This is a genomic window from Mycobacterium colombiense CECT 3035, assembly GCF_002105755.1.
Taxonomy (GTDB): domain Bacteria; phylum Actinomycetota; class Actinomycetes; order Mycobacteriales; family Mycobacteriaceae; genus Mycobacterium; species Mycobacterium colombiense.
On the sequence record NZ_CP020821.1, the window covers coordinates 3778291 to 4234122 of the forward strand.

General features: G+C 68.1%; 414 protein-coding genes, 7 tRNA genes and 23 pseudogenes (2 of these 444 cut by a window edge). 207 read left to right on the top strand and 237 right to left on the bottom strand.

Features of this window, described 5'->3' with window-relative positions:
* On the top strand, positions 1 to 2491 hold the 3' portion of the coding sequence (locus B9D87_RS17695) for a pyruvate carboxylase (RefSeq protein ID WP_007772038.1). Its footprint begins 893 nt before the window's first position; the window shows 2491 of its 3384 coding nt (coding positions 894–3384); its start codon lies beyond the left edge, outside the window; its stop codon occupies positions 2489 to 2491.
* Between the two features lie 13 nt (positions 2492 to 2504).
* Here the strand turns inward: B9D87_RS17695 and B9D87_RS17700 are convergent, their stop codons facing one another.
* From B9D87_RS17700 to B9D87_RS17710, 3 genes are read right to left on the bottom strand one after another with little or no spacing between them, the layout of a single operon-like run.
* Positions 2505 to 3419 carry an HpcH/HpaI aldolase/citrate lyase family protein gene (locus tag B9D87_RS17700; RefSeq protein WP_007772037.1) on the bottom strand — a complete coding sequence of 305 codons (915 nt, stop codon included), beginning with the start codon at positions 3417 to 3419 and terminating at the stop codon, positions 2505 to 2507.
* Positions 3420 to 3435: 16 nt separating this feature from the next.
* Positions 3436 to 4620, bottom strand: coding sequence for a CaiB/BaiF CoA transferase family protein (locus B9D87_RS17705; protein ID WP_040630718.1), 1185 nt, complete (start codon positions 4618 to 4620; stop codon positions 3436 to 3438).
* Positions 4613 to 5977 carry an LLM class flavin-dependent oxidoreductase gene (locus B9D87_RS17710; protein ID WP_007772033.1) on the bottom strand — a complete coding sequence of 455 codons (1365 nt, stop codon included), beginning with the start codon at positions 5975 to 5977 and terminating at the stop codon, positions 4613 to 4615. The genes B9D87_RS17705 and B9D87_RS17710 overlap by 8 nt, the downstream gene beginning before the upstream one ends.
* Positions 5978 to 6044: 67 nt before the next feature.
* On the opposite strand from B9D87_RS17710, the gene B9D87_RS17715 reads away from it, so the two are divergent.
* Positions 6045 to 6695, top strand: coding sequence for a GntR family transcriptional regulator (locus B9D87_RS17715; RefSeq protein ID WP_007772031.1), 651 nt, complete (start codon positions 6045 to 6047; stop codon positions 6693 to 6695).
* A gap of 18 nt (positions 6696 to 6713) precedes the next feature.
* On the opposite strand, the gene B9D87_RS26865 is transcribed toward B9D87_RS17715, so the two are convergent.
* From B9D87_RS26865 to B9D87_RS17745, 6 genes are all read right to left on the bottom strand, one after another.
* Positions 6714 to 6986 (bottom strand): hypothetical protein, encoded by a 273-nt coding sequence (locus B9D87_RS26865; protein ID WP_139347547.1) that lies wholly within the window; start codon positions 6984 to 6986, stop codon positions 6714 to 6716.
* A gap of 85 nt (positions 6987 to 7071) precedes the next feature.
* Positions 7072 to 8043: an LLM class flavin-dependent oxidoreductase gene (locus B9D87_RS17725; RefSeq protein WP_007772029.1), complete on the bottom strand. Its 972-nt coding sequence runs from the start codon at positions 8041 to 8043 to the stop codon at positions 7072 to 7074.
* Positions 8044 to 8056: 13 nt separating this feature from the next.
* On the bottom strand, positions 8057 to 8539 hold the full coding sequence (locus tag B9D87_RS17730; RefSeq protein WP_007772027.1) for a VOC family protein: 483 nt from the start codon (positions 8537 to 8539) through the stop codon (positions 8057 to 8059).
* Positions 8536 to 9774: an MBL fold metallo-hydrolase gene (locus B9D87_RS17735; RefSeq protein WP_007772026.1), complete on the bottom strand. Its 1239-nt coding sequence runs from the start codon at positions 9772 to 9774 to the stop codon at positions 8536 to 8538. Before B9D87_RS17735 ends, B9D87_RS17730 begins: the two co-directional genes overlap by 4 nt.
* A gap of 14 nt (positions 9775 to 9788) precedes the next feature.
* Positions 9789 to 11060: a sulfotransferase family protein gene (locus B9D87_RS17740; RefSeq protein ID WP_007772024.1), complete on the bottom strand. Its 1272-nt coding sequence runs from the start codon at positions 11058 to 11060 to the stop codon at positions 9789 to 9791.
* A gap of 96 nt (positions 11061 to 11156) precedes the next feature.
* A complete protein-coding gene (locus B9D87_RS17745; RefSeq protein WP_007772023.1) occupies positions 11157 to 11543 on the bottom strand; it encodes a DUF2237 family protein in 387 nt (128 codons plus the stop codon).
* Positions 11544 to 11675: 132 nt separating this feature from the next.
* Between B9D87_RS17745 and B9D87_RS17750 the strand changes: the two genes are divergently transcribed.
* From B9D87_RS17750 to B9D87_RS17760, 3 genes are all read left to right on the top strand, one after another.
* Positions 11676 to 12149: an NINE protein gene (locus B9D87_RS17750; RefSeq protein WP_040630593.1), complete on the top strand. Its 474-nt coding sequence runs from the start codon at positions 11676 to 11678 to the stop codon at positions 12147 to 12149.
* Positions 12150 to 12380: 231 nt separating this feature from the next.
* A complete protein-coding gene (locus B9D87_RS17755; protein ID WP_040630591.1) occupies positions 12381 to 13514 on the top strand; it encodes a cellulase family glycosylhydrolase in 1134 nt (377 codons plus the stop codon).
* Positions 13515 to 13650: 136 nt separating this feature from the next.
* Entirely contained in the window at positions 13651 to 15156 is a 1506-nt protein-coding gene (locus B9D87_RS17760; RefSeq protein WP_007772020.1) for a putative alpha/beta hydrolase, read from the top strand.
* Between the two features lie 647 nt (positions 15157 to 15803).
* Here B9D87_RS17760 and B9D87_RS17770 read toward each other — a convergent pair.
* The 7 genes from B9D87_RS17770 to B9D87_RS17805 form a co-directional block, all read right to left on the bottom strand.
* A complete protein-coding gene (locus B9D87_RS17770; RefSeq protein ID WP_238553453.1) occupies positions 15804 to 16814 on the bottom strand; it encodes a hypothetical protein in 1011 nt (336 codons plus the stop codon).
* A 425-nt stretch (positions 16815 to 17239) separates the two neighbouring features.
* Positions 17240 to 17716, bottom strand: coding sequence for a CAP domain-containing protein (locus B9D87_RS17780; protein ID WP_007772016.1), 477 nt, complete (start codon positions 17714 to 17716; stop codon positions 17240 to 17242).
* 99 nt (positions 17717 to 17815) lie between these two features.
* Positions 17816 to 18820 carry a glycoside hydrolase family 6 protein gene (locus tag B9D87_RS17785; RefSeq protein WP_040630588.1) on the bottom strand — a complete coding sequence of 335 codons (1005 nt, stop codon included), beginning with the start codon at positions 18818 to 18820 and terminating at the stop codon, positions 17816 to 17818.
* Between the two features lie 48 nt (positions 18821 to 18868).
* Positions 18869 to 19600 carry a cutinase family protein gene (locus B9D87_RS17790; RefSeq protein ID WP_040630587.1) on the bottom strand — a complete coding sequence of 244 codons (732 nt, stop codon included), beginning with the start codon at positions 19598 to 19600 and terminating at the stop codon, positions 18869 to 18871.
* Positions 19601 to 19707: 107 nt separating this feature from the next.
* Positions 19708 to 19797 (bottom strand) — tRNA-Ser (locus tag B9D87_RS17795).
* Between the two features lie 29 nt (positions 19798 to 19826).
* A complete protein-coding gene (locus B9D87_RS17800; protein WP_040630586.1) occupies positions 19827 to 20285 on the bottom strand; it encodes a nucleoside deaminase in 459 nt (152 codons plus the stop codon).
* A 19-nt stretch (positions 20286 to 20304) separates the two neighbouring features.
* Positions 20305 to 20826, bottom strand: coding sequence for a tRNA adenosine deaminase-associated protein (locus B9D87_RS17805; protein WP_007772009.1), 522 nt, complete (start codon positions 20824 to 20826; stop codon positions 20305 to 20307).
* Between the two features lie 168 nt (positions 20827 to 20994).
* On the opposite strand from B9D87_RS17805, the gene B9D87_RS17810 reads away from it, so the two are divergent.
* Positions 20995 to 21900 carry a prephenate dehydrogenase gene (locus tag B9D87_RS17810; RefSeq protein ID WP_007772007.1) on the top strand — a complete coding sequence of 302 codons (906 nt, stop codon included), beginning with the start codon at positions 20995 to 20997 and terminating at the stop codon, positions 21898 to 21900.
* Here B9D87_RS17810 and B9D87_RS17815 read toward each other — a convergent pair.
* The 5 genes from B9D87_RS17815 to B9D87_RS17835 are packed head-to-tail and all read right to left on the bottom strand — an operon-like array spanning position 21863 to position 25926.
* Positions 21863 to 22462 (bottom strand): putative glycolipid-binding domain-containing protein, encoded by a 600-nt coding sequence (locus B9D87_RS17815; protein WP_007772002.1) that lies wholly within the window; start codon positions 22460 to 22462, stop codon positions 21863 to 21865. The two genes, B9D87_RS17810 and B9D87_RS17815, sit on opposite strands and share 38 nt — an antisense overlap.
* Complete coding sequence (locus tag B9D87_RS17820; RefSeq protein WP_007772000.1) at positions 22463 to 23179, bottom strand: ABC transporter permease; 717 nt, start codon at positions 23177 to 23179, stop codon at positions 22463 to 22465.
* Entirely contained in the window at positions 23176 to 23862 is a 687-nt protein-coding gene (locus tag B9D87_RS17825; RefSeq protein WP_007771998.1) for an ABC transporter permease, read from the bottom strand. Before B9D87_RS17825 ends, B9D87_RS17820 begins: the two co-directional genes overlap by 4 nt.
* Before the next feature lie 2 nt (positions 23863 to 23864).
* Positions 23865 to 24977: an ABC transporter ATP-binding protein gene (locus tag B9D87_RS17830; protein ID WP_007771996.1), complete on the bottom strand. Its 1113-nt coding sequence runs from the start codon at positions 24975 to 24977 to the stop codon at positions 23865 to 23867.
* 1 nt (position 24978) lies between these two features.
* Positions 24979 to 25926, bottom strand: a complete 948-nt coding sequence (locus tag B9D87_RS17835) for an ABC transporter substrate-binding protein (protein ID WP_007771995.1) — start codon at positions 25924 to 25926, stop codon at positions 24979 to 24981.
* A gap of 99 nt (positions 25927 to 26025) precedes the next feature.
* Between B9D87_RS17835 and B9D87_RS17840 the strand changes: the two genes are divergently transcribed.
* Positions 26026 to 26376 carry a LapA family protein gene (locus B9D87_RS17840; protein ID WP_007771994.1) on the top strand — a complete coding sequence of 117 codons (351 nt, stop codon included), beginning with the start codon at positions 26026 to 26028 and terminating at the stop codon, positions 26374 to 26376.
* On the opposite strand, the gene B9D87_RS17845 is transcribed toward B9D87_RS17840, so the two are convergent.
* Together B9D87_RS17845 and B9D87_RS17850 are read right to left on the bottom strand one after the other, a co-directional pair.
* Positions 26373 to 27425 (bottom strand): phosphotransferase family protein, encoded by a 1053-nt coding sequence (locus B9D87_RS17845; RefSeq protein ID WP_007771993.1) that lies wholly within the window; start codon positions 27423 to 27425, stop codon positions 26373 to 26375. The two genes, B9D87_RS17840 and B9D87_RS17845, sit on opposite strands and share 4 nt — an antisense overlap.
* A 48-nt stretch (positions 27426 to 27473) precedes the next feature.
* On the bottom strand, positions 27474 to 28124 hold the full coding sequence (locus B9D87_RS17850; protein WP_007771991.1) for a histidine phosphatase family protein: 651 nt from the start codon (positions 28122 to 28124) through the stop codon (positions 27474 to 27476).
* 76 nt (positions 28125 to 28200) lie between these two features.
* Between B9D87_RS17850 and B9D87_RS17855 the strand changes: the two genes are divergently transcribed.
* The 6 genes from B9D87_RS17855 (at position 28201) to B9D87_RS17880 (ending at position 33668) form a co-directional block, all read left to right on the top strand.
* Positions 28201 to 28872: a class I SAM-dependent methyltransferase gene (locus tag B9D87_RS17855; protein WP_007771989.1), complete on the top strand. Its 672-nt coding sequence runs from the start codon at positions 28201 to 28203 to the stop codon at positions 28870 to 28872.
* A 77-nt stretch (positions 28873 to 28949) separates the two neighbouring features.
* Positions 28950 to 29996 (top strand): phosphotransferase family protein, encoded by a 1047-nt coding sequence (locus B9D87_RS17860; protein WP_007771988.1) that lies wholly within the window; start codon positions 28950 to 28952, stop codon positions 29994 to 29996.
* A gap of 1 nt (position 29997) precedes the next feature.
* A complete protein-coding gene (locus tag B9D87_RS17865; protein WP_007771986.1) occupies positions 29998 to 30762 on the top strand; it encodes an SDR family NAD(P)-dependent oxidoreductase in 765 nt (254 codons plus the stop codon).
* 50 nt (positions 30763 to 30812) lie between these two features.
* The gene (locus B9D87_RS17870; RefSeq protein ID WP_007771984.1) at positions 30813 to 32096 is read left to right on the top strand and encodes an acyl-CoA dehydrogenase family protein; all 1284 of its coding nucleotides are present in this window, start codon (positions 30813 to 30815) and stop codon (positions 32094 to 32096) included.
* Positions 32077 to 32700 carry a TetR/AcrR family transcriptional regulator gene (locus B9D87_RS17875; protein WP_040630584.1) on the top strand — a complete coding sequence of 208 codons (624 nt, stop codon included), beginning with the start codon at positions 32077 to 32079 and terminating at the stop codon, positions 32698 to 32700. Before B9D87_RS17870 ends, B9D87_RS17875 begins: the two co-directional genes overlap by 20 nt.
* Entirely contained in the window at positions 32700 to 33668 is a 969-nt protein-coding gene (locus tag B9D87_RS17880) for an NADPH:quinone oxidoreductase family protein (protein WP_007771981.1), read from the top strand. The genes B9D87_RS17875 and B9D87_RS17880 overlap by 1 nt, the downstream gene beginning before the upstream one ends.
* Positions 33669 to 33675: 7 nt before the next feature.
* Here the strand turns inward: B9D87_RS17880 and B9D87_RS17885 are convergent, their stop codons facing one another.
* Positions 33676 to 35556 (bottom strand): alkyl/aryl-sulfatase, encoded by a 1881-nt coding sequence (locus tag B9D87_RS17885; protein ID WP_167540317.1) that lies wholly within the window; start codon positions 35554 to 35556, stop codon positions 33676 to 33678.
* Between the two features lie 171 nt (positions 35557 to 35727).
* On the opposite strand from B9D87_RS17885, the gene B9D87_RS17890 reads away from it, so the two are divergent.
* Entirely contained in the window at positions 35728 to 36213 is a 486-nt protein-coding gene (locus B9D87_RS17890; RefSeq protein ID WP_007771979.1) for a lipoprotein LpqH, read from the top strand.
* A gap of 5 nt (positions 36214 to 36218) precedes the next feature.
* Here B9D87_RS17890 and B9D87_RS17895 read toward each other — a convergent pair whose 3' ends face one another.
* The 6 genes from B9D87_RS17895 to B9D87_RS17915 all read right to left on the bottom strand — a co-directional run bounded on the left by B9D87_RS17895 (position 36219) and on the right by B9D87_RS17915 (position 40524).
* Entirely contained in the window at positions 36219 to 37748 is a 1530-nt protein-coding gene (locus B9D87_RS17895) for a sensor histidine kinase (RefSeq protein ID WP_007771978.1), read from the bottom strand.
* On the bottom strand, positions 37726 to 38430 hold the full coding sequence (locus B9D87_RS17900; protein WP_007771977.1) for a response regulator transcription factor: 705 nt from the start codon (positions 38428 to 38430) through the stop codon (positions 37726 to 37728). The genes B9D87_RS17895 and B9D87_RS17900 overlap by 23 nt, the downstream gene beginning before the upstream one ends.
* 152 nt (positions 38431 to 38582) lie before the next feature.
* A complete protein-coding gene (locus tag B9D87_RS26565) occupies positions 38583 to 38738 on the bottom strand; it encodes a DUF6131 family protein (protein ID WP_007771976.1) in 156 nt (51 codons plus the stop codon).
* A 23-nt stretch (positions 38739 to 38761) separates the two neighbouring features.
* On the bottom strand, positions 38762 to 39001 hold the full coding sequence (locus B9D87_RS17905; RefSeq protein WP_007771975.1) for a hypothetical protein: 240 nt from the start codon (positions 38999 to 39001) through the stop codon (positions 38762 to 38764).
* 105 nt (positions 39002 to 39106) lie between these two features.
* A complete protein-coding gene (locus B9D87_RS17910; protein WP_007771974.1) occupies positions 39107 to 39517 on the bottom strand; it encodes an MmcQ/YjbR family DNA-binding protein in 411 nt (136 codons plus the stop codon).
* Between the two features lie 62 nt (positions 39518 to 39579).
* Positions 39580 to 40524 (bottom strand): class I SAM-dependent methyltransferase, encoded by a 945-nt coding sequence (locus B9D87_RS17915; RefSeq protein WP_007771973.1) that lies wholly within the window; start codon positions 40522 to 40524, stop codon positions 39580 to 39582.
* 124 nt (positions 40525 to 40648) lie between these two features.
* On the opposite strand from B9D87_RS17915, the gene B9D87_RS17920 reads away from it, so the two are divergent.
* From B9D87_RS17920 to B9D87_RS17935, 4 genes are read left to right on the top strand one after another with little or no spacing between them, the layout of a single operon-like run.
* Positions 40649 to 41005 (top strand): nuclear transport factor 2 family protein, encoded by a 357-nt coding sequence (locus tag B9D87_RS17920; protein WP_007771972.1) that lies wholly within the window; start codon positions 40649 to 40651, stop codon positions 41003 to 41005.
* A gap of 39 nt (positions 41006 to 41044) precedes the next feature.
* Positions 41045 to 42043 (top strand): phosphotransferase family protein, encoded by a 999-nt coding sequence (locus B9D87_RS17925; protein WP_052002530.1) that lies wholly within the window; start codon positions 41045 to 41047, stop codon positions 42041 to 42043.
* Between the two features lie 19 nt (positions 42044 to 42062).
* On the top strand, positions 42063 to 42545 hold the full coding sequence (locus B9D87_RS17930) for a hypothetical protein (RefSeq protein WP_007771968.1): 483 nt from the start codon (positions 42063 to 42065) through the stop codon (positions 42543 to 42545).
* A 10-nt stretch (positions 42546 to 42555) separates the two neighbouring features.
* Positions 42556 to 43119: a GNAT family N-acetyltransferase gene (locus tag B9D87_RS17935; RefSeq protein ID WP_238553452.1), complete on the top strand. Its 564-nt coding sequence runs from the start codon at positions 42556 to 42558 to the stop codon at positions 43117 to 43119.
* On the opposite strand, the gene B9D87_RS27730 is transcribed toward B9D87_RS17935, so the two are convergent.
* Positions 43116 to 43244, bottom strand: a complete 129-nt coding sequence (locus B9D87_RS27730) for a hypothetical protein (protein ID WP_007771964.1) — start codon at positions 43242 to 43244, stop codon at positions 43116 to 43118. The two genes, B9D87_RS17935 and B9D87_RS27730, sit on opposite strands and share 4 nt — an antisense overlap.
* 132 nt (positions 43245 to 43376) lie before the next feature.
* Here B9D87_RS27730 and B9D87_RS26870 point away from each other — a divergent pair, with 132 nt between their 5' ends.
* Complete coding sequence (locus B9D87_RS26870; protein WP_148664704.1) at positions 43377 to 43862, top strand: hypothetical protein; 486 nt, start codon at positions 43377 to 43379, stop codon at positions 43860 to 43862.
* On the opposite strand, the gene B9D87_RS17940 is transcribed toward B9D87_RS26870, so the two are convergent.
* Together B9D87_RS17940 and B9D87_RS17945 are read right to left on the bottom strand one after the other, a co-directional pair.
* Positions 43828 to 43900, bottom strand: a tRNA-Arg gene (locus B9D87_RS17940). The genes B9D87_RS26870 and B9D87_RS17940 overlap by 35 nt on opposite strands.
* 43 nt (positions 43901 to 43943) lie before the next feature.
* Positions 43944 to 44032 (bottom strand) — tRNA-Ser (locus tag B9D87_RS17945).
* Positions 44033 to 44115: 83 nt separating this feature from the next.
* Here B9D87_RS17945 and hisC point away from each other — a divergent pair.
* Positions 44116 to 45183, top strand: a complete 1068-nt coding sequence (gene hisC, locus B9D87_RS17950) for a histidinol-phosphate transaminase (protein WP_040630583.1) — start codon at positions 44116 to 44118, stop codon at positions 45181 to 45183.
* A gap of 10 nt (positions 45184 to 45193) precedes the next feature.
* Positions 45194 to 45658 carry a DUF4334 domain-containing protein gene (locus B9D87_RS17955; protein ID WP_007771962.1) on the top strand — a complete coding sequence of 155 codons (465 nt, stop codon included), beginning with the start codon at positions 45194 to 45196 and terminating at the stop codon, positions 45656 to 45658.
* Positions 45659 to 45735: 77 nt separating this feature from the next.
* Here the strand turns inward: B9D87_RS17955 and B9D87_RS17960 are convergent, their stop codons facing one another.
* Complete coding sequence (locus B9D87_RS17960) at positions 45736 to 46320, bottom strand: TIGR03086 family metal-binding protein (RefSeq protein ID WP_174320925.1); 585 nt, start codon at positions 46318 to 46320, stop codon at positions 45736 to 45738.
* Between the two features lie 23 nt (positions 46321 to 46343).
* Between B9D87_RS17960 and B9D87_RS17965 the strand changes: the two genes are divergently transcribed.
* Genes B9D87_RS17965 through B9D87_RS17980 form a run of 4 tightly spaced genes read left to right on the top strand, consistent with a single transcriptional unit; the run spans position 46344 to position 49824 of the window.
* The gene (locus B9D87_RS17965) at positions 46344 to 47168 is read left to right on the top strand and encodes a crotonase/enoyl-CoA hydratase family protein (RefSeq protein ID WP_007771960.1); all 825 of its coding nucleotides are present in this window, start codon (positions 46344 to 46346) and stop codon (positions 47166 to 47168) included.
* Positions 47169 to 47211: 43 nt separating this feature from the next.
* Positions 47212 to 48447, top strand: coding sequence for a lipase LipE (lipE, locus tag B9D87_RS17970; RefSeq protein WP_007771959.1), 1236 nt, complete (start codon positions 47212 to 47214; stop codon positions 48445 to 48447).
* A gap of 29 nt (positions 48448 to 48476) precedes the next feature.
* Positions 48477 to 48665: a hypothetical protein gene (locus tag B9D87_RS17975; protein ID WP_007771958.1), complete on the top strand. Its 189-nt coding sequence runs from the start codon at positions 48477 to 48479 to the stop codon at positions 48663 to 48665.
* Positions 48666 to 48702: 37 nt separating this feature from the next.
* A complete protein-coding gene (locus B9D87_RS17980) occupies positions 48703 to 49824 on the top strand; it encodes an Rv2629 family ribosome hibernation factor (protein ID WP_007771956.1) in 1122 nt (373 codons plus the stop codon).
* Positions 49825 to 49827: 3 nt separating this feature from the next.
* Here the strand turns inward: B9D87_RS17980 and B9D87_RS17985 are convergent.
* A tRNA-Ser gene (locus B9D87_RS17985) sits at positions 49828 to 49914 on the bottom strand.
* A 37-nt stretch (positions 49915 to 49951) separates the two neighbouring features.
* Here B9D87_RS17985 and B9D87_RS17990 point away from each other — a divergent pair.
* Positions 49952 to 50926: an NAD(P)H-quinone oxidoreductase gene (locus B9D87_RS17990; protein WP_007771953.1), complete on the top strand. Its 975-nt coding sequence runs from the start codon at positions 49952 to 49954 to the stop codon at positions 50924 to 50926.
* On the opposite strand, the gene B9D87_RS17995 is transcribed toward B9D87_RS17990, so the two are convergent.
* Positions 50923 to 52119 carry a cysteine desulfurase-like protein gene (locus B9D87_RS17995; protein WP_007771951.1) on the bottom strand — a complete coding sequence of 399 codons (1197 nt, stop codon included), beginning with the start codon at positions 52117 to 52119 and terminating at the stop codon, positions 50923 to 50925. The two genes, B9D87_RS17990 and B9D87_RS17995, sit on opposite strands and share 4 nt — an antisense overlap.
* Before the next feature lie 117 nt (positions 52120 to 52236).
* Here B9D87_RS17995 and B9D87_RS18000 point away from each other — a divergent pair, with 117 nt between their 5' ends.
* From B9D87_RS18000 to B9D87_RS18055, 12 genes are all read left to right on the top strand, one after another.
* Positions 52237 to 54210: a DUF6541 family protein gene (locus B9D87_RS18000; RefSeq protein ID WP_007771949.1), complete on the top strand. Its 1974-nt coding sequence runs from the start codon at positions 52237 to 52239 to the stop codon at positions 54208 to 54210.
* A gap of 78 nt (positions 54211 to 54288) precedes the next feature.
* Positions 54289 to 54741 carry a bacterial proteasome activator family protein gene (locus B9D87_RS18005; protein WP_234010035.1) on the top strand — a complete coding sequence of 151 codons (453 nt, stop codon included), beginning with the start codon at positions 54289 to 54291 and terminating at the stop codon, positions 54739 to 54741.
* A gap of 15 nt (positions 54742 to 54756) precedes the next feature.
* A complete protein-coding gene (wzt, locus tag B9D87_RS18010) occupies positions 54757 to 55605 on the top strand; it encodes a galactan export ABC transporter ATP-binding subunit Wzt/RfbE (protein WP_007771947.1) in 849 nt (282 codons plus the stop codon).
* On the top strand, positions 55598 to 56581 hold the full coding sequence (gene glfT1, locus B9D87_RS18015) for a galactofuranosyltransferase GlfT1 (protein ID WP_007771946.1): 984 nt from the start codon (positions 55598 to 55600) through the stop codon (positions 56579 to 56581). The genes wzt and glfT1 overlap by 8 nt, the downstream gene beginning before the upstream one ends.
* Positions 56578 to 57408 carry a galactan export ABC transporter permease subunit Wzm/RfbD gene (gene wzm, locus B9D87_RS18020; protein ID WP_007771945.1) on the top strand — a complete coding sequence of 277 codons (831 nt, stop codon included), beginning with the start codon at positions 56578 to 56580 and terminating at the stop codon, positions 57406 to 57408. Before glfT1 ends, wzm begins: the two co-directional genes overlap by 4 nt.
* Before the next feature lie 98 nt (positions 57409 to 57506).
* Positions 57507 to 58385, top strand: a complete 879-nt coding sequence (locus B9D87_RS18025) for a TauD/TfdA dioxygenase family protein (protein ID WP_007771944.1) — start codon at positions 57507 to 57509, stop codon at positions 58383 to 58385.
* A gap of 102 nt (positions 58386 to 58487) precedes the next feature.
* Positions 58488 to 58967 (top strand): GreA/GreB family elongation factor, encoded by a 480-nt coding sequence (locus tag B9D87_RS18030; protein ID WP_007771943.1) that lies wholly within the window; start codon positions 58488 to 58490, stop codon positions 58965 to 58967.
* Between the two features lie 43 nt (positions 58968 to 59010).
* On the top strand, positions 59011 to 59445 hold the full coding sequence (locus B9D87_RS18035; RefSeq protein ID WP_007771941.1) for a GtrA family protein: 435 nt from the start codon (positions 59011 to 59013) through the stop codon (positions 59443 to 59445).
* Between the two features lie 91 nt (positions 59446 to 59536).
* Positions 59537 to 60928 carry a decaprenylphosphoryl-beta-D-ribose oxidase gene (dprE1, locus tag B9D87_RS18040; RefSeq protein WP_007771939.1) on the top strand — a complete coding sequence of 464 codons (1392 nt, stop codon included), beginning with the start codon at positions 59537 to 59539 and terminating at the stop codon, positions 60926 to 60928.
* Positions 60929 to 61693: a decaprenylphospho-beta-D-erythro-pentofuranosid-2-ulose 2-reductase gene (gene dprE2, locus B9D87_RS18045; RefSeq protein WP_007771932.1), complete on the top strand. Its 765-nt coding sequence runs from the start codon at positions 60929 to 60931 to the stop codon at positions 61691 to 61693.
* 2 nt (positions 61694 to 61695) lie between these two features.
* Complete coding sequence (locus B9D87_RS18050) at positions 61696 to 63600, top strand: galactan 5-O-arabinofuranosyltransferase (protein WP_007771930.1); 1905 nt, start codon at positions 61696 to 61698, stop codon at positions 63598 to 63600.
* Between the two features lie 6 nt (positions 63601 to 63606).
* Positions 63607 to 66885: an arabinosyltransferase domain-containing protein gene (locus B9D87_RS18055; RefSeq protein ID WP_052002523.1), complete on the top strand. Its 3279-nt coding sequence runs from the start codon at positions 63607 to 63609 to the stop codon at positions 66883 to 66885.
* 73 nt (positions 66886 to 66958) lie between these two features.
* Here the strand turns inward: B9D87_RS18055 and B9D87_RS18060 are convergent, their stop codons facing one another.
* Entirely contained in the window at positions 66959 to 67213 is a 255-nt protein-coding gene (locus B9D87_RS18060; RefSeq protein WP_007771927.1) for a hypothetical protein, read from the bottom strand.
* 208 nt (positions 67214 to 67421) lie between these two features.
* Between B9D87_RS18060 and B9D87_RS18065 the strand changes: the two genes are divergently transcribed.
* Positions 67422 to 68030: a maleylpyruvate isomerase family mycothiol-dependent enzyme gene (locus tag B9D87_RS18065; protein ID WP_040630709.1), complete on the top strand. Its 609-nt coding sequence runs from the start codon at positions 67422 to 67424 to the stop codon at positions 68028 to 68030.
* A gap of 3 nt (positions 68031 to 68033) precedes the next feature.
* Here the strand turns inward: B9D87_RS18065 and B9D87_RS18070 are convergent, their stop codons facing one another.
* A complete protein-coding gene (locus B9D87_RS18070; RefSeq protein WP_007771925.1) occupies positions 68034 to 69188 on the bottom strand; it encodes a BTAD domain-containing putative transcriptional regulator in 1155 nt (384 codons plus the stop codon).
* A gap of 194 nt (positions 69189 to 69382) precedes the next feature.
* Between B9D87_RS18070 and B9D87_RS18075 the strand changes: the two genes are divergently transcribed.
* From B9D87_RS18075 to B9D87_RS18105, 7 genes and pseudogenes are all read left to right on the top strand, one after another.
* Complete coding sequence (locus tag B9D87_RS18075; RefSeq protein ID WP_007771924.1) at positions 69383 to 72709, top strand: arabinosyltransferase domain-containing protein; 3327 nt, start codon at positions 69383 to 69385, stop codon at positions 72707 to 72709.
* 49 nt (positions 72710 to 72758) lie between these two features.
* Positions 72759 to 75932: an arabinosyltransferase domain-containing protein gene (locus B9D87_RS18080; RefSeq protein ID WP_085382819.1), complete on the top strand. Its 3174-nt coding sequence runs from the start codon at positions 72759 to 72761 to the stop codon at positions 75930 to 75932.
* A 174-nt stretch (positions 75933 to 76106) separates the two neighbouring features.
* Positions 76107 to 76622, top strand: coding sequence for a hypothetical protein (locus B9D87_RS18085; protein WP_007771922.1), 516 nt, complete (start codon positions 76107 to 76109; stop codon positions 76620 to 76622).
* Positions 76623 to 76724: 102 nt separating this feature from the next.
* Positions 76725 to 77171 carry an FHA domain-containing protein gene (locus tag B9D87_RS18090; RefSeq protein ID WP_007771921.1) on the top strand — a complete coding sequence of 149 codons (447 nt, stop codon included), beginning with the start codon at positions 76725 to 76727 and terminating at the stop codon, positions 77169 to 77171.
* Between the two features lie 96 nt (positions 77172 to 77267).
* Positions 77268 to 79042, top strand: a pseudogene (locus B9D87_RS18095) (acyl-CoA dehydrogenase family protein).
* Positions 79043 to 79053: 11 nt separating this feature from the next.
* A complete protein-coding gene (locus B9D87_RS18100; RefSeq protein ID WP_007771919.1) occupies positions 79054 to 79890 on the top strand; it encodes a helix-turn-helix domain-containing protein in 837 nt (278 codons plus the stop codon).
* 54 nt (positions 79891 to 79944) lie between these two features.
* Positions 79945 to 80763, top strand: coding sequence for an SAM-dependent methyltransferase (locus tag B9D87_RS18105; protein ID WP_007771918.1), 819 nt, complete (start codon positions 79945 to 79947; stop codon positions 80761 to 80763).
* Between the two features lie 5 nt (positions 80764 to 80768).
* On the opposite strand, the gene B9D87_RS18110 is transcribed toward B9D87_RS18105, so the two are convergent.
* From B9D87_RS18110 to glf, 11 genes are all read right to left on the bottom strand, one after another.
* Entirely contained in the window at positions 80769 to 82334 is a 1566-nt protein-coding gene (locus B9D87_RS18110) for an acyl-CoA carboxylase subunit beta (RefSeq protein WP_085977827.1), read from the bottom strand.
* Between the two features lie 8 nt (positions 82335 to 82342).
* Entirely contained in the window at positions 82343 to 87616 is a 5274-nt protein-coding gene (gene pks13, locus B9D87_RS18115; protein WP_167540320.1) for a polyketide synthase Pks13, read from the bottom strand.
* A 109-nt stretch (positions 87617 to 87725) separates the two neighbouring features.
* Positions 87726 to 89624, bottom strand: a complete 1899-nt coding sequence (gene fadD32, locus B9D87_RS18120) for a long-chain-fatty-acid--AMP ligase FadD32 (RefSeq protein WP_007771915.1) — start codon at positions 89622 to 89624, stop codon at positions 87726 to 87728.
* Between the two features lie 324 nt (positions 89625 to 89948).
* Complete coding sequence (culp6, locus tag B9D87_RS18125; protein ID WP_040630580.1) at positions 89949 to 90959, bottom strand: carboxylesterase Culp6; 1011 nt, start codon at positions 90957 to 90959, stop codon at positions 89949 to 89951.
* A 122-nt stretch (positions 90960 to 91081) separates the two neighbouring features.
* Complete coding sequence (locus B9D87_RS18130; RefSeq protein ID WP_007771913.1) at positions 91082 to 91984, bottom strand: esterase family protein; 903 nt, start codon at positions 91982 to 91984, stop codon at positions 91082 to 91084.
* A 159-nt stretch (positions 91985 to 92143) separates the two neighbouring features.
* Complete coding sequence (gene ag85A / locus B9D87_RS18135; RefSeq protein ID WP_007771912.1) at positions 92144 to 93187, bottom strand: diacylglycerol acyltransferase/mycolyltransferase Ag85A; 1044 nt, start codon at positions 93185 to 93187, stop codon at positions 92144 to 92146.
* A 391-nt stretch (positions 93188 to 93578) separates the two neighbouring features.
* Positions 93579 to 95552, bottom strand: a complete 1974-nt coding sequence (gene aftB, locus B9D87_RS18140) for a terminal beta-(1->2)-arabinofuranosyltransferase (protein ID WP_040630578.1) — start codon at positions 95550 to 95552, stop codon at positions 93579 to 93581.
* On the bottom strand, positions 95539 to 96447 hold the full coding sequence (locus tag B9D87_RS18145; RefSeq protein WP_007771910.1) for a decaprenyl-phosphate phosphoribosyltransferase: 909 nt from the start codon (positions 96445 to 96447) through the stop codon (positions 95539 to 95541). Before B9D87_RS18145 ends, aftB begins: the two co-directional genes overlap by 14 nt.
* Positions 96444 to 96986 carry a phosphatase PAP2 family protein gene (locus B9D87_RS18150; RefSeq protein WP_007771909.1) on the bottom strand — a complete coding sequence of 181 codons (543 nt, stop codon included), beginning with the start codon at positions 96984 to 96986 and terminating at the stop codon, positions 96444 to 96446. Before B9D87_RS18150 ends, B9D87_RS18145 begins: the two co-directional genes overlap by 4 nt.
* Complete coding sequence (locus B9D87_RS18155) at positions 96979 to 98865, bottom strand: glycosyltransferase (RefSeq protein WP_040630576.1); 1887 nt, start codon at positions 98863 to 98865, stop codon at positions 96979 to 96981. Before B9D87_RS18155 ends, B9D87_RS18150 begins: the two co-directional genes overlap by 8 nt.
* A 75-nt stretch (positions 98866 to 98940) precedes the next feature.
* Positions 98941 to 100149, bottom strand: a complete 1209-nt coding sequence (glf, locus tag B9D87_RS18160) for a UDP-galactopyranose mutase (protein WP_007771907.1) — start codon at positions 100147 to 100149, stop codon at positions 98941 to 98943.
* 253 nt (positions 100150 to 100402) lie between these two features.
* On the opposite strand from glf, the pseudogene B9D87_RS26875 reads away from it, so the two are divergent.
* Both B9D87_RS26875 and B9D87_RS18175 read left to right on the top strand, forming a co-directional pair.
* Positions 100403 to 101463: pseudogene (locus B9D87_RS26875) on the top strand (PirG).
* A 129-nt stretch (positions 101464 to 101592) separates the two neighbouring features.
* Positions 101593 to 103230 (top strand): N-acetylmuramoyl-L-alanine amidase, encoded by a 1638-nt coding sequence (locus B9D87_RS18175; RefSeq protein WP_415623609.1) that lies wholly within the window; start codon positions 101593 to 101595, stop codon positions 103228 to 103230.
* 27 nt (positions 103231 to 103257) lie between these two features.
* On the opposite strand, the gene B9D87_RS18180 is transcribed toward B9D87_RS18175, so the two are convergent.
* The 4 genes and pseudogenes from B9D87_RS18180 to B9D87_RS18195 all read right to left on the bottom strand — a co-directional run bounded on the left by B9D87_RS18180 (position 103258) and on the right by B9D87_RS18195 (position 106436).
* The gene (locus B9D87_RS18180) at positions 103258 to 104073 is read right to left on the bottom strand and encodes a Cof-type HAD-IIB family hydrolase (protein ID WP_007771904.1); all 816 of its coding nucleotides are present in this window, start codon (positions 104071 to 104073) and stop codon (positions 103258 to 103260) included.
* Between the two features lie 34 nt (positions 104074 to 104107).
* A pseudogene (locus B9D87_RS18185) lies at positions 104108 to 104892 on the bottom strand (lysophospholipid acyltransferase family protein).
* A gap of 14 nt (positions 104893 to 104906) precedes the next feature.
* Positions 104907 to 105662: a lysophospholipid acyltransferase family protein gene (locus tag B9D87_RS18190; RefSeq protein WP_007771900.1), complete on the bottom strand. Its 756-nt coding sequence runs from the start codon at positions 105660 to 105662 to the stop codon at positions 104907 to 104909.
* A gap of 6 nt (positions 105663 to 105668) precedes the next feature.
* Positions 105669 to 106436 (bottom strand): lysophospholipid acyltransferase family protein, encoded by a 768-nt coding sequence (locus B9D87_RS18195; protein ID WP_007771898.1) that lies wholly within the window; start codon positions 106434 to 106436, stop codon positions 105669 to 105671.
* A gap of 151 nt (positions 106437 to 106587) precedes the next feature.
* Between B9D87_RS18195 and B9D87_RS18200 the strand changes: the two genes are divergently transcribed.
* Together B9D87_RS18200 and B9D87_RS18205 are read left to right on the top strand one after the other, a co-directional pair.
* Positions 106588 to 108138 carry an MBL fold metallo-hydrolase gene (locus B9D87_RS18200; RefSeq protein WP_007771896.1) on the top strand — a complete coding sequence of 517 codons (1551 nt, stop codon included), beginning with the start codon at positions 106588 to 106590 and terminating at the stop codon, positions 108136 to 108138.
* Entirely contained in the window at positions 108135 to 108467 is a 333-nt protein-coding gene (locus B9D87_RS18205; RefSeq protein WP_007771895.1) for a hypothetical protein, read from the top strand. The genes B9D87_RS18200 and B9D87_RS18205 overlap by 4 nt, the downstream gene beginning before the upstream one ends.
* Here B9D87_RS18205 and B9D87_RS18210 read toward each other — a convergent pair.
* Entirely contained in the window at positions 108464 to 109882 is a 1419-nt protein-coding gene (locus tag B9D87_RS18210) for a condensation domain-containing protein (RefSeq protein ID WP_040630703.1), read from the bottom strand. The genes B9D87_RS18205 and B9D87_RS18210 overlap by 4 nt on opposite strands.
* Before the next feature lie 340 nt (positions 109883 to 110222).
* Here B9D87_RS18210 and B9D87_RS18215 point away from each other — a divergent pair, with 340 nt between their 5' ends.
* Positions 110223 to 110939: a GAP family protein gene (locus B9D87_RS18215; protein ID WP_040630572.1), complete on the top strand. Its 717-nt coding sequence runs from the start codon at positions 110223 to 110225 to the stop codon at positions 110937 to 110939.
* Positions 110940 to 111057: 118 nt separating this feature from the next.
* Positions 111058 to 112143, top strand: coding sequence for a PE-PPE domain-containing protein (locus tag B9D87_RS18220; RefSeq protein ID WP_080598578.1), 1086 nt, complete (start codon positions 111058 to 111060; stop codon positions 112141 to 112143).
* A gap of 3 nt (positions 112144 to 112146) precedes the next feature.
* Here the strand turns inward: B9D87_RS18220 and B9D87_RS18225 are convergent, their stop codons facing one another.
* The 4 genes from B9D87_RS18225 to B9D87_RS18240 form a co-directional block, all read right to left on the bottom strand.
* Positions 112147 to 115365 (bottom strand): MMPL/RND family transporter, encoded by a 3219-nt coding sequence (locus B9D87_RS18225; protein ID WP_007771890.1) that lies wholly within the window; start codon positions 115363 to 115365, stop codon positions 112147 to 112149.
* 18 nt (positions 115366 to 115383) lie between these two features.
* Positions 115384 to 116853: a condensation domain-containing protein gene (locus B9D87_RS18230; RefSeq protein WP_052002521.1), complete on the bottom strand. Its 1470-nt coding sequence runs from the start codon at positions 116851 to 116853 to the stop codon at positions 115384 to 115386.
* Positions 116854 to 117077: 224 nt separating this feature from the next.
* Positions 117078 to 118643 carry a phytoene desaturase family protein gene (locus B9D87_RS18235; RefSeq protein ID WP_007771888.1) on the bottom strand — a complete coding sequence of 522 codons (1566 nt, stop codon included), beginning with the start codon at positions 118641 to 118643 and terminating at the stop codon, positions 117078 to 117080.
* 48 nt (positions 118644 to 118691) lie between these two features.
* The gene (locus B9D87_RS18240; protein ID WP_007771887.1) at positions 118692 to 119339 is read right to left on the bottom strand and encodes a TetR/AcrR family transcriptional regulator; all 648 of its coding nucleotides are present in this window, start codon (positions 119337 to 119339) and stop codon (positions 118692 to 118694) included.
* 88 nt (positions 119340 to 119427) lie between these two features.
* Between B9D87_RS18240 and B9D87_RS18245 the strand changes: the two genes are divergently transcribed.
* Complete coding sequence (locus tag B9D87_RS18245) at positions 119428 to 119913, top strand: DUF2834 domain-containing protein (protein WP_007771886.1); 486 nt, start codon at positions 119428 to 119430, stop codon at positions 119911 to 119913.
* Here the strand turns inward: B9D87_RS18245 and B9D87_RS18250 are convergent.
* A complete protein-coding gene (locus B9D87_RS18250) occupies positions 119910 to 120482 on the bottom strand; it encodes a class I SAM-dependent methyltransferase (protein WP_007771885.1) in 573 nt (190 codons plus the stop codon). The two genes, B9D87_RS18245 and B9D87_RS18250, sit on opposite strands and share 4 nt — an antisense overlap.
* A 79-nt stretch (positions 120483 to 120561) precedes the next feature.
* Here B9D87_RS18250 and B9D87_RS18255 point away from each other — a divergent pair, with 79 nt between their 5' ends.
* Positions 120562 to 121311, top strand: coding sequence for an AraC family transcriptional regulator (locus tag B9D87_RS18255; RefSeq protein WP_007771884.1), 750 nt, complete (start codon positions 120562 to 120564; stop codon positions 121309 to 121311).
* Here the strand turns inward: B9D87_RS18255 and serS are convergent.
* Positions 121308 to 122567, bottom strand: coding sequence for a serine--tRNA ligase (gene serS, locus B9D87_RS18260; protein WP_007771882.1), 1260 nt, complete (start codon positions 122565 to 122567; stop codon positions 121308 to 121310). The two genes, B9D87_RS18255 and serS, sit on opposite strands and share 4 nt — an antisense overlap.
* 110 nt (positions 122568 to 122677) lie before the next feature.
* Here serS and B9D87_RS27835 point away from each other — a divergent pair.
* The 3 genes and pseudogenes from B9D87_RS27835 to B9D87_RS27560 all read left to right on the top strand — a co-directional run bounded on the left by B9D87_RS27835 (position 122678) and on the right by B9D87_RS27560 (position 124701).
* Positions 122678 to 124080, top strand: a pseudogene (locus B9D87_RS27835) (septum formation family protein).
* A 4-nt stretch (positions 124081 to 124084) separates the two neighbouring features.
* Positions 124085 to 124509 (top strand): annotated as a pseudogene (locus B9D87_RS27255) (metallopeptidase family protein); the annotation flags it as partial.
* The gene (locus B9D87_RS27560) at positions 124510 to 124701 is read left to right on the top strand and encodes a hypothetical protein (RefSeq protein WP_007771876.1); all 192 of its coding nucleotides are present in this window, start codon (positions 124510 to 124512) and stop codon (positions 124699 to 124701) included.
* Positions 124702 to 124709: 8 nt separating this feature from the next.
* Here B9D87_RS27560 and B9D87_RS18280 read toward each other — a convergent pair.
* Together B9D87_RS18280 and pheA are read right to left on the bottom strand one after the other, a co-directional pair.
* Positions 124710 to 125395: pseudogene (locus B9D87_RS18280) on the bottom strand (histidine phosphatase family protein).
* Positions 125392 to 126336 (bottom strand): prephenate dehydratase, encoded by a 945-nt coding sequence (gene pheA, locus B9D87_RS18285; RefSeq protein WP_007771874.1) that lies wholly within the window; start codon positions 126334 to 126336, stop codon positions 125392 to 125394. Before pheA ends, B9D87_RS18280 begins: the two are co-directional and overlap by 4 nt.
* Positions 126337 to 126425: 89 nt before the next feature.
* On the opposite strand from pheA, the gene B9D87_RS18290 reads away from it, so the two are divergent.
* A complete protein-coding gene (locus B9D87_RS18290) occupies positions 126426 to 127220 on the top strand; it encodes a DUF2470 domain-containing protein (RefSeq protein ID WP_007771873.1) in 795 nt (264 codons plus the stop codon).
* Between the two features lie 53 nt (positions 127221 to 127273).
* Positions 127274 to 128467 (top strand): LCP family protein, encoded by a 1194-nt coding sequence (locus B9D87_RS18295; protein ID WP_040630568.1) that lies wholly within the window; start codon positions 127274 to 127276, stop codon positions 128465 to 128467.
* Between the two features lie 8 nt (positions 128468 to 128475).
* On the opposite strand, the gene B9D87_RS18300 is transcribed toward B9D87_RS18295, so the two are convergent.
* Positions 128476 to 129300, bottom strand: coding sequence for a glycerophosphodiester phosphodiesterase (locus B9D87_RS18300; RefSeq protein WP_007771871.1), 825 nt, complete (start codon positions 129298 to 129300; stop codon positions 128476 to 128478).
* 4 nt (positions 129301 to 129304) lie between these two features.
* Positions 129305 to 130354, bottom strand: coding sequence for a DUF4328 domain-containing protein (locus B9D87_RS18305; RefSeq protein WP_085977819.1), 1050 nt, complete (start codon positions 130352 to 130354; stop codon positions 129305 to 129307).
* Positions 130355 to 130802: 448 nt separating this feature from the next.
* On the opposite strand from B9D87_RS18305, the gene B9D87_RS27070 reads away from it, so the two are divergent.
* The 10 genes from B9D87_RS27070 (at position 130803) to rraA (ending at position 137292) form a co-directional block, all read left to right on the top strand.
* On the top strand, positions 130803 to 130958 hold the full coding sequence (locus tag B9D87_RS27070) for a hypothetical protein (RefSeq protein WP_007771868.1): 156 nt from the start codon (positions 130803 to 130805) through the stop codon (positions 130956 to 130958).
* Between the two features lie 148 nt (positions 130959 to 131106).
* On the top strand, positions 131107 to 131730 hold the full coding sequence (locus tag B9D87_RS18310) for a superoxide dismutase (RefSeq protein ID WP_007771867.1): 624 nt from the start codon (positions 131107 to 131109) through the stop codon (positions 131728 to 131730).
* A gap of 196 nt (positions 131731 to 131926) precedes the next feature.
* Positions 131927 to 132460 (top strand): hypothetical protein, encoded by a 534-nt coding sequence (locus tag B9D87_RS18315; RefSeq protein WP_007771866.1) that lies wholly within the window; start codon positions 131927 to 131929, stop codon positions 132458 to 132460.
* A gap of 252 nt (positions 132461 to 132712) precedes the next feature.
* The gene (locus B9D87_RS18320; RefSeq protein WP_007771865.1) at positions 132713 to 133414 is read left to right on the top strand and encodes a TMEM165/GDT1 family protein; all 702 of its coding nucleotides are present in this window, start codon (positions 132713 to 132715) and stop codon (positions 133412 to 133414) included.
* 414 nt (positions 133415 to 133828) lie between these two features.
* Positions 133829 to 134227: a hypothetical protein gene (locus tag B9D87_RS18325; protein WP_007771864.1), complete on the top strand. Its 399-nt coding sequence runs from the start codon at positions 133829 to 133831 to the stop codon at positions 134225 to 134227.
* Positions 134228 to 134377: 150 nt separating this feature from the next.
* On the top strand, positions 134378 to 135034 hold the full coding sequence (locus B9D87_RS18330) for a DUF6474 family protein (protein WP_007771863.1): 657 nt from the start codon (positions 134378 to 134380) through the stop codon (positions 135032 to 135034).
* A gap of 28 nt (positions 135035 to 135062) precedes the next feature.
* Positions 135063 to 135731: a YcnI family copper-binding membrane protein gene (locus B9D87_RS18335; RefSeq protein WP_007771861.1), complete on the top strand. Its 669-nt coding sequence runs from the start codon at positions 135063 to 135065 to the stop codon at positions 135729 to 135731.
* On the top strand, positions 135728 to 136228 hold the full coding sequence (locus B9D87_RS18340) for a copper resistance CopC family protein (RefSeq protein WP_007771860.1): 501 nt from the start codon (positions 135728 to 135730) through the stop codon (positions 136226 to 136228). The genes B9D87_RS18335 and B9D87_RS18340 overlap by 4 nt, the downstream gene beginning before the upstream one ends.
* A gap of 112 nt (positions 136229 to 136340) precedes the next feature.
* Positions 136341 to 136781 carry an Rv3852 family protein gene (locus B9D87_RS18345; RefSeq protein WP_007771859.1) on the top strand — a complete coding sequence of 147 codons (441 nt, stop codon included), beginning with the start codon at positions 136341 to 136343 and terminating at the stop codon, positions 136779 to 136781.
* 25 nt (positions 136782 to 136806) lie between these two features.
* Positions 136807 to 137292, top strand: a complete 486-nt coding sequence (rraA, locus tag B9D87_RS18350; RefSeq protein ID WP_007771858.1) for a ribonuclease E activity regulator RraA — start codon at positions 136807 to 136809, stop codon at positions 137290 to 137292.
* A gap of 4 nt (positions 137293 to 137296) precedes the next feature.
* Here rraA and B9D87_RS18355 read toward each other — a convergent pair whose 3' ends face one another.
* Positions 137297 to 138766, bottom strand: coding sequence for a flavin-containing monooxygenase (locus B9D87_RS18355; protein ID WP_007771857.1), 1470 nt, complete (start codon positions 138764 to 138766; stop codon positions 137297 to 137299).
* A 77-nt stretch (positions 138767 to 138843) separates the two neighbouring features.
* Between B9D87_RS18355 and B9D87_RS18360 the strand changes: the two genes are divergently transcribed.
* The gene (locus tag B9D87_RS18360; RefSeq protein ID WP_007771856.1) at positions 138844 to 139485 is read left to right on the top strand and encodes a TetR/AcrR family transcriptional regulator; all 642 of its coding nucleotides are present in this window, start codon (positions 138844 to 138846) and stop codon (positions 139483 to 139485) included.
* 23 nt (positions 139486 to 139508) lie between these two features.
* The gene (dinB, locus tag B9D87_RS18365) at positions 139509 to 140723 is read left to right on the top strand and encodes a DNA polymerase IV (protein ID WP_007771854.1); all 1215 of its coding nucleotides are present in this window, start codon (positions 139509 to 139511) and stop codon (positions 140721 to 140723) included.
* Here the strand turns inward: dinB and B9D87_RS18370 are convergent.
* Both B9D87_RS18370 and B9D87_RS18375 read right to left on the bottom strand, forming a co-directional pair.
* Complete coding sequence (locus B9D87_RS18370; RefSeq protein WP_007771853.1) at positions 140720 to 141727, bottom strand: PHP domain-containing protein; 1008 nt, start codon at positions 141725 to 141727, stop codon at positions 140720 to 140722. The genes dinB and B9D87_RS18370 overlap by 4 nt on opposite strands.
* 22 nt (positions 141728 to 141749) lie before the next feature.
* Positions 141750 to 142190, bottom strand: coding sequence for a hypothetical protein (locus B9D87_RS18375; RefSeq protein ID WP_007771852.1), 441 nt, complete (start codon positions 142188 to 142190; stop codon positions 141750 to 141752).
* Positions 142191 to 142241: 51 nt separating this feature from the next.
* Here B9D87_RS18375 and B9D87_RS18380 point away from each other — a divergent pair, with 51 nt between their 5' ends.
* Positions 142242 to 143093 carry an LLM class F420-dependent oxidoreductase gene (locus B9D87_RS18380; protein WP_007771851.1) on the top strand — a complete coding sequence of 284 codons (852 nt, stop codon included), beginning with the start codon at positions 142242 to 142244 and terminating at the stop codon, positions 143091 to 143093.
* Between the two features lie 393 nt (positions 143094 to 143486).
* Here B9D87_RS18380 and B9D87_RS18385 read toward each other — a convergent pair whose 3' ends face one another.
* The gene (locus B9D87_RS18385) at positions 143487 to 144953 is read right to left on the bottom strand and encodes a glutamate synthase subunit beta (protein WP_007771850.1); all 1467 of its coding nucleotides are present in this window, start codon (positions 144951 to 144953) and stop codon (positions 143487 to 143489) included.
* Entirely contained in the window at positions 144946 to 149529 is a 4584-nt protein-coding gene (gene gltB / locus B9D87_RS18390; protein ID WP_007771849.1) for a glutamate synthase large subunit, read from the bottom strand. Before gltB ends, B9D87_RS18385 begins: the two co-directional genes overlap by 8 nt.
* Positions 149530 to 150171: 642 nt before the next feature.
* Between gltB and B9D87_RS18395 the strand changes: the two are divergent.
* A pseudogene (locus B9D87_RS18395) lies at positions 150172 to 151391 on the top strand (MinD/ParA family ATP-binding protein).
* 3 nt (positions 151392 to 151394) lie between these two features.
* Here B9D87_RS18395 and sigI read toward each other — a convergent pair.
* Positions 151395 to 152252 carry an RNA polymerase sigma factor SigI gene (sigI, locus tag B9D87_RS18400; RefSeq protein ID WP_007771847.1) on the bottom strand — a complete coding sequence of 286 codons (858 nt, stop codon included), beginning with the start codon at positions 152250 to 152252 and terminating at the stop codon, positions 151395 to 151397.
* 111 nt (positions 152253 to 152363) lie between these two features.
* Between sigI and B9D87_RS18405 the strand changes: the two genes are divergently transcribed.
* Positions 152364 to 153215 (top strand): NAD(P)H-binding protein, encoded by an 852-nt coding sequence (locus B9D87_RS18405; protein ID WP_007771846.1) that lies wholly within the window; start codon positions 152364 to 152366, stop codon positions 153213 to 153215.
* Between the two features lies 1 nt (position 153216).
* A pseudogene (locus B9D87_RS18410) lies at positions 153217 to 153656 on the top strand (nitroreductase family deazaflavin-dependent oxidoreductase).
* 3 nt (positions 153657 to 153659) lie between these two features.
* On the opposite strand, the gene eccA reads toward B9D87_RS18410, so the two are convergent.
* The 12 genes and pseudogenes from eccA to B9D87_RS18470 form a co-directional block, all read right to left on the bottom strand.
* A complete protein-coding gene (eccA, locus tag B9D87_RS18415) occupies positions 153660 to 155510 on the bottom strand; it encodes a type VII secretion AAA-ATPase EccA (protein ID WP_040630562.1) in 1851 nt (616 codons plus the stop codon).
* A gap of 121 nt (positions 155511 to 155631) precedes the next feature.
* The gene (gene eccE / locus B9D87_RS18420; RefSeq protein ID WP_007771841.1) at positions 155632 to 157242 is read right to left on the bottom strand and encodes a type VII secretion protein EccE; all 1611 of its coding nucleotides are present in this window, start codon (positions 157240 to 157242) and stop codon (positions 155632 to 155634) included.
* Positions 157239 to 158898 (bottom strand): annotated as a pseudogene (gene mycP, locus B9D87_RS18425) (type VII secretion-associated serine protease mycosin). The gene eccE and the pseudogene mycP overlap by 4 nt, the downstream one beginning before the upstream one ends.
* Positions 158883 to 160412, bottom strand: a complete 1530-nt coding sequence (gene eccD / locus B9D87_RS18430) for a type VII secretion integral membrane protein EccD (protein ID WP_007771839.1) — start codon at positions 160410 to 160412, stop codon at positions 158883 to 158885. The pseudogene mycP and the gene eccD overlap by 16 nt, the downstream one beginning before the upstream one ends.
* Positions 160409 to 161434, bottom strand: a complete 1026-nt coding sequence (locus tag B9D87_RS18435) for a MinD/ParA family ATP-binding protein (RefSeq protein WP_007771838.1) — start codon at positions 161432 to 161434, stop codon at positions 160409 to 160411. Before B9D87_RS18435 ends, eccD begins: the two co-directional genes overlap by 4 nt.
* A gap of 161 nt (positions 161435 to 161595) precedes the next feature.
* Entirely contained in the window at positions 161596 to 162426 is an 831-nt protein-coding gene (locus tag B9D87_RS18440) for an ESX secretion-associated protein EspG (protein WP_007771837.1), read from the bottom strand.
* Positions 162427 to 162542: 116 nt separating this feature from the next.
* Complete coding sequence (locus B9D87_RS18445) at positions 162543 to 162830, bottom strand: WXG100 family type VII secretion target (protein ID WP_007771836.1); 288 nt, start codon at positions 162828 to 162830, stop codon at positions 162543 to 162545.
* 52 nt (positions 162831 to 162882) lie between these two features.
* Positions 162883 to 163173 carry a WXG100 family type VII secretion target gene (locus B9D87_RS18450; RefSeq protein WP_007771835.1) on the bottom strand — a complete coding sequence of 97 codons (291 nt, stop codon included), beginning with the start codon at positions 163171 to 163173 and terminating at the stop codon, positions 162883 to 162885.
* A 121-nt stretch (positions 163174 to 163294) separates the two neighbouring features.
* Complete coding sequence (locus B9D87_RS18455; RefSeq protein ID WP_007771834.1) at positions 163295 to 164476, bottom strand: PPE family protein; 1182 nt, start codon at positions 164474 to 164476, stop codon at positions 163295 to 163297.
* Positions 164477 to 164582: 106 nt separating this feature from the next.
* Positions 164583 to 164816 (bottom strand): annotated as a pseudogene (locus tag B9D87_RS18460) (PE domain-containing protein); the annotation flags it as partial.
* A 249-nt stretch (positions 164817 to 165065) separates the two neighbouring features.
* Positions 165066 to 165464 carry a VOC family protein gene (locus B9D87_RS18465; RefSeq protein WP_007771832.1) on the bottom strand — a complete coding sequence of 133 codons (399 nt, stop codon included), beginning with the start codon at positions 165462 to 165464 and terminating at the stop codon, positions 165066 to 165068.
* 55 nt (positions 165465 to 165519) lie between these two features.
* A complete protein-coding gene (locus tag B9D87_RS18470) occupies positions 165520 to 166848 on the bottom strand; it encodes a sensor histidine kinase (protein WP_007771831.1) in 1329 nt (442 codons plus the stop codon).
* A gap of 225 nt (positions 166849 to 167073) precedes the next feature.
* Here B9D87_RS18470 and B9D87_RS18475 point away from each other — a divergent pair, with 225 nt between their 5' ends.
* Genes B9D87_RS18475 through B9D87_RS18490 form a run of 4 tightly spaced genes read left to right on the top strand, consistent with a single transcriptional unit; the run spans position 167074 to position 170660 of the window.
* The gene (locus B9D87_RS18475) at positions 167074 to 167724 is read left to right on the top strand and encodes a TetR/AcrR family transcriptional regulator (RefSeq protein WP_007771830.1); all 651 of its coding nucleotides are present in this window, start codon (positions 167074 to 167076) and stop codon (positions 167722 to 167724) included.
* Positions 167721 to 168932: an acyl-CoA dehydrogenase family protein gene (locus tag B9D87_RS18480; RefSeq protein WP_007771829.1), complete on the top strand. Its 1212-nt coding sequence runs from the start codon at positions 167721 to 167723 to the stop codon at positions 168930 to 168932. The genes B9D87_RS18475 and B9D87_RS18480 overlap by 4 nt, the downstream gene beginning before the upstream one ends.
* A gap of 60 nt (positions 168933 to 168992) precedes the next feature.
* Positions 168993 to 169412, top strand: a complete 420-nt coding sequence (locus tag B9D87_RS18485; RefSeq protein WP_007771828.1) for a DUF6636 domain-containing protein — start codon at positions 168993 to 168995, stop codon at positions 169410 to 169412.
* A 30-nt stretch (positions 169413 to 169442) separates the two neighbouring features.
* Positions 169443 to 170660 (top strand): GNAT family N-acetyltransferase, encoded by a 1218-nt coding sequence (locus B9D87_RS18490; RefSeq protein WP_007771827.1) that lies wholly within the window; start codon positions 169443 to 169445, stop codon positions 170658 to 170660.
* A gap of 5 nt (positions 170661 to 170665) precedes the next feature.
* On the opposite strand, the gene B9D87_RS18495 is transcribed toward B9D87_RS18490, so the two are convergent.
* From B9D87_RS18495 to B9D87_RS18540, 10 genes are all read right to left on the bottom strand, one after another.
* Positions 170666 to 171649 (bottom strand): alpha/beta fold hydrolase, encoded by a 984-nt coding sequence (locus B9D87_RS18495; protein WP_148664705.1) that lies wholly within the window; start codon positions 171647 to 171649, stop codon positions 170666 to 170668.
* Between the two features lie 237 nt (positions 171650 to 171886).
* Positions 171887 to 172588, bottom strand: coding sequence for an ABC transporter permease (locus B9D87_RS18500; protein WP_040630695.1), 702 nt, complete (start codon positions 172586 to 172588; stop codon positions 171887 to 171889).
* Between the two features lie 71 nt (positions 172589 to 172659).
* Positions 172660 to 173625 (bottom strand): aliphatic sulfonate ABC transporter substrate-binding protein, encoded by a 966-nt coding sequence (locus tag B9D87_RS18505; RefSeq protein ID WP_040630543.1) that lies wholly within the window; start codon positions 173623 to 173625, stop codon positions 172660 to 172662.
* On the bottom strand, positions 173622 to 174407 hold the full coding sequence (locus B9D87_RS18510) for an ABC transporter ATP-binding protein (protein WP_007771821.1): 786 nt from the start codon (positions 174405 to 174407) through the stop codon (positions 173622 to 173624). The genes B9D87_RS18505 and B9D87_RS18510 overlap by 4 nt, the downstream gene beginning before the upstream one ends.
* A 92-nt stretch (positions 174408 to 174499) precedes the next feature.
* Complete coding sequence (locus tag B9D87_RS18515) at positions 174500 to 175615, bottom strand: ABC transporter substrate-binding protein (RefSeq protein WP_007771820.1); 1116 nt, start codon at positions 175613 to 175615, stop codon at positions 174500 to 174502.
* Positions 175616 to 175631: 16 nt separating this feature from the next.
* The gene (locus B9D87_RS18520; RefSeq protein WP_148664706.1) at positions 175632 to 176420 is read right to left on the bottom strand and encodes an ABC transporter ATP-binding protein; all 789 of its coding nucleotides are present in this window, start codon (positions 176418 to 176420) and stop codon (positions 175632 to 175634) included.
* Positions 176417 to 177241: an ABC transporter permease gene (locus B9D87_RS18525; RefSeq protein ID WP_007771818.1), complete on the bottom strand. Its 825-nt coding sequence runs from the start codon at positions 177239 to 177241 to the stop codon at positions 176417 to 176419. The genes B9D87_RS18520 and B9D87_RS18525 overlap by 4 nt, the downstream gene beginning before the upstream one ends.
* Positions 177238 to 178065 carry an ABC transporter ATP-binding protein gene (locus B9D87_RS18530; RefSeq protein ID WP_040630537.1) on the bottom strand — a complete coding sequence of 276 codons (828 nt, stop codon included), beginning with the start codon at positions 178063 to 178065 and terminating at the stop codon, positions 177238 to 177240. The genes B9D87_RS18525 and B9D87_RS18530 overlap by 4 nt, the downstream gene beginning before the upstream one ends.
* A complete protein-coding gene (locus tag B9D87_RS18535) occupies positions 178062 to 178931 on the bottom strand; it encodes an ABC transporter permease (RefSeq protein WP_007771816.1) in 870 nt (289 codons plus the stop codon). The genes B9D87_RS18530 and B9D87_RS18535 overlap by 4 nt, the downstream gene beginning before the upstream one ends.
* A gap of 241 nt (positions 178932 to 179172) precedes the next feature.
* A complete protein-coding gene (locus tag B9D87_RS18540; RefSeq protein ID WP_007771815.1) occupies positions 179173 to 179454 on the bottom strand; it encodes a hypothetical protein in 282 nt (93 codons plus the stop codon).
* A gap of 249 nt (positions 179455 to 179703) precedes the next feature.
* On the opposite strand from B9D87_RS18540, the gene B9D87_RS18545 reads away from it, so the two are divergent.
* Positions 179704 to 180930: an MFS transporter gene (locus B9D87_RS18545; protein ID WP_007771814.1), complete on the top strand. Its 1227-nt coding sequence runs from the start codon at positions 179704 to 179706 to the stop codon at positions 180928 to 180930.
* Positions 180931 to 180952: 22 nt separating this feature from the next.
* Here the strand turns inward: B9D87_RS18545 and B9D87_RS18550 are convergent, their stop codons facing one another.
* Together B9D87_RS18550 and B9D87_RS18555 are read right to left on the bottom strand one after the other, a co-directional pair.
* On the bottom strand, positions 180953 to 181990 hold the full coding sequence (locus tag B9D87_RS18550; RefSeq protein ID WP_007771813.1) for an LLM class F420-dependent oxidoreductase: 1038 nt from the start codon (positions 181988 to 181990) through the stop codon (positions 180953 to 180955).
* An 11-nt stretch (positions 181991 to 182001) separates the two neighbouring features.
* Entirely contained in the window at positions 182002 to 182424 is a 423-nt protein-coding gene (locus B9D87_RS18555; RefSeq protein ID WP_007771812.1) for a nuclear transport factor 2 family protein, read from the bottom strand.
* A 119-nt stretch (positions 182425 to 182543) separates the two neighbouring features.
* Between B9D87_RS18555 and B9D87_RS18560 the strand changes: the two genes are divergently transcribed.
* Complete coding sequence (locus B9D87_RS18560; protein ID WP_007771806.1) at positions 182544 to 183149, top strand: PadR family transcriptional regulator; 606 nt, start codon at positions 182544 to 182546, stop codon at positions 183147 to 183149.
* Here B9D87_RS18560 and B9D87_RS18565 read toward each other — a convergent pair.
* Together B9D87_RS18565 and B9D87_RS18570 are read right to left on the bottom strand one after the other, a co-directional pair.
* Positions 183136 to 186045: an aminotransferase class I/II-fold pyridoxal phosphate-dependent enzyme gene (locus B9D87_RS18565; protein WP_007771805.1), complete on the bottom strand. Its 2910-nt coding sequence runs from the start codon at positions 186043 to 186045 to the stop codon at positions 183136 to 183138. The two genes, B9D87_RS18560 and B9D87_RS18565, sit on opposite strands and share 14 nt — an antisense overlap.
* Positions 186046 to 186182: 137 nt before the next feature.
* Positions 186183 to 187073, bottom strand: coding sequence for an SAM-dependent methyltransferase (locus B9D87_RS18570; RefSeq protein ID WP_007771804.1), 891 nt, complete (start codon positions 187071 to 187073; stop codon positions 186183 to 186185).
* Between the two features lie 133 nt (positions 187074 to 187206).
* Between B9D87_RS18570 and B9D87_RS18575 the strand changes: the two genes are divergently transcribed.
* On the top strand, positions 187207 to 187962 hold the full coding sequence (locus B9D87_RS18575; protein WP_007771803.1) for a haloacid dehalogenase type II: 756 nt from the start codon (positions 187207 to 187209) through the stop codon (positions 187960 to 187962).
* Positions 187963 to 187996: 34 nt separating this feature from the next.
* Here the strand turns inward: B9D87_RS18575 and B9D87_RS18580 are convergent, their stop codons facing one another.
* A complete protein-coding gene (locus tag B9D87_RS18580) occupies positions 187997 to 188716 on the bottom strand; it encodes an NUDIX hydrolase (protein ID WP_007771802.1) in 720 nt (239 codons plus the stop codon).
* A gap of 80 nt (positions 188717 to 188796) precedes the next feature.
* Here B9D87_RS18580 and B9D87_RS18585 point away from each other — a divergent pair, with 80 nt between their 5' ends.
* Complete coding sequence (locus B9D87_RS18585; protein WP_007771801.1) at positions 188797 to 189690, top strand: SCO6745 family protein; 894 nt, start codon at positions 188797 to 188799, stop codon at positions 189688 to 189690.
* Entirely contained in the window at positions 189687 to 189953 is a 267-nt protein-coding gene (locus B9D87_RS18590; protein ID WP_007771797.1) for a YdeI/OmpD-associated family protein, read from the top strand. The genes B9D87_RS18585 and B9D87_RS18590 overlap by 4 nt, the downstream gene beginning before the upstream one ends.
* A gap of 32 nt (positions 189954 to 189985) precedes the next feature.
* Here B9D87_RS18590 and B9D87_RS18595 read toward each other — a convergent pair whose 3' ends face one another.
* The 5 genes from B9D87_RS18595 to B9D87_RS18615 form a co-directional block, all read right to left on the bottom strand.
* Positions 189986 to 190339 (bottom strand): VOC family protein, encoded by a 354-nt coding sequence (locus B9D87_RS18595; RefSeq protein WP_007771796.1) that lies wholly within the window; start codon positions 190337 to 190339, stop codon positions 189986 to 189988.
* A 113-nt stretch (positions 190340 to 190452) separates the two neighbouring features.
* Positions 190453 to 190959 carry a hypothetical protein gene (locus tag B9D87_RS18600; protein WP_052002528.1) on the bottom strand — a complete coding sequence of 169 codons (507 nt, stop codon included), beginning with the start codon at positions 190957 to 190959 and terminating at the stop codon, positions 190453 to 190455.
* 119 nt (positions 190960 to 191078) lie between these two features.
* Entirely contained in the window at positions 191079 to 192119 is a 1041-nt protein-coding gene (locus B9D87_RS18605; RefSeq protein ID WP_040630689.1) for a zinc-binding dehydrogenase, read from the bottom strand.
* A 37-nt stretch (positions 192120 to 192156) separates the two neighbouring features.
* Entirely contained in the window at positions 192157 to 192864 is a 708-nt protein-coding gene (locus B9D87_RS18610; protein WP_007771793.1) for a phosphonatase-like hydrolase, read from the bottom strand.
* Positions 192861 to 193625: a GntR family transcriptional regulator gene (locus B9D87_RS18615; RefSeq protein WP_040630533.1), complete on the bottom strand. Its 765-nt coding sequence runs from the start codon at positions 193623 to 193625 to the stop codon at positions 192861 to 192863. The genes B9D87_RS18610 and B9D87_RS18615 overlap by 4 nt, the downstream gene beginning before the upstream one ends.
* A gap of 140 nt (positions 193626 to 193765) precedes the next feature.
* On the opposite strand from B9D87_RS18615, the gene B9D87_RS18620 reads away from it, so the two are divergent.
* Positions 193766 to 195205: an MFS transporter gene (locus B9D87_RS18620; protein WP_007771791.1), complete on the top strand. Its 1440-nt coding sequence runs from the start codon at positions 193766 to 193768 to the stop codon at positions 195203 to 195205.
* Positions 195206 to 195217: 12 nt separating this feature from the next.
* Here B9D87_RS18620 and B9D87_RS18625 read toward each other — a convergent pair whose 3' ends face one another.
* Entirely contained in the window at positions 195218 to 196102 is an 885-nt protein-coding gene (locus B9D87_RS18625; protein ID WP_007771789.1) for a cyclopropane mycolic acid synthase family methyltransferase, read from the bottom strand.
* 333 nt (positions 196103 to 196435) lie between these two features.
* Between B9D87_RS18625 and B9D87_RS18630 the strand changes: the two genes are divergently transcribed.
* From B9D87_RS18630 to B9D87_RS18650, 5 genes are all read left to right on the top strand, one after another.
* A complete protein-coding gene (locus tag B9D87_RS18630) occupies positions 196436 to 197011 on the top strand; it encodes a hemerythrin domain-containing protein (protein WP_007771787.1) in 576 nt (191 codons plus the stop codon).
* A 300-nt stretch (positions 197012 to 197311) separates the two neighbouring features.
* Positions 197312 to 198643, top strand: a complete 1332-nt coding sequence (locus B9D87_RS18635) for an MFS transporter (RefSeq protein WP_007771785.1) — start codon at positions 197312 to 197314, stop codon at positions 198641 to 198643.
* 65 nt (positions 198644 to 198708) lie between these two features.
* Complete coding sequence (phoU, locus tag B9D87_RS18640) at positions 198709 to 199344, top strand: phosphate signaling complex protein PhoU (protein ID WP_007771784.1); 636 nt, start codon at positions 198709 to 198711, stop codon at positions 199342 to 199344.
* Positions 199345 to 199538: 194 nt separating this feature from the next.
* Entirely contained in the window at positions 199539 to 200897 is a 1359-nt protein-coding gene (locus tag B9D87_RS18645) for a WS/DGAT/MGAT family O-acyltransferase (protein WP_007771780.1), read from the top strand.
* A gap of 166 nt (positions 200898 to 201063) precedes the next feature.
* Entirely contained in the window at positions 201064 to 202281 is a 1218-nt protein-coding gene (locus B9D87_RS18650) for a cytochrome P450 (protein WP_007771779.1), read from the top strand.
* A gap of 20 nt (positions 202282 to 202301) precedes the next feature.
* Here B9D87_RS18650 and B9D87_RS18655 read toward each other — a convergent pair whose 3' ends face one another.
* Positions 202302 to 202724: an ATP-binding protein gene (locus B9D87_RS18655; protein ID WP_007771778.1), complete on the bottom strand. Its 423-nt coding sequence runs from the start codon at positions 202722 to 202724 to the stop codon at positions 202302 to 202304.
* 152 nt (positions 202725 to 202876) lie between these two features.
* Positions 202877 to 203800, bottom strand: coding sequence for a 2-hydroxyacid dehydrogenase (locus B9D87_RS18660; protein ID WP_415623692.1), 924 nt, complete (start codon positions 203798 to 203800; stop codon positions 202877 to 202879).
* Positions 203801 to 203941: 141 nt separating this feature from the next.
* Between B9D87_RS18660 and B9D87_RS18665 the strand changes: the two genes are divergently transcribed.
* Positions 203942 to 204799: an LLM class F420-dependent oxidoreductase gene (locus tag B9D87_RS18665; RefSeq protein ID WP_007771776.1), complete on the top strand. Its 858-nt coding sequence runs from the start codon at positions 203942 to 203944 to the stop codon at positions 204797 to 204799.
* 13 nt (positions 204800 to 204812) lie between these two features.
* Here the strand turns inward: B9D87_RS18665 and B9D87_RS18670 are convergent, their stop codons facing one another.
* A complete protein-coding gene (locus tag B9D87_RS18670) occupies positions 204813 to 206396 on the bottom strand; it encodes a SulP family inorganic anion transporter (protein WP_007771775.1) in 1584 nt (527 codons plus the stop codon).
* A 288-nt stretch (positions 206397 to 206684) separates the two neighbouring features.
* The gene (locus B9D87_RS18675) at positions 206685 to 207107 is read right to left on the bottom strand and encodes a nitroreductase family deazaflavin-dependent oxidoreductase (RefSeq protein WP_007771774.1); all 423 of its coding nucleotides are present in this window, start codon (positions 207105 to 207107) and stop codon (positions 206685 to 206687) included.
* 117 nt (positions 207108 to 207224) lie between these two features.
* Here B9D87_RS18675 and B9D87_RS18680 point away from each other — a divergent pair, with 117 nt between their 5' ends.
* Complete coding sequence (locus tag B9D87_RS18680; RefSeq protein ID WP_007771773.1) at positions 207225 to 208130, top strand: class I SAM-dependent methyltransferase; 906 nt, start codon at positions 207225 to 207227, stop codon at positions 208128 to 208130.
* 138 nt (positions 208131 to 208268) lie between these two features.
* Positions 208269 to 208958 (top strand): class I SAM-dependent methyltransferase, encoded by a 690-nt coding sequence (locus B9D87_RS18685; RefSeq protein ID WP_007771772.1) that lies wholly within the window; start codon positions 208269 to 208271, stop codon positions 208956 to 208958.
* A 20-nt stretch (positions 208959 to 208978) separates the two neighbouring features.
* Here the strand turns inward: B9D87_RS18685 and B9D87_RS27950 are convergent, their stop codons facing one another.
* The 4 genes and pseudogenes from B9D87_RS27950 to B9D87_RS18700 form a co-directional block, all read right to left on the bottom strand.
* Positions 208979 to 209338, bottom strand: coding sequence for a PPW family C-terminal domain-containing PPE protein (locus B9D87_RS27950; protein ID WP_254425539.1), 360 nt, complete (start codon positions 209336 to 209338; stop codon positions 208979 to 208981).
* Positions 209339 to 210204: 866 nt separating this feature from the next.
* Positions 210205 to 210687: pseudogene (locus B9D87_RS27995) on the bottom strand (PPE family protein); the annotation flags it as partial.
* A 2-nt stretch (positions 210688 to 210689) separates the two neighbouring features.
* Positions 210690 to 210995 (bottom strand): PE family protein, encoded by a 306-nt coding sequence (locus B9D87_RS18695; RefSeq protein WP_007771768.1) that lies wholly within the window; start codon positions 210993 to 210995, stop codon positions 210690 to 210692.
* Positions 210992 to 211573 (bottom strand): hypothetical protein, encoded by a 582-nt coding sequence (locus tag B9D87_RS18700; RefSeq protein ID WP_007771767.1) that lies wholly within the window; start codon positions 211571 to 211573, stop codon positions 210992 to 210994. Before B9D87_RS18700 ends, B9D87_RS18695 begins: the two co-directional genes overlap by 4 nt.
* A 71-nt stretch (positions 211574 to 211644) precedes the next feature.
* Here B9D87_RS18700 and B9D87_RS18705 point away from each other — a divergent pair, with 71 nt between their 5' ends.
* The 3 genes from B9D87_RS18705 (at position 211645) to B9D87_RS27075 (ending at position 213138) form a co-directional block, all read left to right on the top strand.
* Positions 211645 to 212070: a hypothetical protein gene (locus tag B9D87_RS18705; protein ID WP_040630525.1), complete on the top strand. Its 426-nt coding sequence runs from the start codon at positions 211645 to 211647 to the stop codon at positions 212068 to 212070.
* Positions 212067 to 212855 (top strand): hypothetical protein, encoded by a 789-nt coding sequence (locus B9D87_RS18710; RefSeq protein WP_007771765.1) that lies wholly within the window; start codon positions 212067 to 212069, stop codon positions 212853 to 212855. The genes B9D87_RS18705 and B9D87_RS18710 overlap by 4 nt, the downstream gene beginning before the upstream one ends.
* A gap of 115 nt (positions 212856 to 212970) precedes the next feature.
* Positions 212971 to 213138, top strand: coding sequence for a hypothetical protein (locus B9D87_RS27075; protein ID WP_167540316.1), 168 nt, complete (start codon positions 212971 to 212973; stop codon positions 213136 to 213138).
* 55 nt (positions 213139 to 213193) lie between these two features.
* Here B9D87_RS27075 and B9D87_RS18715 read toward each other — a convergent pair whose 3' ends face one another.
* The 13 genes from B9D87_RS18715 to B9D87_RS18775 all read right to left on the bottom strand — a co-directional run bounded on the left by B9D87_RS18715 (position 213194) and on the right by B9D87_RS18775 (position 225880).
* A complete protein-coding gene (locus tag B9D87_RS18715; protein WP_007771764.1) occupies positions 213194 to 213541 on the bottom strand; it encodes a hypothetical protein in 348 nt (115 codons plus the stop codon).
* Between the two features lie 9 nt (positions 213542 to 213550).
* Entirely contained in the window at positions 213551 to 213775 is a 225-nt protein-coding gene (locus tag B9D87_RS18720; RefSeq protein WP_007771763.1) for a hypothetical protein, read from the bottom strand.
* A gap of 285 nt (positions 213776 to 214060) precedes the next feature.
* Positions 214061 to 215323 (bottom strand): TetR/AcrR family transcriptional regulator, encoded by a 1263-nt coding sequence (locus B9D87_RS18725; protein WP_040630522.1) that lies wholly within the window; start codon positions 215321 to 215323, stop codon positions 214061 to 214063.
* A gap of 129 nt (positions 215324 to 215452) precedes the next feature.
* Positions 215453 to 216232, bottom strand: coding sequence for a mannan-binding family protein (locus B9D87_RS18730; protein WP_007771761.1), 780 nt, complete (start codon positions 216230 to 216232; stop codon positions 215453 to 215455).
* 17 nt (positions 216233 to 216249) lie between these two features.
* Complete coding sequence (locus tag B9D87_RS18735) at positions 216250 to 216846, bottom strand: Rv1363c family protein (protein WP_007771759.1); 597 nt, start codon at positions 216844 to 216846, stop codon at positions 216250 to 216252.
* Positions 216847 to 216882: 36 nt separating this feature from the next.
* Positions 216883 to 218133, bottom strand: a complete 1251-nt coding sequence (locus B9D87_RS18740) for an MlaD family protein (RefSeq protein ID WP_007771758.1) — start codon at positions 218131 to 218133, stop codon at positions 216883 to 216885.
* Complete coding sequence (locus B9D87_RS18745; RefSeq protein ID WP_040630518.1) at positions 218130 to 219362, bottom strand: MlaD family protein; 1233 nt, start codon at positions 219360 to 219362, stop codon at positions 218130 to 218132. The genes B9D87_RS18740 and B9D87_RS18745 overlap by 4 nt, the downstream gene beginning before the upstream one ends.
* 2 nt (positions 219363 to 219364) lie before the next feature.
* Entirely contained in the window at positions 219365 to 220480 is a 1116-nt protein-coding gene (locus tag B9D87_RS18750) for an MCE family protein (RefSeq protein WP_007771756.1), read from the bottom strand.
* Complete coding sequence (locus tag B9D87_RS18755; protein ID WP_007771754.1) at positions 220477 to 221523, bottom strand: MCE family protein; 1047 nt, start codon at positions 221521 to 221523, stop codon at positions 220477 to 220479. Before B9D87_RS18755 ends, B9D87_RS18750 begins: the two co-directional genes overlap by 4 nt.
* Positions 221516 to 222595 (bottom strand): MlaD family protein, encoded by a 1080-nt coding sequence (locus tag B9D87_RS18760; RefSeq protein ID WP_007771753.1) that lies wholly within the window; start codon positions 222593 to 222595, stop codon positions 221516 to 221518. Before B9D87_RS18760 ends, B9D87_RS18755 begins: the two co-directional genes overlap by 8 nt.
* On the bottom strand, positions 222592 to 224151 hold the full coding sequence (locus tag B9D87_RS18765; protein ID WP_007771752.1) for an MlaD family protein: 1560 nt from the start codon (positions 224149 to 224151) through the stop codon (positions 222592 to 222594). Before B9D87_RS18765 ends, B9D87_RS18760 begins: the two co-directional genes overlap by 4 nt.
* Entirely contained in the window at positions 224152 to 225009 is an 858-nt protein-coding gene (locus B9D87_RS18770) for an MlaE family ABC transporter permease (protein ID WP_007771750.1), read from the bottom strand.
* A gap of 1 nt (position 225010) precedes the next feature.
* Positions 225011 to 225880 (bottom strand): MlaE family ABC transporter permease, encoded by an 870-nt coding sequence (locus tag B9D87_RS18775; protein ID WP_007771749.1) that lies wholly within the window; start codon positions 225878 to 225880, stop codon positions 225011 to 225013.
* A gap of 298 nt (positions 225881 to 226178) precedes the next feature.
* Here B9D87_RS18775 and B9D87_RS18780 point away from each other — a divergent pair, with 298 nt between their 5' ends.
* Positions 226179 to 226787 carry a hypothetical protein gene (locus B9D87_RS18780; protein WP_007771748.1) on the top strand — a complete coding sequence of 203 codons (609 nt, stop codon included), beginning with the start codon at positions 226179 to 226181 and terminating at the stop codon, positions 226785 to 226787.
* Positions 226778 to 227515, top strand: coding sequence for an Rv1363c family protein (locus B9D87_RS18785; protein ID WP_052002520.1), 738 nt, complete (start codon positions 226778 to 226780; stop codon positions 227513 to 227515). The genes B9D87_RS18780 and B9D87_RS18785 overlap by 10 nt, the downstream gene beginning before the upstream one ends.
* A gap of 25 nt (positions 227516 to 227540) precedes the next feature.
* On the opposite strand, the gene B9D87_RS18790 is transcribed toward B9D87_RS18785, so the two are convergent.
* From B9D87_RS18790 to B9D87_RS18810, 5 genes are all read right to left on the bottom strand, one after another.
* On the bottom strand, positions 227541 to 228497 hold the full coding sequence (locus B9D87_RS18790; protein ID WP_007771746.1) for a dipeptidase: 957 nt from the start codon (positions 228495 to 228497) through the stop codon (positions 227541 to 227543).
* A complete protein-coding gene (locus B9D87_RS18795) occupies positions 228494 to 229066 on the bottom strand; it encodes an arsinothricin resistance N-acetyltransferase ArsN1 family B (RefSeq protein WP_007771745.1) in 573 nt (190 codons plus the stop codon). The genes B9D87_RS18790 and B9D87_RS18795 overlap by 4 nt, the downstream gene beginning before the upstream one ends.
* Before the next feature lie 42 nt (positions 229067 to 229108).
* Positions 229109 to 229546 (bottom strand): SgcJ/EcaC family oxidoreductase, encoded by a 438-nt coding sequence (locus B9D87_RS18800; RefSeq protein WP_007771744.1) that lies wholly within the window; start codon positions 229544 to 229546, stop codon positions 229109 to 229111.
* A 35-nt stretch (positions 229547 to 229581) separates the two neighbouring features.
* Positions 229582 to 230241 (bottom strand): esterase, encoded by a 660-nt coding sequence (locus B9D87_RS18805; RefSeq protein WP_367648960.1) that lies wholly within the window; start codon positions 230239 to 230241, stop codon positions 229582 to 229584.
* Between the two features lie 100 nt (positions 230242 to 230341).
* Positions 230342 to 231343 carry a DMT family transporter gene (locus B9D87_RS18810; RefSeq protein WP_085382821.1) on the bottom strand — a complete coding sequence of 334 codons (1002 nt, stop codon included), beginning with the start codon at positions 231341 to 231343 and terminating at the stop codon, positions 230342 to 230344.
* Between the two features lie 170 nt (positions 231344 to 231513).
* On the opposite strand from B9D87_RS18810, the gene B9D87_RS18815 reads away from it, so the two are divergent.
* Positions 231514 to 232365, top strand: a complete 852-nt coding sequence (locus tag B9D87_RS18815; RefSeq protein ID WP_007771741.1) for a LysR family transcriptional regulator — start codon at positions 231514 to 231516, stop codon at positions 232363 to 232365.
* A 9-nt stretch (positions 232366 to 232374) separates the two neighbouring features.
* Here the strand turns inward: B9D87_RS18815 and B9D87_RS18820 are convergent, their stop codons facing one another.
* On the bottom strand, positions 232375 to 232728 hold the full coding sequence (locus B9D87_RS18820; RefSeq protein WP_040630514.1) for a UBP-type zinc finger domain-containing protein: 354 nt from the start codon (positions 232726 to 232728) through the stop codon (positions 232375 to 232377).
* Between the two features lie 163 nt (positions 232729 to 232891).
* Between B9D87_RS18820 and B9D87_RS18825 the strand changes: the two genes are divergently transcribed.
* Positions 232892 to 233230, top strand: a complete 339-nt coding sequence (locus B9D87_RS18825; RefSeq protein ID WP_007771739.1) for a nitroreductase/quinone reductase family protein — start codon at positions 232892 to 232894, stop codon at positions 233228 to 233230.
* Positions 233231 to 233344: 114 nt separating this feature from the next.
* A complete protein-coding gene (locus tag B9D87_RS18830) occupies positions 233345 to 234220 on the top strand; it encodes an alpha/beta fold hydrolase (RefSeq protein WP_007771738.1) in 876 nt (291 codons plus the stop codon).
* Between the two features lie 25 nt (positions 234221 to 234245).
* On the opposite strand, the gene B9D87_RS18835 is transcribed toward B9D87_RS18830, so the two are convergent.
* From B9D87_RS18835 to B9D87_RS18840, 3 genes are all read right to left on the bottom strand, one after another.
* Positions 234246 to 234923: a Crp/Fnr family transcriptional regulator gene (locus B9D87_RS18835; protein ID WP_007771737.1), complete on the bottom strand. Its 678-nt coding sequence runs from the start codon at positions 234921 to 234923 to the stop codon at positions 234246 to 234248.
* Positions 234924 to 235079: 156 nt separating this feature from the next.
* Positions 235080 to 235250, bottom strand: coding sequence for a hypothetical protein (locus tag B9D87_RS27080; RefSeq protein ID WP_157373221.1), 171 nt, complete (start codon positions 235248 to 235250; stop codon positions 235080 to 235082).
* A 78-nt stretch (positions 235251 to 235328) separates the two neighbouring features.
* On the bottom strand, positions 235329 to 236762 hold the full coding sequence (locus B9D87_RS18840; RefSeq protein ID WP_007771735.1) for an FAD-dependent oxidoreductase: 1434 nt from the start codon (positions 236760 to 236762) through the stop codon (positions 235329 to 235331).
* A 241-nt stretch (positions 236763 to 237003) separates the two neighbouring features.
* Between B9D87_RS18840 and B9D87_RS18845 the strand changes: the two genes are divergently transcribed.
* The gene (locus B9D87_RS18845; protein ID WP_040630682.1) at positions 237004 to 237648 is read left to right on the top strand and encodes a DUF5134 domain-containing protein; all 645 of its coding nucleotides are present in this window, start codon (positions 237004 to 237006) and stop codon (positions 237646 to 237648) included.
* A 5-nt stretch (positions 237649 to 237653) separates the two neighbouring features.
* Here B9D87_RS18845 and B9D87_RS18850 read toward each other — a convergent pair.
* The 3 genes and pseudogenes from B9D87_RS18850 to B9D87_RS18860 all read right to left on the bottom strand — a co-directional run bounded on the left by B9D87_RS18850 (position 237654) and on the right by B9D87_RS18860 (position 239245).
* Positions 237654 to 238393 (bottom strand): annotated as a pseudogene (locus B9D87_RS18850) (SDR family NAD(P)-dependent oxidoreductase).
* 11 nt (positions 238394 to 238404) lie between these two features.
* A complete protein-coding gene (locus tag B9D87_RS18855) occupies positions 238405 to 238731 on the bottom strand; it encodes a hypothetical protein (protein WP_238553450.1) in 327 nt (108 codons plus the stop codon).
* Between the two features lie 40 nt (positions 238732 to 238771).
* A complete protein-coding gene (locus B9D87_RS18860) occupies positions 238772 to 239245 on the bottom strand; it encodes a GtrA family protein (RefSeq protein ID WP_007771732.1) in 474 nt (157 codons plus the stop codon).
* Between the two features lie 115 nt (positions 239246 to 239360).
* On the opposite strand from B9D87_RS18860, the gene B9D87_RS18865 reads away from it, so the two are divergent.
* Positions 239361 to 239732 carry a hypothetical protein gene (locus B9D87_RS18865; RefSeq protein ID WP_007771731.1) on the top strand — a complete coding sequence of 124 codons (372 nt, stop codon included), beginning with the start codon at positions 239361 to 239363 and terminating at the stop codon, positions 239730 to 239732.
* Positions 239733 to 239830: 98 nt separating this feature from the next.
* Positions 239831 to 240862 carry a fused (3R)-hydroxyacyl-ACP dehydratase subunits HadA/HadB gene (locus B9D87_RS18870; RefSeq protein WP_007771729.1) on the top strand — a complete coding sequence of 344 codons (1032 nt, stop codon included), beginning with the start codon at positions 239831 to 239833 and terminating at the stop codon, positions 240860 to 240862.
* Between the two features lie 38 nt (positions 240863 to 240900).
* Here B9D87_RS18870 and B9D87_RS26880 read toward each other — a convergent pair whose 3' ends face one another.
* The 11 genes and pseudogenes from B9D87_RS26880 to B9D87_RS18925 all read right to left on the bottom strand — a co-directional run bounded on the left by B9D87_RS26880 (position 240901) and on the right by B9D87_RS18925 (position 251525).
* Complete coding sequence (locus tag B9D87_RS26880) at positions 240901 to 241122, bottom strand: hypothetical protein (protein WP_148664707.1); 222 nt, start codon at positions 241120 to 241122, stop codon at positions 240901 to 240903.
* Between the two features lie 533 nt (positions 241123 to 241655).
* Entirely contained in the window at positions 241656 to 242078 is a 423-nt protein-coding gene (locus B9D87_RS18875; RefSeq protein WP_040630678.1) for an Hsp20/alpha crystallin family protein, read from the bottom strand.
* Positions 242079 to 242294: 216 nt separating this feature from the next.
* Positions 242295 to 243671 carry a replicative DNA helicase gene (dnaB, locus tag B9D87_RS18880; protein WP_007771724.1) on the bottom strand — a complete coding sequence of 459 codons (1377 nt, stop codon included), beginning with the start codon at positions 243669 to 243671 and terminating at the stop codon, positions 242295 to 242297.
* 531 nt (positions 243672 to 244202) lie between these two features.
* Positions 244203 to 244661, bottom strand: coding sequence for a 50S ribosomal protein L9 (gene rplI, locus B9D87_RS18890; protein WP_007771723.1), 459 nt, complete (start codon positions 244659 to 244661; stop codon positions 244203 to 244205).
* 30 nt (positions 244662 to 244691) lie between these two features.
* Positions 244692 to 244946 carry a 30S ribosomal protein S18 gene (gene rpsR / locus B9D87_RS18895; RefSeq protein WP_003874730.1) on the bottom strand — a complete coding sequence of 85 codons (255 nt, stop codon included), beginning with the start codon at positions 244944 to 244946 and terminating at the stop codon, positions 244692 to 244694.
* 41 nt (positions 244947 to 244987) lie between these two features.
* Positions 244988 to 245509: a single-stranded DNA-binding protein gene (locus B9D87_RS18900; RefSeq protein ID WP_007771722.1), complete on the bottom strand. Its 522-nt coding sequence runs from the start codon at positions 245507 to 245509 to the stop codon at positions 244988 to 244990.
* Between the two features lie 126 nt (positions 245510 to 245635).
* Positions 245636 to 245926 carry a 30S ribosomal protein S6 gene (gene rpsF, locus B9D87_RS18905; RefSeq protein WP_007771721.1) on the bottom strand — a complete coding sequence of 97 codons (291 nt, stop codon included), beginning with the start codon at positions 245924 to 245926 and terminating at the stop codon, positions 245636 to 245638.
* Positions 245927 to 246060: 134 nt separating this feature from the next.
* Positions 246061 to 246702 (bottom strand): DJ-1/PfpI family protein, encoded by a 642-nt coding sequence (locus B9D87_RS18910; RefSeq protein WP_007771713.1) that lies wholly within the window; start codon positions 246700 to 246702, stop codon positions 246061 to 246063.
* Between the two features lie 108 nt (positions 246703 to 246810).
* On the bottom strand, positions 246811 to 248469 hold the full coding sequence (locus tag B9D87_RS18915; RefSeq protein ID WP_007771712.1) for a glycosyltransferase family 87 protein: 1659 nt from the start codon (positions 248467 to 248469) through the stop codon (positions 246811 to 246813).
* Positions 248466 to 250909: pseudogene (locus B9D87_RS18920) on the bottom strand (transglycosylase domain-containing protein). The gene B9D87_RS18915 and the pseudogene B9D87_RS18920 overlap by 4 nt, the downstream one beginning before the upstream one ends.
* A 181-nt stretch (positions 250910 to 251090) precedes the next feature.
* Complete coding sequence (locus B9D87_RS18925) at positions 251091 to 251525, bottom strand: DUF5318 family protein (protein WP_040630674.1); 435 nt, start codon at positions 251523 to 251525, stop codon at positions 251091 to 251093.
* A 120-nt stretch (positions 251526 to 251645) separates the two neighbouring features.
* Between B9D87_RS18925 and B9D87_RS18930 the strand changes: the two genes are divergently transcribed.
* From B9D87_RS18930 to B9D87_RS18995, 14 genes are all read left to right on the top strand, one after another.
* Positions 251646 to 252527: a DUF1707 SHOCT-like domain-containing protein gene (locus tag B9D87_RS18930; protein WP_007771702.1), complete on the top strand. Its 882-nt coding sequence runs from the start codon at positions 251646 to 251648 to the stop codon at positions 252525 to 252527.
* A gap of 156 nt (positions 252528 to 252683) precedes the next feature.
* Positions 252684 to 253226 carry a PadR family transcriptional regulator gene (locus B9D87_RS18935; RefSeq protein ID WP_003874738.1) on the top strand — a complete coding sequence of 181 codons (543 nt, stop codon included), beginning with the start codon at positions 252684 to 252686 and terminating at the stop codon, positions 253224 to 253226.
* 57 nt (positions 253227 to 253283) lie between these two features.
* On the top strand, positions 253284 to 254381 hold the full coding sequence (locus B9D87_RS18940; protein WP_007771700.1) for an inositol-3-phosphate synthase: 1098 nt from the start codon (positions 253284 to 253286) through the stop codon (positions 254379 to 254381).
* Positions 254382 to 254517: 136 nt separating this feature from the next.
* The gene (locus B9D87_RS18945) at positions 254518 to 255645 is read left to right on the top strand and encodes an LLM class flavin-dependent oxidoreductase (protein ID WP_007771699.1); all 1128 of its coding nucleotides are present in this window, start codon (positions 254518 to 254520) and stop codon (positions 255643 to 255645) included.
* A complete protein-coding gene (locus B9D87_RS18950) occupies positions 255642 to 256811 on the top strand; it encodes a sulfotransferase family protein (protein ID WP_007771698.1) in 1170 nt (389 codons plus the stop codon). The genes B9D87_RS18945 and B9D87_RS18950 overlap by 4 nt, the downstream gene beginning before the upstream one ends.
* 1 nt (position 256812) lies before the next feature.
* On the top strand, positions 256813 to 257616 hold the full coding sequence (locus B9D87_RS18955; protein WP_007771697.1) for a sugar phosphate isomerase/epimerase family protein: 804 nt from the start codon (positions 256813 to 256815) through the stop codon (positions 257614 to 257616).
* The gene (locus B9D87_RS18960) at positions 257613 to 258827 is read left to right on the top strand and encodes a DUF1214 domain-containing protein (RefSeq protein ID WP_238553449.1); all 1215 of its coding nucleotides are present in this window, start codon (positions 257613 to 257615) and stop codon (positions 258825 to 258827) included. The genes B9D87_RS18955 and B9D87_RS18960 overlap by 4 nt, the downstream gene beginning before the upstream one ends.
* Before the next feature lie 15 nt (positions 258828 to 258842).
* Positions 258843 to 259757 carry an alpha/beta fold hydrolase gene (locus tag B9D87_RS18965; protein WP_007771695.1) on the top strand — a complete coding sequence of 305 codons (915 nt, stop codon included), beginning with the start codon at positions 258843 to 258845 and terminating at the stop codon, positions 259755 to 259757.
* Positions 259758 to 259825: 68 nt separating this feature from the next.
* Positions 259826 to 260638: an LLM class F420-dependent oxidoreductase gene (locus tag B9D87_RS18970; RefSeq protein WP_007771694.1), complete on the top strand. Its 813-nt coding sequence runs from the start codon at positions 259826 to 259828 to the stop codon at positions 260636 to 260638.
* A 115-nt stretch (positions 260639 to 260753) separates the two neighbouring features.
* Positions 260754 to 261494, top strand: coding sequence for a GntR family transcriptional regulator (locus B9D87_RS18975; protein WP_007771693.1), 741 nt, complete (start codon positions 260754 to 260756; stop codon positions 261492 to 261494).
* Positions 261495 to 261543: 49 nt separating this feature from the next.
* The gene (locus tag B9D87_RS18980; RefSeq protein ID WP_040630510.1) at positions 261544 to 263358 is read left to right on the top strand and encodes an ABC transporter substrate-binding protein/permease; all 1815 of its coding nucleotides are present in this window, start codon (positions 261544 to 261546) and stop codon (positions 263356 to 263358) included.
* A complete protein-coding gene (locus B9D87_RS18985) occupies positions 263355 to 264104 on the top strand; it encodes an amino acid ABC transporter ATP-binding protein (RefSeq protein WP_007771689.1) in 750 nt (249 codons plus the stop codon). Before B9D87_RS18980 ends, B9D87_RS18985 begins: the two co-directional genes overlap by 4 nt.
* A 65-nt stretch (positions 264105 to 264169) precedes the next feature.
* Positions 264170 to 264673, top strand: coding sequence for a MarR family winged helix-turn-helix transcriptional regulator (locus tag B9D87_RS18990; protein WP_007771688.1), 504 nt, complete (start codon positions 264170 to 264172; stop codon positions 264671 to 264673).
* 58 nt (positions 264674 to 264731) lie between these two features.
* Complete coding sequence (locus B9D87_RS18995; RefSeq protein ID WP_007771687.1) at positions 264732 to 265403, top strand: SDR family oxidoreductase; 672 nt, start codon at positions 264732 to 264734, stop codon at positions 265401 to 265403.
* Between the two features lie 7 nt (positions 265404 to 265410).
* Here B9D87_RS18995 and leuS read toward each other — a convergent pair.
* Positions 265411 to 268313, bottom strand: a pseudogene (leuS, locus tag B9D87_RS19000) (leucine--tRNA ligase).
* Between the two features lie 185 nt (positions 268314 to 268498).
* Between leuS and B9D87_RS27575 the strand changes: the two are divergent.
* A pseudogene (locus B9D87_RS27575) lies at positions 268499 to 269345 on the top strand (LpqN/LpqT family lipoprotein); the annotation flags it as partial.
* A gap of 370 nt (positions 269346 to 269715) precedes the next feature.
* A complete protein-coding gene (locus B9D87_RS19010; RefSeq protein ID WP_007771684.1) occupies positions 269716 to 270057 on the top strand; it encodes a hypothetical protein in 342 nt (113 codons plus the stop codon).
* Between the two features lie 23 nt (positions 270058 to 270080).
* On the opposite strand, the gene B9D87_RS19015 is transcribed toward B9D87_RS19010, so the two are convergent.
* Complete coding sequence (locus tag B9D87_RS19015; protein ID WP_007771683.1) at positions 270081 to 270686, bottom strand: YqgE/AlgH family protein; 606 nt, start codon at positions 270684 to 270686, stop codon at positions 270081 to 270083.
* A gap of 100 nt (positions 270687 to 270786) precedes the next feature.
* On the opposite strand from B9D87_RS19015, the pseudogene B9D87_RS19020 reads away from it, so the two are divergent.
* Together B9D87_RS19020 and B9D87_RS19025 are read left to right on the top strand one after the other, a co-directional pair.
* Positions 270787 to 272119 (top strand): annotated as a pseudogene (locus B9D87_RS19020) (MFS transporter).
* Positions 272120 to 272169: 50 nt separating this feature from the next.
* Positions 272170 to 272943 (top strand): TIGR03084 family metal-binding protein, encoded by a 774-nt coding sequence (locus tag B9D87_RS19025; protein ID WP_007771679.1) that lies wholly within the window; start codon positions 272170 to 272172, stop codon positions 272941 to 272943.
* Positions 272944 to 273073: 130 nt separating this feature from the next.
* On the opposite strand, the gene B9D87_RS19030 is transcribed toward B9D87_RS19025, so the two are convergent.
* Together B9D87_RS19030 and B9D87_RS19035 are read right to left on the bottom strand one after the other, a co-directional pair.
* Positions 273074 to 273394 carry a DUF2710 family protein gene (locus B9D87_RS19030; RefSeq protein WP_007771677.1) on the bottom strand — a complete coding sequence of 107 codons (321 nt, stop codon included), beginning with the start codon at positions 273392 to 273394 and terminating at the stop codon, positions 273074 to 273076.
* Positions 273395 to 273453: 59 nt separating this feature from the next.
* On the bottom strand, positions 273454 to 275046 hold the full coding sequence (locus B9D87_RS19035) for a DUF5632 domain-containing protein (RefSeq protein ID WP_040630505.1): 1593 nt from the start codon (positions 275044 to 275046) through the stop codon (positions 273454 to 273456).
* Positions 275047 to 275128: 82 nt separating this feature from the next.
* Here B9D87_RS19035 and B9D87_RS27085 point away from each other — a divergent pair, with 82 nt between their 5' ends.
* Positions 275129 to 275272, top strand: coding sequence for a hypothetical protein (locus B9D87_RS27085; protein WP_167540315.1), 144 nt, complete (start codon positions 275129 to 275131; stop codon positions 275270 to 275272).
* A 24-nt stretch (positions 275273 to 275296) separates the two neighbouring features.
* Here the strand turns inward: B9D87_RS27085 and B9D87_RS19040 are convergent, their stop codons facing one another.
* From B9D87_RS19040 to B9D87_RS19065, 6 genes are all read right to left on the bottom strand, one after another.
* Positions 275297 to 275608 carry a DUF2694 family protein gene (locus B9D87_RS19040; RefSeq protein WP_007771672.1) on the bottom strand — a complete coding sequence of 104 codons (312 nt, stop codon included), beginning with the start codon at positions 275606 to 275608 and terminating at the stop codon, positions 275297 to 275299.
* Complete coding sequence (locus B9D87_RS19045; RefSeq protein WP_007771671.1) at positions 275605 to 275922, bottom strand: ESX-1 secretion-associated protein; 318 nt, start codon at positions 275920 to 275922, stop codon at positions 275605 to 275607. The genes B9D87_RS19040 and B9D87_RS19045 overlap by 4 nt, the downstream gene beginning before the upstream one ends.
* A gap of 50 nt (positions 275923 to 275972) precedes the next feature.
* On the bottom strand, positions 275973 to 277424 hold the full coding sequence (locus B9D87_RS19050; RefSeq protein WP_007771669.1) for a DUF4226 domain-containing protein: 1452 nt from the start codon (positions 277422 to 277424) through the stop codon (positions 275973 to 275975).
* Between the two features lie 135 nt (positions 277425 to 277559).
* On the bottom strand, positions 277560 to 277925 hold the full coding sequence (locus B9D87_RS19055) for a DUF4226 domain-containing protein (RefSeq protein WP_007771667.1): 366 nt from the start codon (positions 277923 to 277925) through the stop codon (positions 277560 to 277562).
* Between the two features lie 47 nt (positions 277926 to 277972).
* On the bottom strand, positions 277973 to 278794 hold the full coding sequence (locus B9D87_RS19060) for a C40 family peptidase (RefSeq protein ID WP_007771666.1): 822 nt from the start codon (positions 278792 to 278794) through the stop codon (positions 277973 to 277975).
* On the bottom strand, positions 278791 to 279576 hold the full coding sequence (locus B9D87_RS19065) for a helix-turn-helix domain-containing protein (RefSeq protein ID WP_007771664.1): 786 nt from the start codon (positions 279574 to 279576) through the stop codon (positions 278791 to 278793). The genes B9D87_RS19060 and B9D87_RS19065 overlap by 4 nt, the downstream gene beginning before the upstream one ends.
* Before the next feature lie 144 nt (positions 279577 to 279720).
* On the opposite strand from B9D87_RS19065, the gene B9D87_RS19070 reads away from it, so the two are divergent.
* The 4 genes from B9D87_RS19070 (at position 279721) to B9D87_RS19085 (ending at position 282988) form a co-directional block, all read left to right on the top strand.
* A complete protein-coding gene (locus B9D87_RS19070) occupies positions 279721 to 280137 on the top strand; it encodes a WhiB family transcriptional regulator (RefSeq protein ID WP_007771662.1) in 417 nt (138 codons plus the stop codon).
* Positions 280138 to 280230: 93 nt separating this feature from the next.
* Positions 280231 to 281613, top strand: a complete 1383-nt coding sequence (locus B9D87_RS19075) for an acyl-CoA dehydrogenase family protein (RefSeq protein WP_007771659.1) — start codon at positions 280231 to 280233, stop codon at positions 281611 to 281613.
* Positions 281614 to 281676: 63 nt separating this feature from the next.
* Positions 281677 to 282672 carry a pirin family protein gene (locus B9D87_RS19080; protein ID WP_040630503.1) on the top strand — a complete coding sequence of 332 codons (996 nt, stop codon included), beginning with the start codon at positions 281677 to 281679 and terminating at the stop codon, positions 282670 to 282672.
* Positions 282659 to 282988: a GNAT family N-acetyltransferase gene (locus B9D87_RS19085; protein WP_007771657.1), complete on the top strand. Its 330-nt coding sequence runs from the start codon at positions 282659 to 282661 to the stop codon at positions 282986 to 282988. The genes B9D87_RS19080 and B9D87_RS19085 overlap by 14 nt, the downstream gene beginning before the upstream one ends.
* 104 nt (positions 282989 to 283092) lie before the next feature.
* On the opposite strand, the gene B9D87_RS27580 is transcribed toward B9D87_RS19085, so the two are convergent.
* From B9D87_RS27580 to mbtM, 3 genes are all read right to left on the bottom strand, one after another.
* Positions 283093 to 283572: an Imm61 family immunity protein gene (locus B9D87_RS27580; RefSeq protein ID WP_238553448.1), complete on the bottom strand. Its 480-nt coding sequence runs from the start codon at positions 283570 to 283572 to the stop codon at positions 283093 to 283095.
* 1 nt (position 283573) lies between these two features.
* Entirely contained in the window at positions 283574 to 285556 is a 1983-nt protein-coding gene (locus B9D87_RS19095) for a TNT domain-containing protein (RefSeq protein ID WP_007771655.1), read from the bottom strand.
* A gap of 311 nt (positions 285557 to 285867) precedes the next feature.
* Positions 285868 to 287424: a long-chain-fatty acid--ACP ligase MbtM gene (gene mbtM, locus B9D87_RS19100; RefSeq protein WP_007771654.1), complete on the bottom strand. Its 1557-nt coding sequence runs from the start codon at positions 287422 to 287424 to the stop codon at positions 285868 to 285870.
* Positions 287425 to 287792: 368 nt separating this feature from the next.
* Here mbtM and B9D87_RS19105 point away from each other — a divergent pair, with 368 nt between their 5' ends.
* Together B9D87_RS19105 and B9D87_RS19110 are read left to right on the top strand one after the other, a co-directional pair.
* Positions 287793 to 288290: a DinB family protein gene (locus tag B9D87_RS19105; protein WP_007771652.1), complete on the top strand. Its 498-nt coding sequence runs from the start codon at positions 287793 to 287795 to the stop codon at positions 288288 to 288290.
* Positions 288291 to 288316: 26 nt separating this feature from the next.
* A complete protein-coding gene (locus tag B9D87_RS19110) occupies positions 288317 to 288676 on the top strand; it encodes a nuclear transport factor 2 family protein (protein ID WP_007771650.1) in 360 nt (119 codons plus the stop codon).
* Positions 288677 to 288755: 79 nt separating this feature from the next.
* Here the strand turns inward: B9D87_RS19110 and B9D87_RS19115 are convergent.
* Positions 288756 to 288838: transfer RNA gene (locus B9D87_RS19115), tRNA-Leu, on the bottom strand.
* A gap of 252 nt (positions 288839 to 289090) precedes the next feature.
* Here B9D87_RS19115 and B9D87_RS19120 point away from each other — a divergent pair.
* The 7 genes and pseudogenes from B9D87_RS19120 (at position 289091) to pknB (ending at position 298869) form a co-directional block, all read left to right on the top strand.
* Positions 289091 to 290728: an FHA domain-containing protein gene (locus B9D87_RS19120; protein ID WP_007771648.1), complete on the top strand. Its 1638-nt coding sequence runs from the start codon at positions 289091 to 289093 to the stop codon at positions 290726 to 290728.
* Positions 290729 to 290856: 128 nt separating this feature from the next.
* Complete coding sequence (locus B9D87_RS19125) at positions 290857 to 291324, top strand: FHA domain-containing protein FhaB/FipA (protein WP_007771646.1); 468 nt, start codon at positions 290857 to 290859, stop codon at positions 291322 to 291324.
* The gene (locus B9D87_RS19130) at positions 291321 to 292829 is read left to right on the top strand and encodes a protein phosphatase 2C domain-containing protein (RefSeq protein ID WP_007771644.1); all 1509 of its coding nucleotides are present in this window, start codon (positions 291321 to 291323) and stop codon (positions 292827 to 292829) included. The genes B9D87_RS19125 and B9D87_RS19130 overlap by 4 nt, the downstream gene beginning before the upstream one ends.
* The gene (locus B9D87_RS19135) at positions 292826 to 294235 is read left to right on the top strand and encodes an FtsW/RodA/SpoVE family cell cycle protein (RefSeq protein WP_007771643.1); all 1410 of its coding nucleotides are present in this window, start codon (positions 292826 to 292828) and stop codon (positions 294233 to 294235) included. The genes B9D87_RS19130 and B9D87_RS19135 overlap by 4 nt, the downstream gene beginning before the upstream one ends.
* Positions 294232 to 295710: a D,D-transpeptidase PbpA gene (gene pbpA / locus B9D87_RS19140; RefSeq protein WP_007771642.1), complete on the top strand. Its 1479-nt coding sequence runs from the start codon at positions 294232 to 294234 to the stop codon at positions 295708 to 295710. Before B9D87_RS19135 ends, pbpA begins: the two co-directional genes overlap by 4 nt.
* Positions 295707 to 296992 (top strand): annotated as a pseudogene (locus tag B9D87_RS19145) (serine/threonine-protein kinase). The gene pbpA and the pseudogene B9D87_RS19145 overlap by 4 nt, the downstream one beginning before the upstream one ends.
* Complete coding sequence (gene pknB, locus B9D87_RS19150) at positions 296989 to 298869, top strand: Stk1 family PASTA domain-containing Ser/Thr kinase (RefSeq protein ID WP_007771640.1); 1881 nt, start codon at positions 296989 to 296991, stop codon at positions 298867 to 298869. The pseudogene B9D87_RS19145 and the gene pknB overlap by 4 nt, the downstream one beginning before the upstream one ends.
* Here the strand turns inward: pknB and B9D87_RS19155 are convergent.
* Positions 298847 to 299545, bottom strand: a complete 699-nt coding sequence (locus B9D87_RS19155) for an aminodeoxychorismate/anthranilate synthase component II (protein ID WP_007771639.1) — start codon at positions 299543 to 299545, stop codon at positions 298847 to 298849. The two genes, pknB and B9D87_RS19155, sit on opposite strands and share 23 nt — an antisense overlap.
* Before the next feature lie 48 nt (positions 299546 to 299593).
* Positions 299594 to 300337, bottom strand: a complete 744-nt coding sequence (locus B9D87_RS19160) for a DUF881 domain-containing protein (protein ID WP_007771637.1) — start codon at positions 300335 to 300337, stop codon at positions 299594 to 299596.
* A 129-nt stretch (positions 300338 to 300466) separates the two neighbouring features.
* Here B9D87_RS19160 and crgA point away from each other — a divergent pair, with 129 nt between their 5' ends.
* Together crgA and B9D87_RS19170 are read left to right on the top strand one after the other, a co-directional pair.
* Complete coding sequence (gene crgA, locus B9D87_RS19165; protein ID WP_003872098.1) at positions 300467 to 300748, top strand: cell division protein CrgA; 282 nt, start codon at positions 300467 to 300469, stop codon at positions 300746 to 300748.
* A 155-nt stretch (positions 300749 to 300903) separates the two neighbouring features.
* On the top strand, positions 300904 to 301329 hold the full coding sequence (locus tag B9D87_RS19170; RefSeq protein WP_007771621.1) for a PH domain-containing protein: 426 nt from the start codon (positions 300904 to 300906) through the stop codon (positions 301327 to 301329).
* Positions 301330 to 301350: 21 nt separating this feature from the next.
* On the opposite strand, the gene B9D87_RS19175 is transcribed toward B9D87_RS19170, so the two are convergent.
* Positions 301351 to 301899, bottom strand: coding sequence for a peptidylprolyl isomerase (locus B9D87_RS19175; RefSeq protein ID WP_007771620.1), 549 nt, complete (start codon positions 301897 to 301899; stop codon positions 301351 to 301353).
* A 125-nt stretch (positions 301900 to 302024) separates the two neighbouring features.
* On the opposite strand from B9D87_RS19175, the gene cwsA reads away from it, so the two are divergent.
* A complete protein-coding gene (gene cwsA, locus B9D87_RS19180; protein ID WP_007771619.1) occupies positions 302025 to 302459 on the top strand; it encodes a cell wall synthesis protein CwsA in 435 nt (144 codons plus the stop codon).
* A gap of 1 nt (position 302460) precedes the next feature.
* Here the strand turns inward: cwsA and B9D87_RS19185 are convergent, their stop codons facing one another.
* The gene (locus B9D87_RS19185; protein WP_007771617.1) at positions 302461 to 303675 is read right to left on the bottom strand and encodes a cytochrome P450; all 1215 of its coding nucleotides are present in this window, start codon (positions 303673 to 303675) and stop codon (positions 302461 to 302463) included.
* Positions 303676 to 303871: 196 nt separating this feature from the next.
* Here B9D87_RS19185 and B9D87_RS19190 point away from each other — a divergent pair, with 196 nt between their 5' ends.
* Positions 303872 to 304438, top strand: coding sequence for a TetR/AcrR family transcriptional regulator (locus B9D87_RS19190; protein ID WP_007771615.1), 567 nt, complete (start codon positions 303872 to 303874; stop codon positions 304436 to 304438).
* Between the two features lie 4 nt (positions 304439 to 304442).
* Here B9D87_RS19190 and B9D87_RS19195 read toward each other — a convergent pair.
* A tRNA-Ala gene (locus B9D87_RS19195) sits at positions 304443 to 304515 on the bottom strand.
* Positions 304516 to 304663: 148 nt separating this feature from the next.
* Positions 304664 to 304737, bottom strand: a tRNA-Ile gene (locus B9D87_RS19200).
* A gap of 175 nt (positions 304738 to 304912) precedes the next feature.
* Between B9D87_RS19200 and B9D87_RS19205 the strand changes: the two genes are divergently transcribed.
* On the top strand, positions 304913 to 305884 hold the full coding sequence (locus tag B9D87_RS19205; protein WP_040631171.1) for an IS481 family transposase: 972 nt from the start codon (positions 304913 to 304915) through the stop codon (positions 305882 to 305884).
* A 24-nt stretch (positions 305885 to 305908) separates the two neighbouring features.
* On the opposite strand, the gene B9D87_RS19210 is transcribed toward B9D87_RS19205, so the two are convergent.
* The 7 genes and pseudogenes from B9D87_RS19210 to dnaA form a co-directional block, all read right to left on the bottom strand.
* On the bottom strand, positions 305909 to 306790 hold the full coding sequence (locus B9D87_RS19210) for a DUF3566 domain-containing protein (protein WP_007769796.1): 882 nt from the start codon (positions 306788 to 306790) through the stop codon (positions 305909 to 305911).
* Between the two features lie 147 nt (positions 306791 to 306937).
* A complete protein-coding gene (gene gyrA / locus B9D87_RS19215; RefSeq protein WP_007769791.1) occupies positions 306938 to 309457 on the bottom strand; it encodes a DNA gyrase subunit A in 2520 nt (839 codons plus the stop codon).
* A 42-nt stretch (positions 309458 to 309499) separates the two neighbouring features.
* The gene (gene gyrB / locus B9D87_RS19220) at positions 309500 to 311533 is read right to left on the bottom strand and encodes a DNA topoisomerase (ATP-hydrolyzing) subunit B (RefSeq protein ID WP_007769790.1); all 2034 of its coding nucleotides are present in this window, start codon (positions 311531 to 311533) and stop codon (positions 309500 to 309502) included.
* Positions 311534 to 311790: 257 nt separating this feature from the next.
* Positions 311791 to 312341 (bottom strand): annotated as a pseudogene (locus B9D87_RS19225) (DUF721 family protein).
* Positions 312338 to 313495 (bottom strand): DNA replication/repair protein RecF, encoded by a 1158-nt coding sequence (gene recF / locus B9D87_RS19230; RefSeq protein ID WP_007769786.1) that lies wholly within the window; start codon positions 313493 to 313495, stop codon positions 312338 to 312340. Before recF ends, B9D87_RS19225 begins: the two are co-directional and overlap by 4 nt.
* Positions 313496 to 314695 carry a DNA polymerase III subunit beta gene (dnaN, locus tag B9D87_RS19235; protein ID WP_007769785.1) on the bottom strand — a complete coding sequence of 400 codons (1200 nt, stop codon included), beginning with the start codon at positions 314693 to 314695 and terminating at the stop codon, positions 313496 to 313498.
* 568 nt (positions 314696 to 315263) lie between these two features.
* On the bottom strand, positions 315264 to 316799 hold the full coding sequence (gene dnaA / locus B9D87_RS19240) for a chromosomal replication initiator protein DnaA (protein WP_007769784.1): 1536 nt from the start codon (positions 316797 to 316799) through the stop codon (positions 315264 to 315266).
* Between the two features lie 597 nt (positions 316800 to 317396).
* On the opposite strand from dnaA, the gene rpmH reads away from it, so the two are divergent.
* The 9 genes from rpmH to B9D87_RS19285 all read left to right on the top strand — a co-directional run bounded on the left by rpmH (position 317397) and on the right by B9D87_RS19285 (position 323861).
* Positions 317397 to 317540, top strand: a complete 144-nt coding sequence (gene rpmH, locus B9D87_RS19245; protein WP_003874369.1) for a 50S ribosomal protein L34 — start codon at positions 317397 to 317399, stop codon at positions 317538 to 317540.
* Between the two features lie 23 nt (positions 317541 to 317563).
* Positions 317564 to 317923 carry a ribonuclease P protein component gene (gene rnpA, locus B9D87_RS19250; RefSeq protein WP_080598498.1) on the top strand — a complete coding sequence of 120 codons (360 nt, stop codon included), beginning with the start codon at positions 317564 to 317566 and terminating at the stop codon, positions 317921 to 317923.
* The gene (yidD, locus tag B9D87_RS19255) at positions 317920 to 318270 is read left to right on the top strand and encodes a membrane protein insertion efficiency factor YidD (protein WP_174320874.1); all 351 of its coding nucleotides are present in this window, start codon (positions 317920 to 317922) and stop codon (positions 318268 to 318270) included. The genes rnpA and yidD overlap by 4 nt, the downstream gene beginning before the upstream one ends.
* Positions 318271 to 318313: 43 nt before the next feature.
* Positions 318314 to 319348: a membrane protein insertase YidC gene (yidC, locus tag B9D87_RS19260; protein ID WP_415623739.1), complete on the top strand. Its 1035-nt coding sequence runs from the start codon at positions 318314 to 318316 to the stop codon at positions 319346 to 319348.
* A gap of 81 nt (positions 319349 to 319429) precedes the next feature.
* Positions 319430 to 319996, top strand: a complete 567-nt coding sequence (locus B9D87_RS19265) for a Jag family protein (RefSeq protein ID WP_007769753.1) — start codon at positions 319430 to 319432, stop codon at positions 319994 to 319996.
* A 77-nt stretch (positions 319997 to 320073) separates the two neighbouring features.
* Positions 320074 to 320814, top strand: coding sequence for a 16S rRNA (guanine(527)-N(7))-methyltransferase RsmG (gene rsmG / locus B9D87_RS19270; RefSeq protein WP_040629636.1), 741 nt, complete (start codon positions 320074 to 320076; stop codon positions 320812 to 320814).
* The gene (locus tag B9D87_RS19275) at positions 320811 to 321833 is read left to right on the top strand and encodes a ParA family protein (RefSeq protein WP_238553378.1); all 1023 of its coding nucleotides are present in this window, start codon (positions 320811 to 320813) and stop codon (positions 321831 to 321833) included. Before rsmG ends, B9D87_RS19275 begins: the two co-directional genes overlap by 4 nt.
* A gap of 23 nt (positions 321834 to 321856) precedes the next feature.
* On the top strand, positions 321857 to 322843 hold the full coding sequence (locus tag B9D87_RS19280; protein WP_007769748.1) for a ParB/RepB/Spo0J family partition protein: 987 nt from the start codon (positions 321857 to 321859) through the stop codon (positions 322841 to 322843).
* A 265-nt stretch (positions 322844 to 323108) separates the two neighbouring features.
* A complete protein-coding gene (locus B9D87_RS19285) occupies positions 323109 to 323861 on the top strand; it encodes an acetyltransferase (protein WP_085977776.1) in 753 nt (250 codons plus the stop codon).
* A 3-nt stretch (positions 323862 to 323864) separates the two neighbouring features.
* On the opposite strand, the gene B9D87_RS19290 is transcribed toward B9D87_RS19285, so the two are convergent.
* The 10 genes from B9D87_RS19290 to B9D87_RS19335 form a co-directional block, all read right to left on the bottom strand.
* Positions 323865 to 325085, bottom strand: coding sequence for an N-acetylmuramoyl-L-alanine amidase (locus B9D87_RS19290; RefSeq protein ID WP_007769745.1), 1221 nt, complete (start codon positions 325083 to 325085; stop codon positions 323865 to 323867).
* 133 nt (positions 325086 to 325218) lie between these two features.
* Positions 325219 to 325572 (bottom strand): thioredoxin, encoded by a 354-nt coding sequence (gene trxA, locus B9D87_RS19295; protein ID WP_007769743.1) that lies wholly within the window; start codon positions 325570 to 325572, stop codon positions 325219 to 325221.
* On the bottom strand, positions 325569 to 326579 hold the full coding sequence (gene trxB, locus B9D87_RS19300) for a thioredoxin-disulfide reductase (protein ID WP_007769741.1): 1011 nt from the start codon (positions 326577 to 326579) through the stop codon (positions 325569 to 325571). The genes trxA and trxB overlap by 4 nt, the downstream gene beginning before the upstream one ends.
* Positions 326580 to 326669: 90 nt before the next feature.
* Complete coding sequence (locus tag B9D87_RS19305) at positions 326670 to 327440, bottom strand: RsmA family anti-sigma factor (protein ID WP_007769739.1); 771 nt, start codon at positions 327438 to 327440, stop codon at positions 326670 to 326672.
* A 71-nt stretch (positions 327441 to 327511) separates the two neighbouring features.
* On the bottom strand, positions 327512 to 328099 hold the full coding sequence (gene sigM, locus B9D87_RS19310; protein ID WP_007769737.1) for an RNA polymerase sigma factor SigM: 588 nt from the start codon (positions 328097 to 328099) through the stop codon (positions 327512 to 327514).
* Between the two features lie 78 nt (positions 328100 to 328177).
* Positions 328178 to 331753 carry a murein biosynthesis integral membrane protein MurJ gene (locus tag B9D87_RS19315; RefSeq protein WP_040629635.1) on the bottom strand — a complete coding sequence of 1192 codons (3576 nt, stop codon included), beginning with the start codon at positions 331751 to 331753 and terminating at the stop codon, positions 328178 to 328180.
* Positions 331754 to 331815: 62 nt separating this feature from the next.
* The gene (locus tag B9D87_RS19320; protein ID WP_007769733.1) at positions 331816 to 334215 is read right to left on the bottom strand and encodes a hypothetical protein; all 2400 of its coding nucleotides are present in this window, start codon (positions 334213 to 334215) and stop codon (positions 331816 to 331818) included.
* Complete coding sequence (locus tag B9D87_RS19325) at positions 334212 to 334946, bottom strand: NUDIX hydrolase (protein ID WP_007769732.1); 735 nt, start codon at positions 334944 to 334946, stop codon at positions 334212 to 334214. The genes B9D87_RS19320 and B9D87_RS19325 overlap by 4 nt, the downstream gene beginning before the upstream one ends.
* A gap of 83 nt (positions 334947 to 335029) precedes the next feature.
* The gene (locus B9D87_RS19330) at positions 335030 to 335257 is read right to left on the bottom strand and encodes a hypothetical protein (RefSeq protein ID WP_040629633.1); all 228 of its coding nucleotides are present in this window, start codon (positions 335255 to 335257) and stop codon (positions 335030 to 335032) included.
* Between the two features lie 90 nt (positions 335258 to 335347).
* The gene (locus B9D87_RS19335; protein ID WP_040629631.1) at positions 335348 to 335590 is read right to left on the bottom strand and encodes a hypothetical protein; all 243 of its coding nucleotides are present in this window, start codon (positions 335588 to 335590) and stop codon (positions 335348 to 335350) included.
* A gap of 215 nt (positions 335591 to 335805) precedes the next feature.
* On the opposite strand from B9D87_RS19335, the gene B9D87_RS19340 reads away from it, so the two are divergent.
* The 6 genes from B9D87_RS19340 (at position 335806) to B9D87_RS19370 (ending at position 342244) form a co-directional block, all read left to right on the top strand.
* Positions 335806 to 337248 carry a CCA tRNA nucleotidyltransferase gene (locus B9D87_RS19340; protein ID WP_007769727.1) on the top strand — a complete coding sequence of 481 codons (1443 nt, stop codon included), beginning with the start codon at positions 335806 to 335808 and terminating at the stop codon, positions 337246 to 337248.
* 24 nt (positions 337249 to 337272) lie between these two features.
* Positions 337273 to 337782, top strand: a complete 510-nt coding sequence (locus B9D87_RS19345; RefSeq protein ID WP_007769725.1) for a hypothetical protein — start codon at positions 337273 to 337275, stop codon at positions 337780 to 337782.
* 25 nt (positions 337783 to 337807) lie between these two features.
* A complete protein-coding gene (locus B9D87_RS19350; protein ID WP_007769723.1) occupies positions 337808 to 339775 on the top strand; it encodes a putative alpha/beta hydrolase in 1968 nt (655 codons plus the stop codon).
* 92 nt (positions 339776 to 339867) lie between these two features.
* Positions 339868 to 340197 carry a DUF2563 family protein gene (locus B9D87_RS19355; RefSeq protein WP_007769720.1) on the top strand — a complete coding sequence of 110 codons (330 nt, stop codon included), beginning with the start codon at positions 339868 to 339870 and terminating at the stop codon, positions 340195 to 340197.
* A gap of 3 nt (positions 340198 to 340200) precedes the next feature.
* On the top strand, positions 340201 to 340776 hold the full coding sequence (locus B9D87_RS19360) for a hypothetical protein (RefSeq protein ID WP_080598497.1): 576 nt from the start codon (positions 340201 to 340203) through the stop codon (positions 340774 to 340776).
* Between the two features lie 916 nt (positions 340777 to 341692).
* Positions 341693 to 342244, top strand: coding sequence for a hypothetical protein (locus B9D87_RS19370; protein WP_080598496.1), 552 nt, complete (start codon positions 341693 to 341695; stop codon positions 342242 to 342244).
* Between the two features lie 376 nt (positions 342245 to 342620).
* On the opposite strand, the gene B9D87_RS27585 is transcribed toward B9D87_RS19370, so the two are convergent.
* Positions 342621 to 342974, bottom strand: coding sequence for a hypothetical protein (locus B9D87_RS27585; protein ID WP_052002412.1), 354 nt, complete (start codon positions 342972 to 342974; stop codon positions 342621 to 342623).
* 726 nt (positions 342975 to 343700) lie between these two features.
* On the opposite strand from B9D87_RS27585, the gene B9D87_RS27590 reads away from it, so the two are divergent.
* From B9D87_RS27590 to B9D87_RS19400, 5 genes are all read left to right on the top strand, one after another.
* Positions 343701 to 344402: a DUF5631 domain-containing protein gene (locus tag B9D87_RS27590; RefSeq protein ID WP_007769712.1), complete on the top strand. Its 702-nt coding sequence runs from the start codon at positions 343701 to 343703 to the stop codon at positions 344400 to 344402.
* A 177-nt stretch (positions 344403 to 344579) separates the two neighbouring features.
* Positions 344580 to 345437 carry a hypothetical protein gene (locus tag B9D87_RS19385; protein WP_238553388.1) on the top strand — a complete coding sequence of 286 codons (858 nt, stop codon included), beginning with the start codon at positions 344580 to 344582 and terminating at the stop codon, positions 345435 to 345437.
* Between the two features lie 276 nt (positions 345438 to 345713).
* Positions 345714 to 346580 (top strand): transglycosylase SLT domain-containing protein, encoded by an 867-nt coding sequence (locus B9D87_RS19390; RefSeq protein WP_007769708.1) that lies wholly within the window; start codon positions 345714 to 345716, stop codon positions 346578 to 346580.
* 2 nt (positions 346581 to 346582) lie between these two features.
* Positions 346583 to 348070, top strand: a complete 1488-nt coding sequence (gene eccB / locus B9D87_RS19395; RefSeq protein ID WP_007769706.1) for a type VII secretion protein EccB — start codon at positions 346583 to 346585, stop codon at positions 348068 to 348070.
* 3 nt (positions 348071 to 348073) lie between these two features.
* Positions 348074 to 352288 (top strand): type VII secretion protein EccC, encoded by a 4215-nt coding sequence (locus B9D87_RS19400; RefSeq protein WP_007769704.1) that lies wholly within the window; start codon positions 348074 to 348076, stop codon positions 352286 to 352288.
* Here B9D87_RS19400 and B9D87_RS19405 read toward each other — a convergent pair.
* Together B9D87_RS19405 and B9D87_RS19410 are read right to left on the bottom strand one after the other, a co-directional pair.
* Complete coding sequence (locus B9D87_RS19405) at positions 352269 to 355124, bottom strand: MMPL/RND family transporter (protein WP_040629628.1); 2856 nt, start codon at positions 355122 to 355124, stop codon at positions 352269 to 352271. The genes B9D87_RS19400 and B9D87_RS19405 overlap by 20 nt on opposite strands.
* Positions 355117 to 355497 (bottom strand): hypothetical protein, encoded by a 381-nt coding sequence (locus B9D87_RS19410; RefSeq protein WP_007769699.1) that lies wholly within the window; start codon positions 355495 to 355497, stop codon positions 355117 to 355119. Before B9D87_RS19410 ends, B9D87_RS19405 begins: the two co-directional genes overlap by 8 nt.
* A gap of 133 nt (positions 355498 to 355630) precedes the next feature.
* Between B9D87_RS19410 and B9D87_RS19415 the strand changes: the two genes are divergently transcribed.
* Together B9D87_RS19415 and B9D87_RS19420 are read left to right on the top strand one after the other, a co-directional pair.
* Positions 355631 to 356848 (top strand): sensor histidine kinase, encoded by a 1218-nt coding sequence (locus B9D87_RS19415; protein ID WP_007769697.1) that lies wholly within the window; start codon positions 355631 to 355633, stop codon positions 356846 to 356848.
* The gene (locus B9D87_RS19420; protein ID WP_007769696.1) at positions 356830 to 357510 is read left to right on the top strand and encodes a response regulator transcription factor; all 681 of its coding nucleotides are present in this window, start codon (positions 356830 to 356832) and stop codon (positions 357508 to 357510) included. Before B9D87_RS19415 ends, B9D87_RS19420 begins: the two co-directional genes overlap by 19 nt.
* Before the next feature lie 4 nt (positions 357511 to 357514).
* Here B9D87_RS19420 and B9D87_RS19425 read toward each other — a convergent pair whose 3' ends face one another.
* The 5 genes and pseudogenes from B9D87_RS19425 to B9D87_RS19445 all read right to left on the bottom strand — a co-directional run bounded on the left by B9D87_RS19425 (position 357515) and on the right by B9D87_RS19445 (position 363081).
* Positions 357515 to 357775 carry a hypothetical protein gene (locus B9D87_RS19425; protein WP_040629525.1) on the bottom strand — a complete coding sequence of 87 codons (261 nt, stop codon included), beginning with the start codon at positions 357773 to 357775 and terminating at the stop codon, positions 357515 to 357517.
* Between the two features lie 184 nt (positions 357776 to 357959).
* Entirely contained in the window at positions 357960 to 359309 is a 1350-nt protein-coding gene (locus B9D87_RS19430; RefSeq protein ID WP_007769689.1) for an aromatic ring-hydroxylating oxygenase subunit alpha, read from the bottom strand.
* 11 nt (positions 359310 to 359320) lie between these two features.
* Positions 359321 to 361093: an N-acyl-D-amino-acid deacylase family protein gene (locus tag B9D87_RS19435; RefSeq protein ID WP_007769688.1), complete on the bottom strand. Its 1773-nt coding sequence runs from the start codon at positions 361091 to 361093 to the stop codon at positions 359321 to 359323.
* Between the two features lie 130 nt (positions 361094 to 361223).
* A pseudogene (locus B9D87_RS19440) lies at positions 361224 to 362359 on the bottom strand (phosphotransferase).
* Positions 362360 to 362460: 101 nt separating this feature from the next.
* Entirely contained in the window at positions 362461 to 363081 is a 621-nt protein-coding gene (locus tag B9D87_RS19445) for a TetR/AcrR family transcriptional regulator (RefSeq protein ID WP_040629626.1), read from the bottom strand.
* A 125-nt stretch (positions 363082 to 363206) separates the two neighbouring features.
* On the opposite strand from B9D87_RS19445, the gene B9D87_RS19450 reads away from it, so the two are divergent.
* Positions 363207 to 364343 (top strand): Rv3169 family protein, encoded by a 1137-nt coding sequence (locus B9D87_RS19450; RefSeq protein ID WP_007769682.1) that lies wholly within the window; start codon positions 363207 to 363209, stop codon positions 364341 to 364343.
* A pseudogene (locus B9D87_RS19455) lies at positions 364340 to 365424 on the top strand (phosphotransferase family protein). The gene B9D87_RS19450 and the pseudogene B9D87_RS19455 overlap by 4 nt, the downstream one beginning before the upstream one ends.
* On the opposite strand, the gene B9D87_RS19460 reads toward B9D87_RS19455, so the two are convergent.
* Positions 365425 to 365868 (bottom strand): ATP-binding protein, encoded by a 444-nt coding sequence (locus tag B9D87_RS19460; RefSeq protein WP_052002428.1) that lies wholly within the window; start codon positions 365866 to 365868, stop codon positions 365425 to 365427. It abuts the pseudogene before it with no gap.
* A gap of 59 nt (positions 365869 to 365927) precedes the next feature.
* Positions 365928 to 366305, bottom strand: a complete 378-nt coding sequence (locus tag B9D87_RS19465) for an STAS domain-containing protein (RefSeq protein ID WP_007769678.1) — start codon at positions 366303 to 366305, stop codon at positions 365928 to 365930.
* A gap of 356 nt (positions 366306 to 366661) precedes the next feature.
* On the opposite strand from B9D87_RS19465, the gene B9D87_RS19470 reads away from it, so the two are divergent.
* The 3 genes from B9D87_RS19470 (at position 366662) to B9D87_RS19480 (ending at position 369407) form a co-directional block, all read left to right on the top strand.
* Positions 366662 to 367804, top strand: a complete 1143-nt coding sequence (locus B9D87_RS19470) for a catalase family peroxidase (RefSeq protein WP_007769676.1) — start codon at positions 366662 to 366664, stop codon at positions 367802 to 367804.
* A complete protein-coding gene (locus B9D87_RS19475) occupies positions 367801 to 368373 on the top strand; it encodes a cytochrome b (protein WP_007769673.1) in 573 nt (190 codons plus the stop codon). Before B9D87_RS19470 ends, B9D87_RS19475 begins: the two co-directional genes overlap by 4 nt.
* Before the next feature lie 140 nt (positions 368374 to 368513).
* On the top strand, positions 368514 to 369407 hold the full coding sequence (locus B9D87_RS19480) for a fructose bisphosphate aldolase (protein WP_007769672.1): 894 nt from the start codon (positions 368514 to 368516) through the stop codon (positions 369405 to 369407).
* Between the two features lies 1 nt (position 369408).
* Here B9D87_RS19480 and B9D87_RS19485 read toward each other — a convergent pair whose 3' ends face one another.
* From B9D87_RS19485 to B9D87_RS19495, 3 genes are all read right to left on the bottom strand, one after another.
* Entirely contained in the window at positions 369409 to 370485 is a 1077-nt protein-coding gene (locus tag B9D87_RS19485; protein WP_007769671.1) for a DUF190 domain-containing protein, read from the bottom strand.
* Positions 370486 to 370564: 79 nt separating this feature from the next.
* Positions 370565 to 371737, bottom strand: a complete 1173-nt coding sequence (locus B9D87_RS19490; protein ID WP_007769670.1) for a sulfotransferase family protein — start codon at positions 371735 to 371737, stop codon at positions 370565 to 370567.
* Positions 371734 to 372831, bottom strand: a complete 1098-nt coding sequence (locus B9D87_RS19495; protein WP_007769669.1) for a DUF1214 domain-containing protein — start codon at positions 372829 to 372831, stop codon at positions 371734 to 371736. Before B9D87_RS19495 ends, B9D87_RS19490 begins: the two co-directional genes overlap by 4 nt.
* A 61-nt stretch (positions 372832 to 372892) precedes the next feature.
* On the opposite strand from B9D87_RS19495, the gene B9D87_RS19500 reads away from it, so the two are divergent.
* A complete protein-coding gene (locus B9D87_RS19500; protein WP_007769666.1) occupies positions 372893 to 373489 on the top strand; it encodes a TetR/AcrR family transcriptional regulator in 597 nt (198 codons plus the stop codon).
* A 5-nt stretch (positions 373490 to 373494) separates the two neighbouring features.
* Here B9D87_RS19500 and B9D87_RS19505 read toward each other — a convergent pair whose 3' ends face one another.
* The gene (locus tag B9D87_RS19505) at positions 373495 to 374079 is read right to left on the bottom strand and encodes a TetR/AcrR family transcriptional regulator (protein ID WP_007769664.1); all 585 of its coding nucleotides are present in this window, start codon (positions 374077 to 374079) and stop codon (positions 373495 to 373497) included.
* Between the two features lie 285 nt (positions 374080 to 374364).
* On the opposite strand from B9D87_RS19505, the gene B9D87_RS19510 reads away from it, so the two are divergent.
* The 3 genes from B9D87_RS19510 to B9D87_RS19520 are packed head-to-tail and all read left to right on the top strand — an operon-like array spanning position 374365 to position 378218.
* Positions 374365 to 376587: an acyl-CoA dehydrogenase family protein gene (locus B9D87_RS19510; protein WP_007769660.1), complete on the top strand. Its 2223-nt coding sequence runs from the start codon at positions 374365 to 374367 to the stop codon at positions 376585 to 376587.
* Positions 376588 to 376596: 9 nt separating this feature from the next.
* Entirely contained in the window at positions 376597 to 377805 is a 1209-nt protein-coding gene (locus B9D87_RS19515; protein WP_007769659.1) for a thiolase family protein, read from the top strand.
* A 2-nt stretch (positions 377806 to 377807) separates the two neighbouring features.
* Entirely contained in the window at positions 377808 to 378218 is a 411-nt protein-coding gene (locus B9D87_RS19520) for a Zn-ribbon domain-containing OB-fold protein (RefSeq protein ID WP_007769657.1), read from the top strand.
* Here B9D87_RS19520 and B9D87_RS19525 read toward each other — a convergent pair.
* Positions 378215 to 379192, bottom strand: coding sequence for a LacI family DNA-binding transcriptional regulator (locus B9D87_RS19525; RefSeq protein WP_007769655.1), 978 nt, complete (start codon positions 379190 to 379192; stop codon positions 378215 to 378217). The genes B9D87_RS19520 and B9D87_RS19525 overlap by 4 nt on opposite strands.
* A gap of 287 nt (positions 379193 to 379479) precedes the next feature.
* Here B9D87_RS19525 and B9D87_RS19530 point away from each other — a divergent pair, with 287 nt between their 5' ends.
* The 6 genes from B9D87_RS19530 to B9D87_RS19555 are packed head-to-tail and all read left to right on the top strand — an operon-like array spanning position 379480 to position 385736.
* On the top strand, positions 379480 to 380835 hold the full coding sequence (locus B9D87_RS19530) for an amidohydrolase family protein (protein ID WP_007769653.1): 1356 nt from the start codon (positions 379480 to 379482) through the stop codon (positions 380833 to 380835).
* 2 nt (positions 380836 to 380837) lie between these two features.
* On the top strand, positions 380838 to 383171 hold the full coding sequence (locus B9D87_RS19535; RefSeq protein ID WP_007769652.1) for a CaiB/BaiF CoA-transferase family protein: 2334 nt from the start codon (positions 380838 to 380840) through the stop codon (positions 383169 to 383171).
* A gap of 1 nt (position 383172) precedes the next feature.
* Positions 383173 to 383502 carry a hypothetical protein gene (locus B9D87_RS19540; protein ID WP_007769650.1) on the top strand — a complete coding sequence of 110 codons (330 nt, stop codon included), beginning with the start codon at positions 383173 to 383175 and terminating at the stop codon, positions 383500 to 383502.
* A complete protein-coding gene (locus B9D87_RS19545) occupies positions 383492 to 384658 on the top strand; it encodes a thiolase family protein (RefSeq protein WP_040629520.1) in 1167 nt (388 codons plus the stop codon). Before B9D87_RS19540 ends, B9D87_RS19545 begins: the two co-directional genes overlap by 11 nt.
* Complete coding sequence (locus B9D87_RS19550; protein WP_007769647.1) at positions 384655 to 385089, top strand: Zn-ribbon domain-containing OB-fold protein; 435 nt, start codon at positions 384655 to 384657, stop codon at positions 385087 to 385089. Before B9D87_RS19545 ends, B9D87_RS19550 begins: the two co-directional genes overlap by 4 nt.
* Positions 385086 to 385736, top strand: a complete 651-nt coding sequence (locus B9D87_RS19555) for a PadR family transcriptional regulator (RefSeq protein ID WP_007769645.1) — start codon at positions 385086 to 385088, stop codon at positions 385734 to 385736. Before B9D87_RS19550 ends, B9D87_RS19555 begins: the two co-directional genes overlap by 4 nt.
* On the opposite strand, the gene fadD1 is transcribed toward B9D87_RS19555, so the two are convergent.
* Entirely contained in the window at positions 385675 to 387360 is a 1686-nt protein-coding gene (gene fadD1, locus B9D87_RS19560; protein ID WP_007769643.1) for a fatty-acid--CoA ligase FadD1, read from the bottom strand. The two genes, B9D87_RS19555 and fadD1, sit on opposite strands and share 62 nt — an antisense overlap.
* A gap of 214 nt (positions 387361 to 387574) precedes the next feature.
* On the opposite strand from fadD1, the gene B9D87_RS27095 reads away from it, so the two are divergent.
* Positions 387575 to 387727: a hypothetical protein gene (locus B9D87_RS27095; RefSeq protein ID WP_157373207.1), complete on the top strand. Its 153-nt coding sequence runs from the start codon at positions 387575 to 387577 to the stop codon at positions 387725 to 387727.
* A 46-nt stretch (positions 387728 to 387773) separates the two neighbouring features.
* On the opposite strand, the gene B9D87_RS19565 is transcribed toward B9D87_RS27095, so the two are convergent.
* Positions 387774 to 388544, bottom strand: coding sequence for an SDR family NAD(P)-dependent oxidoreductase (locus B9D87_RS19565; RefSeq protein WP_007769640.1), 771 nt, complete (start codon positions 388542 to 388544; stop codon positions 387774 to 387776).
* Positions 388545 to 388595: 51 nt separating this feature from the next.
* Positions 388596 to 389426, bottom strand: a complete 831-nt coding sequence (locus B9D87_RS19570; protein WP_007769637.1) for an alpha/beta fold hydrolase — start codon at positions 389424 to 389426, stop codon at positions 388596 to 388598.
* A gap of 67 nt (positions 389427 to 389493) precedes the next feature.
* On the opposite strand from B9D87_RS19570, the gene B9D87_RS19575 reads away from it, so the two are divergent.
* Positions 389494 to 390102, top strand: a complete 609-nt coding sequence (locus B9D87_RS19575; protein WP_007769636.1) for a TetR/AcrR family transcriptional regulator — start codon at positions 389494 to 389496, stop codon at positions 390100 to 390102.
* Between the two features lie 29 nt (positions 390103 to 390131).
* On the opposite strand, the gene B9D87_RS19580 is transcribed toward B9D87_RS19575, so the two are convergent.
* A complete protein-coding gene (locus B9D87_RS19580; RefSeq protein WP_007769634.1) occupies positions 390132 to 390806 on the bottom strand; it encodes a winged helix-turn-helix transcriptional regulator in 675 nt (224 codons plus the stop codon).
* 63 nt (positions 390807 to 390869) lie between these two features.
* Here B9D87_RS19580 and B9D87_RS19585 point away from each other — a divergent pair, with 63 nt between their 5' ends.
* Entirely contained in the window at positions 390870 to 391742 is an 873-nt protein-coding gene (locus B9D87_RS19585; RefSeq protein ID WP_007769632.1) for an alpha/beta fold hydrolase, read from the top strand.
* A gap of 56 nt (positions 391743 to 391798) precedes the next feature.
* Here the strand turns inward: B9D87_RS19585 and B9D87_RS19590 are convergent, their stop codons facing one another.
* The 11 genes and pseudogenes from B9D87_RS19590 to B9D87_RS19640 form a co-directional block, all read right to left on the bottom strand.
* Positions 391799 to 392359 (bottom strand): TetR/AcrR family transcriptional regulator, encoded by a 561-nt coding sequence (locus B9D87_RS19590; protein WP_007769629.1) that lies wholly within the window; start codon positions 392357 to 392359, stop codon positions 391799 to 391801.
* Positions 392360 to 392434: 75 nt separating this feature from the next.
* Complete coding sequence (locus B9D87_RS19595; protein WP_174320872.1) at positions 392435 to 393724, bottom strand: lipase family protein; 1290 nt, start codon at positions 393722 to 393724, stop codon at positions 392435 to 392437.
* Positions 393725 to 393907: 183 nt separating this feature from the next.
* Complete coding sequence (locus B9D87_RS19600) at positions 393908 to 394717, bottom strand: polysaccharide deacetylase family protein (RefSeq protein WP_007769625.1); 810 nt, start codon at positions 394715 to 394717, stop codon at positions 393908 to 393910.
* Positions 394718 to 394978: 261 nt separating this feature from the next.
* A pseudogene (locus B9D87_RS19605) lies at positions 394979 to 396378 on the bottom strand (alpha/beta hydrolase).
* 173 nt (positions 396379 to 396551) lie between these two features.
* Positions 396552 to 398834 (bottom strand): heavy metal translocating P-type ATPase, encoded by a 2283-nt coding sequence (locus tag B9D87_RS19610; RefSeq protein WP_007769619.1) that lies wholly within the window; start codon positions 398832 to 398834, stop codon positions 396552 to 396554.
* Positions 398831 to 399043: a heavy-metal-associated domain-containing protein gene (locus tag B9D87_RS19615; RefSeq protein WP_007769616.1), complete on the bottom strand. Its 213-nt coding sequence runs from the start codon at positions 399041 to 399043 to the stop codon at positions 398831 to 398833. The genes B9D87_RS19610 and B9D87_RS19615 overlap by 4 nt, the downstream gene beginning before the upstream one ends.
* A gap of 63 nt (positions 399044 to 399106) precedes the next feature.
* Positions 399107 to 399877 (bottom strand): SDR family NAD(P)-dependent oxidoreductase, encoded by a 771-nt coding sequence (locus tag B9D87_RS19620; protein WP_007769615.1) that lies wholly within the window; start codon positions 399875 to 399877, stop codon positions 399107 to 399109.
* Positions 399877 to 400698: a mycofactocin-coupled SDR family oxidoreductase gene (locus B9D87_RS19625; protein ID WP_007769613.1), complete on the bottom strand. Its 822-nt coding sequence runs from the start codon at positions 400696 to 400698 to the stop codon at positions 399877 to 399879. The genes B9D87_RS19620 and B9D87_RS19625 overlap by 1 nt, the downstream gene beginning before the upstream one ends.
* 18 nt (positions 400699 to 400716) lie before the next feature.
* Complete coding sequence (locus B9D87_RS19630) at positions 400717 to 401784, bottom strand: DUF7064 domain-containing protein (protein WP_007769611.1); 1068 nt, start codon at positions 401782 to 401784, stop codon at positions 400717 to 400719.
* Positions 401774 to 402928, bottom strand: coding sequence for a sulfotransferase family protein (locus B9D87_RS19635; protein ID WP_007769609.1), 1155 nt, complete (start codon positions 402926 to 402928; stop codon positions 401774 to 401776). Before B9D87_RS19635 ends, B9D87_RS19630 begins: the two co-directional genes overlap by 11 nt.
* Positions 402929 to 402962: 34 nt before the next feature.
* Positions 402963 to 403838, bottom strand: coding sequence for an SDR family NAD(P)-dependent oxidoreductase (locus tag B9D87_RS19640; protein WP_007769608.1), 876 nt, complete (start codon positions 403836 to 403838; stop codon positions 402963 to 402965).
* 181 nt (positions 403839 to 404019) lie between these two features.
* Between B9D87_RS19640 and B9D87_RS19645 the strand changes: the two genes are divergently transcribed.
* Both B9D87_RS19645 and B9D87_RS19650 read left to right on the top strand, forming a co-directional pair.
* Positions 404020 to 404985, top strand: coding sequence for a LysR family transcriptional regulator (locus tag B9D87_RS19645; RefSeq protein ID WP_007769605.1), 966 nt, complete (start codon positions 404020 to 404022; stop codon positions 404983 to 404985).
* Between the two features lie 38 nt (positions 404986 to 405023).
* Complete coding sequence (locus tag B9D87_RS19650; RefSeq protein ID WP_007769603.1) at positions 405024 to 405494, top strand: SRPBCC family protein; 471 nt, start codon at positions 405024 to 405026, stop codon at positions 405492 to 405494.
* On the opposite strand, the gene B9D87_RS19655 is transcribed toward B9D87_RS19650, so the two are convergent.
* On the bottom strand, positions 405495 to 406055 hold the full coding sequence (locus B9D87_RS19655; protein ID WP_007769601.1) for a pyridoxamine 5'-phosphate oxidase family protein: 561 nt from the start codon (positions 406053 to 406055) through the stop codon (positions 405495 to 405497).
* 162 nt (positions 406056 to 406217) lie between these two features.
* Here B9D87_RS19655 and B9D87_RS19660 point away from each other — a divergent pair, with 162 nt between their 5' ends.
* Positions 406218 to 406832 (top strand): TetR/AcrR family transcriptional regulator, encoded by a 615-nt coding sequence (locus B9D87_RS19660; protein WP_040629621.1) that lies wholly within the window; start codon positions 406218 to 406220, stop codon positions 406830 to 406832.
* A 68-nt stretch (positions 406833 to 406900) separates the two neighbouring features.
* Positions 406901 to 407386: a YkgB family protein gene (locus B9D87_RS19665; protein ID WP_007769587.1), complete on the top strand. Its 486-nt coding sequence runs from the start codon at positions 406901 to 406903 to the stop codon at positions 407384 to 407386.
* On the opposite strand, the gene B9D87_RS19670 is transcribed toward B9D87_RS19665, so the two are convergent.
* Positions 407348 to 407974 (bottom strand): TetR/AcrR family transcriptional regulator, encoded by a 627-nt coding sequence (locus B9D87_RS19670; protein WP_085382822.1) that lies wholly within the window; start codon positions 407972 to 407974, stop codon positions 407348 to 407350. The two genes, B9D87_RS19665 and B9D87_RS19670, sit on opposite strands and share 39 nt — an antisense overlap.
* 132 nt (positions 407975 to 408106) lie before the next feature.
* Here B9D87_RS19670 and B9D87_RS19675 point away from each other — a divergent pair, with 132 nt between their 5' ends.
* The 5 genes from B9D87_RS19675 to B9D87_RS19695 all read left to right on the top strand — a co-directional run bounded on the left by B9D87_RS19675 (position 408107) and on the right by B9D87_RS19695 (position 415228).
* Complete coding sequence (locus tag B9D87_RS19675; protein WP_085382823.1) at positions 408107 to 408730, top strand: TetR/AcrR family transcriptional regulator; 624 nt, start codon at positions 408107 to 408109, stop codon at positions 408728 to 408730.
* A 90-nt stretch (positions 408731 to 408820) separates the two neighbouring features.
* A complete protein-coding gene (locus tag B9D87_RS19680; RefSeq protein ID WP_007769579.1) occupies positions 408821 to 410620 on the top strand; it encodes a flavin-containing monooxygenase in 1800 nt (599 codons plus the stop codon).
* Complete coding sequence (locus tag B9D87_RS19685) at positions 410617 to 412182, top strand: flavin-containing monooxygenase (protein ID WP_040629516.1); 1566 nt, start codon at positions 410617 to 410619, stop codon at positions 412180 to 412182. Before B9D87_RS19680 ends, B9D87_RS19685 begins: the two co-directional genes overlap by 4 nt.
* A gap of 160 nt (positions 412183 to 412342) precedes the next feature.
* Complete coding sequence (locus B9D87_RS19690; RefSeq protein ID WP_052002426.1) at positions 412343 to 413434, top strand: sulfate ABC transporter substrate-binding protein; 1092 nt, start codon at positions 412343 to 412345, stop codon at positions 413432 to 413434.
* An 18-nt stretch (positions 413435 to 413452) separates the two neighbouring features.
* Positions 413453 to 415228 (top strand): SulP family inorganic anion transporter, encoded by a 1776-nt coding sequence (locus B9D87_RS19695; RefSeq protein WP_007769573.1) that lies wholly within the window; start codon positions 413453 to 413455, stop codon positions 415226 to 415228.
* Here the strand turns inward: B9D87_RS19695 and B9D87_RS19700 are convergent.
* The 5 genes from B9D87_RS19700 to B9D87_RS19720 form a co-directional block, all read right to left on the bottom strand.
* Positions 415225 to 416061, bottom strand: coding sequence for an SDR family oxidoreductase (locus B9D87_RS19700; protein ID WP_007769571.1), 837 nt, complete (start codon positions 416059 to 416061; stop codon positions 415225 to 415227). The genes B9D87_RS19695 and B9D87_RS19700 overlap by 4 nt on opposite strands.
* A gap of 65 nt (positions 416062 to 416126) precedes the next feature.
* The gene (locus B9D87_RS19705; protein WP_040629513.1) at positions 416127 to 417431 is read right to left on the bottom strand and encodes a calcium:cation antiporter family protein; all 1305 of its coding nucleotides are present in this window, start codon (positions 417429 to 417431) and stop codon (positions 416127 to 416129) included.
* Between the two features lie 250 nt (positions 417432 to 417681).
* On the bottom strand, positions 417682 to 418500 hold the full coding sequence (locus B9D87_RS19710) for an SDR family NAD(P)-dependent oxidoreductase (RefSeq protein ID WP_007769565.1): 819 nt from the start codon (positions 418498 to 418500) through the stop codon (positions 417682 to 417684).
* Entirely contained in the window at positions 418501 to 418914 is a 414-nt protein-coding gene (locus tag B9D87_RS19715; RefSeq protein WP_007769563.1) for a nuclear transport factor 2 family protein, read from the bottom strand.
* A complete protein-coding gene (locus B9D87_RS19720) occupies positions 418911 to 419954 on the bottom strand; it encodes a zinc-binding dehydrogenase (protein ID WP_007769560.1) in 1044 nt (347 codons plus the stop codon). Before B9D87_RS19720 ends, B9D87_RS19715 begins: the two co-directional genes overlap by 4 nt.
* Positions 419955 to 420076: 122 nt before the next feature.
* On the opposite strand from B9D87_RS19720, the gene B9D87_RS19725 reads away from it, so the two are divergent.
* The 3 genes from B9D87_RS19725 to B9D87_RS19735 all read left to right on the top strand — a co-directional run bounded on the left by B9D87_RS19725 (position 420077) and on the right by B9D87_RS19735 (position 423244).
* Positions 420077 to 420934, top strand: coding sequence for a helix-turn-helix domain-containing protein (locus B9D87_RS19725; protein ID WP_007769553.1), 858 nt, complete (start codon positions 420077 to 420079; stop codon positions 420932 to 420934).
* 100 nt (positions 420935 to 421034) lie between these two features.
* On the top strand, positions 421035 to 422423 hold the full coding sequence (locus B9D87_RS19730; RefSeq protein ID WP_007769551.1) for an MmgE/PrpD family protein: 1389 nt from the start codon (positions 421035 to 421037) through the stop codon (positions 422421 to 422423).
* 56 nt (positions 422424 to 422479) lie between these two features.
* Positions 422480 to 423244, top strand: coding sequence for a DUF2127 domain-containing protein (locus B9D87_RS19735; protein ID WP_007769548.1), 765 nt, complete (start codon positions 422480 to 422482; stop codon positions 423242 to 423244).
* A gap of 22 nt (positions 423245 to 423266) precedes the next feature.
* Here the strand turns inward: B9D87_RS19735 and B9D87_RS19740 are convergent, their stop codons facing one another.
* The gene (locus B9D87_RS19740; protein ID WP_007769545.1) at positions 423267 to 423881 is read right to left on the bottom strand and encodes a PaaI family thioesterase; all 615 of its coding nucleotides are present in this window, start codon (positions 423879 to 423881) and stop codon (positions 423267 to 423269) included.
* 91 nt (positions 423882 to 423972) lie between these two features.
* On the opposite strand from B9D87_RS19740, the gene B9D87_RS19745 reads away from it, so the two are divergent.
* Positions 423973 to 424818, top strand: coding sequence for an SDR family oxidoreductase (locus B9D87_RS19745; RefSeq protein WP_007769543.1), 846 nt, complete (start codon positions 423973 to 423975; stop codon positions 424816 to 424818).
* A gap of 339 nt (positions 424819 to 425157) precedes the next feature.
* Positions 425158 to 425769, top strand: a complete 612-nt coding sequence (locus B9D87_RS19750; RefSeq protein ID WP_007769540.1) for a class I SAM-dependent methyltransferase — start codon at positions 425158 to 425160, stop codon at positions 425767 to 425769.
* Here the strand turns inward: B9D87_RS19750 and B9D87_RS19755 are convergent.
* A complete protein-coding gene (locus tag B9D87_RS19755) occupies positions 425704 to 426294 on the bottom strand; it encodes a CGNR zinc finger domain-containing protein (RefSeq protein WP_052002424.1) in 591 nt (196 codons plus the stop codon). The two genes, B9D87_RS19750 and B9D87_RS19755, sit on opposite strands and share 66 nt — an antisense overlap.
* 148 nt (positions 426295 to 426442) lie before the next feature.
* On the opposite strand from B9D87_RS19755, the gene B9D87_RS19760 reads away from it, so the two are divergent.
* Positions 426443 to 427138 carry an SDR family oxidoreductase gene (locus B9D87_RS19760; RefSeq protein ID WP_007769536.1) on the top strand — a complete coding sequence of 232 codons (696 nt, stop codon included), beginning with the start codon at positions 426443 to 426445 and terminating at the stop codon, positions 427136 to 427138.
* 248 nt (positions 427139 to 427386) lie between these two features.
* The gene (locus tag B9D87_RS19765) at positions 427387 to 427845 is read left to right on the top strand and encodes an SRPBCC family protein (RefSeq protein WP_007769534.1); all 459 of its coding nucleotides are present in this window, start codon (positions 427387 to 427389) and stop codon (positions 427843 to 427845) included.
* A 12-nt stretch (positions 427846 to 427857) separates the two neighbouring features.
* On the opposite strand, the gene B9D87_RS19770 is transcribed toward B9D87_RS19765, so the two are convergent.
* The 3 genes from B9D87_RS19770 to B9D87_RS19780 form a co-directional block, all read right to left on the bottom strand.
* Complete coding sequence (locus B9D87_RS19770) at positions 427858 to 428604, bottom strand: class I SAM-dependent methyltransferase (RefSeq protein ID WP_007769532.1); 747 nt, start codon at positions 428602 to 428604, stop codon at positions 427858 to 427860.
* A 138-nt stretch (positions 428605 to 428742) separates the two neighbouring features.
* Entirely contained in the window at positions 428743 to 430116 is a 1374-nt protein-coding gene (lipJ, locus tag B9D87_RS19775; protein ID WP_040629509.1) for a bifunctional lipase/adenylate cyclase LipJ, read from the bottom strand.
* Positions 430117 to 430125: 9 nt separating this feature from the next.
* Positions 430126 to 430767, bottom strand: a complete 642-nt coding sequence (locus tag B9D87_RS19780; RefSeq protein ID WP_052002422.1) for a TetR/AcrR family transcriptional regulator — start codon at positions 430765 to 430767, stop codon at positions 430126 to 430128.
* A 185-nt stretch (positions 430768 to 430952) separates the two neighbouring features.
* Between B9D87_RS19780 and B9D87_RS19785 the strand changes: the two genes are divergently transcribed.
* The 4 genes from B9D87_RS19785 (at position 430953) to B9D87_RS19800 (ending at position 435477) form a co-directional block, all read left to right on the top strand.
* Entirely contained in the window at positions 430953 to 431903 is a 951-nt protein-coding gene (locus tag B9D87_RS19785) for an oxygenase MpaB family protein (RefSeq protein ID WP_007769527.1), read from the top strand.
* A 149-nt stretch (positions 431904 to 432052) separates the two neighbouring features.
* Positions 432053 to 432817 carry an SDR family oxidoreductase gene (locus tag B9D87_RS19790; RefSeq protein ID WP_007769524.1) on the top strand — a complete coding sequence of 255 codons (765 nt, stop codon included), beginning with the start codon at positions 432053 to 432055 and terminating at the stop codon, positions 432815 to 432817.
* Between the two features lie 156 nt (positions 432818 to 432973).
* A complete protein-coding gene (locus B9D87_RS19795; protein ID WP_007769522.1) occupies positions 432974 to 434077 on the top strand; it encodes an acyl-CoA synthetase family protein in 1104 nt (367 codons plus the stop codon).
* 35 nt (positions 434078 to 434112) lie between these two features.
* A complete protein-coding gene (locus tag B9D87_RS19800; RefSeq protein WP_040629607.1) occupies positions 434113 to 435477 on the top strand; it encodes an aldehyde dehydrogenase family protein in 1365 nt (454 codons plus the stop codon).
* A gap of 21 nt (positions 435478 to 435498) precedes the next feature.
* Here B9D87_RS19800 and B9D87_RS19805 read toward each other — a convergent pair whose 3' ends face one another.
* Positions 435499 to 436242, bottom strand: coding sequence for a cutinase family protein (locus tag B9D87_RS19805; RefSeq protein ID WP_040629507.1), 744 nt, complete (start codon positions 436240 to 436242; stop codon positions 435499 to 435501).
* Positions 436243 to 436545: 303 nt separating this feature from the next.
* Between B9D87_RS19805 and B9D87_RS19810 the strand changes: the two genes are divergently transcribed.
* Both B9D87_RS19810 and B9D87_RS19815 read left to right on the top strand, forming a co-directional pair.
* Positions 436546 to 437442 (top strand): SDR family NAD(P)-dependent oxidoreductase, encoded by an 897-nt coding sequence (locus B9D87_RS19810; protein ID WP_007769515.1) that lies wholly within the window; start codon positions 436546 to 436548, stop codon positions 437440 to 437442.
* A pseudogene (locus B9D87_RS19815) lies at positions 437432 to 438993 on the top strand (AMP-binding protein). The gene B9D87_RS19810 and the pseudogene B9D87_RS19815 overlap by 11 nt, the downstream one beginning before the upstream one ends.
* Before the next feature lie 4 nt (positions 438994 to 438997).
* On the opposite strand, the pseudogene B9D87_RS19820 reads toward B9D87_RS19815, so the two are convergent.
* Both B9D87_RS19820 and B9D87_RS19825 read right to left on the bottom strand, forming a co-directional pair.
* A pseudogene (locus B9D87_RS19820) lies at positions 438998 to 443829 on the bottom strand (cation-translocating P-type ATPase).
* 170 nt (positions 443830 to 443999) lie between these two features.
* Positions 444000 to 444956 carry a sigma-70 family RNA polymerase sigma factor gene (locus tag B9D87_RS19825; protein WP_007769507.1) on the bottom strand — a complete coding sequence of 319 codons (957 nt, stop codon included), beginning with the start codon at positions 444954 to 444956 and terminating at the stop codon, positions 444000 to 444002.
* A 157-nt stretch (positions 444957 to 445113) separates the two neighbouring features.
* On the opposite strand from B9D87_RS19825, the gene B9D87_RS19830 reads away from it, so the two are divergent.
* Both B9D87_RS19830 and B9D87_RS19835 read left to right on the top strand, forming a co-directional pair.
* Entirely contained in the window at positions 445114 to 445884 is a 771-nt protein-coding gene (locus tag B9D87_RS19830; protein WP_007769506.1) for an SDR family oxidoreductase, read from the top strand.
* A 27-nt stretch (positions 445885 to 445911) separates the two neighbouring features.
* Positions 445912 to 446649 (top strand): DUF899 domain-containing protein, encoded by a 738-nt coding sequence (locus B9D87_RS19835; protein WP_007769505.1) that lies wholly within the window; start codon positions 445912 to 445914, stop codon positions 446647 to 446649.
* A gap of 102 nt (positions 446650 to 446751) precedes the next feature.
* On the opposite strand, the gene B9D87_RS19840 is transcribed toward B9D87_RS19835, so the two are convergent.
* Both B9D87_RS19840 and B9D87_RS19845 read right to left on the bottom strand, forming a co-directional pair.
* The gene (locus tag B9D87_RS19840) at positions 446752 to 446976 is read right to left on the bottom strand and encodes a hypothetical protein (RefSeq protein ID WP_007769504.1); all 225 of its coding nucleotides are present in this window, start codon (positions 446974 to 446976) and stop codon (positions 446752 to 446754) included.
* 47 nt (positions 446977 to 447023) lie between these two features.
* Positions 447024 to 447398 (bottom strand): nuclear transport factor 2 family protein, encoded by a 375-nt coding sequence (locus B9D87_RS19845; RefSeq protein ID WP_007769502.1) that lies wholly within the window; start codon positions 447396 to 447398, stop codon positions 447024 to 447026.
* A gap of 66 nt (positions 447399 to 447464) precedes the next feature.
* On the opposite strand from B9D87_RS19845, the gene B9D87_RS19850 reads away from it, so the two are divergent.
* On the top strand, positions 447465 to 447947 hold the full coding sequence (locus tag B9D87_RS19850; protein ID WP_007769500.1) for an SRPBCC family protein: 483 nt from the start codon (positions 447465 to 447467) through the stop codon (positions 447945 to 447947).
* Between the two features lie 27 nt (positions 447948 to 447974).
* On the opposite strand, the gene B9D87_RS19855 is transcribed toward B9D87_RS19850, so the two are convergent.
* From B9D87_RS19855 to B9D87_RS19880, 6 genes are read right to left on the bottom strand one after another with little or no spacing between them, the layout of a single operon-like run.
* A complete protein-coding gene (locus B9D87_RS19855) occupies positions 447975 to 449135 on the bottom strand; it encodes an NDMA-dependent alcohol dehydrogenase (RefSeq protein WP_040629494.1) in 1161 nt (386 codons plus the stop codon).
* A 42-nt stretch (positions 449136 to 449177) separates the two neighbouring features.
* Entirely contained in the window at positions 449178 to 450650 is a 1473-nt protein-coding gene (locus B9D87_RS19860; protein ID WP_007769495.1) for an acyl-CoA synthetase, read from the bottom strand.
* Positions 450647 to 451429 carry an SDR family NAD(P)-dependent oxidoreductase gene (locus B9D87_RS19865; RefSeq protein ID WP_080598492.1) on the bottom strand — a complete coding sequence of 261 codons (783 nt, stop codon included), beginning with the start codon at positions 451427 to 451429 and terminating at the stop codon, positions 450647 to 450649. The genes B9D87_RS19860 and B9D87_RS19865 overlap by 4 nt, the downstream gene beginning before the upstream one ends.
* Positions 451430 to 451431: 2 nt before the next feature.
* Entirely contained in the window at positions 451432 to 453081 is a 1650-nt protein-coding gene (locus B9D87_RS19870; protein WP_007769482.1) for an AMP-binding protein, read from the bottom strand.
* Between the two features lie 21 nt (positions 453082 to 453102).
* Complete coding sequence (locus tag B9D87_RS19875) at positions 453103 to 453843, bottom strand: GntR family transcriptional regulator (RefSeq protein ID WP_007769480.1); 741 nt, start codon at positions 453841 to 453843, stop codon at positions 453103 to 453105.
* The gene (locus B9D87_RS19880) at positions 453843 to 455465 is read right to left on the bottom strand and encodes an SMP-30/gluconolactonase/LRE family protein (protein WP_007769477.1); all 1623 of its coding nucleotides are present in this window, start codon (positions 455463 to 455465) and stop codon (positions 453843 to 453845) included. Before B9D87_RS19880 ends, B9D87_RS19875 begins: the two co-directional genes overlap by 1 nt.
* A 219-nt stretch (positions 455466 to 455684) precedes the next feature.
* On the opposite strand from B9D87_RS19880, the gene B9D87_RS19885 reads away from it, so the two are divergent.
* A protein-coding gene (locus B9D87_RS19885) for an SDR family NAD(P)-dependent oxidoreductase (RefSeq protein WP_040629604.1) crosses the window boundary here: on the top strand, positions 455685 to 455832 show its 5' end (the start). It continues 707 nt past the right edge of the window; only the first 148 of its 855 coding nucleotides appear in the window; its start codon is at positions 455685 to 455687; the stop codon falls past the right edge of the window.

The window sequence follows — 455832 nt, forward strand, 5'->3', positions numbered from 1 at the left end:
GGTCACCGAGGAGATCACTGATGTCGACCTGGTTTCGGCGCAGCTGCGGATTGCCGGCGGCCAAAGCCTGGACGACATTGGCCTGAGCCAGGATTCGATCGCCCCGCACGGCGCCGCGCTGCAGTGCCGGATCACCACCGAGGATCCGGCGAACGGCTTCCGCCCGGACACCGGCCGGATCACGGCCTACCGCACCCCGGGCGGCGCCGGCATCCGGTTGGACGGCGGCACGACGCTGGGTGCGGACATCAGCGCGCACTTCGACTCGATGCTGATCAAGCTGACCTGCCGGGGCCGGGACTTCGCCACGGCGGTACGCCGGGCGCGACGCGCGGTCGCCGAGTTCCGTATCCGCGGCGTGTCGACGAATATCCCGTTCCTGCAAGCTGTTCTGGATGATCCCGACTTTCAGGCCGGCCGCATCACGACATCGTTCATCGAGGAGCGCCCGCAGCTGCTCACCGCGCGCAGCTCCGCGGACCGGGGCACCAAGATCCTCAACTACCTGGCCGACGTCACCGTCAACAAGCCACACGGCGAGCGACCGTCGGCGCTATACCCGCACGACAAGCTGCCCGACATCGACCTGTCGGCCGACCCGCCGGCGGGATCCAAGCAGCGTTTGACCGAGCTCGGGCCGGACCGGTTCGCCGCCTGGCTGCGCGAGTCGCGCGGAGTCGGCGTCACCGACACCACGTTCCGTGACGCGCACCAGTCCCTGCTCGCCACGCGGGTCCGCACCAGTGGCCTGATCAAGGTGGCCCCGTACATCGCCCGGACCACGCCGCAGCTGCTGTCCATCGAATGCTGGGGCGGAGCGACTTACGATGTGGCGCTGCGGTTCCTGAAGGAAGATCCGTGGGAGCGGCTGGCCACACTGCGCGAGGCGCTACCCAACATCTGCCTGCAGATGTTGCTGCGCGGGCGCAACACCGTGGGCTACACGCCGTATCCGGAGACGGTCACGGCGGCGTTCGTCGAGGAGGCGACGGCGACCGGCATCGATATCTTCCGGATCTTCGATGCGCTGAACAACGTCGACTCGATGCGACCGGCCATCGACGCCGTGCGGGAAACCGGCGCGTCGATCGCCGAGGTGGCGATGTCCTATACCGGCGATCTCAGCGATCCGGCCGAAAAGCTGTACACGCTCGACTATTACCTGAAGTTGGCCGAACAGATCGTCGATGCGGGTGCGCACGTGCTGGCGATCAAGGACATGGCCGGCCTGCTGCGCGCGCCCGCGGCCGCGACGCTCGTCTCGGCGCTCAAGTCCCGGTTCGATTTACCGGTTCACGTGCACACCCACGACACCCCCGGCGGGCAGCTGGCCACCTATGTGGCGGCCTGGCACGCCGGGGCCGACGCGGTCGACGGTGCCGCCGCCCCGCTCGCGGGAACCACCAGCCAGCCCGCGCTGTCGTCAATCGTGGCCGCCGCGGCCAACACGGCCTACGACACCGGATTGTCGCTGCCGGCGGTGTGCGATCTGGAGCCGTACTGGGAAGCGCTGCGAAAAGTGTACGCGCCGTTCGAATCCGGGCTTCCGGCGCCGACCGGACGCGTCTACCACCACGAGATCCCCGGCGGCCAATTGTCGAACCTGCGCCAGCAGGCCATCGCGCTGGGTCTCGGCGACCGGTTCGAGGACATCGAAAACGCCTATGCCGGAGCCGACGGGATCCTGGGCCACCTGGTCAAGGTCACCCCGTCCAGCAAGGTGGTCGGCGACCTGGCGCTCGCGTTGGTGGGAGCGGGCGTCAGCGCGCAGGAATTCGCCGACGATCCCGCGCGCTACGACATCCCGGATTCGGTCATCGGCTTTCTGCGCGGCGAACTCGGTGACCCGCCGGGCGGTTGGCCTGAGCCGTTGCGCACCAAGGCATTAGAAGGACGCGGTCCGGCGAAGCCGGAGCAGCCGCTGACGGCCGATGACGAGAAGGCGTTGGCCGCGGCGGGCGCCGACCGGCAGGCGGCGCTGAACCGGCTGCTCTTCCCCGGACCCACCAAGGAACTCGAGGACCATCGTGAGCTGTACGGCGACACCTCGCGGCTGAGCGCCAACCAGTTCTTCTACGGGTTGCGGCAGGGGGATGAACATCGCGTCGAGCTGGAGCGCGGCGTCGAGCTGTTGATCGGGCTGGAGGCCGTTTCCGACGCCGACGAACGCGGCATGCGTACGGTGATGTGCATCCTCAACGGTCAGCTGCGTCCGATCGTGGTGCGTGACCGCAGCGTCGCCTCAGACGTGCCAGCCGCCGAGAAGGCCGACCGCGCCAACCCGGACCACATCGCCGCGCCCTTTGCCGGCGTCGTGACGGTGACCGCGCAGGTCGGCGACGAAGTCGAAGCCGGCCAGACCATCGCGACGATCGAAGCGATGAAGATGGAGGCCGCCGTCACCACCGGTAAGGCCGGCAAGGTGGAGCGAATTGCGGTGTCACAGACCGCGCAAGTCGAGGGCGGCGACCTCCTGGTGGTGATCGGCTAGCGGGTCGCGGCCATCAAGCGAGGCCGCTCTTGATCAGGGCGGCGCGCGCCAGGGTCTGCTCGGCCTGCTTTACGTGGGCCGCGTCGACCAGGACGCCGTTCACCCCGACCGCCCCGCGGCCCTTGGCCTCGGCTTCCCGGTACGCGGCGACATTGGCTTGGGCGCGGGCGATTTCGTCTGCGGTCGGCGCGTAGACCTCGTTGGCGACGGGCACCTGGTCGGGGTGGATCGCCCACTTGCCGGTGTAGCCGAGCAGCGACGCGCGCCGGGCGTCGCGCTCGTAGCCCGACAGGTCCCGGTAGTCCGGATACGGCGCGTCGATCGCATCGATGCCGGCGATGCGCGCGGCCACGATCACCTTGTTGCGCGCGTAAGCCCAGAATTCGCCGGGGTATTCGCCGAGCGGGACGAAGTTGGTGTCCACCCGCGCGCCCTGCGACAGCGAGAAGTCGCCGACGCCGAAGATCAGGGCATCCAGGCGGGGGCTGGCCGCCGCGATCTCCTCGGCGTTGGCCAGGCCCTCCACCTCCTCGATGAGGACTTCGAGCCGAATCTGCTTGCTCAGGCCGAGTTTGGCCTCGAGCTGGGTGAGCAGGACATCCACCCACCAGACGTCGCGGGCCCTGAGGGCCTTCGGAATGATGATCGTGTCCAGGTTCTCGCCGGCCCTGGTCACCACTTCGACGACGTCGTCGTGGCACCACTGGGTGTCGAGGCCGTTGATCCGGATGGCACGCGCGGTCCGTCCCCAGTCGATGTCGTTGAGGGCGGCGATGACCTTGGCGCGCGATTGCACTTTGACGCCGGCGGGGGTCGCATCCTCGAGGTCGAGGAACACCAGATCGGCGCCGCAGCTGGCGCCCTTCTCGAACATGTTGTCGTTGCACGCGGGCACCGCGAGTTCGGAACGACGGAGCAAATCGGTCACCAGTGAAGTCCTTCTGTCACAACACGCCGCGGGCGCGTAGATCGTCGATGTCGCCGGCGATGAAGCCGAGTAGTTCGCCATAGACTTCGGCGTTGTGTTCGCCGAGGCGCGGGCCGAGGTGGCCGACCGTGCCGGCCGCCGATGAGAAACGGGGAACGGGAGCCTGAACCTTCATCGCCCCGAGCTGTGCGTCATCGACGGAGATGAACACCTCACGGTGGGCCAGCTGCTCGTCGGCGACCAGATCGCCGATGTCGTAGACCGGGGCCGCGGCCACCTCGTGGGCGTCAAAGACCTGCATCGCCTCCGAAAGCGTCTTTGTCGCAACCCAATCGGCCACCACTGCGTCGACCTCACGCGCCCGGGCGAGTCGCCGTTGTGGATCAGAGAAGTCGGGGTCGGCCACCAGGTCGTCGCGCCCGATCGCCCGGAACACCCGCAGCGCCAGCGCCGGTGAGCTTCCCGACATCGCCAGCCACCGCCCGTCGGCCGTCTGATAGGTGTTGCGGGGCGCCGAAATGTCCCACCGATTCCCGGATCTCTCGGGCACCAGACCCAGCTGGTCATAACCCAGCAAGGTTTGTTCGAGCAGGCGGGCCAGCGGGTCGATCAGGTTGACGTCGATCAGCTGGCCCGGCCCACCGTGCACGTCGCGGTGGTACAGCGCCATCATCACCGCGTAGGCGGCGTTCAGCGACGCCACACCGTCGGCCAGCATGAACGGCGGCAGCGTGGGCGGACCACCGGCCTGGCCGGTGATGTGGGCGAATCCGCTCATCGCCTCCCCCAGGGTCCCGAACCCCGGGCGCTCGCTCTTGGGGCCGGTCAACCCGTAACCCGTGATGTGCAGCATCACGATCCGGTCGTTGACCGCGCGCAGGCTCTCGTAGTCCAGGCCCCACTTGCGCAAGGTCTGCGGGCGGGTGTTGACGATGACGACGTCGGCATGCCCCACCAGGCGGCGCGCCAGCGCCTGCCCCTCTGCGCAGCGCAGGTCCAGCGTGATCGAACGCTTGTTGCGCGACAACGACTTCCACATCAGCCCCACGCCGTCGCGTTGGTTACCCCAGCCCCGGATCGGGTCACCACTGCGGGGGTCCTCGACCTTGATCACGTCGGCGCCGAACTCGCCCAGATAGGTCGCCACCAGCGGCGCGGCGGCCAGGGTGGCGAGATCGAGTACCCGCAATCCGTCAAGCATCGGCACCGGCGGCCACTCGTGCGTTCGAAGGACGTTGCAGCCCAAGGTGCCCGCGCAGCGTCGACGCCTCGTACTCGGTGCGGAACAACCCACGGCGTTGCAGCTCAGGAACCACCATTCGCACGACGTCTTCGAACGCACCGGGCAGATGCGTTGCGGCCAAGACGAATCCGTCGCAGGCGCCGGTTTCGAACCAGTCGGCCATCTGGTCGGCGACCTGCCGGCCGGTGCCGACGAAACGCGGCCCCTGCAGCAGGGTGGCACGATGGTTGGCGAGGTCGCGCAGCGTGACCGTGTCCCCGCCGATATGGGTGCGTAGGTTCTGCACGAGCCCGCGGATGCCGGAGACCGAGGCGAGCAGCTCGTCGGTCACCGGGTCGTCGAGATCGTGTTGCGCGAAGTCGTAATTCATCAACTCCGACAACAGCGTCAGGGATGCCATGGGATGAACCAGATCATCGAGGAACATGGCTTCGCGCTCCTTGGCGTGGGCTTCCGACTCGCCGACGACAGCGTATGCCATGGGACAGATGCGAACCGCGGCGGGATCGCGGCCTGCGTCGGCGATCCGATCCTTCTGGTCCGCGTAGTGGCTGCGCGCGACGTCGATGCCCGGGTCGCCGGTGAAGATCAATTCGGCCCACCGCGAAGCGAATTCGCGGCCGCGGCCCGATGAGCCGGCCTGGATGATGACCGGGCGGCCCTGGGGGGTGCGCGGCACCGTCAACGGTCCGCGCGCGGAGAAGAACCGGCCGACGTGTCCCAGCTCGTGCACCTTGGTGTGGTCCGCGTACTGCCCGGACACCCGGTCGTGCAGGACGGCGTCGTCCTCCCAGGTGTCCCACAGGCCGGTCACCACATCCATGAATTCGTCGGCGCGGTCGTAACGTTCGTCGTGGCCGAGGTGGGCGTCGACGCCGAAGTTGTGCGCTTCGCTGTCGTTGACCGAGGTGACCACGTTCCAGGCGGCGCGGCCGCCCGAAAGGTGATCCAGCGAGGCGAAGGTCCGTGCGACGTGGAACGGCTGGTAGTAGGTCGTCGAGTAGGTGGCGCCCAGCCCGATTTTCGAGGTGGCCTGCGCGAGCACCCCGAGGATCACGCTGAGGTCCAGCTTGACCGGGCGGGCGCCGTAGCGCACCGCTTCGTCCACCGAACCGCCGTAGACCCCCGGCATCGCCAGGCGATCGTCGAAGAACATCAGGTCGAAGCAGCCCTCTTCGAGCTGGCGGCCGATCTTGGCGTAGTAGGAGGCATCCAGGTAGCGGTGCTCGGTTGCCGGGTGCCGCCACGAGCCGGCGTAGACGGATGTGCTGCCGGCCTGCATGAAGGCGACGAGCGCCATTCTGTCGGTGCGCATGTTCGAAACGTAACATCTGATATTTCAGATATCAAACGCTAGATCTGTCGTTTGGTATTCTGCGCAGGTGGTAGGCATCGATATCTCCGGGACGGTTCGCGAGCGCGCCGCACGCGAGCTCCGCGACCGGATTCTGACCGGCGCCCTGCCCGCCGGATCCCGCGTCGACCTGGATGCCATCACCGAGGAATTCGCGACCAGTCGCACCCCGGTGCGGGAGGCGCTGCTGGAGCTGTCCTTCGAAGGCCTGGTCCAAGTCGCCCCGCGCAGCGGCGTGACGGTGCTCGGCATCAGCCCGGACGACGTGCTGGACAGCTTCACCATTCTGGGTGTCCTGACCGGGCAGGCCGCCGCGTGGGCCGCCGCGCGGATCGAGGCGCCAGAACTCGAGACCCTGCGTGAACTCGCGGCCGACGTCGTCGCGCGCTCCGGCGACGACAGCATCGGCGAGGCCAACTGGCATTTCCACCAGATGATCCACCGCGCCGCGCACTCGCCGCGGCTGTTGACTCAGATCAAGCAGGCCGCCCGCGTGGTGCCGAGCAATTTCCTCACCTTGTTCCCCGAGCACGAGAAGCACTCACTCGATGAACACCAGGAATTGCTGGACGCCCTCGGTGACAAAGACGCCGAGCGAGCGCGCACCATCGCCGAACGACACGTGCTGGACGCCGGACGCTCGCTGGCCGACTGGCTGGCGCAGCGCCGCGACGGTTAGCGCCGCTGCGGGATGCGTTCAGCCACCGCCGCCGGCCCCACCACCGCCGCCGGCTCCCCCGGCGGCACCGGCTCCGCCGCCGTTGGTGTTATTGCCCGTGCCTCCGCCGTAGGGCACGTGGGGCGCGAGCGCAGGTGGTGGAGGCGCTGGAGCCGGGCTGGACGACGTGGGTGCCGGCGGCGCCCCGGGAGCGTCGGCCGATGCCGTCGCTCCGGCACCCCAACCGACGCCGAGCGCCAACACGGCGGCACCGCCGACCAAAGCCATCGTCTTCATTGCGTCAGATCTCATCGATCTCCCTTTTCGTATCTCAGCTTGGCTTCAGCCCAGGTACCCGTAATCCGGGTTTGCAATCGGGAGTTGAGAATTCGACGGGTCAGGTCAGGGCGGGCAGGACCTTGTCGGTGAGCAACTGGACGGACTTCCACGCTTCGTCGACCGGCATGCCGCCGACCAGGGGGTGCATGACGAGGGGTCCGTAATTGTCCGCGTCGCGCACCTCCGCGATCAGCTGATCGGGGGTAAGGAAGCGGTATCGCCCCGATGCCCTGACCTGGTCCAGAGTTTGGACACCCGGCAGGTGCATGAGCGACCGCTGGTCGGTTGACCATCGGCCGTAAGTGACTGCCTCCCAAAGGATGTGGTCACCAAGCTGCGCCCACGCCCGGTCCGGGTCCTCGTGCAGGTAGACCATTCCGCGATTGATCGGGCCCGGCATCAGGATGAACGGCGGCATGCCGGCCTCGGCACACAACTCGCGGTAGTAGGCGGCGATGTCCGGCAGGTGGTCGGCCAGGCTGAGCGGCAGCCGGAACCGGGCCGCGCGGCGCGCCGTGGCACGCGCGCCCCCGCCGACGTACAGCGGCGGATGCGGTCGCGTCCAGGTGCCGGTGCAGATTGCGTTTTCCGGATCGTCGCCGGACCAGACGTCCAGCATCCGCTCGAGCAGGCTGTCCATCAGCGCACCGCGCCGACCGAAATCGGCTCCCAGTGCGTCGTATTCGACCGCGCGGTATCCCAGACCCACCGTCGTGTGCAGACGGCCGCGGCTCATGTTGTCGACGAGTGCGATGTCTTCGGCGAGCCGCACCGGGTTCCACAGCGGCCCCAGCGCGCAGTCGACGCTCGCTATCAGCGTCGAGGTCCGCGCCAAGAACATCGCGGCGGCCATGATCGGGTTGCAGCTCCACCCGTGCCCGGTCGCGTGATGCTCGTCGACGCTGATGGAGGTGATTCCGTGGGTTTCCCCCCACTGCCCCAGCTCGAGCGCCGCCGACAGCAGCTCGCCCTGTGTGCGTGGATCGCCGTGCGGGGATGCGAAGTTGAAGCGCAGCACCGTCAAGAGCATCGGCGGACCCGCCTCACGACGCTTCCGGCCCGGCCGCCGCCTGCAGGAAGGCGGGAAAGTCCGGGAACAGCGCACGGTCGACGATCTCGATGCGGGTCCCCGCCGCGTCGACGTAGTAAGCGAAGAGCGCCAGATTCGGCCCATCGGTGTCGGCGGTAGCTTCGAAGGCAAAGCCGTTGTCTTCCAACCTCTTCGCGCTCTCGGCCAAGTCGTCCGTCCAGAAGCCGAGATGGTGAATCGCGTTGCCGGGGGCGGCGGCCCAGGCCGTCCCCGGCACCTCCTTGATCAACTCGACGTGCGGCGACTGCAGCGAATAGACGAAAGTCGAAGTCACTTCTTGGCTTCCGCTCGTCGTGCGAAACGGCAACGTGTAGCTCACCGGGGTGATCCAGCGGTAGCCGGCCAGCGCGGTCAGTCTTGCCATGGCCGCGTCGAGGTCGGGCACGATGATGCCGGTGTGATAGAAGTCCTCGGGCCGTAGCGCGAATGCCGTCATGTGTTCCTCGCAATCTGGTCGCGGAGCCAGGCACTTTCCCAGAAGTTCGTGCTGCCGGCGAGCAGCTTTTCATGCGCCTCGCGCAGCACGTCGCGAGCCCCCGGATGGTCGGCCGGGACAAGCTCGGCGAGGTGGATGGCCTGCAGGGCACGATCGGCGGCCAGGTGCGCCCGGGCGCGCTCCACCAGCGCGTCAGCCCCGGCCAGCTCGACCACGTCGGCGGCGACGGAATCGAATCCGATCGGGTACAGCTCGGTGGTCGACTCGTGGTGGAACCAGCCCGAGTAGTTCTCCCAGACGGCACGCACGTCCCACGCGACCTTGCCGTAGCCCTGGCCCACTTCGCACTCCGCGGGCAGGGTGATCTCCCGCATCAAGGTGCGGACGTCTTTGCCGGCGTTCATGCCCACGACGGTCTGATCGTGGACGTACCGAATCGCGTCGCGCAGCCGGGTCAACTCCGCGTTGATGCGCTCGGCACCCCTGATCGGCTCGAAGTGTCCGGTCACCAGCAGGTCGGCCTGTAGGTCGCGGACCCTCTCCACCGACGCGATGGCCGTCAACGCGTCCCGATACCGTTCCCCGCGCATGGTCACGAGATTGGGAATGTGCCCGATCAGTGGCCCGAACGTGTTTCCGCACAGACAGATTCGTTCCTCGGGCAGCCAGATCACCAAGGAATCGGTGGTCTCCCCGCCGGGTACCGAGATCAGTTCCATGAGCCGGCCCCCGACCTCCAGGCGAAGCGTGTCCTCGAAGTCGATGTCGACGACCGGCACGCTTTGGCCGGCCAGCCGCGTGGTGCCCAGGCGCCGCTGGATGGCCTGGATGCCACTGGCCAGGGTGTCCTTGAACGCGAAGGCGCTGCGGTTGGCCCGGTACGGGATCAGCCGGTCGTTGTCGTCACGCCAGGCCTTCCAATTCGCCTGCGCGACAACGGTGGTGCCGGGATCCCGCACGCTGTCCAGGCCGCCGACATGATCCACGTGCCCCTGGGTGAAGATGATGTAGCGCACCGGCGCGGAGTCCACGGCATCGAAGTTGGCGCGATGCACCGGCCCTTCGAAGCCCATGCCGGTGTTGACGATCACCCGGCCCTCGGTCGTGGTGAGCAGATACGAGTTGGACAAGCCGGGCGAGCACCATAATCCCGGAGCGATCTCTTCGGCCTGCTCGGCGCACGCCGGCCGCATCGCGTCGGCGCCCGGCCTGCTCCGATAGACCGGTTCGGGCATCGCTGGTGGCTCCTTCATTCCGGGCGGACGTCGAACTTGTCGAAGTAAAAGCCGAACCGGCCGCGCAGTTCGTCGGCGGAGACGCCGAAGTGCCGCTGTAGTTCGTAGCGGATGCGACCGTGTTTGCCCCGTGGGTTGCCGTCCAGGTAGCGCTGGAAACGTTGCTGCACACTGGGCGGTAGTTCGACCGACCCGCACCGGTAAAGGCGTTCCAGCACCGGCATTTCGTTGCCGTTGAGCTGGTGGAAGTTGATGTCGATGCTGCGTTCGGACGGCACCAGCTCACGGTCACGGACGCATGCGCTGAGCAGTCGGTGGACGCGGTCGCTCCAATAGTTCAGCAGCCACTGCGGGTCGATGCTGTTGCGGCGCAACCGGTCCGAATACGCCATCATGGTGATCGCCGACTGGATCACCGCGACCGGGTCGCGGTGGGTGAATGCCACCGTGGCATCGGGGAAGGTCGCCATCAGCGGGCCGAGTTGCTCGCAGTGTTGCGGACTCTTGAGGACCCAGGTGCGCGGCCCGCGCAGGAAGGTCAGCGCCTGCAACACCTTCTTCATGTAGGCGTAGTGCCAGTTCTGGTCTAGACCCAAGTAGTAGTCACGCCAGTCAGGCACGCGCGCATGCCATTCCAGCACGTACGAGGCCAGATCGAGGTCGAGGAGCTCCACCTCCTCCTCGATCGCCTCCGGGAACCGGTCGTGCATGGCGGCCACCACGGGGGCGCTCGCCATCAGCGCATCGTGTTCCGACTTGGCACGCGCGTAGCGGGGATCGACGCCGAAGATGTCCGGACCCTGCCCGAGCGCGGGGATGGGATCCTGGCTCTCCCAGTACGGCAGGGCGCGCCGGCGTGGGTCGGAGGCGATGAGATTGACCAGATGCGTGGTGCCGGACCGCGGCATCCCGACGACGATGAATGGCTTTTCGATCGGGATGGACTCGATCTCCGGATACCGTCGGATGAGCTCGGTCAGCGACAGGCGGTTGCGCAGCAGGCGCACGATGCGTTGGCGCAGTGAGCCGCGGGTGAGCTGGCGCAGGCCTTCGTCGGCTTCGATCGCCACCACGTGCGCGCGCAGGCGGTCGGCGAACCCGTCAGTGTCGTCGAGGTCGGCGGCCGCGGCAGTCAGGCCGGTCTGCTCTACGGCCTCCGTAAGCATCCGATCGATGTCGAGGTCGACCGGCCTGGCTTCGGTGAACTCCAGGATTTGGCGCTGCACGTCGGTCAGCTGGGGCGCGGTCAAGTCATCGAAGTCGATGTGGTCGACCGCTGAACTCACTCCGCACCCCTCTTCGACGCGTCAGGTGAGAAATATGACACAGACGCTAGCCGCGGTGGAGATCCGTCGGTCATCCACCTCGCCGGCGGCCCGGCGCTACAGGTTGGCCAGATCGTCGGGCACGTCGACCTTATGTTCTTGCAGCGCCTCCAGGGGCACCACTTCGAGGGTGCTCTCGTGCGTGGCCGCCAACACCACCGGCGCGGCGCATCCGTCGTGGTGAGCGCGCAGCCAGTTCAGCGCGGTCACGCACCACCGGTCGCCCGGCAGCAGGCCGGGGAACCGGTACTCGGGCACCGGCGTCAACAGGTCATTGCCGATGGAACGCTGGTGTTCCAGGAATTCGGCGGTCATCACCGCGCAGATCGTGTGCCGCCCCAGGTCCTGAGGACCGGTCGAGCAGCAGCCGTCGCGGTAGAAGCCGGTCAGTGGGTCTGTGCCGCACGGTTCCAGCGCACCGCCTAACACATTTCGATCAGGCACCCGTTCAGTATTGCGCCCTCGGGGGTGGAGTTTGAAGTAATTCCGCCGACTGCGCCGTCAGGTTTTTTTCCTGAGCGGTGCCGCCGGCCGCCAATGTGGACGCCCGGCGGGCCGACGTGTTAACTCGAGTTGATGTCGACGCCGCCCAACCCGCCCGAAAACCCGCCCGGCGAGCCACCCTGGGGATGGCAGCCACCCGGCTACGGATCGCAGCCGAATCCCTACACTCCACCGCCAGTGCCGGGATATCCGCCTCCGCAGGCGTATCCCGGGAACGTCGGCTATCCGGGATATCCGGGATACGTTGACCCGCATGCACCCTACGGCCGCGATCCGGTTACCGGGCTGCCACTGTCGGACAAGTCCGCCACCACCGCCGGCCTGCTGCAGCTGTTTCTCGGCTTGTTCGGTATCGGCCGCTTCTACATCGACTCGACCCAGATCGCGGTGGCACAGCTGTGCCTTGGTCTGTTCGGAGTTCTCTTCAGCCTGTTCTGTTTTCTGGGTTTTCCGGTCCTGCTCGGCGGCATAGTCTGGGCGATCGTCGACGCGATCTTGATCTTCACCGGCAGCGTCAAAGACAAGGACGGCCGCAAGCTGCGTTAGGCCCCCGGAGCCTGGACGACGTTTTCGACTGTCCAGCAACGCTTTTGGCTTGCGCTGGGGCCAGATTTTAACCTGGGCTGCTTTGCGCTGGCTCGGGGCACGCCGGTGGTGGTGGTCACGGATTGGTCACGATCACGAGCGAAGTCGCCGCTCGGTAGCACTGGCGATGAACCTGTCGCGACGCGCTGAGCAAATCCCGGGGAAATCGCCCCGAAAACTTATCGTCACATCGTGGAACGACGTACGGCCCTGAAACTCCCTCTGTTACTGGCGGCAGGCGCCGCAGTTGCCCGGGTGCCCCGGGCTTCCGCGGAGGAAGCAGGCCGGTGGTCACCCGAGCGCGCGAACCGTTGGTATCAAGCGCAGGGCTGGCTCGTCGGAGCAAACTACATTCCGGCGAACGCCATCAATCAGCTCGAGATGTTCCAACCCGACACCTTCGATCCGCGCCGCATCGATACCGAGCTCGGCTGGGCCCAGTTCTACGGCCACAACACCGCACGGGTGTTTCTGCACGATCAGCTGTGGGCGGCCGATCAGCGCGGCTTTCAAACGCGCCTAGGGCAATTCGTCGACATCGCGGCGCGCCACCGGATCAAGCCACTGTTCGTGTTCTTCGACTCCTGTTGGGATCCGCAGCCGCGGGCGGGACGCCAGCGCGCGCCGCGGCCCGGCGTGCACAACTCGGGCTGGGCGCAGAGCCCGGGCGCCGAACGCCTCGGCGACCCGCGCTACGTCCCGGTCATGCGCGACTACGTCACGGCGGTGATGACCCAATTCCGCAATGATGAACGGGTTTTGGGCTGGGACCTGTGGAACGAGCCCGACAACCCGGCGCGCCAATACCGCAACACCGAACGCAGCGACAAGGAGCAGCTGGTCGCCAACCTGCTCCCACAGGTCTTTCGGTGGGCCCGGGCGGTGGATCCCAGCCAGCCCCTGACAAGTGGTGTGTGGCAGGGACATTGGGCACAACCACAGGGCCGCAGCGCGATCAGCGACATACAGCTGGCCAACGCCGACGTGATCACCTTCCACTCCTACGCCGGGCCGTCAGGATTCGAGAACCGGATCAACGAGCTCATCCCGCTGGGCCGGCCAATCCTGTGCACGGAATACATGGCGCGCCCCCAGGGCAGCACCGTCGAATCGATCCTGCCGGTTGCCAAGCGCCACAACGTCGGCGCCATCAACTGGGGTTTGGTCGCCGGCAAGACCCAGACCTACTTCCCGTGGGACTCATGGGATCACCCCTACACCTCGGTGCCGAAGGTGTGGTTCCACGACCTGATCCGGCCCGAGGGACGGCCGTTCCAAGACATCGAAGCGCTGACGGTGCGAAAGCTGGCCGGTAGCCAGACGTAGGCCTTGGTGCGGCTTTCGTAACCCCTCGCTGACGTCGATCAACACCAACCCGCCACAGACCTTCCGGTAGTAGGGTTATACCTGCTCAGAAGGGGGCGGCGATGGTCGTCGGTGTTGATCGGCTGCTGGCCGCGCCATGACGTGGGCGAACTTCACCCAAGCGGAACTGGTCGCGGCGGCCGGCGGCGATCCGTGGGCGATTAACCAGAGCCTGCAGGCCGGCAATCCATATCAAATCGACCGTCTGGCGGAGGCCTTTCATAACGCGGGCCGGTGCACCGCCGCGGCCAGCGAGGAGTTCGCGCAGGCCCGTAAACGCTTCGAGGCGGCCTGGAACCGCGAGGGCGGTGCCCACCCGATCAACGAATCCGAAGAGGTGCAGCAAGTAACCAAGTCATTGGGTTACCAGTCCGAGCAGTTGCCGAAGATCGGCCTCGATCTAGAGAACGTCGCGACCGCCTTGGCCGCGGCGCAACGGGCAGGTGCCGACGAGATCGCCGCGTTGGATCGCCAGCTACATGTGCTCGATGTTCTGATCACCGCGGCGAAGAAGGATTTGACATACCCGCTCCCCGCGACGGAACGCAACAAGCTGGAGAAGCTGATCAACGATGCTCACGCCGATGCCGTGGACGACGTGCGAGATGCTCTCAAGCAAATGTTGATGATCCGCGGCTTGTATACGGACGTCCTGGACGCGTCGCGGGGGACTCTGGCCCGAGACGGATACGACCCTTCCCTCATATGGGGCGTCGATGGACACCAGCCGCAGAAGCCTGCTCCGCATGGTGCGGGGCCGAGCATCGACGGACCCGCCACGCCACCCAAGATGGAAGGCATAAACACGGGGAAGCAAGACGACTTGGATGTATCGATCCCCGGTACCGGTATTGCGCTCGGTGGCGACGGCAAAGACGATTCGGACGGCTTCCCCCGCATACATGTGCCAGGCGTGTATGACGGAAGGAATCCTTTGCCGGTGCCTGAGGGCACCCGGCCATTACCAACCGGGACCGCCATTGGCCCAAACGGTGAGCACTATGCGTTCTACGCAATCGTGCCCTACGAGAACCCGGACCACACCAAAAATGAGCACTACACCGCCCCAGACACCGTCGTCGTAGATTTGGCCCATCCGGACACACCCTTGTACACCCTTCATGGCATATCGCAGGCCAGCGGAGCCTACGACGCGCAATCGGGTCGTATGGTCATCCTCGGAAACACACCCGACGGACGACGTGCGCTGTGGCAATCGGCCCCGGTTAGCCAGAACCGCGCGTGGGGAAACTCATTGCAGCAGCAGGGAACCTTCTCCGGCCCGATGAACGGCAACCGTGAGAGTCAAATCGTTGCATTGCCTAAGGGCGGGATGATGGTAGTCGGAGCCGGAGAAACTCCCGACCATCGCACGTTACCGATCCAGGCGGTAACCGCAAGCACCCCACAAGGATTGCTGACCGCGACGCCGACAGCTCTGGTACAGCCTGAAACCTTGCCCCAGGTTTACGGGCCTTCCATCACCGAAATACAAGAGATCAATGGCAAAGAAGTCATCTCAATGCGGGTGAGCACGTACGGCGATGGCCACTACGATCCTCACACCTACACGACCACCTTTACGGTCACACCTGGAAGATAGGGAGGATTTGAATGCATGCTGTCACTCGCTTTGCTATACGAATCTTGTCTGCGGCCGCAGCCGTTGTGTGCATGTCTTGTACAACCGCACCACGACATGCGGCCGCGCAGCCCCCTGGCTTTCCGGACCTTAGTGGCTTCGCCCCTGCACCAGTGGAGAACTACTTCGTATCCGCCCAAAAGGGGATGCGTTACGCCCACTTTTCGACTCCCTACAACATCGATTGTTCCTTTGCCGCTGCCGAACCTGTGCCAGCGTGGAACGGGCAAGCCATCAAATGCGATGGTGAATTTCCCGGACTCGACAACGGATCCTGCGTCATAGGTACTGCAGGGGCGGCAGGTATGGGTCCCGCATACGCAGTGAGTCGGACCGACCAGCCCTGCGGGGCACAGTTCACGCACGGGAACCTGTTGAACATCGGGCAGAAGCTGAACTATCGAAACGCGACATGCGCGGTGGGCGCGGACCATCTCGTCGCATGCCTGGACACCACCCGCGGCCAACATGGATTCGTGCTCAAACCCTCAGGCAGCGTGGCGTTTTAATACCACCGCTACCGGTGGTCAAGTACGTTCCGGCACAGCGTTCTCCATTTGATGCAGAACTAAATGCCCGGAAGATGGTGTCATTCAACGAATGCGGAGCTATACGGCCTTGATGCGCCGGACGGTCTCGGCCAGAAGCTCATCGAGAGTACTCAGCGGCAGCGGCGGCGTATCGCCTTTGAACAGCCAGCCGCCGTCACTCGCGCTAGCGATGACGACCAGCCCCTTTAGCTGGGCGACTCTCATCGCCTCTACGCCTTCACCGCAGACGCTATGACCGCGGACCTCGACCTCCCGCATCCATCGATGTGTGAACCGCACCACGTCCTCGCCCTCGGCTACAGCCGAATCGGCCTGCAGGAACTGGCGATTCTCTCGGTCTGCGCACACCGAAGGCCTATCGTCCAAATGCTGGGTGCAATCGGCGATCTCGCGCCGCAGATCGGTCAGGAAGTCATCACCAACGTGCGTGCGACTGATCATCAGTCTGGGTCGGGGTGGCTTTCCCGGCTTATCCCACTTCGATTGGTCGTAGCTTTGCCAGCTGGCGAGTGGATCGTAGCGTGGGGCTTCGGCATGGTCCCTGGGCGGGCAAAGCGACCAGAACGGACCGCCCGGCTCGCCGGCAAGCGGCATCTTGTCGCCGGTAGCGGTGTCGATGCCCACGTCCATCGACAACGCCGGAAGCAGTGTCGAAATCTGGGCTTGATTCCAACCGGCAAGTGTGGGCGGGAGGGCCGAGCGTGGGCGTGGTCGGCCCACAGCGCCGATCAACTGAGACAGGAGCTGGTTTCGTGAAGCCGCGGACGGGTCGTTGGTCTGATACCACGCCTGCACGATCACCCCGTTGGACAGCATTTTCGCCGCCGTGTTCATGACATCGGGCCACTGCCAATCGATGTCGCCCGCTTGGTACCTGCCCAGCGCCTCGGCGGACTCGGCGACCAGCCATCCGTGGACGTCGTTGCCATTCATCGATTGAGCGAGGCCCCACATGGGGCAGCGATGAGCCCAAGCGGCCATAGTCTTCGTTACGTCATCGACGTTGTCGCCGACGGTGAAGCGCACGCGGACGTAATCGCCACCATTCGCGGGGAAGCGATTGCTCAATGGCTTCCCATCCGCACCCTTCGCTGGCTGGTATTCCACATCGAGTTGTGGACTGTCCTTCGCTCCAAACCTGGGAAGATGTTGGCATTCTCGGGGCGCGGCCTCGCGAGCGGCCGAGGGTGACACTGAGCTGAAATCTGTATCCGACTCGTAAACAGCGACTCCGCCGAAGAGGTTCTCATCGAGGTCGGCCAACCCGGGGACGCACCGCGCCAATCGATCCGGCGCACATACACCGAGCTCAGCAGGCGCAGCCGTAAGCGTTGCCCGAGCCGCTGCGGGTAGCTGCTTGTGCGTTGTGCACGCGACACCGGTCAGCGCAAGGCCCGCCACAAAGGCCAATCCGACGACTGTACGAGCGACCCCGTGCGCGCCCCTCGCGGACTGCCGCGATCCCGACCCGAGATAGCTTGGCACGGCTAAGTTTACGACGCCGCGAAATCCCCGACGGCGGTCATCTTGTTGCCATCCCAGGCGGTGGCGAAGCCACCCGCGTTGTATGCACAATTCAAAATGATGTCCCGGTGTGGCGGACTCTGCATCCACATGTCGAGGGCTTCCTTGGCGGTCGCAGCGGATCCGGTGCCCCAGAAGACGATCTCGCCCGAATACCTGCTCCTATAGCCCGCGGCGGTGATGCGCGCCTGCGGCGACGAGCCGTCCGACCCGATGTGTCCGCTGACCCCGTTGCGCAGCATGTCGTCGGCGTGCCACTGGGCGGCTTCGGTCAGGCGCGGGTCCTCGCTGATCGGCCCGCATCCCGGGCGAAGCTGATTGATGCCGTTATACAGCGCGGCCCCCGAATCGTCTGCGTGCGCGACGAAACCGGACAGTGCGCCGGGAGCCGTGATGAAGGCAGTACAGATCGCGAAGACGGCGAAGATCTCGACTTTCTTGGCCATGATGCCTCTTGTCGCGCGCTCGCTTTGCTGTTTTCGGTATCTAAATGTTACCCATTTTCAACCAAGAACGATCATTAATCGCAAAACGCTGCGCGGCAGCTAGTGGCCGGCGTTGTGGACCAGATCAATCGCGTACTGATTGACGAAGTTGCCCGCCGGCGGGTCACCTTTGCCGCAGGTTCCGTCGGACTCGCCGGGGCGCTTGATCCATAGGTAGGCGTCCGCGTGTGCGCCCGCGGTGCTGGCGGTCGGCGCAGTGCCCAGCGCCCGGCCGCTCGGGTTGCACCAGTTGAGGTCGGAGTCGGGCGCCGGTCCCGCACCGTTACGCGAGGTGTCGATCACGTAGTGCGAGCCGTTGGTGAGCCCCGAAATGGCCTCGCCGTAACCGATTTCGTCCTCGGTGGTGAAGAAGTTCGCGGTGTTGATGGAAAAGCCCCGGGCGTGGCCGACGCCGGCCTGGTTGAGCCGTGCGGCCATGTCGTCGGCGCTGTGCCAACGCAGGTGGCCCGCGTCGACGTATACGGCCGCGTTCGGATCCTTGGTCAGGGTGTCGACGGCGTAGCGGATCAGGTCGAAGCGTTCCTGGCGCGCATCACCCGACAGGCAGTCGGCCATGGCGAGCGCGTCGGGCTCGACGACGATCGCGACCCGCGAAGCGCCCACGCCGGACGCGATCCCGTCGATCCACGAGCGATAGTCGTCGGCCGAGCCCATGCCGCCCGCGGCGAAGCTGCCGCAGTCTCGATGGGGGATGCCGTAAATCGCCAGAATCGGGATGGCGCCGGCCCCGTTCGCGTCGCCGACGTACTTGCCGACCGTTGCCGCCGACCCGCCCGGGACGATCCAGTAGGCCTGCGGCGTGTTGGCGATGGCGGTCAGCTCGGGGCTCGGCGGATCGGCGCTCTGCGCGGCGCGCATGGCCGCCGATGTCGGGTTGACGTAGAACGGTGCTCCCGCCAACGGGTCTCCGTCGGCGACCAGCCGCATCGCCGGGGCGGGACGGAGCGGTACCGGGCCGGCGACAAGACCCGTGCCGGCTACGGCCGCAGCCGTGAGGAAGGGGACGATCCACCGCACTGCTGCACCCGCAGCTGAGAAGTTCACCTGAGGAAAATTAGTGGCTCGGAAGCACCGAGCGCCAATCGGGCCGAGCTACGACCATCCGGCTTGCGTCGAGCCCCGCGCGCCACCACCCGAACCGAGAAGGCCCGCGGCAAAAGCCGCGCCCTTGTCGATCACCGCGGCGTTGGTCGAATACGTGTCATGCGCGGCGAAATTCATTCCGTCGGAGCAGATCGGGTCCTCGGCGGCGCACACCTGGAGGGTCTTGGCCTGATAGAGCGGGCCGATGGCCACCGGCGGCTCGCCGAAGAAGTTCATCGCCTTTTCGTTGGGCAGGGCGAAGAGCACGACAGAGGAGACGTGGTTGGCGACTTCCGGATCCAGCGGTTTGGGCACGCTCGCGGGATCGATCCCGTTCGGCACCACGGGCGAGGTGACGAAGCCCATCACGGCCGCGCCTTGGGAGTAACCGCCGAGCACCATCTTGGTGTTGGGACAGTCGCGCGCCATCGACACGACGTGTGCGCCCGCGTCTCTGACGCCGGCCTCGCCCGCGTTCGTCCAGTCGTGGGTGGCGGGGTAATCGACCGGATAGACGTCGAAGGATTGTGCGCCGACGCGTGGGCGCAGCGAGTCGACGAACGCCTGCCCGGTGGGGCCGAGGCCGGGTGGATCGTCGGTGCCGCGGGCGAACACGACCTGCACGTCCGGGCATGGACCGGCGGTGGCCGCGGGGATGGCGGTTGCAAACAGCGAAGCGGCGCAGCCCGACGCCGCGGCTACCGCAGGAGCAAGGAGACGAGGGGCGTGACGTGCGGTCATGCCGCTGTGTGCCCAAAAATGCGATTTTTAAACCGCGGCATTCGGCGGCCGACCGGCCTGGCAGCCGGATTTCCAGCAAACCGGAAACCAGTTACGTCGATCAAGTTTGGCGGTGGCGGAGGGATTTGAACCCTCGGACGGTTTTAGCCGTCACACGCTTTCGAGGCGTGCTCCTTAGGCCGCTCGGACACGCCACCGCCGAGCAGCTTACCGAACGGCATGCCCCTCACCCCAATCGCTGGCGGGCGAAGAAGGCCTCCAGCGGCGCGGCGCACTCCTGGGCCAGCACGCCGCCGCGGACTTCCGGGCGGTGGTTGAGCCGCCCATCGCGGACTACGTCCCACAACGATCCGACCGCTCCCGTCTTGGGCTCCCAGGCGCCGAACACCAGCCGGGCGATGCGCGACAGCACCAGCGCGCCCGCGCACATGGTGCAGGGTTCGACGGTGACCGCCAGCGTGGCGCCTTCCAGCCGCCACCCGTCCCCGAGTACCTGGGCCGCCGCGCGCAGCGCCACGATTTCCGCGTGGGCCGTCGGGTCTCCCCACGCCTCGCGGGCGTTGACCGCGCGGGCCAGCTCGGTTCCGTCGGCACCGACCACCACCGCACCGATGGGCACGTCGCGGGGACCCGCCGTCGCGGCAACCGACAATGCGGAACGGATCAGGTCTTCGTCAGATCTCACCGACCGAGCCCGATGGCGATCACCGACCGAGGCGGTCGATCACCGCCGACAGCTGATCGGCGAAGCCCATCTCGCGGGCGATGCGGCCCAGCTGCTCGTCGGCGTACAGGTCGGTCTCGTCGAGGATCACCCCGAGGACCGCCTCGGGCAGCCCGACGTCGGACAGCAGCCCTAAGTCACCCTCTTCGAAGGGATCCGAATCCTCGAGATCCTCGGGGTCGATGTCGGCGTCCAGCTTGTCCAGCACTTCGGCGGCGATGTCATAGTCCAGGGCGGCGGTGGCATCGGAGAGCAACAACCGCGTGCCCGACGGCGCGGGCCGGACGATGACGAAGAATTCGTCGTCCACGTCCAGCAGGCCGAAGACCGCCCCGGAACTGCGCAATTCGCGCAGCTCGGTCTCGGCGGCCGCCAGGCTCAACAGCGATTTGCGGGCCATCGGGGCACAGCGCCACTGCCCCTCTTCACGCACCACCGCTACGCCGAAACCGTCCGGCGTGTCCGCGGACAGGCCCTGGGCAGAGGCCCGTTGTGCTCCCATGGCCGCTTACGGTAGTCCCTGACCAGGCCCCTGACCAGATGGCTCCTGGTAGCCGCGAGATCTGATGGCGCCGTTGCCGACCGGATGTGCCAACCTTGGAATGTGGCAAGCCCTCCTTCTACGACACCGCTATGTGTGCTCGGGCTGGGGCTGATCGGCGGCTCGATCATGCGGGCCGCTACGGCCGCCGGCCGCGAGGTGTTCGGCTATAACCGCTCGGTGGAGGGCGCGCAGGCCGCGACCGCCGACGGCTTTGACGCCACCACCGATCTGACGGCGACCCTGTCCCGCGCCGCCGACTCCGGTGCGCTGATCGTGCTGGCCGTGCCGATGCCGGCGATGGCGGGCATGCTCGCCCACATCAAGCAGACGGCCCGGGCGTGTCCGCTGACCGACGTCACCAGCGTCAAGCAAGCGGTACTCGACCAGGTCGTCGCGGCGGGCCTGCAGGAACGCTTCGTCGGGGGCCATCCGATGGCCGGCACCGCCCACTCGGGCTGGACCGCCGGGTACGCCGGGTTGTTCACCGGGGCCCCGTGGGTGGTCAGCGTCGACGACCACGTGGATGCGGCGGTCTGGTCGACGGTGATGACATTGGCGCTGGACTGCGGTGCCGTGGTGGTGCCGGCCAGGTCCGACGAACACGACGCCGCCGCGGCGGCGATCTCGCATCTGCCCCACCTGCTCGCCGAGGCGCTGGCCGTCGTGGCCGGAGACGTTCCGTTGGCCTTCGCGCTGGCCGCCGGGTCGTTCCGCGACGGCACCCGGGTGGCGGCCACCGCCCCGGACCTGGTCCGGGCGATGTGCGAAGGCAACTCCGACCAGTTGGTGCCCACGGCCGATCGCGTCATCGAGCTGCTGACCCGCGCCCGCGAATCGCTGGCCTCGCACAATTCGGTCGCCGACCTCGTCGAGGCCGGCCACGCCGCACGCACGCGCTACGACAGCTTTCCGCGCGACGACATCTTCCACATCGTCATCGGCGCGGAGAACTGGCGTCAGGAGCTGGCCGCCGCGGGCCGGGCCGGCGGGGTGATCAGATCCGCTCTGCCAAGCCTGGATAGTCGACGATGAATCCCTCGTCGTCCACGCTCACCGTCGTGTCGGAGATCGGCGAGCGCAACTTGATCTCGTCCAGACTGCCGGTGCTGCTGTAGCTCACGGTGTCGGCGGTGATGGACATCTCCGGCACGTTCACATAGACGACGGGCAGCGTGACCGACGCCGCGCGCTCATATAAGCCGAGCCGGCGGATGGGCAGCGCGTTGAAGAACGGGCTGAACTCCACGTCCACATCGAGCGCGCCGTTGTAGGCCGCGCGGTGCTCGCCCTGATGATCGGTGACCAGCCACATGTTCTCTTCGTCGCGGGCGAAGGAGAAGACGCGCTCCCGCTCGGCGAGGGTGACGGTCATCCCGAGCCGCTTGGTGGCGCCGGCCTCATCGGTCAGCAGGTCGTAGTACGCACCGAACGCCGGGTGGGCGTCGGTGGCGGCGGCAATGATGCGGCCATTGGCCTTGATTCTGTTGCCGGACACCTGGAGTCGTACCGATTCCATCCGGAGAGCATCCTGTGCGCGCCAGGTGAGCATCGTCTGCCACACACGACGAGACGGTTCAGAGGGGGCTGCGTTCACTCATCTACCGTAAGACGTGCCCGCAAACCGTTGCGGAAGTGCCCGGTATGTTCGCCGCAGCCGCCCGGTGCCCGGCACCGAAACCCACACCGCAACCGCCAGCAGTCCGTCGAGCACCAGCGCCAACGCGGCCACCATCAGCGCCCCGACCAGAGCGAGATGAAACTCACGTTCTTTGATCCCGTCGATCAGGTAGCGACCCAGACCACCGAGGCTGGCGTAGGCGGCCACCGTCGCCGTGGCGACCACCTGCAGCGTCGCGTTGCGCAACCCGCCCAAAATCAGCGGCAACGCGTTGGGCAGCTCGGCGCGCAGCAGCACCTGGGCCTCGGTCATGCCCATCGCGCGGGCGGCATCGACGACCGTGGGCTCGACGTTGGCGACCCCGGCGTAGGTGCCGGCCAGCAATGCCGGCACGCCCAGCAGCATCAGCGCCACCAGCGACGGACCCAGGCCCAGCCCGAACAGCAGCGTCCCGAACAGCAGCACGCCCAGCGTCGGCAGGGAGCGCAGGCCGTTGACCGCGCCCACCACCAGCAGGGTGCCGCGCCCGGTGTGCCCGATGATCAGGCCGACGGGGACGGCGATCAGGGCCGAGGCGCCCACCGCCAGGGCGGTGTACTCGAGGTGTTCCAGAATGCGGGCCGCGAGCCCGACCGGGCCGGTCCAGTTGTCGGCGGTCAACAGATACGAGATCGCGCGCTCGACGAAGTTCACCGCGCCCCACCCACCACCGGTGCGACGACCGACCGGCGTCCGGCGCTGCGCGTGGCGTGTGCCCACGGTGTGGCCAGCCGCCCGGCCAGCACGATGAGTACGTCGATGACGACCGCCAGCAGGAACAGCGCGATGATGCCGGCCAGGATCTGATCGCTCTTGTTGGTCTGGTACCCCTGGGTGAACCAGCTGCCCAGCCCGCCGATGCCGATGACCGAGCCGACCGAGACCATCGCGATGTTGGTGACCACCACCACCCGTAGCCCCGCGACCAGCACCGGAACCGACAGCGGCAGTTCGACTTTCAGCATCCGCGTGATCGGCGGGTAGCCGACCGCGGTGGCGGCGTCGCGCACCTGGCCGGGCACCGCGTCCAGCGCCTCGAGCACCGCCCGCACCAGCAGCGCGGCGGTGTAGGCCGTCAACGCCACCATCACGTTGGCCTCGTCGAGGATGCGGGTCCCGATGAGCATCGGCAACACCACGAACAGCGCCAGCGACGGGATGGTGAACACGACGCCGGCGGCCGCGGTCGTGACCCGCCGGGCGAGCCGGGTGCGCTGCACCAGCATGCCCAGTGGTAGCGCGATCGCCAGACCGATCAGCACCGGCACCAACGCCAGCCGCAAATGCACGACGGTCAGCCCCCAGGCGTCGTCGAGATGGGTGAGTAGGTAGTGCACGTCTAGGTCCCCCCGGGTGCCGGCGAACCCAGCCGCCGGGCCTGGACCGCGGCCAGCACGTCGGCGGCGAGCACACCGCCGATCACCCTGCCGCCGTCGTCGACGGCGACGCCGATGCCCGACGGCGAGGACAGCGCCGCGTCCAGCGCCTGGCTCAGATTGCCGTGCGGCCGAAACAGCGATCCGACCCCGCTCATGCTGTCGGGCAACGACACACCGCCGCGGTGGCGCCGCAGCCCGTCGCCGTCGATCCAGCCGAGCGGAACTCCGGCGTCGTCGACAACCACCGCCCAGCCTTCGGAAAGCTCTGCCTGCGAGATCTTTTCGGCCGCGACCCGCTCCACGTCGTGCAGCGGCAGCCCGGCCGCGTCGAGGAGTTGCAGCCATCGGTAGCCGCGGCCCAGGCCGATGAACCGCGACACGAAGTCGTTGGCCGGCCGTGACAGCAGCCTCGCGGGCTGGTCGTACTGCTGCAGCGAACCGCCCTTGAACACCGCGACCCGTTCCCCGAGCCGCAGCGCCTCGTCGATGTCATGGGTGACGAAGACGATCGTTTTGTGCAATTCGCCTTGCAGGCGCAGTATTTCGTTTTGCAGATCGTGGCGCACCACCGGGTCGACGGCGGAGAAGGGCTCATCCATCAACAGGATCGGCGGGTCGGCGGCCAGCGCGCGGGCCACACCCACCCGTTGTTGTTCACCGCCGGAGAGCTGGGCGGGATAGCGGGTCGCGAGCTTGGCGTCCAGCCCGACCCGTTCGAGCACCTGGTAGGCCGCTTTGCGGGCGGCCCGCCGAGGCTGGCCCCGTAAGACAGGAACTGTTGCCACGTTGTCGATTACGCGTTGGTGGGGCATCAGGCCGGCGTGCTGGATGACGTATCCGATGCCGAGGCGCAGCTTTACCGGGTCGCGGGTGGAGACGTCGACACCGTCGATCGTGATGGCGCCGGAGGTGGGCTCGATCATCCGGTTGATCATGCGCAGTGCCGTGGTCTTGCCGCTGCCGGAGGACCCGACGAACACGGTCAGCTTGCCGTCGGGGATGCTCAGGCTGAGCTGGTTCACGGCGGTGGTTCCGTCGGCGAAGGCCTTGCTGACGTTGTCGAAGAGGATCAAGTCATCCTCCGATCGGGTGGTCGAAGCCGTTGTCCCGTACCCAGTTTCGTGCCGCCTCGTCCGGATCTATGCCCGAGTTCCCCGACACCGCGGCGTTGAGCCCCGCGACGCCGGGCGTGGTCAGCTTCGCCGAGACCGCATCCAGTACCGCTTTGAGCCGTGGAGATCTCTTCTGCGAATTGAGTAGCGGCACAATGTTTCCCGCCACAAAGTTATGTTCGGGATCATCGAGGGGCACTAGGTGGTTCTGCGGGATGGCCGGCGATGTGGTGAAGACGTTGGCGGCGTTCACCCTGCCCTCGAGCAAGGCGCGCACCGTGACCGCGCCCCCGCCGTCGTCGATGGCGACGAAGTTACCCGGCTTGATCTCGAGTCCGTACTTCTGCCGCAGCCCCGGCAGACCGGCCGGCCGCGTCGCGAACGCCGAAGGCGCCCCGAATCGCACCGCCGCGGAATGGACGGCCAGGTCGGCGATTGTCTTCAGGTTCCAGGAATTCGCCGTTTGGCCGGTCACGCTGACCGTATCGGTGTCGGTGGCCGGGGCGGGCGTCAGAATCGACAGGTCACCGGGCAGCCGCTGGTCCAACTCCCGCTCGACGGCATCCAGCGTGGTGGCGTCGGACTGCGGCGAGATGTAGAGCAGCAGGTTGCCGATGTACTCCGGCACCAGATCGATGGAATGGTCTTTGAGCGCAGGAATATACGTCTCCCGGCTCCCGATGCCCATCCGCTTACCCACCTCGAAACCGTTGGCCTGCAGGGCTTGTGCATAGATTTCGGCGATGATTTGCGATTCCGGAAAGTCCCCCGAGCCGATGACGATGGAGTTGGGGCTTCGAACCTGAGCCCCCAGCGGATCGGAATTGCTGCACGCCGCAACGACGGACACCGCCGCCACCAGTACTGCCGCGCGCACGATCGCGCCCCGCACGTGCGGCAGTGCCGTCATACCGCCGACCCTAACGCCCGAAACGCGCGGATGCTGGCCCGCGAGGTTCGGTTCTCCGAATCGGTTTCAATCGGCGTCCGATAGGGCAAAGATGGCAGTATGAGCAGCCACACCCCTGCCTCGCCCGGGCAGCCGCCCCCCAAGCCCGACCCCGCCGCCAAGACCGGCAAGCCCGCCAAGGAACCGGCCATCGGATTCACCCGCGCCGGCGCTCTCTGGTCGTCGCTGATCGCCGGCTTCGTGATCCTGATCCTGTTGCTGATTTTCATCACCCAGAACACGACACCAGCAGACTTTCAGTTCCTGGGCTGGCACTGGAGCCAGCCCAAGGGAGTTGCGATCTTGCTGGCGGCCGTGGTCGGGGGGCTGATCACGGTGGCGGTCGGCACCGCGCGGATCTTGCAGCTGCGCCGCGCGGCAAAGCGGCAGCACGCGGCCGCCTCGCGCTAGCCGGGCAGCTTCGCGAGTTCGGCCAGCCCCCGGGAGATCAGCGGCGCCACCACCTCGGGTGTGTGCTCGGACGCGTCGCCCGTGCCGCGGGCCTGATCCGACATCCGCCGGCGGAAGTCGATGCCCGCGGCGATGATGGCGAGCTTGAAGTAGGCCAGCGCCATGTAGAACTCCCAATGCGCCAGCGGGATGCCGGCCACCAGCGAATAGCGGTCGGCCAGTTCGTCGGCCGTCGGCAACAACGGTGACGTCCAGGCGGCCTGCGCGTTGACGATCAAGTCCAGGGCGGGGTCGCGGTACACGCACATCAGGGCCGCGTCGGACAGCGGATCGCCCAGCGTGGACAGCTCCCAGTCGACGACCGCACGAACCTTGGTCGGGTCGTCGATGTCCAGGATCGTGTTGTCGATCCGGTAGTCGCCGTGCACGATCGACGTGCGGCTCTGCTGTGGAATCGCCTCGCCCAGACCGGAATGCAGCCGTTCCACGTCGGCGTCGCGCCGATCCTCGGGCAACCGCACCAGCGCCCACTGCGAGCCCCAGCGCCGCACCTGGCGCTCCAGATAGCCACTGGGCTTGCCGAAATCGGCCAGGCCGACGGCGTTGGGATCGACGTTGTGCAGATCGACGAGCACCCGGATCAACGAGTCGACGCAGCCGCCGATCACCGTGTGGCTGAACGACTCGAGTTGGGCGCGCCGGCGCACCACCTGCCCGGCGACGAATTCGACGATCTGGAAGGGGGCGCCCAGCACCGAATCGTCTTCGCACAACCCGATCGTGCGCGCGACGGGGACGGGTGTGTCCTGCAGCGCCGCGACGACGCGGTACTCGCGGGCCATGTCGTGCGCCGACGGGGTCAACCCGTGCAGCGGCGGCCGGCGGACGAGCCAACTGGTGCTGTCGTCGTACACACGGAACGTCAGATTCGAGCGACCACCGGAAATGAAGTCCGCGCGTAACTCGCCGTCGCGCCCGATCCCGAGCGAACGCAGGTAGGAGTCCAGCGAGGCCAGGTCGAGGCCCTCGAGTTGGTCAGCTGAAGTCACCGAACTTGTCTACCATCGCCGGGCCCGACGCGGCGCACCACCTGCGATTTACCGGTCCGTTCCGGCGTCGCCACGGCTCGCGTCGTCGTCGAGCAGCCTTTGGTTTCGCGGCAACAGGTCCCAGACGTGTTCGGTGGTGTTGACCGCCGCCACCGTCGCCTGCCCGGACCGGGAGAACAACAGCCGAGTGACCGACGCGTAGTCGACCGGAAAGGACAGCAGCCGGGCGGTGCCGAGGATTTCGTGCAGGAGGACGTTGATGACCCCGCCATGGCTGAACACCGCGACGGTGTCGTCCGGGTCGCCGGTGGCCACCAGGTCGTCGACCGCGGCGCGCACCCGGGCACGAAAAGCGTCCTCGTCGACCGCGCTGGGCAGGTGTCCCTGAGCCAGGCGCGCCCACTCCTCGGGCATCTCCGCGCGGATCTGCTCGACGGGGATATACACCGGGAGGTCGCGGTCGTACTCGGCGAAGCGATCGTCGATCTCGACGGTCAAGCCGCGATTCGCCGCCACCGGTTCGGCGGTCTGGATGGCCCGGCGCTGCGGGCTGCTCACCACCCGCGCGATGGGAAACCTGGCGAGCGCCTTGGGGAGTCGCTCGATCTGGGCCAACCCTTCCTCCGACAGGTCCGGATCGGACCCTTGTCCGTGTTCGCTGCGCAGCGGCAGCGCGTGCCGGACCAGAAGCACTTGCATATTTCTTCCCGTCGTTCGATGGTTGGCAGCGCCAGTTTCTCATCGCGTCGGTGACGCCGATCTCGAGGAGGCACCAATGACCGAGCCGGACCGGGATTGGGACGCCGCCTACCGGCAAGCCGACCCGCCTCCCTGGAGCATCGGCCGGCCCCAGCCGGAGCTGGCGCTGCTCATCGACCAGGGCAAGATCCGCGGCGAGGTACTGGATTCCGGGTGCGGCCACGCCGCTTTGTCGCTGACCCTCGCCGCGCTCGGCTACACCGTCGTCGGCCTGGACGCCAGCGCGACCGCGATTGAGGCCGCCAGGGCCGCCGCTGCCGGGCGAGGGCTGACGACGGCGTCGTTCGCCCAGGCCGACGTCACCGACTTCGGCGGCTATGACGGTCGCTTCGGCACGATTTTGGACAGCGGGCTATTTCACGCGCTGCCGCCCGATCGCCGCCAGGCCTACCTGTGGTCGATTTTTCGGGCCGCCGCGCCGGGCGCCGCGCTGTACATCCTCGCCTTCGCCGCCGGCGCCCTGGACGACGCCCATTCCGATCGGCCGGGCCCGCCCGGCTTCACCCAAACCGAACTGCACGACGCCGTCGCGGCGCTGTGGCAGGTCGACGACGTTCGCCAGGCCAAGGTGTACGGCACGGACGACGCGGCGGGGTCGCCCGACGGCCCACTGGCACACCTGGAGCACGACGACGAGGGCCATTTCATGGCGCCCGGGTTCCTGCTGAGCGCGCACAAACCGGAGTGACGGCCGCAGTTGCCGCGACTACCACGGAGAATGCTATTCTCCGCGTGGAGATCGGGGAGTGCAGAGAGGGTTGGCCAGTGACTGCTGAATCGGGACTCGACGCGGGCGTCCTCGCTCGCTGGCTGGACGCGAACGACGCGCCGGGCGATGGCGAACCGGTGCGGCTGACCCAGCTCAAGGGCGGTTCGCAGAACACCCTTTACCTGATCGAGCGCGGTGGCCGGCGGCTGGTGCTGCGGATGCCCGGCCCGCGCGCCGACGCCGCGCGCATCGACGGGCTGCTGCGGGAGATCCGGCTGGTGCGCGCGCTGTCCGGCACCGACGTCCCGCACGCGGCACTGATCGCGGCCGACGAGACCGGCGCCGTGCTCGGGATGCCGTTCTACGTCATGGCGGCGATCGACGGGTGGAGCCCGATGGACGGCGGGTGGCAAGCGCCGTTCGACACCGACCTCGAGGCCCGGCGCGGCCTCGCCTTCCAGTTGGTCGACGGCGCGGCCAGGCTGGGCCGAGTGGATTGGCGCAAGCAGGGTCTCGAAGGTTTCGGCCGACCGGACGGATTCCACGAGCGCCAGGTCGATCGTTGGCTGGCGTTCCTGGACGCGTACAAGGTGCGCGAGTTGCCGGGTCTGGACGAGGCTTCCGACTGGCTGCGCCGCAACCGTCCGGCGCGGTACCGGGCGGGCATCATGCACGGCGACTATCAGTTCGCCAATGTGATGTTCGCGCACGGCGCCCCCGCGCGCCTGGCCGCGATCGTGGACTGGGAGATGACCACGGTCGGCGATCCGCTGCTCGACCTGGCGTGGTGCCTGCTCGGCTACGACGGCGAAAAGCCGCGTGAGGACGGGTTTTATCTCGACATGCGCGGCATGCCGACGCGCAGCGAGCTGTTGGAGCACTACGAATCCGTCAGCGGATTGTCCACCGAGAACATCGATTACTACCTGGTGCTGGCCAACTGGAAGCTGGGCATCGTGCTGGAGAAGACGTATGCGGCCGGGCTGCGGAACGGCGCCCAGAAGGGCGGGGTCGACCCCAAGATCACCGACGCGTTCGGCCCGATGATTCTCCAGCTCATCGCCACCGCCGCCGACCTCGCCCGATCTATCAAGGGATCCTGAAATGGGTTATGCCGACCAGCTTTTCGATCTCACCGACCGCGTCGTCCTGATCACCGGAGGCAGTCGCGGCCTGGGGCGCGAGATGGCGTTCGGCGCGGCCCGCTGCGGGGCCGACGTGGTGATCGCGAGCCGCAACATGGACAACTGCGTATCCACCGCCAAGGAGATCGAGGCCAAGACCGGCCGGTCGGCGCTGCCGTATCAGGTCCACGTCGGGCGCTGGGATCAGCTCGACGGCCTGGTCGAGGCGAGCTACCAACGGTTCGGCAAGGTCGACACGCTGATCAACAACGCGGGCATGTCGCCGCTGTACGACAAGCTGACCGATGTGACCGAGAAGCTGTTCGACGCCGTGGTCAACCTCAACCTGAAGGGCCCCTTCCGGTTGTCGGCGTTGGTCGGTGAGCGCATGGTGGCCGCGGGCCGGGGCTCGATCATCAATGTGAGTACGGCCGGCTCGCTGCGGCCGACGCCCGACATCATCCCCTACGCGGCGTCCAAGGCCGGTCTCAACGCCATGACCGAGGCGCTGGCCAAGGCCTTCGGTCCCGCGGTGCGGGTCAACACGCTGATGGCCGGGCCGTTTCTCACCGACGTGAGCAAGGCCTGGAATCTCGATGCGGCCGAACAGAATCCGTTCAAGCACCTTTCGTTGCAGCGTGCGGGCGACCCTCGCGAAATCGTCGGCGCGGCACTGTTCCTGGCCTCCGACGCCTCCAGCTTCACCACCGGCTCGATCCTGCGGGCCGACGGCGGCATCCCCTGACGTGGCGATCGCACGCGCGGCGGGTCGCCACCAATGAAAGGAGTGTTCGAATGTCCTGGGACTTTTCTACCGAGCCGGAGTTCGAGGAGAAGCTCGACTGGATCCGCGGCTTCGTCCGCGACGAGGTGGAACCGCTCGAGGTGCTGTTTCCGGGCTGCGAGTTCCTGCCGCTGAACGACGCGCGGCGCCGCATCGTCGACCCGCTCAAGCAGCAGGTGCGCGACAAGGGTTTGTGGGCACCGCATTTGGGACCGGAACTGGGCGGGCAGGGATTCGGTGCGGTCAAGCTGACGCTCATCAACGAGATCCTGGGCCGCAGCCCGTGGGCGCCGATCGTGTTCGGCACCCAGGCGCCCGACACCGGCAACGCCGAGATCATCGCCCGCTTCGGAACCCAGGAACAGAAGGACCGCTACCTGGCCGGCCTGCTGTCCGGGGAGATCTTCTCGTGCTTCTCAATGACGGAGCCGCAGGGCGGCGCGGATCCGCGCGTCTTCACCACGCGTGCCGTGCGCGACGGTGATGACTGGGTGATCACCGGGCGAAAATACTTCTCCTCCAACGCCTCCGTCGCCTCATTCTTCATCGTCGTCGCGATCACCGATCCCGACGTACCCGTGCACACCGGCGCGTCGACGTTCCTGATCCCCGCCGGTACCGAGGGGCTGGTCCTGGAAGCCAATCACCACCTGGTCGGGGCTGACCCGCACGAGCCCGGCCATTCGCTGGTGCATTACAACGACGTGCGGGTGCCCGCCGACGCGCTGCTCGGCGAGCCCGGCCAAGGGTTCTTGATACTGCAGACCCGGCTGGCCGGCGGGCGGCTGCATCACGCGATGCGCTCCATCGGGATGGCGCAACGCGCCGTCGAGATCATGTCCCGCCGAGCGAAAAGCCGCTTCACCCAGGGCAGTCTGCTGGCCGACAAGCAACTGGTCCAGGAATTCGTCGCCGACTCGTACACCGAGCTGATCCCGTTCCGGCTGACCGTACTGCACGCCGCGTGGCTGATCGACCAGGGTGACGAGCGCGCCGCGCGCGCCGAGATCGCCGCCTGCAAGATCCTGGCCTCGCAGGTGCTCAAATCGATTGCCCTGCGGGCCATCCAGGTGCACGGCGCGCTGGGGCTCACCGACCAGCTGCCACTGGTCAACGTCCTGCTGGGCGGCATCGCGCTAGGGCTGGCCGACGGGCCGACCGAGGCGCACAAGGTCAACCTGGCCCGGATGCTGCTGAAGGGGTACGAGGCCGAGGAGGGCGACTGGCCCAGCGAGATGCTCGACGTGCGGCGCGCCGCCGCACGGGCCAAATACGGTGAGCTCGTTGACCTCTGACCGGGTGACCGCCGCGGTCGAGCGGGCACTGGACGACCGCCAGCGCGAGGCCACCGAGGAGGTGGAACGCATCCTGGCCGCCGCCGTGCGCGTCATGGAACGCGTCGCACCCGAACCGCCGCGGGTCAGCGACATCGTCGCCGAGGCGGGGTCGTCGAACAAGGCGTTCTACCGCTACTTCGCCGGCAAGGACGATCTGATCCTGGCCGTCATGGAACGCGGGGTGGCCATCGTGGTGTCCTACCTCCAGCATCAGATGGCCAAGGAATCCCAGCCGCGCGACAAGGTCGCGCGCTGGATCGAGGGCACCCTGGCCCAGGTGGCCGACCCGCACCTGATCAGCATGACCCGCGCGGCGGCCGGCCAGATGTCGGCCGGCACCAGCTGGCGCGCGGCCGACCAGGAGATGATGCGGCCGCTTCGCGAGCTGCTCGTCGAACCCGTTGCGGCGCTGGGCAGTAGCGACGTCGATCGCGATGTCCAGGCGGTGTTCAGCTGCACCGCCGCAACCATGCGCCGCTATGTGGGCTCGGCGGAGCAACCCGGCCCCGACGACATCGCACACGTGGTGCGGTTCTGTCTACGTGGTCTGGAGGCCGGTTGATGCGCGCGGTGATCTGTCGTTCCTACGGCGCTCCCGAGAACCTGGTGATCGACGACGTGCCCGATCCCGTTGCGGCGCCGGGCCAGCTGCTGGTGCGGGTCCGCGCGGCGGCGGTCAATTTCCCCGACGTCCTGTTCATCGCCGGCAAGTATCAGGTCAAGATCCCGCCGCCGTTCATCCCCGGCAACGAGATCGCCGGCGAGGTCATCGCGGCCGGTGACGGCGCGCCGTTCCGCCCCGGACAACGGGTTTCCGGAACCACATTCGGGGCGTTCGCCGAACAGGCGCTGCTCGACGCGAGCCAGGCCGAGCTCGTGCCCGACGATGCCGACTTCGCCTCGGCCGCGGCCTTCGGTGTCACCTACCGTACCGCCTATCACGCACTGCGCTCGACGGCCGGTGTCACACAAGGTGATTGGGTGGTGGTGCTCGGCGCCGCGGGCGGCGTGGGGCTGGCCGCGGTGGACCTTGCGACCGCGATGGGGGCCCGGGTGCTGGCGGCCGCGTCGAGCCCGGAGAAGCTCGAGCTGTGCCGCCGGCGCGGCGCGGAGGCCACCGTGGACTACGACCGCGAGAACCTGAAGACGCGGATCCGTGAGCTCACCGGCGACAGCGCGCGCGTGGTGCTGGACCCGGTGGGCGGACCGTACTCGGAGCCCGCGCTGCGCGGACTCGCCCGCGGCGGCACCTTCGTCACGCTGGGCTATGCGGCCGGCACCATCCCGGCGATTCCGCTGAACCTCGTTCTGCTCAAAGACATCTGTGTGCGCGGCATGGAGATCCGCACGTTCATGACCGACCGACCCGATGACGCCGCGCGCGACCTCAAGGAGCTGGCGCAGATGTTCGCCGCCGGCACGGTGCGGCCATACATCGGCGCGCGCTTCCCGCTCGCGGAGACCGCGGCGGCGTTACGGCATGTGGCCGACCGCAAGGTGCTGGGCAAGGTGGTGATCGACGTCGCGTGACGCGGTGTCACGGCGTGACGATGTTGAAGTTCGGGTCCGGCCCGTCGAGCACGCCCAGCAGGGCCTGCAGCGCGCTCTGATCACCGATGAGCTCCAGGCCGGGCGAGCCGAAATCGCCCATCATCACGGCCAGGAGCCGGATCTTGGTGGCCAGCTTGATCGTCACGGTCGCCGTCGCGGGATCCGGCGGCACCTTGCGACGAACGAGGACACCGTTGCGCAGGGTGAGCCGGTAGCTGGCCGCGGTGTCGGCGAAGGTGATATCGATCGCGATGTCCAGGTCCCAGCTGCGTGGGCCGTTGACCCGGATCGCCAAACCGTCGAAGACCTGCTCCGGTGTCAGCTGGGCCATCATGGTGGGAGAGGCGACCTGGCCCGCGGTGCCAAAATTTCCGTCGCGCAATTCCGTTGCGCCGCTGAGGAAGAAGTTGCGCCAGGTCGCGTTTTCGGCGCCGTATGCCAGCTGCTCGAGCGTGTCCGAGTAGAGCGCACGGGCGGCCGCGTGCTCGCTGTCGGTGAAGACCGCGTGGTCCAGCAGCGTTGCAGCCCAACGGTAGTCGCCGGCATCGAAGGCCTCCCTGGCGAGGGCGACGACACGGTCGATTCCGCCCATCGCCTCGACATACCGGGGCGCCAGGGCCTCGGGCGGATGCGGCCACAACCGGCCGGGGTTGCCGTCGAACCAACCCATGTAGCGCTGATAGATCGCCTTGACGTTGTGGCTCACCGAACCGTAGTACCCGTGGGTGTGCCAGGCCCGCTCGAGAGCCGGTGGCATCTGGAACATTTCGGCTATCTCGACGCCGGTGTAGCCCTGGTTGAGCAGGCGCAGCGTCTGGTCGTGCAGGTACGCGTACATGTCGCGTTGCAGCGACAGGAACGCGACGATGCGGTCCTGCCCCCAGGTCGGCCAATGGTGAGAGGCGAACACGACGTCGGCGCGATCGGCAAACGTGTCGATCGCTTCGGTGAGATAGCCAGACCAGGCGTGCGGGTCACGGACCAGCGCACCGCGCAGGGTCAGCAGATTGTGCAGATTGTGCGTGGCGTTCTCGGCCATGCACAGGGCGCGAAAACGCGGGAAGTAGAAATGCATTTCGGCGGGCGCCTCGGTGCCCGGAGCCATCTGGAATTCGATTTGCACGCCGTCGATGGTGTGGGTTTCTCCCGTGCTGCGGATGTCGATGGTGGGCACGATGACGGCGACCTCACCGGTGGAGGGGGCCTGCCCCAGCCCGCAGCCGACCTGGTCCATCGGTCCACGGGGCAGCAGCGCGCCGTACATGTACGTCGCCCGTCGCGTCATTGCTGGTCCGGCATAGACGTTTTCGGACACCGCGTGCTCGATGAAGCCCTCGGGCGCCAGGACAGCCACCGCGCCGGCGTCCACCTCCTGCTGCGACGTGACGCCCAATACTCCACCGAAATGGTCGACGTGGCTGTGGGTGTAGATCACCGCGACGACGGGGCGCTCACCGCCGCGGTGGGTGCGGTACAGCGCCAGTGCCGCCGCGGCGACCTCGGTGGACACCAAGGGGTCGATGACGATGACGCCGGTGTCGGATTCGACGAACGTGATATTCGAGATGTCGAAGCCGCGGACCTGATAGATGCCGGGCACCACCTCGTACAGTCCCTGCTTGGCGGCCAGCGTCGACTGTCGCCAGAGGCTGGGGTGCACCGACGCCGGGGCGGGACCGCTCAGGAACGAGTAGGCGTCGTTGTCCCAGACCACCCGCCCGTCGGCCGTCGTGATCACACACGGCGACGCCGCGGCAATGAATCCACGGTCGGCGTCGGCGAAATCCGTCTCATCATCCAACGGCAGTACGTGCTCGCGATGGGCCGCTTCGATGACGGCGCTGGGCGGCTGGTGATCCATTCTCACAACATGCCATTGATGCGCCGCCCGCCGAGGCGATTGGGGCGGCAATTTGTCGTCCAATTAATGAACACAGCAACAATTTCTGCGGGCTCTGGATCGCGGCTCAGTTAACCCGCATACTGCCCAGACGGCCCTCAATGCCGAGGACCGCAACTATCGGGCAAAGGAGAACAGGTGAAGCGTCAACTGACCGTCGCGGTGGCCGGTGCGGCCATTCTTGCCGCGGGCATTTCCGGCTGTTCGAGTAATAACAAGTCGAGCACAGGCAGTTCCTCGAGCAGTTCGGGCACCAGCGCGTCCGCAAGCTCCGGCGCGTCCGGCGGCACGAAAGTCACCATCGACGGCAAAGACCAGAACGTCACCGGCTCGGTCGTGTGCACCAACGCGGGCGGCACCGTCAACATCGCGATCGGTGGCGCCGCGACCGGCATCGCCGCCGTGCTCAGCGACGGCAACCCGCCGCAGGTGAAGTCGGTTGGCCTGGGCAACGTCAACGGCGTGACCCTCGGCTACACCTCCGGCACCGGCCAGGGCAACGCGTCGGCCAGCAAGGACGGCAACACCTACAAGATCAGCGGCACCGCCACCGGGGTGGACATGGCCAACCCGATGCAGCCCGTCAACAAGCCCTTCGAAATCAACGTCACCTGCAACAGCTAATCAGGTCAGGCGCCTTGCGCGCCTTCGGAGTTCGTCGCGGGCGGTTGCCATCCGTCGGGTGGCAACCGCACCGTGAACTCCGTCCGGCCGGGCGCGCTGTCCACCGCGATTGTCCCGTTGTGCGCCTTGACCACCGCGGACACGATCGCCAGGCCCAGCCCAGTGCTGCCGCCCTTGCGGGAGCGCGACGAGTCACCGCGGGCGAAGCGTTCGAAAACCTCGGACTGCAGCGCCGCCGGGATACCGGGCCCGTTGTCGATGACCTGCAGCACGGTGTGCGACGGCTCGGTGCTCAACCGGGTCGTCACGACCGTGCCCGCGCCGGTGTGAACGCGGGCGTTGGCAAGCAGATTGGCCAGCACCTGGTGTAGCCGCGCCGCGTCCCCGGTGACGACCACCGGCTCTTCGGGCAGGTCGAGTTCCCACTGATGATCGGGTCCGGCGACGTGAGCGTCGCTGACTGCGTCCACCGCCAACCGCGACAGATCCACCGGTTCGCGTTCCAGCGGCCGGCCGGAGTCCAGCCGGGCCAGCAGCAGCAGGTCCTCGACAAGGCGCGTCATCCGCTCGGTCTCCGACGCCACCCGGCTCATGGCCTGCGCCACCGCCTCGCGGTCGTCGCCCATCCGCTGTGTCAGTTCGGTGTAGCCGCGGATCGCCGCCAGCGGCGTGCGCAGCTCGTGGCTCGCGTCGGCGACGAATTGGCGAACCCGGGTCTCGCTGGCCTGCCGCGCCGACAGCGCCGCCGCGATGTGGTCCAGCATCTGGTTGAGGGCCGCGCCGAGCTGTCCCACCTCGGTGGAGGGGTTCGCGTCGGCTTCGCGCACCCGCACCGGGAGTTCGACCTCGCCACGCGCCAACGGCAGGCCGGCTACCTCGCTCGCGGTCTGCGCGACGCGGCGCAGCGGCGCCAGCGCCCGCCTGATGATGATCACACCGGCCGTGGTCGCGGCGACCAGCGCGATGACGGTGACGATCCCGAAGATGACCAGCATCCGCATCAGGGTGGTGTCGATGTTGGCCATCGACAGGCCGGTGACGATGACGTCACCGCCGTTGCGGCTCGGGGCCGCGACCACCCGGTAGCGGCCCAGGCCGTCGAGGTCCAGGGTCACCGGCTTGCGACTGCCGGCGATCCCGGACAACTGCCGCTGGGCGGTCGGGGTCAGCTCGGCGCGGTCGCCGCTGCTCGTCGTGTAGCCGGCGTCCACCGTGTTCCCGTGACTGACCACCGCCGCCACCATGCCCGCCGGCTGCCCCGGGGCATCCAGGAATCGCGGGCCGGGGCCCGGCCTCGGATAGACGTGCTGATGCCGCCAGCCCGAGTGCGGCGGCTCGGGGTACATGAGCGCCGAGCGGTAGGAGGTGCCGGCGAGCTGCCCGTCGAGCTGCGCCACCAGGTGGTGCAGCAGCGCCAGTTCGGTCGCCGCGGTGATGCCCACGCAGACAATGGCCAGAACGACGATCTGTCCGACCAGCAGCCGTAGCCGCAGGGACCAGACCCGTCGCGTGTCAGCGGGCCGGCTTGAGGACATAACCCGCGCCGCGCAGCGTGTGGATCATCGGTTCTCGGCCGTTGTCGATCTTCTTGCGCAGGTAGGAAATGTAGAGCTCGACGATGTTGGACCGGCCGCCGAAGTCGTAACTCCATACCCGGTCCAGGATTTGGGCTTTACTCAGCACCCGCTTGGAGTTGCGCATCATGAAGCGCAACAGCTCAAACTCGGTGGACGTCAACGAGATTGGCTCACCCGCGCGCGTCACCTCATGGCTGTCCTCGTCGAGCACCAGGTCGCCGACCACCAGTTGCGCGCCGCTGTCCACCGTCGTCACCCCGGTGCGCCGCAACAATGCGCGCAGCCGCAGCACGACCTCTTCGATGCTGAACGGTTTGGTGACATAGTCGTCGCCGCCCGCCGTCAGGCCCGCGATGCGGTCCTCCACGGCGTCCTTGGCGGTCAGCAGCAGCACCGGCAGTTGCGGATTCTCTTCGCGCAGTTTGTGCAGGACGTCGAGGCCGCTCATGTCGGGCAGCATCACGTCGAGCACCACCACATCAGGGCGCTGCGTGCGGGCCGTCGCGATCGCCGACGCCCCGTCACCGGCGGTCGAGATGTTCCAGCCCTCGTACCGCAGTGCCATCGACACCATGTCCGCCAGGACCGATTCGTCGTCTACGACCAGAACGTTGATGGGGTTGCCGTCTGCACGACACATAACAACCCGCTCTACTGAGGCTCGGGGCTGCGTCACAAGTTCCAGTATCCGCCGCGGGCTGAGGCAACGCTATGCCGAACCTATGCGCGCCCTGTGAAACGAATCGCGCGGCTGCTGGGCAGCCGCGCGATTCGTTCCTCGGGTCGAGGTTGTTAATACCAATAGCGACGGCCGGCGACCGGGCGACCGACCGAGCCCAGAATCCACAGGATCGCGCCGATGACCAACAGCACGATGCCCAGCGTGGTGAGGATGGGCACGTGGAAGAAATAACCGAGAATAAGTAGGACGATTCCTAAGATAACCATGTCGACTTCCTTTGGGTGAGCGGTTAGATGTTGATTGATTGCATTGAACTTGGTTGCGGCAGATGGCAATCCGTGACTTTCGGATTGACACCGAAATAATTCAAGGGTCCAGCGATTACGGTCACCGCAACCGTGCCCGCCGAGGCGCAAGAGGTGTTGTCGTTTTTGAAGTAGTCGCGCTGCCAGGCCGCGAAGACTCCGATCAGCAACCACACCAAAGCAACCGTTCCGATGATCCCGCTGCCACGCATCGTGACCTCCACTGTGGTCGAGAAGAAGTTTTCTCGTGGACGTGAAGTTACCCATTCGACTTATGTCTAAACATGCATTGGGTTATGCGGCAGCGCTTGTCGGCACCGTTCGTCGAGCTAGAGGTGCTCGGCGAGCCAGGTGGCGGCCCGCTTCTTCGACGCCCGGGACAGCCAGGCGTCCTGAATCAGCTCAGCTAATTCGGTTCTGCTGATTTCCGCCAGCCGGCTGGCCCGCACCAGGACCGAAGGATGCCCGTCGAAATGGTCCGTGGTGAAGAACGGCGACGTGGGGTCGGAGACCAACGCCAACTTGTCGCTCTCCGATTCCACCCAGATCATGATCACGTCCGCGTACCGTTCGCCGGTGTCCGGATCGGTCGCATCCGGCCGGGGCGTGCGGAAGAAGACGAACGACTTGCCGCCGACCTGGTAGACGGCGTTGCCCTTGGGGCCCTCCAGGCGCTGAACGTGCGGCATCCCGGCGGCGATCTCATGGACGTCGCCGACCCGGGCGCGTCGTGCAGGCATGTCCGCGAGGGTACCGACCGCTCGCGATGGCGACGAGAGGAGTTGCGGCTGAAGAGATTTGATCAGCCGGCGGTCCGCTGCGCGGACACGTAAAGGGTGGGCGGCATCGAGTCCTCCGCGCCCTGCGGGACGCTGCGTCCGTATCGCGCCATCAGTTCCGCGAACGACGCCGTCGCGACGTCCCAGCCGTGGTCACGCAGCCAGGCGTCGACGGGCGTGCGCTCCTCCGCGTACCAGAGGTCGTCGAAGTCGGTGATCTCGGCGTTGATCAGTTCCGCGGCGGCGGCCCGCATCCGGCGCATGTCGTCGCGCTGGCGCTGCACCCGGTCGGGGTCCGTGAAGCCCGGGGCGGGCACGTTGGACGCCAGCCAACTGCCCCGACTGCTGAGCGAATCGATCCGTTCGAACAGCAGGTCCTGGGCCTGCGCGGGCAGGTAGCGGACCAGTCCCTCGGCCGACCAGACCGCCGGCTTGGAGACGTCAAATCCAGCCTCCTGCAACGCTTTCGGCCAGTCTTGGCGCAGATCGATCGGAACGTTGACCAGCTGCGCCTTGGGCTGCGCGCCGTGCTCGCGCAGCGTCTTGGATTTGAACTCCAGCACCTTGGGCTGGTCGAGCTCGTAGACGACGGTGCCGTCGGGCCACGGCAGCCGCCAGCTGCGGGCGTCCAGGCCGGCCGCCAGGATCACCACCTGCCGGACGCCGGCGTCCGCGGCGCCGAGGAAGAACTCGTCGAAGAACGCCGTCCGGGTGGCCATGAAGTCGACCATCAGCTGAAGGCGATCGCGCAGATCCGGCTCGAGGTCGCCCGCCTTGGCCAGCAGCGCCGGATCGGCGTAGATGCTCCACATGCCCTGGCCCGCGGCGTCGACGAACACGCGCGCGAACGGATCGTTGATCAGGGGGTTCTCGCTCTCGGTCTCGGCCGCGCGAGCCGCGGCGACACCCAGCGCCGTGGCGCCCACGCTCTGAGTGATCTCCCAGGAATCGTTGTCCGTCCGCGGCATCGCCAGTTCCTTCCCCAGAAAGTAAGTTATGCACACTATTCTTCCAGCCGCCGCCGCCCGGGGCCGCCCGTAGCCCCTGGCCTAGTCTTTTTCTCAGACGGTCCACAGGTTGCAAGGGAGTGCCATGCCGCCCACCCCGCGTACGCCGCAGGAGGTGTTCGCCCACCACGGCGCCGCACTGGCCGCGTGCGACCTCGACGAGATCCTCGTCGACTACGCACAGGATTCGGTGGTGCTCAGCCCCGCCGGCATCGCCCGCGGCACGGACGCCATCCGCAGCGTCTTCGCGACGCTGCTCGCCGATCTGCCGGATGCCAAGTGGGACTTGCAAACTCAGCTTTTCGACCAGGAGGTGCTGTTCCTTCAGTGGTCCGCCGATTCGGCCGTCAACCGGGTCGACGACGGCGTTGACACCTTCGTCTTCCGCGACGGCATGATCCGAGCGCAGACCATCCGATACACGCCGCACCCGAAGGGCTGAGAAGTGGAGTTCGTGAATCTGGAAGCCGTAGCGGAGTGGATGTCCGCCCGGGGGCTCGGCGAGGGGCCGCTACACGACGTTTCCAACGTCACCGGCGGGACCCAGAACGTGATGCTGCGATTCACCCGGTCCGGCCGGCCGTACGTGTTGCGGCGCGGGCCACGACACCTGCGCCCCCGCAGCAACAGCGTCATCCTGCGAGAGACGAAAGTCCTTGCCGCACTGGCCGGTTCGGATGTCCCCCATCCCCGCCTGATCGCCGCCTGCGAGGACCCGACCGTGCTGGGCGACGCCGTGTTCTACCTGATGGACCCGGTCGACGGTTTCAACGCGGGCGAAGGCCTGCCACCGCTGCACGCCGGCGATGCCAAGATCCGCCACGGCATGGGCCTGTCGATGGCCGACGCCCTGGCCAAGCTCGGCGCGGTCGACCACGTCGCGGTGGGTCTCGCGGACTTCGGCAAGCCCGAGGGCTTCCTGGAACGGCAGGTGCCGCGCTGGCTTTCGGAGCTGGAGTCCTACAACGCGTACGACGGCTATCCGGGGCCCGACATCCCCGGCATCGCGGAGGTGTCAGCCTGGCTGGACCGGCATCGGCCGGCCACCTGGACACCGGGCATCATGCACGGCGACTACCACGCCGCCAACGTGATGTTCTCCCGCACCGGGCCCGACGTGGTCGCGATCGTCGACTGGGAGATGTGCACCATCGGCGACCCGCTGCTGGATCTGGGCTGGCTGCTGGCCACCTGGCGCCAGTCCGACGGTTCCAGCGTCTTCAGCCACGCCCTGGGCGGGCAGGACGGATTGGCCAGCACCGACGAGCTCTTCGAGCGCTACGCCGCCAACACCACCCGCGACCTGTCCCACATCACCTGGTACACCGTGCTGGCCTGCTTCAAGCTCGGGATCGTGATCGAGGGGACGCTGGCCCGGGCCTGCGCCGGCAAGGCGGAGAAGGAGGTCGGTGACCAGTTGCACGCGGCCACGGTGCATCTGTTCGAACGGGCGCTGCGCCTGATCTCCACCGAGGGCTGACCTACTAACATCTCCTGTCGTGCCGCCCTATCCCGAGGAACCGGATTTCTACTCCGAGCCCACCGCGGCCGCGCGGTACGGCGGGTATGACGAGCCCGCGCCGCAGCCGCCGCAGCCACCGACGCCGTGGTACCGCCGTCCGGCGGCGCTGGTCTTGGCCGGCGCCATCGGGGTCATCCTGCTGGCCGCGGTGGTGTACGCCGTGGTCAAGCTCACCAGCGGTTCGCCGGCGCCCGCGCCCGCCACGACGACGCCCGTTACGTCCAGCACCGCGCCGGTGACCACCACGGAGCGGGCGCCGCGGCATCACGGGGGCGGCGGTGGCGGCGCACCGACCGAGACGGTGACCGAGACGGCCCCGCCGCCGAGCACGGACACCCCGACGACGACGGAGCCGACGACCACGGTGGCGCCGAGCACCGAAACCAGCACCGTCACGCAGACCGTCACCGAACCGCCCCGGCGGGGGCCGTTCGGCGGACCCTTCCAGCCGCGCCCCTAGCGCGGGCGACGTGCCCGAAAGCGGCGGCCTGGTCCGTGCGGCAACGGCAGCGGATGCGGCCGCGTGCGTGGCCGTTTACCGGCCGTACGTCGAGCACACCGTCGTCAGTTGGGAGACCGACGTCCCGACCGAGAATGAAATGGCCGCGCGGATCGCCGCCGCGCAGGCGAACCACGAATGGCTTGTCCTGCAACGCGATCGCCGGGTGATCGGCTTCGCCTACGGGCATGCGTTGAATCGCCTTGCCACGTACCGGTGGTCGATCGAGACCGGGATCTACCTCGACGCCGGCCACCGCCGCACCGGAGGTGGGCGCGCGCTCTACACGGAGCTGCTGCGCAGGCTCACCGAGCGGGGCTACCGGCAGGCGTTCGCCGGTATCACGCAGCCCAACGAGGCCAGCAACGCCTTCCACCGGTCTTTCGGATTCACCGAAGCGGGCCTGTACCGGCGCGTCGAATGGAAGCACGGCGCCTGGCACGACGTCGCCTGGCTGCAGCTCGACCTGGCCGCTGCCGAGCCGGCGCCCGGCCCGATCAGTGCGCCGGGCCGGGCGCGTGAGTCCGGGGCTTAGCCGCCGGCGCCGCCACCGCCAAAGAAGCCCCCGCCGGCGCCACCACCGACGAAGCCGCCACCGGCGCCGCCACCCAGGAAACCGCCGCCGGCGCCACCACCAATTTGCTCAATGCTGATTGTCATGGGCGGAAGGTATCGACCGAAAACCGCGCCCACAAGAAACTGGGTCTTAACGATTTGAATCATTTTGGGTTGCCGAGACCGGGTGTCGCGACATATCTGGACCGGTCGCGAATCGGTTGGTAGTAGTTGGTGATGCGACCACGGCGCCGGCTGCAGGTCCGCAGGATCCGTGAATGGATGGCGCTGTGCGCCGCGATCGCCTTGATCCCGTGGACCGTCTACTTGGGGTTGACCCTGCCGCAGAGCTACACCGCTCAGCATTGGCAGGTGACGTGGGTCGGATTCGACGTCTTGCTGCTGGTGTTCATGATTGCGACCGCGGCGCTCGGCTTCGCTCAGCACCATCTGCTGTCGCTGTTCGCGTTCACGACGGGCGTTCTGCTGCTGTGCGACGCCTGGTTCGACGTGTTGACCGCCAGACGGGGTGACTTCGCCGTCTCGGTTTTGATCGCGGCGTTTGGGGAGCTGCCGCTTGCAGCGGTGCTCATCCTCGGGCCCCTGCGAATCGCGCGCCTGCAGGTCTTCCCGTCGAGCAGGTCGTGGTGGCCGCTCCAGTCGTCGAGGAAGCGCTCGGCGAAAATTGCGCGCCCGAAGGGATTCGAACCCCTAACCTTCTGATCCGTAGTCAGATGCTCTATCCGTTGAGCTACGGGCGCCTGTTCTTCAGTTGTCGTTCCGTGTTGCCGCTAAAGGATCTAGCGGAGGCGAGAGGATTTGAACCTCCGGTCCCCTTTGAGGGGGACAACTCATTAGCAGTGAGCCCCATTCGGCCGCTCTGGCACGCCTCCCTTGGACTTTCTGAGGGTACCGACCCCTTTCCGGTCTCGCGGAACCGGCCATACTGTACACAGTTGGCACGTAAACTGTCGAAGTGACTGCCCGCCTCCGCAACGAACTGGCCGGACTGCCAGTGTATGTCCCCGGCAAGAACGTCCCGGGCTCCATCAAACTGGCCAGCAACGAGACCGTGTACGGCCCGCTGCCCAGCGTGCATGCGGCCATCGAGCGCGCGGTTGCCGTCGTCAATCGCTACCCGGACAACGCCAGCGTGGACCTCAAGGCCGCGCTGGCGATGCACCTGGGTTCGGGCGTGGCGCCCGAGCACATCGCGGTGGGCAGCGGTTCGGTCACCTTGTGCCAGCAGCTGGTTCAGATCACCGCCGCGGCCGGCGACGAGGTGATGATCGGCTGGCGCAGCTTCGAGTGCTACCTGCCCATCATCCAGGTCTCTGGCGCCGCCACCGTCAAAGTCCCGCTGACCGACCACACGCATGACCTCGACGCGATGCTCGCCGCGATCACCGACCGCACCCGGCTGATCTTCGTGTGCAACCCGAACAACCCCACGTCCACCGTCGTCGACCCGGACGCGCTGACGCGATTCGTCGAGGCCGTGCCGCCGCACGTCCTGATCGCCATCGACGAGGCGTATGGCGAATACATCCGCGACGGCATGCTGCCCAACAGCTTGGAGCTGGCCCTGAGCCACAGCAACGTCGTTGTGCTGCGGACGTTTTCGAAGGCCTACGGGCTGGCGGGGCTGCGCTGCGGTTACGCGGTGGGCCACCCGGACCTGATCACCGCGCTGGACAAGGTCGTCATGCCGTTCGCGGTGACGAACGTCGCGCAGGCGGCCGCCATCGCGTCGCTCGAGGCCTCCGACGAGCTGATGGCCCGCACCGACGCGCTGGTGCTCGAGCGCACCCGCGTCAGCACCGGCCTGCGCGAGGCCGGATTCGAGCTGCCCCCGTCGCAGGCCAACTTCGTCTGGCTGCCGCTGGGCGAGCGCACCATGGACTTCACCGAGCAGGCCGCCGAGGCGCGGCTGGTGGTGCGGCCGTTCGCGGGCGAGGGCGTCCGTGTCACCATTGGTGCGCCGGAGGAGAACGACGCCCTGCTGCGTTTCGCCTGCGACTGGATTGCCCGCACCGAATCGTAAGGAGCCGCCCGTGGAGCTCGCGCGGAAGAAGTTCACCGAGTTCAAGGAGCGCAGCGGCGAGATCGCGGATGCCGAGCTCGACGAATTCTGGGCGGAGCTGGCACCCGCGACGATCGACGGGATGCTCGGCGAGTGGAAGGGCGGCGAGTTTCAGACCGGCCACAAGATGAACGGCCAACTGGAGAAGGCCGGCTGGTACGGCAAGACCTTCAAGTCCGTCCGCGACGTGCAGCCGCTCGTGTGCCTGGACGCCGACGGCAACAAGTTCTCCAACGTGGAGATGGGCAAGGGCGAGGCCAGCCTGTGGCTGGAGGAGTTCCGCGGCGAGGTCACCGCCACCATGGTTTACGACGGCCAGCCCGTGCACGATCACTTCAAGAAGATCGACGACGACGCCGTGATGGGCATCATGAACGGCAAGGGCGTCCGGGACAACGGCAAGTACTACTACTTCTATCTCGAGCGCGAGCAGTAGCTCGTCGCCGAGCGTGAAGCTGGCCGCACACTCGGACGTCTGTGTGCGGCTGGCCGCACACTCGTGAAGCGGCCGAGCTATCCCGCCGGGTTGCGGCCGGTGAACGCGACCAACTGCTCGAGCGCGCCGGCATCGGCCGGCACCTCGACCGGGTCGTCGAATCCGGCCTGACCGCGTAACTCCGGCCTGATGGTCTGGCGCGCGAGCCCCAGCACGTATTCGGACAGCGGTTCGGGCGCGTGGATGTCGTGCCCCACCGCCGCGGCGTAATCCCAAGCGTGGACCAGGAATTCGATCGACAGAATGCCGCACGCGCTCTTCGCGGGCATCTCGCCCTTGCCGAACGGCACCGATCCGTCCAAACCGTGGCGGTGCCAGGCATCCAGCGCGGGCCGAGCCGCGGCGATCACCTGACGCTCCACCGAGTCGCCCTCCTCGCGCGGCGGGATCTGCGCGCCCACCATGCCGCCGAGCGCCGAGATCGAGTTCAGCAGGTGCCCGGTGAGCGCCGACACGTCGAACTGCGCGCAGGGCGTCCGCCGCGACAGGTCGTCCGCGGCGATGGTGTGCAGCACCCGCTGCAGCACCCCCAGGGTGTCCTCGGCGCTGTGCAGCTCGTCGGTGGGCTGGGAATGCGGTCCGGGTCGCAAGTCAGGAGCCATATTCGCCACGCTACGGTCTCGATATGGCACCAGCATACGAATCCGTCACCGTCGAGACCAAAGACCGCGTCGCCCAGGTGACGCTGATCGGACCGGGCAAGGGCAACGCGATGGGCCCGGCCTTCTGGTCGGAGATGCCGGAGCTGTTCGCGGCGCTGGACGCCGACCCCGAGGTGCGGGCCATCGTGCTGACCGGCTCGGGCAAGAACTTCAGCTACGGCCTGGACGTGCCGGCGATGGGCGGCTCGTTCACCCCGCTGCTGTCCGGTGACGCGCTGGCCGGCCCGCGCGCGGTGTTCCACCGCGAGGTCAAGCGCATGCAGGGGGCGATCACCGCGGTCGCCGACTGCCGGACCCCCACCATCGCCGCGGTGCACGGCTGGTGCATCGGCGGCGGCGTCGACCTGATCTCGGCGGTGGACATCCGCTACGCCAGCGCCGACGCCAAGTTCTCGGTGCGTGAGGTCAAGCTCGCCATCGTCGCCGACGTCGGCAGCCTGGCCCGCCTGCCGATGATCCTGAACGACGGGCACCTGCGCGAGCTGGCGCTGACGGGCAAGGACATCGACGCGGCCCGCGCCGAGAAGATCGGCCTGGTCAACGACGTGTACGCCGACGCCGACGCCACCCTGGCCGCGGCGCACGCCACCGCCGCGGAGATCGCCGCCAATCCCCCGCTGACCGTGCACGGCGTCAAGGACGTGCTCGACCAGCAGCGCACCGCCGCGGTGTCGGAGAGCCTGCGGTACGTGGCCGCCTGGAACGCGGCCTTCCTGCCGTCCAAGGACCTGACCGAGGGCATCTCGGCGACGTTCGAGAAGCGCCCGCCGCAGTTCACCGGGGAGTGATCCGGCGCCACGTACCCTCGCTGGGGTGAACCAGCCGCGCTCGATGACTCCCGACGGCAAGATCCGCCTCCCGGCAGACCTGGACTCCGTGACGACGATCGGCGCCGAGGACCACTCCGAGATCGACAGCGCCGCCGTCGACCGGATCTGGCAGGCCGCCCGGCATTGGTATGGGGCCGGCTTCCATCCCGCTATTCAGCTCTGCATCCGCCGGCACGGCCGCGTGGTGCTGAACCGCGCGATCGGGCACGGCTGGGGCAACGCCCCGAGCGATCCGCCCGACGCCGAGAAGGTCGCCGTCACACCGGACACGCCGTTCTGCGTGTACTCGGCGGCCAAGGGCATGGCGGCCACCGTGATCCACATGCTCGTGGAGCGCGGCGTCTTCTCGCTCGACGACCGGGTGTGCGAATACATCCCCACGTTCACCAGTCACGGTAAACACCGGATCACCATCCGGCACGTGATGACGCACAGCGCCGGGCTGCCCTTCCCCACCGGCCCCAGGCCGGACGTCACCCGCGCCGACGACCACGAATACGCGCAGCAGAAGCTGGGCGAGCTGCGGCCCCTGTACCGCCCCGGGCTGATCCACATGTACCACGCGCTGACCTGGGGTCCGCTGGTCCGCGAGATCGTCTACGCGGCCACCGGCAAGGAGATTCGCGAGATCCTGGCCACCGAGATCCTGGATCCGCTCGGCTTCCGCTGGACCAACTTCGGTGTCGCGAAGAAGGACGTGCCGTTGGTGGCTCCCAGCCACGCCACCGGGCGAACGCTGCCTCCGGTGGTCGCCCAGATCTTCCGCAAGGCGATCGGCGGCACCGTGCACGAGATGATCCCGTACACGAACTCCGCGGCGTTTCTGACCACCATCATTCCGTCGTCCAACACGGTGTCTACCGCGCAGGAGATGTCGCGGTTCGCCGAAATATGGCGCCGCGGAGGCGAACTCGACGGCGTGCGGGTGATCAGCCCGGAGACCATGTACGGCGCGGTGACCGAATGCCGAAGGCTGCGACCGGATTTCGCGGTCGGCCTGCAACCCGCCCGCTGGGGCACCGGCTACATCCTCGGCACCAACCGGTGGGGACCGTTCGGGCGCAACGCGCCGCACGCGTTCGGCAACCTGGGCCTGGTGAACATCGCGATCTGGGCCGACCCGGCGCGCGGCATCTCGGCCGGCGTGGTGAGCAGCGGCAAACCCGGGCGGGATCCCGAGGCCCGCCGGTACACCGCCCTGCTGGACACGATCACCGCCGAAATTCCGACCGGTTGACGACGACGGCAGTGGGAACACTGCCCATCATGGCTACCTATCGAGTGCTCGACCCGAAGGGCGAGGTCGTCGCGACCAAAGACATCGAAAGCGCCGACGACGCACACGCGTGGTTCGTCGACAACAAGGCCGACAACAGCGAACTCGGCTGGCGCATGGAAGTCCAGCACGACGGCGAGTGGCACTTCTTCGACGACAGCGAGGGCGATCGAAGCTAGGTGTTTGTCCCCCCGCTCGTGGGGCAACCAACAAAGCATGGACTCGCAACGCTTCCGCAAACTGCTGGACGCACCGGGGCCGTTCGCTTCGGTGTACTTCGACGACTCGCACGACACCCATGACGCCGAGGCTCAGCTCGAGCTGAAATGGCGGGCGGTCAAAGAAGAGCTGGAGCGACAGCACGCCGGCGCCACGGTGATCGGCCAGATCGAGGACGCGATCATGAACCTGCGTCCGCCGATCGGGCGCAGCGGACGCGCCGTAATCGCCGGCGCCGACGGTGTGCTGATCAACGAGCACCTGGCCCGGCCCGCCGCCACCGATGTCGTACGCGTCTCCGAATTGCCTTATCTGGTACCGATTCTCGAGCAGAGCTTCGATCACCCGGACTACGTGCTGGTGGTGGTCGATCACAGCGGTGCCGACATCACCACCCACATCGGTGGGACGCTGCGCGCCGAGACCGTCGACGGCGGCGGCTATCCCGTGCACAAATCCGCCGGCGCGGAGACCGCCGGCTACGGCGACCCCCAGCTGCGCACCGAGGAGGCCGCCCGCAAGAACGTGCGCGCCGTCGCCGACCGCGTCGCCGAGCGGGCCGACGACAAGGCGATCGAGGTGATCTTCGTGGTGGGCGAGGTGCGCTCGCGCTCTGATCTGCTCGCCGCGCTGCCCGAACGTCTGCAGGAACGGGCGGTAGCCCTCGAGATCGGGGCGCGGCACAGCGGTCACGACTTCGCCGAGATCGAACACGCCATCGAGGGCGAGTTCGTCAAGCGCCAGCTGCGCACGATCGACGATGCCGCGCAGCGCTTTACCGCCGAGATCGGTCGGCAGTCGGGGCTGGCGGCCGAGGGACTCGGCGCGGTCTGCTCGGCGCTGCGGCAAGGTGCGGTGGAGACGCTGATCGTCGGCGACATCGGCGACGCGACCGTCGTCGCCGACGAGGGGTTGACGACGATCGCCCCGGACGAGAACGTGCTGTCCGAGCAGGGCGCCGCTCCCGCCAAGACGCTCCGGGCCGACGAGGCGCTGCCGGTGTCGGCGATCTCGGTCGGGGCGGCCCTGGTGCGCACCGACGAGCGGATCTCCCCGGCCGACGGCGTGGGCGCGGTGCTGCGGTACGCGCCGACGCTGCACCAGAGTGTCGACCGATAACAGCGGTGGCGGAGGGATTTGAACCCCCGGACGGTTTTAGCCGTCTCTCGCTTTCAAGGCGAGTGCATTAGGCCGCTCTGCCACGCCACCGCTGATTAGGGTAGCGGGACTCGGTAGCGTGGCCACCATGCGCGCCATCGTCGCCGAATCCGCCGACCAACTCTCCTGGCAGGAAGTGCCGGACGTCGCCGCCGGACCGGGCGAGGTGCTGGTCAAGGTCGCCGCCGCCGGCGTGAACCGCGCCGACCTGCTGCAGGCCGCCGGCAAGTACCCGCCGCCGCCGGGCGCGAGCGAGATCATCGGCATGGAGGTGTCCGGCGTCATCGCCGAGACCGGCTCCGGGGTCACGGATTGGCCTGTCGGACAACAGGTTTGCGCGCTCCTCGCCGGAGGCGGATACGCCGAGTACGTCGCGGTCCCCGCCGGCCAGCTGCTGCCGATCCCCTCGGGTGTCGACCTGGTCGACGCGGCCGGGCTGCCCGAAGTGGCCTGCACCGTGTGGTCCAACCTGGTGCTGACCGCCCACCTGGGCGAAGGGCAGCTGCTGCTGATGCACGGCGGGGCCAGCGGCATCGGCACCCACGCCATCCAGATCGCCCGGGCACTCGGCGCCCGGGTGGCCGTCACCGCCGGGTCGTCCGAAAAGCTGCAGACGTGCCGCGACCTGGGCGCCGAGATCACCATCAACTATCGCGACGACGACTTCGTCGCACGGGTGCAGGAGTTCGGTGGCGCCGACGTGATCTTCGACATCATGGGCGCCTCCTATCTGGACCGCAACATCGACGCCCTGGCCACCGACGGGCAGCTCGTCATCATCGGCATGCAGGGCGGCATCAAGGGCGAGCTCAACGTCGGCAAACTGCTCGCCAAGCGGGCCCGCGTCATCGGGACCACGCTGCGGGCCCGGCCGGTGACCGGACCGAACAGCAAGAGCGAGATCGTGCAGGCCGTGACGACCAAGGTGTGGCCGATGATCGCCGACGGCCGGGTTCGGCCCATCATCGGCGAGCGGATCCCCGTCGAGCAGGCGGGCATCGCCCACCAGAAACTGGCCGCGGGAGAGGTGCACGGCAAGGTCGTGCTGACGGTGGGGGCCTAGCCGAGGGACGCCAGCGCGCGGACCAGCTGGTCGACTTCGGCCGTCGTCGAGTAGTGCGCCAGCCCGACGGTGACCGCGCCGCCGACGTCGTTGACGCCCAACACATCGAGCGCGCGGGAGCTTTCGTGGGTGACGGCCAGAATCCCGTTGTCCGCCAACCGCTGCACCACCCGCTCCGCGGGCACGCCGTTCAACGCGAAGCTGACCACCGGGATCCGCACCTCGGGGCGGCCGATCACCATCACCAACGGCAGCGAACGCAACGACACCATCAGGTAGTCGTAGATCCGGTTCAGGTATGACGTGGCGGATTGCATCGACACTGCCAGGCGCTCGCGGCGGGTGCCGCGGGCGGATTCGTCGAGCGACGCCAGGTACTCGATGCTGGCGACCACCCCGGCCAGCAGACCGAACTGGTGCGCGCCGATCTCGAGGCGCGCCGGCCCGACGGCCTTGGGGTCCGGCGAGATGGAACTGAACGAGTTGAGCAGCGCCGGGTCGCGGAACACGATCGCCCCGATCGGCGGGCCGCCCCACGCCGCGGCGTTCACCGCCACCACGTCGGCGTCGGTTTCCTTCACGTCGAGCAGCCGGTAGGGCGCCGCGGCGGAATGGTCGACGACCGCCAGGCCGCCGACGTCGTGCACCAGCTTGGTCATCGCCCGCAGGTCGGTGACCGTGCCTAGCGTCCCTGAGGCCGAGGCGACGGCGACCAGCCTGGTCGACTTGCCGATCAGGCCCTCCCACTGCCACGTCGGGAGCTCGCCGGTCTCGATGTCGATCTCGGCCCACTTGACCTTGGCGCCGTACCGGTGCGCCGCGCGCAGCCACGGGGCGATGTTGGCCTCGTCGTCCAGGCGGCTGACGATGACCTCGTAGCCCAGGCCGGCCCGCGACGACGACGCCTCGGCCAGCGCCGACAGCAGGATCGCCCGGTCGGCGCCCAGCACGACCCCCGCGGGTTCGACGTTGAACAGGTCGGCCACCGCGGCCCGCGCCGCCTCCAGAACCGCGGCGCTGCGCTGCGCGGAGGGGTGCGCGCCCACGGTGGTGGGACCGGACCTGCGGAAGGCCGTCGACACCGTGGTCGCGACGGAATCGGGGACCAGCATCCCGCTCGGGGCGTCGAAGTGTACCCACCCGTCACCCAGCGAAGGATGCAGTCCGCGCACCCGGGCGACGTCGTAAGCCATGTGGGCCACCTTAGAGCTTCCGCTTTTTGCGAAACTGTGACGGTAGCGGGTGCCACACACGTTCCGGCCAGTTGGTGGCTTCCCGAGCCAGGGCACCCGGGCAGCCATACTAGTCGAGTGGGGCTCTGGTTCGGAACGCTCATTGCATTGTTTTTGCTGATAGCGCCCGGGGCGATCATCGCACGCATCAGTCAGTTGTCTTGGCCGGTGGCTGTCGCGGTCGGCCCGGCGCTGACCTACGGTGTGGTCGCGCTCGCCATTATTCCGTTCGGTGCCATCGGAATTCCGTGGAACGGCTGGACGGCGCTGGCGACGCTGGCCGTGGTGTGCGTGCTGATGATCGGGCTACAGCTGCTGCTCGCCCGCTACCGCGACCGCGACGCCGAAGCCCGCTCGGTCAGCCGGTGGCCCGCCATCACGGTGGGGGCGGGCGTGCTGCTGGGCGCGCTGCTGATCATGTGGGCCGCCTACCGTGGCCTGGCCGCCCACTGGCAGACCATCCCGAGCACCTGGGACGCGGTCTGGCACGCCAACGAGGTGCGGTTCATCCTGGACACCGGCCAGGCGTCCTCGACGCACATGGGCGAACTGCGCAACGTCGAGACCCACAAGACGCTGTACTACCCGTCGGTGTTCCACGCCCTGACCGCCGTGTTCTGCCAGCTGACCGGGGCGGCGCCCACCACCGGCTACACCCTGAGTTCGGTCGCCGCGTCGGTCTGGCTGTTCCCCGCCAGCGCCGCGATGCTCACCTGGCATCTGCTGCGGCCGCGCACCACCGAGTGGCGCTGCGCCGGTGCCGCGGCCACCGCGGGGGCGTTGTCGGCGTCGTTCACCGCGCTCCCCTACGTCGAGTTCGGCGTCGCCGCGATGCCCAACCTGACGGCCTACGGGGTCGCGGTCCCGGCGTTCGTCCTGATCGCCTCCACGCTGCGGCACCGCGACCGCATCCCGACGGCGGTGCTGGCCTGGGTGGGCGTCATGTCGGTGCACATCACCGGCGGGGTGATCGTGCTGTTGTTCCTGGTGGCCTGGTGGCTCATCGACGTGGTGTGGCACCCGGTGCGCGGCAGGCTGGCCGATTTCCTGGCCCTCTTCTGCGTCGCGGCGCTGTCCGGATTGATCCTGCTTCCCCAGTTCATCAGCGTGCAGGGGCAGGAAGACATCATTGCCGGGCACTCCTTTCTGACCCACCTCAGCAAGAAGCGGGGACTGTTCGACGCCGTCTTCCAGCACTCCCGCCACCTCAACGACTTCCCGTACCAGTACGGGCTCATGGCGCTCGCGATCCTCGGCGGACTGCTTTTCGCCTACAAGAAAATCTGGTGGCCGCTGGCGCTCTGGCTGTTGCTCGTGGTGGTCGAGGTCGACGCGGGAACGCCGCTGGGCGGTCCGGTCGGTGCGGTGGCCGGGATGTTCGGCGAGTTCTTCTACAAAGATCCCCGCCGGATCTCGGGCGCCATCACCCTGCTGCTCGAGCCGATGGCCGGCGTCGCACTGTTCGCGATCGTGGTGGGCCTCGTGGCCGGCGCCAAACGGGTCACCGGCCGATTCACACCGCTGCCCGCGCGGTTCTGGGTCTCGGCCACCGCGGTGCTGCTGGTGGCCACCACCGTCCTCACGGCGCGCCACTACTTCTATCGGCACCTGGTGTTGCTCGGCGACAAGTACGACTCGGTGATGATCGACCAGCGCGACCTGATGGCCATGGCCTACCTGGCCAGCCTGCCCGGCGCGCACCAGACGCTGATCGGCAACGCCAACACCGACGGCACCGCGTGGATGTATGCCGTCGCCGACCTGCATCCGCTGTGGACTCACTACGACTACCCGCAGCAGATGGGTCCGGGTCCCAACCGATACATCTTCTGGACCTCGGCCCGCAAAGGCGATTCCGATCCGCGGGTCGTCGAGGCGATCAAAGCGCTCAATATCCGGTACATCTACACCAGCACGCCGACTGTCCGGGGGTTCGCCGTACCCGAAGGACTAGTGTCACTGGATAAGTCGAAGTCGTGGGCGTTGATCTACGACAACGGCGGTGCCCGAATTTATGAATGGCGCGGAAACGGCACGACGCCACACTCATAGTCCACAGAGGATGGTGAAGGATTGAGTACCCGCAACGATGACGAGGACGTCGAGATCATCGGCGGCGTCGACCCGCGGATGATGGCGCTCTCCGACGACGACGCCGACGAGCGTTCGCTGACCGACCTGGTCGAGCAGCCGGCGAAGGTAATGCGCATCGGGACCATGATCAAGCAGCTGCTCGAGGAGGTGCGCGCCGCACCGCTGGACGACGCCAGCCGCAACCGGCTGCGCGAAATCCACGCGACCAGCATCCGGGAGCTGGAAGAGGGCCTGGCGCCGGAATTGCGTGAGGAGCTCGACCGGCTCACCCTGCCCTTCAACGAAGACGCCGCGCCGTCCGACGCCGAATTGCGCATCGCCCAGGCGCAGTTGGTCGGCTGGCTGGAGGGGCTGTTCCACGGCATCCAGACCGCGCTGTTCGCCCAGCAGATGGCCGCCCGCGCTCAGCTGGAGAAGATGCGCCAGGGCGCGCTTCCCCCGGGCATCGGTAAGCCGGGCGGGGCGCCCGGGCACGGTCAGTACCTGTAAGCAGACGCAGCACCAATGGCGCCGGATTCCCGTCCTCACATCGAGACGCACAACGCGTGGGTGGAGTTTCCCATCTTCGACGCCAAGTCGCGCTCGCTGAAGAAGGCCTTCTTGGGCAAGGCCGGCGGCACGATCGGCCGCAACAGCTCCAACGTGGTGGTGGTCGAAGCGTTGCGCGACATCACCATGTCCCTCGAACTTGGCGACCGGGTCGGTCTGGTCGGCCACAACGGCGCGGGCAAATCGACTCTGCTGCGCCTGCTTTCGGGCATCTACGAACCCACCCGGGGCTGGGCGACGGTCACCGGCCGGGTGGCGCCGGTGTTCGATCTCGGCGTCGGCATGGACCCCGAGATCTCCGGCTACGAGAACATCATCATTCGCGGCCTGTTTTTGGGCCAGACGCGAAAGCAGATGCAGTCCAAGGTCGACGAGATCGCGGAGTTCACCGAGCTGGGCGACTACCTGTCGATGCCGTTGCGCACCTACTCCACCGGCATGCGGGTGCGGCTGGCGATGGGCGTGGTCACCAGCATCGACCCCGAGATCCTCCTGCTCGACGAGGGCCTCGGCGCGGTGGACGCCGACTTCCTGAAGAAGGCGCAGTCGCGGTTGCAGAGCCTGGTGGAGCGCTCCGGAATCCTGGTGTTCGCCAGCCATTCCAACGAATTCCTGGCCCGGTTGTGCAAGACGGCGATGTGGATCGACCACGGCGTCATCCGCATGTCCGGCGGCATCGAAGACGTGGTGCGCGCCTACGAAGGGGAGGACGCGGCGCGGCACGTCCGCGAGGTGCTGGAAGAGGACCAGCAATCGAATCGCGTCGAAACACCCCTGGCCCAAAGAGCATCCGGGGATGAGTGAGACCGTCGTCGCCGTCGTCGTCACCCACCGGCGCCCCGACGAGCTGGCCAAGTCGCTGGACGTGCTGAGCGCGCAGACCCGGCAGCCCGATCACCTGATCGTGGTCGACAATGACTTCTCCGACGCAGGGCCGGGCTCCGGCCGGGTCCGCGATCTTGTTGCCGGCCAACCGATCCCGACCACCTACCTGGGATCACGCCGAAACCTCGGCGGTGCGGGCGGTTTCGCGCTGGGCATGCTGCACGCGCTGGCCCGGGGCGCCGACTGGGTGTGGCTGGCCGACGACGACGGCCGCCCCCAGGACTCGAACGTGCTGGCCACCCTGCTTTCCTGTGCGGACAGGCACGGCCTGGCCGAGGTATCGCCGATGGTCTGCAACTCCGACGACCCGGAGCGGCTGGCGTTCCCGCTGCGGCGCGGCCTGGTATGGCGCAGGCGCGCAAGCGAATTGCGCACCGAGTCGGGCCAGGACCTGCTGCCCGGGATTGCGTCGCTGTTCAACGGCGCCCTATTCCGGGCGACCACCCTGGACGCGGTGGGCGTGCCGGATCTGCGGCTGTTCATCCGCGGCGACGAGGTCGAGATGCACCGCAGGCTGGTTCGCTCCGGCCTGCCGTTCGGGACCTGCCTGGACACGATCTACCTGCACCCCTGCGGATCCGACGAATTCCGCCCGATTCTGGGCGGCCGCATGCACACCCAGTACCCCGACAACGACGCCAAGCGGTTCTACACCTACCGCAACCGCGGCTACCTGCTGTCACAGCCTGGCCTGCGCAAGCTGCTGGTGCAGGAGTGGGTGCGGTTCGGCTGGTTCTTCCTGGTGACCCGTCGCGACCCGCGCGGCCTGCTGGAGTGGATCCGGTTGCGGCGCTTGGGGCGTCGCGAGCAGTTCGGCAAGCCTCGTGGCGATCGCGAGCGCGGCGTAGCCGGGCGAAGCGGGTCGCCACCATCTACACCGGGAGGTTCCCGATGACGTTCCTCGACGCGGCGGCACAGTCGCGGACCTTCACCCGCGCCCGCGGCGACCTCGTCGCCGGCTTCCGCCGGCACGAGCTCTGGCTGCACCTGGGCTGGCAGGACATCAAGCAGCGCTACCGCCGCTCGGTGCTGGGCCCGTTCTGGATCACCATCGCGACCGGCACCACCGCCGTGGCGATGGGCGGCTTGTACTCCAAGCTGTTTCATCTCGAGCTGTCGGTGCATCTGCCGTATGTGACGCTGGGGCTGATCATCTGGAACCTGATCAACGCCGCCATTCTGGAGGGCGCCGACGTCTTCGTCGCCAACGAGGGACTGATCAAGCAGCTGCCGACGCCGCTGAGCGTGCACGTCTACCGGCTGGTGTGGCGCCAGATGATCCTGTTCGCGCACAACATCGTCATCTACGTCGTCATCGCGATGATCTTCCCCAAACCCTGGTCGTGGGCCGATCTTTCGGTGATCCCGGCACTGGCGCTGATCGTGCTGAACTGCATCTGGGTGTCGCTGTGTTTCGGCATCCTGGCGACCCGCTATCGCGACATCGGCCCGTTGCTGTTCTCGGTCGTGCAGTTGCTGTTCTTCATGACACCGATCATCTGGAACGACGACACGCTGCGGCAGCAGGGCGCCGGACGATGGTCGAAGATCGTCGAACTCAACCCGCTGCTGCACTATCTCGACATCGTTCGCGCCCCGCTGCTCGGGTCGCATCAGGAGCTGCGGCACTGGGCCGTGGTGCTGGTGTTGACGGCGGTCGGCTGGATCCTGGCCGCCTTCGCGATGCGCCAGTACCGCGCCCGGGTGCCCTACTGGGTGTAGCCCGGCGGGCGTTCGCGCGAGGCCCCGCGCCGGCTTGGTTGCCGGTGACCCCGTTTTGGGTGGACAGTCGTGCTCAGACGAACGATGGAGGGCGCGCGATGGACGTCGTGCCGTTGGGCCCGGGCTTCGCCGCGGAATTGCGCGGGGTGACCCTCCAGGAGGTCGCGGCGACCGACGCCGCGTACGCGGCGGTGCGCGCGGCGTTCGAGGAGCATTCGGTGCTGGTCTTTCGCGACCAGGACGTCACCGATGAAGCACAACTTGCCTTCACGCGCCGGTTCGGCCCGCTCGAGGTCACCAAGGCGGGGTCGGTGGGCGCCGGCAGCAACCTGGTGGTCCTCAAGACGCTCGACGAGGAGGGCAACGTGGTGCCCGAAGATCACCGGCTCGCGCTCGAAAACAAGGCGAACCAGCTGTGGCACACCGACAGTTCGTTCAAGCGGGTGCCGGCGCTCGCGTCGGTGCTGTCGTCGCGCATCGTTCCGGCACAGGGCGGCGAGACCGAGTACGTCTCCACCCGGCTTGCGTTCGAGCGCCTCGACCCGGCCCTGCAACGACGGTTGGAGAACTCCTTCGCCTGGCACGAATACGCCTTCTCGCGCGCCAAGATCGCGCCCGACCTCGTCGGCCCGGCCGAGCGGGCGGCGCTGCCGCCGCAATGCTGGCGCCTGGTGTGGAAGAACCCGGTCAATGGCCGCAAGGCGCTGTACATGGCCTCGCACACGTTCGCGATCGAGGGCATGGAGCGGACGGCGGCGCAGGGGCTGCTGGCCGAGCTGACCCGGGCGGCGACCGCCCCCGCAGCGAGCTACCTGCACTCGTGGCGCAGGGGCGACGTGGTGATGTGGGACAACCGCGCGATCATGCACCGCGGCCGGCCGTGGCCAGCGCGAGAGCCGCGCCACATGGTGCGAAGCACCATCGCCGCCACGGCCGCGGACGGGCTGGACGCGATGCGTGCGCCGACGCGCGCGTGACAGATCACTCCGCGGCCACGCGGACCCCGATGGTGGCGGGGTGCCTCGTCGTGGTGTCACACTGGAACGCCATCTGCGCAACTGGGCGAAAGGTCCACCGACGTGAGCAAAAAGGTCCCATCAGCAGCGGACGCCGCCCGGAACAACCTCGAAGCGGAGCTGGACCGGCTACGGCAGCGGCGTGAGCGGCTCGAGGCCGAGGTCAAGAACGACCGCGGCATGGTGGGCGATCACGGTGACGCGGCCGAGGCGATCCAGCGCGCCGAGGAACTGGTGGTGCTCACCGACCGGATCAGCGAACTGGACCGGCGCCTGCGGACCGGGCCGTCGGACGCCGACGCGGCGGAGACGCTGCCCGGCGGCACCGAGGTGACGCTGCGGTTCGCCGACGGTGAAGTCGTCACGATGCACGTGATCTCCATCGTCGAGGAGACCCCCGTCGGCCGGGAGGCCGAGACGCTGACCGCGCGCAGCCCCCTGGCCCAGGCGCTGGCGGGGCGCAAACCCGGCGACACGGTGACCTATTCGACCCCGCAGGGCGAGAACCAGGTCGAGCTGATCTCGGTCAAGCTGCCCCGCTAGCGCATGCCCGGGCGGCGCCCGCGCGCCCATTAGACTCCCCTCGATGGTTGCCCCGCTGCCCGATTCCGCGTCGAAGGACGTGCGCCCGCACCTGAGTCTGACGACGCAGGTGACCCGGTTCGTCGTCACCGGCGGCCTGGCGGGCATCGTGGACTTCGGGCTCTACCTGCTGCTGTGGAAGGTCATCGGCGTCCAGGTCGACCTGTCCAAGGCCACCAGCTTCATCGTCGGCACCGTCACGGCCTACCTGATCAACCGCCGCTGGACCTTCCAGGCGTCTCCCAGTACCGCCCGGTTCGTCGCGGTCATGGTCCTCTACGCCATCACGTTCGCCGTGCAGGTCGGGCTCAACCACGTGTGCCTGGCGCTGCTGCACTACCGTGGCTGGGCGCCGCTCGTCGCGTTCGTGATCGCGCAGGGCACCGCGACGGTGATCAACTTCGTCGTGCAGCGGGCCGTAATCTTCCGCATCCGCTGAGCCGCCATCGGCCCAGCCTGGATTGCCCGCCTCCTCAGCGGGACGCCTGCGTCCCGCATCGTCGCCGGAGCAGGCGGTACCCTCTTTGACGATGTCGAGCACCGATCCCGTGACCAAGCCCACCCAGCTGATGGGCTTCGGGCGCACCGCACCGTCGGTGGCCCAGGTGCTCTCTACCCGCGATCCCGAGGTGATCGCCAAGGCGGTGGCCCGGGTGGCCGAGTCCGGCGGCCCCAAAAGCCGGGGCGTGATCGCCCGCGGGCTGGGCCGGTCCTACGGCGACAACGCCCAGAACGGCGGCGGGCTGGTGATCGACATGACCGGGCTCAACCGCATCCACTCGATCAGCGCCGACACCCGGCTGGTCGACGTCGACGCCGGCGTCAGCCTGGATCAGCTGATGAAGGCGGCGCTGCCGTTCGGGCTGTGGGTCCCGGTGCTGCCGGGAACCCGGCAGGTCACCGTCGGCGGCGCGATCGCCTGCGACATCCACGGCAAGAACCACCACAGCGCGGGCAGCTTCGGCAACCACGTCCGGTCGATGGACCTGCTCCTGGCCGACGGCACCGTCCGCACCATCACCCCGGACGGGGACGACGCCGAGCTGTTCTGGGCGACCGTCGGCGGCAACGGCCTAACCGGGATCGTGCTGCGCGCCACCATCGCCATGACGCCGACGGAGACCGCGTACTTCATCGCCGACGGCGTGGCCACCCACGACCTCGACGAAACGGTCGCAGTTCACCTCGACGGCAGCGAGGCCAACTACACCTACTCGAGCGCCTGGTTCGACCTGATCAGTCCGCCGCCGAAGCTGGGCCGGGCCTCGGTCAGCCGGGGCAGCCTGGCGACGCTCGATCAACTGCCGAAGAAGCTTGCCAAGAACCCGTTGAAATTCGATGCGCCGCAACTGTTGACGGTGCCGGACGTGTTCCCGATCAGTGCGATGAACAAGCTGTCGTTCATGGCGATTGGCGAGGTGTACTACCGCCTGGGCGGGACCTACACCGGCAAGATCCAGAACCTGTCGCAGTTCTATCACATGCTCGACCTGGTCAGTGGCTGGAATAACGCTTACGGCCCAAGGGGTTTCGCGCAACACCAGTTCCTGGTTCCGCCGGATGCGATGAACGAGTTCAAGGCCATCATCCGCTGGATCCAGACCACCGGCCATTACTCCGCGCTGAACGTGTTCAAGCTCTTCGGGCCCGGCAACCGCGCACCGCTGAGCTTCCCGATGGCGGGCTGGAACGTCGCCATGGACTTCCCCAACAAGCCGGGGATCAACGAGTTCCTCAACGAACTCGACAGGCGCGTGCTGGAATTCGGCGGCAGGGTCTACACCGCCAAGGATTCCCGCGTGAGCGCCGAAACCTTCCACGCCATGTACCCCCGCATCGACGAATGGATCGCCGTGCGACGCAAGGTGGATCCGACGGGGGTGTTCGCCTCCGACATGGCCCGACGTTTGGAGCTGCTGTAAATGGTGCTCGATGCCGTAGGGAATCCGCAGACCATCCTGTTGCTCGGCGGTACCTCCGAGATCGGCCTGGCCATCTGCGAACGCTACCTGCAGAACGCGCACGCGCGGATTGTGTTGGCCGCCATGCCAAGTGACCCCGGCCGCGATGCCGCGGTGGCGCAGATGCAGGCCGCCGGCGCGCGCTCGGTCGAGCTGATCGATTTCGAAGCCACCGAGCCCGACACGCACCCCAAGATGATCGAGGCGGCCTTCGCCGGCGGAGACATCGACGTGGCCATCGTGGCGTTCGGCATCCTGGGGGACGCCGAGGAGCTGTGGCAGAACCAGCACAAAGCCGTGCAGGCCGTCGAAATCAACTACACCGCAGCGGTTTCGGTGGGCGTGCTGCTGGCCGAGAAGATGCGCGCCCAGGGGTTCGGCCAGATCATCGCGATGAGCTCGGCGGCCGGCGAGCGGGTGCGGCGGTCCAACTTCGTCTACGGCTCCACCAAGGCGGGGCTGGACGGCTTCTACCTGGGCCTCGGAGAGGCGTTGCGCGAGTACGGGGTTCGAGTCCTGGTGATCCGGCCCGGCCAGGTGCGTACCCGGATGAGCGCACACGTCAAGGAAGCCCCGCTGACCGTCGACAAGGAGTACGTCGCCAACCTCGCGGTGACCGCGGCCGCCAAAGGTAAGGAATTGGTTTGGGCACCAGCAGCATTCCGTTATGTGATGATGGTGTTGCGACACGTCCCGCGTCCCATCTTCCGCAAGCTTCCCATCTGATAATGCGTAACGCGCTGGCCACCCTCGGCCAGATGGCTTTAGCGGTGCTGGTCGCGGTGGCCGTCGCGGTTATCTCGCTGGTCGCCATCTCCCGGGTGCAGTGGCCGGCGTTCCCGTCCTCCAATCAACTGCACGCGCTGACCACCGTCGGGCAGGTCGGCTGCCTGGCCGGGCTGGTCGCCGTCGGCTGGGGGGGGCGGCGCTGCACGCGTCCCCGCGGGCGGCTGCTGACCCAACTCGCCGGGCTGGTCTTCGTGTCCGCGTTCACCGTCGTGACGCTGGGCATGCCGCTGGGGGCGACCAAGCTGTACCTGTTCGGCATCTCCGTCGACCAGCAGTTCCGCACCGAATACCTGACCCGCCTGGCCGACAGCCCCGCCCTGCGCGACATGACCTATCTCGGGCTGCCGCCCTACTACCCGCCGGGCTGGTTCTGGATCGGCGGACGCGCCGCCGCGCTGGGCGGGGCGCCGGCCTGGGAGGTCTTCAAGCCCTGGGCCATCACCTCGATCACGATCGCGGTCGCGGTCGCGCTGGTGCTGTGGTGGCGGATGGTCCGCTTCGAATACGCGCTGATCGTCACCACCGCGACCGCCGCGGTGACGCTGGCCTACGGCTCCCCCGAGCCCTACTCGGCGATGATCACCGTGCTGTTGCCGCCGATGCTGGTGCTGACCTGGTCGGGTCTGCGCGCCGGTGACCGGCCGGACGCTCCCGCCCGCGCGGGCTGGGGCGCGGTGATCGCCGCCGGGCTGTTTCTGGGCTGGACCGCCACCTGGTACACGCTGCTGTTCGGGCTCAGCGCGTTCACCGTCGGGGTGATGGCCCTGTGGCTGGCCGGCGTGCGCTGGCGGCGGAACCGGAAGGACGGCGGCCTCAAAGCCGCCCTCGATCCGCTGCGGCGGTTGGCCGTCATCGCCGGCATCGCCCTGGCGATCGCCTGCACGACCTGGTTGCCGTTCCTGGTGCGAGCGATGCACAGCCCGATCAGCAACTCCGGCAGCGCCATGCACTACCTGCCCGCCGACGGCGCTGAGTTGACCTTCCCGATGCTGCAGTTCACGCTGCTGGGCGTCGTCTGCCTGATCGGCACCCTGTGGCTGGTATTACGGGCCCGGTCGTCGGTGCGCGCGGGCGCCCTGGCCATCGGCGTGCTGGCGATCTACCTGTGGTCGCTGCTGTCGATGCTCACCACGCTGGCGCGCACCACCCTGTTGTCGTTCCGGCTGCAGCCGACCCTGAGTGTGCTGCTGGTCGCCGCCGGGGCGTTCGGCTTCCTCGAGGCGGCGCGGGTGTTGTCCGCGCGGCGGCGCGCGGTGCTCCCGGCGGCCGGCGCCGTGGGCCTGGCCGCCGCCATCGCGTTCAGCCAGGACATCCCCGACGTGCTGCGGCCCGACCTCACCATCGCCTACACCGACACCGACGGTCACGGGCAGCGCGGCGACCGCCGCCCGCCCAGCGCCGAGAAGTTCTACGCCACTCTCGATCACGCCATCACGCAGGTGACCGGCAAGCCGCGCGACCAGACCGTCGTGCTGACCGCCGACTACAGCTTCCTGTCCTTCTACCCGTACTGGGGATTCCAGGGCCTCACGTCGCACTACGCCAACCCGCTCGCGCAGTTCGACCTGCGGGCCGCGCAGATCAACAAGTGGTCCGACCTCAAGACCGCCGACGAGTTGATCCGCGCCCTGGACACCTGCCCCTGGCCCCCGCCGACGGTGTTCCTGATGCGCCGCGGCGCGAACGGGAACTACACGCTGCGGCTGGCCGAGGACGTCTACCCCAACCAGCCCAACGTGCGGCGGTATACCGTCGACCTGCGCGGCGCCCTGTTCGACAATCCGCGTTTCGTCGTCCAAAGCGTCGGCCCATTTGTGCTGGCCATCCGCAAGCCCGGGACGTAACCGCTGATGAGCACCGACACCACGCCACACACGGCCGAAGAACTACCATCTAGCTCCGTGAACGACACGGGAGCCAATCACCGGATCGCCCGGCTGGTTGCTTCCGTCGCCGGGCTGCTCGGCGTGCTGCTGGCGATCGCCACCCCGCTGCTTCCCGTCGACCAGACCACCGCGCAACTCAACTGGCCGCAGAACGGCATCTTCGGCAGCGTCGACGCGCCGCTGATCGGCTACGTCGCCACGGATTTGACCATCACCGTCCCGTGCGAGGCCGCCGCCGGACTGGCCGGGCCGGGCAACGCGGGCAAGACGGTGTTGCTGTCGACGGTGCCCAAGCAGGCGCCGAAGGCCGTCGACCGGGGACTGCTGATCGTGCGCGCCAACAACGACCTGGTGCTGGTGGTGCGCAACGTCCCGGTGGTGACCGCCCCGCTGAGCCAGGTGCTCAGTCCGGCCTGCCAGCGGCTGACCTTCACCGCGCACGCCGACCGCGTCACCGCCGAGTTCGTCGGCCTGACCCAGGGCCCCAACGCCGAGCATCCCGGCGCGCCGCTGCGCGGCGAGAAGAGCGGCTACGACTTCCGGCCCCAGATCGTCGGCGTCTTCACCGATCTGAGCGGACCGGCGCCGTCCGGGCTGCAGTTCTCGGCGACCATCGACACCCGCTACAGCAGCAGCCCCACCCCACTGAAAATGGCGGCGATGATCCTCGGGCTGGTGCTGACGGCCGCCGCCCTGATCGCGCTGCACATCCTCGACACCGCCGACGGGACCCGGCACCGCCGCTTCCTGCCCGCCCGTTGGTGGTCGATCGGCGGGCTGGACGCCCTGGTCATCGGCGTGCTGGTGTGGTGGCATTTCGTCGGCGCCAACACCTCCGACGACGGCTACATCCTGACCATGGCCCGGGTGTCCGAGCACGCCGGCTACATGGCCAACTACTACCGTTGGTTCGGCACGCCCGAGGCGCCGTTCGGCTGGTACTACGACCTGCTGGCGGTGTGGGCCCATGTCAGCACCACCAGCATCTGGATGCGGTTGCCCACCCTGGCGATGGCGCTGACGTGCTGGTGGGTGATCAGCCGTGAGGTGATGCCGCGGCTGGGCCACGCCGTCAAACAGAACCGGGCCGCGGCGTGGACGGCGGCGGGCATGTTCCTCGCGGTCTGGCTGCCGCTCGACAACGGGTTGCGCCCCGAGCCGATCATCGCCCTGGGCATCCTGCTGACCTGGTGCTCGGTGGAGCGCGCGGTGGCCACCAGCCGGCTGTTGCCGGTGGCGATCGCCTGCATCATCGGCGCTCTGACCCTGTTCTCCGGGCCGACGGGCATCGCCTCGATCGGCGCGCTGCTGGTCGCGATCGGGCCGCTGCGGACCATCCTGCACCGCAGATCCAAACTGTTCGGTGCGCTGCCACTGGTGGCGCCCCTGCTGGCCGCGGTCACGGTGACCGCGATCCTGATCTTCCGCGACCAGACGCTCGCCGGCGAGATCCAGGCCACCGCGCTCAAGCGCGCCGTCGGGCCCAGCCTCAGCTGGTTCGACGAGCACCTCCGCTACGAGCGGCTGTTCATGGCCAGCCCCGACGGGTCCGTCGCCCGCCGCTTCGCCGTGCTGGCGCTGGTGCTGGCGCTCGGGATCACCGTCGCAATGTCGTTGCGCAAAGGCAAGATTCCGGGCACCGCCGCCGGGCCGAGCCGGCGCATCGCCGGCATCACCATCATCTCGTTCGTGGCGATGATGTTCACGCCCACCAAATGGACCCATCACTTCGGGGTGTTCGCCGGGCTGGCCGGACCGCTGGGCGCGCTCGCCGCGGTCGCGGTGACCGCCGTGGCGATGCGGTCACGGCGCAACCGCACCGTGTTCGCCGCCGTGGTGCTGTTCCTGGTGGCGTTGTCGTTCGCCAGCGTCAACGGCTGGTGGTACGTCTCGAATTTCGGTGTGCCGTGGTCGAATGAGTTCCCGGCCTGGCACTACGCCTTCGCCACCGCGCTGCTCGGGTTGACCGTCGTGGTGCTGCTGCTGGCGGCATGGTTTCACTTCGTGGCCCCGGACTCGAGCCGGTTTCAAGGGCCGCCCAGGACCCGCCTGGGTGCGCGGGCGTCCGGAATCATCCAGTCCCCCTTGGCAATTGCCACCTGGGTGCTGGTGGTGTTCGAGGTGGCGTCGCTGACCCTGGCGATGACCGACCAGTACCCGGCCTGGTCGGTCGGCCGGTCCAACCTGCAGGCCCTGACCGGGAAGTCATGCGGACTGGCCGAGGACGTGCTGGTGGAGCAGGACCCCGGCGCCGGGATGCTGACACCGGTCAACGCGTCGGTGGCCGACGCGCTGGGCGCGGGTCTGTCGGAAGCCTTCACACCCAACGGAATTCCCGCCGACGTGCGCGCCGACCCGGTGATGGAACGCCCGGGTGACCGCAGCTTCGTCAACGACGAGGAGAAGACCGGCAGCAACCAGGCCGGCACCGAGGGCGGCACCACCCCCGCGCCGGGGATCAACGGCTCCTCGGCCCAGCTGCCCTTCAACCTCGACCCCGCGCACACCCCGGTGCTGGGCAGCTGGCGCTCGGGCATCCAGGTGCCCGCGCACCTGCGGTCCAGCTGGTACCGACTGCCCGCCCGCGACAAGGCGGGGCCGCTGCTGGTGGTCAGCGCCGCCGGGCGCTTCGACCCCCGCGAGGTCCAGGTGCAGTGGGCCACCGACGACCAGGCGGCCGCCGGACACGCCAGCGGCTCGTTCCAATTCTCCGACGTGGGCGCGTCGCCGGCGTGGCGCAACCTGCGCCTGCCGATGTCGGCAATTCCGAGTTCCGCCACCCAGATTCGACTGGTCGCCGACGACGAAGACCTGGCCCCGCAGCACTGGATCGCGCTGACCCCGCCGAGAACTCCGCAGCTGCGCACGCTGCAGGACGTGGTGGGCTCCTCCGAGCCGGTGTTCCTGGACTGGCTCGTCGGGCTGGCCTTCCCGTGCCAGCGACCCTTCGGCCATCAGAACGGCGTCGACGAGACCCCGAGATGGCGCATCCTGCCCGACCGGTTCGGCGCCGAGGCCAACTCGCCGGTGATGGACAACAACGGCGGCGGCCCGTTGGGTGTCACCGAGCTGCTGGCCAAGGCGACCACCATGGCCACCTACCTCAAGGACGACTGGTCTCGCGATTGGGGCTCGCTGCAACGGTTGACGCCGTATTACCCCGACGCCCAACCCGCCCGCCTGCTGCTGGGGACGGCGACGCGCAGCGGGCTGTGGAATCCGGCACCGCTGCGTAAAACCTAGGCGCACAACGAGTTCTGCCCCGCTTCCGGCCGACGGCAGGAAGCGGGGCAGATCACGGCGAGACCGCGTCAGGTCATGGCAGGGCGGCGTTGAACGGGTGCGTCAGCGTCCAGCCCGGGTTCAGGAAGTTGGCGGCGTAATGGCGCACCGGGTGCAGGTGCCCGCTGTGCGGAACGTCGGGGCTAGCGGAGGCGACGGCGGGCATCAGCGACCCGGCGATCGACAACCCGATGGCCCCCAGCCCGACGCCCGCGGCGATGCGGAGCTTGGAGACCTTCTTGGTCTCGACGGCGGTCTGGGTGTCTGCGGCGGCGATGCTGTCCTTCATGGTGGTGATTCCTATCTGCCGTACTTTGCGTATTTGCGTACCTTTTCCACGGGCCGATCGTGATGACCGGCAACACCAGGTTGCGATAGACGGCTTGCCAGATGGTTCAGAGTTTCTTGCGAAATTCTTGCGTCCCCTGGTTGACCTGCGGCGCAACCCTTGAGGCTGGCAATCCGTGGGGCTACCGTTGCGGCTTGTGGGCGATCTGATGGACATGGCCCGCGCCGAGCGCGCCGACCTCGCCGAATTCCTGGCCACGTTGACGCCGCAGGATTGGGAGGCGCCCACCCTGTGCACCCGCTGGAACGTCAAAGACGTTGTCGCGCATGTGATCAGCTATGACGAGCTGGGCGCGCTGGGACTGCTGAGAAGGTTCGCCAAGGGCTGGATCGTGCGAGCCAACCAGGTGGGCGTCGACGAATTCGGGACCCGCACGCCACAACAGCTACTGGAATTCCTGCGCAACCATCTCGAACCACATGGTCTGCCGGCGGGTTTCGGCGGAATGATCGCGCTCGTCGACGGCACCGTCCACCACCAGGACATCCGCCGCTCGCTGGGCCGGCCGCGGGCGGTGCCGCCGGATCGACTCGAGCGGATCCTTCCCCTGGTACCCGGCAATCCCCGGCTCGGCGCGGGACGCCGGATCAGGGGCCTGGGACTGCGCGCCACCGACGTCTCGTGGGCGCACGGCGACGGGCCCGGGGTGACGGGCCCCGGCGAGGCGCTGCTGCTGGCGATGACGGGCCGTCCGGCCGCCCTGGCCGACCTCGAGGGCCCCGGGCTTGCCACGCTGGCGGACCGGGTCCACGGATAGCGCTCAGGCCGGGCGGATCTCGAAGACGAACTCCGAGTTGCCGATGCGGATGTGATCGCCGTCCTCCAGGGTGGTGCTGCGCCGCACCCGCTGCCCCCGCACCTGCACACCGTTGGTGGACTTCATGTCGGTGATCAGGAAATCCGTTCCCGTGTCGATGATCACGGCGTGGTGGCGGCTGACCTCGGTGTCGTCCAAGACGATCTCGTTGTCGTCGAGACGCCCGATCCGGGTGGTCACACCGTTGAGCTGATAATGCCGGCCGGCCTTGTCCCGCAACCGGGCCACGACGGGATCGTCGACCAGTGCCGCCGCCGACTCCGAGCGCACGGTGCTTTGCTTGTGAGTGGTCATCACCGCCCGTTTGCCGGCCCGCTTGGGTTGCTCCGGGCCCAGCGGCTCCTGGCGCAGGATGCGCTGTTGCAGCGCGTTGACCGTCGGGCCCGGATCGATGCCCAGCCCGTCGGCCAGCGCCGTCTTCAGCCGGCGGTACGCGCCGAGCGCATCCGACTGCCGCTCGGTGACGTAGTAGGCGGTGATCAGCTGCGCCCACAGTGGTTCGCGAAAGGGATGCCGCGCGACGAGCGCTTCCAGCTCGCCGATGACGCCATCGGCGCGCCCACAGGCGATTTCGGCTTCGGCGCGTGCGGTGTAGCTTGCCACCCGCTCCTCGAGCAGCATGCCGGCGAACGCGTCGACGAAGGCGAAATTGTGCAGGTCGTCGAGCACCGGACCGCGCCATTCGCCCAGCGCCGCCGACAGGTGGCCGCTGGCCTCCTCGAAACGGCCCAGGCTGGCGGCCTGGACTCCCGCGGCCTTGTGGGCGCGGAAACGTCCCAGATCGCAATCGGCGTCGGCGACGCTGAGCTGATAACCCGGCGGGGCGCTGGCCAACACCTCGTTCGGGTTGGCCACCGCGCTGCGCAGCAGCCGCCGCAGCGTGGAGACGTAGGACTGGATGCTGGTGCGCGCCGCCGGCACCGGAGCCTCACCCCACACGGCATCGATCAAGGCGTCGACCGACACCGGTCGATTGCGGTGGACGAGGAGCATGGCCAGCACCGCGCGCTGCTTGGGGGCGCCCAACGACAACTGGGTGCCGTTGGCCGTCATCGACAACGGTCCCAGGACGCCAAACCCCAGACCTGCGTTCGTCACGCGCGCCTCCTCAGCCCCCCATTTTGACCGCATCGACGCAACGGATGCTGAATTGGCGGGCGGGTTTTGCTGTGATTCGCGCCCACCTGCACAGCGTGGGCGGCACCGGCCGGGCGACGATCTCGCTCGTCCCGGGGCGCTGCGCGGCCCCGCGTCCTCATCGGACAAAGCCGCGTCGCTTACGATCGAGCCTCGTGCCCCACGACGGTAATGAGCGCTCGCAGCGGATCCCCCGGTCGGTGGCCGCCATCGCGGGCATCGTGGGCCTGCTGCTGTGCCTGTCCGTCCCGCTGCTTCCGGTGAAACAGACCACGGCAACGGTCCTGTGGCCGCAGGGCAGCATCGACGGGCACGTCAGCCAGATCACCGCGCCCCTGGTGTCCGGGGCACCGCGCGCGCTGGACATCTCCATTCCCTGCCCGGACATCGCCACCCTGCCCGCCGGTGGCGGCCTGGTGGTGTCGACCCTGCCGCCCGGCGGCATGGACGCCGGGAAGAACGGGCTGTTCGTGCGCGCCAACGCCGACGCCGTCGTCGTCGCGTTCCGCGACACCGTGGCGGCGGTCGCACAGCGCTCGGCCGTCGCCGCCGGGGCCTGCAGCGTGCTGCACGTCTGGGCCAACGCCGGCGCCACCGGCGCCGACTTCGTCGGCATCCCCGGCGCCACTGGGGTGCTGTCCCCCGAAAAGAAACCCCAGGTCGGCGGCCTCTTCACCGACATGAAAGTGCCCGCGGGACCGGGGCTGTCGGCCCGCATCGACATCGACACCCGGTTCATCACCGCGCCCACCGTCCTCAAGGAAATCGTGATGGCCCTGGGCGCCCTGGCGGTGCTGACGGCCATCGTCGCGCTCGCGGTGCTGGACCGCCGCAGCCGCGGCGGCAGCACGATACTCAACTGGCGCTCGCCGATCGCCTGGCTCTCCCGGTACCGGCCCGGCACGCACCTGGGAAACTGGCGGCGGGTGGGGATCGCGACGTGGATCGCCGACGCCGGGGTGATCGCGACCCTGCTGCTGTGGCACATCATCGGCGCCACCTCGTCGGATGACGGCTACAACCTGACCATCGCGCGCGTCGCGCCCGGCGCCGGCTACATCGCCAACTACTACCGCTATTTCGGCACCACGGACGCACCCTTCGACTGGTACCTCGGGGTGCTGGCCAAGATGGCATCGGTGAGCACGGCCGGCGTCTGGATGCGGCTGCCCGCCACGGTGGCCGCGATCGCCTGCTGGTTGATCATCAGCCATTGGGTGCTGCGCCGGCTCGGACCGGGCCGCGGCGGCCTGGCGGCCAACCGGGTGGCGGTCTTCACCGCCGGCGCGGTGTTCGTGGCGGCGTGGCTGCCGTTCAACAACGGACTGCGGCCCGAACCGCTGATCGCCCTCGGCGTGCTGGTCACCTGGATGCTGGTGGAACGCGCGATCGCGCTGCGCCGGTTGGCCCCCGCGGCGGTGGCCATCATCGTGGCGCTGCTGAGCGCGACGCTGGCTCCGCAGGGCCTGATCGCCGTCGCCGCGCTGCTGACCGGGGCCCGGGCCGTCGCCCAGACGATCCGCCGGCGCCGGCCGACCGACGGGCTGGTGGCACCGCTGGCGGTGCTCGCGGCCTCGCTGTCGCTGATCCTGGTGGTGGTGTTCCGCAGCCAGACACTGGCCACGGTCGGCGAATCGGCGCGCATCAAGTACAAGGTCGGTCCGACCATCGCGTGGTACCAGGACTGGCTGCGCTACTACTTCCTCACGGTGGAATCCAACCCGGACGGATCGATGGCGCGGCGATTCGCCGTGCTGGTGCTGCTGCTGTGCATGTTCGGGATGCTGGTCACCCTGCTGCGCCGGGGCCGGATCCCGGGTGTGGCCAGCGGCCCGGCGTGGCGGTTGATCGGCACCACCGCCTTCGGCCTGCTCTTGTTGACCTTCACGCCGACGAAGTGGGCGGTGCAGTTCGGCGCATTCGCCGGGCTGGCCGGAGCGCTGGGCGCGGTCACCGCGTTCGCCCTGGCCCGGATCGGCCTGCACAACCGCCGCAACCTGACGCTGTACGTGACGGCGCTGCTGTTCGTGCTGGCGGTGGCGACCTCGGGCGTCAACGGCTGGTTCTACGTCGGCAACTACGGGGTGCCGTGGTACGACATTCAGCCGGTCATCGCCAGCCACCCGGTGACGTCGATGTTCCTGGCACTGTCGATCGCGACCGGCCTGCTGGCCGCCTGGCAGCACTTCCGGATGGACTACGCCGGGCACACCGAGGTCAAGGACAACCGGCGCAACCGGGTGCTCGCGTCGACCCCGCTGCTGGTGGTCGCGACCATCATGGTCGTCGGCGAAGTCGCCTCGCTGACCAAGGGCGCGGTGTTCCGCTACCCCCTCTACACCACCGGCAAGGCCAACGTCGCCGCCATCAGTTCGGGGCTGTCGTCCGCCAGCTGCGCCATGGCCGACGATGTGCTCACCGAGCCCGACCCCAACGCGGGGATGCTGCAGCCGGCGCCCGGGCAGACCTTCGGCCCGGACGGTCCGCTGGGCGGGGTCAACCCGGTCGGCTTCAAACCCGACGGTGTGGGCGACGACCTGCGGTCGTACCCGGTGGTGACCAAGCCGGGCGTGGTGAATTCCACCGGGTCACCCAACAAACCCAATGCCACTATGAGCGACTCCGCGGGCACGGCCGGTGGGAAAGGCCCGGTCGGGGTGAACGGGTCGCATGCCGCGCTGCCGTTCGGCCTCGACCCGGCCCGCACCCCGGTGATGGGCAGCTACGGCGAGAATTCGCTGGCCGCCAGCGCGACGTCGGCGTGGTACCAGCTGCCGCCGCGTAGCCCGGACCGGCCGATCGTCGTGGTGACGGCGGCCGGCGCCATCTGGTCGTACAAAGAGGACGGCACCTTCACCTACGGCCAGCAGCTGAAACTGCAGTGGGGCGTTGCCCGTCCCGACGGCACCACCCAGCCGCTGGCGGAGGTGTATCCGATCGACATCGGGCCGGAGCCGGCGTGGCGCAACCTGCGGATCCCGCTGACCTGGGCGCCGCCGGAGGCGAACGTGGCGCGCATCGTCGCGTACGACCCCAACCTGAGTTCGGACCAGTGGTTCGCGGTCACGCCGCCGCGCGTCCCGGTGCTGCAGACCCTGCAGCAGTTGATGGGCTCGCACACACCCGTGCTGATGGACATCGCCACCGCCGCGAACTTCCCCTGCCAGCACCCGCTCTCTGAACACCTTGGCGTTGCCGAACTTCCGCAGTACCGCATCCTGCCCGATCACAAACAAACGGCGGCGTCGTCGAACGGGTGGCAGGCCAGCGAGGACGGGGGTCCGTTCCTGTTCACTCAGGCGATGCTGCGCACCTCGACGATCGCGACGTACCTGCGTGGGGACTGGCATCGCGACTGGGGATCCGTCGAGCAGTACTTCCGGTTGGTGCCGGCTGATCAGGCGCCGGACGCCGTAATCGAACAGGGTGTGATGACAGTGCACGGCTGGAGCCGGCAGGGACCGATTCGGGCGCTGCCATGAGCGTGACGACCGTCGACGACCGCCAAGACCAGGCGGCCCCCGGCAGAACGTGCGGGTGACCCGCTGGGTCGCGACGATCGCCGGGCTGATCGGTTTCATCCTGTCGGTGGCGACGCCGCTGCTGCCCGTCGTGCAGACCACCGCGCAGCTGAACTGGCCGCAGAACGGTCAGCTGAACAGCGTTACGGCGCCGCTGATTTCGCTGACGCCGGTCGACGTGAACGTGTCCGTGCCGTGCTCGGTGGTGGGCGCGCTGCCACCGGAGGGCGGGGTGGTGCTCAGCACGGCGCCCAAGAAGGGCAAGGACGCCGCGCTCAACGCGTTGTTCGTCGTCGTCAACAGCAAGCGCGTCGACGTCACCGACCGCAACGTGGTGATCGCCAGCGCGGCGCGGGACCAGGTCGCGTCGCCGCAATGCCAGCGCATCGAGATCACCTCGACCAAGGCCGGCGCCTTCGCCACCTTCGTCGGACTGAAGGATCCGGCCGGCAAACCGCTCGGTGGCGGCTTCCCCGACCCGAACCTGCGGCCGCAGATCGTGGGGGTGTTCACCGATCTCACCGGCCCCGCCCCGCCGGGTCTGAAGCTGTCGGCGACCATCGACACCCGATTCTCCACCACCCCAACGACTCTCAAGCTGGCCGCGATGGTGCTGGCGATCGTGTCGACCATCGTCGCGCTGATCGCCCTGTGGCGGCTCGACCAGTTGGACGGCCACCGGATGCGCCGGCTCATCCCGGCGAACTGGCGCACGTTCACCCTCGCCGACGTCACGGTGATCTCCGGCTTCGTGCTGTGGCACGTGATCGGGGCGAACTCGTCGGACGACGGCTACATCCTGGGCATGGCCCGCGTCGCCGACCGCGCCGGCTACATGTCGAACTACTTCCGTTGGTTCGGCAGCCCCGAGGACCCCTTCGGCTGGTACTACAACCTGCTGGCGCTGATGACCCATGTCACCGACGCCAGCCTGTGGATGCGGTTGCCGGACTTGATCGCCGGGATCGTGTGCTGGCTGCTGCTCTCCCGCGAGGTGCTGCCCCGGCTGGGGCCCGCGGTGGCCGCCAGCAAGGCGGCGAACTGGGCGGCGGGCATGGTCCTGTTGACGGCGTGGATGCCGTTCGACAACGGCCTGCGCCCCGAGCCGATCATCGCCGTGGGGTCGCTGATCACCTACGTGCTGATCGAGCGCTCCATGCGTTACAGCCGGCTGACACCCGCGGCGCTGGCGGTCATCACCGCCGCGTTCACCCTTGGCGTGCAGCCCACCGGACTGATCGCGGTGGCCGCGCTGGTCGCCGGTGGCCGTCCGATCCTGCGCATTCTGGTCCGCCGCCACCGCCTGGTCGGCACGTGGCCGCTGGTGGCGCCGATGCTGGCCGCCGGCACGGTCATACTGACCGTGGTGTTCGCCGACCAGACGCTGTCAACGGTGTTGGAAGCCACCAGGATTCGCACCTCGATCGGCCCCAGCCAGGCCTGGTACACCGAGAACCTGCGCTATTACTACCTGATCCTGCCCACCGTCGACGGCTCGCTGTCGCGTCGCTTCGGGTTCCTGATCGCGGCGCTGTGTCTGTTCACGGCCGTCTTTATCATGTTGCGGCGCAAGCGGGTTCCCGGGGTTGCGCGCGGGCCGGCCTGGCGGCTGATGGGCGTCATCTTCGGCACCATGTTCTTCCTGATGTTCACCCCCACCAAGTGGGTGCACCACTTCGGGCTGTTCGCCGCGGTGGGAGCGGCGATGGCCGCGCTGACGACGGTGCTGGTGTCGCACGAGAGCTTGCGCTGGTCGCGCAACCGCATGGCATTCCTGGCGGCGCTGCTCTTCGTGCTGGCGCTGTGTTTCGCCACCACGAACGGCTGGTGGTACGTGTCGAGCTTCGGCGTCCCGTTCAACAACGTGATGCCGAGGTTCCACGGAATCAGCATCAGCACAGTCTTTTTCGCGCTGTTCGTGATCGTCGCGCTGTACGCGGCATATCTGCATTTCGCACCGAGGGACCGTGGCGAAGGACGACTGGCGCGGGCACTGACCGCCGCGCCGATCCCACTGGCGGCCGGTTTCATGGCGCTCGTGTTCATCGCGTCGATGGTGGCGGGCATCGTGCGCCAGTACCCCACCTACTCCAACGCCTGGGACAACCTGCGTGAGTTCAGCGGCGGCTGCGGGTTGGCCGATGACGTGCTCGTCGAGCCGGACAGCAATGCCGGCTTCATGGTGCCGCTGCCCGACAATTTCGGCCCGCTCGGGCCGCTGGGTGGTGTGAACCCCACGGGCTTCAGTCCCAACGGCGTACCGGATCGCACGCTGGCGGAGTCGGTCAAGGAAACGGAGGTGGCGCAGCCCGGCACCGACTACGACTGGGACGCGCCGCTCAAGCTGAAGGCGCCGGGCATCAACGGGTCGACGGTTCCGCTGCCCTACGGCCTCGATCCCGCACGGGTCCCGCTGGCCGGCAGCTACACCACCGGCGCGCAACAGCAGAGCAGGCTCACCTCGGCGTGGTACCAGCTGCCGAAGCCGGACGACGGACACCCGCTGGTGGTGGTGACCGCCGCGGGCACCATCGCCGGCAACAGCATCCTGCACGGCTACACCAGCGGGCAGACCGTGGAGCTGGAATTCGGCAGGCCCGGTCCCGGCGGCGCCGTGCAGCCGGCCGGCCGGCTGGTGCCCTACGACCTGTACGGCGAGCAGCCGAAGGTGTGGCGGAACCTGCGCTTCGCGCGCTCGGCGATGCCCGCCGACGCGGTCGCGGTGCGGGTGGTCGCCGAGGACCTGTCCCTGACACCGGATGACTGGATCGCGCTGACCCCGCCGCGGGTGCCGGAGCTGCGTTCGTTGCAGGAGTACGTCGGTTCGAAGCGGCCGGTGCTGATGGACTGGGCGGTCGGCCTGGCGTTCCCGTGCCAGCATCCGATGCTGCATTCCAACGGCGTCACCGAGATCCCGGAGTTCCGCATCACCCCGGACTACAACGCCAAGAAGCAGGACACCGACACCTGGCAGGACGGCGTCAACGGCGGCCTGCTGGGCATCACCGACCTGTTGCTGCGGGCCCACGTCATGTCGACGTACCTGTCGCATGACTGGGGCCGCGACTGGGGATCGCTGCGCAGATTCGAGACCATCGCCGACGCGCACCCGGCGCAGCTCGACCTCGGCACCGCCACCCGCACCGGATGGTGGTCGCCCGGACCGATCCGCATCAAGCCGTAGCGGCCGCGAAAGTGTGCGAATGGCGCGAATGGCATTGCGCCGCCATTATTCACCGGTGTAATAACGCGTCGAATTAACGACAGAGTAATTACTGGTCAGGGGTTTATTTCGACCATTTACTGGTCAATACTAATTCCGCTGTGATCCATTTCACATGACGGAAAAGGTGGCCCGATGCGCACGTTGACACGACTGGGAACCTGCGCGGCCGCGGCCGCGCTGCTGATCACTCCCACCGCGAGCCTGACCATCGGGACGGCCGCCGCCGAGGGCGGCGGCACGACGGTCGTTTTCGACAACTATCTGCGGCGTTGCGATTTCAGCAAGGTCAGCATCGCCCCCAAGGTGCCCAGCCCGATGCTCGGCACCGGGTCGGCCATCGTGCGGGCCAGCGGCTCCCGGGCGGTCGCCGAGGTCCATCTGGTCGACGGGACCGAGCCGGGCATGCATTTCGACGTCGGCCTTATCGAAGAACCCCGCCCGTCCTCGTCGACCTGTGGGCCTGGGGACCCGGGCACGGCCTTTACCGGCATGGACCTCGACGGCGCCGGAAACGGCACGGCCACGGTTGCCGACGCCATTCGCCCGGGCACGACCGGCGTGTGGGTGATCATCGAGCGGGCGAACCCGAACTCGCAGAACCCGGCGGAGTTCTATACGTCCGAGTTCGTGGTGCCGGTCGGGTCGTAGCCGGCCGGGCACACGCAGGAAACAGGGACTTCGGCCCCTATCTTGACGCTCATATCAACTGCTGCGATGGAGGTATCGACCAGGACCTGGCGAAAGGAAGCGGTGTCGGCGTCATACGGGGAGACGAGCAAGCAACCAATCGCGCCGGACGAACCCACCGGCGACATCGGTTCGGTGCTGCGTGCCGACGTCCGCGACGAGATCGACACGTCGTCGGCCTTCGCCGAAGCGGCGGCGACGCTGGCCCGCGGTTCGGCCATGCTGGTGGTGAAGCGCGGCCCCAACGTCGGGGCAAAGTTCGTGCTGAACGAGCCGGTGATGAACGCCGGGCGGCACCCCGCCAGCGACATCTTTCTCGATGACATCACGGTCAGCCGCAGGCATGCCGAATTCCGCAGCGAGAACGGCGAATTCCGCGTCGTCGATCTCGGCAGCCTCAACGGGACCTATCTCAACCGCGGCGCCGTCGACTCCGCGGTGCTGACCAACGGCGACGTGCTCCAGATCGGCAACTTCCGGCTGGTCTTCCTGGCCGCCCGGCCGGGCTGACACCGCCGCTGCGCCCGTCCTATGAATTGGGTTCCGGCGACGCCGTTTTCGGCCAGGGTGATCCTGACGATCGGCTCGGCGCGTAGCGTCTGACCCATGAGCGACTACGCCGTCGAGGCGGTGGACCGGCTGCCGTTTTCCAGCGACGAGAAATCGCAGCGCTACGCGACGGAGAACTACCACGGTGCCGTGGGACTCAACTGGTACCTCACCGACCCCACGCTGCAGTTCACCATGGCCTACTACCTCAAGCCCGAGGAACTGACACTGGCCGAACGCCACCTGACGCGCATCGGCGAACTGATGGGCGGCCCGGTGGCGCGGTGGGCCGAAGAGACGGATCGCAACCCCCGCGGCTGCAGCGCTACGACCGGTGGGGCCACGACATCAGCGAGGTGGTGATGCCGACCTCGTTCACCGAGTCCAAGCGCGCGGTCCTGGACGCCCAGCAGGCGCTGCGCACCGAGGCCCGCGCGGCGCAGATGAGCTCGTCGCTGCCCATGTTCGCGTCGAATTATCTGCTCAACCAAGCCGACATCGGCATGGGCTGCGCGCTGGGTACCGGCGGCGGCATGGTGCAGTCGCTGGTGGCGACCTACGCGCCGCCCGATGTGGCCGAGCACGTGCTGGCCAAATTCGCCTCGGGCGAGTGGGCCGGCGAGACGGCGCAGCTGCTGACCGAGCGCACCGGCGGCTCCGATCTGGGGGCGCTGGAGACCACCGCGACCCGGCACGGTGACACGTGGTTGTTGAACGGCTTCAAGTGGTTTGCGTCCAACTGCGCCGGGCAGGCGTTCGTCGTATTGGCGAAACCCGAAGGCGCACCCGATTCTTCGCGCGGCGTCGCCAACTTCCTGGTGTTGCGCACCCGCCGCGACGGCTCACGCAACGGGGTGCGGGTGCGCCGGTTGAAGGACAAGCTGGGCACCCGCTCGGTGGCCTCGGGCGAGGTCGAATTCGTCGATGCCGAGGCGTTTTTGCTGTCCGGCGAGCCCACCGGCGCCGACGCCGGGCCGTCGGACGGCAAGGGGCTGGGACGCATGATGGAGCTGACCAACGCGGCGCGCCTGGGCATCGCGCTGTTCGCGCTCGGCAACGCGCGGCGCGCCCTGGTGGAATCGCTGTGTTATGCCCGGCAGCGCCGGGCGTTCGGCGGCGCGCTCATCGACAAGCCGCTGATGCGGCGCAAGCTCGCCGAGATGATCGTCGACGTCGAGGCGGCGCAGGCGCTGGTGTTCGACGGCACCGGCGCCACCAACCATCGTCAGCCGCGCAGCATGCGGCAACGGATCGCCGTGCCCGTCACCAAGCTCAGGGTGTGCCGGCTGGGCATCACCGCGGCCTCGGATGCGATCGAAATCCACGGCGGCAACGGCTATATCGAGACATGGCCGGTGGCGCGCCTGCTGCGCGACGCGCAGGTGAACACCATCTGGGAGGGGCCGGACAACATCCTGTGCCTGGATGTGCGACGCGGGATCGAGCAGACCCGCGCGCACGAGACGCTGCTGGCGCGGCTGCGCGACGCGGTGTCGGTCGCCGACGACGGCGAGGCCACCCGCCTGGTCGCCGGCCGGATCGAGGATCTCGACGCGGCGATCACCGCGTGGACCAAGCTCGACCGCGGCACCGCCGAGGCACGGCTGTTCCCGCTGACCCAATTCATGGGCGACGTCTACGGCGGTGCGTTGCTCATCGAACAGGCCGCGTGGGAGCGGGAAACCAGCGGTGGTGAACGCAAGGCGCTTGTCGCGGAGCTCTACGCGCAGCGCTATCTCGCCGACCGCGGGGCGTTGCGCGGCATCGACGCCGACTCCGACGAGGCGCTGGATCGCTTCGACGAATTGCTCGACGGCGCGCTGAGGGTGTAGGCGGGGGCCCAATGACCGGTCAACGGTTGTACAAGCCGAGGCCGCCACTCGCCGGGCACATCGAGTATTTCGGCTACTGGCAAGGCAATAACGCATCCGGCCCGCACACCAGCCGCGCGCTACCGCGCGGAGCGGTCACCGCGATCATCGATGTCGACGGCGGAACCGACCTCGGCTTCTACGCCTCCGATGGCCGCACCCCACTGACGGTCCCGCCCGCATTCGTTGCCGGTGCCGGCCCGGCGGCCTATGTCATCCGCGTCGTCCCCGCGCACACCGTCATGACGATCCATTTTCGGCCGGCGGGGGCGTTGGCGTTCCTCGGCTGTCCGCTGGGCGATCTGGAGGATGCTCTCGTCGGCCTCGGCGATCTTTGGGGGTCGGGCGCAGAGCTGCTCCGGGAACGACTCATCGAGGCGCGCTCGGCACAACATCGGGTAGACCTGCTGGAGCAGTTCCTCCTGGCACGGATTCGCCACGGCCACCGGTGGCCACAACCCGATGTGACATCGGTATTGCGCTACGCCGAACTCAACCCGTCGATGCGGGTCTCGAAAGCCCAAGTCCTGACTGGCCTTTCAGCCAAGCGGTTCAATACGCTGTTTCGTTCCGAAGTAGGGTTGTCACCCAAGGCCTACCTTCGGGTGCGCCGGCTGCAGGCGGTGCTGCGGGCGCTCAACACCCCCGCGCAGGGCGCGGCCATCGCCGCCGACCTCGGCTATTTCGACCAGGCCCACATGGTGCGCGAATTCCGCGAATTCACCGGCATCACGCCGACGCAGTACGCATGCCGACGCTCCTCGATGCCCGGCCACGTCGAACTCGCCGCCACACCGCAACCGGGCTGAACGGCGACCGAAATATCCAAGCCATGCCCCACGCCCGGCGCCGATGATGGCGCGATGGACAGAAATCACGCGGCGGTCGCGGACACCGGCCTGCTGGTCGCGGCGATCCGCGCCCACGAAACGACCCGCGAAGACCGGCTCTTCTCCGACCCGTTCGCCGAGCGGCTGGCGGGAGATCGCGGGCGGGCGCTGTACGCGGCGGCGGCCACCGGCGGTGAACGCTCCAGCGCGCAGATCGTCGTGCGTACCCGGTTCTGGGACGAGGCGCTGCTGCGAGCGGCCCGGCGGGTGCGGCAGATCGTCATCCTCGCCGCCGGCATGGACGCCCGGGCCTACCGGCTGCCCTGGCCCGAGGGCACGGTCGTCTACGAACTGGATCAGCCGGCGGTGCTGTCGGCCAAGGCCGATCTGCTCGCCGGGGAACAGCCCCGTTGCCTGCGCGTTCCGGTGGGTGTCGATCTGGCCGACGACTGGCCGTCCGCCGTCCGGTCCGCCGGACTGGATCCGTCGGCGCCGGCGGCCTGGCTGATCGAAGGACTCTTGCAGTACCTGGACGAGGCCGAGGTCGGCGCGTTGTTCGATCGCGTCGACGCCCTGTCGGCGCCCGGCTCGGTCCTGCTCTACGACGTCGTCGGCAAGACACTGCTCGAATCGGCGGCGATGGCGCCGGTGGTCGCGTCCATGGCCCGCAGCGGTGCCCCGTGGCTCTTCGGCACCGACGAGCCGGGCCGGCTATCGCAACGCCTCGGCTGGTCGGCGGCCGTCACCGACGTCGCGGAAGCGGGGAATCGGTACGGCCGCTGGTATGAGCCGGCGGTGCCGATGGAGGTTGCCGACGTGCCTCGTGGCTATTTCGTCGAGGCGACCAAGTAGCCGGATCAGATCGGGATGAGGCCGTGCTTGCGCGCCGTGCGGAACCACAGCTGCTTCTCCCGCAGCAGCCTCATCGACTTGCGCAGCAGCAGCCGGGTCTCGTGCGGGTCGATGACCGCGTCGATGAAGCCGCGCTCGGCGGCGGTCCACGGGATCGCCATGTTGAGGTTGTAGCCCTCGATGAAGTCCTTCTTGATCTGCTGCGCCTCGGGCGTGGTGGGGTCGGGGAACCGCTTCATCAGCAGCTGCGCGGCCCCCTCGGCGCCGATCACCGCGATGCGCGCGGTCGGCCAGGCGAAGTTGAAGTCGGCGGTGAGCTGCCGCGACCCCATCACGGCGTAGGCGCCGCCGTAGGACTTGCGGACCGTGATGGTCACCTTCGGCACGTCGGCCTCGACGACCGAGTACAGGAACCGGCCGCCGCGCTTGATGATGCCGTTCTTCTCCTGCTCGGCGCCCGGCAGGAAGCCCGGCGTGTCCACCACGAACACCAGCGGGACATTGAACGCGTCGCAGAACCGAATGAACCGCGCCGCCTTGTCGGAGGCCTCGTTGTCGATCGACCCGGACAGGTACATCGGCTGGTTGGCGATCACGCCCACCGGGCGCCCGTCGACGCGGGCGAACCCGGTGATGATGGCGGGCCCGTGCTGGGCGGCCACGTCGAGGAAGTCGCCGTCGTCGAAGATCCGCAGCAGGATCTCGTGCATGTCGTAGGCCATGTTGTCCGAGTCCGGCACGATCGAGTCGAGCTCTAGATCGGTCGGGGTGGTCTCCGGCTCCAGGCCCGGGTTGACGATCGGCGGCTCGCTGACGGCGCTCGACGGCAGGAACGACAGGAAGTCGCGCACGTACTGGAAGGCCTCGGCCTCGGAGTTCACCACCTGGTGGATGTTGCCGTTGCGGGCCTGCGCGTCGGAGCCGCCGAGCTCGTCGAGCGTGACGTCTTCGCCGGTGACCTCCCGGATCACGTCCGGCCCGGTGACGAAGAAGTAGCCCTGGTCGCGCACCGACACCAGCAGGTCGTCCTGGATCGGCGAATACACCGCTCCCCCAGCGCATTTGCCGAAGATCAGGGAGATCTGCGGCACCAGCCCGCTCAATGCCTCGTGGCGGCGGCCCAGCTCGGCGTACCACGCCAGCGAGGTGACGGCGTCCTGAATCCGCGCGCCGCCGGAGTCCTGGATGCCGACGATCGGGCAGCCGACCATCGCGCACCACTCCATCAGCCTGGCCACCTTGCGGCCGAACATCTCGCCCACCGTGCCCTGGAACACCGTCTGGTCGTGGGAGAACACCCCGACCGGGCGGCCGTCGATCATGGCGTGCCCGGTCACGCATCCGTCGCCGTAGAGGGCGTTCGGGTCGTTCGGCGTCTTGGCCAGCGCGCCGGTCTCCAGGAAGGTGCCCGGGTCGACCAGCGCGTGGATGCGGGCGCGGGCGCTCGGGATGCCCTTCTTGTCGCGCTTGGCGACGGCCTTCTCACCGCCGGGCTCTTTGGCCAGTTCCAGGCGAGCGTGGAGCTCGGCCAGCTTCTCGGCGGTGGTGTGCTGAATGGGAGCTGGCGCCATCTCCGTCACTACTTGCCCACCTCACTCGTCTGACTGGTTTCGGCCTCCACCTTATTCAGCACGTCGGAGAGGTGAGCACCGACCTTGCCGATGATCGGTTCGTCGATGGCCTGGATGTGTTCGCCGCCGATGGGCACCACCTCGAGGTCGGCCACGTAGTCGCCCCAGCCGCCGTCGGGCTGGCGGACCGCATAGCGCGGCTCGAACTCGATCACGTCGTCGTGGTAGCGGTCGGCCATGTACAGGGTCACGTGGCCGTCGTACGGCTCGATCTGCACGGTCTCGAGCGCCCGGTTGTCCAGGTAGGACGTCCGCTGGTGCTCGACGATGCCGCCCGGGATCTGCACGCCGCTCTGCTGGACGATGTCCAGCACGAACTTGACCTGGCCCTCGTCGTCGAGCTCCTCGAGCTGCTCGTAGGGGATCGCCGGAATCTCGACGTTGAAGGTGCGCTCGGCGAACTTCGCGTACCGGTCCCAGCGCTTGCGGGTCTCCTCCTGCGTCTGGGGGATCTCCTCGCCGGCGCGCACGGTGTCGATCATCCCGACGAAGCGCACGTCTTCACCCGCGCGCTTCAAGCCGATCGCGCACGCGTACGCGAGCGCGCCGCCGAGCGACCAGCCGGCCAGGATGAACGGCTTGCCGGCGTTCATCTCCAACAGCTTCGGCACGTACTGGGCGGCCCGCTCCTGGACGGTGCCCTCCACGCGCTCGAACCCGTACATCGGTGTGTCCGCGGGCAACCGGTTCAGCAGCGGCTCGTAGACCACGGTCGAACCGCCGGCGGGATGGAACACGAACACCGCGGGTTTCGAGCTGCCCTCGGGCCGCGCCCTCAGGGTGCGGACGAAGCCGTCGATCTGGCCGGCCTCCAGGTACTGGCGGACCTTCTCGGCCAGCGCCTCGATGGTGTCCGACGTCAGGACGTCCTCGGCGGTGACGGTGCCGTCGGCGCGCTCGGACAGCCGCTGCGCCATCTTGGCCGCGGTGTCCTCGTCGAGCTTGGGCAGCGGGTTGAAGATGCCGCCCGGCGACTTGCCCGTGACGATCGCCCAGGTGGCGAAGGTGACCCGCTCGGCCGCGTCACGCGGCGGCACATCGGAATTCAGCGCCTTGGCGACCGCCTCCTGGCTGAGCGCCCCCGCGAGATCGGGCTTGGCGCCGTTGGTCGCCGCCCCCTTCGGGCCGGACGGATCCGTCGGCGGCGGCGGGATCGTCGCGTCCGACGCCGGCGGTGCCGGCTGAGTCTCGGGCTCGGCCTGCGGGTCCGGCGCGGGTGCGGCGGCCGTTGTCGGCGTTGCCCCGCTGAGCAGCTGGGCCTGTTCCTTGGCGATCTCCTCGGGCGTCAGCGTCTTCTGGTGCTCGTGCAGCTGCTCGACCTCGTCGCGGTGCTCGATCGCGTACTCGATCAGCTTCTCGATGGCGTACAGGTTGGCGTCGCGCACCGCCGTCAATTGGATTGGCGGCAGGTCGAAGTCGTATTCGACGCGGTTCTTGATCCGCACCGCCATCAGCGAGTCCAGGCCGAGCTCGATCAGCGGCACCTCCCACGGCAGGTCCTCGGGCTCGTAACCCATGGCCGCCGAGACGATCATGCCCAGCCGCTCGCCGACGGTCTCGCCGGAATCCGGTGTCCACCGGCCCACGCTGGACGGCAGGTAGCGGTTGGTCAGGCTGTCCGACAGCGTCTCGGCGTCGGGCTCCTCGGCCGGCGCGGCGGGCGCCTCCACCGCGGCACCCGCGGTCGGGGCGGCGATGGCCGCACCGGCGCCCACCGCGGTGGGCAGCGCGGCCACGTTCGAACCGGCCCGCGACACCAGCGCGTCGTAGACGAGCGTGAAGGACTCGTCGATGCGGGCGTGCACCTGCACGGAGGCGCCGCCGGGGTGCCGGGTCATCGTCGTCACCAGCCGGGCGCCCGCGGCGGGCACTGCGCGCTGCTCGGAGGCCACCAACTGCGCGTCCGAAAGGACCTGGGTCGCAGCGGATCTCACCAACGCGGCCAGATCTGTCTCGCCGTTGCGCGGCGCGTACTCCCAGACGTGGCGCCCGTCCGGCAGCGCGACGTGGGTGCCCGGCATGATCACCGAGCCGTCGCCGGAGAAGTGCACGTCGAGCCAGTGCTCTTTGCGCTTGAACCGGGTCGGCGGGATGTTCGCGTAATCTTCGGGGCCCTGCGCGCGGCTGAACAGCGTGCGGATGTCCAGGTCGTGGCCGTGGACGTAGAGCTGGGCCATCGCCGAGATCATCGACTCGACGTCGTCCTGCTTGCGGGCCAGCGTCGGAATCAGTTGCGCGTCATGCAGACCCGCGGCGGCGGTGGTCAGGCCAATCTGCATCAGCGCCACCGGGTTGGGCGCGAGCTCCAGGAAGGTGGTGTGACCGCTGTCCACGGCGTTGCGCACGCCGTGGGTGAAATACACCGAGTGCCGCATGCCCTTGACCCAGTAGTCGACATCGTGCACCGGCGCGCCGCCGGGCTTGATGTAGCTGCCCTCGTGCACCGTCGAGAAGATCCCGACCGTCGGGCTCAGCGGCGTAATCCCCTGCAGCTCGGCGGAGAACTCACCGAGCAGCGGGTCCATCTGCGAGGTGTGGCCGGCGCCCTTGGTCTGCAGCTTGCGGGCGAAGCGGCCCTCCGATTCCGCCCGGGCGACGATCGCGTCGATCTGCTCGGGCGGGCCGCCGATGACGGTCTGGCTGGGTGCGGCGTAGACGCACACCTCCAGGCCGGGGAAGTCGGCGAACACCGTCTTGAGCTCGTCGGCGGAGTACTCGACGAGCGCCATGAACCGGATGTACTCGCCGAACAGCATCGCCTCGCCCTCGCCCATCAGGTGCGAGCGCGACGCGATCACGCGGGCGGCGTCCGCCAGCGACAGGCCGCCGGCGAAGTACGCCGACGCGGGCTCGCCGAGCGACTGGCCAACCACCGCAGCGGGTTTGGCGCCGTGGTGGCGGAGCAGCTCACCCAGCGCGATCTGGATCGCGAAGATGACCACGTTGGACGTCTCGATGCCGTAGTCCTGCGAGTCGTCGAGGATCAGCTCGAGAATCGAGTAGCCGCGCTCGTCCTGGATCAGCGCGTCGACCTTCTCGATCCACTCGGCGAAGACCTCGTTGCGCAGGTACAGGCTCTTGCCCATCTTGCGGTGCTGCGCGCCGAAACCGGCCATCGCCCAGACCGGGCCGCTGGTCACCGGGCCGTCGGTGCTGAACACGTTGGGCTTCTGCTTGCCCTCGGCGATCGCGCGCAGGCCCTTGACGGCCTCCTCGTGATCGTGGGCCAGCACCACCGCGCGGGATCGGCCGTGGTTGCGGCGCGACAGCGCCCGGCCGATCGATTCCAGCGACGACGCCTGCCCCTCCGGGCTTTCCATCCAGTCCGCGAGCTCGGCGGCCGCCGCCTTCTTGCGTGACGTCAGGAACGCCGACACCGCGAGCGGGATCAGCGGCTTGGTCGGCTCCGACTCCTCTTGTGCGGCAAGCTCTTCCAGCGCGATCTCCTTGAGGCGCAGCGCCTCGTCGGTCACGCCCGGCAGCTCGTACTCCGGCTCCTCGGCCTCGGAGGCGTCGGGGATGATGTTGCCGAAGTCGTCGAACCGCAGCGAATGGCTCTCCAGCGTGGGCGCTCCGGCGGTTTCAGAGGCCGCCTCGGCGGCCGGCGCGGCCGCCACGGGCTCCTTCTCGATGACGTCGCGGGGCAGCACCTCGCGCACCACCAGGTGCGCGTTGGCCCCACCGAAACCGAAGCTGGACACCCCGGCCAGCGCGTAGCCGCCGTAGCGCGGCCAATCACTGGCACTGTCAACGACTTTCAGGCGCATGCCGTCGAAGTCGATGTACGGGCTGGGGCCGGCGAAGTTGATCGACGGAGGCAGCTTGTCGTGCTGCAACGCCAGCACCACCTTGGCCAGGCTCGCCGCGCCCGCGGCCGACTCCAGGTGTCCCACATTGGTTTTCACCGCACCCAGCAGCGCCGGACGGTCGGCGGGGCGGCCCCGCCCGACGATGCGGCCCAGCGCCTCGGCCTCGATCGGGTCACCCAGGACGGTGCCGGTGCCGTGCGCCTCGATGTAGTCGACGGTGCGCGGATCGATGCCCGCGTCCTTGTAGGCCCGGCGCAGCACCTCGGCCTGGGCGTCCTGGTTGGGGGCGATCAGGCCGTTGGACCGGCCGTCGTGGTTGACCGCGCTGCCTGCGATCACGGCCAGGATCTGGTCGCCGTCGCGGCGGGCGTCGTCGACCCGCTTGAGCACGAACATGCCGCCACCCTCGGAGCGGGTGTAGCCGTCGGCGTCCGACGAGAACGACTTGATCCGGCCATCGGGGGCCAGCACCGCGCCGATCTCGTCGAAACCGAGCGTCACCAGCGGGGTGAGGAGCGCGTTGACGCCGCCCGCGACCGCGACGTCGCACTCGCCGTTGCGCAGCGCCTGGACGGCCTGGTGCGTGGCCACCAGCGAGCTCGAGCAGGCGGTGTCCAGCGCCACCGACGGGCCGCGGAAGTCGTAGAAGTAGGACACCCGGTTGGCGATGATCGAGCTGGCCGTCCCGGTGATCGCGTAGGGGTGCGCGACGGTCGGGTCGGACACCGCCAGGAATTGGTAGTCGTTGTTGGAGAAGCCGACGTACACGCCGACGGCCTCGCCACGCAGGCTCGACGCCGGGATGCGGGCGTGTTCGAGCGCCTCCCAGGTGAGTTCGAGCGCCATCCGCTGCTGCGGGTCGATGTTGTCGGCCTCGGTCTTGGCGACCGCGAAGAACTCGGAGTCGAAGCCCTTGATGTCCTTCAGGTAGCCACCCCGGGTGCGGGCGGTGCCGACGCGCTGGGCGATGCGCGGCTCCTCGAGGAACTCCGACCAGCGGCCCTCCGGCAGGTCGGTGATGGCGTCGCGGCCCTCCATGAGCGCGGCCCAGGTCTCGTCCGGGGAGTTCATGTCCCCGGGCAGCCGGGTCGACAGGCCCACGATCGCGATGTCGACCCGCTCGGCCGGGCCGGTGCGGGTCCAGTCGGCGGCGTCGAGCTCGTCGTCGGGGACCTCCGGCTCGCCCTCGATGATGCGGGTGGCCAGCGATTCGATCGTCGGGTGCTGGAAGGCCACCGCGACCGACAGGGTGACACCGGTCAGGTCCTCGATGTCGGCGGCCATCGCCACGGCGTCGCGCGACGCCAGGCCCAGCTCGACCATCGGCACCGACTCGTCGATGTCGTCGGGTGAGCGCCCGACGGCGCGGCCCACCCAGTTGCGCAGCCACTGGCGCATCTCGGGGACGGTCATGTCGGTCCCCTTGGCGGGCCGTGTGGCGGGCACCTCCCCGTCAGGGCCGGGAGTGGTCTCTTCGGGATTGGTGTCGGGGTGCTCAGTGTCAGCCATGGTCCTCAGGGATTCAGTCAGTGGAGCTGGCGAAGGCCGTCGGGGAACCGACGCCGCTTCGCAGACTGCCGTCGAGGTAAGCCGCGCGGCAGGCGCGGTGCCCGATCTTGCCGCTGGAGGTACGCGGGATCGTTCCCGACTGCACCAGCAGCAGGTCGCGGACGGTGACGCCGTGGCGCACGGCGATCGCGGCCCGGATGTCGTCGGCGATGGGCTGGTAGTCCAGCTTGTGCGAGCCGGCGGCGCGCTCGGCGACGATCACCAGCTGCTCGGAGGCGTCGTCGGGGTCGTACTTGATGCCGGCGTGCGGGTTGTCGAACACTTCCTTCGGCAGCTGGTTGGCCGGCACCGAGAAGGCGGCCACGTAACCGGTGCGCAGCGCCTTGCTGGCTTCCTGTGCCGAGTATTCGAGGTCCTGCGGGTAGTGGTTGCGGCCGTCGATGATGACCAGGTCCTTGATGCGGCCCGCGATGTAGAGGTGACCCTTGTGGTACGTGCCGTAGTCGCCGGTCTTGACCCACATGCCGTCGTCGGGGGCGCCCTCGGCGTGCGACTGGCTGATCCGCGACTTGAGGATGTTGCGGAAGACGTCGTTGGTCTCTTCTTCCTTGCCCCAGTAGCCGATGCCCAGGTTGTTTCCGTGCAGCCAGATCTCGCCGATCTGGCCGTCGGGCAGCTCGCTGGCGGTCTCCGGGTCGACGATGACGGCCCACTCGTCCACGCCGATGATGCCGGCGGAAACCTGCGGAACGGCCTTCGGCGAATCGGCGGGCACCTCGACGAAGCGCTGCTTGTTCAGCTCGTCGCGGTCGACGTGGATGACGGTGGGGGCCTCGTCCATCGGCGTGGTGGAGACGAACAGCGTCGCCTCGGCCAATCCGTAGGAAGGCTTGATCGCGGTCTCGCGCAGGCCGTAGGGCGAGAACGCCTCGTAGAACTTGCGCATCGACGCCGGGGACACCGGCTCGCTGCCGTTCAGGATCGCCTTGACGTTGCTCAGGTCCAGCGGCGGCTCGCCCTCCTTGGGCACCCCGCGCACGGCCGCGTGCTCGAACGCGAAGTTCGGCGCCACGGTGATGACCTCGCAGTCCGGGGCGTCCTCGGGCTTGCGCGCCATCTCGCGGATCCACCGGCCGGGCCGGCGCACGAAGGCGGCCGGCGTCATGAAGGTGAAGTTGTGCCCGATCACCGGCGACAGCAGCGCGGTGATCAGCCCCATGTCGTGGAAGAACGGCAGCCAGGACAGGCCGCGGTCGGCCTCCTTGCCTTCCAGGCCGTTGAGCACCTGCAGCACGTTGGTGGGCAGGTTCAGGTGGGTGATCGCCACACCGGTCGGGGTGCGGGTGGATCCGGAGGTGTACTGCAGGTAAGCGATGGTGTTCTCGGTGGCTTCCGGCGGCTCCCAGGTCGACGCGACCTCGTTGGGCACCGCGTCGACGGCGATGACGCGGGGGCGCTCCTTGGCCGAACGGGCGCGGATGAACTTGCGGACGCCCTCGGCGGCCTCGGTGGTGGTCAGGATCGTCGACGGGGTGCAGTCGTCGAGCACGGCGTGCAGGCGGCCGACGTGGCCCGGCTCGCTCGGGTCGAACAGCGGCACCGCGATCCGGCCGGCATACAGCGCGCCGAAGAGGGCGACGAGGTAGTTCAGGTTCTGCGGGCAGAGCACGGCGATGCGGTCTTCGGGCTGGGTGACCTGCTGCAGCCGGGCGCCCACGGCACGGTTGCGGGCGCTGAACTCCGACCAGGAGATGTCGCAGGCGACGCCGTCGCGCTCGGTGGAGAAGTCCAGGAACCGGTAGGCGAGCTTGTCACCGCGAACCTTCGCCCATTTCTCAACGTGCTTGACCAAGTTCGTGTTGTCCGGGAACTTGATCTTTCCATTCACGATGAACGGGTTGTGGTACACCATGCCGCTCTCCTGTCACACCTGTTTTCGGTCGGCTCGGCCGACGCTTTGTCAGTAAGTCGGCTCCGCCGACGGCTTCGTTCTTCAAGCCGGCTCGGCCGACGGTTACATGTCTACGCGCACACCGGACCTCGCACCGCACCCGCTGGGGAACGCCGGTGATATGCCAGCCCAGCCGGCATCGACCCCGACGGGGTACGCGACAAAGGTCCGATAGCTCTTAAATTCCTCTTAATGTTACGGGGCTGCCTACGGCAGACCAAATCACAAGGTACCGCTGATCGCCATCGGCAACCGCCACCTGACGCTTGTGTCCCACCGCCCCGGTCATCCGTGTTTCGGTTGTGGCGCATTCGCGATCAGACCGTGAGCCCAGTTGAGCGTCCAGTCGGTCGCGGGCGCCCCGTCGATGCTCCAGCACTGCGTCGTGGCGTACAGCGCGTGGACCGGCTGACCGGCGCCGCCGGCCAGGGTGTTCAGCGTGGTCGGCAGGTTGGCGATGCTGAACGCCTCCTCCGGAGCGGCGCAGATCAGGTCGCCCGGCGCGCAGATCTCGTTGGTCTTGCCGTTGAGGTCACCGAAGCCGCCGGGGCGCGCGCCGGTCATCGTCAGACCCATCCCGGACAGGATGGGCACCTCGTGCAACGTCACCTCGGCGCCCTGCCCCGGCGGGTTGGGCCCGATGTCGTTGCCGACACCCATCTGGCGACGGCCGTCCGCGATCAACGTCACACCCAGCACCAGGTCGTCGTCCACCGGGCCGCGGCCGTTGCCGATATCGCTGGCGATGTCGCCCGCGATCACCGCGCCCTGCGAGAAGCCCATCAGCACGTAACTGGTCAGCGGGCACTTGGTGTTCATGTCGGTCATCGCCTGCACCGTCGCCCGGGTGCCCTCGGCGCGGCTGGCGTTGTAGGACATCTGGGTGTCGCCGCTCAGCGGATTGTGGAACTGCGCGGTGTACGGGGTGGTGTAGGACTGCACCCGCGACGACGGGAACTGCTGGGTGAGGGTCGCGGTCACCTTGTGCAGCAGCGCGTTGGGGAATTGGACGGGGTTGGCGGGGTCGTCCTGCACGGCGGACTCCCACGTTCCGGGAACGTTGACCAGCAACACATCCGGGCACGACGAGTCCTGAGAGGCGGGCCGCGGCTTGTGCGGGTGCGTCGTCGTCGACGTCGGGGGCAGGACCCCGGGCGGCACCGCGCTGGGCTCGGACTGATGGCCGCGCAGCAGCGTCACCGCGGCCAGGATGGCGAGGAAGACGACGGCCGCGACCGAGAGCGCAGCGATCAAGGCGAGGGTGCGTTGGCGCTTACGCCGCGCGCTTTTAGCCATGTTCTCCTGCCAGCAGAGTCGGTGGATCGCAGCTGCGCGGTCCTCCCGACCCCTGCTGCACCCCCTACACGGTACCGGCTCGGCCGACTGGGCCAGTCGGGCAGCGACCCCCTAGCGACGGGCTAGCGGATGGCGCCGACGATGTCGCCCGACATGGCGCCCAGCTGCCCCGACCACGAGCCCCAGCCGTTGTCGCCGCCGCCGGGGAAGTCGAAGTGGCCGTTGTGCCCGCCGTTGCTGCGGTACTGCTGATAGAACTCGCGCGAGCTACCCATCGCCGCACCGGCCTGCCCGATCATCGCGGCGTCGTCGCCGCCCATGTTGGTCGGGCTCCACACCCACACCCGGGTGTTGTTCTGCGCCAGCAGCGAGGCATGCACGTAGGGGTCGTGCCACTTCCACCGGCCCAGCTGCGGGGCTCCCCACATGCCGTTGCCGTCGACGCCGCCGAACTGCTGCAGGCCCGCCAGGATCGCGCCGTTGTAGTTGGTGCTCGACGGGTAGAGGAACCCGGACAGCGATCCGGCCATGCCGAACCGGTCGGGGTGGAATGCGGCCAGCGCCATCGCGGCGTAGCCACCCTGGGAGGCGCCGACGGCGGCGTGTCCGCCGGGCGCCAGGCCCTTGTTGGCGGCCAGCCAGTCGGGCAGCTCGCTGGACAGGAACGTGTCCCACTGCTTGCTGCCGTCCTGCTCCCAGTTGGTGTACATGCTCCACGCGCCGCCGGCCGGGGCCACCACCGAGATGCCCTTTCCGCCGAGCGTGTTCATCGCGTTACCGGCGGTGACCCAGTTGCTCACGTCCGGGGCGGCGTTGAAGGCGTCGAGCAGGTAGACCGCGTGCGGGCCGCCGGCCATGAAGGCCACCGGGATGTCGCGACCCATCGCCGCCGACGGAACCATCAGGCTTTCGTAGCCCGCCGCCCTGGCTTTGCCGACCGTCGCGGCGGTCTGCAGCGCGAAGGCCAACCCGACGGCCAGCACGGCTACGCAGAACACCCGGAAAAGCGCCGACATACCCCGCACGACCGTCATGTCCACCCTCCATCTGTAGTCGCTGAAAGCACATTAGCCAGGGCCGTAGTTCCCCTGCGCGCCGGGTAGTGAAACAAGTCACACGGTCCGCAAACGAGAGCGGCGGGAATCCCGAAGGATTCCCGCCGCTGGTCGTACTGCTTGGCGTGGTTAGGTGCCCTGGCCGTTACCGGCGTTGGTGGCCGCGGCCGTGGCCGGACCCGCACCCGGGGTGGCGCCCAGCACCGACTGCAGGTCAGGCTTCATCGCCTGCAGCTGCGCGCCCCAGTAGGGCCAGTCGTGGGTGCCGTTGGCGTCGAAGTTCCACACCGCGTTGTGGCCACCGGCCCCGTTGTAGGCGTCCTGGAACTTCAGGTTGGAAGTCCGCACGAAGCCCTCGAGGAACTTCGCGGGCAGGTTGTCGCCACCCAGGTCGGACGGCTTGCCGTTACCGCAGTACACCCAGATGCGGGTGTTGTTGCCGACCAGCTTGCCGACCTGCAGCGACGGGTCGTTGCGCGCCCACGCCGGGTCGTCCTTCGGACCCCACATGTCGGCGGCCTTGTAGCCACCGGCGTCACCCATGGCGAGGCCGATCAGCGACGGGCCCATGCCCTGCGACGGGTCCAGCAGCGCCGACAGCGAGCCGGCGTAAACGAACTGCTGCGGGTGGTAGGCGGCCAGGATCAGCGCCGACGAACCGGCCATCGACAGGCCGACCACGGCGCTGCCGGTCGACTTGACCTGCTTCTGGCTCTCCAGGTACGAGGGCAGCTCGCTGGTCAGGAAGGTCTCCCACTTGTAGGTGACGCAGCCGGCCTTACCGCAGGCGGGCTTGTACCAGTCGGAGTAGAAGCTGGACTGGCCGCCGACGGGCATGACCGTCGAGATGCCGGACTGGTTGTACCACTCGAACGCCGGGGTGTTGATGTCCCAGCCGTTGAAGTCGTCCTGCGCACGCATACCGTCGAGCAGGTACAGCGCGGGCGAGTTCGCGCCACCGCTTTGGAACTGGATCTTGATGTCCCGGCCCATGGCGGCGGACGGAACCTGTAGGTACTCCACCGGCAGACCCGGGCGCGAGAAGGCCCCGGCGGTCGCCGAGCCTCCGACGGCGCCAATCAGGCCCGAGAGCAGCGCCGCACCAGCGGCCGCCACGACGAGCCGGCGCGGCATACCCGCCACGGCGCCGCGCAATCTGTCGACAAGCGTCATCCTTGCTTCCTCATCCTTCTTGCGGCCGTAGGCGCATTTCACCGACTGGCCACTGTCTTGATTGGGTCGAACTGCCTGCGCGAACCCAATTGCCCAGCTCCTCCTCGGGCCGCCATGGCCCGCATCGTCGCCGCGCGAAGCGCAGGAGTGCTCGTGTAGTCAACCACACGTTGTGCCGTTCGGTCGCATCGAGGCATGGCCGCCAACCGCCGAGCGACCCTCCTACCCAGCGCTTTTCAATTCGAACACGTGTCTAAAAGGCACCGTAATCACGTGTGCCTGACCGTGATTGCGAGCTGGTGAGGGGCCAAATGTGATGTTGCTGCCATTTTTTCGTGACCGGCGCACTGTGATTTGTTCGGCTTGTGCCGAAATTTCTTCTGCGCGACGCTTACTCGCGCGGTGGGGGCGGCGCCTCTTCGGGTACCGGCAGCCCGCAACGGGCCAGTTCGTAGCGGGGCACCCGGTCGATGCGGTAACCGGTGAACCGGAAGGAGTTCACCAGGTTGGACACGAATCGGTGCGGGGTCATCGGCGCGCGCACCGAGCTGAGCACCGCCTTGGTCTCGGGGCATTGCAGCGCCGAGACGGCCTGGGCGACCCACTGCGCATCCAGATAGCCAGGAATCCCCGGGGGCAGCTTCACCCAGGGGCCGTCGGCGATCACCCAGTCGGGAAAGAGGTTCTTGTCGTGTCCGATGCGGCCGTGCTTGAGCCGTTCGGTGTGTTGCGCAAGCGGATTCGCCAAACCGATCTGATCGATGACGCGGACATCGAGCCCGACGTTCATGCCGACCATCCCGAGGTTGGTGAAAAACACGGCATGCTGGGGTTTTTGCGCGGACGTGTCGCCGGGCGCCGGCTGCGCCTGCGGCACCAGGTCCCACTGGATGTAATTGCCCGACGGCAGCAGCAACGCGCCGCCGGGGGTGTTGTTGAGGGCGGTCAGGATGGCCGCCATCCGCGGATAGCCCAGGTAGTCCGCGGCGGTCAGCGGGTGCGCATGGCCGGTGGCCTGGGCGTAGAAGCGGCGTTCGTCGACGATGCCGGAGTAGGTGACGTGGGTGGCGTCGTCGCCCATGCCCGGCGAATTCGCCGCCCACAGAGCCCATCCGGCCAACCCCAGCCATAACGCGCCGGCCGCGCCGGCGACCCAGTTACCGGTCTCCCGTGAATAGTCCTGGCCGTCGGGGATGGCGATCGGGATGACGGCGACCGGCGCCAGCAGGCAGAACAGCGGGGCAAGCAGCACGCGCGCGTGCATGAAGTCGCCGCCTTGCCGGATCCAGTAGAGCGCCTGCAACAGCCCGCTGATCAGCACCCACGCCACCACCGCGGGCGGGCTGTGCACGGCGCGGGCCACCCGCCCGTAGTTGGGCGCCAGCGCGGGGCGCAGGAACGACGGCCGCCGGCGGGCGGCGAACAGCAGCACGCCCAGCGGCACGAGGAGCACCAGGGGGATCCACACCGCGTACGGAGCGTCGAAGTTGGAGAGGTAGATCATGCCCTGAGACCACTTGTCCCCGGCCGCGTCCTTGGCTAGGGCGGTGCCGGGCACCAGCAGGCCGTAGTAGCCCATCCGGAAAATCTCGTAGGCGACCGGCACGAAACCCCCGGCCACCACGACCAGCACCCGGCGGCGCCACGTGCGGGCCGCGACCAGCATCATGATCAGCGCCAGCCCGCCCATCAGCGCCAGTTCCGGCCGGACCAGCACGCTGAACCCGGCGACGAACGCCAGCAGGCCGGCGAACACCTTGTTATCGGTGCGGTTGCGCACCGGCTGCGCCCAGCAGACCATCATCCACCACAGCAGCCCGAGATAGGCCAGCGCCAAACCGCTTTCCAGCCCGGAGGTGGCGAAGTCCCGCGCCGGCGGCAGCGCGATGTAGACCAGCGCGCCGGCGGGCAACATGATCGCCCTGCGGCCCCGCAGGCTCGGGGCGTACAACCGCGCGGCGCCCAGCATCAGCAGCGCCACCCCCGCCACCGAGAACACCAGGGCGAGCGCGAGCGCCACGTACTCCATGCGCAGCGGGCCGCCGACCCAGCTGCCGACGTACATCAGGTACGTCCAGGCCGTGGAGGTGTTGGCCTCCACCCGCTCACCCTGGTTGAACACCGGCCCGTTGCCGGCGAGCAGATTGCGCACGGTGCGCAGCACGATCAGCCCGTCGTCGGCGATCCACCGGCGCTGCCAACTCCCCCAACCGAACAGGACGGCGACCACCGCCACGCTGATCCACAGGCTGACCCGCACCATGGTGGTGTACGGGAACACCGGCCAGCCGGGCCGCCTGATCACCGGCCGGCTGCGCATCATGCGCGCTTTGAGAGCCTGCAGTTCGGGGCTAACCGAAGGCAACGGCGGCTCCGACCGTCGCGATCCACGCCAGGAACAACAGCTGCAGCACCCGGTCCCGCAGCGCGATGTCTTCGGGTTCGCCGGCCAGTCCGCCGTCCACGTCGACCGCGTAGCGCAGGATCGCGATGGTGAACGGCACCAGCGACACCGCGTACCAGGACCCCGAGTGGTGGTCGCGCTCGAATGCCCACAGGCCGTAGCAGATCACCACCGCGGTGGCCGACATCGTCCAGACGAAGCGCAGATAGGTGCTGGTGTAGCTCTCCAGCGATTTGCGGATCTTGGCCCCGGTACGCTCGGCGACCTGCAGCTCGGCATAGCGCTTGCCGGCCACCATGAACAGCGAAGCGAACGCTGCCGACAACAGGAACCACTGCGACAGCGGGATGTCGGTGGCCACGCCGCCGGCGATGGCCCGGAGCAGATACGCCGACGACACGATGCAAATGTCAAGCACCGCTTGGTGTTTGAGGCCGAAGCAGTACGCCAGCTGCATGACGATGTAGACGGCCATCACCAGCGTCAGGTTCGGCGTCACGATCCACGCGATGCCCAGCGAGGCCACCCCCAGCACCAGCGCCAGCACGTAGGCCAGCCACTCGGGGACGACGCCGGCCGCGATCGGGCGGAACCGTTTGGTCGGGTGCTCCCGGTCGGCCTCGACGTCGCGCACGTCGTTGACCAGATAGACCGCCGACGCCGCCAGGCTGAATACCACGAACGCCAATGCCACCTGCGTGAGCATCTGACCGTATTCGTAGCGGATACCGCTGCCCAGCCCGGCCACCGGCGCGGCCAGCACCAGTACGTTCTTCACCCACTGCCGGGGGCGGATCGCCTTGATCACCCCGGCGACCAGATTGGCGGGCGGTCGGGTCACGACGTCCTCACTCATGCGGCTCCACCTCTTGCGACCTCTCCTGCGCGGCGCGCGATCGCCGCAACGACGGCACCGAGGGCGATGCCGAACGCCACGTCGCTGGGGTAGTGCACGCCCAGCAGCATCCGCGACAGCGCCATCGGGGGCACCAGGACGGCGGGCAGCGGCAGGCCCGTGGTCCGGCCCATCAGGATCGCCGCGGCGGTGGTCGAAGTGGCATGTGCCGACGGGAAACTCAGTTGGCTGGGGGTGCCGACGTTGACCGCGACGGCGGGATCATGCGGCCGCTTGCGGCGCACGATCCGCTTGACGATGACGGCCGCCGCGTGTGCGGCGAAGGCCCCGGCCCCGGCCACCAGCCAGTCCCAGCTGCGCTTCGGGGAGAGCACCGCACCGAGCGCGGCGACGGCCACCCAGCCGAGGCTGTGCTCGCCGAAGTGGGACAGCGCGCGCGCCACCGGTAGGGCCCCGGGGCGATCGCTCAGCGCCGCCTGGACGGCGACCAGCGCGGCTACCTCGCCGCGGGGCGCCTGCGCAGCGGCGGCCTCATGCATGTTCTGCAGCGGGCAGCAACGCCGTCTCCCACTTCTGCTTGCTGGACAACACGGGCAACGCGTCGCGATACACCCGGCGCATCTCGTCGAACCGGCTGAGCAGCTGGCGCTGACGGCGCACCGATGCGAACAACAGCGAGAACATCTTTCGGCGGTCCCGCTGCCGGTAGACCACGCCGCAGCCGTCGGCCGTGGTGACCGTGACGCCGTCGACCGTGCACAGCCGGAACCAGCGCGCGTCCTGGGTCGGCACGTTGAACTCCGGCCGGGTGTGGGCCTCGGCGTCGGCCTTGGTCATGTTGTGCAGGATGCCGCGGGCCAGCCGGTAGCTGATCGACACCGGGTTCACCGGGGGCTTCATCGCCCTGGTCTTGTTCCGCGGCGCCGGCAGCTCACTGGCCGCGGGCAGCACGACGGCGTCCGGGTATTCCTTGCGCAGCCGATGCACTTCCGGCAGGCCCGATTCCAGGATCGAGAAGATGTGCTCCGGGCCGGCCAGGAAGTCGTCGATCGCCCGGTTCTGGATAGCGACCGTCGAATACTCAAGGCAGGCAAGGTGTTTCAGGGTCGCCTTGAGATGGCTGCGGACCAGCCCGGTGATGTCGCCGTCCCAGTGCAGCGCCGCCACCACCAACCGGTTGCGCAGGTGGAAGTAGGCCTGCCAGTCGATGGCGTCGTCCTTGTCGCTCCACGCCATGTGCCAGATCGCAGCGCCGGGCAGCGTGACCGTCGGATAGCCGTGTTCGCCGGCGCGCAGGCCGTATTCGGCGTCGTCCCATTTGATGAACAGCGGCAGCGGTTGGCCCAGTTCCTCGGCGACCTGCCGCGGGATCATGCACGTCCACCAGCCGTTGAAGTCGACGTCGATGCGCCGGTGCAGCAGTGCGCTGCGATCGTTCTTGTCGTTCAACGGGAATTCGGCGAAGTTGTGGTCGTACTCGGCGTGCGGCGCCGCGGTCCACATGAAGTTCGCCTGGTTGACGACCTCGCCCATGATGTGCAGGTGCGACGGCTCCTGCAGGTTGAGCATCTGACCGCCGATGAGCGTCGGCTTCTTGGCGAAACGGTTGAGCGCCAGCACCCGCAGGATCGTGTCCGGCTCGATGCGGATGTCGTCGTCCATGAACAGGATCTGTTGGCAGTCGGTGTTTTTCAGCGCTTCGTACATCACCCGGCTGTAGCCGCCGGAGCCGCCGAGGTTGGGCTGGTCATGGATGGACAGCCTGCTGCCCAGTCCCGCGGCCGCCGCCGCGAAGTCCGGGTGGTCACGCACCTTGCGCACGCCCTGGTCCGGCACGATGACCGCGCCGATCACCTTGTCCACCAACGGATCCGCGGTGAGGTCGGCCAACGCGTTGACGCAGTCGGCGGGGCGGTTGAACGTCGGGATGCCGACGGCGATGTTGGCCGTGCCCGGCGCGGGCTCGGTGGCGTACCAGCCGCCGCTGATCAGGTTGACCGCGGTGTCGGTGGTGATGTCGAACCAGATCCAGCCGCCGTCCTCGAACGGCTTGAGCGGCACCTCGATCTCGACGACGGCCGGCTGCTCTTCGGTGCCGACGAATTGGCGGCCCTCCACCGAGATGCGCACCCCGGTGGCCTTGGTCCGGTACACGTCGACCCGCCCGGTCCCGGTCAGCTCCACGCGCAGCGCCACCGACTGACAGATGGACCAGCGCCGCCAGTAGCTGGCCGGGAACGCGTTGAAGTAGGTGGCGAATGACACCTCGGACTCTTTGCCGATCTCCAGCGAGGTGCGGCTGGTGGCGTGGGCGCGCCGGGCGTTGGTCGTCGACTCCTCGAGATACAGCTTGCGCACGTCGAGCGGCTCGCCGGGACGCGGCAGGATGATCCGGGACAGCAGGCTCACGGCAGACATCAGGCGCCACTCTCCCCCGCAAGCGGGCGGTACCCCCACCTCATCGCTACCCCTCTCAATTCGTCGTGGCGCGCACTAGCGCGCGCCTTCCTCTTTGTTCTGGGCGTCTGACAGGGATGCGCCGTCCCGCAGGTGCGGGGCGAGCACGTTGTCGTACATGTTCAGGGCGCTGGCGATGGCCATGTGCATATCCAGGTATTGGTAGGTGCCCAGCCGTCCGCCGAACAGCACCTTCGACGACGCGGTCTCGGCCTTGGCCCTGGCCCGGTAGGCGGCCAGGACGGCGCGGTCGGCTTCGGTGTTGATCGGATAGTAGGGCTCGTCGTCGTCCTCGGCGAAGCGCGAGTACTCCCGCATGATCACGGTCTTGTCGTCGGGATAGTCACGCTCGGTGTGGAAGTGCCGGAACTCGTGGATGCGGGTGTAGGGCACGTCGGGGTCGTTGTAGTTCATCACCGGTGTGCCCTGGAAGTCGCCGATGGGCAGCACTTCGAGCTCGAAATCGAGGGTGCGCCAACCCAGCCGGCCCTCGGCGTAGTCGAAGTAGCGGTCCAGCGGCCCGGTGTAGACGACCGGTGCGTCGGGGCTGTCCGCGCGCAGTTGGTCGCGCACGTCGAACCAGTCGGTGTCCAGCCTGACCTCGATGCGGTCGTCGGCGGCCATGTTGCGCAGCCAGGCCGTGTAGCCGTCGACGGGCAGGCCCTCGTAGGTGTCGGAAAAGTAGCGGTTGTCGAAGGTGTAGCGCACCGGCAGCCGGGTGATGTTCGCGGCCGGCAGCTCCTTGGGGTCGGTCTGCCACTGCTTGGCCGTGTATCCCTTGACGAACGCCTCGTAGAGCGGCCGGCCGATCAGCGAGATCGCCTTCTCCTCGAGGTTCTGCGCGTCGGCCGTGTCGATCTCGGCGGCCTGCTCGGCGATGAGCTTGCGGGCTTCGTCGGGGGTGAAGTACTTGCCGAAGAACTGCGACACCAGGCCCAGCCCCATCGGGAACTGGTAGGCCTGCCCGTTGTGCATCGCGAAGACGCGGTGCCGGTAGTCGGTGAAGTCGGTGAACTGCCGCACGTAGTCCCACACCCTCTTGTTGGAGGTGTGAAACAGGTGGGCGCCGTACTTGTGCACCTCGATGCCGGTGTGCGGCTCGGCTTCTGAGTAGGCGTTGCCCCCGATGTGCGGTCGGCGGTCCACGACGAGGACGCGCTTCCCGAGCTGGGTAGCCACGCGCTCGGCAATGGTCAGTCCGAAGAATCCAGAGCCGACGACGAAAAGATCGAAACGAGCGGTCATCGGTTGCTTAGGGTATCCGACCGCGTGGCCCTAACCCATTTGGCGAGGCCATGCAGGGGCGTCGGCCCTGTCACGACGCCCGTTGGGGCGCCCGGGATCCGCGATCACAGTCGGGGTCGCAATTGCCTCACGATTCAATATCACCACTCTAGTAACAGGCTCACCACTCGTACCATCGACCTTGTGTGATTCCCACCAGTTAGGAGCGGTGGGACGCGCCGACACAACACACAGTCAGATAGAGGAGACTTCCGTGCCGAACCGACGCCGACGCAAGCTCTCAACAGCCATGAGCGCGGTTGCCGCCCTGGCAGTGGCGAGTCCTTGCGCGTACTTCCTTGTCTACGAATCGACCGCCGGCAACAAGGCGCCCGAGCACCACGAGTTCAAGCAGGCAGCGGTGATGAGCGACCTGCCCGGCGAGCTGATGGGCGCGCTGTCGCAGGGCCTGTCGCAGTTCGGGATCAACATGCCCCCGATACCGGCCTTGAACGGGGGTGCGACCGGCACGCCGGGTCTCGCCAGCCCCGGCCTCGGCACTCCGGGCCTGGGGACCCCGGGCTGGGCACAACGGGCCTGACCAATCCGGGCGTTACCAGCCCCGGCTTGACCAGCCCCGGACTGACCAGCCCCGGCTTGACGAGCCCCGGGCTGACCAGCCCCGGCCTGGCGAGCCCCGGTGCGGCGCCCATGACGCCCGGCCTGACCGCGCCCGGCGCATTGCCGACCACCCCCGGTGGCGGTGTCGCGACGCCGGGCGCCGGGCTCAACCCGGCGCTGTCCAACCCCGGGCTGACCAGCCCCGCCGGGGTCACTCCGGGCCTGGGTGGCCCGGCGCTGTCGCCGAGCGAGGTGCCGATCGACTCCGGGGCCGGGCTGGACCCGGGCGCGGGTGGCACCTACCCGATCCTGGGCGACCCGTCGACCTTCGGTAACGCTTCGCCGATCGGCGGCGGGACCGGCCTGGGCGGCGGTTCGAGCACCGGTGGCGCCAGTGGCGGCCTGGTGAACGACGTGATGCAAGCGGCCAACCAGCTCGGTGCCGGCCAGGCGATCGACCTGCTCAAGGGCCTGGTCATGCCGGCCATCACGCAGGGCATGCATGGCGGTGCGGGCGCCGCGGGTGCCCTGCCGGGTGCGGCCGGTGCCCTGCCCGGTGCCGCCGCGGGCGCGCTGCCGGGCGCCGCTGGTGCGCTGCCCGGTGCCGCGGGTGCCCTTCCGGGTGCGGCCGCGGGCGCTCTTCCCGCCGCCGCGGGTGCGGCCGGTGCGTTGCCGGCGGCCGCCGGCGCGGTACCGGCGCTGCCTCCGGTCTAGTCCTTTACAAACCCTCCACAAGACGGCACCGCAGAATCATCTGCGGTGCCGTCGATTTTGTGCAGATTCTCCGGCGCGCAGTTCGTGTCGTCTCACAGATAACAATAGAAACACACGTAACATCAGCTGGTGTCTCGCAGCCGCGCGCCGACGATTGTGCTCACCGCCATGGCGGCGACCGTCGTCCTCGTCTCGTGGGTGGCGGGCACGACACGCGATCGCGGCGCCGCCGGCCCGCCGCCGTCGCGCGGCACCCAACTCGTCGAGCAGCCGCTGGTCGGGCTGGGCGCGGGCGTCACGGTTCGCGAAATCAGCCAGACCGCCCCGTTTTCTCTGGTCGCCCTGACCGGTGACCTGGCCGGCACGTCCACCCGTGTGCGCGCGAAGCGCCCCGACGGGTCGTGGGGCCCTTGGTATCAGACCGAGTACGAAACCGCGGCACCCGACGGGGCGACGGCGACGGGGTCACTCGAGGGGCCACGCGGCACCGATCCGGTGTTCGTCGGCACCACTACGACCGTCCAGATCGCTGTCACCCGCCCGCTGGACGCGGCGGTGACGCAACCGCCCCCGGCGCCGCCGAGCGAGAAGGCCGACCTGGGCTACAAGCCGGCGTCCAGGGAACAGCCGTTCGGACAGAACATCTCGGCCGTGCTCATCTCCCCGCCGCAAGCGCCCGTCGAGACGCATTGGACGCCACCGGCGGGCGTCTTGATGCCCGGCCAGGCCCCGCCCATCATCAGCCGCGCCCAATGGGGCGCCGACGAGTCACTGCGCTGCGGTACTCCCCAGTACGACAACGGGATTCGCGCGGCCGTCGTGCACCACACCGCGGGCAGCAACGACTATTCGCCGCTCGAATCGGCGGGCATCGTCAAGGCCATTTACACCTATCACAGCAAGACGCTGGGCTGGTGCGACATCGCTTACAACGCACTAGTCGACAAGTACGGGCAGGTATTCGAGGGCAGCGCAGGCGGACTCACCAAGGCGGTCGAGGCCTTCCACACCGGCGGATTCAACCGCAACACCTGGGGTGTGGCGATGATCGGCAACTTTGACGACGTGCCGCCCACGCCGATCCAGCTGCGCACCATGGGCCGGCTGCTCGGCTGGCGGCTCGGCCTGGACGGCGTCGACCCCAAGGGCACGGTGCAGCTGGAGTCGGCCGGCAGCCACTACACCACCTTCCCGGCCGGCTCCATCGCGACGCTGCCGACCATCTTCACCCACCGCGACGTCGGGAACACCGATTGCCCGGGCAACGCCGCCTACGCGCTGATGGACGAAATGCGGGACATCGCATCGCATGTCAACGATCCGCCGGAAGAACTGATCAAGGCGCTGCAGGGCGGTGCGATCTATGACCACTGGCTGGCGATCGGCGGGATGAACAGCGTGCTGGGCTCGCCGACCTCCCCGGAGGACAGCGCGGAAGGCGACGCCCGCTTCGTCACGTTCGCCCGGGGCGCGATGTATTGGTCACCCGAGACGGGCGCCCAGCCGGTCACCGGCGCCATCTACGACGCCTGGGCCTCGGAGAGCTATGAACGCGGCCCGCTCGGCTTGCCGACCAGCGCGGAAATCCAAGAGCCGCTGCAGATTACGCAGAACTTCCAGCACGGGACGCTGAACTACGAGCGGCTGACCGGAAACGTCTCCGAGGTCGTGGACGGGATCACGGTGCCGCTGACGACCGAACCACCAAGCGGCCCAACGGTTCCGGCCGAGCACTTCTCGCTGCCGTCGCACCCCACGCCCACGTGACGCACCGCTGAAGCCGACTGCCCCGCGCTAAAGCCACCAGCGTTCCAGCACCCGGCCCACCCCGTCGTCATTGTTCGCGGTGGTGACCTCGTCGGCGGCGGCCTGCACGTCCGGATGGGCGTTGCCCATCGCCACGCCGTGCCCCGCCCAGCGCAGCATCGGCAGGTCGTTGGGCATGTCACCGAACGCCACCACCTCCCCGGGGGCGATCTCCAGCGGCCGGGCGATCTCGTCGATGCCGGTGGCCTTGCTGGTGCCCAGCGGCACGATCTCGATCAGACCGTTGTTGGTGGAGTAGGTGATGTCGCCCTCGATGCCGACGTGCTTGGCCAGCTCGGCCGCCATGTCGGCGCTGCGGGCTCCGGATCGGCGAATGAGCAGCTTGATGGCCGGGGCGCTGAGCAGGTCCTGGATCGACACCTCGGTGTTGTCCGGGTTCAGCCACGCGTGCTCGTAGCCCGGCGAGCTGACGAACTGGGGTGTCGCGGTGTCATGGGCGCTCTCGCCGATGCGCTCGACCGCCAGCCCGGCGCCGGGGATGACGCGGGTGGCCAGCTCGGCCAGCTCGGCCAGGGTGTCGACGGGCAGCGTGCGGGTCGACACCACCCGGTCGGTCGCGGCGTCGTAGATGACGGCGCCGTTGGCGCACACCGAGATCGGCGCGAAACCCAGGGCGTCGGCGACGGGCCGGATCCAGCGCGGCGGACGGCCGGTCGCCACCACGAACTGCGCGCCGGCGGCCACCGCGGCGCGGATCGCGTCGCGGGTGCGCGGAGAGACCTTCTCGTCGTCGTCGAACAGGGTGCCGTCGACGTCGCAGGCGATGAGCGCCGGCAGGGTCATCGAAACCGCCCGTCCCGGCGGCCGGCCGAACCGCTCAATGCCGGCCGCTCTGGCTCTGCCCGGGTCGCGTCACGCCGTCGGTGCCGTACTTGCGCAGCCGCTCCTGCAACTCCGAGAGCCGCAGGGCCCGGGAATCCTCCTGGGTGGGCGCGCTGCCACCGAGCCGGCGCGGTACCCAGTATTCGTCTTTCGGGTGCGGATATTCCTCCTGCACCCAATACAGCAGGTCGTTCATCGCCGAACGCAGCAGCAGGTTGAGTTCCTCGGGCGTGCCGCGCGGGGCAACGGCTGCCCGGCCGCCACGGTGATCGGCACCTTGTTGCGAAACACCTTCCTCGGATGGTCCTTGGGCCAGATCCGGTGGGCGCCCCATACGACGATCGGGACGATCGGCACCTGGGCGTCCAGCGCCATGCGCGCCGCCCCGGTCTTGAACTCGCGCAGTTCGAAACTGCGGCTGATGGTGGCCTCGGGGTGCATCCCGATCAGCTCACCCTCGCGCATGCGCTGCACGGCCACCTCGAGGGCGTCGTGTCCCGACCTGCGATCGACCGGGATGAGCCGGGCGTGATTGATGACGTAGTTGACCGCCTTCACGTCGGCCATCTCGGCCTTGATCATGAAGTACGCGCGCCGCTTGCGCTCGCGGACGGCCATCAGCGTCGGGAGCCAGTCCAGGTAGCTGGTGTGGTTCTGGGCCAGCAGGGCGCCGCCGCGCGCGGGGATGTTCTCCAGGCCGTGGTAGGTGAACTTGGTGCCCTGCGCCGCGACCATCGGCGGGACGATCCACTCCGCCAACCGGTAGAACCCCTCGGGCATGTCTTCTCCTTTGCCTACTGCGACGGGCGCTCGGTCCTTTTGGCCGAGCGGGCTGCCGCCTCGGTGGCCTCCATGCGGGCGGCCTCGGCCAGGGTTGGCGCTCCGCCACCCAGCCGGTGCGGCATCCAATACGCCCCGGGCTCGCCCGGATAGTGCTCCTGCGCCCGGTGCAACAAGGTGGTCATCGAGTCGCGCAGGGCAGCGTCGGTCTGCGCGATGTCTTCGCGCGCCGGTATCGGCGCGCCTACCTGCACAGTAATGGGTATTTTGGCGCGGCCCACATTCCGCGGGTGATCCTTGGTCCAGATCCGCTGCGCTCCCCACACGATCACCGGCACGATCGGGACCTCGGCTTCCAGCGCCATCCGGGCCGCGCCGGTCTTGAACTCCTTGAGCTCGAAGCTGCGGCTGATCGTGGCTTCCGGGTACACCCCGACCAGCTCGCCTTCCCGCAGCCGCTGCACGGCGATCGCGTAGGCACCCGCCCCGGCGCCGCGGTCCACCGGGATGGTCCGGGTGTGCCTGATCAGGAAATTGACCGGCTTGACCTGCTGCATCTCGGCTTTGATCATGAACCTCAGCCGGCGCCCGCGGCGATGCACGGCCAGCGCGGCGGGCAGAAAGTCGACGTAGCTGGTGTGGTTGATCGCCACCACGGCGCCGCCCCGCTCGGGAATCTGCTCCTCACCCCGGTAAGTGATTTTGGTGCCGGTGGCCTTGACCGCCAGTTGAGCCAGAAGCTCCAACGCGCGGAAGGTCGGCTCCACCATCGATCACTACTCCGACGCCCCTGCGGACCGGGCCCGGCGAGCCGCCCGGGCGGCCGCCTCCTCGGCCTCCAGCTGGGCCGCTTCCGCCAGCGACGGAGCGCCTCCGCCCAACCGGTGGGGCACCCAGAACTCGCCGGCCGGGTGCGGCCCGTACAGCTCCTGCGCACGCTCCAGCAGGTGCTGCATGCGCGAATGCAGCAGGCCCTTCAGTTCCTCGATGCCCAGCGTGGGCTCGATCGGTTCGCCGACCAGCACCGTGATCGGAACCTTCGGACGCCACAGCTTCTTCGGGTGGTCCTTGGTCCAGATCCGCTGGGCCCCCCAGACGATGTGCGGAACGATCGGCACCCCGGCCTCGACGGCCATGCGCGCGGCCCCCGATTTGAATTCCTTGATCTCGAAGCTGCGGCTGATCGTGGCCTCGGGGTAGACGCCGACCAGCTCGCCGTCCTTCAGGTGCCGGACGGCGGCCTCAAAGGAGGCGGCGCCGTCTTGCCGATTCACCGAGATGTGCCGCAGGCTGCGCATGATCGGCCCGGTGATCTTGTGGTCGAAGACCTCCTGCTTCGCCATGAACCGCACCTTGCGGCCCAGGCCCTGCTTGTAGGCCGGCAGTCCCGCGAAGGTGAAGTCCAGGTAGCCGGTGTGGTTGATCGCGATCACCGCACCGCCGCTTTTGGGTAGGTTCTCCACTCCCGTGATGGTGATTTTCAGACCCTGGACACGCCACACCAGGCGGGCGAGCTGAATGACAGTCCCGTAAACCGGTTCCACAGCACCTCAGCCTAATGCTCCCCGCCGCGCGCCGTCACCGGACCGCGATGGCGGGCCGACGGTGCCGGCTCGCGCTAAGCTCGGGGGCTGAAAAGCCGTCATCCCCGGCCGGGGCCGCAGCAGCCTTCGAACCGGCCCCAGGAAGGTATCAGTGCAGGTCACCAGCGTCGGCCACGCCGGATTTCTAATCCAGACCCAAGCGGGCAGCATCCTTTGCGACCCGTGGGTCAATCCCGCCTATTTCGCGTCGTGGTTCCCGTTCCCGGACAACAGCGCACTGGACTGGAACGCCCTGGGTGACTGCGACTACCTCTACGTGTCGCACCTGCACAAAGACCATTTCGACGCGCAGAATCTGGCCGAGCACGTCAACAAGGACGCGGTGGTGCTGCTGCCGGACTTCCCGGTGCCCGACCTGCGAAACGAGTTGGAAAAGCTGGGTTTTCACCGGTTCTTCGAGACCAGCGACTCGGTCAAGCACCGGATCGGCGGTCCCAAGGGCGAGCTCGACGTCATGATCATCGCGCTGCGGGCGCCCGCCGACGGCCCGATCGGCGATTCGGCGCTGTTGGTTTCCGACGGCGCGACAACGGTTTTCAACATGAACGACGCCCGGCCCGTGGACCTGGACGTGCTGGCGTCCGAGTTCGGGCACATCGACGTGCACATGCTGCAGTACTCGGGTGCGATCTGGTACCCGATGGTCTATGACATGCCGGCGCGCGCCAAGGAGTCCTTCGGTGTCCAGAAGCGGCAACGGCAGATGGACCGCGCCCGCCAGTACCTCGCCCAGGTCGGGGCGACGTGGGTGGTGCCGTCCGCGGGCCCACCGTGCTTCCTGGACCCTGAGCTGCGTGACCTCAACGACGACCACGGGGACCCGGCCAACATCTTCCCCGACCAGATGGTGTTCCTGGACCAGATGCGCAGGCACGGCAACGACGGGGGGCTGCTGATGATCCCCGGGTCGACCGCCGACTTCACCGGCTCCACCCTGAATTCGCTGACTCACCCGCTGCCCACCGACGAGGTCGAGGCCATCTTCACCACGGGCAAGGCCGACTACATCGCCGACTACGCCGAGCGGATGGCCCCGGTCGTCGCCGCGCAGCGGGCCGGCTGGGCGCCGGCCACCGGGGAGCCGCTGCTCGAGCCGCTGCGCGCCCTGTTCGAGCCGATCATGTCGCAAAGCGACGAGATCTGTGACGGCATCGGCTATCCCGTCGAGCTGGTGCTCGGTCCGGAGACCGTGATCCTGGACTTCCCGAAACGAGCTGTGCGGGAACGCATCCCGGATGAGAAGGTGCGCTACGGGTTCGCGATAGCGCCGGAGCTGGTCCGCACCGTGCTGCGCGACGGCGAGCCGGACTGGGTCAACACCATCTTCCTGTCGACCCGGTTCAGGGCCTGGCGGGTCGGCGGCTACAACGAGTACCTCTACACGTTCTTCAAATGCCTGACCGACGAACGGATCGCCTACGCCGACGGCTGGTTCGCCGAGACCCACGACGACTCGGCCTCGGTCACGCTGGACGGCTGGGAGATTCAGCGCCGCTGCCCGCACCTCAAGGCCGACCTGTCGAAATTCGGCGTGGTCGAAGGAAACACGTTGACCTGCAACCTGCATGGCTGGCAGTGGCGACTCGACGACGGGCGCTGCCTGACCGCGAAGGGTCACCAGCTGCGGAGTTCGCGGGCGTGAACGACTCCTACGACGACGGACTGGTCCAGCTGGACCGCGCGGCGATCACGTTGCGCCGCTACCACTTTCCGTCGGGCACGTCGAAGGTGATCACGCTCGACGCGATCCGCGGGTACAAGGCCGAAGACCTGGGCATCTTCACCCAGCGGTTCCGGATCTGGGGCAGCTCGGACTTTCGCCGCTGGCTCCCGCTGGACATCGGCAGGCCCTTCAAGTCGACGCTGATCACGCTGGATGTGCCGGGCACGCGACCCTCCCCCGCCTTCACCCCGGCGCGCCCCGACGAGTTCACCGACCTGTTGGACGAGCTGCTCCGGCGGCGCGGCTAGGACGCGCGCGACTGCGCGAATGGCCGGCTGCCGCGCCGGCAGTTGGCCACCCGGGCGTAGACCGATTTCATGGCCGCGACGTAGCCGGCGATGGATTGGCCCGCGATCGGGTTGTCCGGGAACAGCACCGTTACCTTGGTTTCCTGCTGCAGCCGGGTCACCCACATCGACACCTGATGCGACACCCGTCCTTCGTCATAGATCCGGAAGTTCAAGTCGGAGTTGGCAACAGATGACAACGGGGCGATGCTGGCATCCAGGAACGACATGACGAAATTGCCCGGCCGCGGCCTGCCGAGGCCCGCCTGTGGGGGCGCCAACTGCAGCACGCGGTCGAACGGCACGGTGGCCAGCTCGATGCCGGAATCGAAGGACACCTGCGCGCAGCGCGCCACGTCGTCGAAATGGCCCGCGGCGTCGGGCACGCTCACCGGGACCAGGCCGGTGAACCAGCCCGTGGTCATCAGCTCCGTCGGCGTCCTGCGGGTATCGGTCGTCGTGACGACGGAAAAGCTTCCGGCACCGGTCAATTGGTGCTGGGTGAGGGCGGCGCAACCGAACACCCCGCCGCTGAACCGGGCCCCGGCGGCGACGCACGCGGCCTCGAAGCGGTCGGTCTCGTGCTCGTCCATCAGCGTCTCGGTGACCAGCCGGCCGGCATACGGCACCGACAGGTCGCCCAGCGCCAACGGGAAGTGCGGCAGGGTCCCGCCGTTGCCGGCGGCGAAATCGATCCATCGCCGCACCGCCGGGGAGTTCGGCGTCAGGGCGCTCATCTCCGCGCGCTGGCGCTCGCAGTAATCGCCGTAGCGGCCCGCTTCCGGAAGTTCGATCGGCGCGTCGCCACCCACCAGGGCCGCGTACATCAGATGGATTTCGCTGAACAGCACGCCGACGATCATGGGATCGACGCACAGGTGGGCGATGCTCGCATAAAAGGTGAAGCGGTCAGCGCCCTGGACGACGCCGAAGAAGAAACAGTCCCACTGCAGCGGGTGCGGCGACGAGATGTGCTCGCGCAATTCCCGCGGCGTCATGCCCGCGTGCTCCACCGGAACCAGCTCGATGTCGGCCGGATCGGCCATGGTGTGGCGCACGATGCGCTCGGCGTCGTCGCACTCGAACCAACTGTGGTACGTGTCGTGGCGGCGGATGTGGGCGTTGATCGCGTAATTCATGGCGCGGACATCGCACCGGCCGGGGATATCCCACGTGAAGATCATCAGCCGCGACATGTCCAGGCCACGGGCGCGATGATCGCTGTACCGGCGAAGGTGCTGGGCTTGCTGATAGCTGGGCGGCACCGTACTGACTGGCGCTTCGCACGCTTTGGCGTTTGCCGCGGGGGTTGCGTGCCAACAGATCACGGGGCCCGGATCGGGGATCCAGTCGCGGAGCGTCGTTATGCCGAACATCGAATGCGTCTGCACCTCCGCGCTATTCGGCCGGGTCCGGCTCGCGTTCGCACGGCCCGCCAGCCAAGGTGTTCGGCGGGCCACGGCACCGTACCCACCGAAACCCGTTGCGGGGACGCAGGTAACGGCCGACCGGACCGGCATGCCCAGCCGCCCCGAATGGTCAGCATAACGGATGAGGCGGGCGGGCGCATCAGCAAAACGCCCGGGGAGGGCGTTACGCAGAAATGAACGACGGATTACGAACTGCCCCTTGTTCATGGCGTTTTCATCGATGTGCGCGGTGGTTGCCACCGCGTCCGCCTCCATAACGCCCGCCGGCGGAGTACGGTTGCCCAGCATGTGGATCACCGTGCTGATACTGGCGGGTTCGGTGATCTTCGAGCCGATCCGGCTCGGCTTGGTGGTTTTGTTGCTGAGTAGGAAACGTCCGCTCCGGCAGCTGTTGGTGTTCTGTTGCGGCGGCCTCACAATGGGCTCCGGTGTGGGCCTGGTCGTGTTGTTCGTGCTGCGGGCCGCGCCGGTGTTCGGACATGTGAGCGTGGCGCAGGTCCAACTCGCCTCGGGATTCGTCGCTTTGCTGATCGCCGCCGCGATCGCCGCAAACACCGTGCGGCACAAGCCCGTCCGGCGATCTCCAGCGAACGCCGAGGCCGCCGGCGGCGGAGTTGCTCTGCTGGAACGGACGCAGCCCGGCGCCCTGGCGAAGTTGACCGGCCGGGCACGCGCCTTCCTGCAGGGTGACTCGCTGCGGGTGGCGTGGGTTAGCGGCCTGGGGGCGGCGCTGCCGTCGGCCAACTACATGGCGTCGATGGCCGCCATCCTCGCGTCCCACGCCGGGGCGGTCACGCAGGCTCAGGCCGTCGTGGCGTACAACCTGGTGGCGTTCACCGTGGCGGAGATCCCGCTTGTCAGTTGCCTACTCGCGCCGCGCCGGACCCGCGCGTCGATGGTCGCGCTGCAGACCTGGTTGCGTTCCCGTACCCGGGGCGACATCGCCGCGTTGATCGCGACAGGCGGCGCCGCGATGCTCGCGCTTGGGTTGACCAGCCTTTAGGCCGGGGTAGACTTCCGTGCTGAGCTGCCAACCGCCCAATCCGACTGACCGAGGCAGGTAGCGCGAATTGTTCTGCCACACCGTGAATGGGCTGCTGGCCGGGTCGGCCGCGGCGGGAATGCTCGCCGTGTCAATGACTTTCGGGGATGGTGTGGCGTCCGCCGATACCGCGTTGATCGTCCCGGGCACCGCGCCCTCCCCCTACGGCCCGCTCCGGTCGCTCTACCACTTCAACCCCGCGACGGCGCCGCAGATCGACGCGAACTACTACAGCCCGGACGCCACCCGGCGCGTCATCTCCTACCCCGCCAGCTTCTGGCCGGTCACCGGACTGAACTCGCCGACGGTCGACAGCTCGGTCAACACCGGAACCAACAACCTCGATGCGGCCATCCGCGGCACCGGCGGGCCCATCTCCGTGGCCGGCCTGTCGCAGGGCACGCTGGCGCTGGATCGTGAACAGGCCCGCCTGGCGCGCGATCCCGGCGCACCGCCGCCGGATCAACTGACCTTCATCAAGGCGGGCGACCCGAACAACCTGCTGGCCAAGGCGTTCGGGCCGGGGGCGCACGTGCCCATCATCGACTACACCGTGCCGCAGCCGGTGGAAAGCCAGTACCGCACCGTCAACATCGTCGGCCAGTACGACCCGTTTTCCGATCCGCCCAACCACCCGGGCAACCTGCTCGCCGACCTGAACGCGATCTGCGCGGGCGGGTATTACGGCCACAGCGCCACGGCGTTCTCCGATCCGTCCCGGGTGGCGCCCTGGGACATCAGGCGGGAAACCAACAGCCTGGGCGGCACCACCACGACCTACTTCATCCGCAACCCGCAGCTGCCGCTGGCGCGCGCCCTGGTGGACGGCGCCGGCATGCCGCCGGAGGCGGTCGGTCCGATCGACGCGGCGCTGCGCCCGCTCATCGACCGGGCGTACGACCCGGGTCCCGCGCACAATCCCGTGCAGATCATCAACGGGATCGCCCATATCCCCACCATCTTCACCGCGGTCAACGTCCCCCTGCGGGCGACCTCGTGGGGGCTCAACGCGGCATCCGGCGCCCTCGGCGTCGCCAACGCGGCCCGCGGCGTCGGCGCGCTCACCTCCGGCCCGAGGGTCGGGCCTCGGGTCGGGCCCAAACTCATCAAGGGCAAGGGCCTGCTCCCGACGGCCGCCCGCCTGCTGCTCAGGAGCAAGAGGTAGGCGTCAGAGCCGCAGCCCCTCGTGCGGTGAGAAGCCGACCAGATCGTCGAGCATCCAGCGCGGCGACCTCTCCGAGTCGGGCAGCAGGGGCTTGCGCGAGCGCGGGCCGCGGCGGCGTCGCGGCCGCCGAACGATCGGCCGCCAGCCCGTGGGCCTCCACCAGTTCGCTTGTCCCACAAGCACTGCGATCGCCGGCACCGTGACGGTGCGCAACAAGAACGTGTCCAGCAGCAGCCCGGCGCCCAGCACGAAGCCGCTCTGGATGACGTTGGTCAAGCTGGCGAACACCAGCCCGAACATCGAGGCGGCCATGATCAGCCCCGCCGCGGTGATCACCCCGCCGGTCGATCCGACGGTGCGGATGACACCGGATCGCATGCCGAGCTTGGACTCGTCGCGCATCCGCGAGATCAGCAGCATGTTGTAGTCGGCGCCCACCGCGACCAAGATGACGAAGGTCAATCCCGGCACGCTCCAATGCATTTCCCCACCGAGGAGGAACTGGAAGACGATGACGCCGATGCCGAGGGCCGACAGGTAGGAGACGATCACCGAACCGATCAGGTACAGCGGCGCAACCACCGCGCGCAGCAGCGCGATCAGAATGAGCAGCACGACGCCGACCGTCATCATGATGATCAAGCGCAGGTCATGTCCGTAGTAGTCGCGAGTCTCCTTGACGAAGACGGGTAGCCCCACCGTCGATACCGCGGCATCGGCCAGCGTGGTGTTCGGCTGGGCCCCCGCGGCCGCCGACATCATCGCGCTGACCTGATCCATCGCGGCGCCGCTGAACGGGTTGAAGTCGGTCTGGATCAGATAGCGCACCGCGTGCCCGTCGGGCGAGACGAAGGCGGCCGCGAACTTCCTCAGTTGTTCGGTGTTCGTCCCGCCCAACAGCCCCTGCACCTCGCCCGGCAGCGCGGCGGGCCGGTCGCCGGCGCCGGTCGCGTACGACAACGCCTGCGCGGGAATGTAAAAGCCCGACATCGCCGGCGTCGTCGCGTCGTTTTTCATGCCCATCAGGAACGCCGACGCCTCGCCCAGCCCGAAGCCCATCTTCTTGACCTGGTCGACCAGTTGCGCCACCCCGTCGGCCAGCTGCCGGCTGCCGTCGGCCAGCGTGTTGGTGCCCTGCTGCAAGAAGTTGATCTTGGCCCGCATGCCGCCGGGGGTGCCCATGCCCAGCGAGCCCATCGCGCCGATCGCGGTGGACAGCGCGCGGCGCAGCCCGGACACGGTCGCGGCCAGGCTTTGCACGGCCTGGGTCGCCTTCAGCTGTCGAGCCAGCTCGGAGATCTTGCCCAGCGTGCCGTCGTCGCGCGCCGTGACCAGCCGCTGCAGTTCGGTGCGGGCGTTGACGCAGGCGGGTTCGGCGCTGCACATCGGGCTGTTGTCGAGCGCCCCCAGCACCGGGGCGGCCCATTCGGAGTTGTTGGCGACGAAGTTCGAGTTCGCCCCGATCGCGTCGCCGAGCGAGCGCATGCCGCTGACGAGTTTCTCGGCACCGTCGAGTTCGGCGAGCGCGCGATTCCCGCCGAACGCGTTCTGCAGGAAGCCCAGCGCGTCGACCACGCCGCTCACGGCGGACACGGCCTGGTTGACCTGGGTGCGCACGTCGCTGAGCTTGCCGGCCATCAGGTTGGCCCCGCCCGCCAGCTTGTCGAGATCGCCGGTGTGATCGGTGATTTGCCTGGAGCCCTGGTCCAGCTTGTCGCCCACCTCGCCGGCCTGCCAAGACGTCCTGGCCTGCTCCAGCGATTGCCCGGTGGGCCGGGTGATGCCGCGCACGCTCGCCACGCCCGGCACCTGGCTCACCCGCTGCGCCATCTGCTCGAGGTCGGCCAGCGCCCTGGGCGTCCGCAGGTCGTGTGGCGACTGGATGACCAGGTACTCCGGAATGATCAGGTTGGGCGGGAAGTGCCGGTCGAGTGCGGCGTAGCCGACGGAGCTTGCGGCGGAGGCCGGCAGCGCCTGGCGTTCGTCGTAGTTGTAGTGCGCCAATCCCGCGCAGCCGGCCAGGATCGCCAGCACCAGCACGCTGGCCAGCAGATGTGCCTTGGGCTTGCGGACGATCTGGATGCCCGAGCGCCGCCACATGCGGCGGCTGAGGTCGCGGCGCGGGGCGATCCAGCCGCGCCGTCCGGCGAGCACCAACAGCGCCGGCAGCAGGGTCACCGCGGCGGTGAACACGACGATCACCGAGATTCCCAACACCGGCCCGGCGCTTTTCAGAATCCCCAACTGGGCGAAGATCATCCCGAGAAAGGTGACCGCCACGGTGGCCGCGGAGGCCGCGATCACCTTGCCGATCGAGGCCAGCGCCCTGATGACCGCTTGATCCGAATCCAGGCCGTCGCGCAGGTAGTCGTGATAGCGACTGATCAGGAAGACCGCGTAGTCCGTTCCGGCGCCGACCATCATCCCGCTCATGAAGATGGTGGTCTGGTTGGCGATGCCCAGGCCGGCCAGCCCGACCATGGCCACCAGACGCTGAGCCACCGCCACGGACACGCCGATCATGATCAGCGGCAACGCCATGGTGACCGGGTTGCGGTAGATGACGAGCAGGATGACGAACAGCAGCACGACGATCGCCAGCTCGATCCGCGTTCTGTCCCGCTGCCCGGTCAGATTCATGTCGGCGACGGTGGCCGCGGGCCCGGTCATGTTGGCCCTCAACGTGGTTCCCGCGACGGTGCGCTCGACGATGCCGGTCACCCGCGCGTAGGCCTGTTTGGACTGCGGCGAGCTCAGCTCGCCCGGCAGGCCGACCGGCAGGATCCAGGCCTGGCGGTCCTTGCTGGTCATCAGCTCACGCAGCGGCGGTGTGCTGACGAAGTCCTGCAGCATCACCACGTCCCGGGTGTCGGCACGCAGGTCTGCGGCGAGTCTCTTGTAGGTGTCCTCGTCGGCCGGGCTCAGGCCCTTCGCATCGCTGAGCAGCACCACCGCAATGCTTTCCGACGCGGGCTCGTGGAAGACCTTCGTCATGTTCTCGGTCGCGACCAGCACCGGGGCGTCGTTCGGCAGCATGTCCACCGGGTGCCGCTGGGAGATCTCCTGCAGCGACGGCAAGGTCAGCGAGAGCACACCGACGAGCGCAGCCCAGAGAGCGATGACCAGCCACGGCCACCGCGCGATCCAGCCCCCCAGCCGCGGGAAGAGCCCCACCGATTGGTCCGGGCCGGGTTGGCCGCTGTTCGCTGTCCGCCGTGACATTCCCAACCGCCCGCAGCGCTATCGTTCGAGCGTCAGCACGCGGTTTGGCGTAAACGCCCGCGCGACAACGTGTTCCCGCTCGTCTCGGCCGCCATCGGCGATCCGGACGGACGCGGATTTGATGGCCGCCAGGTACCGGCCGACGGAGTCGCGGGCAACCGCGTTGCCCGGCAACAACACGCTGGCCGCGGTCTCGTCGTAGCGGCCCACCATGGTGCTGAGCGGATAGGTGACCCGTCCGTCGCTGTGCGCACCCACGGTCATGCCCTCCAGCAATTTGGTCATCATGGAGAGCGGACTGGCTTGGGCGTCAAAGAAATTCACCAGCGAAAACAGCGGCGGCGGCGGCCGCAGCGACGGCTCCAGCTCGACAACCCGTTCGAAGGGCACCCGCGCCAGCTCGGTGCCGGAGTCGAAGGAGGCCTGCGCGCGCTGCGCGATCTCGCTGAAGGACAATCCGGCGACCGGCACGGTGACCGGGATTTGACCGGTGAACCAGCCCTGTGTGGTCAGGTCTGCCTGGGTGCTGCGGGTGTCCACCGGCGTGATGCCGTAATACGTTGGCGCGCCGGTCAACTCGTTCAGGGCCAGCGCGATGCAGGCGAACATGCCGCCGACGAAACGGGCACCCGCGCCCACGCAGGCGGTCTCGAACCGTTCGGTCTGGCCCTCGTCCAGCAGCGTCATGCTTATCAGGTCGCCGTCGTACGGCGCCGACTGAGCTCCCAGCGGTAGTGGGAATCTCGGGAAGGTGCCGTCGTTGCGTTCGGCGAAGTCGGCCCAGGCGCGCACCTGCGGCGAATCGGCGGTCAGCGCGCCGGTGTGCGCGCGCTGCCGAAGGCAGAAGTCGTCGTAGCTGCCGGCCGGCGGCAGGTCGACGGGCGGGTTCCCCCTGATCAGCTCGGCGTACATCGCCTGGAACTCCATCAGCCCCATCCCCACGAAGTGGCCGTCCGCGTGCAGATGATCGATGCTGGCGAAGAACGTGAAGGTCTCGGCGCGCTGGATGATCCCGAAGCCGAAGCACTCCCAGTGCAGCGAGTCCGGGATGGCCACGATGTGGTCGCACAACGCGGCGCTACCGAGTTCGCCGTGGTCGGTCAGGACGAACTCGATGTCGGTGGGATCGGCGATGGTGTGCCGTACGAAGCGGCCGCCGTCCGGCGAATCCGATTGGTACTCAAACCAACTGCGGTAGGTGTCATGGCGGCGCAGGTGTGTGTTGATGACGTAGCTCATGGCGCGGAGGTCGCAGCGACCGGCAACCTCGACCGAGGCGATGAGCAGCCGGGAGTGGTCCAGCCCGCGGCCGGCCTGGTCGCGCAGGCTGCGCAGATGACGGGCCTGCACGTAGCTGGGCGGCACCTCGCTGACCGGCGCATCGAGGGCCTTGGCACGGGACGACGCTGTGGGGCCCCAGGAGAACAGCGCGCCCGGCGTGGGTTGCCATTCGTCGACCGTGCAGACATGCAATGCCCCGATCCGCACCACCAACTCCTGCCGTCGCGCACCGCTCCCGGCATCGGGTCGCCGAATCCTCAAACCCACACGACGTCGCGGCGGGCGCGTCAGGGCAGCGAGCCGCTCCTGAAGGACATTCCGTCAAACCCCACGGGTCGGTGCTGAGGTTCTCCGGTAGCGTAGCCCCGGTTTCGCCCCGCCGCCTGTTGGCGCGCTTCGGCGCTGACGGGTCCGCGTGGCGGCCCGCACCGCTACCGCGCCGCGCGGTCGGCGAGCGCCTGGCGCGCCGCGTTGTAGCCGGGGATGAAGGTGATCCCCGGGCCGCCGTGGCAGCCCGCGCTGCCCAGGTACAGGCCCTCGATCGGAATCGGCTGGCCGAGGAATCCCCGCGGGCCGGGCCGGTTGGGTCCGATCTGATTGGCGTTCAGCAGCCCGTGGCAGTAGTCGCCGCCCGGGGCACCGAACATCACGCCCATGTGCTTGGGCGTGAAGGTGGTATGCCGGATGATGCTGCGTTCGAAATTCGGGGCGAGCCTGGTGATCTTGTCGATCACCCGCTGACCCATTTCGACCTTGGCCTGCCCGTAATCCACGTCCCCCTCGATCGGGAAGAACAGCGCGAACGCCGACGCGGCGTGCTTTCCCTGCGGCGCCAGGTCCGGATCGTTCTGCGACGGGATCTGCAGCACCACGGTCGGGTCGGCCGGCACGATTCCGCGCCGCGCGTCCTCCCATTGCTGCTGGACTTCCTCCGGCGTGCAGAACAGGCCGATCGAGGCCTGCATGGCGGGCTCGTTGAGGGCCTCGTACGGCGCGGCGAAGACGGGCGCCTCCTCGAGAGCGAAGTGCATCTGCAGGTAACTGCCGCGGTGGTCGATGCGCGCGTAGCGCTCGCGGATGTCCGCGGGCAGCGCGCCGTGTTCGATCATCTCGTTGAGCGTGACGTCCGGGGCGATGCCGGAGACCACGATCGGGGCGTTCAGCGTCTCGCCCCCCTCGGTGCGCACCCCGGTCACCCGTCCGTCGGCGACCAGGATCTCGGTCACCTTGGTGCGCAAGCGAAGTTCGCCGCCATGGGTTTGCAGCACGTCGCACAGGTGCGCGGTGAGCGCGCCGATGCCACCGCGCAGCTTCTTCATCTGCATGGTGTCGCCGTCGGGCACCCCGAGACCGAAGGCGAGCGCGGCGGCGCTACCCGGCGTGGACGGCCCGCGGTAGAGCGTGTTGACGGCCAGCACCGTCATCGAGCCGCGGATCGCGCCGAACTTCTCGCGGTCCGGCAGGTAGCGGTCCAGCACGTCGGTGACCGAGCCGAACAGCATGTCGTCGATCGCCGAGCGCTCGAATTCGTTTGTCGCGCAGGCATACATCTCGTCGATGCTCTTGGGTGGCGTTCCGGCTTCGAACCGGCCCAGCGCGCGGGTCGGCCCCTGGCTCCAGGCCATCAGCCCCGCCATGCCGTTGACGGCATCGGCGCCGTGCACCTCGTTGAGATGGTTGAACAGCTTGATGGGATCGCTGTACTGCACCAGCGGGTCGTCGCCGACGCCGCGCACCGCCACCGACATCACGTCCAGGTCGATCGTCGGCAGGGTGTCCAGGCCCAGCTCGTCGACCACCACCTGGGACGTCGGGAATTGCACCGAGCCGGCGATCTCGAACTGGTAGCCGTCGAAAAGCTCGACGGTCGATGCCATGCCGCCCGCGTAGAGCTTGGGATCCAGGCACACGGTCCGCAGCCCGGCCTTCTGTAGCAGCACAGCCGCGGTCAGCCCGTTGTGGCCCGCGCCGATAACTATCGCGTCGTAATCAGTCATGTCCTGCCCTCCGGAATGGAGGCTCGCACGACGCCAAAGTTTTGTCAATTATGACGAAACTTCGGGAGCGGTCGCCGTGACCCAGGAGTCGGTGATCCCCGCCCGCAGCGACTCCAGCGCCGCGTGGCATAGCCGCGCCAGTTCGCCCAGCGACCGCTCGTCGCTCTCCATCCACACCTCCATCGCGCCGAACACCGCGGCGGCAATGCATCTCGCGGTGACCGCGATCCGCACCCGTCGGTCCGCGCTCGGGTTCGCCGCGCCGTTGGTCCCGCGGCTGCGCCGTTGCAGCTGCGCGCCGATGGCGTCGGCGAAGTCAGCCTGGACCTCGCGGATGTGGCGGACGATGCGGCCGGGGTCCAGCTCGTCTTGCCGCAGGGCGGCGATCTTCGTGACGGCGTCCACGTCGTAGGGGAACGAGAAGACAGCCGCCTGCACCGAGTCGATGATGGGTTCGTCGGCCGGCCTGGCGTCCAGGGCGGAGCGAAACCAGTGCAGCCCGGTGTAGTCGGCGAACAGCAGATCGTGCTTGGAGCTGAAGTGCCGATAGAACGTTCGCAGCGAGACGCCGGCGTCGGCCGCGATCTGCTCGGCCGACGTGTCTTCCACGCCCTGGGCCAGGAATCGCACCAGGGCGGCCTGCCGCAAGGCCTCGCGCGTGCGCTCGCTGCGCGCCGTCTGCGCGGGCCTGACCATGGGAAGAAGGTACCAAGCCGGCGCAGTTGCGATTGCAGTTGTTGTGTCAATATTGACAAAACTTTGCGCCGGGGGCGAGACTGCGCCCATGGTCTCGCTACTCACACACGCGGTACTCGGACTGGCGGTCATCGGCTGGATCGTCACGGCCAACAAGGGAGTCTTCGCCCGGCCGGCCGACGGGCCGCTCTTCTCGCCGATGGAAGTCGTCTACTACGTGGTCGGCATCGCGTCGGTCGCCCTCGGCTGGTATTTCAACATCACCTACGTGCAGCAGTACTCGCACGGCTCCACCAACCCGCTCTGGGGCGAACACGGCAGCTGGCTCGAATACATCAAGCTGATGTTCACCAACCCCGCCGCCAGCTCGGCCAGCCAGGACTACACGATCGCCAATGTCGTTCTGCTGCCGATATTTACGATCGTGGACGGCTACCGCCGCGGTCTGCGCCACCCGTGGCTGTACTTCGTGTCCAGCCTGTTCACCAGCTTCGCGTTCGCGTTCGCGTTCTACTTCGCGACCATGGAGCGCCAGCGCCGGCACGAACGGGACCGCGCCACGGTCGGCGTTTAGCCGGCCGGCTTGGTGGCCCGCCACTTCTGCCGGCCACCCTTGACGTCGGTGTGGACGTCGGTGAACCCCGCGGCCTGAAGCCGGCCGGGCAAGTCCCTGGGCGCGATCGGGTTGTAGGTGTCCGCGACGTGAATCAGCCGGAAGGCCAGCGACGGAACGCCGTCAGTGCCGGCGAAGACCCCGCCCGGTTGCAGCACCCGGAACGCCTCGGCGAACAGGCGGTCCTGCAACTCGGGGCGGGGAACGTGATGCAGCATCGTGAAGCACACCACCGACGTGAAATGGTCGGCGGGCAAACCGGTTTCGCCGCCGTCGCCGTGAATGATGCGCGCTCGGTCGCCGTAGCGGCGGTGCAGGCGGTCGGCCATCGCGGCGTCCACTTCGACCGCGGTGAGCGACGCCGTGCGGTCGAGCAGGGCGCGCAGCGTCGCCCCGTATCCGGGTCCGATTTCCAAAGTCCGCGTGCCCAATTCGACGCCCCGCAGCGCCCAGGGCAACAGCTGATCGGCCACCGCCTTCTCCCAGCCCGCTGAGCTGCACCGGCGTCGATGCAAGAGATTCATCGCCATCGTGCTCCCGCCTTTCTGTGGGTCAACCCGAACGCTATGCGAGCACCCATCCTGCGGGCTTCCGATATCCTGCCTAGATATGTCGGAATTCCGCCACCACGGGGTGGCGACGTCGTCGCAGACGCTGCCGCCGGGAGCCCAGATCGAACGGCACCGGCATCCGCTGCACCAGATCGTCTACCCGTCGTCGGGCGCGGTCTCGGTGACCACCCCGGCGGGAACGTGGATCACGCCGGCGAATCGCGCCATCTGGATCCCGGCGGGTTGCTGGCACGAACACAAGTTCCACGGCACCACGCAGTTTCACGGCGTCGCCCTGGACCCCCACCGCTATCGCCGCGGCCCCGCGGCGCCCGCCGTGCTGGCGGTCAATCCCCTGATGCGCGAGCTGATCATCGCGTGTTCACAAACCGATGGCACCGACACCGACCAGCATCACCGGATGCTGGCCGTGCTGCATGACCAGGTACAGGCGACCAGCGTCGTTGGGCCGCTGTGGGTTCCCACCCCCGTCGACAGCCGGCTGCGGCAAGCCTGCGCGTTGATCGCCGACAACCTGCGAGAGTCGTTGACGCTGAAGCAGATCGGCGACCGGGTCGGCGTCGGCCAGCGCACGCTGAGCCGCCTGTTCAGCGACGAGCTGGCCATGACGTTCCCGCAGTGGCGCACCCAGGTCCGGCTGCAACACGCCCTCGTGCTGCTCGCCGAACGGCGCGATGTCACCTCGGTGGCGGCCGAATGCGGTTGGGCCACACCGAGCGCCTTCATCGACAGCTACCGGCGAGCGTTCGGGCACACCCCCGGCCGGCTGGCCGGCACGGCGTTCTAGTTGACGGGCTCCAGCACTTCGGCGCCGACGAACGGCACCAGCGCCTCGGGCACCCGCACGCTGCCGTCGGGCCGCTGGTGGTTCTCCAGGATCGCCACCAGCCACCGCGTGGTGCCCAGCGTGCCGTTCAGCGTCGCGGCCGTCTGCGGTTTGCCGGCCCCGTCGCGATACCGGGTGGCCAGGCGGCGGGCCTGGAACGTGGTGCAGTTCGACGTCGACGTCAGCTCGCGATAGGCGCCCTGCGTGGGAACCCAAGCCTCACAATCGAATTTGCGCGCGGCCGACGAACCGAGATCGCCCGCGGCCACGTCGATCACCCGGTAGGGCACCTCGATCAGGGCGAGCATCTCACGCTGCCAGCCCAGCAGCCGCTGGTGTTCGGCCTCGGCGTCGGCGGGCGTGCAGTAGACGAAGCCCTCGACCTTGTCGAACTGATGCACCCGGATGATGCCGCGGGTGTCCTTGCCGTAGCTGCCGGCCTCGCGACGGAAGCACGACGACCATCCCGCGTAGCGCAGCGGCCCGCCGGACAGGTCCAGGATCTCGTCGGAGTGATACCCCGCCAGCGGCACCTCCGAGGTGCCCACCAGGTACAGGTCGTCGGCCTCCACCCGGTAGATCTCCTCGGCGTGGGAGCCCAGGAACCCGGTGCCGGCCATCACCTCCGGGCGCACCAGCACCGGCGGGATCATCGGGACGAAGCCGTTCTCGACGGCCAGCCGCAACGCCAGCTGCAACAGGCCCAGCTGCAGCAGCGCACCCTTGCCGGTCAGGAAGTAGAACCGCGAGCCGGACACCTTGGCCCCGCGCTGCATGTCGATGAGGCCGAGCGATTCGCCGAGCTCGAGGTGGTCTTTCGGGTTGTCGATGGCCGCCGGCTCGCCGACCACGTCGAGCACGGCGAAGTCGTCCTCCCCGCCGGCGGGCACCCCGTCGATGACGACGTTGGAGAGCGCCATGTGGGCCGCGGTGAACGCCGCCTCCGCGTCGGCCTGGGCGGTTTCGGCCGCCTTCACCTGTTCGGCCAGGTCTTTGGCGCGCGCCAGCTTGGCCGGGCGCTCCTCGGGCGACGCCGCCCCCACGCTCTTGCTGGCGGCCTTCTGCTCGGCGCGCAGCGAGTCCGCCGACGAGATCGCGGCACGGCGGGCGGCGTCGGCGGTCAGCAGGGCGTCTACCAGCGACGGGTCCTCGCCACGGCTGAGTTGGGAGCGGCGCACGACGTCGGGGTCTTCCCGGAGCTGCTTCAGGTCGATCACGGCCCAAAGACTACTTTCACGCTTCTCGGCGGCGGGCGAGCGTCCGCCCCCGCTGGGCGCAGGCCTCACATCAGTAACTTTTGTCACGCGTCTCAGGTGCTGCTGTCAGAATGGAGCGGATGTCGCAAGCGCCCGAGAAGGAACTTTCGGAAGCCCGGGAAGGCCGGGCGGTCGAGTCGTCCGTCGACTCGACCGATCAGTCGTCGGGTCGGCAGCCGTCCGCGTTCCTGTGGCCGCGCAGCCTGCAGGCCCGGGCGACCCGGCGCGCGCTCCTGCTCACGGCGCTCGGCGGCCTGTTGATCGCCGGGCTGGTCACCGCGATCCCGGTCGGTGGTGCCGGATCGGGCCGGTTACTCGACAGCAGCCCGGTGCGCAGCACCGGCACCAAGAGCGACGCCGCCTTCAACCGGGCCTCCCCCGGCGAGTGCCTGATGTGGCCGGACACCACGCCGGAGTCGTCCAAGATCGTCAACTGCGGCGACGACCACAAATTCGAGGTCGCCGAATCCATCGACATGCGGACGTTCCCGGGCTCGGAGTACGGGCCCAACGCCGCGCCCCCGACGCCGGCCCGGATCCAGCAGATCACCCAGGAGCAGTGCGAGGCCGCCGTCCGCAATTACCTCGGCGCCAAGTTCGATCCGAACAGCCGGTTCACCGTCAGCCTGCTGTGGCCCGGCGACCGGGCCTGGCGCCAGTCCGGCGATCGCCGGATGCTGTGCGGCCTGCAGCTGCCCGGGATGAACAACCAGCAGCAGGCGTTCAAGGGCAAGGTCGCCGACGTCGACCAGTCCAAGGTGTGGCCGGCCGGCACCTGCCTGGGCATCGATTCGGCGACCAACCAGCCGACCGATGCGCCGGTCGACTGCGCGGCGCCACACGCGATGGAGGTCACCGGCACGGTCAACCTCGCCGAGAAGTTCCCCGGCGCCCTGCCCGCCGAGCCCGACCAGGACGGCTTCATCAAGGATTCGTGCACGAAAATGACCGACGCGTATCTGGCGCCGGTCAAGCTGCGCACCACCACCCTGACGCTGATCTACCCGACGGTGCCGCTGGCCAGCTGGGCGGCGGGCAGCCGCGAGGTGGCGTGCAGCATCGGCGCGACGCTGGGCAACGGCGGCTGGGCCACCCTGCTGAACAGCGCCAAGGGTCAGCTGCTCATCAACGGCCAGCCTCCGGTGGCGCCGCCCGACATTCCCGAGGAGCGGCTCACCATGCCGCCGATTCCGCTGCAGGCCCCGGCGCAGCAGCCGTCCAGCCAGTCCGGCTCGGGCTCGGTCCCGGAGATCCCGCCGAACAACCAGCACCTGCCCGGACAGCAGCCCGCTCAGCAGCCCCAGCAGGCGCCGCAGCAACAGGCGCCCGCCCAGCAGGCGCCGCCGCCGGCCGATAACGGCGCCCCGCCGCCCAATCCCGCGCCCGAGGCGCCGGCACCCCGCCTCCCCCGCCACCGCCGCCGGCGAACCCCGCTCCGGAGGCACCGCCCGCCGAGCCGCCGCCGGGAGGCTAGCCGGGTGTCCGTGCGGATGGATCCGCAGCGCTTCGACGAATTGGTCTCCGACGCCCTCGACCTCATCCCGCCCGAGCTGGCGGCCGCCATGGACAACGTCGTCGTGCTGGTCGAAGGCCGCCATCCCGAGGACGCCGAACTGCTCGGGCTGTACGAGGGGGTGGCCCTCACCGAACGCGACTCCGACTACTTCGGATCGTTGCCCGATGCCATCACCATCTACCGTGACGCGCTACTGGACGTGTGCGAATCCGAGGACGAGGTGGTGAAGGAGGTGGCCGTCACGGTGATCCACGAGATCGCTCACCACTTCGGCATCGACGACGACCGGCTGCACGAGCTGGGCTGGGCCTGAGCGCCTTGCACGCCCGCCCGATTCCCGGGCGCGGCATCCCGCATTTGTCCGCGCCGGGTGCTATGAACTCACCTATGAGCATTGACTGCCGCGACTGCCGGGCAGGCTTAGATCACTGTCACGGCACCATCATTCGCCACGCACTGCACCGCTCGGAGTGCACGGAGCCGGACTGCTTCACTCCCGAGTTGTTGCCGCACGCCTTCGTCATCGACTGCGACGCGGTCGGCTGCGCATGCGCCGAGGTGATCGCGGTGGCCGTCTGACCGCGAGGTCAGCCCATCGGGTCGGTGCTTGACCGCACCGCATCCGGGACCGGGGTCGCCTCTTCCTCGGGGAAGAACGGCGGCGTCAGGGTTCCCCAGCGCACGCAGCTCCACCGCCCGTCGGTGATCGGCGTCAACGCCACCGATTCGGCGTTGTCCAGGTGGTTGTCCAGCGCGAAGTCGGCTTCGACGCCGGCCAGCACCGCGGCGGCCAGCCGGATCGCCGCGCCGTGGCTGACGAGAACGATGTCGCCGTGGAAGTCGCGGTCGTCGAGGTAGCGCAGCCGCAGGTCGGTGAGCACCGGCAGGTAGCGGTCCAGCACGTCGTTGCCGGTTTCGCCACCGGGAAGCGCGACATTGAGTTCGCCGCGGTGCCAACGCTCGTAGATCGCGTTGAACTCGGCGACCGCGTCGTCGTCGTTGCGGTTCTCCAGCCGCCCGACCTGAACCTCGTGGACGCCGGCCACCTCGATGGGCGGCACCTCCACCTGGCCCCGATCACGGCGGCGGTCTGCAAGGCCCGGGTGGCCACCGAGTGCGCGAGCATCGCCGGCCGCCCCGAGCCGCGGGCGAACGCACGGGCCTGGTCGCGGCCCAGCGGGGTCAGCTCCGCCCCGGGCGGGCGGGTGTCGAGCCGGCGCTCGACGTTTCCGAACGACTGGCCGTGTCGCACCAGGATCAACCGGCCGCTCACCCCAACGACCCCCGCTCGTCGGGCTTTCCGTCTCGCAGCTGCGCTAACCAGCGCGCGCCCTCGTCGGCCGACGGCGGCAACGCCCCCGCGGGTGAGCCGGTGGGCCAGGATCCCAGGTATCGCACATCAGCACAACGACGGTGCAGCGCTTTGAGTGCCTCGGCGACGGCATCGTCGTCGATGTGGCCCACGCAGTCGGCGAAAAACCGATAGGTGCCGAGTCCGGTTCGGGTGGGCCGCGATTCGATGCGGGTCAGGTCGATGCCCCGGATGGCGAATTCGGCGAGCGCGGCCAGCAGCGCCCCGGGCGCGTTGTCGATGCGCAACACGACCGAGGTGCGGTCGGCTCCGGTGCGGGCCGGCGGGGGCCCCGGCCGGCCGACGAGAAGGAAGCGGGTGCGGGCGTTGGACTCGTCGACGACGCCGTCGGCCAGGGTGGCCAGCCCCCAGCGGGTGACGGCCAGCGGCGAGGTTACCGCGGCGTCGGCATGTCCCTCGGCCACCTGCTGGGCGGCGTCGGCGTTGGAGTACGCGGGCCGCAGCTTGGCGTCGGCCAGATTGGCGGCCACCCACTGTCGCACCTGGGCCGCCGCCACGCCGAAGGCCGCCAGCGTCCGCACGTCCGCCGCGCTGCGGCCCGGTTTGACGGCGATGCTGAACGCGACGTCCAAAGTGGTTTCGGCGAACACCTGCAGCGGTGAGCCGATGGCCAGGCTGTCCAGGGTGGGCGTCACCGATCCGTCGATCGAATTCTCGATCGGGACGCAGGCGTACTCGGCGGTGCCGTCGCGCACGGCGTCCAGCGCGGCGGAGGTGCTGTCGACGGGCGAGGGATCCACTCCCCCGGCCGCCTGCCCAGGTACCAGACCGGCGGCGGTGATCTGCCGCAAGGCCGCCTCGGTGAACGTCCCCTCCGGACCGAGGTAAGCGATGCGGGCCACGTCCCAACCCTAGCGGCGCGCAGGCCACAAGACCCTTGCGACGCCACCGCGGGTAAGTTAACTTAGGCTTACCTAATCGAAGGATGAGAATGGTGTTACCGCTGAGTTGCCCCGCCCCGACCACCGCCGAACGGATACGCAGCGCCTGCGTCCGCGCCGGCGGCGCGCTGCTGGCCATCGAGCATGACGACCCCGTCCCCACCCCCCTGCACCACCTGATGGACGACGGATCCGTCGCCCTGGCGGTCCCCGTCGAAAGGGCAGGCGGGCTCGCGCGCCCCATCTCGGGGTCTCAGGCGCTGCTGGAGCTGACCGACTACGCGCCGCTTCCGCTGCGCGAACCGGTCCGCTCGCTGGTCTGGGTGCGCGGGCACCTCCAACAGGTGCCGCCGAGCGAGACCCTCGACACGCTCGACCTGATCGCCGCCGAGTGCCCGAATCCGGCGCTGCTGGGCGTCGACACCCCGCGCTGCGCGCCCACCGACGGCGAGGAACCGCGCTACACGCTGCTGCGGCTGGAGATCGCCTCGGTGGTGGTCACCGACGCCACCGGCGCGGAGCCGGTCAGCGTCGGCGACCTGCTGGAGGCGCGGCCCGATCCGTTCTGCGCGCTCGAGTCGAGCCTGCTGTGGCACCTGGACACCGCCCACAGCGATGTGCTGGCGCGGCTGGTGTCCAGGCTTCCCGCCCCCCTGCGGCGCGGCCACGTGCGGCCGCTGGGCCTGGACCGCTACGGCGTCCGGTTCCGCGTCGAGAGCGACGACCGCGATCACGACGTCCGGCTGCCCTTCCACAGACCGGTCGACGACATGACCGGCCTGAGCCAGGCCATCCGGGTGCTGATGGGCTGCCCCTTCATCAACGGGCTGCGGGCGCGCGGGTAGCCCCGGGGCGATGCGGCCCGCATAGTGGGGTGCCGGGCACGTACGTTAACGAGGTGAACGGCGACCGCTCACCGCAACGCCGGCGGCCCCCCGCGGGGAACCCGCCCGCGCAGCCGCGTCCCGAGCCGCCGCAGGTGATCCGCCGCCCGGCCGGCCCGCCGGTGTCACCGACCGCGGAGACCCAGCCGCTGCACCAACCACCCTCACCACCCGCCGCCGCGCCGGCGGCCCGGGTTCCGCCGCCCCGACCGCAGGCGCCCCGCGCGCCGCGGCGGCGGCGCCGGTTCCGCTGGGTCCGCGCGGTGGTGTCGGTCCTGCTGGTCGGCCTGCTGCTGATCGGCGCGGGCGTCGTCGCGGGGGCGATCTGGTTCGACCACAGACTGCACCGCGAGCACGCGCTCGCCGACTACCAAGACCGCCCCTCGGCAGGCCGGGGCGCCAACTGGCTGATCGTCGGGTCGGACAGCCGCCAGGCGCTCAGCGCCGAGCAGCAGCAGGATCTGGCCACCGGCGGCGACATCGGTAACGGCCGTACCGACACGATCCTGCTGGTCCACGTGCCGGGCGTCGGGGCGGGTGTGCCGACCACCATGGTGTCGATTCCGCGCGATTCCTATGTGCCGATCCCGGGTCATGGCAAGGACAAGATCAATGCCGCGTTCGCGATTGGCGGCGCGCAATTGCTGGTCCAGACGGTGGAGCAGGCCACCGGGTTGCGCCTCGACCATTACGCCGAGATCGGGTTCGGCGGGTTCGCCGCGCTCGTGGACGCGCTCGGCGGCGTGACGGTGTGCCCGAAGACGGCCTTCAACGATCCGCTGGCCGGCATCGAGCTGCCGGCGGGCTGCCAGACCCTCAACGGCCGCAACGCGCTCGGCTACGTCAGGTCGCGCGACACCCCGCGGGCGGACCTGGACCGGATGGTCAATCAACGGCAGTTCGTGGCGGCGCTGCTGCATCGGGTCGCCAGTCCCGCGGTCTGGCTCAACCCGTGGCGCTGGTTTTCGGTGCCCCGCGCGGCCGCCGACGCCCTGACCGTCGACCGGAATGACCACGTCTGGGATCTGGCCCGGCTCGGCTGGGCACTACACGGGTCGACCACCACCATGACCGTCCCGATCGGCCAGTTCACCGACGGTGACGCCGGGTCGGTGGTGGTGTGGAACCACGACGAGGCCGCGCGGTTGTTCCAGTCGTTGGCGTCCGATGCGCCCCTGCCCCCGGCCACATCGGACGAACAGCAATAGCGGTTGGCCTATCCGCTGCCCTCACCATCGCGGTTGCCCTGCAGCCAGGCCTTGGTGCGGCCCGGGTGGTGCGTGGCGAGCCAGGCCACCCCGACGTCGCGGCAGAAATCGATGTCGTCGTAGTCGTCGACGTTCCAGCAGTACACCGCCCTGCCCTGGGCGATGGCGCGGTCGGCGAGTTGGGGGTAGTCCTTCAGCGTCGCCAGCGAGGGCCCGACGGCGGTGGCGCCGATGGCCGTCGGCGCGCCGCTGGTCAGATAGCGGGCGGTCTTGCCGAGCAGCACCGTAGGCAGCAGCGGGGCGGCCCGCCGGATCCGCCAGACCGCGGACGCCGAGAACGACATCACCACCGCGCGCGACCGGTCCGCCGAGGCGGGCGCGGCGATGCCGAACCGATGCAGCGCCGCGAGCAGCTTGGTTTCCACCAGCGAGCCGTACCGGACCGGGTGCTTGGTTTCGATGAACAGCTTCACCGGCCGATGCCAATCCAGCACCAGCGACACCAGCGCGTCCAGCGTCAGCAGACTGGTGTCGCCGTGGGCGCCGTCTTCCCGCCAGCTGCCGTGCCACGCTCCGTACTCGAGCTCGCGCAATTCGGCGAGGGTCATCGTGCTGACCAAGCCGGCCCCGGTCGAGGTCCGGTCCAGCCGGCGGTCGTGCACGCACACCAGATGGCCGTCGCGGGTCAGGCGCACGTCGCATTCCACGCCGTCGGCGCCTTCTTTCAGCGCAAGGTCGTAGGCGGCCAGCGTGTGCTCGGGCCGCGCGGCCGACGCGCCGCGATGGGCGACGACATAGGGATGCCCGGCGAGCACCTCGTCGGCCCACGTCATACCCCTATGCTGCCGGTTCCTGCCCCTTCAACTCAACTGGGGCGGCGGAAGCCCGCGCCGGGGTGCCGTCGGCGGGAACCGCGACCCAGCGATGCGCGGGCCGGGCGACGGGTTTGCGCTGGAATCCCTCGAACACGCGGGTGGCGGCGGCCAGCGTGGCGGCCGCGAGCAGATACGCGAAGACCATCAGCACGGTGTTGTTGGCGATGCCCTGGGCGTCGGTGGCGAAGCTGGTCGCGATGGCCGCGATGGACACCGCGTAGCTGCACACCCACGCCCCCCACCACTGCAGGATCGCGCCTCGCAGCCGGGCGTAGTGCTCTTCGAGCAGCGCCAGCTCGATCACGTACACCGGGGCCCAGAGCAGGTTGGCCAGCGGCACGACGCAGCCGGCCCAGAGCGCCCGCGCGGAGCGCTGCTCGGGCAGACCGTGGTGGGCGAACACAGCCGCGCGGCGGGCGATCATCCAGCGGATCAGCTGCACGCCGGAGGCGATCACCGCCGCGCCCGCGCCCACGCTGGCGAGCACGCCGAGCCAGTCGGCCGCGAACGCCACCCACGAGTTCAGCAAGGTGTTCCGGTTGATCACCAGCAGGACGTACCGCACCACGTAGACCAGGGCGGCGATGCTGAGCACCAGCACGCTGACGAACGACGTGGTGCGGACGATCTGGGCCGGTGGCCCGGGCTGCGCGGGTGCTGCGTCCGTGGCCACGGGCATCTGCTCGACGCGGTCGGCCAGCCCCCACCGCGGGATGACGGCGTAGCGCGGAGTGGGCCCGAGGGGACGCCGGCCGCGTCGCGGCGGCGGCGCGGCGCCGGGCCGCACCGCGATCCAGCGGTAGCCGGGCGGCAGTCGCGGCGGCGTGCGCTGCCACCCCGGCGCCGCCGAGGGGCGAGCCTGCGTCGCGGCACCGGGCGCACCCCATCTGGGATCGGCCGGCGGGGCGTCCGGCGCGGGCGCCATCAGGGCTCCGCGGCAGCGCGGACACCATTCGCGTTGTCGGTCACGCACGTTCCAGCGCGTGCCGCACTGGGAGCACACCTGGATCACCGGACCAGACTAACGCCGCACCGACGCGCGCCGAGGGACACCGGCACGGGGCCGCGATCGGCCACCGCCGCACGGGGCTCGGCAACCGACCGAAGCGGCAAAGACTATCCACAGTTTCCACAGGTTTATCCACATACACCCGGCGGGTATAGATCGCATCACTACAGCCTCTGGCGGCGGACCTTGCTGCAACTGTGGATAACACCGCAGTGTTGTACGCATGTGCAGAACTGGCCGCCGAGCGAAATGGATTGGCTTGCTAAGCACCCGGCCCGCCCCTGGGCCCGCCGCCGCTCCGGGTCGGGCCCCAAGTCGCCGCCACCACCGCCAACCCGCAGCTCAGCGCGTTATTTCTCAAGCTCGTCACAAAGCGCTATGATCGCGTTCGCGAAAAGTGTTTGTGACTCACCTCACTGACGCGAGGTGACCGGGGGGTGAAAGGCGATTGATGGCCACGCATTCGTTCGGTCCGGGTTCACCGGGCTCGTCGAAGTCGTATTGCGGCTCGTCGGCGTGGAATCACAGTTACAGCGTCGCCGCGCTGCGCGCCGGGTTGATCGCCCTGGCGCTGCTCGCGGTGCTCGCGGTCATCGTCTTGTCTTGAAACGCCGCTGAGCGGGTATTCGCGTTCCGGCTCACAAGGGTCGTTCTTGCGGAGCGCGCGGTCATGGAGCAGGGTTGATAACGGCCGGCCGCCGTGAGGCGGTGCTGCGCGACTGAGCGTCAAGACGATAATCGAAGAAAGGAATGCCGTGGCTGAATACACCCTGCCCGACTTGGACTGGGACTATGCAGCGTTGGAACCGCACATCTCGGGGCAGATCAACGAGATCCACCACAGTAAGCACCACGCCACATACGTCAAAGGCGTGAATGACGCTCTGTCCAAGCTCGAAGAGGCCCGCGCCAACGAGGACCACGCTGCGATCTTCCTGAACGAAAAGAACCTCGCATTCCACCTCGGTGGCCACGTCAACCACTCGATCTGGTGGAAGAACCTGTCGCCGGACGGCGGCGACAAGCCGACCGGCGAACTGGCTGCTGCGATCGACGACGCGTTCGGGTCCTTCGACCGATTCCGCGCGCAATTCAGCGCGGCCGCCAACGGGCTGCAGGGCTCGGGCTGGGCCGTCCTGGGCTACGACACCCTCGGCAACCGGCTGCTGACCTTCCAGCTGTACGACCAGCAGGCCAACGTTCCGCTCGGCATCATCCCCTTGCTGCAGGTCGACATGTGGGAGCACGCCTTCTACCTGCAGTACAAGAACGTCAAGGCGGATTACGTCAAGGCGTTCTGGAACGTCGTCAACTGGGCGGACGTGCAGAAGCGGTACGCGGCCGCGACCTCGAAAACCCAGGGCCTCATTTTCGGCTGACTTTCATTTCGATCGGCAGGGGCGTCGCGCGGCAGCGCGGCGCCCCCGTCGTTTGTCCGACCTTTCGACCGCCGGCGCGACAACGTTTGTGCCACCGACCGTGTCGTGTTGCACCGCGCCTAAACCGCAGGCATGCTTAATTATTCGGACTTACCAGTGTGGTTATTCCAAGCGGAGGCGTCGCGCGGAGGTCGAAATGGAACCAGGGGCGGATCGGCCTATCGGGGTTTCCCCGTTCCATTCTCGTGGTGCCTTGAAAGGATTCGTGATCTCGGGACGCTGGCCCGACTCGACCAAAGAATGGGTGCAACTGCTCATGGTCGCGGTCAGGATCGCGTCCCTGCCCGGATTGCTCTCCACCACAACGGTCTTCGGGGCCCGCGAGGAACTGCCGGACGAGCCCGAACCGGGCACGGTGGGCCTGGTACTGGCCGAGGGCACGGTGTTCGGTGAATCAGCCATTCAGCCGGGATATTTCGCCGAACATCAGCCGCCGGCACTACTCATGTTGCACCCGCCCTCGGAAACCACGCCGTCCTTGCCGGAATGCAACGGGGCGGCATCCGGATGCGTATTGCTGCCCGGATTGCCCTATCTGGGACTCGAGCATCGGGCCGCGTGGGTGGAAGCGGAAGCCGACGGCACCATTACCTCGATGGTGAGCCGGGTCGGTGTCGACCCGATCAGCCACCCCGATACGGCGATACTGGCGATGCTGCTGGCCGCATAGCCGAAATGGCGGAAAGCATTTCGGGACGCAAACCCCGGAAATGCGGCCGGCCGAACTCCGCCGTCGCGCTGGCGGACGCCGACGGGCCCCATTAATCTGGGACCCGTCAGCGAAGGGGAGTAGCCCCCAATCGTCGGGTCGACATACTGGCGCACAGCCCGGCCGGCGAACCGGTTCACCCGGTGGGCGAGACCTTCGACCGGAGTTCGACGACTTCGCGGTCGTCGACGACGCGTCGAAAGGTCACCCGAGATGCTCGCCGCCACCCTCTTGACCCTGGGAGTGGTGTTCGTCGCCGAACTCGGCGACAGATCCCAGCTGATCACCATGACCTACGCCCTGCGCTATCGGTGGTGGGTGGTGCTGACCGGTGTGGCGCTCGCCGCGTTCACGGTGCACGGCGTCTCGGTGACGATCGGTCACTTCCTCGGCGCCGCCCTACCGGCGCGGCCGCTGGCCATCGCGTCCGCCCTCGCCTTCCTCGCGTTCGCGGTGTGGGCCTGGCGGGAGGGCGCCGCCACCGACGAGACGGTGTCGCAGCCGAGCGAACCGCGATTCGCCTTCCTGACGGTGGTGTCCTCGTTCGCGCTCGCCGAGATGAGCGACAAGACAGCCCTGGCGACGGTGACGTTGGCCAGCCACCACGACTGGGTCGGGGTGTGGATCGGCTCGACGCTGGGCATGGTGCTGGCCGACGGCCTGGCGATCGCCGCGGGACGGCTGTTGCATCGGCGCCTTCCGGAAAAATTGCTGCACGTGGTGGCCAGCCTGCTGTTCGCAACGTTCGGCGTGTGGATGCTGTTCGACAGCGCTCTGGGCTGGCGTTGGGTGGCCGTCGCGGCGACGGTTGCCGTCGCGACGGCCGCTGCCGCAATCGCGGTCGCACAGACGCGGCGGCGCCGCAGAACCGTCAGGGCAAATATGCGCCGGACCACCGCAAACCGGCTAAGTTAACGCCGCCTCGACCACCGGTGTCCGGGAGCCGTCTGCCGGGCAGCGCGGTGGTCAACGGGTCCGCTTTCCCGCTCGGCAGCAAAGAGTGTGCTAAATCGCCCCGGCACGCGGGCCCGTTGCGGTGCTGTTCCCCAGCGCAGCCCGGCATATTATCGCCCACGTCAGCAGGTAATCCGCCCGCCACTTCGGAACGGATGTCCAATTCTGCGGATAACCTGTGAGTTTCGCTGATGTAGTGGACACCCCAGCGAATCAGTTAGACGCTCGTCAAGTGGGGAGGTAGCGTGCGTCAGCTACGCCGGTCGGGAATCCCCTGGGGTTTGCACCTGGTTACGGTCACCAAGCCTCGCTACCATGATCAGCAAATACACCTAGGTAATAGTTCACTTCTACAGCCAAGTGGAGGTCATATCAATGAGCACGACATTCGCTGCTCGCCTGAACCGCCTGTTCGACACGGTGTATCCCCCCGGACGCGGGCCGCACACCTCCGCGGAAGTGATCGCGGCGCTCAAGGCGGAGGGCATAACGATGTCGGCTCCCTACCTCTCGCAGCTGCGTTCCGGCAACCGCACCAACCCGTCGACGGCGACCATGGCGGCCCTGGCCAACTTCTTCCGGATCAAGTCGGCCTACTTCACCGACGACGAGTACTACGAGAAGCTCGATAAGGAACTGTCGTGGCTGGCCACGACGCGCGACGACAACGTCCGCCGCATCGCGGTGCGCACGGCCGAGCTGTCCCCCGAGGCGCAACGTGAGGTCATGGAGCGGGTCAACGAGTTGCGCCGGGCCGAGCACCTAGACGCCTGACGTCGCGCCTGGCACCGACCGCCGCGCCTGCCCTGGAGGGCTGCCGCCCGCCCATTCCGATTAGGGTTGGCCCAGCGGATCGCGCAACCGCGACAGCGACAGACAACGATTGCCAGGATTGCCAGCGAGATCACCGGGAGGCGGCCGGGAATGGGCCTGTTCCGCAAGCGAAAGAGCCGCGCGACGCGTCGCGCCGAAGCCCGCGCGATCAAGGCCCGCGCGAAGCTCGAGGCCAAGCTGGCCGCGAAAAACGAGGTCCGCCGCGCCAAATCCGCGCAACGGGCGGAGAACAAAGCGCTGCGCGCCCAGATCAGGGCCCAACGCGACAGCGACCGCAACGCACTGAAAGTCGCCGAGGCCGAACTCAAAGCCGCGCGGGAGGGCAAGATCTTCTCACCGACACGAATCCGCCGGGTGCTGACCGTGTCTCGGCTGCTCGCGCCGATCCTCACCCCGCTCATCTACCGGGCGGCCGTCGCGGCCCGGGCGATGATCGATCAGCGTCGGGCTGATCAGCTCGGCATTCCGCTGGCCCAGATCGGCCAGTTCTCCGGTCACGGCGCCCAGCTGTCGGCCCGCGTCGCCGGGGCGGAGAAGTCGCTGCGGATGGTGCAGGACAAGAAGCCCAAGGACGCCGAGACCAAACAGTTCGTCTCCGCGATCGCCGAACGGCTCACCGACCTGTCGGCGGCGATCACCGCCGCCGAGAACATGCCGGCCGCGCGGCGGCGCTCGGCCCACGCCGCGATCTCGTCGCAGCTCGACGGGATCGAGGCGGACCTGATGGCGCGTCTCGGCCTGAGCTGATCACCCGCACGGAAGGTACCGCCCCCGCATGGCAATCCCCAGCAGGTGGATCTCGCGCAGCCTGATCGCGCTCGCCGCGGCCGTCGCCCTCTATCTCGGATCGGCGGCCCAGACCCCCGCCGCCTGGGCGCACGTGCACGCCAGCAGCGACAACGCGGTGCGCGGGGCCATGGCGGTCGTCACGTTCCAGGTGCCCAACGAGTCGAACACCGGGTCGCTGACCACCGCGCTGACCGTCACGCTTCCCAACGTCGCGTCGGCCCGCACCGAGAGCCTGCCCGGCTGGACGGCCAGGCTCGACCGGGACGCCGCGTCCGGCACCGTGCGTTCGGTGACGTGGACGGCGAACCTGACCGGCGGGATCGGGCCGGATCAATTCGGGCTGTTCCGGCTGTCGGTGAAGCTGCCCGACGCCGATACCGTCAGCTTCCCGGCCACGCAGACCTACGCCGACGGAACCGTCGTGAAATGGGACCAGCCGCCGTTGCCCGACGGAAGCGAACCGGAGCACCCGATGCCGATGCTGACCCTCGCCACCGGCCCGTCGGGCCCGCACCAACATCACGCGTCACCTGCGTCGGCGCCCGCCGCCGCACGGTCGAATGCGGCCGACAACGCGGCGCGGCTGCTGGGCGGCGCGGCCCTGGTGGTGGCCGCCGCCGGCGTCGCGATCGCACTGATCCGCCGACGAACATGAGGCGCCTGGCGCTCGCTGCGTGCGTGGGCGTCATGTTCGTGATCGCCACCCTGGCCGCGCCGGTCGCGGGCGCGCACGCGACCCGCGTCGCCACCGATCCCGCGCCCGATGCGGTGCTGGCCGCCGGCCCGCAGCGGGTGAGCGCGACGTTCAACGAGCAGTTGCAAACCACGTTCGCGGCAATGACGGTGGTGGGGCCCGACGGCAACGTGTGGTCCACCGGGGAGCCGGCGGTGCAGGGCGCGGTGGTCGGCATCGCCCTGCGTGCGCTAGGGCCGGCCGGGACGTACACGGTGAACTACCGGGTGACGTCCGCCGATGGCCACGTGGTGTCCGGATCATGGTCGTTCCGCCTCACGGTGCCCGGCACCGGCACGCCCGGTCCGCCCGCGGCCGGCCCGGACGGCGGCGGCGCGCTCCCGGTCTGGCCGTTCGTCGCGGCCGCGGTGGCCCTCGTCGCCGGCGGCGCGTGGTGGGCGGCGCGGCGCAGGCGGTGACGGCGGGGCCTTCGACCGGTGCCGGAGGCGCCGCAACGGGTGCTGGCATGATGGGACCGTGAACCCGCTGAGCTAGGGGAAAGACGACAGAGGAAGCTCAAGGAGCGGCCGCATGGCAGACCCGCAGGACCCGACCAACAGCGCACCCGACGGCGCCGGCACCCCGCCGGAGAAGAGACCGCCCGCCAAGGCGGCGAAGAAGGCCGCGAAAGCGCCGGCCAAGAAGGCACCTGCGAAGAAGGCGCCCGCCAAGAAGGCACCGGCCAAGAAGGCACCCGCCAAGAAGGTGCCGGCCAAGGCCGCCGAACCCACACCGCCGAAACCACCCGAGCAGCCGCTCGATGTGCAGCAGCGCGCCGAAAGCAACGGCGACCTGACCGCCGCCGCGAAAGATGCTGCCGCACAGGCGAAGTCCACCGTGGAGACGGCGAACGACCCGGTCTCGCCCGCCGTCGCGGGAGCGGCGGCGGGCCAATCCCCGGTGCCGCTGATCGTTGCGCTGGCCGTCAGCCTGCTGGCCATCCTGCTCATCCGCCAGCTGCGGCGCCGCTGAGCGGGCGCCGTCTAACGTGTCAGAAGTGACGGTGTCTTTCCGGCCGACGGCCGACCTCGTAGACAGCATCGGTCCCGACGTCCGCAGCTGCGACGTGCAATTCCGCCAGCTGGGCGGGCGGGCCGAATTCGCCGGGCCGATCAGCACCGTGCGGTGCTTTCAGGACAACGCGCTGCTGAAATCGGTGCTTTCGGAGCCTGGCGACGGCGGGGTCCTGGTCATCGACGGCGACGGCTCCCTGCACACCGCGCTGGTCGGCGACGTCATCGCGGAACTGGCCCGGTCCAACGGCTGGGCGGGGCTCATCGTCAACGGCGCGGTGCGCGACTCGGCCACGTTGCGCGGGATGGACATCGGCATCAAGGCCCTGGGCACCAATCCGCGTAAGAGCACCAAGACCGGCGCCGGCGAGCGCGACGTCGAGATCGCCCTGGGCGGTATCACCTTCGTACCGGGCGAGATCGCCTACAGCGACGACGACGGGATCGTCGTCGTCGCCGCAGGCCAGTGATCCGCTAAACGGCAACCGGGGCAGGCTTTTTCGCGAACTTCAGGCCTTCGTCGTCGACCTTGCCGCGCCGGATCGTGCGCATGTCGATAAAGTAGTTCTGCTTGAGCCGCCACGGCGCCCGCGATCCGGACTTGGGCAGCAGGTGCATCGAACGCCGGAAGTAGCCCGGGGTGAAGTCCATGAACGGCAGCTCATCGACGTCCTTGCCGGGATGCTGCGGCTCCACGAAGTCAAAGCCCTTGGCGTCCATGTAGTTCAGCAGCCGGCACACGAACTCTGAGACCAGGTCGGCCTTCAGCGTCCAGGACGCGTTGGTGTAGCCGAAGGTGATCGCGAAGTTCGGCACGCCGGAGAACATCAGGCCCTTGTAGGTCATCAGTGAGGTCAGGTCGATGTCCTCGCCGTTGCGGGTCGGCTTCACGCCCCCCAGCAGCTGCATGTTCAAACCCGTTGCGGTGACGATGATGTCGGCCGCCAATTCCTCGCCCGAGCTGAGCTTGATTCCGGTCTTGGTGAACCGGTCGATGGTGTCGGTGACGACGTCGGCCTTGCCGTGCCGGATGGTCCGGAAGAAGTCGCCGTCGGGGGCCAGGCACAACCGCTCGTCCCAGACGTTGTAGCGGGGGCCGAAGTGCTTTTCGACGTCGTAGCCCTCGGGCAGGCGTCGCTGCGCCATCGTCATCAACGTCTTGCGCATGTAGCCCGGGGCCTTGCGGGAAAGCTGGTATTGGAAGGTGCTGAACGCGATGGCTTTCCAGCGGTTGGCCATGTGCGCGAGGTGGTCGGGCAGCAGCCGGTTGGCCTTCTCGGCGAACGGGTCGACACCGGGCAGCGAGCCGATGTAGGTCGGCGAGCGCTGCAGCATCGTCACGTGACCCGCGCCCGAGTTCACCAGCGCCGGAATCAGGGTGATCGCGGTCGCGCCGGAACCGATGACGACGATCCGCTTACCCGCGTAGTCGAGGTCCTCCGGCCAGTGCTGCGGGTGGACGATGGTTCCGCCGAAGTCGTCCGAGCCCGGGAAGGTCGGCGAGAACCCCTCGTCGTAGTTGTAGTAGCCGGTGCAGGCGAACAGGAACGAACACGTGATCTCGCTCTGCCGGCCGTCGCTCTCGACCGTCACGGTCCAGCGGTTGTCGGCGTCGGACCAGTCGGCGGCCACCACCCGGTGCCGGTAGCGGATCTTCGGCTCGATCTTGTTCTCGACCGCGGTCTCCTTGATGTAGGCCTTGATCGAGGCCCCGTCGGCGATCGACTTCGCGGAGCGCCAGGGCTTGAACCGGAAGCCCAGGGTGAACATGTCCGAGTCCGACCGGATGCCTGGGTACTTGAACAGGTCCCAGGTCCCGCCCAGGTCGGCGCGGCGTTCGAGGATGGCGTAGCTCTTTGTCGGGCAGCGTTCCTGCAGGTGCCAGGCCGCGCTCACGCCGGAGATGCCGGCGCCCACGATGAGGACGTCAAGGTGCTCAGTCATACGGCCAACGTTATCAACACCGTGTCGATCCGGTCAACACTCTGTCGAAAGTATCGACTACGTGTAAAGTAGCGGCCGTGACTACCGTCGGCCAGACCCGCGCCCTGCGCGGCCGCCGCGCCATCCGCCCGACGGGCGACGAGCGCGAACAGGCCATTCTCGCGACCGCCGAACGACTGCTGGAAGAACGTTCGCTGGCCGACATTTCCGTCGATGACCTGGCCAAAGGCGCCGGTATCTCGCGGCCGACGTTCTACTTCTACTTCAAGTCCAAAGAGGCGGTGCTGCTCTCCCTGCTCGAGCCGGTGATCGCCCGGGCCGACTCCGAGTTCGACGGCGCCGTGCATCGGCTGCCGGCCGATCCGCGCCGGGTGTGGCGCAACGGCATCAAGGCGTTCTTCACCGCATTCAGCACACACCGGGCCGTGGCGCGGACCGCGACCGAGGCGCTGGCCACCAGCACGGAATTGCGGTCGCTCTGGTCCGGCTACATGCAGAAATGGATCGACCAGACCGCGGCCATGATCACCGCGGAACGCGCACGCGGCGCAGCACCGGACAACATCCCGGCCGCCGACCTGGCCACGTCGCTGAACCAGATGAACGAGCGCACCATGATGGCCGCGCTCTCCGCCGAAACACCCGCGGTCGAGGCGGCGCGGGTCGTCGACACCCTCACCCACATCTGGATCAGCAGCATCTACGGGGAATCCGGCTAGCTGTCACCGCCGCATGCGAACATATGTTCGTGCGGTGCGATGCGTCCATCCTGCACGCGGACCTCGACTCCTTCTACGCGTCCGTAGAACAGCGCGACGACCCGACCTTGCGCGGCCGGCCGGTGATCGTGGGCGGCGGTGTGGTGCTGGCTGCGAGCTACGAGGCCAAGGCCTTCGGGGTGCGCACCGCCATGGGCGGGTCCCAAGCCCGGCGGTTGTGCCCGCAGGCCGTCGTGGTGCCCCCGCGGATGAGCGCCTATTCGCGTGCCAGCGACGCGGTCTTCGAGGTGTTCCGGGATTGCTCCCCGATCGTCGAGGCGCTGTCGGTCGACGAGGCCTTCCTCGATGTCGGCGGCCTGCGTCGGGTCAGCGGCACGCCGGTCGCGATCGCCGAGCGGCTGCGGGCCGACGTGCGCGACCGCGTCGGCCTGCCGATCACCGTCGGCGTCGCCCGCACGAAGTTCCTCGCCAAGGTCGCCAGCCAGGAGGCCAAGCCGGACGGGCTGCTGCTGGTGCCGCCCGATCAGGAGCTGACCTTCCTGCGGCCGCTGCCGGTGCGCCGGCTCTGGGGCGTGGGCGCGGTGACGGCAGAGAAGCTGCGCGCGCACGGCATCGTGACCGTCGCCGACGTCGCCGAGCTCAGCGAGTCCACGCTGGGCTCCATCGTGGGCGGCGCGATGGGTCGCCAGCTCTACGCGCTGTCGCGCAATATCGACCGCCGCCGGGTGACCACCGGCGTCCGTCGCCGGTCCGTCGGCGCGCAGCGGGCGCTGGGCCGCGCCGGAAACACCATGTCGCCCAGCGAGATCGACGCCGTGGTGGTCAACCTGATCGACCGCATCACCGGTCGCATGCGCGCCGCTGGGCGCACCGGTCGCACGGTGGTGCTGCGGATGCGCTTCGCCGACTTCACCCGCGCGACCCGATCGCACACCTTGCCGTGGGCCACGTCGTCCACCGCGCCGCTGCTGGCCGCCGCGCGCCGGCTGGTCGCGGACGCGGCACCGCTCATCGCGCAGCGCGGCCTGACATTGGTCGGGTTCGCGGTGTCGGGCATCGACCGCAGCGGCTCCCAGCAGCTGATGCTGCCCTTCGGCGAGCCGACGCATCGCGTGCCGGGCGACGACGTCGACGCGGCCATCGACCGGGTGCGCCGCCGCTATGGCAAGTCGGCGCTCACGCCCGCCGTGCTGCTGGGCCGCGACCCCGGCTTCGAAATGCCGCATCTGCCGGACTAATTGGCGCCCGTCCACTCCAGTAACTTTTCGGCCGGCCAGGTGTTCACGATCCGCTCGACGGGCACGCCAGCGTCCAACGCCCGCTGGGCGCCGTACCCGAGGAAATCCAGCTGGCCGGGCGCGTGGGCGTCGGTGTCGATGCTGAACACGCACCCGATCTCCAGCGCCAGGTTCAGCAGCCGCGTCGGCGGATCACGGCGCTCGGGCCGGGAGTTGATCTCCACCGCGGTGCCGTGGTCGCGGCACGCGGCGAACACCGCCTCGGCGTCGAACTTGGACTCCGGCCGGATGCCGCGATTCCCCGACACCAGCCTGCCGGTGCAGTGACCCAGCACATCGGCGTGCGGATTGGCCACCGCGCGCAGCATGCGCCGGGTCATCGCCGCGGCGTCCATTGACAGCTTGGAATGCACGCTGGCCACCACCACGTCGAGGCGCTCCAGCAACTCGGGTTCCTGGTCCAGGCTGCCGTCGTCGAGGATGTCGACCTCGATCCCGGTCAGGATGCGCATCGGCGCGAATTTCTCCCGCAGGCCGTCGATCACGTCGAGCTGTTTGCGTAACCGTTCCGGCGACAGGCCGTTGGCGATGGTCAGCCGCGGCGAGTGGTCGGTCAGCGCGCAGTACTCGTGGCCCAGCGCCGCGGCGGAGGCCATCATCTCGTCGATGGGCGCGGAGCCGTCCGACCAGTCGGAGTGCAGGTGCAGATCGCCGCGCAGCGCGGAGCGGATGTCGCCGCCGCCGAGATCCTCTGCGCCGGCACGCAGTTCGACCAGCAGGTCGGGCTCGCGGCCGGACCACGCCTGGTCGATGACCTTGGCCGTCTTGGGCCCGATCCCCGGCAGCGACTGCCAGCTGTTGGCCTGGCCGTGCCGCTCCCTGGTCGCCTCGTCGAGGCCCTCGATGATGTCGGCCGCGTTGCGGTAGGCCATCACGCGCCGGGGGTCGTGGCGGCTGCGGTCCTTGAAGTAGGCGATCTGCCGTAATGCCGCTACCGGATCCATGCCTCCAGTGTGCCCGCCTTGATCAGACGAGCTGGCCGGCGACGAACCCGGCAAGCAGCACGGTGAATCCGCCGATCTCCCCGGCGATCAGCGCCGCCATCGCCAGCCCGAGACGCCCGTCGGCGTTTTCGAACTGGTTGACGGTGTCGCGGCGCGCGCCGTGGCTGACGTAGGCGGCGATGGCGGCCACGAAGAAGAAGACGACGACGCCCGCCGCGGTCAGGTTCACCCACACCGGCCAGGCGCTCAGTTGCACGAACACCGCGAGCAGCAGCGTCGCGAACGAATACAGCAGCGCCGCCCGGTGGGCGATGTCGACGTAGGGATGCGCGAGGTGGGTCTCGGACGTCATCATCTCGCGGTATTTCCACACGCCCAGGATCAGCGCGAGCAGGAAGATCAGGCCCGCAGCCAGCAGGGTGATCTTGGTGTCGATTCCGAGGGAGCAACATGGGCAGGTCATGGCGGGCTTGAGTTTAGTTGCCCTTCATAAACACCGACTAACGTCGGTGGTATGCGATTCGCGTTCAAGACATCCCCGCAAGACACCACCTGGGCACAAATGCTGGCCGTCTGGCAGGCGGCCGACGACATCGAGGTCTACGAATCCGGGTGGACCTTCGACCACTTCTATCCGATCTTCTCCGACAGCAGCGGGCCGTGCCTGGAGGGCTGGACGACGTTGACCGCGCTCGCGCAGGCCACCCAGCGACTGCGGGTGGGCACCCTGGTCACCGGGATCCATTACCGCCATCCCGCGGTGCTGGCCAACATGGCGGCCGCCCTCGACATCATTTCGAACGGGCGGCTCGAACTGGGGATCGGCGCCGGCTGGAACGAGGAAGAGTCCGGGGCCTACGGCATCGAGCTGGGCAGCATCAAGGAGCGCTTCGACCGCTTCGAGGAGGCGTGCGAGGTGCTGACCAGCCTGCTCAGCGAGGAGACCACCGACTTCGACGGCAAGTTCTACCAGCTCAAGGGGGCCCGCAACGAGCCCAAGGGCCCGCAGCGGCCGCACCCGCCGATCTGCATCGGCGGCAGCGGGGAGAAGCGCACCCTGCGGATCACCGCCCGCTACGCCCAGCACTGGAACTTCGTGGGCGGGCCGCCCGACGTCTTCGCCCACAAGCGTGACGTGCTGGCCTCGCATTGCGCGGACATCGGACGCGACCCCAAGGAGATCACGCTCTCGGCCCACCTGCGGCTGGAGCCCGACCTCGATTACGGCAAGGTCATCGCCGACGCCGCCGGGTTGGCGGCCGAGGGCTTGGATCTGGGCATCGTCTACCTGCCGCCGCCACACGACCCGGCCGTGCTGGAGCCGCTCGCCGAGGCGATCCGCGACTCGGGTCTATGGACGCCGTGAGGCCGTTTTCCGGGCGCACCACGGGTAGCCCGGCGATGTTCTCGCCGGGCAAACTCTGAGCAAACCCGCCACACGCCGGTGAGGGCGTCGGCTGGGCGGTCACGCACCGAAGAGCAGCAAGTCCTGAGCGGTTACCAGTCGCTCGTGCTTGGCGGGAAACTCACGACTTTTCACCGGGTGACGCAACCATGACCAGGCGATTCGCCCCATCCGTGACCGAGGTAATGGGTGAATATGCACAAGAATCTCTCCTGCGATCGGTCGTTCAACCGGGAAACCGGTGTGACCCCCATGTGAGCGGGCTCACAACGGGTTATTAGACACCAATCGCCTGGCAAACAGTGGGAGACTCGCCGAGCGAAGTCGGCCGTGTTTCTGGTGTGACTGGTGTTACTACTGAAGCGGCACCGCGGTGGGCTTGACCGGCGCAGGCAGCGCGGTCGTCCCCATCAGGAAGCGGTCCGCCGCGGCCGCGGCGGCCCTGCCCTCAGCTATCGCCCAGACGATCAGCGACTGGCCGCGCCCCATGTCGCCGGCGACGAACACGCCGGGCACCGACGTGTCGAAATCGGCGCCGCGGGCCACGTTGCCGCGCTCGGTGAACTTCACCGCGAGGTCGGTGAGCAGGCCCTCCTTCTCGGGCCCGACGAATCCCATCGCCAGCAGCACCAGGTCGACCTCGAGCTCGAACTCGGAGCCCTCCACCTTGACGAACTTGCCGTCCTGCATGGTCACCTCGTGCGCCTTGAGCGCCGTCACGTGACCGTCTTCGCCGACGAATTCCTCGGTGTTGACCGAGAACACCCGCTCGCCGCCCTCCTCGTGCGCCGAGGAGACCCGGTACATCAGCGGGTAGGTCGGCCACGGGGTGGACGGGGCGCGCGTCTCCGGCGGGCGCGGCATGATCTCGAACTGGTGGATGATCGCCGCGCCCTGGCGGTGCGCGGTGCCCAGGCAGTCGGCGCCGGTGTCGCCGCCACCGATGATGACGACCTTCTTGTCCTTGGCCGTGATCGGCGGCTGGCCATCGGGCCCCAGCACGTCGTCGCCCTCCTGCACGCGGTTGCCCCACGGCAGGTATTCCATCGCCTGATGGATGCCGTCCAGTTCACGGCCGGGGATCGGCAGATCACGGGCCGCGGTGGCACCGCCGGCCAGCACCACGGCGTCGAAGTCGGCGCGCAGTTGCTCGGCGGTGATGTCGACCCCGACGTTGACGCTGGTCCGGAATTCGGTTCCCTCGGCCCGCATCTGGTCCAGCCGGCGGTCGAGGACACGCTTTTCCATCTTGAATTCCGGGATGCCGTAGCGCAGCAGCCCACCGATGCGATCGGCACGCTCGAACACGGTGACCGTGTGACCGGCGCGGGTCAGCTGCTGGGCGGCGGCCAGACCCGCCGGCCCGGAACCGACCACGGCGACCTTCTTTCCGGTCTTCTGCTCCGGCGGCAACGGCCGCACCCAGCCCTCGTCGAAGGCCTTGTCGATGATCTCCAGCTCGATCTGCTTGATCGTCACGGGATCCTGGTTGATGCCGAGCACACAGGCCGGCTCGCACGGAGCGGGGCACAGGCGCCCGGTGAAATCCGGGAAGTTGTTGGTGGCGTGCAGCCGTTCGATGGCGTCGCGCCACCGATCCCTGCGCACCAGGTCGTTCCACTCCGGAATCAGGTTGCCCAGCGGGCAACCGTTGTGGCAGAACGGAATCCCGCAGTCCATGCAGCGGGTCGCCTGCTCGCGCAACGTCTCGTTGTCGAATTCTTCGTAGACCTCGCGCCAGTCGCGCAACCGAATCGGGACAGGCCGGCGCTTCGGCAGTTCCCGACGCGTGTACTTCAGGAAGCCGCTCGGATCAGCCATGCGCGGCCGCCATGATCGCCTTGTCGACATCCGCGCCGTCGCGTTCCGCTTCGGCGATGGCCTGCAGCACCCGCTTGTAGTCGCGGGGCATCACCTTGGCGAAGTGCCGCTGGTGTTGCGGCCAGTCGCCCAGAATGCGCTGGCCGATAGCGGAATCGGTGGCATCAACGTGTGCCTGAATCATGCCGTGCAACCACTCGTAGTCATCTTCATCCAAGCTCTCGAGCTCGACCATCTCCGCGTTGAGATTGCCTGGGAATTCGCCCTGCGGATCGTAAATGTAGGCCACGCCGCCGGACATGCCCGCCGCGAAGTTACGGCCGGTGCGGCCGAGGACGACAACCTTGCCACCGGTCATGTACTCGCAACCGTGGTCACCGACGCCCTCGACGACGGCGTGCGCCCCGGAGTTCCGCACCGCGAACCGCTCGCCGACCACGCCGCGCAGGTACGCCTCGCCGCTGGTCGCGCCGAACAGGATCACGTTGCCGCCGATGATGTTGTCCTCGGCGACGTAGTCCTGGGGCGCGTCGTCGGACGGCCGCACCACGATCCGGCCACCCGACAGGCCCTTACCGACGTAGTCGTTGGCGTCGCCGTAGACGCGCAGCGTGATGCCGCGCGGCACGAACGCGCCGAAGCTGTTACCCGCCGAGCCGTCGAAGGTGATGTCGATGGTGCCGTCCGGCAACCCTTGTCCGCCATAGGCTTTGGTGACCTCGTGGCCGAGCATGGTGCCCACCGTGCGGTTGACGTTGCTGATGGTGGTAGAGAACCGCACCGGCTTTCCGGAGTCCAGCGCCTCGCGGCTCATCACGATCAACTGCTGGTCCAGCGCCTTGTCCAGGCCGTGGTCCTGGCGCGAGCTGCAGTACAGGTCCTGGTTCATGAACGCCGATTCCGGCTCGTGCAGAACCGGCGCCAGGTCCAGCCGGTGCGCCTTCCAGTGCGCCCGCGCCAGCGTCATGTCCAAGGACTTCACCTGGCCGACCGCCTCGTTGATCGTGCGGAAACCCAACTGCGCCATGTATTCGCGGACCTCTTCGGCGATGAACATGAAGAAGTTCTCCACGAACTCGGGCTTGCCGGTGAAGCGCTCGCGCAGCACCGGGTTCTGGGTGGCCACCCCGACGGGGCAGGTGTCCAGGTGGCAGACCCGCATCATGATGCAGCCGGAGACCACCAGCGGCGCGGTGGCGAAGCCGAATTCCTCGGCGCCCAGCAGTGCCGCGATCATCACGTCGCGCCCGGTCTTGAGCTGGCCGTCGACCTGGACCACGATCCGGTCGCGTAATCCGTTGAGCAGCAACGTCTGCTGCGTCTCGGCCAGCCCCAGCTCCCACGGGGCCCCGGCGTGCTTCATCGACGTCAGCGGCGTCGCACCGGTGCCGCCGTCGTGCCCGGAGATCAGCACCACGTCGGCGTGGGCCTTGGACACCCCCGCGGCCACCGTGCCGACGCCGTTCTCGGAGACCAGCTTCACGTGCACCCGCGCGGACGGGTTGGCGTTCTTCAGGTCGTGGATCAGCTGCGCCAGGTCCTCGATGGAATAGATGTCGTGGTGCGGCGGCGGCGAGATCAGGCCGACACCCGGGGTGGAGTGCCGAACCTCGGCGACCCACGGGTACACCTTGTGCCCCGGAAGCTGGCCGCCCTCACCGGGTTTCGCACCTTGGGCCATCTTGATCTGGATGTCGGTGCAGTTCGTCAGGTAGTGCGACGTGACGCCGAACCGCCCGGAGGCGACCTGCTTGATCGCGCTGCGCCGCCAATCGCCGTTGGGATCGCGGTCGAACCGCTTGACGTCCTCGCCGCCCTCACCGCAGTTGGACCGGCCGCCCAGCCGGTTCATCGCGATGGCCAGCGTCTCGTGCGCCTCGGCGGAGATCGAGCCGTAGCTCATCGCGCCGGTCGAGAAGCGCTTGACGATCTCGCTGGCGGGCTCGACTTCGTCCAGCGGGATCGGGGGGTGGATCCCGGCCCGGAACTTGAGCAGGCCACGCAGGGACGCCATCCGCTCGCTCTGGTCGTCGACCAGGCGGGTGTAATCCTTGAACACCTTGTACTGGCCGGTGCGGGTGGCGTGCTGCAGCTTGAAGACGGTCTCGGGGTTGAACAGGTGGTACTCGCCCTCGCGGCGCCACTGGTATTCCCCGCCGACCTCGAGCTCGCGGTGCGCCCGCTCGTCCGGCCGGTCCAGGTAGGCCAGCGCGTGCCGGGCCGCGACGTCGGCGGCGATGTCGTCCAGGGTGATGCCGCCGATGGGACAGCTCAGCCCGGTGAAGTACTCGCTGAGCACGTCCTCGGAAATGCCGACCGCCTGGAACAACTGGGCACCCGTGTAGGACGCCAACGTCGAAATGCCCATCTTGGACATGACTTTGAGCACGCCCTTGCCGGCGGCCTTGATGTAGTTGCTCAGCGCCGTCTTGCGGTCGATGCCTTCGATGACGCCGCGATCGAGCATGTCCTCGATGGACTCGAAGGCCATGTACGGGTTGATCGCCGCCGCACCGAAGCCCACCAGCGCGGCCATGTGGTGCACCTCGCGCGCGTCACCGGTTTCCACCACCAGCCCGACGTGGGTGCGGGTCCGGTCGCGCACCAAGTGGTGGTGCACCCCCGCCACCGCGAGCAGCGACGGGATGGGCGCCATCTTCTCGTCGGATTCGCGGTCGGACAGGATGATCACGCGCGCTCCGTCGGCGATCGCCGCCGACGCCTGCGCGCGCACGTCCTCGAGCGCGGCGGCCAGCCCGGCGCCGCCCTCGGCGACCGGGTACAGGCAGCGAATCACCTTGGAACGCATGCCGTGCGGGCGACCGTTGACCTCGTCCTCGGGGTCGAGGTTGACCAGCTTCGCCAGCTCCCGGTTACGCAGAATCGGCTGCGACAGCGCGATCTGGTGACACGAGCGCTCGGTCGGCGTGAGCAGGTCGCGCTCGCCGCCGGTGGTGCCCTGCAGGCTGGTCACCACCTCCTCGCGGATGGCGTCCAGCGGCGGGTTGGTGACCTGCGCGAAGAGCTGCTGGAAGTAGTCGTAGAGCATCCGGGGCCGCTGCGAGAGCACCGCGACCGGGGTGTCGGTGCCCATCGACCCGATCGGCTCGGCGCCGCTGCGCACCATCGGCGCCACCAAGAGGTTGAGCTCCTCGTAGGTGTAGCCGAATACCTGCTGGCGCTTGACCAGTCGGTCGTGGGGCATCCGCTTGTAGTTGCCCTGCGGAAGGTCGTCGAGGGGCACCAGGTTCCGGTCCAGCCACTCCTGGTAGGGGTGCTCGGCGGCCAGCTCGGCCTTGATCTCCTCGTCGGAGACGATGCGGCCCTGCGCGGTGTCCACCAGGAACATGCGGCCGGGCTGCAGGCGCATCCGGCGGACCACCTTGGCCGGGTCCAGGTCCAGCACACCGGCCTCGGACGCCATGACCACCAGGCCGTCCTCGGTGACCCAGATTCGCGAGGGGCGCAGGCCATTTCGGTCGAGCACGGCGCCGATGATGGTTCCATCGGAGAACGTGATCGACGCGGGGCCGTCCCACGGCTCCATCAACGAAGCGTGGTACCGGTAGAACGCCCGCCGAGCGGGGTCCATCGACTCGTTGCGTTCCCAGGCCTCGGGGATCATCATCAGCACCGCGTGGGCCAGGCTGCGCCCGCCCAGGTGGAGCAGCTCGAGGGCCTCGTCGAAGCGCGCCGTGTCGGAGGCCCCCGGCGTACAGATCGGGAACAGCTTCTCGACGTCGGCCTCGGCACCGAAGACGTCGGTCTTGAACAAGGCCTCGCGGGCCCGCATCCAGTTCTCGTTGCCGGTGACGGTGTTGATCTCACCGTTGTGTGCGACGCGGCGGAACGGATGCGCCAGCGGCCACGACGGGAAGGTGTTGGTGGAGAACCGCGAGTGCACGATGCCCAGCGCGCTGGTCAGCCGATCGTCTTGCAGGTCAAGGTAAAACGCCTTGAGCTGCGGCGTGGTCAGCATGCCCTTGTAGACGAACGTCTGACCGGAAAGGCTTGGGAAATACACGGTTTCGCGGCCGGGGCCGTCCTGGCCCGGACCCTTGGTACCCAGTTCGTGCTCGGCGCGCTTGCGCACCACGTAGGCACGGCGCTCGAGCGTCATGCCGGATGCGCCCGCCATGAACACCTGGCGGAAGGTCGGCATCGCGTCGCGTGACAGCGCGCCCAGCGACGAGTCGTCGATGGGGACGTTGCGCCAGCCCAGCACCGTCAGACCCTCGGCCTCGGCGATCTTCTCCACCGCGGCACACGCCGTGGCCGCGTCCTTGGACGACTGCGGCAGGAACGCGATGCCGGTGGCATAGCTGCCCTCCGGGGGCAGCTCGAAGTCCACGACCTCGCGCAGGAAGGCGTCCGGGACCTGAAGCATGATGCCGGCGCCGTCACCGCTGCGAGGCTCGGCGCCCTGGGCACCCCGGTGTTCGAGGTTCAGCAGCGCAGTGATTGCCTTGTCCACAATGTCGCGGCTACGGCGGCCGTGCATATCGACGACCATGGCAACCCCGCACGCGTCGTGCTCGAACGCGGGGTTGTATAACCCGACGCGCTTGGGCGTCATATGCACCTGACCCTTCACTGAACGTTCTGCGCGGCCGTTAGCAGCGGCCCCACCGAGGTCGCACCCGAAGGTTGCGGGCTAGAACCTCGTCGGCCTTGTCTCGAGGGGCTGTGCCCCAGGCGGAGATGATCCTGTTAGGGATGTCCGTGCAGCTCTGAACGGTGGCCTGGAACCGGTCTCGACAAGTCGTAAAACGATATGACAATACCCGCCTGACATGCCAACTTCGTCAAGTCTAACCGCCAGCTGGCAACGCCGTAAATTTCGCTGTTGCCGTTGATCCTCCATTGTGCCAGCCCCCGGCCCGGCACCACGAATTCTTTCCATAGCTGCGCGGATGCCGGGGAGCCCGGTTCCGGCGCGGTCCCCGCCTGGGAGTTTGCTGACGCGCGCTTCGAGCGGGGTGCTGATGTTGCTGGGTACGGATATGGGCGTGCTCAGCGCTCAGCATGGGGCGTCGGCGCCGCCCGCCGCCGCGGGCGGCCGAGTTTGCAGGTTCGCACACGGGGCGCGGCGGGAGATACTGGACGGGAATTGGTCACACCCGGCGCCGCAGGTTGGACCGTGGCGCTAATCACGTAATACGTTCGTCGCGGCCGGCCCATCGGCGCGACGAACGACCGCCCGGCACGCGAGGAGCCCATGAACGAGCGCGACGAATTCCTGCGGGACCGTCTGCAGCCCGAGCGGCCCAGCACTCCGGCACCACGCCCGTCCGGCCCCGCCCCGCAACCGCCCCAGCCGGCCCCCACGGGCCGCGCGCGGCCGCGCCTCCCGCGGCCCAGCGTCCCGCTCCGCCGCGCCCGCCGTCGTCTCCTGCTGCGCCGCCGCCGGCCCGGCCGCCCGCCCCGCCGTCGTTTCGGCCGGCACCGCAGCAGCCCGCCCGGCCCGCCCCTCCTGCGGCGCCGCCGGCGCCGCACACCGGCCCCCTCGGCGGCCTCGCCCAGGGCGATGAGCTGCCCGACCGCGGCTGGCGACGCGTCGTGCGCCTGGTCACCTTCGGCCTGATCAAGCTGGGTCCGTCGCCCGCCCAGCAGCAGGAGGCGCAGTTCGAGGCCGCCATCCGGACCCGCCTGTACGGCAACCGCAAGGTCGGCGTACTGGGCAAGGGCGGCGTGGGAAAGACGTCGGTGGCCGCGAGCGTGGGGTCGTTGTTCGCCGGACTGCGCAAGCAGGACCACGTCGTGGCGATCGACGCCGATACCGCCTTCGGCCGGCTCAGCAGCCGCATCGATCCGACCTCGACGGCGTCGTTCTGGGAACTCACCGCCGACAAGAACCTGCGGTCGTTCGACGACGTGGTGGCGCGGCTGGGCCGTAACGCCGCGGGTCTGCACGTGCTCGCCGGCGAACCGGCGGCGGGCCCGCGCCGGGTGCTCGATCCGGCGATCTACCGGGAGGCAGCGCTGCGGTTGGACCGCCATTTCACCGTCTCGGTGGTCGACTGCGGCTCGACGATGGACTCGCCCCTCACCCAGGAGGTCCTGCGCGACCTGGATGCGCTGATCGTGGTGTCCTCGCCCTGGGCCGACGGCGCGTCCGCCGCCGCGCGGACGATGGAGTGGCTGGCCGACCAGGGACTGGACACGCTGCTTGCGCACAGCATCGTGGTGCTCAACGATTCCGACGGGCACGCCGACAAACGCACCCGGGCGCTGCTGGCTCGCGAGTTCACCGATCACGGCCGGCCGGTCATCGAAGTGCCCTACGACCCGCACCTGCGGCCCGGCGGCGTCATCGATGTCAGCCACGAGATGGCCCCGGCCACGCGCCGCAAATTCCTCGAAGTCACCGCGACCATCGCCGGCTATTTCGCGGCGCGTCCCGACGGCGCGAAAGATCAGCGGCCGACGGACAAGTGAGGGCTAGGCCCGTGCCGAAGGGTCGGCGATGGCCTCGATCTTGCACACCCGGGATTCGCGGATCGTCAGCACGATGACGGCGAACAGGCGGCGCTCGCTGAAGGCCAGCAGTACCGGCGCCCCGACCGGGCCGCTGACCAAGGTCACGTCCGGCCACAGGTAGCGCAACAGGTTGGTGGCCACCGCATCCGGCCCGTGGTTGATCTGCGGTGGCGGGGCCGGATCCGCGAGAATCGTGCCCACGCCCCACACGGTCGGATCCAGGACCGCGGCCAGCGCCTGGAGGTCGCCGTTGGCGCATGCGGCGATGAACTTTTCGGTGACCAACTGGTGCTCGGGCGGGGCGACGTCGGCCAACTTCGGTTGCGCCGCTTCGAATTTGGACCGTGCGCGGCGCGCCAGCTGACGGCAGGTGCCGACCGGGCGGCCCACGGTCTGGGCGATCGATTCGAACGGGACGCCGAATACGTCGTGCAGCACGAAGGCGACCCGTTCACCGGGACTGAGCCTGCGCAAGACTTCGAGGAGCGCGGTGCGGATCTCGTCGTCGAGGGTGACCCGGTCGGCCGGGTCGACGCGGCGCGGCGCGGGTTGGTCTTCGACGTCGCCGGGGCGCTCGTAGCGGGCACGGGCCGAGCGCACCTGGTCGAGGCAGAGGCGGCTCGCCACCACCGTCAGCCAGCCGCGGGTGTCCTCGATCTCGCCGGCGTCGGCCCGCGAAAGCCGCAGAAAGGCCTCTTGCGCAATGTCTTCGGCCTCCCCGATGTCGCCCAGCATCTGGTAGGCGAGGTTGACCAGGTACGGGCGATGCCGGCGCCAGGCCTCGCTGACCTGATCGCTGGCGGACGGCGACTGGTTCATGACTCTTCGACGATCTGCCGGGGCGAAAAGTTACACGTTCTTCGGATGTAACTTTCCCACCTTTTGCCCCGTCGTTTCACCAGTGCAGGAAGTTCACGGAAGGAACCCATCATGACCATCGTCGTCACGGGCGCGACCGGCAACGTCGGACGTCCACTCGTCACCGAGCTGCTCGCCGCGGGAGCCCGCGTCCGTGCTGTCACCCGGCAACCGGCGCCGGCCGGCTTTCCCCCGGGAGTCGAGGTGTTCGGTTCGGCCGCCGACGCGCTGCCCGGCGCCACCGCGGTGTTCCTGAACTCGCGCGCGCTGGGTGGGCAACTGGAAGACGTGGTCGCGCAATGCGCGCGGGACGGGGTCACCAAGCTGGTCGCGCTGTCGGCCATCAACGCCGACGACGCCGTCACCCGGCAGCCGTCGCGGTTTCGGGGGGACCGCAACCGGGAGGTCGAACGCCTCGCCGTCGACTCGGGTCTGGCCTGGGTGAGCCTGCGGCCCACGGTGTTCGCGACCAACTTCGCCGGCATGTGGTCCGCGCAGGTCCGCGCGGGTGACGTGGTCGCCGGGCCGTACGCCGCCGCCTCGACGGCGCCCATCGTCGAGGCCGACATCTCGGCCGTCGCGGCCCACGCGCTGCTCACCGATGACCTTGTCGGACAGCGGATCCCGCTGACCGGTCCTGCGTCGTTCACCAACTCGGAGCTGGTCGAGGTGATCGGCGGTGTGCTGGGCCGGCCGCTGCAGTATCGCGAGATTCCCACCGATGCCGTGCGACAACGGTTCGTCGACATCGGGTTCGGGCCCGGCTTCGCCGACGCCTACATCGCCATGCTCGCCCAAACCCTCGACGCCCCCGCCCTGGTGACCGATGACGTGCAGAAGATCCTCGGGCGCTCGCCAATTCCGTTCGCGCACTGGGTTTCCGAACACCGGCGCATGTTCGACAACGAGAAAGTAGGAATCTGAGATGACCGATCCGCGCCCCCCGCGCTACCTCAAGGGAATGAACAAGTTCATGATGGCGGTCCAACGACTCGGCATTCCGACCGGTCCCGCCATGGTGCTCACCGTGCCCGGTCGCAAGTCGGGCCAGCCGCGCAGCACCCCGATGACGCCCTTTGATTTCCGGGGCGGCCTCTATGTGGTGGCCGGCTACCCCGGCGCCGACTGGGCGGCCAATGCCCGGGCCGCGGGCACCGGCACCCTCAGCCGGGCCGACGGTCGCGGCGCGTCCGGATCGTCGAACTGTCTGCCGGTGAGGCCCGGCCGGTGCTGCGGGCGTTCCCCACCGAAGTCCCGGTCGGGGTGGCGTTCGCGAAGCGTTCGGGGATGGTGCGCGATGGGACGGCCGACGAATTCGAAGCGCTGGCGGGGCGGCTCGCCGTCTTCCGCTTCGATCCGGCGTAACCGCTACCAGACGATGGCCGCCATGTCGCGGTTGTCTGAGCACACGCTGCGCACCGCGGCCTGAAGGTCGGCCGCGGTGATGATCTGCAGGTCCTCGACGGTCACCGGCTGGCCCGCGCGCTTCTGCGCGACCACCCGGGTGTCACGGAAGCCCTCGGCGCGCTCGACGACATTGCGGGCGAACCTACCGTTCTGCATGGCGTCGATGCCGTGGCGCCCGCCGGGAGTGGTGTAGTTGCGGATAGTCGTCGCCGCGTCCAGGAACGCTTCGCGCGCGCCATCGTCGAGCAGGCTGGCGCGCGGCGTGGCGTAACGGTGCGCGATCTCGACGATCTCTGCCGGCGAATAGGACTCAAAGCGCAGCTTGCGGTTGAACCGCCCGGCCAGACCCGGGTTCACGGTGAGGAACGCGTCCACCTGGTCTTCGTAGCCCGCCCCGATGAAGCAGAAGTCGAATCGGTGGGCTTCCAACGCGACCAACAGCTGGTTGACGGCCTCCATGCCGATCATGTCGGGCGTGCCATCCTGGTGGCGTTCGATCAGGGAATAGAACTCATCCATGAAAATGATTCGCCCGAGCGACTTTTCGATCAGTTCGTTGGTCTTGGGCCCGGACTCGCCGATGAAGTGTCCGCAGAAGTCCGAACGGCGCACCTCCCGGATCTCGGGGTGCCGGACGATTCCCATGCCGGCATAGATCTTGCCGAGCGCCTCGGCGGTGGTGGTCTTACCGGTACCGGGCGGGCCGACCAGAAGCATGTGGTTGGTCTGCCCCTCCACCGGCAGGCCATGCTCGAGCCGCATCGTCCGCACTTCGAGCTGGTCCTCCAGCGCCGCCACCGCTTCCTTGACGGCGGCCAGTCCCACCTGTTTGGCCAACAGCTTTCGCCCCTCGGCCAACAGCTCGGCGCGCCGATCCGCGGCGGCGTCGTCATCGAGTTCGTCGCGGCTCTTGGCCGACGAGGCGTCCCACCGGTCGGTGCGGCTCGCGATGGTCTCCTCGTCGGTCACGACGAGGTGCAGGTTCGGGTCGGCCAGCGCCTCCTTGGCCGCCTCGGTCAGGACCCCGTTGATGGTGGCCTTGGAAAGCCAGACTTGGGCCTTGTCCTCCTCGCGCAGCTGCCGGTGCACCATCCCCCGCACATAGGCCAGATCGGCGACCAGAAGCGGAATGTCGGCGGGACCGATCGACGCCGTCAGCACGTCGGCGTCGAACCGCGACGACGACTGGTTATGCCCGATCACGTCGACGCGGTCCAACCAGTCCAGGGCGACCCGGCCCTGACCGAGGTGGGCGGCGGCGTGGGCCGCCAGCGCGCAAATCGACGCCGTCACAGCCGACATGACGATGGCGTGCGCGGGCAGCTCCTCGGCCGCGGCCAACAGCACGTCGCCCCAGCGTTGCGTGCGGTACATCAAGAACGTCCGGGCCAGCTGGTGCCATTGGTAGTTGGTCCAAGAATCCAGCAGGTCGCGGTTGGCCAGCAGCCTGTCGGCCTCGGCATACTCCCCGGCGATCGTCAGCGCGGAGGCCAACGCCAGCCCGACCTGCGAGGCGTCGGTGACGGTGATGCCGATGTAGGGGCCCAGCTGGATCTCGGCGGCCAGCGTCTGCCCGATGCGCGTGGTCTCGCGGTGCAGCCATTCGCTGCTGGCGTACAGCTGTCGCAACGAGGCCAGGTCATTGTCACCGCACGCGATGCGCCCCAGCCACGCGTCGGCCATCGACTTGTCGGCGTCGGTGGCGGCAACGAACTCGGGCAACGCCGCCGCCCGGCCCTGCCTGCTCTTGATCGCCATGGCGCGATCGAAATGCCTACGGGCAGTTTGTAAATCACCCATCACATCCCCCATCCCGAGCACCGTGGATATGGTCGCCGGAGTTGCGGGCGGCCGCCTTCGGCCGATTCGAGCTGTCGCCGCAACCGCTACGTGCGCTCATCACACTGTGCCTCAAACTCGCTTGACCGACCCGCTACGTGCCGACCGACATGCTTACCGGCTCAAGACTGACGTAGCGGTTCTCGGCACGGAACATGTCCATCTCGACGAGCCAATTCTCTCCTGCTGCACTGACATTCACCACCGAGGGGCCGATCTGCTCGATGATCACCTCGAAGCCGTTTCGCTGGCCCTCGGAGAGGCTGGCCCCCGCGGGGGCGACGGTGATCACGGTGGCCGGGCGCGGGGTGGGCGAGATCGCGGCCTCGACACCCCCGCCTTCGCCGGCCCCGAAACCGTTGCCCCGTCGCGCGACGTACTCGACCACGCTCACGGTGGTCCGTGGCGCGGGACGCGAACTGCTCACGACGCTGATCTCCGGCATCCGGACGCTGACCCAACGTGACAGGTCGCGGGTGTGCACGCACACCCGCTCGCCGGCACCGGCGGTGCGGATCACGATCCGCTTGGCGATCGGGTCGTCCGCCGCGACGAAGACGCGCGACAACTCCCCGGCATCGGTGACCGGCATCAGCAGCCGGTCGCCGTTGCTGAGTTTGCCGATCAGCACGCCCGAGGGCCCGATCTCGGTGACCAGTTGCGGTGGCAGCGGGCTGCGCCGAATGCCGCGCAGGTACGGAAGCGGACCGCACATGTTCGCGGCCGCCGCGGCCGCCTGCTCGCCGTTGAGCCGGCGCAGGATCACGCTGGGCGGCGTCGGCGCGGGCGTCGGCGTGCGCACGGTGATGGTCGCCGTGCATTCGCCGTCCGGGAAGACCGTCACGTTCTGGATGACCTCGTCGGCGCGCAGCGTCCACGCCTGTGAGAGGTTGCGCGACGTGATCGCCTCGGCCGGATAGGCGTAGGTGGTCATCCAACCCGCTTCTCCCCGGATGGCTTTCCATCTCTGCGCGGTTCCCGACACCGCGTCCCACCCGAGCCGGCGATCGAGCTCGACGAGGTCGGTGGCGGTGGCCACCTTTGCCCGCAGCCCCTGGCAGCGCAACAGCCCCGCGATGCGCTGCGCGACCGAAATGGCCGCCGCGCCAACGGTCGTGCGCCAGAACAGGGCTTGGGCGTTGTCGATCACCGCCAGCCGCATGATCAGCCACGTCTCACGCCGGCCCGCGTAGGGCGGCGTCCCGATCTCCGAGTCGTACACCCGGGGAAAGTCGCCGATGGTGCCGTGCCGTGATCCGATGGTGACGACGCTGATCGAATCGAGCTGCAGGCCCAGGGCCTGATGCAGCATCGGCACCAATTCGACGATGTCGAGCACGTTTTCAGTCTCGACGGTCACCGAACCGGTCACCATGGTCGCGCGGTGGCCGCGACCCAGCAGCTGCACCGCGACCACGGCGACACCGTCCTGCACGCGGACGCCGCCGCCGGATCGGTTGTTGGCCACGGTGATCGGGGCGGACCAGTCGATCGGGCGGCGGCCGCGCCGCCACAACACGGCCCACGACCACGCCGGCTGGCCCCACCAGCGCACGAAGACCAGCGCGATCCCCACCACCACGGCGACGGCCGCGCCGATGTACCCGGCCACGAGCCAGCTGACGAGCGCGAGGAGGAACACGACCCAGACGCCGACCACCCGACGGTTGCTGCCGCGGGTGAACCCGGTCAGGTCCGGCCTCATCGAGCCCTCCACAACCGCGCGGCGATCGCGGACACGAGCACCCCGGCGGCAACGATCCCCAGGAATCCGATGGCGATGTTGCGCGCCCGGTGGTCGGGCGGCGGGGGCGGCGGTGCCGGGGTGATGACCCGGCTCTGCGCGCCCGGCGGCATCCGATCGCCCGGCGGGATGTTGAACGTCAACGCGGCGACCGGGTCGACCAACCCGTATCCGACCTTGTTGTCAACGCCCGCAGGCGGATTGTGGGCCGACTGCACGATCCGGTTGATCACCTGGTGCGCGCTGAGTTCCGGGAATTTCGCCCGCACCAACGCCGCGACGCCGCTGACGTAGGCCGCCGAGAAGCTGGTTCCCCAGAACGGCATGTTCTTCTCGCCCGGCCGCGTCGGCGGGTAGGCATTGACCGGCCCGCCGCCCTGCGGGGACAGGCCCATGATGTGGGTTCCCGGCGCGGCCACACCCACCCAGGGGCCCGACATGCTCTTGTCGAGCGGGGCACCGCTGGCGTCGACCGCTCCCACGGACAGGACGTAGTCGGAAAACCACGAGGGCGCCGAGACGATCTTGACCTGATGCCAGTCCCGGGGATCCGACGGATCCAACGGGTCATACGTCGGGTTGTTGTTGCAGCCGGCCTCGCCGTCGTTGCCCGCGGCCGCGACGATCACCGCATCCTTGGCGGTGGCCGCGTACCACAGCGCCGCCCCCAGCGCCCGCTGGTCGGCCGGCGACGCCGCGGGCAGGCACGAGGTGACCGAAATGTTGATCACCTTCGCCCCCATGTTTGCGGCGTGAACCACCGCGCGCGCAACCGAATTCAGCGTCCCGGCCTTGACCTTCTCATCGGAATAGGGGTCTCCCGGCGGCGGGTTGACCGGCTCGAAGGCTCGCGACGACTGGCGGATCGAGATGATCGTCGCGTGCGGCGCGACCCCCACCACCCCATCGGGCGCTCCGGGGGAAGCGGCGGCACGGCGGGTTCGTCCTCGGTCTGCGGATCGGCCGGCCCGTTCGACGCGGCCGTGGCGCCGCCGCCCTCGGGCGGTGGTGGCGGGGGCGGCGGTGGCGGCGGCAGGACCTGGGTGATCGTCACCGGCGGCGGTGGCGGCGGGGGAGCCACCGGCGGCGGAACTTCGACCGGCGGGGCGCAGCCCCGGCGGCCGGCGGCGGTCCGGCCGGTGGCGGGAACGCCGGAGTGGCGGGCATCGGTCGCGGCATCGGCAGAATCCCTTGCGGCGCGGCGCCGATGATCGAGGCGACGATCGTGCCGTGCGCGTCGCAGTCCGACAGGCCGTCCTCGCCCATGATGTAGTCGCCGCCGGGGACCGCCGGTAGCCGCGGGGTCGGCGAGACCCCGGTGTCGATCACCGCCACGGGCACACCGTTGCCGGTGCTGTATTGCCACGCCTTCGTGATGTTCAGCAGGTTGAAGCCCGGCGCCAGCTGTGCCACGTCGGGGTTTCTCACCGTGATCGGGGTCGAGCAGCTGTTGGCGCGGCGCATTGGCTGGTCGGGGCGCGGCGGCCCGTCCGGCGGCACCATTCCCGGATCCACCGAGGGCGGCGTAATGGCAAGTGCGGCAGGGATATTGGCCGACAGCGCGACCAGGGCGACGGCGGCGGTCAGCGCCGCGGCCCTTCTCAGTGGCGAATCCACGTGAAGAGCCCTCCCAAGGCCGCCGCCGCCGGCAGCAGGACGATGAACGCGAGCACTTCCACCCATTCCACGGTCAGCCTGATGAAGGGCCGAAACCTCATGGCGGGCACCAAAAGTGCCGCGGCCAAACCCAACGCGGCGAAGGTCGCCACCGCCACCACGGGCCACATCAGCCCGGTCATGGCGTCTTTCGGCGCGGCGACGGCGTATTTGACCACTCCCGCGCACACCGCGGCGGATGCCCCGCACGCGAGCGCGATGGCCTGATATTTGGCGGCGAATCCGCGGCCCTGCGTGAGGAAGATCCCCACCACCAGCCCGGCGACCACCAGCGCCAGCCACGCCCACTGGCGTCCCGGCGTCAAGACGCCCCACACCGCGGCGGGCAGCACGATCGACACCCCGACGCACAGGCCCACCTGCACCGCGTTGACCAAGCGCGCCGAGGCGGCGATCGCGGCGCCCCGGGCGGTGATGTCGGTCAATTCGTTGTCCTCGTCCTCGGATTCGTCCTCACTGACCGGGGACACGGTGTCGACCGGCATTCCCTCGCGGCGCGCGAACAGATCACGGCCGGTGATCGATCCGAAATGGGGCGGTCTGACCCGCGCCACCCATAACGCGATCAGGGGGGCCATCCGGACCAGGACCAGCAATCCGACCAACACGCAGACTGCCAGCACCTGGGCCGAAGCCGGCCGAAACATGCGGACGGCGGCGACGGCGGCCAGAATCCCGCAGACGGTCACCACGGCGGTGACCACCGCTGTCTGCCAACGGTTTCGCGCGGTCACGCCGATGGCGATGGCGCCCAGGATCACCACCACGGCGCCGATCAGTCCGTGGGCCGCACCCAGCACACCGGGGGGCGCGCAGGCACCGGCGGTGGCGAGCGACAACACGGCCAGCCAGGCGAATCCGCTGAACAGGTCGCGCCGCTCCCGCCATCCGCTGCGTACCACCAGCGTCGCGACCAGCAGCAGGGCGCCGACGGCGCCCGACACCGCGGCCGGGATGGGGCCGTCGGTGAAGGTCCGCGCCCGCAGGGTCAGGGCCACCACGACCCCGACGGCCATCGCGATGACCGCGACCGCGGTGTGCGCGGCCGTCAGCGGTGTCACCGGCGCAAACATCCGATCGCCGCCGTCGCGGCCCAGCCACTTGCCCATGGCCGCCAACCCCGTTGACAGCGACTCGTATTGCGGTTCGAACGACTCGCCGTCGACGCGCGGCACCAGCACCAGGGTGTCGCCGTCCTGGACGCCCAGCTCGTCGAGGCTCTTATTGATATCGAGCCGAACGCCGTTGATCTTGTGGAGTTCGTAGCTGCCGGCGGGCAATGCGATGCCGTCAAAACCTTTGCGCTTCAGATCGGCATCGAATAGCTCGACCATTCCCTCGAAGAATCCCTCCATCGGAATTCCGGCGGGGAATACTTGCGAACACAGGTGCTTCTCGTAAGAAATGTTGACCGCACAACGCGCCGGGAAGGCGACCTTATGCGGCGCTGTCACGGCACCGACCGCTCGGCGTCAGGAATGTATTTGTCCGCCAACCCGGCGGTGATTTCGAAGAGGCGCAATCGCGACTTCTTATTCAGCTCGTGAACCGTATCTATGATCCCGCCTTTGGCGAGGTGGGGATCAAACGGCAGCACTTCCACCGTCGCCCCGACCTTGGTGAACCGCTCCGTCAGGTACGCCAACGCGTCCTTGTCGGTGATCTGGTCGGTGTGGTTGACAATCACGGTGCTGCGCGAGACCAATTCGTGGTAACCCTGCGACCGCAGGTAATCCACCGCCCGCAGCACCGGACGCGACCGGTCCGCCGTGATGCCGGAGACGAACACGAGGGTGTCGGTGTTCTCCAGCACCGGCTTCATCACCTCGTGTTCGAGGTCCGGAGAGGTGTCGACGATCATCACCGTGTGGGTGCGCCGCAGCCGCGACAGCACCCCGGAAAACATCGCGGGCACCAACGGCCTGGGCTGGTCCGAGGTCCGGTTCCCGGCCAGCACATCAAGGCCAATGGCGTTCTGGCCCAGATGTTCTCGGATGTCCGCGTAGCCCTGGACATCGGTGTCGTTGATGATGGCGGTGTAGTCCCCGGGCGGCGATTCGTCGATGCGGTCGGCCAGCGTCCCGAAGCCCGGGACGGCGTCGATCGCAATCACGTTCTGCGGGCGGCATTCCCGGAACACACCCCCGAGGCAGGCGACGAGCGTCGTGACGCCCACACCGCCCTTGCCGGAGACGACCGTGATGACGTATTGCCGCCGGATATGCCGGCGGATGCGATTCTGCAAATCCCGGTAGTGACGCTCGCGGGGCGACTCACCGAGATTTATTTTGTGAAACGAGATGGAGTAAATAAATTTCCGCCATCCCGACCCCGGTGGAATTTTTCGCGGCGCAGCCAGATCGGTAATACGCATCGTGTCGGATACCGAATCCGGGAAGTTGCTGCCCCCTGACGGATCCCCCCGTCTGAGCGCTCCTTCGTCCGACATATTCGGGTCATTCCAAGGGCTCGTCACGACGAGATGCTAACACGCTCGGCGATACCGCGTTTACCCGTTCAGAAACCTTTCAAGTACGACAGGCGTTGCTATTCCAAGACTTTGGTTATCTAAGTTAGTTTCATCGGTTCGCTCCGGAGCGCCCCACGAGTTTGGCGCGCGATGGCCGATCGCGCTCCTCACACCACCCGCCGATACGAGTGCCACTCGTCGCCGGCGGGCAGCCGGCGGATGAGCCGTTGAATCGCTCCGCCGATGTCCGTGCGCGAGCCGGGCGAGAGAATCTGGTACTGGCGCTGCCCCGAGGTGACGCTCTCGATACAGATCCGGCCCGCCGGTGTGTCGACGATGGACACCGTCGATTCGCCCACGGCGATCCGCGCCTGTTCGTCCGGCCCGACACCGGCCTGCAACCCCACGATGTTCGCGTGCGCGGACCGCGCGGGATCGGCGGCCGTCAGGACCATCTGCAGCTGGTCGGCGTCGAGGCGCTGTTCGAGCAGGAAGGAGCGCAGGCTGGCGGTGTCGCGCACCGAGTTCAGCAATTGCTCGGTGTCCAGCGTCACCGGCTTCAGCGGCGCCGCCTCGGCCACCCCGCACAGCCGCTCGATCTGACCGACCAGGAGGTCGCTGGCCGACGCCTCGTTGCCGGCCGTGCCCGCGGGATACAGGCGCACCATGTCGCCGTGGCGTTCCAGCACCACCCACCACGTCGCGAAGCGGCAAATCGATGCGCGCGTCGGCTCGCGACCCGGCACCCCGATCATCGCCAGCAGCGCGATGTCTCGGCGCAACAGCACCGTCAGCCACTCACGGATCATCGGGTCGACGTTGCCCGCCTCGTCGAGCGCGCCGGCGGCCACCAATTCGGCGGCCGCGGGGTGGCCCTTCGCGCGCTCCGGGGTGTCCAGACGCGGCAGCATCGGCCGCAATCCCAGCTCAGGGCAGGTCTGCTCGACCCCGGTGAGCGCCTGCAACACCCATAAGCCATCGACCGTCGTCGTCAGCATGGCGCCCTGCCCTCACTCAGCGGGTCCCCCGACCGGTGAACCAGAGACCAAAGGTGGGGCACACACGCACGGCGCATCTGCCCCACCCTCGCTTGTCCTGGTGTGGTTGAGCGGCGTCAGAACAGGCCAGCGATGTGCTGGTCGGTGCTGAGCGCGTTGTCCAGCACGTGCGAGGTGGTCACCCCGTGCTGGCGGATGGTGTCGATGAGACCCTGCAGCCCGGAGAGCATCTGCGCCTGCGCCTCGAAGAAGCCCGATGCGCCGTGGCCCGCGAAGAATTCTTGCAGGGCGTGGGTGCGGTTGGAGGTGTCGTCGAAAATCGACTGCAACTGGCCGGCGCGGGAGGCGACGTCGGTGGCGAAGTCTGCTACGGCCCCCGGGTTATAAGTGATCGGATCGGACATTGTGGAGTTCCTTTCAAAAGACCATTAATAGAATTTGCGAGCGAGTGGCTGATTAGGAGCCGTGGCCGCCGAATAGTGCGCTGAATGCGTGCGAAGAATCGGCCTCGTGGCCTTCCATCAGGGCAGCCGCCTTGGTAAGGCCTTCGGCCAGCCGCGTGCCGCCGGTCAGGACTTTGTTCAAGTCGTTTTGAACCTCGATGGCCGTCGCGTGCGACGCGGTCACAGCGGAACCAGACCAGGTGGACGGATTCATCACGTTTTCTTGGTTCGCGACGTATCCCTGGCCAATCCCGATCGCGTGCTCCATGTTTGCCTGGATAGCGTTGGAAGCGTCGCGAAGCATTTGCGGTGTTACTTTGATTGTCACGGAATTCTCCTTCTCCGGTGGGCCGCCCCCCGTGAGGGCATGAAGCGAAGTGTATGGCGGCTGTTTAGACCTGTCGATTCACCTTTCACCAGTGGCTTCACACTCGAGCGTCGACGACCCGCACCGTCGCGGGCTGGTCGGCCTTGTCACGGGAGCCGCGGTCGCCTCCCGCCCCGTGCCCCACGGGCATTCCGCCCATCGGGACACCACCCATCGTCGTGGTCTGCGGTCGCATGGCCTCGGCGCCTAATGCCCCGGCCGGCCGCAGCCCCACGGGCCTGCCACTGGTGGCGGGCTCGAAGGCGCTGACCGGACGGGTGAAACTCGTTGCGGGCATGCCCGCGCCGCCGAGCGACGCGCCACCGCCGGCCCCGGCCTCCGCGGCGGAAAGCCCGGTGGTGGCCGACACCGCCGAGACGGCCGGGGTCGCCCCGCCCATGCCCATGGCGCCGGGATTGGCGAACATGCCCATCAGCGGCTGCATCATCTGCATGGGAGCCTGCATCATCTGCATCGGGGCCTGCATTACCTGCGGGACCGCGCCCATCAGCTGCTGTGCGGGCTGCATCAGCGAGCTGGCCTGGTTCATGAAGTCCTGGCCACCCGAGGCCGCCTGACCCGTCCCCTGCATGCCCGTCTGCGCGCCCTGCATGGCCGCGCGCATGCCGTCGCCGGCCCCTTCGTCCGCCGCCGACTCGCCGATCGCCGCCGCCGCCTGCGCCGGGGCGGCCGGCGACGCACCCATGGTCGCGACCGGCGGAGGAATGGTCAGGCTCTGCGACAACGCCGTCAGGATCGTTCCGTAGCTGGCCCCGACCGCCGAGTTGTTCGGCCACATCGACCCGAAGTACTCGAGCTCCAGCGATGTGATGCGCGGGGTCAGCGCGCCGAGAACCAGCGGGTTGATGCCGTAGTCGGCGGCCGTCTCGGTGCGGTTCCCGATGCACTCGGGCGCGGGACGCATTGAGCCATAGGCCATCTGGTACGCCGAGACCGCGGTCGACACCACCGCCGGCTTGACGTCGACCCAGCCCGCCAGCCCGTGGAGTGACGCGTTGAGTGCCGTCGCGTTCGCCGCCGAGGCCAACGAACCCGAGCCAGTCCAGCTCGCCGATGTCGCGACGGTGTTGATCGTTGACGCGATGCTGGAGCCGTGATGGGTGGCCGCCAGGGCGGTCCAGGCGGCCTGGTTCGCCAGGTGAGTGATGACGCCGGCCCCCGCCTTGAGCAGCATGTCGTTTTCCTCAGGCGTACGCGCAGCCCACCCCGGATCGGCCATGCGTACTTCCCCCTCTTACCGTCGCTGGGCTCTAAGCCCCGATTGCCATCGTCAGGCTGCGCATCAGCTCCGTGACGACGTAGGTGCTCGACGCGATGCTCTGCGCGCCCGCGAACAGGCCGCGCTGCGCCGCGTGCTCGGACACTACGCCCAGGTAGCTGCCGCCGCACGCGTTGAGCGCCGCCGCGAACATGGCCGAGTCGGGATCGCCGCCCATCGGCAACACCCCCAGCAGGACGGGCGCGGCCGCCGAAGCCGCCGCCTCGGTCTCTGCGCTGATCGCCGTCTCGGCGCTCGACGACGCCAGAACCGCCTCTGTCTGCACAGACGTGAATGCCATGATTTCCCTCCGAACGCTCAACCCAAATCGACGTGCTTGGGGCCTTAGTGTAGTGCGGTTTCGCTGATCTTGTATTCACTCCGTTTGACGGGGCACAGGGCCCGGAATTCGGTTAAGTAACTCGGCTTCCAAGTGCGAAAGATCTGGATTCCCAGAAGGTGTCGTTGATAAACCTCATTCGCCACTCATGACCCGGCAGTCACAAATGCACCTGGGTCCTCCGATGGGCGACGGATCACGCTCGTTTATCTAGTCCCGATCGTGATGGCACACGGCTTCGAGTTTGATGCCGAAAGGGTCGTACCAAAAGGTGGCGTAATAATGACCGGCATATTGCGGGAAATGGCGCGGCGGGTGGATGACGGTGCCGCCGAGCCGGACCACGTGATCGTGCACCGCATGCACCGACGACCGGCGCCGCACAATGAATGCCAGGTGTTGCAGCCCGGCTTGCCCCGACGAGTACTGATGCGGCTCGACCGCCGGATAGAAGAACAGGAAAGTGCCGGGCTTGTTTTCGGCGGGGCGGTAGGAAAATTCGTCGTCGGCATGAAAGAACGGCTCAAAACCGACAAGGGGCATCAACGCGTCGTAATACCGTTTTGCGGCTGACAAATCGGGCACGTTGATGCCGAGGTGGCCGAGCATGACTCATTGTCCGATGCGGGCGCGTGGTGGGCACGGAGGGGGCCGGCGACGGCCGCTATGCCGGACCACGCCCATCGCCGGCCAGCCGCAGCAGCAGCCGGGTGCCGCCGAGCGGACTGGTCTGCAAAGCCGCTGTGCCGCCGTGTAATTCGGCCTGCTGGGCGACAAGCGCCAGGCCCAGCCCCGAGCCCGACCGCGAGGCCGTCGAACCGCGGGTGAAGCGTTCGAAGACCGTGGCGCGTTCGGACTCCGGGACCCCGGCGCCGTCGTCGTCGATCGCTATCTCCACGCCCTCACCGGAGCTGCCGACGGTCAGCAGGATCTTGCCGGCGTTGCCGTGCTTGACGGCGTTGGCGATGGCGTTGTCGATGACCAGCCGCAGCCCGGTGGGCAGCCCGACCATCAGCACCGTGGGCGAAGGCACCAGCGACACCTCCACGTCGGGGTAGATGCGGAGCGCGTCGTGCGCGGCACGGTCCAGCAGCTCGGTGATGTCGAACGGGACAAAGTCGTCGACCGTGGTCAGTTCGCCCTGGGCGAGCCGCTCCAGCGCCGTGAGCGTGGCCTCGATGCGGCTCTGGGTGCGGATGACGTCGCCGATCACCTCGTGGCGCTGCTCGGGAGGGAGGTCGAGCGTGGACAGCACCTCCAGGTTGGTGCGCATCGCGGTCAGCGGCGTGCGCAGCTCGTGGGAGGCGACCGCGGCGAAGTCGCGAGCCGAATCCAGCGCGGCCTTGGTGCGCTGCTGCTCCTTGCCGATGCGCGCGAGCATGCCCTCGACCGCTTCGGCGATCTCCACGGCCTCACGCACACCGCGGACCTGGACCTCGTCGGGACTGGACTGCGCGTTGATCGCGCGGGCCTGCTGCGCAAGCAGGAGGAACGGATTGACCATGATCAGCGAGATCACCCAGCCCACCACGACGGTGCCACCGATCACGCTGGCGCAGATCAGCAACACCCGCAGGTGCAATTCGTTGATCCGATGCTGAGCCTCGGCCCGCGGTGCGGCCAGCGCTATCGAGGCGGGGCCGGCGGTGAAGGTACGGACGCGATACTGCACCCCGTTGATGGTGGTGTTCGCATAGCCGTCGGGAAGCTGAGGCAACACGATGCTGCTGGGCACCGACACGGTCACCCCGGCGATGCGCGCGGTGCGCACCAGGTTGCCGTCCGGGGCGGGCCGGTCCGGACTGGTGTGCTCCGCGTTGTTGAGCAGGCTGCTGATGTCGCCCAGGCTGCTGACGGAGTCGAGCCGCCGATCGAGCTGGTTGTACTGATCGTTGGTGACGCCCACCCACACCCAGGTGCCGAGGAGGACGACCAGGGTCATCACGGATATGGCGGCGACGATGACGATGGTGCGCAGCGACAGCACCCGCATCGGCAGCTGTACACGCGGTCGGACGCGAATGTCAGGCTCCTTCAGACGATCGCCGGTCCTTATCAACCAACCTGAGTACCAGCCTCACAGCAGTACCGGTCCGGCGCTCTCAAGCGCAGTGGCGTTTCGCAAGAATTTAACGCTAGCCGCCGAACCCTCTCCCCGCTCACGTGCCAAAACCGGGCCGATTTTGTCCTGACCTGGGTGAGTGAGTACTCTCTCACCATGCTCACCGAGCCAGGCCGGGGACGTGACCGGCTGCTCTCCGCGGCCCTGCGGCTCTTCGCCGCCAAGGGCTACGCGGCGACGTCGGTGGCCGACATCCAACGGGAGTCCGGGCTGGCGCCCGGCTCGGGCGCGCTCTACAAGCACTTCGGCTCCAAGCGCGAGTTGCTCGAGGCGGCGGTCGCGCACCGGATCGACAGCATCGTGGCCGCGCGCGAGGAATACGACGCGGGGCAACCGGGCAGCGTCGAGCGGGCGGTGCGCATCGCCGGCGAGCTGATCTGGAGCAACCTCAAACAGAGCGAGGACCTGCTCAAGGTGATGCTGCGCGAGCCCGACGAGCTCGGCGATCTCGACGAGAAGACGTGGCAGGTGATCACCGACAACGCCTACCAACGCTTCGCCGACGAGCTGGCCGCGTCGAATCGCTCCGGCCGCACCAGCATTCCCGATCCCGAGGCGGCAGCGGCCGTCGCGATCGGGTCGCTGTCCTACGCGGCGACGCTGCAGGCGCTGACCGGTCGCCTGCCCGGCAACACCGATGAAGAACGGTACTTCGAGGCATGGGTCAACCAGACCGTCAGCCTCCTCGACCAATACACAAATCACCGAAACCCGGTGACCAACAATGATTCAGGAGCAGAGCTGTGACGTTTTCACTGCAACTGTCCGACGACGTGATCGAAATTCGCGACTGGGTGCACCAGTTCGCGGCCGACGTCGTCCGCCCCGCGGCCGCGGAATGGGACGAACGCGAAGAAACACCGTGGCCGGTGATCCAGGAGGCCGCGAAAGTGGGGCTCTACTCGCCGGACCTGTTCGCGCAGCAGGCCGCCGAGCCCACCGGGCTGGGCATGCTGACGGTGTTCGAGGAATTGTTCTGGGGTGACGCGGGTATCGCGCTGTCCATCATGGGCACCGGGTTGGCCGCGGCCGCGCTGGCCGGCAACGGCACCCCCGAGCAGTTGGGGCGCTGGCTGCCCGAAATGTTCGGCACCGCCGACGAACCCAAGCTCGGTGCGTTCTGCTCGTCCGAACCCGACGCGGGCTCCGACGTCGGCGCCATCCGCACCCGGGCCCGCTACGACGAGGCGACCAACGAATGGGTGCTCAACGGCACCAAGACCTGGGCCACCAACGGTGGTATCGCCAACGTGCACATCGTGGTGGCATCGGTCTACCCCGAACTCGGCACCCGCGGCCAGGCGACCTTCGTCATCCCGGCCGGGGTCAAGGGCCTGGCGCAGGGCCAGAAATTCAAGAAGCACGGAATCCGCGCGTCGCACACCGCCGAGGTGGTGCTCGACGACGTCCGCCTGCCCGAGGACCACATCCTCGGTGGCCGGGAGAAGTTCGAAGCGCGGATCGCCCGCGTCAAATCCGGTGCCTCCGCGCGCGGCCAGGCCGCCATGAAGACCTTCGAGCGCACCCGGCCGACGGTCGGCGCCATGGCGGTCGGCGTGGCCCGGGCCGCCTACGAGTACGCCCTCGACTATGCCTGCCAGCGTGAGCAATTCGGCCGCAAGATCGGTGAGTTCCAGGCGGTGGCGTTCAAGCTCGCCGACATGAAATGCCGGATCGACGCGGCCCGCCTGCTGGTGTGGCGAGCCGGATGGATGGCGCGCAACAACCAATCCTTCGACGCGGCCGAGGGATCGATGGCCAAGTTGGTGGCCAGCGAAACCGCGGTCTACGTGACCGACGAGGCGATACAGATCTTGGGCGGCAACGGCTACACCCGCGACTACCCGGTCGAGCGGATGCACCGCGACGCGAAGATCTTCACCATCTTCGAGGGCACCAGCGAGATTCAGCGCCTGGTGGTCTCGCGTGCGCTGACGGGCTTGCCCATCCGTTAGCGGGGCACAATTCGGTTGCGTCTGATAGCTTCTGCGGCACACCAACCGTAAGGGGATGACGTGCGGCGTGCGGTCATCACGGCACTCGGAGTCGCCATCGTCGGCGGCTGGGCGGGGGCGCCCCGGGCGATCGCGGACAACCCGGCCTGCACGGCGTCGACGTGCGCCTTCCTGTCACCGTCGCGCAACATCAGTTGCGAGGTCGACTACCGGCGGGATGCCGGCATTCCCGACGAGGCGTACTGCCAGACCAACGAGCCGCCCGCATCCGTGCGCCTGTCTACCACCGGCGCGGTCACGAACTGCACGGGCGTTTCGTGTCTGGGCAACGCGGGAATCGGCACGCCGGTGCTGGCCTATGGCCAGACCGCCGCGGTGGGCCCGTTCAGCTGTGCGTCGCAGGCCGACGGCGTCACCTGCACGGTGCCCTCGGGCCATGGGTTCACGATCTCCAACGCGGGGATCACACCCCTCGGGTGATCCCCAGCGCGGGCACGACATGATGGCCGGATGACCACCGAGATCCGGGTTCTCGACACCGAGGACGACCTCGTCGCCGCGGCGAGATTGTTTCGCACCGCGATGGTGGGCCTGCCGCCCATCTCGAACCTGCCGCCCGGCCAGATCACCAAGCTGCTCGACCCCGGCCGCACCATCGGGGCGTTCATCGGCGGGGAACTCGCCGGCACCGCCGACGCCGTGACGAGCACCCTGACGCTGCCCGGCGGGGCCACCGTGCGCCACGCCGCCGTGACTCACATCGGGGTGTTGCCCTCCTACACCCGAAGGGGCGTCGCCACCGAGCTGATCCGGCACCAGCTGCACGACATCGCCGGGCGCGGTGAGGTGGTCGCGTCGTTGCGGGCGTCGGAGGCCACCATCTATGAGCGATACGGCTACGGGGTGGCGAGTTGCTTTAAGAGCGTGGAGGTTACGTGTGCGCGGGCGGCGTTTCGACCCGGGGTCGGCTCCGGTGGCCCGGTGCGGCTGCTCGACGCCGCCGAGGTCTGGGAGACCCTGCCGCGCGTCTATGACGCCCATCGTCCGTCCCGACCCGGCACCGTCGACCGCCCGAGGACGTGGTGGGAGAGCGCACGCCGTCGCGCCGAATCCTCGCCGGGCGCTTGGTATGTCGCCGTCCACGGCGAGCCGGGCGCCGAGTCGGGGTTCGTCCGCTACCGGCCGGTCGACACCGAGAATTGGTTCGTCAGCGACCAGCGCACCGTCGTCGTGGAGGATTTCTTCGCGCCCACCGCCGACGCCTATCTCGGCCTGCTGCGATTTCTACTCGGCCTGGATCTCGTTCACCGAGTGATGTTTTGGATGTTCCCGATCGACGACACGATGCCCCTGCTGTTCGTTGACCGCCGGGCGGCGAAGGTCACCGCCGTGCACGACGAAACGTGGCTGCGGGTGATCGATGCGCGGCGCGCGCTGGCGGCGCGCTCCTATGTCGGCGGAGGGGCCGTCACGATCGCGGTGAATGATCCACTGCTGCCCAGCAATTCAGCGAACTTCACGATCACCGGCGACGGCGCCGAACCGACGACCCGCCGCGCCGATCTTCGCGTCGGCATCGAGGGACTGGGTGCCGCGCTGCTCGGCGGCACACGCTGGCGCAGCCTCGCCGCCGCCGGGCTGGCCCGGGCCGACGATCCGGTCGCGCTCGAGGTGGCCGACCAACTGTTCGCGGTGCCCGAAGCGCCGTATGCCGGGACGTTCTTCTGACCGGGTCAGCGGTTCGGCTCCGCCCGCTGCATCGCCAGACGCACGCCGGCGGCCACCAAATCGGGCTGGTGGATTTGGATGAAGTGGTCGCTGCCGGTCGCGATCAAATGCGGTGTCTGCGGCCGCAGCGCGATCAGATCCGCCGAGGCCTCCCGCCACACCTGCTCCAGCTTGGCGCCCTGCTCGGGTGAGACGCTGCCGGGAATCGCGAACGGTTCGGTCCTGGTCAACACGACGGTGGGAACGGGCGGGAAGGCCGGGGCGGCACCGACCTGGGCGACGCTCTTCTCGATGTCGATCTCCTCGAACGAGGGCGAGTTCGCGAACTGGGGCAGCGGCTGGTCCAACGCCTGGCGATAGGTCGGCCAGTCCGGCCCCAGCAGGCCAGGTATTTCGACCGGGAACGCGTCGACGAAGGCCAGGGCCCGCACCTGGTCGGGGTAGGTCTGGGCGTACAGCCGGATGAACAGGCCCCCCAGCGAGTGCCCGACCAACACGTACGGCCCCGGAAGGTGGGCGGCGGCGAGTAGCGCGTGCAGATCCTGGACGACGTCCTGGGCGGTGCGGGGCATCGCGACCGGCGAACTGCGGTCGGTGATGCTGGGCGGATCGGGGTAGCGCAGGGTGCCGGGCCGGTCGTAGGCGCACACGCGGTGGTCGGTGGCCAGGGCGGGCAGCACCGCCGGGCCCGTCGCCGGCGCGGCGGCATCGGAGTGACTCCACGGATCCGACGAGTTGTGATAGCCGGACTCCAAAATGACCGTGGGCCTGCCCTTTCCGTGGCATTCGAGGTACAGGTGCCGGCCGTTGCCGATCTCGATCGGGCCCGCGAAAACACCGCCCGACGACGGCGCACCGCGGTTGTGGGCCGGCCCGCCGCATCCGACGAGCGCAACCAGCAGCACCGCGGTGAGCAGGCAGCGACGAACGCCCTGGCCCGTGCGCGACGGTTGCGCCGCGATTTTCCGGATCTCCCGCACTGCACGCATCGCGTTATTGTGCGGGTAAGTCGCCCCACGGGAAAGATTGTCGGCGAAGATGGCGCGATACAACTCGTGCACCGGGCGCGGCGCAGTCCGTTGCTGGGCCCCGGCGTCGTCGGGGCGCCCGACACCTGGCGCCGCTATCGTGGGTCATCGAAAGCAATTGCGGCCCTTGCCCCGTCGTGCTCGGCCATGCTGATCATCCATTGGCAGTTGCTCACCGCCGCTTGCGTGTCGGTGGGACTACCCGCGCCGGCGGGCGATCCGGGTCTCGACGGCGCCCAAGGCCCCGTCGGTGAGCTTGCCCAGTCCGGCGAGCAGCACGATGGCCAATAGCATCACGTCGGTGCGACCGGAGTTCTGGCTATCGATCAGGAGGAATCCGAGTCCCTTCGAGGACGCGATCAGCTCGGCGGCGACCACGAACAGCCACGCGTTCGCCAGGCCCAGCCGCAGCCCGTTCACCAGCTCGGGTGCCGCGGCCGGCAGCATCACCGTCGTCAACAGCGAGGCACCGTGCCGCCCGTACGCCCGCCCGACTTCCAGCAGGTCGGGGTCGACATGGGACAGCGCCGACGCCGTCGTCGTATACACCGGAAAGAACGCCCCGATGGCCACCATCAGGATCTTCGGCGTCTCGTCGATGCCAAACCATAAGAGCAGCAACGGCACCCACGCCAAGGACGGCACCGTGCGAAACGCCGCCAGGGTCGGAGCCAACAGCCTGCGCGCGGTGACCGACAATCCGACGAGCGAACCCAGCGCCAGCGCCGCCGCCGCACCGGCCAAATAACCAACCGCAACGCGCGAACCACTCGCCTCCAGGTGAGTCCACAGTTCGCCGTGCCCCAGCAGCCCGCCCAGCGCGGACGCCACGTCGCCGGGAGGCGGCAGCTGGCTTGGAGCGAAAAACCCGGTGACTGTCGTGGCGAGCTGCCAGGCCACCAGCAGCAGCACCGGGACGATCAGCCCGACCAGCCCGAGCGGTGGCCTTCCCAGACGCCCGGGCAGCGACGTCAGTGAACCTGCTGAGCGTATTTCGGTTCGAACAGCGTGCTCAGTGCGTTGCGGCCGGCGTCGTCCGATTTGATATCGCCGTCCGCCACGGCCAGCGGCTCCACCCTGGTCAGCACCGCGCGCAACCAGTCCCCCGGCACCGGATCGATGTCCAATGCCGTTCGCTGCAACTCCTCTTGGGCCACGCTCAGCGTCACCTTCGCCTGCGAGGCCAGCAATGCCGCCAGCTCGCCCGGATGCGTCTTTGCCCACTTCCGGGCCTCCTCATAGGTGTTGACCACCAACTGGACGGAATCAGGGTGGGCGGCGATGAAGTCCTCGCGAGCGTTCAACACACCGCCGGAATTGAAATCCGGGTTGTGGTAGATGATGCGAGACCCTTGTTGTTGAATCGTCTCCGCCATGAACGGGTCCAGTCCGGACCACGCGTCGACATCGCCGCGCTCGAGCGCGGTTTTGCCATCGGCGTGCTGCAGGTTCACGATCTCGATGTCGCCCGCCGAAAGTCCGGCCGTCGAAAGCGCTTGCAACAGAAAGAAGTACGGGTCCGTTCCCTTGGTGACGGCGACCTTCTTGCCCTTCAGGTCGGCCACGGAGTTGATCGGCGAGTTCTTGGCGACAACCAGCGCCGTCCACTCGCCCCTGGCGTACACGTCGACGACCTTGATCGGTGTGCCGTTGGCCCGCGCCAGCAGTGCCGGCGACCCACCGGTCGAGCCGAGGTCCAGGGCTTTCGACCGCAGGCCCTCGTTGGCCTTGTTGCTGCCTTGCGAGAGCACCCAGGTGACGTTGTAGCCCTGCTTCTCGAGCAGGTGCTGGTCGCGTATCACCAGGCTCAACGGGTTGTAGTAGGCGTAGTCCAAGCGGAGGTCCTTGGTCGCCGTCGCGCCGCCGCTCGAACCGCAGGCGGACACCACGGTTATGGCCGCGACCGTGGCTGTCGCCGTCAAATACCTTCTCTTCATGAGATTTTCGTCTCCTCCTCGACAGCGCACCGCAGGCTGTCACTGCTGCGTCGGGGGACGCCGAGTTCTTCCAACAGCCGATCGCGCAGCGCGGTGATACGCACATCGCCGCGCTCGCGCGGTTTGGGAATCGCGACGTCGAATTCGGCGGCGATGCCGGCGCCGCCCGCCGCGTCGGTGCGCAGGACCAGCACCCGGTCGGCGAGGATCACCGCCTCGTCCACGTCGTGGGTGACCAGCACGGTGGTGGTGCCGGCCTCCTGTTGCACCGTGTCGAGCAGGTCCTGCATCCGCAGTCGGGTCAGCGCGTCGAGGGCGGCCAGCGGCTCGTCGAGCAGCAGCACGCTGGGACGCCGGGCCAGCGCACGGGCCAGGCCCGCGCGTTGCGCCATCCCGCCGGACACCTGGCGCGGATAGTGATCGCGAAAGTTGGTCAAGCCGACGACATCGAGCCAATGCCGCACCGCCGCCGAACCTTTCGACCGCCCGGTGCCCGGCGTCAGGCCGAATTCGACGTTGGCCGACAACGACCGCCAGGGCAGCAGCCGGGGCTCTTGGAACACCACGGCGCAGCGCGGGTCGATCCCCCGGACGGCCTCGCCGTCGATCTCGATGCGGCCGCCGGTGGGACCGTCCAGACCGGCGATCAGCCGCAGCAGGGTCGACTTCCCGCTGCCCGACGACCCCAGTAATGCGACGACCTCGCCCGGCTCGATCTCGATGTCGACATCGCGCAGCACGGTGTGCGTTCCGAACGTGCGGCTGACGCGGCGCAGTGACACCCGCGCCGCGGGGTTGGTCGTTGTCACCCGCGCAGCCTAGGAACGTCCTGGCCCGGTCGCCAGGTTTGCGTTGACCATGATTCGAATGTGGCTCATTGCGCGCGAACGAATCCCGCGCCGACCGCCGGATTGGCGCCCGCATCGCGGAGCACCGCCGTTGCGGCATCCGGTTGAACCGCCCCATCGGGCAACGTGGCGGCTGGTATTGCCTTGATGCGGTACAGAAAGTCGGTAGCTGTCTTGATCAGGTCGGCGCTCTCACCGGTGGGTGCAAACGGAAGACGTAACCGAATCCCTTCGCCGCTGCCGCCTTGGTCGACGGGCCATCTGCGGTAGAGCGAGTCACGGAGGTCGGCTGGCGAATAGCCCTCCGTTTGGCTCTGCGCAATGCGCACGATCTCGTCGGCGTTGGCCGGGTCGGCGAGGTAGCGCTGTGCGTCGAGCTCCGCTTTCAGCCAGCTCTTGGCGATGTCGGGATGCTTGTCGGTGAATTCCTTGTCCATCACCAGGAAGCCGCCGTCGTGTTGATCGTTAAATGCCCCACTCGCGACGCGTTTCGCCAAGCCGGCGTTGATCAATTTCGAGGGTACCGGTTCCCAGACGATGGCGGCATCGATGGTGTGGTTCTGGAAGCTGGAGTTGATCACCTCGATGCTCTGGTTGAGGTAGGCGGCGGGCTTGATGCCCAGGGCACCGAAGGTGGCCTGGGCGATGCGGTCGGTGCAACTGCCCTGCGGAGTGGCGACGGTCTTGCCGTTGAACCAGGCGAGCGCGTCGCGTTGGTTGGCGAAATTCGGCGCGTCCGGCCGCACCAGGAACACGCCGCACTGGTCCTCCGAAAGCCCTAGCGTCGCAACGATTCGCAGGTCTCGAGTGCTGCGCTTGCTCACACCGACGATGGACGGCATGTCACCCACATAGCCGATCTGCTGCTTGCCGGCCAGCAGCTGGCTCACCACGATCGAGCCCTGCAGGCCGACCTGAAAGTCGACGGTCGAGCCGCTTGGCAGGTATTTCTTCCAGAATTCCTTGCCCCGCATGACTACCCCGGACCATGCCTCGGTGTAGTACGGCTGGTAGCCGACGGTGAGGTGCACCGCCCCGCCGCCGGAGACGATGTCGTTGCCACCGATGTGGCCGACAGCGGCGCAGCCGACGGCGGTCAGCACCGTTGTCAGGGCAACGGCGAGAGTGTTTTTCAGTCGCATTCGCGTCCTTCTGTCGTCAGCGGTGCTGAGCTATCGGGGGTCGTAGCAGGTCCATGGCGCGGTGTTTGATGTCTTGCAGGCGATCATCGTTCAGCAGATCCGTCCGCTGCCGGGGACGGGTCAGTTCGATAAGGAACTCCTCGCGTACCCGGGCGGGACGTCCCGTCATCACCAGCAATCGGTCCGCAAGCAGCAGCGCCTCATCGACATCGGTGGTGATGAACAGCACGGTGCGGCGCTGTTCGGCGAGGAGTTCGGCCGTGTACTCCTGCATCAGCTCGCGGGTCATGGCGTCCAGACCCCGAAACGGCTCGTCGAGTATCAGTACGGCGGGTTCATTGATCAACGCGCGGGCCAACTCGGCGCGGCGCCGCATGCCGCCGGAAAGCTCTGCGGGATAGCGGTTGCCGAAGTCGGCGAGCCCCACCCGGGCCAGGACCGCATCCGCTCGCTGTCGCGCCACGTCCCTGTCCTCGCCGCGCGCACGCGGCCCGAACATGACGTTTTCGGCAGTCGTCAGCCAAGGCATCAGTGCGTTCTCCTGGAACAGCAGCAGGCGCTCGGCCGACGCCCCTCCGATTTCTTTGCCGTCGAGGGCGATGAGCCCGCTGGACGGACGGTGGTAGCCGGCCAGCAGGTAACCGATGGTCGTCTTGCCGCCACCGGACGGTCCGATCATCGCCACGATCTCGCCGGGCGCCACGCTGAACGAGCAGTCATCGACGACGTGGACGTCCTCACGACCTTTGCGGACGCGAAATGAGACGCGATCGAAGACGACCGCTCCGGCCCGACCGCCTGTCATGCCGCCACGCGCCGCCACGGCATGAGGCGGTCTCCCAGCATCCGCACCAGGCCACTCGACAGATAACCTGCGACACCCAGGCTGATCATCGCCACGACGACCCGCGGTAAGTTGTTGCCCTCGTAGGCATTCCACACCAGAAAGCCCAAGCCGCCGTCGCCGGATTGCTGGCCGCCGCCCGAAATCAGCTCCGCGGCGACGACCACCTCCCACGTGATGCCCATGCCGACGGCCGCCCCCGTCACCAGGGACGGCAGCAGCGCGGGAAGCAGCACCCGCCGGAAGACGTACGAGCGGCTCGCGCCCATCGACCGCGCGGCCAGCATGTGCCTGCGGTCGATTTGTTCGGCTCCGCCGACGGTGTTCAGCACGATCGGAAACAGTGCGCCGAGGAAGGTCACGAAGGTGATGGACAGCTCCTGTGTCGGCCAGAAGATGATGGCGATCGGCACCCAGGCCAATGGCGGTATCGGCCTCAGCGATTCGAAGACCGGAAACACCACGCGGTTGAACCATGGACGGGTCGCCATGAGCAGCCCCAACGTTCCGCCCACCAGCAGCGCCACGGCGAAGCCCGCCAGCACGCGCTGGAAGGACAGCGACCAGCTGTTCCAATATCCAGGCTTGGCAACGAGTTTCGTGAAGTCGAGGGCGACGGCCGAGGGTGGGGGAAGCTGCCCCACCACGGGCAGATTGATGCCGGTCCAGCCGCCGAGCCGAGTGGCCAGCTCCCAGACGCCGGCGAAGACGACGATGCCGATCACTCCGCGCCTCAGCGCGGAGGTGTCCGCATCGTCTCCGCGTCGTAACAGGGTGGTCATTGCACCATCTCTCGCTCGCCCGCGTCGAACGCACGCTTGGCTTCGTCGCGGACCGCCTCGGAGACGTCGGCGACGAGTTCACGAAAGTAGGGTGCGGTGATCAAGCTGCGGGCTCGCGGCCGGTCGAGGTCGACGTTGATCGTGGCCTTGGTCCCACCGGGACGAGTCGTCATGACGGTGACACGAGTGCCCAGGTAGACGGCTTCCTCGATGTCGTGGGTGATGAAAAGCACTGTTACCGCTGACTTGTCGTAGATCTCTAACAGCGCATCATGCATCGCGGATCGCGAAATCGCGTCCATTCCCCGAAACGGCTCGTCGAGCAGCAGCACGGTCGGCTCCATGACGAGCGCTCGCAGAATCTCGACGCGGCGCTGGATGCCGCTGGACAATTCGCCGGGGTAGCTGCGCGCTACGTCGCCCAGACCGACGTCGCGCAGCCGTTCGATGGCGACCTCCGCCGCATCGCGGCGGCTCAGGCGCCGCTGTGCCACCAGCCCGTAGCTCACGTTGTCGGCAACGGTGAACCACGGGAACAAGGTGCTGTCCTGGAAAACCACCACCCGGTCGGGGCCTATCGCCGCGGTGGGCCGCGTTGGGCCGCAGAGCAATTGACCGTCCAGGTCGATCCGGCCCGACGTGATGTCGGTGAATCCGGCGATCGCCCCGAGCAGGGTGCTCTTTCCGCACCCCGAAGGCCCGACGATGACGTGCAGTTCACCCGCAGCGATGTCGAGACTGAAATCCTGCACCGCGACCACCGGGTTATCCGTCGTCCGGTACGCCTTCCCGACAGCGCTCAGGACGAGGTTTCCCCCGGTCATGATCGGATGCCCCGCACCCGGTACGCCATCAACCGGTCACCGAGCAGGCGGATCAAAGCGCTGCTGGCATAGCCGATCACACCGAGGGTGATCATCGCGATCACGATCGTCGGGTAGCGCGTGGTGGTATACGAAGCATTGATGAGGTAGCCGAGGCCGAACTGGCCGGCGATCATCTCCCCCGCGACCAGCGAGAACCACGCGACACCCATGCCGATCTGCAGGCCGGTGAAGATGTAGGGCAGTGCTCCCGGAATCACCACCGTGCGTAGCACCTCGCGGGAACCGGCGCCCAGACAGCGCGCCGCCCTGATCAGGTTCGGGTCGATGGAGCGCACTCCGAGCAACGTGTTCAACGTGACGGCGTAGAACGCGGCCAGGTACGTGAGAAAGATGACCGAGCCCTCCCTGCTGTGAAACATCAGCATTGCCAAGGGAACCCACGCGAGGATGGGGATGGGCCGGATCAACTCGAAGACACGAAAGGCGTATTGGCGGAACGGCGACGACCAGCCCAGCAGCAGGCCGAGCGGGATCCCCGTGATCAACGCCGCCGCGAAGGCGAGGGCGACGCGCTGAACGCTTGCCCAGATGTGCTCGTAATAGGACGACGTGAATAGTGATGTGCCGTAGGCCGGATTCGGGTTGAGCCATTCCCGGATCACCTCGCTCGGACCGGGTAGGCCACGAAACCTCGGTAACGCAAGGACGTCCACGCTCAGATACCAACCGCCGACGAACAGGGCGAAACCGAGCAGGGCGAGCGGCAAGCCGGGCGACAGGATCCGGCGGCGTTTCGGCAACGTGGCGGCGGCGGTTCTGCGCGGGGCCCTCAGGGGGATCGACTCGGTAGAAAGGGCGCTCACGAGCTACCTTTCTAGGAGGACAGAGGCCCCGCAGCGGGAGTCATCAGCAAGTGACTCGATCGGGCCGCACGGGCGTGCTGGGACAAATCGGTGTCATTTTTTCCGCACTGCTGTCGCGGTGCAAGAATATGGATCGCCTTGACCCGAACTGCGCCACCGCAGGGACGGTCCTGTGCTCCATCACAAACGCAGGCAGCCGGCTCCCGATCGGGAACCGGCTGCGCGCCGTTTGCAGCCGCGGTCAGCCGTGCGGTGCCTCGGAGATCTTGGTGTCGGGCTTGCCGAGCGTCTGGCAGTAGGTCATCGCCGAGAGCCGCGTCGCGGAAATCTCCACATTGGTCGGGTCGGTGCCGCTCTTGTCTTTGAGCATCTTGCTGACTTCGTCGTTCTGCTTCTTCTCGTCCTGAGTGGTGAAATCTTTGCACTTCGTGTCGCCGCCGGTGTTGATGACCTGTGAGGCCGAACAGGCGCTGGACAGCAAGACGGAGATCGCGATCGCGGCTGCCGCAATGTACTTCATCATTTGCCTTCCTGGGTGCGAGTAGTGGTATCAGTACACCAAATCGCCTGATTTCAAACTCCACGCGACGTCCGAACCGGCGTCCGCCGTGTTTGCAGGCGCACGTCGAAGGCGAAATTCAGATGACGCCGGCGCGTCCAAAGGGTGCAATTGCCTCCGGTGGGAATAACCGCCCAGGCGACATCGCGTTCTACCATCGTCGGTCGGTCGATCGCGCGCCCTGCTGTGGGTTTGGAAAAGGAGAGGAGATCGGTGACCTCGTCGAATGTGCGCACCGGCCACCGCGACGGTGCCCGGCCGCGGCGCGCGGCGGCAAGGACCCAGGCGCTGTTCGTCAGCGTGTTGACGCTGCTGTTGGCCACCGGCTGGGTGGCCAACCACTTCGTCGGGTTGATGCCGGTGATCAGCGACGCCGAGCACCTCGGCACCGCCACGCTCGACGGGATCTTCGGCATTTACGCGCTGGGCCTGCTGCCCGGCTTGCTCGTCGGCGGACGCGTGTCGGACGCGCTCGGGCGCCGGTCGGTGGCGCTGGCGGGTTCGTCGGCCGCCGTGCTGGGGACGGCGGTGATGCTGCTGTCCCAGCACGCGGGCGCTCTGCTGCTGGGCCGCCTGATCGTCGGGATCGGTGTGGGCCTGGCCATCAGCTCGTGCACCGCATGGGCCTCGGATCTGCGAGGCCCCGCGGGCGCCGCGACCGCCGGAGCGGTGCTGACGGCCGGCTTCGCCCTCGGGCCCTTCGCCGGGGGGATCATCGTGTGGGCCGGGCGGTCCGGCGTCCGGGTGTCGTTCGCTGTCGCCGCCGCCATTGTGGTGCTGGCGACGTTGGCCGTCGCCGCGACGGCGCGGCGCGCCGAAGGGAGCGGGCCGGCGACGCGATACGACTCAGAACGCACGGCACCGGCCGCCCCGGCGGCGCATGGATTCGGCCGGGCCCTGAGTTGGGCCATGCCACTCGCACCATGGGTATACGCCTCGGCGACACTGGGATTCGTCACCATCCCCACCCGGCTGCACACCGCGCTCGCGGCCCCGATGGCGGCGGGCACGGCCACGCTGATCGTCAACGGCGTCAGCGGTGCCGTCCAGATACTTGCCCGCGCGCTGCGCTGGGGCCCGCAGGCCGGCACCGCGGGCGCGGTGCTGGCCGCGCTCGGCTATGCGACGGCCGCGATCGCGCCGCCGGCGCTGACCCCCGCGCTGGGCCTGCCGCTGTTGCTTGTGCTCGGCTGCGCGTCAGGGCTGTGCCTGCGCGAAGGACTGATCGACCTGGAGGCCGCCGCGCCACCGCACCTGCGCGGCGCGCTGACCGGAGTCTTCTACGTCGTCACCTACGTCGGCTTCGCGCTGCCGCTGGTCCTTGCCACCGTCGGGTCCGCGGCCTCGGTGGCGATCCTGTCCGTGATGGCGGTGCTGGCCGCGGTCACGGCGGCCGCCAGGGCGGTGCGGTTACGGCGAGACAGCCACCGGCAGGACTGATCGGCCCGCTCGGCGGTGGTGGTCAAACCAGTTGGCGCAACGTCTCGATCAGCTTGATCCGCTCAGCCGTCGTGGACGCGATGGGAGACACGTTGAGGGTGGTCACCCCCGCCTCGCGGAACGCCGCCACGCGTTCCCTGACGAATTCGCGGGTACCGATCAGGTTGACGTCTCGCACCAGCTCGTCGGGCACCACCTTGGCGGCACCGTCTTTGTCACCGGCCAGGTAGAGCTCTTGGATCCGGTCGGCCTGGGGTCCGTAGCCGTATTTCGTGGCCAGCGCGTGGTAGAAATTCTTGCCCTTGGCGCCCATTCCGCCGATGTACAGCGCCAGGTGCGGTTTGACGAATTCCCTTAGTGGCTCGACGTTTTCACCGATCGCCAGCACGGGGCCGGCATAGATGTCGAGTTCACCCAGGGCCGGGTCGCGCTTGGCCCGGCCGGCCGTCAGGGCATCCCCCCAGACATCCTGCGCCTTCTCGGGCAGGTAGAAGATCGGCTGCCAGCCTTCGGCGATCTCGGCCGCCAGTTCGACATTCTTCGGTCCCAGCGCGGCCACCAGTATCGGAATGCGCTCGCGGACAGGCTGATTGATCAGCTTCAGCGGCTTACCGAGCCCGGTGCCCCGGTCGGCGGGCAGCGGGATCGTGTAGTGCTTGCCCTGGTGTTGCACGGTCTCGCGCCGCCACACCTGGCGGCAGATGTCGATGACCTCACGGGTGCGGCCGATCGGAGCGTCGTAGGGAACACCGTGAAAGCCCTCGATGACCTGCGGGCCCGACGCGCCCAGGCCGAGGGTGAACCGGCCGTCGGACACATAGTCCAGGCCCGCCGCGGTCATCGCGGTCAGTGTGGGTGTTCGGGTGTACAGCTGCAGGATGCCCGAGGCCAACCCGACGCGGTCGGTGCTCGCGGCCAGGTAGCCCAGCGCGCTCACTGCGTCGAACGAATACGCCTCGGGGACAAAGACGATGTCCAGTCCGGCACGTTCCAGGTCGGCGACCTCGGCGGCCACGTCCTTGAACCCGCCCGCGTAATTGATGCTCAGTCCGATCCGCATGGTCTCTACTTCTACGCGGTAGGAGATTGATTGGCCAATTCGAGCGCCTCCCGTTGGATGCGATCGAACTGCGCACCCATCGCCTCGGACAGGGCCGTCGCGCCGGACAGCGGCCGCACCATCACCATGAAGTCGTCGATGCGACCGTCGTCGTCGAAGTGCAGGAAATCGCAGCCGGTGATCTTCACCCCGGGCTTCCCGGCTATCCCGGTCTCGAAAACGAAGGCGTGATCACGACCGCCGGGATCGTGGATCTCGCGGATGTAGTGGAAGTCCTCGAAGATTCGCAACACGCCGCGCAGGATGGCGGCGGTGATCGGCTTGCCGACGTAGGGCTTGAACGCCACCGGGCTGGTGAAGACGACGGTGTCGGCCAACATCGCTTCGATGCCCTTCTCGTCGCGGTCTTCGACGGCTTTGCGGAACGGGTGCATCGGCGCCTCACATAGTCAACTAGTTGAGTAGGTGGGATCGACGCTAGGGCGCCCGCCGCGCGATGTCCAGAGTGCGGTTAATCACTTTGTTGAATAGTCGCACGTTGTAGCATCGACCGATGTCGCTGCGTGACGCGGTGTTGGCCGCCCTGCTCGAGGGCGAATCGTCCGGATATGACCTGGCCAAAGACTTCGACGCCTCGGTCGCCAACTTCTGGCCGGCCACCCCACAGCAGCTGTACCGCGAACTCGACCGCCTCGCCGAGCAGGGTCTCATCCAGGCCCGGATCGTGCAGCAAGAGCGCCGGCCCAACAAGCGCATGTTCTCCCTGACCCGGGCCGGGCGCGACGCGATCCGGCAGTTCACGGCGAAGGCGCCGAAGCCGTCGGTGATCCGCGACGAACTCATGGTCAAGCTCCAGGCCGCCGATGCCGGCGACACGCAAGCCGTCCACGAGTTCATCCTCGCGCGCCTGCAATGGTCGACCGCCAAACTGCAGCGCTACGAACGACTGCGGGCCCGCATTCTCGACGGGCGAGACGAGGAGGAACACTTTGCGCAGGCCGAACGGATCGGCCCCTACCTGACCCTGCTGCGCGGAATAGCGTTCGAGGAGGAGAACATTCGGTGGGCCGAGCGGGTGCTGCCCGTCATCGAGCGCCGCCTGTCGGACGGCGCGGCCCGGCCCGGACGGTCGCGGCGCCGGGCCGCTACCCGCCGATGAGTTCGTCCGCTCCGACCTCGGGGACACCGTTTCCGCCCGGCGCGTCGGGCGTGCTCGGTCCGTCGCCGTCGCGCTTCGCCGACTTTTTCTTCGATGCCTTCGCTGCCACGGGAGCGGGCGCGGTTTCCGCGAAGCGGTGGCCGTTGGCCGCCGGTCCCGCGGCCTGACGGGCCATCTCGATGGCCTTCTCGGTGTAGACGCGGTAGCCGAAATCCGGGAGGTACCCATGGATTTCGGGGGTGTCGAGATCGCGCATGAACTGCAGGATCTCCCGGCTGAACACCTGCCCGGGCACCAGCACCGGAAATCCCGGCGGGTAGGGCGTCACGTACGTCGCCGACACGACATCGGCGCCCGCATCGAGTCTTTCCACGACCTGCTCACCGGTGAGGTACTCGCAGTTGGTGTCGTCGTAGGAGAGGTAGAACCCGCGGCGCACGTCTCCTTCGGGCGTCGGCTCGGTTCCGCTGTGATCCCGGAACGCGGGATGGAATCCGCTGAAATCCGGTAGCGGCAAGGACATTTCGGTGAGGCGGAAGACCGCGCGTTCGAAATGCTCGCGTTCCCCGAGGCTCATCTCGGAGATGTTCTGGTCCAGCTCGCGCGCGATGTTCACCAGCACTTCCACCAGGAAGGCGACCGAGCTGCGGGTGGTGGCAATATTGGTCATGAACAGCACGCTGTTGCGTGACGTCTTGTTGATCTGGATTCCGTAGCGGTCCATCAGCTGCTGGCGCTTGAAGGTGTCGCCGTCATAGCCGGTGAGCCCGATGAACAACGTGATCCGGGACGGATCGAGCACGAACTCGTCCTGGTCCCAGGCCGCCATCATGTTGCGCAGGCCGGAGCGCAGCGGCTGGGCGATGGCCGACGGCCGGTAGTCCTCCGGGATCAGGTCCGATGTGCGCAGGCAGCGCATGTACTTGCTCAGCAGCGGATGGTTGTCGATGGCATCGCGCAGCTGCATCGCGTTTTCGATCTGCCGCTGCACCAGTTCGACGCCCTCCAACGCCACCTGCCGGCGGCCGAGATCCAGCGACGCCAGGATCTGGTAGTTGGGTGACGTCGACGTGTGCGCCATGTAGGCCTCGTGGAACGGCTCGGCGACCTTCTGGTCGAAATCCTGGTCGAAGACATGAATCATGGATCCCTGCCGCAGCGCGGTCAGCGTCTTATGCGTCGACTGGGTGGCGTACACGCGTACCCGGGCCCGGGCGGGGTCGGGGAGCAGCCGACGGTCCAGGAGATCGTCGTCGGAGGGTGGGTCGGCGGACTCGGCGGCCAGCTGCTCCTGGTAGCGGGCCAGGTACTCGGGTTCCTGGAGCCGCTCGCGCAACGCCCGCGCGGACGCCATGGCCGTACGGGTCCGATAGACGGGGTGGAACCGCGCGAACGCGAACCACGCCTCGTCCCACAGGAAGACGAGATCGGGCTTGATCGCCAGGCACTCCTGCATGACGCGCTCGACGTCGTAGACGACCCCGTCGAACGTGCAGTTGGTCAGCGACATCATCTTGACCCGGTCGAGCTTGCCGGCGCGGCGCAGCGCCAACAGCTTCGACTTGATCTCCCGCACCGGCACCGCGCCGTACATCGAGTACTCGTTGAGCGGATACGCATCCAGATACACGACATTCGCGCCGGCCAGCATCATCCCGTAGTGATGCGACTGATGGCAGTTCCGGTCGAGCAGGACGATATCGCCCGGCGCCACCAACGCCTGGGTGACGACCTTGTTCGCCGTCGACGTTCCGTTGGTGACGAAGTACGTATGGCGCGAGCCGTACGCCTGCGACGCGAGCTGTTGCGCCTCGCGCAGCGGGCCGGTCGGTTCGAGCAGCGAGTCAAGACCACCGCACGTCGCCGACGTCTCGGCCATGAACACGTCCAGCCCGTAGAAGCCCACCATGTCCTTGATCCAGTGGGAGTTGACGATGGACTTGCCCTGCGAAATCGGCAGCGCGTGAAAGACCCCCGTCGGGCGGTGGCTGTACTGCTTGAGGGCGCTGAAAAACGGTGTGCGGTAACGCGCTGCGACGCCTTGCAGGATGGACAGGTGCAGCTCGAGCATGCCCTCCCGGGCGTGGAACACCCGGCGGAAGTACTGGCCCAGCCGCCCGGCGATGTCTTCCACCTCGATCTCGGTCATCAGGTAGAGGTCCAGCTCGGGACGCAACTCCGCCAGCGAGAGCGCCAGGATCTGCGCGCGCTCTTCGGGTGACTGGTGATCGTTCAACTCGTCCGACACCGCGGTGTCGACGAATTCCGACAGCGCCGAGAGGTCTCGGGTCGACTGGTGAGAGAAGCGCCGGCGGATCACCACCGCCTGCAGGTTGACGTTCAGCCGCGCGGCTATCAGGGCCTCATCCCCGCTGGACACCACCACGAGCTCGTAGACGAATTCGTCGTCGGGCCGCCGCCATTTGCGCACCTCGTTGCGCAGCGCCCGCTCCTGCTCCTCGGTCATCTTCTCCACGACGAGCACTTCGAAGTACGGCCGGTCGCGCTGCGTCGCGGGTTGATGCTCGAGGAGCTGTCGCGGGTCGGACGGGAACATGTCCAGCTCGTCGGCACCGGCGTTGTCCACATCTCCCGACCGGTAGGACTCCGTCGTCAGCGCCCGGTTGATCTGCCCGACCGCCTGCGCGAACTTGTCATAGCCCCCCGCGGTGAAAAGCCGTTGTATGCGTGCGAATTGGGGTGCGCCAGGATACGCCCAATACGGCTCCAGCGTGCTCAGGCGCGCCAGCAGCTCCTGGCAAGCGCCCGCCCACTTGTCCTTGAGCTCTCCGACGGTGGTCGGGCGGGTCAGCCGGTCGGCGGCCTCCTCCAGCCGGCACCACGAGTCGCTGCGGACCTGCCAGAGGCTGTTGTAAGCGCGCAAGTGTTCTGTCATGGCGGCCCTTTCCCGAGGCGCCGAGACACGTCCGTCCCGATGCGTGGGACAAGGTTCGCAGAGCGAGTCCGCCCCATGGTGGCCACAGGACGAACAACGAGCGTCCGTCACATGACAGCCGCAGGACCGTTCGTCGGTCAGCCTTGGCGGACGGCGGTGAAGAATTTGGTGCGCATCAACCGGTCGAAGACCGCCGGCAGCTCCTGGAAGGGCCGCCCATACGCGGTGGCCGCCCGCGCGACCAAGTCGACGCCGCTGACCTGCCAACCACGCTGGGCCAGACAGTCTTTGGTGTCCGTGCGCGGATCGTCGTACCACAGCTCGGCGACCGGCGGCTGGCCGGTGTCCTGGCTGATGGTGGGGACGTTGTCGGCGAATTCCTGCACTTCACCGGGTGCCGGTCCGAGCTCGGCGGCCAGGTGGCTACCGACAGCCGACAGGTCGTGCAACTTGTCGAACAGCGCATCCTGGGCTGCCCCAGGCAGATACGGCAGCAAGCCCTCGAGCGCCCACGCCGTCGGCCGGCCGGGGTCGAACCCCGCGGCAATCAGCGCGCCCGCCCAGTCGTCGCGTAAGTCGGTGGCGACGGTGACGCGCCGCGTCGACGGTGTGGCACCCCGCCGGTCGAGGACCTCCTGCTTGAATTCGAGCACTCGCGGCTGGTCGACTTCGAAAAGAGTATGTCCGGCGGGCCATTTCAGCCGGTACGCCCGAGAATCCAGTCCCGCCGCCAGGATCACCGCCTGGGGCGTTCCGGCTCGGCCGGCGTCAGCGAAGAACTCATCGAAGAACCGCGTCCGCACCCCCACCCATTGCGCGTTGAAGGCCGCGGCGCTACTCATGTCCGCGTTGTCAACTGCCGCAATCAGGTTCGGCTCACCGGCGGCGGCGACAAAGGCCGCGGCAAAGGTGTCGTTCGCCAGCGGCGGGCGCAGCGCAGCATCGAGTGCGCGCGCCGCGCAAACGGCCAACGCGGTGAAGCCGACACTCGTCACGATATCCCAGGTGTCCCCGGCACTTCGGGCCACAGCCGCCTCCTGTCGAGTCATCGATTGAGCCGCCCGGCCTTTCGTTCGCACGGCTAACGATAGGGTACGCCGGCCGCGGGTCCGGCGCATCACGGCCCGGCAGCGCCGCCGGGCGCCGCGTTAGCCTGAGGAAATGACCGATTACCGCTCGCCCTCGACCGGCCGGGTAGTGCGTGCCGTTCTGTTCGACACCTTCGGAACGGTCGTCGACTGGCGCTCCGGGATCTCGGCCGCGGTGGGGAATTTCGCGCAGCGCCACCACCTCGGTCTCGACCCCGACGTGTTTGCACTCCAGTGGCGCGAGCGCTACCTCCCGTCGATGGCCGAAGTCCGCTCCGGGCACCGGGAATTCGTATCGCTCGACGTCTTGCATCGAGAGAACCTGCTCGCGTCGTTCGAGACATTCGGCGTCGCCGCCGACGCGCTGCCCGGCGCGGAGGTGGACGACCTGGCCCGGGCATGGCGCTGGCTGCCACCGTGGCCGGACAGCGTCGAGGGCATCGGGGCCATGAAGCGGCACGCGATCGTCGGGCCGCTGTCCAACGGCAACACCGGGCTGCTGGTCGACATGGCGAAGTACGCCGGCCTGCCGTGGGACGTGGTGCTCGGATCCGATGTCAGCAGGGCCTTCAAGCCCGACCCGCGCGCGTACCAAACGCCCGCTCGTTTGCTGGGTCTGGAACCCGGTGAAGTGATGCTGGTGGCGGCGCACCCCTCCGATCTCGCGGCGGCCCGGGCCAGCGGGCTGGCCACCGGTTTCGTTGCCAGGCCGAAGGAATACGGGCCGGACCGGCCGGCGGATCCCACGCCCCCGGGCGCCTGGGACGTGTCGGGCACGTCGCTGATCGAGGTGGCGGCCTCGCTGTTCGGGACGCCGGGCCCGCGCTGACGTCGGCCGGCCCGCAGGAGGCGCTGGGCGACAGCTACTTCCAGGCGAAGACCGGTTGTTCCAGCTCGTTCACCGGGTCGGCTCGCCCTTCCAGACCCAGCCAACGTAATTGCAGGAGCACCGCGCCGGTCGGGGCGTGGATGAGGTCGTTGCCCAGCGGGATCTGCACGACAGGTCGCGGGCTTTCCGGGATGGTGATGAATCGGGGCGAGTCGTCGCGCTGGAGTTGGTGCAGCCCCACCCGGTAGACGGCGACGACCTCGTCGGGTGCGGGCCGAAGGTCGAGCCGTCCCCCTCCCCAGAGCACCACCGGCGTGATCACGTATCCGGACCGGGTGGGGTAGTCGTCGAGCAACCCCAGCACCGCCGACTCGGACAGCTCGATGCCGACCTCCTCGCGCAGTTCCCGCAGCGCCGCGTCGACCGCCGTCTCGCCCGGATCGAGGCGGCCGCCGGGCAGTGCCCACTGCGCCGCGTGCGAGCTGAGCCGAGATGCCCTGCGGCACAGCAAGAAAGCCGCGCCGCCGGACACGTCGACCATGCGACCGTCCAGATGGGCAGCGGGCATCGCCCGGCCGGCGTTCCACTCGTCCACCGACACGGGATCGACCCGGTCCTCCCCCAGCTCCGAATCCACCAGCACCACCGCGACGGCCGCGTGCCGCTTCGTCGGGTCGGTCACCGCGCGGCGGCGGTGGCCGGCCAGGTTGTTCCGAATCCGCTCACGCAATGGGTCGTCATACGGGATGGTCACTTCTCGAGCCTAGGGTGAGGCGCTTTTCGTGCCGCAGGTCCGGGCTTGGTGGCTGCCCGCGCCGGTGGTTAACTGCGAACATGCGACGACAACCGGCCCTGGCCCGACGCTTCTTCGATCGCTACGAACCGGTGCACGCGGTGACCTATTTCGCGCCGGAGGCGCGGGCGGCGCTGGACGCGCTGGGCTACCGCGGCTTCTGGATGGGCTATTTCGCGGCCCGCTCGGCACCGTTGGGCGCGGCGCCCCGCGAGGTGGTCAGCGCGATCTTCTACAACTTCGCACCCGAACGGGTCGCCAAGGCGTTGCCGGCGGCATGGGAGATCGCGGGTCCGCAGGCCGCGCTGCAGGCCCGGCAAGAGTCCGCGGTGGCCGCACTGCGCCGTTATGGCCTGGGTTCGGACGAAAACGTCCGCGTCGCAGCCGAACTGGCGGGCCGGGCGGCGCGTCAGGCTCCGCTCGACGCGCGGCCGCTGTTCGCCGCGAACCTGGCGCTGCCGTGGCCGGACGACCCGCTGGCGTCGCTGTGGCAGGCCACGACGCTGCTGCGCGAGCAGCGTGGCGATGCACACGTTGCGGTGCTGGCCGCCGCCGGCATCTCCGGCCGCGAAGCCAACGTCCTACATGCCGCGGCGGGCAACGTCTCTCGCGACTACATCGCCCGCACCCGTGACTACGACGAGACCACGTGGCGTCAACACGAACAGCAGCTTGCCGAGCGGGGGCTGCTCGACGACGACGGAACGCTGACGGCGGCCGGACGAGCACTGAAGGACCACATCGAATTGACGACCGACACGCTGGCCCTGTCCGCGCTCGACGCGCTCACCGATGACGAGGTGGAGACGCTGTTCGGCGCGCTCACCCCGATCACCCGGGTCGTGGTCGCGGCCGGCGATGTCCCCGCGCTGACCCCGATGACCTTGCGCCGCGACGAATTACACGATGACAGCGCGCATTTGGTGGGCCGATGACCGGCCAACGCGTACCCGGCGGTGTCGTACACAAGTTGCCTGCGGACCTGCGCGAATCGTTGATCGGCAACGCGACCGCGCTCGCCGCCTGGCGGGACATCACGCCGCTGGCCCGAAACGAGTTCATCTGTTGGGTGCAGGACGCCAAGCAGCCGGCGACGCGGGAACGCCGCATCCGCCGGACCCAGGAGGAGCTGGAAGAAGGCAAGCGCCGGCCCTGCTGTTGGCCCGGATGCAGACACCGTGAGCGCACCGGAAAGTAAACGCCCACCGGCACTCTCGGAGCGTGCAGCTATTACCGGGCCAATGGCTGGTAGAAGACCAGGCCGTTGCCCTTGTTGTCATAGACCACGGCGCGTCGTTCGTGGGCATCGTCATAGGGGCCCTTCACGATGCCGCCGCCGCTGGCCTCGACGGCCCTCGCCGCCGCATCGACGTCCGCGGTCTTGATGCCGACCACGACCTGCCCGGGGATGGGGTGGTCGACCGCGGTCGCCAGCGCCAGCGTCACCGGGCCCGCGTCGAGCGCCGCGAAGTGCGCGCCATCGCGAAACTTCAGTGGCATGCCCAGGGTCTCGCTGTAGAACCGGATCGACTCATCCAGGTCGTCAGTCGACAAGATGATCATCTTCGCTTCGTGCTCGCCCATGGCGCCTCCTATGTCCGGATCGCTACCAGACTAGGCCGAGTGCACGGTACCCGCGGCAAGTGCTGCCCGGTCGAACTTGGCGCGGCGGCAAGCGCGGCGTCTGAGACTGAACCTCAGGCGGCGCCGGCTGGAAACGCCTGGCCGTCCGCATAATCCATCGGCGGAGCGTCTCCGTGCCCCGCGCCGCGGTAGGCCACCGCAGTGGCCAGCGCCGTGCCGCCCTCGATCGTCCCGACCACAACGACCTTGTCGTTGACCGCGAAATGCGGTGCGGCGGTGATGGATTGGCGCGCACCATGGCTGACCACGGTGGTGTTCGGGGTGAAGCGGTAGGTCTGGATGTGCCCATCGGCACCGCGCATGGTCACCGAGTCCGCCGACACGGCCACCACGGTGCCTTCCTGGCTCACCGGCTGCGAGATGGCGGGCGGTTCGAGAGTGGCGGTGACACTGCGCTTGTCGTGCTGGGCTCCGTTGAGCACCAACGCGGTGAGGCAGGCGGCGCACAACACCGAAGCGGAGATGATGTCGCAGACCTTCGCAGCGCCGGACAGGCCGCGTCGGCGACCGTGATCGGCCGGCGTCGGCCGTTGCTCCGGCATGCGGTGTTTGGCGCTCACGGTCGGTCCTTCCAGCGGCGTTGCGCCGAAGGACGCCGGCACCCACCGAATCAAGTTGTTGCCGGGAAATTACCCGCGGATCTGGGGTGGTAAACCCAGACCTACAGCGGCCTGCCTTGTCAAGGGGCGATCGAATACCGCGGCACAGGCCCTGCGGGCCCGGCCAGCAGGGCGCCCAGGTCGTCGAGGGTTGCGGGGCCGGCGACCAACTCGTGCCAGGGGAAGCGCTCGCGCGTTCGGCGCAAAAAGGTCAGTGATGCCGCCAGGTGTCGCGGTTCGTAATTGTGCACGCCGAGGATGGACAGTTGGCGGCGCACCACCGACTCGGGGTCGATCGCCACGGCGGCACTCGGTGCGACGGAGCCGGCGAGGACGGCTGTCCCCTGGACGTCGAGGGTCGCCAGCCCGTCTTCCAGGGCATCCGGAGCGCCGGAAAACTCCAGCAGTATGTCGCTCGGGTCCGCGCCGCGAACCGAATCCCGCACGGCGGTGGCGCCGAATCGAAGTGCCAACTGTCTTCTGGTCGCGGCCGGATCGACGGTGACCACCGCGGAGGCGCCCGCACACGCGGCGGCGGCGATCGCGGTCAGCCCCAGCATGCCGGCGCCGAGCACGACGACCCGTCGGCCACCCAGGTTCCCGGCGCGTTCCAGAACGGCCATGACCGTCGCCGTCGCGCAAGACGCGGGTGCGGCGACCGGATCGACGAGGTCGTCGTCGACGACGGCAACGGGTATGCCGCGCGGGAGGTGCACGTGCTGGGCGTAACCACCGGACAGCCCCCATTCGGAGTTCAGCGCCTCATGGCCGGCCTTGCGCACCACCCGGCACTTCGCGGTGACGCCGGCCAGACACCGGTCGCAGGCGCCACACGGCCACGTCACGCTCCAGACGACGCGTTGACCGACGCGCAACGGCCGTCCGTCCACGGCCCGCCCCGAACCGGTACCCAGCGCCACGATTTCACCGACGGTCTCGTGCCCCAGGATCGATGGACACGGCTGTTCGCGCCGTCCGCTCACCGTGTGTCTGTCGCTCCCGCACACTGTGGCGAGCCTGACTCGCACCAACGCATCACCGGGCCCCAGCCGGGGCACGCTCACCGATTCCACCGCGATGTCGGAGCCGCCACGCCACACGGCCGCCAAGGTGTGGCCGATCGCGGGGCCGCCTGCTGGGCCGAGGGGGCCGGCCGTGTCACGCGGGGCGCGCCACCGCGTTGCGCAGGCCGAGGAGCGTGGGCAGCTCGGCCACCGACCCGACCAGGTGGGTGTGCCGATGTTTGCCGAGTTCCGCCGCGTCGCCTGCTCCCGACAGGACTCCGACGACGAACGCCGCGCCCGAGTTGGTGCCGGCCTGCAGGTCGCGCGGGGTGTCGCCCGCGACGAGCACGCGGTCCACGCCGGCGACACCAAGGTTCTCCATCGCCCGGAAGATCATGAAGGGCGCCGGGCGTCCGGCCGCCACGTCGCTGCCGCAGACCACGCCGTCCACCACCGAGTCGCCTTCCCAGCCCAAGGCGGAAACCAGCGACTCGACAATGTCGCGATCGAACCCGGTGGTGAGCGCCACCCGGATGCCGGCGGAACGCAGTGCCGCGATCGCGTCGGTGACTCCGGCCAGGGGGCGCGGCGGAGAGCTGGCGTAGGCGGCCGCCAGCCGGGACCGGAAATCGGCGACGACCGTGTCCAGCAGGTCCGCGCTCGGGGGCTCACCACTGGGCGCGGTGAGCAGCGCACGCAGCGCCTCGTGCTTGGCCGCCCCGTGCCAGCGGGCGATGTCCGCCCGTGACGGTGCTGCGCCATGGGCGGTCACCGTTTCGGCCAGAACCCGGTAGACCTGCTGACCCTCGTCGATGGTGGTGCCGGCAATGTCCAATACCGCCAGCTCGAGCCCGGCGGTCATCGTGCGTCAACCTCCGCCCCGGGCTTGGCATTTCGGGTGAGGGCGCAGCGCGCGTCCAGCGTGTTCTCGAGCGTGAAGCTGACCATGGCCGGCAGGTACCGGTCGTCGTGGTATTCGATGATCTCGCCGCCGGCCCCACGGGTGATCCGCTGCTGCCTCAGCAGCGGATCACCTTGCGCCACAGCGAGATGCGCGGAGTCGACGGGGTCGGCAGCGATCGCGTCGATGACGTGCGAAGCGGTCGAGAACCGCACCCCTTGTGACAACAGGTAAGCCCACAACGACCCGGAGTCGCAATCGAAGTCGAACAACCGGCGACCGACATCCTCGACGAAGGTCGCGCGTTCCAGCATCGCGGGCTCACCGTCGAGGTAGCGCAACCGCAACATTTGCACGACCGGCGCGCCCTCGTCGATCTGGAGTGCCGACGCCGCGTGTTGATCCGCTCGCCGCAAAGCCAATTCGAGCGTGCGCTGCCCGGGCGCGCGTCCGATCGAGTGCGCCCAGGCGGAGTAGGACAGCAGCGTGTCGAACGGCTGACCGATCGAAGTCGTGCGGACGACCGGCCGTCTCCCACGACCGCCGGTGATGACACCTTCGGCGCGTAATGCGGCCAGCGCCTGGCGCACCGGCCCGCGTGACGCCTTCCACCGGTCGCAGAGCTGCGATTCGGACGGCAGCTCGGAACCCACGGGCAACTCGCCCGCCCTGATCTGCTCCCGCAAGCTGTCGGCGATCATTTCGTGCAACGCCATTGCCATGCACTTGACTATACATGTTTGCGCCGCGCCTCCCGACCGTGTGGTCCGGCAAACTCCCTGTGGTTAACAAATATTGAACTTCGTCGTAAAGTCCAGTACTCCGTTGACTTGACTCCGGTGCGTGTTGGACCGTACTTATCATGACAAGTTCGGAGAGCCGGCGCGAGGCAGAGCCCGCACAAGTCGGCGTCGCCAGATCGATCGATGACGCACAGCTCGACATCTTCCACTTCAAGGCGGCGGCGACCGCGGGCGCCGGATTCTTCACGGACTCCTACGATCTCAACGTCATCGGCACGATTACCCTGCTGGCCACGCCGCAGTTCCATCTCACCGGCGGACAGATATCGATGCTGACGAGCTCGACACTGCTGGCAGTCGCGGTGGGCGCCTTCGCCTTCGGGCGCCTCGGCGACATGCTCGGCCGGCGGCGGGTCTACGGTTTCGAAGCGGTCTTGATGATCGTCGGTGCGCTGCTCTCCGCATTCGCGCCGAACTTCACCACCCTGCTCATCGCCAGGCTGATACTCGGAATAGGCATCGGGGGCGACTATCCCGCCAGCGGAGTCATCATGACCGAATACGCCAACCGGCGAAACCGCGGTCAGCTGGTCGGCCTCACGTTCATCTTCTACGTGTTCGGTCAGGTCGTCGCCTATCTCGTCAGCCTGCTCGTGCTGGCCATCGGCGTTCCCGACCACCTCGCCTGGCGGGTGATCGTCGCGATCGGCGTCATCCCCTCGGCGCTGGTGCTGTATCAGCGCCGCCACATGCCCGAGTCACCGCGCTGGACGGCCGAACGCGGCGACGAGCAGCAGGCGCTGAAAGACTTTGCGGCATTTGCTCAATCGGGCGCGACGTTCACCGCGCCCACCATTGGCGCGACTCCTGCCGCCAAGATCGGGCTGTCCAACCGGAAAGTCCTCACCGTCCTGTTGGGCACCGCCGGGAGCTGGTTCTTCTTCAATGTCGCCGTCTACGGCAGCTACGTCAGTCAACCGTTGCTCATCAAGCACATCGCTCCCCACGGCAGCGTGGTGTCCAACATCGCCCTCAACGCCGTGCTGGTCATTTGTTTCGGCCTCGGTGGCGCGATCGCCGGGCTGCTGGTGCTCGACCGGATGCCCCGACGCGTGTTGCAGGCGCTCGGTTTCGGTATCTGCGCGACGGCGATGCTGTTGATAACGGCTTTCCCCGTCATCAGCGCCTCGGTGGTGCCGTTCGCGATCGTGTTCGGGATCTCGTTGTTCGGCGTGGCATTCGGGCCCAACTACACGACCATGCTCCTCGCGGCCGAGTCGTACCCCACGGCCGTTCGCAGTACCTTTCACGGGCTTTCGTCCGCCATTGCGAAAGTCGGCGCCTTCCTGGGTGCGCTGTTCGTGCCGCTCCTGCTCAGCGGGGCCGGGTTACGAGCGGTGACGTTGTTGGGCTTCTGCTGCTACGCCGCGGGAATCGCGACGACCGCCCTGGTACGCGAGCCCGTCGGACTGGCGCTCGACGACGTCAGCGACGACCTTCGCCTCAAACCCGCGAGCGCGAAGACCGAAACCCCTGCGCCTGCAGAGCTTTCGGTGTGACGAGCTAGCGTGTCAGCCCTTGGTCAGGGTGAACTGCGCGACGTCGGTGTAGCCCTCACGGAACAGGTCCGCGCATCCGGTCAGGTACCGCATGTACCGGTCGTAGACCTCTTCGGACTGAATCGCGATGGCCTCGTCCCGGCGCGCCTCGAGCGCGGCCGACCAGGTGTCCAGGGTGCGGGCGTAGTGCAGGCGCAGCGGCTGAATCAGCTTCACACCGAAGCCGGCACGCTCGGCGTGCTCGACGACGCCCTTGGCCTGCGGCAGGTCTCCGCCCGGGAAAATCTCGTCCATGATGAATTTCATGAAGCGCAGCTTGGTCATGGTGATGGGCAGCCCGCGCTCCGCGAATTCCTCGTCGCTGGGCTTGATGATGGTGTGCAGCATCATGACGCCGTCGTCCGGTAGCGCCTCGTAGGTCTTCTTGAAGAATTCGTCGTACCGGTCGCGCCCGAAGTGCTCGAAGGCGCCGATCGACACGATCCGGTCGACCTTCTCGTCGAACTGCTCCCAGCCCTGCAGCAGCACCCGCTTGGACCGCTGCGAAGGATGGCTGTCCAGGCGGCGCTGCACGTGCGCCTGCTGATTGCGACTGAGCGTGAGGCCCACGACGTTGACGTCGTAGTTCTCCAGGCCGCGGACGATTGTGGTGCCCCACCCGCACCCGATGTCGAGCAACGTCATGCCCGGCTGCAGCCCGAGCTTGCCCAGCGAGAGGTCGACCTTGGCGAACTGCGCATCTTCCAGCGTCATATCGTCGCGCTCGAAGTAGGCGCAGCTGTAGGTGCGCGTCGGGTCTAGGAAGAGCGCGAAGAATTCGTCGGACAGGTCGTAGTGCGCTTGTACGTCCTCGAAATGCGGTTCCAAGCTGACGGCATCGCCGGGGTTTTCGGACAAGGCACAACCTCTGACTGACTATTGGTTTAGCGGGTGGGATCGAAGCTGATCCGCGGACTGACGGCCCCAGTGTATCCGCCCGGATACCCGCGGCCTCCCGGTGAGTTGCTGTTCAGGGCCACGGCGCCGACGGCCCAGGGGCCGGCAGCGCCCGGTGTCCAGATGGCTTACGCGTGCGTCAAATTGGTGATTTTATTGCGGCGCAGAGCAACTCGGACAAAGACCGCGAGCCGGGAGCGAAACCGGTTGACGGATCCAGCGTCGGGTTGTTACCTCAGCGGGTAAACCGGGTAAGCCCGGGCTGACCGGGATCCAGAGAGGCGGCGCTCTCCGATGGCAGACATCACCAGGTTGATCCTGGCCGACCATGAGTGGTTCCGCGAACAGTTCGCCCGCCTGGACGACCTGCAGGCCCACCGCCCCGACGACCGGGCCGCGCTCGAGCGAGTATGGGGTCCGCTGGCCGACAAGCTCGACGTGCACGCCTACATCGAAGAAAAGATCTTTTACCCCCAGTTGCTGAAACGCGGGGGTGACGACGCCGAGGGCGAGACCCTCGACGCGATCGGCGACCACAACGACATTCGCGATGGCGTCCGCGACGCCAACGCCGCCGCGCCGGGCAGCGAACAGTGGTGGGCCGCCGTCGGCCGCACCCGGGAGGCCAACGACGATCACATGGGCGAGGAGGAACGCGAAGGGCTGTCGGACTTTCGCCGCAACGCCCCCATCGGCCTTCGCGAGGCCCTCGGGCGTCAGTACAGCGAGTTCATGGCCGAGCACCCGACCACCGAGGGGCTGCCGATCACCGATCGTGACCCCCAGGGCTACGTCGAGCAGTTCGAGGACTCGCCGCCGCCCAAAGCCGCCGACTTCTCGCTGCGCATCGGGAGCTTGAAAGGCCAATGAACCACGCCGCGAAACGAGCCGACGTGACGCGAATAACCGATATCGGCTCCGCGGGCGGCGCAGTGTCCTCGACGGTGGGTTCGGCGGCGCACGCCTAGCTGGCGTTTTCCGGACCCACACGCGTTCGCCCGCGGCCCGGCCGGGTCGTCGCGGCGGTCTCCGGGTGACCCGGAGACCGGTGTGATTACCCCACCCCGCTGGTTCGTCCCGGGATTGTTTCGGGTAAGCCATCATTCGATGGGTAATCGACGCCGCCGGAGGAAATGGGCACGTAAAGAAATCAGGGTCGCCGATCCGGCGATGCGGCAGACCATCATGGGCACCGCCATCGGCAACTTCATGGAGTGGTACGACTTCGGGGTCTACGGCTATATCGCCACCACGATCGCCCAGGTGTTCTACCCCGGCAAAAGCGTCAGCGGCGTCCACCTCATCGCGACGTTCGGCACGCTGGCGGCGGCGTTCGTGGTGCGCCCGCTCGGCGGATTCATCTTCGGGCCGCTCGGCGACCGCATCGGGCGTCACCGGGTGCTGGTGGTCACCATCCTGATGATGACGGTGAGCACGACCATGACCGGCCTGCTGCCCACCTACAGCGCCATCGGCATCTGGGCGCCGATCCTGCTCGTCATCGCACGGATCTTTCAGGGCCTGTCGACCGGCGGCGAGTACGTCGGAGCGATGACCTATCTGGTCGAGCAGGCGCCCGACCACAAACGCGGCATGATGGTCGGCTTCCTGCCGATGGGAAACCTGGTCGGATTCGTGCTCGCCGGGTTGCTGGTGACCGGCCTGCAGACCTGGCTGCCGGACGAGGACATGCTGACGTACGGCTGGCGGATTCCGCTGTTGCTCGGCCTGCCCTTCGGCCTGGTCGCCCTCTACCTGCGGCTACGGCTCAAGGAGTCCTCCGCTTACCAGAGCGCGAACGAAGGCGCGTCCGCGTCCGGCGGCCAAGGTCGGCAGCAGATTCTGCGCACCGTCGCGTCCCAATGGCGGCCGATGCTGATCTGCGCGGCGCTGGTGCTCACCTCCCAGGTCGCCGACTTCATGCTCACCGGCTACCTGCCGACCTATCTCAGGCTCTTCGTCCGGGTCGGGCACACCGCCGGGCTGGTCATGATCGTGTCGACCTTGGCGATCCTGATGGTCACCGTGGTGCTCGTGGCCGCCCTGTCCGATCGGATCGGCGTCAAACCCATCATGTGGACGGGCTGCGGGCTGCTGATCGGGGCCTCCATTCCCGCCTTCCTGCTCATCCGCTTCGGTGGCGTGTACCCGCTGATCTTCATCGGGGTGCTGCTGATCGGCCTGATGGAACTGTGCTTCGACAGCACCGGCCCGGCCATGCTGCCGGCCTTGTTTCCCACGAACATGCGCTATGGGGCGCTGGCGATCTCCTACAACATCTCGATTTCCCTCGTCGGCGGCATCACACCGCTGATCGCCCAGGCGCTGGTGTCGGGCACCGGCAACGTGATGGTGCCGGCCTACATGCTGATCTTCGGCGGCGTGGTGGGGACGATCACGTTGCTGTTCACCCCGGAAGTCGCCGGCAAGCCGTTGCCCGGCTCCGGGCCCGCCGTCGAAACCGAGCGGGAGGCTCGGGCGCTCGCCGAGGACGTCCGCTAGCGGGGCTCCTGCCGCCCCGCGCGGTCAGCGGTTGATTATCGCGGCAGCGGGATATTCCGTTGAGGATGAGGACCGGTTTCCACCACCAGCTGGACACGCTCACCGACCAGCTCGCCGACATGTGCGCGATGGCCGCCGAGGCGATTTCACAGGCGAGCGAAGCGCTGCTGGAAACCGACTTGACGACGGCCGAGTCCGTCATCGCCCGGCACGGCAGCATCGTGGCCCTCGACGCGCACGTCGAGGAGACGGCATTCGCGCTGTTGGCGCTGCAGGCGCCGGTGGCCACGGACTTGCGCGCGGTCGTCAGCGCGCTCCGGATCGCCGCGGATGCGCGACGGATGGTCGAGCTGGCCGTACACATCGCGGAGATCGCCCGCCGCCGTCACCCCTATCCGGCCGTTGCCGCCGAGGTGCGGCCCTACGTCGCCGCGATGGGCGAGGCCGCCGAGGCGCTGGCACAAGGGGCGCGACAGGTGCTGGTCTCCCAGGATCCGCGCGGGGCGGCCCAGATCCGCCACGACGACGACGCGATGGACGAGCTGCACCACCGGCTGCTGGCGACGCTGATGGATCCCGCGTGGACCCAGGGGGTCGCCTCCGCGGTGGACGCCACCCTGTTGGGCCGCTTCTACGAACGCTTCGCCGACCACGCGGTGCAGATCGCGCGGCGGGTCATCTTCCAGGCCACCGGGCGCTAATTACCGCGGGAAAGCGATTGCCGCGCAGAAGGTTTGACGAACAAAGCCCGTCGGTACCCAAACGGACGCGCGCGCAAGGGGTCTGACCCGTCGCGGGTCGAAACGCTGATTCGGGATTAGCAATCGCTCTGTGCGGCTAATACGAAAGAGGCATGTGCTGGACGGACGGCACAGCGGAGGGAATGGGAACGGCTATGGAACCGATATCACCGACGGACGCGTTGTTCCTGATCGGCGAGTCCCGCGAGCATCCGATGCACGTGGGTTCGCTACAGCTCTTCGAGCCGCCCGAGGACGCCGGTCCCCACTTCGTGCGCGAGGCGTATCACGCGATGCTCGAGTGCACGGACGTCCAGCCGTCCTTCCGTAAGCACCCGGCCTTCTTCGGCGGCCTCACCAATGTCGCGTGGTCCTTCGACAAGGAAGTCGAGCTCGACTATCACCTGCGCCGGTCGGCGCTTCCCGAGCCCGGACGCGTCCGCGACCTGCTCGAGTTGGCGTCCCGCCTGCACGGCAGCCTGCTCGATCGGCACCGTCCGCTGTGGGAGGCGCACCTCGTCGAAGGGCTGCAGGACGGGCGGTATGCGGTCTACACGAAATATCACCACTCCCTCATGGATGGCGTCTCGGCGCTACGCCTGGTGCAGCGCGCCTTCACGTCCGACGCGGACGACGACGAGGTCCGGGTGCCGTGGAGCCTGGGTCCGCGTCAGCGCGGCGGGCGGCGGCACCAGTCGTCGCTCTTCGGCCGGGTCGGCCGCACCGCGGGGTCGGCCCTCGCCCTGGCGCCGTCCACGCTCAAGCTCGCCCGCGCGGCGCTGCTCGAACAGCAACTGACGCTGCCGTTCCGGGCGCCGCGCTCGATGTTCAACGTGCGGATCGGCGGCGCCCGGCGGGTCGCGGCCCAGTCCTACTCGCTGGAGCGCATCAAGGCGGTCAAATCGGCGACCGGTGCGACGATCAACGACGTCGTCCTCGCCATGTCCGCCGGGGCCTTGCGCGCCTACCTCCTCGATCAGGACGCCCTCCCGGACGCCCCCCTGACCGCCATGGTCCCGGTGAATCTACGCAAGGACGACGATGACCGCGGGGGGAACAACGTCGGGACCTTCCTGTGCAACCTCGCAACCCACCTCGACGACCCGGCGAAGCGGCTGGAGACGATCAGCGCATCCATCCGCGAGACCAAAGAGGTGTTCTGGCAGCTGCCTCCGGTGCAGCAGCTGGCCCTGTCCGCCTTCAACATCGGGGGTCTGTTCTTCGGCCTGATCCCCGGCTACCTGTCTGCGGCCTCGCCACCGTTCAACATCGTCATTTCCAATGTTTCGACCGGTAATTCCGACCAATTGTATTGGCGTGGAGCGCGATTGGACGGAAACTATCCGCTGTCGATCCCGCTCGACGGCCAGGCCGTCAACATCACGGTCACCAACAACGCAGACAACCTCGACTTCGGTCTGGTCGGGTGCCGCCGCAGCGTTCCGCACCTGCAGCGGATGCTCGGCCACCTCGAGGCGGCCCTGAAGGATCTGGAACTGGTCGCGGGCATCTGAGATGCGTTGCATCGCTTGATGCCTCATGCACGCATGGGACCGTCGGTGTGGCGGCCCGCCGGCGCGCGGCCCGACTTGCCGAGCGCGCGGAACCTTTTGTGGGGAATACCACAGTTCCTACTGTAAGGTTCACGGTAGCCCAGCGCAGGCGGGAGAAGGGTGAACCGTGCCAAGCACCATCGATACGCGCAACCAGCTACGGCCCGATATCGACCTGACCGACGGCGCCTTCTATGCGGGCGATTCGCGGTCGGTCTATCGATGGATGCGCGAGAACGAACCGGTCTTTCGGGACCGCAATGGCCTGGCGGCCGCGGCGAGCTACCAGGCGGTGATCGACGCCGAGCGTGCACCGGAGTTGTTCTCCAACGCCGGCGGTATCCGGCCCGACCAGGACGCGCCGCCGATGATGATCGCGATGGACGACCCCGCGCACCTGCTGCGACGCAAGCTGGTCAATGCGGGCTTTACCCGCAAACGCGTCAAGGACAGGGAGCACTCGATCGGCGCGCTGTGTGATGCGTTGATCGACAACGTCTGTGAGCGGGGCGAGTGCGACTTCGTCTGGGATCTCGCCGCGCCGCTTCCGATGGCGGTGATCGGTGACATGCTCGGGGTGCTTCCGGAGGAGCGCCAGATGTTCCTTCGCTGGTCCGACGACATGGTGACCTTGCTCAGCAGCACGACCGCGCAGGAGGATTTCCAGGTCTCGGTGGATGCCTTCGCCGCCTACACCGAATACATGACCGGCATGATCGCGGCGCGCAAGGCGGATCCGACCGATGACCTGGTCAGTGTGCTGGTACATGCGGAGGTGGACGGCGAAAAGCTGGCGGACCACGAGATCGTCACCGAGGTGTTGCTACTCCTGATCGGCGGCGACGAGACCACTCGGCACACGCTGTCCGGCGGTACCGCGCAGATTCTGCGGCACCCGCAACAGCACCAGCGGCTGGTCAACGACGTGGCGCTGCTGCCCAACGCGATCGAGGAGATGCTGCGCTGGACGGCCCCGGTCAAGAACATGGCCCGCACCATGACCGCCGATGTGGACTTCCACGGCGCACAGCTGCAGCGCGGCGAGAAGATCATCCTGCTGTTCGAATCGGCCAACTTCGATGAGGCGGTGTTCGGTGATCCGGAGAACTTCCGCATCGACCGCTACCCCAACAATCATCTGGCCTTCGGGTTCGGGACGCACTTCTGTCTGGGCAATCAGCTGGCGCGCCTGGAGCTGTCGATGATGCTCGAGCGCCTGCTGAAACGCCTGCCGGATATGCGGCTGGCGTCCGGCGAGCCGCTGCCGCTGCGCCCGGCGAACTTTGTCAGCGGCCTGGAAAAGATGCCGGTGAAGTTCACGCCGGCGCCACGATCAGGCGCCTGAGTTCGGGCGGTAGCGGCGCTTCAACGTGGGTGCTGCCCGGCCTCGGTGTCGGTCGCGTAATCCAGGTAGACACTGGTGCCGTTGGGGCGGGCGTGGATGGTGCAGTGGTCGGCGAGGCCGTGCATCAGCATGATCCCGCGCGACGCGTGGGGGTCGCTGGAGTGCCTGGACGAGGGCTTCCGCCAGTTTCCGCGGTCGCTGACGCAGACGCGGATCGACTCGGCGTCCGGGTCGTAGCTGGCCTGAAGTTTCATGGCGCCCGCCTGGTGATGCGAGCGGTAAGCGTGTTCGACACAATTCGCCAACGCCTCGTTGACGCCCAGGACGACGTCCTCGCGGATCTCCTTCGGCGCGCGCACGTCGTACTGCAGCCACCGTTGCAGCGCACGGCGCCATTCCGCCGCCGTGTCGGGGCGGGCTGTGCCGGCGAGCGTCAGCCGCACCGGCGTGGCAGTCTCCGGCAGTAGTGGACTCATAAATGCCGCATACCCAGATGCGGATAGGGCAATAACCTTCGGCGAGTATCGCTTCGGCCACAGATGAATTGCCGTCCCGAATCGCCAGGTCACGGTGTCGAACCGCGTTCGAGCAGCCTCTAACGGCGCGGCGGCAGGACGGGTGTGACCAATTCGCCCGTTTCGAGGTAGCGGTCGAGATTGCGGATCGCCAGCAGCGCCATGGCCCGCCGGGTTCGCGCGGTGGCGCTGCCGACATGCGGGAGCAGCACGACGTTGTCCAGGTCGAACAATTCGGCCGGTACCTGCGGTTCTTCGGCGAAGACGTCCAGCCCCGCGCCCGCCAGTTCCCCGGCCGCCAGCAATTCCACCAGGGCGTCCTGGTCGACGACGCTGCCCCGCGCGATGTTGATCAGATAGCCCTCGCGACCCAGGGCCCGCAGCACCGCGCGGTCGACCAGCTTGTGCGCGTCGCGGTCGCCCGTGGTGGCGATGACCAGGACGTCGACCGACTCGGCGAGCTCCATCGGCGACTCCGCATAGCGGAAGGGCGATCCCTCGATGCGGCGGCGGTTGTGATAGGCGATGGCGCAGTCGAATCCGAGCAGCCGGGTCGCGATCGCCGAACCGATGCGGCCCAGGCCCAGAATGCCGACCTGCAGGCCGCTGACATCCCTGGCATAGGGAAACGCGCCGTCGCGTGCCCATCGACCGGCGCGCACGTAGCGATCGGCGGCACCGAAACGGCGCAGTGTCATCAGGATCAGGCCCACCGCGGTGTCGGCGACCGTGTCCGACAGCACGTCGGGAGTGTTGCTCACGCCGATGCCGCGGCGCTTCGCCGCGCCCAAATCGATCAGATCCACCCCGGCCCCGTTGTTGACGATGGCCTCCAGGTTGGGTAGCGCCGCGATGGTGGCGGCATCGACGCCGGGCGATCCCGACGTCACCAGCACGCGCACGCCGGCGCCTTGCTCGGCCAGGAACTGTGCTCGCGCGGGGCCGTCGGGCAGCTTCGGAATCGCGTAACGCGCAGCCAGCTCTTGTTCGAATGTGGGCTCCATCTCACCGACGCGCAGCACGCCACTGACCCTGTTCACCGTCACGACTACATCATCCTGGAAGCCGGTGAGCCGCGCCGGTTGGTGTGCCGCGTCTTTCGCTGCACGGGGAAGTAATCCGGATGCGACGTGGTTGCACAGCCCATGCGCATCGGAGTCGTCTTCCCGCAAACCGAGCTCGGCTCGGACCCCGCCGTCCTGCGCACGTACGGCCAGCGCGTCGAGGAACTCGGCTTCGTGCACATCCTCGCCTACGACCACGTCGTCGGTGCCGACCCCACGGTGCATCACGACTTCCAGGGCCCTTACGACATCGACGCGACGTTTCATGAGCCGTTCGTCATGCTGGGCTACCTGGCCGCGGTCACCTCGCTGGAACTCGTCACCGGGGTGGTCATCTTGCCGCAACGCCAAACGGTGCTGGCGGCCAAGCAGGCCGCCGAGGTCGATGTGCTCACCGGGGGCCGCTTCAGATTCGGAATCGGGTTGGGCTGGAACGCCGTTGAGTACGAGGCGCTCGGCGAGTCGTTCACCAACCGCGGCAAACGCTCCGAGGAACAGGTCGAGCTGATGCGTAAGCTGTGGACCGAAAGGTCGGTCACCTACCACGGCAAATACCACACCGTGACCGGGGCCGGCCTGTCGCCGCTGCCGGCCCAGCGCCCGATACCGGTGTGGTTCGGTGCAGCCTCCGACCGCGCCTACGAACGCGCCGGCCGCCTCGGCGACGGCTGGTTTCCGATGGTGGAGCCCGGGCCGGGCCTCGACCACGCCCTCGAACAGGTGAGCCGCGCGGCCGAATCGGCCGGCCGCGACCCCAAGAGCCTCGGAATGGAAGGCCGGGTCAGCTGGATCGCAGACCGCGACAAGCTCGCCGCCATCATCGCCGGATGGAAAGCCGCAGGCGCCAGCCATCTTTCGGTCAACACCATGAAGGCCGGCTTCGCGAATGTCGATGAACACCTTGCCGCCTTGGAGCAGGTCGCCGCCGACCTGAAGTAGCCGCGCCGGTCGGTTACTTGGCGCCTGACGCCGACAACTCCTCGACCAGGCTCAGGTGCACGTTACGACGGTTGGCCTTCGATGACTTCCTCTCGGTGTCAACGGATTCCACGAGGCCGGTGGTGGCCAGGGCGTCAACTTCATGCGCGTCGACGGTGTCACGAACGTGGACCTGCCCGCCGGTGGCGCAGTGCCGGCGCTGCCAGTCGCTGATCGCCTGGTGGGCCGCATGATCGAGATAATTCGTGAGCAGGTGGATGGTGACCGACGTGCGTTCGGGCACCGAGGCCAGGACTCCGGTCAGGCGTGGCAACGCCAGGAAGGTGCACGCGCCCTCGACGACGACGTGCCATCCGTCACCGACGGGTTCGGCCTCGATCCTGGCTCGCACCACCCGCCATCCGGTCACGGCGACGGCCAGCGCCAGGCCGATCATCACGCCGTGCAGCAGGTTGAGGAAGACGACACAGACCACCGTCACCAGGTAGACGGCGAGATCACCGTTGCGCAAAGCCGTTTCGATGTGTGCGGGCTTCAGCAGCTCGATGCCGATGACGATGAGCAGGCCGGCAAGCGCCGCGGTGGGGATCTTTTCGACGAGTCCCGCGAACGGTACGGCGAACAGCAGTACCCAGAAGCCGTGCATGATCGTCGAGGCGCGCGTCTTGGCGCCGGCGTTCACGTTGGCGGCGCTGCGCACGATCACACCCGCGATGGGAAGCCCGCCGATGGCGCCCGACGCGATGTTCGCCGCGCCCTGCCCGATCAGCTCGCGGTTGAAATCGGTCCGCGCGCCGGTGTGCATGCGATCGATCGATACCGCCGTAAGCAGGCTCTGCACGCTGGTGATCAAGGTGACGGTGATGACGGCGACGACGACGGCTCCCCAATTCCCGTGCGGCACGGACGGCAGGCGCAGCGCATCCAGCACCGAGCCGTCCAGCACGATGCGGGACACGTTGAACGGGAACATGACTGAAATAGCCGTGACGGCCACTATCGCGACGAGGGGGCCGGGGACCTTGGCGATCCGGGCCGGAACCCAGCGCCAGGCAACCAGAATGGCGATCACGAGCAGGCCCAAGACGAGTCCCGGCCGGTGCGCACCCATGATCTGGGCGGGCAGTCCGGTGACGTTGCTCCAGGCCGAGCTCTTCGACGCGCCACCCAGCAGCACATGCACCTGTTGCAGCGCAATCGTGATGCCGATGCCGGCCAGCATCGCGTGCACCACCACCGGCGATATCGCCAAGGCGGCGCGGGCAATCCGGCTGAACCCCAACAAGACTTGCAGGATCCCCGCGATCACCGTGATGAAACAGGTGATGGCCCAGCCAAACTGGGAGACCAGCTCGGCGACGACAACGGTCAGCCCGGCCGCGGGGCCGCTGACCTGTAACGGTGATCCGCCGATCCATCCGCCGATCACTCCCCCGACGATCGCTGCGATCAGGCCGGCGAGAACCGGCGCGTCCGACGCGATCGCGATGCCGAGCGACAACGGCAGCGCCACCAAGAACACCACCAACGAGGCGGGCAGGTCGTGTTGGAGGACCTCACGAACCTTGTCGCGTGGCGACGGCGCTCCCTCCTCCATGCCCTGCGGTTCTGGCTGTTTCGCGTGTTGCACTGGCCCTCCCCTGAAATGGTCATCGGCGGTGGGCTTTTCGATCTCCACCCGGCCACGGCTGGCGATAATACGTAAAGCCGTGCAGCGCAGGCGATTACAAATACCTGAACGACGTTGTTCGGCGGAACATGCCTGGCCTATGCGTTCGAAGGTAAGTGGGCCGCAGACGGAGGGTCAACCGGACTAGCCGAGTGCATATCGAATGCAAATTTTTTTCGGCACCCGGTGCCAGCGGGCTGCCGGGGCCGGAAGCGACTACTCCAGGACGAAGACGGGGATCTGCCGCGCCGTCTTTGCCTTGTATTCCGCGTATGGGGGAAACGCCTCAACGGCGCGTTGCCACCACTCCTCGCGCTCGGCTCCCTCGAGCTCGCGAGCCGTCAACCGGACAGCCTTGTCGCCGTCTTGCAGCGTCACCGCGGGATTCGCCTTGAGGTTGTAATACCAGACCGGATGCTCCGGGGCGCCGCCGTGTGACGCGACAATGACGTAGCGGCCATCCTTCTCGACGCGCATCAACGGGACGTAGCGCTGCTTGCCGGACTTCGCCCCGGTGACGGTCAGCAGAACGATCGGCCGATCGAAGACCTCGACTCCGTCGGTCGTGCCCCGACTCAATATCTGCTCGGTCTGGTCGCGCACCCAACCCCGCGGGCTCAATTCGATTTCGTCAGCCATACCTACAGCGAACACCCGCGGCCTACCGCCGCATTCCCCGGGTCCCGCCTGCCCAGGAGTACAGTTGGGTAGTCGATTAAATAAGCTAACTAAATGCGCGCAGGTCGCGGAGGGGAGATGGGCGTGGCCCGCACCGAGAACGACACATGGGATCTGGCTTCCAGCGTCGGGGCCACGGCGACGGCCGTCGCCGCACAGCGGGCGATCGCGTCCCAAGGCCCCGACGCCTTGCTGAACGACCCCTGGGCCGATCCGCTCGTCCGCGCGGTGGGCAGCGAGGTCTTCATCAAGCTGCTTGACAACAAGCTTGACCGCAGCGACGATCCGCTGCTGAACCGCCAGGCCGTGAACGAGCAGATCACCGTGCGCACCCGGTTCTTCGACGACTTCTTCGTGCGGGCAACCGAATCGGGTATCCGCCAGGCCGTCATTCTGGCGTCCGGCCTCGACACCAGGGCCTACCGGCTGCCCTGGCCGGCGGGCACGGTCGTGTACGAGATCGACCAACCCGAAGTGATCGCATTCAAGACGCGAACCCTGGCCGATCTGGGTGCCACGCCCGCCGCGGAGCGCCGCATCGTGCCGGTCGACCTGCGCGACGACTGGCCGTCGGCCCTCGCGGCGGCCGGGTTCGACGCCCGCAAGCCGACCGCGTGGAGCGCCGAGGGGCTATTGGTCTACCTGCCGCCCGACGCGCAGGACCGGTTGTTCGACAACATCGTCGCCGTTTCGGCGCCGGGTAGCCGGATCGCCACCGAGCACATGGACCTGCGCGACATCCCCTCCGATTGGGCGCAGAAGCTCACCGAGCGGTCTCAACGCATCGGCTCCAACATCAACCTGGCCGAGTTGTTCTACACCGGCGAGCGCAACGCCGCCGCCGAATACCTGGCCGAACGCGGTTGGCGGGTTGACATACGGACAACAGAGCAGGCCTTCGCCGCGCAGGGATTCGCGGTCCCCAAAGACGAGCTGGCCTCGTTCGGCGAAGCGTCGGGCTACCTGACCGCGACCCTCAAGTAGGAGCAACCCCTCACCCCAGGCCGGGGTTAGCGGCGCGCCAATTTCGTCCGGCAACCAGCTGCCATCCAGCGAACCGACGGCCGCCCCTCTATATCAGGGCCATTGACATATATAAGGGCCGTTGATATAAACGAAATCATGACGCAACCGACTCACGAGATGTTCGAATCCGCCTACCGGGGCGAGGCTCCCGAGATGGGCGAGGGCAACCGGCCGCCGTGGAGCATCGGCGAGCCTCAGCCAGAGATCGCGGCCCTCATCGAGGACGGTAAGTTCCACGGCGACGTGCTCGATGCCGGTTGCGGCGAGGCGGCGGTCTCGCTGTTCCTCGCCGAGCGTGGCTTCACCACGGTGGGTCTGGACCAGTCCCCCACCGCCATCGCGCTGGCAACCGAGAAGGCCGCCCGGCGGGGACTTACCAGGGCCACCTTCGACGTCGCGGATATCAGCGACTTCGCCGGTTACGACGGGCGCTTCGGAACCATCGTCGACAGCACCCTGTTCCACTCGATGCCCGTCGAATTGCGTGACGGTTATCAGCAGTCGATCGTGCGGGCCGCGGCGCCCGGCGCCTCGTACTTCGTGCTTGTCTTCGATCGCGCCGCGATGCCGGCCGAGGGCCCCGTCAATGCGGTCACCGAACCCGAGTTGCGCGAGGTGGTCTCGAAGTATTGGGTGATCGACGAAATCCGGCCGGTCCGCATCCACGCCAACGTGCCCGAGAGTTTCCTGGCGGGCTTTGAGGCCTTCGCCGGTGCCGACATTCGCGACGAGGAGAACGGTCGCAAGTCCGTGGGCGCCTGGTTGCTGTCGGCACACCTCGGCTGACCGCACACGGAGGGCGCGGCCTATGGGCCGTCCCAGCTCTCCGGCAGCATCGGTATGCGGGCGCCGTCACCGGATTCGTTGCCGGCCAACGTGTTCAGGCCCGAAGCGCGCACGTCCGGTTTGGGTAGTGTGCCGGTGAAGCCCCGTATCGAACCGCCGGAGTCCGATGGCCGATACCGATCCGGCACTGCCGACGTGATCGCGACTGCTTCGTCGTCGGCCTCGATGAATTCGTAGCGGTATCCGGGATCGAAGACCGATCGCGGACGCCGGCGGGAGCGACCCTGCTCCTGCTCGACCGCCGCGACGCCGGCCGCCGATGCTGCCGTCTGCCCGGCGGCTAGCGCGCTTCTGGCCCGGGTTTGCGCCTTCGATTCCATGCCGAGGCCGACGCTGCCCACCATGTAGCCGAAGCCCTCGGCCCCGGTGACGGGGGCCGGGGTACGGGCGGGATCGCCGGCGGAGCAATCGCGGAGGCTACGGGTGCAGGGCTCGATGCCACCGATGTCGCCGGCGCTATCGGGCTGGTCGGGGCCATCGGAGCCATCGCCGGAGCGCCCGACACCAGCGGCGGTTGCACACCCACCGCGGCGGGCTGCGGCATGGCAGCGGGAGCGGGAACGCTCGCCGGTGCGGCCAACCCGGCCAACCCCGCCAGACCCGCCAGACCGGCCAGCCCTCCCAGGCTGGTGATGGACAGGCTCAAGCCGACCTGCAGTAGCAGCGGCAACTCTTGGAGGATGAACCGCAGCGTCCGGATGGTCCAGTTGATGATCCGGTAGGTCTGCCACGCGATGAAATAGTTGATCAGCGCCGGGAACTGGGACGGGTTGAGCAGACCCGAAAGGTTCTGCTGGAGCCAGGCCACGGCCTGAGCGTTGCCGTTGAAGAAATTCCCTAGATTCTGCAGGTACTCCGACGGGCTCCAGTTCGGCTGGCCCTGACCGGGGATCTGCTCACCGTCGGGCCCGAACAGCATTTCCCAGATCTCTTCTGGGGTGGGCAGCTGAAAGGAACCCGTACCGCCGCCGCCCCCGGCACCGGTCCCACCGCCGGTGCCGCTTCCCGCTCCGGTGCCAGTTCCGGTTCCGGTACCAGTCCCCGTCCCAGTTCCGGTCCCAGTGCCAGTACCCGTGCCCGTTCCGGTACCCGTGCCCGTTCCGGTGCCTGTGCCCGTTCCGGACCCGCTGCCGCTGCCGGCCTTCCCTCCGGTTCCCGACCCGGCAACACTGCTCATTTGCACGGCTTCGGTCGTCGCCTGATAGGTGGTCATGGTGGTGGCCGCCTGGGTCCACATCCGCGCGTAGTCAGCCTCGTTGACCGCGATCGGAATCGTGTTGACCCCAAAGAAATTCGTCGCCACCAAGGCCGCGTGGGTCGCATGGTTGGCGGCCAGTTCCGGCAGCGTCGGCATCGCGGCCAGCGCGACGGTGTATGCGGTGGCCACCCCCTGATGTTGGGCGGCCGCCTCGGCGCTCAACGCGCCAGCCAGCTGTAGCCACGCCAGATATGGCATGTGCGCGGCGACATACCGATCGGCGGTCGGGCCGTCCCAGACCGGCGCGGATCCGGTCAATACGGCCGTCAATTCCGTTGCCGCCGAATCGTATTCGGTGCTCAACGATGTCCAGGTTGTTGCGGCCGCGAGCAGCGGGCCGGGCCCCGGGCCGCTGCTCAGCAGCGTCGAGTGCACTTCTGGCGGAAGGGCCATCCACACCGGTGCGGTCATCGTCAGCCGGCGCCCAGGTAAGTCGACGCGCCCGCCGCATCGCCGGCGACGTAGTTGACGCCGGCCAGACTCACCCCCAACCCGGCCCGCCCCAACACTTCAACACCCTTGGCCGCCGCGGCCGAATGCTGGCTGCCACGCTCACTGAACACCGCGGCGGCCACCAGGGATACGGGGTCGGCCGCCGGTGGAACCACCACCGAGACCACCGGGGCCGCGGCCGCATGCACGGCCGCCAGTTGAGCGGTGATAGCGTCGACCGCCGCGCTCGTTGCGGCCAGACCCTCGGGAAGTACTCGCAACGTCATACCGGCCGCTCCTTATATCGGCTTCCGTCAAAAAATGCGCCGGCCCGCACCGACGGCGGACGACCCAGACCAAGCGCCACCACCCAGGCGAGCAGGCCGGCCACAAACCCAAAAACCAGGTGCCAGCCGGCCCGCTCGAGCATCCCGTTCGATGCCCAGGCTGACAGGTTGGCTCCCGAGTGCCCCGAAAAGACCGAACTAGCCAGCGCGACAAGGTGAATGGGCGCGCTCGCGACCGCGAGCAACCACCGGCGCACCCGCACCACGGGAAGGGAAGCCAGGGCATACAGCAACGCGGCGGCGGCCACATATCGACTGCTCCACAACGGATCGCTCAACCCGTGCATCGGCAACGCTGCGATCGATGACGCCGCACCGACCGCGAGCACCGTCTCGCGCCGTGCCGTCACCAGCGCAACCGCCACCAGCATGGTCAGCCAGACCAACCCACGGTGTCCCGGCAGAGCCAGCGGAATCCGGACGTCGGTGGAGGCGATGATGATGCCGACCGCGAGCAGTGGGAACGCCACCTCCCGGACGGCAGTGAGCCCGGCCGCCGGTCGTTGCATCACGGTCATGCGGGGATCATAAATCGCCAGGACCTACACTTATCCTTATTTACGGCGTATTCACAGGATGGGATCCGTAAATGCGCAGAAATAAGCGTCTGGCTCGGGCGATTGCGGTCCTGGTCGTGAGCACCGGGCTCGTCGCGTGCGGCGGGTCGGAGACCGGGCTGCAACTCGTCGTGCAGGAGAACCACCAAGTGCTGCAACGATTCACCATCTCGCAGCTTCGGCAGCTCCCTCAGGTGGAGATCGCCACGCCGCAATCACGCGGCGCACAGGTCCAGAAGGGACCCAGCGTGCGTTCGATCCTCAATGCCGCGGGCGCGACCGGCGTCATCGGGGTGCGGGTGGAAGGCCGCGACCCGGCCCAGACCCTGACGGCGGCCGAGCTCGATGATCGGACCATTCTCGGCTTCACCAAACGCGACACACTCAAGCTCACGGGCGCAACACTCGGCCGTGACCAGTGGGTTCGCGATGTCACCGACCTGGTGGTCAATCCATGACGGGCCGCACCGCGCTGGCCGATGTGGACCTCCTGATCGGCATCGACGACACCGACAACCCCTATACGCCCGGCACGGGCCGGCGAGCCCGGGCCCTGCTCCACGAGCTGCAAGCGGCGGGCCTCGGCTCCCCCGCGGGCGCCACGCGTCATCAGCTGCTCGTCGACGACCGAATCCCGTATACGTCCCATAACTCGAGCGCCTGCCTGGCCTGGCGGAGCCCCGACGGCGATCCACACGCGGTTCGAACCGGGATCATCGAACTCGCCGGGCAATTCCTCGAACGGGTATGCCCTCCCGATGCCGACCCCGGGCTGGCCGTCGTCGTTCCGGGCGAACTCGCCGGCGCCGCGCCACGACTGATCGAACTCGGGCGCAGCGCCAAGCGAGAAGTGTTGCATCCCAGCGAAGCCCGCGAACTCGCCGCGGCGCTCGGTGTGCATCTGTCCGGTCACGGAGGTACCCGCGAGGGCATGACCGGCGCGCTCGCGGCGGTCGGACTGCACCTGTCCGGCAACGACGGGCTGTTCATCACTTTGCCCGGCATCCGCAAACTGCCCGACCAGGCCACCGTGGAGACGGTTTTCGGCATGGCGCCCATCGACCTCGCTCGCGATGCCATGCACCGTCAGCCCCGCTCCGGCGAGGTGATCGAACTGGGCGACTGGGTGCGCCCGGTGCTGCTCGACGGGCTGGCCGTATTGCTCCTCGAGCCGCCGCGTCAGCAGGACAACGGGAGCAGAACATGGCGAACGGCACCCCGCGCGGTGGTCAAGCAATATTGACTCCCAACGCCGCCGTGAGCAGCGCGATCGGCACCGACCGAATTCGCCGGGTTTCGCGGCCCGTCATTCGGGAGATCCTGACTTGAGGCAGTGCAGACGTTCAGAGGAGATCTCGGTGGATCAGCAAGTCAACTCCGACCCGCCCGCTAGGCCCGAGGACGCGCGGCGGGCAACCGAGGAACAGCGCAAGCTGCAGGAACAACTCGATCACCAGGGCGAAGATCCAGACGGCCCGGGATTGCACCAATCTCGGCACGACCTTCCCGACGAGAGCACCCGGTAGTCGGCGAAAGCCGGTTATTCGCACGGCGTTTGGTCCCGTTTAGCCGCCGTCGGACTCAGGATGGGGATTGCGCCGCGGATTTCGACGGCGCCGGGCGCCGGTGGTCATGGGCGAGTACCGCTGCCGCCTCCCAGGTCAGCGCCATCCCGCCCAGGACCGCGGTCGGGATGGCCCACAGCCGTCGCACCATCAGCGCGCTACCACATTGGTCAATGTAGTTGGAACCCGGCGGGCCGACGGCGCTTGACGCCTGGTCCAGCTCCGTCGTAAAGCCGTTGCCGCACTTGACTTGCCAGCCGAACTGATCGTATGCGTCGATGAATACCGGGAGGTACAGCGCGAAGAGCCCCCCGGCCAAGAACACCACGGCAGCGAACACGATCAGCGGCCCGCGGTTGACCATGCGAGGCCCCTAGGTCATGCACACGTTGGCGAAAAGCAGCACCGGCCACGACACGATCGAGCCGAGGAAGGACACCACCAGATCGGCGCCGTGCATGTCGTGCAGATGCTGGGTGTGGGTGCTCGACCAGATCACGCCGACGATCAGGTAGGGGGTCCCCAGCAGGATCGCCAGGCCCAGCAGTTCGGCAACGGTCAACTGATACTCCAGGAGTGTGCGAATCCTGGCGAGCATGGGCATGCCTTTCGCGCGGGCGCTGCCGGGTTCGAAGCCGGCCCACCCCGAAATGATGAGGACCCACCGCGCCCCGGCGTGCAGATCAGACGCACCTATGTTAATGCCCGTTCGCAGGATTTGGTAGTGCCGGGCATCGATCGGCTGCGCTTGGCTACCGCGGCTGATTGCGGAGATACGGTGTCGGAACGGGACGTTCGATCGACCTGAGGCTACGGCGAGGCGAATGTCCGACCAGCAAGTGGCGGCCCATTCTTCGGATGACGCCCGGCTCCCAACGCTCGGTCAGCGGCGTTGACGGCCGGTTCGAGGCGTATCGCGGGACGTTTTGGCCGGTCGTCCCAGCACCGTGACCTCCATCAGGCGGCGCACCGTCAGGCCGGCGGCCGCGCTGGTGTTGGGGTAGACCAGCCGCCCGATGTCCACCGCGAGCGCGAACGCGGCGTGGACTGCGTATCGCGCGCGGCCGAGCGTGAGGTCCGGGCTGGCCGCGACCGCGAGGCTGGCCCAGGATTCAACGGTGGAGCGCTGAATGTTGTACAGCAGCACCGCATCCGTGTCCGGCAGGTTGTGACGCTCGGTGTAATAGACGCATGCCAGTTCGGGATTGGCGAACGACCGGTTGACGTAGGCCTCGATGAGTTGCGCCAGCGCCTGTTCCGGGTCGGCGTTCGTGGCGAGGATGCTGGACAGGTCGCCGGAGAGTTGGTCGGCGGCGCGCCGGTAGTAGACCGCCAGAATGGCGGCCTTGCCCGGAAAGTACTGATAGATGCTGGCAACCGGAATGCCCACCGCCGCGGCGATGTCCTCCATCCCGGTTTCGCGATAGCCGCGCTCGTTGAACAGGCGCATCGACTCGTGCAACAGAAGCTCGTAGCTTCCGGCGGCGCTGGTCAGCGTCGACGACCGGGGCTGGTCGGGTCCGCGACCCCGCTGGCTAGGTAACTCGGCTTGCAGCACCGCGCTGGCGATATCGGCCAACGCGGCACGGATCTCGGCGTTACCCAGGCGGGACCGGTGGTCGGTGATGCTGCCGATGACACTCAGGGTGGCCGCCGACAGGATCCACCGTTGCGGCGACGTCAATTTCGGTCGCAGCCTCATCAGGGGACGCTGCAGGCGCCGGTTGATCAGTTTGATCTGTTCGGCCAGAGCGCGCTGATCGTCGCCCCGCAGGTAGCGGCCCTCCCACCGATACAGTCCGCCGGCGGTGCGGTTGACGATCGTGGTCTCGATCAGCGCACCCGTGAGCGCTCGGAGCTGTTCCTCGGGATCGCCATCGGCGGGCAAGGCCTCCGCGAACGCGGTGGCGTCGACGAGTTGCTGCCCCAGCGCCAAGAAGACGTCACGGAACAGGTCGTATTTGCCCTGCGAGTGGCGATACAACGCGGCCGCGGAGATTCCCACCCGCGCCGCGATGTTCTCCATGCTGACCGCGTGATAGCCCAACTCGCTGAACGCATCGGTGGCGGCCCGGGCGATTTGGACCTTGCGGTCCTTCGGGCGCCGCTTCACCTGATCTGCGGACGAGCGGCTAGCCGACGGCATACAGATCACCGTAGCCGCAGCGGCGGCTGTCCGGGCGATCGGTGGACCACCGGAATCGCGCGGTCGGCGAGCCGAGCGCGCACGGCGGGACGCAGCGTTGTACCCGAGGTCATCAGACGTCTATCCCCGTTACGCTCCGCCGAATTCCGGACGCAGCACCGAGCCGAGTGCGCTGAGCGGAATGTGCGGCTCGACGGCGCCTCCGTCCATCGACCACTGCTCGGACTGCCCGTACTGGATGGGAGAGTCGTGGCCGACCGGATAGTCCGGCATGTACAAGATCAGCTCGTCGGGCGTGAGCGCCCACGCCTTATAGCCCCCCGAGAACACCTTGTCCGGTGTCCATCGATCGACGGTGAACGGATAGGTGCCCGGATTGTGCTGCCAGGCGGCGCGGTCGAGTGCCTCTTGGATGAACGGCTCGGCCAGCGGCGGGATGGCGGTCAGCGGGTCCACCCCCGGCTTGGTGATGTCGGCCAGCTGTAACCGCCTGCCGCCCGCCATATCGAACGTGAACGTGCGATAGGCGTTGTTGAACGCCGGGCCGTCGGCGTGGTAGTCCTCGTGGAAGGCCACGCTGAGCGCGCGCCCGTGGGAGAACACCTGATAGTTCTCCTCGCCCCAGCTGTCCTGGACCATCGAAGCGCCCTTGGCACGCCAGCTGTTCATCAGGTTGCGCAGGTACTCGCGGACCGGTGGTCCGCTGGTGGGGTTCTCGATCAGATCCCCGGGCAACGCTATCTTGATGTCGCGGACGGCTTTTCGCTCGGACAGCACCGAGGTGTGGCAGTACTGCCCGCCCCAATCTCCGCCGAGATCGCCGCAGAACGACTGCGCCGACGCCGTTGCGGCCGGTGCGCTCAACACCGCCGTCGTCACCGCTGCCATGGCCACCGAGAGCCGGATCATCCGCACAGTCGAACGTCCTAGGGCAATTCGACTTTGCTGGCCAGCCAGCGGCCACCGACGTTTTCCATCGTGACCTTCATCCGGCTTCGGTCCACCCGGCCGTCGGGGCGCACCGCGTTGCTGACCGTCTGGTCCACCATCAACAACACCACCACCTTGTTCTTGCTTTGCGATTGGATCGCGGAGTCCACCACCGTGCCGTGTGCGGCCGCCTTGTTGTCGATGAGCAACTGCCGAAGCTGAGCACTGGCTTTGGTGTAGGTGTCCTTGAATTCCCCTGTGGCTCCGTCGAGTACGGCGGAGAAGTTCTGGTCGACCTGGTTGGAATCGATGCTCGTCAGCACCTGGGCATAGTTGACCGCGGTCCGCTCGGCGGCCTGCCCGGCCTGGCTCACCGTGTGCTCGTCCCATAGCTTCCAGCCCAGCCCGCCGGCGAGGCCGACCGCTCCCGCGTAGACAGCGACGACGAGCGCGATGCGGGCGTAGCGTTTCCACGGCCGGGCGCCGCCATTCGCGATGCGCCGGCCGGCGTCGGCGGTGGCCTCCTGGTCGTCATCGGGCGGCTTCTCGATGCCTTCGCCCGTGCTGCACTCCTGCTCTGCGGTGATCGTCACGGTGGTGCCTCCTTGCGGTCTGGAATGCTCGTGGGTTCAGTGGGGCGGCTCTATCGGCAGCACAGGCCCGCCGTACGGGGTGGGAATGGTGAAGCGCCCCTTCGGGGTTGGGTCCGCCGTTTGACCGAGGTCGGCGCCGGGCGGCGGCCCCGCGGTGTCATCGCCACCCGGTCGCGGCGCATTCTTCGCGCCCCGGACCAACACCTGGGGATCGTCGTCTCGACAGTAGGTGTAGAGGAAGGGTTCGGGGTAGTCCGCCGATGACGATGGCCGCCGCGGGGTGCCGTAGTCGCAGGTGTAGCGCGGGTAGATGTCGGCGGTCGCCCACAGTCCATGCTCGTGCATGGTCGTCATCAGGGCCTCGAGTGTGGAGCCGCGATAGTCGGGGAAGACCGCGTTCAACGCCGGGATGCGCACGTAGATGATCCGCGCGGTGGTCACCAGGTTGGCCAGCAAGCCCACCATGGTGTCGGAGTTGTCGTCGAACAGGTTGTCCACCGTGGACAGGGCGTGCGGGGTCTGATCGACGAATTTACGGTAGCCGCGGTCCATTTTGTTCACGCCGGTCATGAGATCGCCGACGTTGCGCGACGTCGCACCGAGCCCGGCGTTCTTGTCGGACAGGGTGGTCAGCACCACCCGGCTGGTCTTCAGCATGCTCACCGTCTGCGGCAGCACCGGGTCGATCGTCGACAACAGGAAGGTCGAACCGTCGATGATGTCGGTGAGCTTCTGCGGGCCCTCCTTGCTCAAACTCAGTTCCCGCTTGACGATTTCGAGCTTCTTCGGGTCGGTTTGGGCCAGTAGCCCGTCGGCGTCAGCGAGCACCTGTGACAGCGGGATGGGTGTGGCGGTGTGCTGCGGACCGATCACGCTGCCGTTCGACAGGAACGGACCGGCGTCGGACGCCGGCTCGAAATCGATGTACTGCTCGCCGGCCGGGGACAGCCCGGACACTCGTACCGGGCTGGCGGCGGGGATCTTGGTATTGGCTTTGATATTGGCGATGACCTCGACGCCGGTGGGTGTGGGACGCAGCGACTGAATGCGCCCCACCCGGATCCCCCGGACCGATACGTCTTGGTTGGCCAGTAGCCCGCCCGAGTCGGGCAGCCGGATGGTGACCCGGTAGGTCGATTCCAGCGGATTGATCCGTAGCGCTCCCAGCGCCAGGTAGGTCACGCCGACCACCAGGGTCAGCACCAGCGCGAGCCCGGACAGCCAGGCGCGCCGGCGGTGGCCGGCCCTGACGGCACCGACGACGAATCCGCCGATCGTCTCGATCATCGCGGTGGCTCCGGAATCATGGGATCGGGTGGCGCCTCACCGGGAGGCGCGGGTGGAAGCGGCGGACCGACCGGCGTCCACGGGCTTTGACCCATTGGTGTTTGGGGCCCACGGCCCACGACCCGCTCCTGCAGCCGCCACAGAACGTACTTGATCGAGCCGATCATGTAGTTCCAGTCGCGGCGCATAGGGCCGTGAAACGCCGGGTCCCCCTTGAACCCGCCGGTTTCCGCTCCGGTACCCGGCCGCGAACCCATGACCAGCCGGTCGAAGCTGCCGCGCACCGAGATCGCCTGGCTGGGAGTGGCTTTCACGAACGGCGGAATCAACCGGTTCAGGCCGGCGAGGCTGGTATCGGGGCTCAGCACGACGTCGTTCCATGCGGCGGCGATGGTGTTGGCGTCCTTGATGACGCTACGGCCCGTCTTGTCGGTCCCGGCGATGGACGGGAACCTGGACAGCTGATGCGTCGTGGCACCGAGTTCGCCGACCACGTCGGCGATTTCGTCGGCGTTGCTGGACAACACGTTGGTCGCCGGCCCGATGGCTTGCAGGACGTCGGTGATCGCCTGGTTCTTCTGGTCCAGCCGGTCGGCAAGGGCGGCCGTTTCGGTCACCGCGGCATCGATCTGGTCCGAGCGCGAATTGAGTTTCCTTAGAAGGAGATTGGTTCGGTTGATCAGGTCTCCGAATGCCCGTCCCTGGTCGCCGGTCGCCTTGCCGGCGCCGTTGACGATATTCGTGAAATTGCGGACCGAGCCTCCATTGACCAGCAGCGCGGCCGAGCTGAGCACGCTCTCCACGGTGGCGGCGGCGCGGGTGGCCGGCAGGCCGATGGTGTCGCCGCTCTTCAGTAGTGGCGCGCCGGGGTCGATCGGGGCCGGCGGCTTGATCGCCACGAACACGTCACCGAGCGGGGTCGCCGACCGCAGCTCGGCGGTGCTGCCGACCGGGACGCGGACCCCGTCCATGATTCGCAGCGTCGTCACCGCGGTGTAGTTGCGCGCGACCATCGATTCGAGCTGCCCGACATCGGCGCCGGCGAGTTTGACCTTCGCATGGGCCGGCAGGTTCAACGCGTTGGAGAAGACGGCGTTGAGCACGTATCCGCCGTTGCCGATGCCCGGTGCCGGCAGCGGCAGGCTGGACAACCCGTTGGTGGCGCAACCGGAGCTGACCATGACTGCGGCGAGCCCCACCGTCAACGCTTTGTGCTTGGCCGCGTTCATCACTACTGCCCCATCGCCGAGAGACCGTCGAGAATGTAGGTCAGGCCGAAGTCGGGCCCATAGTCTTGCAGTGTGCCTGTGCTGCAGCCGAGTTGGCGCAGGTGCATGAGGTTGCAGAGCTCCTTGGCGGACTGGCTATCGGTCAGCGCCTTATCGAGCAGCCCGTGCACGCGTATCGCGCCGTTGTTCTGATCGACGGTGTTGTACAGGTTCTCCAGCGTCATGGGGAGCACGTCGAGCATCTCCGAAACCCCGCGCTGGTCTTCGATGATGGTCTTGGCGGCGGTGTCGCCGTTGCGCACCGCCTGCTTGAGGTTGTCCCGGTTCTGCTCGAGTAGCATGGCGACCTCCTCGAGGATTCGGTTGATGGTGCGCCCAGTGCTACCGGTTCCGAGCTTTTCGTCGGCGAGCATCTGGCTGAGCTGCCGTGTCGTGGAACCGAATTGGCGCAGCTTGGTGTCATTGCGTGCGGCCGCGTCGGTGATCGAGCTGAGGTCGGTGATGATCGTGGTCAGCTGCTCGCGGGTGGTTCCGCCACGCTCGGAGCTGAGCCGCAGAGCGTTGGAGAGCTCGTCGAGGGCCGACAGGATCTTCTTGCCATTGCCGTCGGTGATGGCGACCGCGGAGTCGCTCAGGTCGGCGATGGGTCCGCCGCCCTTTCCGTCGCCCTTGAGCGATTTGGACACCTTGTCGAGCATGTCGAGCACGCGATCGAAGGCCACCGGCGTCTTGGTTCGGGTCAGTCCGATCGTGTCGTGGTTCTTCAGCACCGGCCCACCCCGGTACGGCGGGGTCAGTTCGACCTGCCGATCGGTGAGGATGGAGGTGGTGATCGTGACCGCGCGGGCGGCGGCCGGGATCCTGACCTTCTTGTCCACCGTCAGCTCGGCCTCGACGTAACTGCCTTTCGAGGTGACCTTGCTGACCTTGCCCACCGGCATGCCGAGGACCGCAACGACGTTGCCTTCGTAAAGGCCGGCGGCGCTGTCGAATTGCGCGGTCACCGTCATGGTGTCCAGCCGGGACTTGACGTAATGGCCGACTACCCCGATGGTGACGGCGGCCAGCGCCGCGGCCGCGGCGCCCACGGCGATGAGCTTGCGCCTGCCGGAAATCATTTGCAGTCCTTGAAGTACTGGATCATCTTGAATTCCTTGGCGCGACCGCTGATGGCACACATCCACGAATCGATCGCGAGGCCGTTGGGCAGGTTGAACTCGACGACCGGTCCGTAACCGGTGGCGTTGGTCAGGCCGCGCAGGGCCACCGGGGCGACCTGCAGAAGATTGCGCAACAGGTCATCGTGCTGGCCGACCATGTTCGTCAGTTCGTGCAGGTTGGCGAACAACTCGTCGAGCAAAGGCCGGTTGTTGACCACGACCTTGTCGAGCTGGTCGACAAGGTCCGTCAGGCCGGCGAACATGGCATGGAACGTGGCTTCGCGCGCGACCAGGTGTCCGAGCAGATCCTGTCCCTGATCCATCAGGTGCCCGATGTTGGTCTGCTGGCGCCGCAGGGTATTGACCACCCGCTCAGTGCTTTTCAGCAGCGTGCCGAGCTGGCCCCGGCGGTCCGCAGTGATCGTGGACAGGGTCTGCAGATTCGCGACGGCCTGCGGAATCAGTGGCGGCACCCCGCCGAGCTGCTTGCCCAGCACCGCGAGCGACTGGGCGAACTGGTCGGAGTCGACTTGCTCGAAGGTCGTGGTCGCGTCCTCGAGCAGCGATTGCAGGTCGTAGGGCACCTCGGTGTGTGCCAGGCCGATCGTCTTGGCCGGCAGCGAGCCCGGTCCGTCGGGCACCAGCTCGAGGTAGCGTGAACCGAGGATCGTCATCACCTTGATCACCGCTCGGGTGTCCTTGCCCAGCGCCACGTTGTCGCGCACGCTCAAACCCGCTTCCACGTGATCGCCATCGAGTTTCATGCTGGTGACGTGCCCGACTTCGATGCCGGCGATGGTGACAGGGTTTCCGGGTCGCAGCGTTGCGGCTTGCAGGAATTCGGCGGTGTAGTGCGTATACCCGACACCGAGAAGCTTGATTCCCAATGCGGCCGCGACGAGGACGGCGACCAGCACCAGTCCCGCCAGCCCGAGCCAGGTCCTGTTGTACGACTCCAGCGGGCGGCGCCGCGCCCACCGGGCCGGCAGCGATTCAGCCATTGGCCATGTTCCTGCATCGCGGGGTGTGCCACCCCAGGTTCTTTGTGGTGATCGGATACGCGTTGCCCGGCGTGGCGGCGTTGACGATGAAGGTGGTGATGTCGTTGAGACCGGGGAAGAAGCCGGCCGCGTTCAGGTCGCACGCGTAGGCATTGCCGTAGGAGCCCTCGCTGACGATTCGCGCAAAGCCCTTGAGCAGCAACGGCAGATTGTCACCGGTGAAGGCCAGCTGGGGTTCGATGCCGGCCATGTGCTTGCTGAACCCGGGCTCGCGGGTGATCAGTTCGTTCAGCGACGGATCCACGTCGTCGGCGATCGCCGAGAGCCGACGGGTCACCTGAGCGATCGAGCCCACCGAGTCCTGCAGCGACGCACGCCTGCCGTCGAAATTGGCGACCGCAGCACGTGTTTGGTCCAGTGCGTGATCGAGGTCGTCGTTCTGGCGGGCGACGGTGTCGGTGACCTTGGTGAGGCTGCTGATGAGGTCGCCCAGCGATTGATCGCGGGCGGACAACGTGCGGGTGATCGTCGACGTCTGCTCCACCAGCAGCGGGATGGACGCCTGATCACCCTGCAGCGACTGCAGCACGCCCTTGGTCAGGTCGTCGGCGTCCTTGGCGTTGAGCAAGGTGAACAGCGGCTCGAAACCGTTGAGCAACTTACCGACATCGAAGGACGGGTCGGTCTGCTGCACCGGTATCACGCTTCCGGCGGGCAGCGGTCCGCGGTTTCCGATTTCTCCCAACGACAAGCCCAGGTAGCGCTGCCCGATGATGTTCTGGTAGGTCACCGACGCGACGGTGTTGCCGTACAGGCGCTGCTCGTTTTCGACGATGAACGAGACCTTTGCCAATTTGCCGGTGAGTTCCACGTTTTCGACGCGGCCGACCCGCACGCCGGCCATCCGGACGTCATCGCCGACGCGTAACCCGTACACGTCGGTGAACATCGCCGCGTAGCCGGTGGTCGGTCCGGCCACGTCGCGCCGCAGGGTGGCGTACACCATCCAGGTCACGGCGATGGCGAGTGCCATGAACATCGACAGACCGATCAGCGGACCCCGGACCTTCATTTCGGCCCACCCGCCGGCTGCTGCCGGGGTGTCAGCGAGACCGCCGTGCCGCGCGCCACCGGGCCGAGCAGCAACTGCGTCGCCACCGACGCCGGCCGTCCCTGGCCGGTGATCCAACCCAGCTGGTCGCGCTCGCGTTGGCTGCCAACCGGACCGACGTTTCCGCCGTACCCCGATGGTGCGACCGCACCGGGCCGTCCCGGGTTCGGTGCCGGCGGCGGACCCTCAGGGGGCGGCGCGTCGTCGGGATCGGCGGTTCCCGGAACTCGGGGAGCCGGGCCGGTCGGCCACGGCCACCACGGCAGCGGCGGATTGGGGTCCTGCAGGTTCGGGTTGGGGTTGTAGAGCGGCGGCCCGACGGGGACGAGGTTGTTGTCGGGCCCGATCCGGGTTCCCGGCGGCGGCGCCAGATCCGCGGGCGGATGGTAGTTCTGCGGCAGCAGAACTTCGGGCAGGTCGGGGCGCACCGCAATGGTCGGGGCGGTATAGCAACTCGGCCCGAGTAACTGACCGTAACGGGGGCAGTCGGCGCGCGTATAGGTGTAGGTCGGGGTCAGCGCCAGATTGACCCGCATGTTTCCCGTGTCGAGTTCGGGATCCCATACCTCCTGGAAGAACTTGTCGGACAACCGGTTCAGTCTGGTGAAGATCGGCACGAACTTATCGCTGTGCAGCGCGAACACACCCAGGGCCGGCGTGAGGTGCTGCGTCATCTCGATCAGCTGATCGGTGTGGTTGTCGAACGCTTGCCGGCTCACCCCGAAGGTGTGGTGCGAACCGGTGACCAGAGACCGGAACTGCTCACGCTTTTCGACCAGGGTCTGCATCGGTTTGACCGCGTCATGCAGGACGTCGACAAGGTCGGGCGCCGTGGACTGCAGGCCGCGGGTGGCATCCAGCAGCGCTGAAACTGTAGAGGGTCCGGGGTCGGTCGTGACGATCCCGTTGAGCTCATCGAGCACCCGGGTCATCTGCGCGCCGGCGGCGAGCAGCGCGGGGCGCCGGTTATTTGTGGCGGCCGCGACGGCGGCCAGTATTCCCACGCTGTGGTCTTCGCGGCCGCGGCCGGTCGCGGCAAGGATGTCACGCAGCTTGCTGATCGTGGTCTGGAAGATCACCGTGGAAAGCTGCGAGTCTTCCGGGATGCGCGCGCCGCTGCGGATGCTCGAACTCGGGCGGCCGTCGACGAGTTGCACCGACGAGACCGCGAACACGTTACTGGGCACCACACGTGCGGTCACCGCACCCGGAATGTCCTTGGCGTATTCGGGTTTGAGGTTGATATGCACATAGTTGGGTTTGCCGTAGGCCGCCGGGATCACGTTGTCGACGGCGCCGACGAGCAGCCCGTGATATTTCACATCGGAGCGGGCCGGCAATCCGTCGCCGACGTTGGTCAACTCGGCGACCACGCGGATGTAGTCGTTGAGCCGGCCGGTGGATTTCAGCAGAAGGCTGCCCGTGACCAGGCTCGCTATCAGCAGCACCGCGGCACCCATGGCGAGCAGCTGATGGTCGGAAGGGCCCCGCCCGTCGAAATCCAATGAATTCGCCATTCAACCACCGAATCTCGCGCCGGCGTCGATGCTCCACAGCGCCATCGTGAGCAGCATGTTGACCATGATCACCACGGTGATGCTCGCCCGCATGGCATGCCCGGCGGCTACCCCGACGCCCTCCGGGCCGCCGGAGGCATAGAAGCCGTAGTAGCACTGCACGGTCGACGAAAGCCACACGAAGACAACGCACTTGATCACCGAGTAGGCGATGTCTTTGGCGCTCAGCATCATGGTGAAGTAATGCAGGTACGGGCCGACGGATCCACCGCTGATCACCTCGGCGACGACCTGACACGTCAGATAGGTCACCGCCAGGCAGGCGATGTAGAGCGGTATCACCGCGATCACGGAGGCCATGAGCCGCGTCGTGACCAGGAACGGAATGGGGCGGATGGCCAGCGATTCCAGGGCATCGATCTCTTCGGCGATACGCATGGCACCCAGCTGCGCGGTGAACCGGCAGCCGGCCTGCATCGCGAAAGCCAGCGATGCCATGATCGGCGCCAGCTCACGGGTGTTGACCAGTGAGGAGATGATGCCGGTGGCGGGACCCAGGCCGAGGAGATTGAGGAAGTTGTAACCCTCCACGGCGACCAGTGCGCCTGCGGTGAATCCGAGTACCACCGCGACGCCTGCCGTGCCACCACCGACGACGATCGAGCCGTTGCCCCACGCGATGTTCGACAGCAATCGCAGGAATTCCGTGCGGTATTGGCGCAGCACGGACGGGACGGCGAGCACGGCCCGGGCGAAGAACAGCAGCATGTGGCCCAACCGCATGGTCGGGGCGGCCGCCGCCCGATAGGCGCCGAGGATCGGCCGGGCGAGCGTGGGGACGTACGTGGACGCCGTCATGTCACAGCCCCGTCCTGGGGTACAGCGCGTTGTACAGCTCGCTGATTCCGACGTTGACGATCATCAACACCAGGATCGACTCCACCACTGCGGCGTTCACCGAGTTCGCGACTCCCGCCGGGCCGCCCTTGGTGAATAGCCCTTTCTGGCAGGCGATTACCGCCACGATCGCGCCGTAGATCACGGCTTTGAGCAGCGCGACGACCATGTCCTCCGTGGTGGCGAACGACGAGAACGTCGCCACGAAGCTTCCCGGGGCGCCGCGCTGGAAATAGACATTGAAGAGGTAGCTGGCCAAAAACCCTACGAAGCAGGTGATTCCGGTCAGGGCGACACCAACCATGACGGCCGCGGCGAAGCGGGGCACCACCAAACGGCGAATCACCGAGACTCCCATGACCTCCATGGCGTCGGTCTCCTCGCGCATGGTGCGGGAGCCGAGATCGGCGGTGATGGCCGAGCCGACGGCGGATGCCATGAGAACCGCGGCCACCAGCGAGGCGGCCTGCCGGATCACCGCGAGTCCACTGGCCGCCCCGGCGAGCGACGTAGCGCCGACCTGGTTGGCCAGCAGGGCGAACTGAATCGACAGCGTCACCCCGATCGGCAGCGCCACCAACACCGTCGGCAGCACCGCCGTGGCGGCCATGAACGCTCCCTGGCGGATGAACTCCGCCCACTGGAACCGCCCGGTGAACAGGTCGACCATGCAGTACTCGATGGTGCGTATCGCGAGGATGTACTGCTCGCCGAGGGTGTTGAGGGACGCCAGGGGGTGCCGCACGACGTATCCGGCGGACCACTCTTGGATAGTGGCCACATTGTCGGGCGCCCGGTCGTCGTTGAGCGCGCGGTCGTCCTGCGCGGTCATCCCCGGACGCGCCCCAAGGTCAGCTGTGCCCCCACGGGCGGTTATGTTAACGGCTACTCAGACTTTGCGGAAGATCCGAACTTTCCGATGGGGGCGATCCTGCCGGCGTTCAGGGGTCTACGCGTACGTAATGACTGGTGGTCATTGCACTATCCACCTGGTGACAGCCCCTTGACGCGTTGCCGACTTCGCGAGAAGATCGCCTACCTGGACTCGGATGTTAATAGCGATTTTGCGATGCGATTGGTGGTTCGGTATTCGGCGACCGCGGGATATCGTACTTATCGGGGAAGAGCGGATGAATCTGACGAGGTTGCGACGGGCGGGTAGCGGCCTGGCGTGCGCCGGGCCGGCGCTCGCGGTCGCGATCGTGCTCGCCGGCCCAGCCACCGCCGACCCGGGTCAGCCCCCGCCACCGTTGCCGGTGTTCACGCCGGCGCCCACCGATTGGTCACCGAACTTCGACATCTGGCCGTACAACACCTTCACGGGACGCGTGACACCGGAGATGGTCGGTGGAATGTCGGACTCCTGCCAATGGTTCAAATCGCAATTCGATCCGCTGATGGGCCAGATCAACGACTTCAACCGGTACCTCGGCGACCAGCATGACGACTATTCCGCCGGTGGCGTGCAGGGCGACGCCCACGCCGTGGTCGCCAATGTCGACCAGTCGACGGCCTTTCTGGCACCTCGGGTGAAGCCGCTGATCATCACCAATCAGCCCGACAACTTTGGACCGTACTCACCGGTGTACGGCGGTGAATCGATGACCCACTTGGCATTTCAACTGTCGCGGATCAGCGACAGCATCAAGAGAAAGGATCCGTCAGGAGTCACCCACGCGAACATCGTCTCGGCCACCGGCTGGGCGAACGCGCTACGCGACTCCGGCGCATGCAACTGATGAACTCTCGCCCATCGCTATCAACAGTCGGCAACCCGGCAACATGGCTGGTGAATCGCTTTCGCGCCGCCGCGGAGTCGATCGGAGATGAGGTGCCGCGCCCGCCGGCCCCCGCAACGACGGAAGCCGACGAGGCCCCTGCCGACGAAGTACCAGCCGATACGGCGCCAGACGACGACGCGGCAGACGACGGGGCGCCGGACGAGGGCGAGGACGTCGGCGACGATGCGCACCCCGATGTCCGAAAGGAACGCCGCGGCAACGTCGTTCACTGGGCGGCGATCGCGGTGCTGGCCGCGGTGCTTGCCGGTGCCGGCTATGAGGGCTGGCTGGTGTTTCAGCATCACCAGAAGGACGTTGCCGCGGCGCAGGCGCTCGACGCCGCAAAGAAGTACATCACCACGTTGACCAGTGTCGACACCAATGCGATCGACAAGAACTTCGCCGACGTCCTCGACGGTTCGACCGGTGAATTCAAGGACATGTACACCAAATCCAGTGCGCAGCTGCGGCAGACGCTTATCGACAACAAGGCGGCGGCGCACGGCAGTGTGATCGACGCCGCAGTCCAGTCCGCCACCGGAGACAAGGTGGACGTCGTCCTGTTCGTCGATCAGTCGGTGAGCAACGGGGCCGCGCCGGCACCGCAGCTGGACCGTAGCCGGGTCAAGATGACCATGGAAAAGGTGGACGGTCGCTGGCTGGCCAGCAGGGTCGAACTGCCCTGAAGCCGTTGTGCCACAGGCGGCGCGTTCAGCGGCGCCAGGCCCTCCGGGCCACCCGATGGAAGTTCCCGCCCAGCACCGCGTTGATGTCGCGGGCGCTCCACCCCCTGCTGCGGAGGTGCTCGCCGAGTGCCAGGAAGGTCTCCGGGGGCATCCACCGGATGGGGCCCCAGCGGGTGTAGCTGTCGTCGAACAGGTGTGGATTGCGCTCCAGCTCGTCGATGAAGTCGGCGGCATCGAACGAGAAGTCGGTGCTGACGCCGACGTGCTCAACGCCGATGAGGTCCACCGCGTATTCCAGATGACGCGTCATCGCCTCCAGCGTGGGCGTGTTGGGTCCCAGGAAGATACCGACTCCGGTGATGCCGACGACACCACCGGTTTCCGCGCAGGCCCGCGCCTGGTCATCGGTGATGTTGCGCGGGTGATCCCAGAGCGCACGCATGCACGAATGACTGTAAATGACTGGGCCGGTCGATACCTCGCACATATCCAGACCGGTGCGGGCGCTGCAATGGGAGCCGTCCGGGACGACGCCGGCGGCGTTCAGCTCGGCAACGACCGCGCGGCCCCATGCGGTCAGGCCGCCATCGGTGTGGTCGAGGCAACCGCTGCCGGCGCGGTTCGCGTTGTTATAGGTCGGCAACAGGGTGCGCACACCGAGGTCGGCCAGCCTTCGCACATTCGCGAGGTCGTCGTCCAACGGCCGTGAATCCTCCAGGTCGAACACCACCGCTATGCGGCCCGCTCGCGCCGCCGCGTCCACATCGTCGATAGTGGCGACCAGTTCGAGATCGGGACGGCCATCGATCGCCGCCCGGTAGTGGCGCAGCAGCGCCACGGCGTCGTCGAAGGCGTGGGGTGAGTATCCCGCGTTGACGGAAAGCAAAGTCCCGGCGCGGCGTTGGTAACGAAGCAACGGGTCGACCTCGGCGTCGGCCTTGAGTGGCAGACACGTGTGCTGGTCCCAGAGCACCGCGGTCATCGTCCGCTATCGGTGTATGCCGCGAGCGCGGTGGCGAGGGCCTGATCGGGCAGCCGCGACCAGGGCACCGGCTCGGGCGGGTCCGGGGTCGGGTCGGCCAGCCGCCGATGCCACCAGCCGACATCCCACCAGGTGTCGTGCTTGAACCCCACGCCGGAAAAGACGCCGACCGGTGTGAAACCCAACGCCTCGTGCAGCCCCACGCTGGCGGGATTGGGCAGCGCGATACCCGCATAGGCGTTGATGTAGCCCTGCGCGACAAGCACATTGAACAACGCGGTGTAGAGCCGGCGGCCGTGGCCTTGGCGGTGGATCGATTCGTCCAGGTACAGCGACACATCGGCAGACCAGCGGTAAGCGTCGCGCTCCCGGTGCGGGCTCGCGTAGGCGAATCCCTTGACGCGCTCGTCATCGGTGACCACCAGCCACGGCATCCGCGCGAGCGTTGTGGTGATCCTGGACCGCATCTCCTCGGCATCGGGCGGCGCCGCCTCGAAGGAGATCGCCGTATCGCGCACATACGGTACGTAGATTTCCGCCACCGCATCGGCATCCCGCGGTGTCGCCATTCGCGCCCTCATGACGACCCAACGCTAGTCGGGCGGCGACGATCAGGAAAATAATTTAGCGATAACCGCTTCAGAGACCCGCCGGTGGGTGGTGTTCTGCGAGGCGGCGAGCTGCCAGCGGCCGTCTGTGCGAACGGCGACGCTGGTGTTCACGCGGGTGCCGCGCCCATGACGCCGTCGCGCCCCTTTGCTCACCGACGCATTCGCGTGGACCAGCGCGACATCGGTGGTGAGAAATCGGACCTCGGTGATGTCGATCAGCAGCCGTGTTCCCTTGAGGAGCCGCCGGAACAGTGGAACATACGCGGCCGTGATGGCGTCGCGGCCCGTGTGATGGGTGCCCAGAAAGGTGATGTAGTCGGCGTCGGCGGTGAAGACGCTGGCGTAGGCAGCCGGATCGCCTGCGGCCCAACCCTTTACCTGCTGATCGACGAGCGCACGAATGGCTTCTTCGTCGGCTCGCTGGTCGCCGTTTGTCATGGTGCCTCCCGGAGTTGCACCACTATAGCGGCCGGCTACGCGATGTCGGGGCTGATCATCGAAGCGACCGTGCCGCGCGGAACCGATACCTGGGTGGCCTCCATAGCCGGCTGCAGCGCGTTTTGATCGAAGAAGAACACGATCGCGTCATTGGTGATCGCGAAGCTCTGGTAGTTCGCCGGCTGGAGTCCGGTGGCTGGTGGAATCGACACTGCCGCCCGATAGCGGTCGGCCAGTGCCTTCTGCACGATCGGCAGGATGACCTGCAGCGGTTGGGTTCCCGGGCGGAACAAGGAATCGAAGGTGATCGGCTGCTGATTGGCCAGGTTGTAGTTGAAGGACTTGTACCAGACCAACGGGTGCGCGGCCCCGAGGTTCTGATAGACCTCGGTGACCACGGACTGGGTGCCCGTCGGTTGCGGGCCGGAGCTGTATCGCGTGCCGGTGACCTTCAGCGCCGTCGGCGATTTCAACGTATTCAGCGGTCCACGGGCGTTGCGGAAATCGTCGTCGACCTTGGTCAGATACCCGATCATCGCCTGCTCATCGGGATAGTTCGCCGGAAACACCATGCTGATGTCCGACAATGGCGCCGAGGCATCGAAGTGGCACATTTGATTCGCGTCGACGCTGGCCGCACTGCACAATTGCGCGTCCGCACGTGCCGCCGCAGGGCAGCTGAATGCGGCCGCCATAGCAAGGACCGCCACCGTCCCCGCTGCCCACCGTGATCCGATACGCCGCCCGTTGTCCGAGTTCACCACGCCTCCGTCGAATATTCCGCAGGCTGCATTGTCACAGATTGGCTGCGGCGGATGAGCGGATGGTGGACAAGCCTATTGGCAGGACCTCCCGGCCGGAGATGGGTGGCACCTCATCGCGGCGCGTCCTGCAGCTCGACCTGCGGCAGTGCGGCGACGGGCGCGCTCGGCCCGCGGCCCGGCGCCGCCCGGACGCCCGGGTGTTGATCCAGCATGCGAGTCCGCCCAGCACCAGCCCGATCGCAATGCCCTCGTCGGGACGTTGACCCAGGATGATCCACGACAGCACTCCTGCCACCGCGGGAATGACGGCGAACAGCATCGCGACCGCCGTCGCGCCGTGGGTGTTGATGGCCCGCACGTAGAGGCTCACCGCCAGCGTGGCATTCAGCAGCACCATGCCGCTGACCGCGATCGCCGCTTTGATGCCGTCGTGCACCGTGAACGGCGTGACCGCTGCGAGTGCCAGCGCAGGTATCAACCCAACGGCGTTCTGCAGCGCACTCATCGCCCGGAAGTCGACTCCCGTGCAGAACCGCTGTTGATAGACGCCGCCCGCCGAAAGCCCTAGCAGCCCAACGACAAGCAACACGATGACCGGGTCTTCGCCACGGGTGCTCAGCAGCCGGTGCGAGGAGGCGGCCAGCACGGCGGCGACGCCGAACACCAGCGCGATCACGCGAAGCGGTCCGAGCGGTTCCCGAAGAAACGTCGCGGCCAGGATCGCGGTCGCCACCGGGTTCATCGCGATCACCACGGCGCACAGCACCGCCGGCGCTCCGAGCTCAACGGCCTCGTACAGGCAGCAGAACTGCACGCCCTGGATCAGCAGGCCGGTTACCAGGACGTGACCGAATTGCGCGCCCCGCGGCCAGGAGGCCCTGGCCAGCAGCGACCAGATCGCCAAAATCATTGCGGCCAAACCGAACCGCAGCACCAGCGCCGCCATCGGCGTCATCGCCGTTACCGCCAGCGTGCCGATCGGATACCCGAGCGCGTAAAAGAACGTGACCGCCGCGGCGGTGGTCGCAGGCATGCGCGGCAAAGACATGCCACCCATGTTCGCGTGATCGACCGGCGCAGTCCAACGATTATTGGCGATCACGATTGATCGCTCGAACTTATCGGTGTTGTTACCAGGTACGATGATCCGGACCCATCAGCAGAATGATTGATTACTCACACTGATCGGATTACAGTGCGGCTATGGCCCAGGTGCTCGACATCGCGCCGCTGCGCAGCCTCGTCGCCGTCGCGGACTGCGGTGGGTTCCACCGCGCCGCCGCCGCTCTACACCTGAGCCAATCCGCAGTGAGCCAGCATCTGCGCCGGATCGAAGCCGTGGTCGGCGAACCGATAGTGCAACGCTCGGGGCGCGGGGTCGTCTTCACCGAGGTCGGCCAGAAGGCACTGCGCCACGCCCGCACGATATTGGCCGCGCACGACACCGCGCTCAACGACCTGGGCGCGACCGAGCACAAGGTCCTGACCATCGGCGCCACCGAACACGGCGCCGATGTGATGCTGGCCGGCCTGTCCCGGGAGTTGCGTGAGCGACTCCCCGACCTGCGGGTGCGCTTCCGGCTCGACCGCAACGTGTCGCTGGCCGACTCGATCGATCGCGGTTTGGTCGATCTGGCCATCATGCTCGATGGAGCGGGTCTGGATCGCGCTAACGCGTCGGGATTGGTCCGGTTGCAATGGGTTTCGGCGCGCACGTTGACGGCCTCGCCGCGAGAACCGCTGCCGCTGGTCATCTTCGCCGAGCCGTGCACGTTGCGCGAGCCGGCCTTCGCGATTCTGGAGAGCCACCACATCGAGTACGAGATCGCCGCCGAATGCGGCGACCTGTCCGGCCTCTACGCGGCCGTGCGGTCGGGGCTCGGCGTGGCCCTGCTGCCGATGATCGGCAAGTTCCCTGACGGGCTCAGCCCGGCCGAGGGATTGCCGTGCGCCAACAGCGCCTCGATACTGGTGCGCGGTCGGACCGGCATCGACCCCGACCTGCTGGGCACCGTCGACAGTGCGGTGCGCGACTTACTGGCCGCCGCAACCTGATTCGGTGCCTCAGCCGTCTCGATTGCGGAGCAGCTCGAACCAGTTATGTGGCACCCGTCCGCGTGGACCGGGGACCGATTGGTCCTCGGGCCGGCACTCGGGCGGTGTCAACTCCGGGCCGTCGTAGTAGTCGTTGTCTTCGTAGTTCCAGAACCAGTCCTCGCCGGGTTCGAACGACCGGATGATCGGATGCCCGGTCTGCTTCCAATGCTTGGTCGCGTGACGAGACAGCGAGTCGTCGCAGCAGCCGATGTGCCCGCAAGCGGCGCAGCGCCGCAGGTGCACCCACCAACCACCGATCTCATCGCACTCGACGCAACCCATGCCGCTGGGCGGTACCGAAGGGTCGACAGGAGCAGACATCAGCGCCCTCTTCCTCGCTTATCGCAACCGCTGGAGCATCTGCGCGGGATGCTACCTGCATGCGTGGCGGGGCGACATCGCGTCGAATTCCAACGGTCGACTACTCGCCGGCATTTGCTGCGATACTTCTAGCGTGAGTCCCAACAACCTTGGCCGCCTCCTGATGCGAGCCGCGCCTGTTTTCAATGCGCCGATAGCGGCGCTGGCCAACTCGCGCCGCCTCGGCCGGCTGATCAATCGCAACATCACGATGCTGACCTACGCGGGTCGGCGCTCCGGACGTACATACAGCATCCCGGTGGCCTACCGCCGTTCGGGCGGCGACATCGTCATCAGCGTCAACATGCCCGACGCGAAGACGTGGTGGCGAAACTTCCTGGACGGCGGCGGGCCTCTGACGCTGCGGCTTGACGAGGTCGAGCGCGCCGGACACGCCGTCGCCACGCGCGACGAAAAGGGAGCGGTCACCGTCACGGTGCGGCTGGCCGACGCGAATTCGTGACTTCCCCACTTCCCGGCCAGGCAGCCCGCTCCCGCCCGCGTCGAGCGAAAGCTGAATCAGCACACAGTGTTTGAACCCTCAGGAGGTCGGAAACTGTTCTCCCGCTCGCGCCAGGTGCCGACTACACCGTCCTGGTTCACCACAGCGCTCGATCAAAAGCCGGACCACTGCGACGTCGACGTCGACGGTTGCCGCATACACCTGCGCGTCTGGGGCGACGCCGACCAGCCTCCGGTGGTGCTCGTCCACGGCGGCGGGGCGCATTCAGGGTGGTGGGATCACGTCGCGCCGTTCTTCTCCGGCACCCATCGGGTGATCGCACCGGATCTGTCCGGGCATGGCGACAGCCAAGCCCGTGGCAGCTACGACCTGCGCACCTGGGCAACCGAAGTGATGGCGGCAGCGGCGGCCGCGGGACCCGGCGGGCGGCCGACGATCGTCGGCCACAGCATGGGGGGCTGGGTCGTGTCCACGGCGGCGATGCATTACAGCCAGCAGATCAACAGCATGCTGGTGATCGACTCGCCGTTATGGGAGCGTGCGCCGGAGGAAGGACGACTCCGTCGGCGCAATCACAAGCTCTACCGGACGAAAGATGAGATCCTGGCCCGCTTTACGGCCGTGCCCTCGCAGGAGTTGATCCTGCCCTACGTCCGGCAGCACATCGCGGCGGACTCGGTCCGCAAGACCAGCGAAGGGTGGATCTGGAAGTTCGACCCGGCGATCTTCGGCGGCGAGCTTGTCGAGCCGACACCGTCCGATGAGGAATCGCTCGAGACCATGATGACCGCGATACGTTGCCGCGTGGGGTATTTGCGCTGCGAAGCCGGACTGGTGCCCCCCGAGATGGCCGAGCGGATCCGGTCCATGCTGCAGTTGCGTGGCCCCTTCGTGGAGTTGGCCCTGGCCGGCCACCATCCCATGCTGGACCAACCGCTCGCTCTGGTGGCGACCTTGCGGACCCTGCTGGAGTTCTGGTCGATCACCTAGGGTGCGAACGCGGCCGTGCGCGCCGCTAAGCCCTTGCGCGACGGGCCAACTTCGCGGGCTGATCGATGATGAGGGCCTTGCCCTGCTGCCGGATCCATCCGCGTTGGACGAAGTCCGACAGCGCTTTGTTGACCGTTTCGCGCGAGGACCCCACCAGCTGCGCGAGTTCCTTCTGGGTAAGGTGATGCTCGACCAGCACCGAGCCCCCGTTGCTGGTGCCGAATCGCATTGCCAGATCGAGGATTTGCTTGGCCACCCGGGCGGGGACGTCGGTAAAGATCAGGTCGCACAACGTGTTGTTGGTGTGCCGGAGGCGGCGCGCCAACACGCGTAGCAGCTGCTCAGCGATTTCGGGGCGTTCGGTGATCCAGGTGCGCAACGCGGGCCGGTCCATCCGCACGGCTTCCACTTCGGTCAGGGTGATCACCGTCGACGTCCGCGGGCCGGGATCGAAGAGCGCCAGCTCACCGAACACGTCCCCGGGGCCCAGCACCGCGAAAACGGTTTCGCGGCCATCGGTTGTCTGATGGCGGATCTTCACCGAGCCGGACAAGATGACGTAGAGGTCGTCGCCCAACTCGCCCTCGACGAAGACGGTGCGCCTGCGCGGGAACGACACGTGCTGCAGGTGCCGAGCCAACGCATCGACCGCGTCGGGAGCGATCCCCTGGAAGATGCCGGCCCGCGCCAATACCTCGTTCACGCCGCCCCTTTCAACGCGTTTCGCACGGCGTTGCGCGCACTAGGCGCTGCTCCGGTCGGGGGCGTCTTGGCTCGCAGGTCCAGACTTTACACCAGGGCGAGGTTCCGTAATGTCGCAGGCCGGGCCCGCCGCGTGGACGACAGGCCGGTGAGCCCCTCAGGCGGCCGGCGTGGTCACGGTCGACGCGACGGTCACCTCGGAGTACAGGTTCCCGCAGGCGTCGCAACACACCTGATACTCGAGCTTGTCGTCGTCGCGCTCAAGAAACCGGTACTGCGCCCACGCCATGCACCGCGGGCACCGTGCACGACCGTGCTCGATTGCCATTCGCCAACCCCTTAACTCGCCACAGACACACTGGAAATACCCAATGCGGAGCGGGGCTAACCATCGGGCCGTCGGCGCCTAGTAGTTCAGCCCCGAAAACATGACGCGGCCGGGATCGTATTTCTGGCGTACAGCGCTCAGCCGGGACAGGTTCGGGCCGAAGTAGCGTGACGGCGGCTGGTCGGCCTCGATGTAGTTCACGTATCCGCCGACCGAATACTGTTGCACCGCTTGGTGTGCCGTGTTGAGCCAGCTGGTTGCGGCCGCGGGATCGCCCGTCTCCACATACCACTGCACCAGCGCCGACTGCCGCCGCCATGGAAAGGCGGTGGCGCCGGGTGCCACGGTGGCGAGGGCGCCGTCCATGGCGTGCATGATGGCCAGCATTCGGCCGGCGCCGCGGGGAAAGGCATTGACCGCCGCGGCGATGCCCTGCGCCACCCCCGCGTTGACCGTGGCGAAGACGTCGGAGCCACCGACGTACCCGAGCGGTGACGGGTTGAGGTTGCCGACGGCCAGATAATTCACCAGGTCCATGTAGTTGAAGGTGTGGTTCTCGGTGCTCGACGGCTGCAACCCCACCGCCTGGGTGATCGCGGCGGCGGCGCTGTTACCCGACCCGGCGGGGCAGGTCGCCAGGATCCGGCAATGCACGCCCATCGGGTCGACGGTGGCGTCGGCCAGCGCCCAGCTGTCGCGGTCGGCGGTGCGGAGCCAGTTCTGCCAACCGACGAGGACCTGCGCGAAGGACTGCGGCGGGAAGTTGAGGTTGACGACGTCGACGTCCTTGGTGGGGAAGGTGGCGAAGGTCAGCGAGGTCGTCACACCGAAGTTACCGCCACCGCCGCCGCGCAGCGCCCAGAACAGGTCCGGATTGCTGGCGGCGGACGCGGTGACCGCCTGGCCATTGGGCAGCACCACCGACGCCGACGTCAACTGATCGCAGAGCAGGCCGGCATGCCGGGACTGGGCTCCCATGCCGCCGCCCAGCGCATGCCCCGCCGCACCCACCGACGGGCACGTACCGGTCGGGACGCCACGGCCGACCGCGGCCAGCGTCCGGTGCATCGTGTAGAGGCTCGTCGCCGGCGTCACCGTCACCTGTCCCGTGGCGGCGTCGTAATTGGCATCGCCGGGCAGTTGGCGCAGGTCCAGCACCATCGCGCCGTTGGCGGTCGACGCGCCGATGTAGGAGTGTCCGCCGCTGCGTGGGGCAACCTTGAGGTTGTGGGCGGCGGCGAAGGCCATCGCCTTCTGCACATCGGCCGCCGATGTCGGCGTGACGACCGCCGCGGGGGTCAGCCCGTTGTAGTTGGTGTTGAAAACCTGCTTGGCCCCGGCGAATTGGGGGCTGTCGGGTAGCAGCACCTTCCCGCCGAGGGCGCTGGATAGGCCCTCCCACCCGGTAGCCCTCGGATCGGCGGCGACCCGGGGTGCGCCGAGGACCGCGCCGGTGGCCAACGCTCCGACGGCGCCCCGCAGAAACGTCTGCCGCGAGAATTCACGCGCCATCGTCGGACTCCCGCGATTGCGTCATGCCCGAATTGTCAATCACGAGAAGCGGGGTGCCGCACGACGTGTCGGGGGGTGATCGAAACGTGCCCGAACCGTTACCGCACACCCGGCACGCAGCCTGGCTGCCGGTTCTCCGCGGACACCCCCCGAGTGTGGTTGGTTCAAATACCCCCTAGGGGTAGGGTGGCCCCATGCGTGCAACGGGAACAGCATTCGTCAGGCCACGATGTTGCATGCCCTGATCGGCGAACCGGCGCTGCGCTGGGCCGTCACCGCACTGTTCGGAGTGAGCGTCGCCATGTACGCCTACCTCGCTGTCGCACAACACGATCGATGGACGGCTCGGCTCACCCACCTGTTGCACCTGGTGATGTCAGTGGCGATGGTGTTGATGGTGTGGCGCGTTGAGCTCGACCTACCGGCAATCGGTCCCACGCTCTTTTTCCTACTGGCCGGTCTCTGGTGGGTGGGCGTTGCCGTATGGGCATCGTCGGCCTCCCGTCAGCGACTGAAGGCTTGCTACTACGCGGCGATGATGGTGGCGATGGCATGGATGTATGCGCTGATGAGCGGCGCCGTGCCGGGAGCCTCCACACGCCTGCACGCACAACCGCATTCGTCGGCCATGGCCATGCCCGGCATGGAGTTGCCGTCGCGCGACATGCCCTCGGCCACGGCCGGCTTCTCGTGGGTCGCCGCGGCGAACTGGGTCGGCGTGCTGGCGTTCGCCGCCGCGGCGCTGTATTGGTCGTACCGCTTCGTCGGCGAACGGCGGACGAAATGGGTCCCGCCCCCCGGGCGACTGGTGTGGTGGGAACCGCTGTATCAAGCGTCCACCGCCGCCGGCACCGCCCTCATGTTCGACGCGCTCGTCTGGTGGTAAGCGAGCTAACCGGCGCCCTTGCCGTTGTCCACGCGATAGACGACGCCGTGGATCGCGGCCGCGGCGTCGCTTGCCAAAAAAGCGATCACGTTGGCGACGTCGACGGGTTGCATCATGCCGCGCGGTGACGCCGTGCGCATGATCAGGTCGTAGTTGGGATCGTCTGGCGCACTGAACTGTTCGATCTGCGGCGTGAGCATGCCGCCGGGGCATACCGCGTTGACGCGCAACCGATCCGCGGTGTATTCCACGGCCAGCGCCCGGGTGAGGCCGATCAGGCCGTGCTTGGCGGCGCAGTAGCCGGCCGAATACGCCTGGCCCTCGACCCCGGCGATGGAGCTGACGTTGACGATGTTCCCGCCACGCTCCAGCAGCTGCGGCAGCGCCGCCCGGCACAGGTAGAACGGCCCATTGAGGTTGACCGCGTGTCTTGTTCCCAATCTTCGTCGGTCATCGACTCCGTCCGGCGCATCTGGTGGCGCCCCGCGACGTTCACGAGGATGTCCAGGCCGCCGAAGTCGCGAACGCACCGCTCGACGGCGTCCCGGCAGGCCTGCACCGATCCGATGTCGGTCGAGGCGAATCCGCCGCGTTCGATGCCGGCGAACACGTCGGTCAAGCGTTCGGTGTCACGGCCGATGCCGAAAACCGTTGCGCCCTCGCGGGAAAACAGCTTCGCCGTTTCGGCGCCCAGGCCCGAGGACGCTCCGGTCACCAACGCCACCTTGCCCTGCAGTGCAGCCATGCCAGTGCACTCTAATAGGGCCGCAACCGCACCACGCCGCCGCGTCGAACCTGGCGCGGCGCAACTACTCTCAGCCCGTATCTGGCGGCCATGCCCGGGGTGATGCGCTCGGTGCTGAAGCGCCGCTGGATCCGGCGCGCGGTGATCATCGCGAGCAGGTGGACCGCCTGCCTGCTCAGCGCGATCCGGCTCGTCCGTTTCTTCCAGCTCGGCGGGGTCGCGGCCGCGCGCCGTCCGAAGTAGTAGCCGATGCAGGCAGCTGTCGCGAGCGCGGCGAAGACCGCGATTACCGTCACGTGTCGAGCGTCCTTCGTCGCCGTCGCGAGAAGGTCACGCACGGGCCACACCTCGGACACCAAGGGCGGGCCGGCGCGCAGGTCAGCGGCGGAAGACCACCCATCGCAGCGCGCTGTACATGTACACCGCTTCACACGCGCCCGCCGCCAGCCGCGACAGCTGATACTGCACTCCAACGGCGGTCAGCGCCGTCGTCGCTGCGAGGATGAAGGCCAGGTAGTTGACGACGACCACCACGACATACGTCGCGACCTGCGGCCCGACGGGCGCGTGGGACCGGAAGTTGAATATGCGATTGAGCACGTAGCTGAGCGTGAATGCGCAGACGTAAGCAGCCGTGACCGCGACCGGCACCGGAAGGCCGAGCGCGCCGCGCAATCCCGTGAGGATCGTCAGATCAACGCCGAAGGTGAAGCCGTTGATCACGCAGAAGCCGACGAACGTCGGTGCGACGTATGCCCCGAGCCCGAACGGCAACCGCCCGACGAACGCCTCGCACCAGGCATGGAAGCGCCCGGCCAGGCGTGAGTGCCCGGTCGTCGGTTCCGCCCGCACCTGAGCACGGTGACATGGCCAGGTATCCACCACGTGATCAGCGGACCAACTGCGGTCAACGGTGCAGTCCTCGCCGGGGCGCTTTGGTCGCGCTCGAGACCCTACGATCTGGGCTGTGGACGAGATGCCTCAGTACACGGGGCCGATAGATCCCCGCAACCGCAATATCTTTGGCGCGTGCGTGTCGCTGGCCGGTTTGGCGGCGATGATGCTCGCGCTTCTGCTGTTGCTGATCGCCGAGAACAATCACGCGCTGGCGATCAAATTGGAAGCCGGGTTCTTCCCGCCGTTCTCCGAAGCAGCGGTGCAGTCGGCGCGCACCGAAATCGTCATCGCCGCCGCGTTGACAGTCTTGGCGACAGCTTCGGCGGTGACGGCCGTGATCTTTCGGTCGACCTTTGCCTGGCGGCTCATCGGCGGTCTCACCCTGCTAGCTCTGATCTTGGTCGGCCCGCTGCTATGGGTCTGCTACGACATGGCCTTTTGAAGTCGGCCGTCCCGGCCCCTCCGGTGGCCTGGTATCGGCACGTTAGTGTGCGTGGGTCGGCCTCCGTGAACAGGCCGACAGAAAAGTTGGGCAAATTCATGACAGCAGCAGCAGAAACGTCGGCGCTCGAATCGCGGGTCGGCCATTACTACCGCATCGAGGACACGTACCAGGTCGGTCGCGAGAAATTGCGCGAGTTCGCCCGTGCCGTGCAGGACTATCACCCCGCCCACTGGAAACTCGCCGCCGCCGCTGAACTGGGATATTCGGACCTGGTGGCTCCACTGACGTTCACGTCCGCCCCGGCTATGGCAGCCAACCGCCACCTCTTCGAGTCGGTGGTCATCGGCTACGAGATGTACCTGCAGACCGAGGAAGTCTTCGAGCAGCACCGCCCGATCGTGGCCGGCGACGAACTGCACATTGACGTCGAACTGTCATCGGTGCGCAGGATCGCCGGCAGAGACTTGATCACGGTGACCAATACATTCACCGACACCGCCGGCGAACGGGTGCACACCCTGCACACCACCGTCGTCGGCGTCACCGCCGAGGATGTCGATCCGGCGATCAGGACGGTCGCTCAGCAAGTGATGATGCACGACGTGAACCTCGCCGGAATCGACTACTCCGAAGCGGACTACCAGAAGACGATGCGCCCCGCGGACGAGGTGCGGATCGCCCATGGCGGCACGGCCCGCACCCCGGGGACACCGTCCTTCGATGACGTTAAGGTCGGCGACGAGTTACCGGTCCACCACGCCCGACTGTCGCGCGGCGACCTGGTGAACTACTCCGGGGTGGCCTGCGATGCCAACCCGCTGCATTGGGACGAGAACCTCGCCAAACTGGCGGGGCAGCCCGACGTGATCGCCCACGGCATGCTCACCATGGCGTTGGGTGCCGGATTCGGCTCCGCATGGTCGGGCGACCCCGGTGCGGTTACCCGCTACGCGGTGCGGCTGTCCCAGCCCGTGATCGTGTCGGCCACCGAGGGAGCCGACATCGAATACAGTGGCCGGATCAAGTCGCTGGACCCGGAAACCCGCACCGGAGTCGTGATCGTCGGCGCAAAGTCGGCTGGCCGCAAGATATTTGGCCTGGCGACGCTGAACCTCCGCTTCCGCTGAAGTCCATCATCGCGGCCGTGTCGACGGTTACGCGCCTACTAGGCGACGTGGTCACGGGCGTGGGGATATTCGTCCTCGAGCAGCGGAACCGACTGCTGTTGTTCTGCCCAGTCGGCTGGGTCGGCCTCTACCGGGCGAAAGTTGCGCAGCGCGCCCCAATGTCCAGCGCCGTTGTGGATGGCTTGCGTGATCACGGCTACCCCTTCCTTGCCCACTCGCGAATAGCGGTAACTAGCACCAGTTTTCAGCGTCGATGACACCGCGACAAGATTATGTGAGGGCGGGCCGCCCGCCCCGGAAACGAGTTGCCTGGCTGTGGCAGTGGCGCACCGCTTCCCCATCGGGATTCGGGTGGACGCCCACGGTGTTGCCCGGCCGGCGGACTGGCCCGTCATCCTCGTTGTAATGCCATCACCTGCCTTCCTCTAGGTAGTGTCGCCATCTTTCGCAGAGGGTTGCTTGCGGAGGGCTGCGTTGCACGGCACGCACTTCGGGCGCGGGCGCACGCCAAGGCTGCACAGATACCGCCCAGGACCGGCCAGGTGACCGGGGCAGGACCAGGGCGCAACCGGCCACTCTGCGCGATGCCGGCGGACGAAGCAGGCTCGCCGCCGCGTCGCACAAGATGGCGTCGACCTCAGCGATCAGCCCGGACAGCTCGGGGCCGTCGTCCAGCAAGAGCGCGACCGGCCGGACTTCGAAACCCTCGGTGGCGGTAGGGCCCGCCTCCGCTGTCCCGGTGCTGCAGTGCGTCGCCGCTAACCCGCGTTCTGTCAGCATCGGACCGGCCAACCTACGCGCTGATGGCGGCGTATTGCCTGTCCTCACGCTTGACCGCGATCTTGCGTGGCTTGGCTTTCTCGGCCACCGGGATGCGCAATCGCAAGACCCCGGCGTCGTAGGACGCATCGATGTGGTCGGTGTCGAGATTGTCGCCGAGCACCAACTGCCGGCTGAACACCCCACGCATCCGTTCGGTGGCCAGCATTTCCCGGCTCGAGTCGAAATCGGGGCGCTCTGCTCGCACCGTCACCACATTGCGCTCGATGTCGAGGTCCAGTGATTCTTCGTCGATTCCCGGCAGATCGAATTCGACGACGAACTGGTCGCCGTCGCGCCAGGCATCCATCGGCATCACCGCGGGACGCGCCGCGGTCCCTGACACCTGCTGAGTGAAGCGATCGAGGTCACGAAACGGATCGCTACGCACCAACATGGCCGTCACCTCCAACACTCCTATCTGTCTGTCTGTCCATCGATTATCTGTGCCCTGCGGCATATATTTTTATATAGCTCGGACGGCCGGACTTCGCAAGGGAGTTTTGAAAAATCTTCCGCCACAGCGTCATCGAGACGTTTCCGGCATGAAGCAACCGCGCGATAGATGCGGCCGGTCTGCTCGCGCTCCGGGACCTTAGGACAACAACCTACGTCAGCGCGCCATGTTGGTGAACCGCGACAGGTGCAGCTGGTGCGCGACCGTCACCGTCTTGGTGGGGCCGTTGCGGTGCTTGGCGAGAATGAAGTCCGCCTCTCCCCCGCGCGGGTCGTCGCGTTCGAACGCATCCGGCCGGTTCAGCAGGATCACCATGTCCGCGTCCTGCTCCAGCGATCCCGACTCACGAAGGTCCGACAGCATCGGCTTCTTGTCGGTGCGCTGCTCGGGACCGCGGTTCAGCTGGCTGATCGCGACGACGGGGACCTCGAGCTCCTTGGCCAACAGCTTGAGGTGACGCGAGAACTCGGACACCTCGAGCTGCCGCGACTCCACCTTCTTGCCCGACGACATCAGCTGCAGGTAGTCGACCACCACCAGACGCAGGTCGGATTTCTGCCGCAGCCGGCGCGCCTTGGCCCGGATCTCCATCATCGTCAGGTTCGGCGAGTCGTCGATATACAGTGGCGCCTCGCTGATTTCGCTCATCCGCCGCGCCAGCCGCGTCCAGTCTTCGTCGCTCATCCGACCGGACCGCATGTCGGCGAGCTTGATCTTCGCCTCCGCCGACAGCAGCCGCATGACGATCTCGGACTTGCTCATCTCCAGCGAGAAGATGACGCTCGCCATGCGGTGCTTGATCGAGCACGACCGCAAAAAATCTAATCCAAGCGTGCTTTTGCCCACTCCAGGACGAGCCGCCACGATGATCATCTGCCCGGCGTGCAGGCCGTTGGTCACCTCGTCGAGCTCGGTGAAACCGGTCGGCACGCCGCGCGCCACGCCGCCGTTGGAGGCGATGGCGTCGATCTCGTCCATGGTCGGCTGCAGCAGATCCTCAAGCGGAACGAAATCCTCCGACGTCCGGCGCTCGGCCACCTCGTAGATCTCGGCCTGCGCGCGGTCGACCACCTCGGCCACGTCGGCACCCTCGGCGCCCGCGTAGCCGTACTGCACGACGCGGGTTCCGGCCTCCACGAGGCGCCGCAGCAGCGCCTTCTCGGCCACGATGGTCGCGTAGTAGCTCGCGTTGGCCGCGGTCGGCACCGTGGAGATCAGCGTGTGTAGGTACGGCGCCCCGCCGATGCGGCGCAGCAGGTTGCGGCGGTCCAGCTCGGCGGCGACCGTTACCGCGTCGGCCGGCTCGCCACGGCCGTACAGGTCGAGGATCGCGTCGTAGACGTTCTGATGCGCGGGACGGTAGAAGTCGCCGGGCCGCAGCCGTTCCAGCACATCGGCGATGGCGTCCTTGCTCAACAGCATCCCGCCCAGCACCGCCTGTTCGGCCGCCAGGTCCTGCGGTGGCTGCCGGCCGAAGTCCTCGCTTGGCGGCGAGGAATCCATGCCCGACGCCAAGTCATCGACGACCGCCACGGATTCCCTCCTCCCCTGATTCACGCATCCGAACATACATTCGATAGTCCACATCGAGCGTAAGTCAAGGTGCTGACAATGTGCGCTCCAGAGCACCCGCACGCTCGGCGCCGGGACGACGTTAAACGTTGCTGGCTACTAGGCAAAGGGGGTGCTGTTTATGAAGCTGTGCATCGTGTGTGCATATCCGTCGACACCTGTGTTGAGCGGGGTGTGGAGAACCTGTGGATTAATGCAAAGGGCTAGGACATCAGTGCAGATACCGGCCATACAACGGCATGGAATTAGTGTGGACAAGAATATCTACGGCGTGTCGGGCGAGGTTACTGCGCCGGGCGTGTTGGCTTTCCGCCGTGTTTTCGCAGCGTTACGGGCCGGTAAAGCACCCTGCCGAAATGCCCCCCGGAAATAGTTCGCCAGGGAGGACGTCCGCGATGCTGGTCAGCGCGCCGCGGCCGCGTGCCCGCAGTACAACGAAGCCCGGCGGTGGCCGATGAGGCCACCGCCGGGAAACGAGCAAACGCGGGGTGCTTAGCTCTGCGCCACGACCTCGAGCGCGACCTCGACGTCGACCTCGGGGTGCAGGTGCACCGCCACCGGGTGCGTCCCGATGGCCTTGATGTGCGATTTCGGCAGGCGCACAATCCGCTTGTCCAGGTTGGGGCCGCCGGCCTTCTTGATGGCCGCGACGACATCGCTGGCGGTCACGGAGCCGAACAGCTTCCCGGAATCGGCCGCGGTCTTCACCGGCAGCGAGACCGGGCCGAGCGCCTCGATCGCCGTCTTGAGTTCGTTGGCGTGCCCGAGGTCGCGGACCGCCTTGGTTTCGCGGGCCCGGCGGATATCGTCGGCCTGCTTCTGCGCGCCGCGGGAGGCGAAGATCGCCAACCCGCGCGGGAGCAGAAAGTTGCGGCCGTAACCGTCCTTGACCTCGACCGTGTCGCCGACGGCACCAAGGTGGTCGACGTCAGCCGTCAGAATCAGCTTCATCGTTTCGTACTTTCGGTAGGCCTGCGGCGACTATCGCGCCGAGGAGGTAAAGGGCAGCAGCGCCACCTCGCGGGCGTTCTTCACCGCGATGGCGATGTCCCGCTGGTGCTGCACGCAATTGCCGGTCACGCGACGCGCACGGATCTTGCCGCGCTCGCTGATGTACGTACGCAGCAGCGCGGTGTCCTTGTAGTCGATCGCTTGATCCTTCTTGGCGCAGAAGACACACTTGCGTGCCTTGACCGGCTTTTCCGGAGCCGGCCGCCGCTTGTTGGACTTGGCCATGTCTGTTTTTCTTTCCGTTCTCTGTTACTGAAGTTTTTCAATCAGAAGGGGGGTTCGTCGTCCCCGCCGCCGAACGAGCCCGACGCGGGGGCACTGCCCCACGGGTCGTCCGCGGGTGCGCTGCTCGCCGGCGCCGACTGCTGGCGGGATCCGCCGCCGCCACCGCCGAAGCCGCCGCCGCCACCACCGCCACCGCTGCGGCTGGCCTTGTTCACCTTGGCCGTGGCATACCGCAGCGAAGGGCCGATCTCGTCGACCTCGACCTCGACGACGGTGCGCTTTTCACCTTCACGAGTCTCAAAAGAGCGTTGCTTGAGCCGGCCCGTGACGATCACACGGGCACCACGCGTGAGGCTTTCCGCGACGTTCTCGGCGGCCTCCCGCCAGATGTTGCACCGCAGGAACAGCGCCTCACCGTCTTTCCATTCCCCGCTCTGGCGGTCATAGATCCGCGGTGTCGACGCCACGGTGAAGTTCGCGACGGCGGCACCCGACGGGGTGAACCGCAATTCGGGGTCGGCGGTCAGGTTTCCAACAACGGTGATAGTGGTGTCACCAGCCACAGTTTCCTCCTCGTTCCGACCTGTTCCTCGCCGCTCGGGTGATGGATGTCATGAGCGTACTTTCGCTGAGCTCTCCACAGCCTAGGCAGGTGCGCCGACGAGAAGCACGCGACGCAGCCAAGGCTGTTAGTGCTTGTCGGTGCGCATCACCTTGGTGCGCAGTACCGACTCGTTGAGGCTCAGCTGGCGGTCGAGCTCGGATACCGTCGCCGGCTCGGCCTTCAGGTCGACGACGACGTAGATGCCTTCGGCGTGCTTGGCGATCTCGTAGGCCAGGCGGCGCCGGCCCCAGATGTCGACCTTGTCGACCGATCCACCATCCTTGCGGACGACGTTGAGGAACGTCTCCAAGGACGGGGCAACAGTGCGCTCGTCGAGCGTGGGGTCAAGAATGACCATGATTTCGTATGGACGCATGGAAACCTCACCACCTCCTCTGGTCTCAAGCGGCCACGGACGTTCCGTGGCAGGAGGGTCGCCTGCGTCGGCAACCGCATCAGGCTACCGGATTGCGGGCTGACCAGAAAAATCCGGCCGGTCGGGCAACGTCACTACTGCCGGGCCTCCAAGTATTCGTGGGCCCTCGCCACCGTTGCGGCATCGGATTTGGCGAGCGCGCCCGAGTCGAAGGGCGGCTGCGGGTCGTATTCGATGAGCAGCTGAGCGGCCTGCGCGGCCTCCCGGTCGACGAGCAACTCCACCAGACGCAGCGCCATGTCGATGCCGCTGGACACCCCGGCGGCCGTGATAATCCGCTGCGGCAGGTGTTCGACGACTCGCTCCGGCACATAGCGGGCGCCCAAGCCGTTGAGGAGATCGGCGGCCCGCCAGTGGGTGGTGGCGGTGAGCCCGTCCAGCAGACCGGCCGCGGCCAGCAGCAGGGCACCCGTGCACACCGAGGTGGTGAACGTCGTATTGGGATGGACCGCTTGCAGCCACGCCCGGATGGCCTCGTCGTGAACGAGCTGGCGGGTGCCGATGCCGCCGGGGAACACCACCACATCGGGCGCATCCACCTCGTCGAAGGTGGCATCGCAGCTGACACCGAGCATTCCGTTCTCCGTCCGCACCTCACCGCGCCGGTGTCCGACGAACACGACGTCCATCGACGGAATGCGCTGCAGCACGTCATAAGGACCCACCGCGTCGAGTGCGGTGAACCGCGGGAAGATCGGGATGGCCACCCGCGTCATGGCGCCACTCCTTCGATCCCGGCCGCACCGGCATCATCGTCGTCGGCGCGCGTCATGGCGCCACTCCTTCGATCCCGGCCGCACCGGCATCATCGTCGCCGGCGCGCGTCATGGCGCCACTCCACTGGCCACCGCGGGTCGCTCCTCGGCGCCGGGGGAATCCGGGACGCTCGAGCGGCGCGAACCAACCGGCCGCAGCCAGTCCGGCAGCCACGCAGGTGGCGCATCGGGTGCGCGGTCAAACGGTCCGCCCGCCGGGTCGTCCACCCGGCCACCCCAGCGCACCAGATCCTCGCCGGGCCGATAGATTTGACGAATCACCAACGCGCACAACACGATAACCGCGATATCCCGCAGCAACACGGTGGTGGTGAAGAACTGTTCTGGCAGCGAACGGTTGGGGTTGCCGTACAGGTAATACATCCGCGGCACCCACACCAGTGCGTCGACGGTCATCCACGCCAGCAGTAGCCGGCGATGCGGCAGTGCGAGCACCGCCAGCGGCACCAGCCACAGCGAGAACTGCGGGCTCCACACCTTGTTGGTCAGCAGGAAAGCGGCGACCACCAAAAACAGCAGCTGCGCCACCCGTGGTCGCTGCGGGGCGGTCAGCACGATGAAAGCGATTGCCGCACAAGACGCCACGAACAGCACCGCGACGACGGTGTTGAGCACCGTCGGCGGCTGCCAGAACCCGAGCTTGGGGTCGAACCCCCGCCAACCGGTGAACGATTTGATGACGTTGTACACCGAGTCCATGTCATCGCCGCGACGCGTGTTGAGCCGGAAGAACTCCGACCAGCCGCGCGGAAAGAACACCAGCACGGGCAGATTCACCAGCAGCCAGGTCACCCCGGCCGCCACCGCGGTCCGCACCCACGCGCGTAGACGTCCGGTCCGGATTCCCAGCAACAGCATCGGGCCCAGGAACAGCAACGGATACAGCTTCGCCGCGGCACCCAAGCCGATCAGCACGCCGGCCAGCACCGGTTTTCGTCGCGCCCAGGTCAGGAGCCCGGCCATCGCGAAAGCCGTTGCCAGCGCGTCGAAGTTGGTGAAGATCTGAAAGATCAGTATCGGGGAGCCGGCCACCAGTGCCGCATCCCAGATCCGTCGCCCGGCCAGGCCGGCGCTCGCCCAGACGGTGGCCAGCCAGGCCAGCGCCAGCCCGAACGCGGCAATGTCGAAGAACATCACCACCTCGGCGACCACCGGAAGCGGCGCCAGCTTGCTCAGCGCCGTGTAGGTCTTGGCCAGCGCCATCGACACGTACTGGTAGACCCCGGTCAGCACCGGATACTCCATGTAGCGCACCGCGGGCTGGCCGTCGTACCGGATCTGCTGGGCGCCGCTCGAGTCGGTCTCGACCCAGCTCGACTTGTAGGGAAACTTGCCCTGGCTCAACAACTCTGCGCTGTACAGCGGCACGGTGTCGGAGTAGCACAGCTCGTAATAGGCGCGCTGGTTGTCCCAGTTGGCAACCCGCTGGTCGGCGGCCCCGGTGCCGGTGCTCTGCAGACAGGCCGCCTTCGTCGACCAGCCGAGCGCCAGGAACACCAGCGCGATCAGGAACATCACCCGCAACGGGGTCATCAGCCGGGAGCGGCCGATCAACGCGTGCCGGCCGACCGGTCCCCCGACCACGTCGGCGAGCGCGGCGCCCAGGAAGTCGTTGCGGCTCGGGCAATCTCGGTTGTCGGCGCTGCGCAGGTCCGCTGCGAGCCGCTGCGGTGAGGTGGTGGCGCCGTGCTCCGCGGCTTCGGTCACGGTGGCGGTGGCGGTGCTTGGGGTCCACCCGGCGGGACGCCACCACCCGGGGGGCCGCCAGGCGGGCCGCCCGGCTCCGGGCCACCCGGCGGGCCGCCGGGTCCCGGTGGCGCCATCGTGATCGTCGTGGGCGGACCGACCGGAATGGTGATCCCCGGTGCCACTTCGATGGTGGGCTGGATGACGGTCTCCGACGGCGGCGGGGGCGGCGGGGGTGCGACGGGCACGCCCGCGTAGCCGCCGATCTCGGTCGGCTTGGGGAAGGATTCGTTGGACGTGCCCTTGAGGGCCCCGTCCATGGTGGACTTCCAGATGTCCGACGGCAGCCCCGAGCCGTAAACCGGTCCGCCCGAAGCCGTCACCAGCGGGCTGTCGCCCTTGGCAGTGCCGACCCACACCGCCGTCGACAGCGACGGCGTGTAGCCGACCATCCAGGCGTCCTTGTTCGAGGTGGTGTCACCGAGCTGGGTGGTGCCGGTCTTGGCCGCCGACGGTCGGCCGCCGGCCAGGGCGTGGCCGCGTGAATAGGCGGCGATCGGGACCATCGCCGCGGTGGTGTTGTCGGCGACGGCCTTGGGGATGCGCTGCTCGGCCTTATTGTCGGAGTTGGCGGCGTCGAACAGAACCTGGCCGTCGGAGTTGACGACCTTTTGCACGAAGTGCGGGCGGTGATACATGCCGGAGGCGGCCAGCGTCGCGTACGCCGAAGCCATGTCGAACACCCGGGTTTGATACTGGCCCAGCACAACTCCGTTGTTCGGTGGTCCGCCCTTGCCGTCCTCGGACAGGGTGTGGGCGACACCGGGGAAGCTGGTGGCGACGCCGGCCTGGTGCGCCGCGTCGGCGACGGCCTGCGGGCCGCCCTTGAGCTTGAGCATCAGCCGGTAATAGGAGGTGTTCAGCGACATCTTGAGCGCCTGGGCGATGTTGCACGTGCCGCAACTCTCGCCCTCGACGTTGGTGATCTTGATGCCGTCGACCGTCAGGGGCGAGCTGTCCACCTGGTAGCCCAGGCCGATGCCCTGCTCGAGCGCGGCGATGAGGCAGAACACCTTGAACGACGACCCGGTCTGCAGGCCCGCCTGGGCGAAGTCGAAGCCGTTGGCGTCGGTGCCGCCGAAGTAGGCGCGGATGGCCCCGTCGTGCGGATCGACCGAGACAGCGGCCGCACGCATATCGGGGTCTTGGCCGTCGAGGTACTTCGACACCGCCTTCTCCGCCGCCTGCTGGGCCTTCGGGTCGATGGTGGTGGTGACTTGCAGGCCCTGGGTGTTCAGGGTCCGCTCGTCGATGTTGAACAGCTCCATCAGTTCTTTGGTCACCTGACGCTCGATCAGCCCGTTGGGCCCGGTCGTCTGGTTCTGCGCGCGCGCCTGGTCCGGCGGCACGGTCGGCGGGAACTCCTGCGCGGAACGGTCGCTCGGAGACAACGCCTTGGTCTCCACCATGCCGTCGAGCACCCACGCCCAGCGGGCACGGGCGCCCTGCGGATCGACCGCCGGGTCCAGTGAGGACGGCCGCCGGATCAGTGCGGCGAGCAGTGCACCCTCGGACACCGTGAGTTGCTCGACGGGCTTGTTGAAGTAAGCCTTGGCGGCCGCGGAAATCCCGTACGCGCCCCGGCCGAAGTAGATGATGTTCAGATAGGCCTGCAGCACATCGTCTTTCGACCACTCCCCCGACATCTTGGTGGCGATGACGAGTTCCTTGGCCTTGCGCATCAGGCCGCTGACTCCGTGCTGGGCCGAACCGACCAGCGCGTTCTTCACATACTGCTGGGTGATCGTCGACCCACCCTGCAGGTCACCGCTGCCGAAGAGGTTGTTGTTCACCGCGCGCACGAAACCGCTGAAATCGAACCCCGGGTTCGAATAGAAATTGCGGTCTTCGGCGGCGATGACCGCCTGGCGCACATGCACGGGAACTTGGTTGATGTTGACGTCGACCCGATTGCCCTCCGGCGGGATGATCTTGGCGATCTCCGAGCCGTCGCTGGCCAGGATCGTCGAAACCTGGTTGGTACGAAGGTCGCCCGGCTTGGGAATGTCGACGATGAAGTACGCCATCGCGAACGTGACGATCGGCAGCAGCACCAGGACGGCCGCGCAGAGGTAGGCCGCTCGCCGCACCCACAGCCAGTTGATCTGCTCGGTCCAGGCCCAGTCGCGCCAGGGCGGGACGGGCAGCCCGCCGGGTCCTCCCGGTCGCCCGGGAGGCCGTGGCGGAGGGGCGGCCCGCCCGGTGGACCGCCGCCGAGGCCGGCCCGCTCGCGACGGCCGGGCGCTGGACCCCGGCCGTCCAGTGCCGCCTTGACCTCGTCGAGCGCGTCGCGCCGCGTGGGCGTCGACGGGGGGCCGGCCAGCGCGGCTTTCACTTCCTCGATGGGGTCGGCGCGCCGGGGCGCCCCGCCGTCTTGGACCGGCGGCAGGATCGTCGTCAGCCGATCGTCGGGCGGGGCCGTACGGCGGCGGTTGATCGTCGGCGGCGCCTCCCGGCGTTCCGGGCGTCGACGATCGGCGTCCGGACGGTCGGGCTCCGGGCGCTTGTCAGAACTCTGATTGCCTACATGCTCAGTCGCTGGCCCACGTTGGTCACCGGACGACTGGCTGTGGCGTCCTTCGTTATTCAATGGCCGTGCGGGCGTTGTTGCGCGCCGTCCGCGTGCGTCCGGCGCCCCTGGGCGGCGGTGCAGTGCGCGCCGCGCCGAGCACATAGGACTTGACGAGATGGTTCCAGCTGCAGGTCCGGCACACCTCGACCACGTGGACGGCGAACTCCTCGAAGCGGGTTGCCAGCATCACCAATTCTTCGGCCGTGCGCGCCGAGCCCGACACCGCGCCGAGGTGCTCCCCGAACACCCACGACACCAGCGTCAGCTGCTCCTTGCGGCAGATCGGACACATGACCTGACTCGGTTTCCCGTGAAACTTGGCGGCGCGCAGCAGATACGGGTTCGCGTCACAGACCTCGGACACACCGGTGCGGCCCGAGTACACCTCGGACAGCAGTGAGCGCCGCCGGAGCGCGTAGTCCACCACTTGTCGCTGCAGTCGCACGCCCACCAGAGTACGTCGCCATCCCGACCAGTGATACGCAACCGAACCGTGGCGGTCCGCGCCGGGTAATCGGCAGTGGTTTCTACGCCAAACCCGACTCGGACTTCTACGATCATCCCCGTGGCGAAATGGCTCGGGGCACCGCTGGGAGGCGGGGCGACCACGACGACCCGCGCCAAGGACAGCGACCGCCAGGATGCCTGCACGGTCCTCGACGACGCCCTGGCCGACGGAGAGCTCTCCGCCGAAGAGCACCGGGAGCGGGTCAGCGCGGCCACCAAGGCGGTGACGCTGGGCGACTTGCACACCCTGGTGAACGATCTGCAGACCAACGCCGGGCGGCAACTGCCCGCCGTCGACTCGCGGCCCAAGATGCTGCCTCGAGTCGGCGGGTGGTGGGTGCCGGCCGCCGCCTTCGTCGTCTCGGTGTTGCTGGGCATCGGCATCGGCTGGGGGCTGTACGGGAACACCCGCTCGCCGCTGGACTTCACCACCGACCCGGGGGCCAAGCCCGACGGAGTCGGCGCCGTGGTGCTGACGGCGCCCACACAGCTGCACTCGGTCGGCGGGCTCACCGGGCTGTTCGAGCAGATGCGCAAGCGGCTGGGCGACACCATGGGCTACCGGTTGGTGATCTACCCGACCTACGCCGTGTTGGACCGCCCGGACCCCTCCGACGACCGCCGGATGCTGGCCTACACCTATCGCGGCGGGTGGGGCGATCCCACCAGCTCGGCCAAGGGTTCCTCGGACGCGGCCGCCCCCGCCGACCTGAGCAAGTTCGACGTGACGAAGACCGTGGGCATCATGCGCGGCGCCCCCGAAACGCTGCACATGAGGCCGGCCGACGTCAAAACCACGTACCTGATCATCGAGCCGGCGACCGACCCGACCACACCGGGTGCGCTGTCGCTGTCGCTGTACGTCTCGAGCGACTACGGGGGCGGGCATATCACCTTCGCGGGTGACGGCGCCGTCAAGGAGATGAGTCTGCCCACGTAACGGCCCGATCCCCCGGCGCTTTCACACGCTGCACTGTGACAAACGGCAAACCAACACTCAGTGGTGTTGTGGCTAATATATCGAGACGATACGATTGCGCGAGGCGTCGAACCGTCGTAACCAGCCGCGCAAATCTTTTCCAGGGAGGTGATTCGATTGTTGGAGCTCGCCATCCTGGGTCTCCTGATCGAGTCGCCCATGCACGGCTACGAGTTGCGCAAGCGGCTGACCGGTCTCCTCGGCGCGTTCCGGGCGTTTTCGTACGGATCGCTCTACCCCGCCCTGCGGCGCATGCAGGCCGAAGGGTTGATTGCCGAGGATGCCGCCCCGGCCGGGACGCCGGTCCGGCGGGCCCGGCGCGTCTACCAGCTGACCGACGAGGGCCGCCGGCGCTTCGGTGAGTTGGTGGCCGACACCGGTCCGCACAACTACACCGACGACGGCTTCGGGGTCCACCTGGCCTTCTTCAACCGGACTCCGGCAGAGGCGCGGATGCGCATTCTGGAGGGCCGTCGCCGTCAGGTCGAGGAACGACGGGAGGGTCTGCGCGAAGCAGTTGCGCGGGCCAGTAGCTCGTTCGACCGCTACACCCGTCAGCTTCATCAATTGGGGCTCGAGTCCAGTGAGCGCGAAGTCAAGTGGCTCAACGAGCTCATCGCTGCGGAGCGGGCTATGCCCGGCCTCTCCGAGCAAACGTAAATCCCAGCACGAACCCAGCATCCCCAGTCAGTGGTCAGAGGTTAGGAGAACGCCCATATGAGTGAGCAGAACGCGCCGCAGGCGTCGACGGAGGTACGAGTCGCCATTGTCGGCGTCGGTAACTGCGCGTCTTCGCTGGTTCAGGGCGTGCAGTACTACTACGACGCCGACGCGAACAGCACCGTGCCCGGCTTGATGCACGTGAAGTTCGGTCAGTACCACGTGCGCGACGTGAAGTTCGTCGCGGCGTTCGACGTGGACGCCAAGAAGGTCGGCTTCGACCTGTCCGAGGCGATCTTCGCGTCGGAGAACAACACCATCAAGATCGCCGACGTGCCGCCCCTCAACGTGACGGTGCAGCGCGGCCCGACGCTCGACGGCATCGGCAAGTACTACGCCGACACCATCGAGGTGTCCGACGTCGAGGCCGTCGACGTCGTCCAGGCGCTGCGCGAGGCCAACGTCGACGTCCTGGTCTCCTACCTGCCCGTCGGCTCCGAAGAGGCCGACAAGTTCTATGCCCAGTGCGCCATCGACGCCGGTGTGGCGTTCGTCAACGCGCTGCCGGTGTTCATCGCCTCGGACCCGGTGTGGGCCAAGAAGTTCGCCGACGCCGGCGTGCCGATCGTCGGTGACGACATCAAGAGCCAGGTCGGCGCGACCATCACCCACCGCGTGATGGCCAAACTGTTCGAAGACCGCGGCGTGCAGCTCGACCGCACCATGCAGCTCAACGTCGGCGGCAACATGGACTTCCTCAACATGCTCGAGCGCGAGCGCCTCGAGTCCAAGAAGATCTCCAAGACGCAGGCCGTGACCTCCAACCTGCAGCGCGAGTTCAAGACCAAGGACGTGCACATCGGCCCGTCCGACCACGTCGGCTGGCTCGACGACCGCAAGTGGGCCTACGTGCGGCTGGAAGGCCGCGCCTTCGGTGACGTGCCGCTGAACCTGGAGTACAAGCTCGAGGTCTGGGACTCGCCGAACTCCGCGGGCGTCATCATCGATGCGGTCCGCGCCGCCAAGATCGCCAAGGACCGCGGCATCGGCGGCCCGGTGATCCCGGCGTCGGCGTACCTGATGAAGAGCCCGCCGCAGCAGCTGCCCGACGACGTCGCGCGCACTCAGCTCGAAGAGTTCATCATTTCGGCCTAAGGCCCTCGGCGCGCCACCCGTGTCGCGAGCGTAACGCCACGGCGATTTTCACCTCGAGAATCCCGCGTTACGCTCGCGGCCGTTGGGGGCCAAATCATCGACACGATGCTGTGCAGGTGCTTAGCATCATGTCTCGATGACCGTTCACCCCGCAGCGTTCCTGCGCACCACCCTCCCCCTCGACCTGTCCGGGCTCGCGGAACTCGACAGCGGCCGATACCACTCCCTCTGGCTGCCCGATCACATGGTCAGCTTCTGGCCGGATTCGATCTGGACACCCGAATTCACCGACCTGGCCACCGCTTCCCCGTCGCCGCACCGCCACCTGGACGGGCTCGCGGTGGCGGCCGCGGCGGCCGTGCTGACCGAGCGAGTCCCTCTGGTCAGCGCCGTGGTCGACACGGTGCGCCGCCATCCCGCCATGCTCGCGCAGACGGCGTTGACGATCGATCACCTCGCCAAGGGCCGCTTCATTCTGGGGCTGGGCAGCGGTGAGAGCGAGAACACGCTGCCCTACGGCTTCGACTTCTCGCGTTCGGTCAGCCGTTTCGAGGAGGCGCTGGCGGTGATCCAGTTGCTGTGGCGCAGCGACGGTCCCGTCGACTTCGACGGTCAGTTCTATTCACTGCGCCATGCTCGCCTGGATACCGAACCCTACGAGGGTCGCCTCCCCCCGATCTGGATCGGCGCCAGCGGCCCGCGAATGCTCGACATCGCGGGCCGGTACGCCGACGGGTGGTGGCCGGCGGGCGCCTGGACTCCCGAGCACTACGCCCAGATGCTCGCCGCGGTGCGGGCATCCGCAGATCGCGCCGGCCGCGACCCGATGGCCATCACCCCCTGCTTCATCCAGGTGTGCCTGATCGGCACGGACGACGCCGCGCTCGCCGAGATCCTGCAGGCTCCCCTGGTCAAGGCGTTCCTGCTGCAGGTCTCCGCAAAGACGTTGAGCGACTTCGGGTTCGACCACCCCATGGGCCCGGACTGGCGTGGATTTCAGGACATCGACCCGGCGGTGCTCACCCGGGATCGGATTGTGCAGTTTCTGGGCGACGCGCACCCCGAGATGGTGCTGGCCGTCGTACCGCATGGCACGCCGAAAGCAGTCGCCAAGATCGTCAAGACGTACGTCGACGCGGGCCTGCGCGTGCCCAAGATCCTCGACTACGGCGCCATGGCCGGCCTGAAATACGCGCAGGCGTCGGCGGCCAACGTCCGCGCCGCCGAAGACGAGCTGGTGCGGCTCTGCGGGGACCTGCCGTGACAACACGTTTGGACGCCGCGGAGATGCTCGCCGCCGCCGAGGCGGAGACCGGGCTGCGCGACTACGGCGACGCCACCCTGCCCGAGCGCTTCGCCGTCGCCGTCGACCACCTGAACGGTCTGGGCCTGGACGCCGATGGCCGCTTCGAGGCCGCGCAGGTGTGCCGCTGGCTGCTGACGTCGCGCCTGGAGTTCATCGAAGACCGCAACCGCTACCCGATCGGCGCCGAGGTGATCAAGTCGCCGATGTTCGTCACCGGCGAACCCCGTTCGGGCACAACGCTGATGCACGCCCTGATGTCCGTCGACCCGCACGCCCGCGCGCTGCGGTTCTGGGAGGTGATGTATCCGTCTCCGCCGCCGGGGCTGGCCGCCCCCGACGACGACCGCCGGGCGCGCGCCGACGCGGACTGGCGTGAGATCAACGCCAAGATGCCCAAGTGGTTGCACAGCCACCCGTACAACGACATGCTCGGCGACGGGCTTCCCGAAGACGAGCGCACCTGGGCGTTCGACTTCCGGGTGATGACGCCGACCGCGTGGTGGCGGGTACCCATGCAGTCCCTGGTCGGCGGTCTGGCCACCGACCCGGCCGCGCAATACCGGTTGCACAGGGCCATGTTGCAACAACTGCAATACCGGCGGTCGCCAAAGTATTGGGTGCTGAAGGGGTTTCATGGTTTCCGCCTCAGGGAGATGTTCGACGCCTACCCCGACGCCACCCTGGTCTGGCTGCACCGCGACCCGGTGCAGGTCGCGGCCTCGCGCACGATGATGATGGCCGACATCGCCGAGGGCATGGTCGGTCCGGTCGACCTGCACGCGCTGGCGAAGATGCACCTGGAGCTGACACGCGAAGGCGTCGCCAACACCATGAGCAATCCCATGGTGGACGATCCACGCATCCTGCACGTCCGCTACACCGACTTCATTGCGGACCAAATCGCAACGGTACGGCGCTATTACGACTTCGCCGGCCGCACAATCACGCCCGAGGCCGAAACGGCGATGCGCGACTACCTGGTCAACAACCGCGGTGACCGCTACGGCAAGTTCCGCTACTCCACCCAGCTGCTGATCGACATCGGTGAAGACCTCGATGCGCTGCACGCCGAATTCCAGCCATTCCGTGAGCGATTCGGGGTCGAGATCGAAACCCGGGGCTGACGTGACGGCACCGCACAAGCGCCTCTCCGTCCACGACGTCACCTTCTTCGGCGCGCCGCTGGCCGAGGTGGAGCAGCAATGGGCGGCCCTCGGTGTGTCCCGGCTCAGCGTCTTGGACAGCGAGCTGCTCGACCCCCAGTTCCCAAAGCTGTTGCAACGCAACACCTACACCGTGGAGGCGGTGTGCCACGTCTTCGGCGGTGGCCGGCTCGACACCGCAGGGACCGCGGCGCGGGACAAGCTGCTGGCGGTGCTCGATGCGGCGGCCGCGGTGGGCGCGCGGGTGGTCTACCTGCTCACCGGTGGCCGGGGCGCACTGACCTGGCCGCAGGCCGCCGATCGCTTCACCGCCATGATCGCTCCCTGCGCCGAGCACGCGCGGCGGGCGGGGGTGGCGCTGGCGATCGAGAACGCGTCGAGCCTCTACGCCGACATCCACCTCGCCCACACCCTGCGCGATACCGTCGCACTGGCCGAGATGAGCGGACTCGGAATCTGCATCGAGCTGTTTCACTGCTGGGCGGAGGGCGATGTCGAGGCGATGGTGCAGCGGGCGTTGCCACGAACCGAGCTCATCCAGCTCAGCGATTACGTGCTGGGTGACCGGGCGCTTCCGGGTCGCGCGGTGCCCGGTGACGGCGCGATCCCCCTCGAAGCGTTTGTTGCCCAGGCCCTGGCCGGCGGCTACGCGCACGGATTCGACCTCGAACTGATCGGGCCCCGCATCGACGCGGAGGGCCGCCTGCAAGCCGCGCGACGCGCCTGCGACGTCGTCGGCGCGATGTTGAACAGATTGGGTGCATGACAATGGCTTTCGGCGATGGTCCCGACGACGCGGCGCTGCAATCGGCGTGGACCGAATTCTGTGCCCAGCTGGAGCGCGCCGGCCGGCAGGTGTTCAAAGACGCCAATCCCGCCACCGCGTCGCAGCGCGTCGACGCCTACCGGTTTCTCACCCAAAACCTGGGCCAGGCCTTCGATCTGGCGCTCGAAACCCGCGACACCGGCTACCCGGCGCTGCATGCCTTCTGCGGCCCCACTCGCAAACTCGGCGGGGACTGCGCCGACTTCACCTATCAGCAGGCATGGATCGACGGGCGCTCCACCTACCGGCTCGCCGGCACCCGCGGCAGCGCACGCTTTTTCAACGTCACCGTGCAGGGACGACGTACGCCCGGCCCGGGCGTCCTGCACGAACCGTTCGGCGACACACCGCAGGCCAACCTGCTCGGCCATCAACTCGACATCGGCGAGGACGGGCGGTTCGAGCTCTACCTCGGCGGTCCCGAACGCGGGCCGAACTGGCTGCCCACCACGCCGGAGACACGAAAACTGTTCATCCGGCAAGGGTTTGACCGCTGGGACGAATCGCCGGCGCAGCTGCGGATCGAACGCGTCGACATGGACTCCCCCAAGCCGTTGCCCGGCACCGCCAACGTGGTCGACGCGATGCGTTGGGCCGGCGATTTCGTCACCGGCCTGATGTCCGATTGGCCCGAATTCCCGTTCAGGTACGGCGGCGTCGACGCCGAACACCCCAACACGTTCCCGCGCGTCGGCGCCAGCGACGCCGACGACAAACGCGGCCGGGCCGCCGCCAACATGTACTGGGAGCTGGGGCCCGACGAAGCGCTGATCGTCGAGTTCGACGCCCACGACGGGCTGTGGATGTTCACCAACATGGGCGTGTTCTTCAACAGCATGGACTACCTCTACCGCCCGGTGAGCTATACGCCGAGCCGCACCAAGGTCGACCGCGACGGCCGCATCCGCCTGGTCATGGCGCACCGTGATCCGGGCGTGCACAACTGGCTGGACACCCAGGGATTCGAACGCGGCAACCTGACCTACCGGCACATGCTCGAGGGTGAACCCGCGGTGCTGGACACCAGGGTGGTCAAGCACGGCGCACTGCTGGACGCGCTGCCGGAGGAAACCGCCATGGTGAGCCCGCCCGAGCGCGCCGCCGCGATGTGGGAGCGCTTCCACGGCATTCGCCGCCGCTACGTCCTATAGCTAGTGTCAAAGATCGTGACCGAGATCTCCGAAGACGAACTGGCCGGACTGTCCGAATTCTCGCTGTTGCACGAAAACGCCGAGCAGGCCGGGGTCACCGGTCCGCTGCCCGACGGCGAGCGCGTCGAGTCCGGCACGGGCGAAAGCAAAATCAGCGCCCTGCGCTGGGGCAGTGCTCCCCCACGGATCGTGTTCGTGCACGGCGGCGGGCAGAACGCGCACACCTGGGACACCATCATCGTCGGCATCGGCGAACCCGCGCTGGCGGTCGACCTTCCCGGCCACGGCCACTCCGCCTGGCGCGAGGACGGCGACTACTCGCCGCAGCACAACGCCGACACGCTCCTGCCGATCCTGCGCGAACACGCCCCATCGGCCGACCTCGTCGTCGGCATGTCGCTGGGCGGACTCACCGCGATCCGGTTGGGCGCGGTGGCACCCGAGCTGGTCAAGGAGCTGGTGCTGATCGACGTCACCCCGTCGGCGCTGCAACGGCATTCCGAGATGACCAAGGAGCAGCAGGGCACCGTGGCGCTGATGCACGGCGAACGCGAGTTTCCCAGCTTCCAGGCCATGCTCGACCTGACGGTCGCGGCGGCGCCGCACCGCGAGGTGAAGGCTCTGCGCCGCGGCGTGTTCCACAATTCGCGCAAGCTGGAGAACGGCCAGTGGACGTGGCGCTATGACGCGATCCGCACGTTCCCCGACTTCGCCGGGCTGTGGGACGACGTCGACGCCTTGTCCGCGCCCGTAACGCTGGTGCGCGGCGGCACGTCGGGCTTCGTCAGCGATGACGACGCGGCCGAGCTCGCCCGCCGCGCAAAGCATTTCCGGTCGGCGCACGTCGTGGAGAATTCGGGCCATTCCGTGCAAAGCGACCAGCCCCGCGCGCTGATCGACATTCTGCGTGGGGTGCTCGCCCCGCGCTGAGCCTACGGTGGGGTGACGACTCGCGTCGGCGACGATGCCCAGCGAAGCGATGAGGAGGAGCGGCGCCCATGACTTCTGAATTCCCCGTCCGTATCGGTGTCCAGCTGCAGCCGCAACACGCGCCGCACTACCGGCAGATGCGCGACGCCGTGCGCCGCTGCGAGGACATCGGCGTCGACATCGCGTTCAACTGGGATCATTTCTTCCCGCTCTACGGCGATCCCGAGGGTGCGCATTTCGAATGCTGGACGATGCTCGGGGCCTGGGCCGAGCAGACGTCGCGCATCCAGATCGGCGCCCTGGTGACGTGCAACTCCTACCGCAATCCGGAGCTGCTGGCCGATATGGCCCGCACCGTCGACCACATTTCGGACGGCCGGCTGATCCTCGGCATCGGTGCGGGCTGGAAGCAAAAGGATTACGACGAGTACGGCTACGAATTCGGCACCGCGGGCAGCCGCCTGAACGACCTGGCGGCCGCGCTGCCCCGGATCCAGGCGCGCCTGGCGAAACTGAACCCGGCGCCCACCCGCGACATTCCGATCCTCATCGGCGGCAAGGGCCCACGAAAGACATTGCGCATGGTCGCCGAGTACGGCGACATCTGGCACGGCTTCACCACCGTCGAGACCTATCCGGATGCGGCGGCGGTGCTGGAAGAACACTGCGCGGCCGTCGGGCGCGACCCGTCCACCATCGAGAGGTCGGCCGGCGTGGAGAACAACAGCGGCGTGCGCCGCGGCGAGGGCCTCGACGGGCTGATCGCCAACGCCGAAGGCCTCACCGCGCTGGGCGTGACGTTGCTGACCGTCGGCGTAAATGGTCCCGACTACGACCTGACCGCCGCCGAAGCGCTGTGCAAGTGGCGCGACAGCCGTTAAACCGGCCCCCCGTATTCAGATTCATCGGCCAAACACCTAAACGTGCGCGTCCATTCGTGAGAAACTCTCACCGCTAGATGGCCGAACCGGGTGTGAAAGAGACTGAAACAAAAAGATGCCGAAGAAATACGGGGTCAAAGAAAAGGACCTGGTTGTTTCGCACATCCTGCACCTGTTGTTGACCGGGAAGCTGCGCAGTGGGGACCGCGTCGACCGCAATGAAATTGCGCTGGGGCTGGGAGTGAGCCGGGTGCCCATTCAAGAGGCATTGGTCCAACTCGAACATGACGGCATTGTGTCCACGCGTTATCACCGTGGCGCATTCGTCGAGCGGTTCGACGAGGCCACCGTGCTCGAGCACCACGAGCTCGACGGCATGCTCAACGGGATAGCGTCCGCCCGCGCGGCGACCAGTCCCACGCCAAGGATCCTGGGACAGCTCGACACCCTGATGCGCTCGCTGCGCATCGCCAAGGATTCGCGCGCCTTCACCGACGTCGCCGCCGAATACCGGCGCACCGTCAACGAGGAGTACGCCGGTCCGCGCCTGCACGCCACGATCCGCGCCTCGCAGAGCCTCATCCCACGCCTGTTCTGGACCACCTATCAGAGCGGGCGCGACGAGATGCTGCCGTTCTACGAAGACGAGACCGCGGCGATACAGCGGCGCGACCCCGAAGCCGCGCGGGCCGCATGCGTCGACCGTTCCTATCTGATGGCCCAGACCATGCTGGCCGAGCTGTTCCGGCGGCGGGTGTTCACCCCGCCCGACGACGCCAGTCGGGTCGTTCCCGGCCCGCTGCGGGCGGTCGCCGGCGCGGACACCGTCCGCGACGAAGCATCGCTGGTGTTCTGAACCGACGCTGCGCGGGCCGCGTCGCCGTTCAGTCGTTACGGTGACACAGATGAGTTCGCGCGTGGGCCGGCACACCAAGCGCCGCGGAAGGGCATTCGGCCTGGCCGCGACTGTCCTGATGGTGTGCGGCCTGGCGGTGGGTGGACCGATCGCGCCGGCGGCCGCGGACTGGAACCAATGCGCGCCGGCCGGCGTGGACAGCGCGCGGACCCTGCCCAAAGACCTCACCGAGAACCCCACCACCGGCGAGGACGACCGGGACACCACGGCGTCGGTCGAGCCGCTCGGCGCGGTCGACGTCGGCGCCCTGGGCCTCGGCGTGCCGGGTGTCCTGACCGTCGGAACGTTGTCGGACGCACCGCCCAACATCTGCATCAATCCCACCGGCGAATTCAGCGGCTTCGACAACCAACTGCTGCGCGCCATCGCCGACAAGCTGGGTCTGCAGGTCCGCTTCGTCAGCACCGACTTTTCCGCGCTGCTCGCCCAGGTGGCGTCCCGCCGCTTCGACGTCGGGTCGGCGGCGGTGAAGGCGACCGACGCCCGCCGGCGCACCGTCTCGTTCACCAACGGCTACGACTTCGGGTTCTATTCGCTGGTGGTGCCGCCCGGTTCGGCCATCCACAAATTCAGCGACCTCGCCGCGGGCCAGCGGATCGGCGTGGTGCAGGGCACCGTCGAGGAGTCGTACGTCGTCGACGTGTTGCACCTGCAACCCGTGAAATACCCGGGCTTCGCCACCCTGTACGCCAGCCTGAAGTCCCGCCAGATCGATGCGTGGGTGGCGCCGGGGACCCTTGCCGCGACCGTCATTCGCCCGGGCGATCCGGCGCTGGTCGCCGCGAATACTTACAGCCCAGGCAATTTCGTCGCCTACGCGGTGGCCAAAGGCAACAAGCCGTTGATCGACGCGCTCAATTCCGGGCTGGACGCCGTCATCGCGGACGGCACCTGGGCGCACCTGTATTCCCAGTGGGTGCCGCGGACGATGCCGCCCGGCTGGAAGCCCGGCTCCAAAGCCGCGCCCATCCCCAAGCTGCCGGACTTCGCGGCGATCGCGAAGCAACACCGCTCGGCCGCGGGTCCGCCCGCCCCGAAATCTCCACTGGCCCAATTGGGTGATTCGTTCTTCGACTGGGACATGTACCGGCAGGCCATTCCCATGCTGTTCACCACCGGGCTGCCGAATACGTTGATCCTGACCAACAGCGCCCTGGTCATCGGCCTGGCCCTGGGCATGGTGCTGGCGATGGCCGGGATCTCGCACCGGCGCTGGCTGCGGTGGCCCGCCCGGGTGTACACCGACATCTTCCGGGGCCTGCCCGAGGTGGTGATCATCTTGCTGATCGGGATGGGCATCGGCCCGTTGGTCAGCGGGCTCACCAACAAGAACCCCTACCCGCTCGGCATCGCCGCGCTGGGATTGATGGCGGCCGCCTACATCGGCGAGATCCTGCGCTCCGGCATTCAAAGCGTCGATCCCGGACAACTGGAAGCGTCCCGGGCGCTGGGCTTCAGCTATGTCACCGCGATGCGGCTGGTGGTGGTGCCGCAGGGCATCCGCCGCGTGCTCCCCGCCCTGGTCAATCAGGCCATCGGCCTGTTGAAGGCCTCCGCACTGGTGTACTTCCTCGGCCTGATCGCCGATCAGCGAGAGCTGTTCCAGGTGGGCCGCGACCTCAACGCGCAGACCGGGAGCCTGTCACCGTTGGTGGCCGCGGGTCTGTTCTACCTGCTATTGACCATCCCGCTAACGCATTTGGTGAACTACATCGACACCCGTCTTCGCCGCGGCCGCCGCGCCGCCACACCAGAGGACGATGCCGACGTGCTGGGGGCGACGTTCGGCCAGGAGATCACGTGAGCTCCGGCACCCACGGGCGCGCGTCAGTTTCGCTGGCGGCCAAGGACGTTCACCAAACCTTGGGCGGTACCAAGGTGCTGCGCGGTGTCGATCTCGAGGTACCCGCGGGCAGCACGGTGGCGGTCATCGGGCCGTCAGGTTCTGGCAAGTCGACACTGCTGCGCACGCTGAACCGCTTGTATGAGCCTGACAGCGGCGACATTCTGCTGGATGGCCGCTCGGTATTGCGCGACGATCCCGACGAGCTGCGCCAGCGCATCGGCATGGTGTTCCAGCATTTCAATCTTTTCCCGCACCTCAGCGTCCTGGCCAACGTTGCGATGGCACCGCGCAAGTTGCGCCGGCTGCCGGCCGACGAGGCCCGCGACCTGGCGATGTCGCAGCTGGACCGAGTTGGCCTGAAGCACAAGGCCGGTGCCCGGCCCAGCATGCTGTCCGGCGGGCAACAGCAGCGGGTGGCGATCGCCCGCGCGCTGGCCATGGGGCCGCAAGTGATGTTCTTCGACGAAGCGACCTCGGCGCTGGATCCCGAAATGGTCAAGGGAATACTGCAACTCATTGCCGACCTCGGCGCCGACGGTATGACAATGGTTGTGGTAACCCACGAAATGGGTTTTGCGCGGTCGGCATCCGATGCCGTGGTGTTTATGGATCACGGCAAGGTCGTGGAATCGGGTCCTCCCGAGCAGATATTCGATGCCGCAGAGACCGAACGGCTGCAGCGGTTTTTGTCCCAAGTGCTTTGATCTCCACCAACTGGTGGGCAATAGCTCCCTTGTAAGCACCTCATATCGGGATAGACTCCCGATTTATGGCGGACAGCGAATCGAACCCGGCCGAGGTAGCCGAGCTCGCCGAGGGTTTGCACCGAGCGCTGTCCAAATTGTTTGCGATTCTCCGCCGCGGGGACCCCAGCGGCGCAGCGGCCGGAGAGCTGACCCTGGCGCAATTGTCGATCCTGGTCACGCTGCTCGACCAGGGCCCGATCCGGATGACCGACCTCGCCGCGCACGAACGGGTACGGACTCCCACCACGACCGTGGCGATCCGGCGGCTGGAGAAGGTGGGGCTGGTCAAGCGTTCCCGCGATCCGTCCGACCTGCGCGCGGTGCTCGTGGACATCACCCCGCGGGGGCGGGCCGTGCACGGTGAATCGCTGGCCAATCGGCGGGCCTCGCTGGCCTCGATGCTCAGCCAGCTCCCGCCGTCCGACCTCGACACCCTCATGCAGGCGCTGGCACCGCTGGAGCGGCTGGCCTCCGGGGACCCGACGTCCGGACCCGCCGGCGTGCCGCCCGCACGCAAGGAAGCCTGAAAAGCAGCCGCCGTCAACGCTTTTCGCGTGCGTTTGCGCCGTCGGTAAACTGCAGGGCATGCCCAATGCACTCATCACCGGCGCCGGCGGCGGTATCGGATCGGCCATCGCCACCGCGCTGGCACCCACGCACACCCTGCTGCTGGCGGGCCGCCCGTCCGATCGGCTCGACGCGGTCGCGGAGCGGCTCGGCGCCACCACGTTTCCGCTGGACCTCACCGACTCGGGCGACATCGAAGCCGCGTGCGAAATCGTGGACGAACTCGATGTGCTCGTGCACAACGCGGGGCTGGCCATCCCCGGCAGCGTCGCCGACTCGAACGTCGACGAGTGGCGCGCCACCTTCGCGGTGAACGTCTTTGGACCGGTGGAACTTACGCTGGCGCTGTTGCCGGCGCTGCGGCGGGCGCGCGGCCAGGTGGTGTTCATCAACTCCGGCGCGGGGCGCACCGCTTCGCGGGGAATGGCCTCCTATTCGTCCAGCAAGTTCGCGCTGCGCGCGTTCGCGGACTCGCTGCGCAGCGACGAGCCGGAGTTGCGGGTGACGACGGTGTATCCGGGCCGGACCGACAGCGACATGCAGCGAGAGCTCGTCGAGTTCGAGGGCGGCACCTACGACCCCGCCAATTTCTTGAAGCCCGAAACGGTCGCGGCCGCGGTCGCCCATGCGGTGGCCACCCCGCGCGACGGTCACCTGCACGAGGTGGTGCTGCGGCCCGCCGGGCGATAGGGCGGCGCTACACGACCAGGTTGACCAGCCTGCCGGGGACCACGATCACCTTGCGCGGGTTGGCGCCCGCCAGAAACGCCTGAACCTTGTCGTCGGCGAGCGCGGCCGCCTTCAGCGCGTCCTGATCGGCGTCGGCGGCCACCAGCACCCGGCCGCGCACCTTGCCGTTCACCTGCACCGGATACTCCACCGTGTCGTCCACCAGATAGGTGGGGTCGGCGACCGGGAACGGGCCGTGCGCCAGCGGGGTCTGGTGGCCCAGCCGCAGCCACAACTCCTCGGCCATATGCGGGGCCAGGGGCGCCAGCATCAGCACCAGCGGCTCGACCGCCGCGCGGGGCACCGCGTCACGGTGCTCCTTGGTGAGGTGGTTGGTGTATTCGATCAGCTTGGCCGCGGCGGTGTTATTGCGCAGCGCGGCATAGTCTTCCGCGACGCCGGCGATGGTGCGGTGCAGCGCCCGCAGCGTGTCGGTCGCCAGCTCGGTTCCGTCGACCACGCGGGTGTCACCCGTCTGCTCGTCGATCACCAACCGCCACACGCGCTGCAGGAAGCGGTGGGCTCCCACGACATCCTTGGTCGCCCAGGGCCGGGAGGCCTCCAGCGGTCCCATCGACATCTCGTAGACGCGCAGCGTGTCGGCGCCGTAGTCGTCGCAGATCTCGTCGGGTGAAATCGAATTCTTCAGGCTCTTACCGATTTTCCCGAACTCTTGGAAGACTTCCACCTCTCCCCCGGGCCCGGGGTAGAAAAAGCCCCCGTCCCGTTCGACCACCTCCTCGGCCGGCACATACGAGCCGCGCGCGTCGGTGTAGGCGAAGGCCTGGATGTAGCCCTGGTTGACCAGCCGGCGATAGGGCTCCCGAGAACTCACGTGGCCCAGGTCGTAGAGGACCTTGTGCCAGAACCGCGCGTACAGCAGGTGCAGCACGGCATGCTCGGCGCCGCCGACGTACAAGTCGACGCCACCGGGATCTTGCGGCCCATGCTCAGCCGGCCGCGGACCCATCCAGTAGGCCTCATTCTCCAAGGCGGCGAACCGTTCCGAGTTGTGCGGATCGGTGTAGCGCAGTTCATACCAGGAGCTGCCGGCCCACTGGGGCATCACGTTGGTATCGCGGGTGTAGGGCTTCAGGCCGTCGCCGAGGTCCAGCTCGACGTGCACCCACTCCGTGGCCTTGGCCAGCGGCGGCGACGGCTCGCTGTCGGCGTCGTCGGGGTCGAACAGCACCGGCGAGTAATCCGGAACGTCGGGCAGCTCGACCGGCAGTGCGGCCTCGTCGAGCGCATGCGCCCGCCCGTCGGCGTCGTAGACGATGGGGAACGGCTCGCCCCAATACCGCTGGCGGGCGAAAAGCCAGTCGCGCAGCTTGAATTCGATGCGCGCCCAGCCGCGGCCCTCGGCCTCCAGGCGCGCGGTGATCTTCTCCTTGGCCGCGGCCACATTCAACCCGTCCAAGTAGCCCGAGTTGACCAGCACCCCGTCGCCGGCGTAGGCGGATTCCGAAATATCGCCGCCGGCAATGACTTCCACGATCGGCAGACCGAACTCGTGCGCGAAGTCCCAGTCGCGCTGGTCGTGGCCGGGGACCGCCATGATCGCCCCGGTACCGTACCCGGCCAACACGTAGTCGGCGATGAAGATCGGCACCGGCTTGCCGTTGGTGGGATTGATCGCGTAGCTGCCCAGGAAGACGCCGGTCTTGGCCTTACTCTCCTGGCGCTCGAGGTCCGACTTCGAGCCGATCGCCTGTCGGTAGGCGGCGACGGCCTCACCCGGTGTCGCGGCGCCGTACGTCCAGCGCGGGTCGGTGCCGTCCGGCCAGGCGGCCGCCGCCAATTCATCGACCAGGTCGTGCTCGGGCGCCAGCACCAAATAGGTGGCGCCGAACAGCGTGTCGGGCCGGGTGGTGAACACCTCGATGTCGACCGTCTCGCCCCGACGCCGGTGGCCGCGAACAGCGCCTTGGCGCCGGTGGACCGGCCGATCCAGTTGCGCTGCATGGTCTTGACCGGTTCGGGCCAGTCCAGCACCTCGAGGTCGTCGAGCAGCCGGTCGGAGTAGGCGGTGATTCGCATCATCCACTGCCGCAACCGTTTCCGGAACACCGGGAAGTTGCCGCGGTCGCTGCGGCCGTCGGCGGTCACCTCCTCGTTGGCCAGCACGGTGCCCAGACCGGGACACCAATTCACCATCGAGTCGGCCCGGTATACCAGCCGGTAGCCGTCGATCACGTCGGCCCGCTCCCCCGCCGAGAGGCCGGCCCAGTCCCGCCCGTCCTCGAGGCGCCGCGCACCGGACTCGAATTCGGCGACCAGCTCGGCGATGGGGCGGGCCTTGTTGGCCGCGGTGTCGAACCAGGCGTTGTAGATCTGCAAGAAGATCCACTGGGTCCACTTGTAGAACTCGACGTCGGTGGTGGAGAAGCTGCGGCGGCTGTCGTGGCCGAGGCCCAGGCGCCCCAACTGCCGCTTGAAGTTGACGACGTTGGCCTCGGTCCGGGTGCGCGGGTGGGTGCCGGTCTGTACCGCGTACTGCTCGGCGGGCAGCCCGAAGGCGTCAAACCCCAACGCATGCAACACGTTACGGCCGGTCATCCGGAAATAGCGGGCGTACACGTCGGTCGCGATGTAGCCCAGCGGGTGTCCGACGTGCAGCCCCTCCCCCGACGGGTAGGGGAACATGTCCTGCACGAACAACTTGTCGTCCGGCACCGGGGATCCGTCTGCGGGAGCCAGCGAACCAACCGGGTTGGGCACGTTGAACGTCCCGAGCTTCGCCCAGTTCTCCTGCCACGCGCCCTCGATACGCCCCGCCAGCGCCGCGGTGTAGCGGTGCGGCGGCGCATCAGAGTCGGGCACGGCGGCGCCAGAACTGGTTGCCGGCGAAGTGGTCGGGGAGTCGGTCACCTGAACAGGGTATAAGGGAGCCCCGCCGGGCCCGCCGGGCTACGGGTTGGTCTCGGTTCCGTTGCGCGCCGATCAGAGGTTCATCCCAGGTGTGTTTCGAGCCTATTCACCGCCTTTGACCTCTGGTTACAGTCAGCCACTATCGACGGCTTCTGGTACTGACGCCTTTGGAAGGACCGACGCAGATGATTGAGATCGTCCCCGTCCACCGGGCACTCCTCGGCGGTATGGTCGCTGGCCTGATGGGCCTGGCGGTTGTTGCGGGCGGCACGGCATCGGCAGACCCGGCGCCCCGGCGCCGGCACCCGTCCCCGCGGTTCCCGCACCGGCACCCCAGAACCTGGGGCCCGAGCTGGTGCCGCCGAGCAGATACCTCGCGGCCCCGCCGGCCGGCAACCAGATCGCCCCGCCGGCGACCGCCACCGCGCCGCGAACCGCCGCGCCGGCCGCGGTCACCCCGCCGGCCCCGGCTCCGGCCCGGCTCCCGCGACGTCCGGAACGATCCGCGACTTCCTGCAGTCAAAGGGCGTGAAGCTCGAGGCGCAAAAGCCTCAGGGCTTCAAGGCACTCGACATCACCTTGCCGGTGCCCGCCCGCTGGACCCAGGTGCCTGATCCCAACGTGCCCGATGCGTTCGCGGTCATCGCCGACCGGCAGGGCAGCAGTATCTATTCGTCCAACGCGCAGGTCGTGGTGTACAAACTGGTCGGCACCTTCGACCCGAAAGAGGCCATCACCCACGGCTACGTCGACAGCCAGAAGCTTCCGGCGTGGCAACCCACCAACGCCGCGATGACCGATTTCTGCGGCTTCCCGTCGTCGATCGTCGAAGGCACCTACCGCGACGGCGATTTGACGCTCAACACGTCGCGGCGTCACGTCATCGCCACGTCGGGGGCTGACAAGTACCTCGTATCGCTGTCGGTGACCACCGATCGAGCGGTGAGCGTAGCCGATGCACCGGCCACCGACGCGATCATCAACGGATTCCGCGTCAGCGCCCCCGGCGCGACCGCCCCGGCGCCGGCCCAGGCCCCGCCGCTTCCCCGGTCGGGTTGCCCGCCCAGGCTCCCGCCCGCACTCCCGCCGCCGCGCCCGTCGCGCCGGCACCGGCCACCGCTCCCGTGGCGCCCGCGGCACCCGCACCCGTCGCTGCCCCGGTCGCCCCGGCGCCCGGCGCGGCACCGCTGGTACCGCTCGCCCAGACGTCCCCCGCTTCCCCGGTCGGGCTCCCCGCGCAGGCGCCCGTGACGAACCCGCAGCGCACCCCCAGCCTGTTGGCCATGGTGCCGGGCCTGCCCCCGCTGCCGAACTTCTCGTTCCTGCAGCACTAAAAGGATCGCGCCGCCGGCACTGCGGAGCCGGATGCGCGGGCCGGTGACCCGGCTCGTATTGTGTGCCCATGCTGATTGCGGGCGTGCTGTGCATGTGTGCGGCGGTGGCCTCGGCGGGCTTCGGCACCTGGTCGCTTGCCCACAACCGGAATTTCGGCGCCACCGCGTTGGCGCTGCGCGCGATGGCGCCGACCCAGTTGGCGGCCGCGGTGATGTTGGCGGCCGGCGGCGCGGTGGCCCTGGCGGCCGTGCCCGATACGGCGCTGGTGGTGCTCGTCGTCTGTGTGGTGGGCGCGCTGGGGACATTGGCCGCGGGTTCGTACCAGAGTGCACGCATCGCAGTGCGCCAACAGGCCGCGGCGCCCGCCTGCGCCGGCAGCTGTGCGGGCTGCACCCAGTCGTGCCCCTGAATTTGGGGACGGGGAACTGAGCCCTAGTTCCGGCTGACGTCGATGGGGTGGGTCGCCAGCAGCGAGAGCGGTAGCGGCTGGCGGCGCAGGACTTGGCCCCACAGGTCGGACCTCGGTCCGACGAGCACGTCGGATGGCAAGGCGGACAACACAATCCAATCGTCGCGCTCGATCTCGCCTTCCAGCTGACCGATCGTCCAACCCGAGTACCCCGCGAAGATTCGCACCCCTTCGACCAGTGGTGCGATCACGTCGGGGTCGGCGTCCAGGTCAACCATGACCACCCGGCCGTCCACGTGCCGCAACCCCGGGACGCCCTGGGGATCGGCGCCGACGCGCAGCGTCGCCAGACACAACGCCGCGTCACGCTTCACCGGCCCGCCGATGAACATCGTCTTCGGTTTGGCCGAGAGCTTGGTCCACTGGGGCAACACGTTGTACACCGCGGTCTCGCTGGCGCGGTTCAGGACGACGCCCAGCGTGCCTCCGTCGTTGTGCTCGACGATGTAGATCACGCTGCGCCGAAACGTCGGTTCGAGAAGATCCGTGTTGGCGAGCAGCAAAGTGCCCGCGCGCACCCGTTGTGCGGCAGGTGCGACGTAGTCCTCTGGGTCCTCGGGCGGCGGCACCCCACCATCATCGCATCCGGCGCATGGTGGCCCAGGGCAATCGAGAGGGTGGGGCACGGAGATTTGTACTGTGGTCGGAGCGGCTCTGATCGCTCGAGCTTTGCCAGCCCCAATCGTGGAAGTCGGTTTCGGTGATCCCAACCCGGATGCAGTCCAGCGCACCCGTCGAAATTTGGCGGTCGGTGCGCGGTTTGCCGGACTTCTGGCGGCTGTTGCAGGTGCGCGTTGCGAGCCAATTCGGTGACGGTTTGTTTCAGGCGGCGCTGGCCGGGGCGCTGCTGTTCAACCCGGATCGGGCGGCCGATCCGCTGTCCATCGCGCGCGCCTTCACCGTGCTGTTCTTGCCGTACTCGCTGCTCGGTCCGTTTGCTGGCGCGCTGATGGACCGCTGGGATCGGCGGCTGGTGCTCGTCGGCGCCAACGCGGGCCGACTGATCCTGTTCGCCGCGATCGGCACCATCTTGGCGGTGCGGGCCGGGGACCTGCCGCTGTTGCTGGGCGCCCTGTTCGCCAACGGTTTGGCCCGCTTCGTCGGGTCCGGGCTGTCGGCGTCGCTGCCGCATGTGGTGCCGCGCGAGCAGGTGGTGACGATGAACTCGGTCGCCACCGCAACCGGGGCCATCGCGGCGTTCTTCGGCGCAAACTTCATGCTGGTGCCCCGGTTCATCTTCGGGTCCAGCGACAAGGGCGCCTCGGCGATCGTGTTCCTCACGGCGGTTCCCGTGTCCATCGCGTTGCTCTTGGCGTGGCGGTTCGGTGCGCGGGCGCTCGGCCCCGACGACACCCGGCGAGCGATCCACGGGCCGGTCATCTACGCGGTGATCACCGGCTGGTTGCACGGCGCGCGGACGGTGGCGCAGCGTCCCACGGTTGCCGCCACCCTGTCCGGCCTGGCCGCCCACCGGATGGTCGTCGGCATCAACTCGCTGCTGGTCTTGTTGCTGGTCCATCACATGCCCAACCTCGAGGGCGGGGGATTCGGCACCGCCTTGCTGTTCTTCGGCGCCGCCGGCCTGGGCGCCTTCTTGGCCAACGTCCTGACGCCGCCCGCGGTCCGCCGCTGGGGGCGCTACGCGACCGCCAACGGCGCGTTGGCGACGTCGGCGCTCATCGAGGTCGCCGGCGCCGAATTGCTCCTCCCGGTCATGGTCGCGTGCGGCTTCCTGCTGGGGATCACCGGGCAGATGGTCAAACTGTGCGCCGACACCGCGATCCAGGTGGACGTCGACGACGCCCTGCGAGGGCACGTGTTCGCCGTGCAGGACGCGCTGTTCTGGGTCGCGTTCATCGTGTCAATCACGGTGGCGGGCAGCCTGATTCCCGACGACGGGCACGCACCCGCCTTCGCGCTGTTCGGATCGGTGCTCTACCTGATCGGCCTGGCCGTGCACGGCATCATCGGGCGCCGCGGCGAGCAGGTGGACGATCGTTAAGGTACAGACGTGACGTGTCCGACGGCGGCGGCCGACAGTCGAGGGATCCGATGACCGGTCCCGCGCCCATCGTCGACGACCTGCGTGCCGAAAGCGACGCGCTCGACGAGCTGGTCGCGCCGTTGCCGCCCGACCGCTGGGCCGACCCGACGCCGGCGCCCGGCTGGACCATCGCACACCAGATCGGCCACCTGCTGTGGACGGATCGGGTAGCCCTGATCGCGGTCACCGACGAGGCCGGGTTCGCCGAGGTGCTGGCGGGTGCGGCCGCCGACCCCGCGGGCTTTGTCGACGAGGGCGCCGGGGAACTGGCGGCGCTGGCGCCGGCCGAGCTGCTCGCGCAGTGGCGGGTCACGCGGGGACGGCTGCACGACGCGCTGCTGACGGTGCAGCAGGGACGCAAGCTCCCGTGGTTCGGCCCGCCGATGAGTGCGGCCTCGATGGCCACCGCGCGCCTGATGGAGACGTGGGCGCACGGCCTGGATGTCGCCGATGCCCTGGGCGTGACGCGCCCCGCGACCGAACGCCTGCGGTCGATCGCTCACCTCGGGGTGCGGACCCGCGACTTCGCCTTCGCCGTCAACAATCTGGCGCCGCCGGCCGAGCCGTTCCTGGTCGAGCTGCGCGGGCCCGCCGGCGATACCTGGTCGTGGGGGCCGCCCGACGCCCAGCAGCGGGTGACTGGGTCCGCGCAGGACTTCTGCTTCCTGGTCACCCAACGGCGTCCGTTGAGCGCCCTGGACCTCACCGCCCAGGGCGCCGACGCCCAGCGCTGGTTACAGATCGCGCAGGCTTTCGCGGGGCCTCCCGGCCCCGGTCGATGAGCGCGTGAAACGCGCGAAGAGAGCCGGGGCCCATCCCAGTACGCCCCGGTCGATGAGCGCGTGAAACGCGCGAAGAGAGCCGGGGCCCATCCCAGTACGCGCCGGTCGATGAGCGCGCGCAACGCGGGCGTCAGTGCAGGGGTCCGCCGTAACTCACCCGATTTTCGGCCTCGGCCTCCTCGCGCAGCGCGGTAATCGCGAGGTTCAGCCTTTCAGCAAGCTCTCCGTGCCCGTAGCCGGTCATCACGCCGGGATGCAGAGTCAGTTTGAGTAACCGGCCGTCGGAATTCGCGACCGCGTGAATGTCACCCAGGTCGACGCTGTAGGTGACGGCTTCGGCCTGTGCCACAAGGGCTTCCCACTTGTCGGCCGCCTCGCTCAGTTCCCGAAGAACCGATTCGACGAGATCCTTCTCGCTGAGATTCGCGCGACTGCCCGAATCCGCCACCATGACAGTATCCTCGACCCCTCCGACCAGCGTCAATTCATACGCGAGCAGGTACAGCCCATTCACCCGCCGAGCTTTTGATACCAGGCGAGGTGGTAGTTCGCGGAGACGGCGTCGCCGCTGGCGATGCCCTCGGTGGCGGCCATCAAAAGGCACTTGAGCAACAGCGCCGGATTGACGTTCGGGTATTGAACGAGGAGCTGGTAGCGCGCGGTATCGAGGTGTACCCGCAGCACGTCGACCTCCTGGTCGACGACGACCGTTCCCGCCGCGGCGGCTTCTGCCAACCTCGGCACGATCTTGGGCAGATCGGCACGTGCCCGCGTGGCCGCGCTCAACACGGCCGCCAAATCATCGATCGGGGGCAGGCTGCGCGGCTCCACGGACGAGCGGGTCGCGGCGAAGTCGACCGAGCGGTGCAGCGAATCACCGGGCGTGTAAGTGACGGCCCGCGCCGTTTCGCCGATCAGCGCGGCCACCCTGCCGGTGCGCCGCTCGGGCTCCAACAACCGCACGCCCGCCGGAAGGGCGATGCCCGACGGTATCCATCCGTGTGCGAGGTCGGTGACCAATACCGTCGTGCCGTCGGCGCGGTCTCCGATCGCCCAATTCACGCGCGGCTCCTGCCGGACCACGAACTCCAGCAGCCGATTCAGCCGCTCGTTGTCGAATCCGGTTGGCGCCGTTGGCTTCCCGGGCCGCGGCCCGGAGGCGGCGAAGGCGGTCGTATCGGCGTCGGCGGTAGCTTCCGCGGCGGGCGTGACGTCGGCCGCCACCGGTTCCTGCGCCACCGGCTCCGCCTCAGCGACGGCCGGCTCGTCGACGACCGCGTGATGGCGACCGGAATCGGTCAGCTCCGGGGGCGGCTCGGGCGCCCGCTGCACCGGCGCCTCGAACACCGGCTCGGCCTGCGTGACCACTGGGATGTTCTGCGTCTCCTCGAGATGGGGCGCATCGGCGGCGCTGACGGGCTCGTCCTCGGGCGTCGTCGCCTCCGGCTCGTCCTGCACGACCGCGTGGTGACGACCGGAATCGGTCAGCTCCGGGGACGGCTCGGGCGCGGGCTCCGCCGGCGTGGGCGAAATCGGCTCGTCCCGGACCACCGGGATGACTTGGGTTTCGTCCGCGGCCTCTCGACGACGGCGCCGTCCACCCGGTCGCGGGGTGGACTCGGGCGGGCCCGGCGGCGGCGCCTCGGTGACGGGCTTGACCCCGCGGATTACGGGCAGCACCTGCGTCTTTTCCAGGTCCGCGTCGGCCGGCTCGACCCGCGGTGGGGGAGCCGGGGGTGCTTGAGCTCCGCTCTGCACCGCATGCAGATAACGGATCGTGGATTCAACTCGACGCACCGCGCGTCCGCGGGCGGCCTCGATGACCCGCGCCTCGGCTGCCTGACGGGACAGGTCGGTCATTCCCGATCGCTTGAGCAACTTCAATTCGTCGTTGGCGGCGCGAGCAATTCGTTCCAGGTCGGCCTTGAGATACTCAGCGAGCGTGGTTGTTTCGGGCGTCACCGTCGACAATTCGGCAGGCCACAACCCGCCTGTCACCCACGGGGTGCAGTCGATAGGGGAGCTGAAAGCCGGCATCGCCAGTGATTCCCGGGTAGCCCTCCGGAGGCGCTGGCGCGCCGACATCCGACCGAAGACCGCCACCGGCTAAGCGTACCGGGAGTCGGCGGGCGACTTGTGCGGTCAGTGAATTGTGCGGTCGCACGCCCCTGGGTAGCGTAAGGCCATGGCTGATTCTGCACTGCAGCAGCAACTCGACGAGGTGCGCACCTTGCTCGCTCGCGCGCGAGAGTTGTTCGGCCCCAACCCGGTAGAGCCGCCGACCGGTATCGTCCCCGATCCCAGCGTGGCCAAGCCGTGGTTGCGCTAGGCGGGCAGCTCGCCTGACAGCCCGTTAAATCACGCCGTTGCGGCGGCGCAGCTTGTGCGCCAGCAACTTTTCGATGGCCGCGTCGAGGTCTCGGGGTGTCGGGACCTCCGCGGACGGGGTGTGCCCGGCCGCGACGATCTCGTCGCGAATTTCCAGCAACGCTTTGAGGCACGACACGTCGGCGGTGAGCAGAATGCCCTGCGCCAAGGTCTCGGCGTCGGTTTGCATCGCCTCTTCGCTCAGCGCGACGCTGTGCATATAACCGCCGCGGCATGAGCGGACGAGAATGTGTCCACTCGGGTGAACGGTGTCGAAAGCGGGATTCGCGTCGGTCATCGACCGCGGTCGACGATGTCGCCGAACTTCCCTGCCGCCTCTTGCTCGTGCTGCTCCCACATCGTCGCCGAAACGGTCAGCTTGTCGGCCAGATCGGCGTGGTCGGCAGCTTGCTGCTCATAACACTGGCGCCGAAGTTCGAGCAGCTCACGGCCGGCGTCGCGCAGTTCACTGAAGATCGGCCCAAGCGAATCGAGGCTCTCTTGGATCGCGGCGTGCGACGACGGAACGGTACGCAGGTACTCGGAGGTGTCCTGGTGATGCGCGGCAGCCTGACGTAGGTGCGCAGGCACTACATGAATCGAATCTGCCATCCGCTGTCTCCTGTTGACGACCGCCGGTGGTGCCGGCGGATTCACTTTTGTCAGGTGGTCGACGAGGTCGCCGGCCGGGTAGGTGTCGGTGGGTCAGGCTTGGCCGGCGTCGGTAGTGCCGCGGCCGCCGCCGGCGGATGCTCCCAGCCTAGGAAGCTCGGCCCGCTCACGGTGGCGATGTGTTGAATTTGGCCATCGAGGAGCGCCTTGCCGGAGCCGAGGGCGAGTGCGTGACGGTCGGTGAGCATCCCGATGTCGCCGGGCGCCACCTGTAGGGGATCGATGGGGCTGGGCACCGCGGTTCCCGGTGGAGGAATGGTCATTCCCTGATGCTGGAAGGCCTCCGCTATCGGGGTGCCGCCGACGGCCGCCGTGATCGCGGCCGCCAGCTGCGGGCTGGCGGCGGTCACCGTTTCCCCGTCGGGCAACGTCACCGGTGTCGGACCGGCCGCCGGCTCATCCGCCGACGTATCGCGCTCGGTCCCGTCGCCCGCCTCGTCCGAAGCGTCCAGCGCCTCCGGTTCCCGGCCCTCGTCGTTCGGCGGCTCCTCGTCGGCCAGATCGTCAAGAGCCGGGCCGGCCCCGTCGCGGCCCTGCGCACCGGAGAGCGGAAACCCACCGGGCCCTTCCCAACCGGCCATCGACGGCATGGAGCCGAGCCCGGGGAGTGAGCCGCCACCGAAGTTGGGCATGGCGGGCGTCATCGGCGACTGCGGCACGGCCGGCATCGCGGCGCCGACGGCCGGATCCGGTCCCGCGACATCCCCGGACAGCCCGTCATCGTCGCCCAACAGGGAGTCCAGCAGCGGATCCCATTCGGCATCGAGATCATCGGTCGCGCCGGCCGCGGACGTATCACCGACCGGCACCGACCCCCGCGGCTGTTCAGGCGGGGCAGCCGGTTCCCCCTTCGAGGCGTCGTACAGCGACGTCCAGGCGGCCATCAGCGCCGACTTGGACGTGTCGTCCAGGCTGGCGTTCAGGACGACCTCGCGAATGTCGCGGAGCTTGCCGATGAGAAACCGCTGGAAATCACGCGCACCGGCCGGGGTGTCCAGGTCTGACCTGATCCGCACCGCGGCTTCGGTTTCGTGCTGCAACTTGGTCAGGGCTTCTCTGCCGTCAACCGCACGCAGGTGCGCATTCAGAATCGCCGATATCACCTGCATGTCCAGCTGCGAGCTCGCCGAGTTCTGTTGCGAGAGGGCGGCTTCGGCATTGGCGATGGCGTCGGCAGCAGCGCCCGTCTCGCGATCGGGCGGTGCCGGGGTGTCGGCGGACGGCCGCGGCACGGGCGGATTGGCCGCCGTTGCGGCGCCGAAGATGCCCGCGTGCTGCTGGCGGATTTTGCGCAGAATCGCCTCGACCTGTTCAGGGCGCGTGGTCGGGGTGATGACGGCGGTCACTTCGCCGGGCGCCAATCCCGTCTGCCATGCGTTCGGATCGCCGGTGCGATCGCGCACGTATTTGACCGCGGCAAGCAGGTCGTCGTATGCCGACATCAGCCAGGCCGGCTGCGCCGCAGCCTGCTCGAACGCTGCTGCGGGAAACGACGCGACCCCTCCATGTTCGGCGACAGTACTCAGGGGCAAAGCTGCCGACAATTCACTGCACTGCACGGTGTGGACTACTTCCGGCTAGCCGGAGTCGGCGCCGTACTGGGCCCGAAGGCTCTGCAACACAGCCCTTTTCGCCTGACCGAATTCGCGCGCTTCGGCCACGACCGAGGCGATCTCACGCTGCTTGGCCATCAGGAATTTCTGAAATTCCCGCGCCCCCATGGGCGTATCGAGCGCGAGGTCCGCCTGGTGCACGGTCGCGTGGTCGATCTGCTCGGCGATGGAGTCCAGTCGCCTGACACTCTCGCGCGCCGCCTCATGAGCGCTCGTCAACACGTCGGTCAGCACCCGATCGGCTTCCGACGCGGTACCGTGCTGACTCGCCAGCGCGGACCGCCGCGCCTCAACGGCCTCCAACGAGGGCCCCGGTTGTTGTTCCGGCATCGCTCACCCCATTCGTCGTGCCCGCGTCGCCGGGCGGTCTTGGCTTGTCATATCGGTCGGCGGATCGCAACGTTGTTGCCCAGTCGGCTTATTCGAACCGACGCACCCGAATACGGCGCTTCCACAACCAGGTTGTTCCCGATCGCCAGCTGCACGTGGCCCGCGTGCGGAAACACCAGATCGCCCGGGCGCACCTGGGAGCGGGCCACCGGGATGCCGTCGTTGATCTGCTGATATGTGGTGCGATCCAGGTGGATCCCGGCCTGCGCGTAGCTCCACTGCACCAGCCCGGAACAGTCGAACCGGTCGGGTCCGGTCGCGCCCCACACATAGGGACGCCCCAAGCGAGACAAGGCGGCGCGCACCGCCAGTGCGGCGCGCTCGCTCGGCAGTCCCGCGGTCCCGAGCCGGCGGTCGTGCCGCAGCCGATAGCGCAAGGCCACTAGTTCCGCGTAGCGCCGTCGCGCACGCAAGCGTGCCGACAAGACGTGCGCCCGTTGGGCTCGCAGGCGAGCCACGCGGCGTCGCATCGCCTCCCGCTGGGCCAGCGGTGTGGCCGGCATGTCGGCATCGGCGCGGGCCGCCTCCAGCACGCTTCGGGTCAGATCGCGGGCTTGCGCGCGATCGCGGTGCGCGCCGGCGATGACGTCAGCGGCCGCGGCGTCGGTGCCGGCCGCCGCGGTGAGACGTTGCCGGCTGTGGTCCACCGCGAGTTGGTAACCGCCGTGCGCCATCTTGTCGCTCAGCCGAGCGGCGCGCTGCAGCACGTTGCGGTGGCTCGTTGTGCCGGCGTCCAGGGACGGCGCCCGCGTGCTGCCGGCGAAGAGTCGATGAGCGCGGCTCAGCGCCTGAAGTTCGGTTTCGCTCACGATGCCCCCTCCTCGTCAACGTGGCTTGCCGCGTTGTGGCCGGACTCGACCGCGTCGGTGAAGGCGCGGACGCGGGGGAGAGCACCCGGCGCGATCACCCCCCGGTTGCGGATGTCCCACATCTCGTCGACATCCACACCGACCAGAGCCGCGATGATGGTCTCCGGCAACGACGACCGCGCGCACGCCCGATCGAAACGCGCGCTCAGGCTGGTCGGCATCCGCTCCAGCAGCGCTGCACGCGTCGCCTCCAGCGCTTGCAAGTGCTCCATCAGCCGGCCGGTCGAGTCGGCGCCGGCGTTCACGGCCACCCGCCAGGAGCTGGCGGCGAGCATCTCTGCCTTCACGCATTGCGCGATCACAGACAGAATATACGTCTCATATTCGTTTGATGTTGTCGCCGGCAGTCGATCGATGACGGATTTGAGGGCGTCGAGCTGCGCTTCGGCATAGCCTTCCAGCACTTCCGTGTCGCTGTGCCGGTCAACCACCACCGGTCCACTGCGCCGGGTCGGCATCGGCGCCGGCGGCGGCGCGGCCATCAGACGCGCCAGCTCGGCGTCCGGATCGGCGGCCACCAACAGCCGCGAATAGGTGCCCGGCGGCAGGCCAAGGCCGTTTTCAATCTTCTGAACAGTGCTTTTGTGCGGCTTGCGGGCTCCGCGCTCGAGAAAGCTCAGGCCCATGATGCTGACGCCGGTGGCCGCGGCGAGGTCGGCGAGCGACCAATCGCGGGATTCGCGAAGCGCGCGGATCGCCGCACCGGCCGATTCACGGGTCACCGCACGCTCCGGCCATGGGCCGGATATTACACAGCCAGCACGTTCGATATCGGTATATACGTTTTTGTCTCGTTTCTCTTGCTTTCGGCCTGTCTCTCTGTATACGCTTTTGCCTACGTTTCACGCTCGACCGAGGAGACCGACATGGCACACCCCTGCGCAGCCAATCCGGAACTGTGGTTCGGCTACCCCGACGACGACGGTGGTGACGGCGCCGCCAAGGCGCGCGCGTACGAGCGGTCGGCCACCGAGGCGCGGATTCAGTGCCTGCGCCGCTGCCCACTGGCGCAGCAGCGCCGCTGCGCCGCCCACGCCATCGCGCACCGCGAGGAGTACGGCGTGTGGGCCGGGGTGAAGCTGCCGGGCGGCCAATACCGCAAGCGCGACCAACTCGCTCAGGCGCACGAGGTCCTCCGGCGTATCGCCTCCGGCGAGATCAATGCCCGCCAGCTGCCCGAGAACGCGGCCCTGCTGGCACGGCACGAACACGAAGCGGTCGCGGTGGCCGCAGTCGTGCTGCACCTGCCGCTGGCGCAAGTCAAACCCCGTTCGGCCGCCTGACATTTCACCGAAAGCCGGCGCGGCAGTTTGCTGAGCCGGTCAACGGGGTAGTCGGGGTCGGCAGGACCAGTCTGTCGACTTAGAGGCGCACCCATGACGTTCGACCTGACCCCGACGGCGGCACAACACGACCTTGCCCGGCGCACGCACGAATTCGCCGAATCCGTAATACGCCCAGTCGCGCTCGACTACGACCAGCGACAGGAATTCCCCTGGGCCGTCCTCGAGGAGGCGGCCCAGCGCGGGTTCTACAGCCCGCTGTTCTACCGCGACCTGATCGGCGATCCGTCCGGCATCTCCCTGCCGATGTTCATGGAGGAGCTGTTCTGGGGCTGCGCGGGCATCGGCTTGGCGATCGTCATGCCGGCGCTGGCGCTCTCGGCGATCGGGCAGGCCGCGTCCCCGGAGCAGATGTTGGAGTGGGCGCCCGAATGTTTCGGCACGCCAGGGGATCTCAAATTGGCCGCCCTGGCCATCTCCGAGCCCGAGGGTGGCAGCGATGTGCGCAACCTGCGCACCCATGCGCGCCGCGACGGCGACGACTGGATCATCGACGGCCACAAGATGTGGATCGGCAATGGCGGCATCGCCAACGTGCACGTGGTCAACGCGGTGGTCGACGAGGAGCTCGGCCATCGCGGCCAGGCGCTGTTCGTGGTGCCGGGTGGTACGCCCGGACTGAAGATGGTGCGCAAGCTGGACAAACTGGGCTGCCGGGCATCTCATACCGCCGAGTTGCTCTTCGAAGGTGTGCGCGTTCCGGGCGCCAATCTGCTTGGCGGAGAAGACAAGCTCCAACACAAGCTCGCCAAGGCCAGGGAAGTTGTGGCGGGCGGAAAGCGGTCCGGTTCGGCGACGTTGGGCACCTTCGAGCAGACCCGGCCCATGGTCGCCGCCCAGGCCATCGGCATCGCGCGCGCGGCCCTCGAATACGCCACCGGCTACGCCACCGAGCGCGAGGCCTTCGGCGGACCCATCATCGACAACCAGGGCATCGCGTTCCCGCTGGCGGAGCTGGCCACCCAGATCGACGCGGCTCGGCTGCTCACCTGGCGTGCGTCGTGGATGGCGGCCAACAACGTCCCCTTCGAACGGGGCGAGGGTTCGATGTCGAAGATGGCCGCCAGCGAAGTCGCGGTCAAGGCCACCGAACGCGCTATCCAGACCATGGGCGGCTGGGGTTACATCACCGATCATCCGGTCGAGAAGTGGTATCGGGATGCCAAGCTGTACACCATCTTCGAAGGAACCAGCGAGATCCAAAGGATGGTCATCTCCAACGCGCTGGGCGCCGCCGTCGGCACCCCGCCGTTGCACGTGGTGCTCGAACCGTCCGGTGGGCCGCTCAACCGGGTATTCGGGCGGGGCACCCCGCTGCGCTCCCGCGCGGCCGACAGCGCCCTGTCGATGAAGGATCGCGTGCCCGAGCCCGTCATGCGACTGGCCATGAAGGTGCTGCGACCACCGCGCAAGTAGGCATGCCGGATACGGTCGCGGAGGACGGCGCTCACGACAGGGCCCCGCGGCGAAGGGTGGACGATGAGCAATCTTGAAGTAGCGCCGGCCGAAGTTGCCTGCGCCGCTTCACAACACCTGGATGCGTCGCCGACGGTGGAAGTGCTGCAGCCGCGCGAGGTTCCGCTGGGCGGCCCCCGGGCAATCCGGGTGCAACGCACCCTTCCGCAGCGACAGCGCTCGCTGGTCGGTGCGTGGTGCTTCATCGACCACTACGGCCCGGTCGCCGCGCGGATGGACGTCCCGCCGCACCCCCACACGGGACTACAAACCGTCAGCTGGTTGTTCAGTGGGGAAGTGGAGCACCGCGACAGCGCCGGCGTGCACGCGGTTGTTCGGCCCGGCGAGCTGAACCTGATGACCGCGGGCGCAGGCATCTGTCATTCGGAGGTCTCGCTGCATGCCGCGGCGCTGCTGCACGGCGTCCAGCTCTGGGTCGCGCTGCCCGCGTCCGATCGCGACACCGGACGTGACTTCGCCCATTACACGCCGGTGCCGGTGGCGCTACCGGGCGCGACTGCGCGGGTCTTTCTCGGCGAGCTGGCCGGTGACCGATCGCCGGTGGCGACGGCTACGCCGTTGCTGGGCGCCCAGATCGACCTCGACGCCGGCGCCGCCCTGGACATCGACGTGGACCAGGCCTTCGAGCATGGGGTGCTCTGTGACTCCGGGCCCGTACACGTCGACGGAGCTGCCGTGGCGACGGCCGAATTGGCATACCTGACTCCCGGCCGGACCCGGGTGCGAGTACAGAATGCGGGGGAGGGCCCCGCGCGGGTGCTGCTGCTCGGCGGCACCCCCTTCACGGAAGCGTTGGTGATGTGGTGGAACTTCGTCGGGCGAAGCCACGAAGACATCGTCGACTACCGACAACTGTGGGAGGACGGCGACGACCGATTCGGCGCCGTCCAGGGATACCGGGGAGCCCTCGCCCGGCTGCCCGCCCCACCGCTGCCGACCGCACGGCTGCGGCCCAGGCCTACACCGCAAAGAAAGGGAAGCACAGATGACAACCGATAAGACCGGCGCCGAAGCCACCGTTCGCCTCGAGGACGGCAAGTACACGATCTCTGTCGAGGGTAAGACGGTGGGGCTGGCCGATTTCGCCGACCGCGGCGATCAGCGCGTCTTCTACCACACCGAAATCGATCCGGCCTACGGCGGACGCGGGCTCGCCACGATCCTCGTCGAGGAAGCGCTCAACGAGGCGCGGGATGAGGGCAAGCGCATCGTTCCCGTGTGCTCGATGATCGGCACGGTGCTCAAGAAGCATCCCGAATTCGACGACATCACCGACGCCGTCACGCCGGAGATCACGCAGTGGGTGCGCTCGTAGCGTTCCTGGACCTCACGCGCGATTGAATGGTGAGCCACCAACACGCTCGTCTGCTGAAGGCCGCATGTCGACCGACGCGGATAGATTTCGGACGTCGGAATCGTTCAAAGTCCGCCTTGGCTAGCGATTTCCAGCAGGTCGTCGAAAGATTTAAGCATTATGTGGCTGAAAATTGTAGCGTCGCCCACCACCAATATGGCCCATTCGCCATCTAGGCGCAGCTCGATATTTCCTTTGTCCAACTCGGACACTTCAACTCCGGCGGCATAACCCAACTTATAGAGGTCGGTGCCTAATGGGCCAGACGCCAAGCCAGAGCGCGCGAGGGTTGCCCAGTCCCACACCAAATACTTCTCTACCAGGTCAAAGCTCGAAAATTTCGCGACGTCTTTGCGCTTATGGCCACGGTCGTCGACCATGTCGATTGCCCAGCAATCTTTGCCATCTCGAATATGGACCGAGTAATCATTCGCATTGAATGCGATTTTGCAGTCATCACAACTTAACGATGTTGAGACGCCAACCAGCCCGGCTTTGGGAGCCCATTCTGACCAAATTTCTGTCAAACGCGAAAAATCTACCATCTCACCGTATCCGCACCACTACGCCAAAACGTTCCAGCTGTTCCACGGTACCATTTGTGCCATCTGGTTTGATGATTCGATATTGCTGACCTCCACCCGGTTGATGGAACCACGGCGCTGCCTCCGATCCCTCTATATGCCAGCCAGGAGGCAGCGCAGCCGGATCTTTCACAACGTATTGGTAGAAGGGTTGGGCAGCACTTCCCGGGGGCAGTGAAAGTTCAGCAAAGGGTGTCCCCTCGGGAGCCATGTAGGAGCCCCCTGGATTGCCAAATCGGCTGAGGGTGGAGCCTGGGGTGAGATGGGCGTCGGGAACGACGGTACCGGGGACCGCGTACGGCTTGGTCGGCAACGTGTCGTCGGGATATCGCAGGCGGCCGTCAGGTTGGGTGAATTCCGGGCCAGGCTCAACCGGATGGTATCCGTCGAACAAAGGGTGGTCTGGGGCAAGTGGTGGCGGCGGCGGGTGATCCGGCGGTAGCGGTGGCGGACTGTCGGGCAGCGCCGCTACGTGAGGCCCCGCTGGCGCGTGCTCGCCGGGTACGTCGGCCGGCGGCGCGTGTTCGACGGGTGCATCGGCGGCCGGCGGCGTGTGCTCGACGGGTGCATCGGTGACCGGCGGCGCGTGCTCGACCGGAGGCGGCTCAAGAGGATGCGTGCCGGGGACGGGCTCACCTCCAATCCCTGGTGCACCGTGCGGAGGGGGATCCGTCCCGGCCAGCGCGGCACGCAACTCTGGCCCGGTCATGCCACTGGCCGTCAGGCTTTCGGACGTCAAGCCCTCAAACGCTTCTCGACCGAATAGCGCCTTCGCGCCTTGTAAAAGCGCCTCCCCGCCGGCCTTCAGCCCCGGCCCCCCGACCGCCAGGGTGATGGCGGTCCAAAGCGGTTCGGGGGTGGCTTCCACTTGCCCGGGATCCGGTGTGCGCATGCCGGTCAACTTGCCGCCGTTGAAGCTGTAGTAGGTGCCGGTGGCCTGGTCGAAGAACTCGCCCGTTCCGTTCTTGAGCTGGCCGATGACCTGTACGGGCTGTCCCTTGTCGTTGTAGGTGAACATGAAACGCCCGTCGGGGGTGATGCTCACCGACGCGGGATCAATGCCGGTGTAGTCGGGCATCTTGCGCAGGTCGTCGAGAGCCTTCGCAAGATCGTCCTTGAGCTTGGGCAGCCTGGCGTTGGCGGCCTCGGCTTCCGGCGACCCTGGGCCGTGGGTGTATGCCTCGGCCGCGGCCTTATTCAGAGCGTCCCGCGCAGCGCGTACCTTGGCCAGTTGGTCCGCCACCGCCTGTGTGATGACTTGGCGGATCTCCCCCAATGCGGCCTGTTGGGCGGGCGACGGCGGGGCGACACCGTCAGCGTCGGCGCCATGGAGGGGTGCGCCGTCATACCCTTCGGCGTGAAGGCTATCCAGCGATTTCTGAAGGCCGTCGGCGTAGCCGTTGCGAATCGCTTGCAGTGCGGCCAGCGCCGCCTTGGTGTCGCGGAGGGCATCCTCTTCACAGGTGTCGATGAACGCGTGCACTGCGTCCTTGTCCGCGGCAGTGAGGCTTTTGTCGTTGTTCAACAGGTTGACGGCCTGGACGACCGAGTCCGAGATGCTCTTCAACTGCGCTTCCAACGCGGCGATCCGTGCTGAGCCTGCCTTCTGTGCGTCGGCCAACGCCGCGGCGATGTTTTCCAGGTCCGCGCCGATCTTGGGCAGCTGCAAGGACTGCGCTCCAAGGGATTTCACGACCCGCTGAACTTCGTCGGAATCATTGATCGGATGCCCGCCATCCTGCTGATTCCAGGCGGCTTCGAATCGGGTGCGGGCCTGCTGGAAAGCGCTGTCGGCCTCGGCAGTACATCGACCCGCGCGATGAAAGGCCTGGGCCAAATTCGAAATCTGCAGCGGGCTGCCAGCTTGCAGGCTCGCATTAATCGCCCAGGGGTCGCCGCCGGCTTCGGCGACCAGCGCCCTCTCATCTATATAGGGAAGTCCCATGACACCATCGATCGCTAACTAACTGGCGATGCGCATCGCACCGCGGACGCGCGCATTCCACGTCGATGTGCATTGTCGACCCTCCTGAGCTGCACATAAGGGTACTGACACGGGCGCACCGGTCAATTCACCATGCGTTTCTGCCAGGGAATTTCGCGTCCGCTCCATCGCGGGACGATGACGCGAAATTTGCTGGGCGACAGTAACTCCGGTATCGGCGAAGCCGGAACGTTGCGGACCGCCTCGGAGATATCCGTCAGCCCACGGGGAGAGTAGCCGAGGGCACGTCGGTCGTCGCGAAACCGCCGGCCTCAGGTGGCAAGCCGCCGGCCCACCTCGAGGCGCCTCAGCTTGCCCGACGAGGTGCGCGGCAGCGAACCCGGCGGCATCAAGACGACGTCGGCCGGAGTCACGCCGCACACCGAGATGACCCGTTTGATGACCGCGCTGCGGGTCACCTCCTGGTCGGAACCCAAGAACTCCGCCGCGATGAGCAGTCGGGCCCGGGTCGCCCCGGATTCGGACCCCACCGCGACCACCGCGCCTTGCCGTACACCGTCGACTTGGCCTGCTACCTGTTCGATTTCGGTGGGGAAGATGTTGCGGCCGGCGATGGTGATGACCTCTTTCGAGCGCCCACAGATAACCAGTTCGCCGTCAACCAGGTAACCGATATCGCCCGTGCGAAACCATCCCGCGTCGAGATCCGATGCGGTGCCGATGTCGCCGAAATAGCGCGTCATCATGGAGGTTCCACGGATCTCAACCTCCCCGATCGCATCGTCGGACTCGGCCGGGCTTATTCGTAGCTCCATGCCGGGGATCGGCCGTCCCAACAGAGCGTATTTCTGGAGGCTTCCGGATTCAGTGCGCTCGTCGATGCGCAATCCGTCTGCGCACTCAGGCATGGTGACGGCGCATGTCGACTCGGCCATCCCGTAGGCGGGGGTCGGCGCCGAGGCCCGGAAACCGAACGGCGCCATCGCCGTTGCGAACTGCTGGAATCCCTCGCAATCCACCGGTTCTCCACCGTTGATGGCAACACGCAGCGGCCCTAGGTCGACGTCCGACACTCGACCGGAGAAACGCCCGAGCGTGGCGTACCCGAAATTCGGTCCGGCGGTCAACGTTGCCGCGCTGGCCGAAAGCCACTCCGCCCAGCGAAGTGGTGCCGCCGAGAAGGCGCCCGTCGGGGCCTGCCACAGCGGCATGCCACTGAGAACGCAGGTCAGCAGGAAAGCCAGACCCATGTCGTGATAGATCGGCAGCCACGAACACCCGCGGTCGGTGGCGCCGTCGAGTTGGAGCCGTTCGGCGATGCCGCGCATGTTGTTCACCACCGCGGTCGGCGACAAGACCGCCGTGCGCGGATCGCCCGTCGACCCGGCGGTCCCCTGCAGGATTGCGGCTTCCGAATCACGTGGAATTCGAAGGTCATTCGACGCCGGGGTGCGCGTAGCCTCGGCCAAGCCGCAGACGACAGGCGTCGATTCGGTCTCGGCGAGAAGGCGCAGGGTCTCTCCGTGGCTGAGGACCATGCTGACGCCGATTCCGCTGAACCGGGTCATCGTGTTGTGCGCCCAGTCAGCCGGGTCGGCGCCACGCCGGGGACGCGGAAGGATCGACACCGCCGCGCCCGCCAGCCACGCGCCTTGGATGGCGGCGATCAGCTCGATGGTCGGTTCGCCGACAAGCCCCACCGCCCCGACGTGGTCCTGCTGGAGCAGCCGCGCCGCGATGCGTTCGGCCATCCCGTGCACCTCGGGCCAGGGGCGCGCCGTCCATTGGTCGGTTTCTTTGTCCAAGACCACCAAGTCATGCGGTGATCGGGTCATCGCCTCGCGCATCGCGGCGGCGAGCACGCTCACGCGCGGGCTCCCGCGCCAATCAAACGGGTTGTGCCAGTGCTGGGTTCGGATCCCAGGCCCAAGTGATCGTGAAGGAATTTGACCAACTGATCGTCGACGGTGCGGGGCACAGGGGGATGGGAGAAGGTCATGCGTCGGGACCCTACCGCGCTGATTTAGGTAAGGCTACCCTCATATCCAATCTGTGGGTTGTCTCACCGTCGCACCGACGTGACCGGCCTGCCCGCGGGCGTCGGCTCGGGGGTAGCGTGTCCGCAAGCACCGGAGACGGGCCCTGGATTTGTCTAATTGACCTCCGGCCCAACATCGTTCGCCGGGTCATCTGTTTTTCGAGCGATCCGCGGGAACCGGTCTGAAATGATGGTCGCGTGACAGACCCCTGCGCGGGATGCGGTTTCACCTATGACCTGCGCCGAGCCGCAACCGTCGGCGCCGACATCCGCGCCGCGGCCGCCGAAGTCGTTGCGCTTCTGAGTAGTAACGACATCGACACGCGGCTGCGAACACGACCCGACGTCTGGTCACCGCTGGAATACGCCTGCCATCTGCGCGACGTGCTGCTCGTACAGCGCGAACGGGTGCTCGCGGCCCGGCGCGTCAATGGCGCCGACTGCGCGTCCATGGGCCGCGAGGAGCGCGCCGAGCACGACGGCTACAACGAGCAAGACCCCATCGAGGTGGCCCGCCAACTGAGCGGCGCCGCAACGCTATTCAGCAACGTCCTGGCCCGGCTCGCCGACGGCGACTGGGAGCGCACGGTCGTTTATCACTATCCGGAGACGAGCGAGCGGTCGTTGCGTTGGGTCGCGGTACACACCGCACACGAATTGCAGCACCATCTCCTCGACATTCGCCGCCAGCTATGAGCGGAGCCGGGCGCTACAGTGCCGGCATGAATGTCGATGCGGTCGCGTTCAGCGAACGGTGGGTGCAGAACTGGAACGCCCATGACGTCGAAGCCGTTCTCGCCGACTTCCATGACGACGTCGTGTTCACGTCGCCCGTGGCCGCCGAGATCTTCCCGGAAACGCACGGCGTGGTCCGCGGTAAGGCCGCGTTGCGGCGGTATTGGACCGGCGCCCTCGCACGCATTCCGGATCTGAGGTTCTCCGTCGACGGCGTGTACCAGGGCATCGACACGATCGTCATCGCGTACCGCAACCAGAACGGCGACTCGGTCAGCGAGGTCTTGACCTTCCTGGACGGCGCGGTCATCGAGGGCCACGGAACCTATCGGGTATCCGCGTCGTAGCGCGGCGCCACACCCGCCCCACAAACACGAAAGTCACGACCTCTTTCGAGGCCGTGACCTTTCGTTGAACCGCTCAGTGTGGGCGAAGGGGGACTTGAACCCCCACGTCCCGAAGGACACTGGCACCTGAAGCCAGCGCGTCTGCCATTCCGCCACTCGCCCGGAAAAACAACCGATGGACCATATCACTCTAATGGCCCGAACCCCGAACCGACGAAGCGGGCCCGAAGCCGTACCGTACCGCGCACCTGCCGCTCTGCGCCTTTCTGAGCTGGGCGGATGCAATTCTCACGATTTCGAAAGTGCCGCGGCGACACGGTGTCCCGATACCATGCGGAAGTGATCCAGCACCGGGGTGATTCGTTTGCCGCCCACCGGCAATACCTCATGGCAAGTGCACGCGAACGGTAGGACATGAGTAGCCAACGGGGGCTGGTTGCGCGGATCGAGCGCAAACTGGAGTCGACGGTAGACAATGCCTTCGCCCGGGTATTCGGTGGATCGATCGTTCCACAAGAGGTCGAAGCCTTGTTATGCCGCGAAGCGCGTGACGGGGTCCAGAGGCTTCACGGAAATCGCCTTTTGGCCCCCAACGAATACATCATTACCCTCGGTATGCACGACTTCGAGAAGGTGAGCGCCGATTCGGATCTCACGTCGAGCGCTTTCGCGAGGTACTTGGCTGACTACATCCACGAACAGGGGTGGCAAACGTATGGTGAGGTGGTCGTTCGGTTCGAGCAGTCATCGAGCCTGCGCACCGGCCAGTACCGCGCCCGCGGTGCTGTCAACCCCGATGTCCAGCCCCGCCCGACGGTCGACGAGCCCGTCCGGCCACAATCAAATAACGCGTTCGGCGAAGAACGAGGAGTAGCACCAATGACTGACAATTCTGGCTACCGCGGGACTCAGGGGCCGGGGCGATCCGGCGACGAGTACTACGACGACCGCTACGGGCGTCCGCAGGACGACGCGCGCGGTGGCCCGGACCCGCAGGGAGCACCCGACCAGCGGGGTGGATATCCACCCGAGCAGCAGGGCTACCCGCCTCAGCAGGGCTACCCACCGCCCCGCCAACCCGAGCAGGGCGGCTACCCGGAGCAGGGCGGCTACCCCGATCAGGGGCACGGCGGCGGCTACCCACCGCAGCAGGGCTACCCGGAGCAGCGCGGCTACCCCGAGCAGCCGGGTCAGGGCGGCTACCCACCTCAGCAGGGCTACCAAGATCAGCGCGGCTACCCCGATCAGGGGCAGGGCGGCTACCCGCAGTCGTACGAGCAGCGTCCGCCCGCTCCCGGTGGCTACGGCGGCCAGGGTTACGACCAGGGGTACCGCCAGGCCGGCGGCTACGGACCGCCTGGCGGCCAGCCGGGCGGCGGGCAGCAGGGCTACCCCGGCTACGGCGACTACGGTCGCGGTCCGGCCCGGCCGGACGAGGGCGGCTACGCCCCGCCCGAACACCGACCCGGCTACCCCGAGCAGGGCGGCGGCTACGACCAGGGCTACCAGCAGGGCGGCGGATACGGACGCCAGGACTACGGTTCGGCCGAGTACACCCAGTACTCCGAGCACGCGCAGGGCGGAACGTACGGCGGCCAGGCCGGGGGTTACCCCGAGGCCGCCAGCCCCGAGTACGAGTACGGGCAACAAGCGGACTACGCACCGCCCGCCGACTACGGGCAACAGGCTGACTACGGCCAGCCCGCCGACTACGGCCAGCAGGGCGGCTACGGCGGCTACGACCAGGGCGGCTACGGCGCCGGCGGTACCACCATCACCCTGCAGCTCGACGACGGCAGCGGGCGCACCTACCAGCTGCGCGAGGGCTCCAACATCGTGGGCCGCGGGCAAGACGCCCAGTTCCGGCTGCCCGACACCGGCGTGTCACGGCGTCACCTCGAGATCCGCTGGGACGGACAGGTCGCGCTGCTGTCGGACCTGAACTCGACCAACGGCACCACGGTGAACAACGCACCGATCCAGGAGTGGCAGTTGGCCGACGGCGACGTGATCCGCTTGGGCCACTCGGAGATCATCGTCCGGATCCACTAAGCCACTGGGCTTAACGCTGCCGTGCTTCGCCCCGTGTCGTCCGCCGTCCAAGTATCGTGACGTAGCCGATGTGCTCGGAGTCACGGGCGCCAGGGATGCGACGCTAGGACGGACGGAAAGGACGCCAGATGCAGGGACTGGTACTGCAGCTGACGCGCGCCGGATTTTTAATGCTGCTGTGGGTATTCATCTGGTCCGTGCTGCGAATCCTTCGGACCGACATCTACGCGCCCACCGGTGCTGTCATGGTGCGACGCGGCCTGGCGCTGCGCAGCACGCTGTTGCCATCGCGCCAGCGCAGGCACGCGGCCCGCTATCTGGTGGTCACCGAGGGCGCGCTGGCGGGCGGACGCATCACGCTGAGCGGGCAGCCGGTGTTGATCGGCAGGGCCGACGACTCCACGCTCGTGCTCACCGACGACTACGCCTCCACGCGGCACGCCAGGCTGTCCCAGCGGGGCTCGGAGTGGTACGTCGAGGATCTAGGATCGACCAACGGCACTTACCTTGACAGGGCGAAGGTGACGACTGCGGTACGAGTTCCGATCGGAACCCCGATTCGAATCGGCAAAACGGCGATTGAGTTGCGCCCGTGACCCTGGTCCTGCGATACGCCGCGCGGAGTGATCGCGGCCTGGTACGCGCCAACAACGAAGACTCGGTCTATGCCGGCGCACGGCTGCTCGCGCTGGCCGACGGCATGGGTGGTCACGCCGCCGGCGAGGTGGCATCCCAGCTGGTGATCGCCGCGCTCGCGCACCTCGATGACGACGAGCCCGGCGGCGATTTGCTGGCCAAGCTCGACAACGCCGTGCGCTCCGGCAATGCGGCCATCGCCGCACAGGTGGAGGCCGAGCCCGAGCTGGAGGGGATGGGCACCACGCTCACCGCCATCCTGTTCGCCGGCGACCGCATCGGCATGGTGCACATCGGCGACTCGCGCGGCTATCTGCTGCGCGACGGCGAGCTGACCCAGATCACCAAGGACGACACCTTCGTCCAGACCCTGGTCGACGAGGGCCGCATCACCCGCGAAGAGGCCCACAGCCACCCGCAGCGGTCGTTGATCATGCGGGCGCTCACCGGCCACGAGGTCGAGCCGACGTTGACCATGCGCGAGGCGCGTGCCGGGGACCGCTATCTGCTCTGCTCGGACGGATTGTCGGATCCGGTGAGCGACGAGACCATCCTCGAGGCACTGCAGATCCCCGACGTCGCCGAGGCCGCCTACCGCCTCATCGAGCTGGCGCTGCGCGGCGGCGGCCCAGACAACGTGACCGTCGTGGTCGCCGACGTGGTCGACTACGACTACGGGCAGACTCAGCCGATTCTCGCCGGCGCGGTGTCGGGCGACGAGGATCAGATGACCCTGCCCAACACCTCGGCCGGCCGCGCCTCGGCGATTCGGCCCCGCGACGAATCCGCCAAACGCGTTGCGCCGCAACCGGAGGCACCGCATCGGCCGCGCTGGTCACGCCGCAAGATGTACATGGCCGTCGGCCTGGCCGTGCTGTTGGTGGTCGCCGGCCTCACCGTCGGATGGTGGGTCATCCAACGCAACTATTACGTGGCCGAATACACCGGCCGGATCTCCATCGTCCGCGGGATCCAGGGCACCCTGCTGGGCATCCCGCTGCAGGAGCCCTACCTGGTCGGCTGCCTCAACACCCGCAACGAGCTTTCCCTGATCAGTTATGGGCAGTCCGGCGGCCGCCCCAATTGCCAGCCGATGACGCTGCAAGACCTGCGCCGCCCCGGACAGGTCCAAGTTCAGACCGGGCTGCCGGGCGGCAGCCTGGACCAGGCCGAGTCACAGCTGCGGCAGCTTCTGGCCGAGTACCTGTTGCCGATCTGTCCGCCCCCGCGCGCGACGTCTCCGCCCGGCTCACCGGGCACCCGCAGCGGAACACCAGAATCCGGCACCACAGCATCGCCAGCACCACCGACCACCAGCTCTTCCAGCGCCGGCCCCGCGCCGAGCACCAGCGCCAACGGCCCCGCGAACTCTGCGCCGGCAGGTCCGACGACCACGTCGCAGACAGTCACCGCGCTTCCCGGGCCGCCACCTCAACCTGGCATCGATTGCCGGACGGTGGCATGACGACCCAACTTCAGCCGCCGGTCGCGGTCACGCCCCCGTTGCCTACCCGGCGTAATGCCGAGTTGCTGCTGCTGGGCTTCGCCTCACTGATCACCGTCGCCGCGCTGCTGATAGTCGAGGCCAACCAAGAACGCGAGCTGCACTGGACCGCGATCAGTTACGGGCTGGTGTTCCTCGTCGTCTTCGGGTCGGCGCACATGGCCATCCGGCGCTTCGCGCCCTACACCGATCCGCTGCTGTTGCCGATCGTGGCGCTGCTCAACGGCCTTGGCCTGGTGATGATTCACCGGCTCGACCTGGTCACCAACCAGCTCAGCGGACGGCACCACCCCAGCGCGACCCAGCAGATGCTGTGGACCCTGATCGGCGTGGTGACCTTTTCACTGGTGGTCACGTTCCTGAAAGACCATCGCCAGCTGGCGCGCTACGGCTACATCTGCGGGCTCGTCGGCCTGGTCTTCCTGGTGATCCCCGCCCTGCTGCCGGCGTCGCTGTCCGAGCAGAATGGCGCCAAGATCTGGATTCGCTTGCCCGGCTTCTCAATTCAGCCCGCGGAATTCTCCAAGATCCTGCTGCTGATCTTCTTCTCCGCGGTGCTGATCGCCAAGCGCGGCCTGTTCACCAGCGTCGGTAAGCATTTCATGGGACTGACCCTGCCGCGTCCTCGCGACCTCGCGCCCCTGCTCGCGGCGTGGGTGATCTCGGTCGGCGTGATGGCGTTCGAAAAAGACCTCGGCACATCGCTATTGCTGTACACGTCGTTTCTCGTGGTGGTCTACCTCGCGACGCAACGGTTCAGCTGGGTGGGAATCGGCCTGGTGCTGTTCGTCGCGGGAAGCGTTGTCGCGTATTACATTTTCGCCCACGTCCGGGTCCGCGTGCAGATGTGGTGGGATCCGTTCTCCGACCCCGACGGTAGCGGCTACCAGGTTGTCCAGTCGCTCTTCAGTTTTGCCACCGGCGGGATCTTCGGGACCGGCCTGGGTAACGGTCAGCCCGACACCGTGCCGGCCGCCTCGACCGACTTCATCATCGCCGCATTCGGCGAAGAACTGGGGCTGGTGGGCCTGGCCAGCATCCTGATGCTCTACACCATCGTCATCGTGCGGGGTCTGCGCACCGCGATCGCCACCCGCGACAGCTTCGGCAAGCTGCTGGCCGCGGGCCTGGCGTCGACGCTGGCCCTTCAGCTGTTCATCGTCGTCGGCGGGGTCACCCAGCTCATCCCGCTGACCGGGCTGACCACGCCCTGGATGTCCTACGGTGGCTCGTCCCTGCTGGCGAACTACGTGCTGCTGGCCATCCTGGCGCGCATCTCGCACAGCGCCCGTCGCCCCCTGCGCAGCCGCGCGCGCAGCACGCCGCCGATCGCGGCGGCCGGCACCGAGGTGATCGAGAAAGTATGAACGCCTCCCTGCGCCGGATCTCGGTGACCGTGATGGCGTTGATCGTGTTGTTGTTGATCAACGCCACGATGACGCAGGTCTTCGCCGCCGACTCCCTGCGCGCCGACCCGCGCAACCAGCGGGTCCTGCTCGACGAATACTCGCGCCAGCGCGGCCAGATCGTGGCCGGCGGCCAACTGCTGGCCTATTCGGTCGCCACCGACAACCGGTATCGCTTCCTGCGCGTCTATCCCAACCCCGCGGAGTACGCGCCCGTCACCGGCTTCTACTCGCTTCGCTATTCCAGCACCGGGCTGGAGCGCGCCGAGGATCCGCTGTTGAACGGGTCCGACGAGCGGCTGTTCGGGCGCAGGTTGGCCGACTTCTTCACCGGGCGCGACCCGCGCGGCGCGAACGTCGACACCACGATCAAGCCGCGAGTCCAGCGCGCCGCCTGGGACGCGATGCAACAGGGCTGCGGCGGACCGTCGTGCAAGGGCGCCGTCGTCGCCCTCGAGCCGGCGACCGGCAAGATCCTGGCGATGGTGTCGTCGCCGTCCTACGACCCCAACCTGCTGTCGTCGCACGATCCCGAGGTGCAGGCGCAGGCATGGCAGAAGCTGCGTGACGACCCCAACAACCCGCTGACCAACCGCGCGATCTCGGAGACGTACCCGCCCGGGTCCACCTTCAAGGTGATCACCACCGCGGCGGCGCTGCAGGCCGGGGCCTCCGACACCGAGCAGCTGACCGCTGCGCCCTCCATCCCGCTGCCCAACAGCACGGCAACTTTGGAGAACTACGGTGGGGAATCGTGTGGAAACGAGCCGACGGTGTCGCTGCGGCAGGCCTTCGCCCTGTCGTGCAACACGGCATTCGTCCAGCTCGGCATGCTCACCGGGTCCGACGCGCTGCGCAACATGGCGCGCTCGTTCGGGCTGGACAGCACCCCCAGCGTCATCCCGCTGCAGGTCGCGGAGTCGACCGTGGGGATCATCCCGGATGCCGCGGCGCTGGGAATGTCGAGCATCGGCCAGAAGGATGTCGCTATGACACCGCTGCAGAACGCCGAGATCGCCGCGACCATCGCGAACGACGGCGTGACGATGCAGCCCTACCTGATAGACAGCCTCAAGGGGCCCGACCTGACCACGATCAGCACCACGGCGCCGTATGAGCAGCGGCGCGCCGTTTCGCCGCAGGTCGCCGCTAAGCTAACAGAGCTGATGGTCGGCGCCGAGAAGGTCGCACAGCAGAAAGGGGCCATTCCCGGCGTGCAGATCGCATCTAAGACTGGTACCGCAGAGCATGGCAGCGATCCGCGGCACACCCCGCCGCACGCGTGGTACATCGCTTTCGCGCCCGCACAGACCCCGAGGGTCGCTGTGGCGGTGTTGGTGGAGAATGGCGCCGACCACCTGTCCGCGACGGGGGGTGCACTCGCCGCGCCGATCGGACGGGCTGTGATCCAGGCCGCGCTACAGGGAGGACCATGAGCCCGCGAGTTGGTGTGACGCTGTCTGGCAGATACCGCCTACAGCGCCTGATCGCCACCGGCGGCATGGGTCAGGTGTGGGAGGCGGTGGACAGCCGGCTGGGCCGACGCGTCGCCGTCAAGGTGCTCAAGCAGGAGTTCTCCCAGGACCCCGAGTTCATTGAGCGGTTCCGCGCCGAGGCGCGCACCACCGCGATGCTCAACCACCCCGGGATCGCCGCCGTCCACGACTACGGCGAAAGCCAGCTGGACGGGGAGGGCCGGACGGCCTACCTGGTGATGGAGCTGGTCAACGGCGAGCCGCTGAACTCGGTGCTCAAGCGCACCGGCCGGCTGTCGCTGCGCCATGCCCTGGACATGCTCGAGCAGACGGGACGCGCGCTGCAGGTGGCGCACGCCGCCGGGCTGGTGCACCGCGACGTCAAGCCGGGCAACATCTTGATCACCCCGACCGGCCAGGTGAAGATCACCGACTTCGGCATCGCCAAGGCCGTCGACGCGGCCCCGGTGACCCAGACCGGGATGGTGATGGGCACCGCCCAATACATCGCACCCGAGCAGGCGTTGGGCCACGACGCCACCCCGTCCAGCGACGTGTATTCGCTGGGGGTGGTTGGCTACGAGGTTGTTTCGGGCAAGCGGCCGTTCACCGGTGACGGCGCACTGACGGTGGCGATGAAGCACATCAAGGAGCCGCCGCCGCCGCTGCCCGCCGAGCTGCCGCCCAACGTCCGCGAACTCATCGAGATCACGCTGGTGAAGAACCCCGCGATGCGGTACCGCAGCGGGGGACCGTTCGCCGATGCCGTGGCCGCCGTGCGCGCCGGTCGTCGCCCGCCGCGGCCCAGCGCGACGCCGCCTGCCGGCCGTGCCTCCCCGGCGGCGATTCCGTCCAGCCCGACGGCCCGCGCCCCCGCGGTGTCGCCGGGCCGCGCCGCCGCGCCCCGTCGGTCGCGGCCGGCCACCGGCGGGCACCGGCCACCCCCGGCCCGGCGCACCTTCTCCTCGGGCCAGCGCGCGCTGCTGTGGGCCGCCGGGGTGCTCGGTGCGTTGGCGATCATCATCGCGGTGCTCATCGTCATCAATTCGAAGGCCGACCAGCAGCAACAGCCCCGACGGTGACCGACACCGGGACACCGCCCGCCTCGGCGCCACCGCCGCCGACCAAGACGCCGAGCGGTTCGGGTGCCCGGCCCGAATTGAGGCTCGACTGGCCGGATGACGGGACAATAGGGACCTCCGGCCTCCACAACGTGCCGGCCCGACACGGAACGCACCAATGACCACGCCGCAGCACCTGTCCGACCGTTACGAACTGGGCGAAATCCTCGGCTTCGGGGGTATGTCCGAGGTTCACCTGGCCCGCGACGTTCGATTGCATCGCGACGTCGCGGTCAAGGTGCTGCGCGCGGATCTGGCCCGCGACCCCAGCTTCTACCTGCGCTTCCGGCGCGAGGCGCAGAACGCCGCCGCGCTGAATCACCCGTCCATCGTCGCGGTCTACGACACCGGCGAGGCCGAGACACCCACCGGGCCGCTGCCCTACATCGTCATGGAGTACGTCGACGGCGTCACCCTGCGCGACATCGTGCACACCGATGGCCCGCTGCCGCCGCGCCGGGCGATCGAGATCATCGCCGACGCCTGCCAGGCGCTGAACTTCAGCCACCAGAACGGCATCATCCACCGCGACGTCAAGCCGGCCAACATCATGATCAGCACCACCAATGCGGTCAAGGTGATGGATTTCGGCATCGCCCGCGCGATCGCCGACAGCGGCAACAGCGTCACCCAGACCGCAGCGGTGATCGGAACCGCGCAATACCTCTCGCCCGAGCAGGCCCGCGGCGACACCGTCGACGCCCGTTCCGACGTGTACTCCTTGGGCTGTGTCCTCTACGAAATCCTCACGGGCGAACCGCCTTTCACCGGTGACTCACCGGTTGCCGTTGCCTACCAACATGTTCGGGAAGACCCCGTCCCGCCGTCGCAGCGGCACGAGGGCATCTCCGCCGATCTCGACGCCGTCGTGCTCAAGGCGTTGGCCAAGAATCCCGACAACCGCTATCAGACCGCGGCGGAGATGCGCGCCGATCTGATTCGGGTGCACAACGGCGAAAAGCCGGAAGCGCCAAAGGTGCTCACCGACGCGGACCGGAGCTCGCTGCTGTCGTCGGGTCCCGGCGCCACCGGCCCGTCGCGGACCGATCCGTTACCGCGTCAGGTTCTCGCGGACGCGGGCGAGGACCGCAGCGTCGGCTCGGTGGGCCGCTGGATCGTCGCGGTCGCCGCGCTGGCGGTGCTGACGATTGTGGTCGTCATCGCGTTCAACACGTTCGGCGGCGGCGCCCGCGACGTGCAGGTGCCCGACGTGCGCGGGCAGGTGTCCGCCGACGCCATCGCGGCGCTGCAGAACCGCGGCTTCAAGACCCGCACCCTGCAGAAGCCGGATTCCACGATCCCGCCCGACCACGTCATCGGCACCGACCCGGGCGCCAACGCGTCGGTCAATGCGGGCGACGAGATCACCATCAACGTGTCCACCGGGCCCGAGCAGCGCGAGGTGCCCGACGTGTCCTCGCTGAGCTATTCCGACGCGGTCACCAAGCTCAAGGCCGCCGGATTCAGCAAGTTCAAGCAGGCCAACTCGCCGTCGACCCCGGAATTGCTGGGCAAGGTGATCGGTACCAACCCGCCGGCCAACCAGACCTCGGCGATCACCAACGTCGTCACCCTGATCGTCGGCTCCGGGCCGGAGACCAAGCAGGTGCCCGACATCGCGGGCCAGACCGTCGACATCGCCCAGAAGAACCTGACGGTCTACGGCTTCAGCAAGGTCACCCAGGTGCAGGTGGACAGCTCGCGTCCGGCCGGCGAGGTGATCGGCACCAATCCGCCCAAGGGACAGATGGTTCCGGTCGATTCGGTGATCGAGCTGCAGGTGTCCAAGGGCAACCAGTTCATCATGCCCGACCTGTCCGGCATGTTCTGGACCGATGCCGAACCACGCCTACGCGCGCTGGGCTGGACGGGCATCTTGGACAAGGGCGCCGACGTCGACGCCGGTGGTTCGCAGTCCCACCGGGTGGTCTATCAGAACCCGCCGGCCGGCTCCGGGGTCAACCGGGACGGCATCATCACGCTGAAGTTCGGTCAGTAGCCGTCGGGTCGGCCGGGAAGTACGGCCGCACCGCGGCGTGCACGTCGTTCTCGAGCCGGCGCACCAACGTGTCGTTGCGCTCCCATCCACAGTCGGCCAGCCAGTTCGCCAGCATCCGGTGCCCGCCCTCGGTCAGGATCGACTCCGGGTGGAACTGGACCCCGTGGATCGGCAGCTCGGTGTGCCGCACGCCCATGATCACGCCGCTCTCGGTGTGGGCCGTGACCTCGAGCACCGGCGGCAACGACTCGGGCAGGATGGTCAGCGAGTGGTAGCGAGTCGCCGTGAAGGGGTCCGGAAGCCCTTGCAGCACACCGGTATTGGTGTGAAACACGCTGCTGGTCTTGCCGTGCAGCAGCTCCGGGGCGCGGTCGACGACGGCACCGAATGCGACGCCGATGGCCTGGTGTCCCAGGCAGACCCCGAGCAGCGGGGTCCTTTCGGCGGCACATGCGCGAACCATCGGGATCGACGCGCCCGCGCGTTCCGGGGTGCCCGGCCCCGGGCTGAGCAACACCCCGTCGAATTGGCGGGCGATGGCGGCATGATCGGCCGAGAGGTCGGAGAGCCGGGTGTCGTCATTGCGCCAGACTTCCGCGTCCACACCCAGCTGACCGAGGTACTGCACCAGGTTGAACACGAAGCTGTCGTAGTTGTCGACAACCAGAATCCGCATCGTGCCAGGTTACCGTCCGCCGGCGCTCGGGCCGCTGGTCAGTAGGCGTCAGTAGCCGATCGGACCGTTGGGCTGTGCGAAATGCAGCCGGTCGGGCTCGAAATGACCCACCACCTGCACGTCGGACTTGACCTCTTCGGTGTAACCGAGGCCGAAGCGCACCACGTACTGCTTGTACAGGACCACCAGGGGCGCGGCGGCCAGGGCCGCCTGCATGGCCGCCGCGTTGCCGATCGCGGTGATCGTGTACGGCGGGCTGTAGGTGCGCCCGTTGAGCAGCAGCGTGTTGCCGACGCAGCGCGGCACCGAGGTCGCGATGATCCGCTGGTCTTGCATCTGGATCGCCTCGGCGCCGGCGCTCCACAGCGCGTTGAGCACGGCCAGGATGTCTTGCTGGTGCACCACCAGATCGTCCGGGGACGCATCGCGGGGGAAACGGCCGTTGGCGTCGCGCTGGGCGTCCGCGAGCGTGACCACCAGACCCGGGCCGTGCACCGGGCTCATTCCCGCCTCGCCGGCGAGCTGGTTGGAGCGCCGCAGCATGGCCGCCAGCGCGGCATCGGATGACCGCCCGTGGGCGGCGTCGATCTTGGCCGCCAGCGCCTCGCGCTGGGCGGCCAGACGGTTCACCGAGGACTGGGTCTCGCGGACCAGGTCCACCAGCCGGGGGGCGTCACTGCGGCGGATTTCGGTGCCCCCGGAGACGCCGTGGGTGGCGGCGAGCAGCAGTCCGGCCAGCAGACACACCACCGGGACGCCCAAGCGCCATGGCGACCGGCGCGTCTGGATCATCGCCTCTCCATTTCCTGGTCACCGCCCCGGGTGAGTTAGTCTCGTAGCCAAGCTATGGGTGCAGCTGCGGTTCTCATCGTTGCACCCCGTCCCGCTCACCGTGTCGTTGAGGTAATCCGCGAGGTAAACATGCCCAAGTCCAAGGTCCGCAAGAAGAACGACTTCACCGTCAGCGCGGTCAGCCGCACCCCGGTGAAGGTCAAGGTCGGACCGTCGAGCGTGTGGTTCGTCGCGCTGTTCATCGGTCTCATGCTGATCGGCCTCGTCTGGCTGATGGTGTTCCAGTTGGCCGCCGTCGGGAGCCAGGCGCCGACCGCCCTCAACTGGATGGCCCAACTGGGCCCGTGGAACTATGCGATCGCGTTCGCTTTCATGATCACCGGTTTGTTGCTCACGATGCGCTGGCACTGAGCGGGACAGCCAGCGTAATGAATTCATTTTCAGCCTGATTTGCCACTGCCTCAGCAACTTTGTCACCACCCAATCACACGCGTGTGATTTATCCCCACTGTTGATAGCTGATGTGGATAACTGCATAGGCCGTGGTGGGAGGGGTTAAGGACCGCATGCAGCAAACACAATGGCAGCCCCACACGGCGGGAATCGCTGGTTGTGGAGCCGCGGGCCTTCTGATGGCAATCGCCGCTGTGACCGTGGTCACAGACCCGCCGGGCCGCATTTTGGCGGGCGTTGCCGCGGCGGGTCTGATCTTGTTTGCCGGCGTGTCGTGGCACGCGCGTCCCAAGCTGGCAATCACGCCCGGCGGCCTGGCTCTGCGCGGCTGGTTCCGGACGCAGCTATTGCAGCATTCCGACATCAAGATCATCCGCATCATCGAGTTCCGCCGCTACGGACGCAAGGTGCGGTTGCTCGAGGTCGAGACGGCCGCCGACGACCTGGTGCTGTTCTCCCGCTGGGACCTCGGAACGGATCCGCTGCAGGTGCTCGACGCGCTCACCGCAGCGGGCTACGCGGGCCGTCAGCAAGGCTGATCGGCAGCGGCTTACCGCCGGCTAGGAGATGGTGATCGACTCGATGACGACCGGCTCGGTGGGACGGTCGTTGCCGTCGGTGCTCGTCGTCGAGATCGCGTCGACGACCTTCTGCGACTCCGGGTCGGTCACCTCGCCGAAGATGGTGTGGCGCCGGTTCAGGTGGGGGGTTTGGCCGACCGTGATGAAGAACTGCGAACCGTTGGTACCCGGACCCGCGTTCGCCATCGCCAGCAGGTAGGGCTTGTCGAATTGCAGTTCGGGGTGGAACTCGTCGGCGAACTTGTAGCCCGGGCCGCCGCGACCGGTTCCGGTCGGGTCGCCGCCCTGGATCATGAAGCCCCGGATCACCCGGTGAAAGACCGCGCCGTCGTAGAACGGGCCGGACGAGCCACCCGATGCGTTCTGCGTCGAGTACTCCTTGGTGCCCTGCGCCAGGCCAACGAAGTTGGCGACGGTCTTGGGCGCGTGGTTCCCGAAGAGGGCGACCTTGATGTCGCCGCGGTTGGTGTGGAGCGTGGCGGTAGCAGTCTGAAAGGGGCTGTTGGTCACGGCAAGAGAGTCTGCCATTACCGGCGGGCGCCGCCGCACGCGGTGTCACCCAAGGCAACGCCGGCGTCCCTATGCTGGCAGTCTGTTCAGATACCGGGCCCGGCGTCAGGGCAGACTCTATCCACCGGACAGAAAGGCGACAGATGAGCGCGAAGACGGATTCCAGGCTGACCCCGCGGCAGCGACTGGCCCGCGGTCTGTCGTACTCGGCGCAGGGGCCGGTGGACGTCACCCGGGGAGTGGTCGGCCTGAGTGTCCAGTCCGCGCAATCGACCGCATCGCAACTGCGTCGCCGGTATCAAGAGGGGCGGCTGGCCCGCGACCTCGCCGCGGCCCAGGAAACCCTGGCCCAGGAGTTGGCCGCCGCGCAGGAAGTGGTCACCAGCCTGCCCCAGGCGCTGCAGGACGCGCGCCGCGCGCAGCGTCGCGGCAAGCGCCCGTGGGTCTTTGCGGGGGTCGCCGTCGCCGTCCTCGCCGGGGGCGCCGTCGCGTTCAGCCTCGTCCGGCGCTCCGTGCGGGCGAAGCCTCAGGAGCCGCAGTCGCGGCCGCCGAGCGTCGACGTGCAGCCGCGCCCCTAGATCACCGCACAGCTAGCTGGAGTCGCTCGCGGCGCCGTACCAGGATGCTCGGCAGCCATTCGCCGATGTCGGTCGCGTCGATCCACGAGGTGCGCTCGAGCAGCATCCGCAGCACGATGTGGGCCTCCAACCGGGCCAGCGCGGCACCTACGCAGAAATGCACGCCCTTGCCGAAACTCACGTGGCTCTTGGCGGACGCGCGGTCGAGCCGGAATTCGTTCGGGGCTTCGAAGTGCGACGGGTCGCGGTTCGCCGCTCCCCACATCAGCAGCAAGTGCGCGCCGGCCGGCACCTCGACGCCGCCCAGGGTCGTGTCCCGCCACACGTGGCGGTAATGGCCGCGAAACGGCGCCTCGAAGCGCAACGTTTCTTCGATGAAAGCGCTTAGTAATTCCGGGTTCTCGCGCAGCTGCCGTTGGATCGCGGGCCGATCGGTGAGGATCCACCCTGCGCTGCCCAGCAGTGACGCCGTCGATTCACCGGCCGCGCTGAAGAGCGTGAGCATGATTCCCAGCGCCGGCAGTTGCTCGAGTTCACCCGACGCGTAGCGCGCTGCCAGGTCGCCTATCAGCCCGGAATCTGGCTTGCCGCGGGCCTTTTCGAAATGCTCCATCACGTAGCCGGACAGCTGCATCGCGGCCAGTCCGGCCTGCTCGACCTGTTCGGGCGTGACAATCCCGTCGAGCAGCGTGGTCGTGGCGTACCCCAGCCGGATGAGTGTGTCGACATCGTCGTCGGGGAGGCCCAACAGCTTGCAGACCACCATCATCGGCAACCGGTTGGCGATCGCGCTCATCCATTCGATCTGGCCGTCGTGCAGGTTTTCTTCCCAGAGACGGTCGGCGGTCTGGACCGCGAATTCCTCGATGATGCGCACGCGTCTGGCCGATAAGTGTGGCAGCAGGATCTTTCGGTGCATCGCATGAACAGGGTCGTCCGCGGTGGCCAATATATGCATCGGGGCGCCCGGCTGTCCCATGTCGAGGGGGGTGATGGTGCCGTCGTCGTGATAGACCATGGTCGCCGTCAGGTTCGACGAGAAATCCTCGACCCGGTCCACGGCCTCCTGGACCGCATCCCAACCGCATACTGCGTAGAACACGGAATCGCCGATGCGGTGCACCGGCGCCTCGGCGCGCATGCGGTCATACAGCGGGTAGGGGTCCTGTATCGCCTCGCTGCTGAAGAACCGGACCGCACTGTCCAAGACCGTCATGCGTTTCAGGCTCGATGCCGCTGGTCGCAGCGTCAACGGGATGCCGAGAAGTTGAGGAGCCGTCGCGGCCGGGTTCGCCGGGGGACGACTTCGTCGACCCGGCACGAACAGGCGGTATCCGTGAGAGGAGAAGTCTCAAAATTCTCATGCTGCGAAATGATTTCTGGCGCCATGCAGAGTGGGGGAGCATGGGTGGATGACGCGCGATGACTGGTTGGTGGGCCGCGATCGCGGTAGCGAAGCCACCGAACGGATTTACAGCGCGGCCGCCGACCTCATCGCGCGGCACGGATATGACGGTTTCACGATCGAGGCGTTGGCGGCCCGGGTGCACTGCTCGCCGGCGACGATATACCGGCATGCCGGCGGCAAGGCGACCATCCGCGACGCCGTGATCCGTATGCAAGCCGCGCGCATCATCGATAAGACCCGGGAGGCGATCAAGGATCTCACTGGTCGCGAGCGGGTCGTGACGGCCACGATCATGGCGTTGGAACGCCTGCGCTCCGATCCGCTCGCTCAGCTCATGCGCTCGATCCACGCGGCCCCGGTCAGCGACTGGGTCATCAACTCGCCCGCGGTGACCGCGTTGGCCGCCGAGATGCTGGGGCCCGGCAACGACGACCCGCTGGCGGCGCAGTGGCTGATCCGTGTCTTCCTGGCGCTGTGGGGCTGGCCGCTCAAAGACCCGGCGGCTGAGCGCGCTTTGGTGGAACGCTTCCTCGGCTCGTCGTACACCGCCGGCGCGGGGAAGGGGACCTGACTTGTGGAGCCTAGGGGAATCGAACCCCTGACACCCGCCTTGCAAAGGCGGTGCTCTACCAACTGAGCTAAGGCCCCTCATCGTGACTGAGTGGCTGACCTTGGTCATCCACCGCCACGTGCCAGACCTCGACTCCACGTCGTGACCACGCCACCGCTGCCAATACGGCGATGAGTCCCAGTGGCAGTGCGAGCCTTACGCAACGTCTTGACGGGCACATGGTTGTGGGCCTAGGAGGACTCGAACCTCCGACCTCTTCGTTATCAGCGAAGCGCTCTAACCGCCTGAGCTATAGGCCCGTACTCGCGTACGGCCGAGCGACGAGATTACCGCAATGCAGGCCCTACTCCCAAAAGCGCAGCATCCACTGCTAGTTGTCGTGACCCGCGAGGTTGTTAACGGCGTGCCTGCTTGAAAGTGGGAGGACCTCCTGACGGAGTGGATGTGTCTGGCATTCACCCGTAGGAGGTCCTTGTGTCTCACGCTAACGCCCGTACCAATGTGTTCGCTCGTCGGCTGATTGTTGAGCGTGTCGCCGCCGGGTGGCCGGCCGCGCATGTGGCTGAGCAACTGGGGATTTCGCGGGCGACGGTGTACAAGTGGTTGCGCCGATATGCCCAGGGCGGCATTGCCGCGCTGGCTGACCGTTCGTCACGGCCGATCCAGATGCCCAACCGCACCAGCCATCGGGTCGAGCAGAAGGTGCTCGCCGCCCGCCGACGCCGTAAGCGTGGCGCTGTGGTGCTTGCCGCCGAACTGGATCTGAATCCCTCGACGGTCGGGCGAATCCTGGCGCGCCACCAGATGCCGCATCTAAGTGCCATCGACCCGATCACCGGCGAGGCGGTGCGCTGCTCTTCGCGCAGCGCCAACCGCTACGAACACCCCACGCCAGGGGCCATGGTCCATGTCGACGTCAAAAAGCTCGGCCGCATCCCTTCAGGCGGTGGCTGGCGGCTGCACGGCCGCGACGCCGCGGTCTCAGTTACCCACCGGCACAAGAAGACCAAGATCGGCTACGACTACGTCCACACCGCCATCGATGACTACACCCGGCTGGCCTACAGCGAAGTGCTCTCCGACGAGAAGGACCCGACGTGCGCTGGGTTTCTCCACCGGGCACTGGCCTGGTTCGCCGCCCACGGCGTGCGCGTGCGTCGGTTACTGACCGACAACGCGTTGGTCTACCGACACGGCACCGACTGGGGCTGGGTTTGTTCGGCCTGGCAGCTCAAACGCCGATTCAGCAAGCCCGGCTGTCCCTGGACCAACGGCAAAGCAGAACGCTTCAACCGGACCCTGCTCAACGAATGGGCCTACGCCCGGCCCTGGACCAACAACACCCTGCGCAGACGCGGTCTTGACCAATTCCTTCGCCGCTACAACACTCGACGAGGCCACTCCGCCCTCGGCGGACGACCACCAATCAGCCGACTCGCTGCCTGACAACAACGTGTCAGGTCACGACAGCTAGTCGCGGTCGGCCAGCGTGACCTCGACGCCGCCGATCAGGTCGGTCGTCAGGTTGTAGACGAACGCGGCGATGGTGGCCATCGCGGTCAGCAGCACGATGTTGACCAAGCCGATCAGGACGGCGCCGCCGAAAATCGTGCCGCTGGACACCAGTTCGCCGCTGCTGCCGCTGGTGTTGTTCAGCAGGTCGCCGACGTTGCTGTTCAACTTCGACCACACGCCCATGCCGCCGAGCACCAGGTAGAGAAACGCGACGGCGATCATCCAGACGAAGAACAACGCCACCGAGAGCAGCAGCGACACCTTCAACGTGCTCCACGGGTCGATGCGGCGGATCTGCATGCTCGCGCGCACCGGGCCCCGCGTGCGCCGGGACACCTGCACCCGGTTGTCGCGACCCTCCCGTCCGTCCCGGGTTTCGGCGGTGGCCGAACGGCCGGCGCCCGACGAGCTCGACGACTCCGCGGGCCGCTCGGGCGTGGGCTTGCGGTGCGGGCCGCGCGGCAGCGGGCCGGACAGATCCGGGAGCTCGCTGGCGTAGGCATCCGTCGGCGACGCCTCGCCCCGCGCGGGCTCGGGCTCTTTGGCATGCGACGGGGCGCCGGGCGCGGCGGTGCCGGAGATGAAGCGGTTCAGCCGGGCTTCGACGCCGCCGGTCTGACCCGACGGCCGCTTCTCGGTGGGTGGCTCACCCTGCCGAGATCCCGGCTGCTGGGGCCGGGCGGTGCCGCGCTGCCAGGGCGGTCCATCGCCACCCTCTTGGCTGCGGCCACCCTGTGCGGGCGGCGCGGCGCGGCGCACCCCGGCACGCTCGACCGAACCATCCCCGTTGGGGCCGTCCCCCTTTTTGGGGGCGCCCGGCTCGTTCGGTGAGGTCACCCCGACTCCTTAGGTCTCCTACCCTGGCCGCAAACGCGGTGGCAGTCGCATTATGTCTGGCCGGGCTGAGTCTAATTGCCCGGTTCCTCCCCGGGCCGCGCCGCGGCCCGCGTCGTCATCCGGCCGAGTCTAGTGGCTCGGCACCGACTAGCTGTCCGACTCCGCGGCACCGTCGCTTTCCTCGACGACTTCGTCCGCGTTTTCTTCCGCGTTGCGGGCGATGGCCAACAGCGTGTTCTCTTCACCGAGGTTCATCAGGCGTACGCCCTTCGTCTGCCGGCCGGCCTTGCGAACCTGGCCCGCCGCGGTGCGGATGACGCCGCCTCCCGAGGTGATCGCGTACAGCTCGCTGTCCTCATCGACGATCAACGCACCAACCAGCCTGCCGCGCCGCCGGTCGTACATCACCGTCAGGACGCCCTTGCCGCCGCGGCCCTGCACCGGATACTCCTCGATCGCGGTGCGCTTGGCGTAGCCGCCCGACGTCGCCACCAGCAGGTAGGTGCCCTCGCGGACGACGTTGAGCGACAACAGGTAGTCGTCGGCGTTGAACCGCATGCCCTGCACGCCGGAGGTGGCGCGGCCCATCGGCCGCAGCGCTTCGTCGGTCGCCGAGAAACGGATGGACTGGCCGTTGGCCGAGACCAGCAGCAGGTCGTCCTCGGCGGAGCACAACACCGCACCGACCAGCTCGTCGCCGTCGCGCAGGTTGACCGCGACGATCCCGCCCGACCGGTTGGAGTCGAAATCGGTGAGCTTGGTTTTCTTGACCAGGCCGTTGCGGGTGGCCAGCACCAGATAGGGCGCGTCCTCGTAGCTCTTGATCTGGATGACCTGCGCGATCCGCTCCTCGGGCTGGAAGGCCAGCAGGTTCGCGACGTGCTGGCCGCGGGCGGTCCGCGAGGCCTCCGGCAGGTCGTAGGCCTTGGCCCGATACACCCGGCCCTGCGTGGTGAAGAACAGGATCCAGTCGTGCGTGGAGCACACGAAGAAGTGCCGCACGATGTCGTCCTGTTTCAACCCGGCGCCCTGGACGCCCTTGCCGCCGCGCTTCTGGCTGCGGTAGAGGTCGGTCTTGGTCCGCTTGGCGTAGCCGGTCTCGGTGATGGTGACGACCACGTCTTCGCGGGCGATCAGGTCCTCGTCGGCGACGTCACCGTCGGCCGCGATGATCCGGGTACGACGCTCGTCGCCGTGCTTGTCGACGATCTCGGACAGCTCGTCGTGCACGATCGCGCGCTGCCGCTCGGGCTTGGCGAGGATGTCTTCCAGGTCCGCGATCTCGGCCTCGATCTTGGCCAGGTCGTCGACGATGCGCTGGCGCTCGAGGGCGGCCAGCCGGCGCAGCTGCATGTCCAGGATCGCCTGGGCCTGGATCTCGTCGATGTCCAGCAACTCGATCAGGCCGGCCCGCGCGATTTCGACCGTCTCCGACGCACGGATCAGGGCGATGACCTCGTCGAGCGCGTCGAGCGCCTTGACCAGACCGCGCAAGATGTGCGCGCGCTCGTTGGCCTTGCGCAGCCGGTAGGTGGTGCGCCGCACGATGACGTCGAGTTGGTGCGCGACGTAGTAGCGGATCATCTGGTCGAGGCGCAGCGTGCGCGGCACGCCGTCGACGATCGAGAGCATGTTCGCGCCGAAGCTGGTCTGCAGCTGGGTGTGCTTGTAGAGGTTGTTCAGCACCACCTTGGCCACGGCGTCGCGCTTGATCTCCACCACGATGCGCAGGCCGACGCGGTCGCTGGACTGGTCTTCGATGTTGGAGATGCCGGCCAGCTTGCCGTCGCGGACCTGCTCGGCGATCGAGGTGATGAAGTTGTCGTGGTTCACCTGGTACGGCAGTTCGGTGATCACCAGCGCCGTGCGGCCGCGTGAATCCTCTTCCACCTCAACGACTCCGCGCATCCGGATGGACCCGCGGCCGGTGGTGTAGGCGTCGTGGATGCCCTGCGACCCGACGATCAGGCCGTGGGTGGGGAAGTCGGGACCCTTGACCCGCTCGCAGACCGCGGCCAGCGTGGCCTCTTCGTCGGCCTCGTGATTGTCCAGGCACCAGTAGACGGCCTCGGCCAGCTCGCGCAGGTTGTGCGGCGGAATGTTGGTCGCCATGCCGACCGCGATGCCGCCGGAACCGTTGGCCAGCAGGTTGGGGAACCGGCTGGGCAGCACGGTCGGTTCCTGCACACGACCGTCATAGTTGGGGATGAAATCGACTGTCTCCTCGTCGATTTCGCGGAGCATCTCCATCGCGAGCGGGGTCAGCCGCGCCTCGGTGTACCGCATGGCGGCCGGCGGGTCGTTACCCGGTGAACCGAAGTTGCCCTGCCCGTCGACCAGCGGATAGCGCAGCGACCACGGCTGCGCCATGCGCACCAGGGTGTCGTAGATCGACGCGTCGCCGTGGGGGTGGTAGTTACCCATCGTTTCGGCCACCGAACGCGCCGACTTCGCGTGGCTGCGATCCGGGCGGAAGCCCGAGTCGTACATCGCGTAGAGCACCCGGCGGTGCACCGGCTTGAGGCCGTCGCGCACCTCGGGCAGCGCGCGGCCGACGATCACGCTCATCGCGTAATCGATGTAGCTGCGCTGCATCTCCTGCTGAATGTCGACGGGCTGGATGCGGTCGACGGAGTCGTCACCTGGTGGCAGCGTGGTGTCAGTCATGTATTCCTCGTTGGTTGGTCAACGGTGGCAAGGTCTGATCGCTCAGACGTCCAGGAAGCGAACGTCCTTGGCATTGCGGGTGATAAAGCTGCGGCGCGCGTCGACGTCCTCGCCCATCAGGATGGAGAACAGCTCGTCGGCGGCCGCGGCGTCGTCCAGCGTGACTTGGCGCAGCACCCGGACAGTGGGATCCATTGTGGTTTCCCACAATTCCTTGGCATCCATCTCACCGAGACCCTTGTAGCGCTGGATCCCGTCGTCCTTATTGATCTTCTTGCCCGCCTTCTGGCCGGCCTCCAGCAAGCCGTCGCGCTCACGGTCGGAGTAGGCGAATTCGGGATCGCTGCGCTGCCACTTCAGCTTGTACAGCGGCGGCTGCGCCAAAAACACGTGCCCGTGCTCGATCAGCGGCCGCATGAAGCGGAACAGCAGCGTCAACAACAAGGTCGAAATGTGCTGGCCGTCAACGTCAGCGTCGGCCATCAGCACGATCTTGTGGTAACGCAGCTTGGTGATGTCGAATTCGTCGTGGATGCCGGTGCCTAGCGCGGTGATGATCGCCTGGACTTCGGTGTTCTTCAAAACCCGGTCGATGCGGGCCTTTTCGACGTTGATGATCTTGCCGCGCAGCGGCAGGATGGCCTGGAACATCGAGTCGCGGCCGCTCTTGGCCGAACCGCCGGCCGAATCGCCCTCCACCACATACAGTTCGGACTTGCGCGGGTCGGTGGAGCGGCAGTCGGCGAGCTTGCCGGGCAGCCCGCCCAAATCGGTGGCACTCTTGCGGCGCACCAACTCTCGCGCCTTGCGGGCGGCGATGCGGGCCTGCGCCGACGACACCGCCTTGTTCACCACGACCTTGGCGTCGGCGGGGTTGGCCTCGAACCAGTGGGTGAGTTGTTCGTTGCAGACCTTCTGCACGAACGACTTGACTTCGGTGTTACCCAGTTTGGTCTTGGTCTGGCCCTCGAACTGCGGTTCGCTGACCTTGACCGAGATCACCGCCGCGAGGCCCTCGCGGATGTCGTCGCCGGTGAGGTTCGGGTCCTTGTCTTTGAGCAGCTTCTTGTCTTTGGCGTACTTGTTGACCACCGTCGTCAGCGCGCTGCGGAAACCCTCTTCGTGGGTGCCGCCCTCGTGGGTGTTGATGGTGTTGGCGAAGGTGTGCACCGATTCCGAGTAGCCACCGTTCCACTGCATCGCGATTTCGACCTCGTGGCCGGGGCCCTTGCCGTCGAAGTCGATGATGCTCTGCTGGATCGGGCTCTTGGTGCGGTTGATGTGCTTGACGAAGTCGACGAGCCCGCCGGGATAGTGGAAAGTGCGGTGCTTAACTTTATGCGGCGCAGTCGATTCCGCGGCCTTTTCTTCCGCCGTCTTGGGCGCCTCGGCGGTGTCGCTGACGACCTCGTCGACGACCTCCTCATTGCTGACCCGCTCGTCGGTGAGATTGATCGTCAACCCCTTGTTGAGGAACGCCATCTCCTGCAACCGGCGCGCGACGGTCTCGAAGTCGTACTCGGTGGTCTCGAAGATTTCCGGATCGGCCCAGAATCGGATCGTGGTGCCGGTGCGCTTGGTGGCCTCACCCTGCTTGAGGGTGCCGGGCACGGCGCGGTCGTAATACTGCGACCATTCGTGGCCGTCGCGGGCGATGTCCACCTCGAGCCGGGTGGAGAGCGCGTTGACCACCGACACACCGACGCCGTGCAGACCACCGCTGACGTTGTAGCCGCTGTTCTCGCCGCCGAACTTGCCGCCGGCGTGTAGTTGGGTCATCACGACGTCGACGGTGGGTGCGCCGGTCGCGTGCATCGCCACCGGGATGCCGCGGCCATTGTCGGAGACCTCGACGCTGCCGTCGTCGAGGATGCGGACGTCGACCTTGTCGGCGTAGCCGGCCATCGCCTCGTCGACCGAGTTGTCGACCACCTCCCAGATGAGGTGGTGCAGGCCACGCTCACCGGTGGACCCGATGTACATACCGGGGCGTTTGCGGACGGCCTCGAGGCCTTCGAGCACGGTGATCGCTGAAGCGCCGTATTCGTCTTGCGCCTTCTTCTTCTGGGCAGCCACGGTCGGAATGCTCTCCTTGGGGTTTCATGCGGGCGGTTCCAGTCACCGCAACAGTCGCATCTCGCCAGTCTAGCGTGATCGGCCGTCCGCACCGATTTTCTGGCCGCGTTTCTACCCAGCTAACCGCGCCGTGCGCACGATATCTTTATTCTGGCCGCGTCCCGACGTGCGTCGAGGGGGTCCGCGTCGTCCTGGCGGATTTCAGGGGCCTGTGGATGAACATCCGTCCGAGGTGACGCGGACGGGCGAGGGCCTCCCTAACCGTAGGTGTCGCGCGGGCCTCTTCCAGCGATGTGACGCGGCCCCTTGCGCCACGACGGCGCTGCCGGGCCGGTGATTTTCAACGACGTCACCACGCCGTTGCCGACGGCGGCGGCGATCTTGGCCAGTAACTGCGCCTGAATCATCCGCAACTGGGTGGCCCACGCCGTCGATTCGGCGGCCACACTCAACACCCCATCGTTGAGGGCGGTCGGCGTCGCATGGTCGGCGATCTGATGCCCGACGACGGTCACCCAGTTGCCCAACACGGTGCCCTCGGCGACTTGAGCCGACCAACCCCGCTTTTTGGCCAGGTCGCGCGCCAGGCTGCCCAGCGGTTGGGGTCGCGCGCGTCCGGGCCCGGCCCCGACCAGCTGCGCCGCTGGCCCGCCACCCGCCGCGGGGTGGGGGCCACAGAGCGGCCGCGGCCGGCGTCTTTTCCCTGCGCCCGCGCGGCCGCGCGGGCCTCCTCGAGGGTGCGCCGCACCAGATCGATACCGCTGAGCGCACTCAACGGCTCGGTGGGACGCGGGCCCTCATCGGTCATGAGCGCATCTCCGATATCCGTCCCGAGTCGCTGTCCCGTAAGTCGACGTACAGCTGGCGAGCCTCCCAGCCCACCGGAATGTCCTCGAGCACCGCCGCGGTGACCAACACCTGTTCGGCCGACTCGGCCACCGCGGCCAGGGCCCGGCGCCGCGCCGCGTCCAGTTCGGCGAACACGTCGTCAAGCAACAGCACCGGATCGCTTTCCTCGGCCCGCAGTAATTCGTACGCGGCCAACCGCAGCGACAACGCCAACGACCACGATTCCCCATGGCTGGCAAAGCCTTTCGCGGGCTGGTCACCGAGCCAGAGCTCCAGGTCGTCGCGATGCGGGCCGACCAGGCACATGCCGCGTTCCAGCTCGGCATCGCGGCGCGCCGACAGGGCCGCCAGCAGGGCGGCTTCCAGGAACTCGCGGTCGGCACCGGCGATGTCCGCCGCGGCCTCGGCGCCCAGGCTGGATCGATAGCCGATGGAGGCGGCACGCGACCCCGGCGCCAGCAGCTGATAGGCCTTCTCGACCTCCGGGGCCAACTGGTTCACCAAATCGATACGGACGGCCATCAATTGGGCGCCGTATTCGGCCAGCCGGCTGTCCCAGACGTCCAACGTGTCCAGGGCGCTCTGATCGCCGCGATACCGCGCACCGGACAGGGATTTCAACAGCGCGGTGCGCTGCCGCACGATTTTGTCGTAATCGGCGCGGACCCCGGCGACCGCCGGCCGGCGCACCGTCGCCAAATCGTCGAGGTAGCGACGCCGGTCGGACGGGTCACCCCGGACCAGGGACAGATCTTCGGGAGCAAACAGCACCGCGCGCAACACCCCGATCACCTCGCGCGTGCCGCGCACCGGTGAGCGGTTCAGCCGGGCCTTGTTCGCCCGGCCGGCCGCGATTTCCAGATCGACCGCGCACTCCCTGCCTTCGTTGACCACGATCGTCGAAACCACCGCACGGTCGGCACCCGCGCGGATCAACGGCGCGTCGGTACCCACCCGATGTGAACCCATGGTGCTCGAATACCACAGCGCCTCAAGGAGATTCGTCTTGCCAAACCCGTTGGATCCGATGAAGACCGTCCGACCAGGCTGCAGGTCGAGGTCGGCGTGTGCCCAGGACCGGAAGTCGCGCAGTCCCAAATGCCGGACGTACACCTAGCCAGGCAACCGGACGGGCATCAGCAGGTAGACGTAATCGGTCGGCAGGGCGCTGTAGGGGCCCGTGCCGGTCGGGTGGCTGTCGTCGTTCAACGCCGGACGCAGCAACGCCGGCTTACCCGGCGTCGTGAAACCGAACGACACCCGCTCGGAGTGGACCGATCCCAGGCCGTCGGTGAGATACGTCGGGTTGAACGCGATCGTCAGCGGTTCACCGACGAAGTCGACCGCCAAGTCCTCCTCGGCCCGTCCCACATCATCGGCGCCGGCGGACAGCCGTAGCGATCCCTCGCTGAATTCCATCCGCACCTGGGCGCCCCGGTCGGCCACCAGCGCCACCAGCTTGATCGCCTCGGTCAGCTCCGCGACGTTGATGGTCGCGACGGCCGTGTGTTCGGCCGGCAGCAGCTGACGGAACTTCGGGAATTCGGCGTCGAGCAGACGGGTGGTGCTGCGCTTGCCGTTCCCACTGATGCCGAGCAAGCCGTCTTTGCCGACGCCTGAGCCCGCACCCAATGACAGCCGGACCTCGGAGCCGTCGGCGCCCGTCCGCGCCGCTTCAGCCAGCGTCTTGGCCGGGACCAGAACCGCGGCCTCGATATCGGGCGAGGCCGCCGACCAGGTCAGCTCGCGAACCGCGAGGCGGAACCGGTCGGTAGCGGCCAAAACCACCGTGTCACCCGAAATCTCAACCCTGATTCCGGTCAGCATGGGCAACGTGTCGTCGCGGCCGGCCGCGATGGCCACCTGGCTGATCGCCTCGGCGAACACGTCGGCGGGCAGCGTCCCGGTCTCTTCCGGCAGCGCCGGCAGCGTCGGGTAATCCTCAACCGCCATCGTCGGCAGCGAGAACCTGGCGTTGCCGCAGTGCAGCGCCACCCGGTTTCCGTCGACGTAGAAGTCGATCGGCTTGTTCGGCAGCGCCCGCACGATGTCGGACAGCAACCGACCGGATACCAAAACGCTTCCCGGAGAAGCGATTTCGGCTGCCACCTGTGCTTCGGCGGAAACCTCGTAATCGAATCCGGAGATCGTCAGGCCCTCATCGGTTCCGGAGAGCAGCACACCGGAAAGCACCGGCACCGCAGGCCGGGACGGCAGATTCTTCGCCACCCACGACACCGCGTCTGCGAAAGATTCCCGCACCAAACGAAATTTCAAGTCGCTGAGGCCAGCCGTTGTCGTCGCCGCGTCCATAGCGTCCCTTCACCTACCCAGCGTTTTCGAATCCATTGGCTAGCCGCCCCCCGCTAGCACGGGGCTCCGCCACGAACGGCGATGACACGTAATGCCAACGCCGAACGCAACGGCAGTCGAAGAACAACCGTAGATCCTCCGGGGCCATCTTGAAAGCTAATCGCAAAGCCCGACAACCCGAGCTGACGAAGGCTCCGACGACGGGTGTGCGCCGTGCGTCCCCAAGCCTGTATTTCAAAGAAGAACCGATGAAGAGATCTCAGTACCAGTATTAAGGCCTGTGCATTCTGGGGACAGCATCGTCTCGACGCAGCTAGGGGCGGGATCGGGTTGTGCATCGCGGGCCGAACGCCTGTGGGTGACGTGTTGGGCGGATGGGGACGAACGACGGCTGTGCACGCCAGGCGTGGTACTACACCGGCGTTTAATTGCGTTGTGCACACCGTTGCGCACATGCCGTGGGTGTGGCGGATGTGACAGACGTGTGTGAAGTTTCTCGAAAAAAATTCTAAAAAGGCGCAGCGCAGGCGGGAAAGTCAGCGCTGGCGGCGCTGGGGGAGCGGCGAATTCAGCGCTTGGAGCGCTGCCGGATGCGCGTGGTGAGCTCCTTGACGTGATCAAAAACCTCACGGCGCTCGGCCATCTCGGACAAGATCTTGCGCTGCGCATACATGACCGTGGTGTGATCGCGGCCGAATGCCTGCCCGATCTTGGGCAGTGAGAGATCGGTGAGTTCGCGGCACAGATACATGGCGATCTGGCGCGACTGGGCCAGCGCCCTGGTCTTGCCGGGCCCGCGGAGCTCTTCGACGGTGGTGTCGAAGTATTCGGCGGTGGCCGCCATGATGGTGGCCGCGCTGATCTGCATGGTGCTGGCGTCGGCGATCAGGTCGCGCAGCACGATCTCGGCCAGCGACTTGTCGATCGGCGTCTTGTTCAGCGAGGCGAACGCCGTGACACGGATCAGGGCGCCTTCGAGCTCGCGGATGTTGCGTTCGATGCTGCTGGCGATCAGCTCGAGGACGTCGTCGGGGACGGCCAGCCGCTCCATCTGCGCCTTCTTACGCAAGATGGCGATGCGGGTTTCCAGCTCCGGGGGCTGCACGTCGGTGATCAAGCCCCATTCGAACCGCGTCCTGAGCCGGTCTTCGAGGGTGGCCAGCTGTTTGGGCGGGCGGTCCGACGAGATGACGATCTGCTTGTTGGCGTTATGCAAGGTGTTGAAGGTGTGGAAGAACTCCTCCTGGATACCTTCCTTGCCCTCGATGAACTGAATGTCATCGACCAGCAGCACATCGACGTCGCGGTAGCTGCGCTTGAAGGCGACCTTGCGGTCGTCTCGGAGCGAGTTGATGAAGTCGTTGGTGAATTCCTCGGTGGAGACGTACTTGACCCGCATCCCCGGGAAGAGCCGTTGCGCGTAGTTGCCCGCGGCGTGCAACAGGTGGGTCTTGCCCAGACCCGACTCGCCCCAGATGAACAACGGGTTGTAGGCCCGGGCCGGCGCCTCGGCGATCGCCAGGGCGGCGGCGTGGGCGAACCGGTTGGAGGCGCCGATGACAAAAGTGTCGAAGGTGTAGCGACGGTTGAGGCTCGTCCCGGCAGCGACGGCCGGATCGATGGCGTGCGGCCGCTCGGTGAAGTAGTTGGGCCAGCCCGGCTGGTTGTCGCTGACGGTCTCGCTGTTTTCGAAAGCTTCCTCGGTCTCGACGGCCGCGGCGTCGGCGGGGAACGACGGGTCGGATCCGGGGAACGGTTCCGCCGGCGGGATGAGCGCGTCCTCGACATCGTCGGGTGGGGGAGCGATCCGCACGCCCAGCTGGATCTGTTGCCCGAGCCGGCGGCTGAGCGCATCGGTGATGGGGGCCCGCAGGTGTCGTTCGATCTCGTTTTGGACAAAACTGCTCGGCACCGACAGCAGAGCAAATCCCTCGACGATGGTCAGCGGGCGAACCAGATTGAGCCACGCTCGTTGCTGGGGGGTGAGGGGAGTGACCAGGGTCGTGCGGTTGGCGGCCAAGCCGTCCGGGGTGGTCTCTCCGTTGAGTTCGGAAACGACCGCATTCCACACTGTCGTGAAACTGGAACCGGGGTCATCGGTCAACGACGCATCTCCCTGGTTCTCGAACGTCCCGACCCGAGTCACACACGCTTGGCGACAAAACAACTGTCCACATAGTTATACACAGGTGTGGACAGGATGATCGTAGGCGAGCCACAACCTACCGGCGACGGCTCGCGATCTCCGCGCTGGAAGACAACCTCGAAAGGTTGTCTAGGCAGCTAGTCGATCCACCATCCTCGCTTCGTTGTCGAGCGCTGTTTTAGTCTAAAACGACTTCGCAGAAGCTAACAGTTTTCCGTTCGGCTGCCAACAGTTCCGCTGCATTCCAATCGGGTCGTTTAGGGTACGTGGGGCTTGCTTCGGCTCGTTATGGTAGCCACGTCGGCGGTGGGTGTGATCGAAACCGGAATCTTTCTTCGGCCGCCGCGCGGGTTCGTTGCGAGAAGCCAGGTTTGACCAGGCGAAGCCTCGTCAGTACCCTCAAACAGTCGCCCGAAAGTCGGCGATACGGCTGCGACCCGAACCACCCTGGGGACCGCGCCGGCCAGCAGCACCAAGACCACCTCCGGTCGAACCGCAGACGAGCCGTTGCGAAACGTCTGAGCGGCCGGATGGCAACACAACGAGGAGAACGTCGTGGCCAAGGGCAAGCGGACCTTCCAGCCGAATAACCGGCGCCGAGCCCGCGTGCACGGTTTCCGTCTGCGGATGCGCACTCGTGCCGGACGCGCGATCGTGTCCGGTCGGCGCCGCAAGGGTCGCCGCGCGCTCTCTGCCTGATCGCAACGTCAGGTTTTTCGGCGGTGCTTCCCGCACGCAACCGCATGACGCGGTCAATTGACTTTGACGCGACGGTGAAGCACGGGATTCGTATGGCACAGCCCGATGTCGTCGTGCACTTGCGTCGAGGAGCGGACGGTGACGAAATCGGTGCGCCGCGCGTCGGTTTGGTTGTGGGCAAGGGCGTCGGATCCGCCGTGGAACGCCACCGGGTCTCGCGCCGGCTGCGGCATGTGGCCCGCACGCTACTGAGCGAGCTCGGGCGGTCCGATCAATTGGTGATCCGCGCGCTGCCGGGCAGCCGCACCGCGTCCTCAGCTCGGCTGGAGCAGGAATTGCGCCGTTGCCTGCGACGGCTGCCGGCGGCGGGGAGCCGGTCGTGACGGCGCCGGCGCGGGTGCGCGCGCTCACCCGCACGACCGGACGGGCCGCCGCCCGCGGAGTGATTTTTCTGATCCAGCTGTACCGGCATATGGTGTCGCCGCTGCGCCCGGCGACGTGTCGCTTCGTTCCGACCTGTAGTCAGTATGCGGTCGATGCGCTCAACGAGTACGGCTTGATTCGGGGGAGCTGGTTGGCCGCGGCCAGGCTCGCCAAGTGCGGACCATGGCATGAAGGCGGATGGGATCCGATACCGGATCGCCCCAGCTGCCAAGGGAATTGCCAAGACGCCAGCGACGCTCGGGTGGTCCGAGCGACGCGAGGGGAGAGTGAATCTTTTGTCCTTTGACCTTTTCAGCCTCGACTTCGTCTACTACCCGGTGTCGTGGATCATGTGGGTTTGGTACAAGTTGTTCGCCTCCATGCTGGGGCCGTCGAACTTCTTCGCCTGGGCGCTGTCGGTGATGTTCCTGGTCTTCAGCCTGCGTGCGCTGCTCTACAAGCCGTTCGTGCGGCAGATCCGTACGACGCGCCAGATGCAGGAGCTGCAGCCGCAGATCAAGGCGCTGCAGAAGAAGTACGGCAAGGATCGCCAGCGCATGGCGCTCGAGATGCAGAAGCTGCAGCGCGAGCACGGCTTCAACCCGATCCTGGGGTGCCTGCCGATGCTGGCGCAGATCCCGGTGTTCATCGGCCTGTATCACGTGCTGCGTTCGTTCAACCGGACCACCGGCGGCTTCGGCCAGCCCCACCTGTCGGTGGCGCAGAACCGGCTGACCGGAAACTACGTCTTCACCCCGACCGATGTCGGGCACTTCCTGGACGCCAACTTGTTCGGGGCACCCATCGGTGCCTTCATGACCCAGCGGACCGGTCTCGACGCGTTCACGTTCTTCAGCCGGCCCGCCGTGATCGCCGTGGGCCTGCCGGTGATGATCCTGGCCGGCGTCGCGACCTACTTCAACAGCCGGGCGTCGGTGGCGCGGCAGAGCCCGGAGGCGGCGGCCAACCCGCAGACGGCGATGATGAACAAGCTCGCGCTCTACGTCTTCCCGCTCGGTGTGGTGGTCGGTGGGCCGTTCCTTCCGCTCGCGATCATCCTGTACTGGTTCGCTAACAACATCTGGACCTTCGGGCAGCAGCACTACGTCTTCGGAATGATCGAAAAAGAGGACGAAGCCAAGAAGCAGGAAGCGATCCAGCGCCGGGCGGCCAATGCGCCGGCGCCGGGCGCGAAGCCGAAGCGCAACCCGAAGGCGGCCTCGCCGGGTGGGAACGGTTCGCCGAAGGCCGACAGCGACACCGAGGCGTCCGGCTCGACGGCGGGGGAATCCACCGTGGCCGACAGTCCGGCGGCCGACACGAGCGACGGCCCGACGAACCGCACGCCGCGGCCCGGGGCGCGACCGAAAAAACGCAAACGCTGATCCGGGCGGAATAGCTATCGGGGCCGCCCGGAGAGGGCGACCCCAATTGGGCTGGGGCCCATGGAATGAGGGAGAGAAGACATGACAGACGCCGACACCACCGAACGCGACGTCGACACGGAGCTCGACGCGCAGGCGGCCGACGAGGATGCCGCGGATTCTGGTGCGGAGGGAATCGATGATCTCGAGGAGCGGTTGGTCGCCGAGGGCGAGATAGCCGGCGACTACCTCGAGGAGTTGTTGGACCTGTTGGACTTCGACGGCGACATCGACCTGGACGTCGAGGGCAGCCGCGCGATCGTGAGCATCGACGGCAGCGACGACTTGAACAAGTTGGTCGGCCGCGGCGGTGAGGTGCTCGACGCGTTGCAGGAACTGACCCGGCTCGCGGTGCACCAGAAGACCGGTGTGCGGAGCCGACTGATGCTCGACATCGCGAGCTGGCGCCGGCGGCGCCGGGAGGAACTGGCGGCGCTGGGCGACAAAGTCGCGCGCCGGGTGCTCGAATCCGGGGAACGCGAAGAGCTCGCGCCGATGACGCCGTTCGAACGCAAGATCGTCCACGACGCCGTCGCGGCGGTCTCGGGTGTGCACAGCGAGAGCGAGGGTGTGGAGCCCGCGCGCCGCGTCGTCGTGCTGCACGACTGACCCTTCGAGTTACAGCGGTGTAGTTCTTGTCGCCCGCCCGGCCTCTGGAGGTTGCAGGTGCCCTCTCCATCAAGAGGATGTTTCACGTGAAACATGTCGGCCACGGGGACGCCGCGGGGGCCCCGCCGGGGGAGGGCGCCGGGTTGGGCCAGGCTCCCGACTCCGCGGCCGCGATCTTCGGCGAACGGGTCGGGACGGCGCAACGCTATGCGGATCTGCTCGCCACCGCAGGGGTGGAACGCGGCCTGCTCGGACCGCGGGAGGTCGACCGCATCTGGGACCGCCACATCTTGAATAGCGCGGCGCTCGCCGAGCTCCTCGGCCCGGGCGAACGCATCATCGATATTGGCAGCGGGGCGGGCTTACCGGGAATCCCGCTGGCGATCGCGCGGCCCGACCTCGGCGTCGTGCTGCTCGAGCCGCTGCTGCGGCGCAGCGAATTTCTCACCGAGGTCGTGGACGAACTAGGGTTAGCCGTCGAGGTGGTCCGTGGCCGTGCGGAGGAACCGGATGTGCGCAACCGGTTCGGGGAGAGGGATGCTGCGGTGTCGCGAGCGGTTGCATCATTGGACAAACTGACCAAGTGGAGCCTGCCGCTCCTACGCCCCGACGGGCGGATGCTCGCCATCAAGGGGGAGCGGGCCGCCGACGAAGTTGAACAATACCGGCGTGTGATGGCAGCATCGGGCGCCGCTGATGTCAGGGTGGTGACATGTGGCGCGACCTATTTGCGTCCCCCCGCAACCGTAGTTTCAGCGCGACGCGGAAAGCCGCCACACCACAAGCCGGCACGGACCGGGAAGGCCGAAACCCGATGAGTTCTTCAGGAGATTGGCCGGTGGCTCCGCAGGCGCCGGAAGACGTTCAGCAGGCGGCGACGACCGCTCAAGCGCCGGCGAATCCGGATGCGTCCGCACCTCCGGCCGCCCCCGCACCTCCCGCCGCCTCCGCACCGCCCAATGTTTCACGTGAAACAGCGGACGAATTCGACACCCCCATCGGGGCGGCCGCCGAGCGCGCGATGCGGGTACTGCACACCACGTACCCGCCGCTGCGCCGGCCGTCGCACCGCCGGGTGTTCACGGTCGCGAATCAGAAGGGCGGCGTCGGGAAGACGACAACGGCCGTCAACCTCGCCGCTGCACTCGCGCTGCAGGGACTCAAAACCCTCGTCATCGACCTCGACCCGCAGGGCAACGCCAGCACGGCGCTCGGCATCACCGACCGCCAATCCGGGACGCCGTCGTCGTACGAGGTCTTGCTCGGCGAGGTCGCCGTGCAGGACGCGCTGCGGCAGAGCCCACACAACGAGCGGCTGTTCTGCATCCCGGCGACGATCGACCTGGCCGGCGCCGAGATCGAATTGGTCAGCATGGTGGCGCGCGAGAACCGACTCCGCACCGCGTTGGCCGACCTCGACAGCCTCGACTTCGACTGCGTCTTCATCGACTGCCCGCCCTCGCTCGGGCTGCTGACCATCAACGCGCTCGTCGCCGCGCCCGAGGTCATGATTCCGATCCAGTGCGAGTACTACGCCCTCGAGGGCGTTTCGCAGCTGATGCGCAACATCGAGATGGTGAAGGCGCACCTCAACCCCAAGCTGGAGGTGAGCACCGTCGTGCTGACCATGTACGACGGCCGCACCAAGCTCGCGGACCAAGTCGCGGAAGAGGTGCGCCGGTATTTCGGCAGCAAGGTGTTGCGCACGGTGATTCCGCGCAGCGTCAAGGTTTCCGAGGCGCCCGGTTACAGCATGACCATCATCGATTACGACCCCGGCTCACGCGGGGCGATGAGCTATCTCGATGCGAGCCGCGAACTCGCCGAGCGCGATTGACCACCATCCGCGAAGGGACGACCATGACGCAGCCGTTACGCAAGAAGGGTGGCCTCGGCCGGGGCCTGGCTTCGCTAATTCCGACCGGCCCCGCGGAGGGCGACACCGGACCGGCGACGCTGGGCCCGCGGATGGGCGATGCCGCCGCCGACGTCCTGATCGGGGGACCGCCGCCGCAGGACGCGTCGTCGGTGGGAGCGGTCTATCGCGAGATCGCGCCGGCCGACATCGAACGCAACCCGCGTCAGCCCCGGCAGGTCTTCGACGAGGAAGCGCTGTCGGAACTGGTGCATTCCATCCGCGAGTTCGGCCTCTTGCAGCCGATCGTGGTGCGGGCGGTCAAGGACTCGGCGAGCGGCGCGCGTTATCAGATCGTGATGGGGGAGCGGCGCTGGCGCGCGGCCCAGGAGGCCGGACTGGCAACCATCCCGGCCATCGTGCGCGAGACCGGCGACGACGATCTACTCCGCGACGCCCTGTTGGAGAACATCCATCGGGTCCAGCTCAACCCGTTGGAAGAGGCGGCCGCCTACCAACAGCTGCTCGACGAATTCGGCGTCACCCACGACGAACTGGCCGCGCGGATCGGCCGGTCGCGGCCGTTGATCACCAACATGATCCGGTTGCTCAAGCTGCCGATCGCGGTGCAGCGGCGGGTGGCCGCGGGGGTTCTGTCCGCCGGCCACGCGCGCGCGCTGCTGTCGCTGGAGGCGGGCCCCGAAGCGCAGGAGGAGCTGGCCACCCGGATCGTCGCCGAGGGGCTATCGGTGCGGGCCACGGAGGAGGCGGTCACGCTGGCCAACCGGGGCGGTGCGTCCACCCCAACCGCCCCGCGTCGCAAGCCGATCCAGATGCCGGGCCTGCAAGACGTTGCTGACAAGCTCTCGACGGCCTTCGATACCCGCGTCACGGTCAGTCTCGGCAAACGCAAGGGCAAGATCGTCGTCGAGTTCGGGTCGGTGGACGATTTGCAACGGATCATCGAGGTCATGTCCCCGCCCAAGGCATGAACTAGGACACCGTGTAATTACGTCACTGTGACACCAAGGCCGTTTCCGCGGGCAACGCACCTATCCCACGGACTCCAGCTCGGCGAAACGGCCTGCGCATCAACAACTTTCGACCGTAGGCCCGTCGCGGTGACGCGGCGCCGGCCGTTCGGGCCCGCAAACCCCGGTGGCCAGGCCAAAGCTGGCCCGATCACGACCACCTCTCCTATCCTGGAGGGGTTGCCGGTGCAGAGCGCCGCAGTACCGCACAGGAGCCAGGAGGCTAGTGTCCGCTCGAATCATGCCGCTACGGCTCGAGGCATTCGAGCAGCTTCCCAAGCACGCACGCCGGTGCGTCTTCTGGGAAGTCGATCCCGCGACCCTCGGTAATCAGGACCACCTCGCCGACCCCGAGTTCGAAAAAGAAGCGTGGTTGTCGATGGTGATGCTGGAGTGGGGCTCGTGCGGGCAGGTCGCGACCGCCGTCCCAGACGAGCGAAGCCATGCCGAGCCGCCATGCCTCGGTTACGTGTTCTATGCGCCGCCGCGGGCGGTGCCGCGGGCACAGCGATTCCCGACCGGCCCGGTGTCCGCGGACGCGGTGTTGCTGACGTCGATGGGCATCGAACCGGGGCCGGCGGCCGATGACCTTCCGCACGGTTTGATCGCCCGGGTCATCGACGAACTGGTGCGCCGCGGTGTGCGCGCGCTCGAAGCGTTCGGCCGCACCCCGGCGGCTTCGGAATTGCAGGACCCGCACCTCGTCGGTCCGGACGTGCGGCCAGTCCTGGAGGCCGTCGGTGACTGCTCGGTGGACCACTGCGTGATCGACGCGGAATTCTTGAAAGACGTGGGTTTCGTTGTGGTGGCGCCACATACGTACTTCCCGCGACTGCGCCTCGAGCTCGACAAGGGCCTTGGGTGGAAGGCGGAAGTCGAGGCCGCCCTAGAGCGACTGCTGGAGAACGCGCACCTGGAGCAGCCGGTGGGCGCGGGATCCACGACGGCGAATGCGTTAGAAACCACCGAGGGTGGTTAGAAGTCAGGAACCGCCGAGCTGGCTGGTGCGTTCCACCGACAGTTCGTGGGCCAGTAATTCCGCGAAAGTGAATGTGCCAGTGGGCCGGTCGTTCTTGCCCAACAGGTAGAGCCGCTTGACCGCGGCGAGGATGCCCTCGGCGATGGCGTCACGGGTCTGGGTCGAAACCAGCATCGAACGATCCCGCGTGTTGGTGATGTAGCCGACGTCGACCTGCACCGTCGGCATCCGGGTCAGGCGCAGCAGGTCCCACGTCCTGCCGTGCGTCCGGCAGTCTCGTAAACCGGTGCGGGCCACGACTTCTCGCTGGATGAAGTCGGCGAGATTACGCCCGATGGTGGAGACCGATCCATGCGAGTTGCCGAAGTGAAAGGAAGCCACTCCATTGGCGGCGGTGCTGATCTGACTTTCGCAGCGCAGGCTGATCATCAGGTCGGCGCCAACGTTGTTCGCGGTGGCGGCGCGTTCGGCATCCAGCGGACTGCGGTTGACCGGTCGGGACAGGAAGGTCTCCATGCCGATGGCGGCCATCCGTCCTTCCAGGCGACTGGCCAAGTCCCACAACACATCCGCTTCGCTGACGGGTCCCGACGGGCCCTGCATGATGGTGCCGTGGTCCGCTCCGCCGCGGCCCGGATCGATGATGATCCGCTTGCCCGACAGCTTGGGGCCTGACGAGCGAACCAGCTCCTCCTCGCGCAGCGCGTGCGGGGATCCACCGGTGACCCGTGAACTCAGGAAGTGAAAGGAGCGCAACGTTTCCGGGCCGCAGATGCCGTCGGCGGAGAGCCCGTACTCGCGCTGATATGACATCAAAGCGTTGTGGGTCTGCAACCCGAAGTAGCCGTCGACCAGACCGGTGTAGAAGCCGAGGTCTTGCAACCGCGCCTGCAGCGTGGCGACGTCGTCGCCGAACAGCGGGGCACCGAATTGGTGATACAGCGTGCGGGCGCCGAGCCGGTACGACGCCTCCTTCAGCGCGCGGTATGTCGCCTCGCCGACGATGCCGTCCACCAGCAGACCGCGATGCTGTTGAAAGGCACGAACGGCCTGGTCAAGCTCAGCGTCGAAGAGTTCGAGGGCCACGTGCCGCCCGGTGTTGAGATCGTCCTCGGAGCTATCCAGCAGGCCTAGTGTGGCCAGCGTTGCCCGGATCTCGGTCACGGCAGCGCTGCGGTCACCACAGCGCAGCGCGTCGCCGTATTCGCGGCGCGGACTCGGCATACCAAGGGCCCTCCGGGACTAACTGACAAAGCTCAGATCTGGGCAACAGCTAACCGTATTGTCGCAGACGCTTCGTAAATTCGGGAAAACCCCAGGCTATGCGCGGGGCGTGGTGCGGCGAAGCAAACGAACGTCAGCCGAGGTCGGGAACCGCGTCCGAGAGCTCACGCAGCAACGACGCCTTGCCCTTCGCGCCGACGATCCGCTTCACCGGCTGCCCGTCTTTGAACAGGATCAGGGTGGGAATGGAGACCACCTGGAAGTTCTGCGCGGTTTCGGGGTTGGCATCGACGTCGAGCTTGGCAACGGTGAGGTGCTCGCCCCGCTCGCTGGCGATCTCCTCGAGAACGGGCGCAACCATCTTGCACGGGCCGCACCAGGTCGCCCAAAAGTCAACCAGAACAGGCTTATTGCTGGACAACACGTCGGTGGAGAACGACGCATCGGAGACTTCTATTGTGGCACCGGCTTTTTCGGCGTCGGTCATTGTGGCGCTCCAATCAATGTGTCGGTACTGCCGGGAAATTCGGTGGCGTCGCCCTGTGCGGCGACGCTGTCTTCTTCGTGGTCGGCGAGCCAGCGTTCGGCGTCGATGGCGGCCGCGCAGCCGCTGCCGGCGGCGGTGACGGCCTGACGGTAGGTGCGATCCACCAAGTCTCCCGCGGCGAACACCCCATCAATCGAGGTAGCCGTGGTGCGCCCGCGCACCAACACATACCCCTCAGGATCGGTCTCGAGCACCTCGCGCACCAACTCCGAACGCGGGTCATGCCCGATCGCCACGAACACCCCGCTGACCGCCAACGTCGACACCTTCCCGGTGACCGTGTCGCGCAACCGCACCCCGGTCACCGTCGCCTCGCCCTCGACCGCCTCGACCGCCTTATTCGTCACAATGGTGATCTTCTCGTTGGCCTTGGCCCGCTCCAACATGATCCGCGACGCCCGGAACTCCTGCCGGCGGTGCACCAACGTCACACTGCGGGCAAACCGGGTCAAAAACGTGGCCTCCTCCATCGCCGAATCCCCACCCCCGATCACCGCAATGTCTTGATCCTTGAAAAAGAACCCATCACAGGTCGCACACGAAGACACCCCACGCCCCAACAACTCCTGCTCCCCAGGCACCCCCAAATACCGCGCCGCAGCCCCCATCGCCAAAATCACCGACCGCGCCCGCACCGTCTCACCCTCAGCCGTCGTCACCGTTTTGACCCGACCCTGCAACGACACCGACTCCACGTCTTCCATCCGCAGATCCGCCCCGAACCGCAACGCCTGCTCACGCATCTGATCCATCAACTCCGGACCCGTGATCCCCTCACGAAACCCCGGAAAATTCTCCACCTCGGTCGTCGTCATCAACGCCCCACCAAACGACGTCCCCTCAAACACCACCGGCGCCAACTGCGCCCGCGCCGCATACAACGCCGCGGTATACCCAGCAGGACCCGAACCAATAACGATCACGTCATGCACTGTGTCGGCGGTCATGAAAACCTTTCAAGCGATTCGTCTCTGGATCTGTGTAAACGCCAGCGTAGGTACGCCTGTTCCCGGGTGTGTCGTACCCATCGCACCACATTAGGGGCGGGGAACCTGCGTATTGGCCAGTAGTCCTGTGTCGGCGGCGCTGCAGTTCGGCGAGACCGCGAACACGGCCAGGATGTGCGGGCTGTCACCGGGTATCACCAGGACGATGCCCGGGCGCGCGTTGATCTCGACCGGGCGCGCCCCGAGGACCTGAGTGGACGCGGGATAGCCGAGGCCGCTGAGGCAGGAGGCGCGCCGCGCCGGGTCGCTGAGGGCGCCGAAGTCGGGGGTGCGGTCGAGCAGTCCCAGGATGTCGGGCTGCGAAAGCGGGATCTCCATCGGCGGCGTCGACACCGTGATGTGCGCGACGTCGCCGGGGGTGTCCGGGGCGGGCTGGGGAGCATGCAGCAGCGCGACGGTCCCGAAGCCGATCGCCGCGAGCACTGCGCACATGCCGGCGGCCGCGGCGACGGTACGGGCGGGACGCAGGTGTGGGCGGGCGGAGTGATCGGCCGGCCCCGTCGCGTGGTTGGACACCGGCTCGGCCGAGCGCAACGCCGCCGAAATACGACCGCTCACCTGCGGGGGAGGGTCGGGGGGTGCCCCAGGGTCGGCGCCGACGGCCGCGACGTCGCGGCGGACTCGATTCAAGGCGCCCAGCACGTCCGCGGCGTGCGGATCGGCGCGAACTTGGCTGCGAACGCGGGCGGCGGCCTCGTCGTCGAGAACGCCGGCCTGTAGGTCGGCGAGCAGTTCGACGGTCAGCGGTGGGTCTGATCCCGCGCTGCGGTCATCCGCCGCGCCGTTCTCCGCTGCATTCATCGGACCCAGTGTCCGTCATGCACGCACCGATAGCCACGCGCGGCCGGCCCGGGCGGATGCCCGTGGAAAGGTCAGGCCTGGCCGGCGGCGGCGTCGGGCACGGCGTGGGCGCCGGCGTTGAGGTAGCCGAGCAGTTCGGCGAGCCGCACCCGGGCGCGAGCGCAGCGGCTCTTGACCGTGCCTTCGGCGACGCCCAGCAGGCGGGCGGTGTCGGCCACCGAATAACCCTGCATGTCGACGGCCACCACCGCGGCCCGCTGCTCGATCGGCAGCCGCATCAGCGCGCGCTGCACCGCCATCGTGGTCTCGACCTGAGCCGTGCGATCGGCCACCGGGTAGATGTCTTCGAGCGGCACGGTCGGGTGCGCCTTGGTGCGGCGCAGCCGGTCCAGGCAGGCGTTGACGACGATGCGATGCAGCCAGCTGCCGACGGCGGCGTCATGCCGGAACGCGCCGGCGCCGCGGTGCGCGGAGAGCATGGCGTCCTGCAGAGCGTCTTCGGCGTCCTCGCGGGTCCGGGTGGTCAGCCGGGCGAGCCGGTGCAGGTGCCGCTGGTGGCGCAGGAACAGCTCGCTGAAGGCATACCGGTCGCCGGCCACGTGGGCTGCCAGCAGCTCGGCGTCGCTGCGCTCCTGCTTGGCGTTTCTCCCGAAGCCCACGGCCGGACATTAACCAATTGCGTATGGCGCGGCACTTCACTCGCAACGGCTTGTGTGAGTGGCGGAATGGGCCGCGGATCAGGAAGCGGCCTGGACCGTGATCTCCGAAAAGCCGGCCTGGCTCTTGCCATTGGTGGAACCCAGCGTCGAGATCCACACCAGCAGATTCGACGTCGGCGCGCCGGCCTTGACCGGGATAACGTTGTGGCCGGGTTTGAGCGTGAAGGCCGGCGCCAGCACCGTCGTGTCGTTGAGGCTGGACGGCGACGGCGAGGAGGCCGCGCGGATCTCGACCTTGGTTCCGCTGCTGGGGGTGTCGATGCTGACCTGGCCGACCACGGTGGGGCTGGGCAGCTGCAAGATCAGCCCCTCACCCTGCTTGAAGCTGGGGAAGGGGACGGCGTCGGTGTAGACCTCCGTCGCCCACGCCGTCGTGGGATCGCCGTCGATCGCCTGCCCGGCCGTGCTTGCGTTGTCGGGGTCGCCGTCGGGGGAGAAGACGGTCGCCTTGGTGGGCTTGACGACGCTGCCCGCCGCGGCGGATGGAGCGCTTGACGACACCGACGCGGACGACGACGAGGGACCGTTCAATCCGAGCTCGTCCTTGTTCAGGCCGCCGCCGACGTTGCCGAAGATCTTGCTCACGATCGAGGCGAGCACCAGCAGGGCGACCACGATGACGGCAAGGCCGGCTCCGACGCCGATGAGCACGTTGCGCCGCCGGCGGGCGAAGGTCGCCTGCTCCTGGCCGGGGGAGATCAGCGCGGTGGACGGCGAGGGCGAGTCATCGATCGGGCCGAGGACCTCGGTGCGGTCGGCGACCGCGGTGGCCTGCTGCAGCAGGTTCAAAAGCGTTGAGGCGCTGCGTATCCCACCGTCTTCCTGGACCGCACGGACGGCGACCGCGGAGATCTGGAAGGGGATGTCGCGGTCCAGGGACATGGGTTCGACGGGGTTGCCCGACGAGTCACGCTCGGCCGCCGCAAGGCCGCTGCGCACCCCGCTCTCCACGATGGGCCACCGGTTGACCAGCAAGGCATAGAGCGCGGCGCCGATGCCGCGGATGTCGTCCTGGGGGTTGGCTTCGGGCATGGTCGCCGGGTAGGCCAGCACCACATCGCCCTCGATGCTGACTCGCACCCGGCTGGGGTGGTCGATCGACAGGGCGACGCCGGCGCGGTGGGCCGCGTCGGCGGCGGCGGCCAGCGACTGCATGGCGCGCACCGCCCCCACCGGCGAGGGCGCGGTGTCGGCCACCTCCTGCAGCGAGCCGCCGCGGATCCACTCGGAGACGACGAGGCCGCCGGAGCCGGTGTGCACCACGTCGAGCACGCGGGCGATGCCGGGCTTGTCGATGCGGCTGAGCCGCAGGGTCCGCGACAAGATCTCCTGCAGGACCTCGTCGGGCAGGGCACCGTCCGGGTCGACGAAGGTCAGCGCCACCTGCCGGTCCAGCGCGGTGTCCAGCGCCTGCCAGAACTGCAGCGGCGGGGCGCCGCCGTGGAACACCAGCAGGCGGTAGCGACCGCCGGCGATGCGGGCGCCGGGGACCAGGTGCACGTCGTCTCCGCCGGAATCCGCGGGACGTTCGCGCGGCGCCTCGAACGCGGTGGGTGCGCGCCGGGCCCCGCCGGGGATGTCGCCGTTGGCCTTGTCGGACGGGCGTGGGGCGGGCCGCTTGGGCTCGTCGGCCGGAATGTCGGGCTGGAAGTCGTCGGCGACCGGCCGCGGCAGCTTGGCGCCTGAACCTGCACCAGGCCCAGCGCTGGGGGCTGCGCTTTCCATCGGGCGGTCGGTCACCTCCGGTCCTTTCACTAGCCGGGATTGGTTTGCCCGCTCCGGAGGCCTGCGCCGGATCGGCTCCTGGACCGCATTTACCCCAGGCGGGGACGAATTCCTCTGCTCAGGGTACGTGACCGGGCGCCGGTGAGACGATCGATCCTTGGCACTCGGTTTGCGCGGACGCGGTCCACGACCCGTGACGCGGTAGCGGAGGGCATCGAGCGCGGCCCGCGCCTCGGGCACGTTTGCGCGCAGCATGACGGCCGCCGTGATCGGCAGCATGATCAGCCCCAGCACCGCCAGGCGAAGCAGGGAACCGGCGCCCCCGTGCTCGGTCAGCGCGTCCAGCCCGAGCAGCCGGTCGATCACGTGGGCGATCAACCCCGCCAGCATCGATGCGGTGAGTGTCACCAGGATGGTGCGGACTTCGCCGACGGCGATCAGGTGGCCACCGGCCGGCAGCAGGGCGCGTCGCAGCAGGACGTAGCCGATGACGGCGCCGGCCAGGAAGCCGATGCCGTTGGCCAACCCCAGGAAACCGGCGACGAGCTTGGGGTCGTCGGTGAGGTGCGGCGCCAGCACCGAACCCAGGATCTTGACGGCGGTGATGACCAGGATGATGACGATCGGCGTCCACGGCTGTTCGCGCGCGTAGAACACCCGCAGCTGCAGCAGCACCAGGCCGTAGGGGATCAGCGTGAACGCCGACAGGGTGATCGCGGCGCCCAGGTATCCGGCGTCGACGTTTCCGAAATGGCCGTAGGCGAACAGGGCGCTGCCCATCGCGGGACCGCCGACGGTCATGAACGCCACGATCGGTATCAGCGTGATCAACGTCAGCCGGGTCGCCAGTGACAGGTCGCCGAGCACGGCCTTGGTGTCGTCGGCGGCGGCGTTGCGGCTCAGCCGCGGCATCACCACGGTCAGCACCGTCACGCCGATCATGCCGAACGGCAGCATCAGCACCAGCCAGGTGTAGTTGTAGATCGCGGGGCCCGACGCCGCCGCGGTGCTGGCGATCTGGTTGCCGACCACCAGGCCGAGCTGGCTGATCAGCACGTAGAGCACCATCGCGGCGGCCATGGTGCCGAAGCGCTTGAGCCGCTGGTCGATTCCCCACAGGGGTCGCAGGTCGACGCGCTGGCGCCGCAGCGCCACCAGCAGCAACCCGGTTTGGGCGAACACGCCCAGCGTGGTGCCCACGGCGAGCACCAGCAGTTTGGCGTTGCCCATTCGGACGGGATCGACCGACAGCTCGCCGGGGACCAGCGCGTAGACGGCGAGGGTCACCAGCGCGACGACGTTGTTGAGGACCGGCGCCCACGCCGTGGGCCCGAAGACGTTGCGGGTGTTCAGGATCGCCATGAACACCGACGTCAGGCCGTAGGCGAGGACCTGGGGGAGCAGCAGGTAGGCGAACGCGACGGTCAGGGGCTCGTTGACCTGCGGGTTGCGGCCCAGCATCAGCCGCACCAGCAGCGGGGCGGCCACCACCGACAGCACGGTGGCGAACACCAGCAGCGCCGTCGTCAACGTGACCAGGCGCCGCACGAACGCCGCGCCGCCATCCGGGTCGCTCTGCTCGGCGCGCGCCAACACGGGCACGAAGATCGCGGTGAACGTCGCCTCCAGCACCAGGGCCGCCACCAGGTTGGGCAGCTGGTTGGCCACCGAGAACGCGCTGGACAGCGCGGCGCCCAGGATCGCGGCCAGCAGCACCACCCGCGCGAAGCCGGTGAGCCGGCTGATCAAGGTGGCGAAGGCCATTCCCCACGACCGCGACACCAGCGCCGCGTCGGACAGCTCGGGGCGCCGACGGTCGATCTCGGCGGCGACGGGCGGCAGCGGACCGGTCGGCGGCGAGGCCGGCATCCGGGAATGCCGCGGCGGTTCGGGCAGGCGGTGGTGAGGCTGGGCCTGCCGATAGGCGGGGGTCATACGCGGTGCTCTTGTTCGACCGGCTGGTCGGCCGCGCCGGCTTCGGTGGCGTGCCGAGCGTCGGGTGGGTCGGGACGGTCCAGGTCGGCGCGGTCGGGCTGGCCGCGGAAGCGGTGCCACAGCCGGCGGCCGGCGAGCAGCACCAGGACCGCCGCGGCCGACAGCGTGATCGCGAACAGGACCTTGCCGTAGGCGTTCGAATGCACCGACAGCCGCACCGGCTCGCCCAGCCGGAGACCATCCGCGGTCCGCAGGGTGACATCGACGGCGACGCGTTGGGTGAAGTTCACCTCGATCGGAATCCGCAGCGGCAGGTACCCCGGCGGCAGTTCGATCTGGCCGACGTCGGTGACGTTCATCCCCGGCGGCGCGTCGACATGCAGCCGCACCCGGATCGGGACCGCCAGCCCGTTGTGCAGGGCCAGCGGCAACGGGCTGTGCTCGGTGGCCAGGGTGTAGGAGCCGCCCGGGTTGACGATCGTCACCGCGCCGAACAGGTCGTTGACCGTTTTGCCGACCACCGCCAGGCGCTGCTGGGCCAGCCCGCTGCGGGTGTCCGGCGGTTCGGACTGGCTCAGCGCGCGCAGCATGTCCTCGCGCAGCGGCGCGGTGTACTGGACGCCGGTCAGCCCGGTGCGATCGTCGGTCATCAGCGATGACGTCAAGCCCCACAGCCGGCCGACCTGCCCGGCGATGCCGGCGGTGATGTCGTCGCTGAACTGTCCCCGCGCCGACGTGTAGCTGCCGACCTCCTGCGGCGGCTCGGGGTGGGCTTGGGCGGCCTGGGTGGCCTCCGCGATCACCGCCGGCAGCGGGCGCGGCACCGCCAGACCTGACCGGATGGTGGTGGTCAGCGCGGTCAGGATGACCTGGGCGTCGTCGGCCTGCAGGTTCCATGTCGTCGGCGGGACCAGGATCTGGGTGCGCGGGTCGTCGCGGCGCAGCGCGTGCCAGAAGATCGAGCCGAGGGCGTCCTGGCGGCGCGCGGTCACCGAATCGTGGCCGAGCCGCACCGTCAGGGACGAGTCCAGGTACGTCGGGGCCTCGGGGGCGGTTCCCGCCCCGGCCAGGGCGGCGCCGACGGCGGGGTCGAACGGCGCGACCAAGACCTGCGGGGACAACCGCCGGGGTGCAGTGTCGACGGCGGTCTCGGAGGAGCCCTGCGCCTCGGCGCCCGGCAGGTCTGCGGCGGCGATCGCGACGGTGTTCTCGTTGGCGCTGAGCAGTTTGACCGCGCGGCTGGTCAGCGGGCCGTCGGGTACCAGCGTGGCCCCGCGGATCGAGGAGACGTCCAGGATCTTGTCGATGATGCCGTTGGCGCTGGTGGTGGCGATGGCGCTCAGGCCGGGATCGTTGACACGCTGCACGGCATCCAAATCGGCCTGTGCGTAGGGGAGGGGGGCCACGCAGGTCCGGTGCGCGAGGGCGCGCAGGCGGTTGAGCCATTCGGTCGCGGGGGCCTGCCCGGCGCCGGGGTGGGTGGGGGTGCCGGGCAGCTGCCCCGGGCCGTCGGGGGAGTCGGACACCACATAACCGGCGGTCATCGCGTTGACGGTGACCAGCAGATCCGGATCGATCGCCAGGCACAGCGCGCGGCCGACCGCGCCGTCGGGGTCGACGTCGTGACTGGTGGCGACCTCGGCCGAGGCCAGCAGGATGTCGAGCCGGCCGCCGCTGGCCAACGAGGTGGCCAGCTCGTCGTCGACGAGCCGCACCGGGATGGTTCCCCCCGGCACGCCGGGGGCCAGCCGGGGCCGGTCGGCCAGCGGCCACAGCATGGTCATCAACACCGGTTTAGAGGTGTCGGGCGCGACGGCGGAGCCGAGGTCGTCGGCGCGGTCGGGCGGCACTCCGACCACGGGCAGCAGGAAACGCGCGTTGTCCAGCCGGGCGGGCGCGCCGTAGTCGGGCGTGCCGTTCACGTTGACTAGGACGGGATAGATGCCGGGCTTCTCCACGCCCAGCGACGGCTTGGTCAACGCGCGCAGCGGCGCCGACAGGGTGAAACCGACCTCCTGGCCGCGCTGCAGTTCGGGCGCGACCGTGAGGAAATCCGCGGCGGCCTGATACCCGTCGGTGTCGCCGTCCAGGGTGGTGCGCAATCCCGCGGAGGCGGTGACCGCGCCGGCGTGTTCGAGCCGGACCATGACGTCGCGGACCGGACGGTCGCCGATGTTGGTCACCATGCCGCTGACGGTCACGACGGGCGGGCTGGTCGTGGTGACCACGTCCGGGGTGACTTGATCGATGCGGACCCGGACGAAGGGGGTCACCCCGGGCTCGCCCGCGGCCGCGCGCGGCAGCACCGGCCCGGTGAGTACCGCGAGCCCGGCCACAATGGCGAGCACGGCGGCAAGACGCACCAAGCCGGCTCGACGCAGACGCGGAGCTATCACGGCCCCGGTCCGTGGCCGTTCTTCCGGCCCGCGGCCGGTTTGTCAGAATGCCGCGTTCGAGAATGCGTCTGCGGGCGGCGCCGGGGCGAGCTGGGCGGCAGCGGCGGAAGGGCGGCCGGACCGTCGCTCTGCAACTTGTCGATCAGCTCGTCGGCCACGCGGGCCAGGCGGCGCTCGTCGGCGTAGGCCAGCCGCGACGGTAGTTCGCCCATCGGCACCCAGGCCACCTCGGCGACTTCGAGATCCTCGTCGCACAGCTCGCCGCCGGAGAACCGCATTAGATAGTGATGCACGGTTTTGTGCACCCGACGGCCGTCGGTGACGAACCAATAGTCGATGCGGCCCAGCGCGGCCAGCACGCTGCCCCGGATGCCGGTCTCTTCCGCCACTTCTCTGATTGCGGTCTGCTCGGCGGTCTCGCCGAGTTCGATGTGCCCTTTTGGCAGCGACCACAGCATCCGGCCCCGTCGGTCGATGCGTCCGATCAGCGCGGCGACCTGAGACTCGCGCGGACCGTCGAGACCGTCGATGACCAGTCCACCGGCCGAGGTCTCGTGGACGGTGCGAAGTTGATCCGGTCCGCGGCGCGACGCCCGGGATCGGCGCGACCTGGTGGCCGTCGAGTCACCGGCCGCTTGACCGGCGGTTTGGTTCTCGGACGAAGTCGGGGTGCGACGGCCGCGGCGACGCCCCCGGCGCCGACGTGGTTTGCCTTGTTCGCCGTCCGACACCCAAGCGATAGTAGCTGGCACGGCATATTCTCCCCGAGATACTCGCCGCGGGTGAGTGCGCGATGGCGCGACCGATACGTCCGTCAGAGCGGACCGATTGCACCGGCGATGATAAAAGCGGGAATGAAGATCAGCAGCGAGAGCGGACCGGACAGGCTGCCAATCATCATTCCGCGGCCGAGCTGGCCCCACCTGCCGGGCGCCCGTGCGATCACGGCGCCGATCCCGATGTAAACCAGTGTTATCGGAAGAACAACCAATACGAAGGGCCACATCGGCAGAACAAACAGCCAGGTAGCGAGGTCAATCACGAAGACATGGGCCATTGCTACTGCGAAAGTCAGGGGGCCATAGGGGCTGCTCGGTGTGCGGATCAAGGGTGTGTCTGTCATCGACGGCCTTCAGCGCAGGACCAAGTCCGCAAAAATGGTTCCGCCCACTAATAAGGCAGCTGAACAGCTCAGCGTGCTGAGGCCCAGACCTCGATTGCGCGCCGAGGCCGACCTCAGCAGTGCGGCGCCGACCAGCAGCGACGCCAAAGTGGTGATGACAGTGGCGGTCAGCATCCATGCGCGCTCACCGGCGTATGCGCTATGAGTGTCGAACGGCCACTTGCCCAGCAGCCACATGACGACGAGCAACACTCCCAATATCGGTTGGACGACAAGCGGCGCCGACCACGTCGCCGTGCGCCAGGCGTGTGTGTCGAGGGCCTTCGCGCGCATGGTCCGTTTCCTGTAAGTAGCGACCGATTCTCGCGTGAGACTACTGACGCTTCGCGCCGGGTCAATTCACCTTCCCTGACGTGCGAGGCTCCTCACAGGGGCTTTTCGTGCACGGCCGACTAGGCTGATCGAACGTGCCAGACGCCGCCCAGGATGCCGACCTGCTGACCGCCGCCGCGGTCGCCCTGAATCGGCATGCGCCCATGCTCGCCGAGCTCGGCTCCGCATTTGGCGCCGCGGGCCACGAGCTCTACCTGGTGGGCGGCTCGGTGCGGGATGCGTTGTTGGGCAGGTTGAGTCCCGACCTGGATTTCACCACCGACGCCCGCCCGGAGCAGGTGCAACAAATCCTGCGGCGCTGGGCCGACAACCTGTGGGACACCGGGATCGAATTCGGCACCGTCGGCGTCGGCAAGGGCGACCATCGCTTGGAGATCACCACCTTTCGCGCCGACACCTATGACCAGGTGTCCCGGAATCCCGAGGTGCGCTTCGGCGATCGCCTCGACGACGATCTGGTACGACGCGACTTCACGGCCAACGCGATGGCCGTGCGCATCACGCCCGCGGGCCCGGGCGAATTCCTCGATCCCCTAGGCGGTTTGGCGGCGCTGCGCGCGCGGATGCTGGACACTCCGGCCGCGCCGGAGGTGTCCTTCGGCGACGACCCGTTGCGGATGCTGCGCGCGGCGCGGTTCGTCTCGCAGCTCGGCTTCACCGTCGCGCCGCGGGTGCGCGAGGCGATCGAACACATGGCCCCGCAGCTGTCGCGGATCAGCGCCGAACGGGTGGCCACCGAGCTAGACAAGCTGGTGCTCGGCGACGACCCGACGGCCGGCATCGATCTGCTGGTGCAGACCGGCATGGGCGAGGTGGTGCTGCCCGAGGTCGGCGGCATGCAGATGGCCATCGACGAACACCACCAACACAAGGACGTCTACCAACACTCGCTGACCGTGCTGCGCCAGGCGATCGCGCTGGAGGATGACGGCCCGGACCTGGTGCTGCGCTGGGCCGCGCTGCTGCACGACATCGGCAAGCCCGCCACGCGGCGCCACGAGGCCAACGGCGGCGTGAGCTTTCACCACCACGAGGTCGTCGGCGCGAAGATGGTCCGAAAGCGGTTGCGGGCGTTGAAGTATTCCAAGCAGATGATCGACGACGTCTCGCAGCTGGTGTATCTGCATCTGCGATTTCACGGTTATGGCGACGGCAAGTGGACCGACTCGGCGGTGCGCCGCTACGTCACCGACGCCGGCCCGCTGCTGCCCCGGCTGCACAAGCTGGTGCGCGCCGACTGCACCACCCGCAACAAGCGCCGAGCCGCGCGGTTGCAGGCCAGCTATGACCGGCTCGAGGCGCGCATCGCCGAACTGGCCGCCCAGGAAGATCTCGCGCGGGTCCGGCCCGACTTGGACGGCAACCGGATCATGGAGTTGCTCGGTATCCCGCCCGGCCCGCAAGTCGGCGAGGCATGGCGGTTTTTGAAGGAGCTCCGGTTGGACCGCGGGCCGCTGGACGACGAGGAGGCGACCGCGGAGTTGTTGGCGTGGTGGCAGTCTCGGGGGAACGGCTAGCGACGGCCGCGCGTCCGAATACGCATGGATTACTGTTTGGCCGGCGATAGCGGCGCGGCCGCTTTGTGGCACGGACAACCCGACCTCGACCTGGACCACGACGGCCGCTTCGAATCGATCGGGCTGGATTTCGACCACGACGGACTGCGCGACGACGCCCTCGCGGATCTCGATGGCGACGGCCTCGTCGACCATGCGCTGCTGGACCTCGACAACGACGGAACCCCCGAGGCGTACTTCACCGACGACGGATCCGGGACGTGGGCGGTGGCCATGGACCGGGGCGGCCAGCTGCGGTGGTTCGGCCTTGACGGTGTCGAGCACACCGGCGGCCCCATGGTGGACTTCGACGGGCACGGGCGCGCCGACGCGCGCCTGGTCGACACCGATGGCAACGGGCTCGCCGACCGGGTGCTGCGCTCCGACGAAACCGGCGTGACCGGTTACGTCGACACCGATGGCGACGGCAAATGGAACGTCCGGCTGACCGATTCGGACGGCGACGGTCTCGCCGACGGCGCGAGCCCTTTGTGAGGCGATGCTGACGTAGCGACGGCGAATGTTACTGCGCTACTTGAGCGTTCCCTTCCTGGTTGCCGAGGCCGGCTGTGATCCGTGGTCGATCGACGCCACCCTGCAAGCCGGTCGCCCCGGGCAGATCTCGACCCTTGCGCAGGCTTTCCGTGACGCCGGGGCGAGCACCGCTGAGGCCGATCTCGCGTTCGAGGCGGCTCGCCGCCGGTTCGCGGCGTCGTGGGATCACCGCGACGGTGAGCATCCGATCAACGACGCCGACGAGGTGCGGCGCGTGGTGAGGTCGCTGGGTCTGCAGGCCGCGCAATTGCCCAGGATCGCAGTCGATTTGGAGAACATCGCGGCCGGGCTCGCCGAGGCCCAGCGAACGTCCGCGTGGTACCTGGCCGCGTTGGAGTACGACCTCGAGGACATTGACGACGAGATTTGCGAGGCCCGCGCCGGCGACGATGCTTGCGGAGTAGATGATCTGCGCGGGGAGGCCGTGGCCGAAGTGCGGGCAATCGCGCTGGCGCTGCGGCAGATTCGCGATCGGTATGCGACGGCACTCGACGCCGCTCTCGGCGTGCTCCGAGCGGATGGCGCCAACCCGATGGAGCTGCAGGCGGTGGACGAGTTACCGGTACCGCCGACGGACGGTGACCCACAGCAGGCCAGGCGATGGTGGGACTCGTTGAGTTCCGGACAGAAACAGTTGCTCATCGACCGGCATCCCAATCGGCTGGGCAACCTCAATGGCGTGCCCGCCGACGTGCGTGATTCGGTGAACCAGGCCGCAATGGAACACGATCTGCGCAGGGTCGAAGATGCCGTCCGTCAGCGCGGGGTTGCGCCGGGCGCGCTTCGTGACAACGCGCTCAACAACCGAGACACCGAGGTGTTCAGCAACCCCGGCGCATACGGGCTGTGCGCCACCGACATCACCCGGTACCAGAACGCGGTGAAGACCAATGACTTCCTCGAGCGCGACCAAGGATCCGGCGGCCTCTCCGTCATGCTGTGGGCCTATGACCCGCTGGCATTCAATGGCAAGGGCAGGGCGGCCATCGCGATCGGCAACCCGGACAGATCCCGAAACACGGCCGTCCTCGTCCCAGGCACCAACAGCAGCGTGCGGGGAGGGTGGATGTCCGATGGCACGGACGACGCGCTCAACCTCTACCGGCAGGCCGCCAGAGCCGATTCCCAGCAATCCACCGCGGTGTTGGCCTGGATGGGTTATGACGCACCCGAATTCGAGACACGTTGGCAGCAGGCCGTCACCGACCCGTCGAATCTGGAACAGGTCGGCACCCCATGGCGGGCGCGGCAGGCGGGGGCGCTGCTGGCCGCCGATGTCAACGGCCTGAGCGCCACGCACGACGGTGAGTCCCCAGCGCATATCACGGTCCTCGGGCACTCCTACGGCTCGACGACCGTGGCGGACTCGTTTGCGAACAGCGGCATGCGCGCCAACGATGCTGTACTAACGGGTTGCCCGGGAACGGATTTGGCGCGCAGCGCCGCGGATTTCCACCTGGCGGGCGGCAGGCTGTATGTCGGAGCCGCGTCGACCGATGCGATCAGCTGGATCGGCGAGTCGGGCAGCGGCCTGCCCAACGGGCTCAACGCGATGCTGGGCGGACCGGTGGGACCGGTGGCCGGGTTGGGCAGCGACCCGGCCCATGCGGGTTTCGGGGCGGTGCGGTTTCGTGCCGAGGTCGCCGGCTCACACAGCGTCATGCCGTGGTTCACCGACCACTCGCATTACTACGACGTGGGCAGCGAAGCGCTGCACAACATGACCGAGATCGTCACCGGGCATGGCGACCGTCTGGTCGGTGAGGGCATGCTGGCGCCGGAGCGAGCCGCGGCGCGGATCGCCGTTCCCCTCCAGGTGCACACCCCCTGGGGGACGGTGTCGCTGCCGCACCTTGGGATCCAGATCCCGGTCGCCGTCGATCCGGAATGGGATCGGCCGGCGCGATCGGTCACCAACGGGCATGGCTTCTAGGCGTGGGAAGGCCGGGTCGGCGATGGTGAATTGACCGCTTGTGAATCGGCATTTAGCCTGATCAAAGGTGGTATGACCCGGAAGGACTGCCGATGTTCGTCGATACGGATCTTTTGCATTCGGGAGGCAATCAGTCACACCGCGCCGGTGGGCACGCCCAAGACGGCGCGGACCAATTGGCAGGCGGAACCGTGGCCTCGGGGATGTTCGGTGACTTCGCCGCGGCCGACGCCTTTCACAGCGCGGTCGCGGCCGCGCACGGCCAGCACGTGAAAACCCTGCAGGGCCACAGCGAGACGCTCACCGGCGTGGGCACCAAGGCGCACACCGCAGCCAACGGGTTCACCAACATGGATAAGAACAACGCCACCGAAATGCAGGCGCTGCGACCGAGTTCCGGTCCTTCAACGCAGAACGTCTAAGAGATGCCCGTGACCGACGACCCGCCTTCGCATCCGGGTGCGGGGGCGCATGTCGGTCCGCCGGTAGGGCAGTGGGAATCGGGTTATCCCACGCCGCAGGCGTCGGGGTCGCGGACGTGGCCGCTGGTTGCTTTGGGTGCGATGGTTCTCGCTTTGGTCGCGACGGTTGTGGCCGTTGTCGCGTTGGTTTTTGCGACGTCGCGGTCGCCGGGTTCGAGTTCGGCGCCGACGTCGACCGCCCCTACCTATAGCGCAGCCGAAGTGTCTGCTGCGCACCAGAAGTTGTGTGATGCTTACAAGCTCGCGGCGCGTGCGGTGCAGATTGAGACGAATGGAACGAATCAGGCTTTCGCAGGAATAGCCACAGTCAACGGTGCGGTCATGCTCGAAAATGCGGTGAACACGAATCGGGGCCTTGCCCCAAATGAGCGGGCTGCCGCGCTCGCCCTTGCTGAGGCCTACAGCAATGTCGCGGCCACTTCGAGCTTGGCCGCTGGACAAGACCCGGCGTGGCAGTCTGCTCTGACGGACGCCAACGCAAAGGATGGTGCGATGAAAAAGGTATGCGGCATCGGGTGACGTTCCATCAGCAGGGCGGCGGTGATTGCTCACCGCTCGGTTAGCTGCTCAACTATTGCAGCGAAGTATGCGAGAGATGGCCGGGTAAGCGTTTCCAACTATTAGGAGGACGCATGGTGAGGGACTTGCCTCCAGCTCCGGGGGAGGGGCCGACTACTGGCCCGCCGCCAGGCTCAACCCACTGGGCACCAGTTCTCCCCACGCAACCACCGCCGCGCCCACGGGCATGGCCAGCGATTGCCTTGTCCGTGATCGCCGTCCTGTTGGGCACCGCTGCTTTGGTTGTCTCGTTGACCCGGCCTGCCAGCAGTCGGTCATCGGTCTCATCAACCACTTCAACGCCGCCGTCTTATAAAGCCGAGCAGTCCGCAGCCGCGCACTGTGTTCAGCGTTCAGGCTTGCTTCAGACTCGGTGAAGACAGATTCCTCGGGGGATCGAGCCCTTGGACGTATTGCGCTTACTAATGGTGCTGCGCTATTGGACTCCGCCGTCACCCCTGCACTCCCGAGTGCCCAAGCAGGTGAGGCTCGGGCGCTCGCCAACGCCTACCGGACGGCTGCGGCCGTAGCTTCCACGGCTGCGGCCGACGACCCGCGGTGGCAGGCTTCGGTGAACGACGTCAACGCGAAGAGCGATGCGTTGCTCGCTACGTGTCATAGCTAGTTCCAGCAAGCAGAATTCAACCGCAGCGGCTGAATTCTGCTTGAGCAGCCGAATACTGTCTTCGAGTCTTCGCGCAGCCGAGGCTCGCGAACTTGACGACATCCGCGCCATGAACAGTCGCGGGCAGACTAAGTTCGCGCCGGTGTATGAGAACTAACGACGCGCGGTGAATTGCTTGGCTTCGGGTTGCCTGCTCCACTATTGATTGGAGGGCAAGGTAGTGCACATGGGCTCGCACACTAAGGAGGAGATATGGCGGGAGACCTGCCTTCGGGCCATGGTGACAGGCCGTCTGTTCCGCCGCCCACTGGTAGTTGGCCGCTACCACCGCTCCCGAATCCAGCCTCTCGTCCACGCCCATGGTTGGCGATCGCGGTAGCCGTCACGGCCGCCGTGGCAGTCGCGGCGTTGGTCGTAGCCCTGACACGGCCGGCGGCTTCAAACCCGTCAGCGACCACCACCACGCCGCCTTCCCATACACCGGCGGAGACCGCCGCAGCGCAACAGCGGCTCTGCGAGACCTACAAGCTGGCAGCGCGGGCCGTACAAGTTGACACCAATGGCAGCGATAAAGCATTCGCGCGCATCGCGCTTACGAATTCCGCCAGCCTGCTGTTCAACGTATCGAATGATCCAGCTCTGGACGAGCAACACCGTAGCGCGGCTCAGGCTCTAGCGACGGCATACCTGACAGACACCGCGAAAAGCAGCGAGGGAGCGGCTACCGAGGCCGAATTTCAAGAGGCAGTTGCCGATGTGAACGCCAAGGATGCCGCAATGAAAAAGGTATGCGGTGGCGGTTGATCTTCCACCTGGCACATGGACTGCTGCGCTGATCGGACCGTGGTGGCCAGCACCATCGGTTGCTCTACGCACTGGTGCACAACAGTGGAGCCAAGCATGCGGGGAGCAGCAGCTTTATTCACAGACGTTGCGCACGCAATGGACGTTATTGGCAGCGCATAACCAGGGACATACTGCAGACGATCTGATAGACCGGTTCCAGAAGGGCGAAAAGTTCCACCTCGACCTCGCGGAGAAGTATCAGACTAAGGCGGCAGCCTTCAATTCCGGCGCTGACGCAATCGATTATCTGCGAAGCAGATTGTCGGACATAGCGAATACGGGCAACAAAGAGATCAACGACATCCTCGCATCAAAGAAGCTGCCTCCGGAGAAGTTAGCGGAAATACAGGCTGTCCAAGCGCGCTGCAACGCCGATGCTGCAAATGCCAGCCGCGACGCGCTCGACAAGATAATGGCGGCGACGCAAAAGATTCTCGATGCTGAAGGCATTGGTGGTAACGCCCGGAGCTGGGCGCAAGCAAATGGGTTCGACGTTCGCGACGGCAAAGCTCCGAAACCGATCAGTCAGCAGGAGTTGAATTCGGCAGGTGACGGTGTAGGCAGCGTTAATCGCGGTGGCGGTGGCGGTGGCGGTGGCGGTGGCGGTGGTGCCGAGGGGCCTCAACCACCGCCGGCGGCGGGCGTCGTCAACAGAGGAGGCGGTGGAACCAACCCAGGCGGCGTCCACGGTGCGGCGGGGCAGCAGGCGGTTCCCGCAGCAGGCGGTTCTAACTGGAATGGTGGCGGGCCGTTGCCAGGCGCACAGCCCGCGGCGCCGACCGGTCCGTCGGTGACCGGCGGTGGCGGAACCGTATCGCCGGGGATGCCAGGCGTGCACGGCGGCGGTGGGGCGCCAGTGTCACCGGTCGGTCTGGGTCAAGGCGGCCAGCCCGGATTAGGGCAAGCTTTCACGTCCGGTTTGGCGACTGGGCAGACGACGGGGCCTGGCGGGCAAGCGTTTACGGCGGGGCCGCTACAAGCGATGGAGGCCGGGGGACCCCAAACTCCTCAGGCGGCACCCGTGGGGACCCCGACCGTGCCCAGCGCGGGAGCATTCATCCCGACGGCTACACCGGTCGACGCACCCCCAGCAGCTTCCCCGGCGCCAGTGGCCACCGGCGGCGGCAGTTCAGTTGCGCCGGTAATGACCGGCACGTCGTGGTCGTCCTCCGCGCCGTCTATCGGTGGCGGTTCGTCGATTCCCTCGGGGTCGTTGCCCGCCTATGGTTCCGACCTGCGTCCGCCGGTGGTGGCGCCGCCGTCCGTGCCTTCTGCGCCGGCCGGTCCCGTCTCGGGTGCACCCGTAGCTTCTTCGCCGGCATCATCCCCATCCGCGGGTGGCCCACTTGTCTCTCCGGTGGAGCGGACAGCTTCCGGGGCCGCCGCGAGCCAGGCCGGTGCGGGATCATCAACGATGGCCGGCGCATCGGCAGCGTCCGCGGCAGCAGGCGCGACCGCCGGCACGGTGTCCGCCCGGACGGCCGAACAACAGCGGTTACAGCGGCTTGTCGATGCGGTGGCCCGTCAGGAGCCGCGGCTATCGTGGGCGGCGGGATTGCGCGACGACGGCACCACGACACTGCTGGTCACCGACCTCGCGGGCGGGTGGATTCCGCCGCACGTCCGGTTGCCCGCCCACGTGAGCCTGCTTGAGCCGTCGGCACGACGCCATGACGCCAACGTGGTGGATTTGCTCGGCGCCATCACGGTCGCGGCTGCCCACCACGCCAACACGTATGTGGCCGAGCCAGGCCCCGACGAACCCGCACTGAGCGGCGATCGGCCTGCCCGCTCCGCCGCGCCTCCAGTCGACGAGCTCGGGCCCACCCTGGTTGACGCCGTGCGTCGCCGGGACGGCCTTCCTCGTATCGCACAAGCCGTCGCGGCCCCCGCGGTGCGACAAACGGGCGTCCTCGAGAGCGAGACCGCGATGCTGCGTGAATGTGTAGCGGAAATTCAGGACTCCGTGCTGACTGCTTATCCCAACCACGACCCAGCGGCTGTCGGGGATTGGATGCTTCTAGCGGCCATCGAGGCGCTGATTGACGGACACGAATACCTCGCGAACTATCACCTCGCGTGGTTTGACGCCGTAAGCCACCGGATGAGTTCGTAGCGCGGGTCCGCAGTCATCGGGTGACTACCGCATTCAATGTGTTGTGACAAAATGTGCAGTACGAGCGATCGGCGTCGCCGGTTTACATATTTGAGGCCTTGCGACAAGGGGTGGAGGTGACAGATCGTGGGCGGTGGAGTCCAAGCTAATATTCCGCTTTACGTCGGCGCGGGTAACATGCCCGAAGCACCGCTCCCAACGGCGAACCCCCCTCACCCACCCGGCACATCGATTGTGGACGGCGGTGGAGGCGCGTTAACCGGCGTCGGAAACGCCGGCGTCCCCAAAGACGCAGCCGACGCAGCCGCGGCCGACGCGGATCGTCGGGCCCACGCTGCTGACGCCGCGGCAAAGTTTCCCGCCAACGAGGCCAACAGCCAGCAGGATATGCAGGCGATCCAGCAGATGCTGCAGAGCGTCACCGGCGCGCTCGGCGGCGCCATCGGCGGCGTCATGGGACCGCTGACGCAGCTCCCTCAACAGGCGATGCAGGCCGGTCAAAGCGCACTCCAGCCGCTGATGAGCGCGGTGCAGGGCGGCGCGCACGGCGCCGGACTCGCCAACGACGCGCACCTGGTCGACAGCGTCGGCAGCGGCGGCGGCTCGGGACTGGGCGGCGGCGCCGGCGGTGGTGGTGCTGGGCTCGGCGGTGGCGGAACCACCCCGGCCAGCTCGCTGGGCCCGCCGCCCGTGCCCACGTCGTCCCCGCCGACCACCCCGGCGGCCGCGAAGGCGGCCATGATGCCGCCGACCGGTGGAATGCCGGCCATGCCCGGGCAATCAGGCATGACCGGGATGCCGATGATGCCGCCGGGTGCGATGGGCCACGGCGGCGAAGGCGGAAAGAAGGACAGCCCGGTCGAGAAGCGGGTGATGGCTCCAGGTGTGCCCAACGGGCAACCGATCAAGGGCCGCTTGACTATTCCGCCGAGCGCCCCGGGCAGCAAATCCGGCGAAGCGAAGCCGACCGTGGTCACCAATAGGCCCAACCGCCGGATCGTGATCATGCCGTCCGAGGACGAGCCGAAGGAATAGCCGGCCAAACCACCCAGCCCTTCGAAGGGTGAGTGGTCGGGCAGTTCGGCCGGCAGTAGTGTCGCTACGTAATCGCGGCCGGACCGATCCCAAATGTGCGGGTCAAATTGGGTTGTCCGTTATTGACAGCAGAACTGTCGATGCGTGCATGCTATTGGTACGTCTGCAGCGACCGCGGAAATACGCGGCCAGGAGGGTGTGGGAGTACGAGCGCGAAGTGTCCGGCAAGGATGCGGCGCCGCGAGGGCGCATAAATGGATCAGGGCGGGGAAGCCGGTGACCGATCCCCTCAGAGTGCAAGCGGTCGCGGCGCTGTCGCGCGCCCACAATCTGTTCCGCCTAGCCACCGCCGGCGACGGTATCGGCGACGCACCGGCGCGGACGCAGACACACGCCGAGGCGCTGACGCGCGGCGGCGTAGGGCTACCCGACGCCGCGGCAGCACGGTCGGGCGCCTCGATAACGCGTCTAACCCGGCTGGCCCACGCTGACCGGACGCTGGGACAGGTGATCTCCGCGGCGCGCGCCGATCACGTCCGCGGCCACCTGGCGACGCGGGCAACCTTGGACGCCGCCTTGACCGACACGACCCCGGCCGTCGATACCCCCATGGGCCGCCGCGAGGCCGCCGCCCGGATGGCGGCGCGGCTGCGGGCTCAACACCGACATGTCGCCGGATCACGCCGCCGGGCAAGGATGCTCGCGCGCAGGCTGCGACGCTTGCACTACCTACGAGGGCGGCAGATGCACAACACTCAGGCCGGCGGACGCGCCGCGGTGCTGGCCGCAATCCGTAAAGCGTTGGACATCAAAGGTATTCATGACCCGGCAGCGCGCGCTCGCTGGGAACGCGGCATGGACCTGGTGGCCCGGCGCGAGTCCAACTACAACGCAAACGCGGTCAACGACTGGGACTCCAACGCGGCGCGGGGCACACCGAGCAAGGGCGCCTGGCAATTCATCGCGCCGACGTTCGCGGCGTATCACCAGCCGGGAACCTCGCGCGACATTCACAATCTGGTGGCTCAGGCGTGCGCGTTCATCAACTACGCGATGGGCCGCTACGGGGTGGCCGTCGACGCGTCGAATCTAGCCGATCGGATTCAGCAGGCCGATCCCCACCGAGCACCCAAGGGGTACTGAGCATGCCGCTGAGTTTGTCTAACCGCGACCAGAACTCCGGGCACCTGTTCTACAACCGTCGGTTGCGCGCGGCGACCACCCGCTTCTCGGTCCGCATGAAACACGACGACCGCAAGCAGACCGCCGCGCTGGTGTTGTCGGTCCTCCTGGTGGCCATCGCTAGCGGCTGGATGCTGCTGCTGAATGTGCTGAAACCGACTGGCATCGTGGGTGATTCGGCGATCATCGGCGACCGCGATTCCGGGGCGCTCTACGCGAAGATCGACGGCCGGCTCTACCCGGTGCTGAATTTGACGTCCGCGCGGCTGGCGACCGGCACGGCGAATCAGCCGACATGGGTGAAGCCCGCTGAGATAGCGAAGTATCCGACCGGCCCGCTGGTCGGCATCCCGGGTGCGCCGGCGGCGATGCCCGTCCATCGGGGTGCGACGTCGGCGTGGGCGGTGTGCGACACGGCCGGGCGACCCCGCAGCCCCGAACGGCCGGTGGTGACCTCGATCGCCGGCGTGCTCGACGGCTTCGACCGCGCCACACCGCTCAGCGACGACGCCGGGGTGCTGGTCACCTTCGAAGGCAACACCTTCGTGATCTGGGGCGGCAAGCGCTCGCAGATCGACCCGACGAACAGGGCGATCACGCTGAGCCTCGGACTCGACCCGGGAGTCACACTGCCGGTGGAGATTTCACGGGCCCTCTACGACGCGCTGCCCGCCACCGAACCGCTCGGCGTCCCCGCGGTGCCCCTGGCGGGCACGCCGTCGACGTGGGTGTCGGGCTCACAGGTGGGCGCGGTGTTGCAGGCCCAGACCGCCAGCGGCGGCAAGCAGTTCTATGTGCTGTTGCCCGACGGCGTCCAAAAAGTCACCAGCTTCGTCGCCGACCTGTTGCGCAGCGCCAACTCCTACGGCGCGACGGCGCCCCGCGTGGTGACGCCCGACGTGTTGGTCAACATCCCCGAGGTGTCCTCGCTCGCGGTGGACTACTACCCGACCAAGCGCCTGAATTTCATTGACACGGCGGCCGATCCGACCACCTGCGTGGGGTGGGAGAAGGGCTCGACGGACCCGCAGGCTCGCGTCGTGGTATACAACGGGCGCGGATTGCCCACGCCGTCGTACCTGGACAACCGGATCGTGCACCTGGTGCGTGACGACCGCGACCCGGCCTCGGTGGTCGCCAACCAGGTGCTGGTGTTGCCGGGCGCGGCGAATTTCGTGACGTCGACCAGCGGCGTGGTCACCTCCGACTCCCGGGAATCGTTGTTCTGGGTTTCCGACAACGGGGTGCGGTTCGGCATCACCAACGACGACACGACGTTGCGCGCGCTCGGGCTCGACCCGGGTTCGGCGGTGCAGGCGCCCTGGCCGCTGCTGCGGACGTTCGCCGCGGGCCCGGCACTGTCAAGGGAGGCAGCGCTTTTGGCGCGGGACACCGTCCCGGCGCTCGGCAAGGTGGCTGTGGTGACGACATCGGCGAAGCCGGGAGGCTAGAGAATGTCCAAGAAAGCGTTCCCCATCAACCGCGTCAAGATCGAGCCGCCGAAACCGGTTCGGGTCGCACCCAGTGCGCCGATCGCGCTGCCGGAACGCGAGCCGCGCAACATCTGGGTGATGATCGGTGTGCCGGCGCTGATCGTCGCGCTGATCGGCACCATTGTCATGCTCTACGTGTCGGGCGTGCGCAGCCTGACCACCGGCTTCTTCCCGCTGATGGGCATCGGTGCCTTCAGCATGCTGGCTTTCTCCGGCCGCTTCGGCCGCGCCCGCAAGATCACCTGGGGCGAAATGGAAAAGGGCCGTCGCCGCTACCTGCGTGACCTGGACAGCAACCGCGACGAGATCCAGACCGCGGTGTGCGCGCAGCGCGAATGGCAGAACTCCGTGCACTCCGACCCGCGCGGGCTCGGCGCCATCATCGGCGGGCCGCGGATGTGGGAGCGCGGGCGCGGCGACGCGGACTTCCTGGAGGTGCGGCTCGGCACGGGCGTGCAGCACGCACCGGACTCGGTGCTGTCGGTGACCTGGCCCGACATCGCCTCCGATGAGGAGCTCGAGCCCGTCACCGGGCAGGCACTGCGCGATTTCATCTTGGAGCAGCGCAAGATTCGCGATATCGCCAAGGTGGTCAACCTGCGCTCGGCGCCCGGGTTCAGCTTCGTCGGCGAGGACCTCGACCGGCTGCGGTCGCTGATGCGCTCGGTGTTGTGCTCCCTCGCGGTCTTCCACAACCCGCGCGACGTGAAGCTGTTGGTGGTGACCCGCAACCCCGAGGTGTGGTCGTGGATCGTTTGGCTGCCGCACAACCTGCACGACGAACTCTTCGACGCCTGCGGTTTCCGGCGCCTGGTCTTCGCCACACCCGAGGAACTCGAAGAGACCCTCGGCGCCGAACTACACATGAAGGGCAAGCGGGGCGCCTGGACGCCGTTGGCGGCGGCCAGCCCCACCGCGATGGGCTCCACCCTGGAAACCGGTACCGACACCGTCGATCTGGGCCCGCACCTGGTGATCGTCGACGACAACACCGGCAGCCCCGACGCGTGGGAGAGCGTGGTCGGCCAGGTCGGCAAGGCGGGAATCACCCTGCTGCGCATCGCGTCCCGGATCGGCACCGGCGTGGGCTTCGCCGACGACCAGGTGTTCGACCTCAGCGAGCGCCACAGCTCACCCGGCGGCTCGCCCAATGGCCAAGTCACCTTGCACCGCAACGGCTCCGACGCCGACGGCGAAGACAACCGCCCGGCGCCGCTGCTGCGGGTCCGCAACAAGTTCTTCGCCCACGCCGACCAGCTGTCCGTGCACCGCGCGTATCGGTACGCGCGGGCGATGGCGCGCTGGTCACCGACCAGCCGCAGCGAGATCGCCGACTCGGTCAGCGGCGCAACCGAACTGCTGCGCGCCCTGGGCATCAGCGACCCCCGCGACCTGGACGTCGACCGGCTGTGGGCCGAACGTCGCGGCCGCGGTGACGAGCGCTGGTGCGAGGTCCCGGTCGGCGCCAAACCCAACGGCGAACTGCAGAACATCACCATCCGCGCCAAGGACTTCGGCGGCTTCGGGTTCCACTCCGTGGTCATCGGAACCAGTGGTTCGGGTAAGTCGGAGTTCTTCCTGTCCCTGGTCTACGGCATCGCGCTGACCCACTCCCCGGAAACGTTCAACGTGATCTTCGTCGACATGAAGTTCGAGTCGGCGGCCCAAGACATCCTGGGCATCCCGCACGTGGTGGCCGCGCTGTCCAACCTCGGCAAGGACGAACGACACCTGGCCGAGCGGATGCGCAGGGTCATCGACGGCGAGATCAAGCAGCGCTACGAGTTGTTCACCTCGGTGGGTGCCCGGGACGCCAACGACTACGAGGAGATCCGGCTGGCCGGCCGCGATCTGCCGCCGGTGCCGGTACTGCTCGTCATCGTCGACGAGTACCTGGAACTGTTCGCCAACCACGAGAAGTGGATCAACCTCATCATCCACATCGGCCAGGAGGGCCGCGGCGCCAACGTCTTCTTCATGTTGGGTGGGCAGCGGCTGGACCTGTCCTCGCTGCAAAAGGTGAAGTCCAACATCGCCTTCCGCATCGCGCTGCGCGCCGAGTCCGGTGACGACAGCCGCGAGGTGATCGGCTCGGACGCCGCCTACCATCTGCCGTCCAAGGAAAACGGCTTCGGTCTGCTCAAGGTGGGGCCCCGCGACCTGGAGCCGTTCCGGTGCTTCTACCTGTCGGCCCCGTTCGTGGTGCCGAAGACCAAGGAGGTCGCCACCACCGTCGACATGACGCTGACCAAGCCGCGGCTGTACAACTGGCAGTTCCAGCCGCTGGACGCCTCGGACGCCACCGCATTGGAGGCCGCGGCGGCCGTCGACGCCGAGCCCGACGAATTCCTTTACTACGACGACGGTTTCAAGCGCAAGAAGATCGTCGACGTGCTGCGGGAGTCGCTGCACAGCGTGCCGCACCGCTCACCGCGCCGGCCGTGGCTGGAGCCGCTGGAGGAGCCCGAGTCCATCGACGCCCTGGTCGCCGGATACCGCGGCAAGCCCTGGCACGTCGACTATGGGCAAAACTCCGGCCTGATGTTCCCGGTCGGTGTCATGGACATTCCGGAAGAGTCCAAGCAGATCGTGCATGCGGTGGATGCGTTGCGCAGCAACGTGATCGTGGTGGGGGCCAAGCAGCGCGGCAAGACCACCACGCTGATGACGCTGATGTGTTCGGCGGCCGCGATGTACAGCCCGTCGCGCGTGACGTTCTTCTGCATCGGCGGGGCTACCCTCGCCCAGGCCGCCTCGCTGCCGCACGTCACCGACATCGTGTCGCCCAAGGACGCCGAGGGCATCGAGCGGATCCTGAGCAGCATGGACGCCTTGATCGATGCGCGGGAGGATTCGTTCCGGCGCCTCAAGATCGACCTCGACGGCTTCCGTGAACGACGGTTCGCGCCGGGCAGCGACGGCCTGGGCGGCACCGACGCCAACGACCCGTTCGGCGACGTCTTCGTGGTGGTCGACGACTACGACGACCTGTACTCGAAGGACACCGTGCTCGGTGACCGCATCATCTCGTTGAGCAGTCGTGGGCCCGAATACGGGGTGCACGTGATGTGCAGCGCCGGCGGCTGGATTCACGGGCAGCGGCAGAGCCTGCTGCAAAACGCCACGGCGCGAATCCAATTGCGATTGGCCGATCCCAGCGAGAGCCAGATGGGCCACTCGTCGCTCGAATCGCGCGACGCCGCGCGGCGAACACTGAACCGGCCCGGCTTCGGCCTGACCGACAGCCTGCACGAGCTGCGCGTGGGCGTGCCGGCGCTGACCGACCCGGCCACCGGTGCGATGGTCAGCATCGTCGACGTCGGCGCGCGCATCGCGGACGTCGCCGGCGTGACCAAACACGCCACCCTGCAGCGACTCCCGCAGCGGGCCGCGCTGAAGGCGATCCTGGAGTACGAGGCCGCGCACCCCAGCGTCGACGACCTCTCGATCAGCTTCGCGATCGGCGAGCGGCACGAACTGGGCCCGGTGCCGATCAAGCTGCGCGAGAGCCCCGGATTGATGATCTTGGGACGGCAGGGCTGCGGAAAGACCATGTCGCTGGTCGCCATTGGTGAGGCGATCATGAACCGGTTCAGTCCCGAAGAGGCGCAGCTGACGCTGATCGACCCCAAGACCGCGCCGCACGGTCTGCGCGACCTGCACGGGCCCGGCTACGTGAGCGCCTACGCCTATGACCAGGACGAGATCGACGAGGTGATCACCGCGCTGGCACAGCAGGTCCTGCTGCCGCGGCTGCCTCCGAAAGGCCTGAGCCAGGAGGAGTTGCGCGCGCTCAAGCCGTGGGAGGGCCCGCGACACTTCGTGCTCATCGACGACATCCAGGACCTGCGTCCGGACCAGAGCTACCCGCCCAAGCCGCCGGTGGGCGCGGCGCTGTGGAAGCTGATGGAGCGTGCGCGGCAGATCGGCCTGCACGTCTTCACCACCCGCAACAGCGCGAACTGGGCGACGCTGCAGATGGATCCGTGGATGCGGTTCCAGAACTCGGCGAAAGTGGCCCAGCTCTATATGGATAACGATCCGCAGAACCGGATCAACCGCAACGTGCGGGCACAGACCTTGCCGCCCGGGCGCGGCCTGCTGGTCAGCGTCGACGGCGACGTCGAAGGCGTGCTGGTCGGCCTGCCCTCGACGGTCACACCGCCGCAGCAGTAACCAGTTGCGGCTCAGCCGTTTTCAGCGCCGGCGTGACGACCCGGCGGGGCAGCGGGTTCGGCCACCAGAACCAGCGGCCCAGCAGCGCCACGATGGACGGCACGACGAAGGCCCGCACCACGAGGGTGTCGAGCAACAACCCGACGGCGATCGTGGTGCCGATCTGGGCGATGCTGAGCACGCTGCTACTCAGCAGCGCCAGCATGGTCAGCCCGAAGATAACGCCGGCGACGGTGACCACCCCGCCGGTTGCGCCGAAGGCCCGGATGATGCCGGTCTTCAGACCGGCCACCGCTTCCTGTTTGATGCGCAGCGCCAGCAGCAGGTTGTAATCCGCGCCGACGGCGATCAGCGCGATGAAGGCGATCGGCGCCACGGCCCAGTGCAGGTCGTGATGCAGCAGATGCTGCCAAATCAGCACGCTGGCACCGACGGCCGAAGCGTACGAGGTGACGACGGTCCCGACGACGACCAATCCCGCGACCGGGCTGCGCAACATGGCGGTGACGATCAGGAAGATGAGGACCAGCGCGGCGCCCACCAACAGCTCGGTGTCCTCGGCGACAAAGCGTTGCAGGTCGGCGGTCACCGGGCCCACCCCGGCGAGGTCGACCTCGGTCGGTGTCAGGGTGCCCTCCTTGGTGGCCTCCTTGATCGCGGCGCGCACCTGGTCGGCCCGCCGGGCGCCGTCGGCACCCCACTCCGAGCCGTCGCCGTAGACCAACAGGTAAGCGGCGCGGCCGTTCTCGGAGATCAGGTGGCGCAGCGCGGTGGTGTACCGAGGGTCGGTCAGCGCCCGCTGCGGCATGTAGAAGTCCGCGGCGGCGCTGCCCTGAAACTGCGTCGCAATCTCGTTCAGGTAGTCGGTCAACTGGTGCATTTGCGGCCCGAGCGTGTCGGACAGGCTCAGCAGGTCACGCGTCGCCGAACGCGCCCGCCCCAACGCGTCTTTCATCGACGACACGCTGTGTGGCAGGGTGGCCATCGCGGTGGCGGCCGTGCTCGACCCGGCGGTGAGCTTCGCGGTGCCCGAACCCAGGAGCGCCGACGTCTGCACCAGGCTGTCGACGGGCACCAGCACGCGGTCCACCGTCGAGCAGATGGGATTGGTCGCGCAATCGGGTGTCCGGCCGACGAAGTCGCGCAATGGGTCGAGGTAGCCCGACACCGTCGTGACGTTGCGCTGCAGCCCGTCCATCCCGGCCCGCATGTCCTGCGCGGCGCCGGACACGTCTGCCAATCCGGTACTGCCTCCGCGCAATCCGTCGCCCAACCCGTCGACCGCGAGCTGGGTCTGCGCCAGCGCGCCGTCCAGCTCGGAAACCCGCTTGAGGCGCTGGGTCAGCGAATCCATCGTGTCGCCGAACTGGCGGCCGAGGACGCCGGCCTGGTAGCTCAGGGTGGCCTGTTCGGGCACCTTCCCGTCGGGCCGGCTGGCGGACTGCACCGCCCGCACACCCGGGACGGCCATGATGTGGCGGGTGATGCGCTCGATGGCGATCAGTCCGGCCGGGTTGCGCAGGTCGTGGTCGGCCTGGACGGCGACCACATCGGGCAGCAGAGCGTTGGCCGCGAAATGCCGGTCGGCGCTCGCATAGCCACGGTTGGAGTCGGTGGAGGACGGGGTGGCGGCCGGTTCGTTGAAGCCGACCCGCATGCTGAGCAGCGGCAGCGCGACGAGCAGGGTCAGCGCCAGCGCGGTGATCAGGACCGGGCCGGGCCAGCGTGCCACCGTCGTGCCGACGCGGCGCCAGCGCCGCGCGGTGGTGGACGGCCGCGGCTCCAGGTACCCGCGGCGGATCGCCAGCTTCATCAGCGCGGGTGTGAGGGTCAGCGCGGCCACCATGGTCGCGAGAATCCCGATGGCGCAGGGCAACCCGGCGCTGCGGAACGAGCCCACCTTCGCGAACACCAGGCACGCCAGCGCCACCGATACCGTCAGCGCCGATCCGATCACCACCGGCGCGATGGAACGGTAGGCCTGCGTCAGCGCCTGGGCCGGCTCGACGCCGCGGCGCCGGCCCTCGTGGTAGCGGCCCACCAGGAAGATCGCGTAGTCGGTGCCGGCCCCGAGAGTCATGGCCGCCATGAGGGCCACCGAAAACAACGACACCTCAACGACATTGGCCTGGCCCAGGGCGGCGACGACGGCGCGGGCCAGGGCCAGCGCGAGTCCGACCGAGATCAGCGGGATCGCCGCCGCGACCGGCGATCGATAGACGAGCAGCAACAGCAGCAGGATGAGGCCGATGGTGGCGGCGGTGATGCCGAGCATCTGGCGGTCGATCGCGGAGAATTCGTCGACGATCGTGGCGCCCGGGCCCGTGACATGGACTTGCAGGCCCGCCGGGGGTGAGAGTTTGTGGACGGTGCCGCGCACGGCGTTCACCGAGTCGCGCGCCTGCGCGGTGCCGAGCATGCCGGCCAGCCGCACCATCACGCTGACCGCCTTGCCGTCCGAACTCTGCGCACCGGCGGCGGTGGCCGGCTGTGACCACAGGTCGGTCACCGCGTACACGTGCCGCTGATCCGAACCGAGCGCTGTCGTCAGCGCGTCGTAGAACCGGCGGTCCTGCGGCGCCAGCCGCGGATCACGTTCCAGCACAACGTAGACGAAGTTGTTGCTGGGCGTCTGGTTGAACAGCTCGGCGGCCCGTGCCGCGGCCACGGCGCTGGGCGCGCCCGGGGGCATGAAGGACCGGGCGTGGGAGTCGACGACGCGCTCCAGTTGCGGCACAGCCAGATTCGTGACGCCCGCCGCCAGCACCCAGAGGCCGACGATGAGAGCCGCGTACCGGGTGGTCAGGCGCGCGAGGCTGCCCATCCGGTCATGCAACGGTCTGCCGATCACTGGTGGGCCCGCCGAACAGGCCGACGGCCACGTGCTCACCGCGCGTGACCGAGCGCACGCGCAACGACCGGCGGGTGCCGATTTTCACCAACGCGTGCAGCCCGGGTTCGGCAGCGGCCAGATCTGCGCGCACCTGTTCGGCCGACGCGCCCTCGTGCGCCGCCTGATCCAGCTTGGCCACCAGCATGGTGATCCAGCGCTGACCGAGCGATAGCATCAGGCCCTCCTCGTCGCCGAAGAGCTCGGCCACCTCGGATGAGTTGTGGATCAACGCAAGTGCCGCCTCGGGGTCCGTCTCGGCGGCCTTGATCACCTCGGCCATGAAGGCCATGCGGTCGTGCAGCAGTGTCCATGTCATGACTCGACGTTAGGAAAGCGGCCACCCACCGCGCGTCGTGCCGAAGTGCAGTCTTTGCCTCCTACCACGGGCGGAGACGGCTACCGACCGCGGGAGGATGTGACGAGGCGCCGAGCTCTTCTAGGATTGGACGATGTTGCACGCCGCAGCGAATCGCCTGCGGGAACACCTTCGCCGGCGCGGCGAGCTGATTCCCGTCGGTCTCACCTGGGCGGCGCTGATCTCCGTCGACGCCGCCCTCGTGCTCGGCGGCGTGATCGGGACGTTGCAGCGACCCGCCGCGGACCTGCCCGTGTCGCTGACCGCGTTCGCCATAGCCCTGTCGCCCTCGTTCGCGTTCATCGTCTTCAACATGAAGATGACCCCGGGGCCGTTGTGGGCGACCTGGTTGGCCTCCTCCGCGCTGACCATGTTCGGTACGTCGGCGCCGATCCACGCCGATTTCGCACCGGCGCTACTCGTCCTGATGGTCTTGGTCGTCGCGACATTGGCCTCGGTGCTGGGCGGCCTGCTTGCGGCGGCGTCGGCTGCGGTGCTATTGCTTGCCGCGTCCGCGCTGCACCGGCTCGACACGGTGGTGCTGTATCTGGGCTTTATCGCGGTGGGCTGGCTGCTCGGTTACCTGATGCGCACCCAGCGGCTGCTGTTGGCCGAGCAGATCGCGGCGCAGGAGATGCTGGCCGAACACGCCGCCGCCGACGAACGGCGGCGCATCGCCCGCGAGGTGCACGACGTCATCGCCCATTCGTTGAGCATCACCCTGCTGCACGTGACCGGCGCCCGGCGCGCACTGCAGCAGGACCGCGACGTCGATGACGCGGTCGAGGCGCTTGAACAGGCCGAACGGCTGGGCCGCCAGGCGATGGCCGACATCCGGCGTACGGTCGGGCTGCTCGACAACTGGCCCACCAAGTCCGCGCAGACCACGCCCGAACCCGGAATCGACGACATCGCAGCCCTTGTCGACGGGTTCCAGCGGGCCGGCCTGGCCGTCGGGCTGTGCGTCGAGGGACCCACCGACCACGTGTCGGCCGCGCTAGGCCTCGCGCTGTACCGCATCACCCAGGAGTCGCTGGCCAACATCGCCAAGCACGCGCCGGAGTCGAAAGCCGGTGTGGTGTTGGATATTTCGCCGGTCTCGGCGCGGCTGGCCATCACCAATCTGCTCCCCGCGGCGGTGATGGCCGCGCCATCGCCCGAAGGCCGCGGCTTGCGCGGCATGCGCCAGCGCGTCGAGCTGCTCGGCGGGGCCATCGACGCCGGCCCCACCCGCGACGGCTGGTCGGTGTGCGCCGAAATCCCACTGCAGGAAGGCGATACGGCCTGGCGCCCATGGTGGTGCAAGGCATGATCCCGGATCACTCGGCGACGCCCGAGATCACCGTGCTGCTCGTCGACGATCAGGACCTGGTGCGGTCGGGCCTGCGCCGGATCCTGCGCCGCAAGGACGGTTTCGTCGTCGTCGCGGAATGCGCCGACGGCGACGAGGTGCCCGCGGCGGTGGCCGAGCACCGGCCCGACGTCGTCGTGATGGATCTGCGGATGCGCCGCGTCGACGGCATCGAGGCGACGCGCAGGCTCGGCGGGCGGCCGCCGGTGCTCGTGTTGACCACCTTCAACGAGGATGAGCTGTTGTCGGGGGCGCTGCGCGCCGGCGCGGCCGGCTTCGTGCTCAAGGACTCGTCGGCCGAGGAGCTGATCCGCGCGGTACGCGCGGTCGCGCGGGGCGACAGCTATCTCGATCCCGCGGTGACCTCGCGCGTGCTGACCACGTACCGTAAGGCCGCTCCCGGCCCGCGCGGCACCGCGATCGGCGAGTTGACCACCCGCGAGCTCGACGTGCTGACGTTGATCGGTCAGGGCCTGTCGAACACGGAAATCGCCGATCGACTGTGCATCTCCGGCGTCACGGTCAAGAGCCACATCGGGCGGATCTTCGGGAAGCTCGACCTGCGCGACCGGGCCGCCGCGATCGTCTACGCGTACGACAACGGCATCGTCGCGCCGCGCTGACGACCTACAGGGGTGCGGACTGCTCCGCGAGGTTCAGCAGCAGGTAGGCCATGCACACCAGGAAGTTCAGCACCACCATGACCAGGCCCGCGAACATCAGCGAGCGGGCGCCGCGCTGCTTGAGCCGCTTGTAGCGCGCGGCACGCAATTCGCGGTCGAGCCGGATCGCGATCAACGCGAAGTTCACGTTCATCAGCTCGTGGGCGCCCAGCGGCGCGCCCTCCAGCATCTGCCGCAACCGTTCCGGTGCCGTTCGAACACCCACCCGTTCGAAGCTGTGGCACAGACGTAGCGCCCGCCGTCGGCGGAGCGTTTCATAGGGCAGCCGAAGCCGCCGCGCAAGTTGCCCTCGATCGTCCCCCCAGGGGTAAGACGGGGTCATCACAAGCGGGATTCTAAATCGCTCGGCGCCAATTTCGCGCTGTGAACACGAATTATGTTGCGACATATCACTTCGGCGCACCGCCGCTCATTTGCTGGGACGTGGGCAACTCGAGGTAGCGCTCCAGGTTGCGATGCATGTTGATCACGCGTCGTTCCTCGCTGGACAACACCAGGTGCGTGAAGCCGGGTTGATGCATGCCGCGTTGCAAGCCGGGAAGCACCGCGATGTCCTGCGTGAGCACCACCCCCGGCTCGGCCGCATCGGCGGCCATGCGGACGTCGGTCGGCTTGGCGCGCGGCGCGCCCGGCGGCATGCGCGTCATCAAGAACATGATCAGCTCGCCCTTGTCGGGGGAGGGCTCGGGGGCGGGCCGCGAGCACATGACGGTCAGGTGGTCGGCGTTGGTCAGAAGCGTCATGTTAGGAAACACGTTGTACTGGTGCAATCGGGTCATCCGATCGGTATCAGCCCAGTTGAGATCGACACCGCGGCTCGCGGCGAAGGCACGGGTTCGTTCGGCGATCAGGTCGGCGACCGTCTGGCCGGCCCGGCGTTCGTCGGCGGGGAAAGGCGTGCCCTCGGCCGCACCCATCAGCGCCCCCTGCGTGTACACGTAGGCGTTCCACACCTCTTCGTCGGACACCGAGCCCCCGAAGCGTGGGCTTGGCACACCGTAGGGCTGATCCGACTTTCCGGTATGGCCCCAAATCCGTTGCGGCGCATGGATATCGTCGACACATCGCAGCAGTTCGGGATGCAGGGTCTGGATGTGGTAGGTCTCGCTGTATCCGTCGGCGATCGTCTTCCAGTTGGCGTCGACCTCCACGGTGAGCGTGGCGTAGCAGCGGAAATCCTCCAGGTGGCACCAGGCGATGTCGTCGGGCACCGCCTCCAGGTATTCGGCCAACGACACCGCGCCCGGGTCGAGGTTGACGAAGACGAGCCCGGCCCAGGTGTCGACGCGAGCCGGTATCAGCGGAAAGTCGGACATCCGCAGCGAGCCGAAGCCCTTCCGGTTGGGCACCCGCTTGAGCGCGCCGGCCAGGTCCCACGTCCATCCGTGATAGCCGCACTTGAGTTCGCGCAGGCCCGAGCCGGATCCGGTGCACAGCGAATTGCCGCGATGCCGGCAGACGTTCTGGAACGCGCGGAGCGCCCCGTCGTCGTCCCGGACGATCAGCACACCGTAAGGGCCGCAGCGGTATTCGAAATAGTCACCGGGTTCCGCGACATGATCGACCATGCAGGCCAGTTGCCACACCCGCGGCCACATCCGCTGCGTCTCGAGCGCGGCGAAGGCGGGGGAGTAGTAGCGCTCGGCGGGCACCAGCGTCGGGTTGTCCGGCGGGGTGCCGATGGCGTCCTCCTGGACGTGTGAGCGGGTCCGCGCCGGGTTGCCGGCCGCCGTTGCCATCGGGGGACTTCTCAGCGCGCTCCGCGGACCAGACGTCCGGGACGGGCGCCGGTGTCGACGTCGTTGCGGCGGGTCACCGTCCCGCTGACGATGGTCGCGGCATAACCGCTGGCGCCCTGCAGGATTCGGTTCCCGCCGGCGGGCAGGTCGAATGCCATCGCCGCCGGGTGCAGGGTCAGGGCGTCCAGGTCGATGACGTTGATGTCGGCCTTCTTGCCGGGCTCGATGGTGCCGCGATCGGTGAGGCCGAACAGGTGTGCGGTGTCGCGGGATTGCTTGCGGATCACGTACTCCAGCGACAGCTTCTCGCCGCGGTGCCGGTCGCGCGCCCAGTGGGTGAGCAGGAACGTCGGGTAGGACGCATCACAGATCATCCCGCAGTGGGCGCCGCCGTCGGAGAGTCCGAGTACGCCCGCTGGGTGCAGCATCATCTCGCGGATCGCGTCGTGGTTGCCGTCGGCGTAGTTGAACAACGGCAGCATCAACATGTTGGTCGCGTCGGCCTCCAGCATCAGGTCGTACAGCGTGGACAGCGGGTCCTCGCCGCGGGCCTTCGCGATGGCCGCGACGGTGCGGTCCGGAGTCGGCTCGTAGTCGGGCGGGTTGCCGAGCGCATACAGCCGGCCGAGCGAGTGCTGCACCAACGCGAACATCCCGTCGAACAGCAAGGTGGGGTCGACGGGCAGGTCGTCCTCGGCCAGGATCGCGGCCTTCACCGCCGGGTCGGCCAGCCGCTGCGCGAGCTCGTCGCGGCCGCACTCGGCCGCCAGCCGGCGGTAGGTCGGCCGGTGGCTGAATCCGTGATGCCCCTGGAAGCCGATCATCATGCCGAACGGCCGCGCGGCGATCTGCGGGTGCAGCCGGGCGCCCGCCGCGTGCGCGTCCGCGGACAGGTCCAGCATCTCGCGCCACAGCTTCGGATCGGCGTCCACCTGAATCAGGGCGAAGGATACCGGCCGGTCGATCTCGGCGCTGAGTCGCCGCATCCAGTCCAGTTCCTTTTTCGGACCGATGATGTCCTCGCCGGCGGCCCCCTGCGGCGCCAGCTCGAACACCGCCTGGCCGCCGGCCGCCATGGCGCGGCCGAGGCCGAACAGCTCTTCCTCGGCCGCGAAGGTGCCGGGCACCGGTTCGCCGTCCATCGCGCGGTGGCCCATCGTGCGCGACGTGGAGAAGCCGAGCGCCCCGGCCTCGATTGCCTCACGAACGAGCCGGCCCATCGCCTCGATGTCCTCGGGGGTGGCCGGTTCGTTGCGGGCCCCGCGCTCGCCCATCGCGTAGGCGCGGACGGCGCCGTGCGCGACCTGGCTGCCGACGTCGACGGAGAACTTCTGCTTGCCGACCGCGTCGAGGTACTCGGGGTAGGTCTCCCAGCCCCAGGTGATGCCCTCGGTCAGCGCGGTGCCGGGGATGTCCTCGACGCCCTCCATCAGCTCGATCAGCCACTGCTCGCTGCCGGGCCGCACGGGCGCGAAGCCGACGCCGCAGTTGCCGGTCACGATCGTGGTCACGCCGTGGCCGCTGGACGGCTCCAGCAGGCTGTCCCAGCTGACCTGGCCGTCGTAGTGGGTGTGGATGTCGACGAAGCCGGGGGCCACCACACGCCCTGTGGCATCGATGGTTTCGGCCGCTGGTGCCGTTTCGAAGTCGCTCATCGCGGGGCCGGCGGCGCCGCGCCGCACGACGTCGACGATCTTGCCGTCTTTGATGCCGATGTCGGCCGGGTAGCGTTGCGCGCCCGTCCCGTCGACGACGGTTCCACCGATGATCTTGAGGTCGAACATGAGGCTCCTCTTCGCCGCCGGGGGCTGTCTCTGGAGGGCTGAGCCGTAAGGCGCGCAGCATTTCGCTACGGTAGGTAGCGTAACTCGTGGCGCGGCGAAGGCAATAGCCTCAGCGGAATTGGGGCGGGGCCTACAGGGAGCTCTTCAGGGCGGCGACGGTTTCCAGATCGTCGAGCGCCGCGACGCCGCGGCGCAGCCCCTCCATCGCGATGTCTTCGACCTGCATTCCGCCCATGCCGGTGGTGATCAGCGGGGCGACGTAGGCGTACAGCGCGCCCTGGCGGAACCGCAGCCACAGGTCGTCGCGATCCAACTCCGGGCCCCGGCCGCGGCCAGCGCCCGCCGGTAGTCGTCGAGCAGTTCGCGCTGATTGGCCCGGCGGTCCTCGGGGGTCAGGCTGGTGATCAGCGTGTACGCCAGCTCGCGCGAGGGGTGTCCCCTGCGCACCGCCTGCCAGTCCAGCAGACCGGCCTTGCCGCCGTGGAAGTACATGTTCCCCGGGTGGGCGTCGCCATGCATGACGGTGTGCGGGGGAGTGTCGATGACTGCGGCGACGGCGCGGTAGTTGTCGGCGATGAACCCGCCGGCGTCGACGGGCAGCGTCGTGCGCTCGGCGAGCCGCTTGATCGAGGCGTGCATCAGCGAACCGGTCAGCAGCGACGTGACGTCGCCGGACGGGGTGTAGAGCCAGCCCATCGGACCGCGTCCGTCGCGCGGCAGGCGGCCCCAGAAGGTGGCGTGCAGATCGGCCAGCAGCTCGATGATCAGGCTGGCCTGGTCGGCCGACAGCGGGTGCAGGGTGTCCGGGAACTCGCACGACTCCGCCGGGAGGTCCTCCAGGACCAGCAGGTATCGGCCGGTCGCGGCGTCGAACGCCGCGCCGTAGCAGTACGGGACACCGATGACCTGCGGCGCGAGCTCACGATAGAACCGCACCTCGGTCTGGCCGAGGCGGCCGAGCTCGCCCATCAGCCGGGTGGCGGCGGTCTGCGCCGCGACCTTGACGAACACCGATTCGGGGACGTCCTTGCCGGTCAGGACCAGCCGGCCGCGCGAGGAGGTGCCCGCGTCCCTGCTCAGGACGCGGATTGAGCGAACGGTGGTTCCCATGACGCGGGATAGGACCGCCGGGTCGATGTCGTCGACCGTCCGCGGTAAGCCGAACCGGCCGCCCACCACCGCGTCGGTGGCCACCCGGCCCACGCCGCGGCCCAGGTGAGCGGCCAGGCCGAGGACAGAGAACGCTTGTCCCACAGGGTTTTTCATGTCCATCCATCCTGATTTGCCAGCCGGCCGAGGTGCTGCGCTTTAACACCGGTGGCGTCGGACAAAACCAACTGAACGTCTGGACATCAGACAATATACGATTATTGTCTGATCTGTGGCACCAGGGCCCTCACCACGAACTGCGCGACGAATTCTCGTTTGTCCGCGGCGGGGCGATATCGCCACGACGGAGCCAGTAAAAACAGGGTCGCGGTGTGCAGCCACTGGACGATCGACCGGAAATCGACGTCGGGGTAGAGCAACCCCGCCGCCTTCCACCGGTTCAGCAGCGGCCCGTAATGCCGCAGCAGCAGCTCCACGATGGGTTCGGAGCCCTTCTCGAGCGCCGAGGCCACCGCGGTGCTCTCGGCGGCGAACAACGCTTCGTTCAGCGCGTTGCCGTCCACCGACTCCACCCGGGCGAGCACCATCTCGGGCAGCGAGCGAACGGGGTCGTCGGGGGCGGGCAGGTTGCGTACCAACTCGGAGATCGCGGTGTCCACACGCGCCAGCATCAGGCCCAGCAGGACATCGTCGCGGGCGGGGAAATACCGGTACACCGTCGACCGGGACACCCCCGCCTCGTCGGCCACCTCGCCCATCCGGAACTGGGTGTTACCGCGCCGGACGATGCAGCGGCCCGCGGCGTCCAGGATGCGGTTGCGGGCCTCCTCGTCGTCGAGGATCGCGCGGTCGTCGCCCCACCGCCGGCTCGGTTCCATGGCGGCGATGTTACGGGATGCGTTGTGCTGCTTTGCTATCTGATGCGAACGGATTCCGGCGCGTCCGGCGTCAGCATTGAATCGCATTGCAGCACAAGAGCTTTGCCACGAAGAAAGGCCGAACGATGGGTTACTCCGCCGCGGACGAATCTTTTACCCACCAGCTTCCGACGACGTTCGACCAGGTGCACGACACCGACCCGACGTGGTCGGACCGGTGCTACTTCTTCGCCGCCTCACCGGACGGCACCATGCTGCTGGCCAGCGGCTACGGCAATAACCCGAACACCGGCAGCGGGCTGGGTTACGTGAAGGTCAGCCTCGCCGACGGCCGGCACTGGGATCTGTTGTCCGGGCGCCCGGTCAGCGGCGGCGACCGCGGTGACCTGGCCGCGGGGCCGATGCGCTGGACCTGCGTCGAGCCGCTGAAGAAGTGGCGACTGGACATCGAGCCCAACAACTCCGGAATCGAGTGGGAGCTCTATTACGAGCCCACCGCGCCGATGTGGGAGTTGCTGCCGATGAAAGTGCATGGAAACGACGGCGAATTGCTCGCCGACATGTACCACATGAAAGAGCCGGGCCGGTGGAGCGGATGGGTGCAGATCGACGGGGAGCGCATCAGCGTCGACGGCTTCCACGGCGGCCGCGACCGCACCTTCGGGGTGCGGATCTCCGACAAGATCGACTTCTGGTTGTGGCTCGACGCCGGCTTCGGTGACCACGCCATCGAGGCCTGGATCATCGAATCGTCCGACGGCACGGTCAATTACGTCGACGGCGGCATCACGCACGCCGACGGCACCCTGTCGAAACGATTCGTCAAGATCGAGCACGAGGTCGAATTCGACGGCGACCGCAAGCGGCCCACCCGCGCCGTCCTCGTCTTCACCGACGAGGACGGCCGCGCCCATCGGGTGATCGCCGAGGCGCCGCATCTGGAGGTCAACGCCTACTACGGCCTGCCGATGGCGCACTGCCAATACGAGGACCTGGGTGGCGGCGAGTACTTCATCCATTTCGCCTGGGACAGTTGCGATCCCGAGCAGCTCGCCGAGACCGAGGGCAAATCGATGGCCGTCGACCAGCTGATGCGGTTCGAGCGCGACGGCGACACCGGTTGGGGCATCTTCGAATTGCTGCTCGGCGGGCAGGGCTATCGCCGCTACCCCAACTGGACCGCGATGGACATGTCCGCCTTCACCCAGGACAAGACGCCGGTCGATCGGCTGCCCGCGGACGCCGACGGGGGTGGCCGATGACGCTGGGCGCCGGGCTGGAACAACGGCTGAGCGGCTGGTTGCGCACGCAGCTGCCGGGCGCGGACGACGTCCGCCTCGACGGCATCGATCGGGTGAGCTTTGGGCACTCGGCCGAGATGATGACACTGGGAGTCGTCACCCGGAGCGGCGGCCGCGACGATCGCCGAGACGTCGTGTTGAGGCTGCGCCCCGACCGCCCGCGCTGCTGGAGCCCTACGACCTCGCGCGCCAGTTCACGATCCTGCGCGCCCTGGCCGATACGCCGGTGCGCGCCCCGCGGGCGCTGTGGCTCGAGCCGACCGGCGACGTCCTCGGCAGGCCGTTCTTCGTGATGGAGCGGGTCGCCGGCGACGTCTACGAAATGGAACCGCCGGCCGGCGTCGCGGACGACGCGGTGGCGCGGATGTGTCGGAGCCTGGTCGAACAGCTGGCCGCGATCCACACCGTCGACCTCGGCCGCACCGGGCTGGACGCCCTCGACGACGGCACCAACCACCTCGACCGCGAACTCCGGCACTGGGCCGACGAGATGAACCGGGTCAAGCGCGGTCGCCTGCCCGCCCTGGAACGGCTGCACCGGGAATTGGTCGCCCGCAGGCCGGCGCCGTGCCCGAGGGTCACGCTGGTGCACGGCGACGCGAAACCGGGCAACTTCGCGTTCAGCGGCGGCGTGGTCAGCGCCGTCTTCGATTGGGAGATGACGACGGTCGGTGACCCGCTCACCGACGTCGGCTGGCTGGAGATGCTGTGGATGCAGCCGGTCGGGATCAACAGCCACCCCGCGGCGCTGCCCATCGATGACCTGCTCGCGCACTACGAGTCGGTTAGCGGCATCGCGGTCACGAACCGGCCCTGGTATCGGGCGCTCAATGCTTTCAAAATGGCCGTCATCTGCCTCATCGGCGCGATGCTGGTCGAGGACGGCCACAGCGACGATCAAAAACTGGTGCTGGCGGCCTACGGCACCGCGCTGCTGACCGGCGCCGGGCTCACCGAACTCGGGATCGACGAATCCCTGGACGACGGGCCGGTGCTGCCGCGCGAGGAACGCATCCAGCAGGTGCTGGCGCAGTCGGGCTGATCAGGCGCTACAGCCCGGACCCGCCAGGCCGCTCCAGGTCAGCGTGACGCGGGTGCCCTGCGCCGTGCGGTCGATGGCGACGTCGTCGGCCAGGGCCTCCATCAGCGGGATGCCGCGGCCGCGCATCTGCTGCCGGTACTGGACCGGCTTCTTCTGCCGCCACCGGCCGCGGTCGTCGACGATCACCGCCAGCGTGTCCGAGTCGCCGTCGTAGGCCGCTCGCACGTCGACCGTCCCGCGCTCCGCGGAGTCGACGTAGGCGAATTCCGCGGCGTTGGCGATCGCCTCGTTCACGGCCAGCAGCAGGTCGTTGAAGCGGTCGTCGTCAAGCGAGAAATACCGTTCGAGCCACACCCCGAACTCGGCGCGGGCCCGCGCAGCGCTGCGCGCGTCGGCGGCCACCCGGGTCCGCACGAAGCGGGATCGATCGTCGATGTTCGACACGTTCTGCGGCGGATCAGGGTGTCCCATCGTCTTCAGTCGCGTCCTCACCCCGTCGAGGCTCACTCACCAGCGAGGCCGCTCAGCGCACCGTCGAGGGTGCTGTAGAGCGAGAGCACGCTGTCGATTCCCATGAGTTTGATCGGCCGGCTGGTGGCCGAGCCGTTGGCGACCACGGCGAACTGCGTCGGCGGCTCGATCTCCGCCTGCGCGGTCACCAGCACGGTCATCCCGGCCGAGGCCAGGAAACCGACCTTGGACAGGTCAACGATCAGCGCCGCGGGCTTGGTGGCCAGCGCGGTCTGAATGGCATCCGCCAGCAGCGGCGAGCTGAGCATGTCGACCTCGCCGGAGACGGTCAGCACGACCGCCTGATCTACCTGGTGTTTGCCCACTTCAAAAGCGGTCGGATCGACGAAGTCGCCGGATTGTTCGCCCATGGTCTATCACTCACATTCGGTCCCGGGTGGGACACAGCTAGCTTCGAAAACAGCAACTGCCATACCGGAGGCTGTTGATTCAACCCTCGGGAACACGCTTGCCTACGGGGGAGACGCACCCCGTCGATCTGCGCTACTGAATGCAGATACAGATACAAGTGTTTAGCCAATGGTAGGACACGCGGCGTAGCACGCTCAAAACGCTGAACGTTTTCGGGCGCCGCGACGTGGTCCTGACGTGCATGACGGCCGGCGCAGAAGTTGCACGGGGTTTTGGCCCGTGCGTGAATTGCCTCCAGCGGTTTCGTTCTCAGCCCGCATGGCGTGGCCTGCGCAAACGCGAAGGAGGGTGGGCCGTGGAACCCGGTGATCGCGGCGTTGGACAACACGGTGACGAGCGGCCCGACGACCCCGCGGAGCCCGCGCCGCCGCCGTCGCAATTCGGCGCGCTGAATCGGCGACGGGCGCTACTGGGCATGGGGGCGGTCGCCGGAGTCGCCGCCGTCGACGTGGGCGGCTTCGCCTATGCCGGCGGCTGGTTGCGCCCCGGCGCGCTGACCCCGCCCCGGTTCACGGATCGCTTCGAGCACGTCTACGGCCGCCATGACGGCTTCCGGCGAAACCACGCCAAGGGCCTGAGCGCGACCGGAACGTTCGTCAGCAGCGGGGCGGCCGCGGCGATTTGCCGGGCCGCGGTCTTCCGGCGCGGCAGCGTCCCGTTGATGGGCCGGTTCTCGCTGTCCGGTGGGCTGCCGGACCAGCCCGACAAGCTGGACACCGTGCGCGGACTGGGGCTGTTGTTCGACGGGCCCGACGGCCGGCAGTGGCGCACCGCGATGATCAACATCCCGGTCTTCCCGGACAGCACGCCCCAGGGGTTCTACGACCGGTTGCTCGCATCCAAGCCGGTGCCGTCCACGGGCAAGCCCGACCCGCAGCAGATGGCGGCGTTCCTGCAACGCCATCCCGAGACCGCCGCGGCCATGCGCCTCATCAAGCAGGCGCCGCCGAGCACCGGTTTCGCCGACAGCACCTTCCACGGGCTGAACGCCTTCCGGTTCACCAACGGCGCCGGTGCGACGGTGCCGGTGCGCTGGTCGGCGATCCCGCAGCAGGGCCCCGACGTCACGGCGCCGCCGCCGGCCAAGGATTACTTGTTCGACGCCGTCATCCGCACGCTCGCACACGCGCCGCTGAGCTGGCGGCTGGTGCTGACCGTCGGCGAGCCGGGCGATCCGACCCACGACGCCACCAAACCCTGGCCGGCTGGGCGCCGGGCGATCGACGCCGGCACGATCACCATCTCCGCGGTCCAGACCGAGGAGGCCGGCAACGCGCGCGACATCAACTTCGATCCTTTGGTGCTGCCCGACGGCATCGCGGCCTCCGACGACCCGCTGCTGGCGGCGCGGTCGGCCGTGTACGCCCGTTCATTCACCCGCCGCGCGGAGGAGCCCAAAACGGCCAGCGCGGTCAACGTCGACGCGGTGCTGCAATGACGCCGGGGCCCGTCGCGGCGCGGTTCACCCTGCCGTCGCGCGTTCTGCACTGGCTGATGGCGCCGATGGTCATCGCGCAGCTGCTGATCGGCGTGACCATGGTCGCCGCGCTGAGCTACTACCCGCTGTTGCTGGCCATCCATCGGCCGCTGGGCCTGCTGATCCTCGCCTTCGCCCTGGTCCGGCTGGCGAACCGGCTCACGCACCGGCCGCCGGCTTTCCTGGCCACCATGAGCAAGGCCGAACGCCGCGTCGCGACGTGGTCGGAGTACCTGCTCTACGGCCTGCTGCTGGTGCAGCCCCTGACGGGGTGGGCCATGCTGTCGGCGGCGCGGTTCCCGATCACCCTGTTCGGGCCGCTGGCGCTGCCCGGCATCGCGCCGCGCAACATCGACGTTTTCGCGGTGCTCCGGGAGTGCCACAACGCCTTCGCGCTGCTGCTCTTCCTGGCGTTTACCGCCCATATGACGGCGGTACTCTTCCACACGCTCGTCCTGCGTGACCGGCTGCTGGACCGCATGGCGCTGTGGCGCAGCAGGGCCGGCGCCGGGCAGCCGGACCGGGGCTGAGACCAAAATCGCAGTCGGCGACCTGCCTGCTCGGGCTCGAAGTGGCCGAATATGATCGGCACGATTCAGACTTGAGCGCGCGGGCATGGGCCGGGCGTGCGGTGCCCGTGAGGGCCATGAGGAAACTGGGAGAGAGTTCAATGTCGAACCAGCAGCAAGCGGAACGGATGACGTCGGGCAAGGGATTCATCGCCGCCCTCGACCAGAGCGGCGGTTCGACGCCCAAGGCGCTGCGCCTCTACGGCATCGAGGACAACGCGTACTCCTCCGAGAAGGAGATGTTCGACCTCATTCACCAGATGCGCTCGCGGATCATCACGTCCCCGGCGTTCACCGGCGACCGCGTCCTGGCGGCGATCCTGTTCGAGCAGACCATGGACCGCGAGATCGCGGGCAAGCCGTCGACCACCTATCTGTGGGAGACCAAGGGCGTGGTGCCGATCCTCAAGATCGACAAGGGTCTGGCGGACGCGTCCGATGACGTCCAGCTGATGAAGCCGATCCCGGGCCTCGACGAGCTGCTGGACCGGGCCGCCGGCCTCGGTGTCTTCGGTACCAAGGAGCGGTCGGTGATCGGCGGCGCCAACCCCAAGGGCATCGCGGCCGTGGTCGCCCAGCAGTTCGAGTTGGGCCACCAGGTGCTCTCGCACGGCCTGGTCCCCATCATCGAGCCCGAGGTCACCATCTCGATCTCGGACAAGGCAAAGGCCGAGGGCATTCTGCGCGACGAGATCACCAAGCAGCTCGACGCCGTGCCCGAGGGCCGGCGCGTCATGCTCAAGCTGAGCCTGCCCACCGAGGTCAACTTCTATCGCCCCCTCATCGAGCACCCGAAGGTGATGCGGGTGGTCGCCCTGTCCGGCGGCTACTCCCGCGAGGAGGCCAACGACCTGCTGGCGAAGAACACGGGGTTGATCGCCAGCTTCAGCCGGGCGCTGACCGAGGGGCTGACCGTCGACCAGTCCGACGAGCAGTTCAACGCCACCCTGGACAAGGCGATCCAGTCGATCTACGACGCCTCGGTCGCCGGCTGAGCTAGTAGCGGTGCTGGGCCATGCGTGGCGGCCCGGCCTCCCCGTCGCCGTCGTCGGACACCAACGCCGGCACCATCTCGCTGGTCACCAGGCCCTCGTCTTGGGTCAATTCGTCGATGACGGCGAAGGATTGGGCGATGTTGGCCGGGGTGTCGATCACGATGGTGACGACGGGCACGCGACGGGTCAGCGAGAACAAACCGTCGCCGTGGGGCGGGTGGTCGCCGTGAAAACCCCAGACGCCGCGCAGCACCGTCGCGCCGTCGGCGGCCTTGGCCTGGCGTAGCCGCTGGGCGATCGCGCGGTGAATCGGCACACCGCCGTGGTGTGCCGACTCGGAGGTGTAGATCGTCAGCTGCTGGAACAGCGGCAGCCCGCGCTCGTCGACACCGGGCAGGGGGTGTGGCCGCTCCAGGAACTGACCGTCGCGTTTGCACACCCGCACCCGCTCGAGGGTGAACAGGGGCCTGCGCAGCAGCTCGCCCAATTCCGGGAGCACCCCACCGATCCGCTCACCGGATCCGACGACGACGATCATCATCGGGACGTCGGCGTTGCGCCCAAAGAAGTTGGCGCGCTGGCGTTCTCCGTGCGCGACACCGTCCACCCCGAGCAGCACCGTGGCACCGGCGAGGCCGCGCCGGTGCATCAGATCGCACAGGGCGATGTAGGCGGGTGAGCCGTCGACGCGTTGCTTGCGCCCGACGTAGATCGTCAGCTTGACCGCGTCGCGCAGATCCTCGGGCAGCTGCGGCGTCCCGATGTGCTCGTGAAGCAGCCGAGCGCGCTCCAGCGTGACCAGACCGCGCTGCTTGACGGACAGCACCGGGTCGAACAGCGCCTCGATCTTCGCTCGCGTGTCGACCGCGATGATCGCCACCGGCGGGTCCTCCGACAACGTCAGGGACTCGTCGGTGCGCAGATAGTGACCGGTGCCGAACCCGCCGATGCCGCGCAGCAGCACGCCGCACGCGACGCGGTGCTGTGCGTACAGGCCGAGCAGGACATCGGAGACGAAGCTGTCCCCGGTCCGCCTGCGCTCGGCCAAATAGGTGGTGAGCTTCAGGCAATCGTCCATCGCCGCTCCCGTCGCCTCCCGGCGAGCCTACCCCGCTCGCAGACACCAAGCGCCGCAGCGGGGTTCGACGCGACCGACGTCAGCGCAGCTGTTCGGTCGGTACCCCGTAGCGGTCCTGGTAGGCGCTCACCCGTTCGCGTACCTCGACGGCGTCCAGCCCGGTATCCGACCAGGTGTACCGGCCGCGCCCGCCATCCGAGGGATGGGACGCCAGGAAGTCGCGCATCTTCTGCTCGGCGTCGGGCAGCAGCTCGCGGTCCAACCGCTCGTAGATGTCTTTGATCGTGGTCCACGGATCCTTCATGAAATCGGCGAATTGCACGTCGACCACCCGGCCCGCGGGCACCGCGCGGCCGTCCCGCAGGGCCATCTCGCGCTCCAGGCCGACGACGATCTCCTCGTAGGACTGGGCCGCGCATTCGGTGATGCGGGATTCTTCGCTGCACATCCGGCGCAGGTGGTGGGTCAGTGCGGCGATCGACGAGATGACGTTGAGCGGATCGCGGTGGGTCTGCACGATCAGCGCGTCGGGATATTCGGCCAGCAGCGCATCCAGCTGCCACAGGTGCGCCGGCGATTTCAACAACCACTGCCCGGGAACACCAGACTGCAAGTGCTGCAGGAAGATTCGGTGGAAGCGATAGGCGCCCGCGTGGTCGGCCTCATACATCAGCCACCGGTAGTAGCTCGGCAGCCGATACTGCACCGAGAAGATCATGCTGACGAACTCGGCCGCGGTGATGCGCACGCACTCCTGGCCGACCAGCGCGCCCATCGGATGAAAGGCCAGAAAGCCGGGCATGATCTGCTCGGACAGGTCGATGCCGGCCTGGGTCTGGGCGATCCGCGGATCGGTGTGGTAAGTCTGCGGCTGCGGCACCGGGCAGGGCTCGTCGACCTCCCAGGTCAGGGGTGCACGCAGCGCGGGGTCCTGGGCGAGCAGGTCGTACAGGATCGTGGTGCCGGTGCGCGGCTGGCCGACGATAAAGATGGGCGCCTTGATCTCTTCCGCGGCGATCTCGGGATGTTGTTTGCGCCAAGCGATTACGCCGAGCCGGTTCTTCAACGCCCGCATGAGGTCGAGGTGGGCGATCTCGATGCCGATATCGGATAGCCGCGCATCGTTGATCAGCCCGTCGGTGACCCGGTGCAGCCCCGGCCGCCAGCCCTCGTCGCCGAAGTCGTCGCTGCCGACTTCCTCACACGCGGCGGCGATCAGCCGTTCGGGAGCGAATCGGTCCTGCAAGGTCATTTCCGCTCCTGGGCTTCGCGCAGCGACACGGTGACCTCGGGTGGGCTCGGATTGTCCAGCCAGCGCAGGACGACGAAGCCACGATGCCGCCCGCCGGTGTCGAGCCAATGGCCAAACCCGAAGTCCTGCGCGGAGATTGCGATACGCACCCGCCCGTCGGCATCGGGCTGGACGCCGCGGTTCGTCACCGAGCTGTGCCGGCGACGCGGCTCCAGGCACTCGTGCCAGATGGTTTCCAGCGTCACGTTCCAGTACCGGGTGTCGGGTGGCGCGATGTCGAGAACGAGGGCCTGGCCGGGTTCCAGCCGAAAGGTCCCCATCATGTACAGGTTGTCCGGCGTGGTGTCGGCCTCACCCAGATCGGCGGCTTGGGCGGTCAACAAGGTGTTCGGACTCTGCAGGAGTTCGGGCTTGATGGTGCGGTGCAGCGTCGCCAGCTTCATCAAAGACCATGCCATCGCGGTGAACTGGTCGGCAAGCGCGTCGTCGGTCAGCGTCGTCAGGGGGCCGGGGTCCAGTGCCTCGATGCGCAGGGCGGCCAGTTCCTCGCTCGCCCGGTCGCCGATGTATTCGCGGACGACCACGGACGAGGCGTCGTCGGGGATCTGCACCCATTGGGCGCCGGCCAGATCGGACGGTTCGTCGGCCGAGAGCACCAGCGCGAATTCGCCCGAGCCCAGCACCAGATCGCTGTCGCTGACGTAGCCCGCCATTCGCCGCGGCGTGATTCCGGTGCCGGCCAGGATCTGCAATCCCAGGTACGCGGTGGTGCCGCGGGTCCCCGTGACCCGGTAGCGGCGGTCGCCGCGAATCATCGCCAGGTAGTAGTTGCCGTCGGGGTTGGGCCCACCGACCATCCTGTTCTCCGAACACATATCGAAGAAGGACGGACGGTCGGGATCGGCCTCGACCGTCATCTGCGCACACAGTGACGACACCCGGGCGACCATCCGCAGACCCTCGGCCAGTTCCCGCTCCGACTCGGCGTCTTCGGTGATGATCTTGGTGACGTCGCCGAGCATCTGCTGGAAGCGCTGCCACCAGGCGCGTGCCTGCGGGGCGGTCTGATCGGACGCTTCGCGGGTTTGAGACATCGTCTCATGCTAAGACTATGTCTTACGGTTTTGTGTCGATTCGCAACAAAAGGGCGGGGACATGTCTGGTGCAACATCCGCGACTCCGTCGCTGGCACAGCGCAAGCGGGCGGCGACGCGTCAGCGCATCGCCACGGCCGCGGCCCAGCTGGTCGCGAGCCGCGGACTGGCCGGGGCCACCGTGGAGCGCATCGCCGACGCCGCCGATATCGGCCGGGCGTCGTTCTTCCGCTATTTCAACTCCAAGGAAGACGCCGTCGCCGAGGGCATGAACGCCCACTGGCTGGACCGGATCACCGCGGCGCTGGCCGCCCAGCCGCCGCAGCTGACCGCCATCGAGGCGGTGATCGGCGCGTTCGGGGCACTCGGCCGCGGCTCCGCCGAGATCGAGCCGCAGATCCGTGAGTTGGCCACGCTGACAAGGTCATCCGAGACGTTGGACGCGTGGACTCTGCATATCTATGTGCGCTACGAGCAGGCGATCGCCGAACTCATCGCACCGCGGATGCCCGGCCTGACCGCGCAGGACCCACGCCCGCGACTGATCGGCGCGCTGGCGATGGCGGCGGTGCGCATCGCGCTCGACGACTGGCTGACCCACGGCGGCTCGTTGCCCGACCGGGTGGGCCGGGGCCTGGCCGCGCTCACGGTCGGCTGAACCGCTCAGCCTCCGGCGAGGGCCGCCACGATCAGCCGGGTGGTCCGTTCGGCTCGCCGGCGCGAGTAGGGCTGCGCACCCGACAGGATCGGGTACACCACCCCGCCGACGATGGCGTCGGCCGCCGATTCGGCGGTGGCCTCGCTGATGCCGTCGGCCAGCAGCCGGGCCCGCACGCTGTCGTGCAGCGGCGCACTGAATCCGGCGCGCAATTTGACGGCGGTGTCCTCGTGTTCCATGCAGGCGACGGTCAGCGTTCGCAGCATGGCCGAACCCCGCGGGGTCGTCAGGCTGGCGAACAGCTTGCCCACCCAACCGACCAGATCGGCGCCGAGGTTGCCGGTGTGGTTGACCGACGCCAGCAGCTTGTCCGCGTCTTCGAGCATCACATCGGCGACCAGCGCGGGGCGGGTCGGCCACCACCGGTAGATCGTTTGCTTGCCGACCCCGGCGCGCGCCGCGACGGCCTCGATGGTCAGCCCGTCGAATCCGCGCTCGAGCAGCAGTTCGCGCGTCGCGGTGACGATCGCCGTGCGGGACTTCTCGCTGCGTCGCCTCGGCGAGGCCGTCTCGCTCAGATCGGTTGGCATCTGCTGGTCCTCGCTTCCGTGAACTCATAATCGAAAGCCGCTCGCCGGGGGGATCGGGCGCGCTTTACATATCCTGACCCGCGCCGGTAGTCTTCCACAAGACGAGACGGTCCGTCTTGTACGCGGCGATCGCAAGCGCGGCGGAAGCCGGGCGCAGCGGGTCGCCGCCATCAGATCTGCGGCGATCGCAGGCGCGGCGACGGCCGGGCGCAGCGGGTCGCCGCCATCGGAGGCGAAAGGATAGCAGTTCGTGCGGCTCATGCCAGTTATCTCTCGGCCGTCCTCGTGACCCTGGGACTGAGTCCGGAGCAGCAGGAACTCAGCGACGCCGTCGCGCAGTTCGCCGCCCGCCATGCTCCCATCGCCACGACGCGGGAGGGCTTCGACGACCTCGCCGCCGGGCGCATACCGGCCTGGTGGGATGCCCTGGTCGCCAACGGTTTTCACGCCGTGCATCTGCCCGAGGACCTCGGTGGCCAGGGCGGAGGGCCGATCGACGCGGCGTGCGTCCTGGAATCGGCGGGCAAGTCGCTGCTGCCCGGGCCGCTGCTGCCGACGGTGACCGCCGGGGCCGTCGCGCTGCTCGCCGAGCCGACACCGGCAGCGGAGTCCTTCCTGCGCGACCTGGCGTCCGGCGCCACGGCGGCGATCGTGCTTCCCGACGCGGATCTCTCTGCGCGCCTCGACGGCGGTCGGTGGCTGGTCACCGGCGCCTCGCAGGTCACCCAGGGAGTATGTGCGGCGCGCACCATCCTGGTCGGCGCCCACAGCGACGACGGCGAGGTCGCCTGGCTGCTGGTGGACCCCGAAAACGCTGCGGCCACAGTTGAACCCGTGTCCGGCACCGACCTCGTCGCCGACGCCGGGATCCTGCGCCTCGACGGCTACCGCGCGGCCGAGCCGGAGGTCCTCAGCGGCATCGAGCCCGAGCGCGCGCGGTGCGTCGCCGTGGGTCTGGTGGCCAGCACGATGGCCGGTATCACGCAGTGGTGCGTCGAGGCGGTCACCGCGCACCTACGCATCCGCGAACAGTTCGGCAAGGTGATCGGAACCTTTCAGGCGTTGCAACACAACGCCGCCATGCTGTTGATCAACAGCGAGCTGGCCACCGCGGCGACCTGGGACGCGGTCCGCGCCGTCGACGAATCGCTCGACCAGCACCGCCTCGCGGCGGCCGGGGCGGCCACCATCGCGGTCTCGCCGATCCCGGACCTGGTGCTCGACGCCCTGACGATGCTCGGGGCCATCGGGTTCACCTGGGAACACGACGTGCACCTGTACTGGCGGCGGGCGATCAGCCTCGCGGGATCGATAGGGCCGGCGAATCGCTGGGCGCGGCGGCTGGGCGAGCTCGCCTGCACGCAGACGCGCGACATGTCGGTGAATCTCGGCGACGCGGAATCGGAATTTCGTACCTGGGTCGCCGAGACGCTGGATGCGGCCCTGCAGTTGCGCAACGACAAACCCGCACCGCACGGCGATTACGCGGACCAGGCCTCCGGGCCGCAACGCACGTTGATCGCCGACGCCGGCCTCATGGCGCCGCACTGGCCGGCACCCTGGGGGGTCGGGGCGGATCCGTTGAAACAGCTCATCATCGATGAGGAGTTCGCCAAGCGGCCCGGGCTGGTTCGCCCGTCGCTGAACATCGCCGAGTGGATCCTGCCCTCGGTGATGGCCGCAGCACCAAAAGAGCTGCAGGAGAAGATCATTCCGCCCACCCAACGCGGTGAGATTCATTGGTGCCAGCTGTTCAGCGAGCCGGGCGCCGGCTCCGACCTCGCGTCGCTGACCACCCGGGCGACCAAGGTCGACGGCGGCTGGCGGATCAGCGGCCACAAGATCTGGACGTCGTTGGCGCAGTACGCGGACCTGGGGGCGCTGCTGGCCCGCACCGACCCCGAAGCCAGCAAGCACCGCGGCATCGGTTACTTCATCCTCGACATGCGATCGCCCGGCATCGAAATCCAGCCGATCAAGACGGCCACCGGGCAGGCACACTTCAACGAGGTGTTCCTCAACGACGTCTTCGTCCCCGACGAGATGCTGCTGGGCGGTCCTACCGACGGCTGGAACCTCGCGATCGCCACGATGGCCGAAGAGCGTTCCGCGATCAGCGGATACGTCAAGTTCGACCGGGCCATCGCGCTGCGCCGGCTCGCCGCCCGGCCGGGCCCCGACCGTGACGACGCCCTGCGCGAGCTCGGCGAACTCGACGCCTACACCAACGCCATCAGGGCGCTCGGGGTACGGGAAACCATTCGGCTGCTCGACGGGCAGGCGTCGGGCCCGGCGTCCAGCATCGCCAAGGTCGCGATGAACGTGCTCCTGCGCCGGACCTTCCAGGCCACGCTGCAGTTGACCGGGCAGGTCGCCATGGTCGACGACCCCGACGCCGCGGTCGTGGAACCCTACCTGCATCTGCCGGCCGAGCTGATCGGCGGGGGGACCAGGGAGATCCAGCTCAACATCATCGCGCAGATGATTCTCGGTCTACCCCGAAAATAAGGACACAGCATGGGATTACGCGGAGAAGCCGCGATCGTCGGATACGTCGAACTTCCGCCGGAACGCATGAGCAAGGCGACACCCGCGCCGTTCGTCATCGAACAGTGGGCGGAACTCGGCGCCGCCGCGCTGGGCGATGCGGGCCTGCCCTTCGAGGTCGTCGACGGGATCGTCGCGTCACACCTGGCCGAATCGGAGATCTTCGTGCCCTCCACGATCGCCGAATACCTCGGCGTGGGAGCGAGATTCGCCGAGCACGTCGACCTCGGCGGGGCCAGCGCGGCGGCCATGGTGTGGCGGGCCGCCGCCGCCGTCGAACTCGGCATCTGCGACGCGGTGCTGTGTGCGTTGCCCGCCCGCTACATCACCCCGATGTCGCCGCAAAAGCCCAAGGCCTACGGCGATGCGCTGTACTTCGGCTCATCGAGCAATCAATACGGTTCTCCGCAGGCCGAATTCGAGATCCCGTACGGAAACCTCGGCCAGAACGGCCCCTACGGCCAAGTGGCCCAGCGCTACGCGGCGGTGTACGGCTACGACGAGCGGGCCATGGCCAAGCTCGTCGTCGACACCCGGGTCAACGCCAACCACACCGACGGCGCGATCTGGAAGGACAAGCCGCTGACCGTCGACGACGTGCTGGCCAGCCCGGTGATCGCCGACCCGCTGCACATGCTGGAGATCGTCATGCCCTGCGTCGGGGGCGCGGCGGTCGTCGTCGCCAGCGCGGATGTGGCCAAACGGGCGCGCAATCGTCCGGTGTGGATCAAGGGATTCGGCGAACACGTGCCGTTCAAGACCCCGACGTACGCCGAAGATCTGCTGAACACCCCGATTGCGGCCGCGGCCGACACGGCATTCGCCATGACCGACCTGAGCCGTGACCAGATGGACATGGTCTCGATCTATGACTGCTACACCATCACCGTGCTGCTCTCGCTGGAGGACGCCGGCTTCTGCGAGAAGGGCAAGGGCATGGACTTCGTCGCCAACCACGACCTGACCTTCCGCGGCGACTTCCCCCTGAACACGGCCGGCGGCCAATTGGGCTTCGGCCAGGCGGGTTTGGCCGGCGGGATGCACCATGTCTGCGACGCCACCCGTCAGATCATGGGCCGCGCGGGCGCCGCCCAGATCGCCGACTGCAACCGGGCCTTCGTGTCCGGCAACGGCGGCATCCTGTCCGAGCAGACGACGCTCATCCTGGAGGGAGACTGAGGATGGCCACCTTCGAGCGGCCGATGCCCGTGAAAACGCCGACCAGCGCACCGTTTTGGGATGCCCTGGCACAGCATCGCATCGTCATCCAGTACTCGCCGTCGCTGCAGGCCTACGTGTTCTACCCGCGGGTGCGTGCGCCGCGCACCCTGGCCGACGACCTGGAATGGCGCGAGATCTCTGGGATGGGAACCCTGTACTCCTACACGGTGGCCCACCGGCCGGTCAGTCCGCATTTCGCCGACGCCGTCCCGCAGCTGCTCGCCATCGTCGAATGGGACGAGGGCCCAAGGTTTTCCACCGAGATGGTCAACGTCGACCCGGGCCGCCTGAAGGTCGGGATGCGGGTGAAGCCGGTGTTCTGCGACTATTCGGACCACGAGGTCACGCTGCTGCGGTACGAGCCCGCCTAGGTCGACGATCGCACCACCAGGTGGGCGATGTCGGTCAGCTCGGGCGACGGTGGGGCGGGGTGGCCCAGCCGTTCGAAAACCGCGGCAAGCGCTGCGTCGGCGACCGCGCAGGGATCGAATTGCACGGTGGTCAACGGCGGCGTGCTCACCATGCCCATCGGGCTGGCGTCGACGCCCATCACCGCCAGGTCACCCGGACAGCGCAGCCGCGCTTGATGAATGCCGTACAGGACCAGGCAGGCGATCTCGTCGCTCTGCGCACACACCGCGGTCACTCCGTCGCCCACCCAGCCGGTGACCACGTCGGCGGCGTTGTCCAGGGTCACCTCGTCGACGCGCACGTCGGGGAGGCCGCGCAGTTGGGCGGCCCGCGAGACACCCTCGAACCAGTAGTCGCCCAACGGACGCCATCGGGCAATCCCGGTGTAGGCGAACGCGATTCGGCGATGGCCCCGCTCGATCAGGTGCTCGACCCGCATCTCGCCGACGGACAGGTGCGGGTCTTTGAGCGCGGGCAGTGTGCCGATCTCGATATGGGGGATGCCCGCGGTCGTCACCGCCTGCCGCGCGGCCGCGCTCAGCGGGAACAGGCTGGTGACGGCGACGGGATCCAGATTCTCGATCGCGTCGACCACGTGCTGGTCGTCGTCGGTCTCGAAGACCTGCACCTGCAGAAAACCCTCGCGGGCCAGTGCGGTCGTCATCCGGCTGCCGGCCTGCATCGGCATCTCGCCGACGGCGACGTGCGGCACCACGTAGAGCACCACCCCGCTTTTGCCGCGCGCGAGGTTGCGAGCGGCGAGGTTGGGCCGGTAGCCGAGCAGTTTGGCCGCGCGGTACACCGCGTCGCGGGTTTCCGCAGAGATGCGCCGGCCCCGTGCGTTGTTGAGCACATAGCTGACCGTGGCGGTCGACACGCTGGCCAGCCGGGCCACGTCGGCGGTGGTCGGACGCGCAGCTTTATTGGTGCTCAACTTCCGTCACCTTCCGGGCCCGGTCATGACCCATGGTGGCACGCGACGCTTCTTGGCATCGCGCCGTCCCGCCCCGGGCGTCTGCGGCCGCGACGCAAAAGCGAACTAATAGTCCTCTTATACACGCCGGCTGCGATGGCGCCGCCGTCCGTGACGTACGGGGCTGCGGCGTTGCTGCATAGGGGATTAAGCGCTCATTTCGCCCCGCCAGCGGCCGAGGGCGCCGGTTGACACTGTGACGCACACCATTGTCTACTAGTCACTGGCTATCGATCGAGGAGCGCGGGATGAACAAGGACGACCTGATCCTGATCAGCGTGGACGATCACATCGCCGAGCCGGCCGACATGTTCGACGCCCACGTCCCCGCCGCCTACAAGGACCGCGCCCCACGCGTGGTCGTCGAGCCCGACGGCATCCAGCAGTGGTACTACGGCGAGATCCGCGGACGCAACATGGGACTGAACGCCGTCGCGGGGAAGCCGCGCGAGATGTACAACATCGACGCCTCACGCTACGACGAGATGCGCCCGGGCTGCTTCAACGTCGACGAGCGGGTGCGCGACATGAACGCCGGTGGCCAGCTGGCCGGGTTGAACTTCCCGAACTTCACCGGCTTCTCCGGCCAGGTCCTCAACCAGGGTCCCGACCGCGAGACGAACCTGGTGATGATCAGGGCGTACAACGAATGGCACGTCGACGAATGGTGCGGGGCGTACCCGGGCCGATTCATCCCGTGCGGCATCCTGCCGCTGTTCGACGTGGCCGAGGCCGCCAAGGAGGTCAAACGGCTCGCGGACAAGGGCTGTCACGCCGTCACGTTCTCGGAGAACCCAGAGGCGTTGCAAATGCCTAGCATTCACACCAAGTACTGGTACCCGCTGTTCGAGGCCGTCTGCGAAAGCAACACGGTGCTGTGCACCCACGTGGGCTCCGCGTCGCGCTCGCCGCAGGTGTCCACGGACGCCCCGCCCAGCGTGCAGATGACCGCCTCGTCGATGATGAGCATGTTCACCTTCACCGAGCTGATCTGGGCACAGTTCTGGGCGGACTTCCCGCAGCTGAAGTTCTCGCTGACCGAGGGCGACGTCGGCTGGATCCCGTACTTCCTCTGGCGGGCCGAGCACGTCTACAACCGGCACTCGGGCTGGACGCTGGCGTCCTTCCCACCCGGATACGACGGGCCGACCGACGTGTTCAAGCGCCACTTCTACACCTGCTTCATCAGCGACAAAGTCGGTGTGCAGAACATGAATTGGTTCAACGAGGACATGCTGTGCTGGGAGTCCGACTTCCCGCACTCGGACAGCAACTGGCCTTTCGCCCCCGAGGACATCGTCGCCACCATGGGCCACCTGGACGACGCCGTCATCGACAAGATCACCCATCAAAACGCCATGGACGCATACTCATTCGACCCCTTCCGGCACATCCCGAAGGAGCACGCGCGCGCCGGCTACCTGCGAGCACAGGCCACCGACGTCGACGTGGTCACCCACGTCGGCCGCCAGGCCAGCCAGCGTGACCGGGATGCGTGGACGCGGATGACGCAGTTCGCCCTGCAGGCACAGGCCTCGGCGCAGGCGCCGGCGACGGTCGAGGTGTCCGGTATCGCCGGGCGCGCCACCACCCTGGGCAACTGAGCGTGGCAGCCGAGGCGCCGTTCGCGGGCTGGCGCGTGCTGGAGTTGTGCAACGGCCTGGCGGCGGCCTATTGCGGCAAGATGTTTGTCGATGCAGCCGCCGAGGTGGTGAAAGTCGAGTCACCACAGGGTGATTCGCTGCGCGCCTGGTCGGCGGGCGGACCGCCCGGGGCGCTGTTCGGCTACCTGGCCGCGGGCAAGAAGTCGGTGGTCAATCACGGCCAGGCCGAGATCCTTTCGCTGCTGGCCGGCGCCGACCTGGTGCTCACCGACCTCACCGACGGCTGGACGCTCGACGCGATCACCGCACACACGGCCGCGTCGGCCGTGGTGGTGGCCGTCACCCCGTTCGGCACCACCGGTCCCTACGTCGAAAACCAGGTCGTCGCCAACGAATTCATTCTGCAGGCGTTGTGCGGGTCGATCGCCGGCCGCGGTTGGCCGGGCGACGAGCCGGTGCAGGCCGGGGGCCGGCTCGGCGAGTGGCTGGCGGGCACCTTCGCGGCGGCGGTGGCCGCGGCGGCAACGCGGCACGCGGCACGCAGCGGGCGCGGCGAGGTCATCGACGTCTCGACGTACGAGGCCATGGCGATCGCCATGGGCGGCTTGTCCGCCATGTCCGCCAGCGTGCTGGGCGCCGATTCGCTGCTGCACGAACGCAGCCTGGAGCTGCCCTCGATCGTTCCGACGGCCGACGGCATGGTCGGCTTCTGCACCATCACCGCCCAACAGTTTCAAGACTTCCTGGTGATGATCGAGCGACCCGATCTGGTCGACGACGCCGACCTGGCCTCGTTCGCCGGCCGCGTCGAGCGCCGCGACGAATTCCTCGGCATGGTCACCGAATGGACCGGCAGCCGAACCACCCAGGAGATCGTCGATCTCGCGGTGGCATTCCGGATTCCGGTTGCCCCCATCGCGACTCCCGAGATGCTGCCCACGATCGACCACTTCGTGGAACGCGGCGTCTTCGCCGAATCGCCGGACGGGGTGCTGGCGCCGCGGGTGCCGTATCGCAGCGACGCGATGCAGACCGCCGCCCCCGCCGCACCGCCGCAACTCGGCGCAGACACCGGGCGGGTGCAGTGGCCGCCGCGACCCCCGGCGCCCGCCGGGACCGCCGCCGGCGCGCTGCCGTTGTCCGATGTCCGCGTCACCGATTTCACCGCCTTCTGGGCCGGCCCGGTCGCCACCCAACTGCTGGGCGCCCTGGGCGCCGACGTGATCAAGATCGAGGGCGTGCGCCGGCCCGACGGCATGCGGTTCTCCGCCGGCCGCCCGCCCGACTGGGACCAATGGTGGGAATGGGGCCCGGTGTTCCTGTGCAGCAACAACAACAAGCGCGGCGTCAGCATCGAGCTCGGCACCGACGCCGGACGAGAACTCGCGCTTGAACTGATCGCCGCGAGCGATCTCGTCGTCGAGAACTTCTCACCCCGGGTGATGGCGAACTTCGGCCTGGAATTCGACGCGGTGCGCGCGGCCAACCCGCGGGCGATCATGGTCCGGATGCCCGCGTTCGGCCTCGACGGCCCCTGGCGCGACCGGGTCGGTTTCGCCCAGACCATGGAGCAGGCCACCGGCATGGCATGGATGACCGGGCACGCCGACGGCCCCCCGGTGATCCCGCGCGGTGTGTGCGACCCGATCGCCGGCCTGCACGCGGCCTTCGCCGCGATCGCCGCGCTGGCGATCCGCGACCGTCGCGGCACCGGGATGCAGGTGGAATCGACCATGGTCGAGGCGGCGCTGAACGTGGCGGCCGAAATGCTGGTCGAGTATTCGCGGAACGGTATCGCGATGCGCCGCAATGGAAACCGGGGCCAGGGCACGCGCCCCCAAGGGGTCTACCGCTGCCGCGGTCACGACGAGTGGGTCGCGCTGGCGGCGATGGACGCCGCCGGCCGCGCATCGCTGGCCGGCCTGCTCGGCCAGCCCGGGCTGGAGGAACCCGACTGGGCCCAACGCGCCGACGACATCGACAAACTCATCACCGCCTGGGCTGCCGGGCACTCGGTGGCCGGCGCCGTCGAGGCACTGCGCGCCGCCGGCGTGGCCGCGGCACGCGTCACCCCGGCCGCGGCGCTGCTGACCGATCCGCAGCTGCGCGCCCGCGGCTTCTGGGAGACCGTCGACCACCCCGTCGCGGGCCCCTTTCTTTGCACCGGAATGCCTTTCGCATTCCTGGGCAAGCCGCGGCAATGGATCCGGCGGGTGCCCCCGCTCTACGGCCAGCACACCGATGAGGTGCTGACCGGCGTCCTGGGGCACACCCGGGACGACCTGGCCACCCTGCACCGGTCGGGGACCATCAGCGCTCGGCCGGCGGGGCTGTGACATGGCCGTCAGCCTGTGCGTGCCGCCCCGCGCCGGCGAGCTGTGCGCGCCGGTGCGCTTCCTGGTGCGGCAGGATTCCGTGGTGATGGAGCTGACCGCCCGGCACCGCATCACCAGCGTCGAATGGGACGACGACGAGCACGCGGTCGCGATGGTCGTCGAGATCACCGACCCGCAGACAGCGCGGCCGGTGGACGTGCGAATCGACGTGGTCGAGGCGGGCGCGGTGCACCTCAACTCACGAGGCACGACGATCGGGACCATCATGCGCGATGGGCGTGAATATGACGTCATGGGAACCTATTTGGGAGTTGTCGCGGATGAGAACTAGCGTGACTAAGCGCACCGCGGCGATCGTCGGAGTGCACAACACACGGCAAGGGCGACGGCTGGACGGCGAAACCTCCCGCGGCCTGGCGATCAAGGCGATCCTGGGCGCGCTCGACGACGCCGGCCTGACCCTCGACGACGTCGACGGCATCAGCGCGACCCCGGACTCGACCTCGTTGATCTACGACCTGCGGATCGGGCCGGCCTGGCAGGGGCTGGCGTTCGGGGTCGGCATGATCACCGAGGCGGTCACCGCCATCGAGCACGGCATGGCCGACGTGGTGGTGCTGGTCGCGGCCCAGGCCGGCGAATACCGCGACCACGAGGCCACCGCGCCGTGGACGCGGCCCGAGAACGAATTCGTCGCCCCCTGGGGAATGTTCACCACCGCCGAATTCGCGCTCATCGCGCGGCGCCACATGCACGTCTACGGCACGACACGAGAACAACTTTCGACGGTGGCGGCGACCATCCGCAACAACGGATCCCGCAACCCTGAAGCCGTCTACTACGACCGGGGGCCGTTCACCCCGGAGGACATCACCGCATCCCGGCCCATCGCCGACCCGTTCCACCTGCTGGATTGCGCCACCACCTCCGAGGGAGGGTGTGCGCTGGTCGTGGCCAACATCGACGCCGTCGACGTTGCGGGCCAACCCATTTACGTGCTGGGCAGTGGCGCGGACTTCCACGGCCCGTCCTACCAACATCCGCCCGCCTACGACCTCGCCGGGCGGCGCGGGGATCACGTCAACGGTGTGGTGGGCCGGCGCGCCGCCGACCGCGCATTCAATCACGCCGGACTGCGCCGCGACGACGTCGACGTGCTGGAGCTCTACGACCCGTTCTCCTTCGAAATCATCCGCCAGCTCGAGGCTTTCGGCTTCTGCGGTGACGGGGAGGGCGGCCCCTTCGTGGCCGACGGCCACATCGCCATCGACGGCAGCCATCCGATCACCACCGACGGGGGGACCATGTCGTTCAGCCACGCCGGCGCCAATCCGCAGATGATGCAGCGGGCCGTCCGCGCGGTGCAACAGCTGCGCGGACAGGCCGGCGCCCTTCAGGTCGCCGACGCCCATGTCGCGTTGTGCAGCAACGGGGGAGCCGGGGCCCTGTTCACCACGGTGCTGATCCTGGGAGACGAACCACGATGACCGCCGACCCACTGCGGCCCCAGGCCGGGCCCGTCCCGCACGCGAGCAGCCACCTCAGCGCGCCGTTCTGGGAGGGATGCCGGTCCCACGAACTGCGCTACCAACGTTGCGCGGCTTGCGGATCGGCGAACTTCCCCCCGACCGAGCATTGCCGCCAATGCCTTTCGGAGGACCTCGGCTGGAGGCGGGGCAGCGGCCGTGGCGAGATCTACAGCTGGACGGTCGTATACCGCCCGGTGACAGCGGAATTCGCGCCGCCCTACGCGCCGGCGATCATCACCCTGGACGAGGGCTACCAGATGTTGACCAATGTCGTCGGCGTGTCACCGGACGAGCTGGCCGTCGGCATGCGGGTGTCGGTGGAGTTCCACGCCACCGAACCCGATGTCACGCTGCCGTACTTCACCGGCGCGGAGGCGGACAGCTCGTGAGCCCGAGGACCGCCAACGGCCTGCCGGTCACCGCATACCTGGTGTTGGGGGTGCTGGCGGCCAACGACGAGCAACTCACCGCCGGCGAGATCAAGATGCGCGCCGAACTGTCTGGCGGCCACTTCTATTGGTCTCCGTCGGTCAGTCACGTGCGTCGTGAACTGACCCGCCTGCTGCAACGCGGCATGGTCAGCGAGACCGGCGCGCAATCCGGCAAGCGCGCCATCACCCTGTACGAGACCACCGATGCCGGCCGCGACGCCCTGCGCCGCTGGGTCCAGCACTTCCCGGGTCAGGATCAGGTGGTCATCAAACACCCCGTCATCCTCAAAACCTGGCTGGCCCGCGGGCGGGACCCCGAACACGTCCTGGACGGCCTGGAGCGGCATCTGGAAGCGACCCGTGCCCGGCTGGACGAGGCGCTGTGGTCGCGGCAGCGGTCGGCCGAACTCGGTATCACCGAGGACCCCGAGCAGCGCTACTCGTTCGCGGTGTTGGACTACGCGATCCGCGGGCTGTACGCGGAGATCTCCAACATCTCCCAGTTGCGTGACGAGATCGCCGCCGGCACAACCCGGGACCCGGTCAAACGGGTGCGACGGCCGAAGGGGCAGATCCGGCGCCGGGTGCCGAGGAGCCCGGCCTAGCCGACGGTTGCGACCCGCCGCGCCCGGCTCCGCCCTCGCGATCGGCGCGAACCGTGTACGCCGTGCCCCGCGGGTCGCGCTCCCACAACACCTCGCCCGGCCCGACGGTCGTCCCCTGAGCGATCAACTGGCGTTTGAGCACCTTGTGCGTGGCGGTGCTGGGCAGCTCGGCCGCGATACGGACGAAGCGTGGGCGGGCCTTGGGGGACAGGTCGGGCTGCGCGTCCAGGAACGCTTCGAATTCGGCGGGCGCAAGGGTGTGACCGTCGTTGAGCACGATCGCCGCCATCACCTGATCGCCGACGTGCCCGTCGGCGACGGCATAGATGGCGATCCGGTTGATAGCGCTGTGGCGCAACAGGATCCGCTCGATCGGCGCCGCGGCCAGGTTCTCGCCGTCCACCCGCATCCAGTCCGCGGTGCGCCCGGCCAGGTAGATCCAGCCCTCGGCGTCGCGGTACGCCAGGTCCCCGGACCAATACATGCCGTGGCGCATGCGTTCGGCGTTGGCGTCCGGGTCGTTGTAGTAACCGGTGAAGAAACCCGATCCCGCGGTGTTGACCAACTCGCCGATCGCTTCGTCGGCGTTGACCAGCGCGCCGTCGGCATCGAACCGGGCGACCGCGCATTCGGTGACGGTGTCGCTGTCGTAGATCGCGATGCCGTCCATGCCTTTGCCGATCGAGCCCTTGGGGGTGCCCTCCTCCCGGATCACGATCACGGCGTTCTCGGTGGAGCCGAAACCGTCCTCGACCTGGACACCGAAACGGCGGGCGAATTCGTCGATGTCCTTGTCGTTGGCCTCGTTGCCGAAGGCCACCCGCAGGGGATTGTCGGCGTCGTCGTCGCGTTCGGCGGTGGCGAGGATGTAGGCGAGCGGCTTCCCGACGTAGTTCATGTAGGTGGCGCCGTGGCGGCGGATGTCGTCGAGGAAACTGCTCGCCGAGAACTTCGCCGGCACCATGGCGGCGCCGGAACACACCGCGGGCGCCCATCCGGCGACGACCGCATTGGAGTGAAACAGCGGCATCGAGACGTAGCAGGTGTCCTGCTCGGTCAGGGCGAAGCGCTGGACCAGGTTGAGTCCGGCGAACGTCGCCATGAGGTGGGATACCTGCACCGCCTTGGGATTTCCGCTCGTGCCGGAGGTGAAGATCATCATGAAGGGGTCCATCGCGGTGACCTCGCGGTGCGGCTCCAGCTCACCGGCCGCCCCGACGAATTCGCTCCACTGCGGAGTCGAGGAGTCGAGGATCCGTGTGCCGCCGAGGTCCAAGCCGTCCAACAGCGGCCGGTGTTCGGCGTCGGTGACCACGAACTGACAGTCCGCGCGCCGGACGTCGGCGGCCAGTGCCTCGCCGCGCCGGGTGGTGTTCAATCCGCACAGGACATAGCCGCCGAGCCCGGCCGCGGCCATCTGGCTGACCATCTCGGGGGTGTTTCCCAGCAGGGCGCCGATGTGCATCGGGCGCTGCGGATCGGCGGCGGCCAGCAGCGCGGCCGCACGCGCCGCGGCGCCCGCCAGGTACTGACGCCAAGTCCATTGCACGTCACGGTATTTCACCGCGACCCCGGGATCGGACAGGCGCTTGCGCAGCAGCGCCTGAATCGTGTCGTCAGCCATCCGTCGAATTCACCTTCACTCCGCCCGTGCTACGAGACGAGACGGTCCGTCTTATAGTAGCGGGCCGCTCAGCACCGCCGAATCCCAGCGGCCGGGCGGTGTGCTCGTCACCGTCTCGTGTTGTGGAAATTTTCATGCCCATTTCGCCCAGGATTCCCGATCGAAGACCGCGTGTATAGCGGGTCCGTTCACGTCCACGGGCCATCATTGGACCATGCTCTTCGAGTTGCACAGGTCGCTGATCCTGCTGAGGAATCGGGCACGCGAATATCGCCGCGAGGTCGCGGAATCGCGGGCGGCGGGCGTCTCCGCCAGGCGGCGCCGCGGCGGCCAGTCGGGCCCGTCCGGCGACAAGGACCAAACGTGATGCCGCGCAGCGTCGTTGGCAGTCGAGGCCGGCGCTCGCCGGCTGCCTAACCGCCCACCATCATCAGGCCGCCGTCCACCGCCAGCAGCTGGCCGGTGATGAAGCCCGAGCCGGGGCCGGCCAGGAAGACCAGCATCGGGCCGACGTCGCGGGCGGGCTCGCCCAGTGTGCCGCCGAGCGGGATCATCATCTGCATCTGCTGATCGATCATGGCCGCGGCGTCCGGACCGAGGAATTCGCGGAGGCGGTCGGCGCCCGCCGTCTGCACCGCGGGCGCAAGGGCGTTGACGGTGATGTTCTCCGACGCCCAGGCCTTGGCGGCCGACCGCGTCCACGCCTGCACCGCGCCCTTGGTCGCGGCGTAGACGGCCGAGATCGGGCTGCCCATCACGGCTTCGGAAGATCCGAAGTTGATGATGCGGCCGCCCTTGGGGTCCTGGTCCTTCATCACCGCGTAGGCGGCCTGGTTGGTGAGGATGGTCGCCTTGATGTTGGTGTCCAACAGGAACGAGATCTCGTCGGCGCCGATGTAGCCCGGAATCCCCGCCTGCCACAGCCCGGCGGCGTTCACCAGCACGTCGAGGCCACCGAGGCGCTGCGCGGCCTCCCGGACCATCGCCGAGACGGCCTCGGCCTCGCGCACGTCGCACTGCAACCACTCGGCCGTCAGGCCGTCCGGCGGCGGAGTCTTGTGATAGGTCGCTGCGACCTCGGCCCCCGCGTCGGTCAGCACCGAGACGGCGGCAGCGCCGATGCCGGTAGCGCCGCCGGTAACCAGGATCCGCCGGCCCAGCAGGGGAGACGTCGCATCTGACATGGCCAAGACGCTACCGCGCGGGGCGGCTTGCGCCGCGGGGTGTCTCGCCGGTCAGGTGCGCACCGCGATCGTGGAGAGCAGATCGGCGAGCTGGTCGGGCTGATCGATCATGGAAAAGGTCCTGGCCCCCGCGATGACTTCGAGGCGGGCGTTGGGAATGGTCGCGGCCAGCCGGGCCCCGTCCTCCTGCTCGAAGAACACGTCGTCGGCCGACCACGCGATGAGCGTCGGCTTGTCGAAGTCGTACAGCCGGGCCGCCACCGTCGTCGTCACCTCGGTGCGCATCGAAAGCGTGAACTGGCGCAGGTCTTCGGCGATGGCCGGATCGGATAGCCCCGGGCGCACCCACGCCTCGGTGAGCTCATCGATGTTGCTGTGCGCCAGGCCGTCGAACGCCCGCTTGCGTACCGCCGGCACGCGCATGGCCTGCGCCACGGCACGGAACGACGTCTTCGACTTGGCCGCCAGGATCACCGGTTTGAGGATCGGCGGCGGAAAGTGTTCGAACGCATCGCAACTCGTGAGCACCAGCGCGCCGAGCCGATCGCGGTGATGCACGGCCACCAGCTGCGTGACGACGCCGCCGGTGTCGTTGCCGACCAGCACCACGTCGCGCAGGTCGAGCGCGGCGAGCACCTCGGCCACCATGCCGGCAACGCCGGTGATGCTCCGGTCGGCGCCGCGCCGCAGCGGCTCCGGATGCGCGCCCAACGGCCACGTCGGCGCGATGCAGCGCAGCCCGCGCGCCGCCAGGCGCTCGCCGAGCTGGCGCCACAACTGCCCGCCCATCATGTATCCGTGCACGAAGACCACCGGCCTGCCGTCCTCGGGTCCGGTTGCTTCGTAATGGATGGTTCCGGCACTAATGTCGATCGTCGACATAGCAAACTCCTACTTCAGGGATAGACTTACAAACAGGCTGTCTGTTCGTAAGTTACCAACAGGCTGTATGGAAAGCAAGAGACGGACCCAGGAAGAGCGCTCCGCGGCGACCCGCGACGCGCTGATCGCGGCTGCCCGCAAGCTGTGGGGGCTGCGAGGCTACGCCGACGTCGGCACACCGGAGATCGCCACCGCCGCCGGCGTCACCCGCGGCGCGATGTATCACCAATTCGCCGACAAGGCAGCGTTATTCCGCGAAGTCGTCGAGGTGGTCGAGCAGGATGTGATGGCGCGGATGGCCGTGGTGGTGGCCGAATCCGGGGCGTCCACGCCCACGGACGCGGTCCGGGCCGCGGTCGACGCCTGGCTCGACGTCTCCGGCGACCCCGAGGTGCGCCAACTGATCCTGCTGGACGCGCCGAGCGTGCTGGGCTGGGCCGAATTCCGTGACGTCGCCCAGCGATACAGCCTCGGCATGACCGAGCAGATGCTCACCGAGGCCATCCGGGCCGGCGAACTGGCCGAGCAGCCGGTGCGGCCGCTGGCGCACGTGCTGATCGGTGCGCTCGACGAGGCGGCCATGGTGATCGCGACCGCGGACGACCCGAAGCGCAGCCGCCGGGAAACCGGGCAGGTGCTGCACCGGCTCATCGACGCGATGTTCGACGCTCGGTGACGGCCGGCGGGTGATCGTTCGGTGCTCACCTACCTCTTCCTCGACGGCTGGCGCGACGGCCTCCGATTCGCTGCTTGCCTGGGCGCGTCGAAGAAGTTTCGCACGGCGGATTCGTCGCCGTCGATCTCGACGAGTGTGCGGATGTCATCCAGAGACAGCGCACCCGCCGCGAGCCCGAGAACAAACGGCGCGTCGGCACTGAGGACGGCGTCAAGCTTGCGCCCATCGGGCCTGTCGACGGTGATGCCGGACTCGGTGGCACGTAGTTGGACCATTACGCCGTCCACGATGACTCCCACTGCCACCGACTGATCCGCAGGGGTGCGCCCGGCGAACAGCGCGGGAAGTGCCACCAGAAGCCCTTCGGCGCGGAACTCATCGCCTTCGGGTCCGCGGATCATCAGCGGCGTCGACCAGCGGATGAGCGCGTTGATGGGCTCGCGCAACTCCGCGCCCCATGGGGTGAGGGCGTAAGTGATCGCGTTGGCGTCATCGGACAAGCGCCGCTCGACCACGCCGGCGGTTTCCAGGTCGCGGAGCCGGTCGGTCAGCAGGTTCGTGGCGATGCCGGAAAGTCCGTCGCGCAACTCGCCGTAGCGCGCGGGCCTGATGAGGAGCTCGCGGACAATCAACAAATTCCACCGGTCACCCACCACGTCCAGGGCCCGGGCAAGTCCGCAGTACTGACCGTAGTCTCGACTCATCGTCACCTACTTGCTAATCTAAAGTACACATCATCATATCAAGTCGATCGAACGGGGGAAGGCATGACGGTCGCGGAAAGACCCGCTTGGGTCGACGACGAGTTGTTCCCCTTCGAGAGCCGATTCGTCGATATCGACGGGCACAGCGTCCACTATGTGGACGAAGGATCGGGTCCCACGTTGCTGTTCCTGCACGGCAATCCCACCTGGTCATTCGACTATCGCGAGGCCATCGAATCCCTACGGTCCGAATTTCGTTGCGTCGCAGTGGACTATCCCGGCTTCGGGCTGTCGGTCGCGGCGCCGCGATACCGGTACCTGCCCGCCGAACACGCCCAGGTGATCGGCGGATTCGTCGACGCACTCGCGCTCAGTGGGGCCACGCTGGTGGCTCACGACTGGGGCGGCCCGATCGGGTTGGCAATGGTGCAGCGGCGTCCTGGAGTTTTCGACCGGCTGGTGCTGACCAACACGTGGGCATGGCCGGTCGGCGCTCCGCTCGTGCAGATCATGTCCCATCTGATGGGCAGCCCGATCGGGCGCCTGCTGATCCGCCAGTTCAACCTCTTCGTCAACGTCATGATCCCCGTCGGGCATCGGCTCACCAAGCCCACCAGCGAACAGATGGCCCACTATCAGAACGCCCTCGACAGCCCAGTACGGCGAGAAGCCTCAGCCGTGTTTCCCCGTGAGATCACCGCCAGCCGAGCGTTTCTCGCCGACGTCGATGCCGGGTTGGCCGCCATCGCGGCACTGCCGACACTGATCATCTGGGGCGACGCCGACTTCGCGTTCGGAGACAACGAACTGCGGCGCTGGGAGCGCATCTTTACCGATCACCACACGGTCGTCGTCAAAGGTGCCGGCCACTTCGTCCCCTCCGACGCTCCCGAGCAATTCGCGGCAGCGATCCGCCACTGGCACACGCCTCGATGAGGGGAAGCACCGAGTCGGCCGGCTCGTGAATCCTGGACAGCCACAACGAATTCCCGTCAGCCTGCGTGAACCGCGGCGACCCCCGCGATGACACCCTGGATCAGCCGCTCCAGGTGCTCGGGATCGTCGACGGCCGGCTGGCCCGCGACGAAGGTCAACATGATGCCGTTGATGAACGCGAGCGTGGCGATCGCCTGGTCATCGACCAAAGCCGGATCCGGCGCGCTGTCGGCGGGGTGCCACTGGGTGACGACGTTGCGCGCCAGCGCGTAGAGCCGGTCGGCGGACTCGCTGAGCGCCGCGGCCAGCTCCGCGTCCCGGCCGGCGAGCAGCGCGAGCTCGTAGCGCGCCTTGGCGCGGGTCAACCACGGTTCGCTGTTGACGTACATGACGATGCGGGCCAGGCCCGCGGTTCCGGCGAACTGCGTGGCGTGATCCTCGGCGAGTTCGGCCATCATCGAGAAGTCGGCGAGGTCGAGCTCGGCCAGCCGCGTCGCCATGGCGTGCATCAGCGCCTTGCGGGTCCGAAAGTAGAACGAGGTGGTGCCGGGCGGGACGCCGGCGTGGTCATCGACTTTCGGGTGGCTGACGCCGTGCACCCCGTTGCCGCCCAGCAATTCGATCGCGGCGTCGGCGAGCTGGCGGCGCCGCTCCGCCGCGTTGTGCTTTCTACGTGCAGCGATACGCCCAGTCTAGAACTGCCCGCAGTTCGGGGCGGTGGGCTCGCCGTTGAAGCGGGCCGCGATCCATTGCATGGCCGGTTCACCGTCGACCAGCATCGGCAGCGCGTGATTGATCACGAGCTTGTTGAGGAAGGGTGGCTCCTCATTGGTGCGGAATTCCACATCGGCGCCCTGGGCGCACCAGTCGCGGCCGAGCTGGTTGGCCGCGGTCCACGGCACCAGCGGGTCATAGCGATTGCTGTCGATCATCACCGGCGCGTTCGGTTTGTAGCGCCCGATCCGCTGGTCTTCGAACATGGTGCTGAACGGCTCTTCGTTGACCAGTTGATGGATGTCTTCGGTGAAATAGGGCTGGATATGCCGAAACATGAAGTCCAGCAACGTCTGTCCCACACACTGGCGGGAGACCGATTCGAGCATCGCCAGCCCGCGCGGGGTCATCTTGGAACGAATGGTGTCGGCGAACTCCGGGTAGGCCGCCATCACGCTGTTGAGCGCGTACCCGACGACACCGACCAGGGCGCTGCCGTCGGCGTAGGGGAACAGCTCCTTGAGGTTGGCCGGTGGCGCTCCGGCGTAGGTGCCCACGATATGGAGATCCGGCGCATAGGCCGACGCCAGCTCGGCCGCCGACGCGGTCGCCCCGCCGCCTTGCGAGTAGCCCCAAAACGCCACCGGCCCATGCGGATCCAGGGTCGTGTCCGGCAGCTTCATGGCGGCGCGGGCGGCGTCGAGCACCGCCTGGCCCTCCGCGACCCGGCCCACGTAGGTGTGCATCGACGGGGTGCCCAGGCCCTGATAATCGGTCATGACGATGGCGAAGCCACGGGCGACCATGGTGGCGACGAACAACTCCTCGTAGTTGAACATGATGTCCCAGCCACCCGAATAGTGGATGCCCTGGTTGAACATGCGCGACGGGGCGCACTGATTGCCCTGGCCCTGGGTGCCGGGCGCGTAGCTGATCAACGGCCGCGGCCCGCCGCCGGGCCAGTCGTTGTAGGGCTCGAAGTAGGTGCCGGTGACCGCGATCGGGTTGCCCCGGGTATCGGTGCTGCGGTACATGATTCGGGTGCCGGTGGCCATGATCGCGCCGAGCTGACCGGAAGGCTCCAGCACCAGCCGCGACGGCTCGGTGCGGATCAGGTCGCCGGGCCGGCCGGGCGGTAGGGGATCCGGCGGGAGGTAGAAGTCCGCGTACTGGGGTTCGTCCCCGCCGTCGGCCCGCGCATTTCCAACTCCCACGAATGCGGAAACAGTTATCAGCAGTGCTGCGAAAACTCCCCCGGCCCGACGCATTACGGAACGGTAACAATCGCAGGGCCGCCAGCGGAAGGGGAATCTCTAATTTTTTAGAGATTGGTTTTCGGCACCGATGTTTCCGGCTGAAGAATTGCCGGACGGTGGCCGCGGCGTCCACCCTGAAGGCGTGGCTCGCCAATGAGGCCGGGACGGCGCCGAAACCGGTTGGCCAGCCGGCGGTTACGGCGTCTTGAGGAACACGTCGTTGAGCGTGACGGTGCGAAGGTTCCGGTCGCGGATGATGTCGACGAGTTGCGGATAGACGTGCGTGACCGGCAGGTGGTTGAGGTGCCCGATCACGATGGACTGGGGTGTGAAGTACTGATCGGCCATCTGCACGATGTACTCCTCGGTGATCAACGTCGAGTCCGACAGCGATCCCGACCACAGAGTGGGGACCTTGTAACCGAGGTCGGCGGCCACCGCGTCGACGGCCGCGTTGCGCTTCGCGTACGGCGGTCGCCAATATGGTTTCGCGCCGATCCCGTACGTGTTCTTCAGAAAAGCATCGTTGCGTGAGAGCTGTTCGCCGACTTGCTCTTTCGTCAGCGTGGTCAGGTCCGGGTGTGACCAGGTGTGGTTGCCGAGCTGAATCTGCCCGCTGTCCACCAGTGGCCGAAGCATCTCGAGGTTCTCGGTCCACGAGTCGTAGATCCCGTTGACGAAATAGGTCAGCCGGATGCCGGTGTCCTTGGCGAACTGCGTGTAGGCCCGCACCACCTCGCTGTTGACGCCGTCGTCGACGGTCAGCGCGAGCAGATCACCCTCGCCGGGGATCTTCATCAGGGCACCACCGCCGGGCAGCGCGATGCGGGCGCTCGGTGGCGGGGGCGGCAGCAGGGCCTGCGGGGCGGTCGGGCCGGAGGTCGGTATGTCGGCCGCCGAGGTTTGGGCGAACGTGCGTGGCTGCGGATCGACGATGAGCCGAGCAGCGCCTACGCCGGCGACGACCGACGCGGCGAGCGATCCAAGGAACTTACGGCGGTTCATGGCTGACAAGCGAGGGCGCCGAACAAACGATCACGCGATAACAGAAATGGCGAATTCGGCCCGGGGATTCGCGCATTCATCGTGGCACGCTGCGCGACGAACGGGTCCGCGTGGGAACCGCCGTTGGTGCAGAACATCGAGGCCACAGCAGCGAACCGTACCATTCGCGACGCCCATATGTCGGCTGCGTTACGGGAGGGTCAGCTGTGAATTCCCGCCGATCCGCGTTATCACCGGTGAACGCGAGCCGACCAGCGGCGATCAACGCGGTTCGCCCGCGGACCGCTGGGGCAGCTGCACCGGTTCGGTGTTGGGCGTGCCGAGCGTCGAGGCCAGCCAGGGCAGCGCCGTGGCAAACGCCTGGGCGGCGAACGGCCAGTCGTGTTTGCCGGGCTGGGTGACCACCGCGCAGGCGATGCCGTTGGCGGCGCCGACGGCGCACAGCGAGTTCGCCGCGATGTCCTGGCCCTCGGGGTTGGCGGCGGGGTCGCTGCTGGAGGCGATCAGGGCGGGGTTGCCGTCCTGCGCGACGTTGTGCGCCCCGTCCGAGCCGGGCACGTCGAACCAACCCGACAGGCCGTCGTAGTGGCCGTGCTTGGTCATGACCGTGACCGGGTCGAAGGCGGCCCAGGCGTCGTGATTGCCGCCGAACAGCCGGGCGACGGTTTGATCCTTGGAGCCGCCGTTGGGCCCGCGGTCACCCGCGATGTCGACGAACGCGCTGAACAGCTCGGGGTGCATGACGGCCAGGGTCACGGCGCAGGTCCCGCCCATCGACCACCCGGCCACGCCCCAGTTGGCGCGGTCGGCGCTGACGCCGAAGTTCGACACCATGAAGGGCTCGATGTCCTTGGTCAGGTGGTCGGCGGCGTTGCCGCGAGTGCCGTTCACACACTCGGTGTCGTTGTCGAAGGAACCGGTCGGATCGACGAACACCAGCACCGGGGAGAAGCCGTGGTGTGCGGCCGCGAAGTTGTCGATGGCGGTGAACGCGCCGCCGGGGCCCAGCCAGTCGGCCGGGGTGTTGAACGCGGAGCTGATCATCATGACCGCCGGCAGCCGAGGCGGCGGATTGCTGTTGAACCACGCGGGCGGCAGATAGACCAGTTCGCGGCGGTGGGCGAAGTGCGAGCCGGCGGGAGAATTGCCGTCGATGTCCACCGGCACCACCACGCCCTTGCTGGGCTTGGTCCCGGCGATCTGCATCTCGGTCACCCGCAGCCGGTCGATCTGGTCCGGCAGCGGCACGGACGTCAGCTGGTTCCAGGCGGCGAGCGCGGTGGGGAAGTAGCCCACCCAGTTGTTCAGCGCCATGCCGGCGCACAGGACGCACAGCGGTATCGCGAGCACCGCCACACCGCGCCGCCACCAGCGGACCCCCGCCACCCCACCAGGAAGACCGCGGCGGCCAGGCCGGTCATCGCGATCCAGATCCACAGCGTCGTCGGTGCCGGGTCGCCGGCCACCCCGAGCGAGGTGATGTACCACCGGGCCAGCAGCGTCACCGCGACGGCCGCGATGAGCGCCACCGGCAGCACCCGCTTGAGCCAGCTTCGGGTGCGCCACTGAATGGCGACGAGCAGCACGAGCAGCGCCAGGCCCTGCACGGCCGGCGGAAACCAGCCGTGCAATAAGGACAGTTGTCCGAAGAACTGCTCCAACGGTCGTGACCTCTGCTAGATCGATCGCTGCGCGCGGATGAGGTGAGTAACGAAGGGCCGGTCGGGGTCACCGAAGGCGGCGGCCGGACCAACTATCCCATACGAACGCGGCCCGCCAGCCGACCGTTTCTGCGTGTGGGCCGACCGGATGCGCGCTCCCCGGGCTCCCCGGCTCATGCGTCGTCGATGACGCTGGTGAACGAGCGCAGCCGCAGGCTGTTGCCGACGACGAGCAGGCTCGAGGCCGCCATCGCGGCGCCGGCGAACATCGGGTTGAGCATGCCGAGCGCGGCCAGCGGGATCGCGGCCAGGTTGTAGCCGAAGGCCCACAGCAGGTTGGCCTTGATGGTGGCCAATGTTCGCCGGGACAGCCGGATCGCGTCGACCGCGGCACGCAGGTCACCGCGGATCACCGTGAGGTCGGCGGCCTGGATCGCGACGTCGGTGCCGTTGCCCATCGCCAGGCCCAGGTCGGCGGCGGCCAGCGCCGCGGCGTCGTTGACGCCGTCACCGACCATGGCGACCACCTTGCCCTCGGCTTGCAGGCGCTGGACGGCGCCGACCTTGTCGGCGGGCGTCGCGTCGGCGATGACCTGCGCGATGCCCAGCTCGTCGGCGATGCGGGCGGCGACGCCCGCGTTGTCGCCGGTGAGCAGCACCGGGGTCAGGCCCAGCCCGGTGAACTGCCGCACCGCCTCGGCGCTCGACGGCTTGACGGCGTCGGCGACCAGCAGGATGCCCCGGGCCCCGCCGTCCCAGCCGACGGCGACGGCGGTCTTGCCCTCGCTCTCGGCGCGGGCTTTGGCCGCCGACAGGGCCGCGTCGAGGCGGATTCCGCATTCGGTCAGCAGGCTCTCGCGCCCGACTACGACGGCGTGGCCGTCGACGGTGCCCCGCACGCCCATGCCGTTGATCCCACTGAAGTCGGCGGCCGCCGGGAGTGCGCCGACGTGCGCCGTGGCGCCGCGGGCGATGGCTCGCGCGACGGGATGCTCGGAGGCGTCTTCCAGGGCGCCGGCGTAGCGCAACAGCGTGGCGCGGTCGGTCCCGGTCGCGGCGATCGCGTCGACCAGGGTCATCTTGCCGGTGGTGACGGTGCCGGTCTTGTCGAGCACGATCGTGTCGACGTTGCGGGTCGACTCCAGCACCTCGGGCCCGTTGATGAGCACGCCGAGCTGCGCGGCGCGGCCGGTGCCGACCAGCAGGGCGGTCGGGGTCGCCAGCCCCAGGGCGCACGGGCAGGCGATGATGAGCACCGCGACGGCGGCCGTCAGGGCGGGGGTGAGCGAGAAGCCCGCCGCCAGCCAGCCGGCCAGCGTCGCCACCGCCAGCGCCATGACCACGGGCACGAACACCCCCGAGACGCGGTCGGCGAGGCGCTGCACCCGGGCCTTGCCGGATTGGGCGCGCTCGACGAGCCGGGCCATCTGCGCCAGCTGGGTGTCGTCACCGACCCCGGTGGCCCGGACGACCAGCCGACCGCCCGCGTTGACCGTGGCCCCCGTGACGGCGTCACCCTCGCCGACCTCGACCGGCACGGACTCGCCGGTCAGCATGGAGGCGTCCACGGCCGAGGAGCCCGCGACGACGATCCCGTCGGTGGCGATCCGCTCCCCGGGGCGCACCACGAACTCGTCGCCGACCGCGAGCCGTCCGATCGGGACGCGGGTCTCGCTGCCCTCGCGCAGCACCGCGACGTCCTTGGCGCCCAGCGTCAGCAGCATGCGCAGCGCGGCGCCGGCCGCGCGCTTGGACCGCCTCTCGAAATAGCGCCCCGCGAGGACGAACAGGGTCACCCCCGCGGCGACTTCGAAGTAGACGTGGCACGGCGCGCCGTCGCGCCCGACGGTCAGCTCGAAGTCGTGCCGCATGCCCGGCTGGCCCGCCGTCCCGAGCAACAGCGCGTAGACGGACCACAGGAACGCCGCCAGGGTGCCGAGCGAGACCAGGGTGTCCATGGTGGCCACACCGTGTTTGAGGTTGGTCCACGCGGCCGCGTGGAACGGCCGGCCGCACCACACGACGACCGGCGTGGTCAGGGCCAGCGAAAGCCAGTGCCAGTGGGGGAATTGCAGGGCGGGGAGCATGGCCATCGCGATGACCGGGCCGGCCAGCACGATCGCGGTGACCAGGCGCCGGCGCAGCGAGGTCAGTTCGGCGTCATCCGGCGTCGCCTCCGCGGGGGCGGGCTCCGGCGCGGGCCGCGGCAGGGTGGCTCCGTAACCGGCCTTTTCGATCTCCCCGATGAGAATGCGCGCGTCGTAGCCGGCCGGGGCCGTCACGGCTGCCTTCTCGGTGGCGTAGTTGACCGTCGCGGCGACGCCGTCGAGTCTGTTCAGTTTCTTCTCGATCCGGGCCGCGCAGGAGGCGCAGGTCATCCCGGTGATCTCCAGCTCGAGCCGGGGTGACCCGGTGGTGTCGCCGACGGCGCCCTCGTTGATCGGGGGCGTGCTCATGCGACCAAGACGGCCTCGTAGCCGGCCTCGTCGACCGCGCCGAGGACGGCGTCGGCATCGATGGGCTGTGCGCTGGTGACGACCAGCTTGCCCGTGGCGGCGCTGACCGTCACGTCCTCGATGCCCGGGATCTGGGCCACCTCGCTACGGACCGCGGCCTCGCAGTGGCCGCAGCTCATTCCGCTCACCCGATATTCGCTGGTGGGCATGCCGCTCCTTTTCGATCCCCCGGCAGTCGTGACCACACCATTCTGCCTGCTCGGCGGAGTGGCCTATTGCCGCAGGTGCGATCCGCCGCCGATGTACCAGACCTGACCGGTGATCCATTCCGCCTCGTCGGACAGCAGGAACGCGGTGATCGCCGCCAGGTCGTCCGGTTTGCCCAGCCGGCTGGTCTTCCCGAACATCAGGAAGGCCTGCTGCAGCGCGACGTCGTTCTGCCGTTCCTGGGTTTCGCCCATCACCAGCCCGGGCATCACGCCGTTGCTGCGGATGTTGTGCTTGCCCCAGTTGACGGCCACGTGCCGGGTCAGGTGGTTGACGGCGGCCTTGGAGGCGCCGTAGGCGACGTGCGAAGGGTCGCTGCCCAGCGCGGCGCCCGAGGAGGTGTTCACGATGCTGCCGCCGCCCTGGGCGAGCAGGTGGGGCAGCACCGCGCGGATCGTGCGGACGTAGCCCAGCAGGTTGACGTCGAGGGTGCGCTGCCAGACGTCCATGCCGGTATCGAGGATGGTGGTGTCGCGTCCCAGGTTGTCCTCGGAGAGGTCGGCACCCACGTTGTGCAGGCCATGGATGGCGCCGAATTCGGCGATGGTCGTCTCGACGAGGCGCTGCACCGACCGTTCGTCGGCGAGGTCGAATTCGACGGCGATGGCGCGGCCGCCGTCCGCCGCGATCTGTTCGGCCGTGCCGGTGGCGCCGGCGATGTTGTTGTCCCCGATGGCCACCCAGGCACCTTCGGCGGCAAGGCGTTTGGCGGTGGCCGCCCCGATCCCGGTGGCGCCTCCGGCGATGAGGAAGGTCTTGTCAGCCAGGCCGCGCATCAGACGTATCCGACGCCGATGTCGACCGAAACCTGGCTTGCGGTAACCATTCTGGATTGGTCGGAGGCGAGCCACGCCACCGCGTCGGCGATGTCTTCCGGTTGTGCGATGCCTTCGGGCAGCAGTGGTTTGTGCATGTCGCGCAGGTGCGGGTAGTCGTCGGCGGCTGCCTGCAGCGCGTCGCGCATCCGGCCGGTGCCCATCGGCGTGGCGACGCCTCCCGGGTTGAGGCTGTTGACGCGGATGTTGTACCGGCCGAGTTCGGCGGCGAACGCCCGGGCCATCCCGATGACGGCGTGTTTGCTCGCGGTGTAGTGGATCATGAACGACTGCATCTTGATGCCGGCGGCCGACCCAATCAGGACGATGGAGCCCCCGCGTTCGCCGTCGATGATGTGTTGCGCGCCGGCCATCACGGTGTTCCAGGTGCCGATGACGTTGGTGTCGATCGTGTCCCGGAACGCCTGCGCGGTGATCTGATTCCACGGTGCGGGGCAACATATTCCGGCGTTGGCGACGATGACGTCGAGCCGGCCCAGTTCTGCCGCGGCCTGGCCGACGACCGTGGTCATGGCATCCAGATCGCGGATGTCGGCGTCGGCGGTGATGACTTTGCGGCCGTTGGCGGCTACCAGCCGTGCGGTCTCGGCGAGGTCGTCGGGCGTCGGCGAATCGTAGGGAACGCTGGGTGGCAGCGGTCCGGCGATGTCAACCGCGATGATGTCCGCGCCGTCGGCGGCCAGGCGCACCGCGTGTGCCCGGCCCTGACCCCGCGCGGCGCCGGTGATCAGCGCGACCTTTCCCGAGAGTGGCTGGCTCATGTGTGGTGTGGATTCCTTTCAGTCGCGGGCGATTTCGTCGAGGGGGTTGGAGCGTTCCAGCATGCCGTAGGCCTGCTCGCCGTCCCATGTGTAGCGCACGCCGGCCTGCTGCACCGCGGGGAACTGAGACATCTCCTGCTTGAGGGCGTGCATGGAGTACATGTCGTCGTCGTGATGGATATCGTGGGTGGAAAACACTGTCTCGCCGTCGATTTCGACGCGGCCATCGGCGGTCTCGAGAACCAGCGGCACGCGCTCGCCGAGCGGCCGCAGCCGCGTCAGCCACGGCGCCTGCACCGCCCGGGCGGGTATCAGGCCGCCGTCGCCGGTGAAGACGAAACCCTCGTTGAAGGTGGGCTGACCGTCGGCGCGCGGCGGGTAGGCGATGTAGCCGAACGCGCGCCCGCTGCCGAATACGGCCGACTGCCAGCAGTGTCCCCAGAAGCCGGCGAGCTTGCGCACCCCGGTGCGCCGGATGCGCAGCCCGCTGCCGGTGAACCGATGCAGCCGCTCGCCCGTGGCATGGAATTCGCCTGTGGCGGTAAACAACTGCTCGTACCGCGGGCCGCCCATGATGGCGCCCACCGCGGTCGTCCTGAGCTGGGTGTCGGCGTCGGAGTGCAACGCGCCCTGGACCCACGGCGGTACGGCCATCTTCGCCTCGACGTGGAAGCTGATGTCCACCGTCGGGCCGTCCTTGCGGCCGGCGACCAGGTCGGCCGACGACGTCTGTACCGCGGGCCCGTCGTAGGACATCGTCCAGGTGTCGAACGGTTCGACGCACCGGAACGCCAACCCGCCGGCGCCGAGCACGGTCGCCCGCCCGTCGGGCCCGCGGGTGGGCAGTGACGGCCCGTTGGTGCGCAGCCGGTAGACGCGGCCATCGGGGAAGGCGGCGTTGAGCTGAATGTCGTGGGAATCCCAATTGGCGCCCACGGCCTCGATTCCGATGCGCGGCAACCCGATCTCGCCGCGGTCGTCGACCACCCAGAAGCTCACCGAGTCGCGCATCTCCGGATCCTCGGGGCGCTGCGCCAGCACGTATTCGCGAGACGGGTCGATGCCGCCCGTCAGGTCAACAGCCATTGCTCTTGTCACTCCTTTCGTGGGACGTCCACCGCCGCGCGCTGTCCACATAGCGCGCGAACCGGGGCCGCACCTCATCGAGGTCGATGCCGAACTGCGTCGGGTCGGCGTGCGAGCTCGGCTCGCGCTCCGCGGCGGCCTGCCGCCACCAACTCTGCATCCGCGCCTCGAACTCGTCGGACACCGGATCGCCCAGCCATGCGTACAGGCCGGCGACCTCGCCGATCGGGTCCGCCTGCATGGCGCGAAAGTCGATGTCGTAGAACCGATCCTCCGCGCCGCCGGCGCGAAACCGCAGTGCGCGTTCCATGCCCAGCGACCAGTGTTCGACGTTGAGCCTGCCGATATACCGGCGGTCGATCCGGTCGCTGAACGCTCCGATGATGTCGGCGTACAGGTCGGCCACCGACAAGAGGACGTCGGTGGGATCGCGATGGGTCATCACGAAGCGCGCGTCCGGGAACGCCGCGTCGAGGGCGTCGAGCCACAAGACGTGCGACGGGCACTTGAGCCGCCACGGACGCGCCGCCTCACCCCATTGCAGCAGTTGCATCACCCGGCGCTGATAGCGGAACGTGGAGGTGAGGTCTGCGCGCTCGACCAACCACGTTGAGTACGAAGGTATTTCGGCGAACGACTGGAAGATGTGGGACTTGAAATCGAGCGCCATCAACTCGTGGCACTCCATCGGTCCGTGGGTGTCCCCGGGGACATGGTGGCGGGTGCCCACCATTTCTCCCCTGTCCGGCGGCACGCGCGGGTCCGCGCCCCGCACCGTCGACGGCGGGGGACAGGGCTGCGCGGACTCCCAGCGGCGCAGGTAGCGCACGCCGGGATCCTGCGCCAGCAACATCGACAACGCGGTGGAGCCGGTGCGGGGCAGCCCGAGGCCGATCAACGGCGCGGTGATCGCGACGTCTCCGATCTCCGGGTGCCTGCGATACCAGTCCTCGACCTGGAGGCGCTGCGAGAGATACCCCACGATGCGTTGGTGCAGAAAGGCTTCGCCGCGCGCGTTGAGGTGCGCCTCGTCGCGCAGCGCGGACAGCAGGATGTCCAGGCCCTCGGTGAACGAGGCGTCGCCGAAGTCGGCGAGGCCGGTCTGCGCTTCGGCCTCGCTCATCACCTGATCGGATGTCAACACGACGTCTCCATGATGAAAGTGCCTGCGGCGGTGGTTAACCCATCCACTGGCCGCCCGCGACGTCGATGGTCTGCCCGCACATGTAGTCGGCCGCCTCGGAAGCCAGGAAGGCGACCATGTTGGCGGCTTCCTCGGGCAACGACGCGCGCCCCAGCTGGACCTGATGGGTGATCGCCTCCCGGATGGCGCCGCGGCCCGCGCGTTGCCTGTCGTCCTGGGGATCGAGCAGGTACTGGCGCATCTCCGGTTTGATCATGATGCCCGGCGCCACGCCCAGAACGTTGACGCCGCGCAGCGCGACCTCATGGGCCAGGTTGCGGGTGAACCCGATGACGCCGGCCTTGCACGCGTTGTAGACCACCAGACCGCGCTGCTGGATGCGGCCGCCGACCGACCCGATGTTGATGATCTTCCCGGACCCCTGGGCGAGCATGTGCTGCAGCGCGGCGTGTGCGCCGTACATCATCATGGTCAGGCTGCCCAGGACGGTGTAGTCGATGTCGGCCTTCGTCTGCAGCTCGAACGGGCCCGCCGCCACCATCACCGGGTTGTTCACCATGATGTCGAGCCCACCGAGGTCGCCGTGGGCCCGGTCCACCGCGTCGTGCACCTGGTCCCAGTCGGACATGTCGGCCTTGACGGGGATGGCCCGCACCCCCCAGCGCTGCTCGACCTCCTTCGCGCGGCGCTCGACCTTCTCGAAGGTGCGGCCGATGAGCGCCACATCGGCCCCGCAGCCGGCCAGTCGGTTGGCGATCGCCTGCCCCAGGCCGTCGCCGCCGGCGCCGGTGACGAACGCCTTCTTGCCGGACAGGTCCATCAACTCGGTGACGCGCTTGCCGACGATGTGCTCGGGCAGCCGATCCAGTCCGAGCAGTTGCACCCAGTCCCGCTCCTCTTGAACCGTCATCGCCGACCTCTCCCTGGACGTTGAGACATTCGAGACATGCCCGCCAGCCATCCCGGCAGGGCATCGCATCGAGCGGCTATGGCCGCGTCAGCCGACCATATGACCCGATCGGCGGCGCAAGGTAATACCAATTCGGGAAAGCGGTCATGCTCGATTTGTATGGCTGGTAGATGTGGTGGCGATGGACACCCACCGGCTCAAGTACTTTCTGCGGATCGCGGAGGAGGGGTCGATCACGCGCGCGGCCGCGGTGCTGGGAATCGCCCAGCCGGCGCTGAGCCGCCAGATCCGGCTGCTGGAGGAGGACCTCGGGATCACGCTGTTCGAGCGGACCCGGCGCGGCGTGCATCTCACGGAGGAGGGCGAGCGGCTGCGATCGTCGACGGCCGCGCCGCTGCGTCAGCTAGAGCTCGCGGTCCGGTATGCCGGATCGCCATTGGCGCGGATCGAGCGCGGGCTGCTGTTCGGCATGGTGCCCACGACGGCCGGCGTGCTGGCCGCGCCGCTGGCGGCGAGCGTTGGCGCCGCGTTCCCGAACGTCCACTTCCACATCGCCGTCGCGGACACCGACGACCTGGTGCAACGCTTGCTGAAAGGCGCGATCGACCTGGCGGTGATCAACCCGGTCTCCGATGACCGGCTGTTCTTCCGGCACTTGCTGATCGAAGATCTCGTGCTGGTCGGCGGGCCCGCGTCGGACCTGTCGCCCGCCAACCCGGTCCGCTTCGCCGACCTGGCCAAGCTTTCGCTGGTGATGCCCAGCGCGCAGACCGGCATCCGCAATACGCTGGAAAACACCGCCCTTCGGCTGAAAGTCGCTCTGACCGACCGCTTTTCGACCGATTCGGTGGAGGTGGCGAAGGATCTGGTCGAGTCCGGGCTCGGCTACGCGGTGCTGCCGTCGGCGGCGTGTGGTGCCGACGTCGAAGCGGGACGGCTGCGGTGCGCGCCGATCTGCGAACCCGAGATCAACCAGCAGCTCGGCGTGGCCGCGAGCTCGGCACTGCAGCTGCCCCGCGAATTCGCGACGAAGATCGGAGTCGTGCTGCGCGAAGAGGTCGCGCGGTTGACCAAATCGGGCTTCTGGCCTGCGCGGTTCGTGCCGTCACCGGTGTGGGATCCGAACGTCCCGGATCCGCAGAACTAGACGGGATTACGCTGCCGGGTAGCGGAAGGAGATTCTCAATGACCGTCACTGTCGTCGACCGGGGGCCCCGCCAGGTGAGCCGCAGGGTCGAGGTGGCCGCCCCGGCCGCGGAGCTGTTCGCCTTGGTCGCCGATCCTCGCCGTCACCACGAGCTGGACGGGTCGGGCACGGTGCGCGACAACATCACCGTGCCGGCGCAACTGGTTGAGGGCTCGAAGTTTTCGACGCACATGAAGATGTTCGGGCTGCCCTACCGGATCACCAGCACGATCACCGCGTTGACGCAAAACGAACTCATCGAGTGGCGCCACCCGTTGGGTCATCGCTGGCGGTGGGAATTCGAGAAGCTGTCGCCGACGCTGACCCAGGTCACCGAGACGTTCGACTACCGCGATGCCGGCGCGCTCAAGAACAAGCTGAACTACTACGAGCGGATGGGCTTCGCCAAGGCGAACGGGTCGGGCATCGAGGCAACGCTGAGCAAGCTGCGCGACCGCTACGCAGGCTGATCAGCCCGTCACCGGATCGGCTGCGTCCCAAGGCATCACGCCGGAGACCCAGTGGCTGAGTTCGTTGACCTGGTCGTTGCGGTGCAGATGGCGTGGCGGCGTCGCGAAGGTGGAGTAGGGCCGGCAGCGGATGACGACGCGGTTCTCGCGTTCGCACATGTCCCGGATCTGCGGGCGGGCCTCCTCGCCGAGTGGCCGGCCGGACATCCGGCCGCCCACCGCCATCATCACGTCGACGGCCAGATCCCGGTCTTGGTCGATGGTGGCGTCGGCGTAGACCTGCAGATAGGCGAACGGCCAGCGCTCGTCGAGGACGCACAGGCTCACCTTGGGATCGCGTTCGACGATGCGGGCCTTGCCGCGGCCGGCCATGGTGGAGACCAGCAATTCGCCGGCGTCGGTGGGGATGTAGTACACGATCGACATCGCCGGGCCGTCGTTGCGGCGGCGGTAGCCGAATACGCAGGTGCGATGCGTGCGCACGAATTCCCGTCGTTCGGAGGGCAGCATGTCGCGGTCGGTGGGAGCGGTGAACGGCTCGGCCGCCAGGGGGAGGAGCATGACGAATGTTCCTTGCTGTCAAGGTGGTTGATCGACCCGATATTTATGGATACAGTGTCTCCGTAATATGCGCGGGTGTCAAGCGGCGGGAGCACCACAGTGAGTGATGTGAGCGACACCGGTCGGCCGCGGCGCCGTTCCCGCGGCCGCCCGGCCCTGCCGGTGGACCGCATCCTGGCCGCGGGCGTCGACCTCGTCGACGAACAGGGGCCGGAGGCTCTGTCGATGCGCGCGCTGGCGCAACGCCTGGCGTCGGGCACCGCCACGCTGTACCGTCACTTCTCCAATCGGTCACAGCTGGTCGCCCTGGTGGTCGACCACATCCTCGGCGAGGTCGATCTCGATGCGGACGAACTCGCCGCACTGCCGTGGCAAGACGCCTGTATCTTGTTCGCGCAGCACATGTTTGACGCGTTGAGCAGACACGGAAATGTCGCACCGCTGTTGATCGAGTACACGCCGATGGGGCCGAACGCGTTGGCCAACCGCGAGCGCTGCCTGGCCGTCCTGCTCGACAACGGCTTTCCACCGGCGGTTGCGGCCCACGCGTACGCGACCCTGGCCCGTTACGTCCTGGGATTTGCGATCCAGCTGTCCGGCGCGACGGCGACCGACGGCGAACGAGACGCCGAACTCTCGGCGGCGTTTCACCGCCTCGATCCGGTCCGCTTTCCCGCAACGGTCACCGTCGCCGACGACCTACCCGTGCCGCTGGCCGACGAATTCGCTTTCGGGTTGCGGCTCATCGTCGCGGGACTCGAGCGATTGCGGAAGTGAACTCGAACGCGGCCTGCACCGTGGGTTGGGTGGATGCCCGGTTTGTGCTCGCGAAAGGACGTCGCCCGATGATCGATCTCACCCATGCGCCGACGACGGCGCCGGCGCTGACCCGGTGGGGCCACCTCGTCAGCCGCTACGGCCTCGTGCTCGTCCTGGCGTGGATCGGTCTGGGCAAGTACGTGAAAATGGAAGCCCGCGTGCTGATTCAGCACAGCCCGCTGATGAGCTGGGTCTACAACGTCTTCAGCGTCACGTTCGTCGCGCGCGCACTTGGAACGATGGAAATCGTTGCCGCCGTTCTGATCGCGTTGCGGCCGCTGTGGCCGCGGATCTCGGCCGCGGGCAGCGCGCTGGCGGTGGTGCTGTTCTTGGGCACGCTGAGCTTTCTGTTCACCACCCCAGGGGTGGTCATGGCCCACGCCCACGGCCTTCCGGTGCTCTCGGCGCTGCCGGGCCAATTTCTGCTCAAGGATCTGGTCTTGCTCGGTGTCGCGCTGTGGACGTTGGGCGACTCACTGAGGGCCGCCGGTGAACAGCGTTCCCCGCAATAGCATCTTGGCCGAATCGAGGGTCGCGGCGTAAGCGCCCGGGTCGAGGCCGGCAGCCCGTTCCGTCAGGCCGCGCGCCAGCGCATGGATCGCATTCACCACGGCACCCGGATCGGTGCCGGCGGGCAGCGCACCCCGTGCTCGGGCGTCCCCGATGATCTCGGAAATGATGTCGCGCAACGCATTCGGACCGGGCGGCCGCCACCGGTCGCCGTGTTCGTGGCCGATCACGCGCATCGCTCGTTCGAAGGCGGCCAGATCGGGATAGTCGCGCATCAATTGGCTTGACTCGTCGAGCACCGCCGCGAGGCGATCGATGACGGTGTCCGCCTGCGCGGCGGCCGCCCGCAGCCGGGGGAGTGCGATCCGGTCCATCTCGGCGACGGTGGCCTCGAGCAACTCGGACTTGTTCGCAAAGTAGTGATACAAACTCCCGCTGGTCATGTCCGCGGCGCGGGCGATCTCACGAATCGTCGCGCGGGTGCGGCCCGTCTCGGCCACGCAGCGCATCGCCGCGGCGATGATCCGTGCCCGGGTCTGCTCGGCGTCTGCGCCCACCGGCCGGCCCAATTGCGGCCCGGTGACGGTCATCCCGCGTCGCGGGCCCGGTGATCGCGCATCGCGTACCTCCGTGCCGATACCGTCAAGGGAATTGATCGTCCGATTATATTCGATGTATTGCGAGCCGTCGGCCGACAGGGAGCGATCAGTGCAGGCAGCGCCGTGACGCGGGCGCCACGCGGGCGCCCGGTCGGTGCCAGCGGCGAGGAGACTCGCCGCCGGATCATCGTCGCCACCATGCGGTGCGTGGCCACGGTCGGCTACGCGCGCGCGACGATTCGTGAGATCGCCCGCGCCGCGGGCGTCACCAGTGCGAGCCTCTACAACTACTTCCCGAAAAAGTCCGAACTGATGAAGGCCGCGGTGGCCGCGCGGACGGACATCGCGGTGCCGCGACTGCGCCGGGCGGCCACCCGGCCGGGCGACGCGATCGCGCGGCTAGAGGCGGTCCTCGACGAATCGGGCCGGCTGATGCGCGAATATCCCGACCTCGCGGCGTTCGAGTGGGTGATCCGGGCGGAGAACGCGATCGGCGTCGGCGTCTCCGCGCCGGAAGGGTTTCAGGCCTTCCGCGAGATCATCGACGGCATCGTCGAGGACGCCTTCCGCGAGGGCGGCCTCGCCGGCCGTGCCGACCCGCGCGGCGCCGCCGAGGCGATCTACGCGCTGATCTACGGCCTGACCGAATTGGCGGCCACGCTCACGGCCGAGGACTATCAGGCGGCGCTGGCGTCGGCCAGACGCCTGGTCCGGGGCGTCCTGCTCGCCCCGGCCTCGCCGGCATAGCCGCCGGTAAACGACCTTTTGGGCGCCGGCACCCTTGATATGATCAAGCGATTGATTATAAGGTCGGGGCCACGGAGAGGAAGCAGGGCCGTGACCGAGACCGTTGGCCAGGTGCTTGACGTCGACGCGCTGCGCCGCAAGTACGCCGAAGAGCGCGCGCGCCGCATCCGCGCGGACGGCATCGGCCAGTACGTCGAGATGGCCGGCGCCTTCGCCCGGTTCGCCGACGACCCGTGGGCCAACGGGGACCACGCCCGCGAGCCGCTCACCGATGAGGTGGACGTCGCCATCGTCGGCGCCGGGTTCGGCGGGCTGTTGACCGGCGCGCGGCTACGCCAGCTCGGCGTCGAGAGCGTGCGGCTGATCGACCGGGCGGCCGACGTCGGCGGCACCTGGTACTGGAATCGCTATCCCGGGATCGCGTGTGACGTCGAATCGTACGTGTACATGCCGCTGCTCGAGGAGCTCGGCTACACACCCACCGAAAAGTATGCGAAGGGCCCGGAGATCTTCGCGCATTGCCGGCGGATCGCCGAGCACTACGACCTCTACCGCGACGCCTGCCTGCAGACCGACGTGCGGGAAATCCGTTGGGATTCAGCGGAATCCCGCTGGATCATCCGCACCGACCGAGGCGACGAGATGCGCGCCAGGTTCGTGTCCATGGCCAACGGCTATCAGGCCAAACCGAAGCTGCCGGGCATCGACGGGCTCGGCGCCTTCGGCGGGCATGCGTTCCACACCAGCCGCTGGGACTATGCCTACACGGGACCGGCCTTGGAGAACCTGGCCGACAAGCGCGTCGGCATCATCGGCACCGGCGCCACGGCGATCCAGTGTGTACCGCACCTCGCCGCTGCCGCCCGGCGGCTCTACGTCTTTCAGCGCACCCCGTCGTCGGTGGACGTGCGGGCCAACCGCGCCACGGATCCGGAGTGGGCCAACGGTTTACAGCCCGGGTGGCAACGCGAGCGGATACACAATTTCCAGATCCTCACGGCCGGCGGCCAAGCCGACCAGGACCTGGTGGCCGATGCCTGGACGAGCATCACCCGCAAGCTGCCGGTGATGCGCCAGGATCGCGACGGCCTCACCGATCCCGAACAGCGCGGCCGAGACATCGAACTGGCGGACTTCGCCAAGATGGACGAGATCCGGGCGCGCGTCGCGGCGATCGTCACCGATCCCGCCACGGCCGAGGCGCTCAAACCGTGGTACGGATACTTCTGCAAACGACCCTGCTTCCACGACGAGTACCTGCCGACGTTCAACCGGGACAACGTCACCCTGGTCGACACCCGCGGCCGCGGGGTGCAGCGCATCACCGAGGCCGGCGTGGTGGTCGACGGCGTCAGCTACGAAGTCGACTGCCTGATCTTCGCAACGGGTTTCGAGGTGGGCACCGACTACTGCCGCCGCACCGGATTCGAGCTGATCGGCCGCGACGGCGTGACGCTGACCGAACATTGGGACGACGGTGTGCGTACCTTCCAGGGCCTGTGCACCACCAAGTTCCCCAATTGCTTCATCGAAAGCATCGCCCAGGCCGGCCTGACGGTGAACTTCCCCTACCTGCTCGACGTGCAGGCCGGCCACGTCGCGTGGATCATCGCGACCGCACTAGCCGACGGCATCACCGAAATCGAGGCCGCGCCCGACGCCGAGGCCGGCTGGGTCGACACGGTGGTGGCGCGCTCGGTCGCGAGCGCCGAGCGCGCCAAGACATGCACGCCCGGCTACTACAACCGAGAAGGCAAGGCCGACGCCAAGACTCGGCAGGGCAGCTTCTTCTTCGGCGCTCCCACCGAATACGCGGACATCCTGCAGCGGTGGCGGGCCGACGGCGACCTGAACGGCATGGTGATCCGGCGCGCCGGGGACCGACCGTGACCAGCCGGAAAGCCCGCGCGCTCTACGCCATTGGGCGGATGCGGGCGGCGACTAGGCGCCGGCGCGGACCGAAGGTGGCCATCATCGGCGCCGGCTTCGGCGGTCTGGGCGCGGCCGTCGCGCTGCGCCGCGCGGGCGTCGACGACCTGGTGATCATCGAGGGCGCCGACGGGGTCGGCGGCACCTGGCGGCGCAACACCTATCCCGGTGCGGCCTGCGATATCCAAAGCCACCTGTATTCGTTTTCCTTCGCCCCCAACACATCCTGGAGCCGTACCTACGCCCGGCAGCCGGAGATACTGGCCTACCTGGAATCGGTGGCCGACGACTTCGACCTGCGTCGCCATCTCCTGCTGGACACCACGGTCCGCTCCGTGCGGTGGGACGCGCGTGCCGGCGCGTGGCATTGCCGGCTGGAGCGCGACGGGCAGCCGTCCACCCTGACCGCCGACGTCGTCGTGTGCGCGGTCGGCCTGTTCGGTTCCGTCAAGCTCCCCGATATCGAGGGGCTGCGCGACTTCGCGGGCCCGGTGTTGCACACCGCCGCATGGGATCACGACCTCGATCTGGCCGGACGGAGCGTAGCGGTGATCGGCACCGGCGCCAGCGGGGTTCAGCTGGTGCCCGAGCTGGCGAAGACCGCGGGGCACGTCACGGTCTTCCAACGCACCCCGCCGTGGATGGTGCCGAAGGACGACCGTCCCTACAGCGCAACCGAATTGGCCCGATTCAAACGCAGCCCGCTCGCCGTGCGACGCACCCGCTGGCAGATCTGGAAGTTCCAGCACGACAACACCGCGACCTTCGCCGACGACCCCGTGGTGACGGCGCGCACGCAGATCGCGGCGTCGTTCCTGGACCGTACCGTCGACGACGAACCGTTGCGCCGGGCGCTCACGCCGGACTATCCGTTCCGCTGCAAGCGGGTGCTGCTCGGCGACGATTATTACCGGGCCCTGCAACGCGACAACGTCGAACTGGTCACCGACCCCATCGCGCGCATCGGCCCGGCATCGGTGATCACCGCATCGGGCGCGGACGTCGAGGTCGATGCCATCGTGCTGGCCACCGGCTTCGAGACGTCCCGCTACCTGTCCGGCATCGACGTCGTCGGCGTCGGTGGACGAAAGCTGCACGAGCACTGGGGCGCCGACCCGAGCGCCTACCTAGGGGTGGCGGTCAGCGGATTCCCGAACTTCTTCATGCTCTACGGACCCAACACCAATCAGGGCGGCAACTCCATTGTCTACATCCTCGAGGCCGGGGCGCGGCTGGTCGCCAGCGCGGTCAGCCGGCTGGCGCGCCACGGCGGATACCTCGACGTGCGGCCGGAGGCCGAAAAGCGTTACAACGACGAGCTTTCCGCTGACCTGGAGCGCACCATCTGGACGCAGTGCGACAGCTACTTCCGATCACCGTCCGGCCGGATCGTCACCCAATGGCCCTACACCGAGCTGGAGTACGCGCGGCGAACCTGGCGGCTGCGGGCGCGGGAATGGACCCACGGCAGGATGCGCGACGACGCCCGTGTGCCGAGAGTCGCCGTCGGCGCCGAGGAATAGCCGGCCCAGGCCCGCCCGCGTGCTCGCGACGGCCCAAACAGCTTGGGCGTATTTATCTTCAGGCTGATTCTCATGGCTGTCGCCGGGTAGCCCGATCGTTAACATTCTTAAAAATGTTCGGTGCCACACGAGGCTGTTTGGCACATCATCATGAATGGTGATGGGAGGTGTGGCTGGTGTGGTGAAACTGTTGCCACCCGATGCGGCGCGCCCGTCGCTACGCCTGCCCTGGCTCAGCATCCTGGGCGTGCTCGCCATCGTCGTCGCCACGACCGCGATCGTGCTGAAAAATCTCCCGACGGCTGGTTCCAACGAAATCCTCAACGTCTCCTACGACCCCACGCGCGAGTTGTACGCCGCGCTGGACAAGGAATTCGTCGCGGATTACCGCACGCACAACGGAACGACGCTGACCATCAAGGAGTCTCACGGCGGATCGGGACGCCAGCTCCGCAGCGTGCTGGACGGCAGTCAAAAAGCCAGCGTGGTGTCGCTGGCACTGATCAGTGACATCGACACGCTCAGCAAGCGGGGCCTGATCGCCGGCAACTGGCAGCAGCGGTTGCCCAACGCCTCGGTGCCCTACACGTCGACCATCGTCTTCGTCGTCCGCAAGGGCAATCCCAAGGCAATTCACGACTGGCCCGACCTGACGAACCCCGACGTGGCCGTGGTGTCGCCGAACCCACGGACATCCGGCAACGGTCAGCTGAGCGTCCTGGCGGCGTGGGGCTCGGTCACCACCCGCGGCGGCACTCCGGCACAGGCGGTCGCCTACGTGAAGTCGCTGCTGCAGCACGTGGCGGTCGCCGACGCCGGGGCCCGCGGCGCCGGCGACAGTTTCGCGCTGGCCAAGATCGGCGATGCCCAGTTGACATGGGAGAACGAGGCGCTGCGTGAGGTCGCCGCGAACAGGGACGACCTGGAGGTGGTCTATCCGCCCGTCAGCATCCTCGCCCAGCCCGCGGTCGCATGGGTCGACGCGAACGTGACCGATCCGCAGACGGCGGCTCACGCCAAGGCCTACCTCGATTACCTGTTCACCGACGCCGCCCAGGAACAGGTGGCGCGATTCGGGTATCGCCCGTTCAAGCCGGCGATCCTGGCCAAGCACGCCGACCGGCTGCGCCCGCTGACGCTGTTCCCGATCAGCGCCATCGCCAAGGACTGGAGCGACGCCCGGGAACAGTTCTTCGGCACCAACGGAATCCTGGACATGATCTCGGCGCCCGGCGCGGCGTCGGGTGCGTAGCGGAAAGACGTCGAAAACGTGGGTGTGCGTGTGAAATACGACCTGGTGAAGGGCCGGCACGATGTGGTCGCCGGCCTGACCGTCGCCGCCATTTCCTTCCCCCAAGCGATGGCCTATGCCCTGATCGCCGGGGTGGACCCGAGATTCGGCGTCTACTCGGCGATCGTCGTGACGGTCGTCGCCTCGATCTTCGGTTCGTCCTCGCATCTGATCAACGGACCGACCAGCGCCATCTCGCTACTGGTGTTCACGGCGCTGGCCTTCATCGACTCGGAAAACTCCAAGGAACTCTTCGAGGCGCTCTTCCTGCTCGCCGTGCTGGTCGGCGCATTCCAGATCGTGATAAGTCTGTTCAAGCTCGGCAACCTCACCCGCTACATTTCCGAGTCGGTCATCATCGGCTTCATGGCGGCCGCGGCCTTCCTGCTCGCCATCGGGCAGCTGGGCAACGCACTGGGCGTCCGCGACAAGGGCAACGGCCACATGCAGGTGCTGCGCCGCGTCTGGCTCACCCTGACCCACGGTGATCACATCAATTACCGCGCACTGACATTGAGCGCGGCGGCGGTGATCCTGGCTGTCGTGCTGCGCAAGCTGGTGCAGCGCTACGGATGGCCGCAGGTCGACATGCTCGCGGTGCTGATCATCACCGCGCTCATCGCGTACCTCGCCGGCTGGTCGACCCCGGGCCGGGGTGGGCACACCGCGGTGTCGGTGGCCGCCAAGATCCCGCGCAGCCTGCCCGGACCGCACGTGCCCGAGGTGCACACGGAGTGGCTGCCGCATCTGTCCACGGGGGCACTCGCCATCGCCTTCGTCGGCATCATCGAAGCGCTGTCGATCGCCAAAGCCATTGCCTACCAAACACAACAGAAGATCGACTACAACCGCCAGATCATGGCCGAAGGCCTGGCCAACCTGACCGGTGGCTTCTTCCAGAGCCTGCCCGGGTCGGGCTCGCTGTCGCGGTCGGCGATCAACTTCCAGTCCGGCGCCGCGACACGGTTCTCCGGAATCGTCTCGGCCGCCACGGTTGCCGCGGCCCTGCTGTTGTTCGCACCGCTGCTGCACTACGTTCCGCAGCCCGCGCTGGCCGGGCTGCTGCTCGTCACGGCCGCGCGCCTGGTGGACTTCAAGCGCCTGGTCTACACCCTCAAGGCTTCTCGCTACGACGCCGGGCTGGTGGTCGTGACCGCCTTCACCGGCATCGCCGTCGACCTCGACAAGTCGGTGCTGCTCGGGGTGGTCCTGTCAATCCTGCTGTTCGTGCCACGGGCGGCCAAGCTGAAGTCCAAGGAGCTGGTCGTCACACCCGAACGCGTGGTCCGCGAACGCATTCCGGGTGACTCAGCGGATCCCTCGATCGTCATCTACGACCTCGAAGGCGAGTTGTTCTTCGGAGCCGCACCGGAATTGGATCGATACCTGACCGGGATCAGCCGGCGGATCACCGAAGGGGATATCGCGTTCGTGGTGTTGCGGCTCAAGCGGGTGCGCCACCCGGATGTGGTCTGCATCGAACGCATCGAGCAGTTCCTGCGCGAGACGACCGAACGTGGCGTTACCGTCCTGCTCGCCGGGGTGCGTCCCGACACGCTCGGCGTCCTCAACAACGTCGGCTTCCAGAGTTGGTTCCCGGCCGAGCAGGTCTTCCCCGAAGAGGACGAGGAATTCTCGGCCACCCTCAAGGCGGTGCGCTACGCCCACAACAGGCTGGCCGACCTGAAAGTCAAGGAGCCCTTCACCAGCGCGCCCGAACTCGCCCCGCACTCCGAGCTGTACTACCTGGTCTAGCCGGCGGCGGACAGCCTGGCCCGTTCGGTCATCGACGCGATCACCCCGCCGTCGTTGAGAATGTCTGTGCCGGTGAGGTATCCGGCCTTCTCGCTGGCGCAGAAGGCGAGCAGCTCGGCCATCTCTTCCGGCTTGCCCCACCGCGGGACGGCCGCGTTGGCCACCATCGCGCCCGCGCCGGCCTGCTCCTCGAGCCGGCCCATCTCGGTGTCGATGGACCCCGGTGAGACCGAGACGATGCGCAGGCCGCGGGCGTTGAATCGCTCGGCCTGCGACTGGCTGTACCACTTCACGAAGCTCTTGCTCACGGCGTAGGCCAGACCGGATCGCGCCTCCTCGGGAGCGATGTCGCACGCCGCCAGCATGGCGTCCATGAATGCGTCGGTGTCGTCCAGCGCCTGCGGAAACTGGCTTGCTGGAACGATTTCCGCGGGCAGCATGTGCGCGGCCATCGATGCCACGTTGACGATCACCGCGCCCTCGCCGGCGACCGCGAAAAACTCCTCGTTGACGTTGACCGTGCCGACGGCGTTGGTCCGCATGACGTAATCGGCGGCGCCCATGCTCGGGCTGACCCCCGCGGTGTGGATGACGGACACGAGCGTCCCAAGGCTGCTCGCGGTCTTCAGCAGGTCCGCGACGGCGCGCCGGTCGGTGACGTCGCAGCCGACGGCGGTCGCGGCGATCCCGAGGTCTTGTAGGGTCGTGGCGGCGGCCGCCAGCCGGTCCTGCCTGACGTCGCACAGCACCAGGGTGTGGTCGCGGCCGACGATTTTCGCCGTGGCCAGGCCCATGCCGCCCGCGCCGCCTGTGATCACCGACACTCGATTCATACCTGGACCGTATACGCAGGCGGCCGCCGAACCCGGTGTGGGGCGGTCATCGGCGCGACGGTGGCCTAGCGCGAATGTGCGGAACCCTGCGGTTCGTGGTGTGGGTGACCGGTGTGCCGGATCGCCGTGCCGAAGAACGGCGCCCGGACGGTGGCAACTATCTGGCGTCGGTTGATGATCAGCGCGACGACGGCCACCGCGATGTAGACGCCGCAGAGCAGTAGCCGCCCCTGTGTCGAGAAGATCGGGAACTGGATCACGAACAACCCGAGCAGTGTGCACGCGGCGGCCCGGTGGAACCGCAGCGCCAGGATCAGCGCCACGCCCATCATCGTCTGGGTCGCGGTGAGCAGCACCTCCTCCACCTGCCGGGAATCCAGGTGCAGGGCGAACCCGCCACCGCCCAGCAGGTGGGCCAGGGGCAGCGACCCGATCAGCAGGGTCCACTGGTTGACCTTGGAGGAGATCAGCGTGGCGATGGCGGCGGTGCCCTTGCCCCGCGTGGCGAAGATGGTCGCGATGATGAATTCGGGCGCTTCGGAGGCCAGCGGGGCCAGCCACTGCACCAGCAGGAAGCGGTTGATGCCGAGCTCGGTGCCGGCGGCGACCAGGTTGTCGGCAAAGGGTTTGGCGCACAGCAGGATCACCCCACCGGACGCCAGGAACATCCCGACCACTGCGACGCGCCGCCCACGGTCGGGCAGGTCGCCCAAGGCGGCCGCCGTACCGATCAGGTCCGGCTCTTCGACGTCGCCGTGGCTGATCTTGTAGAGGTAGAACCCGAACCAGGCCAGCAACGCCAGCCCGAGCCCGAAATGGATCTGCCCGCTCGCCGGGATCACGAACGCGAGGACGCCGGCGATCAGCAGGAATCCGAGTTCGACGCGATTTGCTGGCTCCAGCGTCAAGCCGGTGACCTTCGCCGAGCCGGACTTGCGCGCGACCAGGATGCTCACCAGCACCACGACGGGCCAGCCCAGCCCCATCAACAACCGGTTGGACCCGGTCATGTTGGCCGCGGCGTACTGCGTGTAATCCGCGTTGTGGCCGGACACGTAGGCGTAATAGAGGTCGACGGCGTATTCGGGCAGCACCGCGATCAGGGCGAGCAACGCCGTGGCCAGCCCGCCGGACACGTCGATCTGCGCGGCCTCGGCCGCCCACGCCAGCAGGAAACTGGCCGCCACCACCGCCGCCCCGAAGATCAGCAGGGCGGGCACCGCACCGGTGTGCAGGCCCGCGATGCGCACCACCACCGCAGGGGCGATGAATGCGCCGGTGATCAAGCCGGAGCGGGTCAGGGTGCGGCGCCGCCAGAGCGCCGTCGTCGAGACGGTGGCTGCGGGCCTGTCGGTGGCGAGCATCGTCATCCTTCGCACTGGCGATCGGGCGGCTACATCGGCTCGGGTGCCGTGGGTTAACCGGTTACCCAACGTACCCGTAGCGGCCGGGGTCAGCAACGCAGCGGGTTGGCGAAACGTACGGCGCTCCCAAGCGCATCTTTGCTGTCCAGGGTGCTGCAGACGCAAAAGTTAGGGTGCCCTGATCTGAGACTTTGGCAAACCTCGTCGGCGGGCGATGGGGCCCGCAGCGAACGCCCGGCGTCGCCGCGGGTTGCGGCTAGGCGTCCGGGCCCATGGCCGCGGCGGCGGCCTGGGTGAACAGCTCGACGGCCTGATTGCGGCTCAGCGACGCCAGCAGCTGCGCCGCGGCGCGCATGGTGTCGCCCACCATCAGGGTGGGGCCGTTGCCGAGGTTCTCGAACGCCTCGGCGATCACGTCGGACACGGCCGCCGCGTCCGGCGGTACCTCGTCGGGCGACCCGAGCAGGCCGCGGGTGTACTCGAGTTCGCGCAATGCCGGGGTGTTGGTCTTGCCCAGGATCAGGCCCAGAACGTCGACGCCCTTATCGTGCAGTTCGGCCCACAGCGCCTCGGCGAAGACCATGTCGAACGCCTTCGACGCGCCGTAGGCGACCATGTTCGGCCCGCCGGCCAGCCCGGCCCCGGAACCGAAGATGACGATGCCGCCGCTGCCGCGCTCCACCATCGCGGGCGCGTAATGGTGACACAACTGCATGGGCACCATGCAGTTCCGCTGCACCATCGCCTCGGCCGCTTCGATCGGATTGGCAAGGAAGGGCTCGAAATTCGGGTCGGCACCGGCGCAGTACACGAGTGTGCCGATCTCCAGGTCGCCGGTTGCGGCGGCCACCGCCGCGGCGGCGCCCTGCTGAGCGAGATCGATTGCGACGGCTCTGGTTTGCGCCGACGTCCTGGCCTCGATGTCGGCGGCGACCCGGTCGAGCACGGCCTGCCGGCGGGCGAGCAGCACCACGTTGACGCCACGCTCGGCTAGCCCTTCGGCGAACGCCGCACCCATACCGTCGGAGGCGCCGGCCACCAACGCCCAGGGCCCGTATTTCGTTGCGAACGTCATCTATCCTCCTCCGATCGTCGTGATGCGAACCTGCGTGTAGCGCCGGCGGGCGATGCGCCACCCTGCCGGCGTGCGCACGATGTCGTCGTCGTAGAACCCGATCGCGTTGACGCCGGAGTTGTTGTCGCCGGCCATGATCAGGCCGTCGATGTAGGTGCGTGCCGTGGCTTTGTCGCCGTCGACGGTGATGGCGTGGTTGGTCAGGCGGTGCAGCGTGTGTCCCGCCAGGGCGTGCACCTGCTCCATGAAGTCGGCGACGGCGTCGACGCCGTTCCAGGCGCCGATCTCGCCGTAGTCCAGTTGGCAGTCGTCGGTGAACACGGTGCGAAACAGCGGCCAGTCGCGCCGGTCGATGCCCGTCGCATACCGCACCAGCAGCTCCGAGATGTCTTGGCGGTCATCGCGTTCGCTCACGAGTGGTCTCCGTTCGGGCGGACAATGATCCGGGGCGGGCCCTCGGACCTGCGGGCCTGATCCAGAGCCTCGGGCACCTCGTCGAGGCCGATGATCTTGCCGATGCTCGGCAGCGGGTCCAGCCGGCCCGCCGCGATGGCGTCGAGCGTGCCGTACCAGTCCTGCGGGTGCGGACCGCCGCCGAACTGAATCGTCACGCCCTGCCTGGTGGCGGTGGTGATGTCGAGGGTGTCGCCCGTGTACCAGCCGCCCGCGCAGTAGATACGGGTGCCCATGTCGGCGGACTCCACCAGCTGCTGGATCAGCCCGGGTGCGCCCACACATTCGAATACGACTGCCGGTCCGGGTAATCCGCGCTGCGCGCGCACCTCGTTGAAGGCGTCGAACGCTGACTTTTCACCCGGGTCGACCAGCACGTGCGCGCCGAAGCGGTCACCGGCAAGCCGGCGCCGATCGGCATTGAAGTCGGCGACGACGATGGGTTCGATGCCGCGGACGGCCAGGGCCGCGACGGCCGAGAGCCCGATCGCCCCCGCGCCGATGACGATGGGGATCTCGCCGGGCTGCAGCCGCGCCGAGCGCACGTAGAACTCGCCGACCGCGAACGCGTCGGTCAATGCCACGGCATCGCTGGACACCCCGCCCGGGACGGGCTTGGCGGCCACCTCCGAAACCACCAGCAGCTCAGCAAAACTGCCCTGCGCCTCGGGATGCTGACCGATGATGCGCATTCCGCCGGCGCCGCCGTCGACCAGGCGGACCGGCATGGCCGTCACGCGCGTACCGACGGCGTACTGGTCGGTGCAGTCCGGCCCGTGCCCGACGACCTCGCCGACGAATTCGTGGCCGAGCACGATGTCACGGTCGCTGTCGTACAGCGAGCGGCCGGTCGGGTCGTCGACGGCGAGCTCGGGGTGATCCATGAAATGCACGTCGGACGCGCAGATCGCGGTGCTCAACGTGCGCAGCAGCAGCTCACCGGGCCCGGGCTCGGGGTCCGGCGTCTCGCGGACCTGCAACCGGCCGTCGCGTAACACCACAGCGCGCAAAGCACTAACTTTCTCGAATAATCGATATAAGATCTCGAATGTTCGTCTAACTCTAAACGCCGTCGTAAAGGAGTCAAGCGATTCGCGGTTCGACGTCAGCGCCGACCGCCCGCGTGCTCGATGTCGTCGAGCTGCTGGCGCGGTCTGGAAGCGCGCGGCTGCGCTTCTCCGATGTGGTGCGCGAGCTGGATCTCACCCAGGCGACCGCGCACGCGATCCTGAAGACGTTGTGCGACCGCGGGTGGGCCAGCCGTGATCCCGTCGCGAAGACGTTCGCGCTCGGGCCCGCGCTCGCCGTGGTGGCCGCCCGCATGGACACCGCCCGGCCACTCGCACATGCGGCGCGGTCCGCGGCCCTGCGGCTATCCCGGGAAGTCGGCTACGCCTGTTCGGTGGTCGAGAAGTTCGGTGATTCCTTGGTGGTCACCGCCTTTGAGGGCGAGCCGGCCACCCAGCCGTCGGGCATCCCGGGTGATCGCATCCCGTACGCGCCGCCCTTCGGCGTGGCGATGGCCGCCTGGGACACCGAGGAGGAACAACGCGGATGGATCCGGCGGGGTGCCGGTGACAACGCCGACCGCGCCCAGCGCCTGCAACAGGTGTTGGCGCACACGCGCGACCGGGGCTTCGACGTCGACTGGACGACGCCGGCGCTCGCGCAGGCGGTGCAGGTGGTCGGCACGCTGGACAGCACGGAGATGCCGACTCCGGTGCGCCACATCATGGACCAGTTGCTGGTCGAATTCACCACGATCGGGTTTCTCTCCGACGACAACCCGGGCCGGCGCAAGCAACCCGTGGTGACCATCGCCGCTCCGGTTTTCGACGAACGGGGACGCGTTGCGCTGATGGTGGCCGTGCACCCGCTGTGCGCGCTGAGCGCGCGGCAGATCCGCGACATCGGGAGCCACCTGACCGACGAGACGGCCGCGCTCGGCGGATCGCGACCGACGACCGATAACGCCGTGTAGCGGATCGCACACACGATCCAGGCCCGCGCGGCGGTCGTCGTCGGCGTGCGTCGGGGTAGCCTCGCCTGGGAGGCGAAAAGTGGTGGCACATAACTACGTTGTGGACGAGCTGGCCGAATTCGTCGTGGGCGCACGGCAGGCGGATCTGAGTGGGCAGCCGCGCGCACTGATGAAACGCAACGTGCTCGACAGCCTGGCGTGCGCCGTCGGTTCGCTGGACGGGGAACTCGTCCCGACGATGCGTGACCACACCGCCGAGTTCGGTGGCGCGCCCACGGCCACCCTGGTCGGCGGCGGGCGGGCTTCCGTCGACCAGGCGGCGTTCTTCAATGCGGTGCTGGTGCGCTATCCCGATCTGCTCGACACGTATCTGACCGTGGGCGGCCTGTGCCATCCCGCCGACAACCTCGGGGCCTTGCTGGCCGTGGCGGAGCACACCGGCGCGGGCGGGGCCGACTTCCTGCTGACGCTGGCGGTCGCCTACGAGATCCAATGCCGTTTCAGCGCACAGGTTCCCGTGATGGCGCGCGGGCTCAACCACGCGCTGCAGCTGTCGATGTCGGTCGCGGCGGGCAGCGCGAAGCTGCTGGGGCTCAGCGCCGAGCAGACCGCGAACGCCATCGCCGCCGCGGCCGCCGACAACGTCTCGCTGGCGACGGTCCATGCCGAACCGGTGTCGAACTGGAAGGGCATCTCGCCGGCGATCACCGGCATGCGCGCCGTGTACACGACGATGCTCGCCGCGCGCGGCATCACCGGGCCCAAGTCGCTGTTCGAGGGCCCACACGGGTTGGTGCAGCTGTTCGACCAACCCATCGATCTGCACACCGGTGATCGAAGCCTGCGCTGCGTGGAGCAGACCTACCTGAAGCAGTACTGCTCACTCATCCACGGCCAGGTCGTGATCGACGCGGTCCTGGCCGTTCGGACCGAGAACGGCTTGCGCGGTGCGGATGTCGCTGGGGTGGTCCTCGAGGTGTTCCAGGGGGCGTACGACTTCGCCGGCGGCGGCGCCTACGGCGACAAAGCACATCCGATCACCAAAGAGCAGGCCGATTACAACCTCAAGTACCTGACCGCCGTAGCCCTCCTCGACGGCGGTGTGGGCCCCGAACAGCTCGAGAACGAACGTGTGCTGCGCAGCGACGTCCAGGACCTGTTGACGCGCGTGGAGGTCAGGCCGGCCGACGATCTGACCGCCGGCTATCCGCAACGCACGGCGGCGCGCGTCCACGTGATCGCCGACGACGGCCGGGAATTCAGCCGCGAGCAGTCGGATTACGAGGGATCGCCCACCCGTCCGATGTCCTGGGAACGCGTCGTGGACAAGTTCGGCTGGCTCGCCGAACCCTTCTGCGACGAGCCGCTGCGCGACGACATCGTCCGCGCGGTGGGGCGGCTGGATGAGATCGAGGTCGCCGAGCTCACCGGTCTCCTCGGGTCGGTGCCTCGGACCGCCCGGCGCGCGCGCAGCAGCCCACGCTTCTGACGCGCATCGTGCGCGCCCCCTTGCGTGGCCGACCGCCCGCCATGAATGATCCGGCCATGGGGAAACAACACCGCCACAACCGGTGGGAGCTGGTCACCTGCGCCGTCGCCGGCCACGTCACCTATGCACCCGACGACAAGTCCCTCGCCGACCGGTTGAGCGGCAGGACCGGGCTGGGCGAAGTGTGGCGCTGCCTGCGGTGCGGCGAATTCACCGTCGGCGAGCCGCACGGCCGCGGCCGCGCCGAGGACGCTCCGATGATCATGCGCGGCAAGGCCTTACGGCAGGCCATCATCATCCGCATCCTGGCTGTGGAGCGATTGTTCCGGGCGGTGGTGATTGCGTTGGCGGCCTACGCGGTGTGGAAGTTCCGCGGCGCGCGTGGCGCGATCCAGGCCACCCTCGACCGCGACCTGCCGATCTTTCGGACCGCCGGCTTCAAGGTCGACCAGATGACCATCGTGCACGAACTGGAAAAGGCGTTGGCCGCCAAGCCTTCCACCCTGGCCCTGCTCACCCTGATGCTGGCCGGCTACGCCCTGCTCGAGGTGGTCGAGGGGGTGGGCCTGTGGTTGCTGAAGCGCTGGGGCGAATACTTCGCGGTGATCGCCACCTCGGTCTTCTTGCCGCTCGAGGTCCACGACCTGGCCAAGGGCATCACGATGACCCGGGTGGTGACCTTCAGCATCAACGTCGCCGCGGTGATCTACCTGCTGGTCTCGAAACGACTGTTCGGGTTGCGCGGCGGACGCAAGGCCTACGACGAGGAACGGCGCGGCGAGCAGTTGCTCGACGTCGAGAAGGCCGCGGCGGCGAGCTGACCCGCCCGCGGCGCGGCGACGGTCAGGCCCGCGCGTCCTTGGGGTGGATGAACACGCCCTCGGCCTCCACCGTGACGCCGTCCTCGTCGGCCAGGTGGCCGACCGCGAAGATCTTGACACCATCGACGCGGTCGACGCGGGCCTCCGCCCGCAGGCGCCGGCCCAGCGCCGTGGGACGCCGGTACCGCAAGGTCAGGGTGCCGGTGTAGGCGGGCTTGTCGGGCTGGTGGGCCGTCGCGCCGAGCACGTGATCGAGCACCAGGGCGCACACCCCGCCGTGAACGGTGCCCGGCGGCCCCTCGTAGGCGGCGCCCAGCACGAACTCCGACCACACCAGGCCGTCGGGATCGTGATGGATGACCAGTGGCGGCGCGACCGGGTTCCGCAGGCCCACCACGGCGTTGCCCCACGCGACGGTCTGGCCGTCGGGGGCTCGGTGCACACCGAACGGCCCGGGCAGCAGGGCATCGCTCAATTCGTCGGCCGCGCTGTCGATTCTGGCTATCGCCGCCGCCACGGCCGTCGGCCCGGCCTCGGTGCGGATGCTGATGTCGAGGAGCCGGCGGACCGACTCGGCCAGCGGCGCGTACACCGACTCGAGCTGGCTGAAATCGATGCAGGGCGTCTGGTCGTGCATCCTGGCAACTTAGCAGTGTGACCACTGGGTGGGCCGAGCCCGTCGGAGCGGCCCGTCGCCCGGGCATACTGCCCTGAGAACGGAGGAGTCAATGGGGACCTATGCCATTACCGGGTCGGCATCCGGGATGGGCCGCGAGACCGCCCGGCGTCTTCGGGACAACGGGCACAGCATCATCGGCGTCGACATCAAGGACGCCGACGTGGTCGCCGACTTGTCGACGCCCGATGGGCGCACGGCGGCCGCGGGCCGCGTCCTCGAGCTCTCGGGTAACAGGCTCGACGGTGCCGTCCTGGCGGCCGGCCTGGGCCCCAGTCCGGGCCGCGATCGCATCCGCAAGATCGCCGCGGTGAATTACTTCGGGGTCGTCGAACTGCTCGTCGCCTGGCGTGCCGCGCTGGCCGCCGCGGACCGCGCGAAAGTCGTTGTCATCGGCAGTAATTCGACCACCACCATACCCGCGGTGCCGCGCCGCGCGGTCAAAGCGTTGCTTGCCCACGATGCCGACAAAGCGGTGCGCACGGTGCGGTTGTTGGGGCCGGCGGCGCCCTCGATGATGTACGGGGCGTCCAAGATCGCGGTCAGCCGTTGGGTGCGCCGGCACGCGGTGCTTCCGGAGTGGGCCGGGGCGGGCGTGCGATTGAACGCGCTGTCGCCCGGCGCGATCATGACACCGCTTCTGCAGGAGCAGTTGTCGGATCCGCGGCAGGCCAAGGCCGTACGGTCCTTCCCCGTCCCGGTGGGCGGCTTCGGTGACGCAGGGCACATGGCGGACTGGATGTGCTTCATGCTGTCCGACGCCGCCGATTTCCTGTGCGGCAGTGTAGTATTCGTGGACGGCGGTACCGACGCTTATTTCCGTCCCGATGACTGGCCGAAGGCGTTACCGGCACACCGATTGCCCGGTTATCTGCGCAGGTTCAAGGGTTTTCACTAGACGCACTGTTGCGTTGCTTTCGTTGCGCCGCGGATGTGCCGTACACCACAAAGCGGCTTTTCGTGGCGTTTACCGCGGCGCGGCGCCCCCGTAAAACGGCTGGGGTGCAATTGAATGAGTCGGCGCGTAAATGCCGAAAGAACAAAGGAAAACATCGTGGCAACACTTCCGGCCTGGGTTGGCCAGGCTCCCGCCACTTTCGACGTGGTCGCGCCTCTGAAGACGCGGGCCTTCGATGTAGTACACGCGGTGTTCAGAAGCGGGCGGCGACCGGTGAACCCGGGTCCGCGCCTGATGCCCAAGGGCGCCGAACGCTGCTGAGGTACGACTGGGCCGACGGTGGCTGACTACGCGAAGCACGAGGACTACTGGAACCACAACACCGCCTATCACCCCTGGCTGGTCGACCTCGCGTCCCGGCACCGCGGTGACGTCCTGGACGTCGGATGCGGGGAGGGGTTGCTGGCCGCGCGGCTAGCCGCGGTGTCACGCAGCGTCGTGGGGATCGACGCCGACGCGGCAGCGGTGCTGCGCGCCTCCCAGCGACTGCGGGCGCTTGGGAACGCCTCGGTGGAACGGCGGCGCTTCGAGGATCTCCAGCAGGCCGAGCGTGCGTTCGATCTCATCACCTTCGTCGCCAGCCTGCACCATCTGCCGCTGCGCGACACGCTGTGGAAGGCACGCCACATGCTGCGCCCCGCGGGGGAATTGGCGGTGGTCGGGTTGTCCGCCAACACGAGTGTCGCCGACTGGGTGTGGGCCGGCCTGTGTTTGCCGGCGGTGCGCGTCGGGTCGAGGCTGCACCGGGAGACCCGCAACATCGGCGTCGCCGTTGCCGATCCCCGCGAGAGCCTGGCCGAGATCCGGCGGACAGCCGAAGACGTCCTACCGGGTGCCCGCATCCGGCGGGGGCTCTACTACCGGTACCGCCTGCTCTGGCGAAACGGCTGAGGCCTGCGCGCGAGCGCGTTCGCGCCGCCGGGCCCGGGACGCCCGCAGATTGACGGCGTTGCCGCAGGTTTTGACGTCGTGCCAGACCCCGCTGTTGTTTTTCGAGCGGTCGTAGAACGTCGACCCGCACCGGTGGTTGTGGCAACGCTTGATTCGCCGCCACGTGCCGGCGTGCTGGCTCAACAGGATCTCGCCCCACAGCGCCGACGCCAGCCAGCGCCAGCCGCCGCCGGCGGGATCCAGCCGCACCTCGCCGGCCGCGGACAGCGCGAACGAGGCCGCAACGCCGCCGGGACCGCGCCCGCCGGTTGGTTCGCCGTCCACCAGCCGCTCGACGATGGCCCGCACGGCGCGAAGTTTGACCAGGTCCGCGTCGCCCAGCTCCGGTGGTGGCAGGTCCGCGCCGCGCGCCGCCGACCAGGCCCGCACCGCGCCCGCCGCCCAGTCGCCGGCCAGCTTCGGGTCGGCCAACAGGTCCGGCCCGTACCCGCCGATGGCCCTCGTGTTCAGGAAGTCCTGCACCAGGGCCAGGCCGCCGGGCGCTGGGGCGCACCCGTATCGCTGTGACGCAACCCACGACGATGACATAGACAAATACTAATTGACTATGTCACGCAGTTCAACTAGCTTGACGTAAGCAAAGTAATTTTGCCTAAGTCAAAGGAGCAGGATCATGGTCAACGTCAAGGGGTCGACGGTGGTGGTCACCGGTGGGCAGCGCGGGCTCGGCAAGGCCATCGTGGCGGAGTTGTTGGAACGCGGCGCGGCCAAGGTGTACGCCACCGCGCGGGCGCCACAGCCCAGTCAGGACCCGCGTGTGGTCAGCATCGAATTGGAGGTCACCGACCCGGCTTCGGTCGCAGCGCTGGCGGCCAGGGCGTCGGACGCCGACATCGTCATCAACAACGCCGGCGTGCTCGGCGCCCGGAGCCTGCTCGCCAGCGACATCGACGAGGTCCGGGCGGTCTTCGAGACGAACTACTTCGGCGCGCTGCGCGTGGCCAAGGCGTTCGCCCCCATCCTGGCCGACAACGGCGGCGGGGCACTGGTCGACGTCGCCTCCATCCTGTCCTGGATGCCCGGGTCCGGCGGGTACGGCGACTCCAAGGCCGCGCTGTGGTCGACGACGAATTCGCTGCGGCTCGAGCTCGAGAAGCAGGGCACCCTGGTGGTCGCCGCGCACCTCAGCTTCACCGACACCGAGATGACCACCGGCTTCGACGCGCCCAAGAACGACCCGCGGCAGGTGGCGCGCGCGATCGTCGACGGCATCGAGGCGGGCGACACCGAGGTGCTGGCCGACGACGACACCCGCTACGTCAAGGCCGCGCTGTCCGGGCCCGTCGAGGCGCTGCCCAGGATGGGGTGAGCGGCGGGAGCTTGAAGGTCTGTCCGAAGGCAGAACCCGTGGTGTGACGGTGGGTCAAGCAGGCCCTTGCGGTGGCTCACTTGGTCGGAGCCCGGACTAGGCTCTCTGCGCTTCGGACAGACCACCGGGTTGCCCCGGCGCGTCCACCGTCGCACGCGGGCGCCGGGCGCGGCGATGGCCAAAGGTCCTCAACGGCCCGGCCCAAAGTCACCAGCGCAGCCAGCGGCCCGGCGTGTTTGGATAGCACCATGTCCGATACGGAACTCGAACGCGTCGTGAGTGCCACCCGTGTGATGTCGGCCAACGCCGCCCGGATTTTCGAACTGATCGCCGACCCGTCGCGCCAGCCGAGCTGGGACGGCAACAACAACCTGGCGTCGTCCGCCGCCGGCCAGCGCGTTCACCGGGTCGGCGACGTCTTCAAGACCACGCTGACCAATGGGGCAGTGCGGGAGAACCACGTCACCGAATTCGTCGAGGGTAGCAAGATCGCTTGGCGCCCAGCCGAACCCAACAAGCAGCCGCCGGGCCACCTGTGGCGCTGGGAGCTCAGCCCGGTCAACGCCGAGCTCACCACGGTGACCCACACCTACGACTGGACCGAGCTGGCCGACCCCACCCGCCTCGAGCGAGCCCGCGCGACGACGGCCGACATGTTGCGCGAGTCGATGGACCGGCTCGCCCTGCTCGCGCAGTCGCCGGACTGAGGTGGGCCGACGTCAGCCCTTCTTGGCGCGCACCCACTGGAACGTGCCGAGGTTCTTCACTCGCACGCTGGCAAAACCGTTGTCCTCCAAGACATCGCCGATTTCGTCGTCGTCGAACGCGTGCGCACCGACATTCGGCAGCAGCCGCCAGTACCGGGCCAACCGACCGGCGGTCGGGACCATGACGGCCAGCTTGCCGCCGGGCCGCAGCACGCGCGCGATCTCGGCGAGGGCGGCCGCCGGATCCGGTACCAACTGTAGCACCGCGGTCGACACCGCAACGTCAATAGTCTTGTCGCGCAGGGGGAGTCGTTGCGCATCGGCCTTGATGAAACCGACCTGCGGCCCGGCCTCATTGCGCACGGCGCGGGCAAGCATCGGTTCGGAGATATCGACCCCGAGGCCCAGCCCGTCCGGGCCGGCGGCACGCGCCAGCGACGCGGTGACGTTGCCCGGGCCCGAGCCGACGTCCAGCGCGACGCCGCCCTGCGGAACGTCCAACCACTCCAGCGGCAGCTGCAAGGCGCTGATCCAGCGCCGCGAAAGCGCCTGGGCGTTGTCGTAGAGCATCGACCCGATCGGTGACGCCCACGCCGCCTGGATCGGGCCGGTGTTCTCCTCGACGGCGCCGTCCTGGCCGGCCCCGGTGCCGAGCAGGTCGAGATAACCCCGGCTCACGTCGGGATCGACCGGCGGGTCGATGAGCAGGTCCAGCGCTCGCCGGAGCGCGGGAGGCAGCGAGATGTGCACGTCGGTCATGCGTACTCCTTCGATCAAATGCCAAGCCAGACGCCGGAAATCGAAGGGAAAGCCGCGAAGCCTCGGCTCCGGTGAATCCCCGCCCGCAGCCTACGCCGAGGCCCCTGACGCTTCGACCGCTGCGAATTGTCCGCCGGGTTACCGGCGGGCGACGGCATGCTCGCGCGCCAGGGCGTACAGCCGCCAGTAACCGGGCACACCCTTGAGCGCGGCCTCGCCGCGGTCGCCGAACCTGTGCCGCGAGCCGGTGACGATGTCGCGCAGCGTCGACGACACCAGTACCTCGCTGGGCCCGGCGAGTGCGGCCACCCGCGCGCCGATGTGGACGGCCATGCCCGCGACGTCCGCGCCGCGCACCTCGACTTCGCCGGCGTGAATGCCGACCCGCACCTCGATGCCCAGCACGCGAACGGCATCCACGATGGCGTCGGCGCAGGCGATCGCCGCGCTCGGGCTGCTGAAGGTCGCGACGAATCCGTCCCCGGCCGTGTTGACTTCGCGGCCGGAGAAGCGCTGTAGCTCGTGGCGCACGATCCTGTCGTGGTTGTCCAGCAGGTCGCGCCACCGGTGATCGCCCAGCGCCGCGGCGCGCTCGGTGGAGCCGACGATGTCGGTGAACATGATCGTGGTGAGCAACCGCTCGGCGTCGGAGCCGCCACGCACCCCGGTGATGAACTCTTCGATTTCGTCGAGCATCGGCGCGGTGTCGCCGACCCAGTACAGAGCGTCCTCGCCGGGCAGTTCGACGAGGTGCGATCCGGCGATGCGCTCGGCGAGGTAGTGCGCGTGCTGGACGGGGCTGAAGTCGGGGTTGTCGCGATGCAGGATCAGGGTCGGCACGGCCACGCGTGGCAGCCGGTCGCGGACGTCGCCCTCCCTGACCTTGTTGATGAACGCGCGCGCCATGCTCGGCGACGCCGCCCGGTTGCCGGCTATGTCCCACCACGAGCGAAACGCGGCGTCCTCCGCCACCGAGGGCGCGATGATGCCGAGCATGTCGAAGCCCTGCTCGACGGCGTCCGGCTCCATGCCGATCGACGTGAATCGATCGGCGTCGTCGAGCTCGGCGCCGATGGGGTAGTCGGGCCCCCGCAGCGTGCGCGCCGCGCCGTTGGCGATGACGAGGCTGTTCACCCGGTCGGAGTGTTCGGCGGCCAGGACCACACCGGCCAGCGTGGTGAAGCCCGGGGCGAAGACGGTGGCCCGCTCGCAACCGACCGCGTTCATGACCGCGAGCGCATCCTGCGCCCACGATTCGGGGCCGAGCATCTCCGGCGGAACCCGGGACGACAGCCCGATCCCGCGCTGATCGAAGCGGATCACCCGGCAGAACGACGCGAGCCGGCGATGAAAGCGGTACATCGAGGGCTCGAGGTCGACGCAGTCGATCGGGATCAGCGGGCCCGGCAACACCAGCAGGTCCATCGGCCCATCGCCGAAGACCTGATAGGCGATGTCGATCTCACCGCAACTGGCGTACCGGGTCCGCGGAGCCGCAGAACTCCCAGCCACGGCTTAAGGCTAGTGCAGGGTCCCGACAATTCCAGGGCCGTTGACGGGCCCGCCGATGATCGGAACCAGATAGCGCGCGGCGTACGCGCGCACCGCGGCCGGGTCCGAGATGTCGAGCCGGTCGGTGGGAAAGACGATGATGCCGAGCGCGACGCGAAGCAGGATGTCGGCGATGTTGTCCAGGTCGCGCTCGGCCAGGTCGGCGCCGCACCGCCGCAGGGTGTGGGCGATGCCGTCGGCGAACTGGCGGATCGGGAAGGCCTGCGAGCGGGAGAACATGCCGAACAGCTCGGGTTCGCTTTCGGCGATCCGCGAATACAGCGGCGAGTCCTGCACCAGGCGGACGCCGAGTGCGAACGCCTCGATCACCGCCTGTTGTGGGTCGCAGCCCGTTGTCGCCCGGTCCAGGGTGCTGAAGAAGAGGCCGGCCTCGCGCCGCACCACCTCGGCGAACAGGTTCTCCTTGGTGGGGAAGCGACGGTAGATGGTGCTGCGGCTGACCCCGGCCCGGGCGGCGACGTCGTCGATGTTGGCGCGGCGCACGCCGTAGGTCTCGAACACGCTGCGCGCCGTGTCCAAGATCGTGCGATCGAGATCGGTGAGCGCATCGGCGGTGCCGGAAGCGGAGGCAGAGCCCGGTTCGGACTGCATGATTGGCGGCATCGTATCAACTCCTCGGCCGGGTCACTGCCGACATTTCGGTGCCGGGATCCGCCCCCGGCTGTGCAACGACGGCGCGCGATTGCTAGGCTCTGAAACAAAGATACGACTTTGTGTCAGTGGTTCACAACGTTCGGCGGGGCGCAGGCCGCGTCCGGTGCGACGAGGAGGTGGGCATGACCGCCCAGCACGACGAGTTGACCGCGGGGTCACGGTTCGACAGCGGCGTTCGCGAGGCGATGCCGATGCCCATCGACGACGACGTGGCCGACGCCGCACCGCGGCTGGGCCCGGATTCGTTGATCTGGAAGTTCTACGGGGACAACCGGACTCAGCTCTTCGGATTCCAGCGCACCGCCGGGGTGGAGAACTGCATCGAACAGCTGGCCCAGGGCGTGCTGGACCACTCTGTCATCTTCAGCGACACGCTGGGCCGCGCCAAGCGGACCGCGCCGCCCCTGATGAACACCGTCTACTCCGACGAGCCCCACGAGTGGGGCCGCAAGGTGCGCGACTTCCACAAGACGATCAAGGGAACCATCAGCGACGGCTCGAGGTATCACGCGTTGAATCCGGAGCTGTTCTACTGGGCGCACGCCAGCTTCGTCGACCAGGTCATCTACAACACCGACACGTTCATCCGCCGGCTGTCGCGCGCGGAGAAGGAACAGATCTTCAACGAGGGCAAGCTCTGGTACCGCCTGTACGGCGTCAGCGACCGCGGGCAGCCGCAGACCTACGACGACTTCCTGGCCTACTGGGACGAGATGCTCGACCGGTTCGTCCCGCACAAGACCGTGCTCTACGGCACCGGCTACATCCGCAAGGGCATCCCGGGACCGCGCCGGATCCCCAAGCCGGTGTGGAAGATCCTGTCGGCGCCGCTGAACGCCTACACCCGCCTGGTCGTGGTCGGCACGCTGCCACCCCAGATGCGCGAGGTGTGCCAGCTGGAGTGGGACGCCAAGAAGGAAAAGCGCTTTCAGCGCGTCGCCGCGGCGATCCGGGCGCTCAACCCGCTGCTCAACCGGCTGCCCGTCCGGGTGCTCTACACCAGCTGGGCGGCCAAGGCGTGGCAGCGCGCGGGCGTCGACCCGCGCCGGCTGCACAACCGCCCGGCCGCGTAAGGAGATTTGCCGGCCGTCGCGGTTGTCGTGACACCGCGCGGGCGCATAGGGCATCGTGGTTAGCCGGCTCCGCATTGGGGCATTCCGCTACGTCGGCCGAATGGCCGGTCGAGCGAGCCGATGGCTGGGCGACCCGAAGGAGAACCGCGATGCAGATGACCGGCAATACCGTCCTGGTCACCGGCGGCGGCAGCGGCATCGGCCGCGGCCTGGCCGAGTCTTTCCACCGGTTGGGCAACCAGGTGATCATCGCCGCCCGGCGCGGCGAGCATCTGCGGGCGGTGGCCGAGGCCAACCCGGGCATGCGGACGCTGTCGCTCGACCAGGGCGACCCCGCCGACATCCGGCGATTCGCCACCGAGCTGACCGACCACTACCCGGACCTCAATGTGCTGGTCAACAACGCGGGGATCCAGCGCGTCGAGGACCTGACCGGCAGCAACATCGGCCTGGCCGAACAGAGCATCGCCATCAACCTGCTGGGCCCCCTCCGGCTGACCTCGGCCCTGCTGCCGGCGCTGCTGCGCAAGCCCCACGCCACGATCCTCAACGTGACGTCCGGGCTGGCCTTCATGCCCAGCGCGCTCACCCCGACCTACTGTGCCGCCAAGGCGGCGCTGCACTCCTACACCGAATCGCTGCGATTCCAGCTGCGCGACACCTCCGTGCAGGTGATCGAGATCATCCCGCCGCACGTGCAGACCGCCCTGCAGGGCGAGCGGGGATTCGACCCCCGCGCGATGCCGCTGGAGGACTACATCACCGAGACGATGACGCTGCTGCAGACGCAGCCGGACGCCAAGGAGATCGTGGTAGAGCGCGTCAAGATGTTCCGGTACGCCGAGCGTGACGGCACCTATGACGACATCTACCCGCGCTTCAACGAGGCGATCACCGCCCTGCTCGGCAGCTAGGCCCGCTCGGCTACCGCCGCAAACCGGCATTGCCCTGAACGCCACGTGCACGCCGATGAAACTCCCTGTGAAATAAGGCGATAAAGCGACAGAGCGACATGACAGGGTGCCCGGCGTCCTTGGCGTATCGGTCCACGATGGGACAGGATCGAGGGCATGGCCGAAGCCGACTTCTCGTTGTTGGACGTCCCGCGGGCAGCGCCGGTCGAGGATGCCGACGCCTATCTGCGCGCCGCGATCGCCTGGCACTTCGGCGCCGACACCGGTTCGCCGTTCTGGCTGCGAACCGCCCGCACGCTGGACTTCAACCCGCTGACCGACGTCAACACCTTCGCCGATCTGCGGCTGTTTCCCAATCTGGTCAACGAATTGCGCAGCGTCCCAGTGGAGGACCTCATTCCACGCGGCTACCTGACCGAGGGGGCCGCGCCGCCGGTGCCCCAGATCTTCGAATCCGGCGGCACCACCGGCGCGCCGAAACGCACTGCGCAGCTTCCGGATTGGGTCGCGCAGGTCATCGAATGGCAGACCGAGGACTTCGCCACGGGCGGCTTCCGGCAGGGCCAGGGGTTCCTCTGCCTGATGCCGAGCGGGCCGCACGGCGTCGGCTACTTCTCCCGGCTGGTGTCGCAGCGGCTCGGCGCGGCCTTCCACGCGATCGACATCGATCCCCGCTGGGTCAAGAAGATCGCCGCCCGTGGCGCGGCCGCCGACGTGGCGGCCTACGTCGACCATGTCGTCGAGCAGGCCGTCTTCGTGCTGCAGACCCAGAACGTCGCCAACCTGCACACCACCCCGCCGCTGCTGGAGGCGATGGCCCGCGACGACCGGGTGGTCGACCTGATCAACGCCAAGATCCGCTACCTGTTGCTCAGCGGCGCGCATGTCGATGCCGACACCCTCGACCTGCTGCGCGGCATCTTCCCGGCGACCACGATCACCATGGCGTTCGGCAGCACCATGGTGCTGTCGCAGGCGGTCACCCGGACCGTCGACGGCGACGCGTTCGTCTTCGACCCGCGCACCCCGTACGTGGTGTTCTGGGTGGTCGATCCCGACACCGGGGAACGGGTGCCGTACGGGCGGCCGGGGCAGGTGGTGATGAACCATGTCAGCAAGGGCATGTTCATTCCGAACAACCTGGAGCGCGACCTGGCGATCAGGAGGCCCGGGCCGGCGGGCGAGCTCAGCGACTCGGTCAGCGAGGTGCGACCGGTGTCCACCTTCGAGGGTGAGGCCGTCATCGAAGGCGTGTACTGAGCGTGGCGGGCAAAACTGACAGCACCGCAACGGGTTTGGTGGCGCTGGACGCGCTCGGCGCGGATGGCGAATACCGGACCCGCAACCGCCAGGTGATCACCACCACCGCGGGCGCCGCCGTCGCGGAGCTCAGCATGGTTCCGCCGCTCTACGTTTCGCGCACGCTCGGGGCGCAACGCAAGGCCGCACCGCTGCCGATCGCCCAGCGCGCGGCCGCGCTGGCCCGGGCGGCCGACATCTTCGGCAGCGGCGTGATCGCCGGCCTGGATTTCGAGGCGTATGTCGGGCTGGCCGGCCGTATTTCGGGCATGCCGATCGCGATCACCCGCGCCGGCGCGCGCGGCGTGGCCGACGCGGTCGCCGGCGCGTTCGATGCGGTGCGGCCAGCGCAGCCGGTGGGCGCGACGCTGGACTGGCGTGAGGAGCGCACCCGCGCGGGCGGCGCGGTGTGGGTGCGCCGCGGCGAGGTGTTCGCCGTGCACGCGGCCGGAAACGGTCCCGGTGTGCACGGGCTGTGGCCCCAGGCGCTGGCGCTCGGCTACCGGGTCGCGGTGCGCCCCTCGCGGCGCGAGCCGCTGACGGCGCATCGGCTGGTGTGTGCGTTGCGGCAGGCCGGGTTTCGCGCCGAGGACGCTGCATATCTGCCCACCGACCATGCCGGGGCTGACGAGATCATCCGGTCCGCCGACCTCGCGATGGTGTACGGCGGCCAGGACGTGGTCGACAAGTACGCCGGCGATCCGGCGGTGATCGTGAACGGACCGGGACGCACCAAGATCGTGCTCACCGCCGACCGCGACTGGCGCGACCACCTTGACGTCATCGTCGACTCGATCGCCAACCACGGCGGCATGGCGTGCGTCAACACCACCGCGGTGCTCTACGAGGGCGATCCCGCCGCCCTGGCCAGGGCGATCGCCGAGCGACTGGCGACCATCGAGCCGCTGCCCACCGACGACGAGCGGGCGAGCCTGCCCACCCAGCCCGTCGAGAAGGCGCGCGCCCTGGCTAACTTCTTGGCGGCCAAGGCCGCCGGGTCGACCCCGCTGCTCGGCGCCGATCAGGTGGTCGCCGATCTCGGGGACGGCTACGCCGCGCTGCGGCCCGCCGTCCATCTGCTGGCCGGACCCGACGCGGACAGGCTCAACCTCGAACTGCCCTTCCCGTGTGTGTGGGTGTCGGGCTGGACGCGCGAGGACGGGGTGCGGCCGTTGCGGCATTCGCTCGTCGTCACCGCGATCACCGGCGACGAGACGCTGATCGACGACCTCATCGCCGAGCCGACCGTTGGCAACGTCTACTGCGGACACCACCCGACGTGGTGGCACGCGCCGCACGTTCCGCACGACGGATTCCTGGCCGACGCCCTGATGCGCAACAAGGGCTTCATCAGGGAGTAGCCAGGAATCCCGGTCGGGCCGTTACTCCCCGAAGCTGCCGTGCGGCGACGCGACCGACTGTGCGCCGGGCCCGCCGGAGCCGAGGTGGCTGGAGGCGAAGGCGACGCCTTTGTCGATCATCGCGCCGTCGTCGGCGTACGTGTCGTGCGCCGCGAAGTTCATCCCGTCGGAGCACACCGGGTCCTCGGTGGCGCACACCTTGACCGTCTTGTCTTGGTAGAGCGGGCCGATAACCACGGGGGGCTCGTTGAGGAAGTTCATCGCCCGCACGTTGGGCATGCCGAACAGCACGACCGAGGAGACGTGGCTGGCGACGTCGGGGGACAGCGGCTTGGGAACGGTGTTGGGGTCGATGCCGTCGGGCACCGACGCCGAGGTGACGAACCCCATCACGGCCGCGCCCTGCGAGTAGCCGCCGAGCACCATCTTGGTGTTGGGGCAGTCGTGGGCCATCGAATTGATGTGGGCGCCCGCGTCTCTGATGCCGTCGATGCCGGTATCCCATTGGTCACTGGCGGGGTAGTTGACCGGATACACGTCAAAGGACCGCCCACCGACGCGCTGGTGTAGCGCGTCGACGAAGGCCTGACCGGTGGGGCCGACACCCGGGGCTTCGCCGGTGCCGCGGGCGAACACCACTTGCACGTCCGGACACTGGGCCGAGGCCGACGGGATAACGGAAGTGGACAAGGCCGACACGGCCATGCCCGACGCTGCGAGAACTGCTGCTGAACCGAGGGAACGAAGTAATTGACGCGCAATCATGCCGCCATTGTGCCCAGCCGACACGCCCGTTAAACACAGGAAACACCGAAATTACTGTGTTCTCATAAAATAACCGCCGCTGATGCGGACGGGCTGAGATTGGTTGCGCGCGGCGAGCATCCGGCGCGGGCGCTCGGCCCGCGTGCGCGCACTCGTGGCCTGGGGACCCCCGGCAGCCGTCTCGGCCGGGGTGGAGCGCGAGCCCGGACTGCAATGTGGTCTGCTACTTGTAGTTTGAGTCGGGGGCACGGTGAAGCAAGCGCCGACCCCGGCAAGGCGGCTCGAGTGAATGCGGCAGCGAAGTTGAACGCAATAGCGCAGGCCCTGAACGCGGTCACGGACCACGTGGCCAATCCGGCGCGGGTCTCGGACCCCGACAAGTTGCGCGGCGCCGTCCTCGGCAAGACCGTCCTGGTGACCGGAGCCTCCTACGGAATCGGCGAGGCGACCGCGCGCAGCCTGGCCGCCGCGGGGGCGACCGTCCTGGTGGTCGCCCGGTCCGAGGAACGGCTCTGTGACCTCACGGCGTCGATCAATGCCGGCGGGGGTCGCGCGGTCGCCTACCCGGCCGACCTCACCGACGAATCCGCGGTGAACACCCTGACCAAGCAGATCACCGAGGAGCACGGCCCGCTCGACATCGTGGTGAGCAACGCCGGCAAGTCATTACGCCGCTCGCTGCATGAGCAGTACGACCGGCCGCACGACTTTCAGCGCACCATCGACATCAACTACCTGGGGCCGGTGCGGCTGCTGCTCGGGCTGCTGCCGGCCATGCGCGCCAACGGCTCCGGGCAGATCGTGAACGTGTCGAGTGTCGGCGTGCGGGTGGCGCCGGGTCCGCAATGGGGTGCCTACCAGGCGTCCAAGGGCGCCTTCGACCGGTGGCTGCGCAGCGTCGCCCCCGAACTGCACACCGACGGCGTCGATGTCACCACCGTCTACTTCGCGCTGGTGCGCACCAGGATGATCGCGCCCACCCCGCTGCTGGGCAGCCTTCCCGGGCTGTCGCCGGACGAGGCCGCCGACGCCATCGCCAAGGCGATCATCGAGCGGCCGCGCACCATCGCGCCGCCCTGGGTGCTGCCGGCCGAGCTGGCCTCGGTGCTGCTGGCCGGGCCGGCTGACTACGCCGCGCGGCTGTGGCATCGCCGATTCTTGAGCCAGCCCGACCCCGACGAGGCCGACGATGACGAATGACCGCGTGGTCACCACCGCCGCCCGGGCCCTGCTGCGCTCGGGTCTGCTCACGCCGCCGGCCCCGCTCGCGGGTCTCCGGCTCCTGCGCGAGGCACGCCGGGGCGGCACCAATCCCTACACGCTGCTGGCGGTCACCACCGCACGGTGGCCCGACCGGACGGCGATCGTCGACGACGACGGCGCGCTGACCTACCGCCAGCTGCGGGACGTGACCGAGTCGCTGGCGCGGCGGCTGGCCGCCGACGGAGTTGCGCCCGGGCAGGCGGTCGGCGTGATGTGCCGCAACGGGCGAGGTTTCGTGGCGGGCGTTTTCGCCGCGGCCCTGCTGGGCGCCGACGTCGTGCCGATGAGCACGGAGTTCCGCAGCGATGCGCTGGCGGCCGCGATCCAGGCCCACCACATTTCGACAGTGGTCGCCGACGGCGAATTCGCCGAGCGGGTGCGGAGCGCGGACGAGGCGGTCGCCACGGTCGACCCGGCGACGGTCGGCACCGACGGGGCGCCCGCCCGGACGTCGCCACCCCCGGCCGCATTGTGCTGCTGACCTCGGGCACCACCGGCAAACCCAAGGGTGTGCCGCGCACCCCGCAGATGCGCTCCGCGGTGGGCGTGTGGGTGACGATTCTGGATCGCACCCGGCTGCGCACCGGTTCGCGGGTTTCGGTGGCGATGCCGATGTTTCACGGGCTGGGGCTGGGCATGCTGATGCTCACCACCGCGCTAGGGGGCACCGTCCTGACGCGCCGTGAGTTCGACGCCGAGGCCGCGCTGGCGCAGGCGTCGCTGCACCGCGCCGACGCCTTCACCGCGGTGCCGGTCGTGCTCGCGCGAATCCTGGAGCTGCCCGAGCAGGTGCGTGCGCGAAACCCGCTGCCCTACTTGCGCACGGTGATCTCCAGCGGCGACCGCCTCGACCCCACCTTGGGCCAGCGGTTCATGGACGCCTACGGCGACATCCTCTACAACGGCTACGGCTCCACCGAAGTCGGCATCGGTGCGCTGGCCACGCCGGCGGACCTGCGCGAAGCCCCCGAAACCGTCGGAAGGCCCGTCGTCGGGTGCCCGGTGCGGATCTTCAACAAGAACGACAAGCCGGTCGGCCCGCGGGTCACCGGGCGGATCTTCGTCGGCGGCGAGTTGACCAGCGAGGGCTATACCGATGGCGCGGCGAAAGCCGTCATCGACGGCATGACCAGCACCGGCGACATGGGCTATCTGGACAACGCGGGCCGGCTCTTCATCGTCGGCCGCGAAGACGACATGATCATCTCCGGCGGCGAGAACGTGTATCCGCGTGCGGTCGAGAACGCGCTGGCCCAGCACCCCGCCATCGCCGACAACGTGGTCATCGGCGTCCCCGACGACCGGTTCGGTCAGCGCCTGGCGGCGTTCGTGGTCGCGCAGCCGGGCGGCGAGATCGACGAGGCCGAGCTGCGCGAGTACCTGAAGGGCCGGGTCTCGCGCTTCGAACAGCCCCGCGACATCAACGTGGTCGACAGCATCCCGCGCAATCCCACCGGCAAGGTGCTGCGCAAGCAACTGCCCGGCTGACTGCTCACTCCTCGCCGGGCTCCAGGGCGGCGACCTGCTTGGCCAGCCAGTTGGGCGCCAACGCCGAGATGGCCGTGGCGCCGGCCGTCGAACCCAGCACACCCGACCAGGCCACCGGCCCCAGCGGCGTGCACCCGAAGAACTGACTGAGCACCGGCGTCTGCACGATGCCGACCAGCACGCCGGCGCTGCCCAGGGCGGTGGCCACCACGAGCGGGCTGTGCCGGCGGGTCAGCAGCGTCTGTGCCAGCTGCGTCGTCACGAGCGCGGTCAAACCCATTGTCGCCGTGCGACGTTCGGTGCCCGGCGTCCAGCGCCCGATGGCCCAGGCGGCGGTCGCTCCCGCGGCGGTGACGGCGCCGCGGGTCACGATCTGGCGCATCAGCGGGGCGTCGAGTGAGGGCGTGGGGCCGGTGAGCACCGCGCGGCGGTGCAGGCGGCGCGCCTCGTCGGCGGCCTCGGCGGATTCGTACTCGGCTTCGTCGGGCTCGACGTACTGCGACGTGACCGCGACCGCGAGGGCGGGGAACATGTCGGTGAGCAGGTTGACCAGCAGCAGCTGACGCGTCCCCACCGGTGCGCGGCCTTGGCCGAGGGCGGTCCCGATGATGGTGAACAGCACCTCGCCCACGTTGCCGCCGACCAGGATCGTGACGGCGTCCCGGACCCCGCCCCACATGCTGCGGCCCTCGACCAGGGCGTCCATCAGCACGCCTAGATCCTCGTCGGTCAACACGATGTCGGCGGCGCCGCGGGCGGCCGACGACCCGCGACCGCTCACCCCGATGCCGACGTCGGCCATCCGGATGGCGGCGGCGTCGTTGGCGCCGTCACCGACCATCGCGGTCACCCGCCCGCAGCGCTGCAGGGCGGCCACGATCTGCACCTTCTGCTCCGGGCTCACCCGGGCGAACACCTGCACGTCGGCCACCAGCCGGGCGCACGCGTCCTCGTCGAGGCCGGCGAGCTCGGCGCCGGTGACCACCCGCGCGTCCTCGGGCAGGCCCAGCTGACGGGCGATCGCCCGGGCGGTGATCGGGTGATCGCCGGTGATCAGCACCACGTTGCGCTCGGCGTCCACCAACGCCTCGATCAGCGGGCGCGCCGATGCCCGGGCCGTGTCGGCCAGGCCGACGTAGCCGAGCAGTTCGAGGTTCTGCGCTGCGGCGTCCACGGCGTCGGCGTCGGTGTCGTCGTCGTCGGTCTCGTGCTTCCAGCCGCGCTGCGCCACGGCCAGCACCCGCAGGCCCTGTTCGGCCAGGCCGTGCACCACCGCCTCGGCCCGCTCCTGGTCGGCTTGCGGGTCGGCGAACTTGCAGCGCGGCAGGATGACCTCGGGTGCTCCCTTGAGGACCAGGACCGGCATGTCGGCGGGGTGGCCGTTGTCGTGGCCCACCGTGCCGATCGCGGCCGCGAAGCCGCGGCTGGACTCGAACGGCACCTCCGCGAGCATCTTCCAGTCCGAATCGCCTTGGCCGTTAAGTGAACTCGCCGCGGTCAGGATCGCCTCGTCGGTGGCGTGCGCGTGCCCCTGGCCTTCCTGCGGCTGAGCGGACGCGCGCGCGGCGGCCCGTAGCAGGCCGGCCGACTCCGGGTCGGTCAGCTTCGGGAAGGGCTCGTGCGGGTCGATGTCGTCGGGCACCGCGCACACCACGCGCAGCCGGTTCTCGGTGAGCGTGCCGGTCTTGTCGAAGCAGATCGTGTCGACGCGGCCGAGCGCCTCGATGGTCCGCGGCGCGCGGACCAGGGCCCGCGCGCGGTCAGCCGCTGGGCGGCCGAGAGCTGTGACAGGGTGGCCACCAGCGGCAGGCCCTCGGGCACGGCGGCCACCGCGATCGCGACGCCGTCGGCCACGGCCTGGCGCAGCGGCGCGCGGCGCAGCAGCGCCAGCGCCGACACCGTCGCGCCGCCCGCCAGCGTCAGTGGCAGCACCTTGCTGGTCAATTCCCGCAGCCGGGCTTGGATCCCGGCCGCCGTCTCGACGTCGGCCACCGCCGAGATCGCGCGATGCGCGGCGGTGCCGACCCCGGTGGCGACGACGATCGCGCGGGCATGCCCGGCGACGATCGTGCTGCCCTCGAACAGCATGCTGGCCCGGTCGGGGTCGTTGACGGCGACGGGGTCCACCTGTTTGTCCACCGGAAGCGACTCGCCGGTCAGCAGGGACTCGTCGACCTCGAGGTCCTCGGCGACCAGCAGGCGGGCGTCGGCCGGGACCACCTCGGGGGCGGCCAAATCGATGACGTCGCCGGGCCGCAGCGACTTCGCGGACACGGTTGCGGTGCGAGTGGCGTGCCGCGCCGCCTCGAGCCGGCGGCGCGTGGTCGCCACGGCCGGGACGACCACCCGGCGCACCAGCTGGTCCTGTTCGGCGAACAGCTCGGCCGCGGCGGACTCGGCCCGCAGCCGTTGTGCCCCACCGGTTATCGCGTTGACGGTCATGACGCCGGCCACCAGCAGCGCGTCGACGTTGCTGCCGACGATCGCCGACGCCGCCGCGCCGACGGCCAGGATGGGAGTCAGCGGGTCGGCGAGTTCGGTCCGGGTGGCCGACGCCAGCCGGACCACGCTCTGCAGGGGCTTGCGCAGGGGTTCCAGCGCCGGGCTGTAGGACAGGTCGTCGAGACGGCGCCGCCAGGACGGCTCGGTTTCGACTGCTATCGGCCGCGCGCCACCGGCCAGCCTCGAGTACACGATCTCGGGATCCAGCGCGTGCCAGGCGGTCAGCGGTTGCGGAGTGGGGTCGGGCAGCCGGAGCACCCGGGTGGCGGAGAAGGTTCCGGCCAGCAGCGCGGTGGCCGCGGCGGCGTTGACCGGGTTGAGCCAGCGCCGGAAGCTCACCGGGCTGGTGCCTGCCTCCTGCTCACCGGTGACCAGCAACAGCCCGGCCAGCGTGGTGCCGCCCTGCGCCAGGTGCACGGCCGACTCGCTGGCCGACCGGGCCACCGGAATCGCCGACAGGATCCGCACCGCGTCGGCCAGGTCGGTGCCGGTGATGATGTCCGCGGTCCATGCCGTCGCGGCGCGCGGATCATCAAGCGCCACACCGACGTCGGCGATCGCGAGCGCGGCCAGGGTGTCGGTCGAGGCGAAGTCCCGATGCAGCGCGGTGATCAGCAGCACCGGTCCGCGGTCGGCCCGCAGCTCCCGGACCACGTTGAGCAGCGGCGTGCCGGGCGGGTGCGTGGTGCTGACGCTGGCGGTGAGGTCCTCGGTGCCCGCGACGTGACGCAACACCACGCGCGCGCCGGTGCGGTTGGCGGTCTGGAACAGCGGAATCGCGTAGGGGTCGACCTCCCAGCCCACGTCGACGCTGCCGACGCATTCGCCGTCGACGATCAGGTCGGCGCTTTCCAGGCCCTGCGCCGGCGTCGCCGACGATCCTTGCTTGCGAACCCATTTCAGTCGTGCGCCGGTCGCGGGCAATTCATCCGGGTCGGGCTCGGGCGCCTCCTCGCCGTGCAGCAGCGCGTCGGCCACCTCGTAAACCCGGTCGTCGTCCCAGCCGGGAGCGTCTCCGCGGACGTGCAGGACCGCGCGATGATCGCCGCGCAGCGCGGCGCCGTCGATGACGACCACCTTCACCCGGTCCAGGCGGCGCAGGGCGCCCGGGTCGAGGACCAGTTGCCCGGAATTGGCAAGCCCGCGACCCAGAATCGCGGCGAACGCCTGGCGGCCCATGTGCGCGGCGCGGGGCACCCCGGCCTCGATGGCGGCGGCCGCGTCCTCGGTGCCGCCGCCGGCGACCAGCGCGCTGACCGCGGCGATCAGCGAGCCGTTGGCCGCGGAATCGACATAGCTTTCCACCGGCCCGGCCATCGAGCCCTTGGCCTTGTCCATCGCGGCGTCGATCGTTCCGCCGACGACGACGTGGGAGGCCTCACCGGCGGCCGCCGCAGCCCAGCTGTGCCGGGGCACCTCCGACTTGGCCGAGGAGATGACCGGGACCACCGGCGCCTGCGGCCGGTCGGGGGAGGCGAGCTGCGGCTCGCGGTCGCGCCATACGCGCCGGTGCGCCGACGCCTCGGAGACCTGCAGGGTGCGCTGCGTCAGGTCGAGCATCGGGGTGCCGAACGACTGGGTCAGACCGTGGGCGGCGGCCGTCGTCGCGGCCAAGGCGATGTCGGTGCCCACCCGGCCCAGCCGGCCCTCCAGGATCGAGACCATGCGCGGTTGGTGATTGATCAGCGCGGCCGCGGCGCGGGTGGTCTGCGGCGCGGCGGGCAGGCGGGTCACCCAACCGGTGACCGCGGCCCCCATCGCGACGATATCCATCGCCGCCGCGGTGAGGGGCACCAGAATCGCCAGCGGGTTGCCGGGATCGGCGAACGGGGCGGACAGCGGCGGCGACTCCGACGTGGACCAGGTGATGTCGGAGGCGATCGAGGACACTGTGGCGCGCACCTCGTCGAGCACCGCGTCGTTGTCCGCGTCCTCGGACAATTCGACCACGAGGCGGCCCAGCGAGCCCTCGACGTGCGCCTTGGTCACACCCGGGATGCGGCGCACCGGCTCTTCCACGGCGGGCGCGTACTCATGCCAGCGTGGGAACGGAAGGAGGGGATCCAGGTCCAAATGCACGCGGTGCCCGCTGTGCCAGCGCACCGGCGGCAGGACGGCGCCGCGGGAGCTGTCGGACGAACCCTCCAACCCGATCGCGCGTCCCGTCGTCTGGGCGACGGTCTGGATCACCGGGCCGGCGAGTTCGGTTACCGGGCTGGCCAACGTCTGCAGCGCGCCCGCGGCGCCGGCCGCGGTGGAGACACCGGCCCGCACCACCTGCGCGGCTCCGCCAGCTACACCAGCGACGACGCTGGAAACGCCGGGAATCTTCACTCGTCACCCTTCAACTTGGTCTACCGCGCCTAATGATCCTGGCGTGTGGAGGACCTGTCCACACGTGGGCGGGAAGGTAAAACCGTGCGACGACACCTCGGACAATGCAAGCCGATGCAGGTCGGGCCTCCCTTAGAGAGCAAGGGTGCGATTACGTCCCTGCTGCAAGGTTACCGGGTTGGCGCCAAACCAAACGTGGCGAACAAACCGGGGTCGAGGAAGACGGTGATGCCGGCCACGCCGGTAGCGCCGGTGGTCAGCACGTGAATGGAGTGGGCCCGCATCGCCCCGTCGGCGCTGCGACGGTACTCGGCAACGGCGGGTTGGGAATTCGCGGCCGTCGGGATCATCACGATATCGCCGGGCTCGGCCAGGGCACGGCCGGCGAGGAATCGCAGCACGGCGTCGCGACCGGTGAACCACACTGGCATCGGCGGCATTTCGAGTTTGACGTCGGCTTGCAGCAGCGCCGTCAAGGCGGCCATGTCCGCGTTTTCGAATGCCGCGCAATACCGGTCGAGCAGTTCGCGGCGCTCGGCATCGCCCGGCTCGGACACGCTGTCCTCGGTGGGGGACAGTTCGGCGAGGTGGGCGCGGGCGCGTTGCAGCGAGCTATTGACCGCCGCGGGCGTGGTTTCGAGCAGCTCGGCGACCTCGGCGGCGCTGAACTGCACGACGTCGCGCAAGATCAACACCGCGCGTTGCCGCGCCGGAAGCTCCTGGAGGGCCGTCATCACGGCCAGCCGCACGCTCTGCTTGGCGGCGAGGTCGTCTTCGGGGCTCTTGAACATCAGCGCGTCGGGGATGGGCTCCAGCCAGGCATGCGCGCCGGCCTTCGCGTCGAAATCGGCGTCCGGGTCGATCGAGCCGTCGCCCACGCCCATCGGCAGGACGCGACGGGCGCGGTTCTCCAGGGCCCGCAGGCAGGCCGTCGTCGCGATCCGATACAGCCACGTCTTCAGCGCCGCGCGCTCCTCGAACGCCGGATAGCCCCGCCAGCCCCGCAGATACGTCTCCTGGACCAGGTCCTCGGCGTCGTGCACCGAGCCCAGCATGCGGTAGCAGTGCGCGATCAGCTCGGCCCGAAATGGCGCCGCCTGCTCGACGAAATCCTCCTGCGCCGGCACGACCACTCCTTTCGGCTGCGAGGGAACCTACTCCCTTAGAGACATCCCGCCCCCGAAATTCATCGGTCCGCGGTCGATGAATCCGGATGCCGCGCCGTATCTGAATTGGTGAAGCCGCGGCCACCGCCGCAGACCACGTCAGAGAGCGAGAACGACCATGAACCAGTCCAGCGCCGCCCACGCCGATGGGCTCACCGGCACCACCGCGATCGTGACCGGAGCCGGCCGCGGCTTCGGCCGCGCCATCGCCGCGGCCTTGGTGGCCGCCGGTGCGCGCGTCGTCGGCGTGGCGCGCACCCGATCACAACTCGAGGAGGTGCGCGCCCAGCTCGGCGACGCCTTCACCCCGGTGGTGGCCGACGCCGCCGATCCGGCGACGGCCGAACGGCTGATCGACGAGCACCGGCCGCGCACGCTGGTGCTGTGCGCCGGCGCGACGCCCCCGATGTTGCCGCTGCAGGAGCAGACCTGGGAGACGTTCAGCGAGAACTGGAACTCCGACGTCGCGCAGGCGTTTCACTGGGTTCGCCGGACGCTGCTGCGCCCGCCGGCGCCGGGCAGTTCGGTGATCGTGATGTCCAGCGGCGCCGCGCTGAACGGGTCGCCGCTGTCGGGCGGCTACGCGGGTGCGAAGGCGACCATCAGGTTCATCACCAGCTACGCCGGCGCCGAAGCGCAGCGCGCGGGCCTCGGGATCGGGTTCACCGCCGTGCTGCCGCGCTTGACGCCGGCCACCGCCCTCGGCGCGGCCGCCGTCGCCGCCTACGCCGAGCGCCAAGGTGTCGACGTCGACACCTTCGTGCAGGCCAGCGGGCCGGCGCTCACCGCCGAGCAGGTGGGCAAGTCGGTGCTCGAGATCGCCACCGGCGGCGCCACCGGCCAGGACGCCTACCTACTCACCGCCGCCGGCCTCTCACCGCTGGCCTGAACATCCGGGACCGAAAGGCAGACAGCGATGAACACACCGCCGATCGTCTCCGCCCGACAGTGGGCGGGCGCGCACCAGCAACTGCTGGCAAAGGAGAAGGAACTGACCCGGGCCCACGACGCGCTCGCGGCCCTGCGACGCCGGATGCCGTGGACGGCCGTGGACAAGCGGTACGAGTTCGACGGACCCGACGGCAGGGTCGACCTGCTGGGCCTGTTCCAGGGCAGGCGCCAGCTCGTCGTCTACCGCGCCTTCTACGGACCCGACGTCGACGGTTGGCCCGACCACGCGTGCCGGGGCTGCTCGATGATGGCCGATCACGTCGGCAACCTGGCCCACCTGAACGCCCGCGACACCACGCTGGTGTTTGCGTCGCGCGCGCCGCAGGCCGACATCGAGCGTCTCAAGGCGCGGATGGACTGGAAGATGCCGTGGTACACGATCACCGACGACTTCGACGCCGATTTCGGGGTGGGCGAATGGCACGGCACCAACGCCTTCATCCACGACGGTGACCGGGTGTTGCGCACCTACTTCATCAACAACCGCGGCGACGAGGCGCTCGGCACCACGTGGAGCTTCCTGGACATGACGGCGTTGGGCCGCCAGGAAAGCTGGGAGGACTCCCCGCCGGGCTACCCGCAGACCGCTCCCTACGAGTGGTGGGACTGGCACGACGCGTACGGCGAGCACGCGCCGTCGCGCTGGTTCGGTGAGCCCGACCCGAACGATCCCGACGACCAACGGCCGCCGCGCGAGAAGTAAAGGGGGTCAGCCGAATTGGACTTCAATGGGGCCGGAAAACACGAATGCGCGGTAGCCGTCGGGCGGCTACTCGCGCATTATTCTCAGGGCGACCGGAATTCGTCAGAGAATTCGGTGGTGTGCCCTGTCGACCTGGTACCCGGCCGGGAACGACTTCTCGATGACCTGCAGGTGGTGGTCCACCCTGGACTCCAGCTCGAGAACCACACAGCTATCGCCGAGCGCTTTTGATTCGAGAACTATGTACCGCTGACCACAATCGGTGATCGGGTCGCCCGAGTGCAATTTCTCGACCGGCACCGACTCCGGAGTTGCATCTGCCTCCATCCATGACACGTTAGGTCAATTCCGTGGGGGAGGGAATAGACCGGCTGTCAGGCGCCGGCGGGCCGCTGCTTGAAGAACACGCTGACGTGAGAGATCAATCCGTCGTCGTCTCGCTCGAACAGGATGCATTCGGGCCACGTGGTCGCGACGCCGTCGACGTCGAATGTCTCGGACAGTTCGGCGTACGACACCCGGCTGTCCACGTGCGAGACCCGCCGCACGTGCAACCGATGACCCTCCAGCGCGGTGCACGCCTTACGCAGGAAGGCGATATAGCGCGCCTTGCCCTCGACCGCGTCGCAGAACGGTCCCTCCCGGGTCAGGCCTTCCTCGGCGATGGTGTCGGCCAGGCCGTCCCAGTCGTGAGCGGCCAGGCATTCCAGGTAGCGCTCGACGACCTGACCTTCTGCCGCGTCGCCCATCACGCCTCCGCTCCTCGGCCTGCGCCGAGCGTAACGCCGCGACGGAAAAACCGGCAGAATGTCGCCGTGGCGTTACACTCGCGGGCCCGGTCGTTGTTGTTCGTCCACGCCGATCGGACGCTGAGCGAGCTGGTGCCCGCGCCGCCGGACCCCGTTCGTGACTTCTACGTGGACCTCGACAACATCAAAGCCGTGCACCCGCTGATCGTGTCGGTGGACACGGTGTCCCGCACCGAAACCCCGGACGGCTACCAGCAGACCTATCGCGTGGTCGACCGGATTCCCGTGGGGCCGTTGACGATCCGAACCAGCTATCGGGCACGGCTGCGGGTGCCGGTCCGCGGCGACGTGCTGACCGAGGCCGATCAATCTCCTGGCGTGCGGCTGCGCGGCGCGGTGAGTTTCGAGGCCGTCGACGGAGGAACCCGCGTCACCGAACGGATTTCGATCACCGCACCGCGGCCGCTGGCCGGGATGACCATCCGCGAAGGCGTGAAGGCGCACGTCAAGATGCTGGCCGGCATCCGGCGTCACTTCGAGTCCGGGTGACCGAACGCCTTGGGGCTGCTCCCGTGATCACACGCCGGCGAAATCGATCACGCCGCGAATGTTGCGGCCCTCCCGAAGGTCGGTCATCGCCTCGTTGATCTGGTCGAGCCGATAGTGGCGGGTGACCAACTCGTCGAGCTTCACCGCGCCCGCCTGGTACATCGACAGCAGCATCGGCACGCTGGTACGCGGATTCATCCCGCCGTACAGCGCACCCCGCAGCTGCTTTGCCGACAGCGTCATCTCCTGCAGCACCAGGGGAACCGGGGGTTCGGTGAACGGCGTGATGCCGGTGAGCACGCAGACGCCGCCCTTGCGCAGCAGCGCCATCGCCAACGGCAGCAGGTCGACGTGTACCACACCGGGGCAGATCACCACCCGGTCCGCCATCAGGCCGGCGGTGATCTCTTTGACCACCGGCATCGCCTCCTGCGCGGAGGCGGCGGTGTGCGTGGCACCGAAGATCTTCGCCGAATCCCGTTTTGACTCAACCGGATCCACCGCGACGACATACTTCGCACCGACGGCGCGCGCACCTTGCAGGGCGTTCATCCCGACCCCACCGGCGCCGATGACGACGACCGTGTCGCCGGGTTCGGTGCCTGCCGATATCGTCGCGGAACCCCAGCCCGTGCTGACCCCGCACGAGACGAGCGAAGCGGCATGGAACGGGACAGCGTCGTCGATCTTGATGACCGACTTTTCCGACAGCACCGCGTATTCGGCGAACGTGCCGAGTTGTCCATAGGCCAACAGGTCTTCGTCGCCCAGGTGCCGGCGGCACGTTCCGTCGGTGGGCATCTCCCGGACGAACAGGCTTGCGCCGATGTCGCAGATGTAGCTCTGCCCGTTCACGCAGAAGCGGCAACTGCCGCACGCCGGTATGAACGACAGCGCCACATGGTCCCCCGGCCGCACCGACGTCACGCCGGGCCCGACTTCTTCGACGACACCGGCACCTTCGTGACCGCCGAGCAGCGGGAACCAGTCCGGTGCCGGCTGACCGCTGGCGGCCACCGCCTCGTCCGTCGGGACCACGTCGCCGGTGAACAGGTGGTCGTCGGAGTGACAGATTCCGGCGACGGCCATCCGCACCATGACCTCACCCGCGTGGGGCGGGTCCAGCTCGATCTCGCGGATCTCCCAGTCCTGGCCCACCCCGCGGATGACAGCGGCTCGACACTTCATGTGCGATCTCCCTTTGTTTCGTGTGGCATTGCGGCCCCGCCCTCAGTGCGCCAGGCCGGCGCGCAGCTCACGCTTGAGCACCTTGCCGTAGCTGTTTTTCGGTAGTTCGTCGACGAATTCGTAACGCTTGGGACGTTTGAAGCGGGCGATGCGCTCCAGCAGGTGTGCGTCCAGAGCCGCGGGATCGACCGAGCCGACGATGAAGGCGACCACGATCTCACCCCATTCGGCGTCCGGGGTGCCGACCACGCACGCCTCGGCGACGCCGGGGTGTTCGAGCAGGACCTCCTCCACCTCGCGGGGGTAGATGTTGCTCCCGCCGCTGATGACGACGTCCTTCGACCGGTCCCGCAGCGTGAGGAAACCGCGCGCGTCGAACGAGCCCATGTCGCCGGTGTAGAGCCAGCCGTCCTTGAGTGCGGCGCGGGTCGCTTCGGGGTTCTTCCAGTACCCGGACATGACCGCGTCTCCGCGACAGACGATTTCGCCGATCTCACCGGGCGGCGCCGGGCGACCGTCGGGGCCCAGCACCGCGACCTCCATCCCCGAGCGCGCGTAACCGACCGAACCCAGGACCGCGTCGTCGCCGGATTCGTGGTCGGCGCGTCGCAGCCCGGTGATGGTCATCGGTGACTCGCCCTGCCCGTAGATCTGCGCGAAGATCGGGCCGAACGCTGCGATCGCCTTGCGCAGGCTTTCGACGTACATGGGTCCGCCGCCGTAGACGATGGTGGCCAGATTGGCCGGGCGGGCGCGACCCGTGGCGACCAGACGTTGGACCATCGTCGGAGCCAGGAATGCGCTGGCGCTCGGGTGATGCTCGCAGAGGTCCAGGAATTCGTTCGGATCGAACGCCCCCGACTCGGGGAGGACCTGGCGCGCGGCGCGCAGCACGTACGGAAGGATGTACAGGCCCGAGCCGTGCGACATCGGTGCCGCGTGCACCAGGCTGCAGTTCTCGTCGGGGGCGTCGATGTCGGCGAGGTGCGCGACCGTCATCGCCGTGAGGTTGCGGTGCGTCAGCATTGCGCCTTTGGACCGACCGGTGGTGCCGCTGGTGTAGAACAGCCACGCCAGCGCCGACGGATCGGCGCGCGGGGGCGCCGACGGATGGGAGTCGAAACGCGCCGAATAGTGTTCGGAGTCAAGGAGTTCCGTCGGCGCCGCGGTCATCGGCGCGAGCTCGGCGCCGATGGCCTGCGAGGCGAACACCCGGGCGGCTCCGGCGTCGTCGAGGATCTGTGCCATCTCGCGCGGATGCAGCTTGTAGTTGATCGGGACGACCACGCAGTCGGCGGCCCAGGTCGCGAACATCAACTCGATGATCTCCGGACGGTTGTGGGTCGCGATCGCGATCCGGGCACCGGGATCGTGCTGCCGCCGGATCGACGCGGCCAGGCGTAATGCCCGGTCGCGCAACTCGATCCAGGTGCACACGCGGCGCTCTCCCCGGTACACCGCGCCGCGATCGGGGAAGCGGCTCGCGGCCGCGTCGAGCAGCGCGAACAGATTCATCGCTCGATCCACTGTGCCGACAGCGCCGATTCCGACAGGTACTTCGTCGAGCTCCAGCCGCCGTCCACCACGATCGTCTGGCCGTTGATGAAGCTGCCGCCGGGCGAGCACAGGAACGCGACGGTGCTGGCGATGTCGTCGATGCGGCCCAGCCGCTGATGCGGCGTCATCTCGGTGTTGATCTTGCGGAATCGCTCGTCCTCCAGGCGCTTTTCGACCATCGGCGTCACGGTCACCCCGGGCGCGACGGCGTTGCAGCGGATGCCGGACGCCCCGTACTGGCAGGCGATGTGGGTGGTCAGCGCGGTCAGCCCGCCCTTGGCCGCGGAGTAGGCGCCGCCGCGCAGGCCGCCGACGACCGCGAAGGTCGATGTCACGTTGATGATCGCTGACCCGGGCGCCATGTGCGGCAACACGTCTCGCGCGAGCCGAAACGGCGCCCGCAGCATCAATCCCAGGAAGTAGTCCAGGGTCTCGTCGTCGGTTTCGTGCAACGGTTTGGGGCTGCCCACTCCGGCGTTGTTGATCAAGAAGTCGATGTGGCCCCACCGGTCGACCGCGAGGTCCACGATGCGGCGCGGGGCGTCATCATCGGTGAGGTCGACGGCGAGGGTCGCGACGCGATCCGGATCGCCGACCGCGCTTGCCAGTTCGGCGAGCCGCGCCTCGTCGCGGCCGGTGCCGACGACGGCCATGCCCATTTCGGCGAGTTTTGTGGCGCACCCCAGGCCTATACCGCTGCTTGCTCCCGTGACGATCGCGACCTGCATCTCACCCATCCTTAGTCTCCGCGCGGCGACCCGCCGCGCCCGGCTTCGCCGCGTTCGCGATCGCCGCGTATCAGCGACGCCCGGATCTGGTGCTTGAGTATCTTGCCCGCGTCGTTGCGCGGAAGGGCGTCGGCGAGCACAACCTGTTCGGGGGCCTTGAATTTGGCGACACCCTTGCCCACCAGCAGGTCAAGCAGGCTCGCGACGTCCGGGGCCTGTCCGCCCGCGGGGACGATCACCGCACAGGCCCGCTCACCCGTGCGCTCGTCGGGCAGCCCGACGACCGCGATCTCGGCGATGCCGGGGTGGTCGGCGAGCAGGTCCTCGACCTCCTTGGCCGAGATGTTCTCGCCGCTGCGGATGATGACGTCCTTGGCCCGGCCGGTCACGACGAGGTACCGGTCTCCCGAACCGGCCGAGACCCAGCGCCCCAGGTCCCCGGTACGGAAAAAGCCCGCGGCATCGAAGGAATCGTCTTCGGGATGACGGTAACCCACCAGCATCTGCGGACCCCGCACACAGATCTCCCCGTCGCCGGTGGGCGCGGCCTCGTGCGCGACCAGCTTGATCTCCGCGATCCCCGGCCTGCCGTCGGTGTCCGCCGCGGGACCCGTTTCGTCCGGCCGGGGGGCGCCGACGGTCGCGACCGGCACTTCCGTGCAACCGTATACCCGGGTGACCACCGCGCGATCGAAATACTCGGCGGCCCGGCGGATCAACGACGGCGACACGGACGCGCCCCCGCAGATGAACACCTTCAGGTCGGGCAGCCGCGTGCCGGCCCGCTGCGCGGCGGCCAACAGCTGTTGCAGAAACGGTGTGGCCCCCGCCATGTGGGTGCACCGATGCGAGTCCATCAGTGCGACCGCCCCGGCCGCATCCCAGCGGTCCATCAGCACGGCGGTGGTACCCAGCAGTAGCGGGCATTCGAAGGCATAGATGGAGCCGCCGATGTGGGCGACCGGCGACGGCACCAGGAAGGTGTCGCCCGGGGCGACCGTCCAGTGGTCACGGATCTGGCAGATGAGCGCGTGCATCGAATTATGGGTGTGCAGCACGCCTTTCGGCCGGTTCGTGGTGCCGGACGTGTACAGGATCATCCGCACGGCGTCGGGATCGAGCGACGGCAGGGCCACGTCCCGTGGCGGGAGCTCCAGCAGCGCGGCATACGGTGTGTGCGGTCCGGCGTCACCGCGCAGCGCCACCACCTCAGGCGGGCGGTCCATCGTGGCGGTCACGCGTTGCAGCATCGCGGCGTAGTCATGCCCGCCGTATTGCTGCGGGACGAAAACAATTGCGGTGCCGGCGTCTTGGAGGATGTAACGCAGGTCATGGTCGCGCAGCGACGGCAGGATCGGGTTCACCACCATGCCGGCCAGCGTCGCGGCCAGGTAAATGACGGCGCTCTCGTGCCAGTTCGGCAGCATGAACGACACGACGCTGCCCGTGGGCGCGCGCATCAACAGGGCATGTGCCAGCGCGTCGGCCCGAGCGTGCAGCGTGGCGCAATCGAGTCGTACGTCCTTGTCCACCAGTAGCGTTCGGTGCGGCGATTCCGTCGCGGCGGTGCGCAGCGCGTCGGCCAGCGTCGTGTCCACCCACAAGCCCCGCCGGTACGCCTCCGCCGCCTGCGTGGCATCGCGGGCGGTCCGGGCGGTCACCGCGACCTCATCTTTGGCGTCCTATTCGTCCACACGGCGCATGGTCATCGCGTACCGGAACCTGGACGACAGGTGGGTGTTGATCGTCACCTGGGCCACCTCGCCGTCGGAGGTCGTGTAGGTGCGCCGCATCTGCAGCGCCGCCGTGCCCGCCTCCACTCCGAGACCGTCGGCCAGCTCCGGGGACAGCAGGACGGCGGCGATCTCCTGGTGCAACTGGGCGACGCTCACGCCGAACAGGTCCTCGATCAACGGGAATATCGGGCCGGCGTGGCGTTGCAGCAGCCTGCCTACCGCCGCGAAACTCCGGTTGATGTAGTACTCCGTGCGGCACAGCGGGACCGACGCGTCGTCCGCTTGCCGGTAACCGCGCACCGACAGCCACTGGCTGCCCAGCTCGAGGCCGGTCCGGGCGGCGAGGTCGTGATCGATGGTCACCATCGCGTTGGATTCGATGGTCAGCTGCGCGCCGGACGCGAACGCCAGCAGGTCGTCGATCGACATCGCGTCCTGGGCATAGGAACTCGACGCCGGCCGGGGAACCACCCGGGTGCCGGCGCGCGGCCGGGACGCCACCAGGTTGTCCTCGCGCAGCCGCCGCAGCGCCTCACGGATGGTGTAGCGGCTCACCGCGAAGCGCTCGCAGAGTTGGTGCTCGGTGGGCAACTGCGAACCCACCGGGTAAACACCGTCGACGATCTCTTTGCGCAGCGTGCGCGCAATCTGCAGGTAGCGATGGTCGCCCGTGATCGCCTGGGACATCACGGCCCGTCCGGTGCCGGGCGCAACGCCAGCACGCTGCCGTCGCCGTCGGCCGAAACGTACAGCGTGCCGTCCGCCGCGGCGGTGATGCCCGCGAAGGGGCCCTGCGGTCCGGAGAACGGCGGCATGCCGCGCAGCGGCTTGGGCGTCACCCCCGGTGGGGGGCCGACCGGCAGCCCGGCGGCGATCGTGCGCCGCGCGTTGGTGCCCAGATCGACCGCGATCAATTCCTTGGCGCCGGCATCGACGACGTAGAGCACGCCGTCCCGCACCAGAATGCCTTGCGGGCGTTGCAGATCAGCCACGGCGGTGTCGACTCTCGAACCGTTCACCCCGATCACCCGCCCGGCTTCGGCCTCGGCCACCAGGCACGTCCCGTCCGCGTCGATCGCGACACCCACCGGCTCGCGCAACCCGGTCGCCAGCACCTCGACACCATCGGATCGCAGCGAGAGCACCCGCCCGGTACCGAGCTCCGCGAACACCACGCCGCTCGCGGTCACCGCGACGCCGTACAGCTGGTCGAAACCGTCTGCCAGCACCTCGGTTTCGCTCGCCTCCGGCCGGTACCGGGCGACCTGGCCGCCGGACGTGGTGACGACGAATTCGCCGGGCCCGCTCGCCGCGACGCCGCGCAGGAATCCGGGGTAGCCGGGGCTGAACAGCATTCCCGCGGTGTGCAGGGACCCATCGGGCAGCGCGACGTAGAAGTAGGTGCCGTCGGCGATGTAGAGCCGTCCGTCGTGGCCCATCGCCAGGTCCAACGGCCAGTTGAGGCCGCCCCGCAGCACGGATCGCGTTGTGCCGTCGGGCGATATCTCGGTGATCTCGCCGGTGAAGTTGGAGACGAACAGCCGGTCGCCGACGAACGTGCAGTTGTCCAGGCCCGGATTCAGCTGGGCGAGCAGGTGTTGTTCGCCGCTGCGGGGATCGATGCGCAGCACCTGACCGCTGGCCACCTGGGTCGAGACGATCTGGCCCCGGGCGTCGAACTTCACCGAGTCGGGCACGCCGAGATTGCCCGCCACGCAGTGCGGTTCGCCCCCGTCGGGGTCGATGCGCCAGATCTCGTTGGCGCCCATCACCGGGAAATACAACAGGCCGTCCGGGCCGACTTCCATCGCGTTCGGGGACGGTACGTTCTCGAGGAGCATCCGCGGCGGTCCGCCGGCCAGATCGAATTCCAGCAGCCGCCCGCCCTCGCGGCATTCGCCGATGAACAGCCGGCCGTGGTGAAAGGTGATGCCGTTGGCCGACGGCACGTCGTCGCGCAGCACCCGCGTCCGGCCGCTGGTGTCGCGCACGCTCACCCGGCCGTCCATCACCTCGGTCGCGTACAGGTTGCCGTCGGCGTCGAAGGCGACGTCGTCGGGCGCCACGATGTCGCCGCCCTTGGGGCTGGCGGCCACCAGCTCGCCGGTGCGGTGATCCAGCGCGCTGATCTGACTGCCGGTCACCTGGGCGATGTAGATGCGGCCGTCCGGTCCGGTGCGCAGACCGTTGGCGCCGAACAGCCGACTGGGCGCGGTGACGCGCTCCAACTCCCAGCCCTCGGCGACGTCGATCGGGTGCGACGGTGCATACCGCGAGGGCAGCGTGGAGATGGCCCGTGAGGTGGACATGCTCGCCGAGGTCCTTCCATCAGCCGTTTGGGCTGGACGCTATCAACTCCGCCTAGTCCAGACAATAGCGGCCGCCGGGTGCGCAATCGGCCTTGACAGCGAAGTCCACCGATCGGAATAGTGTTCTCAACAGGGCAGAACGCGATATTTTGTCCGGACAATATGCGAATTTATTCTGCCGTGGACGCGTCACGCGAGGGCGGCAGGCGAAAGCGGGTCATGGCCGATCACGAGGGACTTCTGGGGCTCGACGGCCGCGTCGTGGTGGTGTCCGGCGCCGGCGGGGGCGGTATCGGCACGACGGTCACCGCCATGGCCGCGCGGGCCGGTGCCACCGTGATCGCGGTGAGCCGGTCGAAGGAGAACC

Excerpts from the sequence above, each read along its gene's own strand:
- B9D87_RS17705 (WP_040630718.1), bottom strand. The coding sequence starts at position 4,620 with ATGCTTGACGGATTGCGGGTACTCGATCTCGCCACCCTGGCCGCCGCG.
- B9D87_RS17710 (WP_007772033.1), bottom strand. The coding sequence starts at position 5,977 with ATGCGCACCGACAGAATGGCGCTCGTCGCCTTCATGCAGGCCGGCAGC.
- B9D87_RS26865 (WP_139347547.1), bottom strand. The coding sequence starts at position 6,986 with ATGAGATCTGACGCAATGAAGACGATGGCTTTGGTCGGCGGTGCCGCC.
- B9D87_RS17725 (WP_007772029.1), bottom strand. The coding sequence starts at position 8,043 with ATGCTCTTGACGGTGCTGCGCTTCAACTTCGCATCCCCGCACGGCGAT.
- B9D87_RS17730 (WP_007772027.1), bottom strand. The coding sequence starts at position 8,539 with ATGACGGCATTCGCGCTACGGCCCGAGGACTTCTATCACACCGGCATC.
- B9D87_RS17735 (WP_007772026.1), bottom strand. The coding sequence starts at position 9,774 with ATGCCCGAACCGGTCTATCGGAGCAGGCCGGGCGCCGACGCGATGCGG.
- B9D87_RS17750 (WP_040630593.1), top strand. The coding sequence starts at position 11,676 with ATGTCGACGCCGCCCAACCCGCCCGAAAACCCGCCCGGCGAGCCACCC.
- B9D87_RS17760 (WP_007772020.1), top strand. The coding sequence starts at position 13,651 with ATGACGTGGGCGAACTTCACCCAAGCGGAACTGGTCGCGGCGGCCGGC.
- B9D87_RS17780 (WP_007772016.1), bottom strand. The coding sequence starts at position 17,716 with ATGGCCAAGAAAGTCGAGATCTTCGCCGTCTTCGCGATCTGTACTGCC.
- B9D87_RS17790 (WP_040630587.1), bottom strand. The coding sequence starts at position 19,600 with ATGACCGCACGTCACGCCCCTCGTCTCCTTGCTCCTGCGGTAGCCGCG.
- B9D87_RS17805 (WP_007772009.1), bottom strand. The coding sequence starts at position 20,826 with ATGGGAGCACAACGGGCCTCTGCCCAGGGCCTGTCCGCGGACACGCCG.
- B9D87_RS17810 (WP_007772007.1), top strand. The coding sequence starts at position 20,995 with ATGCGGGCCGCTACGGCCGCCGGCCGCGAGGTGTTCGGCTATAACCGC.
- B9D87_RS17835 (WP_007771995.1), bottom strand. The coding sequence starts at position 25,926 with ATGACGGCACTGCCGCACGTGCGGGGCGCGATCGTGCGCGCGGCAGTA.
- B9D87_RS17840 (WP_007771994.1), top strand. The coding sequence starts at position 26,026 with ATGAGCAGCCACACCCCTGCCTCGCCCGGGCAGCCGCCCCCCAAGCCC.
- B9D87_RS17850 (WP_007771991.1), bottom strand. The coding sequence starts at position 28,124 with ATGCAAGTGCTTCTGGTCCGGCACGCGCTGCCGCTGCGCAGCGAACAC.
- B9D87_RS17855 (WP_007771989.1), top strand. The coding sequence starts at position 28,201 with ATGACCGAGCCGGACCGGGATTGGGACGCCGCCTACCGGCAAGCCGAC.
- B9D87_RS17865 (WP_007771986.1), top strand. The coding sequence starts at position 29,998 with ATGGGTTATGCCGACCAGCTTTTCGATCTCACCGACCGCGTCGTCCTG.
- B9D87_RS17870 (WP_007771984.1), top strand. The coding sequence starts at position 30,813 with ATGTCCTGGGACTTTTCTACCGAGCCGGAGTTCGAGGAGAAGCTCGAC.
- B9D87_RS17880 (WP_007771981.1), top strand. The coding sequence starts at position 32,700 with ATGCGCGCGGTGATCTGTCGTTCCTACGGCGCTCCCGAGAACCTGGTG.
- B9D87_RS17895 (WP_007771978.1), bottom strand. The coding sequence starts at position 37,748 with ATGTCCTCAAGCCGGCCCGCTGACACGCGACGGGTCTGGTCCCTGCGG.
- B9D87_RS17900 (WP_007771977.1), bottom strand. The coding sequence starts at position 38,430 with ATGTGTCGTGCAGACGGCAACCCCATCAACGTTCTGGTCGTAGACGAC.
- B9D87_RS26565 (WP_007771976.1), bottom strand. The coding sequence starts at position 38,738 with ATGGTTATCTTAGGAATCGTCCTACTTATTCTCGGTTATTTCTTCCAC.
- B9D87_RS17910 (WP_007771974.1), bottom strand. The coding sequence starts at position 39,517 with ATGCCTGCACGACGCGCCCGGGTCGGCGACGTCCATGAGATCGCCGCC.
- B9D87_RS17915 (WP_007771973.1), bottom strand. The coding sequence starts at position 40,524 with ATGCCGCGGACGGACAACGATTCCTGGGAGATCACTCAGAGCGTGGGC.
- B9D87_RS17920 (WP_007771972.1), top strand. The coding sequence starts at position 40,649 with ATGCCGCCCACCCCGCGTACGCCGCAGGAGGTGTTCGCCCACCACGGC.
- B9D87_RS17925 (WP_052002530.1), top strand. The coding sequence starts at position 41,045 with ATGTCCGCCCGGGGGCTCGGCGAGGGGCCGCTACACGACGTTTCCAAC.
- B9D87_RS27730 (WP_007771964.1), bottom strand. The coding sequence starts at position 43,244 with ATGACAATCAGCATTGAGCAAATTGGTGGTGGCGCCGGCGGCGGTTTC.
- B9D87_RS26870 (WP_148664704.1), top strand. The coding sequence starts at position 43,377 with ATGCGACCACGGCGCCGGCTGCAGGTCCGCAGGATCCGTGAATGGATG.
- B9D87_RS17960 (WP_174320925.1), bottom strand. The coding sequence starts at position 46,320 with ATGGCTCCTGACTTGCGACCCGGACCGCATTCCCAGCCCACCGACGAG.
- B9D87_RS17965 (WP_007771960.1), top strand. The coding sequence starts at position 46,344 with ATGGCACCAGCATACGAATCCGTCACCGTCGAGACCAAAGACCGCGTC.
- lipE (WP_007771959.1), top strand. The coding sequence starts at position 47,212 with ATGACTCCCGACGGCAAGATCCGCCTCCCGGCAGACCTGGACTCCGTG.
- B9D87_RS17975 (WP_007771958.1), top strand. The coding sequence starts at position 48,477 with ATGGCTACCTATCGAGTGCTCGACCCGAAGGGCGAGGTCGTCGCGACC.
- B9D87_RS17980 (WP_007771956.1), top strand. The coding sequence starts at position 48,703 with ATGGACTCGCAACGCTTCCGCAAACTGCTGGACGCACCGGGGCCGTTC.
- B9D87_RS17990 (WP_007771953.1), top strand. The coding sequence starts at position 49,952 with ATGCGCGCCATCGTCGCCGAATCCGCCGACCAACTCTCCTGGCAGGAA.
- B9D87_RS17995 (WP_007771951.1), bottom strand. The coding sequence starts at position 52,119 with ATGGCTTACGACGTCGCCCGGGTGCGCGGACTGCATCCTTCGCTGGGT.
- B9D87_RS18005 (WP_234010035.1), top strand. The coding sequence starts at position 54,289 with ATGATGGCGCTCTCCGACGACGACGCCGACGAGCGTTCGCTGACCGAC.
- wzt (WP_007771947.1), top strand. The coding sequence starts at position 54,757 with ATGGCGCCGGATTCCCGTCCTCACATCGAGACGCACAACGCGTGGGTG.
- glfT1 (WP_007771946.1), top strand. The coding sequence starts at position 55,598 with ATGAGTGAGACCGTCGTCGCCGTCGTCGTCACCCACCGGCGCCCCGAC.
- wzm (WP_007771945.1), top strand. The coding sequence starts at position 56,578 with ATGACGTTCCTCGACGCGGCGGCACAGTCGCGGACCTTCACCCGCGCC.
- B9D87_RS18025 (WP_007771944.1), top strand. The coding sequence starts at position 57,507 with ATGGACGTCGTGCCGTTGGGCCCGGGCTTCGCCGCGGAATTGCGCGGG.
- B9D87_RS18035 (WP_007771941.1), top strand. The coding sequence starts at position 59,011 with ATGGTTGCCCCGCTGCCCGATTCCGCGTCGAAGGACGTGCGCCCGCAC.
- dprE1 (WP_007771939.1), top strand. The coding sequence starts at position 59,537 with ATGTCGAGCACCGATCCCGTGACCAAGCCCACCCAGCTGATGGGCTTC.
- dprE2 (WP_007771932.1), top strand. The coding sequence starts at position 60,929 with ATGGTGCTCGATGCCGTAGGGAATCCGCAGACCATCCTGTTGCTCGGC.
- B9D87_RS18050 (WP_007771930.1), top strand. The coding sequence starts at position 61,696 with ATGCGTAACGCGCTGGCCACCCTCGGCCAGATGGCTTTAGCGGTGCTG.
- B9D87_RS18055 (WP_052002523.1), top strand. The coding sequence starts at position 63,607 with ATGAGCACCGACACCACGCCACACACGGCCGAAGAACTACCATCTAGC.
- B9D87_RS18060 (WP_007771927.1), bottom strand. The coding sequence starts at position 67,213 with ATGAAGGACAGCATCGCCGCCGCAGACACCCAGACCGCCGTCGAGACC.
- B9D87_RS18065 (WP_040630709.1), top strand. The coding sequence starts at position 67,422 with ATGGACATGGCCCGCGCCGAGCGCGCCGACCTCGCCGAATTCCTGGCC.
- B9D87_RS18085 (WP_007771922.1), top strand. The coding sequence starts at position 76,107 with ATGCGCACGTTGACACGACTGGGAACCTGCGCGGCCGCGGCCGCGCTG.
- B9D87_RS18100 (WP_007771919.1), top strand. The coding sequence starts at position 79,054 with ATGACCGGTCAACGGTTGTACAAGCCGAGGCCGCCACTCGCCGGGCAC.
- B9D87_RS18105 (WP_007771918.1), top strand. The coding sequence starts at position 79,945 with ATGGACAGAAATCACGCGGCGGTCGCGGACACCGGCCTGCTGGTCGCG.
- B9D87_RS18110 (WP_085977827.1), bottom strand. The coding sequence starts at position 82,334 with ATGGCGCCAGCTCCCATTCAGCACACCACCGCCGAGAAGCTGGCCGAG.
- pks13 (WP_167540320.1), bottom strand. The coding sequence starts at position 87,616 with ATGACCGTCCCCGAGATGCGCCAGTGGCTGCGCAACTGGGTGGGCCGC.
- fadD32 (WP_007771915.1), bottom strand. The coding sequence starts at position 89,624 with ATGGTGTACCACAACCCGTTCATCGTGAATGGAAAGATCAAGTTCCCG.
- culp6 (WP_040630580.1), bottom strand. The coding sequence starts at position 90,959 with ATGGCTAAAAGCGCGCGGCGTAAGCGCCAACGCACCCTCGCCTTGATC.
- ag85A (WP_007771912.1), bottom strand. The coding sequence starts at position 93,187 with ATGACGCTTGTCGACAGATTGCGCGGCGCCGTGGCGGGTATGCCGCGC.
- B9D87_RS18145 (WP_007771910.1), bottom strand. The coding sequence starts at position 96,447 with ATGAGTGAGGACGTCGTGACCCGACCGCCCGCCAATCTGGTCGCCGGG.
- B9D87_RS18150 (WP_007771909.1), bottom strand. The coding sequence starts at position 96,986 with ATGCATGAGGCCGCCGCTGCGCAGGCGCCCCGCGGCGAGGTAGCCGCG.
- B9D87_RS18155 (WP_040630576.1), bottom strand. The coding sequence starts at position 98,865 with ATGTCTGCCGTGAGCCTGCTGTCCCGGATCATCCTGCCGCGTCCCGGC.
- glf (WP_007771907.1), bottom strand. The coding sequence starts at position 100,149 with ATGACCGCTCGTTTCGATCTTTTCGTCGTCGGCTCTGGATTCTTCGGA.
- B9D87_RS18180 (WP_007771904.1), bottom strand. The coding sequence starts at position 104,073 with ATGACCCTGCCGGCGCTCATCGCCTGCGACGTCGACGGCACCCTGTTC.
- B9D87_RS18190 (WP_007771900.1), bottom strand. The coding sequence starts at position 105,662 with ATGGTGGAGCCGACCTTCCGCGCGTTGGAGCTTCTGGCTCAACTGGCG.
- B9D87_RS18210 (WP_040630703.1), bottom strand. The coding sequence starts at position 109,882 with ATGTTCGGCATAACGACGCTCCGCGACTGGATCCCCGATCCGGGCCCC.
- B9D87_RS18215 (WP_040630572.1), top strand. The coding sequence starts at position 110,223 with ATGTGGATCACCGTGCTGATACTGGCGGGTTCGGTGATCTTCGAGCCG.
- B9D87_RS18220 (WP_080598578.1), top strand. The coding sequence starts at position 111,058 with ATGCTCGCCGTGTCAATGACTTTCGGGGATGGTGTGGCGTCCGCCGAT.
- B9D87_RS18225 (WP_007771890.1), bottom strand. The coding sequence starts at position 115,365 with ATGTCACGGCGGACAGCGAACAGCGGCCAACCCGGCCCGGACCAATCG.
- B9D87_RS18235 (WP_007771888.1), bottom strand. The coding sequence starts at position 118,643 with ATGACTGATTACGACGCGATAGTTATCGGCGCGGGCCACAACGGGCTG.
- B9D87_RS18240 (WP_007771887.1), bottom strand. The coding sequence starts at position 119,339 with ATGGTCAGGCCCGCGCAGACGGCGCGCAGCGAGCGCACGCGCGAGGCC.
- B9D87_RS18245 (WP_007771886.1), top strand. The coding sequence starts at position 119,428 with ATGGTCTCGCTACTCACACACGCGGTACTCGGACTGGCGGTCATCGGC.
- B9D87_RS18250 (WP_007771885.1), bottom strand. The coding sequence starts at position 120,482 with ATGGCGATGAATCTCTTGCATCGACGCCGGTGCAGCTCAGCGGGCTGG.
- B9D87_RS18255 (WP_007771884.1), top strand. The coding sequence starts at position 120,562 with ATGTCGGAATTCCGCCACCACGGGGTGGCGACGTCGTCGCAGACGCTG.
- B9D87_RS27560 (WP_007771876.1), top strand. The coding sequence starts at position 124,510 with ATGAGCATTGACTGCCGCGACTGCCGGGCAGGCTTAGATCACTGTCAC.
- B9D87_RS18290 (WP_007771873.1), top strand. The coding sequence starts at position 126,426 with ATGGTGTTACCGCTGAGTTGCCCCGCCCCGACCACCGCCGAACGGATA.
- B9D87_RS18300 (WP_007771871.1), bottom strand. The coding sequence starts at position 129,300 with ATGACGTGGGCCGACGAGGTGCTCGCCGGGCATCCCTATGTCGTCGCC.
- B9D87_RS27070 (WP_007771868.1), top strand. The coding sequence starts at position 130,803 with ATGGCCACGCATTCGTTCGGTCCGGGTTCACCGGGCTCGTCGAAGTCG.
- B9D87_RS18315 (WP_007771866.1), top strand. The coding sequence starts at position 131,927 with ATGGAACCAGGGGCGGATCGGCCTATCGGGGTTTCCCCGTTCCATTCT.
- B9D87_RS18320 (WP_007771865.1), top strand. The coding sequence starts at position 132,713 with ATGCTCGCCGCCACCCTCTTGACCCTGGGAGTGGTGTTCGTCGCCGAA.
- B9D87_RS18325 (WP_007771864.1), top strand. The coding sequence starts at position 133,829 with ATGAGCACGACATTCGCTGCTCGCCTGAACCGCCTGTTCGACACGGTG.
- B9D87_RS18330 (WP_007771863.1), top strand. The coding sequence starts at position 134,378 with ATGGGCCTGTTCCGCAAGCGAAAGAGCCGCGCGACGCGTCGCGCCGAA.
- B9D87_RS18335 (WP_007771861.1), top strand. The coding sequence starts at position 135,063 with ATGGCAATCCCCAGCAGGTGGATCTCGCGCAGCCTGATCGCGCTCGCC.
- B9D87_RS18340 (WP_007771860.1), top strand. The coding sequence starts at position 135,728 with ATGAGGCGCCTGGCGCTCGCTGCGTGCGTGGGCGTCATGTTCGTGATC.
- B9D87_RS18345 (WP_007771859.1), top strand. The coding sequence starts at position 136,341 with ATGGCAGACCCGCAGGACCCGACCAACAGCGCACCCGACGGCGCCGGC.
- B9D87_RS18355 (WP_007771857.1), bottom strand. The coding sequence starts at position 138,766 with ATGACTGAGCACCTTGACGTCCTCATCGTGGGCGCCGGCATCTCCGGC.
- dinB (WP_007771854.1), top strand. The coding sequence starts at position 139,509 with ATGTTCGTGCGGTGCGATGCGTCCATCCTGCACGCGGACCTCGACTCC.
- B9D87_RS18370 (WP_007771853.1), bottom strand. The coding sequence starts at position 141,727 with ATGGATCCGGTAGCGGCATTACGGCAGATCGCCTACTTCAAGGACCGC.
- B9D87_RS18375 (WP_007771852.1), bottom strand. The coding sequence starts at position 142,190 with ATGACCTGCCCATGTTGCTCCCTCGGAATCGACACCAAGATCACCCTG.
- B9D87_RS18380 (WP_007771851.1), top strand. The coding sequence starts at position 142,242 with ATGCGATTCGCGTTCAAGACATCCCCGCAAGACACCACCTGGGCACAA.
- B9D87_RS18385 (WP_007771850.1), bottom strand. The coding sequence starts at position 144,953 with ATGGCTGATCCGAGCGGCTTCCTGAAGTACACGCGTCGGGAACTGCCG.
- gltB (WP_007771849.1), bottom strand. The coding sequence starts at position 149,529 with ATGACGCCCAAGCGCGTCGGGTTATACAACCCCGCGTTCGAGCACGAC.
- sigI (WP_007771847.1), bottom strand. The coding sequence starts at position 152,252 with ATGAACCAGTCGCCGTCCGCCAGCGATCAGGTCAGCGAGGCCTGGCGC.
- B9D87_RS18405 (WP_007771846.1), top strand. The coding sequence starts at position 152,364 with ATGACCATCGTCGTCACGGGCGCGACCGGCAACGTCGGACGTCCACTC.
- eccA (WP_040630562.1), bottom strand. The coding sequence starts at position 155,510 with ATGGGGGATGTGATGGGTGATTTACAAACTGCCCGTAGGCATTTCGAT.
- eccE (WP_007771841.1), bottom strand. The coding sequence starts at position 157,242 with ATGAGGCCGGACCTGACCGGGTTCACCCGCGGCAGCAACCGTCGGGTG.
- B9D87_RS18440 (WP_007771837.1), bottom strand. The coding sequence starts at position 162,426 with ATGCTGACGACGACGGTCGATGGCTTATGGGTGTTGCAGGCGCTCACC.
- B9D87_RS18445 (WP_007771836.1), bottom strand. The coding sequence starts at position 162,830 with ATGTCCGATCCGATCACTTATAACCCGGGGGCCGTAGCAGACTTCGCC.
- B9D87_RS18450 (WP_007771835.1), bottom strand. The coding sequence starts at position 163,173 with ATGCTTCGCGACGCTTCCAACGCTATCCAGGCAAACATGGAGCACGCG.
- B9D87_RS18455 (WP_007771834.1), bottom strand. The coding sequence starts at position 164,476 with ATGGCCGATCCGGGGTGGGCTGCGCGTACGCCTGAGGAAAACGACATG.
- B9D87_RS18465 (WP_007771832.1), bottom strand. The coding sequence starts at position 165,464 with ATGCTCGGCCACCTCGGCATCAACGTGCCCGATTTGTCAGCCGCAAAA.
- B9D87_RS18470 (WP_007771831.1), bottom strand. The coding sequence starts at position 166,848 with ATGCGGGTGCTGTCGCTGCGCACCATCGTCATCGTCGCCGCCATATCC.
- B9D87_RS18475 (WP_007771830.1), top strand. The coding sequence starts at position 167,074 with ATGCTCACCGAGCCAGGCCGGGGACGTGACCGGCTGCTCTCCGCGGCC.
- B9D87_RS18490 (WP_007771827.1), top strand. The coding sequence starts at position 169,443 with ATGACCACCGAGATCCGGGTTCTCGACACCGAGGACGACCTCGTCGCC.
- B9D87_RS18495 (WP_148664705.1), bottom strand. The coding sequence starts at position 171,649 with ATGCGTGCAGTGCGGGAGATCCGGAAAATCGCGGCGCAACCGTCGCGC.
- B9D87_RS18505 (WP_040630543.1), bottom strand. The coding sequence starts at position 173,625 with ATGAAGAGAAGGTATTTGACGGCGACAGCCACGGTCGCGGCCATAACC.
- B9D87_RS18515 (WP_007771820.1), bottom strand. The coding sequence starts at position 175,615 with ATGCGACTGAAAAACACTCTCGCCGTTGCCCTGACAACGGTGCTGACC.
- B9D87_RS18520 (WP_148664706.1), bottom strand. The coding sequence starts at position 176,420 with ATGACAGGCGGTCGGGCCGGAGCGGTCGTCTTCGATCGCGTCTCATTT.
- B9D87_RS18525 (WP_007771818.1), bottom strand. The coding sequence starts at position 177,241 with ATGACCACCCTGTTACGACGCGGAGACGATGCGGACACCTCCGCGCTG.
- B9D87_RS18530 (WP_040630537.1), bottom strand. The coding sequence starts at position 178,065 with ATGACCGGGGGAAACCTCGTCCTGAGCGCTGTCGGGAAGGCGTACCGG.
- B9D87_RS18540 (WP_007771815.1), bottom strand. The coding sequence starts at position 179,454 with ATGATGAAGTACATTGCGGCAGCCGCGATCGCGATCTCCGTCTTGCTG.
- B9D87_RS18550 (WP_007771813.1), bottom strand. The coding sequence starts at position 181,990 with ATGCGGATCGGACTGAGCATCAATTACGCGGGCGGGTTCAAGGACGTG.
- B9D87_RS18555 (WP_007771812.1), bottom strand. The coding sequence starts at position 182,424 with ATGCACCCGTTCCGCAAAGCCGTCGAAGACCGCGACGAGAAGGGCATC.
- B9D87_RS18560 (WP_007771806.1), top strand. The coding sequence starts at position 182,544 with ATGTCGCTGCGTGACGCGGTGTTGGCCGCCCTGCTCGAGGGCGAATCG.
- B9D87_RS18565 (WP_007771805.1), bottom strand. The coding sequence starts at position 186,045 with ATGACAGAACACTTGCGCGCTTACAACAGCCTCTGGCAGGTCCGCAGC.
- B9D87_RS18575 (WP_007771803.1), top strand. The coding sequence starts at position 187,207 with ATGACCGATTACCGCTCGCCCTCGACCGGCCGGGTAGTGCGTGCCGTT.
- B9D87_RS18585 (WP_007771801.1), top strand. The coding sequence starts at position 188,797 with ATGCGACGACAACCGGCCCTGGCCCGACGCTTCTTCGATCGCTACGAA.
- B9D87_RS18590 (WP_007771797.1), top strand. The coding sequence starts at position 189,687 with ATGACCGGCCAACGCGTACCCGGCGGTGTCGTACACAAGTTGCCTGCG.
- B9D87_RS18595 (WP_007771796.1), bottom strand. The coding sequence starts at position 190,339 with ATGGGCGAGCACGAAGCGAAGATGATCATCTTGTCGACTGACGACCTG.
- B9D87_RS18610 (WP_007771793.1), bottom strand. The coding sequence starts at position 192,864 with ATGACCGCCGGGCTCGAGCTGGCGGTATTGGACATTGCCGGCACCACC.
- B9D87_RS18615 (WP_040630533.1), bottom strand. The coding sequence starts at position 193,625 with ATGGCAATGGCGTTGCACGAAATGATCGCCGACAGCTTGCGGGAGCAG.
- B9D87_RS18620 (WP_007771791.1), top strand. The coding sequence starts at position 193,766 with ATGACAAGTTCGGAGAGCCGGCGCGAGGCAGAGCCCGCACAAGTCGGC.
- B9D87_RS18630 (WP_007771787.1), top strand. The coding sequence starts at position 196,436 with ATGGCAGACATCACCAGGTTGATCCTGGCCGACCATGAGTGGTTCCGC.
- B9D87_RS18635 (WP_007771785.1), top strand. The coding sequence starts at position 197,312 with ATGCGGCAGACCATCATGGGCACCGCCATCGGCAACTTCATGGAGTGG.
- phoU (WP_007771784.1), top strand. The coding sequence starts at position 198,709 with ATGAGGACCGGTTTCCACCACCAGCTGGACACGCTCACCGACCAGCTC.
- B9D87_RS18645 (WP_007771780.1), top strand. The coding sequence starts at position 199,539 with ATGGAACCGATATCACCGACGGACGCGTTGTTCCTGATCGGCGAGTCC.
- B9D87_RS18660 (WP_415623692.1), bottom strand. The coding sequence starts at position 203,800 with ATGGAGCCCACATTCGAACAAGAGCTGGCTGCGCGTTACGCGATTCCG.
- B9D87_RS18665 (WP_007771776.1), top strand. The coding sequence starts at position 203,942 with ATGCGCATCGGAGTCGTCTTCCCGCAAACCGAGCTCGGCTCGGACCCC.
- B9D87_RS18670 (WP_007771775.1), bottom strand. The coding sequence starts at position 206,396 with ATGGAGGAGGGAGCGCCGTCGCCACGCGACAAGGTTCGTGAGGTCCTC.
- B9D87_RS18675 (WP_007771774.1), bottom strand. The coding sequence starts at position 207,107 with ATGGCTGACGAAATCGAATTGAGCCCGCGGGGTTGGGTGCGCGACCAG.
- B9D87_RS18680 (WP_007771773.1), top strand. The coding sequence starts at position 207,225 with ATGGGCGTGGCCCGCACCGAGAACGACACATGGGATCTGGCTTCCAGC.
- B9D87_RS18685 (WP_007771772.1), top strand. The coding sequence starts at position 208,269 with ATGACGCAACCGACTCACGAGATGTTCGAATCCGCCTACCGGGGCGAG.
- B9D87_RS27950 (WP_254425539.1), bottom strand. The coding sequence starts at position 209,338 with ATGGAATCGAAGGCGCAAACCCGGGCCAGAAGCGCGCTAGCCGCCGGG.
- B9D87_RS18695 (WP_007771768.1), bottom strand. The coding sequence starts at position 210,995 with ATGACGTTGCGAGTACTTCCCGAGGGTCTGGCCGCAACGAGCGCGGCG.
- B9D87_RS18700 (WP_007771767.1), bottom strand. The coding sequence starts at position 211,573 with ATGACCGTGATGCAACGACCGGCGGCCGGGCTCACTGCCGTCCGGGAG.
- B9D87_RS18705 (WP_040630525.1), top strand. The coding sequence starts at position 211,645 with ATGCGCAGAAATAAGCGTCTGGCTCGGGCGATTGCGGTCCTGGTCGTG.
- B9D87_RS18710 (WP_007771765.1), top strand. The coding sequence starts at position 212,067 with ATGACGGGCCGCACCGCGCTGGCCGATGTGGACCTCCTGATCGGCATC.
- B9D87_RS18715 (WP_007771764.1), bottom strand. The coding sequence starts at position 213,541 with ATGGTCAACCGCGGGCCGCTGATCGTGTTCGCTGCCGTGGTGTTCTTG.
- B9D87_RS18720 (WP_007771763.1), bottom strand. The coding sequence starts at position 213,775 with ATGCTCGCCAGGATTCGCACACTCCTGGAGTATCAGTTGACCGTTGCC.
- B9D87_RS18725 (WP_040630522.1), bottom strand. The coding sequence starts at position 215,323 with ATGCCGTCGGCTAGCCGCTCGTCCGCAGATCAGGTGAAGCGGCGCCCG.
- B9D87_RS18730 (WP_007771761.1), bottom strand. The coding sequence starts at position 216,232 with ATGATCCGGCTCTCGGTGGCCATGGCAGCGGTGACGACGGCGGTGTTG.
- B9D87_RS18740 (WP_007771758.1), bottom strand. The coding sequence starts at position 218,133 with ATGATCGAGACGATCGGCGGATTCGTCGTCGGTGCCGTCAGGGCCGGC.
- B9D87_RS18745 (WP_040630518.1), bottom strand. The coding sequence starts at position 219,362 with ATGAACGCGGCCAAGCACAAAGCGTTGACGGTGGGGCTCGCCGCAGTC.
- B9D87_RS18750 (WP_007771756.1), bottom strand. The coding sequence starts at position 220,480 with ATGATTTCCGGCAGGCGCAAGCTCATCGCCGTGGGCGCCGCGGCCGCG.
- B9D87_RS18755 (WP_007771754.1), bottom strand. The coding sequence starts at position 221,523 with ATGGCTGAATCGCTGCCGGCCCGGTGGGCGCGGCGCCGCCCGCTGGAG.
- B9D87_RS18760 (WP_007771753.1), bottom strand. The coding sequence starts at position 222,595 with ATGAAGGTCCGGGGTCCGCTGATCGGTCTGTCGATGTTCATGGCACTC.
- B9D87_RS18765 (WP_007771752.1), bottom strand. The coding sequence starts at position 224,151 with ATGGCGAATTCATTGGATTTCGACGGGCGGGGCCCTTCCGACCATCAG.
- B9D87_RS18770 (WP_007771750.1), bottom strand. The coding sequence starts at position 225,009 with ATGACGGCGTCCACGTACGTCCCCACGCTCGCCCGGCCGATCCTCGGC.
- B9D87_RS18775 (WP_007771749.1), bottom strand. The coding sequence starts at position 225,880 with ATGACCGCGCAGGACGACCGCGCGCTCAACGACGACCGGGCGCCCGAC.
- B9D87_RS18780 (WP_007771748.1), top strand. The coding sequence starts at position 226,179 with ATGAATCTGACGAGGTTGCGACGGGCGGGTAGCGGCCTGGCGTGCGCC.
- B9D87_RS18785 (WP_052002520.1), top strand. The coding sequence starts at position 226,778 with ATGCAACTGATGAACTCTCGCCCATCGCTATCAACAGTCGGCAACCCG.
- B9D87_RS18790 (WP_007771746.1), bottom strand. The coding sequence starts at position 228,497 with ATGACCGCGGTGCTCTGGGACCAGCACACGTGTCTGCCACTCAAGGCC.
- B9D87_RS18795 (WP_007771745.1), bottom strand. The coding sequence starts at position 229,066 with ATGGCGACACCGCGGGATGCCGATGCGGTGGCGGAAATCTACGTACCG.
- B9D87_RS18800 (WP_007771744.1), bottom strand. The coding sequence starts at position 229,546 with ATGACAAACGGCGACCAGCGAGCCGACGAAGAAGCCATTCGTGCGCTC.
- B9D87_RS18805 (WP_367648960.1), bottom strand. The coding sequence starts at position 230,241 with ATGGCGGCCGCATTCAGCTGCCCTGCGGCGGCACGTGCGGACGCGCAA.
- B9D87_RS18810 (WP_085382821.1), bottom strand. The coding sequence starts at position 231,343 with ATGCCTGCGACCACCGCCGCGGCGGTCACGTTCTTTTACGCGCTCGGG.
- B9D87_RS18815 (WP_007771741.1), top strand. The coding sequence starts at position 231,514 with ATGGCCCAGGTGCTCGACATCGCGCCGCTGCGCAGCCTCGTCGCCGTC.
- B9D87_RS18820 (WP_040630514.1), bottom strand. The coding sequence starts at position 232,728 with ATGTCTGCTCCTGTCGACCCTTCGGTACCGCCCAGCGGCATGGGTTGC.
- B9D87_RS18825 (WP_007771739.1), top strand. The coding sequence starts at position 232,892 with ATGCGAGCCGCGCCTGTTTTCAATGCGCCGATAGCGGCGCTGGCCAAC.
- B9D87_RS27080 (WP_157373221.1), bottom strand. The coding sequence starts at position 235,250 with ATGGCAATCGAGCACGGTCGTGCACGGTGCCCGCGGTGCATGGCGTGG.
- B9D87_RS18840 (WP_007771735.1), bottom strand. The coding sequence starts at position 236,762 with ATGGCGCGTGAATTCTCGCGGCAGACGTTTCTGCGGGGCGCCGTCGGA.
- B9D87_RS18870 (WP_007771729.1), top strand. The coding sequence starts at position 239,831 with ATGACAGCAGCAGCAGAAACGTCGGCGCTCGAATCGCGGGTCGGCCAT.
- B9D87_RS18875 (WP_040630678.1), bottom strand. The coding sequence starts at position 242,078 with ATGTTGGTGCGTAGCGATCCGTTTCGTGACCTCGATCGCTTCACTCAG.
- rplI (WP_007771723.1), bottom strand. The coding sequence starts at position 244,661 with ATGAAGCTGATTCTGACGGCTGACGTCGACCACCTTGGTGCCGTCGGC.
- rpsR (WP_003874730.1), bottom strand. The coding sequence starts at position 244,946 with ATGGCCAAGTCCAACAAGCGGCGGCCGGCTCCGGAAAAGCCGGTCAAG.
- rpsF (WP_007771721.1), bottom strand. The coding sequence starts at position 245,926 with ATGCGTCCATACGAAATCATGGTCATTCTTGACCCCACGCTCGACGAG.
- B9D87_RS18910 (WP_007771713.1), bottom strand. The coding sequence starts at position 246,702 with ATGACGCGGGTGGCCATCCCGATCTTCCCGCGGTTCACCGCACTCGAC.
- B9D87_RS18940 (WP_007771700.1), top strand. The coding sequence starts at position 253,284 with ATGAGTGAGCAGAACGCGCCGCAGGCGTCGACGGAGGTACGAGTCGCC.
- B9D87_RS18945 (WP_007771699.1), top strand. The coding sequence starts at position 254,518 with ATGACCGTTCACCCCGCAGCGTTCCTGCGCACCACCCTCCCCCTCGAC.
- B9D87_RS18960 (WP_238553449.1), top strand. The coding sequence starts at position 257,613 with ATGACAATGGCTTTCGGCGATGGTCCCGACGACGCGGCGCTGCAATCG.
- B9D87_RS18970 (WP_007771694.1), top strand. The coding sequence starts at position 259,826 with ATGACTTCTGAATTCCCCGTCCGTATCGGTGTCCAGCTGCAGCCGCAA.
- B9D87_RS18975 (WP_007771693.1), top strand. The coding sequence starts at position 260,754 with ATGCCGAAGAAATACGGGGTCAAAGAAAAGGACCTGGTTGTTTCGCAC.
- B9D87_RS18980 (WP_040630510.1), top strand. The coding sequence starts at position 261,544 with ATGAGTTCGCGCGTGGGCCGGCACACCAAGCGCCGCGGAAGGGCATTC.
- B9D87_RS18990 (WP_007771688.1), top strand. The coding sequence starts at position 264,170 with ATGGCGGACAGCGAATCGAACCCGGCCGAGGTAGCCGAGCTCGCCGAG.
- B9D87_RS18995 (WP_007771687.1), top strand. The coding sequence starts at position 264,732 with ATGCCCAATGCACTCATCACCGGCGCCGGCGGCGGTATCGGATCGGCC.
- B9D87_RS19010 (WP_007771684.1), top strand. The coding sequence starts at position 269,716 with ATGCTGATTGCGGGCGTGCTGTGCATGTGTGCGGCGGTGGCCTCGGCG.
- B9D87_RS19025 (WP_007771679.1), top strand. The coding sequence starts at position 272,170 with ATGACCGGTCCCGCGCCCATCGTCGACGACCTGCGTGCCGAAAGCGAC.
- B9D87_RS19030 (WP_007771677.1), bottom strand. The coding sequence starts at position 273,394 with ATGGTGGCGGATTCGGGCAGTCGCGCGAATCTCAGCGAGAAGGATCTC.
- B9D87_RS27085 (WP_167540315.1), top strand. The coding sequence starts at position 275,129 with ATGGCTGATTCTGCACTGCAGCAGCAACTCGACGAGGTGCGCACCTTG.
- B9D87_RS19040 (WP_007771672.1), bottom strand. The coding sequence starts at position 275,608 with ATGACCGACGCGAATCCCGCTTTCGACACCGTTCACCCGAGTGGACAC.
- B9D87_RS19045 (WP_007771671.1), bottom strand. The coding sequence starts at position 275,922 with ATGGCAGATTCGATTCATGTAGTGCCTGCGCACCTACGTCAGGCTGCC.
- B9D87_RS19050 (WP_007771669.1), bottom strand. The coding sequence starts at position 277,424 with ATGTCGGCATACGACGACCTGCTTGCCGCGGTCAAATACGTGCGCGAT.
- B9D87_RS19055 (WP_007771667.1), bottom strand. The coding sequence starts at position 277,925 with ATGCCGGAACAACAACCGGGGCCCTCGTTGGAGGCCGTTGAGGCGCGG.
- B9D87_RS19070 (WP_007771662.1), top strand. The coding sequence starts at position 279,721 with ATGGCACACCCCTGCGCAGCCAATCCGGAACTGTGGTTCGGCTACCCC.
- B9D87_RS19075 (WP_007771659.1), top strand. The coding sequence starts at position 280,231 with ATGACGTTCGACCTGACCCCGACGGCGGCACAACACGACCTTGCCCGG.
- B9D87_RS19080 (WP_040630503.1), top strand. The coding sequence starts at position 281,677 with ATGAGCAATCTTGAAGTAGCGCCGGCCGAAGTTGCCTGCGCCGCTTCA.
- B9D87_RS19085 (WP_007771657.1), top strand. The coding sequence starts at position 282,659 with ATGACAACCGATAAGACCGGCGCCGAAGCCACCGTTCGCCTCGAGGAC.
- B9D87_RS27580 (WP_238553448.1), bottom strand. The coding sequence starts at position 283,572 with ATGGTAGATTTTTCGCGTTTGACAGAAATTTGGTCAGAATGGGCTCCC.
- B9D87_RS19095 (WP_007771655.1), bottom strand. The coding sequence starts at position 285,556 with ATGGGACTTCCCTATATAGATGAGAGGGCGCTGGTCGCCGAAGCCGGC.
- B9D87_RS19110 (WP_007771650.1), top strand. The coding sequence starts at position 288,317 with ATGAATGTCGATGCGGTCGCGTTCAGCGAACGGTGGGTGCAGAACTGG.
- B9D87_RS19120 (WP_007771648.1), top strand. The coding sequence starts at position 289,091 with ATGAGTAGCCAACGGGGGCTGGTTGCGCGGATCGAGCGCAAACTGGAG.
- B9D87_RS19125 (WP_007771646.1), top strand. The coding sequence starts at position 290,857 with ATGCAGGGACTGGTACTGCAGCTGACGCGCGCCGGATTTTTAATGCTG.
- B9D87_RS19135 (WP_007771643.1), top strand. The coding sequence starts at position 292,826 with ATGACGACCCAACTTCAGCCGCCGGTCGCGGTCACGCCCCCGTTGCCT.
- pbpA (WP_007771642.1), top strand. The coding sequence starts at position 294,232 with ATGAACGCCTCCCTGCGCCGGATCTCGGTGACCGTGATGGCGTTGATC.
- pknB (WP_007771640.1), top strand. The coding sequence starts at position 296,989 with ATGACCACGCCGCAGCACCTGTCCGACCGTTACGAACTGGGCGAAATC.
- B9D87_RS19155 (WP_007771639.1), bottom strand. The coding sequence starts at position 299,545 with ATGCGGATTCTGGTTGTCGACAACTACGACAGCTTCGTGTTCAACCTG.
- B9D87_RS19160 (WP_007771637.1), bottom strand. The coding sequence starts at position 300,337 with ATGATCCAGACGCGCCGGTCGCCATGGCGCTTGGGCGTCCCGGTGGTG.
- crgA (WP_003872098.1), top strand. The coding sequence starts at position 300,467 with ATGCCCAAGTCCAAGGTCCGCAAGAAGAACGACTTCACCGTCAGCGCG.
- B9D87_RS19170 (WP_007771621.1), top strand. The coding sequence starts at position 300,904 with ATGCAGCAAACACAATGGCAGCCCCACACGGCGGGAATCGCTGGTTGT.
- B9D87_RS19175 (WP_007771620.1), bottom strand. The coding sequence starts at position 301,899 with ATGGCAGACTCTCTTGCCGTGACCAACAGCCCCTTTCAGACTGCTACC.
- cwsA (WP_007771619.1), top strand. The coding sequence starts at position 302,025 with ATGAGCGCGAAGACGGATTCCAGGCTGACCCCGCGGCAGCGACTGGCC.
- B9D87_RS19185 (WP_007771617.1), bottom strand. The coding sequence starts at position 303,675 with ATGACGGTCTTGGACAGTGCGGTCCGGTTCTTCAGCAGCGAGGCGATA.
- B9D87_RS19190 (WP_007771615.1), top strand. The coding sequence starts at position 303,872 with ATGACGCGCGATGACTGGTTGGTGGGCCGCGATCGCGGTAGCGAAGCC.
- gyrA (WP_007769791.1), bottom strand. The coding sequence starts at position 309,457 with ATGACTGACACCACGCTGCCACCAGGTGACGACTCCGTCGACCGCATC.
- dnaN (WP_007769785.1), bottom strand. The coding sequence starts at position 314,695 with ATGGACGCGGCGACGACAACGGCTGGCCTCAGCGACTTGAAATTTCGT.
- yidC (WP_415623739.1), top strand. The coding sequence starts at position 318,314 with ATGTGGGTTTGGTACAAGTTGTTCGCCTCCATGCTGGGGCCGTCGAAC.
- B9D87_RS19265 (WP_007769753.1), top strand. The coding sequence starts at position 319,430 with ATGACAGACGCCGACACCACCGAACGCGACGTCGACACGGAGCTCGAC.
- rsmG (WP_040629636.1), top strand. The coding sequence starts at position 320,074 with ATGTTTCACGTGAAACATGTCGGCCACGGGGACGCCGCGGGGGCCCCG.
- B9D87_RS19275 (WP_238553378.1), top strand. The coding sequence starts at position 320,811 with ATGAGTTCTTCAGGAGATTGGCCGGTGGCTCCGCAGGCGCCGGAAGAC.
- B9D87_RS19280 (WP_007769748.1), top strand. The coding sequence starts at position 321,857 with ATGACGCAGCCGTTACGCAAGAAGGGTGGCCTCGGCCGGGGCCTGGCT.
- B9D87_RS19290 (WP_007769745.1), bottom strand. The coding sequence starts at position 325,085 with ATGCCGAGTCCGCGCCGCGAATACGGCGACGCGCTGCGCTGTGGTGAC.
- trxA (WP_007769743.1), bottom strand. The coding sequence starts at position 325,572 with ATGACCGACGCCGAAAAAGCCGGTGCCACAATAGAAGTCTCCGATGCG.
- trxB (WP_007769741.1), bottom strand. The coding sequence starts at position 326,579 with ATGACCGCCGACACAGTGCATGACGTGATCGTTATTGGTTCGGGTCCT.
- B9D87_RS19305 (WP_007769739.1), bottom strand. The coding sequence starts at position 327,440 with ATGAATGCAGCGGAGAACGGCGCGGCGGATGACCGCAGCGCGGGATCA.
- B9D87_RS19315 (WP_040629635.1), bottom strand. The coding sequence starts at position 331,753 with ATGCCGGCCTCGCCGCCGACCGGTCCGCTGCCGCCCGTCGCCGCCGAG.
- B9D87_RS19345 (WP_007769725.1), top strand. The coding sequence starts at position 337,273 with ATGGATTACTGTTTGGCCGGCGATAGCGGCGCGGCCGCTTTGTGGCAC.
- B9D87_RS19350 (WP_007769723.1), top strand. The coding sequence starts at position 337,808 with ATGTTACTGCGCTACTTGAGCGTTCCCTTCCTGGTTGCCGAGGCCGGC.
- B9D87_RS19355 (WP_007769720.1), top strand. The coding sequence starts at position 339,868 with ATGTTCGTCGATACGGATCTTTTGCATTCGGGAGGCAATCAGTCACAC.
- B9D87_RS19360 (WP_080598497.1), top strand. The coding sequence starts at position 340,201 with ATGCCCGTGACCGACGACCCGCCTTCGCATCCGGGTGCGGGGGCGCAT.
- B9D87_RS19370 (WP_080598496.1), top strand. The coding sequence starts at position 341,693 with ATGGCGGGAGACCTGCCTTCGGGCCATGGTGACAGGCCGTCTGTTCCG.
- B9D87_RS27590 (WP_007769712.1), top strand. The coding sequence starts at position 343,701 with ATGGCCGGCGCATCGGCAGCGTCCGCGGCAGCAGGCGCGACCGCCGGC.
- B9D87_RS19385 (WP_238553388.1), top strand. The coding sequence starts at position 344,580 with ATGCCCGAAGCACCGCTCCCAACGGCGAACCCCCCTCACCCACCCGGC.
- eccB (WP_007769706.1), top strand. The coding sequence starts at position 346,583 with ATGCCGCTGAGTTTGTCTAACCGCGACCAGAACTCCGGGCACCTGTTC.
- B9D87_RS19400 (WP_007769704.1), top strand. The coding sequence starts at position 348,074 with ATGTCCAAGAAAGCGTTCCCCATCAACCGCGTCAAGATCGAGCCGCCG.
- B9D87_RS19410 (WP_007769699.1), bottom strand. The coding sequence starts at position 355,497 with ATGACATGGACACTGCTGCACGACCGCATGGCCTTCATGGCCGAGGTG.
- B9D87_RS19415 (WP_007769697.1), top strand. The coding sequence starts at position 355,631 with ATGTTGCACGCCGCAGCGAATCGCCTGCGGGAACACCTTCGCCGGCGC.
- B9D87_RS19420 (WP_007769696.1), top strand. The coding sequence starts at position 356,830 with ATGGTGGTGCAAGGCATGATCCCGGATCACTCGGCGACGCCCGAGATC.
- B9D87_RS19430 (WP_007769689.1), bottom strand. The coding sequence starts at position 359,309 with ATGGCAACGGCGGCCGGCAACCCGGCGCGGACCCGCTCACACGTCCAG.
- B9D87_RS19435 (WP_007769688.1), bottom strand. The coding sequence starts at position 361,093 with ATGTTCGACCTCAAGATCATCGGTGGAACCGTCGTCGACGGGACGGGC.
- B9D87_RS19445 (WP_040629626.1), bottom strand. The coding sequence starts at position 363,081 with ATGGAACCGAGCCGGCGGTGGGGCGACGACCGCGCGATCCTCGACGAC.
- B9D87_RS19450 (WP_007769682.1), top strand. The coding sequence starts at position 363,207 with ATGGGTTACTCCGCCGCGGACGAATCTTTTACCCACCAGCTTCCGACG.
- B9D87_RS19465 (WP_007769678.1), bottom strand. The coding sequence starts at position 366,305 with ATGGGCGAACAATCCGGCGACTTCGTCGATCCGACCGCTTTTGAAGTG.
- B9D87_RS19475 (WP_007769673.1), top strand. The coding sequence starts at position 367,801 with ATGACGCCGGGGCCCGTCGCGGCGCGGTTCACCCTGCCGTCGCGCGTT.
- B9D87_RS19480 (WP_007769672.1), top strand. The coding sequence starts at position 368,514 with ATGTCGAACCAGCAGCAAGCGGAACGGATGACGTCGGGCAAGGGATTC.
- B9D87_RS19485 (WP_007769671.1), bottom strand. The coding sequence starts at position 370,485 with ATGGACGATTGCCTGAAGCTCACCACCTATTTGGCCGAGCGCAGGCGG.
- B9D87_RS19490 (WP_007769670.1), bottom strand. The coding sequence starts at position 371,737 with ATGACCTTGCAGGACCGATTCGCTCCCGAACGGCTGATCGCCGCCGCG.
- B9D87_RS19495 (WP_007769669.1), bottom strand. The coding sequence starts at position 372,831 with ATGTCTCAAACCCGCGAAGCGTCCGATCAGACCGCCCCGCAGGCACGC.
- B9D87_RS19500 (WP_007769666.1), top strand. The coding sequence starts at position 372,893 with ATGTCTGGTGCAACATCCGCGACTCCGTCGCTGGCACAGCGCAAGCGG.
- B9D87_RS19505 (WP_007769664.1), bottom strand. The coding sequence starts at position 374,079 with ATGCCAACCGATCTGAGCGAGACGGCCTCGCCGAGGCGACGCAGCGAG.
- B9D87_RS19515 (WP_007769659.1), top strand. The coding sequence starts at position 376,597 with ATGGGATTACGCGGAGAAGCCGCGATCGTCGGATACGTCGAACTTCCG.
- B9D87_RS19520 (WP_007769657.1), top strand. The coding sequence starts at position 377,808 with ATGGCCACCTTCGAGCGGCCGATGCCCGTGAAAACGCCGACCAGCGCA.
- B9D87_RS19530 (WP_007769653.1), top strand. The coding sequence starts at position 379,480 with ATGAACAAGGACGACCTGATCCTGATCAGCGTGGACGATCACATCGCC.
- B9D87_RS19540 (WP_007769650.1), top strand. The coding sequence starts at position 383,173 with ATGGCCGTCAGCCTGTGCGTGCCGCCCCGCGCCGGCGAGCTGTGCGCG.
- B9D87_RS19545 (WP_040629520.1), top strand. The coding sequence starts at position 383,492 with ATGAGAACTAGCGTGACTAAGCGCACCGCGGCGATCGTCGGAGTGCAC.
- B9D87_RS19550 (WP_007769647.1), top strand. The coding sequence starts at position 384,655 with ATGACCGCCGACCCACTGCGGCCCCAGGCCGGGCCCGTCCCGCACGCG.
- fadD1 (WP_007769643.1), bottom strand. The coding sequence starts at position 387,360 with ATGGCTGACGACACGATTCAGGCGCTGCTGCGCAAGCGCCTGTCCGAT.
- B9D87_RS27095 (WP_157373207.1), top strand. The coding sequence starts at position 387,575 with ATGCTCTTCGAGTTGCACAGGTCGCTGATCCTGCTGAGGAATCGGGCA.
- B9D87_RS19565 (WP_007769640.1), bottom strand. The coding sequence starts at position 388,544 with ATGTCAGATGCGACGTCTCCCCTGCTGGGCCGGCGGATCCTGGTTACC.
- B9D87_RS19570 (WP_007769637.1), bottom strand. The coding sequence starts at position 389,426 with ATGTCGACGATCGACATTAGTGCCGGAACCATCCATTACGAAGCAACC.
- B9D87_RS19575 (WP_007769636.1), top strand. The coding sequence starts at position 389,494 with ATGGAAAGCAAGAGACGGACCCAGGAAGAGCGCTCCGCGGCGACCCGC.
- B9D87_RS19580 (WP_007769634.1), bottom strand. The coding sequence starts at position 390,806 with ATGAGTCGAGACTACGGTCAGTACTGCGGACTTGCCCGGGCCCTGGAC.
- B9D87_RS19585 (WP_007769632.1), top strand. The coding sequence starts at position 390,870 with ATGACGGTCGCGGAAAGACCCGCTTGGGTCGACGACGAGTTGTTCCCC.
- B9D87_RS19595 (WP_174320872.1), bottom strand. The coding sequence starts at position 393,724 with ATGCGTCGGGCCGGGGGAGTTTTCGCAGCACTGCTGATAACTGTTTCC.
- B9D87_RS19600 (WP_007769625.1), bottom strand. The coding sequence starts at position 394,717 with ATGAACCGCCGTAAGTTCCTTGGATCGCTCGCCGCGTCGGTCGTCGCC.
- B9D87_RS19610 (WP_007769619.1), bottom strand. The coding sequence starts at position 398,834 with ATGAGCACGCCCCCGATCAACGAGGGCGCCGTCGGCGACACCACCGGG.
- B9D87_RS19615 (WP_007769616.1), bottom strand. The coding sequence starts at position 399,043 with ATGCCCACCAGCGAATATCGGGTGAGCGGAATGAGCTGCGGCCACTGC.
- B9D87_RS19620 (WP_007769615.1), bottom strand. The coding sequence starts at position 399,877 with ATGCGCGGCCTGGCTGACAAGACCTTCCTCATCGCCGGAGGCGCCACC.
- B9D87_RS19625 (WP_007769613.1), bottom strand. The coding sequence starts at position 400,698 with ATGAGCCAGCCACTCTCGGGAAAGGTCGCGCTGATCACCGGCGCCGCG.
- B9D87_RS19630 (WP_007769611.1), bottom strand. The coding sequence starts at position 401,784 with ATGGCTGTTGACCTGACGGGCGGCATCGACCCGTCTCGCGAATACGTG.
- B9D87_RS19640 (WP_007769608.1), bottom strand. The coding sequence starts at position 403,838 with ATGACGGTTCAAGAGGAGCGGGACTGGGTGCAACTGCTCGGACTGGAT.
- B9D87_RS19645 (WP_007769605.1), top strand. The coding sequence starts at position 404,020 with ATGGACACCCACCGGCTCAAGTACTTTCTGCGGATCGCGGAGGAGGGG.
- B9D87_RS19650 (WP_007769603.1), top strand. The coding sequence starts at position 405,024 with ATGACCGTCACTGTCGTCGACCGGGGGCCCCGCCAGGTGAGCCGCAGG.
- B9D87_RS19655 (WP_007769601.1), bottom strand. The coding sequence starts at position 406,055 with ATGCTCCTCCCCCTGGCGGCCGAGCCGTTCACCGCTCCCACCGACCGC.
- B9D87_RS19665 (WP_007769587.1), top strand. The coding sequence starts at position 406,901 with ATGATCGATCTCACCCATGCGCCGACGACGGCGCCGGCGCTGACCCGG.
- B9D87_RS19670 (WP_085382822.1), bottom strand. The coding sequence starts at position 407,974 with ATGACCGTCACCGGGCCGCAATTGGGCCGGCCGGTGGGCGCAGACGCC.
- B9D87_RS19690 (WP_052002426.1), top strand. The coding sequence starts at position 412,343 with ATGGGAGGTGTGGCTGGTGTGGTGAAACTGTTGCCACCCGATGCGGCG.
- B9D87_RS19700 (WP_007769571.1), bottom strand. The coding sequence starts at position 416,061 with ATGAATCGAGTGTCGGTGATCACAGGCGGCGCGGGCGGCATGGGCCTG.
- B9D87_RS19705 (WP_040629513.1), bottom strand. The coding sequence starts at position 417,431 with ATGACGATGCTCGCCACCGACAGGCCCGCAGCCACCGTCTCGACGACG.
- B9D87_RS19710 (WP_007769565.1), bottom strand. The coding sequence starts at position 418,500 with ATGACGTTCGCAACGAAATACGGGCCCTGGGCGTTGGTGGCCGGCGCC.
- B9D87_RS19735 (WP_007769548.1), top strand. The coding sequence starts at position 422,480 with ATGGGGAAACAACACCGCCACAACCGGTGGGAGCTGGTCACCTGCGCC.
- B9D87_RS19740 (WP_007769545.1), bottom strand. The coding sequence starts at position 423,881 with ATGCACGACCAGACGCCCTGCATCGATTTCAGCCAGCTCGAGTCGGTG.
- B9D87_RS19745 (WP_007769543.1), top strand. The coding sequence starts at position 423,973 with ATGGGGACCTATGCCATTACCGGGTCGGCATCCGGGATGGGCCGCGAG.
- B9D87_RS19760 (WP_007769536.1), top strand. The coding sequence starts at position 426,443 with ATGGTCAACGTCAAGGGGTCGACGGTGGTGGTCACCGGTGGGCAGCGC.
- B9D87_RS19765 (WP_007769534.1), top strand. The coding sequence starts at position 427,387 with ATGTCCGATACGGAACTCGAACGCGTCGTGAGTGCCACCCGTGTGATG.
- B9D87_RS19770 (WP_007769532.1), bottom strand. The coding sequence starts at position 428,604 with ATGACCGACGTGCACATCTCGCTGCCTCCCGCGCTCCGGCGAGCGCTG.
- B9D87_RS19780 (WP_052002422.1), bottom strand. The coding sequence starts at position 430,767 with ATGCAGTCCGAACCGGGCTCTGCCTCCGCTTCCGGCACCGCCGATGCG.
- B9D87_RS19785 (WP_007769527.1), top strand. The coding sequence starts at position 430,953 with ATGACCGCCCAGCACGACGAGTTGACCGCGGGGTCACGGTTCGACAGC.
- B9D87_RS19790 (WP_007769524.1), top strand. The coding sequence starts at position 432,053 with ATGCAGATGACCGGCAATACCGTCCTGGTCACCGGCGGCGGCAGCGGC.
- B9D87_RS19795 (WP_007769522.1), top strand. The coding sequence starts at position 432,974 with ATGGCCGAAGCCGACTTCTCGTTGTTGGACGTCCCGCGGGCAGCGCCG.
- B9D87_RS19805 (WP_040629507.1), bottom strand. The coding sequence starts at position 436,242 with ATGATTGCGCGTCAATTACTTCGTTCCCTCGGTTCAGCAGCAGTTCTC.
- B9D87_RS19830 (WP_007769506.1), top strand. The coding sequence starts at position 445,114 with ATGAACCAGTCCAGCGCCGCCCACGCCGATGGGCTCACCGGCACCACC.
- B9D87_RS19835 (WP_007769505.1), top strand. The coding sequence starts at position 445,912 with ATGAACACACCGCCGATCGTCTCCGCCCGACAGTGGGCGGGCGCGCAC.
- B9D87_RS19840 (WP_007769504.1), bottom strand. The coding sequence starts at position 446,976 with ATGGAGGCAGATGCAACTCCGGAGTCGGTGCCGGTCGAGAAATTGCAC.
- B9D87_RS19845 (WP_007769502.1), bottom strand. The coding sequence starts at position 447,398 with ATGGGCGACGCGGCAGAAGGTCAGGTCGTCGAGCGCTACCTGGAATGC.
- B9D87_RS19855 (WP_040629494.1), bottom strand. The coding sequence starts at position 449,135 with ATGAAGTGTCGAGCCGCTGTCATCCGCGGGGTGGGCCAGGACTGGGAG.
- B9D87_RS19860 (WP_007769495.1), bottom strand. The coding sequence starts at position 450,650 with ATGAATCTGTTCGCGCTGCTCGACGCGGCCGCGAGCCGCTTCCCCGAT.
- B9D87_RS19865 (WP_080598492.1), bottom strand. The coding sequence starts at position 451,429 with ATGGGTGAGATGCAGGTCGCGATCGTCACGGGAGCAAGCAGCGGTATA.
- B9D87_RS19875 (WP_007769480.1), bottom strand. The coding sequence starts at position 453,843 with ATGTCCCAGGCGATCACGGGCGACCATCGCTACCTGCAGATTGCGCGC.
- B9D87_RS19880 (WP_007769477.1), bottom strand. The coding sequence starts at position 455,465 with ATGTCCACCTCACGGGCCATCTCCACGCTGCCCTCGCGGTATGCACCG.